This window comes from Brevibacillus laterosporus (genome assembly GCA_007833815.1).
Classification (GTDB): domain Bacteria; phylum Bacillota; class Bacilli; order Brevibacillales; family Brevibacillaceae; genus Brevibacillus_B; species Brevibacillus_B laterosporus_D.
In genome coordinates this window covers 3,179,043-3,640,415 of record CP033464.1, presented here as the reverse complement: position 1 = coordinate 3,640,415, position 461,373 = coordinate 3,179,043, and the positions used below count along the sequence as shown (strand labels likewise).

Sequence of the window (461,373 nt, the reverse complement as noted above, 5' to 3'; positions counted from 1 at the left end):
GCATAAGTCTCTTTCCAACGCCCTTATTTCTGTACGTTTCGGAAACACACAAACTATTTACAAATAATATCTTTCTCGCTTTCACAAATGAATTTTCAGTTATGTCTTCTTCCTTCGTCACAACTACTCCGATTATCTCTAAGCCTATGGTAGCCACAAAAATATGCTGTTTGACATCAATTAGCTGGCTTTCGAAGAATTCTTTCCCGACTGGAGTTGGGTTTTCTTTATACAAATCTGGTCTTTCAAAAACGTGTAGATCATGAACCTGCCTGAACAAAGGCAACAAAGACTCGTAGTCATCTTGATGAGCGTTTCGGATAGATATGTCCATATTTCTCCTTCCCCGATCAGTTAACGTATTTTACCACGCTTACTCTTAGTTTTATTGAGCATTTCTGCTCGTTAGCTGAACAAAATTCAATTATTATCCAGTTCGGATAAATCTCTTGTACTTCTGGTAATGCGAGTAAGGTCCGATACATAGATGATGTCATCTTCTCGTAACTCCTTTAACATCTTCTGCAATTCAGGTCTGTCCTGTGTTGCTCCAGATTCTTTTTCTTCAAAAATAACATCCATGCCAACTTCATTTAGCTGCTGAAGCTGTCTAGCTGGGTTTTGATCCAATGAACTGACCCGAATATAACCGATTTTCCGCATATTCTCACCTCTATTTTTGAAACAAGTCTTATGGGACACTCTTAAGTAGCATTCTACCTGTATTTAATAGTTATTCCAATAGAGTATACTCAACTTTTGGCGATGTTTCGGGTAATTCTCCAAATGTTGGTGTTATGACTGTTACGTAGAAAACAAATTAACATGTCTGTACGGGGTAATTCAATTATTTGACTAAGGTGAAGGGTGTAAAACGGTAATAGTCTGAATGATAGAACGTTTAGTAAAAAACCGGATTTCCTACAGTTTAGGAACCCGGTTTTTTTATATTTGGATGATTCGAGTGAATGAATTGGTTTGTTTACATCAAAGCTTGGAAGGCACTAACTATGATAATCGCACCACTTATCAAGGTCCCAAATTTTCCTAAATGAAAGGAGCAAATTTTAATCTTGGTCACTTTACTGCCCAAAGCTATACTCATCCAAAGAGTGAAAAAGCTTGAGAGTGAAGCAGTTAAGGAAATGGAAAGTGAGGGAAGATCACGAAAACCAGTACGTACTCCAATCATTAATGCATGAACAGTTAGGCCGATTAGCAGGATGATTACTTTCGCCACTCCCATCTGTCCAGATTGAATAAAATCGAAGCATTTCAGATTTTTTGTAATATTTGTAAGTTGTTTCAAAAAAATGTTTTCATGAACAGCCACATTTTTTCGATCAATAGCTAATAAAATAATTTGAATAACAATCACACTTAATAAAAAACCAGTAAAAACTAGTAAAACCAACTGACCAAAATAAATGCTCCCGAGACTCACGAGAAAACATACGAGCGTGATCCATATAGTGAATAAGACAGAAATATCAATTTGTCCTATGCCATATGATGAAGTAGCACCTAAATGCTCAAGACTAGAAGACAGGGCAAGACCTACAATAAACAACGATTTCAATGGAAGACACTCCTTTACTATTATGAACTTAGTTGAGTTTCATACTTCTACTTTCTTGAGAACCTATCTATATAAAGAAAAAGCTTTTTCTTTACTTTTATGTTACGAAAGTGTTTAGAAAATGTGCGTATTGCCAGTGCCCATTGTTTATGTAATCTAAACAACAATGTTTTCATAAACAAAATAAAGGAGGGTGAGCAATGGAAAACGAACCAAAAGAGACTGGATTAGGAATTTTAATTAAAAAGCTACTACAAGAGCAGTCAATGTCTATGCGTACGCTGAGCAAGCAGTCAAGGATAAACGTTGCAACAATCTCCCGAATTATAAATGGGAAACAAACAGCGCGCCCCAAGCATTTGGAGCAAATTGGTGAGTGTCTTGGTGTATCAATGGATCGCTTATTTTTGGCCGCCGGTTACCCCATTTCAACCACAAAGGAGTTCCTACCATCCGATATTCATACTTCAGTCGATAAAATTCAGAAAGTTCTAGAATCATCACAATTATTTGATTGGACATATACAACAGAGCAAGTACAGCTAGAATTAGAAAAATATGAAAGGCATGCACAGACTAGAGAGGGGAGTAGAATCATTAGAGAAGAATTTCAAGAAAAAGTGGAGACTGTGAATGGAGAAGGACCGTTCATTGATCAATTAAAAGAGATGTATGTGCAATTCTGTCATGATGAGACTCAACCACTAGAACGGGCTGTGATTGGTAGTGCACTTTTGTACTTTATCTTGTCGGTCGACATTATTCCTGATTATGTTTTTCCCATTGGATATCTGGATGACGCGATTGCGGTTCAATTGACCTTGCAGAAGTTAGGAAGGTTGCAGGAGAAAGAAGAAAAGGGGAATTAGAGACAAACCACCCGATAATGATCGGACAAAAAACGGAATGTGGAATATGTTAAGGAAGATGATCGGTTTTCTTGCGTGGGTACATACGTTTGGTTTATGATGAACAGACGAGAATTTGTTATACATAGAAATAGGCCATAAACTAGTCTTAAAAAACCTTGTGGAACATTCATACAAAATAATAAGAACTAATTGTACTATGTACTAATTGTACATTTAAAATTATAAAAATAACATGGTTTGTGCAATCTCATACTACCCCTTTTAGCTCAAAGCCTATCTAGTTTAAACATCAATATCTGTTAATTAAGCTAAAAGGGGAGATGAAAATAAATCCTTGTATAATATTTCCTTTCATGTACAATTAGTACATAGTACAAAAATAGAAAGCAAGGTGACCCCCATGTCAGAACGAGAAAGTACGGGGTTTTTAATTAAACAAAGGGCCTTTCTTAAGCTATATTTGATTACAATGGTAGAAAAGAAAAATGGTTATGCCCTACAGATGCTTGATTTTTTACAACATGATTTCAAAAATCTTGGATACAAACCTAATCATGCTGAAATTTATCGTTCTCTTGATGATCTTGTGGAAGATGGCATTTTGTACCGTATAAAAAGACCTCAACCAAATATGAATTCCAAGCATAAGGAGGTCGTTTATTATCATTTTGTTTCAAACGGCGGTTATGAAGCTGCAATGCGTTATAAGACAAATGTAAAAACGGACTTAGACAGATGCATTGGGATTTTACGAAAAGCTGTTGCAGATAATTATTAATACAGATAAATATCTTTTAGAACTAGCCCGATTTCTCATTTAGGATATTGGGCTAGTTGTATTTCCCTTTGCAAGTGCTAAGAAAGATTGTCACAAGCAAGGTAAGGTTTCTCTTGTCTTTACATTTGGAAGGGTATACAATAGCAACAAACTTTATATCGACATGCATGAAGGTCTAAAAAAGGAGTGATATGTTTCATGTCTCCAAGAACAAAGGAACAAAATGATGCGATCCGAAGACAACGTATATTTCAAATACGTCATACAGCAGCAGAAGTCTTTTTAGAAAAAGGTATGAACATGGAGATGGGTGACATTGCTAAGAGAGCGGGAATAGGCCGTGGAACGGTATACCACTACTATAATAATAAAATAAGTCTCCTTGAGGATGTATTGCTTGAAGCGTTAGAAGAAGCAAAAAAAAATACAGATCAGGCCTTACAAACCACTTACTCACCATTGACTCGCTTGGAACAATACACAAGACTTCAGCTTAGTAGTTGGGTACAGCAACCGTTTATCTTTGTTCTATTTAAAAATTTCCTTCAGTCTGAACCCATTCCTATTCAAAATTACAATGAGCTACTGCAAGATTTTCACTCTTCCTTGTACAATCCTGTGATCGAAACGATCGAAGAAGGAATTCAAACCGGTCAGATTATTTCTATAGAATCGGGAATCGCTGGCAAACTCTTCTTAGGAACTTTAGTGGGAACCGCAGTCTCTTATATCGGTAAAAATGATTATTCCGATCCAATAGCAAATACCAACTGGATGGATGATGTAATTACTGTCCTCTTTAGAGGATTAAAAGCTTGATAATAAAAAACTGAGACCAAAGCCAAAGGGGAATCCTAGATGATTACGATAAAAAGTCAAAGCGAAATCAATAAGATGCACGAAGCAGGAAAACTTGTGGCTGCTTGTCACAAAGAAGTTGCAAAGTTTATTAAACCAGGTATTACCTCTTTTGAAATTAATAATTTTGTTCATTCCTATTTAACTAAGTCAGAAGCAATTCCTGAACAAATCGGATTTAACGGTTATAAGTATGCTACCTGTGCTTCCGTAAACGATGAGATTTGTCATGGATTCCCCACTCATAAACCACTAAAAAATGGAGATATTGTAACCGTAGATTTTGTTGCTAATTTACATGGTGGTCTGGCTGACTCAGCTTGGACACATACAGTGGGCACCATTTCAGAAGAAGCAAAGCACTTATTACAAATTACCAAGGAATCTATGTATAAAGGTATCGAACAAGCACTGATTGGAAATCGACTAGGAGATATCGGTCATGCCATCCAAACATTCGTTGAAGCAGAAGGGTTATCCGTCGTTAGGGATTTTTGTGGACACGGCATAGGACCAACATTACATGAAGAACCGCAAGTTGCGCATTACGGTAAACCAGGTAAAGGGCTCAGATTAAAAGAGGGTATGGTAATCACCATCGAACCTATGGTTAATCTAGGCTCATGGCACTCAAAAATGGACGCAAACGGTTGGACAGCCCGCACCGTCGATGGGAAGCTATCCGCTCAATATGAGCACACTGTGGCGATTACAAAGAATGGACCACTTATTCTGACCGAACAAGACTGAGCCTTCTCCCTAACGGATTCATTACTTTATACCTGTTTATCTATAGCTGGTAGATCCTCTTTTAAAGGATTACTGGCTTTTAAACATTGTATGGAGTAAACAAAACTGACTCAGGAAGGTATTCCCATTGTTAAAAGAGAAGGAGAGAACATGATGTGAAGGGAAAATACTTCACGCTATACCAACCAAATGGAAAGGTACTCTTACAACATGAAAAAAATAAAAAAGAAAATATATGAAGTTGATTTATATAAACCGGTTCAACAATATTTTAGTCATCTTGGTTATGAGGTTCGTGGAGAAGTCAACCATTGTGATATGGTCGCGGTCAAAGATAAAGAACTAATTATCATCGAACTAAAACGAACACTTACTATTGAACTTCTCATACAAGCTACCAAAAGGCAGCGTTTAACTGATCAAGTCTATGTGGCCATTCCCAAACCCACATATAGCCTCTTTTCAAAGAAATGGAGAGATATTTGTCATTTGTTAAGAAGACTGGAGGTAGGACTCATCCTTGTTACATTTGATGAGGAGGGAGGCTCTGTAGATAGTAAGCTTTCACCCGCACCGTTTGATCGGATAAAAAGTATGCAGCGTGGCAAGAAAAAAAGGGAAAAACTCTTGACCGAAGTGAAGGAAAGACACGGTGATTATAATATTGGCGGAAGCACGAAAACCAAGTTAATCACAGCCTATAAACAAACCTGTATTCACATCGCCTGTTGCTTGAAGCGCTATGGACCGCTATCACCTAAAGCTCTGCGTGAAAAGGGGACGGGGGATAAAACCTTGTCCGTTCTTACAAAAAATTATTATGGTTGGTTTGAAAAGATTAGTAGAGGAACTTATACCATTAGTGCGTTAGGTAAAGAAGAGCTACATACCTATCCTGACCTTATTAGCTATTATGAGGAATTACTATAACCCCAGCTAAATACCTTAGAGTGGGAGCACATATTCATCCATAAAGAAAACAGAACTTTTTAAATTACCAAAAAAGAGATAAAGGGAGAAATAAATATGAACAAACCTAATCTCTTCATTTTTGTTACACACAGCTTCTTTTTGAGTCAAAGGTATAAGAACCCTTCGTTTTTGGAAACAACTGTATTCATCAAAAGTTAAAAAACGGAGGATAATTGATGACACACAATCACATCTCAGGCAAAGGATTGCCTCGCTTTCCCGAGCCTTTTTGGAGAGATTCTATTAATTTACCTACATTTCAACCAGTAAAGGAAGACTTAAAAGTAGATGTAGTTATTGTAGGTGGTGGGATTACTGGAATAACAGCTGCTTATCTCCTTGTCAAAGAGGGATTAAAAGTTGCCTTACTAGAAGCAAATAACCTATTAAATGGGACTACAGGGCATACCACAGCTAAAATTACTGCCCAACACGGTTTGATTTACGATGAACTAATTAATCATATGGGACGAACTAAGGCAAGACAGTACTATGAAGCTAATACGGAGGCACTACAATTTATTAAGCAGACTGTTAGTGAGCATCAAATCAAATGTGATTTCAGTCAACAGGATGCTTATATTTATGCTACGACTGAAGAGTGCGCCAATAAACTGGAAAAGGAATTTGAAGCGTATCAACAACTAAATATTCCTGGAGAACTGGTTCATCACATCCCCTTTGATATAAAGATCCATAATGCCTTATCTATGAAAAATCAAGCACAATTCCATCCGGTTTCCTATTTAGCTCATATAGTTCAACTGATTACTGCAAACGGGGGACTTATTTTTGAAAATACGATGGCTGTTGATCTCGAAGAAGGCGATCAGCCAACCGTGATTACACGCGAGGGGCAACGTGTCACTGCAGATTATGTTCTTTCTTGTTCGCATTTTCCTTTTTACGATGGGTTGGGTTTTTATTTTACTCGTCTGTATGCCCAAAGATCATATGTGATTGCTGTCAAAACTGAAAAAGAGTTTCCGGGCGGTATGTATATTAGTGCAGATCAGCCAACTCGATCAATACGTTCTGCAACCTTCAATGGTGAAAATATAGTGCTTATCGGAGGAGATGGCCATAAAACCGGACAAGGAAAAGATACTCTTGAACATTATAAAGCCTTAGAAACGTTTGGCCATGAAATATATGAATCGAATGAAATCCTATATCGCTGGTCTGCCCAAGATTTGGTGACTTTAGATAAGGTTCCATACATTGGAGAGATTACTGCAAATCATCGCAACATCTTGATCGCTACTGGTTATAGAAAATGGGGGATGACTAATGGAACTGCCGCTGGATTGTTACTTCGAGACATTGTGTTGAAGAGGGATAATCCTTATGTGGATTTATATAGACCATCACGATTCTACATAAATCCGAGTTTGAAAGAATTCTTCGCACAGAATTTTGATGTCGCTAAGCATCTGATTAGTGGGAAACTTGAGATCCCTAATCGAGAGGCGGAAGATTTAACTAATGGAGAAGGAAGCGTTGTTCTGTTTAATGGAGAACGTGCAGGCGCTTATAAGGATGACAACGGACAATTACACATTGTAGATACGACATGCACACACTTAGGATGTGAAACAGAGTGGAATCATGGTGATCGGACATGGGATTGTCCTTGTCACGGCTCAAGATTTTCATACACTGGTGAAATTATAGAAGGCCCTGCAGAATTACCTTTAAAAAGATTACGATAGCAAACCCGCAATACAGCCACAACACAATAGTTGCATTAATCAATTGTTTTTTGTAAGATAAATGCAGGTGATAAACTTATGAAGCAGGTACCACAATATCTAAATGTTAGAGAAGCATTTCAGTTGCTTGTAAGACGATTTGGCATCCTACAAAAAGATGGTGCCCAATGCTGTGGAGTCTCTGTTATCCAGAGTCATGTAATGTCTGAATTACAGAAGAGACCAAATCTAGCATTAAACGAGTTATCTGAAATACTATCCGTTGACACGAGCACACTAAGTCGTCAAGTGCACAATTTAGTAGAAATGGAATTAGTGAATCGTCTTCCAGATCCAAAAGACCGGCGTTATGTTGTTCTATCTTTAACCGATAAGGGGGAGGAGCAAAATAAAATTATCGCTGAATGTATGGAGGTTTATATTGTAGATCTGTTTAAACAAATTCCTAAAGAAAAACACGAGCAAGTTCTAGAAAGCCTCCATCTATTAAGTGAAGCAATGGGTAAAAGTAAAAATTGCTGTACACCTCCTCTATAACCAATAGGGGAGTTTTAAAAAACAAATAGTTGCAAATTACAACTATTTTCATCGCTCTACGAAAAACAAACATAAAGGAGGCGTCACAATGAGTACGAAGGGGAAAAAACGTCTGTCCTTTTTAAATCGATACTTAACGCTCTGGATTTTTCTAGCCATGGCGATTGGGATAGGTTTAGGCTCTATCTGTCCTCAATTTGTTACTGGCATAAATAATTTACAAGTCGACACTACATCTCTCCCACTTGCTATTGGCCTCATTTTAATGATGTATCCACCACTGGCGAAAGTTCGTTATGAGGAAATGGAGCGTGTCTTTACAAATACAAAAGTACTGCTTTTATCTCTAATACAAAACTGGATTATCGGACCAATTCTTATGTTTGGTTTGGCTATCATTTTTCTAGCTGATAAACCCGAGTATATGGTCGGATTAATCTTAATTGGCTTGGCACGTTGTATTGCCATGGTAATTGTCTGGAACGATCTTGCCAAAGGGGATTCTGAGTATGCGGCGGGACTAGTTGCTTTTAATTCCGTCTTTCAAATGCTTTTCTTTTCTGTATATGCATACGTTTTTGTCACCGTCATCCCAGAATGGTTCGGAATAAAAGGTTTCGTTGTGAGTATTACCATGAAGGAAGTAGCAAAGTCAGTCATGATTTACTTAGGAATTCCATTTCTCGCAGGAATACTAACACGTTTTGTATTGCTTAAAGCTAAAGGACGACACTGGTACGAAAAAGAGTTCATTCCAAAAATTAGTCCTATCACCTTAATTGCATTACTATTTACTATTATTGTGATGTTTTCTTTAAAAGGGGATGCCATTATCAGTTTACCGCTTGATGTGATTCGCATTGCTATACCACTATTGATTTATTTTGTAGTGATGTTCCTTATTTCATTTATGATGGGAAAGAAAATAGGAGCAAATTATCCAATTACAACCACGCTTGCTTTTACGGCAGGAAGCAATAATTTTGAACTTGCAATCGCTGTAACAGTTGGAGTTTTTGGCATTCATTCTGGAGCTGCTTTTGCAGCTGTTATTGGTCCGTTAGTAGAAGTCCCTGTCATGATTGCTCTGGTAAATGTCGCCTTATGGTTACAGAAAAAGTATTTTGCAACAAAAGCCATCTAAATAAAATACAAGCCGATTTCCTTAGCGAACAGGTAATCGGCTTGTATTTTATTTAGATTCTAAGTGTTTATTTTTTTGTAAATATTGAATATAATATTATTTGTAATTCATTCCTATTATTTACAGTGTTAGTTACTAATTTTTCCTTATTCAATGAAAAACTTTTGATCGGTATTGCCCACAAATTCAATTTGGAAGGTGATGTTATGACTGTTAAGAAACTTTTCTTTTTGCCTGCAGGTCGAATTTTAATTGATCAATCCTCTCTTAATACTAATCTGCTCCCCGGAAAACTGATCGACATACCTATTTGGTCATATCTGTTGGAAACATCAGACGGCCCAATTTTGATTGACACTGGAATGCCCGATGTTGCTGTGAATAGCCCTGACCTATTTAAGGGTACACCGTTTGAGGACAGTATTATTCCTAAGATGAAGGATAGCGATAGAATTGAAAGTGTCTTGGAACGAACGGGGTATCTACCTGAGGATCTCGTTTGCATAATCAGTTCTCACTTGCACTTTGATCACGCTGGTGGTAATGGTCACTTTCCAAAAACACCTATCATTGTTCAACGCACTGAATATGATGCCGCGGTGTATAGAGAAGAATATATGAAAGAGTGTGTATTACCAGATTTAAACTACCAGTTCATAGATGGGGACCATAAACTACTACCAGGTGTCCAGCTTTTGTATACGCCAGGACATTCACCTGGTCATCAGTCTGTACTCGTTGAAACTGAGGCATCAGGAATGATACTCCTAACTATCGATGCATCTTACACCCGAGAAAATTTCGAACAAGGCGTTCCATATGCAGGAGTTGATTCAAATTTAACTGAAAAGTCGATCCAACGTTTAAAGGAGATCGTGTCAACTGAGAAACCGCTCATTTTCTTTGGCCACGATACTGAACAAGAAAAAGGCCGTAAAACGTTCCCTGAATACCTATAACTTATAGCCAGAAGGGGAGAATGATAGATAGTTTAAAAGTCTATTGGTAAAGATAATGGAGTAAATGAAATGACCTCAAGAGATGTAAACACCTCGTGAGGTCATTTTTGTTATTTTTTATTTCCGATCTCGAATATCCTTTTGTATCTGTCTGTATGCTTTTTTGGAGCCTCTCTCTAAATCACGCTGTAACTTACGATCCTCACCCTCTGGATATAGTTCAGGTGCGGTCAGCTCTAAGCTTACTCTTTTACAATTAACTTCAATAAATTCCCTCTTATATAATACAGTGAGATTATTGTAGTTATCTTTTTTCTTATACACAATCCCAAAATCGTTGTGTTCCAATAATTTGACTTTGTCTCCAACCTCGTATTCATACGTATCTTCTTGTTCCTCAGAGATTATTTCTGCTTTTTTCTTTTTATTTTCACGTGAATCAATTTCATAAAGGCTTTTTCCAAAAATAATTAGACTATCCCTACGGGATTAATGCTGTTTTTTTGAAAAAATTAAGCTGCTACTTTCATCCTACTTGCCAGTTCCTACGAATTCGATCCACTGCTAACTTGGATGCATTATAAACAAGAGTAACCAAGTCAAAATGGACTTTTGCCCTCTTTCCTGTGCGATATCGGACATTGTTTAGCTGAAAGAACTCCTTCAAATAAGCATGTACTCGCTCTACGGCTGTTCTCTGGTCATATAGTTCTTCCCACGTTTTTGTTCCTCTGGCTGGCGCGGTGTACTTTCGAAGATCGGTTTCAGCCTTAATTTTATAGACTTTTTGACAGAGAGAATCCTGATTCAATGGACAGTCTTTACATTCTTTTGGCCGTACAAATTTCAACGTTTTGTACTTCTTATCATAACTGTCGTAACGATAAGAGCATTCTCGGACACAAGTTGGCGCAAAATGTGAATCGAATCCAACCATTTCTCCTTCATTCCGCTTGTTGTAAGCAATAATCGCTTGTGCGTTCATTCGTCCGATTTGTTGATAGATCGGGACATAGTCATATCCCGCATCCATGATTGCATATCGCATGTGATTGGGAAGGACAGTTTGAATTCCTTTCAACAAAGGAATCGCTGCTTTCCCATCGTTCATACTTCCAGAGGACATGAGGGAGCAAAGAATATATTGACTTTTCGTACTGACTGCAAGATGAGCTTTGTATCCAAACCAAAACATGTTCTTTCCATCACTATTTTTCTTTATTCCCCAAGCAGGTTTGATAGGAACTTGGTACCGTAGGTCCTCCAACGTCACATCCAGTTGAGCTGCAATGGTTTTTTCATATAAGGACTTCTGGGCTTCCTTTTCTTGCTTTTGCTTGTCGTAGATATCTTTTTCTGCTTTTGATTTACGTCCACGTTTTTTCAATTCTGGTTTCGTCTTTTTTTCTTTTGCCACACCTCGATCACGGGATTCAAAATGGGTTGCATCGATGGCAATTGCTTCATCGCCTATGAACCCTTCCTGTATCGCTTGCAACAGTAACTTGTCTTGGACTTTATTGAGGTGTGCTGTTTCAGAAAGCTTCTGAACGAGACGAGAGTACGATGCCTCGGAAGGAAGATTGTCAGAAAACAGAAAACCGCATTCCATTCGAAAGATAAAGTCATGTTTTAGTCGTTTTCGTAAATCTTTCACAGTGGGAATTCGTTCTACGATTCGAGCGACCAGAGAATATAGCATGGCAGCATAATTCAACTCGGTAGGAGCACCATAGATCGACTTTTTGGAAATAGAGAAAAGAAGCGGTTCAATGTCAAGAGTGGAGAAAATAGCCTCAAAACGTTTGGGAGGTTCTAAGTCGAATAATTCCTGTATATCAAATAGGCTTCCTTGTTTTATAATAGACATTGGGAGTCACCACCACCTCTTAAGTTTGGGTCGCACTTAACTTATTAGAGATTTGGGGAGGTACTCCTTTTTCTATGCTCAAAAACTCTTGGGCCCGTAGGGCTCTGATTTATGAAATTGATTCACGTATCAGGTTTAGATTATATTCTTTATTCTTCATATAATCTGCTGCTCTTTGAAGAACACTTTCACGCAGATTCATTTTCTTGGAAATCCATAACGCATTACTTTCTCCGGATTGTCCAATCAGCAATTTATACATAGGTATTAATGTTTCACTATTAAATTGCATAGCAGCATTCATGAAATCACGATGGTTCTCTGAATAACGTTTTATTTCACCATAATGCGTAGTCGCAACAGTGATGCATCCCATATGATAAAACTCTTCTAAAATCGCTATAGCAAGTGCCGTGCCTTCATTAGGCTCTGTACCACTACCGATTTCATCGAACAGTAATAGGGTATTATTGGTAGCGTCTCGCATGATTTCGGAGATGTTTTTGATATGGGAAGAAAAAGTACTCAAAGCATTCTCTAGACTTTGATTATCACCTATATCAGCAAAGATATTATCAAAAATTGCGACCTCTGTTGACGTATCAGCCTTACTATGGAATCCGGCCATCGTGGCTAATGCTACTAATCCAATCGTTTTTAGTACAATTGTTTTGCCACCAGCATTGGGACCTGTGATCACTAAGCTCCTATAATGATTACCAATCTCAAAATCTAAAGGAACAGCCTCACCTTGTAATAGAGGATGTGTACTTGCAACTAATTTCATATGGCCATGCTTATTAAGCGTAGGCTCAATACCATCAATACTTTTACTGTATTTTCCTTTTGCAAAGATCATGTCATATTGGCTAATTAGGTCAATATTAATCTTGATGTTATGCATTTCTTCGACAATCATTCCAGATAAAGTGGCAAGAATCTGGTATTCTTCCATCACTTCATCTGCTTTGAGTGTAGTCAATTCCACATTTAACTTAGCAATCGTAGCAGGTTCAATAAACACAGTTGAACCTTTGGAGGAGACTTCAACAATTGCTCCTGCAACATGGTTTTTATATGAAGCCTTAATAGGAACGGTATATCTGTCGTCTTTTTTACTAATGAAAAAATCTTGGATATACTCTTTATTTGCACTGCTTCTTAGGAATTTGTTTAGCCTATCTTCAATTTTTTCTTCTGATGCCATGATGTGACCCCTGATTCGCTTTAACTCTTTGCTTGCTTGGGAATCTACACGGGTACCCTTAATAGAAAAATGAATCGACTCTTCGATAGTAGTGAATTCTGACATGGAGTGGGCATACGAGCAAAGGACAGGAGCGAAGAATTCTTTGGCCCGCATAAATGTCTTTATTTTTCTACAACCTCGTAAAAAATCTGCAAAACCCACCAATTCTGATGGCTCTAGAATCATTCCCTTTTCCAGTTTATCCATCATGTTTGCAATGTTAGAAGTACCTAACAAAGGAACGTGACTTTCTGCATCCAAGATTCTTCTTGCTTCCGTAGTTTCATTAAGTCGTTGTCTGACCACATTAAGTTGAGAACTTGGTTGTTGCTTATCTAGGATTTTTTTACCTAAGTCACTGACACAATATGATTTCACGAGCTCTTTTAGCTCATTAAACTGTAATTTGTCAAAAGTATTTTTATTCATTTCTATTCTCCTCACAATGATAATGTAAATCATTATGAAGATACCCAGCTTTAGGTTTCAATGAGTTAAAAAGAAAATAAAAAAAGCTGCGGGGATACCACAGCTTTTCATACATTCATAAGGCAAATGTAAAACCAATAACTATTACATGTACTAGCATAAAAAACGCATAGATACGGAATAGAATGGGATTACATGCTTTCTAAAAGTATGGTAGGTATCTTCATAGGTAAACTAAATAAATCAATGAAAAAATAAGGGTATCCATTACAATCAAATATACCCATCACAATGATTTATTTCATTAAATTTTCCTATTTAGAAGATACGACCAGACTCAAAAAAAGCACCTCTCATTATTTATTTTTGTTCACTCATTGAAATCTATATAACATAACCATCATACTCTATTTTTATCAATCAGTAAAGGAACAGAAGACTAAAAAGTCCGAAAATAATGCAACTTTACTCTTATGCATGCAAATTGTTTTTTTGTATTCACATACAAATATCGACAATATAACCTAAAATAGGTTATATTATTAACAATATAATTTCAAGTGGTAAGACAATTCAAATTATAGCTGAAATTGTATTAGAAGCACGAATAGTATTCATAATTTCCATATAACTCTCGACATAGGAGGTGCAATCAATAACGCAAAATTACTTTATGCAAACCAATATAAAAAAAGATGTACGCTATTTCTTAGACGCAAATATGGAAGCAGAGTAGTAATAATGGAGGATCAGACATGATAAAAAAAACAATTGTAGAAAAAGAGTTTTTACATCCCCAAGAAGATAATTTAGAAACGTTATTAACCAAAACAGCCCTCCTTCAAAAACAGCTTAAAGCCAATAATCATCTTAACCCTAAATTCGCTTCAGAGACATTTCTTTATAAAGAAGAGTTAAAAAAGAGTTATATGCCTGAAACAGGAAAAAATACAGAGGAAGTCTTTACGAGCCTTTCTGAAATGTTCGAAGGAAGTATTCGACCACATTCCCCATATTCGCTCTTTAATATGGTCCCATCACCATTGTTAGATACAGTGGCTGCAACAACAATGACGCAATTATACAATTCAAATAGTCTAATGGATGCTTTTGGTGGAAAAACCATATTATTTGAACAACGCATAGCAAGGGCCATTGGTCGTTTAGTAGGCTGGGATCAATCGTATGGGATTTCTTGTAATGGCGGAAAATTAACACTTTTTTATGCCATAAAATCAGCAATTTCAAAAATCGCCCCCGAGTCAAGACGTGAAGGCATCCCAAATGATCTCGTCGTGTTAACAAATGAGGGAGCACACTATTGTGTTGAACATGTATGTTCAATACTTGGATTAGGAGCGAATCAATGTATTCGTATTGGAACAAAAGAAGATTGGCGTATGGATATAGATAAATTAAAACAGGTTATTCAAGAGCAATTAGCTAAAGGAAAGCGTATTGCAGCCATTGTATGCTGCGGTGGAACCACAATTAATTTTGCTTGTGATGATACAAATGAAGTTTATCAATGTGTAGAGCAGGTTTTTAAAGAAACGAACCAAACGTATTTCCCATATTTTCATCTAGATAGTGTTATCGGTTGGCTGTGGTTTCATTTTATGGGTTTAAGTGAAAAAGAATGGGAACAACGAGTTGAAAATCCTGAAATCCGTTTCAAAATTAAGCGAGCAGTACAAAAAATGGAAGGTGTTTCTCGTTTTGACTCATTCGGTGTAGATATGCATAAAAATGGTTTATGCCCATATTCAACAAGTTTATTTATTTCAAAAACAGATGAATGTTTTAATCGCTTGAATGAAGGTACATATTCATACGGAGAAAACGACTATGAATCTGGTAATTTTCGTGCCTATCGATACACCATTGAAAATTCTCGACCAGCTACCGGCATCGCTGCTGCTTGGGTAGCAATGAATCGTTTAGGGAAAACAGGTTTTCAAGAATATTTAGTCCGACTACATACATTAAGTTTATTGTTTAAAAAAGAAATAGAAAACGTAAGTGGTTTGTCTGTTATTAATACTGCTTCACTCGGCTGGGAAATTGTTTTTACGATTTCATTTAACCGAATTCGATTAAATTCTTCCGATTTTGATTCGAGTGAGATTGCCAAAACATTCATTCAATATTGTTGGAACGAAACTAATAAAGGACGAGAAATTCCATTAATTAGTATTGTACCAGAATTTAAAGTGAATCCAGAGGATAGAATGAAAATTGCTTTTTTACTATACCCAATGTCTTTATTTTCTGAGGATAAAACGGGAGAGATTATAAGCAAATTAGCATCATGTATTTACGAATTTGAAATGAAAGTAATATCAGGTGAAATTGTAATTGAGAATCGTCTCTTAGAAAAACCAATCCGCTGATAATCTCTTAATAACAGAGATAAATATGATTAAAAAGGAGCTTTTTAATGGCAAAAACCTACATCGAAACCCTTCCAGAAGATGCATTTAGCTTTATTGAGGCCAAGCTACAGAAGCAAAAGAGACCTGTAATTAATTTAGCAATCGGAAATCCAGATGGTTCACCAAATCCCGTATTAGTTGAAAAATTAAAAGAATACATTTCAAATCCAAGCTTTCATGGCTATGGCGATTTCACCCCCGAAATAGGGAAAAAATTAAAAAAGGCGATTACTTCTTATTATGAACGTCGTTTTGGAGTGAGCTTATGTCATGAAACTGAAGTTTTAGATGTATTAGGTACAAAAGAAGGGATTTACTATTTGCTATCTTCTCTGTTAGATGAAGGGGACAGTGTTCTTGTACCATCTCCTTCGTACAGCGTCTATATGAATTGTTTACATTTAGTAGGAGGGGTTCCTATTTATTTTCCTTGTGACAAAGAAACCTTCTTACCAGATTTAACTCAAATTTCAGAAGAAGATTTACAAAAAGCTAAAGTCATGGTTCTTTGTTCACCAGGAAATCCAACCGCAACCGTTTTATCCAAAGAGTATTTAGCAAAAGTCATTGCCCTTGCAAAAAAATATGATTTTGTTGTTATACATGATTTAGCTTATGCGGAAATCTCCTATAATGATGTAGAAGTACCTAGTATTCTATCATTATCCGGTGGGAAGGATGTTGCTGTTGAGCTGTATAGTTTGAGTAAATCTTGCAACGTAGCAGGGTGGCGTATTGGCTTTGCTTTAGGAAATAAAAAGGTATTACAAGGTTTAAGAACAATGAAGTTCAATATTGATTTTGGGATGTTTTTACCGTTCCAAAGTGTTGCAATAGATGCTTTAAATAATATGGAGTACTATGCTTCGGAGCAAACAAAACGATATCAAGAACGAATGGATTATTTTGTGCCAGAGCTTCAAAAATTAGGATGGGATGTTCAAAAATCAAAAGCATCTTTCTTTATTTGGACAAAAATCCCTGAACAGTATGAAAAAATGGGTGATCAAGATTTTGTAAGTTATCTCTTAGACAATGCGGGCATCTTACTTTCACCGGGGAGTGGATTTGGTGCGGGCGGAGCAGGTTACGTGCGTATAGCACTTGTCAAAGACATTGTAGTTTTAGAGGAAGTAATTTCACGCTTAAAAAATATAAAAGTAAGTATGGCAACGTAAAAAAAGGTTATTCAAATATTTTTGTATATTTCGTATATAAGGAGGCTTGAATTGTTTCGTTATTCCTTTCTTGTTTTATTAGGAGCGTGTAGCATTGGCGTTTTGGCTATATTTGTAAAACTTGCGTATCGTAATGGTTTCACACTTGGAGAAGTCATTGGGAGTCAATATTTAGTTGGATGGCTGTTATTACTTTTACTGACGTTATTATTTTTTAGACACCGAGTCCCATTAAAACAAGCTCTTGTGTTATTTTTTGCAGGTACATCGGCTAGTTTAACTGGTATCTGTTATTATGGTGCATTACAAACAAGTATTCCTGCTTCTATCTGTATCGTTCTATTATTTCAATTCGTTTGGATCGGTATAATTATTGAGATGATCTCAACAAAGACATTACCCTCAAAAGAAAAAGTCATTTCTGTTTTATTCTTATTAGTTGGGACAGCTCTTTCAAGTGGCTTACTGGAACAATCCTTTCATAATCTTGAAATAAAAGGGATAATCTTAGGGTTATTATCAGCAATTTCTTTTGCATGTTATATTTTTGTTAGTGGAAAAGTAGCAGTGGACATTCCAGCATTTCCACGTAGTGTATTGCTCATAACTGGTGCACTGGTGCTAATCCTCATCGTTTTCCCACCAACATTTATTTATGATGGCGCACTTGGTAAGGGTTTATGGAAATATGGAATAGCTTTAGGAACTTTTAGTATTGTAATTCCTTCTATTGCCTTCTCAATTGGAATTCCGAAAATCGGTTCTGGGCTTGCTACTATTCTTGCGACAGCTGAGTTGCCAGTTACAGTGATTTTATCTGTACTTATTTTAAAAGAAGCTGTCTTTTTCTCACAGTGGATAGGTGTTCTGTTAATTTTCATAGGCATTGCGATTCCACAATTATTTCATTTCACAGCTCGTGCATATAAAATTTGAAATTGCCCTCTAAAATGATTTGTTCATATCTTTAGTTAGATGTGATAGATCAACCACATTTCTGTCAGTTCTTGTGACACAAGTGTGGTTAAGGAAGGGAATTAAAGGGACGACAAGATTCATATTTACCGTTATATTAAAATGATGAATGACATAGGAACACCTCTTAAATTGGCAACACATCATACAGACAAGGCAAACAACCACTTTAAGAGGTGTTTTTCAAATTGTTTTAAAGTACCATTTAATTCCTAATTGGAGTACCGTCAGGAATAATATTTTGCATTGAGTCAGGAAGCGTAATTATTTTATTCCAATCAAAGCTGTATTTATTAAATACCTCCGCACTAACAAAGCCACGTTTAACAGTCCTTCCATTCTCGTGGTCTACTAAATATACAGTTGGATTGTTTTGATATTTTATCAATTGTGTGTTTTCGTTGATAACCTGTCCATCAGGGATGCCATCAAGTGACAAGAACGATTGAATGCCGTCCCATGAACGGAACAATCTAACATAAACTTCAGAGCTAACAATTCCTCTTTTCTTCCCATCCATAATCAAAAATACAGTGGCTTCATCGACAACCTTAACACGTAAACCATTGAATCGATTAGGATCGGAAACCTTCGCTTCAAGTGTTTTTACATTTCTTATCGTTTTTGAATCTATCCCTTTATGATCTGTTGAGGCATAAGCTGGAGCAAAATACATGCTGGCTAGAATTGTGCCAACCATCAGGGCTGCAAGACCTTTTTTCATTTCAAACACTCTCCTTGGCATAAATTTAGAAACACTTATTTATTTCTATATAATGGAAGCAAATCCTTTATTTGTTTTTGTTTAGTTTTAATAAAAAAACATTCAAATTATATTGACATTTCAAGGTTTAATTAGGATAATTTAGTTAAGTATTTGTTAAATAATAAAAATATACATAAAAATTTACTTTTTTATGTATAGAGGAGGAATGTCTATCAAAATTCATCTAGCCCGTTGTCGAGCGGATACAATGGGAGGTTTATCCATAATTTATTTGTCATAGATAAGAATTCGTAAAAATCTTGTCTCATACGTTCAGCTAAGGCTCTGCCAAAGGTTTGGTGGAGCCAAGTTTCTAAATAAGGGGGGTAGCTTTTATGCATGTAGAAGTAGTTCCGTCCTATTCATTGACCAATGCGCAAAAGCGAATTTGGTTTGTGGAAAACATTTATCCAGATCTGGGGGCAACGAATCTTGCTACCTCATTTACATTTTCTACGAGTCTTCATCATGATATTTTGATTAAAGCAATACATCAATTTATCAGTGAGAATGACTCGATTCGCCTCACAACTATCTTCAGCCAATCCTGCAATGATAATAAATTCCCAATGCAAATCATTGCCGAAGACATCCATCCATGTATACCCATATTTGATTTTCGTTTTCATCATCAGAGAGAACAAGTTATTCAAGAGTGGTTAAGCCAAACGACTAAAAAGCCCTTTTCGTTTTCAGAAGGCCCACTATATTATTTTGCCATACTGCAAAAAACTGACGCAGAGACGATGCTGTATATGAAGTTCAGTCATCTGATTGCTGATGGTGTGGCTATGTTGTATGCAATAAAAGAGATTGTTTCTTGTTATCAGCATTTAGCAAGGGGAGAAGAGCGGGAGAAGCAAGTAAAACCCTCCTATATTGAAATGCTTAATAGAGAAAGGGAATATCTTGAGTCCAAACGATTTTTGTTGGACGAAGCCTATTGGAGCAGTCAATTCGAAAACTTCCCAGAATTAGTTAGCCTTGCTGATCATGATGGGCTGTCTCGAAATATTGCTAGTGAACGCCATAAATTGTTCATACAAGATGATTTGCGTGATCGCATTGATTCATTTTGTGAAGAATTTGGGATAAGTCCTTATGTGTTTTTCCTTGCAACCTTCTATCTTTACCTCTATCGGATTACAGCCAAGAGGGACATTATCGTAGGACATATTATTAGCAATCGTTCAAATGTACGTGATAAACATGCGTTTGGCATGTTTGCAAGCACAATACCATTTCGTCATATGGTAAATCCTGATTTAGATTTCGTCAGCTATTGTCAAGAGATTGCCAAAGAGCAAAGGCAAATGCTTCGACATCAAAAATATCCCTATCAGAATTTATTATCTAAGGTGAGGGAGCAGCACCCAAATGTACAGCAGCTATTTACAATTGCAATGGAATTTCAGGTATTAGAATTCGATATGCATGATGATCTGCATTATACATCTGACATACAATTCAGTGGATACGAGCCACAGGAGATAGTCCTACATATCAAAGACAGGCGTGAGAACAAAATTTATCAACTAGATTTTGATCACCATCTTGAGATATTTACTGAAGAAGAGATCAAGATATGGAGCGAACGATACCAAAAACTCATCGAAAACGCTCTGATAAACCCGATGAAACATATTGGAGAGTTAGATTTGCTTACTCTCGAAGAAAAAACAAAGATTTTGGTGGATTGGAATCGAACAGAGAAAGAATATCCGCTAGAGAAAACCTTTGTAGATTTATTTAAAGAACAAGTGAGACAGATACCTGGGCATCATGCGGTAGAGTTTGGGGAGAAAACGGTAAGTTACCTAGAATTAGATGAACTATCTACTCGTATGGCACATTCTTTGCGAAGAGAAGCTGGGCCAGAAAGCATTATTGCTATCATGCTTCCACGTAGCATTGAGATGATTGTAAGCATGTTAGCTGTATGTAAAGCGGGAGGTGCCTATGTGCCTATCGACCCTGATTACCCATCAGAACGCATTGCGTACATGTTGGAGGATAGTGCTGCATCCGTCTTAATCACTTCTGGAGAGCTTGATCTATCAAACATCGACTTTTCTGGTGAAAGGATAGATGTGCTACAGTCTCTAGCGGAAATGAATAATGAAACAAGTGTAAATAGCCAGTCTTTGGAGACACTATGCTTCCCGCAACCTAACGACTTGGCTTACGTCATCTATACCTCTGGTTCGACTGGCAAACCCAAAGGTGTCATGATTGAACACAAAAGCCTTAGCAATTTGATTTTTGCTACACGTGACTTGTATGGGTTTTCGAAAGATACTAGGATCATTCAATTCTCTTCATTCAGCTTTGATGCGTCTGTGCGTGAAATCTTCCCTGCACTTGCTAGCGGCAGTACAATATGCATGGATACGAAAGAACGCTTGCTTCCAGGAAAACAATTGATTGAGTGGTTGCATGAGAAGAAAATTAATATGGCAATAATTCCGCCCTCCGTAATGGCTATACTCCCTGATGCCAAACTACCTTACCTTCGCACTCTGGAGGTAGCTGGAGAAGCTTGTCCTGCTACTATTGCAGTTCGCTGGGGGAAAGGTCGTCGTTTTATGAATTCATATGGACCAACCGAAGCAACCGTATGTTCATCTAGTGGTGAATATGTAGAGACAGATAAATCAGAAGCGATAGACAAACCAGTACCACCGGATATTGGGAGGCCCACTTCAAATTGTAAAATATTTATTTTAGATGAGAACCAACAGCCTGTTCCTGTTGGTGTTATAGGTGAGGTGTACATCGGTGGTGCAGGTATAGCACGCGGATATTTGAATCGGGAGGACTTGACTAGGGAAAAGTTTGTCTATATTGAGTTTGAAGAGCTTTGGCAAGGGGCTATTCGACTTTATCGCACTGGAGATTTAGCCCGATTTTTACCGAATGGACGAATTGCATACGTAGGTCGGATTGATGATCAAGTAAAAATCCGTGGACACAGAATTGAAATGGGAGAAATCGAACAGGTTCTAGGCAATCATCCAGCCGTTAAGCAGTGTGTGGCAGTAGTGGAAGAAAATAGGAAATACAGGAAGAAGCTGGTGGTTTACGCTGTGCCGTTTTCTCGATATTTTGATCATTCTATTTCTCTAACAGGTGAATTGCGAGTATTTCTACAGAGCCAGCTTCCATTTTTCATGATTCCTAATGTAATCAAGATCATAAAAGATATTCCGTTGACTCCAAATGGCAAAATCGATCGCACAAAATTAAATAGTGTTGAATTAAACAGCAAGGATGATCAAACAGCTTATGTAGCTCCTGTCACCGAGATAGAAAGAGTTTTGACAAAAATTTGGCAGGAAGCACTAGGAGTTGAACGAGTAGGCATCCATGATCACTTTTTTCATATTGGTGGAGATTCCTATCGGTTACTATTTGCTCACCAAGAAATTAATTCAATATTCAGACGAAACTTACCGGTTATTGAGATGTTTCGTTGTCCCACTATACATACATTGGCACATAGACTCAGTCAAGAGATGAGTATCGTGCCAACATTGGATTCGAATAGAGAAATAGCTCTCAAACGAAAAGAAGCGATGCAGAAACAAAAACAAGCAAGAAAACGTGGGAGGTAAGAAAATATGCATGAGATGAACAGCGAGGACGTGCAATCCTCAGTTGCCATTATCGGTATGTCAGGGAGATTTCCGGGTGCTAAAAATATAGTAGAATTTTGGCATAACCTTCAGAACGGGGAAGAATCTATTCATTTTTTTGAGCGAAAAAGGGAAAAAAGTATACCAGCGATGGGGATTTTGGAAAATATGGCCGAGTTCGATGTAGAGTTTTTTGAAATGACCCCACGGGAAGCAGAAGTGACAGACCCCCAGCAACGTTTGTTCCTCGAAATTTCCTATGAAGCTTTGGAACAGGCAGGATATGATCCAGCGAAATATTCTGGGAGAATTGGTGTTTACGCAGGAAGTGGACAATCCGGATATTTATCCCATGTACATAGTCATCCCGAAATCGTAGATGCCCTAGGAAGCTTTCAAGTCATGATTGGAACACAACCTGATTTTCTTTCGACACGTGTCTCTTACAAGCTAGACTTAAAAGGACCTAGTGTAGCGGTACAGTCAGCTTGCTCTAGTTCTTTGGTAAGCGTACATATGGCATGCCAAAGCCTGCTGACATACGAATGTGATATGGCTTTGGCAGGGGGGGTATCAGTTAAGGCAGATCAGAGCAATGATCACGAATTTCAAGAAGGCAGTATTTTGTCGCCAGATGGGCATTGTCGTGCCTTTGATTCTAATGCACAAGGAACGGTAATTGGCAATGGTGTTGGGGTCGTATTGCTCAAACGCTTAGAGGACGCTTTGGCTGACAATGATCAGATTCTAGCAGTCGTGAAAGGAACAGCCATTAATAATGACGGCATGCAAAAAGTGGGTTATACAGCTCCTAGCGTCACTCAGCAAGCAGAAGTAATCAAAGATGCTCTTACCATCGCTGATGTTGACCCAGAAACGATCAGCTACATAGAAGCACATGGAACAGGAACAATATTGGGAGATCCAATTGAAATAGCGGCACTGACGGAAGCATATCGTGAGCATACGACCAAAACAGGTTTTTGTGCGATAGGATCTGTAAAAACCAATGTTGGACATCTTGATAGTGCAGCTGGAGTGACGGGTTTGATAAAAACAGTGCTTGCACTTTCGAATAAACAAATTCCCCCAAGCCTCCATTTTGTTGAATCGAATCGGCAGATAAACTTTGATCAAAGTCCATTTTATGTAAACACGAAGCTTACAGAGTGGAAGACGGGTGAACATCCTCGCCGTGCGGGAGTTAGCTCGTTTGGTATAGGGGGTACAAATGTACATGTGATCCTAGAAGAGGCGCCTGTATATGCAAAGAGAGAAGAGCTAACACACTCCCAGTGGAAAGTACTAACTCTTTCTGCCAAGACACCAACTGCTCTCAATAAGGTAAAAGCAAATCTAACAGATTTTTTGGAAAAAAATTCAGAGGTGAATCTAGCAGATGTGGCATACACGCTACACGTAGGAAGAAAAGGGTTTCCGTATCGAAGTGCTCTGATCGTACGTGAAACTACAGATGCGAAAATGACTTTACGAGGCGATAACATGCCTTCTACCTACTATCAAGATAACCCTAAGGAAATCATGGTAGAAGGAAGAGCAGTCCACAATCCCTTTGTAGTATTCATGTTTTCGGGTCAAGGCTCACAGTATGTGAATATGGGACGAGACCTATATGAGACTGAGAGTATGTTTAGAGAACAGGTGAATTATTGTGCAGAACAAGTAAAGAACCACATCGGAATAGATATTCGTGAGTTGATGTATCCAACTGAGGAGTTGGAAGAACAAGCTAGAGAACAATTAAACCAAACCATCTATGCCCAACCAGCCATTTTCATCATCGAATATGCATTAGCCAAATTGTTGGAATCATGGGGAGTTCGTCCACAAGCTATGATTGGCCACAGCATAGGTGAGTACGTCGCAGCTTGCCTTGCCAGTGTAATGTCATTGGAAGAAGCTCTGCACATGATTTCAAAACGTGGAAGCTTAATGCAGGAGATGGATAAAGGAGCGATGCTAGCGGTTGCATTAGGAGAATTACAGGTGCGTGAATTGCTGCAAGAGCATGGCAAAGAGCTATCATTAGCGGCAGTGAATAGCCCGATGTCCACTGTCATAGCGGGTACATATGAAGATATTCTTAGCATAGAGCGGTTGATGCAATCAAAAGGTATTACTTATAAACGGTTGATCACCTCTCACGCCTATCATTCGACGATGATGGAGCCTATGCTAGAGCCGTTTTATGAATCGTTACACAATATGACTTTCCTTGAACCACGAATTCCATACATCTCTAACATTACAGGTTCGATGATTACCTCTGCGCAAGCAACAGACCCTCTTTATTGGCAAAGACACCTTCGGGAGACAGTCCAATTCTCTGAAGGGGTTCGCACGCTGATGGAGGAGCCCAATAGTATTTTTGTTGAAGTGGGACCGGGACAGTCACTTGCATCCCTTGTACGTCAACACAGAGAAACCCAAGAGGATCAACAAACAATCATAGTTACAACATTGCCATCTGCCAAAAAAGAACAATCTGATGTGGCTAGTACACGAATTGCGATGGGGTGGTTGTGGTGCTATGGAATAGAAATGAATCAGGGTGCTTTCGTGGATCAAGAAGAACATCGTCGTGTGCATCTTCCAACCTATCCATTTGAAAGAAAGACCTATTTCCTAGAGAAAGTCAAGCCAACAAGGGATCAATTTGATACATTCAATCGGGAGAGAAGGGATATGGCTGATTGGTTCTATATTCCTGTATGGAATCAATCGAGTAGAGCTTGGTCTATTGAAGATGAGTACGCTTCTGAGACAAAACAAAGGTGGCTTATTTTTCAAGACGAGCAAGGCCTAGGTAAACAGGTATGTAATCATGTAGAGAAGCTTGGATTTGAAGTAGTGACTGTGGTTCCTGGGCGGAAGTTTTCAAAAATAGACGAGCTTGCTTATACGATCGACATCATGAGCGGAGAATCTTATCACGAGTTGTTTAAAGCATTGGATATGCACAATCTCATGCCAGACAAAATCGTTCACATGTGGAGCATCCAATCTATAGACGAGCAAGAACTATGGCATGATGATGAACAGATTGAGCATTATGGTTTATATAGTATGATGTACATTGCTAAAGAGTTGGGAATGTACGCAATAAATCAAACGATGGAAATCATTACAGTGTCAAATAACTTGCAAGAAATATCCAATGAAGAGATTCATCTGCCAATGCGGTCGACCATACTCGGACCTCTGCGTGTCATATCACAGGAATATACTCAGATAAAAACACGTTGTATTGACGTTCAACTGACGGATGTGTTCTCCCAAAAATCAGATCGATTTCTAAAACAAGTTCTTGATGAGCTTATGAGCGATACCTCTGATTTTATAGTCGCTATTCGCGGTGTGCACCGTTTTGTTCAAAAATTTGAGCAAATAAGATTGCCAAAAGAGAATCCTCTTACATATCCACACTCTTTCCGTGACCAAGGGGTATACCTTATTACAGGTGCTACTGAGGAAATTGGATTGTCAGTAAGTGAAGAGATAGCCAAATCGGTACAAGCTTCACTCGTTTTAATAGGCGATCCTGATTTTCCATCAATAGAACAGTGGGATAGCTACCTGCAAGCTCATGATGAAGAAGATGAGATTGCTAGCAAAATCAGAAGAATCCTACTTCTTAACCAAAATGGTAAAGAAATACTTTATTATACTGCTGATGTGACAAATGAAGATGAAATGAGTCAAGTGATTCGTATAGCGGAAGACAAAGTGGGAAGGATTACAGGTATCGTTTTTGCTGCGGAGCGACTTAGCTCTGGATTCATCCCGTTGAAAAGTAAAGATTCTTGCTACCAAAACATAGCTCAGCAAGTGTATGGCACGCTCGTTCTTGAAAAGATCATAAGCCATATGAATATTGAATTTATGATCCTATTCTCTCGTACATTCTCACTAACAGGTGGTGTAGGTCAGATGGACAATTGTGTAGCAAATGTCTTTTTGGATACATTCGCTAGATATCATACTGCAAAAGGAATACCTACTGTTGCTATTAACTGGGGAATGTGGAAAAACGATAATTGGATTCATAGCCAGACGGGGATGCCGTCAGAAATCAAGATGCATATGGAGCAATTGCAAGAAAAGTACGGAATCACAGCAAGTGAAGGAGTGCAGGTCATGAACCGTATTCTTACAAGCGACTTCTCTCAAGTGATTGTTTCTACGCAAGACATTCATTCTGCGATTCATGAATTGATCCACTACGATTCCGAACAACCAAATGCTCATTCGCACCGTGCCGATGGATATCACAATCAAGTAAGTCAAGCTTATGTCGCACCACGCAATGAGACGGAAAAGAAAATAACTGACATTTGGCAAGAATTATTCGGTGTTTCTGCCATCAGTATAGAAGCTAACTTTTTTGAATTAGGCGGTAACTCTCTATTATCCATTCAGCTTGTGACGCGTTTGCGAAATACGTTCCATAACGATATTCCCATGGATATTCTTTTCCAATCACCAACCATTGTTGAGTTAGCTCAAGCGATAACTATCTCTCAGATCGGACAAGTGGAAATGGATGAAATCGAGCGTATGTTGAGTGAAATAGAGAAGATGTCACAAGAGGAACTATCACAGGAGCTTGCAAACGAAGTATAAAAAGGGGAGAACAATGATGAACCATTTAGACGATCGATTGGCAGCACTTTCTCCTGAACAACGAGTTCTACTTGAACAACGCCTCAAACAAAAAGGCATCCAACCCCCTCTTCCTACAGGAAAAACCAAGAAAGAAGCGCAAAATCGAAATACCGCTTCTAATAGCTTTGTTCCAAAGCGGAAAAGGAAAATGGACAAGATGGAATTTAGTCTCTTCTTTTTCTCAGGCGATGGTTCTACGCAGGATAAAAATAAATATTCCTTATTGATGGAGAGCACAGCATATGCAGATCAGCATGGCTTTGCAGCAGTTTGGACACCAGAGCGACATTTTGAGGATTTCGGAGGATTATATCCCAATCCTTCGGTGTTAAGTGCCGCATTAGCTACGATTACAGAACGAATTGAGCTTAGGGCAGGAAGCGTTGTCCTACCATTACATCATCCGATTCGCTTTGTGGAGGAATGGTCTGTGGTGGACAATCTTTCAAAGGGACGTGTTTCGGTTGCATTTGCTACAGGATGGCATCCTGCTGACTTTTTGATTGCCCCTGTACAGGCTACTGACTATTACGATTCCAGAAAAGATGAGATGTTTTCCTCTATTGAATTGGTAAAAAGGCTATGGGCTGGGGAGCAGGTTCCTTTTACAGATGTGAATGGAGTTGTCCACGAAATACGTACTTTGCCTAGGCCGTGGCAAAATGAACTAAATATTTGGATAGCGACGAACGGCAGTCCGGATACCTACCGACGTGCCGCACAAATCGGAGCCAACATTCTCACAGGAATTACGGGCGGAGATCTAGCAGATTTGGAAGAGAAAATCGACTTGTATCGTAAGACATTGTCTCAAAATGGTTTTTTACCCGAATCTCGCAAAGTTGCTGTGATGCTCCACACTTGCTTAGGATCAAGTGACGAAGAGGTCAAGGCGAAGGTGGAGAAACCAATGAAGGAATATTTAAAAACCTTTATGAAACAACAGAAGAACATTTTTACAGATTATGCGTCCATGTCTGCCTCTGATTTCGATGTAATCGTAAATCATGCTTTTGAGTCGTATTTTCAAGAGAGTGCATTGTTTGGAAGTTATGACAAATGCAAAAAGCTGATCGAGACTCTAATTGATATTGGCGTGGATGAGGTGGCCTGCTTAGTGGACTTCGGAGTAGATGACGAGACGATAATGAATAGCATTAGAATGTTGACCGATCTCAAAGAATCATTTAATCAAAAGGAGTTTTCTCTATGAAAAGCTTGATGGAGCGTATTAATTCACTTTCTGCAAAACAACGCGCTTTGCTTGAAAAGCAATTGAAGAAGCAAAATGTAGACATAAACAAAATCGGTATGAATAAAGAGGGGATTAAGCGTCGTGGGCACGCGAATCCAAGCCCGCTTTCATATGATCAAGAACGATTGTGGTTTTTCAATCGAATGCACCCAGAAAGCCACACCTATAACGTTTATGGTGCGGCTAGATTAACTGGCACCGTGCATCACTGGGCTTTGGAGAAGAGCATCAATGAGATCGTAAAACGTCATGAAGCATGGCGTACCGTGTTTGACAGTGTGGATGGACAAGCACGTCAAATTATCCTACCAGAACTTCAGGTCAACGTTCCAGAGGTTGATCTATGTCTTGTACCAGAAGAAATTCGCGATGAAGAAGCACAGAGACAGATGAAAGAAGAGGTACAACGACTTTTTGATTTAAAAAAAGGTCCGCTTATCCGCTTCAAACTGTTTTACCTAAGTGATTCAGAATCAATGTTGGTCATGACTGTTCATCATATTGTGATCGATCGTATTACTTTTTCTATCTTTTTTAAAGAACTATCTTTACATTATCAGGCTGTGCTTACAGGCATACCCATACAATTGCCAGAGCTTCCAATCCAATATGCAGATTATGCTGAATGGCAACGAGACTATTTAGAAGGTGAGACCAAAGAGAATTTACTTTCGTTTTGGAAAGGACAGCTGGCAGACTGCGATTATGTTTTGGATATCAGTACCGACTTTCCTCGTCCACCAGCCATTACCTACCGTGGTGCCAGATGTTTTATTCATACACCACTCGAAGTATTAAACGGATTAAAAACCATTGGACAAAAAGAGAACGCGTCTGCTTTCATGATTATACTAGCTGCTTTTAAGTTGCTTTTATACAGGTATACAGGTCAATCCGACATCTTGGTTGGTACACCACTCGCCAACCGTAGCCGAGCTGAGATGGAGACCGTAATGGGTTATTTCCTAACAATGGGTACACTCCGCACGCGAATCTCGGGAGATATGACTTTTATCCAATTATTACATAGTGTAAGGGAAACGGCTCTTGCGGTATACAAGCATCAGGATATGCCAATCGGTTTGTTAATAGACGAATTGAATGTACCCATGGATATCAGTCGAAACCCGTTAGTTCAAGCTATATTTGTATATGTTGATGTACCAGAAGAAAAATTACAGTTGCCAGATCTTACAGTCGAATTTGAAATGATTGATGGTGAGACGGCTAAGTATGATATCACCGTAGGGTTTTCTGAAACCGAAAAAGGATTGGAAGGTTTTTTTGAATATTCACCTGATTTATTTCGTCAGGATACGATCGAGCGGATGCGTGAACATTGGCAGCGTTTGCTTCGCGCCATTTTGGAAAACCCGCATTCTTCCATTAATGATTTGGCCATGTTAACCGAAGCAGAAAAACAACAGTTGCTGATCGACTGGAATCGCACCTGGCATCCATTCTCTGATGATGCTTGCATTCATCAATTGTATGAAGCCCAAGTAGAGAAGGCACCAGATCAAATTGCTCTCAGATATGGGGATCAAACCATTACCTATCAGGAATTAAACAAACGTGCTAATCAAGTGGCTCGTCTATTGAAAAAAAGAGGGGTAGAACGTGAATCGCTCGTCGGTTTATATATGGAACGCTCAATTGAGATGATTGTTGGTTTGCTTGGGATTTTAAAAGCAGGCGGGGCGTATATCCCTATTGATCCTATCTATCCAATAGAAAGGATTCGACACATCCTACAGGACTCGGGTCTTCAAATCGTCCTTACAAGCCAACATCTGAAAGAATTGATGAGCAATGAAGGAAGGGAGTGTATTTGTTTAGATAGCGAACAGGAGGCGATTTCGTGTGAAGATAATCGAAATCTGCCAATACAGGCGAGTGCCCACAATCTTGCTTACGTTATCTATACATCAGGCTCTACTGGAAATCCTAAAGGTGTCATGATAGAGCACCGAGGCTTATGCAACATAACGGAAGACACGATTAACACATTCCACATCACATCTGCTAGTAAGCTTATCCAATTTTTTTCAATCAGTTTTGATGCGTCGGCTCATGAGATTTTTTCCTCTCTATGTGCAGGAGCTTCACTATGCCTGACGAGCCCAGATGTAAGAGCTGGAGGGGCGAATCTTCTTGCGTTTTTACATGAAAATCAAATTACGACTATGTTTATTACCCCTTCCGTTTTAGCAACGCTTAGCCCGGATGATTTGCCAGATTCCTTGCAGACGGTACTAAGCGCAGGTGAGCTTTGCACAGTTGACATGGCCGAATGGAGTAATGGGTCACGCAATCTATACAATGGTTATGGACAAACAGAAACCTCTATTATCACTACAGCACATTTATGCACAAAAGCGAGTCTTCCAAGTCAGGTAGGGCGTCCGTTTGCAAATATGCAAGTCTATATACTTGACGATTCCCTAAATCCTGTTCCAATTGGAGTAAAAGGGGAGATCTATGTTGGTGGCATCGGAGTAGCCAGAGGATATATGAATCAGCCAGAATTAACTTCGACCAAATTTGTACCGCATCCATTTACGACGGATCAGTCAGCACGTTTATATCGAACAGGAGATCTTGGGCGCTTCTTAGTGGATGGTACGATTGAATATCTTGGGCGCTTAGACAACCAGATAAAAATCAGAGGATACCGTATTGAGCTGGATGAAATCGGGAATGTCTTGGTTCAACACCCTAGCGTCGATCAAGCTGTCGTGAGTGTCCATAACGATAAATCAAATAATGATCGACTTGTCTCTTATATAGTGTTAGAAGAAGGGCAAGATGTATCTTCGGCGGACCTGCGCACTTATTTGCAACAAAAACTGCCAGATTATATGGTGCCCCACTATTATATATTTGTGGATTCTCTCCCAAAAACCACGAATGGCAAAATCAATCGCGCTCTCTTACCGGCACTAGAGGAGAGCTTCTCGCAAAATACGATTGATTATGTACCTCCAAAGAATGAGTGGGAGGACAAGTTGGCAAGGATTTGGGGACAAGTGCTTAATCTTGAGCAAGTAAGCGTTGAGGGGAACTTTTTTGATCTGGGAGGCCATTCATTGAAAACGGCTGAAATGGTTGACAAAATCAAAGAAACGTTCCACGTTGAACTTTTACTTCTCAATGTTTTTGAATATCCAACTGTGCGACAAATGGCAGTATTACTCGAAAAAGGAATAGTGCATGCAAAACCATTTATTTCCTTCCTTGATTATTCAAATCCTACAAAGGAAGTCATTTGTTTTCCACCGATAGCAGGACAGGGTGTACTTTATAAGGCTTTACATCAAAAATTATCTGCTTGTACCATACACGCTTTTGATTTTATTGCAAGGGAAGATCGAATTGAGCAGTATTTGCATCATATAAAAGAAGCTCAATCCGAAGGGCCGTATGTGATCTTGGGATATTCAGCAGGAGGTAATCTGGCTTTTGAAGTAGCCAAAACAATGGAAGAAAGAGGACTAACTGTAAGCGATATGATCCTAATCGATGCTCCAAGAAGAGTGAAGGCTCTTCAATTAAATGTCGAAAAGGTGCAGACAGAAGCCGTTGAAATAGCCAATCTCATGGCACAGCATTTAGGTGAAAGTATTCGCTCCGTGACCCATCAAACCATCGATCTGATTAAGGATTATTACGACTATACCAATGAAGTGATAAATGATGGCATTCTTTCCGCTAACATTCATTTCATCACCTCAACTGAGACTACAAGCGAAAATATTCAGTCATGGGAAACGGCCACTATCAATCAGTTCTATGTGTATAAAGGAGCGGGTGAACATATAGAAATGCTTATTCACCCCGATCATTTGGCCGAAAATGCACGCATCATAGCTACAATATTGAGAGGTCAAAAATAAAAAAATGGTGGGAGATAAAATGAATTTGGTAACGGAGCAAGCAAAGATATCACATGATCCCCATACGCTATTTAACTATTATTTGGGGGCAAACGTGCTATATGCTTATCACCAAATAGGATTGTTCGACATAGTAAAACCTAACCAAACAGTCTCAGTAGCAGATATTGCTTTTCAAACGGGAAGTGAAATAATGCGGCTTAAAGCATTATTGCGGGTTGGGGAAGTTCTCGGTTACCTCAGCCACTATCAAGACGATTCCATTCAGCTAAGTTTACTTGGTGAGGAGATGCGTAAACATATTGGATATATCATTTGGAGCGTTGGTGCCTATGGCGATATGTTAAGTAGACTAGGGGATTTGCATACTGGGGTGCAAGGATGGTCTGGGCTCCGAGACGAAGGCAAGGTTGCGCTTGGTTCAGACTTAATGAATAGTAGCATACTTGAAAATCTATTATCTGAGGTATTAGATAGCTTTCCGTTCCAGTCTATCTGCGATTTTGGTTGCGGGAATGGGAGCAAATTAATCAACATGCTCAAACGCTATCCAGAAAGGAAAGGCGTTGGTATAGATATCAGCACTGCTGCCATTGGTTTGGCTCGACAAAATGTAAAACATCACGACTTGTCTGATCGTGTTACTCTTCTCCATGCAAACATTTTGGATATGAATGTGTCCCATAACGATATAGAAGTACTAGGGGAAGTAGAGGTTGTCACTAGTTTCATGATGATGCATGATCTTTTTAATATAACTGAGATTAGAGAGACTCTTTTTGATAGGCTGCGCAACGTTTTTCCAAAAGTTAAATACTTCCTGATTTCCGATACACTACAAACACCTATTCCTTATTTGAAAGAAAAACTACCAATTTTTAATGTGGGTTTTGAGTTAGTGCATGCATATATGGATGTATACATACCTACAAAAGAGGAATATGATCTCGCTTTCCAAAAAGCGGGGCTTACTATCGAAAGGTGTATTCCGTTTGGTCCAACAAGCACATACTTGTACGTACTAAAAGTATAGGTAAGAAAAATCTTTCCTTATAGCCCAAATAAGGCTAATCAGGAAAGATTTTTTTATTTACTGCCCAGTTCGGTTAACCACACTAACTTCAAGAATTTTGTATAATGAATAGAAATGTACAGGTTAATGTAAATGGGGATTGGAGGAAGGGTTGTCAATATGAGAAGACTATGGCAGTATATAAGCATATAAGGAACTCCCTATATTTTTTTATGAGTTTCAATTTCGTAATTGCTATTCTTACGAAATTGTAAACAGGAAATTGAAAATAATTCTTACATATGAGAATTAATAATAACGAATGGAGGAAATGAAATTATGCTTGATTTGCCAAATTGCCCAAAATGTAATTCAGAATACACTTACGAAGATGGAAGTCTTTTTGTTTGTCCAGAATGTGCTCATGAGTGGACTTTAGAATTAGAAACTGAAAATAGTGAAGAGAAAAAGGTTATCAAAGATGCAAATGGAAATGTCTTAAACGATGGTGATTCTGTAACAGTAATCAAAGACCTTAAAGTAACAGGAAGTTCATTAGTTGTAAAAATAGGTACAAAAGTAAAAAATATACGTTTGGTTGATGGAGATCATGATATTGATTGCAAAATTGATGGTTTTGGAGCTATGAAATTAAAATCTGAATTTGTAAAAAAGGTTTAAACGCGGTTTTAATGCAACAAAACCGAAATAGCTTCTATTATCAACAAAAGTAATAAAACAATTGTAGTAGTGAGATAGGTGTGTTATAGGTCACTTCCACTATGAAATCCTTGTCTATAAAATTAAATATGAAAGTGAATGATTGAAAAGAAAAGACGTTCATTAAGGTGGTTTTGTTACTTAATGAACGTCTATCTTTTTAAATGACTTTATTAGCTTTTTTCGTGACTATACACATTTAATTTAAATCTTCAATTATATTAATAATGAACTCGGAAATATTTTTTATAGTTTGTTCAGAGAAGTCAAAATTAACACCTGTATTTCGATAAATCTCCGCGATCGGTAAAGTCCAATCCATACTTGCTCCTTCTTTAAATAAAGTGATAGCTTTCTCTGGATTCTCGCGATAGATTTGAAACAGTTGTAACATAAAAATACCGGCATCCTGTACGCTAAGGCTTTACCAGTATTTTTATGTATAACAAGAAATTAGCAGATTCATTCTTGACGAACTTAGCAATTTATCCAATTAATATTTTTTCTTCTGCATAACGAATCTTACTTTTGTTGTTTAGATTAATCATAATAGCAAATGTCATTGTTAATGGACCTAGTCTCCCAATAAACATCATCACCGTTATAAGAATTCGTCCTATAGGGGTAAGATCACCAGTTAATCCTGCGCTCAACCCAACGGTACCAAATGCAGATACGGTTTCAAAAAGAATCTGGGTTATTTCAGCCCCTTTTTCAGTAATCGTTAAAATGAAAAAAATCGCAAAGATAAAAAGAATGCCCGAAATACCAATCGACAAAGCTTTATTAATCTGATTTTGAGGAATTCTTCTCTTAAATAGATTAACATCTTGCTTATTTGTAATGACTGCCCAAAGAGCAAGCAAAAGAAGTGCTGCGGTAGTAATCTTAATCCCTCCCCCAGTTGAACCTGAAGAAGCCCCTATAAACATTAAGCCCATTATATAAACGAGAGAGCTTGGTGTCATTTGAGTAATATCTATCGTATTAAATCCAGCCGTACGAGGTACAGTTCCTTGAAAGTATGCTGCCCATAGTTTGTCTCCAAAGTCTAATGAACCCAATGTTGCGGGGTTATTATATTCCAAGAATAGAATCATCAACAGACTAACTGTGTTAAGGAAAAGGGTGACGGTTAAAGCAAGTTTGGTATGTAAGGAGAGTTTCCTGAACGACTTTTTCTTAAATATATCTAGAATGACCGTAAATCCTATTCCCCCCACTATGAACAATATTGAAATCATGATGTTGACAACAGGATCTCCTACCCATTTACTCAGACTATCCGACTCTAAGGCAAATCCTGCATTATTGAATGCAGAAATTGAATGGAAAATGCCGTAATAAATTGCCTTCTGCCACGGCATTTCATATGACCAACGAAGAGCTAACACGATAGCACCAATTAATTCAACGGTTAATGTGATGACTATAATACGTTGAACTAATCGAATAACTCCCTGTAAAGAACCATAGTTAATGGATTCCTTCAAGATGAGCCTCTCTTTTAACCCGATTTTTTTCCCTAAAATAAGGAACATCAATATACTACTGGTCATAAAACCCCAGCCACCGAGTTGAATAAGAATAAGCAAAACAACTTGTCCAAATAAAGTGAACGTAGCTCCTGTGTCAACTACTGCAAGTCCTGTAACACAAACAGCAGATGTCGCCTCAAAAAGTGCATCGATAAATGATAAGTGATGCCGATCTTGCGTAGATATCGGTAACATAAATAAAAGTGTACCGATAAAAATTAAGCCCAAAAAACCAAAAACAAGGACATGTGCTGGGTGCAACTCAAAGAAACGTTTATTTCTATTCAAAAGTCTGTTGATCACAACCATGCTCCATTCGTATATATGTCCGCTAACGTTTAAGCTGAAATAAAATTATCATGTCCCCTAATGTAAGTCAAGGAGTTGGAGGTTTTCAAGATAACAGGAAATGGGATGTTAAAAGAAGGAGAGAAGTCTGTTCGAATTCAGATACAACTTATTCATCACTGCATAACATCGGATTCCGTTTGAATCTGCCGTTCTCTTTGCAAATTCGATTATATTTGAACCAGAACACACTTTTATAAAAAATTTATTTTTTCCGATTTTTATAAAAATTCCTGTATTTTATCGAATATCATGTTAAAATGAACACGTATCACAGAAAAATCGACATTTTTTGCAGAAGGAGGGCTCATATGAAAAAATCTTTACCATTATGTATAATCATTGATTCTAGACCATGTTGACAAAAATCTGAGATTTTTTCGAAAAATAAATAAATGCAAGATTAAAATCCAGAACATTCAGTTTTTTAGAGTGTGAAAAGGAGTAATATATATGGAAGCTTTCGTAATTTGGCTAAATAATCTTATTTGGAGTCCTGCACTCGTTTATTTATGTCTAGGAACTGGGTTATATTTTTCAATTCGTACGAGATTTATGCAGGTACGACATGTAGGTGGAATGGTAAAACTTACTTTTCAAGGAGAAAAATCCGAAGCGGGTGTTTCTTCTTTTCAAGCGTTAGCTCTTTCTTTGTCAGGACGGGTTGGTACAGGTAATATTGCTGGTGTCGCAACAGCTATTGCGTTTGGAGGACCAGGTGCAATCTTTTGGATGTGGCTTGTTGCATTTTTAGGCGCAGGATCTGCTTATGTGGAATCAACGCTTGCACAAATTTATAAAACGAAGCATAAAGGGCAATTCCGCGGTGGTCCAGCGTATTACATTGAAAAAGGACTAGGCATTAAATGGTATGCAATTCTCTTCGCTATAGCAACCATTATGGCAACAGGCATGCTGCTTCCAGGTGTACAAGCAAACAGTATTGTTTCTAGCTTAGGAACGGCGTTTGGTTTTAATACATCTATATCAGGAGCAGTATTAGTTACAGTGATAGCAATAATTATCTTTGGGGGTATAAAACGTATCGTTGGCGTAGCACAAGTTATAGTACCATTTATGGCACTTGGTTATATTCTCATAGCTTGTTTAATCATTTTTATGAATATTGAAAAATTACCGGATGCTTTTATGCTAATTTTTAAAAGTGCATTTGCATTAGAATCAGCGTTTGGGGGTATCATCGGTTTAGCAATTTCTTGGGGCGTAAAACGCGGTATTTATTCAAATGAGGCAGGTCAAGGAACCGGAGCACACGCTGCTGCTGCAGCAGAAGTATCTCATCCGGCAAAACAAGGACTTGTACAAGCATTTTCCGTTTACATTGATACATTATTAGTTTGTTCAGCGACCGCATTTATGATGATTATTACAGGCATGTATAACGTATTTGATGCAAGTGGAAAAGGATATATTGTAAATAAAATGAATGGTGTAGAACCAGGTCCAGGATATACACAAGCGGCTGTTGAATCAGTATTCCCTGGTTTCGGAAATGGTTTTATTGCAATTAGCTTACTATTCTTCGCCTTTACAACCATTATGGCATATTACTATATTGCCGAAACAAATATCGCATATTTAAACCGGTATAAAGATCGTCCGTGGATGTCGTTTGTATTAAAACTTATTTTTCTAAGTGCTGTGTTCTATAGTTGTGTGAAAAACGCGACGACTGCGTGGACACTTGGTGATATTGGTGTTGGAATTATGGCTTGGATAAACATTATCGCTATTTTATTGGTGCAAAAACCAGCGCTTCTTGCTTTAAAAGATTATGAAAAGCAGAAGAAAGAAGGTAAGGATCCTGTATTTAATCCGCAAGAGCTTGGCATAAAAAATGCTGATTTTTGGGAGAATGAATACAAAAAAGATAATCGAAAAGATGCTTCATAGGGATTCTTTTGTAAAGATATGATAAAAAGATAGAAAGCTCCCCGTAACTTTTTATCTGTTTCCGACAATAAACATAATTGTCTGGTGACACAAACATATATACTTTATAAATTTTTGGTATACATGTTTGTGTCATTCGACATTCGACAATTGTCCAGTGACACAAATCTAGTTACCTTTATTACACAATTAAATCCTATAATAACGGGTTTTTCTCTTTTGGGGGTAACCACATTTGTGTCACAATTAAATGACACAAATGTGGTTACCTTCTTGTAAAGTCCAACTTCAAAAATAGAAGGTAGTTTGATTTTCCTAAAGGTGAAAAATAATGTTTATAATGGTTTTAATATTCCATCTAATCGGACATAATGGTATTATCTTACAAAAGGAGGTTGAACATGTTTAACACTCCCTTCATGACAAAAAGAAGTAGTAAGTATGGAAGCAACTATTGGCATGTCTTTAGTCCAAAAATGAATAGAATGATCCATCTTTTTAGCGATCTTGAATATGATCATTGGCTTCTAGTTGAAGGTAATAACCAAATAAAAAGGTTTTGCGAACAACCGAAACGTATACAAGTTAGCTTTGAGGGTTCTTTAGTCACTTCAATTTTTGATATGTGGATTGAAAGTCAATGTTTTATTGAGATAAAATACCATAGCGAATTAGACCCTCAGAATCCTAAATCAGAGCGTTCGTTACGTCAGACAGCCATACAAAGAATATGGTGCAAAGAAAATGATTATGATTATATGATTCAAACCGAAAATGAGATTAGAAAGAACCCCGTTTTATTAGATAATTTAAAAGAAATTATTCCATATTTGCAATATGGCCGTATACCTAATGAAATAGATTATCACTTTATTATGCAAAAAATCAGTAAAAGACTCACAATTAAGCAACTCCGTGAAGAATGTAACCATCTCTCTGTTTCACGTTTAAATCAAACCTTATACACCCTGATCTACTCTGGGGAGTTGAGTTCCACCATTAACCAATCGCCATTAGGACTAACTACTGAGGTGTGGCAGAATGGCATATAGGAAACTATTAGAGGATATTTCAATTGACCCGTTGTTCAAAGATGTTGCCAAATGGCCGAAAGTATTAGTTGATTATCTTAGTGACCAAGATCGTCAGAAATTTTTAAAAAGGAAAATGGCTGTTGAAATGTATATGAATCCTATTTTTACAATCAACGAGATTATTCAAAAGACAGGTATTCCCAAACAACTATTATTAAAATATGTTAAAAAATGCTTAACCTTAGATAGTGAAGGAATGATTTGGGGATTTCGTGCTCTTATTCCTTATAAGACGATCAAAACCTACACACGTACAAAACCTCTCTATAATGACCATAAATTAACAGGTTCATTCCAACTATTATTATCTCGCCATCCCCATTTAAAAGAGCTTATCCATGAGAAAGTTTTAAAATCAAAAAACACCAATACAAGTAATTTCGTTATGAAACCTAAATATATTCACTTAAAGTTTCTTGATGCTTGCAGGGCGTCCGGTTTAACAATGTCTGATTATCCTTTTACGACAAAAGATCTTGCAAGGCGTTCTCTGTATCGTTATATCAAAACAATAGAAAATGAATTTCCTTCTAAAGCAGCTTCTCGTTATAGTGAAGAAGCCGCAAGGCATCTAAGAAATACAGGTATTGGAGATAAAAAACCTATTCCAGTACGACCATTTCAACGTGTAGAATTTGACGGACATTGCATTGATCTTATTCTTACTCTTACTTTTAAAAATCAAAATGGAGATGATTGTACAGATACAATAGAACGAATTTGGTTGTTAGTTATAATTGACGTGGCAACCAGAGTAGTTTTAGGATACCACCTTTCAATTGCTTCCCAATATTCATCCAGTGATGTTCTCTCCTGCATTCGAAATTCAATTGAACCAAATCATGTAAAAAGTCTTACAATACCAGGATTAAAGTACCCTATTACTGGGGGCTTTCACTGGCAAGTTATACCCCAAACCCAATGGGCTTTATGGAATGAATTTAGTTACGATAATGGAAAAGCGAATCTAGCGAAAATTGTTACAAACAGACTTTCAGAAATCGTGGGTTGTGCAATTAATCCTGGTCCTGTAAATATGCCCGAACGGAGACCTTTTATTGAACGTTTTTTTGGTCTCATAGAGGAGAATGGATATCATCGTTTTTCAAACACAACTGGGAGTTCTCCCTCAGATCCTAGAAGAAATCAATCAGAAAAAATGGCTCGCAAGTATGAAATGAATATTGAAGAATTGGAGCAAGTAACATCCGTATTGATTGCAAATTATAATCGAACACCACATAGTAGCTTAGGAAATTTAAGTCCATTAGAAGTGATGGAACAAAGGGTGATGAAAGGAATGGAGCCAAGGGTATTACCTGAAGAGAAACGAAATGAAGTGGGCTTTTTTGAGATCTCAATTACTCGCATTGTAAGAGGTAACCTTAAAACAGGGAAAAGACCCTATATTACTTATGAAGGGGTAGTGTATCGCAACGATTTAGTTTCTACAACATTTGATTTGATTGGAGCACAAATTTTTCTATTAGTAAATACTCAGGATTTACGATTTCTTCAAGCCTTTTTAAAAGATGGATCTGAATTAGGGTATTTCACGGCAACAGGGAAATGGGGAATAACTCCTCACACATTACAAATGCGAAAACAAGTGAATAGACTCTCACGCAAAAAATTACTTTTTTATTCTACTCTTGATGATCCTATAGAAGCTCTTCAGAAATATTTAGAAGATAAAGCAAGTCGTGATAAAAAATCACGGACAAAATTGGCTGCCACAAAGCGTTACCACGAGAATAAAAAAAGTACGCCAAGTATTGAAGGTACTATCAAAAAGGAACCCATCACAAATAATAGGTCTTCAAGTAAGAATAAAAGTAAAGCGATTGATTCGAATCCAATAAACAATGACGATTTAGCAGCCCTACGGAGGAAATTTAAAACCATTAATATCTAGAGGAGACAAGGTATGGGACAAGAAAATTCTCAACAAATTTCTTTTGATAACCTATTGAATCAACCAAGACCATTTGTTTCAAAAGGTACTCACCCAGTCGAACAAAGAGCCTATATTATACCAAGTAATGAAGTTCTAAAAATGTACCAATCCGTTTGTAAATGGATAAAATACCGAAGTCCCGGTGGCATTATATATGGTCGGCCACGTCTCGGAAAAACACGAGCTATAGAGTTTCTAATTCGTACACTCCCTGATGAATTTGGAGCAGATCTTCCGATTTTTCACATTCGTTCTTTACATGCAAAAATACCAAATGAAAACAACTTTTTTGAAACGGTATTAAATGATGTAGGACATAGTATACCTTTTACCGGCAAAACAACAATAAAAAGGAATCGTTTAAGTAAATTTTTAATTGAAAGGGGAGATTTATCAAAACATAAACGTGTGGTCATGTTTATTGACGAGGCTCAGTGCTTACATGAAATCCAGTACGGCTGGTTAATGGATATCTATAATGAATTAGATCAATATAGAATTGCATTGACCGCCGTATTAGTTGGACAACAAGAACTACTCCATAGGAGATCTCTTTTTATCGAAACAAGACGTCATCAAATCATTGGGAGATTTATGGTTCATGAACATCAATTTCGAGGAGTAAAAAGTAAAGAAGACTTGCGAATTTGTTTACAATGTTTTGATGAAATGACAGAATTCCCAAAGGAAAGTGGCTGGTCCTATACACGTTACTATTTTCCTGAAGCATACGCTTTGGGTCAAAGGTTAGAAGAATGCACGGATGACATATATGAAGTATTTAGCTCTCTTCGACAAGATGCTCGGATAAAAGGATCATTGGAAATCCCTATGCAATATTTGATAACCACGATTGAATACGTTCTTTTGGAATTCAGAGCAGACGGTCAAAATCTAAGATGGCTATCAAAATCTTTATGGGAAGAAGCTATTTATGCCTCAGGTTATTTATTGGCTGAGTTAAAAATACAGTCCAATGATGAAGAGTAAAAACAGTCAGGAGTGAAGTCTTTGTTTAACGAGTCCTCATATGCATGGAGAAAAGAGTGGATTAGATCATTAGAATCTCCTTGGTCCATCCTTGAAAAATTCAAATATGCTAATGAAACTTCGTCGTATGATGCATTGAAAATCTTTGGAATAACAACGGTAAAAAAAATAAGGTTGGTTGGAGAGCGTTATAGAAATCTTGTTACACTGACTGGGTTTGATTTAAAAACTACAAGGAAAATCCTATCTTTTGACCTCATTGCTACTAACCGTCAATATCTACATGAGTTGTTTGGTTATTTCTCTCATAGACACAATGAACACTTTTTCGTAAGGAACCAACTATGGTATTGCATAGAATGTATGCGAAATGGATTCCATAGCATTCTACATCAAGTAACATTTCTTCACTATTGTCCTTTTCACATGATACCTTTGCAAGATGCTTGTCCGAAATGTACGGCAACATTCCTTTATGAATGTAATGACGCTGGGTTTTCTTCTCCTTATCAGTGTAAATGTAACTTTTCCTTTTTAGAAATTGGGGAAAATGAGAAATTCTTCAAAAAATGGTCTAAGGAAGAAACACTCCGATGTGATTTTGTAAAAAAGTGGATAACTTTAAACGAAAAACAAAGGAAAACTTTTTCTAATATTTATATGTACCCCTCAGAGGAGCTTAAAAATTCTCCGTATACTCTCCAAGGACTCTTACATACACTATCTCCTTATGGTGAGAAAAACAAATTCTATATAAGCATAAATAGTACTCCTCAAATAAAAAAAATAAAAGGCTATCGTGAGATAATAGAAAATAGGACAGGGGAGGAGATTAATACAAAACAAATTCAAGCAACATTACGATATCAGAAACTACAAGAAGACTTGTATGAGTCATACGAAAAGGTTATTTCTTCAATCGCACGTCACTTGAGAAGAACCCTATTACTTAAGCATACAACTTGTATCAACCGTTACTATACAGATCCTCATTCCATCCCCAGATGCCCGTATGCATTTGCATACCTACACTGGAGATCTCAAGTTGAAAGATATCGTGATCCAGGTCACGTTATATCAATTTCCCGTCCTATGAACTTTCATCCAGAAGATGTTAGATTTCCATTTCATACGCATAATGAATTTTTCGAGAAACTCTTTACTCTATGGAGAGCCAAGGTTTCCGACATCACATTTGAATCTAGAGCAACTCTTAAGTGGGTTGTTGGAAGATCTATAGCAGAGGTAGCAAATTGTATTTTCAAACAATATTTACGTTATGCAGAAATAAATCCAGAATATTTTCATGGTCACTATATCATTCCTTTTCAGGTAAGCAATATCCGTCCCTTTTTTCTTCAAATAGACTTTGCAGATTTGAAACCACCAAAAATGTATCTTGAAGTTTCTTCAAATTATTCACATGATACTCCGCAACTATCTTGTCCATTTAAAACTGTAAAAAATAAAAGAGATCCACAAAGAATGAAAAAATGTAAGGATTACAAGTCGACATGAAATCTTTCTTTACCGTCCAAAATAGCTTACATAAATATTTTGATGGAGTAATCCCTATAGATGATACTGATACCATTCCAGAAGTCAGCAATGAATTCAACAGTCTAAAGACTTACTGGATCAAGAAGGACTCGCATATTTAGAAGAAGATCTTCGATCCCCCTGTACGGAAGAAATTGCGGTCTTTCGAGCCTTTGCAAAGATTGTAGAAAAGGTAAACGAAGAGATCGTTGTAATTGATACAGCACCCACTGGACATACGTTGCTATTATTAGATGCCACACAAGCTTATCATAAAGAGATTGAGCGTTCTTCTGGTGAGGTTCCACAGTCTGTACTAAAATTGCTACCACGTCTTCGTGATCAAAAAGAAACCAGTGTCGTTATTGTAACGTTGGCTGAAGCAACGCCTGTGCAGGAATCGCACCAACATGGTGGGTCATTAATCAAAGCTTCTATGTAACTCCAACGGCAGATCCCATTATACGTGGACGTGCTATTGCAGAGAAGGAATGGATCAGTGAAATAAAACAAAAATCAAACAATCAATTTATCGTAATTCCATGGTTGTCCAAAGTTGACAACCTCACATGAACGTGGGAGCTCTATATGAGTAAGGTTACGATCATAGGAACAGACTATATGGCAGCCTAAGACGATGAACGGTTTTTTGAGGGTACTGATACTCATACCTGGAGTAAAACATTGTAGAGGAGAGAAAGACATGATTATTACAGATAAAGCGAAAGAGTTCGTTCAAGAGTTAATGGAAGATAGTAGTGTTTTTACATTGCGATTTACTTTTGAAGGAGAGGATGCTGTGGACCAAATTACGGAATTACACTAGAGAAATCAAATGAAAATGATAAGGTGACAGAAATAAATGGAATTGAGGTAGCAATAGACCCTAATGTTTTAAGTTTGGTTTGATTCCATTACACTTGATTATCAACAAGACAAACAAGGGTCTGGTCTTGTCTAGTGACACAAACATATGAACCAAAGAGAAAATGAATATCCCATATCTATTAAGGTTTTATCCTAAAAAGGTATACATGTTTATGTCACACTTTTGGACACAAACATGTATACCAGATGATTGTTTCGAACCAATAAAATCGCGGTTATTATGACATTGGTTTGTCTACGTTTTTCTCCTAATATCTATGTGGTTAACATGATTTCAACACTCTTTCTACACATCTTTTATTTACTATACATGTATATGAAACTTAGGTAAGGAGGTTTTACTAATGGATTGGAGTTGGCTATTATTGTTGGCTTGCCCCTTGATGATGATCTTTATGATGTTTGGTATGCGTGGAGGGCATAATCACAATTCGAAAAGTAATGAGCAAGCAGCGCTAAGGCTTCAGACAGAGCTGGAACAATTAAAAGTTGAAAACGAGAAACTGAGAAGAGATAGTAAGGATTTGGCTAAATAAATTTCTCTAATAAGGAGGAATGCAAGTGAGTTGTTGTGGAAATCACAGTAAAGAAACTGTTGATCATAAGAAGCACTCAGAAAGCGCCAAACCGATCAAAAAACACAATTGGATGATGGGGTTATGTTGTATTCTTCCAGTCATTCTTTTTGTGGGTGTATTTTTAATCAATACAAAATTAGGTGTATCCACGAATTTCTCTTTATTAGGTTTGCTCTTGCTTTGTCCAATTTCCCATATGATTATCACGACTCTGATAAATGGAAGGAAAAGAGAGTGAAAACGTTACAAATATTTTTGAATGCCGTATGCTAATCATTCAAGCATACGGCATTCATTTTCATGTTTTCTATTGAAGTGTATTGTAGAATAACAAAAAGAGAAAAATAGATTGGGATAAAACAGAAGGGTAACGTTTATACCATAAAACGGATATAAAGCAAACATAAGTCAGTATTGCAATATGTAACGATGTAAAAGCTCTATAATATAAGTACTGGCTAGAAGAACATTTTATGGCTGTTAATTGTTATACATAACTGGATAATGGTATCCATAAATAGAAAATGAAGTAGGTGAGTAATTTGTCAAAAATTCAGGTGTTAGTTGTAGATGACGAATGGAATATGCGGAATTTGCTTCGTATTTATTTAACAAAGGAAGGTTTTGTTATACAGGAGGCTACGAATGGTTACGATGCTTTATCAATGATCAAGAAGCATTCCTTCGACATCATATTACTGGATGTGATGATGCCGGGGATGGATGGTTGGCAGGTCTGTAAAGCAATTAGGGAGGTTGAGAAAATACCTATTCTAATGCTTACCGCCAGATCTGAAACAAAGGATAAAGTACATGGACTGGGAATTGGAGCAGACGATTATGTAACGAAACCATTTGAACCTGAAGAGCTACTGGCACGTGTTTATTCATTATTACGGCGCTCCACAATTAACCAAGGTAATACGTCTCAAAGATCAGTTCTGGAATTTCCAAACTTGAGAATATTTCCAGATGCAAGGGAAGTACTCATCCATGATGTTTCCATAGATTTTACACAAAAGGAGTTCGATTTGTTACTCACATTAGCTGAAAGTGGTCAACGAGCTTTTACCCGAGAAGCGTTGATAGAACGATCATGGGGTTATGACTATACCGGTGACACCCGAGTCGTGGATACCCATGTGAAAAATATTCGTGAAAAATTATATCGTTATGGACTGGGTTATAACCCCATTCAAACGGTCTGGGGAATTGGTTATAAATTTCATGTAATAGGTGAAACAAAATGAGAAGAAATCGAATTGGGAAGAAATTAGGACTAATGATTATAACTGCTTTTCTAATTGTTTTGTTATTTCTTGGGTTTACTATTTACCAAATGTTTACTAATTTTTATTACACAGAAATGAAAATAGAAGTATCTGAAATGACAACACATTTTTCAAAAATGGCAGAAACTATAAATACTTCTTCAGAGCAGATGATGCTAACATTTGCCGACTTTTCTAAAGTTAGCATGTTTTATATAAATGCAAACGGTAGTATCATTCTTCATTCAGGTGAACATAATCCGTCCGATCGTAGCTTTATTCGATCAGAGGATATCAAGGCGATTCTTTCGGGGAAATCAGTCAGTTTAGAACATAAGGACCCATTGGGGAACCGATATGTAGTCATCGGGCAGCCAATTTTCAAAAACAATTCTGTTAGTTCTGCTATATATGTAATGGCTTCTACCAAACATATGGATGAATCTCTTGCGACTGTACGCAACCTCCTAATACTCTCCGGTATTGGTGCATTTTTACTAGCACTAGGTATTACATGGATTATGGCCCAAGTTTTATCCAGACCATTACTACAGATGCAAATCGCTACAAGAAAAATTGCAAAAGGTGAGTTGGAAACAAGGCTAGAGATCCAAAGCAAGGACGAAATTGGTTTTCTTGCTGAAGCAATTAATGATCTGGCGGTGGATCTTCAACGTTATCGTGATAACCGGCAAGAATTTTTTGCTAATATTTCTCATGAGCTACGAACACCAATTACCTATTTGGAAGGGTATGCGAAGGTAGTTAAAAATCGAATGTATGAAACGGAAGAAGAGAAGGATAGATATTTGGATATTATTTACCAGGAAGCATTACGAATCCAACACCTTGTTGATGATCTGTTTGAACTAGCTAAAATGGAAGAAGGAAAAATAACCTTTTGCATGGAGTGGATAGATCTTGTAGAAATTATTAATCTGGCTATTCGGAAAATAGAATTGAAAGCAAAAGAAAAAAAATTAGAACTGTATTTCTATCAATCTGGAACAATTCCGTTCATATGTGGGGATGCGATACGAATGGAGCAGATTGTACTTAATCTTTTAGAAAATGCGGTGCGTTATACAGAACAAGGGGAGATTACCATTTATTTGAATGGATCAATGGATTTTGTTTCATTCTCTGTGAAAGACACAGGAATAGGAATTCCTGAAAATGAAATTCCGTTTATTTTCGATAGATTCTATAGAGTTGAAAAATCACGATCCCGGGAATATGGGGGTACTGGTTTAGGGCTATCTATTGTTAAAAAACTGGTAGAAATACAGGGTGGTTCGATTCAGGTGAGTAGTAAGAATGGGGAGGGAACCCGTTTTGAAGTTCGATTTGCTCTTCAGGAATCTCAGGGGGAAATAACATGACAAAAATAGACTGGCTCATTGCTATTCTCATCATGGTAATGGGATTGATGTGCATGATCTTTTCTGCAATATACTTTCGAAACGGAACATTCATTGAAAATGTTAGTAACATAAAAACCTTTTGTTTCTGGATGACGATATCTGGTGCTATTATTTTGCTGATTTATTTTTGGTTACGACGAAAAATAGACAATCAAGATAAACAGTAAATCTATTGGGGAATACATCAATGATTCATATCAACATTTCTGCCCATTCATGCTAACTTAACCAAAAAGAAAAGTTCGTTGAAGTGAACGTGAACTAGGAGAATACACAACAATCACGATTAGTTACCAGCAAGCAAAGAGAATGGGGCAGGAACAATTGTTCCTGCCCTTTCTGGTGCTGCTTATTCCGGCATATTGTTTACCGTCGGATCAACTGTAAAGTTGGGTTTGAAGCCCTCGTATTTCACCTCGGACACCATACCTTGCGATGCGTGTCCTAGATCATGGCAATGGAACATCCAATTACCTGGGTTGTCAGCTTTGAAGGCAACCACATATTCTTCCCCTGGCAGAAGATTCAACGTATCCTTCACCAATGGGGAACCAGAAACGGACTTGCCGTTTTTACTCAATACTTGGAAGAAGTGACCATGCAGATGCATGGGGTGAAGGTCTTCTCGAGATTTGTTCACTAGTTTAACTTTCACGAGATCTCCTTTCTTCACATTGAGAGGAGGAGTATTAGGGAATGTCTTACCATTAATCGTAAAAGCCATTTCTCCGTTGCTCATCTCAGTATTCAGGTCCATCGTATACTCGACGTCATACTTGCTGTCCAACGAGAAATTGCTTTTTGCTGCATCACCATAAGTGGTGATGTCAACCAAAGGTAAGTCACCGGTTTCTGATTTTGGTGATACGCTTTCAGACCCTTCGTAAACGATAGGAACAGTCAGGGATTTTGCACCCGGATTGGAACTTCGTTCCTCCAGCAGCCAACTTCCTGGATTATTAGCAAAAAATTCAATATCGTATCGTTCTCCCGGGGCGATGTTTAACAATTGCCTGCTCACAAGAGGCGGGTTATTGATCGGTTGACCATCCGTTGAAACAATTTTGTATTCATGTCCCTGAAGGTTGAGTTTGTGGGAGAGAAAGCCAGCATTAACAAGGCGGATTCTCACTTTTTCTCCTTCCTTAACCTTCAGTGGTTGAATCGCTGCTCCGGTCTTTCCGTTGGCAGAAAAAATCGTGTACATAAGCGACATCATTTCGGCATCACTCATCGGCATTTCCGAGCTGCCCATGTTCATACCTGCATGGCCCCCTCCGTGGCTCATTCCAGACATGCTATCATCTTTCATCCATTCATCTAGTACAAGCGTATAATCTTTATCGACAGGTTGCTGGTCTTTGGGTTCCACTACAAGAGATCCGTACAGCCCTTTATCAACCTGTACCACGCCGTTTTGGTGCGAGTGGTACCAGTAAGTTCCAGGAACATCTACCGTAAACTGGTAGATAAAGGTTTCTCCAGGTTTTACAGCGTTTTGAGTAACTCCCGGGATTCCGTCCATGTTATGAGGTACCGGGAGGCCGTGCCAGTGGATGGTTACCGGTTCTGGCAACTCGTTGTTCAAGACAACCTTGATTTTTTCACCCTGTTTGACACGCAGTTGAGGGCCAGGGACTGTTCCGTTGTACGTCCACGCATTTTTCATCGTGTTGTCGTCGAGATGAAGCATGCTTTCCTTTGCAGTAAGCGTAAACGTATTTCCTGTGAGCACTTCTATTTTTGAATCACCAGAGGCGGACATAGGTTTCGTCTGGTCATTTTCAGGCTTCTTCGACGTCATATTCTCCATGTCGTTGTCCTGGTTTGTCTGTTGCGTGCTATTGGAGCAAGCAGAGAGCACCAATACACCTGCCAGAACGATTGGGAGTGCTATCCACTTGTTCAAGTGTTTCTTGTTACGCATATTTATACCTCCTTTTCGGCTTCTGTTGGAAAGAGTATCACACGATTATGTGGAAATGATGAAGATTTACATACTGTATAGGGGTATGTTTAAAATATAGGGAAAGGAGGAATGATACACATGTTTCAACAGCTTCCGATCACTTCAGTCGCAGTAATCACTCTGATAAAACCAAGCAAAGCATGATAAACTGGCTCAATCGAATAGAGGGTCAAGTTCGCGGTATAAAAGGGCTCATCGAAAAAGATACGTATTGTGACGACGTTTTAAATCAGATTGCAATGTAGGCAATCACAGCTTTCGGTACTCGTACTTGTGCGTTGGAAAACGCGCCTCATTTTGAAAAAACTTGAATAGTACGGCAAATCCATGGGCACTAGTTACAGTAACTATGGTAATGCTCCGCATATATTTGTTGGATCAAATTCTTCGTTTCAAGGGACTCAATTAGACATTTGCACATAAGATGGGGATGAGGTGATTCGATTGTTTAGCGCAAATACGGTAGACACTACACGAATTTGGGGAGATCACGATCTTGCTGTGATGATCAACTCACTGCAGATGGCATATCCCGGGTTTCCTCGAACGACGGTGTCCTGGAAACCAAATGCACTTGTCCTCACTCCGATTACTGCTTTTCCATTCGCCTTTACAGCGTCTTCATTGGTTCACCATCCGAATAACGCACCCATTATGCTGGTTCCGGAGAGGCTTACGGAAGAACTGACGAATGAAATTCTTCGTCTACATCCGGAGGGAAAAGATGTCCCTGCTCAAGTATTTTTGATTGGTCCCGTAAGTGAAACGATAGAACGACAGGTCAGAAACCTTGGACTGTCTACGGTTCGCATCGGCAGTCAAAACCCATACGAAACTTCTGTAGCCGTATCAAACTATCGGCTGACTTATCCTCCGATGTCAGAACAAGGGAAAAACAATCTGTTTCTATTGTCAGGTGAAACCTTTGCGGAAAGCATGTTTGCTCCGAACTATGCTATGCATGAAGGACTCCCCATTTTGTTGACAAAAAGAACGGAGCTGTCACCGATCGTCTTGCAGTTCCTGACGGAACACCAGAGAATGAACGCCTATCTTGTTGGTTCAGAATCTACGATTTCACTAGAGGTAGAGGCGCTAGTACGTCGAACCATAAGGGGAAATGTGGTGAGAATAACAGGGAACTCGCCTTATGAAAACTCGGTAAATTTTTCTCGTTTTTTTGATCCACAAACAGAAGTTGGATGGAATCGGAATCAGCCAGGCAGAGGAGATGCATTTTCGTTTGTAACAGCAAGTGACTGGAGGACTGCCATTTTTTCAGGGCTTTTCTCCCACTTGGGAAAGCATGCCCCTTTACTGCTAACCGAATATGACCAACTTCCCAGAGTCGTACTTTCGTACCTTCAGCATCTGAATCCACACAGGAGTGGCTCCACACAACCCCCGTATATGCATGGGTACGTGTTTGGCAACTTTGATGCACTGTCTTATCAGACCCAGGTTAATATAGAAGAGGCAATTATACTACGGGAGCATTAAATGTGGTTTTAAAATAAAGTTTGATAATTCAAAACTTAAATAGACTAAACTAATAATAGGATATTATGTTTAATATATGAGCATATATCCTCTTTTCTTTACATATTAAATTTTTTATTTAGATATTTAAAAAATCGTTCAATATGTATAAAATATAAAAAGATTATTTGGGGGTGAAGTGCTATTAGAGTTCAAGAGGTTATTTTGGAGAATAACAATAAGAGATACATATTACTAGATCAAGAGGGGTTGCCTGTAATGCCAGTCATGAGGTATATAAAGTATTTAGACAAGACAGGAAAAAGCCCTAATACTCAAAAAACATATTGTTATTCCTTAAAACATTTTTTTACCTACTTAGAAGAAACAAACAAAGATTATAAGTTTATTAGATTAGAGGATTTAATAGAGTTTGTGGGGTGGTTAAGAAGTCCTTATGAGAGTTCAAAGGTCACTCCCCTTCAACAAGAGAAATCAAAGCGAAGGGAAAAAACAATTAACCTTACAATTACAGTTGTAGCAAACTTCTATGACTACCTTTACCGAAATGAAGTGGTACAAAATGACATGATGGAAAAGTTAATGAAACAAGTATTTACAGGAGGAAACTCACGTTACAAAAGTTTCTTACATCATGTTAATAAGGACAAGCCATCAATTAGAAATATACTGAAATTAAAAGAACCACGCAAAAGAGTAGATACACTCAGAAAAGAACAAGTACAACAAGTATTACAAGCAACCACTAATATACGAGATAAGTTCTTAATTCAATTGTTATTTGAAACGGGATTACGTATTGGAGAAGCTCTCGCTCTCTTTATGGAGGATTTTGTTTTTGATCATCAAAAGGGGCATCGGATTCGTTTAGTAGATCGAGGGGAATTAGAAAACGGTGCAATGTTAAAAACAGGGGAACGAGAAATTTATGTGTCACAATCTTTAATGGATTTATATGATGATTATTTGTATGAAGTGATTGACGAATTAGATTTAGATTCAAACTTTACTTTTGTAAAACTAAGGGGAAAAGATATAGGAAAACCAATGGAATATTGGAACGTAGAATCTCTTTTTAAGCGTTTGAGGAAGAAAACAGGGCTAAACTTACACCCCCATCTATTTCGCCATACACACGCCACCATATTCTATCAGAAAACCAAAGATATTAAGCAGGTACAAGAACGATTAGGACACGCACAAATTCAAACAACAATGAACTTATACCTTCATCCTTCGGAAGAAGAAATCCGTGAGGATTGGGAAAAAGCACAGTCCGAATTTAATTTATCGAAACTGGAATGAAAAGGAGTTAATTGATGAAAGAAACGAAAAAAATTTATGTGATTGAACAGAGATTTCATGAAGCACAAAAAAATATACTATCCACCTTTCTCGTAAAAACAATAAATGAAGATGGTTCGGTTACAGTTGTACAAGTAAACAATCCCTATTTCTTAGTGAATGACAAGTGGAATATCCATTTTATTGGTGAAATAAAACAGTTTGAGGAATTAGTATCAAATTATAAGTATGCCAATAAAAATATATATTTCCGATTCACCAACCCTACAATCAACATAGAAGTGAAATATATTTATTATCAACAACTCTTTAACGATTTATGGACAATAAGTAGTGTTTTTAACGCTTATCAATTCCCATTAAAGAAAATGACCGAGTTCATAAACAAAAATTATCCTGAACTAACATCATTGTTGGATTTGGATATTGATAAAGTAGAACGAGAGTATTTGTTTTGGTTGAATGAAAATGGAGTCACTACTCATCGGTTTAAACAAATGATAATTCAAAACGATTTGGTTGAAAAAACACCAGTAGCAGGTTTTTTAAGAAAAACTTATAATATGTTATTTCAATTCACGGACAACCGAGAAGAGTTTGAAAAAGACAAATGGGATGTTCGTGTTTTACATGATAAGTACGGTATAGAATACAATAAAAGTAAAAGTCAATATTACCTTAATTTTTCAAAGTTTGATAAAGATATTCGTGAGCAAATAAAGAAATATATAAAACAACGATTGCTTAGTAAAAACAAATTTTCATGGTGTACAGCAAAAAACTATCTAGCTTTTCTCCCAGTGTTTTTCACATTTGTATTTTCTTTAGAGCCAACGTGGCAGGATTTAAAGGCTTTAAATCGTACACATATTGTAAAATATATTGAATATTTACATGAATACGCTAAAAACAATTTGAAGAAACGTAACTCTCAACCCGAACAGTATGTAAATCTCTCACTAACAAAACTACAAAAGTTCCTTGAAGATATTCAACGGTACGAATATGAAATGGCTCCTGAAACACCTGTACAACGATTGATTTTTCCCGATGATAAACCGAAAGTACGGAAAAAATCCATTGACCAAATTGACTATATTCCCGACTATGTATTAGAGCAATTATTCACTCATATCAATGACTTGCATAAAGATTTTCAACCTGTTGTTTGGATAACGTTTAAAACAGGACTAAGAATATCCGATGCACTTGGGTTAACTTCTGATTGCTTAGTCAAACTCAATGGTAAATATTACATAGAAACTGATGTTAAAAAAACATACTTAAAAGGACATAGGATTCCGATTGATGATGAGTTAGCAGGTATACTTGCCGTTCTGATTGATATATCCAAAGAATTGGGTAATCAAGACAACAACCCCAAAGGGTATATTTTCGTTCGCTATCGTGGTCAGCGCAAAGGAAAACCATTTAATCAAAGTTTTTTTCAAGATCAACTAAATATATTAGCAATGCAAAAGAACATCACCGATGAAAATGGGAACTTATTTCATTTTAAACCTCACCAATTCCGACACACCTACGGTGTAAAAATGTTAAACGGTGGTGCGGATATTCTAACCGTATAAGAATTGTTGGCTCACGCATCTCCAGAAATGACATTACGATACGCCAAGTTATTAGATGATACCAAAAGGAAAGTGTTTGAATTGGTAATAAAACAAGGGGTATTCAGTTTTGACTTAAACGGTGAAGTACAAGAAATTAAAGCAGGAGAAGATATTCCAACTGACATATTGGATGCCTTATGGCAGGATCATAAGCTAAATGCGATGGACAACCCTTATGGAACGTGTCACGCTCGGTTGAACGGAAACTGCCCTCATATGGAAGCACCTCCTTGCCTAACTTGTGGTGATAATCAAACACCATGTAAAGATTTAGCGGTAGGTTTTTCAGAGTTAGATAAGGAAAAGTATGAACTTCATATTAAAACAACCACAAAGGCAATTGAAATAGCAAAACAACGAGGTCGAGAAGATATTGCGGAGAAGAACCAAAAGAATCTACAACGTTACCAAAACATTTTAAATACTCTTCAAGAAGGAAATATTATTTTTGGTAGACAAGATCGAATGAAAAGAAAGTTGGGGGTTAAAAATGTCTGAATATGACCGTTCTGCTCATTTGAAAGCAATACATGCCAAACGAAAGGCGAATACCTACCTGAGAGTAGATGAAGCCATTAAAAGGCTCATAAAAGCCAATGAAAAAATAAATTTTAATAGTGTATCCAGTGAAGCTGATGTTTCTAAAGCAACGCTCTATAATAACAAAGAATTTCGTTCAAGGATTGAAACATTGCGAAGTCAACAGTCACAAGTGTCTACATCGAAACAACTAAAGCGAGAAATGAACGAAAGCAATAAAGATGCCCTTATCGCCTCTCTAAAAAGGAAGAACAAAAAATTGGAGGAAGAAAACAGGCAACTCAGAGAGCAATTGAAAGTAGCTTATGCGGATGTTTATAAAAGGTTATAGTCAGAGAAAAACTTCCTCCTTTTCAACAATCGGGCCAGATTATTGAAAAAAGAAAATGAATCACTTCAATGTTTTCTGAAAATTATGGGAGGATATAAATACTGTGAACACAGTTTTTTTAGAATTTAAGTGACCTTATAATAAAAAAGAGCGCGCTAAATTAAATTGAAAGGTGCAAAAACATGATTACAAATCAACAATTAGTAATAAACAATTTTGAAGAAAAATTAAAAGTATTTACTCATGCAGTTAGTGGAGAACTTACAAAGGAAGAAGATTTCGTCATAGCAAATACAGAAATTCCTACTGATACATTCAATGTATTATTGCCGAAATCTCCAAATATCAAAAATGCAGTTAAGATTAGACATGGAATCGATAATTTTTCTTATAAAGAATATCCCTTTAGTATTTGGATTGATGCTCAGTATTTAAACGATGATTGGAAAAAACTTATGCAAGAATATGACCTAAAAGAAACGGAACGTAATGTAATGATGAAACTTGAAAATACTCTTAATGTTGGTCAAAGAATTTCCCATCAGCTTATGATTACTAATGTGAAAAATAATGAAGAACTTTTAAAATATATAGAGGTATTTATGAGCTTATTTGAAGGCACACCAGAAAAAGATGCATTAGAAAGTTACTTTAATAAGTTTTCACAAATAAAATTAGGTTCAGAAGTTCAAATGTTTATTGGATGCATAGACGAAATGGCTGTAACTACTGGTTTATTAATAGAAAGCAAAGATAGTTATGGTATTTATGATGTGATGACAAAAGAAACATTTAGAGGTAAAGGAATTGGCAGTGAAATGTTTCAATTTCTTCTAAATCAAACAAAGGATAAACAAAAACCAGTTGTATTACAGGCTTCAGATGATGGGAAAAATATCTATAAGCGATTTGGATTTATAGATGTCGGAGAAATGGTTGTATTTGAATAAGGGGTTCTCTTATTAAGCTAAAGGGCGCGATTGTTTAACAAGAAGTAAAGGAGTGATAATTTGAAAAAGTCTGATCATTTATAAAAAAGTTTGATAAGAAATCCTGTGAGCTAGAATTTCTTATTTCACTAACGGGCAGGAGAGGTTAGCGTAAGAAGGATTTAGTGTAGATATTATAGAACATTTCAATTAATCTGTTAATAATTCAAATCTATCTTGTAAATTAAAAATAGAAGAATTAAACAAACATTTTTTAGGGGGATTTTTTTATGTTCCAAACCTTAGACCATTTTTTAAAATCTTGGGAGTTCGAAGCTGCTGCTACACAGAAACTACTGAGTAATCTAACTGATGAATCACTTAAACAGGAAATAACTTCACAAAATTGGACTTTAGGACGTATTGCTTGGCATACCGTTGCTGCTATTCGCATTATTACTTCAAATACAAACTTAACGTTTGATGCCCCAGCCGAAGATTATCCCGTTCCTACTACGGCTCAGTTTATAGCAGACAGTTATCATCAAGCTAGTAATGCATTTGTACAGGCATTAAAAAAAGAATGGACTGACCATACACTACAAGAACGTATCGAATTTATAGGTCAACAGATGCCAAATGGTTCACTATTAATGTTTTTGATTCAACATCAAAGCCACCATCGAGGACAAATGACAGTTCTTATGCGACAGGCAGGATTAACTGTCCCAGGAATTTATGGTCCTTCAAAAGAGGAATGGGCAAAGTTTGGTATGGAAGCCCCACAAATGTAGTTCAACAAAACCCATCCTAATGGTCAAACTTCTTGTATTACATTTCCATCCGGTATTGTATAATCAATTTTGTTCAATCTTTTTTCGAAATTGATTCTTTTTGTTGCTGTCTTTTATTAAACTAACGGGCTCTTTAGTGGAATAAGGAGCATTAAATTAATCAAACTTTTTTATAAAAAACAGTTCTGAAAAGTAAAAGAGAGCCATCGTTTTGATCAATCTTTGTTCAAAATAATGGCTTTTTATATGCAGTGAAATCAAGGATTTAGAGTAATTTTTAATCAAACTTTATTCTAAACCAACATTAAAAAAAGACTGGGGGATTAAATGAAGAGACAGAAGACACTAGATCGAGTGAACTGCACCCTGTCAAGTAGACAGTACAAAAAATAAAAAACAGTTAAGCAGCCTTAGTTCTGTATTCCATTGGACTAAGGCTGTTTAGTTTTACCTGTAATCGGTCGTTATTGTAAAAGTACATGTAGTCATCAATGTCTTTCTTAAGTTCCTCGAAGGTACTATATGAATGCAAATAATACTTCTCACATTTAAGGGTTCCCCAGAACGCTTCTATTGGACCGTTATCAATACACCTGCCAACTCGGGACATGCTGTGGGTTAGTTTGTCGGCAAATAACTTTTTGAACCTGAAAGAGGTATATTGAAAACCTCGATCACTATGAAGCATAGGCTTACTTCCTGGTACCGCTTGCAAGGCCAAATTCACTGTTTTAAACACAAGGCTATTGTTATTGGAATGGCCTAAAACATAGGAGACAATCGAGTTATCATGAAGGTCTAAGATAGCACTTAAATAGGCCTTCTGGCCACTTCCGTACTTGAATTCCGTTATATCGGTTACCCACTTCTCATTCGGTGTTTTCGCATAAAACTCACGATTTAACAGATTCTCAGCAACTTGCTGTGGAGTTGAACGCGCATATTTTTTTCTCTTTCTGCGGATCACCGATTGGATTCCTTTTTTCTTCATAAGGCGTTGTATTCGCTTATGATTGATCCGTCGCTGGGTCTGGCGGCGCAAATGGAGGGTTAACCGACGGTACCCGTAGATGCCATCAACCTTCTCGTATAACGAGAGCATGGCATCAGTGAGTTGTTGATTTTTCAGTTCACGAGAACTGGTTTTGCGATTGAGCCATTTGTAATAGCTTGACCGTGAAATCTTTGCGATTTCACACAATACCTGCACGCTACATTGTTCTTCTTGGCTTGAATGGCAAGGTAGACATTCTCCTGCCGATATTGGCTTAACGTCGCCACCTTTCGATTTCCTGTAACTTTTTTAAGAAAGCATTCTCTGCTCGAAGCCGCTCATTTTCATACTCCAGCTTTTTCATTGCGAACTTTTGGCGATCCGCTTCGGTTAACTCCTCAAGCGCTTTTTTTCTTCCCCGCCCATCCTGTAAAGCATCCTGACCGTCATTTTCATACTTCTTTACCCATTGGTACACTTGTTGGTAGGAGACCTGGTACTGCTCCGCTGTCTTTTGATAGTCATGATGATGGGTAAGACAATAAAGAACAATATCAATCCTCTCCTGCCAAGTTGTAGATCGACCTTTCGTCATAGCTTTCACTCCCCCTGTATAGGTTTTTAAGCTGCTATGACCATTATACTTCTTTACCCAGTTGGAGAGTTGTGTTCGGCTGGCTATCTTGTACTTATCGATGGTCTGATATTGTGACAATCCCCCATAGAGATAATCCCTCACCGCTTGAAGCTTTAGTTCCGCAGAATAACTTCTATTGTGGGTTCGAACCTCTAACCCTTCGTATCCATACACTTCATAACGACCTCGCCATTTCGCTAAGGTTGATTTGTTAATCCCGTATTTTTTAACTGTAGCCATAAGACCCCACTGGCCACTTTCAACTTCTTGTAGGATGGCGAATTTCTCTGGCGCACCATATTGTACTTTAGGCATGAAAAAGCTCCCCTCACAGTAGCAGGTTTTATTATTTCACCTGTCTACCTTTAGGGGAGCATATCAGAGTAGATCTGGTCTTTTGTTTTTTTATGTATAAATTTCTCTTTTGTAAGAGTAATTTATTGTTAAATATGGTATTTTTAATAAAAATATCCATTCAAAATTACTCGTTTTAGATACGCATCTAAAAATAATGGGGTGAAGGTACTTTGAGTAGGTTTACTTGGAGAAAAGAGTGGGTGAGATGGTTTGAATCACCTTGGTCTACGATAGAAAAATTTAAATATGCAAACGAACTAACATCGAAAGAGGTATTAAAATTATTAGGTTCAAACCATGTAAAATCTTTAAAAACTAATGCAGGAAGGTGTCACCGCACATATTTATCCTTACAAGGTTTTGATCTTGAACAAACGAATCATATCCTTCAATTTCATTTTTTAAAAGAATATCAAAATAATCTACAGCAATTAATTGGGCATTTTAATCAAAAATATGAGGATAAAGCTTTTATTCGAGATCATTTGTTTTTTTGTAAGAAATGTATACGGACAGGGTATCATAGTGTATTTCACCAGTTTACATTACTGTATCATTGTCCATTTCACATGATTCCTTTGGAAAATTATTGTCCCCATTGTAAACATCTAATTCCTTATGAGTGTAGCGACCAACTATTGACTTCTCCATTCCAATGTAAATGTGGATATATGTTTTTTAAAAAAAGGAGAAGAGAAAGGTTTTTTCAACACTGGGGAAAGGAAGAAGAGTTAGTTTGTAAAAATGTCTTAAAGTGGCTATCACTTAATGAAAACCAAAAGACGTATATAAGTAACCTTCATATATTCCCAACAAAATTCAGTGAAAAGACTAGTCTGTTAGATGGTATATTACAAAGTGTTTCTGTACAGAGTGAGGATCTACAACCTTATAAAAAAGTGCAGAGCACCCGAAATATCAGACTGATAAAAACAACGGAGAAAAAAATTAAAAATAACCAATGTAGAACACAAAAATCCCAAGAATATCTGAATGATAAATTAGAAATAGAATTTCAGGAAGATTTGTATAACTCATATTGTAAAACTATATCTTCTATATCAAGAAAGTTGAGAAACACGATCTTAAAAAAGCATAAAACTTGTATACATCGATTCTATGGGGGGAATGAGACGGAGCAACAGTGTCCTTATGCATTTGCTTATTTACATTGGAGTGCAATTGTTAGAAGGTATATGAGTCCTAGCTTTGTGGATTCAAAATTTGGTCGTATAGAACCAGCAAATCATAATTTTGTAGATTTTCCTTTTTACTATGATAATACTTTCTATGAAAGTCTTTTTTGGCAATGGGCATTCAAATCAAAAAATATTATTATCGACGAAAATATGGATGCTATTAAATGGGTTTTTGGAAGATGCTTAGCTCATGCTGCTATTGCCTTTTTTAACGAATGGATTCATCAAACAGAAATAAATCCAGAGTATCAAAAAAAGTTCAAGGGTATTTGGAGAGGAGTATTTAACTATGATTGTGTACCAGACTATTTTCTGCATATAGACTTCGAAGGAAACCATGCACCAGAATTTTATTTCCATGAAATCCCCAAAATCTACTTAGAAAATACCTCTTGTAAATGTCCTTTTACATCTGTAAAAAGCAGAAGAGAGCCGTATAGGAAAAAACGGTTTGAGGAATTACGTGGTATTTACCAAAGAAAATAATACGATCATTATTAATAGCATGTAGGTTGTTTACATACACTAAAAAAAACAGTGACACAAACATGGTTGCACTCTTGTTTTATGACACAAACATGGTTGCATCGTCGTAAAAACAGGTTTATAAAATCGTTAACTGAAAAATATCATAAAAGATAATTTTTAACAGTTATAATATTAGAAAAATAAGGAAATTATGATATTATCTTATTTAAAGGAGGGATTTTTGTGTTTAATACTCCTGTTCCAATGAAAAGAAGTAATAAATTTGGCAGCAATTACTGGTATGTTTATAGTCCGAAAATTAATAGGATGGTTCAACTCTTTAGCGATCTTGAATATGATCATTGGTTGTTGATAGAAGGGAATCCTATGATAAAAAAATTTTGTGAACAACCAAAAAAAATTCGAGTTCTTGTTAATGGACTCTATGTCACATCAATTTTTGATATGTGGATACAGCGCTTTGATGGAAGTCAAAGTTTTATTGAGATCAAATATCTTCAAGACTTAAATTCCACGAATCCAATGTCAACTAGATCAATACGTCAAACAACTGTTCAACAAAAATGGTGTGAAGAAAATGGTTATGAATATACATTATTAACAGAACAGGAAATTAGAAGTAATACCTTTCTTTTAGATAATCTTAAGACGATTATTCCTTTTTTACGTCCTAACCTCATAACGAATGAGGTTGATCATAGAACTATTAACCAGATTATAGGTAATCAACGTCTCACAATAAAACAGATACGTGAAAACTGTAAACATCTTTCAGCTTTAAGAATTAACCAAACCCTATACCGCATGATCTATTTAGGAGAAATAAATTCAGATATTAGTGAAAAGGCATTATCTTTAGCCACAGAGGTGTGGAAAGATGGTAAATAGAAAATTCTTTGAGGATATAGCACTAGATGCTGCTTATCTTGATACCGATAATTGGCCAACAGTTTTAATTGAAATCTTAGATGAAAGTGACAAAGAAAAGTTTCTTAATCGAAAACGTGCAGTAGATATGTATTTGAATTCAAATGTTACAGCAACTGAAATTGCATTAGAAACCGGAATTCACAGAAACCATATTACAAAATATGTTAAAAAATGCTTGTTGTTTGATGATGAAGGTAGAATTTGGGGATACCGAGCACTTATTCCACAAAAAAACACAGTAAAATATACACGAAAAAATATTAATACTAAAGGTCAGAAAATGACTGGCTCCTTCAATTTACTTCTAACCAAATACCCCAGAATAAAAGAATTAATCTTTGAAAAATTCTTTAATACAAACCGATCCTACTCTAATGAACCCAATATGAGAGTGAAATTCTTACATCGTCAGTTTCTCAATGCTTGTAGGGCATCTGGATTATCGATTACAGATTATCCATTCAATACAAAAGATCTCGGCCGTCGTTCTTTATATCGTTACATTAAAATGATATCAACTAACTTTCCTGAAAAAGCTGCACAAAGATTTGGAGATGATGCAGCCAGGCATTTAAAAAATACTGGTATAGGAACTAAAAAAGAAATCCCCGTAAGACCATTTCAACGTGTTGAATTTGATGGTCATTGCATAGATCTCATTTTAACTATTACCTTTCAAAATCAGTATGGAGATGAATGTACCGATACTATTGAAAGACTTTGGATACTAGTTATTATTGATGTAGCAACTAGAGTAATTCTTGGCTACCATATTTGCATCGCTTCCCAATATTCTTCAACTGATGTTCTTACTTGTATTCGTAATGCGATTGAACCAGGTCATCTAAAAGAATTGACGATCCCTGGACTGAAATACTCAGATAACGGAGGCTTTCATTGGCAAGCTATACCGGACACTCAATGGGCTTTATGGAATGAATTTAGTTACGACAATGGGAAGGCAAACCTAGCAAAGATAGTAACAAGTCGACTAACAAATATTGTTGGATGTGCAGTCAATCCAGGTCCAGTTAATATGCCAGAAAGAAGACCCTTTGTTGAAAGGTTTTTTGGAATATTAGAGGAGATGGGATTTCATCGTTTGCAAAATACTACTGGTAGCAGTCCATCAGATCCAAGAAGAGGAGATCCTGAAAAAATTGCATTGAAATATGAAATGTCTGTTGAAGATTTAGAGCAGGTAACTGCTGTTTTAATTGCCAATTATAATCGTACACCACACAGTGGAATTGGAAATCTAACTCCATTAGAAGTAATGGAACAAAGGGTGATGAAAGGAATGGAACCACGAGTACTAGCTGAAGAAGAAAGAACCAATGTAGGTTTCTTTGAAATGACAGTAAAAAGAACGATTAGGGGAAGTATTAAAATTGGAAGGCGGCCATATATCACTTTCCAAGGCGTGGATTATAGGAATGATTTAGTATCAAGTACATTTGATTTAATTGGCCAAGAGATAATTCTTTTAGTTAATACCAAAGATATCCGGTTTCTTAAAGCTTTTCTAAATGACGGTTCAGAATTAGGGTATTTTACTGCCACGGGAAGATGGGGAATAACTCCACATTCACTTCAAATGAGAAAACAAATTAATGCTTTATCACGAAAAAAATTACTCTCGTACACCCAATTAGATGATCCCATCGAGGCTCTTCAGAATTATTTAGTAAGTAAAGCAAGTAACAACAAAAAGTCTCGTACAAAATTAGCTGCAACTAAACATTATCGCGATCAAAATCCTATATCATCCGTTGATAAGTCTAAAGATAATCAAACTAATTCAGAAATTAATGAAAAAAGTAATTTTAAAAACAAACAACCTCTTTCTGCACAGAACACTGACCAAGAATTATCCGCATTAAGAAAAAAATTTAAAACAATAAATATTTAGAGGTGATCAAAATGGGGAAAGAAATAAGCAAACAAATTTCTTTTGATGACCTTCTAAATCAGCCTAGACCACCTGTTCCTAAAGGAACTCACCCGGAGGAATTATTTTTGGGCGTCCACGTTTAGGAAAGACAAGGGCTATAGAATTTCTCATGCATACACTTCCAGATGAATTTGGTTCAGATTTACCTATTTTTCATATTAGAACATTACATGTCAAGGTACCAAACGAGATGACTTTCTTCGAAACACTGCTGAACGATGTGGGTCACAGTGTACCTTTTACGGGAAAAACTTCATTGAAAAGAAGTAGACTATGTAAATTCCTCATAGAACGAGGTGACTTATCCAAGCATAAACGTGTTGTTATGTTTATCGACGAAGCCCAATGTTTACATGAATTACAATTTGGTTGGCTAATGGATATTTATAATGAACTAGATAAATATCGAATCGCAATGACAGTAATATTAGTAGGACAACCAGAATTGATTCATTTAAGATCGATATTTATAGAGACCAAAAGGCATCAATTTTTTGGTATTAAGAGCTTAGGAGACTTGCGTGTCTGCTTGCAATGTTTTGATCAAATGGCTGAGTTCCCAAAGGATAGTGGGTGGTCTTACACGCGGTATTACTTTCCTGAGGCTTATGCATTAGGCCATAGGTTAGAAGACTGTACTAAAGAGTTGTATGAAGTTTTTAGTTTACTCCGCCAAGAAGCTAGAATTAAAGGTCAATTAGAAATACCGATGCAGTACGTAATCACAACTATCGAATATGCTTTATTAGAATTTGGTGTTGAAGGTCAAAATGTGAGATGGCTAACAAAAGCATTATGGAAGGAAGCAATTACTGTATCAGGCTACCTTTTTGCTGAGTTAAAGATACAATCAGATCCTGAATAGGGGGAAAGAATATGAATGATCATACAACTTTTACTTGGCGATCTGAATGGATCAGATGGTTTGAGTCACCTTGGTCTACCATTGAAAAGTTTAAATATGCGAATGAGATAACATCACGGGATGTATTACGATTCCTCGGAACCCAAACTGTTCAAAAAATTAAAACAACGATCGGTGAAATTCATAGGAATTATGTTACTTTAAGTGGATTTGATACACAACTAACAAAGGAAAGATTACAATACGATCTTTACGTAATGAATCGAACGTACCTCGATAAATTATTCGTTCAATTTCCGCATAGGAGCAATGAATTTTTGTTTATTAACCCCATACTAATCTTCTGTATAGAATGTATCAAAAGAGGTTTTCATAGTCATCTTCACCAAATATCCTTTCTACGGTATTGCCCATTTCACATGATTCCCTTACAAAAGGAATGTCCAAATTGTAGGAATACTTTTCTTTACGAATGTTATGATAAAGGTTTTAGCTCTTCTTTTACATGCAAATGTGGACATTTGTTCTTGCAACAAGAAAAGAATAAACCGTTTTTCCATAATTGGACGATGGAAGAAGATCTTCAATGTGCACGTGTAAAAAAATGGACCACTTTAGAAAACAAAGAAAGAGAAATATTCAACACACTTCACATTTACCCTTCTAAAGAACTTCAGCAATCGCCACATACACTAAATGGTTTGCTTCAGGCTTCAAATCCACATTGCACAAGATCAGAGTCTTATATAACAATAAAAAGCACTCCTAACATTAGACGAATTAAAGGGCAAAGACAATTAGAAGAAAATAGGGAATTTGGGGATTTACAAGTAAACCGTATAAAATATAGGTTTAAATTGATTAAACTTCATGAAGACCTATACGAATCTTATTCCAAAGTTATTTCATCTCTTGCACGTCAATTAAGAAAGACAATTCTAAAACAGCATAAAACATGTATACATCGGTTTTACAACGAGTCTGTAACAATGCCAAAATGCCCATTTGCTTTTGCCTATCTTCATTGGAGGTCACAAATTGAAAGATATAGAGATTCTCACAATGTCATTTCAATATCTCGACCGATGATGGAGAATCCTGAAGAAGTGAAGTTTCCTTTGCATCCCTACCCACCGCAAACGGAATATTTCGAAAAACTGTATCATCTATGGAGTTCATCTGGATTGGATATAACAACAGAATCTAGATCTTCACTCAAATGGGTATTTGGCAGAGCATTAGCAGACTTTTCACTTTCGATTTTCAATCAGTATTTACGTTATACAAGAGACAATGTAAAAGACTACCAATCTGTAAGGCCTCCTTTTCAAACGAGTAATGTCAGACCCTTTTTCTTCACACTAAATTTTTTGAGTGAGGAATCTCCTCATATGCACCTTGAAATAGATCCACGTTATTTACCTCCAATCACCGGACTACTTTGTCCCTTTCAAACCGTGAAAAGTAGAAGAGAGCCACATAGAAAACAAAAAAAAGAAAACGACAACCAATAAAATCCGGGAAAATAACATATGGCATGGTCACAGTACATAAAGAAGTACAAATGCCCATTGAACGGATAGGATTTAAATGCTAATATAGCGATATGGCTATATGGTAATTATAAAGGAGGTATATTTATTTACATGGATCTAATCCAACTTTCTTCGGCCTTAAAAGCATTAGGTGATCCAACACGTCTTAAAATCATTGCCTTATTAAATCAAAGAGAATGTTGCGTATGTGAGTTGGTCCCGATTTTCGGTATTTCTCAACCGTCGATTTCTAGGCACATGAGTCGTCTAAAGAACGAAAATTTAGTAAATGAAACACGGAAAGGTCAATGGGTCTTTTACTCTTTGAATCGTTCAACCATGGAGGAAATTGGATTATCCCTAGCACAGTTACTGGATTGCACTTCAGATTTTGACAAATTGAAAGAGGCAAACCTACAGATTATTTGCGATTAAACCCTCTACTGAAAAGATGTAAAATGACAATAAAGCTATTTAATTTTAAAAGCTTAAATAAGCATAACCCCGTTCTAAATATAGGACGGGTTAAAAATATAGTTGTTTAATCTTGATGTAAGATACTTCAATACACTAAAAAAAATTAACAATAAAATCGTTTGAAAATCTAAGTTTTATTCAACAATTGCGCCCCTTAATTGAATAACTAAGAATATTACTTAATTCTTCTTCAACTAACGCCCCCTTTAGTGTAAGTACATCTTTTCACATTTAATCTAAATCAAACTCAAACTTAAAACCTGCAAGTTTAGCTTATCAAATACGTTTCATGTAGTCCTTTTTCGTTGGGCACATGAAACTGGACATATTTTAAAGAATCCAGTTGCAACAATATATTATGTCTTCTAGTTTGAATACCCTCTTTTTAACTTTAGTAATGAAAATAAGCCAAAACTATGCAACTCTGTATAAAAAGCTGCATAATATCGGCTCTAAGGATTTTATACGTTATAGAAGATTAACTTTTCGTTACATTAACAGAGCCTTTCTAATTAAAAATTATAGGAAAAGTAAATGTAACGAAAGCTGCCCAAAGTCCGTAGACCGGCAAATACTTAGTAACGGCATCTTGGATAGTTGAAGGTCCGGATTTGTTTTGTAGAAAACGCATATAGGAGAGCATAATCCAAATTAGATTTGCCCAGATAAGTATGTTTACTCCTAAAACAGCAAGTCTATTAGGCGTAATCCCATAAGAAGAAAGTCTGAACACGATGGCTGACAAAGCCACACTGTCAATGATAAGCGCAAGAACAATTAAGGCAAAATTTATATAATCTGAAATGTTCTTTTTCTCGTCTGAGTCGCTCTCGATAATGGAAAATATGGTAACGGCCAATACACCAAGGAGTATTCCGTTGAAGGCTATCAGGAAATTGCGGTCCAAGAATGGATTTTTTCCGACCCATATAACCGTTATAAGATAGATCAACAATGTGATCAGGACAAGAGGACTAAAAATTTTAGCTATATATGGTGTAATATTCTTAGCAAGTTTAAGATTCATTGATACCAGGTATGCAGCCACAATAGCGAGAGCGGCAGCACCAAATAAAACGACATTACTAAAATAGAAGTCTTCTATATCCAAGTCAACAAAGCTAAATAACTGCATGGTTAATGCTGCTAGTACCATTCCGCTAACTGCCATGCTGGCGTAGAGAATACAATATTCCAAATTAAATTTAATATAGGCTAATCTTGTACTGCCTTTTGAATATTCATTTCCTGTAAATGCAAGCCCTACCAATACCCATAAGAATATGGGAAGGTGTAAATAAGCAAGGATAATACTGTCTTTATAATTTATTGGCAGCATATTAAGATAAAACCCGGAAATTAGGAACAACGCTGCAAGGGAATAAATAACACTTTTTTTCGGAGTATTATTGTAAACAAAATAGGCAGCAATAAAGGGAATTATACCAAAAGCAAGGTTAATTGGAGCAATTGCTTCCTGTTCGACAAAATGGAAAATGACCCTGGTGCTTATCCCGGCCAGAATGGCTAAAATGCCCATGAATAAGAAACCTTTTTGAAGCAAGGAAGTTTTTTCTGTATTTGCCGTCTCCTTGAAATGCAATCTTTCATACCAAACACCAAGAACCTGAGAATCAGGATTTTGTTCCCATGCGTGTGAGAATGACTTTTTAAAAGCTTTCGGGTCTTTTCTATACATTCTCTCCAGCTCATGAGGGTTAACAATATTTTCAATAATCAAATTGTTAATATCCATAGTTATACCTCCCCTAATAATTGTTATATTAAGTTTCCTCCACAATGTTTAACTGTCTTCGTCACTTTTGTATTCTAAAATATCTCCTGGCTGACATTCTAAAGCCTTACAAATTGCCTCTAAAGTGGATAATCGAATCGCTTTTGCCTTTCCATTTTTCAATATAGAAAGGTTCGCCATTGTTATTCCAACCTTCTCCGAAAGTTCTGTTACGCTCATTTTCCTTTTTGCTAACATCACATCAATATTAATTATAATTGCCATTGTTATTCACCTCAGACCGTTAAATCATTTTCTGATTTGATATTAATTGCATCTTGTAAAAGTTTTTGGAGAACAGCCGCAAAGACTGCGATAACCATCGAAGCAAAAGGAACAACCAATCCGACAAAGATAACTCCTGGTGCGTCGTCTACTTCCGCAAAGATATAGAAGAGCGGCCAAACTAGCACATACAAAATACTGATTGTGATGGCACAGTATTTGATTTTCTTTAAAGCTTTTACAGATAAATCGGAGAAAGCTTTATTTTTGTCAATATAGCATAAGAGTTTGAAAGCCTGATACAAAGCAAAGTAAAAAGGTATAGCCGATGCATCAAAAGCGATGAAAACGAGATATTTTATAAAAGCAAACTGTGGAAGCAATTTTGCTGCAAGATTCGCCATCTCTGGCACCAAAAAGATGCACAGAGCAAGAACTGGGACTCCTAAAAGAATAACAGCTATTTTTAAAAACAACGTTGTTACTTTTTCCATAAAAAGCACCTCACTTATTTATTCTGATTTTGATTTTAATATAAATTTTATTGTTTTACAATAAATTTTTATTAATTTGAATAACATTTTTATTGTAGGTTTTTGTTTTAAGCAAAAATAAAAAGCATTCCTCATTCAAAGAAATGCTCTATAACTTTAAACCATTAAATTTATAACTTGTACATCTAACCTGCCCGTTAGTTTAAGTGCAAACCTTCACAATCTCTTCTGTATTTCAAACACAAATATCCAATTTTCAATACGAGTCATTCTATTCAACAATCTGGCCCGATTGTTGAATAGAATGACTCGTATTTTTTTAAAAAACTTTTATATTTTTTAAATGACTCTATTATTTTCTAAACAACTTTTTTATTCGTGAACAAAAGAAATGTAAGGGAGATGTAACAATGAGTAATGAGGGGAAAAAACGTCTTTCATTTTTAGATCGATACTTAACACTTTGGATTTTTCTAGCTATGGGAATTGGAATTGGGTTTATCTACCCACAGTTTGTTACTGGGTTAAATAGCTTACAAGTGGGAACCACATCCGTTCCACTTGCGATTGGTCTTATCTTAATGATGTACCCACCACTCGCTAAGGTGCGTTATGAAGAAATGGGAAGAGTGTTTAAAGATACCAAGGTTTTAGTCCTTTCTCTCGTTCAAAACTGGATTATCGGTCCCATTTTAATGTTTGGTCTAGCCGTCTTATTCCTATCGATAAGCCAGAGTACATGGTCGGTTTAATTATGATTGGTTTGGCACGTTGTATTGCTATGGTAATTGTTTGGAATGATCTTGCCAAAGGGGATACGGAATATGCTGCTGGATTAGTGGCTTTTAACTCCGTTTTCCAAATGCTCTTCTTTTCTGTGTATGCCTACCTATTTGTAACCGTAATTCCAGAATGGTTGGGGATGGAAGGTACAGTCGTTTCTATCACCATGATCGAAGTGGCGAAGTCCGTCATGATTTACTTAGGAATTCCATTTCTTGCAGGCATTCTCACACGTTTTGCTTTAGTTAAAACAAAAGGACGTCACTGGTATGAAAAAGAGTTCATTCCTAAAATCAGTCCCATTATCGTGATGTTCTCTTTAAAAGGGGATGCGATTATCAATTTACCTCTTGATGTGGTTCGTATTGCTATCCCATTATTAATTTATTTTGTACTGATGTTCTTTATTTCTTTCTTTATGGGAAAGAAAATTGGAGCAAGCTACCCAGTTACAACGACACTTGCTTTTACGGCGGGTAGCAATAACTTTGAACTTGCGATCGCTGTAGCAGTAGGAGTGTTTGGTATCCACTCCGGTGCTGCCTTTGCAGCAGTTATTGGTCCATTAGTTGAAGTCCCAGTCATGATTGCACTAGTCAATGTGGCCTTCTGGTTTAAACGAAAATATTATTCGGAACAGCAGGAAACGTAAAGGAAAGGTAAACTCGTGAACAAAAATGATAAAAAAATTATCTACTTCTTGTGTACAGGGAACTCATGCCGTAGCCAGATGGCAGAAGGATGGGCTAAAAAATATCTAGGGGAGCACTGGAAGGTTTATTCTGCTGGTATTGAAGCCCACGGCATAAATCCTCATGCAGTCAAAGCCATGAAAGAAGTGGACATTGACATTTCCAATCAAACTTCCGATGTTATTGATCCTTGGATTTTACAAAATGCAGACCTTGTTGTAACTCTCTGTGGACACGCGAATGATGTATGCCCAGTTACACCAAAGGAGAAGGAACGTGTACATTGGGGATTTGATGATCCAGCCAAAGCAAAAGGTACGAATGAAGAGAAATGGATTATATTTCAACGTGTCCGAGATGAGATAGGAGAACGTGTGAAACTCTTTGCTGAGACTGGTAAATAGTACTTTTCTTATACAAATTACGCTTATTAGGAGGGGTTCAGATGAATGAAGTAAACAAAGATCAAATTAGACAGTCAGTTCGTGAGAACTATAAGAAAGTGGTTCTAAGTGTAACAGACAACGCTCCTAGTTGTTGTGGTTCAACAACCTGTTGTGGATCAGATTCAGATGTGTCTCTTCAATTTGGTTATTCATTAGAAGAAATCAAATCTGTTCCAGATGGTTCAAATCTAGGATTAGGCTGCGGAAACCCACAAACCATTGCCGAATTAAAAGAAAATGAAGTTGTCGTTGATCTAGGCAGTGGAGGAGGATTTGATTGTTTTTTAGCCTCAAAGCAAGTTGGGAAAAACGGTAGAGTAATTGGTGTGGATATGACTCCTGAAATGATCTCAAAAGCACGCTCCAATGCACACAATCATCAGTATACCAATGTAGAATTTAGACTCGGCGAAATCGAAAATTTGCCAATAGCTGATAATACAGTAGACGTAATTATCTCAAATTGCGTGATCAACTTATCTCCTGATAAGGGAAGAGTGTTCCAAGAAGCCTATCGTGTATTGAAATCGGGAGGACGTTTGGCCATTTCAGATATTGTTATGACGAATGACTTACCTGAAGAAATCCGTAAAGATATTCAACTGTATTCCGGATGTATATCTGGCTCATCTCCGATAAATGAATTGGAACAATATTTAGTGGATGCTGGTTTTACAGAAATTCAAATCAATCCAAAAGATGAATCAAAAGAATTTATTAAAGATTGGGCACCAGGTAAAAATGTAGAGGACTATATAGTATCGGCGGTAATTAAGGCTATCAAACCATAAAAATAACTAGCAGTAAAGTGACAAAAATGTTGGTACCTATAAGTAATTTTGTATCAACATTTTTGTCATTTGACACTTAGAAATCCCTAACAGATCCGTGTTTACATAATTGATTCGAAAGATTCTTTTTATCATATTCTAAAAGGTTGGTAGGAGAAATGAGGATAAGAAGAACTAATGAAAATGAATTAATACATATTTTAACAATCTATAATGAAGGTATTGAAGATCGTATTGCAACATTAGAAACGAATCATAAAGAAATTTCCTACTTGAACAATGGTATGATAAAAGGACAAACAGACATCCAGTTTTGATAGCTGACAACGAATCGAAGATTCTCGGTCGGGCATCTATTAATGAGTATAATAGTAGGTGTTCATACAATGGAGTTGGGGAAATATCCATCTATGTTAGTAGAGTTGATAGGGGAAAAGGGATTGGCATAGCATTACTTAATAAATTGGAGGAGGAAGGTATAAAACTCCAATTTATTAAGTTTGTTTTGTTTACCTTACCTAATAATGCACTTGGACAATCACTCTATAAGAAAATGAAAGGCATGGTTCATTGGATGGTAAATATATAGATGTAATTGCAATGGAAAAGTTATTATTATAATAAAAGTGTGACACAAACATGGTTGCAGATTTATAAGTGCAACCATGTTTGTGTCACTCGACATTTGTGTCACTCGACAAATGTAGGAACTAACGTTCTTGTTCTATTTCAGTTCTTAAAACAGCCATTTCATGAACTGAAATTAACATAGAAAATAATATGGAGTGCCTATCTCTTTTTTTTATTGTTGTAAATAGTAAGTGGGTCTTTAGACATTAATCCTAAGACAAGTATTAATACACTGTTATGTTTGTGTCATTATTTTGCGACACAAACTTGATTCTTTATAACTTATCGCACAATGCTTGTGTCGTAAAATCAAAACGAATAATGTTTGTGTCGCATATCAGTATAATCTTTGTGTCGCCAGATGAAATTTCAATTTTTGTTTTATTAGTTTACATAATATATATTATCGGACTCAATATAATTATTGCTTGTCGTTTCGGACATATGACCTTGTAGCTTTCGGGTTTACCCCATGAGCTTCAATGCCATCTGAGTAGATATACCATAACATGAGATCGCCTAAGGTTTGCTTTACCCATCCTTCAGCTATCCGACAAGTGTTTTGTTTTCCACGTTTTATCTCCTTTGTTTAATAATAAGGGGTTCATACCTAGCAACGGTATGAACCCCTTATTAATTTTTCTAACCGAAAATACTAGATGTTTTTCAGTTAGGTAGTCTTTAAAATCTCCGAAATTTATTTTTGTGTCTTTAGAACACTCGACACCTTCTCTGCTTATATCAATCTTACTGCCATGTCGTGTTGGCAATCATAAGAATAAAAACTACCAATAAATAATTAATGGAAATAATAAAATTCGTTTTCGCCCAATTTTCATCATCTTTTACATACAGTCCCCACAGTGTATGGACCAACCAAATTACCCCACCAAAAACTGAGACTGCCAGAAAAATGCCACCGACATACCCATAATAAAACATGAGAATAACAGCCGGGATAAGCAACAGCACATAGGGGATCATCTGCAGTTTAGTCCGCTTGATGCCCTTAACGACCGGTAATAGCGGAAAACCCGCTGCTCGGTATTCCTCAACTCGGCGAATGCCAAGCGACCAGAAGTGGGCTGGCTGCCAGAGGAACAAAAGAGCAAACAATAACCAAGCTCCTATATCCACTTGATTTGTTACTGCGCAATAACCAATTACAGGTGGCATAGCGCCGGAGATACCACCAATCGAAGTACTCCAGGTCGAACTGCGCTTTAACCAAATCGTATAAATAACAATGTAAACAAACCATCCAAGAAGGGCAAGCCAGCCTGTAACAGCATTAACTAACGTGAATAATAAGCCGGTTCCAATAATACCGAGCATTATTCCATAGGCAAGTGCAAAGTTAGGCTTTAAACGTTCAGTAGGCATCACGCGGTTTTTCGTGCGTTTCATCTTCTGATCAAGCTCGCGATCCCAATAATTATTAATGACGCAAGCCGATGCGATCATAAACGTAGAGCCAATCAGCACCCAAACCATCGCTAACCAGTCAACGCTCCATTTGGAAGCTACCCAGAAACCAGCCACAACTGCAAACACATTAAGCCGAAGGAGCCCTGGTTTTGTTAATGCAATCATGTCCATAAACACGAAATAAACCTCCTGAAATAAGACAAGGTGTCAGAATCACACCTAAGAATATTTTTGAATAACAGAAAATTTCAATGAATTTATATCAATTACAATATCATACATAAAAGTATTTCCAATTACAACAAACTACCCTATTGTTCATGAATATAACGCTTGAAATGTGACAATATGTCAAAAATTGTAATAGAAAACGTTTCACATTTTTAGCGTGGTCAAAACGAATCACTTCATATAACATCAAGAATTGAAACTGCTGTGGTTAACTTTAATGTCTAGAACACTCGCATGAGCTGCGTTGAAAGGCAATGGGAAGCCTCTTTCCCTTGTTCGAGCGTAAACTGGCAGAATTGAATTGTTCCTATGAGGAGTTGAAGCCGCTTATCCCTACTCATCCTGGAACCGGATGCAAAACTATTTCTCTTATCAAACTATCCCTAATTAAGCAAACGAAGAAAACTTTGCTTGTGATAGAATGCTTTACTTCTTAAATAAAGGGGATATTTTATCAATGCGGATTTGTCCATTAAGAATAAGATTCGGCCAACCCCAAAGCCAAGGACTTTCTCAGGTATATGTAACTCTGCATGCTTAAGACTAGAAGGAACGAAGCCAGTCCATCCTATCGCGATATAAGTAAGAATATCCTTTTTCATAAAAGCTTTTGACATTGTTCGTAAACTAGGGATAGTTCAATAGGATAAGAAGTATCCAAGTAACTTTAACCATTGGCACGAATGAAATGCCCGTAGGTTCTACGTATATAAATTCGTTTGTTTACTGACACGTACTGAAAAGAGCTACCAATTCTACCGGTAGCTCTAATTCATCATGCATCTTATCAAAAGTTTAGAAGGAATGCTCAAAACTGCGTGTCAAGTTAGCCATTTCAATAGCGGAAGTGGCTGCTTCACACCCTTTGTTACCTGCCTTTGTACCAGCACGCTCAATAGCCTGTTCAATATTATCAGTTGTGAGGACACCAAAAATAACAGGTACTCCGCTAGTCATGGAAAGGGATGCTACCCCTTTTGCACATTCGTTGCAAACATAGTCAAAATGAGGAGTCGATCCGCGAATCACTGCTCCTAAGGTAATAATCGCATCAAAACGCGCTGTTTCTGCCATTTTCTTTGCCATAAGTGGAATCTCGAAGGCACCCGGAACCCAAGCCATTTCAATCTGGCTCTCTTCCACGCCATGACGTCTCAGTGTATCTACGGACCCACTTACTAATTTACTAACAATTAACTCGTTGAATCTACCCGCAACAATTCCTATACGTAATCCTGAACCTACGAGATTTCCTTCCCATACTTTCATAACCATCCTCATTTCTTTATTAGAATAGTGTTAATAAATGTCCCAGTTTCTGTTGCTTGGTATGAAGGTAATTTTGATTGTGTTTATGACCTGTTATTTGAATCGGCACACGTTCCACCACTTCCAGACCATAACCATTTAACGCAACGATTTTTCTAGGATTATTGGTTAAAAGACGAAGTTTCTTGGCACCCAGATCACGCAAAATTTGTGCACCAATTCCGTACTCACGTAAATCTGCTGGGAAGCCTAGCCGTTCATTAGCTTCGACGGTATCTAATCCTTCTTCTTGTAGTTGATAAGCTTTTAACTTGTTTATTAAACCGATCCCACGCCCCTCTTGCCTCATGTATAGGAGAATGCCAGTTCCTGCTTCCTTAATTTGGTGCAAGGCTTCATGTAATTGAGGACCGCAGTCGCAACGAAGGGAACCAAAAATATCACCTGTTAGACATTCTGAATGTACTCGGACTAAAACTGGATACTGAGAGCCAATTTTGCCCTTAACAAGAGCTACATGTTCTTTTCCATCCAAAATATTTGAGTAGGCAAATATGCGAAAATCTCCGTATTCTGTAGGCAGAATGGTTTCCGCTTCCTTTTGCACCAACGATTCGCTTTGCATGCGGTACTGAATCAATTGTTCGATCGAAATAATCTTCAGATCCAGTCGCTTCGCTATTTCCAATAAAGCAGGTAAGCGTGCCATGCTTCCGTCTTCTTGCATGATTTCGCAAATGACTCCAGCCGGATAACCTCCAGCAAGTTTTGCGAGATCGACAGCTGCTTCTGTATGTCCTGCTCTTTTTAATACTCCACCCTCCTTGGCAACCAGTGGAAAGATATGTCCAGGACGACGAAACTGATCGGCTACCGCTTGCGGATCGAGCATAGCCATGATGGTTTGCGAACGTTCTTGTGCTGAAATACCAGTATGCGTATTCCTCTCATCAATAGAGACTGTAAAAGCGGTCCCATGATGATCTGTATTATTTTCGACCATCTGTCTTAATTGTAGCTCGCGAGCTCTTTTGTCTTCTATAGAGACACAAACCAGTCCTCTTCCATGAGTGACCATGAAATTGATCATTTCTGGAGTTGCCTTCTCCGCCATACATAGAAAGTCGCCCTCATTTTCCCGATTCTCATCATCTACAACAATAATGGGTTTTCCTTGACGTAATGATCTCAAAGCTTCTTCTATCGTGTGGAGCATGTAGCTTCCTCCCTTAGCTTTTTTGTATTACACAAAACCGTTATCACGTAAAAAGCTATCTGTTACAGAGTGTTGCTTGGTTCTAGAGGAATGCAGAGAAAATGGCTGATTTCCTTGATTTCCTTGATCAGCTAAAAGCCTTTCCACGTACTTTCCAATCAGATCATTTTCAAGATTTACATGATCCCACACGTTTTTCTTACCGAGCGTAGTAACTGTTACTGTATGCGGAATGATAGAGAGGGAAAAGGAGTTGGCATGTACGTCAACCACTGTTAAACTGATTCCATCTACCGTAACAGAACCTCGGGGAATGATATAACGCAAAATATCCGTTGCCGCTTCAATTTCGTACAGAATGGCATTTTCACTTTGCTTTTTAGATAAAATTCTCCCTCTGCCATCCACATGCCCTGAGACAAGATGTCCACCTAATCTGTCTCCTAATGACATTGCCCGCTCCAAATTCACTGGATCCCCATAACGAAGTTCACCTAAATTGGTTTTGTTCAGCGTCTCCGGCATGACATCAACGACAAAACCACTTGCTGTAAATTGGGTAACCGTCAAACAAACACCATTCACTGCGATGGAGTCGCCCACTTTACTGCCTTCAATAACTAGACTAGCTTTTATATGAAGACTTCCGGCTTTTCTTCCGGTTAACACCCCATAAATCGTTCCTACTTCCTCAACAATGCCTGTGAACATGACCGTATTCACTCCTTATGAATTGATATGATCTGTCCAAAGTGGGTAGCCTGTTATCCTCAACTCTTGTTCACTCACCGTCTCCACCGCTACATCTCTGAGTTTTATCGCATCTTTCATAAAAGGGATGCCAATTCCTCCGTAAGCAACCGGGGCCTGCTCCCCGCCAACAAGCGTAAAAGCTACATAAGCAATGACCTTTTGAATCGCTTTCGCTTCTAAAAAAGCCCCACTGATTCTGCTACCACCTTCAACCAGTACCGAGACAATCTCAGCCTCACCCAATGTTTGTAGAACAAAAGGTATAGTCAATTGATCTTCCTGTTGCACCGTAATCCGTATTCCGTTTGCCCGCAGTACATCCGCTTTTTCTAGAGAAGCTCTTCTCGTAGTAAATATCCAGACTGGCGAAGTAGCATCATTCAGAATAGCAGCAGTCTCCGGGATGCGAAGTGTTTGATCCAGAACGACACGTATAGGTTGCTTCCCATTTTCATACATCCGAGCTGTTAAAGAAGGATCGTCTTTGATTACAGTATTTATTCCCACTAAAATAGCGTCAGATTTGGCCCTTTCTTCATGAACTTCCCTTCGAGCTATATCACTGGTTATCCACTTGCTGTTTCCTGTCGTTGTGGCTACTTTTCCATCTAATGTACTAGCAGTCTTCAACGTCACAAACGGCATACGTGTTTTGACATAATGAAAAAATGGCTCATTACATTGTCGGGCTTCACGCTCTAATACACCGACCACTACCTCTACACCCGCTTGTTTTAGTAATGTTAGACCTTTACCAGCGACCAGCGGATTGCAGTCCAAGGTAGCGATAACAACCCGAGTAACTTCCGCTTCAAGTAGCGCTTGTACGCAAGGTGGTGTTTTTCCATAATGACTGCATGGTTCCAAGGTTACATATACAGTCGCACCCTTTGCTTTTTCCCCAGCCATTTGCAAGGCATGAATTTCAGCATGTGACTCTCCTGCTCGCAGATGCGCTCCTAACCCGACGATAGTTCCATTTTTAACAACAACAGCTCCCACAGTAGGATTAGGAGATGTCTGTCCACGTGCTCCCTCTGCCAATTGAATAGCCATCTTCATAAAAGATTGATCCAAAAGTACTTGATTCTTTGATTCTCTCCTCTCCTGTTCTTGTTCCTTTCTCATAAAGCGTCCCTCCTCTCCTTATTTTTTTATCTTGCCTTGTTTACTACCTTTTTCCTTGCAAACGCACCTTGGTTACGTGAAATAACCGATTTTTTACAATAAAAAATGCCCTTTTCATGAAAAGGGCATAGAGAAATACAGCTTATCGATTGTTTTTTCAAAAAAGAGGAATCCATAGAAAGAGCACCCGCCGCTTATTCTTAACGCTATAAAAACGTTATTGAATACGTCTAAATAAACTGTTTTCTTATTTCTCAAAAAACAGTCTTACGGCGGCTTCACCATCTAACGTCTTGAACCCTCACTGAAAAATGTGATAAGCCTTGTACCTTCTCCCATCCGGACTATACCGTCGGCCTTGGATTTTCACCAAGTCAGTCGCAAAAACGGTTTGCGAGTCGCGGGCTCAGACATAAACGTCATTACCGCCGGTCGGGAATTTCACCCTGCCCTGAAGGTGGTTATGCAATTGCCAGTAGTATAACACAAGTATAAAAACATTGGAACGGATACTTTCCTGCCTTCCTACTAAAAACTTGTAAAACACATCGGCTTTTGATCAGTTCGGAAAATTCGTTGAATCATATTTTCGTAATGGCAATCCGATAGGGTAGCTAGGCCGTATCTGACTAAAGATTTGAAATCAATGGCACCCATTAACAAAGAGGAAAACTCGCCCACATTCATACCTATCTCTACCTCATAATCTTCATTTTCAACGATTTGAGCAAAACCGTTTGTAAAATGAATGATTACGCTGGCATTGTTAGACTCGATTAAATCATTCTGAACAGATAGTTTACATTTACACGTTTGATCCCCGAAATTGTGATCGCGTAAATCTTGAAAAATACCAGTAATATCTGTAACTCGATACATGATGCCTTCACCTGTCGTGGTCGTTTCTAAATAGAGAGAACCAAAAGCATCGCTCGTTCCTCGGGTCGGATTGCTCAGTAGATAGTGAAAATACTCATCTTGCGTATCAACCTTAATACTTTCGAACTGATCTGATTGTGAGTGCAAGTATGTACACAGCTCTAAAAGTACCTCAGCATTTTCATACACTATTTCTTGGATTACTAAATTGCATACGTAATCATATTTTCTTTCATAGGAAAATACGAGATAGCCTAGAACTTTCCCAGACTTTTTATATCCAATAATCCTTCGTTCATTTGCGTCAAACAAATCCTCTACATCGTGTCTCTCAATCATTCCATTGGTTCTTCCATAGAATTGAGTGTAACAGCGCAACACTTCATCATGATCTTTCTCACGTTGTAAAAAATGAATATGCTCCTTCGATGAACCCTTTGGAAAATGAGTTGGTTTTACTTGATATTGCTTCATTTGTCCACCGTATCCAAAACCTAGTTTACGATAAAAGCCAATGTCAAATGGATACAGGCTAATAAAATGGATCCCTTCTTCTAAAAATGATTTGAATGCATATCGAAAAAGGTCTAACGAAACTTTTTCCTTTTTATGAAGTAGATCAACAGCAACTGCGCCAATTCCACCCGTTTGGATGGAGTGAGAGATCAAATTCATTTTCATTGTATAAAGGATCATCCCCCCTACAAGCTGCCCATCACGATAAGCCCCAAATAACTGTTGTTCCGGTTCCTGATCAACGACATCAGAAAACCATTTTTTTGTCCCATTGATATGGTCTTCAGTATACCCACGTCCTGGATAGGCATTTACAAAAATTTGTGCAAACTCATGTAGTTCAGTTTGTTTCATTTTTTTAATAACGTTCATCGTAACTCCCCTCAGTATCCGCACCCTTTAAGCGTACTATTAGTTTGAAATTAGCTCGCGCCTATTTCTTGCATGCTTACACAATAAGTGATATTCAAAAGACAGGCAAGCCACTTAAATGTGATACGAAAATAAGGGATCTAATCAATTTTATAAGGTATGCGAATATAGCCATCATTCTCATTATTAAAATACCGAAAGAATATAAATAATTTAGTTAATCGATATAGATTCGGTTTCAGTACGTAACTGAACCATCCTCCGCACTCATGATCGCCTGATTGTATGCTGATCGGAGGGACCTGTAACCAAGAAGGCTCATATGCTTCAGAAATTGATGGATGACCGGATTATTGCAACGACAGACTGCAAAGAACGTCTTTCCATCCTTATCGCCACTGATTTTCCAAGCGATCTAATGCCGGTAATCCTTTTCGTAGAGGATACCGGCATTTTTGCGGTCAGAAAGGTTCACTACTCTATCTGTTAAAATTCCAAGCTTGGAATTGCTTAGCGTTAGTTATCATCCCTGAAAGAGTTGTATGAGGTTACCACACGTATCATTAAATACGGCAATGGCTGTCCCTCCCATGTCTATTGGTTTCGTCTTAAACACCACACCCCGTTTTTTCATTCTTTCGTACTCTTTGTGAATGTCCTCAACAGCAAATGCAGTTAAAGGTATGCCTGCCTCAAACATTTCTTTTTGGAATGTCTTGGCAGCAGGATGACCAAGTGGCTCGAGAAGTAACTCAATATCGTCCGGTCCTTCTGGCGAGACAACAGTTAACCATTTAAATTCTCCAGCTGGCAGTTCGTTTTTTTTAACAAAGCCCAAAATCTCCGTATAAAATGTAAGAGCCTTGTCTTGGTCGTCTACAAATATACTAGTTAGTTTAATCTTCATTGGGATCGTCCTTTCTTTTACATGATTCGGTTCGGGTCGAATACCTTTTATTATTATCGATCAAACTTTATTTTCCATTCACATTCCTTTAACCGACCTTGTTCTTTCTTAAAGGGTAACCGCCACATTATACGAATTTCGTATTTTATTGGTTCATTACCTTGTTATCTTTTTCAGACTTGGTTGGTGCAAATAAATAGGTTCGATTATCTACCTTTAAATGATGGTTGGGTCTTTTCTAAAAATGATTTGGTTCCTTCTCTGAAGTCTTCTGTAGAAGCAATCAAACCGAAATAATCTGCACCAAGAAGCGCTGACTCCTCTAACGTTAGATCCCCCCCACGATGAATTGCCTCCCAAGTCAGTTTTACTGCGAGAGGAGCTTGAGACAAAATTTCTAGGATAAGAGTTTCTACCTCTGATAGTAGCAAATCAGGTTCAACAATCCGATTAACTAATCCTAGTCTGTACGCTTCGTCTGCACTTATCGAGTTTCCAGTGAGTAACAGTTCTGCAGCCCGACCCTTTCCAATAAGTCTGGGAAGTCTTGTGGTTCCTCCAAAACCAGCAACAGCTCCAATACGGACTTCAGGATGTCCTAATCTAGCATGATTAGTAGAAACACGGAGCGTGCAGGATTCAGCTAACTCAAGCCCGCCTCCTAGTGCAAATCCATTAATAGCAGCAACAACTACTTTTCCCAATGATTCGATTTTATTCGTAACCGTAACAGCTAGCTGAGCTAAATCCCGCACTTCTAGAGGAGTCGCTTTATTGAGAAACTGAATGTCCGCTCCTGCGGAAAATGCCTTTTCCCCAGCACCGGTAATTATCACTGCCTTTACACTAGAAGCAGTTTTTACCCTGTCCAAGAAGAACGAAAGTTGTTCAAGTACATCTCGGTTTAATGCATTTAGTGCTTCCGGTCTGTTTAGTGTAATTCTTGCGATTCCATTTTCTTCAGTGCATAGGACGACATCTTTGTTTAACATCTTAAACCCTCCTATAGCTATTTGGTTTATCGACAAATACTCAGCGCAATTTATGACGGAAAGCACCTACGAAAGTCCTTAAGAAGATTTAAAGAGCCTTTTGTGCGAATTTTGCCGGACAAGACGGCTGACAATATCCCTGTTTCTTTGGCAAGAAGACGAATCCATGTTTGACTGTCTGCAATAAGTTGGAAGTTGGCATCTCCGATATGTCCCGCTTTTACAGAAAGGGTCCGGTTTTGAATGACAACAGTTGCTTGGGCCTCTTCTTCTCCTGTAAATGTAAAATGATAGGTAGCTGCTAAATCTTTCGCTTGATTTCTTTGGAACATATGAGGAAGAACCGCCAAAAATGACCGAATTGATTTCGAACGTAAGCCATTGCTCACAGGCCGTACTTGTTTATGCGGAAAACGTTTTTTCACATACTCCTCCGCGTCAGAACCTGGAACGACATAAACCATTTCTTTTTTATCCTGCAGTGGTTTGGCAATCTCTTGAAAAAAGTTCTTGCGATCGGCAAGAAATGGACCGATCACATCTTCTCCTGCTGGACAAACGGACAGACAGTAGGCGGCTTTATAGTTGGCCCCGAAAGAGAGGCTCTGCCACATCGATGCGGTTTCTGCGTCATTCACTTTGGCCCGGTATTCTTTCGAGGTCTTGCTATCAGCAATGCTTTCCACCCAATCCGTAAAACCACCGGAAAATTCCCTGTAGTTGTGCGTATAGCAGGCAGAAAAATTAAAATGCCCATCAGCACCGATCGCCCCAACCGGACAAGCTGCCACGCACAATTTGCATTCCAGACACGGATTGTAATCTATGGGGTGGCTTTCTGAAGTCATGATCGCATCCGTAATGATCGTACCCAGCAAGATAAAGTTGCCGAACTTCGGATGAATGACATTTCTGTGAATGCCAATTCGTCCAAGTCCCGCAGCCACGGCAATAGGTTTATGCGAAATGACCCATGCCTTTCCGGTCCGTGTCAGCTCCATCGGGAAGCCTGCCGGCGGGTTCAACGCTTTGATTCCGTGTTCTTCAAGCTCTTTCACGATTTGATGCCCAATATGCGTTACAGTATCGAGCACATGATGAAATTCCGAGTTAGCAATGGATCGGGCAGTCGAGCGTAAGGGTTCACGGTTCATTCTGCAGACGAAACTTATCAGCGTCCTCGCGCCAGGAAATAGGTTTAAAATCTCTTCTCTCTGGTCGGCTAGTTCAGGTCGGTCCACAGAGACAAATCCGACATCGTCAGCCCCTGCATGCAGGCATCGATCTCGTAGCAACTCTGTATCGAGGATGCTAACGTCGCTTCTCTGAACATTCTCCATCTTTCGGTAATGCTGTTTTACGGTAGGATGATCATTCATTGTCATGTTTTTCACGGTACCCAACTCCTTACTCACTGAAACTAACGTCCATTGGCCTTTTCTCCCTGGAGTGTCATACAAGTGCTGCTGGCTCGGGCACGTCTTTGTTCATCAGTCTCTGCAGTTGAGACAGCCAAGGTTTCATTTTCATTTCCTCCTCTCATTCTTCACACTCGATGATCGTAGCAACCGCCATCCCGTGCATGATGCAGACAGTGGCGAATCCGTAACGTGCTTTTCGTTTTTCCAGCTCGTGCAGCATCGTTGTGATCAGTCTGGCTCCACTTGCTCCCAGAGGATGACCTAGAGCAATGGCCCACCATTTACATTCACTTTGTCAGGATCAGGTTTTATCTCTCTTTCCCAAGCCAGAACTACTGAGGCGGGAATGATTCCTGTCAGCATAAAGATGCTCCGTATTTAATCGGACTTGAATTTCCAGCTGTTATGATACCATCAGGAATAAATGCCGGCTTCAAGGCAGCCATTTTCTCCAGAGTCGTAACGCGTGGTGTCTCATCGGCGTTAAAGTCTGCAAGGTTGCTGTCTGTAGAAATGACTCGAACAGGTACAATCTCAGGTAGCCTAATTAGATGTTTTTTAAAACCGATCGGTCTGTTTTTGTGCAATAAAGCCACCAACGGCTTTATTTTAGACAGCTTGGCATAGTTCTAAAGCAAGAAACGATCTTAGATGAAGCACTGCTCTATTCATGTACTTCGGGTTCCTGTATAGTTTGCTCAGCATTAGCGCCCCCTCCAGCGTGGAGATAAATACGATCGCCACAAATTCGGAGTCTACACCTTGGTTAACCTCCCCCTTCTCTATGCCTTTCTCAACAAGATTGCGAACCATTCCGAGCAAATCCTCCATTGCTACACAAGCTTTTTCTCGTAGCAAGAGGTCTGCGTCATCTGCCTCAATCGCTGCATTCATAATAGGACAGCCACCAGGCAAGAGTTCGTTTTCAGCAAGCTTTTCAAATACGGAAGCGATGGAAAGAAGACGTTCCATGCAGCCTTTTTTTCCTGCCAGCGCTTCAGAGTAGAATTGGCTCATCGTGTGAATGGAAAAGGAAAAAGCGCTCAGCATCAGTTCTTCTTTATTTTCGAAATGGTTATAAATCCCTCCTTTTTTAAGACCAGTCTCGTGCATTATGCCAGATATCGAAGAAGCCATATATCCTTGGCGGTTAAAAAGTTTCGACGCTTTTTGCACGATCAGTGCTTTGGTTTGTTCTCCCTTACGATTAGCCATGAATCCACTTGCCTCCATTTACCGAAGATATACGTCATTTTTTAAGACCGATCGGTTTTTTTATTATACAACTTGGTCGTATATTTGCAAAGCGCAAAAAATGATCAGCACACCTACTTCTTTTCTTTATCAGAATTACATTGTTAGAATGGGAACATATCAACTTCCTTGGTACGTATACGTTCGATCAAAAGTGGAGGGCTAGCCTTGATTCATTGTTACCACTTATATAAGGAAAAATCGATGCCGGTAGTCCTTAGCGTACAGGATATCGTTTTTTTCAGTCAATCAGAGCTTAGATTAGAGTACAAAATCCGCAAAAAAGTATATCGCTATATCCATGTTTGCTATAATTGTAAACAACCTAATGTATGCTTTATATAAAAAGGATGTACACCGCACACAAGTTGTATTTGATGATTTTTACCGCCTCATTGATATCGTAGAAAATCTCTACTTTAATGAGAGTGACATTGATTATCTGCGGTCCAAAAAAATGTATGAGGAAGATAGCATCTCGAATTGTGACAGCAGCTGATGGGCAAAGTGTTATTGAAATAGGAAATAATGCCATTACAGTAGCGAAACGGATGGAAGAACGTGGACAAAAGCTTACTGGTATTCGATTAGATAGTGGTGATTTAGCCTTCTTATCAAAGAGACCGCGAAAAATGCTTGACAATGCGGGCTTTCCAAATGTAAAAAAAAGGGGGAAACTTTAATGCGTTATGGCATTTATGGAAGTAGTTTTGATCCAATCACCTATTCTCATCTTTTTACAGCTGCTGCGGTGGCGAAACGCAAACGTCTCGATAAAGTATTCTTTGTTCCCTGCTCCTCTCTGCGTAGAGATAAAATTCTTCAAACAGAAGATCACCACCGGTTGAAAATGCTTGAACTCGCCTTAGAAACATGCAAAAACAAGAAGAACAGCTCTGGTGAAGCTCTTTTTGAAATCTCTACTGTTGAAATGAATGCCTTGCCTGGAGAAACATACACCTACGATACAATGAACTATTTTAAAAAGATATATCCGCAAGGTGAATTCTTTTTCATCATGGGAGCAGATTTATTAGAAGGAATATCAACTTGGGGTAACGCCGAAAAATTAGTAAAGAACAACAAGTTCATCGTCATGGCACGGGAAGGATATCACTCCGATGATTTAATCGCTAAGGACCCGTTATTACGTAATAACGACGATAATTTCCTTACGATGTCTAAAGGAATTAGTATGGGGATTAGCTCTAGCTATATTCGTGGTGAACTTCGCAATGACGGTGAGGCTAGTTTTCTCTTACCTGACGAAGTATTGAACTACATCAAGAAGCATCAATTATATGTGAAGGAGGTTCGTTGAGGATGAATAAACAAGTAGAGATTAATCAATCCTTAAATGTTCATATAAATACGCTACCAGAAACAGAATATCGTGACAGGGTACGTTGTTGGGATAAGCGGCGGTATTGATTCAACCTTGGTCGGTATAATGGCTCGTGTTGCTTGCGATGAGCTTACTCAAGAAACGAATGAAGGTTCTGTTTGATTTAGCTGCACACTTAGGATTATTAGTCCTTGGGACTGATCAAGCGGTCGAAGCAGCTACCGGATTCTTCACAAAATATGGTGATGGAGGAGCGGATATTGTTCCTCTTTCCGGTCTGACAAAAAGTCAAGTCAGACAAATCCTGCAATCCCTTGGAGCACCAAATTTTTTATGTTTGAAAATTCCTACAGCAGACCTTGAAGATAATCGTCCTCTGCTTCCTGATGGAAACCGCTCTTGGCTTTTCTTACGACGATCTAGATAACTATTTGACACTTCAGCCTGTAGCTGCTGAAATCGCGAAAATAATCTAACCCTCCGGAAGATTATATTTACCGGAGGGTTAGATTATTTTACGATATCAATTAATATACTTACTTTATATCTTTACTTCAAGCACTTGAAAGTTCATCTCTTCTTTTCCAAAAATAGAATGCTATTATCGTATAAACGGTCGCTAATCCTATGCCAAATTCCGTTGTAAATAATTTTGTGTGTTGTTTATCAATTGTAATAGGATCAAATAACCCCTGAATAAAGCAATTATGAGATGCATGAATGATAATACCAGTCCACATGCTTCCCGACTTCATTCTTAGCCATGTTGCTATAAAGGTTATTGAAAAAATACTTATTGTGAAAAAAATAAATGAAGATAATACTGAAATTCCGTTATTGTAATCACTGAAAAGCAAAGGAGGGTAATGATATATATTCCATATGACACCGGTTATGATAGCTGTTTTTGTATATGAAAATTTTTTAAACAACTCCAGTACAAGAAAACCTCTCCATCCTATTTCTTCACCTATAGCTGACACTCCACTGGCCACAACACCTATGGTAGCAATCGATAAAATGTTAACTATACTTATCTTACTAAAATCGATGCCTCCAATTCCTGTCTTCCATACTATTGAATAAACAAGTATAGCACTAACTAATGGAATACCATAAGATATCACTACATACTTTCCTTCACCTAATTTCCAACCTAAATTTTTTACATTTTTATCAAACAAAAGTTTAACAGTAATCGCTGAAATGGCAGGTACCCACATTAGTAAGAAAACATATAATCCATTCCCTTTTAAACCAGCACTAATGATTTTATAATATGGAAAAATTCCCAATAAAACAATCAGCGTTAAAAAAAGAAAAATTTTCTTCCTGCGTTTATCCATAACACATCTCTCCTTTACCATTAATAAACCTTTTTTGCAACAAAATAGGTTTGATATTCCAGCATTCTTCACCACAAACACGCTACTAATCGGAAGCAAGAAAGTTATCATAATAACTATTCTTTGTTCCTTCTACTCATGATTTTTTATTTTTAAGTACTCGACAACTTAGCTTGACTTGTAGCGGAAGAGTGTATGTCATTTCATTTACCAAGCGTTATGGACATTTCCAATCCCATTTAACGTTTGTTTCTAGCCAGTCTCCAATACGTGTACTAGGAATTAGTAATATCCCATAAAGATCGCAGTGCCGCATAGACGTTTGTTCGCGATACGATTACATGACACGATGCCACAAAATCCTTGGTATCACCCAGATTCTAAAGCTGCTTTCGTTTCAAAAGTTTTTTTCAAAATAAAAAGCTACCATCCTAAATTGGTAGCTTCCATAAATACGATTGCTCTATATGTTACTCACAATTAGAAAATAGTCATATGTTACTACTACATATGTTCCATACGTACCTTTACTGGATAAGTCGTTGCCACTTCTCCATCATAGTATAGCTCAGCTGTATACGTCCCTTCTAGACTAAGTACCATAGACATGTTTAAAGATGTTTCCATTGCTGAAGATTGGTCTTCTTTGCGCTCATGATACATCGTTACGGGACTCGAAATTCCAACATCTTTTCCATTACGATCTTTTATTTTTAGTTGAAGTTCAAAAGTTGCCTGATCAGGTAGCTCTTTCAAAGCAATGAACATATGAAATGTATGCACATAAGGTAGTGCTGGAACTGTAATTTCATTTATGATATGCCCTACTATATGTTTTTTATGTTCTTTTCTAAAAGTGGCTTTATCTACGACTAGTAATTGACTATTCATGTCCTGGTAACACCTCGCATTTTATCTTAATACATGTGAAAACGTACTATCCATATTTTTTTAAAAATCGCATGATAGGTAAGGTAAGCGGGAAAGGCAGAAATACCTAAATCATCAGATATTATCCCTTGTTCATCAACTCGTAGCTTCGTTTGTTCGTTTACTTGGCGTGAAAATACCCTTGCTTTCCATTCAGGTGCCTTATAGATGACGTAAACCTGATACTCGGGCAAGCGACGGTTCATTTCACTAAGATATTCAGCGTTACTAGGATCAGTATAAGACAAAAACAAAAAGACACTTTTATCATGTAATTCCGTTATCTCCTCACTATCAGACACATAGATTTGTAGATAATTTTTATAATAAAAAGATTTTATAATCCTCATTCCTATGATAAAAACAAGTATGATGCCCCAAAGACTGAGCATGAAATTTACCATGGTACAATCATCCTTATTTTCTTTTGTATGTTATGCAAAATATGTAATTCCTTATAGACATGTATGAGAAAAGCTACTGAGATAAGATAAAACATGATATGTTCTTGGGCATATGGTAACGTCTCTACATGATTGGCAATACATATTCCCCATATAGCTCCTACTAACAGGATACTATTACGAAAGATTGCCAGCTTCATGTTTGTCTTGTTCGTACTGACTCCAAAACAGCTACATGCAAAATTCTTTTTCTGCTTAATAGCTCTCACAAACAACGCAATAAAAAATATCATCACCAAGGAAGTCAGAATAAAAGCGGCATGTAAAAATACTAATTGAGAAAAACAAACCGCCAGAGCTAATTCCATGATAATAACCAGATAGGAAGTGATTGCTACATATTTTCTGGATATTACATCAAAGTGTACAATAGCCTGCTTAAAATCAAACAAAGAAAGGCACTTCGTAACAGCCGAAACAAAAAAGAGGAACGAAAAACCATACGGGAGCAAGAGAAGATACAACATCATGGTAATAAAGCACTTTCTACTATTTTACGAAAATCCTCCACATGATATATATCCCCTTTGCTAATAATCACACCCTGAGAATCGGTAACAAGAAGAAACGGGTGATAGGTAATCTCAAAGATTTCGCTCATTTCTTTATGTTTGAGTTGAATAACCGGGAATTCCCACTCAAAATAATCAGCCATTTCAGCATGATCCTCTATTTCTCCGTCTGAAAAAAGGTAGAGTTGCATATCCTCACACTGACTTATTGATCGAAGGTGAGGTAGCAAATCAATACAATAGGAACAAAAAACAGAGACAAAAACCAATGCTGCTCCCTTAGGTAAAAAATTCAACTCTACCTGTGACGAATCCCAATTTGTGAAATGAATCTGTGGAATCTTTGTGCCTATTTCTAAACCAGTATCACGAACTAGTTTTTTAGACATCGTATTATGACCCCCTACTTTCGTAAACTAATTCTGAATTATACCACTCGCTTTGGCGTTCCCATGTCTGAAAATATTCACCTTTTGCATCCATCAATTGCTGATGACTCCCTTGCTCGATAATACTTCCTTGCCGCATATAATAGATACGATCTACCTTTTTTCCGATTCCAATTCGATGGGAAATGACGATGAGTGTTTTATCTTTAGCTAAGTCTAGGATATCGTCAAATACTTTCACTTCACTGTTCGGATCTAGGGCGGAAGTCGGTTCATCTAAAACTATAAAATCCAGATTACGATATAATAGTCGAGCTAGTGCAATTCTTTGCCATTGGCCACCTGACAAATCCACCGAATCCTCATGGATATCACCAATCATGGTAGAAAGACCATTTTCTAACTGATAAAAATCTTGTATATTCAGATGTTCGAGAAGATGATATAACTCCTGATCATCTTTCTTTTCATTTTCCAAGCAGATATTTTCATGGATAGATATCTTGTACTTCATAAAATCCTGAAAGATAGCTCCGCACCTTTTCCATAAGCCAGCAACATCTATCTGTTTTTGTTCCACACCATCATAAAAAATCGTGTTATCTGGAGCATGATATAAGGCTAGCAATAGTTTGATCAGCGTTGATTTTCCAGCTGCGTTATCCCCGATAATAGCAATCTTCTCTCCTTTTTTTATAGAGAGATTGATGTTATGAAGAGCTGGTACTAGCCTATTTGGATAAGTGAAGGTTAAATCCACTACCTCTATACCTTGCTTTAGTTGAAAGTCTGTTGTTGCCACTTGTTTATCCTCTACGCTTTGAGTGGTAGAGTCCATCTTCTCATATTCCTCTACGTAGCGCAGGTTCTCTAGTAGATTTTTGCATTGTAAGAACAGAGACAGGATATTTCTTTCTGCCAAGGAGGCAGCCAAAGATACCGCAATGAAATCCCCAATGGTCATCTTCTTATCAATAACAAGAAAGACCATCATAATCATAATAATTAATCTGCTACACATCGATAACAGACTACTTATCAGTTCTGGTCTTACATTTAATTTCGTAATATCTATGTTCATGTTCATGATGTTTGTTTTCGATCGTAGCCATTTATCTTTAAAAAAGGAGAAAGCTTGCATGAGGAGAAATTCCTTTTGTGCCTCTTTTTTTACTAGTAGATCTCTAAAGTATGTAGTGAGGTTATGGGCGCGAGCCATCTGCATATTCATCGTTACAAGTGGATCGATAACCTTAAACACAAATACGCTTTTGGCAAGTGAAAACAAAATGATAATAACACCTATGAGCCAATAACCACTAACCAACACATAAATGGAAAGTACGCCTGTAAGTAACGCCTTTACACATTGTACCCCTGTTTGAAAAGTGGCTTGTATTTTCATCAATCCAAGTGACCATATCTGTAGCTTTCCTAAAAAGCTGGGATGCTCACGTTCTAATAAACCCATACTTGCCAGCTTGTTAAATAGTATTTGTTCCCTATAAATGGAAAATTGTTCATCACATTTTGTATTATAGAATCGCAGGAAAAGTTCAAAGCCCTCCTGAAGCAGTTCTAGGAAGAGCATCATTCCAATTCCAAGTAGTGCAAGGTATACTTGCGAACTTATAAGATTGTTAATTGTATATTTGTTCACGATAATGATTGCGTTTGATTGAAGAGCAAGAATTATACTTAAGGAAACGACCAAAAGCATATAGGTTTTATTAAAATTCCAAACGATTTTGCATGCATACAGCATCAGGCTTTTTCTATGTTGCATGCTCTGAAAAAATCCCAAGCTCTCTTTCTTGCTCGTTTTATTTACAGAGTCTCTGTCATTCACATTCATTTTTAACAACTCTCCAAGGAGTAATAAACTTGAAGAAACGGTTCCATTCTCATTTCAAGCGACTCTACTTCATTACGAAAACTACCGCAAGTGATAATTTGACCTACACGATTCATAGCAATCATAGTGGGAACCAACTCTATAAATAGTTTTTCTCCTATTTCTTTCAGATCCGTTAACTCGATCGGAAATGAAATCCCATACTCTTCTCTTATCTGTTCCTTATATTCCTCTGAACCATATAAGAAAATCATATAAGAAAATTTATTGTATTTGTCAGCGAACTCTTTTATGGCATCATATCTACAAAATTTGCATGATTCACTCATTATGTAGATAATTGTTCCACAAGCTTCCTTACGAACCCATGTAAAGTCTACGGATGATCCATCTTTCATTAGATTCATTTCTTCTGGAAAAGAACTACCGATCTTTTCAAAAAAACGATCTGGGTTTTTAAGAAACTTTTTATGATTGTCTGTCCCCATTATTAACCCTCCACTTCAGATAAAGGACTAGGAACACTCTATATTGGTATAGAGTGTTCCTTCCCTTTTTATCCTAATCTATGTGTTTATTCTAACACTTGGTGCTCCACTCTGTTTTGCAATACACATTAAGACCATTCATGCACACAGCATAAACATGTCTATAATATTTTTTCTCTACTGGGTGACACTGATAATCTTGATAAGCCCAATTTTTAACTGCATCTGGACATTCATATTGGCATCCCATACCTTTCATCCTCCATTCACATGTTTAAAATTTTTTAAGTTAACTTACATTTCAACTGTGGTGCTCGGGATTACACTCTATTCCATGGAAGAACGCGCTAGAGATATAAAAACCCTCGAACCACTTTGAAAAAATCACCATTTTAGATTACCATGATAAAAATATCATTTATTTTCAAATGGTAACTTTTACAATTTTTATTATATTCTATTCACAAATAATTAAAATCACCTTTACGGGGGATTTTTGTAAGTATCGTTATACAAACGTTCTAATTAAGTCTACTCTGTTGTTTACACCAACTTTGTTGTAGATATTTTTCACGTGTGTTCGAACTGTCTCTACCGAAATAAAATGATGTTTTGAAATATCTTTGATAGAGATATTTTCAAGAAGACAATAGGCAATCTCACACTCTTTCTTGGTTAGCTGTAAGTCTTTGAATTTCTTCTTCAATTCCTGCTCCTTGTGGGAAGGTCCGGCATTATTTAATCGCCTTTCCACTGTTTTTATGATGTAGCAAAAAATATTTACTATGTAGGAAATATGCTCTTCTGACTGATAGTTCAAGCTAACATACCCCTTTTTTTTATTATTTATATACACAGGACTTCCTAGACTGATCCATCCCTGCAGTGATTTTGGATACATTTCTTCTCCATAACGAATAGCAGGAGCTTTTGTAAAGGTTGCTTCTTGGATCGTCTTCATTGAGAGCGCTATCATTTTTTTCTCGAAAGAATCATCATTTCTCATCTCACCATGTGAGCACATGAAATCTACGCTTTGTGCATCCTTATTTGTTACAATGAAAAAATGAGGATTATGAAAAAAAGGCTGGACAAAATGAATTTCTTCTTTAACATAAACGAGCAAATGGTTTATTGTCACTACCGGCATCTTTGAATGTTGTTGCAACGATAACACCTCGCTATTTATATTTCCATAAAACTTAACATATATTGGAATTTATCACAAAATAAGTTATATGCTTTTTCGAAATAATAACATACAATTTCAAAAAATCGACACATTTTCACTAGTAACGGAAAAATGCACATATTCATATGTATGTGCAACTTTTTGGAATATCAAGCGCTGAAACGTGTAGTACTGTTGCTGGGATATAGGCTTTTGCCATCAAATTCCGTTACCAAAAAGGCCCATTTGCTATAGTTCTTTCCTAAAGGAAAAAATTTCAACAAATGGGCCTTTTACATTGGATGTTAGGTTAAGTTTTAATTATTTTAAAATAAATCAATTTTAACCATGATTCTCCCTTGGGATCATATTATTAACAATCTCTCTCAAATTAGCTTTATACAAGAAATTCCCTTCTCTAAGAATCAACACTTAATCCTGACGATCCTGAGATGTTAGGATTAAAAAAATCCATTTCATCGTTAGATATTTTCGCCAAGTGAAAGTCGGTATCGTATTTGTCATAGAACAATAAATGTTAGAAAATAAACTCAAAAAAGGAACCCTACAGGTTCCTCAGAATGCGGATAGAGCCATCAATGCAGACTGAACTATTTCTAAATGTTTCAGTTTCGATTTTTTCGTCATCTTATTTAAATAAATTTATCGTTGTAATAATGATCGGCATGCCGAACACATCAATGAGAAAGGCACCTACAACGGGAACGACTAGGTAAGCTTTTCGTGAGGGCCCAAAACGCCCAGTCACTGTAGCCATATTCGCCATTGCATTTGGTGTAGCGCCAAGGCCATGTCCTGTAAAACCTGCGACCATTACTGCGGCGTCATAGTCTTTGCCAAGCAACCGGAACAAAATGAAAATACCAAACAGGATGATAAATACAACTTGTACAAACACGATCAATAGCATTGGAAGCGCAAGATCAGCTACTTCCCATAATTTTATGCTCATAAGTGCCATGGACAGGAAGATTCCGAGTGTCACGTCACTAATCAGGTTGATGCTCTTCATGTCAATTGCATTCGGATTAAGTTTATCTACGATGTTACGGACGATGACCGCCACAAACATAGCTCCTACATAATTAGGTAGAACAAAGCCGGTTGCTGATGAGAACAGCTCTCCTAAATACGTTCCTAATGCCATACAGAATGTAATGAGCAGTACTTGGATGAAGAAGGTATTTGTCGTAATCGGTTGTACTTTTTCTTCAACATTCTCTACCTCATCTTCTGTTTCAGTCGGCTTTAGATCGTATTTTGAAATTAAATATTTTACAGTCGGTCCGCCAACTAAGCCCCCGGCTACGAGGCCAAAGGTAGCTGCCGAGATCCCAATAGCCAACGCTGATTGAATTCCCATATCTTCAAGGGTTTGTCCAAATGCGCCTGCCGCACCATGTCCACCTTCCATGGAAACTGACCCTACCATCATCCCAATTAGTGGATGAATGCCGAACAACGAAGCCAAGGAGATACCAATCACGTTTTGTGCTAAAGCCAAGAATCCGCAAGCAAGCCAGTAAATGACGAGCAGCTTACCACCTAATTTGATGAGTTTAAAGCTTGCTCCCAACCCTACAGTTGTGAAGAACGTGAGCATGAACAGGCTTTGAAGTGAAGTATCCAATGTAATTTCCAAAAGTCCCGTCGCTTTCAGGGTCGTCACAATGATTGCAAATAATAGCCCTCCAACAACTGGTGCCGGAATACAAAACTTTTGCAGAAATCCCGCTTTTTTTACTAGGAATGTTCCTAATACTAGTAGTGCTACCGCGAGAAATATCGTATTTACTTGATTAAGTGCTAAAGTCATAGTTGTTTCCCCCTAAAAATCTCATGATAGCTTCATTCGTCAAATAAGCACCTAATTTTACTGTTCTTCCGTTTTCATCTAAGACAGGATTCACTTCACAAATATCGAAAGAAAGCGTTTTCTTATGAGCTGCAACTCTGCGAATCAAGGTTCGGGCCACCATTGGTGTTAATCCAAAAGGAGATGGAGCACTAACTCCCGGGGCAAATGCTGCATTTAAAACATCTGTACAAAGTGTGAGCATGACATGATCTTGTTTTTCTATGAATTCGTTTAATGCAGAAATGATGTCATCCATCCGTTCTTCAGTTATATCTTCTTCATAAATATACTGGGTACCGAGTTCGTCCGCTTTATCAAATAATTCCTGTGTATTACCGAAACGCTGGATCCCAAGCACAAAATAACGGCTATTTTTGTCATTTTCTAATATTTGCCTAAACATCGTCCCAGATGAAGGCTGATTTTCATAGGAGCGTAAATCGAAATGAGCGTCTATATTGATGATTCCAAGCGTAGCATCTTTTCCTATATGTTTTCGAACACCTAAATAATGTCCATACAGCGTTTCATGTCCTCCGCCTAAAATAATGGGAGTCGCCGATTTTGAAAAGATTTCAGAAACTGCCAGACCCAATTCTTTCTGGGCATCTTCGAGTTTTTCGTTTTGACAAAGAATATTCCCTACGTCGATAATACGTTTACCTTCCTCCAGTTTCCAAGGAAGACTTGCAAGTGCTTGCCTAATAGCATTCGGAGCTTTGGCTGCACCTAATCGGCCTTGATTGCGCCTAACTCCTTCTTCACATTCAAACCCGATAATTGCACAGGTGTTATCCTTGGAAGTCTGCAATCTATCTAAGTCAATCAATTCCACAATTTGATGGTAGCGAAAACTGCTTCTTCTTTCCGTATGATCAGTCCTACCGGTCCATAAATCAGCTGAAACATTCGTTGGCACTTTGTTCATCCTTTCTGAAATTTCTGAAGTAGATTTGTTTTTGATTATATAATGACAAACTTATTATTTCAAATATATAATTCAAATAAATTAATAGTTTAAAGCTATAAATAAGGAGGAGATTTTTTGGACATAAAACAATTGCATTATTTTGTGACGATTTCCAATCAGTTGAGCTACTCCAAAGCCGCACAAAAACTGCATATATCACAGCCTTCTTTAAGCAACGCTATTAAAAATTTGGAGCAAGAGGTCGGATCACCACTGCTTGATAGAAATACGAGAAAAATGGAACTGACTGACGCTGGTAAAATTTTATATAAAAAATCGATTCTCCTCCTTTCCCAAATGAACATGTTGAAAAAAGAGATGGAAGAAGTAAAGCTGACCGGCAGTGGGGACCTCATTATTGGCATCATTGAGTCAGTGAAGCATTGGATTCCAAAAGTGATCCGTGAGTATCAAGATCGTTTTCCTTCCATTAACATCAAGCTAATTGAAGTGCTGAGTGGAAAAGCTGTGAAGGAATCATTGAGGAAGTATGATACACATTTACTCATTACAAATCAGTATATAGACGAAGCGGATATCGAATCATTCCCTTTATACGATGAAAGATTAGTACTTGTGCTGCACAGGGATCACCCTCTGGCCCAGAAGAAGGAATCCATTCTTTTAAAAGAGTTAGAAAGAGAACCTTTCATAATTAGTACGGAAGGATTTCAAACGAGAGAAGATATTTTAACAGCCTTTACACTTGAACAAATGACTCCGAAAATAAAATTTGAAATTGAACGTTTTGAAACAGCTTTGACATTAGTAAGAGAAAATCTAGGAATTACGATTATCCCCGAAAATTATTTATCTGTACCAATGGATGCATCCATTGTCCAGAAAACAATTGATTCATCAGCATTGGAAAGGACCGTTTATTTAACGTTTATGAAAAATCGTTATTTGGCTCCCGCGGTCCAAACCTTTTTGGAAGATATTCGACGGAACTTTGCTTGACAAGCGAACGACAACATAAAAAACCTCAATTTAAGTCTACTCACCAAGGAGCGACCGCGTTTAAGCGGAAAGTTCTTTTGAAGTTTGACGATCTAGCACAAGAACATAAGGTGTATTTTTCACACGTATTGCAAGACTCTTTGAAAAGCACTTGGGTATCTTTGATAAGAACGCTTAATGCATTAAAGTCCTCCCCCGTTAACTGGAAGGAGGGCAATCGCCATTTAGCCCTCTCTCGCAGGAATCGATACATCCAAGTTATCAACTAAGACCTCCTGCCTTCCCCTGCATAGACAAATACAACAAAAAAATCCTTGTTTGAACAAGGATACAGATTGACGAGAAAGTTCCCTTTTGAAAAAAAGAAGTCTTTTCTCTTAGAAGCGATTCTAGAAGGTTAAAAAAATGTTCAAATTACAAAAAATAAGTGGGGGTTTCTCCACAGCCTGAGGAACCCTACAGGTTCCTATACTATTATTTAATCTTCATCCTCATCCTCTTCAAGTAAATCTTCTTCTGTAATAAATGTTCCTAACTGTACGATCACCTTCTCATGTCCTCCTCAAATGTATAGATTCGTAAATAAGCGATGAAAATCTAAAAAAGATAGTAACAATCAACTCGAATTCTAGTATGTAATTTTCAATTTTAGCAAAATCATTACGTAGATACTGTGATAGTAATTATACCCTTTTATGTCCTTTTGAAGACACGAAAAATTCAATATTTTTCAACCCCTCTTAACATACTGATAAGATACTTTTAGCAATCTCCAACTAACAAAGGATATCAGTAACAATAACCCGCCAAACATTACTGAAATGAGGAAACTAGAAAGCTGTGGAACTTGCCCAAATCCCCAAATGCTCATCTTAATATCAATACCCAATATGTATAGCACCCCGCCTATCACGGAGATAAAGGAGCATATACACATCCCGATCGAGAATACACTAAGCACAGGCATCGCAAACAAACCGACAGCCCCTCTGCAAATAAACTGAATGTACTTATTTTGCATCATATATTTTCCCCTATCTTCTACATTGGGCATAATAAGTCTCGTCTTGACCATCTCTTAAATGAACTAGTTCTTACTATGCTCCGTATTTTTGATTAAGTTTATTACCCTTCATCCGATAAAAATTTTAGTTTATGTATATTTTAATAACTAAAATAATTCACGATTACAATTTAATATATTTATATTTTTTTGTCAACAAAATAAAAAAGATAATAAAAATGAGCTACTCCATCAAGAGGAATAGCTCATTTTACATGCATTCTAATTATCATTACATTTAGTCAATAATTGTTGACAATAATTCGCTCACTTGCTTAAATACATTTGCAATTTCACGTAATTTGTCCTTGGAAAAGCCTTTAAATATATGATTTATTTTCTCTTCACCTTTTTCTGTAAGAACAACCAAAACCACTCTACGATCCTCTTTCGTACGAATCCTACAAACTAATTCCTGTTCTTCTAATTTGTCACACATGGATGTAGCTGCACCTGCTGTAATGAGAAATCTTTCGGATATTTCGGTGATTCTCATACTATTGGATAGTTTCAAATCGATCAGCAACATGACATGATTTTGTGATAAAGTATCATCTTTTGTAATTGAATCAACAAAAGTTTTTGATTTTAGTTGCACGCGACTCATTTCTATCATGATGGAATGAATATCTTGATCAACGGAATGCTTATCTCCCAAAGTAACTTACCACCTTATTTTACTACATATAAATTTCACTGATTAAAATATATATAAGAGTAAGGGTATTGTCAAGAATCGAGCTTACTTATATACACGATCTATTACTATTTCATTCTAATAAACAAACCAGGCGACCTTCTATTCGTGGTTACGCCTGGTTGCAAGTTAATTCTATTCTTTTATTTGTTCCATACTTATAGATACTTTGTTACACGTACTACAAACTCTTCTAAATACTTCTCATCTACCTCGTCAAAACGATCGGTAATCGGGCTATCTATATCTAGTACACCATAAATTTCTTCCCCTTTGATGATCGGAATGACTACTTCAGAGCGAGATGCTGCATCGCAGGCGATATGTCCAGGGAATGCCTGTACATCTGCCACTCTCATCGTACGTCGCTCAGATACTGCTGTTCCACATACACCTTTACCTGTTGGAATACGTGTGCAAGCCGGCAGACCTTGGAATGGACCAAGGGTTAATACCGATTGTTCCTTGTCATATAGATAGAAGCCTACCCAATTTACCTCTGTAAGGAACTGATTTAATAGAGCAGCTGCATTACATAGATTAGCAAGCACATTAGGCTCTCCATCTAATAGCGCATCTAGTTGTTTTAACAGAAGCTCGTAATTTTCCTGTTTATTGCCTGTATATCCCTCTGCTTGAAACATGGATGTAGTCACCTCACGAATAATAGCTAAATGAGATAGTGGGTACATATCCGCTCTCTCTTTTCTTATTATAACGCTTTGTGTTCAAATAGAGGATTAATTTACATATTTGCTTACATTTTCATCTACTGATACACAATCTCCTTATCTGCATCTAAGATAATCAGAGAACTAGCTTTTACGAATTTTCCTTCATATGTGAAATCTTGCTTTGAGAAGTTAGCAATAACCTTCAGATCATCTCCATATGCTGTCATTTGTACTTGGCGATCTTGGGACAAAATCTTATAGTCCGTCATTTCGCGTGTGACCGCCTTTTCATGGAAAGGCGTCCATACAGCCAGATGCTTGGTGATAACTGCTTTGTCTTCTGCCCACTTGTTCTTATCTAGATGATACAGAGGCGGTACATTGTACAAGATTTCGTACATCATGCGATTATGTGCCTCGTCTTGTACCTTGAGGCTACCCCATTCCCAATGATGAGTGGTAATCACTGAATTATTGTACACTAGTTTATAGAAAGGCAACGTATAAGCTGGGTCGAGATAGATATGCTTATATAATTCCTTTATCGGAACAGCTTTTCCTTGTCGCGGTGCCACTCCACCATCAGGAGAATAATAAGCCCCAATGTAATACTTGCTCGTTTTGTCATTCATGTCCTTATCTCCCCATGCAATGACAGGAGTCTCAATTCCGTGAGCATAAGCAATTGTTTTACTTGCGAGGTCATTGCCTCCTTCTGAGCCAATAACCATCTTGTGCTGATCACGAATGTACGCCATACGATCCATTCTAGCCTTAACATCCTGCTCTTGAGTTGTTTCATGTCCAGGTGTATAATCATCAAAAATTTCACCCGTCGCATCACAATCGATAAACCAAGAATTAAACACAACCTCGTTACTCATAATCTCTTTTAAACGCTGCTCAACACTTGGTAGGGATAAAGTTGGATTCAGCTTACGACCACGTTGTAGAAATCCACCAATTTTCTTACCATTCTGATTGGTAATCGTAGCGTTGTTATATAGATTTTGATTATCCGCGAAATAAGCCGTGCGCCACTCTTTGTCTTCCTTCTCATGAATCGAGTGATAGGAATCATATGGACCAATCAAATAGCCCAACTCGTTTGCTTCTTTTACCATGTCAGGATTTATGTAGGCGCTTGACCAATCTGGTAAACCGATCCACGCTTTTTGTATGCCCGCTTTATGCATATCAGCGAGGAGATCACTATTCTTGTCAACTGCCCACTTGTTTACCTCATCTGCGGCTTGTCCTAATACACTTTTTAGTAATTGCTTGTTCAATTCATAAAGGTCCCGCTCTTTTAACTGATTTACTCCCTTTGCAACGAATGCTTTCGCTGGGTCATTCAGTGTTTTAAATACAGTCGGATTGTAAAACTCTCGTAGCTTCAATAGCTCATTAAACATCTGAGTAATGACACGTTTTTGATATTTATCTGCATAATCTTGATTACGTACTTTTTCCAGTTCTGCAACAGCTTCCTTACCCATTTCAAGCTTTGTTGATGCTAAATTTTTAATCCAAGCAAATGTATCAGCTTTCATTGTATTTTTCAGCTGTGGCCACTTAATATTACTATCGCTGATAAATGATTTGTCCCATAAATATATATGTGGTGCCCCGTATAATTTTTCGATGTTAGAATTACTTTTTGCTTTTTCAGCTAGAGTGACATTACCGCCCTCGTCGCTGATTTGCTTTTTGTAAATACTCGCTATACTAACCGGATCATTGTCCGTGACGAAAATTCGGAAGCCATATTCTTTCTTTGAATGAATGCGTGGGAATGAGTGTGTAAAGGAAAAACGAATCTGTGGCTCTACCATGAAGCTGATGTCGCTATTAAACATGTGATCTGCCACATACATAATCGTGTACTTTTGTTTATTTGATGCAAAGAATCTCATGGAGAAGTCCTGTGTAAAGCTCAATTCTTTTTCCTTTAGGAAGCTTTTCCAATTGTTGTCTTTACTAGGAATGTACTTCCCTTCTCCGATCGGTACCATGTAGCTATCAGCTTGAACGGTAGGCCATGTAAAGTGATTTGCATCCTGAGCTGTAGAAATGATTGTAACATGTAGATCGGTCTTTCCTTTTGTAAGCTCAACCTTTACATGCTGATCTGGATACGTCCATGAGACTGCATCTGCTGTTTTCGTAAGGTCAGTTACTTTCTGCTTAGCTATCGGCTCAGATACCCGTTCCTTCACTCCATCCTTGATTACCCATACTTCAAATGTTTCTGGATCAACATCAAATGAAAATGATTTGTAGGCTGCTATGGCCTGAATGCTTTGCGGGGTTGTTCCACTCACATTTCCACTTGCGACTGGTCCACAACCCGTTACTAGTAAGGATGCAAAGAGCGGGAACATGAGATAGGTTTGTTTTTTCATACCAATACACTCCGAATCTTTTCTATTGTTATTGATCATCAAACAATCTATTGCGATACCGATAAACCAAAAACAAGCTCAAGCGGTAACATCCAAATCCACATAAAGCACCGATGCTATTTAACAAGATATCATCCACGTCAAAACTGCCAAGCATAAATAAATATTGAAAGATTTCAACTAATAAGCTTGTCATAAAAGAAAATAGGAACACGCGGTTGACACTAGCAAAGCGAGTAAATAGGATTGGTAGTAAAAATCCCAATGGTATAAATACCAGGATATTTCCAAATAAGTTAAGAAAGATGGTCGTAGCAGAATAATTCTGGTAATGAACAATGTAGTCGCTAATGGTGCTAAATGGTTTTGTGTTCTGAAATACCTTCGTATACTGTGGTACCCCATATTCAATCATTCTCTTTTTCCAAGCAACAATGAATTCTTGTCTTCTCCAACGATCTGGACTTAGAAAAAATAGATAAATAAGGATAAAACCGTATCCACATAAGCCACCCATGAACCATCTACGCCAGTATTGATCCAGAACAGGCATTGCCTCACAGATATGCTTGGAAATCTGCTCTTCTTTACCAAAACGATCCATGGCCATCTGTTCCGCTTGTTTAGTATCGTGTCCTTCTTCTCGATACTCTTCTGCCAACATCCTGAGATGATCGAGTAATTCATCTCTCATATCCCGCTTTTCTTTTTTAGAACAAGGGAGCCTTTTGACGATTTGGTCTACATATTTCTCCAACGTCATCGGTTACTCTCCTCCTTCATAACAAAGCGTAACGAGGCGATGAATTTCGTTCCAGTCCTTCATCTTCTCCTCTAGTAGCTTCCGCCCCTCATTTGTAATCCGGTAATATTTGCGGCGAGCTCCTTCTTGAGATTCTCCCCAATAGGATTCAATCGCTTTATGAGCTTCCAGCCGTTTTAAAGCTGGGTATAGGGTACCTTCCCCAATTTCATATACTTCATCACTTTTCTCTCTGATCTTCTTTCCTAGTTCATAACCGTAATACTCTTTCTGTGAAATCAAGGAAAGTATGAGCAGATCAATGCTCCCTTTAAGAATCTCTTTATTCATAGGTTCAACCCCTTTCCTTTGCAAATACATAGTAATTCATATTACATCGCGTTGCAAGGTATTATATAATAAAAAATATTTTCTAAATTGACGTTTAATTTCTTATTAAGAAAATCAACACTTCTTTTGAATTCAAGGATTATGTCGCTTGAATATTTCCGATCCTTTCAACACAAACACCCCCTACAGCTCTCCATCGGATATCCCTAAGGGTTATACCAATGCTTACTGTAAGGGGTGCACGTTAAAAGGTATGATTGCTCCTGACTACTGTTACTTCTGTTACCGCTTTTACTGTCTTATTCGTTTACCTGTAACGTATACGGCATTACTTCCTCTTTATATTTATAGACGTACAGATAGTAGAGACCTGGATCAGCTGTATAAGTAGCACTCATCCGATCTTTATCGATAGATTCCGGATAGGAGACTGGATTCTTCAAATCATCCTCATGGTAGAGCATCCAGTTAATTCCTGCTCCTTTCGCATGTTTCAGAATAATTTCTAAATCACTCTCTTTTTTCAGTTCAAAACGGTACACATCTGCATTATCGTCCTCATCTAGTATTCCTTTAACAGGTTCACCTAGTGGAAACGGACCATTTGCATCCTCAAATCGATCGTTTGGTTCACTCTCTGTAAAATCCTTGCTGCCAGCCAGATCTACTTGATACTTGTAGGAAACAGACTCTTCCGTTGTTGGATACACATAAAGATAATATCGACCTGCTTTTGCCTCATGGGTCGCCATCAAACGATCGTCTTCGCCCTGATTTGGATAGGCAATGTAATTTTTCAGATCATCCTCGTGGAATAATAGCCATGCAACTCCTTTTCCATCCTTCACTTCTACTGATACATCTATTTTTCCTGGTTTTTTTACATCAAAATAGAATACATCAGCTTGATCTCCTTGACGTAACTCATCCTTTAATTGCTTACCAAATGCTTCTAGCTTGCTAGCATTTTTAAAGGAATCATTAGCGTTATCGGACGGCTTGCTATCCTTTTGGCTAATAGTTACTGTGGTCTTTTTCGTCACTTTTTGTCCTGAATCATCGGTTACCTGCAAGCTCACCTCGTAGGTTCCAGCTTCAGCATACACGTGAGTTGGATTCTCTTCTTGGCTTGTCTGTCCATCGCCAAAATCCCATTGGTAAGACATAATCTTCCCGTCTTTATCGTGAGTTCCTTTGCTACTAAACGGAACTGATTCACGCGCGATTCCCGTATACGGACCATTCATTTCTACGACAGGCGCTAGGTTCCCACTATGGCTACCTTCTGGTAATTTGCCGTGGAACACTACATCATAGGAGAATCTTCCATCCTTCGTTACCTTATAATTTACAAAATAAGCGGTTACAGTCCGATATCCATTCCAAGATTTTTTACCTAATTCCTTCAAGAAGTCATCTGTTACCTGATTCATTTTTTTCCAATCTTGCTCTTCCCCTGCTGACCTGTCACCGACATAGGTCCCGTGTAAGGTAAAGGTAGTAAAAAATTCAGATTCATGCTCTACAGTCTCTACGTCACGCAAACCTGTAGCTTCAGAAATTTCTGCATAAATATCTTCTTTCTGCTTCGGTTCCAATACCTTTAGGTAATCATCTGACACAAGTGGTACATCCCAATTTTCATAATTCTGTACCAGTTCATCAATGGTTTGTTGATAGTCGTCATTTACCACCTTGTCCTTACTCAGCTGCTCGATATATCGATCAAATTGAGCTACATCATTTTTCATAATAGCGTTATGAATATTATCCAACATTGGAAAATCGTTTTGGAATAGATGATACTGCATAGCGAATCCATAGTTGTAAAAATTCCACGAGCCATACTGAGCGTGTAAGGTATCGGACACAGACATACGACTAGATGGATCATCATATCTCATATTCCCAACGACAGATTTACGTGGATGAATGCCATCTGTTCTGGTAGCGCCGGCAAAAAACTCTGCCCCACCTTCTTCAAACCAAGGCAATCGTCCATTTTGATACATCTCTCCTCGACCGAACATACCTGGAACCACGTATCGAGCTTGTAGATAATGGGTGAACTCATGACGGAACAATTCTTCTAGTGAATAAATGCTTTGCTCAGGGGTTCTGTCATAGGTAAAGAACGTTCCATCTCCCTCAATGTAAATCCCACCATTTTCTGTTTCGTAACCGTATAAGGATTTATTCATTCGGTATTCGTCAGGATTATTGTAAATGACCACAGTTAACACATCATCAGGATTGCCTTTTTCCAGCTCTTGGTCATTACCTACGACACGATGGAACTGAGCTTTTACCTCTTTAGCTGCCCAATAGAGGCGTTGTAGTTGTTCCTCAGTCAGTTGATCCCCTGTACGGAAGACAAAGTTGCCTCCATCAAACTCATACCGATTAGGTAGGTATTGCTGTTTTCCCTCTTCTTTCAGTCGTTTCAAATCGATTTGCTCACCGTGGTAGTTTTTGCCGTCATATTGATAAGAAATTTGCTCTGCTGCCACAAAATACAGTTCACTCAGCTTCGGATGCAAATTCATTGCATCAGTGAGAATTTGATTGCCTTTCTCTGGGTTGCTGTGGTAATGCCCTAAAGAACCCGTATAATACAAACCATTGCTTACTAACCACGAAAGATCACTGGACGCTTTGTCTTCGTGCGCTATACGGAAAAGCTGTTCCAGGTATTCATCAATCGTACCCTTGAACTCTTTTTGCTCCTCTGGTTCGCGCACCTGCCACATGAGTACGTACCCGATCCCTTGGATTACAGAGTAGAACGAATTGCTCATGTCTCGATCTTTTCCATACTGGTCAAAATGGTCAACAAAATCTGAGACTACTCCAGTCATACGATCAATCGTTTCAACATCTACCGTTGTGTTTGAAATCAGTTTCCCCGTAGCACCGATTACTTCCTGTTGTGTCTTGCTTCCCCATGCAAAATACTTGTTTGCCATAATGGCTTTTACAGCTGGCAGTACCTTTTCTTTATACTCTGGCTGGTCGAGGTACTTTAATTCATCGTGGTAGTATCCAAGGTAATAACCAGAACGTAATACTTCGACAAATGTCGAAATTCCACGAGCATCATGATCTGTAAAGGAGCTACCGCTATCTTGGAGCGCATTTATAATGGCCTGTACCCGCTCACGGTCTGCGTAAAACTCAACCGTATCAGGGTTAAACTTGAATAATTCAGGAATTTCCTTCCACTCCACCCGACGCAGAACATCTACTAACTCTGCATTGCTAAGTCTATTCAAGTGAGACATGCTGTACGTCTGTTGTTCTGTACTATTTTGTTGTAGAGCTTGCCGTTTGACTCGTTTGCTCTTTTCCTCTAGTTGGGAAAAGGTTTCAGTACGGAGCTCCTCATCTCCTAGTGGAGTTACCTCGGCTCCAAGGACACCTGCACCTGTCTTGAACTGAGGCAAAGGCGGTTGTTTACTTAGCGAAAATACTGATTTGTTTACTGTGTTTGTTGCTGCATTGGCAGGTGTAGGTTGCCATACTGCCCCATTAGAGAGTAATACTGCACTTGCCGTCATCATACTTAGCCACTTATAATTCATAACTTCTGATCGACTCCTTATCTAGTTGGAATTGGAATAATATTTCCATTTAATAGTATCGTCAAAAAATCCAAAACTGGTAATATTACCTAATACCTATTTTTTGCTAAATTGTGTCGAAATATAGAATATTCATAACTAATTATATAATTTTCATAATTTTTACAACATTTGATTCGTTCGGAATTTATTGGACTTCAAATTCAAAAATGCCTTATGATGCTTGAGTTGGGGCTAGTCGCTTTAATTGGTTTATCAAAGTTACCATGTAACTTTAAGAAGTAAGATTGACAATAAAAATAGCCCCTACCAAAAAGGAGGGCACTGAAAATCTTACGATTTTCCGAAGGAATTATATAGCTTCATCAAAAAAAAGACGGCTCAAATTCATTTCTTGAATGCAAGAGTCGTCTTTTTACCATTTTCATCGGTTTATTATTTTGTTTTTAATCCATTAATTTCAATATTCTTTTTAAGTTTACAGTGAATATAGCCATTGCCCCTTGTAACTCCATGCCAATAAGACCCGAAGATGATGCCACATCATACCCGTGTCTGTGTTTTAGCTCACTGTTTTTCGCTTCAATTTTATATCTTTCCTTTGATTTTTCTTTAAAGTACTCACTCTCTTGGAATTTTGCCTGTTCAGTATGTTCACTGGATTTAATACTCACTGAGTAACTTTTGCTTTTTGCTCCGTCTTTATAACAATCCTCTTTCAATGGACATTGCTTGCATTTCTCAATATCAAAGTAATACGTATCCGTTTGATTTTTCCCTACACCTTTTTTCCCTTGTCGAGCTTTACGGACTGCCATATGTCCTGCTTTACACACATACATCCCGGCATCCTTATTAAATTCAAATTCATCTTCCTTTTTACGATTCCCTTGCGTAACGAGAGGGTTTAATTTAGAAACTAGTTTGATTTCATTCTTTTTACTGTAAATAATATTATCTTTTTCCGAATAAGCTGTATCACCGATAACTGTTTCAATCTCCATGCCAGCTTCTATACTTTTCTCAATCAACGTTTGTAATTGCTTTCCATCACTTTTTTCTCCAGAAGTAATTGTTGCGGCTGTGATTATCCTTTCTTCACTCATTGCCAAGTGTGTTTTGTAGCCAAAAAACGAGAAATCTGCACTTTTATGACCAAGTTTTGCATCAGGATCTTCTGAGATTTGCAACTGTTCGAGGTCATCAGTGACAGTTTCTTTCAGTAGATTTAACTGTTCTTTTACTTTTGGATACTCGGAGATATTGCCTTCTTTTTCGATTACGTCAATGAGCTTTTGACAGTAGTCTATTTCATCCTCTAATACATTGGATGTTGTTTTAGCAGGGAACTTCTGCTTCATATTTTCATCTATTGTGTAGACGGCTTTTCTTAATTTCTTTGATCGATCCGTGAGGATCTCCTTCGGAGATTTTTGATTATAGCGAGCTTTCGTATGAGTAGCATCAACAATAATAGCTTTACTTTTGATAATCCCCTTTTCAATAGCGATTTGAACTGTTTTATTAATAAGCATATCTAGAAGGTTAATGTCTTTTAAACGTAGCTTTCGAAATTTGGTTAAAGAACTCGCTTCTATCACTTTCTCCTCTGGTACCATATGGAGAAAATACTTAAATGACATGTCATATTTCGAACGTTCAACCAAATCTACATCAGACAAATCATAAATAGACTTCAACAATAAATATTTAAACATACGAATAGGATCAATAGCTTTACGACCATTATCTAGGCAGTATTTATCCTTAAGCTCGTCATACACAAAAGAGAAGTCCATAAGTTCGTTGATTTTTCGTAACAAATTATCCTTCGGAACGACTACATCATATATAGCTATAAATGGACTGAGGATCATTGATTGTTGTTTTTGAATCATCGTACCCACCCACATAAATTGATACTTTTATTATACAGAAAAAAGGTACAATCACCTCGAAAAATGAGGGATTATACCTTTTTTTTGTTAAGTGGACTTTTTCAGTGCCCTCACCAAAAAGTAGGGACTTTTCTTTACATTATATAGTAATATCCGTAGTCTGTTACTATGTCTATAGAACAAGGTACTTCATTTTTAACGTTTACTTCTATCTCACAAGGTATTTTACTGGAGTGCCATACTTCAACCTTCGCAGGTAAGTCACTACTGTCTGTACGTTTAACAGCAATAGTTGCCTCTATGTTACTTGCCTTACCGACTAGGATGGAGCCGCCAATTTCATCATTAGCTCTAATAACAACATTGAGTAGAGAGATTAGGTCTCTATTGCCTACCTGCTTAATGATAATCATTGCAGATAAGTTCTTAGTTGCTTTAGCCTTTATTAGAATAGAACAAGGTAAGCTAGTGTGCCTCTTCACATCAATTGAGGACAGTAGGTTGTTGTTTACTGTCTTCTTGACACTAATGCTGGAAGGAACTTCGCTTGCAGAAAATACACTAATGCTGGAAGGTAGGTCATGGTTTTTCTTTGAGCGAATAATAATCTTAGAAGCCTTATCCGAACTGCCATCTCTTCTCACTACTATATTACATGGAATGGTCGATGTCGGAGCTATATCTAAAGTAGAAAGTAGGTCACTTTCCCTCAAGAAACCAATAACTACGTTACCTTCCATGTGGTTTCTATTTCTTACACCTAGTGTAGAAGCGACTGTATTACAAATTGTAGGGTGCAAGGTGGACGGTAAGTCTCCTTTACCCATTCGTACAATGTTATCCACTCTGCCTAGCATCTCGTTCTGCTTGGCAACGGCTAGTTTGGATTTCAAGTAGCTCCTTACTGTGGCTACATCAATTACGGTCTCAATATCGTCCTTGAATCTTATACGTACTGTCAGATTACTTGGTATCTCGTGGTCACCGTATCCCATTACACCTATTTGGCCAGCCAAATTTCCAGACACTACTCTGAGAGAACTTTCTATTGTGTCCTTGTGCCAAACGTCAATCGTACTTTTAATGGAATTGCTTACTCGTGTACGTGGCTGAAACACATCAATTGTAGACGGCAGGTTACCTCTAGATACTCCCAAACTACTATCTAAAATGGAGTGGTGGTACGGTCTGACAATAAGGAAAGAGTTTACATCGTCGTGAGAAAGTACTTCCAAGCTGGACTTGACATTGTTCCTTGTTACGCTAAGTATTACAGGAAGATCTTCTTTTTGTATCGAAGACAGGATTGAAATACTACCCCTGCTATCATCATTACCGACAGCCCTGATTGTTACTCTTGAAGGCAACGACTTCCTGTTAACGAACAACTTAGCCGGAACATCTTTTTTGATGATTGGTCTTTGTGTACGAAGTGTCGAAGCCATGTCCGACTTACCTGCAATGGTTACGAAAATAGAGGATACAATTACTCCTTTTGAAACAAACAGACTAGAAGGTACCTCATAGGTTATTGGATACGTTACCTTAATACCCCCATCAATATCAGAACGGCCTTTTACTCTAATGGAGGAAGGTAGGTTAGGCTGACCTATAAGGATAGACCCGCCAAAGTCATCAAAATCTCTCTGTGAAGCCACCAATGATGAATGAAGGTCATTGTCTGTGCTTTGTCTTACATGGACATCACCTGCCAAATTTGGACGGCTTACAATGATTCTTGATTCTAAGAACTTTCTTCTCTCTACTAAAACACTACCGCCTATGTCTGATATCGGTCTTCTGATTACTCTCCAAGTGATAACTGGCTTAGGATCTATGTACTCCAGACCATCTAGAGCCTGAGCAGCACGTTTAATCGTTGCTTGAAACTCATTTGATTTGAGAGATTCCCACTTACCTTGCTTATTTATGGAAAGCATATTAGGGAAACTACCAGCTTTATCTCTGGTTCCGTATGTCAGTAGTTTTATGTTACTTGTCAAATCACCTGAAGTTCCTGGAGATACGCCCTCATAAATGATAACGTTTAGTCCCTCATCTAGCTCAATATCTAGGAAGTCAGAGTTAGTAGAATTTCCAGAAGATTTAAGGCTCCAGTTCTGTTTGATGAGTCTACCGTTACCGTTAGGCGTCTGCAAGTATACATTAACCTTGTCTCCATCTTCTGCATTCGTATCCCAAGCATGTAAGGATATTCCTGCTTCTTCTGTAGACAATGTATCCAGTGGAGGAAGTACTTTGATCGTAGAAGGTATATCCTTTGGTGTAAGAAGACTATTTACTTCAATGCTACCGTCAATGTTTGCTCTAGACGTGCTAGGTATTGTCAGAGAATGGTGCAGTATTTTTAATGCTGGTTTTTGATTTGATTCTCTGGAGAAGAACGAGTAATATATTTGCTCAGTCTCATTTTCTGCTACGACGTAAAAGCTATAATTTGTCTTACTTGACTTTCTCTGTTGCTTAAGCCATTCTGTTATATCAAAAGTAATACTACCTGCATGAATAGCGTGAACGTCCGTAATGAGCTCTCGTTTATCTGGTTGGTTAATCCACGTGACGCCGTACTCTGTCCAGTCATTGGATGTAGCATAGAGTCCAAGTTTTCTGTTCGGTTCTCTTCCCTCTGTGATGTACAATCTAAGGACTGCAGACTCAACCTCATGGTCTTCTGGTATAGCGGATGAATTAAAACCTAGAATTGTTCTGTATCTTGCGGTACCTAAACCTACAACTAGGGTTTGCTCCCCGCCATAGTTTAGTAAAGGAACCTTTTCGCTAAGGAAAGCATCACGTACTGGGGTTAATTCAGTGCTTTGGTTAGGTTGCTCAGTTATATCCATGATTCCGTACAGTTTGTTACTTCTTTTGATTAGAACGGTAGCAGGGATTTCTCGATTCAGAATTATCCCGATAGTGCCTTCTAAATCACTGTCGTCTGTCGGTATAACTTTTGAAGTACCGAACATTTTATTTCCACAACGAACTAGTATTGAGGACTCTATATTGTTGGTAGCAGGGATTGTCAGGCTACCTTGCAGGTTACTACGATATACCCCATTAATAGCTATTTCAGAGGTCATTTTATTCTTGTTGATTATGCCTATGCTGGAATAAATGTCACTAGGGACTGAAACGAAAATTCCACCATCTATTTCGGAATTTTTTGCTCCGACGATATCTATTTCTGATTGCATTTTATTCTTGTTTCTGATTGCTATCGCAGCATTAAGCGTGTCTCTAGGTGAACCTACATAAAGTGTTCCGTTTACATCGTAAATAAATACTCCAGCTACTTCTACCTTACCAAAAAGAAAATTCTCTTCTGATATACTGATTGCCGATAATAGTGTATTGGTTCCAGATGCAGTAACAAATATACTACTAACAATATAGCTAGATTTTTCACCTATTATGTCTACCTTGACACTCATTTTTAAAGCACTACTAATTTTGATTACCGACCCTAGATGACTTTGACTGTAGTCTGTGTCTTCTGTGCTATTTGGCAAAATTCCCACCCCCCATTCTTAGATTTCCAAAAAAATATCCCCTATATATTATAGGGGAGTTAGCTACTATTCGATCACTGGGTCGGCTTCAACTATAATGTCAAATACTCCGCTAGAGTTAGATTTTTTTGCCGTATCTACTCTTACATAGAAGTTAACTTTTTCGTCATGTTCCGTGAGTCCTGAAAATACTAAACTATTCTCACTAACAAAAGGTGAGTCAAATCTACTTATTTCTACTTTAGTAGTGACTCCATCTAAGTCTCCTTGATTTACGGTTATAGTTAAATCATTTACTGGAAATCCTAATGTATTCTTTACCCACACTCTTTCTGCTGGCGTTGTTTGTCCTGATATTACATCTCCAAAGTCAAGGAACTTCAGTAGTTCGCCTATCTCTGTTGTATACAATGTCTCTTCGGCATCACAGAATAGTAGACCAGAATGAATTCCTGTAAATCTGATGTCTTTTGAGAATGTTCCACCAACCTCGTCCATAGCCTCTATTTTTAGTACATTCTCATCTCCAACATTTATTAGAGTTCTGTGGAATGATTGATTTAGAACTACAGGTGTGTTCATTAGTTTTGTGTAGCCATTAACTGGAAGTACTTGCTTGTTGTTCAAAGTCATTTTATATCTTATTCGGTCTCCGTCTTCATCTGTTATCTTTGCAGATAGGCAGGAGCCTTTTATTGTACCTGTAATAACTGGATTATTGTTTAATTTAGTTACTTCTGTAGTATAAGTACCTATTCCTCCAACTTCATCCTCAACATCTACTCTAATCGTATTTTTTCCTATAACAAGAATGGAATTGTTAAATGTTACTGATAAATTGGTTGGTGATTTAATAAATTGACTAAACCCACTATATGGAGGAATTTGTTCACCATTCAAAGATACTTTATACCTAACCTTATCACCATCTGCATCTATTATTGTAGCGTTAAATGCAACCTCTTCAGCATGAATCTCTATAGCAGATAGTTGAGGATTAATTACTTCTGGATTCTCATTTACTAGAGTTACATTTTCTGGGTGCAATACAGCATAGCCTTCAGAGTCTCTAACGACTAGGGTAACCATATTCTCACCTTGATTAAAATAGGAAGCAGGCATAGTCTCCTTTATACTTAATGGGTTGTTTTCTAATGATGTCCACCCCGTCTCGGGATATTTCTGGACGCCATTGAGCAACACCTTATACTGCATTTTAAGACCTTCAAGATGGTCGACTTTAGCAGCTAATTTAAACGGTCCTTTTCTTAGCTGATTACTCATAGTTATTTCAGAAAAATCTATTAATTTCGAGACACAGTTTATTATCGTTTTGACTTTAGTGTCAACGTTTTTTGTTACATTAATGAAATTCGGATTGACTGAATTAATTGTAGTTAACGCCCCATATTTGCTATAACCTACCCCATACAATGAACCATCAGAATCAGATTTTATAAGTAAGTGACTCTCTCCCCCTCCTACTAATTTAGCTTCACCGACCTCAACTAATGAAGAGTATATGTCGTTGGTTCTGCCTCCACCTAATTGCCCAAAATAAGAGTCTCCGCATCCCAATAGTTTAAAGTCATTCTTGTGAAAATATCCAGTACTGCCAACTGTAAATACACTCATAACGTTGTCAGTAACATATACAAATCTTTCAAATTTTATATTGGTACTACCTACACCATCAGTGTTGCCCATTTGACCTTTGGTATTGAGTCCACAAGCATAAGCCTTACCGTTCTTTTTTACAATGTATGAATTGGAAACAGAGAGACTTGCTTGCTTGACTTCAGTAGTTATTAGAGTCCAAGTTAAAATCTCCTTTGAGTGACCTAATGCTAGGTTCCCATAAACATTGCTTCCGCAACCGTATAAATCTCCATTTCCCTTTATTAACATGGTATTGTTATTAGTTGCCGATACCGCTTTTACCCCTTCTGCCAACTTCTTAGGTGTATATGTATGTTCAGTCGCACCTATTCCAAGCAGACTGCCATACCCAAAACCATATAGATCTCCATTACTTTTGATTACAAATGAAGTAACAGACCCTGCTTCTATTTCTACCACATCGTCCATCACAAATTTAGGGTAGTAGTTATAGTTACTGGTCCCAAAGTTATCGGGGACACCTAATTGACCAACATAGTTAAGTCCTGCTGAATATAACTTACCATCCGCAGTCAGAAACAAAGAATGGCTCCCACCCGACACTACTTTTACTATGTTTAGCAAGGTATTATTGACTATACGGGTTGGAGATGTGTTAGAATTGTTGGTACCTGCATTGACTCCCATCGCTAGTTGTCCATAGCGATTATCCCCTAAGACAGTTACATTTGTATCGTTCTGAGCCACGTAAATTGTAAAATAACCGTTAGCCAAATTCTAAGCCTCCCTTATAGTGGATCTGCTGATACCCATATATCAAATTTCCCTCCACCAACCGCGTCCTCTGTAGTCTTCACTCTAACGTAGAAAGGCACTGACTGATTATGTGCCATCTCATAATCTTGCCCAAAGTTAATTTTTTCAGTAGGTTCAAATGGTTCTTTTGTTTTGCTCAACTCTATTTTTTCTGATACAGGGTTCAAGTCCTTTTGATCTACCCATAACTTAGGTTTCTTCATTGGTATTCCTGTTGTGTTCTTCAAAAACACCTCATAGATTACAGGTTCGCTTCCTGCCAGCACCCTCCCCATATCCAGATACTTCAGTACCTCACCTAAATCAGTGGAATAAAATTCTCCATCTCTTGTTGTAAACATCATTCCGGTATAGCCCATAGTGGCGGTAAATTCTTTCAAGCTTAAAGTACCAACTGAATCCAGTGCCTCTATCAATACTGTATTTGACTGATTTAGTTTTATAAGGTTTTTAGGAATTCCATATTCAATACTGACTGGTGTTTGGATTAGTTTGCTAAACCCTCTGTGCGGAAATAACTGTAGTTCATTAACTACTATTCTGTACCTGATCTTGTCGTTGTCCTCATCAGTTATCTTAGCCCTTAGATAGCTACCTTCAATAACTCCATCAGTAATTAATGGGCTGCTGTTCTGTTTAACTACTTCAAATTTCTTAGTAGTTTCTACTCCTTCCGTGTTACTTGCCACTACGGTAATGATGTTATTTCCTGTAATTAAATCTAAGTTACTGATAATAAAAGATACACGAAATGGAGGTCTTACTGGATCAGTAAACCCATTGGACGGTTCCTTCTGCATATCATTTATAAATATTTTATAATTCACTGACAAATCATTGGGATCATCTATAGTGAAATCTAATTTCACATTTTCTGCATGTACTGTTGTTGGTTCAATTACCGCTGTGATTATTAGAGGTGTTGGTTTGATAAATGTAATTTCTATCTTTCCGTGCCCGTTATTGACTCCTGATTGCCTTATCTGATTAAGACCTGTATTGTAAGATGATCCACCAAAACCACCCTTGACACCTTCTCCACCGTTACCTCCAGTGTAGCCTCCTCCTCCTCCTCCTGCATCGTAAGGTAGACCACCTCCACCAAAGCCTCCCCAATAGGTTCCTCGGTCCCCCCTGTTCCTCCATTAAGGAAGCTAATTGGGGGCTTTGCAGCAGATGGTTTGGCGTCACCAATAAATCCAGCACCACCACTATTACGATTACTCTGTAATCCTGTACCACCTTCTCCATTACCTGTGGTTTCCCCGTTACCTGCACCTCCACTAAAGTTACCTCCGTTGTCTCCAGCACCACCACCACCTCCAGCAATTACTAGCGGTGTTATGCCTACATTTAGCGGCTTAAAAATATAGCTAGAGTCATTGTCTTGCTTAACAGCGAATGAGCCACCTCCGCCTCCACCCCCGTAGTCGCTAAAGGGTTTATCTAGTCCCATATGACCTACTAATAGATGGATTGTGTCTCCTTCATCTAAATTAAATTCTCCAGATACGAATGCTCCCTTTCCTCCTAAGTTACCTCCTACATTACCGCCTCTAGCTCCGGACGCACTTATTTTATAGATTCCTCCCCTAGGTACAATAAACTTTTGCAGATTACCTGTTATACCAGTACCAGTATTTAAAAAATCCATTTTGAATCCTTCAGGTATATCTTCTTCATTTGCACTAAAAGAAATAATCACCACGCCATGACCTTCATTTATTCCTGTTGTTTCTTCTTGCTCTGTTCCGGCATTATAAGAACCACCGCCTCCACCATTACCTGTGGTGTAATAAGCGCCGCCTCCACCTGAATACCCACCACCTCCGCCTGCTCCGTAAGAGTAGTTATTACGTGTATCTCCTGTTCCTCCACCTCCACCAAAACCTCCTTCGGCAGATTGAAACTTACCACCGTCCCACCAATTTCCTCCATTAGTAGGGGAACTGCTTCCACTCTTTCCCATTCCCTTCCATCCAGCTCCTCCTCCACCTTGGTAGGGCATATTTTCTATTAATTCAACAGAGCTACCGCCCATGCCGTTGCTTCCGCCATTGCCTGAATATTGAGGGGCATCGTTAGTGCCATTCCCACCCATGTTACCATCTTTGTTGACCGTACCATGTACACGGGAACCGTTACCGTGGACGCCACCTCCACCTCCTCCACCTCCTCCTGCTGCAATTAGAAGTCCGTTCCCACCGATGTCACCGTGGTATACAAGGGTGCCACCCCCTCCTGCTCCAGCGCAACCAGAATTATAATCACCAAAACCTGTCTGCCCCATTTGGCCGACAACTACATATAGTACTGTACCTTTCTTTAATTTAAATTTGCCTTTCATTCTAGCGCCTTTCCCACCGATCCAGCCTGGTGGGTTGGCAGAAGGATTACCTTGCCCTCCTTGTGCCCCTAAGGCTTCGATTATGTATTCCCCATCCAGGGGGACTGTCCACCGCTGTACCCCATTTACTGATGTTACTGCCTTGTCTAAGGTAGTCCCGCTATATTTTTGATCAACTTGTGTTTGATTGGCTCCATTCCTGCCAGTTGCCCCACAATTGGTAAATTTAAATACTTTCGTTAGCTTTGCCACTTTGAACATTCCTTTCTAATAAGGATAATAAAACCTGAGACGTCAAGGCATGCTCAGGCTTGTTTATTACTAGGTAAGTGATGGCTTCCCGTATACTTTTAATTTAAATATTCCTCCACCAGCCGCATCCTCATTGCATACAATCCTAAAAAAGAATGACTGTGCTTCGTTTGGCTGTAGCGGCTCCGTAAAAGAAACATATTCTACTGAAGTAAAAGGACTAATCTCTTTACTCAGTTCGATCTTTTCTGTAATAGAGTCTAGGTCTCCTTGAATGGCTTTAACTACTACTCCGTGCATAACGTACCCTGTTGTATTTTCGATCCAAACCTGATAGGCCGGAGATGTTTCGCCTGATTTTAAGCTTCCAACATCTAGGTATTTTAATAACTCGCCAGTATCTGTTGTGTAATAGCTACCATTTTTATCCCTAAACATGAGTCCTGACATTTCGATTGATGATGATACTTCTTGCGTTACAATATCTCCCGCTATGTCCTGGACAGAGACTGATACTGTGTTTTCCTGACCATGTTTAATCATTTGTTTTGGAATATCTACAGAAGTCTCAAAAGGAACTTCGTAGTATGGGGACATACCACTAGAAGGTAAAAAGCTATTGCCATTAATTGATACGTTAAATCTCACCTTATCGTTATCGTTATCTGTCGCACTAACGAATACGGTTTGTCCTTTGACACTTACCTCGACGTTTGGTTTCGTATTTGTTTTCACAACAGTGAGTGTACTTTCCGATACGTTTGTGTTGTCTTTGAAATTGTCTTTTACTTCTATCTTGATACTATTGTTACCGATTTTAAGATCACTTGGTCTAAGCATAAATCTAATATGCAGCGGAGTTGTGTATATGGCATCTGACCAGTCAGCGTATACTTTTTCGTTTATAGTGAACCTATAGCTCATGTAGTCGCCTGCTTCAGTTTCTGCAGTGGCCTCCACCCACACTAAATCGGAGTGAGTAGTGCTTGGATTAGCTTCTGACTGAGTTATGACAGGGTCGGTGTTTACCACATTAACGTATACGTTCTTACTTACTGTTACACCTTGGTTGTTATCTGCTTCAATTATTACCTCATTTCTACCCACCTTATTGAAATACAAGTTAGATACCCCATTAACAGTTGCGGTATACGGTGTTGGCTGAATATCAGTAAAATCTGAGTCTGCTGGATACACTTTTACCCCATTAACCAAAATTCGAAATTTAGCTTGATCTCCGAGACCGTCAACGTCTTCTTGCTTTATAAATTTAATAGTAAGATTGACATTTTGGTTGTGAATATTATCGTTAATGTCTACGTCGCCTATCAATGTAAGAAATACAGTTTTATATTGAATTATCATTGAACTATTAGTAATCGTACTCATTAAAAAAGCAATGTCACTTCTAGGGTTTAATTGTAAACAACCATAATCTTGATCAAATACATTTAATCCATGCGATCTTAATTCAGAGGTAAGTAACGAACCTAGATATTTACCTGAATCGAAATCATATGCAAACAGTGCCTCATCAACCGGTTTAGTTGGAGATGCGCTCGAAGGCATGTATACGACACCATTTTTAATTAGCATGCCTGTACCTACATATGAGTCTTTAAGCTTGTTTCTTACATCTTCTGTGATGTCTAGTTTCACAATTTTTACCATAGATGTTGTAGGTGTTGTTACGTTCCACGAATAGATAAAATCATCGACACTGCTGTAGAAATATAAAGTTTCATCCCCATCCCAACATCCACGGTTATAATCACCGCCTTTAGTGGGTGCTACTTTAAATTCAACCTCTTTTGTTGCCATTGGAGGATACTCTCCTGTTATATCCCATCGATATAATACTTGTTTTGATCTACTCCACCCAACTAAATACTCTGTGTTCCTATCACTTGCTGTGTAAAACGCAAAACCTCCTGTGACTCTTGATGCTGTAGGGGAATCCTTTGGATTTGGTTGTACGTCTTTCACATTGCTGGTACCCTCAGCCCAAGCGTTACCAGATATGTATTCACCAATAGTCCCATCGTGGTTTCTATTAAACCTACTAACAAACCTACCGAAACCGTTCGCTCCCGCATAAATAAGTGGCTTAGTAGGGAACGGAGTAGTCGCAACTTTTGTTAGACTTTGTGCTATAAATGTATGATTTCTCTGGTCTCTTACCGAACCAGCGTTATCTAAAAATACCAGCCCATGAAAATTCAATGGAGTTACTGCCAACTTTACTCCCCCTCTTAATGGGTAATTAAATGATTAATTTCTCCCATAATCCCTTTCTTTAAAGGAGCATCTATCTCAAATTCTTTTCTATCATTCGCTCGCATAAGAACTAATTTTCCATGTAAGTTTTTATTAGCCATCATCGCAATGTTAAAGTACATCTGTCCGTTATTAGGTACCTTTACTAGCACTCTTAACGTAAACGTAACATCATCCACTGTCTTTACAACAGCATATCCTACGCTGAATTGTTCGATGCTTGTTGTGATCTTTCCGCCGCCAAGTAAGTTTCCTGTGGCTTCTGCATCTTTAAATGTGATGATGTCATTGATTTTCTCTAGGTCTCCTGTTAGTTGATACTCAACACCATCTACAACATAACTTAAAGAGTAGCCTTTACCTTTGACATTAAATAGTCCATTTGATTCAAAGAATATTTTTGATCCATTACCTACAATACCAAACCTATTCAACTGATCTACTTTAATATCATAAAAGCTATTCTCTTCCTTAGTCTCAAAATCAAACTCTGCTAGGTGAGTGCCGTCGTAGTACTCACTCACCCATACAAAGTCTTGACTAGTGGGAGACATTGCATTTGTTGTTCCGAAAAAACTTCTCACTGTTACTTCTCCCCTATCGTCTTCTTTAGATCGTATTATACGTACTGATAGGAAACACGAGTTAGAAAGTTGATCAATCCCGCCGTAGCTTCAGGAGGTACGTTTGCACGTAGCTTCAAGGCACAGTAGTTACCTTGTGATGCTGTTGTCTTGTGATTACCATCATTTGCAGAACCTTTGATTGTCTTAGCTGGAGTTCCAGCAGCATGTCCTCTAATTTCCTTTGTTGTAGTTCCACCGATAGCTGTCCACGTAGGTCCCGTTTCTCCTAGTGATGACACTTGTGTCTCAATCCACTTACCAAACACTAGCTCGTTTGTGATACTTTGGGCGTCACCACCGTTACCGCCACCACTATCCTTTGTAGTGATTGAGCAGTTTGTCATATCGGACAATGCTGTTTGACCTCCACGGTTATTCCAAATCAAAACGGAAAACTCCGCGGACAAGTCACCTGCATCGACTGTGCCAATATCCCATTTATTTACTTGTGTTGTATTGTCTTCTGAAAACCATGATACTTGCGGTGCTGGCATATTGAATTGCCTCCTTGTATGAAAAAGATATTAGCTAACTTACGTAATAGCTAGCTACATACAATATAAGAAAAGAAAGTAACTACATAACATTTAGGATGTAGTCATAAAAAAGCCGCCTGATTACCTATCTCTTAGGTAGCCAGACGGCTCTTAGTCTTTTTTTGCTGTACGTGCAAGAAAATGTGAGGTAATTGATTACTAGATAAGATTAATCACTACCTCTAGGACAACGCCTTCTATTCCTTTACCTAGTTCTACCACATTAACTCTAAAATGGTCGCCCTTCTCTACGTTAGGATCTTTTAGGGAGTATGGGCTTGAGGATGTTTTAGTCGAGCTACTATTTGCGTCAAATACCAAGTCGTTCTTGAATATGTTTGTCCACTCCTGCGCAGCATCGTAGGAGGCTTGGGAGCATTTAGCTACCTGCAATACTGTCCTTTCAGTACCCGCCTTGGCACATGATGCATAGACTTCCGAAATAATTCCATCATATGGGAATCTCATATCTAACTTAAACAGTCCAGTTGTTACTCGATTCATTACGATTATCATCGTCTTAGTCTCCATGCGCCGTTCTATATCGTCCAATCTATCATCCAAGGTTGGGTGAGGTGTGTCTGTGTCCTTATATTGCCTTGCCTTCCACACTTCCTTTTCCAGAAGCTCTAAGCGAAGACCTGCAACCTCTCCTCCACATCGTGAATATTCGGGTTTCCAGACACGAATGAATATTTCATCACCTATAGCCAACTGTATTGGCTGTCCTTCTGAAGGGTGACCTTCTTGATAATTTCCTAGCTTTAGCCTGATAGTGGAAGGATCTACTTCCTCATAGCCAATCCCTTCAGATAATCTATGTCCATTAAAGAAAACATCTAGCTGTTTAGTGTCACGTCTGTACTCATAATCAAGGTGGACATTCAATCCATGACCTCTGTCTAAGTAATCACTATCAACAATGATCTCTTGTTCATTCCAGTACATTACTTCGTTACCATAACGTTTGAGAATCATTTTTGTTCCCTGGGCCATCTGTAATCTCCCTCCTATTTGTGGTTCACATCTAGTAGAAAGTTCATTGGCTTTATATCAAAATGCTCTGATTTTCTTCCTACCTTCATCCAGAATTTCTTGCTTTTTAGAGGGTCAAGTCTGCCCATATTTAGCTTCACTTTAAAATCTAGAGTAGGGCTACCTTCATCTTCATAACATAAATCAGCCCATTGATATCCGAACTTATCCTTATATTGTAGAATACCTAAGGTACAGTCATCTGCTGGTACTTCTTCTGAGGGATTTAGCAGCTCCATTTGCACTAGTATCTGATCGTCGTACATTGTTCCTAGGCATGTCTCACCTTTGACGTTGAGTTCTGCCCCCTTCCACATTACCTTGAGGTCCGAACCATATAGGAATAAGTCTCCGCCGTATATATCAAAGTCTTCTAGACTAGATAGTAAATTTCCGTCCTGGTCGTACACCTTTACAGTTCCTCTGTACGGTATGGTTGGTAGTCCTATCTCTACCCCCGTCCAACCACTCTCTACTTTAGCAGAGGCTATAGAATTTCCGTCAGGGTCACATAGATACGCTGTGTGTCCTGTTGATAGATTACCTATAGTAATATTGCCGCTCCTGCACAACACCACCCTACCTAGGTCAATGGGTACATCGTTATCATTATCTGCGTTCTTTAAAACAATACCTAGCTTCTCAGCTACCATAACATCAGAATCAAATAACTCCCAACCACTTCCTTTGTCAGCATAGAACGTCCATCTGTTCCCTTTCTTATAAGCCCTCCATTTACTAAATTCTCTGGTTGTGGTATCTAGGCTTTCAAGGAACTCTAATCTGTGGCAGGCATCCTGCCAAACAAGAATACCCCCCTCATCACCAAACTCAGTAGGTATGTAGTCGGCAGTTACCTCCAACAATAGAGTGTTCTCCTCTTTAGGTATATCAAATAAAATAGATGTTTCTATCTCAGTATGTGGAATATTCAGTCGTCCATTGCCTTCATCCAGATGGCAGGAATTACTGGGAGATATTTCGTAACGAGGGTGTATACCCCCGCCACTAAAAGTATCATCAAAAATCAAGCCACTAGACTTTTTATAAATGCCCAAATGCCTCACCTACCTAGTCTTCTTCCAGTTCCATTTGCTCCATGTAGCAAGCTTACCTAAAATAATCCAAATCTTGCGCTTAGGTGCTACAGGGATTGTTTCATTTGTTGCAGTGGATCCTAGTTCTGTATCTACGTCTATCGTTCTACGTTTACGTTCACCGTCTGAGCTTTCTTCTAGCTCAATGTTGACTGTTCGAATTGTTCTAGTTGCCCCATCACCATCATTAGGAGTAACTTCTACTGTCTTTCTTAGTTGGGTAGCATCGTCTTGCCCACTGACACTAGTTTCTATTGTCTTCTTAACTCGAGTTCCGTCAGAGCCTTCTTTCATGTCTGTATAGATGACACGCTTTTTACGAATGCTTTCAGAAACTTCATCTACGGTTGTTGGTTCAGTCGTGTAGATAGGGTCAGCGCCAATAGTCGTTTCCATTACTGTTTCGTCCTCGATGTTTACAGAGTCAGCGTAATTGATTTCATAGATACTAGCATTCTCGTTGACTTCGCTTGAGGCTAACTCACGCTCGAATAAAGTAGCTAATCTGTCATTACCACTATAAGTAGTTTCACCAGTCATGATAACAGTCTCATGTGAACTGGTGTAGGTTGACTGATTGATTGTGTGTACTTCCAAACCACCAATATGCTCAATTGCCTTACTTTCACTGTAACCGTCAACAGTAATTGCTTCTGTTTTCTTACTTGTAGTACCGCCCTCAATGTGTTGAGTGGCTGCTTCTGCGTTACTGTCGTGTTTTCCGCCCTCAATCACTTGTAGTGTAGACTCGCCACTGCCGTGTCTTAATAAGCTTGTGTCCACAGTGCTACTATGCGTATCTACTGCGATGTTGTCTAGACGACCGCTTTCTGTCTTTAAAGTAACACCGTATTCTGTTAGATTCACGTCTGCAAACTCTATAGCCATTAGCTCGTTCGATTCTGCACTGTTCTCACGGGTTGCTGTGTTGATATCTGATACAATACTGAGTCTAGTGTTTGCTTCAATGATTGCTCTACTTAGTTCCTCTGCGCTCGTTACCTCTCCTAATCCATTGTGCTGTCCTGACTGTAGTTGGTCGCAGTCTGCCTCAATATAGCTCTGTGGTAACCTTGCCTCTGTGCCTCGTTCAACTTTTCCTGTAAAATCTTCTTGAAATACGGACTCAGCCCCAACAAACTTTACGTAATCAGAATTAGCAATTCTTTCACTTTTAGCGTGCTCGATGTAGTCTAATATTCCTTGAATATTACTCCCAGTTGTTCCTTCTTTTAGCTTATCTACTACAGCTTGTGTGATGCTTTCCAAAGAATCTGCTCTGACTGACTTGTCTACGACTCCATTGCTGATTACCTTGTCCATGCCAGCTTCTATAATCTCAGCTACTCTAGCCCCATACATGATCGTCATAATCCTAACTGTTTGTATAATGTCTGGATGTCTTATAATCTGCTCTCGTATTAATTCTACTGCTGTAAATTTAGCGTCATCTACTCCATCTGCAGTAATGGAAATAATCGCCTCAGATAGTCTATTGTTATTGTCACTGTATTCATTTAGATTAGTTGACATATTTGCTTCTTTTATGGCGTGTGTTTCCCCACTGCTAACATTGTCAATAAATCCTTCGCTCATCCCCACATTGACTGCAGCATCAGGCCCTACTCGATAAAACGCAAATTCATTTCTATCAGCTTGAGCTAGATTGTTATGTGTACCTAATACAGAAGATGTGCCTCGATCTTCTACTCCATCTATATATTTGAATTGCTTTCCTGACTTTAGTGTATTTATTTCAAAGTATTCGCTCTTGCTTGATTCAGCCACTGCCACATCACTAATGATAACTTCCCTAACTGTTGAGCGACTTGCCAGCTCTTTGACATCTACTTTCAGCTCGTAACTAGATTCACTCTCTGCTACCGAATGTCCTAGCATCGTTACGTCCTCTATTTTCTGTGATTCAGCTTGTTCGGCTTGGTGATTGATGGCGTCATGTGGGTGTTCCCTGAAGGCTTTATGGTGTTTGTCTACCACTCCATCAAGGATATAATCACTTACTTCGTTCGCATCTCCTAGCGCAATCGCATTATACATTTCGTTGTGACTAGAAAAGGTAACCTTATCTGCTACAGCTTGAAAGGTGCCCTTTGGATGGCTTGCTGCCTCTAGTATGTTTACGCCAACGCTATCTCGGTAATACTCTCCTTTCTCTTCTTGGTGTACGGTGGCTTCTACTGCTGTATATCCTTTCACAGCCTTAATACCGAATTTATCTACTTCGACATCTCTTTTGGACTCTATCTCAATTAGTCGCTCCACTAGTTCATGTTCATCCATAGCCTTGTATGCGTCCATAAAGGAACTAGTTGATCCAACGTAATCATTTCGTTGTGTATATCCACTCGTGCCATGGACTACGTCACCATCTATCTTTGAAAATGAGTTGGCAGTAAGGATATCATTTGTAATAGCATCTTTTAAAGCGTGTCTAGTAAAGTTATGTCCCTCATTGGTCAAAGATACTTCCCCATAATATTCAATATCTTTCCTTAGTGCGTCATATGTTTCTTGGACTTGAGTCGAGTAACATATATTATCTTCTGAGGTAGGTGTAATGACATCTGTAGCGGCTGTTTCCAAGTTAGAGAATAATGCCTTATTACGACCTAATCCGTCAACGCTTGCTTCTTTGTCGATGATATGCGTGTCAATAAAGCTATCAGTCAATCCATCACTTATCTCATCAGTTCTCGTAGACTTGGATAATACGCTTGTGCTGTGTCCTGACACTTGGCTCATTGGATCGGCTTGTATGCTGTCTATTACGTCAATTTCTAACACTTTTTTGTCACTACCGACCTCTAAGCTAATAGCATCTCCGTCTATCACATCGATTATGGGGTTACTAAATCTCTCGACTTCTGTTTCTAATCTACTCGTGTATGGTTCGGCAAATACGTTAACTGCATCATGTATTCTTGCGTTACAAATTGAATGGTCAGTTAAAGTAATTCGAAGTACTTCCAGTTTGGGAGTGGATGGGCTTGCTTCCTCCATGTCTTTAACTTCGCTTTCTGCTACATCATTTGCTGACTTAGAACTAATGTAGTTATCTATATCTACATCATAAACTGCTTTATTGATGCCGCTTAAATGCTTGTGTATGTCAGCTAAGTAAGTTACAACCTCTGCGGTAACAGTTTCCATTTCGGTTACTTCATATTCTGTAGCATTTTCGGCTAGGGTGAGCATTCTTTCAAATAGTCCGGTAGCTGAATATGGGACTTTGTCAGCAGACTTCATTGTATCTTCTTTGAGAGCACGATAAGTGCTATTGACAGGGGCAGTTAAGTGGTATTTGTTATTGTTATGAAAGATCTGGTTTATACCAAACGCCAGTTTATAGCCCTTTTTAGAAAAAAGGGCGGTGAAACTGAGCAGGTAAGATTTTTTACCGTTCAGCATTTCACCGCCAACCTCCCTTACTATTAACTATTTTTTACTAAGTTTTCTCTTAGGATACCTAGTCCGATTGGAGCGAATGGACTGATATTAGCTAGAGTGAATGGAGAGTTTGGAGTATCTGCCATCGTATATCTATATGATTGTTTATAATCATAAGTAGCAATTACTTCTGCATCTTTGGCAGGGACGCTGCCTTCTTTGAATGTAATGGCTTTTGTGTCCATTTCTAGTGTGTAGTCCACCCCGAACACCATTTCAGTGCAAGCTACTTTGACTTCTAACTTAAATGGGGTACCCTCGTCTTTCAGAGAAGGTTGTCGGGATAGGTGGAATACTTTATTAACTCCATCACCTTTTCCTAAGTCCTCATTTTCAGACGTCTCTGATACTTCTAAATTATCCATTTGAGCGATGTTCTTAGGGTGAATAGCATAACATTCATCTAGCTTACCTACATAACCATCGTTAGGATGGACAATATACATGGGGCTAATGTGGTAATTACCATCGTATACAGAAGGATTGAATCTAGACTCTCCAGCATCTACCATCTTGTCATGCGTAATGAATGCTAGATAGTGTTTTTGGTAGTAAGTCCCGCCAATAGATTGCTGTAGTTGTACACTGCTGTTTCCATTAGATGTACTACTGCCGTAGTCAACAAATACTGCACCTAATTTCATATCCTTCTTCCAAATAATCTCATCCTCTTTGCGGCAACCAGAGATGATTACGTTGTTCTTTCTTGGAGATTTACCTACAGTTGTTAGCTTGCCGATGTAAAGGGGGGCGTGGTAAGTATCTGTTGCATTAGCTGAAGGATCTGGTCTGAAGAACATTGCAATTCTGTCTTTAGTAATATTACCCCAATAATACATTGTTGAGTCACGTTGCCATCCTCTATCAAAGTTCTGCAATGGCGTAAAGGACATTGCAGTCGGTAAGGATGGATAAATGTAGTAGATGGCAGAATAAGCCGCATCAAGTAGTTCAGTAGCCTTATCTGGATCAAATTTCTTAACTTTGATATCTCCATAATTAAGGGTTCCTGTACCTGTGTGATTAAGGATTTTAATGTAGCTTGTGTGTAATTCAGCACCAGCATCAGGAGCCTTAGATGTTGGTTTAAAAGTAATTTTGTGTCCTCCGTAATCTACTGTATACAAGTCAGGATCTACTTCAATGCCGTTAACGTACAGCCTAACACTATCCACTTTGATATCAGAAGTAGTTGGGATAGGGAAATCCTTACGCGTACCGTCACCGTCCGATAGGATTGATTCAGGGTCTCCAACAACGACTGTTCCATTGACGCCCTGTACAATTTTCTCGCCCCGCACATCGTCGAAAGTAAAGAAATACAGTCGCTTAACTGGCAATGGTGCTGTTGGGTCTGGTGCATAGGAAATCGTAATTACATCTTTATCTTTTGGATTATCATGTAAAGTTAGTACTCCAGTGAATAGTTCGATAGAGAAGTCAGTATCATTTAGTGGTAGCCCGTTCTTGTACACAATAGATGTGTCCTTTGCTACTGGATATACTTTAATCTGATATGACTTTTCAGTACCTTCTTTTAAAGTTAGCTGGCCTAGTACAGAGTTCTGTGAGATGAAGTCCTGCTCACCTAGGGACACTTTCTTAGTCTCTCCATAACCATACACCATACCAAAGTTTCTAATTTGATTGTCGCTGCCTTTTGATTTAAACAAACGAACATCTGCAAACTGCCTAACAGTAGGGCTTACCGCTCTATACTTAGCGAACGTATTCCATCCATGTTCATTAAACATCTTTTCTAAGTCCTGCGGCAATAATTGAATTGTAGAATCTCCCTCAATCCATGACACATGAATCACCCCTTGATTGTAATTTTCCCCCCACTACAAGGTGGGGACTTATTTTTTACTACTTCTTACCTTTTTTAGCTGTACTACCTATGTTAATTTCAGTACCATCTTTATCAACTGAGCTGTGATACAACCCAATGCCTGCTGGTCTATATTGAGTTCCTGGCTTTTTAGTGAATGGTGAAACCCCTTCTACTAAGAAGTAACGGAAAACGTCAAATTCGTCAGGACAATTGGTCTTTTTAACCCGTAGCTTGTTTGCATGAAACGATAGTGCAGATAATGCGATTGTGTCTTTTAATGAACCTCTTACTCCCTCCTCTGGATGAATAACGTAAACCTTGGAGGTGTGCACCTTCTGACTGTAACGGGAAGGATTGAAAGAGTATTTATATAATGGATTCTCTGCATTGTTCCAAGCACGAGGGTAATCTCTTTTACCGTCTTCGGAAGTACGTGCAGGGGGAATCTCGTTAGCTGGAGCATTCCATGATAGATAGTGTGATTGATACCTAGCACCCAATTTAGAGCGACTAATCATAATATTATCTAACCCGTTAGCTGGAAACTTAGGATATGATTTCATTAGAGGCATGATGTTTGGCATTCTAGTAGTTGTGTCGTCGTAGTCGTATTCTGCAATTGATTTAAGTTGTGCTTCTAAATTACCGCTGTTTTTTGTAATAGGGACACTACCTGCAAACAATGCGTAAGGCTCATCCCCTTCTTCTAATGCGTCTAGCTTTCCGAAATGAAACGGAATAGACGGTACTAGGTTACCTTCTGGAGCAGGCACATTATCACATTGAATAATAAAGAAGAAAGAGTCCTCTGACAAATTACCTTTAATTGAAATCTCTGAATCGTGCCACCAGTTAGTGTACTGTACGGCTGCTCCGTAATCTACAGAGAAGTATTGCTCTAGTAGATTGGTACGTAACCCAGCTTGGATGATAGGTGATTGCATCCGCCCACCCTCTGCTCTTGTTACCTCGAATCTTGGGCTTTCCTTTCCACCTGCCCATCTTGATGATTCAACTTCAATATCCAGTGCTGCACGTAATTGATCCTCAGCCTTTCCTTGCCATCCAAGTACAATGTCATCACCATTTGGCTTTAGTTCCTTTAGCTGCTCCACCATATAGACATACATGGTGTGTGGTGCTCTATACTTACGGAACTCGTTGGTAGCCCAAACTCCAATCTCTTCTAAGTTGTCGGGTTTAGGAAGCTTATTGATTTCTATCAGGGAACCAATCGTCTGTTCCCAGGTTCCTACAATAGCTAAACCAAACATCTTCTTAGCTTTATTCGCATAGATAAAATGCTCCGCTACCGTAAATCGTGCCATAGTTGATGGTGTGAGAGGTGTGTTGGGTTTCGTTAGCCGTGCATCCCACACTACTTTCTTGAAATTAGCCGCAATCGTCCATCCTTGTGTAGCCAACAAATCAGCTAACCTTGGTTGCAAGTCAGCCTCTGTTACCTTTGGCGTGAATGTCGCCGGTGTAGTGTCGATAAAAGCCATTTATATACACTCCTTTTTATTTACTCCTTAACTACTATTGTTGCTGTTGAAGAGCCTTTTTGTCCTTGCACATTGACTACATTAAAAGTAACAGTAAATGTTCCTGCTTGATTAAAGATGATGTACGCCTCGTTTTCATTAAATCTGTCGATCCTCGCAGAGTCAGGCTTTGCCCACTTATAGTCTTTTATTGGTGGTTGAGTGCTGTAGTCAACACTAAATCTAAATTCCTCTCCTACAGTGGTCTCCGCTCGTATAGGAGATATTATTACCTCTAGTGGTTCTGGTTCTGGCTCTGCTGGCGGTAATGTATAACCTTCTTTTAGAATTCCTAGACCTGCTGGAGCATAAGCCGTACTTGCTCTTTTCGTTAGTGGCGATATGCCTTCGACCAAGTAGTAGGAATAAATCTTGTACGTGTTAACGCCATCCTCACATTTCTTATCTGCCTCTTTCAATTCGTCACCATTCATTATAGTTAGGGGAGACACCAAAATAACATTTCTCAACGTTCCATATTTTCCATCTTCAGGGTGTACTATCAATGCTCTAGATGTGTGGGCCTTGTCACTATACCTTGAAGGGCTAAACTGGTATTTGTAAGAAGGGTTCTCTGCGTCTCTCCATGCTCTTGGGTGCATCCCGCCATTATTTCCTATTCTAGCTGGAGGCATCGTGTTTGGCGGTATGTTCCACATAAGGTAGTGTGCTTGATATCTAGCTCCAAACTTAGTTCTCTTTACCATAATGGAATCAATCCCATTGCTTGGAAAGTGGGGATAATCCTTTAATATAGGAAGAATAATTTCTTGCTGATTACTGTCCTCGTAGTCGTTGTAGTCAAACGTAGCAGATGCATGTAAAGCAGATGTAAGATTCCCTTTAGAATAGTGTGCTGTACCTGCAAATAGAGCGGATGGACTTTTCTCTTCGTGGCTTGTTTGAATATCAAACTCTAACCAAACTCTGGCGGCTACAGGACTGTACCCTCCAATATTGGTAGACGGTGTTAGCTTTATATCTAATGCACTTCTACCTTGAATGTTATATAGACTAAACTCACCTACAAAGTAGGCCTTGTCTTTTGTTGTGGTTGTTGGGTCTTTTTTGGTAGGTGTTGTTATGGTAGTAATTGTGTGTCCACCTATTTCCAATCTGATATTCTCATTTTGATTGTGACGACCCAAGTCACCTACTGCCCATACTTTAACAGTCGACTCCCCACTGACCATCGGCTTGTTTGCTACGACAGTTCCGTTTTTTGCAGACTGCCCGTAGAAATCAAACATAAATGACCTGTTGACTGCCTCCTTATCCTTGCCTAGCTCATCGAAGTCTCCCATGTAAATTGGTATAGATGGTACTGCGTTTCTATCCCATATAGGAGCGGTGTCAGCTAATAGAATTAACATCGCTGATTTAGAGTCAACAAACCCTAGAACTCGTACTTTACTGTCTTCCCACCAGTTGGTCAGCTTTGTGCGCATTTCAGCAATGGTTACGGTTTCCTCTAGCTGGTGTATTCTTGTTCTGGCTACAGTAATGGGTGACTGGTAATTTAGTGGTTTCTCTTTACTTACGACGTGCTCAAGTACCTTCCCATCACCTTTTACGTCCCACATGCTTTGTTGTACCTCTACATCCAAAGCCATTCTCTTGAGTTCCTTGTTATTGTCCCACCCGACTAGAAAGTTACCAGTTGCTACATATCTCTCTAGTTGATAGAAGTATAGGGTGTGCTTCTCGTAGAAGTCTTCTGCTATCTTCTCTACCCACTCAAACATACCCTCATCCTGAGGCTCCAAGTTAGAGTCCCATGTAGTTCCGTTCTTAGAAGGGATAGCAAATGGAATCTTCTCTCTTGTTTTTTTAATAGATTCTTTGATTGGAGTATACAGCGCCATTCCGAACTCATTGCCTGATGCATTTCTAATGATGATGTGTTTCGCTACATGGAACTCTATCTCATCTGTGGGTTTTATTGTGCTGTAGTAAATCTCAACTTTACCTTCTACATCAGGGTTGAACGTGATACGTAATCCACCATTCTCTTTCTCTTCTGCTGCGTAGTCATCAGATGAAATACGGTTGTCGTCCAGATAAATATGTACATCTACGTTGTATGCCATCTCAGGCAAGTCTACATATTTCTGTGATTGCGGTAGGGTTAGCTTTTTTATTGCTGGTTTAGTTAAGGATGATGGATACACGATCTTAGTAAATTCATCTACCTTTGTCCAGCCATTTGCAGTCAATATCCCTGCCAAATCTGTTAATATGAATCTCTCATTTATTAACATCTCTATCCACGGCTGAGCATTAGATTCTTTTGTCATATTCCCACCCTCTTTACTTCAGCATTTGGTAATTCACCCAAACGTATTTGTTAGTGCCTCCCTCATTGAAATACTCAAATTGAATTATCGTATCCTTAGGTGTTGGGATAATGGCTGTAAAATACATGCCTTCGGGTAAATCCTTTGTAAAAATATTTTGACATACTGTATGATTACCTACATGTAGGTTCCAATGGTCTCTTGGTTCGTAGAATGAAGCGCCAACAGATACTGCCAGTAGTTCAGCATCGGCTACTACTGTGTATTGCTTTACTGTCTTACCTATGCCTTTAGACTCGATCATGATGCCTTCGATAAATGGGTTTGTCTTCGTTGGCATAAAAGGTGGGTCTAGTCTACCCCCTACAATGTAACTAGCGAAATTAGATGCTCCAGACAAGTTTATGCCCCCTCCAAATATGTTAATGTGAGATTCTATTACTTCTTGTTTTACATCGCGTAAAATAAGTGGTAGCCGTTTGCAGCAGAGTACATTCACGCCTTCTTCCTATCACGAGGTAACAGATATATTGCAAGAATTATTTAGTAGAAGTTAAACAAGTTATGTGGAATGTTACATCACGTGAACCACCTCACTTATACTCAATTATAAGAAAAAGCAAGGTACGATTATCCAATGGACGTAATCGTTCCTTGCTTTTTAATGATTATTCATTTTAACGTTTGCCAAGTAAGTCCAAGGAAATGAACAATTTAGATAGTATTAGCTATCATTGTGTATCGCATGGCTATGTGACTATATTAGTAGCATGAAACATACATTCATTTTCTCTCCTCCCTCCCAATGATGTATTCCTTTGGAGGCTCCATACCCATTAGATGCTTAACAAAATAGTTCCATTTTTTACGAATAAAATACGGGTGCAAGCTGAAGGAATGTTTTCGATTAGGCATAATCAACAAATCGAAATCCTTGTTCGCCTTGATTAGAGCATCTACCATCCTAAATGTATGGCCAGGATGGACATTATCGTCAACCTCTCCGTGTACCAACAGCAGATTGCCTTTGAGATTATCAACAAGGGTTGTATTATCTTGCTTTCTGTATAGCTCCAAATCATACTCTCCTTGGTATCGTTCCCCCCACAGAGACATGTATATCCGTTGATCGTGGTTACCGCTAACCGATACGGCCACCTTATAAAAATCTGGATAAAGGAGGATCGCACGGGTCGAAGCATATCCCCCTCCAGATAAACCCCAAACTCCAATCCGATCTAGGTCTATGAAAGGATACCTCTTAGCTAACTGCCTGATCCCTGTTACATGATCTGCCAGTCCAGCAGCTTCCTCGAGCTTTCCATACGTAACATCGTGAAAGGCCTTGTGACGGTAAGGCGTACCCAAGCCATCCAAAATGATTGTTACGAACCCAAGCTGAGCAAACTGTTGTGCCCCTCCGAGCAGGTCTAAACCTCCCATTAATGCCTCACCACAAAAAATCTTTGGAGTATTAATACGTTGAGGGCCACCATATACGTAGTCGATCACCGGGTATTTACGCGCAGAGTCAAACTTAGCTGGGCGAACCATAATTCCGTATAAATCGGTTATACCATCACGAGCCTTGACGGTAATACGCTCCGGCATCTGATATCCAAGTTCTAAAAGCATTTCAACATCAGCATGTTCTAACTCGCGAATCAGTCGTCCATCTGCTGCCCGCAGAACGGAAATGGGCGGCAGGTCAATCCGTGAATAGGTATCTACGAAATACTGCAGGTCAGGAGAAAAACTTATGATGTGCTCAGCATTTTCTGGTGTTAATAGGGTTAGTTCTGTACCATCCAATCGGACACGGTACAAGTGCTGATAATAAGGATCGCGCGCGATCTCTCTCCCTCCTGCCGTGAAGTATATGAATCCATTTTGTTCATCTAATTCAAGAAGACGACGTACCACCCACGGTCCACTGGTAATCCGGTTCTTGAGCTTGCCTGTATAACTGTCATAGAGGTAGAGATGAGACCAGCCATCTCGTTCCGAGTGCCAGATGAACGACTTAGCATCATCCAACAGGCGGATATTCGGGTTGCACATACCTTGCCCAGGAGCGATATCACCTATATGAAAAATGTCAAAGTCCAAGAAGGTGTCTGTTTTTTCTTCCAAAGGTGTTCTGGTTGAACCATTTTTCACATCTGCGACAACAAATTGAGCTGACTTATAATCTCGGGCGATACGCACAAAGTACACTTGGTCACTAGCCTTTGACCAGCCTGCCAATTGTAATCCTGGTGTAAGTGGTGAATCTGAGTGAACAGGCAGAGGTTCCGTGTTCAACGGAACGATTGTTCTTTTTTCAATATCACAAATTACTAATTCTGCCTGCGCAATGTGCTTGTCCCCAGGCATCGAGTAGCGATACGTATGTGGAGCTGGCCGTAATTCTTCAACATTGAGTACGGACTGTACTAGATACAACTCACGTACCAGTCGTTGATCCATTCGATGCGTCAACAATTTTTTCGAATCTGGTGACCATATGGCTGTAGGTGGAGGCTTTTGCCTATTCAATTGATTGGTTAATAGGGTGATTTCTGACTGTACGGGAGATCCGTAATCGTAATAGGGTTGACCATCTTCGGTAAGCTGAAGAATCTTCTCGGTTACAACAGAACGTACAAAAAGATTATAGTCCTTTGTGAATGCCGCCCAGCGCCCATCCGGGGACAAAAGTTCTCCCCTAGCATCTGGTGTCTCAACGATTTTGACTTTTTTACAGAGATATTCCTCAAGATCACAGGTCCATTGAGTCGTTTCGATTTGAAAGGTAATGGAATTTTCTTTATTCACGTATTCGAACTGATTGAAGGGCAAATTATCTGGATCGCACGTTTGACCTAAAACCTCTGAAAGAGCAAGGGATAATCGTTTATGATCAAAAGCCGGTTTGCAAGTCTTTAGCTCAGGATCAACTAGCATAAACTGTTTCCCTCGCTCGTCCCCTTTTCTCAAATCCCTAACATACCAGAACTTATTCGTCTGACCCAGCCAGTTAGGCTCTACACGACTGTTAAAAACATATTTGCTGGTGTTAGTTGAAAGAAGTTTTTCAGCACGCGTATAATGCTCATGAGTAACAATGCTTGACATATGCCTACACCCCTAACATTCGTGAGATCATAAGATTCTTGCATTCCCTGTCTGATTAAAAAAAGTTTCAACAGCTTCCTTCATTAATAGATATCACGTAAGGTAACGTAATATTCTTTAGCAAGTACATTCTCATCCGCAGAGATTTAGAGAATTTGCCAACCAAGGCATTTTTTATTTGTAGAAGCATTCCTTCAAAAAAAGTGGGAGTGTTTTTTTACTATTTTTCTCAATATAGGTTTTTTTGAAGAATGATATATAGTAATAGTTAGTAAAATAGGAATTAAAAGGATGTTATTTTTCATAATTATCACAAAATAATGTAAAGAAGGTGTATTCATGTCCGTGAAAAGGATTCTTAAATCAAGTGCGATAGCTGTTATTTTACTCAGCTCAATGGCTCCATCAGTACATGCGGAAGATTATGGTGAAACACAAGTACATGCAAGTGAAAATAAAGAACCAACGTTTAACTATGACGCGAAAGTTGAATTCGTAGATCTGCCATTAGTAGGTAGTTCCAGAACATCTCCAACACAATATGGAGTAGATACAAAAGGTGTTATACGTGAGGAATATAGCCATTCTTACTATGCATTTGATTCAGGTACAATAACAAAGTATAATTCGTTGTCACGTACAGCAGATAAGTTTTTAATTAGTGTTGCAAGAGGACAGACGGTACGTTTAGGTAAGACAGTAAGCGTAACTGGTTCTGTGCAGATTAACAGTTCGGTTAGTGGAGATTTATTCAAAGTAATAAGCCTAGGTTTGAATTGTACGGCTAGTGGATCTTACACAGGCACGTTTACATCTGATTTAACTTTTGGCGGTCCACCAGAGAACTCGAAATATCGTACGCGAGATTATTACGGGGCTATTGGCTATGATAGATATACTGTAAAGATAAAGAAGTATGATGTTTATAAGAAATTTAATGGGAATGCTTATATAGAAGATGAGCAATACTTTAACAGCACGCAAACAGTATCTAGTGTAGAGAAGCCAAAAGAAGAAACTTATCCAGTTGATCATAATTAAAAAGGATGGTAAAAAAATCATCAGTTATTTTGTTACTGTGTTTTTTCCTTTTAGTCTCCTGTGAAGAAGCAGGGAATAAGATACAAAGAGATCCACCAGTACCTGCGCCTTTAGAACTTTCCAAATCTCCTCAAAGTAAGCAATATCTTAAAGACCAAAAGATTATCGATGGCTTAAAAATCACAAAAATAAGCGCACAGCAAGCCGTATCTAAAGGCGAATCAGGAGAGTTTAAGGGAGTAGCTTTTTATATTGAGTTTACAGATGATGAAAAGCCATTACGTCCTGAATATTTAAAAAAGATTACGTTTGAAATTGTATTTAATGAAAGCCAATCTGAATTATTGCAATATTTTTCTGCTTCAATGAGTGTTCCTGCAACACTTGATACTAATAAGGGTCTATATCTAGCGAGTGCAGGTATATTTGGAATTGAAGAAGCAGAGATAAAGAAGTTTCTCTACTCTAAACAGAAGCTAAATGTCAAGGTGTATTACAACCAAGATTTAGTACACCAACAAGAGTTAGATTTTGAAAGCCAAAGCGGGAAATAGTCGCTTTGGCTTTTATTTCGATTGAGTCCTCAATGATTTGTGAAACAAGAATGCTCTACTTGGATGTGCATTTATATGTTATTACTCTTCAGATGCGGTTCCTCCCTTGGTGGCACAAAAAAATAGCCTCCATTAAGGACGCTACATGCTAAGAATTGTTTTCTTCATTCAAAAGGAGCGAAACCCTTCTGACTTAGAAAAATCTGATCATCGGGAAAAACACTTTTACATCTATCATAAATCATTTGATATGCGGAAGGATCATACCATTGTTCTAAGCCCAGCTTTTGGTACAACGAATCAATGCCCAAATTTCTGGTTCGTCTCCCTCCACTTCCGTCTCCCATGAAATAATCATCCACACAAATTCGATTAACCAACGACTTTAACTTATGCGGAAATTCTTCACTGCTCGGCAGTAATGGGGCAATGGTTGCTTGAGTTGGTATACCAGCATCTGCCAATAGCTGAAGTGTTTTTAACCGAGCGCTAATTGGTGGTGCATCAGGTGTAAAATGCTTGCGTATATCTTCTCGATCCGTCTCGACGGTCATACTTACCCGAACTTTATCCTTTAAGAGCAACAATAAATCAATGTCTCTACGAACAAGAGGACTCCGAGTTTGTATGAATAAAAAATCAGGTGGGGCTTGCACCATGACCTCCAAAAAGGATCTCGTCACCTTTTCTTTATGCTCGATTGGCTGATACGGGTCTGTACTCGATGACATGAAAATCGTTACCTTCCCTTTGGTTTTGGCTCTTCGAAGCTCTTTACGTAATATCTCTGCTGCTTCCCTCTTGATGTCAACCCAAGTTCCCCATTCCTCCTTACGGAACGTAGCTACCGGCATTTGGCGTACATAGCAATATGAACATCCAAATGAACAGCCGGTATAAGGATTCAGAGAATGACTGTACCCGGAAAGAAAGCCTGTTCCTTTATTAAGAAGTGTCTTGGGATACTTGTAAAAAAACTCACTTTTCATGCCTATCCTCCCTTCTGACTGTTTGTTTTTTATGTGCATGATCGCTTGCTTTTCTTGCTAGCATACAGTCACTTAGCGTCATGAAAAATAATACCAAGGGTGTATCTTGTTCCCGAAGTAATTGTGCTGACACCGTGCCGTAATGTGGTCTTATAATACCCTCGAGATCCTCGTACAGGGCGATGATTGGTTGGAAAGATAAGCCCTGCTCCTTGATCCAAGGTAATCACATGGCCTCTACTTTGCGCCCTTGGCCTTTGTTCCATTAGCAGAAACTCTCCGCCTGTATAATCCGTCTCTTTTTGGTTTAGGGCGAATACCACCTGAAACGGAAAGAACACATCTCCATACAAATCCTGATGCAGACAGTTGTATCCACCAACTTCATATTTAAGAATCAACGGTGTTGAGCGTAATTGCCCTTGCTGATGGCACTTATCAAGAAATGCTGGTAGCATAGGTGGATAATTCGCTTCACGCCCAAGCTGTTTGAACCATCGATTAGCAGTTTTAGCAAGTTCAGGATATAAACCTTCACGAAGCTGTTGCAACAAGTCCGGGAGGGGGGCTTGATAATATTTATACTCCCCAATACCAAACCGATATCTGGCCATATGAATCGTGTTTCGAAAATGGACTTTTTCCTCATACGTGTTGATAATTTGGTTGCATTCATCTCTGTCTAATACTGGTGGAATGGCAGCATATCCCTGCTCATCCAGCGTCTGTTGCAGTAAATTCCAATCTAACGCGGCAATGCGTTCTGTAAGGCGATTAGGCATATAGCGAACTCCCTTTCACCAAGACATTTTCATTTTCCAATTGCAGAAGCTTCGTTTTCATATCCAACCCACCTCGATAGCCAGTCAGTGAACCATTTTTACTGATTACCCGATGACATGGCACGGTGATTAAAACTGGATTAGCACCAATAGCAGCCCCAACCGCCCGTACCGAAGACGGTTTTTGTATGTGAGTAGCAATATCCGAATATGACTGAGTTTGCCCATATGGTATTCCACAGAGCGCGTTCCATACAGCAAGCTGAAATGGTGTACCGTAGAAATCAAATGGTATGGAAAAGCTTTTGCGTGCTCCTTGGAAATACTCAATTAATTCTGTTGCATACAACTGTAATTTCTCATCGTCATGCACCAATACACCATTAGAAAAACGCCTTTCTACCCAATGGGATAATTCTTCGAACGGCTTATTTTGCGAGCCTACGTAACAAAGTCCCTTACCCGTTGCGGCAATGTATAGGTTCCATTCCTCATGACCCAACATAGTCCAGTAAATCATCTGATTATTATTTTTTGTTTCCACTTTGCAACACCTCCACAGTTTGGTTATTCCTATTTAATTGACGAAACTTATTAGGCGTTTGCCCTGTTATTTTCTTGAACAAGGTGATGAAATACGGTGTATTAGGCATTCCAACAATCATTGCGATATCCGAAATCGCTTGATCAGAATGGATTAGATACGTCATGGCCTTATTTATTCTCGTGTGCTGAACATATTCGACCGGAGTCATTCCCTTAATTCGTTTGAATGTACGTTGCAAATGATAAGGACTGCCATGGCATATATCTGCCAAGGTTTCTAGCGTTAATGTTTCACTGTAATTCGTGTCGATGTATTCGGTAATCTGAGCCACCCACTCAACATCAGGCAAACGTTGTCCAGTCGGTTTGCATCGTTTACATGGACGGAAATTTTCTGACAATGCCTCTTCTGCGTTTTGAAAAATACGAACATTTTCCTTTTTTGGCTCTCTAGACTTACAGGACGGTCTGCAAAAAATACCCGTTGTTTTTACAGCATAGAAAAATGTAGCATTGTATGACGCATCATTGTGTATAATCGCTTGCCACTTTTCGTCAGTCAATTGTTTCTTGTCAGTATCTAATTTATTTTCATTGTGAATGGAATCGGAGTCATTCTCATGTATTTGCCCTTTTCTATTTTTCATTTGGTTCACCTCCCACTAAAGTATACCCCCCACAACGAACCTATGTACGACTTTGCGATTGTAATAGCAAGATACCGAAATTATACACGATCCTTATATGTTAAAACTAAGAGTGTAGTGGTATTGCAAGGAATGGAGGATTTTTATGCTAAAGAGTACGATTTACCCAGAGTGGGATGCCCCTTATTTCATCGGTAAAGAAATAAAGAAGATTTATTGTTTCCCTTGGTGTAAGGGACAACCCGAGTTGGAAAACACGGTCCGGTTTGAGTCGCGAGCAAAAGCGGAACAGGCAGGCTACCGACCATGTAAAAACTGCTGTTCTAGTCTTCCGCTAGGCTCTTGGGAAGATAATCTACACGAGCTAACATTGTTTGTGCCGAAAGAATTCAGCTTTGCCGAAAATATGAAATACTTGTCCAATGCAAAAAACGAATGCTTATTTTATAGTAAGAATCAACGGATTTACAGAGCTATATCCATTGAACACGAAACACCTGTTGTTGAAATTCGCGCAGATCATGATAACGTGATATACATTCGCTTTTTAGGAAATACAATGCCTTCTCGCAAATGGGTACGTGCTGCGGTAGCCCGCTATGTAAGAGACTGGTTTGATTTGGATACAGACTTACTTCCGTTTTACGATTTGGCTAAAACTGATGTGCTGTTACAAAGAGCAGTAAATGAGTTTAATGGCTTACGTAATATCGGAATTCCCGATTTATTCGAGGCGATCTGCTGGGGAATCATCGGTCAGCAAATTAACCTTACTTTTGCGTATACATTGAAAAGGCGCCTGGTGGAAGCCTTTGGTCGGAACGTGGAATGTGAGGGTGAAAAATATTGGATATTCCCCACCCCACATGAAATAGCAGCTTTGACAGTTGAGGACTTGAATGGATTGCGAATGACCGTGAAAAAATGTGAGTATCTAATTGGCGTAGCTCAGCTTATGGCCGAAGGAAAAATGACCAAAGAGCTATTATTGGACTGCGGAGATTATAAAAAGGCGGAGAAGATGCTTGTAAAAATCCGTGGCATTGGACCGTGGACAGCTAATTATGTTTTAATGCGATGCCTGAGAATTCCCTCGGCTTTTCCTATTGATGATGTCGGTCTGCACAATGCAATTAAGTATCTTCTGGGCACTGAACATAAACCTACGAAAGAAGAGATTTTACGATTGTCTACAGCATGGACAAATTGGGAATCCTATGCCACTTTTTATCTATGGAGATTTCTTTACTAAAAGATTACCTAGAAGACTGTTTTTATGATAATTTGTTTACCCATATTCGCCTTTTTAATAGCAAAAAAAGCCAGTATTCCATAGCGGGATACCGGTCTTTTTACGATCACTCAATGCTTAGCAACAAAATCAACGTTATACACGGAATTAATTTGTCTTTACCGTCTCTTTACTCCTACCAACTGATAGGATCGCAATTGTAGTGATAATACACAGCGTACCTAACCACTCTGTAAAACCAAAGGATACATGTAGCCATATGACAGATAAGACCGCTGCCGACACTGGCTCGATACAAGCTAATAAACTAGTTTCAGAGGCGCTCAGATATTTTAGACTTTCCAAGTAACAATAAAAAGCAATGAGTGTCCCAAATAACACGATAAAAACGACTGCAAAAAAAGAAGGAATGGACCAGTGACCCTCAATCCTCCAAGGGGGATGGATAAAACTAAAACCAATTCCTCCTATTAACATGGCCCAGCCTACAATTATAGCAGCCCCCCATTTAGCAAGAAGTTGATGGGGGTGTAATGTATAAAAAGCCAACGCTACAGCTGAGGCAATACCCCAAAATAATGCCCAGCCAGAAATAGATAGGCTATGGATGCTTCCATGTGTTACAAGAAAAAATGTACCTAAAAGTGCTAGGATTACCGCTAGCATTTCTTTTACAGTTGGAAACCTTTTCGAACGAAGCGCTACATAACATGTAATAAGCACAGGTCCCAAATATTGAAGTATAGTAGCTGTTGCAGCATTTCCATGTTTAATTGCCGCAAAATAGGTATATTGGACAGCTAGCATTCCTAGAATACTAAATAATACAAGATTAAATCGTTCCTGTTTATTTTTCCAGATTCCCCAAATATTTTGTTTTTCTTTTCTATAAGCAAGTCCTAACAGAAGCAAGCCTGATAGTAATAGTCGAATAACAACTAACCACTCCGGACTAAACCCTTGCCGCTGAAACAGGTACTGAGCAACAGTACCTGATATACCCCACAACACAGCTCCTGTAAGTACCAAAGCAACTCCAATTCTTCTTGACATGACTATCTTTTCAGTATTCATATTTTCTCCTCACTGATCCACTAATCTTGATGATTATTAGTCAAAACTACATTAGCTGATACACTTCTTTCATAGGCCTCAACCAATTTTGCTCCATAATCTCGGAAGCTCGTTTACTGTCTTTATTTTCAAAGGCTAGAATGATGCTTTCATGTTCAATAATTGATTCTTCTTTAGGAATGTGCTCTTGTTTAAAAAATACAAATTCTAATCGTTGGATATGTAGCTGCAGGACAGAAGTAAAATTTGTTATATAAGGGTTTTCGACAAGTTCTAGAATAAAAGTATGAAAGTTACCATCCATTTCTACCGTTTTAGTTACATCTTTATCGTAGATAGCTTGCTTATATCTTGCATTTATATCTTTTAAGATTGCTATTTGTTCCTCCGTAATAGTAGGTGCAGCTAATTTGGCTGCTAAGGCTTGCAAGGAAGCAAGAGGCAAATATATAGTCTGTACGTCTTCTTTCGAAACAGATGTGACTCTTGTATCTCGCCCTCGAAATGTTTCAATAAAGCCTTGGACTTCAAGTAACTGAAAGGCTTCTCTTACAGGAGTCCTACTAACTCCTATCGCTTCCGCTATTTCAGCATCATATAACTTTTCTCCAGGCTCTAATGTCCCATCAATAATCCAATTTTGTAATTGCCGAAACGCTTTTTCTTTTGCTGTTAAACGAATAGAAGAAGTGTAATTCTTTGGAATTGGCATTGTAATCCCTCTTTTTAAAGTGTTTTATATGTTTTTTGTAAATTATCAGAAATATATTTCATATATATATTATAATTTATTACATTTAATCCATTAGGTCAAACAATTTGAGTTATTTCTATCGGTACCCGACTATTGGAGGATCTAATCCGGTTAGCATCTTTAACAAAAAAAGCTAGAATCCTGTACGCTACAAGGATTACTAGCTTTTAATAGAAGCTTATTTGTTTTTCTAAAAGAATGAGACCGCACCCAGTAGTACCGTCTCATTCTTTATACAGTAAACCTACTATTGTTGCAGTAGCTTCCTGGTAGTAAGTCGTTTAGTCAATATGATAACTCTTACCATCCATATCGATACTGTTTAGGTCCTTCGATCTCCACTTGTAATTCATCAGCAGCACCTCTCGCCCAGTATGGATTTCGTAACAGCTCCCGACCCAAAATAATGACATCTGCGCGATTATTTTGCAAAATCTCTTCGGCTTGTATCGGGGAAGTAATCAGACCTACTGCACCAGTTGGAATGTTTGCCTCTTCCTTAATTTGTTCCGATAATTTCACTTGGTAGCCTGGATACACATTAATGGTAGCCTTCACGAGCGCACCAGAGCTGACGTCAACGAGATCTACACCTTGTTCTCTCATCCACGCTGCGAATGTCACGTGATCCGCGATGGTTAAGCCTCCTTCTGTATAATCCGTAGCAGAAACACGTACAAATAAGGGACCTTCCCAAACACTCTTCACTTCTGTAATCACTTCTGACAGCATACGGTACCTATTTTCTTGGGAGCCCCCGTATTCATCTGTTCGTTGATTAGAGAGCGGGGATAAAAATTCATGTAGTAAATACCCATGAGCAGCATGAATTTCAATGACATCAAAGCCCGCTTGTTTAGCTCGCATCGCACCTTGTTTAAATGCCTGCACAGTCTGTTTGATTTTCTCAATCGACATTTCTTCTGGTACACGGCTACCCTCATCAAATGCAACAGCGGATGGCCCATAAATGGTACCAGGAACTTCTGCTTTACGTCCAGCATGCGCTAATTGAATTCCCATTTTAGCACCGTATTGATGCGCTTGCTCCACGATTTTATGTAAACCAGTTACATGTTCGTCATCCCAAATCCCCAAATCAAATTCAGAAATACGCCCTTGAGATTCAACAGCCGTAGCTTCCACGATTAAAAGACCTACCTGCCCAACCGCGCGAGTCGTATAGTGCGTAACATGAAAATCAGTCACCTTTCCGTCTTTTTCCGTTGCAGAATACATACACATTGGAGCCATGACAATACGGTTTTTTAATGTAACCCCTTTTAGTTGATAGGGTTGAAATAATTTGACAGTCATCTTTATTCCTCCTCGATTTTGTTTACAGCTTTTTGGTTTGAACACTTTTTTATCTTTATGATTTGCCCGCACTTGCTTCATCTACCGCCTGTTTTAATAAGGCAAATGATCGTTTACGAGCAATTACATCATAAATAGGTGAAACAGCCATCAGTTCTTCAATTGGGTATTGCTCTTGCAGTGCTTTGATTTTTTGCGCAACAGTCTGCACAGAACCAATCAGGAAAGTACGTTTCATCGCTTCTACTTCAGCTCTCTCACTTGCCGTATATGGGTATTCATTCACCGTCTTCGGGCTAACAAGCGGTTGCAAACGTCCCCGATACAATAAATAAGTAAGATGTAGGGCACTTGCTGCAAGTTCATTTGCCTCCGCGTCCGTATCTGCCACAATAATTTTCATCGCAGCAAGCACTTTAGGTTCCGCGAGGCGTGACGAAGCTTGGAATGTGCGTAGATAATAACGAATAGCCTGATCCATCGCCCCCGGTTGTGAATTAATAAAGTGAGCAAATGCATATGGCAACCCTAGCTGACCAGCTACATATCCACTGCTGTCACTAGAACCAAGCATCCAAACTTCAGGCTTACAGGATGGGATTGGGGTAGCTTTCAATCCTGAAAAAGGCTGTTCACCACTCCATTTATCGTCAATGTAGCTGATCAGATGCTGGACTTGCTCTGGAAACGTATCAATGTCTCGCGCTTGCAAATCTTGCAGTGCTCTGGTTGAGAGTGGCATCCCCCCTGGTGCACGACCAATTCCTACATCAATGCGGCCTGGTGCCAGAGTACTTAATACGTTAAAATTTTCTGCCACTTTATAGGCGCTGTAATGAGGTAGCATCACACCACCCGATCCTACGCGAATTCGCTTCGTTTTTGCCGTCAAGTAAGCGATAAGAACTTCTGGAGACGAACCTGCTAACGCTTCGGAATGATGATGCTCAGACACCCAATACCGATGATATCCTAACTCATCCACATACTGTGCTAACTCAGTCGTTTGCTCCAAAGCTAGCTCTGGGGTTCCCCCATCTATTACATACGATTGATCCAGTACACTAATTTTCATGGGTCTCTCCTTCTGTAGGTCTATCATGTTTAATCATGCTACTAGTACTTCAAATCGATATATTGAAAAGTTTCGATATAAGTATAAAAAAGAAAAATGAAACGGTGTTCCACTCTTCTTTCACAACTCCTCTCGAAAATACGTAGCCAGTTTCTGCAACATTTCCTCATTTCTACGGTAATACGTCCATTGTCCAAAACGTCTGGCTTCCAATAACCCAGCCCGTTGCATAATTGATAGGTACTGTGACGTGGTTGATTGGGATAGCCCGGCTTTTTCCTGAATTTGTCCTACACAGATCCCTCCTGGAAAATGCTCATAGTTGCAAGAAGATGGCGGAAAGTGTTGGTCTGGCTCTTTTAACCAATGTAACATTTGTAATCTGGTCTCATTTGATAAGGCTTTAAAAATCATCATGTAATCCATAAGATTGATTATATCGATATTTCCCGATATGTCAATAGTTTAGTTGATGCTCTATTAACCTAATCGGAGTGAAGTCTCCATATACACATCTCCATTCAGTCTTTTAATAAAGAACTGATTCTCTTCAAGCACTCCATATGTATGCGGGTGATTCTCTTTTGGGATGGCAATGGAACCAGGGTTTAGAATAAACAGATCGTCTTTTTTCTTAGCCATTGGAATATGCGTATGACCATGAATTAGCACGTCTCCAGCCGTTAGTGCTGGATGGTGATCCTCATTATAAATATGTCCATGAGTAACAAAAATACGACGTTTTCCCGTAAGTATCGTACTAGAATCACTCATAATCGGGAAATCAAGTAGCATTTGATCAACTTCTGAATCACAATTTCCACGAACGGCTGTAATGTTGTTGGCGTACGTATTTAATAGATTGGCTACTTCAGAAGGGTTGTAACCATCTGGTAAAGCATTGCGCGGTCCATGATACATAACATCACCTAATAGGATTAAATGGGCTGCTTGTTCCCGTGCAAATGCTTCCAGCCCTGCTTGAGCATAGGTCAAAGAACCGTGGATGTCTGAGAGAAAAAATAACTTCATGCTGATTACCACCTTTTCATTTGGTTCGTTCCCTATTATACCAATCTTTATTTATAGTGTAAGGATGATACCCGTTTTGTCATCAGAAGTTTTAAATCGAGGGTACTTCAGACACTCTGGATCACTTTCCTCTACCATTGTTAGTGCTTGAACATAATGTTCTAAGCCCATATCAATCATTTTGTGCACCATCTGTGACCAATCCTGTTTTTCTTGATGACCCACTGGCCAAAATAATCCGTCCGTGACCAACACCAGGTGTTTAACTCCAACGCGACTAATTTTGCCATACTCCACGTATTCTATGGCTTGTTCTTCTCCATTTAATACGCCATAGCCAGTTGGTTCATTTTGTAGCTCACGATTTTGGATGATCGGACGAGTTAATATACGAACATTGCCATTTTCATATACAGCAAAGATCATACAATCTCCAGTTTGAGCGTATGAAATGCCGTGCTTCTCCATTGTAACGATTCCAATAGCCGCTCCCCAAAGATTTTGTTTGACAGTCAGATCAATTCCAGCCTCCTGCATATGCAGACGTACAAGTAAATTAGCCGTCGATACGTGTTCTTGTAGCGAAATAAGTTTATGTATATGTGTAAAATAACGAGCAATAGTTGTCGAAGCCAAGTATCCGCCCGTCTGTTCTTTATCAGTAACGAATCCATGTAGTGAGGTAACACCATCAATCACACCATATATGGGGAGGGTTGGATGGACAATCAGCGCATCTTCGTTTAAACTGCTCATACCATTGCCTGTAAATGTTTCTATTCTCATTACATTTCCCTCCTGCATTTTTCTATATGTCTGTCCATATATTAAATAATCATACATCTCTTTCCATTATAACTTTTTCCTACAAAAAAAGAACAACCGGCTTATCCGATTGTTCTTCCATATTTATAGCTGATTCCAACCTATTCCATATTCGCTCGTTTACGCAACACAATATTCGTACGCCGTTTGGCACGTAATAAACGAATAAAGAACAGTATAAAAAACAAGTTAAGGAGCGACCAGAATACGACAATGCCGTACAGTGCAATTGGATTATGAGTAACCTGAATGCCCTCCTCTGAAGACGGAGCAACCATAGGAAGTACTTCAGGTTGTAAATGTAGCTTCCGCTCTTCTCCATTGGATAAAGTCAACACGAGGTCTCCAGTGCTTAGTAGCCTTTGTTCGTATGTAGTCTTTTTGGGAACCGTGATGAACAAATCTTTATCCGCAAAAAAATTCGCTGCTTTCTCTGTATCAGTTTTGGGCTGGTACACCATATACTGTCCCGCATTTACAATCTTTTTCGTCTCATAATGAGCAAAACCAAAATCCAGCATTTTGTGTACATCCTGATAGCTAAAAACATTAGATGGTGCTTTCATCGTAACCGCAATCAGTTCTGTGTCTCCACGTTTGGCTGTGACCACCAAGGTATTTCGTGCTTGATCCGTAAAGCCATTTTTCAAACCTGTAGTTCCTTCATAAGTTGTTAACATTTTATTATGATTGACCAGCACGGTTTCCCATTCTTTTTGGTGCCAATTATAACGCTTGGTACCAGCAATTTCGCGTAAGAAGGGATTTTTCATGGCATACTGCGCAATTTTGGCCATATCGGCAGCAGTTGTGTAGTGATTCTCATCATGCAACCCATGTGGATTCGTAAAATGAGTATTTTTCACTCCGACTTTTTCTTTTAGATAAGCATTTACCTTATCCGCAAAAGCTTCTGTAGAACCAGCCATGTGTTCGGCAATCACAATGGCAGCATCATTCCCTGAATTTAAAATCAACCCATAGAGTAAGTTTCGCATGGAAACCTGTTCACCCTCAGCTAGATAGACGCGTGATCCTTCTACCGTTCTTGCCTTATTGGAAACGGTGGCCATATCGTTTACATTCCCGTTTTCAATAGCATAAATAGCAGTGGCGATTTTGGTAATACTAGCAGGAAATAAATACTGTTGGGGATTTTTCTCAAATAGAACAGTTCCTGATGAACCATCTATAAGAATCGCACCCTCCCCTTGTACTTCTTCCAGTGGCAAAACTGGTGGTTGCGCAGCGTAACTTGGCTGAACTCCAAACGTAATCAGAGAAAAACTGATTGCCAAGAACGTTTTCATCCATTTTTTCATGCTTGTTAAATCCTTTCTACGAACAAGTTACCTCACCACTCTATCAAATCGAAAAGGCATTGAACAAGTGCCTTTTCGTACATTCATCGATTTAAAGCTGGTTCAAATGGGTAAAAACATTGTATTAACGGCATTTCTAGCTTGTATTTTTTTATGCAATTTTTTTATGGAAAGGGTGTTACAGATGGATGATCGCATCAGCAAAGACACATTAGGCGAGGTACACATCCCTCGATCAGTATATTACGATGCACAAACCACACGGGCGATCCATAACTTCCCTATTAGCGGACTTCGTTTACCACGGGCATTTATTAAAGCACAAGGAATCATAAAAGCTTCCGCCGCTGTTGCGAATAGAGAAGTTGACAATCTACCTGAACATATCGGTAGAGCTATCGTAACGGCTGCCGAAGAAGTGATTAATGGCAAGTGGGACGATCAATTCGTTGTGGATGCCTATCAAGCTGGCGCGGGTACCTCTCAAAATATGAATGCAAATGAAGTCATCGCCAACCGCGCAATTGAACTATTAGGCGGTGTAAAAGGAGATTTCTCTCTTGTCCATCCCAACGATCATGTGAATATGGCCCAATCAACCAATGATACGATTCATGTGGCTATTAATATTAGTGCAGTAGAGATGATCAAAAAAGAATTGCTGCCGTCGCTTCAACGACTTCAGTACACCTTAAAACAAAAAGCCAAACAATTTCATCCTATCATCAAATCAGGACGTACCCATTTACAAGATGCGGTACCAATCCGGCTTGGTCAGGAATTCGGAGGGTATGCGGCGGCACTCGTCTCTGCTGAAAAAAGTATTCGCCATGCCTTGTTAGAGCTATACGTGATTGGTATTGGCGGTAATGCAGTAGGTACTGGAATTAACGCTCATCCTGAGTATACTGAGCGAACATTACGGGAGATTATACTTCGGACAGACCAACCGTTCAAGCAACCGCGTGATCGTTTTGCTTTTATGCAAAACACCATGGGAGCCATTCAAGCAAGCCATGCCGTAAAAGAGCTAGCTATCCACCTATTAAAAATATCAAGCGACCTACGCTTACTTGGTTCTGGTCCTCGCACTGGACTTGGTGAGCTTATTCTTCCAGCTGTTCAGCCAGGCTCCTCCATCATGCCAGGAAAGGTAAATCCTGTGATGGCTGAGATGATGTATATGGTTTGTGCGCAAGTAATCGGTAACGACGCCACAATCACCGCGGCCACGATGGGTGCCCAACTGGAGGTTAATGTCATGATGCCAGTTATTGCTTATAACTTGCTACACTCCATTCATATTTTGACAAATGCTATGGAAGTGTTCCGTGAAAAATGTATAGATGGACTCCAAGCTGATGCAGAGCGTTGTCAATACTATGTCGAGCAAAGTACAGCTCTTGCTACATCCCTTAATCCCGTCATTGGCTATGAAAAAGCAGCAAAAATTGCTAAGACCGCATATCAAGAGAAAAAAACAGTAAGAGAAATCGTTGCTCGCGACACTGATTTGACACAAGCAGAAATCAGCGTGTTATTAAATCCCGATCGGCTCGTCTAAACCAACAGAGAATTAATTACCAATGTAAGAAGAAACACTGTCCCCCAAAAATGGTACGAAAATAGCCTCGTCATGTAGACTGAGGCTATTTTTTGTTATACATGAATCAGTTATTTTCCAAAACGTTTACTTAACAGTTCGTTAATCATACGGAACTTTGGATTATCCAGAAAAGCTTCTTCATACCCAATAAAGTGTTCTTTATATAACGCTTCAGCGGATTCAAAATCTTGTTTGACATAGAGTGAGAAGATTTCTTCCAGCTTTTCTTCCATATCTGTGTCAAGCTCCGGTGGCGTCATGATTTCTTGACGTAAACTGTTCATTAGCTCATCTAATTGATTGGTGACAGTGGAGGCGATATGCAACTGCTCTAACACGTCTGATGGAATATTCCCATCATATTTATAGCGCAATTCATGCTCATTGGTTGCCCAAAAATTCATGCCTAACGTACGAATTTGTACCTCGCAAGGCAAGATTTTCTTATCACTTCCATGGTACACGGTATATTCTCCAATCATATGAATGCTACGGTAGCCGGATTCTTTTGGATTGGTAATATAGTCTTTAACGTCATGTACAACAAAGTCTTCCCGCTCCATCAATAGATTCTGTACTTCCCGCACATCATCTATATAGCGGCAAACAACACGAATACCTGCAATGTCGGTAATTTCTTCACACATTCTATTTTCCCAATCATCTTGGGCAAAATCAATGCCTCTCAGAAGAGATTTTCGTATTAGACTATCTGTTTTCTTAACTCGTCCGACCACAAATTCAATCGGAGAATAACGTCCGCCTTTTAGAAAACCGTATTTGATTCCTTTTACTTTTAACTTCAATTCGTCTACAACTTGCTCATAAGGATTCAAAATTGTTACGAGTCGGTTTAATACTTTTTTGGGTATGCGAGCTTTTATGTTTTTGGTTTCGCTCATAGGTTTAGAACCCCCATCAATCTCGGATGACACGATCGTCTAGCACTTCCTTTTTTGTATTTCGACAGTACAAGAAAAAATCCTGCCGTTTTCGAGTCGAAAAGATACAAAATCCGGCTGTATTCGAACCAATCCTTCTTTTAGTATAAAAGCAACCCTCTCAAAATGAAAGCGCATAAGGTATAGCAAAAAGTGGTTGCATATAAAAGCTGAATGGTTTGTTTAATGTGTATAGGATGAAGCTCTTCCTTAGGCATCCCCATGAGAGCACGGTGAGAAACGACCCCTTGATAGGTATTTGTTCCCCCTAGTTGAATGTGTAGGGCGCCAGCAACAGCAGCTTCACTCCAGCCACTGTTTGGACTAGGATGCTTACTTGCATCACGGATTCCTGCTTTCCAGGCATCACGCCAATCTTTTCCCAAAAACATGGCTGATAGAATAAGGAATAAAAAGGTAATACGTGCTGGAATATAGTTACAGAAATCGTCTAAACGTGCAGAAGCCCAGCCTAGGTGTATATATTTCTCATTCTTATAACCTACCATAGAATCCAGTGTATTGACCGCTCTGTATGCCATGGCGAGTGGGGCTCCACCCAGCATGGCAAAAAACAAAGGAGACGTAACTGCATCCACAATGTTTTCTGCTACCGTTTCCACAGTACCCCGTGAAATTTCCTTCTCGTCCAAACGATCTGTGTCACGCCCGACTACCATAGACAACTGAAAGCGAGCCTCTCCTAAATCACCCTTCTGTAGAGCTGCATATATCTTTCGTCCTGCTTGAGCAAGTCCTTTTGTAGCAATCGTGGTAGCAATCATTACAACCTCTGCTGTAAAAGCTAGCCAAGGGTGAACACTAGCTAAACCCTTCAACAAATAATACGGAACAAAAAAGGCTAAGCTGACTAATACCAGCGGAAACAAAAGTCCTAGTAAACGGCCTGAGATAGTAGCTGAACGGCCACGGCTGACAAGCGCCTCGTACATCATTCGAATGTGACGTTCCAGCCATGTAATAACTTTTCCCATGCCAATCACCGGGTGTGGAATCCAACGAGGATCACCAATGATAAGATCCAGTAGATAGGCACATAACAAGCTAGTTCCTAGCATTATCTCCATGATTATTCTGCACTCCTACGCTCTTTTCGATTTTGCTCATGGGTAAGCGCCATACGAGTAGCATCACGTACCGCACAAGCGATCGCATGGCCCAAATTCGTAGCAGTCCCAGCATAAGGATGGACGGACTGATAAGGTGATTGGTTACAGGTAGCCGCTACTACGATGGCATCAGTTGTAGTCCCTGTCGCACTTCTGCCTTCCTCATCGCTAATTCCCATCTCTGCTAGTGCGATCGTTTTGGCTTCTGTTGCCGTAATGACAGCATTTATGAGTGCTCCATCCGTTAGCTTCCCATCAATGAATACGATGGTATTAATCGTGCCAGCCGAATAGGCATTATATCGTTGTTCCACGGTACCTGCCCTAACTGCATTACCAATGCCAGTGGTCACAATCGCGCAAAGCTCAAACTCATCTCCCTTGAACGTGGAAACACCTAGGTCTTCCACACAGGCTGCTGTCAACAATCCGATTGTTTGTTCGGGTATTGCTTGATTTTGCATGACAAACGTTCTAATATCATCCTGAGGGTTATCTGACAAATAACTCTTCCCCACATACTGATTTAAAATCCACTTCGCCTCGCTGATCCCACCACCAAAAACGGCACTAGAGCATGCACGAAACCCTTTTGGATAGCTAACAAGTACATGATCTTTATGTACATCAAGATGCCAATCTTCTATAAATTGCATTGTTCCCACTCTCCGTCTTCCTTGCAACGCGTAATCAAAAATTGTCCGTGCCCAATGGACGAATCAAAATAACGGCCTGGATCATTTTCTAGCAAAAGAGATGAAACCAAGCGTAGCATACCGCCATGAGTAACTACTAGTACAATAGGCTCTTTTTGAAGGAGCATATCTTTTTCGCTATCTTGTGGGCTACTAGAGTTGATTTTTGTGGCCTTGCAATAAGGCCTGATTTCCTTATCTACAAATCGCTCTAATCGCTTCTGTAATTCCAGTAATTTCTCTCCCCCAGGAGGGGCGACGTTCCAAGGATTATCATAAAATTGATAAATTCGTTCCCGATCTATCCGTTCGATTTCTTGATACGTCAAGCCTTCCCACTCACCGAAAAACACCTCACGCAAATCAGCCTTGGTTTGCACAGGAAGACTCCGATGATACCTTCCCACAATATCTGCTGTTTCCTTGGCCCTCATTAAATCACTTGAAAATATTGCTGTAAGGGATTGATTAGCTAAGAATTTAGCCACTTGTTGGGCCTGAGCTACTCCTTTGTTAGATAAGGATACATCATAGTGTCCAATATATTGTTTAGCCTGATTCTCAGCTGTTATAGCATGTCGCAACCAGATTACTTTTACCATCCGACGAAACCTCCGTGGTGTAGGTAGCTGACCGCCCCAAGAAGCAATACCATCTCAATACATTCAATTTGTGCCCCATAGGTATCGCCCGTTAAGCCGCCCAGCTGTTTAACAATCATACGATTAAACAGATAGTGTGTGGCCATCGTCAGTACGAAAAAAATGATTGCTAATTGGTATCCAACTAATAATAAAGCCATGAGACAAGAGATAACTACTGAAATGATAATGTGACAAATTCGCAGATGCTCCCGTAAACCAGAAGCCATCCCTTTTCCTTTGTGTACATAAGGCCAAAAATAAATGCATCCAAGTAAAGAGACTCTTGCAACAAATGGAATGATAATCAATAAACAGCCTACCGCAATCCATGGTAAGCTTGAAATGATCCAATACAGAGACACCACTTTTACCGCTAATAAGAGAAAACAGGCGAGTACGCCCATTGCACCTACTCGACTATCTTTCATAATTTCTAACATTCGTTCACGGGAACGAGCTGAGCCGAGTCCATCTGCGGTATCCATCCAACCGTCCAAATGCAGGCCACCTGTTATAAAAACCCAGCATGCTACCACCACAAGTGAATATAAGACATCAGGGAATAGCCACTGGGTGATCCCTGCTACTCCCGCTAAGAAGATTCCGATAACCAAACCCACGTAGGGATAATGCTTTACGCTATGATACCAATCTTGCTCTGTTGCCTGAAAGCGTACCGGAATGCGCGTAAGAAAGGTTAGTGCGCTCCAAAACGCATTCATTTGTCATTCGCCTCGCTCCCCTTGATTTTCATCGGGATACCTGCCACTAATAAATATACTTCTTCAGCATATTGTGCTACTATCTGATTAGCAAAACCAGTAATATCCTGGAATGCTCTGCCCAATTTAGACATCGCTACTCCACCTAATCCAACTTCATCACTTACCACAATCCATGTCCGATCTAAAGAGCGCATAGCAGATACACAAGAGATAATCTGCTGTTGACAAGCTTGACGGATCGCTCGATTACTCAATTGATCTTCAGGCATTTGCATCAATAAGTTAGCAATCCAGCCTGAAAAAGTATCCAATAAAATAATAGGGGACTCAGATAATGCTTCTTGCTTGTCAGCTGGGACCATAGCTTGGATCGCTACCTGTAATTCATAGGGCTCTTCTACGGTTGTCCAATTACTCTCTCTTCGCTCTCTGTGCAAATGAATCCGGTTCTGCATTTCTTCATCCCAAGCTTGTCCTGTTGCGAGATAAACTAAGGTGCCACCTTGTTCCTGTTTTTTCTGTTCAGCCAGCTTTTCAGCAAATGCACTTTTCCCTGATCGAACGCCACCTGTAATGAGAATGATCTTCATGATACCTTTACTCCTTTTATCTCCCAGTTGATAGGATTTGTAGGGATTCACGCAACACGCTTACCATTCGCTCGTTCTCTTCTTTTGTTTTTATCGCAAGTCGTATATATCCTTCACCTAAACCTGGATACATACTGCAATTTCGAATTAAGATGCCCCGTTTAGCCATCTCTTCTTGAAGGATTTGAGATTGAATAGAATCTACATGAACTAATAAGTAATTGGTTTCGCTACTAAAACTTGTAACGCCTGGTAATGTTTCAAGATATGTAACCATCTTTGCTCTTTGTGTAGCAACATATTCCTGTGTTCGTAACACATACGCATGCTGTTCTAGTAAAAATTCGCCTGCCACTTGTGCTAAATGATTAACACTCCATGAAATTTGTTTAGATTTTAGAAGCCCGATCACTTGCTCATGGCCTATTACATAACCGAGCCGCAATCCAGCAATCGCATACATCTTGGTCATGGAGCGAAATAAGAGCACATGAGGAAGCGTATCTAAAACAGTTACTAAAGTATGCTTTTCAGCTTGATTCACAAAATCAAGAAATGCTTCATCGACACAGAGATAGGTATTGTGCTGTTCACAAGCATGAGCCACCTTTTGTAAATCACTGAGTGGTAGAAAATTGCCTGTCGGATTGTTAGGATGGCCAATAAACAGCATATCCACCTGCTTCACAAAGGAACATAACTCTTCTACATCAGGCAAAAACTGCTGTTCTTTTTCCGTAAAGAGCATGCGAATCTCACAACCAGCTTGTCTCGCAATCGCCTCATATTCCGAGAAGGAGGGACAAATAATCCCTACAATTCGTGGTGTGAGAGCAGAAACCGCCAAGTGCAAGCACTCAGCAGCTCCATTCCCTACCAAAATATTTTCCGGCTGAATATAAGATCCAAGCGAGCTTGCTAAAGCTTTGCGAAGATTACGGCATGTAGGATCGGGATACCTAAGGACCTGTGGTAAAGCTTGCTTCAATATAGAAAAAAGCTGTTCAGGCGGTCCAAATGGATTAATATTGGAACTATAGTCAAGAATACTATCCGCCTCTAGCCCAAAGGACTCTGCAGCGGTCCAGATATCCCCGCCATGTCCAAAACGCTCTATCATATGCATGCCCCTCTTCTTTGTTACCTCACCTTTTTTGTTACTCTGGATCAGGTAAGCCTAAATCAGAGTAGGTAGCCATTTCATGTAGCACACGACAAGCAGAATCCATCATTGGCATAAATAGAGTAGCGCCTGTTCCTTCTCCTAAGCGCATATTCAAATGAAGGCATGGTTGAATACCTAGGTCTTCTAAAATATATTGATGAGCAGGTTCCACTGACAAATGAGTAGCCATGAGATAAGGTACAATCGCTGGTTGAAGGCGTGCTGCCACCAACGCAGCAGCAGAAGCAATAACCCCGTCCAATAGTACAGGAATGCGAGATAGAGCAGCTCCAAGCGTCACTCCAGCCATTCCAGCAATCTCTAACCCACCTACCTTAGCAAGCACATCCAGCGCATCTTCTGCCTGAGGATTATTTAGATCAATACCACGTTGAATCACTTGACGTTTATTCACAAGAGATTTGTCATCAATACCGGTACCTCGTCCTACCAAGCCTTCTTCTAAAGGACGTCCTAACAAAACGCTGGTAATCGCAGCACTCGGCGTTGTATTTCCAATTCCCATTTCGCCAAGAGCAATGACATTACTACCTTTCTTCGCCAATTCTTGTGCTGTTTCAATCCCGACTAGGATTGCCTGCGCAGCTTCTTCCTTGCTCATAGCTGGACCCTTAGCAAAGTTGTCCGTTCCTGCTTTTACTTTTCGATCTAATACATTAGCAGGCACTTCCGTCGTTTTGGAACCAATATCGACAACTGTTACTTCTGCTCCAACCTGTCTAGCTAGCACATTGACCGCTGCTCCTGCATTAATAAAGTTAATCATCATGAGTTGAGTTACTTCCTGAGGGAAAGCACTTACTCCCTCATCCACAATGCCGTGATCGCCACACATAACCACAACATCTTTGCGCTCTATACGAGGCTTTACTTGTCCCGTAATTCCCGCCAACTGAATGACTATATCCTCTAAAACACCTAGACTGCCAACCGGTTTGGTCAGACGCTTTAATTCCTTTTTTGCCTGTTCGGCTGCTACCAGGTCGATGGCTGGTATTGTATGTATCATGCTAGATAATTTATCGCTAAAGCTCATGTGAAAATCCTCCTCAGATGCCTCAAGTAGTGGCCCGTTTAGTATAAATATCTTCTTTTCTAGTATAACAGAATAAAAGAAAAAAGGGTTGGCTTCATGATCACCATCCCCACAAAATACACAAATTATTCACTTATATTTTTTTGTTATCAGAAATAACATCCAATATACTTTGCAAGCTGGTTAACTTCTCATTTACTTTACGTGTCTTCTCTGTAATATTTTCTAAATTGACAAGGGAGGCAAAAGAGGTACGTTGTTTTTTCTTCTTTTCCTTTTCCCATTGCTCTAAATATTTGCCCATTTCGCCAGTATTGCTCAGCACTTTTGCCACACGTGTTGGCTTCTTCTTTAACCACGATTCGAATTCAGGGTATTCACGCAAAATACGTTTTGCGGTACTCTTTTTCAATGTCCATTTCCCCTTCCCTGTACGTTTTTGATAAGCACATGATTTCACTATTACCATATGACTAGTCCGCTCATGCCGTTTGTGTGTATAACCAGTGCAACAAGAAAAGGCTAGCAACTAGGGCATGCGTGGAATTATATAGAAAAGGGCTCTTGCTTACAGCAAAAATGTCAGGGGGTACATATACATGCATTGTAAATATCTTGATTGGTCAAATGAAAGGGGCTATGTATAACCATGTTCGATATAACCATTTTACAGTCTCTTGTTGGGAAGACTGTACGCCTTTATAGAGGTGAATCGGAATCACGACGGGGAATCCTACTGGCTGTCAAAACAGACTATCTGGAGCTTTTAACAGAAGATAGCCAGATTATCTATTGTTATTTGCCACCACTCACTAGCGTTGAAGAAGATTTTGGGTACCCGTCATTTAAAATAAAAAAAGGAATCCCACAAGAAGTCGTGGAAGCCAACATTTTTCAACAACTGTTAGGGCTTCTGGTCAATCAAAGAGTACGTATTGACCAAATTGGTGATGATTATCACACAGGCCTGATTCGTTTCGTCGGTACTGATTATGTTGTCTTGCAAACCAACAAAGAAACCTTTATTTATTATCAATCAAGCGAAATTAGAAGCATCAGTAAGCTAGAGAGATCGCTTGATCATTGTAAGGAAGATGGGGATGATCATAAGAAAATTGGAACTACCAGCCCTTTGGATCAATTTCTTGATGCTCCCAGCTTTGCCTCATCGTTAGCCGCTTTACGATATACCTTTGTACGCATCCATTTGGCACATCATGAAACCATTTCAGGTATTTTGACACAAGCAGATCAAAATCAGGTTGTATTGGTTCATAATAAGGAAGTAATCTGGATTTCTAGAGCGATGATTGTTAGCGTAACCACAACAACTGATGATGTATTTCCTGTAGCTAATGAGAAAGCCCTACAACAAGGTAATCGAGAAATAGTTCGCCTACGTCTGAAAAAACATGGTAAACATAAGCGGAAAACTATCACTCCTGCACCACCAATAGTAAGAGCAAATCCAAATGGAAGTACCAATCCAAAAAGAAATACAACAAAAAAAGTTACAATAAAAGTGAAAGGTACTTCCAACCGAAGAGGGAAATAAACGTTACTCTACCCGCTAGCTTTGGAAAGGAGGTAACACCTTGCAACCCATCTCTTCCTTTACAAATCAATTTGTTCAAGTAGAGCTATCAGGGAAAAATATACTCATCGGTAAGGTTATGGATCAGGGAATTGATATCCTTGTCTTATATGATGGCACACGTTACACCTATGTACCTTGGATACATGTACAATCCATTAAGCAAGTGCCTACGGATATGATCCCCCCTCTTTTTACGGTACAAGATAGCCCTATCTATTTAAATAAAGAAGCTCTTTCTTATCGAAATATCTTGAATAATGCAAAAGGTTTGTTCGTAGAAATCAATGTAACAGGTACACACTCTTTTCATGGATACGTGACGACAATTCTCAACAATTATCTGGTGTTCTATTCTCCGGTCTTTAAGACCATATTTATTTCCCTCCATCATTTGAAATGGTTGACCCCCTACAGCCGTAGCGTTACGCCTTTCTCACTTAGCAACCAGCATCTACCGGTTAAGCCATCCCAAATCCCACTATCTCGTTCTTTTGAAGAACAAATGAAGCGGCTGGAAGGACAACTCATTATACTTGATACGGGTGATGACCCACGCAAAATTGGAGTACTTAGTAATCTAGAGCACAATCTGCTAGAGCTAATCAATGCCACGGGAGATCGGACCAGTTGGAATATACAGCATATCAAAACGATTCATCTCCCTTCCTGAACAATACCTGCATAATTAAAAGGAGGATCGATACTTTCGTAAGCTACCGACCCTCCTTCCTTATGAGGTTTTTTTATCCCTCATTCATCCACGTATGCTGTTGTTTTACTTAGCGAGCTAATTGTTGCTCAGCGAAAGAAACAAGGCGTTTCGTGATTTCTCCACCAACAGATCCGTTTTGGCGAGAAGTAGTGTCTGGTCCCAATTGTACGCCGAATTCAGATGCGATTTCGTATTTCAATTGGTCAAGAGCTTGGTTAGCTTGAGGAACTAAAAGGTTGTTGCTAGAACCATTGTTGTTACCTGCCATAACCTTTCATCTCCATTCTGTTTGGATTTTTGCTGAGGCAGTTGTTGCCTTCAGCATTCAACCTACCCGTTTGAGTAAGCTCAATGCTAAGGGCTACGCCCGCGATGTTTGCGGTGTTTGCGGTGTATCTATATCATGTATCATTTAGCTCATTTCATTCCTGCTTTTTTTTGCTATTTTCTAGAAATCAGCGAATCCCATTCTTTCGTGCTATAATAAAGGAATAGAGAAAGTTCGTTTTATTATGGGAGGAGTTACTGGCTTTGAAGAATAAAATTTTACTATTGGATGGCATGAGCTTTTTATTTCGCGCATTCTATGCCTCCTCATGGACAGGCAGTATTCGTCAGACACAGAGCGGTTTGTATACCAATGCTGTTTATGGTTTTACCAAAATGATGCTTGATTATGCAGACCTAATTCAACCAACTCACTTGATTGTCGCTTGGGATGTCGCTTCCCGCGAGTCCTTATTGCGTAGCCAGTGGTATTCCGGATATAAATCCAATCGAGTGGAACCGCCTGCTGAGTTAATTCCTCAGTTCTCGCTGGTAAAGGAAGTTACTCAAGCATTCTCCATACCTAATATAGGCTTGTCTGGATATGAAGGAGACGATATTTTAGGTACGTTATCCAGACGATTTGCAGAAGAAGGACACGATGTGATTGTTTGTTCGGGTGACTATGACAGCTTGCAGCTTGTCTGTGATCAGGTACATGTTAAAATTCTAAAAAATGGTGGTAAGCATGAGCACTACTGCCCAGAGTCTTTACTTGAACAAAAAGGAATTACTCCTGCACAAGTCATTGATGTAAAAGCCCTTCAAGGAGATACATCGGATTGTATCCCTGGCTGTCCTGGCATTGGTGAAAAAACAGCAGTAAAGCTGATTAAAGAGCATGGTTCTTTGGACGATCTTTATGCCAATTTAGATTCGCTTACTCCTAAAATGCGGGCCAAATTAGTCGAGAATAAAGAACAGGTGTATATGAGTCAAAAATTAGCCACCATCCTCTCCGATGTACCTGTGGACTTGGTATTAGAAGAAGCTAGTTGGCAATACGATCCCCTGTTGGTTTTGGAAAAAATGAATGAGTTAGAATTTAGTAAAACGATGCTTGCGCGGATTGGATAAACAACAGATATATACAAAAAGAGCTGTGGGACCTGGTATGGTCTACAGCTCTTTTTTAGAAATTTGTATTTGCCCAGGTGAAATAGCATTGCATACTAGGAAGAGTTTCCACTTGGCAAGTAGTTACTCCACTTTTGCACTCCGCTCAGTAACAAATACATCGAGTAATAACCCGCTGTTCTCTGGCTCATTTGTTTCCCAAGAAGTGGCAAATCATACACGATGAGACACGCCTATCAGATCACATGTCTGCACGAGATGTTGCCTTGCTGTCCCCATAATCAACGAATGTAAGTGTACCCATTTTTATTTTGCGACCTGCCCCAGCAACGATAAAACCCAGCCCAGTCCGGTTTCTTGAATATAAAGGGGGTCCAGTAATTTCGCCCTTGGTCCCAAACAACATTAACTTGAACCTCTCATGGCTAAAGCCACGAGATTCCTGCGCTATCACATCCAACGAAGTGAGAATTAGCAGGCTATCCCCGTAATCCCTACGGTTATTGAAAAAAAGTGTACGTTGGACTCTTCTCTCTGACCTACTGCTTGGTTTTCGCTTTTCGGTCAGAGAGGACGAAGGTGCTTGAATGTTTTACGCCACAAAGCATTCCTTATGGCAACCCCATACATTCCGTTTTCAATGAGCAATCTATACAAGATTAGTATACCTGTTCTTGTTAGTTATTCAAAGAAGTAGTCGGACAATTAACGTGTCAGAAGACACGCTTTGTCCGAAGCCGTTTCATCTCATGATTAAAATGACGAGTGTTCTCGGCTAATTCATAAAATCACGTTTCTCCAATAATGAGATAGCTGCAAAGGTCATTACAAAAATTTGGGCTAACCGAAGCTTGGCACCTCGCATAGAATGAGAACAGTCTAACATGCAGATAACAGGTCAACTAGGTGGTTCATCGTGCCACCCGATTGTATCATAGGTAAGTAACTTTTATTCCAGCGCTTTGACCAAGTCAGGGTCAGCGAGTAAAACTGCTTCACTTCCCAATAAATGTGATACATCCCCCGAACCCTTAAATCATCATACTCCTCTGGAATCCGCCGCTCTCTTCGCTTTTTTTACGCATAAAAAATTCATTGACATTACGTCCCACCTTCTGCAAAAACTGCAACAGGTCTGGATGTTTTCTAAGCTGTTCCACCCATTGTAAATACTTTTCATAAGTTTCCCGACTCAATTTCCCCAAATCACTTCCCAAACGCTGATTAGAAAAACGTTGGCTCTCCTCCAATAAGGCACCCAATTCTTGTTCAAGTTGATTTATTGCGGATCTTTCTTGTTTATAAAGACGCTCTGCTTGTTTCTGTCTCTGTGCCAACTCTTCTTCCGTCAGCGGACGAACAGATTGAGATTCTTCCTTCTCTTCAACCACTCGGTTTGTTCAGATGGACTCGATTGCTCATCGCCTTTTTCTCCCTGTTGTGGTTGATCTCCAAGCCCATGTTCCCTTCTTGTGTGAGCCATTCCGTCAGCTTCTGTTTTAAATGGCGTGCCGTTTCTTCTAATCAGTGCGGCATTGCTCCAGCATTCCAAAAAACGACCTTCCATTTGCTTAATCGCGCTTTGTATACCACCTTGCATAGCTTTCGTATTAGGCTTCATACATCTGCTACTCCTCTCTGATACAAATCTGTTTTCATGCTGACATACGGGAGAAAAAAGAAAGTTGAGCACTGATTAAAACAGCTGGTAATAAGGGGACAATAAGTATAAAAACCATAATTTGGCAGGTGAATATTATATGCCTCACGTGCATCTAAGTGAAGAAGAATATCAAGTCATGATGGACCGAATTTACAAAATTATCTCCCGTACGGAAGAATTGGACCAAGTAACGCATCATCTCATTTTTGAAGTTTGGAGAATCCTACATTTTGGAAAAGTGGACAGCCCTTCTCCTATTCAAGCTCTATCAAGGGCTGAGTAGTCTGAAGTAAACGAATCCTAACACCCGATAGTATGGGAAAAGTAGCAAGAAATTCGTTCATGCTTGCTTATCAGTCTGGCATCTAGCACAAAAAAAGCTCGGTTTCCCTAAGGAAATCTAGAGCTTTTTTGTATTCTGATTTTATTCATTACCATTTCCTTGATTCGCTAGTTGTTTCTGCAGGGCTGAAGCGTCAGCAACTGGGGCTTGGCGAACAGCATCGGCCCTAATGTATCTGTTGCTGTTTTTTATAAGTGGCTAAACAATATTGTAGGCTAAACGATGATCAGGACCATTTCCTTTGTAGATTTCTAACAGTTTATTTAATGGTACTGTTTTAGGTGATAACTTCGGAAGAGGCGCATTTATATCCAGATTTTCAATAACTAAATAAATTATCAATATATAGAGTTAACATATACATTGGAAAATATGTATGGAGATAGTATAGTTTCATGGACACCTCTTAGTTAAGTCCTTACAATGAAATCTGCAAAATGAAGGTAGATATAACGTTGCATATTAATATTCTCCCCTTGAGCAAACAACAAAAACAGACAAAACCGTAATGGTAGTGTCCGTTTTCAATATAATTATACGAAACATTCTCATTTTTTTGTTTTAGGAAAAAATAAATTTCTTAATTAAAAGTTGATTGAATGTGGTGTGCTACTACTTAAACAAAAGTGTGATATAGAATTAGTCTAAATCTTCACCATTAGAGGCAATGACTTTTTTATACCAATCAAAGCTCTTCTTCTTATAACGTTTTAAGGTTCCGTTCCCATCGTTATGTTTATCTACATAGATGAAGCCATAACGCTTTTTCATTTCGGCTGTTGAGGCACTTACTAAATCAATTGGTCCCCATGTGGTATAGCCTATTAAATCAACTCCATCAGCAATCGCCTTTTTGATTTCAGCAATATGGTCTCTGAAATAATCAATTCGATAATCATCATATATGGTGCCATCTGCATTTAGCACATCTACTGCCCCAAAACCATTTTCAACAATGAATAGAGGTACTTGATAGCGATCATATAACAAGTTTAAGGTTATACGTAATCCTCTCGGGTCAATTTCCCATCCCCATTCGGATGCTTTTAAGTATGGATTTTGAACACCACCAAGCTGTAAATTACCAGCAGAAATTTCATGTTCATCAGGTGATGCAGATGCTGTGCCGCTATTATAATAGCTGAAACCTAAATAATCCACTTTATAAGAGCGAAGAATCTCTTCATCACCAGGTTCTATTGTGATTTGTATTTGATTTTCAGCAAAATATGCTTCCGTATACGACGGATAATATCCTCTCACTTGAACATCAGTAAAGAATACTGTTTCACGGTCTAGCATCATCGCTGTCCATACATCTTCAGGATTACAAGAATAAGGATAGGTGGGCGCATAGGCAAGCATGCAGCCAATTTTACTATTTGGTATAATTTCATGACCTGTTTTCACAGCTAAGGCACTAGCGATAAATTGGTGATGTGCTGCTTGATATTGAATATTTTTCTTATTATCCCCTTCTTTAAAATCAAGTCCACCACCAGTAAAAGGAGCATGAATCACAAAGTTAATTTCATTAAACGTTAACCAATATTTAACTTTTTTATATCGCTTGTATAATGTCGTTGCAAAATTTATATAAAAATCAATAAGTTTACGATTTCGCCACCCTCCATATTTTTTTACTAAATGAAGCGGCATTTCATAATGAGAAATGGTTACGATGGGCTCAATTTGATATTTTTCTAATTCAGCAAATACGTGATCATAGAAAGTTAATCCTTCTATATTTGGTTCAGACTCATCACCATTTGGAAAAATGCGAGTCCAAGCTATACTCATACGGAAGCATTTGAACCCTATTTCAGCAAAAAGAGCGATATCCTCTTTATATTTATGGTAATAGTCAATTGCAGTATGATAAGGATAATATCCATTTAATGAGAAATCTGGCGGACTGAAGACACCCTTTGGTAGTACATCCGCTGTAGAAAGTCCCTTGCCACCTTCTTGGTAAGCTCCTTCTATTTGGTTTGCTGCTGTTGCTCCTCCCCATAAAAAGTTTTTGGGAAATGGTTTAGAAAAAGTCTTCATGTTTTAATCCTCTCCTAATTCATTCTTTATTTAAGTACTGTTAATAAATCGTCATTAGTAGAGACAGTTTGAGTCGCCGTTTGAATAATATCTAAAAAATGACTTGTGTTTGTCACAATAATAGGTGTTATCGTTTGGTAACCTGCTTCTTTAATTTTGTCGATTTCAAATCGAATTAATGTTTGACCAATTGATACTGAATCACCTGTTTCTACGAGCTTAGTATAATACTTTCCTTCTAATTGAACGGTATCAATTCCTACATGAATCAGAATCTCTATTCCATCATCTGATGTAATTCCTACCGCGTGTCCAGTTGGGAAAATAGTAGTCACAGTTCCGTTGACTGGAGAGATCACTTCACCCTTCGTAGGTTCAATGGCTGCTCCTTTACCCATTGCCCCAGATGAAAATACTTGATCGTTCACTTCTGATAACGGAATTACTAGTCCAGATAATGGGCTGTTGATTACATGTTTGTTTAATACTTTATTAGCTTCAACATTATTACTTCTAGGTTCATCCTTCACCTTTTGTTTCGTAGTTGATAGTTTATCTTCATAGCCAAAGAAATAAGTAAGAAATGCTGCTCCACCAACCGTAAGTAAAATCATGAAGAAATAAGGTAACCATGGAGTTGTAGAGCCACCTAGTGTAAAGACACTATGCAGAACAAAGGCATTTGCTTCTGCTTTAAATGATCCAATAAATGCCCCCCCGACAGCACCGACAATAATGACATAAGCAATCGTACGTTTATGAGTTAAGATTAAACCATAGATAATTGGTTCTGTTACACCAGAAAGTAAACCAGTAAGTGTCGTTGATCCGGCTAGAGATTTTAATTTTTTGTCTTTAGATTTTAAGAAAATACCTAAAGCAATTCCCATTTGTGCAAATGTACTTGCTGCCCACATTGGATCTATTGGGTCTCCACCATTAATTAAGTTTTCAATACTCATTGGAATGAGTGCCCAATGAAGTCCGAAGATAACTAAAATAACCATTGTACCACCGACCACTGCACCGGTCAGTAACCCACTGTGTTCACTTAAGAAATTAATACTAGAGGTGATCATGTTTCCTACATAAATCCCGAAAGGTCCAAATGCAAGAACTGTTAACGGAACAATAATAATCAATGCAATCATTGGAACAAGAAATAACTGTAAATCTTTATGAATAATCTTTTTTAAGAACTTTTCTAATTTGGCATAAATAAGTACTGCAATGAAGGATGGGACGATACTTGAAGAATAATCCATCATTACGACAGGAATTCCTAAAAATGAAGTAGCGTCTCCATTGCTCATTAAATTTGTAAAATTAGGCTCTAACAATGCAGCACCAATAATTCCACCCATATAACCATTTGCACCGAGTTTGTTAGCAAGGGTAATACCAATCATAATGGGTAAAAAGTATAATATGGCATTCCCAGCTGCCGAGAGAATTCCATATGTACCGCTTTGTTCAGAAAGAACATCAAGCATAACTAATAACGCTAATACTGCTTTTAACATTCCAGCTCCAGCAAGTGGTGCTAACAATGGTGTAAATGTACCAGAGATTAATTCAAAAATTTTTGCTGTGAGCTTTACCTTTTCTTTAGGTTGGTCATATGAATCAGCGGATGTATTTTCAAATTTTCCTACTTGAACTAAGTCTTTGTACACATCTGCAACATGTGAACCAATTACAACTTGTATCTGTCCCGTACTCTCAACGACACTAAGAACATCGTCTAAATGTTCTAGTTTTTCTTTATTTAGAAGAGATTTGTTATTTAGTTGGAAACGAAGACGTGTAGCGCAATGGACGACGCTTTTGACATTTTTCTTTCCTCCAACCTCTTGTATGATTTCTTTTACTAATTGTTCGTACTTCATTCTGTACACTCCTTTATGAAAAAATCACATATATATAAAGAAAAACCTGAAATTGAAACTATGTATATATACATAAGCTTCAACTCAGGTTTTGCCTGCGAACAGTCACAATCCTGTAGATTGATTATCTAGTTCCCTTGTAGTAACACGATGGATATGAATAATAAAATAAATAATATCATCTTTCGTAAGTTGTTTATTATAGTTTGATTGTAAATACGTTATTACCTTCTCTGTACAGCGGAATGCTTCAGGATAATTTGCCTTAACTTGTTCAAATAACAAATGATCTTCGTCTACCAGTTGCTCATTACGAGAGAGACGATAGGCAAAATATCTTAAATGTGTAACAAATCGATTATAGTTTATCGAGTTTTCATTTAATGCTATCCCAAAATGATATTTGACAATGTTTAGAATATCACTTACTACTTTTGTAACCCTTATGGTTTCTTCCATTGCTTTATTATCTTGTTGTGCATTAATCAAATGTAAGGCAATAGAACCTGCTTCTTCTTCTGGTAGTTCAAATCCAGTATGATCTTTAACCATTGTAAGAGCTGTTAAGCCAAGCTCATACTCCATTTGATAAAACTTTTTGATTTCCCAAAATAAAGGGTTTTTAATAACCTGTCCCTTTTGAACCCGATTAATTGTGAAACTAATATGATCTGTTAAGGTAAGATAAATATTATCACTTATTGGGTTGGTAATTTGTGTTTTCACATATTGAACAATCTGAGCAGTAAGTTCGAAATGTTCAGTTGGGATTTCATTGATTAATTGTAATAATTTATTTGATGTTTGATTTTCATTTTCTAACACAAATATTTTATCTATTATAGCTTCATCGATATATTCACCAACTTTTTTTTGGAAAGCAATCCCTTTACCCATTACAATCATTTCTGTTACATCTCGGTGTACGAAAGCCACATTGTTGTTAAAAACTTTTTTTATGAGCATATATCATCACCTTATTGGGATTCTAAATATTGATTACTATGCAGTAGATTTTGGTTATAAAAAAACCTAAATTACATGGAATCAGCATTTTAAAAGCTGATTCCAGAATAATTTAGGTTTTGCCTGCCGAACAGTCACAATCCATTTGAATTTATGTACCATGATTATATCCGACTGTATTAGCAATTTCAATCCTTTTTTGTAATTACATAATATAACCATTTTATTAGTAGCGATTATATTTACTTGAATATGGGGACCCCTATAACCACTCTCACCCCCCTTACAGGTTGAGTTTGTTCAAACACAGTAGATACCAATAATAGGAGACATCGCCAAGCGATCTTGTCGTATAGGATATCTCTTTCTATTCGGAGACTTTCCTAACTATTTTTTTAATCATTCCCAACAAAAAAGAATTCCAATTGGTTTTGTTACCTGACTGCCTTACCTCCCATCGTTTTCATTGGACTAAAAGGTTTTGTCACGTAATCGTCTGCTCCCATTTTTAACCCGTTATCAGGCTAGTCCTAAACCAGATCCCTTCCTTAGCATAGCTTTTAAAAATTTCGTATTCTTCATCTACATTTTCATAATGTAGTCAGATTCAATGTGTTAATTATTTAAAATGATAGCTACCAAGGACAAAAATCTTGCCCACCCCTGTTATTCCATCAAGAAAGCTCCTCGCTAGTCCTATGTTTGTTCGACATGTTAGAGATTTCCCTTGTAGTATTCGAGTTAATTCAGGATTCTTAAATGCGGAAATTAAGGTAAGAGGATTCCGTGATACTACCCTTCCAGCTAATATTACAGTACGAGTAAGAAGAATTAGTGATTTACACGCTCGAATCACAGTGAGGAATCCACAATATGACCCTTGAATAACAGAAATAGAATCAGGGATGTCTTTCCCCTTATAAGTTTTATTTACTTTCACATCGGTAACAGTGTAATAAAATGAGTGAGCAGTGAGTAAACAGTGAGCAAAACAGGTAGAGCATTAGAGCAAAACGGCCATGTAGGATAGATTACGAGACAAAATAAACAAGTCAAAATCAAGTTTATCCGGAGTAGTAGAAAGGATTTTGTCCTTCTATCGCTCCTTTTTTCTTTCCATTGTCCCATATTTCAGTTCTTATTCATTAGCTATATGTGAAAATACCCAAGAAATTAGCTGAAGATGTATCTTACATAGTGTAATTTACCCACTAAAAATAGTATAATATAAAATTTTTGTAATATTATTGAAATTTTCAGAACTATCTATCATAATAACGATATTGATAGATTTTACTCCTATCATGTAAGTCTAGTTATGAGGAGGGTGAATGATGAAAAAAGTAGTAAAAATTACGGTCAACAATGAAAAAGTAGCTGAACTTAAAGTGATGCATCATCCAATTATTACCTCAGCTTGTAAAAAACTTTAATGTTTAAGGCAAGAGCACGTATTGTATGAAGCGTGCTCTTGTTTTCTTTTCGGAAGAAGGTATTTCTATTAATTGAAGAAGTGAGAGGATAAAATGAATTCCTTTCCTAAACGAACTGTATCCAGACGGGAAAAATCGTGTTGTGAACGCGTCACAATGCCCGTTATGGTGTGCGGCAGATATGCTCTGTATTTCCTGCTCGTCTAACACGATACGTGGTATACGTTGTGACTCTTTTTGGTAAGTGATGATCGCTTTCTTGCGCTGCGGCAACATTACGCTAGATTCACGCACAAACCAGAATTTGTCTAGTGAAGTTTCCCTTCTTGGCTACACAGCGATCTGTAATCGTCAGTCCAGCATCTGCGATCATCACGTCAATCGTTTCAATTGTGATAATGATCGCTTTGGTCGCAATGCGGCGTGTATGCTGAAGGATCGATAGCTGTTCCTCTGGCGTAGTAGTGGAGAATAGATTATAGGGCATATCGATAATAGCTACATCGTAGTGTGAAGAGATTTGTGATATGGCCCCTAAGGTGATTTCCCCTTCTAGTTCAAAATAAGCAAGGTTCTCTCGGGCCCCATGAACGACAAAGGGATTGATATCTCCACCAACAATATCGATTCCCATGGAGAGAGCCTCTACAAGTACGGTTCCAATTCCGCAGCAGGGATCTATGGCTGTAATGCCTAACGGATGGGGAACGGCAATATTAGCAACAGCTCTGGCTACACGTGTGCTCAAAGCAATGGAATAACTGCGTGGTTTCTTCATGTGGTGAAGCCAAACCGCTTTATTCTTTACATAGTGACCAAAGAACCACCGACCTCCGAGGGTAACGAGACCAAATTCATGATCAGGGTGATGGACGTCAGATTCTCCGGTAATATGCAGTCCCATTTCCCGCTCAATGGCGCGGCGTTCAGGAAACTCTATTTTTTCTGAGACTTCCAGATCATTTGTTTTAACAAAAATGACCTTGAATGTCGATTCAAGCATGTCGATCTGTTGTACTTGTTCTAATATATCGGCAATGCTGTCGCCCTCGTAGAGCAATTCAATGCGCTCTTTAATAAAGGGGCTGCGACTAGGATCTATGGAAATTGTACTTTTAAAAAGGTTAGCCGGGGGTTGCATTCCAAAAAGGGAGCGTAACTCTAATTGGCATAAGGATTGTTCATCCTCACGGCATGCATACGTGTATATATAGTTAGGGATCGAGCTAAGATTATTCAATTCAGGTTCATCCTTTTTTTATGTCATTTTTTATAGTAGCCTCAACCATATCATAAATTTCATCTATTGATGCAGATCAAGGTAACAAAATGTATTCAACTATAGACTAGAGATAGAAACAGAGCTGCTGTTAAATTCATTCGGAGGCGATTTATATGACGACCGTTAAATTTCAATTAGAAACTGTAGTTGCCAAAAACAACTAACATAAATTTACAATTGAACATAAAAAAAGACTGCTATCTTCTCTCTGTGTATAAAAATAGAAGTACCACCAACCACTTCTACGCAAAGGAGAATCCAGCATGTCTCATACGTTTAAGGTAGCACACCAAGAAAATTTGAGCAATATCCTACGAGATTGGAAATTACCTCCTTACTTCTCAAAACCAGTCATGAACCACATGCTTCACTATTTAGACGGTATACTCAGTAGAGATTTTACGGGTACACTTACTGATATGTATCGTGAAAGCCGACACAATCGGGATCGAGATCCTTAAGTTACTTCCTGACCCACAGTAACTGGGGTGAGCAAACGCTTCTCCGTATCTCTCAACAACGTGCTTGGCAGCAAATTCAACAAAAAGCGAATCGTTCACAGACGCCTATATTCGTTATCCTTGATCTTACTACCAAAGTAATTGAAATCTTCCATTCCAGTCGCCAGAATTATGGTACACGCAAAATCAAAGTAGAGTTGAAAAAACAGGGCTATGTTGTATCAAGACGCCGTATTGGAAGGATTATGAATGAGCAGGGTTTGGTATCATCCTATACGGTGGCTCAATTTAAGCACCATAAGACAACATGCAATGATCAACGATTCATAATGAGTTAAATCGAGAATTTGATCAAGATGAAGAAAAAGCCGTTATTGTTAGTGATTTAACATACGTAAGGGTCGATCAAAAGTGGAATTATGTATGTTTATTTGTCGATCTCTTCAATAGAGAAATCATTGGATATAGTGCTGGTCCTAACAAAGATGCACAATTAGTCTATCGAGCATTATCTTCTATCCCCGGCAATTTAGAACGTATTAACCTCTTCCACACAGATCGAGGAAACGAGTTCAAAAATAAATTGATTGATGTAGCATTAGATACATTTAAAATCAAACGATCACGAAGTGTAAAAGGATGTCCGTATGATAACGCGGTCGCAGAGGCAACCTTTAAAATTTTTAAGACCGAATTTGTCAAAGGGCGTCATTTTGATAGTTTAAATGAATTGGAACTAGAATTAATGGATTATATCCATTGGTACAATCTTATTAGAATACATGGGACCCTTGGCTACAAGAGCCCCATTCAATATAAACTTGAACACCTTAAAAAAGCTGTTTAGTTTAGTGTTGACAGTCCAGGTTATTGGTTTATCTTGTAAGGTAATTAAGAGGGTTGCGTTTCTTTGTATTATAAGGATTCAAGAAACGACTCAATAAAAATAGTACGGCCGCTATCGAGTCCTTAGAATCTTTAGCGGTCTTACTATCATAGACAAACATATGAGCCGCCCCATTGAGGGGACGGTCTATTGTAGCGAAAAGAAATTTCCAAGGAAAGGAATTATTACATTGCCCTCATTCCAGAAAAATTACTTTTGTTTAAGGAGTGTACTCGCCTTTTTTCTCTTTTAATACAAAGATGCCGTCTGCCTCACCATATCTAGTCTCTAGTGGAAAGTAGTAATCAATTTCATCAACAGTATCCAATGACTTATCTGGTGTGCCATTAGAAATGTCAGTTATTTTATATACCCAGTCATACATTGTACCCCATGTATTGTATTTTATAGGCACAAATTCTATCCACGAACTGACAAGAGAGTTTTTTTCATTAGTTGATCAATCCTTCCATGTAATTTTTTGCAAAAAATATATTGACTGCAAATTGTGTGTAAGTTAGGGTGTTAGTAAAAAGGAGGGCAGATATGAACAGAAGAGCCGCAGGTGTTTATTTTTGTGCCATCGGAGCATTTCTAATAGCGGTACAGTTCCTAACATCAGCTATATATAGCCTAAGTGATAAGTGGGGAGAATTTCCGTTTGAAAAAATAATGGTATTTGTAGGAAGTATCCCCCTCTACTTAGGCTACTTCTTTATAGCTTTTGGACTCCTTTATATTTTGTGGAACGAATTGAGCAATAGAGACTGATACACTAATTTTGCAATCAACTGTATTGTATTTTTTGAAATGTAACAATGTACTCATCTAGTTGCTGACTCATTTGTAATACTGCTTGACTTGAAAATGAGCCTTCTTTGTAATACAACATCTCTAATTTTTGACGGAGGACTTCGCTCTGATCAAAGGGAAGAGAAGGTGAGTAATTGAGTGCTAAATTCAGGAGAAATATATCTTGATGATTTTTCCCCACATATGTTTCATATGTCCCCTCATTTTTAACTAAATAGATTTCCTGATAGCTATCATCCCTAGAACATGCTGCCAATGTAGTACCGATTAAAAAAAGGAAGACTAACAGAATTTTTTTCATTTTTTCAACCTCCTACAGATTAATAAAGCTCTCTCCATTTAGGTGAGAGCCTTGTAGTCGCTACTTAGTTAACCACGTAATATAGGTCGGATAGGTAACAGTGACATCTTTATTGCCACCCCCACCACTTCCACACGCCCTCGATATAACGAGCAGAAACAGCTTGACTTAGTTCCACTGATGTTTTAGGTGGAACACAACGCTGAATCCTGAAGCCCTTTCGACTGCATTTTCAGAACTGTAACCCATAGAACCTTGAAAAGCTTGTAAAAATCCAGCGGAAACGTTTGTATTGTATGCTGTTTTCTTGCTTCCCTTTGCGGTGAATGTATAGGTCACGTTTAACTTAGTATTATTATGGTAATCTTCTACTACTTCTGGTTTTAGACAGACATTTGCTTCAGACTTTTTGTGCCAAGTATTAAACAAGTCTTGAGCATCTATAGAATCAACGTTATTTTCCTCTCCCTCGTTGTATTCAATTGAACCTGCATCATCAAAATATTCTATGGATGCACTATTAATTTCCATAGCAAGTATTCCAAAGTGAGTACATATTTTTACAGCAAAACGTCCGAATTTTGGGTATTCGGACGTTAAGGCTTATACATATGAAATAATTGGTACTCAGAAAAACGCTGGTACATTTATTCGTTACTATAATAATGACTCTCATCATTGGAAGATACATATACAGTGACTTGCTTTCCCGACTCATTCACCCCAGAAACTACATAGTAAATTGGCGTTTTATTTTTTGCGTCTTCAGGAACCAGCTTCATTTCCTGATCTGAGAGCTGTCTAAGTTCAACTTTATTCACTTTCGACATTTGATATTTTTCTAAAGAAACTTTTTCTGCTTGTTCTTGGCTGATTTTTGCTCCCGTAGGCTCTGGTTTTTGTTCTGTGGTTCCTGAACATCCAGTAAAAAGTAAAGTGGCGCAACATATACTGATGAGATGCTTATGGTGTAACAGTGATAACCCCTGTGAATGTGGATGAATCCCACTTGACCCAGCAATCTTTAGGTGTGTTGCTCCACGTATTGTGGATAATAACTGAGCGATAATATCTAAGATCATCGTCAGCATCTTGATATTCTTCATATCCCACTCCTGTCACTGCGTGATTTCCATATGTTGGGTGACCTCCCAACCAAATAATGTCTGGTCTTTCATCGTCCATAGCAGACTGATGTTTAGAAAATCTTGAACTGCTTGTATGCCCTTTTACCGAAACGTCTTTATAACCTTTGTCATTCCAGTATGCCTCTATTCCATCTAATGTGTCATCCCAACTTGTTGCGTCTTTAGAGCAACCTTTGCACAATAGCATTTTGGGAAAGCGGTCCCTCACTCTGTAAATCTTCTTCTTGTATCAGTTGTTTTGAATGTAAATCCTCAAATTCACCTGAATCAATTTTTTTATAGTGCATTAGGGAACCAACATAGATTCGTTCACTTTCATCGACTCCACTATATGGATGCTCCCCCTCTCTTGTAGACTCTAATATACCGTCATTTCCTTCATTTACTCCATAAATAACATAGCCACTCTCTTCACCGTTGGCTGTGACTGGAAATAAATACGTAGTAAGATTCCCATCAAAATCATATAAGTCTGATGTATCCTCAAGTTCTGCATCTTTCCAATTTTCATGAGAATTTTCAGCCACAGTTTCAAATTAGAACAGCTTTTTTTATTTTTCTCATAAAAACAACTCCATTCAATTTTTAGTTTGTTGGGAATTATGTAAATAATCACAAAAAGGAAATCTATCCGCCAACTCCAATTGACTCTGTTGTTTTGTTTTTGCGTCTTCCGAATTCCAATATAGGGGTCGCCATGTCTTTGTATCGTGCTTATTCATTATTCTCTCTAGCATCCTATTCCTTGAAGACTTCTAGGAAGGCTTCAAAACTTTGTTTATTATAGGTTTCTTTGCAATGATCGAATGACTATTACTCTGCTTAGAAAGACAAGAAGCGAAGAACATAAAATAAGCAAATACGATCCAAATGGTGTAACTAATAATCAACAACGTGAAGAAATCAGATAAGAACTTCCTTGGATGACCCTGCTGTTTCTTGATCGTATTTCAGATCACAAATAATAAAGTAAAAATTAAAAAAGGAGTATGATGAAATGAGTCTTTTATTAGGTAAAATTGTATTAGACGTAACTCATCTACTTTTTATTTTTCAATGTTGTTAAAACCCTGTTTCTTTATTCGCTTTATTATAGAATGTAATACTATTTTCAGTTTCAACTGTTTCATATTTTCCTGTCCAGCTATTAGGGAGTTCGATGTTGAAATTGTTATTAGTTTTTTCATAAATTATGTTTTGGGCTTCATTTTTACTATCCGTGCAAGCAGTAAGTAAAGACAACAGAACAAGCACCAAAATTAGTACATTTGCTATTTTTTCAAATCGAAATCCTCCACCGAGAAATTAAGCTATTAGTAAATCCAATAAAAGAGAGCATCGTAAAAAATCGTCATCTCCACATTTAAGCTTTTCGATGGTACATTCTTTATTGTCGTTAGTATATAGATTGCTTTCACCAGCCAGTTTAAACTGCATCGCCATTAAGTATGACTCAACCAGTGACGACTGTAAAAGATAACTTTTTTTGTTAGAAATATTCCTTAAAATGAAATTAACGGTAAATTATAAATAATATATTTTACCATATAAAAAAAGTTACATGTAACGATTAAGTGAAAAGTTCAAGGGAACGACAAGTTCTCTTGAACTTTTCTTAAAATGAATGTAATACGGTTGGCTCAGGTTGCTTACCTAATATTCAAATGATAAGACTTGTTTACGTTTGTCTACTTGACAGGGGTACGGCCAGAGTTGTTGTGCTTGTGTAATAACTCCTCAACTGTTGCATCTGGATGTTCGATGAAAAGCTCTATCATGCTTTGGTAATCGCGCATCATTTGAGTAATCGCTTCGTCTCGGAAAAACTGCTTAAAGTACGTAGCGTGGATAAAGAGGTGGTCCACTCCCACACCTGTATCAAGACGCAACGGTGTGCTTTCATCGTAAATGGCAAGGGCCTTTTCATACTGGTTTTCGAAATCAAAGTCTGGTCGGTTGAACAGTTCGGGAACATTTATACTGAAATAGGAGCCAAGGTTCTGGAAGATCATGTAGTTAGAGAACAATGGCTGATCTGCTGGGAAGTCAATTAGCTTGCGAATCGTTTCGAGCGAGATGTAATCAAACTGGGTTAGCTTCTCTTGCTTGTCACGGATGGTTCCTAACCACGGGATCAATCCCATATCTTTCTTGATCTCTATCCGCAAAGGCAAGGTGTTGATACAAGGACCTGCCACGGTTTCCGCGCCTTCAAAAGCGGATTGCCGGCCACTGGACATCATGCCGTAAACGATTGTGGTATAGCCTGTATAATAGCTTTGTAATAAAGCCCACGCCCCTTGCATCAAGATGTTGGTGGTAAGATGATGCTTGGCTGCTAGTGCTTGTAATTTTTGTTGACAAGACTTTTCAATAAATAAATCTTGTTTCCCGAAACCAACTCTTGTGTGGTCAACGGTATTATCCGGTACACTTTCAATGAGTGCGATTGGTGCCGTATAACCTTTCAACTCCTCCTGCCAGTAGTTCTCTGCTTCTATATGGTCTAGTCTTTGAAGCCAATCGATGTAATCATGATAAGAACGGCGTGACCCAGTCTCAAGCTGATTTCCCTGGCGTAACGCATAATAGCGTTGTAGGAGATCGATCAGGACAATGAAGTGAGTCCAGCCATCCATAAGCAAATACGAAGCAGACATGATAATTTGATATCTACGTTCGCTTATGCGGAAGAACAAAATCTTGTAGGTGGATGGACGACTAAGATAAGTGACGTCATTTGCCAGAATAATTTTCTGTTGTGTTTTTCGAAGGGCTTCTTCCTGCTGTTCTTTTGTCATATGCCGCCAATCGACAAACTCGACGGGAATTTGGGCACTCTTACGAACGGCTTGAACCGGATGCGGTAAGCCTTCGTAAAGAATGCAGGTTCGTGTCACCGGATAAAGCTTCCCTACTTCCTGCCATGCCTCCTTCATCTTGTTTTCATCCATATCATCATTCATAACAAAGACCATGTTGACAAAGAATTTTCCGGATTCGATTTTTTCCAGATGTCTTGCCAGCATAAATTTCTGAAGAGCGGTCAGTGGGTAGGCATCTACGATCTCTTCATCTGTTCCCACAAGATGATCAAAGTCACTTCTATTCAGTTTGACCAGCGGGTAATCATAGTCTTTTTCCGTGTCATCCTGTGCCGCTTCTTCATTTTGGACAACGAGCTGTACGCCTTCCGCAAGCTCTGCGATGGTTTGATTCTTAAAAAATTGGTCAGGGGTACAGAGGTAGCCTTGCCGTTTCATCTGGGAGATGATCATGATCGTTTTAATCGAGTCTCCACCGATTTCGAAGTAGTTCTGATTAACCCCAACACTCTCACACTGCAGGATATTTGACCAGATGGTGGAGAGAATCCTCTCAACCTCGTTTCGTGGCGGAATAATTTCGTCAAGCATTTCTACTACGGCAGGTACACTTGGTAACGCCTTTCGATCGAATTTTCCGTTAGCAGTGAGGGGAATATGCTCTATCTCCAGGAAATGCGCCGGCACCATGTAACGCGGAAGTTTTGCTTGCAGATAGCTGCGTAATTCAAGCATCATTGTTGCTTTTTCTTCTCTTTTGTCAAAAACGACGTAGGCAACCAAGCGCTTCTCCCCTGCCTCATCTTCATGAACAATCACCACCGCTTCGCGCACGGCAGTGTGTTCTGTTAATACGGCCTCGATCTCTCCTAGTTCGATCCGGTAACCACGAATCTTCATCTGCTGGTCCATCCGTTCCAGATACTCAATTCTTCCATCCGGGAGATAACGGGCCAAGTCTCCTGTTTTGTAAAGGTGTGAAGATGGAAAAGTAGCCGATGAAGGGAACGGATTTTCGATGAATTTTTCGTCTGCCAAATTTGGTTGTCCAACATATCCAGATGTAAGTCCGATCCCGCCAATATGGATTTCTCCTGCTACACCTACGGGAACGGGTTGCATGTGCCTGTCCAAAATATAAATCAAGGTATTTGGCACAGGACGTCCAATGTTTACTTTTTCGCTGACCACTTGTCTGGTGTTGGAAATGCTATAAGTGACAACGCAGGTCGACTCTGTTGGTCCATAGTTGTTACTGATCAGGAACGGCAGTGCTTTTTTGGGATAAGCTCGCAGTTTGTCCCCGCCCATACAGATCATGCGCAATACGATTTCTGCTGGCCAATCCAGGTCCATCAATAATTCAGCCATCGGTGTCGGTGCGCTAGCAAATGTAATCTTTTTCTCAATCAACCAGGTTTGCATCTTTTCAGGCGAAAGTCGCGTTTCTTCATCTGGTATGAACATGCATGCTCCTGCTATCAGAGATGGCCATACTTCCAGGGTAACTCCGTCAAAGCCGAGACCAAAGGTAAAGGTAGAACGATCCAAATTGGTAAGTTCGTGAGACTCGATAAACCAGTGGATGAGGTTTGCGACAGATTTATGTTGGATCCGCACACCTTTTGGTCGCCCGGTAGAGCCAGATGTATAGATGATATAGGCACTAACATGGTCATCCATCTTAACTTCTGGGTTCTCACCGCACAGTTGTTCGATTTGTTCCCACTCACGATCAAGAACGACCAGCCCGCCTTGTGGAATAGGCAAGTTGTTCATGAGTGATTCAGTCGTCAGCATAACCAAAACGCCAGAATCCTTTACTTGATAATGAATTCGTTCCGTCGGAATAGCAGGATCAATCGGCACATAGGTTCCGCCTGCCTTAAGAACGGCTAACATTCCGATGATATACCATGGTGAACGCTCAACGCAGATGCCGACCGGAACTTCCAAACCTACACCCAATGCAATTAAATGATGGGCCAGTTGATTTGCTTGACGATTCAATTCATCAAAGGTAATGGATGACGACATCTCCCCCCACATGATCGCGTTATGATCAGGGTATTGCGCCACTTTTTCTTCAAACAGATGATGGATACCCTTCCCAATCGGATAGATCCGGCTGGTTTGATTCCACGTCAGAAGCAACTGTTCTTTTTCTAACTCTGTTAACAACGGTAAGGTTTCAATCGACTCATCGGGGTTCGTGATGATTCCTTCTAACAGCATTTTGAAGTGACCCATCATGCGATAGATGGTTTCTTCTGTAAACAGCCCAGTATTGAACGCTACATTTCCCGTCAATCGGTCTTCCGTAAGCACCATTTCTAATGTCAAATCGGATTGAAGCGCATCCGTTTCAAAGAGAAGCGGAGAAAAGGTTAATCCGGGAAGCTCCAGGTCTGAAGCTGGGGTATTTTGCAAGACAAACATCACTTGGAACATCGGGTTGTGACTAAGCGACCGCTCTAGGTTCAACTCGCTAATCAGGTGGTTGAATGGCAGATCTTGATGCGCATATGCTTCCAGGCATGTGGTCCGGACTTCTTGGATCAGTTGGCGGAAAGACAGATTCTCCTCTATATGGTTACGGATGACGAGGTTGTTGACGAAAAAGCCGATCAACTCTTCAATCTCTCTGTTGTTGCGATTGGCCACCGTGGTACCTACACAACTGTCTCTGTCTCCGGAATAACGGTAGAGCAGGACTTTAAACGCCGCCATCAGCGTCATAAACAGAGTAGCCCCTTCTTTACGGGATAGCTCTTGCAATTGCTTTGTCACTTGATGTGAAAGAGAGAACGGAACTTGTTTCCCGTGTAATGTCGGCTCAGACGTACGTGGATAATCGGTCGGTAAAGCAAGCTGACCTGAAACCCCTTCCAGCTTTTGTTTCCAGTAGTCAACCTGTGCTTCCAGTGAGCCTTCCTGATGACGTTGGTGTTGCCACTTGGCAAAATCCCCGTACTGGATAGACAGCGGCGGGAGTTCAACTCTTTCTCTTGCTGCGAAGGCTTGATAGAAAGTCGTTAATTCTTGGTTGAAAATACTATGGGACCAGCCATCGGTGATAATGTGGTGATAATTGATCAGCAAAACGTGTTCGGTTTCGGTAAAACGTAAAAGCTGGCAACGGAACAACTGATCCGTTTGCAAATGGAACGGCTGGTTAAAGCCCTTCATCACTTCTTTCATGACTGTCTCCCGGTCCGTTTCCTCAGCCTTCTCTTCTAATGAAAGAACAGGTATGCTGTACAGTTGAGCAGGTGCAACCCGTTGTACAGGTTGGTCGTCCCGAAAAGCAAATGTGGTACGTAATATTTCATGTCGCTTCATGATTTCTTCGATGCTTCGCTCCAGTGCCCTGACGTCCAATCTACCTGTTATGGAAAAAGCATAGGGCAGATTGTATGCTGTATTTTCAGGATTCATCTGATGGAGGAACCATAGGCGTTGCTGGGAAAATGACAGGGGATACTCTCCTTGCGTGACAGCATCGCTGCGTTGAATCAATGGTGTATGAGCGTTCTCATCTGTTTCCAACTGTTTGATCAGATTCTTTTCAACCAAACCAACAAATTCAGAAAATAAATCAGCTTCGAAAAATACCTGCATATCCATCTTGATCGGAAGTACACGTTCCAAACGGGAAATCAGTTGGGTGATCAGCAGAGAATCCCCGCCCATCTCGTAAAAGCTATCCTCAGCCGAGACCTGTTGCACACCGAGGACTTCTTTCCAACATGATGCCACTTTTTGCTCAATCTGTTTGGACAGAACAGTCGGTGAATGAGCGGGGTCGATCTCTTCTGCCGTGACAGCTTGGCTGGTAATTGCCGTCTCCGCTTGTGCTTGTGCAAGTTCCGACAGCGCGCTTTGTGCATTCGTTTTCGGTCGGTCAATAAAGTAACGCTTCCTTTCAAATGGATAGGTGGGGAGCGGAATTCTGAATCTTTCTTCCCCTTCGTAAAGGGAACCCCAATTTACCTCAACCCCTTCCAGCCAGAGGCGACCAAGGGAGCTAAGAAGAGAGTGCATAGCGGAGAACGGACTCTTTTCTTTTTGCTCTGTGCCGATCACAACCAGAACGTACGTTTCCTTTTCTTCAAGAATCCGTACCTGGTCTTGAAAAAGGTTTGAACGAACACGTTCTCCTTCCTTCACGTATGCCAAGGCATGCGCAAGGAACTCATCAAGTGATAGTTCATTGGTGAAATAACGGGCCACATACTCACCAATCCCTTCACCAATTGCCATATCTGGTTGCACTCCCCATGACAGCCAGAGATGTGCCACAGCATAAGGAACGACTAATTTCGTCAACTCTGCCGCAAGAGTATCCTGCTCTGCTTCCCCTTCCGTTAACAGATATGAGTGCATATTGATCCCCGTTGTGGACTGTAATTTTTCTGCTACTAAATCAAGATGGCTTGAAAATATCGGCTCTATACTGTACATCTCTCTTGCCATTTGTCGTAATACCTCTGATTCACCCGTGAACAAGAAGGCGACCGGACGTTTCGCTACGGTTCCATCGTTCTTATAGACTCGTTCAGACGCTTGATCTGTCAGAGCAAGGATAGCGTCCTCCATACTACGGCACACAACGATACCTCTGTGGTCAAACTCTTTGCGTCCCACTTGTAAGGTATAAGCTACATCCGAGATGTTCACATCAGGATATTTTTCAAAATGGTGGACTGCTTGGATTGTGGCTGCTTCTAGTGCGGTGTCGGTCTGTGCTGACAGGACGAGCAGATGATATGGACGCTCAGAGGATTGCGCTGGTATGTATGGTGCTTCTTCCACGATGACATGTGCATTGGTCGCCCCGATTCCGAACGAACTTATTCCTGCACGGCGCGGCGTTCTTTTGCTCTCCCACTCAGTCAGTTCTGTATTTGGATAAAACGGACTGTTGGCAAAATCTATTTTCGGATTTGCTTCGGTAAAATGGAGCAAAGGAGGTAGCTTTTTATGCTTGAGAGCCAGAGTCGTTTTGATTAATCCTGTTACGCCCGCTGCTGTATCAAGGTGTCCAATGTTTGCTTTTACCGAACCGATGGCACAATATCCCATTTTCTCTGTACTTTGCCTGAATGCTTGGGTGAGCCCTTCGATTTCCACTGGATCGCCTATGGGCGTGCCTGTTCCGTGTGTTTCGACATAGGTAATCGTATCCGCCGTTATATTGGCCATGTTGATCGCCTCTGCAATTACATCTGCTTGTCCAAGAGCACTGGGCGCGGTAAAGCCAAGACGAAGACCTCCGTCATTATTCACCGCTGAACCACGAATGACCGCATGAATTGTATCTCGGTCTGCCAACGCATCCTCCAATCGTTTGAGTAGAACGGTTCCGACTCCGTTGCCACCCACCGTTCCTTTCGCTTGGCTGTCAAATGCGCGACAATGACCATCTGGCGAGAAAATCATGCCTTCTTGGTACAGATGCCCCTGCTTTTGCGGAAAAGAAACCGCACTACCGCCGGCAAGGGCCATGTCACATTCACCACTTAGCAAGGATTGGCATGCCAGATGGACGGCAACGAGCGAAGTGGAGCATGCTGTCTGCACACCCACACTTGGTCCCCGAAGACTAAGCTTGTAAGAAACACGGGGGGCGAGAAAATCCTTATCATTGCCAACGAATAAGGAATATTCATCAAGTGTCATCTGATGACCAGTAGATAAGAGATTCGATATGAGATACGTGCTTGCACCGGTTCCAGCATATACTCCGATTCTTCCTTCATATTTTTCTCCGACATAGCCCGCGTGTTCCATGGCTTCCCACGCACATTCCAAGAACAGTCGCTGCTGCGGATCAGTAATCTCTGCCTCTCGTTGACTGAATCCGAAAAAGGAGGCATCAAAATACTCCGAATTACTCAAATAGCCATTTGCCCTGACGTAGTTGGGATTTTTTTTAACAAGTTCCAGATCAATCCCGGACTCAAGCATTTCTTCCTCACTATAAAAAGTAATCGATTCCACACCTTCTGCCAGATTGGTCCAAAATTCTTCGATATTTTTTGCTCCTGGGAAACGACTGGACATGCCGATGATGGCTATCCCGGTTTCAAGCAAATCCTTATCAATCATTACCTCTACCTCTTTTCTATCTATGTTTTCTGGTTTGCCGCATACGACGCATCGACTCTTTACGTGTATCAGCCCGTACCTGCGAGTGCTCCAGAGATTGAACCGAATTGTTTCCTAGATGTTTAGATAGGGTGGAAATTGTTGGGAACTTGAAAATATCCATCAAAGCAACCTCTGTTTGCAGAACAATTTTTGCTCTCTCCACCATCTCGATACCCAGCAGAGAATGTCCCCCCAATTCAAAGAAGTTTTGATTTACGCCAACTTTTTCAATCCCGAGAAGTTCTTGCCAGATGACAACTAACTTTACTTCCATTTCGTTTGTAGGTATAGCGTAATCATAATGGAGCGGATCCTGTTTTGGTTTAGGGAGTGCATTGCGGTTTATCTTCCCATTCGGTGTCAAGGAAAAAAATTCCATATGAACAAAATAGGCTGGTATCATGTAAGACGGGAGGGTTTGCATCAGAAGGAGGCGAAGTTCAGCCGCCGAAATCACTTCCTGGCTGACATAGTAAGCAACAAGTGATTTTTCTTGACCGGTTTCTTCTTGAACCGTGATAGCTGCCATGTGAATCGCTTCGTGTCTAAGCAACATCACTTCAATCTCACTCAGTTCAACCCGATATCCACGTATTTTCACCTGATCGTCTGTCCGTCCAAGGTGCTTCACGTTGCCGTCAGCCAATCGCATAGCCCGATCACCTGTGCGGTAGAGTCTCTCCCCTTCTACAAACGGATTAAGAATAAATCTCTCCTCAGTCAAATCTGCACGATTCCAATATCCCCGTGCCACTCCATCTCCGCCGATGTAGAGTTCACCTGCTACTCCAATTGGCTGTATCTGTTGATTTTCATTCAAGATGTAAAATTTAGTGTTTCTGATCGGTCTGCCGATAGAAACGGCCGTTGCATGGGTCAACTCGTGGATTGAAGACCAGACTGTCGTCTCCGTTGGCCCATACATATTAAACAGCCGTGCACACGTGACCTGTTGCAATCTGGTCAGCAATTGCTTCGGAAACGCCTCGCCACCAATGAGAATGGCTTCCAGATCGCTCAGACCCATTGCTCCATCTGTCTGATTTATGACCATGTTCATCCGAGACGGTGTCATTTGTAGCAGATTGACCCGGTGTTTTCTAAGCAATTGAGTGATCTGGGACGGGGAGACTTGTTGTTCCTCCGTAGCGATGATTACTTCTGCACCTGTGGTGAGAGGCAGTAACGTTTCCAACACAAAAATATCAAAGGACATGGATGTAAGCGACAAAATCACGCTCTGATTTGAGAAAGGGATTAGGTCAAGCATTCCCAACATAAAGTTGTGAACAGCCTTATGCTCGATCAAAACCGCCTTCGGCTTACCGGTAGAGCCTGAAGTATAGATGAGATAAGCCAGACTGTCTGATGTTGTACACTCTACTAAATTGGAACTTTCTTGTTGGCAGATATCCTCACCATCTATGAGGATGATATCTCCCCTAAACAAGAGCGGGATTTCTTCCTGTAAAAAAGCTGTTTGCGTCAATAGGACCTTGCTTCCGCTGTCTTCGAGCATATACATGATGCGCTCTTGTGGATAATCCGGGTCAAGTGGAAGATACGCTCCACCTGCTTTTAACACCCCAAGAATCCCGATGATCATCTCTAGCGAACGCTTTACCATGATGCCGACGATGCTTTCCGTTGTTACACCATGGGTTTGGAGATGCCTGGCCAGTTGGTTGGCGCGTTCATTCAATTCCTGATACGTTAGTTGATGATTCTCGAAGCGGACGGCCACATGATCAGGAATAAGAGCGGCTTGCTCTTCAAAGAGTTGCTGAATGGTTTTGTCCGCTGGATAAGGCGTCGGTGTTGGGTTATAAGCGACAAGCAGTTTTTCTTTCTCTTCATCGGTCAGCATGTCGATATCTGCCAGGTGAATATGTGGATTCTTCACAATTGCTCGTATCAATTGTGTGAAGTGAGTGGACATGCGTTCAATCGTCTCACGTTTGAACAGTTTGGTGCAGTAGTTCAAAGCGAAGCTAAGGGATTCCCCACCTTCCGTCACTTGGAAAGTCAGGTCGAATTTGGCCGCATCAAAACCTGCTGGGTAAGAAGAGATAAGGGCCTCTCCCAAAATGAGGTCGGATCTTGTTTCTGCATTTTGCATAACAAACAGCACGTCAAAGAATGGGTTTCGGCTCAAATCACGCTGAACACCCAGCTTTTTCACCAATTCTTCAAACGGATAATCTTGATTTTCAAAGGCATGCAGGGACGTTTCCTTCACTTCCGCCAAGAAGGTAGCAAAGGTTTTCTCCCCCACCGGATAAGAACGTATGACCAAGGTGTTGAGGAACATACCGACCATAGACTGCAAGTCATTGTGTGAACGGCCTGCCGAAACGGTACCGACGAGGATATCATCTTGGTCGCTATACTTGGCCAGCAAGACCTGGAACGCAGCTAAGAGTATCATGTACATCGTTGTACCCGTGTGTGCCGTCAGTTCGTGCAGGTTTCGGCTCAATTCGGCATCGGTAACAAAAAAAACGGTGTCTCCTTGAAAGCTCTGTTCAGCTGGTCGTAGAAAGTCGGTAGACAGTTGGAGTACCGGTACCTCCCCTGAAAGATGTTGTAACCAGTACGATTCTTGCGCCTTCATCATCTCTGTCCGGTAGAACTCTTGTTGCCAAACCGCAAAATCTTTGTACTGGATACGCAGTTGTGGCAAATCTGCTCCTGCATACAGGTTGGACAGCTCGTCACATAAGGTAGCAATGGATACACCGTCTGAAATAATGTGATGCATATCGATCATGAACAGATGCTTATCTTTTGCATATGTCACAAGTTCAGCTCGGAACAATGGGCCCTGACCAAGATGAAACGGCTGGGTGAATAGATCGACGATGCTGTTCAGTTCTTCAGGAGATGCGTACCTATGAACCATGCAAAAGTCTACGGTTTCATGAATCTGTTGCACAGGGTCGCCGTCCATCCATACGAATCTGGTCCGTAAGCTCTCATGGCGGTTAATCAGGGCTAGGAGCGATGCTTCTAAACGTTCGTCGTTCAAGTGACCGTCAATCTTCCATACGTGAGGCATGTTATAGCTAATCGACACCTTTTCCAGTTGGCTCATAATTAGCACACGTCTTTGTGCGGCAGACAGGGGGTAGTAGTCACTTTTTTCAACCGGTTGGATTACTCCTAAGCCTGTCTCCTTCTCTATTAGAGTAACTGCCACTTCTTTTAATGAGAGTTCCAAAAAAGGAATCATTTCAGCAATAGTGGGATATTGGAAGACATAGCGGAGCGACAGCCTTACACCCAACAGCTTATGAATCTGAGAAACCAATACGTTCGCCTTGAGAGAGTGTCCGCCAATCTCAAAAAAATTGTCGTGAATACCGATACGCTCGATGTCCAACACATCTTGCCAGACCCTAGTAAGTTTAGCTTCTGCTTCGTTACGGGGTTTTACATATTTGTTACCTATGATCTGAGAGATGTCTGGTTTTGGCAGAGCACGTTTGTCTACTTTGCCGTTGGGAGTGAGCGGCATTTTCTCAAGTTGCACGAAATGGGATGGAATGAGATAACTTGGCAACTCGCTAGCTAGGAAATCGCGCAGCTCAGAGATCTTGACTTCCCGGGTAGCTACGAAGTAAGCGCAGAGATACTTTACTCCTTGGCTGTCTTCTTGAGCCAAAACGACTGCCTCTTGGATATCTGGTTGAACTAGGATTCCTGTTTCAACTTCGCCTGGCTCGATACGGAAACCTCGTACTTTTACCTGCTGGTCAGCGCGTCCGAGGAATTGGATGTTGCCATCTCCCATCCAGCACGCCTTATCGCCTGTGCGATAGATTTTTCCATCCGGAATGAATGGGTTATTGATGAACTTCTCAATTGTCAACTCCGGATTATTGAGGTATCCACGCGCCACTCCTGCTCCCCCTATGTAAAGTTCACCAGGTACACCGATGGGCTGCGGTTGAAGATGGTGGTCGAGAATATACATTGTCATGTTACAAAGGGGTTTGCCGACGGGGATACTGCCAATATATTCCAAATTATCTGCGGTTCCTTCAAAGAAGCTGGTGTCAATGGTCGCCTCGGTTACCCCGTAGCTATTGATGATGCGCATGGAATCTCCAAAATAGTCTACGAGTTTCCGAAAGTCCTCAACGACGCACGTGTCAGACCCGAGGATAAGCAGTTCCATTTGGGAAATGTCCAGACCATTCCTGTATATGTACTGGATCAACGGCAACACCAGCGCTGGTGTTGCCTCAAAGATATTGACTCTATGCTGCATGATTACTTCGTACAACGCTGGCGGGTCTAGTCTGACATCATCTGGACAAATGATAAGTTGTCCCCCGTTGAACAGCGCTCGGCTCAAGTCGCCTGCGAATACGTCGAAGGAGAAACTTGCCATTTGAAGCAGCTTTATCTCGAATGTGTCTAGCTTATACGCCTGTCTCCACGCATAAGAAACGTTTACGTAGTTGCGATGCTCAACCATCACCCCTTTTGGCTTTCCGGTGGTACCAGAGGTATAAATTAGATACGCCAGATCGTTTGGCTTTACAGACAAGTCAAGGTTGCTTGCATCGCCTTGGTAAAGATGCCCGTCCATGAGGTCAATGATCGAACCTGTCCATGCTAGGCCTTCATCCGACATAACTGTATCCATCAAATGCATTTGGGAAAGTAGCACTTGTACCTGACTGTCTTCAAGCATGTAACGGATACGTTCTACTGGATAGGTCGGATCGATCGGGATGTAAGCCCCGCCTGCTTTGAGGACAGCAAGAACGGCGATGACCATTTCTAAAGAGCGGTCAGCCATTATCGCGACGAGTTGTTCTGCACCGATCCCTTTTTTTAGAAGCACACGGGAAAGTTGGTTTGCTTTTTCATTGAGTTTACTGTAGGTAAGTTGTTCTTCATTGAACATAACAGCAGATCGTGCTGGGTGTTTTGCTGCTTGCTCTTCAAATAGTTGATGAACCGTTTGGCTTTCTGGATACGGTATCGGTGTTGGATTGAAGATCATAAGCAGTTTCTCTTTTTCCGTTTCCGTAATCATTTGCAAGTCGGCGACTCTTTTGTCTGGGTTTGTAATCGCATCTTTCATTAGATGCAAGAGATGATTAGTCATTACGCTAAGCTCTTCTTCAGTATATAGCTCGCATAAGTAGTCTATATCAATCGTCAGAATATCTTTATCAGGGTGTTCTTGAATGTACAGTGAAATTTCCTCAGTCAAATGACCGGTGAAAAGTTGCTCCATGATATACCGAACGCCTTCTCTCTGCTCGAATCCAAGTACCTGATACCCGGCATAAATGCTGAACAGCCCGTTGACATCTGAGTGATTTTCACGTATTTCCTGCACCAATTTGTTGTACGGATACTTTTGATGACGAAACAGTTTGGTTTGTTTCTTCGCAACACTGCGAATAAAAGAAAGAATATTCTGGTCGGCGTTCCCCTGCACACGAAATGGCATCGTACTTACCAACATTCCAATCATGTCTTTTTCTTTTCGTTGGGTACGGTTGTAACAATTAGTACCAATCGTGATGTCTGTTTGACCAGTCATACGGGAGAGATATGTATGAAACACGGATATGAACAAGGTGAAAAAACTAATGTTATGCTCCTTGCAAAATGTTTGGGCCTGTTTACGCAATTCTTGTGGCACAATAAAACGTTTTCGGTTCCCTCTGGTGCTGACTGAGGAGGTGTCCTGCATTTTGAGTCCCATAAATTCCGACCTTGTGGCAAATTCCTCGTGCCAAAATGCCCGATCTTTGGCAAATCGATCGGAACGTTCGTATTCGAGCTCTCCCTGGATATATTCTGTATAGGAAGCGGGGATGGACACCTTTGTTGCTTCTAATACATCAACGCCGCCAACCAGTTCAGTATAAAGGGTCATGATTTGGTTTACGCTCTGGATGTAAGCCGTACCGTCCGCGATGATATGATGGATTTTCAGGAAGATATAGCCCTGTTGTTCACTTACTTTTATCGTTGCGATTTCAAATAAATCCTGATCGATGAGTGGCAGTGGTGTCTCGATTTGATGTTGTGCCCAGGCGTACAAATTATTAGTATTGACCGCTCCACTAAAATCGTAGAATGGCAGTGAGGTTTTAACATACGGTGCAATATACTGCTGCGGTTCATTGTACTCTTCCTCCAATACAATTCGCAGACGGATGGATTCATTTAATTGGATAAATGCTTGAATCGCTTGCTCCAAAAGTTCGTAATCTAACTGGTTGGCCTGTACATTAATCAGACCGCCAATGTTAGAGATACTGGTATTCGGAAAAAATTCCTCAGTAAACCAGATACGCTTTTGGGGATGAGTCAATGGGTATGTTTCTCTTTCGTACACGCTCGCCATTTCCCCCTTTGTATAAGTAGCTCATTTTATAAATATTGAAAATTATTATTTTCCATCAAATTGATTATATTACAAAATAAGACAGAAACAAGCGATAAAACATTAATAAAATAATTGATTCAACTTTCTTAGCTTAATTAGCTAAACGACCCATTTGTATAAAACGCATTTCGTACACCTTTTAAGATTACACAAAGAAGACCAAACTCCATATAAACATAAGAAATAAACCTTAATGGAAGCATGATTCCAAAGCAATATATGGTCATTTACTATCATCGTATCCATACATCCCCCTCTGATTCAATTCTCGCTGCTTTAATAACTATTATATTTGATAATTATTCTCAATAACAACCAAAAGTGCGGGAACGACGAAAAACCCTTGCAGGGAAAGGGGAATGCTTGTTGGAAACCGCTCAATTAGCGAAAAACGTTTTTTGTCAATAATTCTATTGAAGTACAACCGCCGTCTCGCCGTCAGCTATTTTCCCGTTTGCACGAAAGTCCCTCCACATCACTTCAGCCTTGTGATTGTAGTCTTGGAGCAATGCTGGGCCTCATTACCCACACGGCTCCAGGAAGAGCACCTTCTCCATATTCGTCGGAAAGCCGATATCCTGTGCAGGCGTCTGCTCCTTATTCAGATAAACCGACGGCCGATGCCGATCGGTTGTATGCCCAATGCCAGCAGATCGCCAATTGGATTGCCTTGCAGAACGATGCACTGAGGTTTAGCCGGAATATCGACCTGATGACCCTGACTATCCTTGTATATTCTCGTTGCGGATAAGGCACTCGCTTGATTATCTGCTGTCATGGCATTGGCTTAATGAGAGTAGTCGTGATAATCTCCAGCTCTATAAAAATTTCCATATGAATCCCTATTGGGGAATCCATCTTTATGTGCTGCTTTAATTGGCATCATACTTCTACATGAATGACATTTGGCTTCCACTGAATTTTCGAATACATAATGGTTGCCTTTCCCGCTGCAAATTGGGCACTCATATCTTAATCGATATCTCTTTCGTCCGTCAGCATCAATTTTAATTCCAGTCTCATGAAAGTTAGAAGTAGCTATTGGCTCTTGATGGTTTGTGTTTACACCATTTATTTCTTGAAAACCCTTGATCATTTGTTCTCTAATTTCATCGTTCTTATGTACGCTCTTTTCTTTTATCTGCTTCTCTTCTGTCTGAGCTTCTTCTTGTTTCATATTGTCAAAAAAATGGCTATAAGCCTTGCCTATCTTTTCAAACTCATTTACCGTTTCAAGAATATCTTTATCAACACCAAATAAGTTAAATACATTTTGGACTATCACTAATTTAGCCAGATTATCAGTTTCTTGTAGCTCAATTTCAACTTCTTTGCCTTTATCGTTCTTAATGGTAATTTTAACCGCTAATGACATATAATAACCACCTCACGCAGATGATTATAAGCAATAAAAGAATGAAAGGCAATGTGGAATAGCAAATTATTAAACTAATCTTTTATTTGGAGATTTCTGAACTACCATTCCCTTATATAGAGATTATTTTTCCTTGCTAACTTCTCATATTCTTTTAAAGTACAAGCTTCTTTGCAGTATAGCGGAAAACTCAAATCAAAATTACCTATTATTACTGATTTAGTTTTTGTAAAATACATTTTTGAAAATAAATGTTCTCTTGTATTTAGTTTCATTAAAAATGAAAGTGTTTTAATATCGGTAACCTTTAATATACATTTATCGAATACTAGTAAATTCAAGAACATTGCTTTCTCAGGTTTTTCTAAATCATCTAAAACTCGATTTACTCCTAATGGGTTAAACCTATTCAGAAGAACATAAACGTGTTCTTCTAAATGATAGTGAAATACATCTTGAATAAAATTGATAAATCGATCCTCATATTTCAAATTATGCTGAGGGAAAGGAAGCATGAGCTTATTGGCTTCTCTACTGTTTAAACATCGATCGAATACATCTAAAATACCCAATCCCGTAAAGTGCTTCTGAGGTTCTTCTATTTCCATTACATTTACTTTTCCATATAACTTATACAGGTATCTAATTTCTTTGAGTGTAGAAGCTTGATACATTCATTCCACTACCTTCTATGATTATTCTCCAGCCTTGTTAGGGATGTCCTTTACATTACTAATTTTGATCACAAAATCATTGCAGATACTACTTTAATTGAGAATCTGACCATTCTCATGGGCTGTAAACAATATCGGAACAGTTCTCCAATAAATTCTTCATTTTATCTGGCCATTTATTGAAATGTACTTACTCTCAATCTTATCAGCTAACCAAACCATCTCATTACCATGATAAAATTTCATGCCATAGAGCCACGCTTTTTTAGCATCAATTTTTAAAATTATCGGACTAGCATCTCTTCTTTTACCTACTTGTTGGGCAGTTTCAATAACTTCTGAAAGATGAACAGATTAAGACGATGGCAGCCCCACCTTTCACCTATTCCCTGCCATTAATTGGTATCGTTAGGTTTCTAAGATGGTCACAATATCATGCTGTGGTATCACGAAGTAAAAAGTTGTTTGTTTATAATAAGGGTTCAGATATAATCAAAAACTTGATGAAGTGCCTATCATTATGAAACACAAGGCAATCTAAATGAGGTGCCTTATTTTAATAGAAGAATATTGATCTGAAATACGACTACTCCATATTAACAGGAGTAGTCGTAATAATCCCCAGCTCTATAAAAATTTCCATGCGAATCTCTATTGGGAAATCCCTCTTTGTGTGCTTCCTTAATTGGCATCTTACTCCCACAGGCATGGCACCACGTTTCGGTCGAATTCTTATAAATGTAATGAACTCCCTTATTCATGCAAATTGGACATTCGTATCTTAATTTATATCTTTTTTTACCATTTGAATCTTCCTTGATTCCTGTTGTTAAGTAATCCGATTCATTAACAGTTTTTAATTCAACTTCTTTAGACTTCTCGATCTCCTGAAACTCCTTGACTGTTTGCTCTCTCATTTCTTCACTATGATGGATATGTTTCTCTTCCGTCTGCTCTTCTTCTTGTTTCATGCTGTCAAAAAAATGGCTATAAGCCTTGCCTATTTTTTCAAACTCACTTACTGTTTCAAGAATATCTTTGTCTACACCAAATAAGTTGAATACATTTTGGACTATTACTAATTTAGCCAGATTATCAGTTTCTTGTAGCTCAATTTCAACTTCTTTGCCGTTATCGTCCTTAATGATAATTTTAACTGTTAATGACATTTTAACCACCTCATGCAAATGATTATAAGCAATAAAAGGACACAAGGCAATGTGGAATAGCATATTATAAAGCCAATCTTTTCTATGACTTTAAAAAGGTGTATCATTCTGATCCGTTTACCTTTCCACTTGGATGAGTAGCTGCTTTTTACAATTCCGAAAAATGTTAAATAAATTAATAATAGTCCCTTCAAAGTCTTACGGATCAACTTATTTCTGTTAGCAGAAAGCTAAAAAGAAACGAAAAAACACAGTGAAATTTAATACAGATTCAATGTTACTTGACTTTAAAAAAGGTATGCATTCTTTGCAGAAATGCTTTTGTAGCTTGACTTAAATATTTATCCTTACGATAAAACATTTCTAACTTCCTGATAGGTGAATCCTTGATTGAAATTGCACGGATACCGAGCGACTGGAAGCTTTCAATCAATTGACTAGGTTGAATAGTAGCTCCAATCCCTTCTTTTACGAGTTGAAACAAGGAAGTAGCTGATCCTGTTTCCATAAGGGTATCGATAGAAATGTCTCGATTTTTGCACCATGTATCAATCAAATCACGTCCATAGAATCCCTTCGGATACATAACTAAAGGTATATTTACCAAGTCTCCCGGTAAAATAATGGCTTTTTCTGCTAAATCATGTTCTTTTTTAACATAAAGACTATATGTTTCGGTATAAAAAGGTATACGAATTAAACGACTGTCTGGCTGAATCGCTAAACCAACACCAATATCAACTTCATTTTCCAGCACTTTATGTAAAATATCAATCGATGGAATCACTTGAACCTTAGTATTTGGGAATTCCTTGTGAAAATCTATTAGTAATGATGTTAATCGATAATCAAGATCGGATGGTAGTACCGCTACACGTATGTGACCGGTATTCATATTTGTAAGATCTTCTATGGAATTTTTTGCATTTTCTAGTTGTTGAACAATTTGTAAAGCGTAGTGCTCAAGGAGATTACCTGCTTCGGTCTTAACTGTTTTTTTACCAATACGATCGAACAGAGGCAACCCTAGCTCATCTTCCAATACCCGTATTTGCTGACTTAGTGTTGGTTGTGAAATACCCAGTTTGTATGCAGCTTCCGTAAAATGAAGTTCATTACATAACATAAGAAAATATTGTAATTGCCTGATTTCCATGTAACACTCTCTCTTTTCGATAGTTTTAAACTATGTTTTTAATAGAAAAAATAGCATTGAACTATTATAAATGTGAATATACAATGAATGCAATAATAAAGGAAGGAGCAATGTTGAAATGAGGATAATAGAAATTGTGCTACAGACGAATCGCTTAGATGAGATGAAATCATTTTATGGAAAGTTGTTGGAATTTCCTGTAGAGAAAGATTCAGCGGAGTCATTTACGGTTAAAGCTGGAGAATCCAAAATAATTTTTCAAAAACCTAGCTGTGACCTCAAGGCGTTTTATCATTTTGCTTTTATGATTCCTTCTAATAAATTGGAGGAATCAAAGCAGTGGCTTCAGAATAAAGGAATCGTTTTATATTCAATTGACAATCAGGATCAATTCTTTTTCTCCGACTGGAATGCAACCGCATCTTATTTTTACGATCCAGACGGTAATCTGGTCGAATTTATAGCTCATCACTCCTTGAACAATCCCTCGGATGCTCCTTTCAGACAAAACAGCATCCTTCAGATCAGCGAAATAGGACTACCCGTTCACGATTTTGCAGAAGATTCAAAACGTATTTGCGAAGCTTCTTCACAGGAAATATGGCAAGGAGACGGAAAACAATTTGCTGCAATTGGCAACGTCGAAGGATTGTTTATTGTCATTGATACTAAACGTCCGTGGTTTCCCGATGCAAGAATGCCTGGTGTGTTTCCCACGAAGGTAAAGATTCAAGACGAATTAGACAAAAGAGTAGAGATTAATGATCTACCGTACCAGCTTTATCACACTCCGAACGATCAGACTTAATATTTTCACCACTGAAAAGATATCGTCTTAAATGAGGGGAAGGTAAGAAACCATGCCTCCCTCTGATCAAATTTTAACATTCCAAACTTACGTTTCCTTGTTAAATAATCGAATTATGGTTAATAATGGGGGATATAAATGGTTTCATTGACAAGTGCCAAACGGAGAACTAGCCTAGATGATTTAGCAAAACTTCGAGCATAGTAGAAACGAATAAAAAATAATTAGAACTAAAGGAGCTGGTTATGAATGACATTGAGATTGACCCCTTATTTAGTGATGGACGGAAATGCAAAGGAAGCGATTCAATTTTACGAAAAAGCATTAGATGCCAAAGTACTCTTTAACCAAACTTTTGGAGAAATGCCTGAAAATCCCGATTTTCCTTTACCAGCAGATGCAAAGGAACGTGTGGCACATGCAATGTTAAAGGTAGGCGAAACGGACCTTATGTTTTCTGATACGTGTCCAGGTCAACCCCATCAAAAGGGAAATCAAGTTACCATCTGTCTTGCAACTAGTGACAAGGAAACATCTAAAAAAATATTTGAAGCCTTGCAGCAAGGCGGTCAAGTGAGCATGCCGCTACAAGAAACTCATTTTAGTCCGTTGTATGGTATTGTAACGGATAAGTTTGGTGTAACCTTCCAAATTTACACAGAGGGTCAACAATAAATTATTGTTACTACCTACCAATTCCACTTACTCTTATTTGACGTAATAACCATGTCTTAATCAGCACTTTCAACAAGAAAATCTCACAGCCATTCTTGATTATTCATGGAAAAAAAGATCAATCAGTTCCTGTTGAAAACAGCTATGATTTGGAACGCTCTCTTCTTTCTTGTACCAAGCGTTTGGATGTTTTTGAGAAAGAAGCGCATTTATTTTCTGAGGAGATCTCACCAACTGTAGTTGATTGTTTTAACAATACACTGTAAAAGTTAGAGCCAATATTGAGATTGTAAATAAGTAGCATCCGTTCATTAACAATGCCGGTAATCCTTATAGGATACCGGCATTGTTAATGAAATAATTTGTAAACATACTGGATCAGCAATAAGGGGAAAAGCAAGTATCACTGAAGATTGTTTAGCTTAGGAATTCAGCATGGAAAGGCACTAGGAAAATGGCTATAGATGGGTTTATTCATCCAATCCACTTTGTGATACTATTCCAATGGGAGATTCCAATCTAACTGATTCCACAGGCTGTTCGGATGTAAGATCAAATTCCGTGCAAAACGTGCCATTTTCTCGGCACTCTCACTAGTTGTCTGTGCCCACCAGAATTGTCTTCCTATCAGAAAGCTTGTTCCAAACCCTTGCCAGCTTGAGTATTGTTGTTGAGCAATGACGGCAACTTGTTTTGCTAGTTTTAGTGCCTCATCATCTGAAAGGTAGCCAACAAAAGCTCCTTTCCGACACAGGTTAGCATATCTACCCCAATCCCACGCAGCAATCCCTGCTAACGGAAGTCTGTCCATATATGCTTTCACAATGCGATAATCCCTATACTTCTCACTTGTCTTAGGAATAGACTCAATGTAATGTAATTGATCACGCTCGGATAACGTAGAGAGAAAAAACTTCATTTCATCAAATGAGTGTCGATGTCCTTCTTTTGATAACCATTGGAGTGATTGAAGTAAATCTTCCTTGTTCTCAATTCCCCAATTTTCCGTATTCAAATATATATGCTATTTTTTGTTTGTTTCTGATTAACTCTCATTTTATTTTACATAATATATATTCTGTAAACTTGATTTGCATGTTTGTCCCTACGAGCTTTGAAAAATCCCTACTGTGTTTGGTACACTTGTCATTGTAATTCTTATTACAGGTGCTTATCAATGTAATCTTGAAGTTCATCCAAGTATTTCTCAATTACAGATTTACTTAATGCACTTGTAAAGCGTCCTATTTCCGAGCCCTGATGCGATATTATTACAGTTGGCACATATATAATACCAAGTGTATGTTTGTCAGTGAGTATTGTCCGCATCGCAAGCTTTCTTTTTTCAATAATCTGATCCAAAGTAGCCGATAATTTCCTGCAAGAACCACAAGTAGAACGATAATAAAATGTCAATTCCATCGTCATATACTCCATTTTACGTGGCAGCTTGTTTTGCCTGAATTCGCTTTTTACTTCTAACTGAATCAAGCTTCTTGCTTGCTTTTCTAGCCTCATCCGTCTGATCTGGCCATGTCTTGCTTACCTTTTGTCGAATGTAATATAAAATTCGAGTAGAATATGCCTGTCTGTCAAAGCCGTATCCTTCAAGGAGTTCTGAAATTTCGTTGACGCACATAAGTTTGTTACGCAATCTACTCTCCTCTTCAATAATTTTGATTTCTCGATCATATTTGGAGGTTACATTGTTTTGCATGTTTTTATTATATGATTGAAAATTCAGAACTTTATTTCTGATACGCATTATTGCCCTATTAATGGTCATAGGATATACCTGTAAACGTTCAGCAATTTGAGTATTATTGATCCCTTCCATGATAAGCTTCATAACCGTTTTCTCAAAATCGTTACATATTGGACTTCCAAGTAAATGTTCTACATAAACTTTATCCACCACAAGTTCCTCAATATTATGGCAATTTTGATCTATAACATCGAAGTTCTCATAGGCATGATAATGCTCAATTTCATCACTGAATCGTGCGATCTCCTTATACCTTTCAACAGGGATATCCAGAAGTTTTGCCATTTCTTCTTCGCTGGGTCTATATCCTAGCTTTTCCTCAATTGCTATCATTCGTTTTATTTGCTCAACTGCTCCCCTGCTTAATCTAACAAATCGTGAATCATTGTAAAGTAATTGATTAATCTCCCAAATGATCGGTCTGACCACAAAAGTTGTAAACTTGATTCCTCTATGAAAATCAAACTCCTGTAGGGCATTTAAAACACCAATGTAAGCATGCTGAAGTAGCTCTTCTTCTGTTACTCTAAACTTAAAACACAATTCTTCAATGCTACCTTTATAATGTTTGATAATCGAGAAAAGAAACTCCTTATTTTCTTCCAAAAACTCTCCCAACAGATCATTATCTTCTTTACATTCCCTGATAAGATCTGTATTGTGCATATCTTTTATGTTTTCTTTCCGTAAACGGAGGTATCGTTGACTTAACAAGATTTCTTTCACACTCCTAGTCTTATGCTTTCGTTCCTGCTCCCTATAATAGTCGGGCTATCCTATCGAAAAGATGCAGATATACATATACATATACATATACATAGGAATGATCCTCATTATTTTCCTAATCCTAGTGGTCTATTTTTTAATGGTTAACCATATCTTTTTTACTTTTGTCAGATAGTTTGTTTTGTATGTGCCACGTACGATATTTCCCTCTCCCTGATTGTAGGCAACTATTCCTAAATCTGATCCAAATCTGTTTTGTGTATAAGCCAAGTACTTACATCCAACATGAATATTTACTTCTGGATTTGTAAGATCTCCTGTAATGCCCATATATCTTTGCGTGGCGGGTAAGATTTGCATAAGTCCGGTATCCCCATGTTTGCCAATCGCCTTTGGTTGATAATGACTTTCCAACTCGATCATGGCCAATATAATATAAGGATCTACGTTGTATTTTCCAGAAAAAGTAAGAATATGGTTGGATATATTGATCGCGTCTGTAGTTGCAATATTTCTAGAGAGCATATGCTGTATGATTATCTGTTCAACTTGCTTTTGCTGTGTAGAAGTTGACGTTGTTACAGCAATCGAAGGAGTATTTCCTTGTTTTACTGGGGTATTATCCCATTCAAAATTTGGGTAATAAGTAGTAAACTCGGCTATTATCAGAAAAGTAACCATCATGGATTTCATTACAATTATCATGCAACCATCCTTTACGTGCATTATCGTACTATAGTTGTCGGGTTACCCTTCGGAATAGTTGCGAATCCTACTATTAATTAAAAACTTTATTTGCGCATTTTGAAGATAATCCGATAAAAAAAAGACGGGAATACTCCCCGCCTTAAAAACGAACGCACTCTCGCATACAAGCCGCAATCTGTCTCTGAATTTCATCTATATCTACTGACTTCATAGACACATCTGCATTGTAGAGCTCCATATAACTCTCTTTTAACCGCATTTGTTCATAAGTAACCAAGCATTTGGCTGCACCACAACCAATATTTTCTATGTCTAAATCTATATCCATAACAGCTTTATTTGTCTCTTTTACAGCCTCATAAAGATCCTTAAACTTCATTCTCATGGCGTATAATCCCTGCTCCTTTCTGTAGAAGGCCTCTTGTTGCTATACGAGGATTCCATACATTCTCGCAAGCATTTTTTATGACTCATCAGTAGCCCTTCCAGATCGAGAGGGGATGAAATATCTTGTTCCATCACATATTCCACAATCTCTTCCAATTGTTCTTTATTCCGACGGAGCACTTCAACAGAAGCAGATGACGTATGTCTCATTGCTCTGTTTATTTGATTGATAACGCTACTAATTTCATCAACCTGCTCGATAAGTTTGCCTAATGTATACACTTCTTTCTTCTTCCCTCCAGTCATGGTGTTCCAGATTCTTTATTATTTATTCTCTTTTGTCAAAAAAGCCCCAGAAAAACTGATCATGTTTCATCCACAATTCATTATGATCTTTGCTTCGACTATCCTTGCCAGATTGATTTTTATGATAAGCAGCTATCTCAGCATGTTTTATCTGTTCGTATAGGTCTTGTAATTCATTACTAAGATGTTCATTGTTAACCGATAATGCTTTATTTTTTTTCATCAGTTTCTTGGTTTCTTCTTGCATGGTTGCATACCCACTTAAAATCTTAACTAACAACTGAAGGTCTATCGTTGCTTTTGTATCAAAAATTTGCTGGTCAGAAATAATGGTATGTAAATCAAGTTTTGTCATATTCTCACTCCATATCTAATAGATTAGCCTTACTACTTTCCTATCTATTATCCAAAATGAATTTTACTTCCTTTCACCGATCTGATCCCCATCATCGTTATATACGTAGTCAGTAAAGTCTTTCAAATGAATTTCTACTCTATTCAAATAACAAGACGGATCAAGCGCAATAGCTTCTTCTAACATTTTTAACTTTTCTAACATTTCTTTTCTGATAGGAGGCGCAATCTTCTCTTCTCCCATCTGGTACCTCTCCCACCACTTACGAAAAGTATCTAACGTAAAGGTCTGATTGACATAGTTACCGCACGAGCGGCACCAGGCCACCAAGGATTTATCACATTCCAATTCTTCCAGTACAAAGGATGCATCTTTCTTGCAGTGCGGACATTTGTTTAAATAACCAATCATTACAACACAACCTGCTTCCTTTTATTTCGCTTTTTTACAAGTGATGGCTTGCTCCATTTCTCAGCTTCCACTGCTGTAGCATAGAGCTTCCATACAATTGAATTTTTACAAGTATCGTAATCGGGTATTGAAAGGGGAATCGTTATTCGGAGGTAGTGAACCCAGATCATTTGAATTATCAGGCTCCGATCATAATTGGTTCAACTTCAGGATCACTTAGAAAATGAAACAATACCTCAACTTGCTTTCTGTCACCTACTTCCGTATAAAACTCTAATTTACATTGGGTCCCTGCTTTAATAGGATGAGCAACCTGAAAATAGAGCCCTTCTTCTAAACTTTTACAATATACATTTTTTGCAATCATTTGGTTATCAATGAGAAGATTCCAATAATCAGAAGGGGTGATAATATCAGATCTTATGGATATAGCATAAAACTCTACATCATGTGATAGATGAAAAGTATCAGTAATTACTCTCTTAGTACCTGAGCTTCTCATGCCCTTTACAAAGATTTCTCGCCCGATAAAATGAGCTCTGGTCTTTGTAGGATAATATGGGGGATCTAATCTTCCACCTACTACGTATCTAGCTAACATTCAGCTAACTCTCCTTCATGATTTATCTTTGTACGCATTGTTATCCGGTGATATTTCGACAAAAAAATCATATTTTCATCTCTCAAACTTATTACAACTCCACAGTAAAAGTAGTCGATCTATATGATCTAAAAGGTGCGTAAGCTAAAATATTTTAGACTTTATTCTTACTTCAAAAATGTATGCGTGAAGGAACTATGTAAGATATATACAGCTTCATCAGCTTTTTATTAATTTTTAATGTAGTTGAGAGCACTGAAGTTATTCATGAGACGAATCCGTTTTAGTGGAATGCTGGATTTCTTTTTCAAGTGTGTGAAAGTTCCTCATGTTTTTTTGCTTTTTTGCAAAATATTGTCGTTTTATGTCTTTAAAAAGTTGCGGAAATTCTTCAAGTATGATTGCAGATTTATGATCATGATGATATATTTATTATAAATAGATTTCGTATCCTTTTTATCATAATTATACCAAGCATACGTGCTTAAGTTTGTTCATAGCTCGTGAAGCGTGGGACTTATTTAAACCTAGTTGATTGGAAATTTGTGTCGGCTTCATATCTATTCCATCTTCCGTAAACAGCATATAGCTAATGATTTTCTGTTCCTGATTTGTAAATAGATCTTTATGAAACAAATAATCATTGCGCAAATCAGCCAATCCATAACCCACTTCATAATCTACGCCAACGAAATGATCAGTAGTAGATCCCTTTTCATCGTCGGCTCCATCGCAGAAATGAACCATCGTACTTTTTTGAATGATCATTCGTCTTTTTTTTCGATAATAGTCCATGACGGTTCTCCTAATTACCGTATGAGAAAAAGTAAAGATATCCTTTTTGATGGCCCCTTTGTTCATTGCAGTTAGTATCCGGACAATGGAATCATGCTTTACATCCTCTCTATCAGCTACGTGCACCCCGGACAGCACAAAATCAAATATTGGATTCAAAATTCTAATATCCAGAATTTCTGTAGTACCTTTTGCTTGTTTCATATAATAATTCCTCCTAACGACTGTAAATATTATGAGAGATAATCAAATTTGATAATTGCCTAGTTGAGAAATGTAAAAGCAAGTAACCCTATAAACTTTTTATTTACAATCATTTTTTCTATCACTCAGTTTTATCTCTCCTTTCAGTTATTATGTTTTACGCATATCCCCCCTACTGGCTTGTCAAATCAGGCAAAAACCCTAAAAAAGGACTTACTAACTATCTCATCTAGAGAGAAAACCCAGATAAAATACCTAAAAATACGGATATCAACTAAAGTTTTACACCTAAGGTAATAGTCTTTGAGTAGCAAATACTATAGTAGTCGATACAAGGTTTTGATAAGTTGCATGGTTTTTCCACTTATTTCCCTGCAAAAAACGAACATACGTTTCTTTTTCTAGCTATAAAAATACATATCAATGACATTGCTAAAGGAAAAGAGCCACTAACGAATAACTCGCTACTGGCTCTTTTTCTGTTTCTATCAAATTCTGGTTGAGTTTATTTACTACCTTTTTGTAAAATTCTTAAGCTCTTGATAAAGCTATTTACATAATTTGCTCCTCGGCTCACGATTAATCCAGCTGAAATGATAGAGACATGCTGCCAGATATGTTGCATGCCAAATAGATTCATTTCAAAAGCATAACATAGGATAATCCCCACGAAGATGGACAAAAAATAAGTCATTCGATCTCTGATCCACTGTGAAAATAATCCTTTTAGAATTTCTGTGAGTGATTCTGTTAAGAAGGCCAAAAGGATGAGCAGTTGAGCTTTTTCTAATATAATCTCTGTCATTTAGATTCACCTTTTAGATTGCGTTGTAACACGATAGTCATAATAAAACTAAGTTCACTCTGTGTTAACGTTTTGGTTTTAGCTTTTTCAACCCAAGCTTTATCAGTTAAATAACCTCTTTGTGTAAGGTCTTCCAACGCTTGGACCAGCATATCGAATTGCCACTCAGCTAGTTTCAATTCTTTTTCATCTCCCACTATTGATTCGTCATGTACAGGGACTGAAGAATTGGATTTTTCTGTACATGCTTGATATTCTTTATTCACATCCTGAATAAATTGTTTCCACGTGATGTTCATTCTCTTAAAGGCATTTTTGGTGGGATCTAATTTACGTTGTGGATCAAGATCACAATGACCAACAATATGCTTTTCCGGTAACAAATGATATAAATAGCAAAGGTATGCGATGTACCATACATAGCGTTTATATGCCTCAGAATCATTTACTTTTTGTCTAATGATCCCGTTTTTTCTATACTCTCCGTAACAAAGCTCTACCCCGATTGCAATATCATTGGCATCCCCACCAAACCATTGATTATCCAAAGGTATGTCGTACAGAACATGCCATGCTTTTTCAGGCTTGCCAGTAGTAGCTGGGATACATTCACAGACGCTTGTGTCATCGATAAATGTGTGGGCAGATACACTGCTGCTGTTGCAAGTATTTTGGTAATAACTAATATTGGCAAGCGCTGTTGATCCAGGGTTTCCCGTATCATGGGCCACGATAAAACCTACACGGTTCATAGGAATCCCCGAACGTCTTTTTGTTCTTGGAGTCAGGTATTTTGTTTGAATTGGATATTTCATGACAAACATAAATAATGCTCACCTTCTTCTATTTTCTATTGTTTTGATCTCCATTTAAGCGCAACATTAATGATTCTACTTTTGTATTTAGTGATCTGTTCTCTGTTAAAAGTTTGAAGTTTTCTTGCCGTAATACCTCAATCTCTTGTTTTAATGCCTTGATTTCTTCTTTGTAAATTCGCAGCTCCTCCCGCAATTCAGCTCGAAATGCCTGTTCAGCTTGAGACAGTAATTGACGATCTGAAATGCTAACATCCTTTTGATTATTATTTCGGCCTGATATATAACCGATAAAACCTGTACCAAGGGACACTGCCCCCCCAATGATTGCCATCATTACATTAGCATCCACAATTTTTTCACCTTCTTTTTTGTCTGTAAAATAACGGAATGTACAAGGCTGTGATCCACCCCTTTTCTTTATAGCAAAGATAGGATAGTCATATCGTCTTCAAACCTTTATAGGTGCTTAATGAAACGATTTTTAACTAAATGCACATTATGTTTTTTTGAATATTTTTTAATATAAGTAAAATAAGTAAAAAATTAACCCCTGCCGGTAAGGACAAGGGTTGCCACTCTTTCATAAAAAAGGCATATCAGTCGGGGGTAGAACGATCACCCAGCTTGCCTCGAATCAAGCTCGATAGCAGGGAATTTCGGATACGATTTTAACAACAGCATACTATTTAGTTGACTATTTGCTGTATTGTCTCCGTCGCATTCTGTCATTTTTTAGGGTTTGCTTGACAGGCATAACTTGCAAAATTAGCGCCACTCGACAACGTCTACACCGCCCTTACATAGTCAAGCTGAAGACTCTTAAACAGACCATTTTCTCGTATAATGCTGCCTTGTATCGCTTTGAACGAAAGAAGGTCTGTTTCTTCCTCCAGCTGTTCATTAACGATGGAGGACTGTTCTATCTCGATTAAGAAACCAGTGACCATTAAACCATCGTCTCGTTCAAGACTAAGCTTTTCGATCCCACCATTGTCATACGTATATATGACGGTAGTAACCAGAGACGGATGTGATGTCATTTCTCGTAAGACTTCCACACTCACAACCTCAGGCTCTTTCCGGTTCGGGACAATGGTAAGATCGTCTCCCCCTCCGTACAAACCGACCTTTTTCATCTCTCTTCTAATCAGGTCTATGATGGGGAAAACCTCATTAGCATTTGTAAAGTTACGATTGACCATAATAATAAACACCTCAGCTTCTATCTCAATATAAGAAAAAGCAAGGAACAGTTATCGTCTGATACGTAATGTTCCTTGCTTTTTTTATTGTAATTTATTGGGAAAATCAGTTTAGAAACTGTTTTAGTACTACGTAGGCTGTGGTAAAGAATGCCAGGTTAGTTCCAAAAAGTTAACCATCCCACTTTCATTGCCAACAAGTCTGTTTCCTTTGATCAGATAGTAACCAGCTGTGTACGTATTCTCATCATAGACGTAACAGCCATCCAGCAATTCAATAAGTGGATTTCCTTTGACTACTACATTCTTGGTCCGCGCTTGACGTTTCATATCGAAGAATACCTTTTTTGCAATCTCTTCCTTCAGTCCACGCATAGTAGCCCCATCCTTTTCCTCAATCCAAGGCATGTGCATACCCGCTGTTCGAATATTGCCTTTCGTGGCTACTAATAAACTCTTATCAAAAAAATGTTCCACTAAGTCTGCTGAACCCGAAATCATCAAGTGGTTCCGAATGCGAGAGTAATCTGTGGATGAGGTCATTTCTAGTAAGTTGGTACTGTCAGCAAACTCCCATTTTGTTGAATCAATCATTTGCCATTCAGGTACATCAAGAAAAGAAAGGCGTTTTGCATGAAAAGTTCCATATCGATCGCAATAGGCTCTGTATGGCATATCTTGCAGCAACGACTGAATGGCATCTGCCGCTCTGGTCCCTGCCTGAAAAGTTACAGACGCAACAAATGGATTTTGCCAGCCCCCCACCGTTTTCACACTTTCCTGAGTGACTGCCTCTAATTCAGTTGTCTGCCTGTTAAATTTCATGAAGGTGTTTTTTCCTTTGTTTACATCAATGTAGACCGTATCTTCAATCTCGTAGTCAGGATATTTCGTATCTTCATAATGAACGCGCCAATTACTTAATCCAGCCGTAACAGCAATATCTTCAACAATACTAGACTTTAGCCATGTAAATGCTCCTCCATCACCTGCATATGCTTCTTCTGGTGGGTAAGACATCGGTTTATAAAATACAAATTCTTCTAATGTATCGTATCTGTCAACACAATGAAAAGTGATGGTTTTAGCCTCAGCATCCTCTTCAATTTCTCCTTTAATCAACCCAGTAAATATGCGAACCACATCCTCACCATAACCAGCATAGATACGGATAGGTGTCCCTTCGCTAATTATATGGCGCATCTCTCCCTCTTCCCAATAGGAGTAGGGGGACGGAAGGTTTTTATAGGTATCAGGAAAAATGGTATTTCTCTCAAACGTAGGAGAATATTGCCCTGTTCCGTTGTTTAACGTGATCGCAGCCGTTGTTGAGGTGGTATCTAGGTGAGAGTTCACTTCCCAAGACATGATGTCACTCTCCAAGATAAACGTGTCCTCATATTGAAAGCTACCTACCTCATACCATTTTTCTTTGTACATATTCTCCATGTGGCTCGCAAACTGTTCAATTGCATAATTACTATATGCATACTTAACATCAGTGATGTGAAGTGCTCCTTTTGTAACAGCAAATAAAATACGGTTTGTCCCATAAGCAACGGATGTCCCACGTACACCAGTATTTTCCCATTTCTCTTTATCATCAGGGAGAAGCTTCTTTACATACACATCCATATCCGTTTCATTGTGACAAACCACAACATACTCAACAAAATCCTTTTTGTTATCTGTTTTGAACGTTCCACCATTGGTGCTGATTCCCTCGTCGGTAATCTCCAGCTGATATACCTTTTTTCCATCGGAGACATACACTTTTCCCTGGGAATTTGCATCAACCTTTACCTTGAATTGCATGGTAAATGGAAAGCTTTTCACTCGTCCTACTCGTTCTAGGCCTGCTTCTCCACCCTTGGTCGTGATGGTTTGATAGTCACCGTTATCTTTAATCTCTGCCTGTCGATAGGTAATCCAATTTTTCGCGGAGTTCATCGTATCTTCATAATCCCAAATCGTTTTGCTATTCATGGACTCCACATCGAATTCACGTGCTTTTAAAAACAGGATGCCAAAACGTCCTGTAGAAGCCTTAGAGGGATTAGATAAAGAAAACTCGATCTGGTGTTTTCCTTTCGGTACGGGAATAGAAGGTGGATAAGCTACCCCATACTTGGCATTGACGCCCTTAATGGTAGCTACTACGATTCCATCTACTTTGACTAGAACCACATCTTCTAATTCCAGATTAGTCATGTAGGCCCAGCCTAAACTACCAGCGTTAAACCAGTCATGCTCAAAGGTAAATTTTTTAACCTGTCCAGCTCCATCCGTGTTCTTAAATCCAAGTAGATGAACTGACTTATTTGGTGAATCGTAATCCATATACTGCTCAGCACCCACCATATTCGTAAACTTGATGGCGTCCAAAGCAGTCTTCTTCGCCGTAAAGTCCTTATGATAAGAGATCTTTTCTGTTGTCCTATTAAATTGATAGGTGGCAATGGTATGAGTAAGCTGGCCATCTGATTGGTGTACCTGACCATCTCCCCAGCTCTTTACCCGAACAAGAACCTGTTTTCTGCCAAATGCTCTACACTTTTGATCGTTCTCCATTAAAATATCTATTTTATTACCCTTGATGGCTCCACCTATATCATCTGCCAGATATTCTCCCCAGCTGACACCACCTACAATGACTTCTACCTTACTTTTAAGAGGTATGACAGAGGGATCAACAGCGATGATTTTATCATTTTTCCATACCTTAACATCCGTGCCCCCTTTTGTAATGCCTGTACACCCTGCACATCCTGCATGATAGGCAGTTGCTTCCATCGAAAACTCAACATAAGAGTCTGCTGACAAAGTATTTTTGGTAGGAATGGTACGAGCAGGTGCCTGAATTACCTGTTCTCTTCGTAGGAATGGCTCTGGATTTAGATCATTACCATTCTGCCGTACCTCAAAGTGGAGGTGTGAACCGTCTCCTCCGTTTCCTTTAATCACAAGTCCTGAATTCCAGCCAATGCCAATTTGTTGACCAGCATGAACCGTTTCTCCTTCATTAACCAACAGGTGATTCGGTTTCATGTGGGCGTAACGAGTAGACCAACCGTTTCCGTGATCAATGTACACAGCAGCACCATATCCATTTATCCATCCTGCTTTTACGACACGGCCACCCCATACTGCATGAATATAATCTCCTTTTTCACAGTCCAAATCGATCCCTTTGTGCCTTTTTCGGGAGCATCTTGGATCGGAATCATGCCAATCTGTGATAAGCATCCCGTTAATATGGGTATTGTCATTTTTCTTATCCTTCATCGTTCTACTCGACAAAATCGGCATTGACATACTAGCATTAATTAGTTCTGTCGGTCCATTAATAAATGTGCCATCTGCATCGTTGGTCAATTGGGTAATCCCGTCAATGGACAGCACATTACCTACTACTGAGTCATATACGTACTTGGCCGCATCATATTTTTGTCGAAATCCAGGTACGTATGACATTTTGTCTAGCTCAATAATTATGCGAGGTTGTGTGCCATATGCATTGACACGTCTCATAATAGATTCCAGTAATCTGGATGTTGGATAGTTTACATCACTTACGAAAGCCATCTATGTCACCTACCTAAACCTTTCTATTGCCCATTCAATGAAACGATTGAGAAAAACCATTGCTTCGGCACGAGTCATACATTCCTCGGGTTCAAAACGTTCATCCTCATATAGAGGAAAAGCATAGCATCCGTCCAAAAACCTTTCCTCCAAAATATCAATAACATCCTTCTCGTACCACTTACCAGAAAAGGTAGCCTGATCGGCAATGTACCTAGCTGGAGATGGATTGGACTTATATTCCTTATCTGTAAATCGATTGTAAAAACTTTTTCTCATACGTTGCAGGAAAACCATGAACTCAGATCGTCTTAATCGGACTTGAGGGAAAAACCTGTCGTTATAGCGAACACATCCCGACTCTACAAGCACTGTATCTGTAGTTGTCTTGAATTTCCCACCTATTTTGTAGTTATACGTCACTTTTGCTGGATAGCCATTATACATGTACGGTAGATATACCCGTCCTGCATGTATAACAAACACATCTCGCTTAAATCCAATGGTTTCTTTTATTTTCTGTTCTGGATTGTCACCTGGTTGAATATCCACTATCTTACGTTTCAGCTTCACTCCTAAAACCGTACAAGCTTCTGGCTTTAAACGTAAGCTAAACGTGTATTGGTTTTTGTTCATCAAATCGCCAGATGGCATGCGAACATTATTTTCCCCGCATGAGCTAAAAGGTGTATTAACACAGCCTACCTGTTGATACTTGGGCTTTCCAAAAGAAATGCACACGACCTCAATCCCACCTGACATCGGATTGGACATCGTAATTTTCCCGTTCTCTACCTTTTCAGGCTGAACCTCAACACCATGTACGATCACAAAAATAGGATTATCATCATGCACCTTATAATTAGGAACGTGAAATTCCTGTTGTCCATCCACGGTAACAAAACGCTTAATCACTCGCTCATAGCCTGATTCAAATGCATCATAATACATGCCATCTATGAAGCTTTGTTCTCCGTCTCCATCCAAATGAAGACGAGTAGCTTCCAATAAGTCTCGATAGAACCAGTCTAGTGGATCAATATCAATCCAACGTCGCACATTTAATACCCCCTTAGAATTCGGTCAATATGACGGTATGTCCGCATTAAAAAAGCGATCCCTTCTGCACGTGTACATACTTTGTCTGGTCTGAAATAGGAAACAGCCCCACCATCATCTTCATAGTTGGAAATTAGTCCCCTTTGTTGCATTTCGTCAACGTATGTTTTGGCCCAATGCTTTTCCATATCAATAAATTGGTTTTTATATCGGTACTCATGTTCTTGTTTTCGAATAAGAGATAGCCCAATCGTAACAATATACTTCGTTTCCATTTCAGCCGTATTAATATCTGGTTCTCCAGTAAGAATTCCGACATAAATCGTACCCTTCTCATCGTAATAACGATGCTTGGCCCCACTAAACTGTAGCCAGTCAGCAAACTCTTTTTTACTGTAAAATAATAGAGTGAGCGTCGTCGTAAAATGGGATGTTCCATGGCTGATCAGCCCAGCAGAAGACGAAAGCGTTTGATTTACATGTGTCTTAAGGCTAGGAGAAGGCGGCTTGTAATCATTAATAAGTTTTGCTTTTACCTCGGTAAAACGAATGCCATTATCATAAAAAAGACGCTTTTTATATATGTAATCTTCTGAATGAAAACTGTTTTGTTGGGTCACGCTTGTACCTCCTCGTTAGAAACTTTGGACTTGATTTTGTGCAGACTCAGGAAGGTCTGGAAGGTTATTTGCTAAAAGAAATACCCTACCTCAATATAAGGTAGGGCGTCATTTTCATAACAAAAATTACGGATAGTTTGAACGATAAGCAGCAGTCCCCATGAGCATCTGATCTCGCATGCCACCTACTCGACCCGTAAATAAACCACGGCCAATTCCATTGCCAATAGCAGACAATTGTGCATCGGTAGTACTACTGGTAACATTAGGCAATGCAATATTTACCGTTACATCACCTGAACCAACTGTGAAGGACTGGTGAGTATTTCCACGAGTCAAATATTCATAACGGCTCATCGCTGTTACGCCATCTGGCAAATTAAAGGTACCTACAGGGGATTTCACTTCCTCAAGAATGCCTAGCTGAGCCTGTAGAGATTGTTTCGTTAGGTCCCGAATTTCTTGCGTATACTTCTTCTGTTCTTCTGGACTCTTATCAACCATATCCTTCTTGTATTGCCCGATGAGCTTATTAATATCCTGGACCTCCTGCTTGGCAGAAGAAATGCGTAGCGCCCTCATTCCAGGGGAATCATCTGATGCGCCCCCTCGTCTTACCTTTTCAGCCAGATAATTGTTTTCACGGTCTGACGCCTTTTCTTCCAAGTCAATACGCTCAATCCCAATTTTGGATAATGATAGATCCTTATAACGAAGTTGCTCATTATAAATGCTATTTTCTACATCACGTATGGCAGACTCTATCTCTTTTCTTTGATCACCCTTTGCTTCAATCGCTTTCATGTCGGCAAGTCTCATTCGTAAGTCGCTAATTTTTGAATCTGTAATTTTTTGTAATGCGCCAATATAAGCTTTCGATTGCCTGTCCATGTTTATTCCAACCATCAATTCTTTTGCTTGTGCGACTTGCTCTGCCAGTTGTAACCCTTGTTGTACAGAGGAAAACTTGCTTTGGAATTGTCTTTGTTGCTCGGCATGTTTGTCTTTATTTATCTGCTGTTGTCCGTCTTCTTGTACACTTTTACGGGTATCAATTGATTCTTTGTATTGTTTTTCTTTGTCTTTGTATTGATCAGAATTTTTATCTTGTATGCTTTGCAACTGCTTCGCGTATTCCTCGATGTATTTATCTACAATCTCCAGTTCTCGATTTAAAACTTCTTCTAATCTCTTGATCTGTCCCTCTTTCATAGCAATGAAAGCTTGACTATCGGTAGCTAGACCGTCTAGCTCCGCTTGTAAGTTTTCTTTTTCGTTTTTTTTCTGAACCTCTGTGAAGCCTTCTTTTAGCCTAGCCTTTCCTTCATCTGCCGTAATGTTTGGTAAGAGACCATTTTTATACTTTTCATCGTAACTTTTCTTGGCTTCTTGTTCGAGCAAAGCTTTTTCTTTATTTTCAAGCTGAGTCCGTTGATATTGTTTCGAAAAGGATTGTTTTTTTAATTCTTGAATTTCCTTTTTTCTTCCACTCTCTTCAGCCCAGGCGTTAACAGCTTCCTCTTTAGATATATCATTATCTCTTAGATAGTTAGCGAGTTGTACTTTATTTTTGAGGTTCGCTCCCCGCTTATTGTACATTTCACGAACCCCATCCATCATTTCTTCTGCTTGCCCTGATCCCAGATGTGTATCCTTTCCTCCAGAATTGCGACTTACGAAGTTCATGAGGTCTCCATAACCCAGGTTTATTTTATTTAAATAGTCAGGAAAGCTCAAAAAACCGCTATCTCCTAGCACGCGCAAATGATTGGCCACCTCTACTATGTCTTTCTCTTGTTTTTCAGCACCCATCAGTTGACGCTGGTCTTCCGTGGTCGTCAAGTTGATGGCAACTGTCTTGGCAGCTTGTGCCAAAGCCAGTTGGGCTACTAACTGGACACCCATCTTGACAGTTTCTGCAATTAAACCAACAACGGCTCCTGCCAATCCCTTTACTAGTTTTGAGGCTAAACCACCGACGCCCCCTCCTGCTCCCTTAGCTAGACCAGATGCGTCCTGCAGAAAATTTTTAAACTTGTCACCCATTTTGTTACTACCAGCTTGCTCATTAATGCTACGCATCGCATGAGACAATTCCAGGTAGGTAGCAGAAGAGTTGCGTGTAACCGTTGCGCTTTGCCTTAACGTATTTTGATAACTGTCCAAAGCTTGATTCAGACGAGTAATGCTATTAATTGCTGGAGAACCATTTCTTCTCAATTCCTGAAGATGTTTTTCAAAACCATCGAATTCAGTTTGACTCATCGTTCCCAGACGTGTTGCGGCACTTTTATACCCTGAATTTGAACCCATTTTATGCACAAATGTAGATCGGTCCCTTGTATTTGTTAACAAGGTATTCAAAAGCGGAGTATGAATGAGCTTATTGGACTCAGGATTCGTTTTCAGGCGATTTGCATAGGTTTGGTTTCGATTAAATCTCTCCTGATAGGAAACCTTCCCTTTTTCTTTCCAGCTTTTTGATTCCTCCATCATAGTAAAGAAAGTAGGAAGATCATTTACCTTCTGTCCTGAGTGGCCTACATACTTTTTAAAATGCTCATGCTGAGCTTTACTCATAGAGTTAAATTCTTGCATTCGTTTTAAAAAGGTTTGATTTCCTTGTAAGTCGGTTGCTTGTTGATACAGTTTTCGATTATTTCCTTTGAGACCATTTCCAATAAGGCTGGTTAAGGCTGGGTCTGACTCCATTCCTTTAAAACGATTGACATAAGAAGAAAGCTCTTTTTGCTTTTCCCAGTTCTGAGGTATTCCTGATTTTTGCCAGCTCCACTTGATCCCCTTCATTAGCATGAGGCCCAGCAATGCGTTAGATAGTACATCTGCCAAACTTACAAAGAGATGAATATTTTTTGAAACCCCATCCGCCATATTCATGAGCATATAGGAAACTTTATTGATCGAAGGAGTCAGTTCCGTAACCAGCGCATCCAAAGCTACTTCCAGACTTGAATTAACTCGATTCATATTGACGGAAGGATTTTGCAAGGACTGTTGAAGCATTTCTTCATATCTGGACTGATCGAAGCCTTGCATTTCACCAATAAATTCCGCATGCTTCTGCGTTAGAAGGGCTTCTTGACTTGCGGCACCTTTTCCGCCTTCTTTTGTCCCAAAAAAAGAATCGATCAGCTTGTCTCGTTCAGTACGATTATGCAAGGAAGAGAGCATATTCGCAAAATCCTTATACATCGACTCTGCACTTCGCTCTTTGGTTCCACCCGTTGCTGGATCAATCTCTTCTGTTTTGATGCCTAATTCTTTCGCCTTGTCTCTTCCATTGTCACTTTCAAAACGTTTCAGAATTTTATCGTAGGTTCCTAGACTTGTATTTGTTTGAATCGATGCAGCAGAGAGTCCTACGAGCATGTCTGCATCTGTTTTAGACTTAAAAGTATTTCCTGATTTATTGATCATCTGAAGAATTTGTTCACTGTTTGCCGCACCTATTTGGGTTACGGCAGCAATGGACCGAACGATTTTTTCATCAATCTCTTGCATGGAAAGCCCAAGCTTGTCTTTGGTTTCAAGCAACCCGTTGGCAATCGTTTTCATATCAGAAGACGGGTCTATTGTCTTGATTTGCGCTACTTGTTGAACCAGCTTTTTGATTTCGGCAGGGTCATCAAGTGTTTTTCCGCCAATGGAAGCTACTTCAAAAAGCTGCTTGTAAGGAAGGCCGTAAAAAGAGGTTTGTTCCCGAACGAATCCTTTAATACCTTCAATAGCACTCGATAGCTTGCCCTGATCAACCTGACTCTGACTGTTATTGGGATCAACACGAAAGTCTTTCTTTAATGAAAGACTGCGATACAGCTTGATCTCTTCCTGCTGAATGTTGTTAAAAATATCAATCGCTTGATAAAGGAGCGAGGAAGGATCAGTTGCTCCACTTACTGCTAAGTTGTTACGAATAGAAGTAATAGCAGCGTTCTGAGCATTGATTGCCGTCACCACATTAGCAGCAAGAGCCGTCTCCTCTGGAGCTGTAGAACCAGTAGCTTTACCTGACGCTGTTGTACTTCCACCTGCTATACCATTGTCTGTACGTAAGGTGCCAGAAGAAGAGAGAAATGGTGGATAAGCGCGATTAAGATTTTGTAACCGCCCAGAACTTTGTCCAAATTCTTGCATTAACTGTTCCACCTGAAGATCGAATTGTTCCCGAATCTTTTGTATCAACTTTTTATTAATCAGGTTCATTTGACTAATCAGGTGTTTTTTTAGCTTAGGGCTCGATTTAATATCTAAAGCTTCAATGCTTTCTACTAACTCATGCAATTCAAGATGAATGCTTCGTTTTACCTTCCCTTGAACCTCATCAGAAACTCTTTGCATTTGAGATTGCAATTCTGGCATTCGCTGAGAAAGTGTTCCAGCCCTCTGGACAATCCCCTTGTTGGGCATAGAATTACGTTCTTCGCTCGTCTGTTGGTGTAACTTTGTCCCCTTGTCTCTGTTTACTTCTCTGTGAAAGGAACGTATGGAATTGTTTACAGTACCTATACGAGTAACCAATTTGCCAAATCGTGAGTCAAGTCGCTCGAGCTCCTTACCGTATTGAATGGAACTTTGGATAGAATTGCGTAACTCAGAAGCAAATGTCGCTCTCATCTCATTATTCATAGTCTCACCTGCCTTATAAAATAAAACTCCTGCCCCTCCATTCAGGAGCAGAGCAGGAGTATGTATTAACCCAAAACGTTGGCAAGCCATTCCATATCTGTTTCATCTGCTACTTTATAGCCATCCGTGTAAGTCCCATCTTGTCTAGCCTCGGTCAATCCTTGTGATTGATCCTTTGAAGATAAACCTCCTCCAAACAAGCTTCCAAAGGACATGGTTGAAACCTTCACAGTGAATTCGATATGTTCATTGCATTGCTCTAAATAAAAACCCAACTGAGGCAATGTCAGCTGCCAAACCTGAAATTTATCCAGATGACAATAATGGGCCAGCTTAAAGAAAATATCAGCCCAATTGATGGGAGCCCGTTTTTTGTACTCCTCATCTTCTTCCTCAGTGGTTACATTGACTTTTTTAACCCGTTTAATCCAATCATGGCATCAATGATCTTCTTGCCAGTCTCCAGATCCACATAGTCAGCCAAGTACTCCGTGTCTACATGCTTGTAGTAAGGCTTAAACGCCATCAAAAGCACCTTCAATAATTCCTCGTAACGATCATCATCTACTTCTGATTCTGGAATTAAATTGGCGATAATGATCCCTGAATCAATGGTATTTAACAATTTCATCAGCTTTCTGGCATCCTTGATACCCAAAGGAGGGATAGAATACGTCTTGCCATCACGCAATCGAACCTTCTCATCTTCTTCAAAAAACACCTTTTCGCGAATGGACGCCTCTTCTTCACTTAGTACCTTGGCTGTCGCTTCCTCGGTTGCTGGAATTGCTTGTTGCTCTTCAACTTGACTGGCGACCTCTTTCTGAATAGCTTGCTCAGAAGTCATTTCATTATTTTTTGGAATTACAAAATTTCGATCACTCAAAACAGTGACACCCCCACTTGTGATTTCCCCCATTTGATGTAAAGACATAGGTAAGCTAAATGGCGGGGGTAACCAGATAGCCACCTATGCTGTCATTCTAAGTACTTCCGAGAAAATCTGAACATCATTATGGAAAGAACCCCTCCTAGAGGGGTCCCTGTCTAGCAAAGATTCTTGGAATTAGCACCCTGCGCTTCATATCGTTTGATTGTTCCGATTTTTCCGTCTACACGGTCAGGATCAATAACAGTCAGCGTTACGCTATGAGTAGAAGCTTGTTGACGTTGTGCATCCAACGTAAAGTTTGATTTTACGCGACACAAGTACAATTCGGTTTGATAACCTTGGATAGAACCATCTTTTTGTTCAAATTGGCCATCATGAATGACATGAACAGTAAGAGGCATATCCTTCGTAGTAATATCCAATACGTCTACTACTTCGTTACGTTTGTAGTTTACGTAAATATCTACATCTTTTAGGGCTGAATGGAAGGATAATGTGCTACCATTCACAGCGTACTGTTCCTCTTTCGGGGTGGAACTTGTCGTTTTCTTTAAAAGCTTGTTACCTTTCAATGTACGAACAGAAATTTGTGCGTCCTTATGAAGAGCAGCTCCGAAAACAAGGTCTACTTCGAATTTACCTGCTTTCTCTTTTACAGTATGCTTCTCTTCTAGTACCCACACAAAGCCATCCTCATCGTACGTTACGCCACTCAAAGCAACTGGATACACAATAACAACAGTTTTACCAGCAAGAGAGTCATCAAAAGTGATTGCTTTCCCAGCAAGTGTCACGCTTGATGTTACATCAGCTCCATTAATGGTGCCTTCAAACGCTTTATGAGCTGGACTCGCTACAGACGCTTCAGAAAGTGTTGCTTGATAAGGTGAAGATGAAGGGACCTGCACGTTCTCCGTCTGCATTTTATATGTGGCACCACTTACACCTTCACGTAATTTGGAACCAAGGGCTAATCGGACAAGGTTTAAGTCAAATTTCGCATCCTCAGCAGTAATATCAATGGTTTTTTTCCGTAAAAGCGTATCTAAGGCAACGCTGGAATCTCCACCTTCAATATCTTGCATGTCAAGTTGAACATCTAAGCGCATGTTGTTCAAGGTACCAATCGTGATTAATTCATCACAATTAGGAATTTTTGCCATAAACTTCCCTGCACCCTTAATTAGCATTTTCTTGTTCTTTGTTGTACTCATGTATAAAACCCTCCTCTAATTTTCTCAATCAATGGTAAAAGTAGTTTGTGATAAATGCGTATAAATACTAGACACAATGAAACTACTTATTCCATCATCATGTTTCATGGTTCGTATCACAATATAAGTAAAAGTGATACAGCCTTTAACTAACCTCGCGTATTGGAGACATTACTTTTTGTATGTCACTTCTAACCTTCCTAAATATCCCTACTGTATAAGGAGCTTTTAGAGAAGCCCTCGTTTCTTCATGCAAGGTCGACAACCCTCAATCACTGTTTTAGGAATAAACTTCTGTTTATTAGAAGTCTCAACTTCATCTGGAAATACTAGATTACCGTGCACATTCATTACTTTTCCTGTTCTCACACTTAGGCAATGCAAACATATTTGTGGATTACCAGGCAAACCTTCAGCTATATAGTTTTGTCTTGCCTTTTCCGTTACATAGCGAAAGCCACATTGCACACATTTTTCGAATCTTTGCATTTGTTATCCCACCCGCTCCCACTTACACTCTTCACATTCATTTGTTCTCTTTATTCTGGATGTATTCTCAGCAATCAGCTAGACTCGTATCCTCCCCTTCTCAGATATCTTCTTGTATATAATTTTTCCTGACGAGAATGAAAAAGTTTCGCAACCTTCCATAATGGTAGAACCACTACTATAAAGAATAAAAGGAGAGGAACAAGATTTTCCGATACGAAATGTTACAGTGCAAATTCCTGTATAAGGGTATGGAGTTCTTCTTTGTTTTTTACAATTTTAAATACAGGAGGCTCATGTTCTACAAAGCTAACAAATTCAACGACATATCCATCTTCGTATTCACCATCAATATGTATATCCACGATTGCGATACCTTTTTTGAATCGGAAAGCCAATCCCATGAAATCGGTATCTCGTCCGTAGGTGCAATACATCTGTTTACACAGGTTGTCTAACATTATGCTCATCTCCCTACTCTCAAGGATGGTTTCTCACTCAATATAAGCGAGCTGCAATCCTTGTTAACCATCTGTGTTCAAATTAAGAGTTATAATATTCAGATTATTAATTTACAACAAGCTATACTCACCAAAAATCCCCCCTCTTCTTCAAAAAAGAAGAGGGATACTCATTAACCTATTATTTCTTTTCTTAGAGAGGATTCATTCCATGAAAAAAAAGAAACACCTAGATCTGAAACAAGTGACTTATTATCGAATTGAAAAGACAGGTATTAAAAAACCTGTGTCACGGATTAGAATTGTCAAAGGAAGACCTGTAGAGCAAACGTATGATCAAGAAGTTTTACAACGGATTTATTACACCTATCAAGATTTTCAAGCTCTTCGTCTAGAAAAACTCGGTGTAAATCTGCCCATCGATAACAAAGGCTTTACAACGATCAGCAATTACTTTTTGGATTTCTGGGGTGCAATTATGGGAGCAACAGCCACATCCCTCTATATTCATCTGACACGGTATTGTTACGGTGATAAGGATTACTGCTTTCCTGATCTACCTACCATTGCCTTAAAAATGCAGATTACAACCACGACATTAAATAAATATATGGACATCCTTGAACAAAACGGCTTTATTTTTCGATTTTGGCTACAAAATCCTGAAGAGAATAATAATGATTGTGGAATTATTTATAAGGTAAGACGCACGATTCCCATTCTGAGTAGAGAGTTAGTAGAGAACTTACCAAAGCCTTTTCAGTTGATGCACGATCACTATATTGAACAAGTAATGGAAGTTGCTCATATTGAACTAGCTACAAGCTATGATTATACCAATGATTTCGAGAAACTACGCGAAAAAGGCACGCTTGGAAAGCTTCCAATAGACCTCTCACCTGCCGAACGGACCTTGTATGCCAAAAAGAAGATTACAACCATTATGGATCAAAGAAGTATTGCAGATGAAAAGCTGTGGATGAATGTTCTTACTTATATTCAGCAACGACTCACTATCAATTCTTTTAAGACCTGGTATGCCGATACATTCTGTGTTGTAAGTGGACAGGAAATTATCATATACGCTAAAAATACGTTTCACCGTGATTGGTTATCCAGTCGTTATAGGGAGTTAATTATGGAAGCACTGCACAATGAGTCCAGTTCCTTTGAGAAAATAACATTTATGGCATGTATAGATGAGAACGAGTAATCATTTTCCTTGTGTTTTTGTGTCTTTGTCGAAACCCAGAAAGCATAAAATTTTATGGGTGACCCATAAAATTCCTATGGGCAACATTCAGGTCGTCGGAAATATGCAGATACATTTTTAATGGGTAGGTTATCCACAGAATTTTAGCCCATAAAAAAAGGAACGGGTATGGGCAGATAAAAAAGATATGGGCACCTGCCCATAAAAAAGGTATGGACATTAATAATACGAAATCTTTATCTTTTACTTAGTATTTAATATAAGGGGGAATTAGTAGCGTTTTATGCATGAAAAAGCAGCCGGGTTGTTTTTTACCACATGCACCCGGCTCCATCCCATATTTTTTACTTATCAAAATCAAGGGGGATTCTAACAGAAATAGTACTCACGCTTCTATCTGGAGAATTATCATCTATCTTTATGAAAATCTGATATTGTCCTACATTATAATACATATCATAGCCACCATAGCCTTCGTTAACATAAGCCTTAGTTGGTTTGCCCAATCCTTGTCTAATATCATTTTCTGTAAGTTTTACATTGTAATACGCTGGTTCGACGGTTATTCGGTTCAGTTGGGTAGTTGGCTTCACCTGATTTAATTCTTCTCCACAAGAATCATGATCATAAAAGAAATCGGCTGTGGTCTTAGGATGGTCATAGCTATAAGTCCAGCACTCAACATTTGAAATGCTTTTAGGCTTTCCATAGGTCTTTTCTATCTCTTTGTATGCGGTGCCTAATGAGGGAGTAATACCTTTCAGTTTGCCTTTTTCAGCTTGTTCTTTTATAGCTAGGAGTAACTTGTGTTTGTTCTCATCGATGGGTTCTGCAGGTTTATCTGAGGATTCGTCTGTGGTTGATTTACTTGTTGCCTCTGAATCAATTGTTGTCTCTTCTTCTGTTTTGTTGAGGCTTTCCTTTTCTGACTTCATCCCCTCCGCTGTGTCTGTTCCTTGTTCAGCTTCAGAAACTTGTGTGGTGACATCCTTGCCTGCTTGTTCAGAAGTGTTGCTACAGCCAATTAATAAAAGTGAGACGGTCATGAATGCTACAAATACATTTGTTATTTTCATGATATGCCCCTTTCTTACAAAGAACTTTTTTTATGTTTGGATCATGTAAAATAATTACACCACCTTCATCAATTGTAAGATACTGGTCATTATACATTCAATGATAGCTTCATGATAACTCAATGAAGAATTTTGGGTGTTATAGACAAAAGAAAAGACCCGGCACGAGGCCAGGTCTCTTTTGGTTCTGTAAAGACGATCAATTAACGAAGTAATTGAAGTACGCCTTGAGGTTGTTGGTTAGCTTGTGCAAGCATAGCTTGAGCAGCTTGAGTTAAGATGTTATTTTTAGTGAAATCCATCATTTCTTTCGCCATATCAACGTCGCGGATACGGGATTCAGCAGCTGTCAAGTTCTCAGCAGTTGCGCCCAAGTTGTTGATAGTGTGCTCTAGACGGTTTTGGTTTGCACCAAGTTTAGAGCGCTCTTCAGATACTTTGTTAAGAGCGTCGTTGATTGTTGTGATAGCTTTGTCAGCTGCTTTTTGAGTGGAGATGTCAACACCTTTTGTATCATCGATTTGAGTTTTATCAGTTGGATCAACTTGGGCTGCTGTATACTTTTTACCAGCAGTAGTAGTGGCAATTGTACCTGCAGCAGACTCATCACTCTTAACTTCTATGCCAAGTTTCTGTAATGCTTTTAATACATCATCTTTAGTAGCTGTAATAGCACCAGCATCATCTTGTGCTAGAGTTAGTGTGATTTTTCCATCTTTATCAATGGTAGCAGTGGTTTCGTCAATAGCAGTACCAGGACCAGCGGGTATTACAGCTTCGACATCAATTACAATGTCTTTTTCAGTGTCGCGATTCGTAATTGTAACACCAAGATCACCATGTGTTGTTTCATTCTTATATCCGCTTACACCAAGCTCTGTATTGCTCATGTCGTTAATACTCAATTTAATGTTTTGTCCTTGGTTAGCACCGATATGGAACGTTTTATCATCAAAAGATCCATCCAATACTTTTTGGTTGTTGAACTCTGTGTCTGTAGAAATACGTTTGATTTCTTTAGACAATTCGTCAACCTCTGCTTGAAGCTTTTGACGGTCAACACCTTCATTTGTATCAGAAGAAGCTTGAACAGCTAGTTCACGCATACGTTGAAGAATGCTGTGTGTTTCTGTCAATGCACCCTCAGCTGTTTGGATCAAAGAGATACCATCTTGTGCATTTTTAGTAGCCATTTCCAAACCGCGGATTTGTCCACGCATTTTTTCGGAGATTGCAAGACCAGCTGCATCATCGCCTGCACGGTTGATACGAAGACCTGAAGACAATTTCTCCAAGTTTTTACCAGCTGCACCATTGTTTGCACCTAGTTGACGGTGTGTGTTCAAAGCTGAAATGTTGTGATTGATTCTCATGATAAATTACCTCCGTGTTTTGTTTTGTAGTCCTGAGCCATCCTATGCTCAAGCCTTTATATAATAATCACTCTTCTCGAAGTAGTCTTTTTCCCAGAGAATTGTTACATCTTTCGGTGCCTCATTTCAAGGTACCATCTCTCCAGTTGTTACCACTTCAAGTCGAATGTCATTACCACTGAAAATGGTTTTGTCTTCTTTTGCTCCTAGTACTAAGCCAGCCATGTTTCTCCTACTCGGAAGTTATAAAAGGTTGACTATTATTACTATCGGAATTACGAGAGAAATCTTTAATAGTTTTTACAAAAATTTTTCCTACAAAATGTTTGCTTCAGAATGTCATTACCACTGAAAATGGTTTTGCCTTCTTTTGCTATCAGGATTAAACCAGCCAAGTCTACTCTCCCTCGGAAGTTAGAAATAGGTTGACTATTATTACTATCGGTATTACCAGTGAGATGTTTAATAGTAAATATAATTTTTTTCTTACAACATATTTGTTTCCATAAAAAAGCAACCATTTAACCGGAAATACCAGATTGTTGCTCACAAAAATAATAACTCTATTCGAACTTGCACATGATTCCTAATGTACATCCCCTTCTTATTTTTGTATATCTATCCACTCCCCATCCTCAGGAATCATGACCTGACCCAACAATTTCTCTTGTTCTAAATGACTTCGTAAATCTTCACGTGTCACCAGGCAGTGATTAATCGTGTCCATATGCACCGCAATAATAGTAGCTTTAGGTGCAAATCTACAACAGCTACTAACATCTTGCTCGTTCATCGTAATATGATCACCGACTACAAATTTGGCTCCTCCGGCATTTACGATGATAACGTCCGGCTTGTGTTCCTCGATCGCTTGTTGTACTTCTTCACACCATATTGTGTCACCAGCTACGTATAGCGTTGGTTCGTTTTCTGCCTTATACACAAAGCCAGAAACCTTCCCCATCTTCTGTCCAATCTCTCCTGTGCCATGCTGACCGCCTGTTCTCATGATCTGGATGTTTCCAATGGTTGTAGCCGGCTCTATCGGTGTCACCGTCTGAAATCCAGCAGAATAGATCGTTGTCTCATCTCCAGCTTGACATAAGACAGGTAGTGATGTAGGTAAAAACTCTTGAGCTGCCTGATCCCAATGATCTGGATGTAAATGAGTCACTACAACATAATCTGGAAGTCTCATGTCATCCAATGAAAATGGTAGCTCCACAAGTGGATTTCGTCGCGTATTCGGTGCCATTGGTATAGGTGGATTCGCTTCAGCTTCACTTAGCATTGGGTCAATTAAGAAATGGACTCCTGCATATTCGAGCAAAAGTGTTGCATGGCGGATTAGTTGAAGTTTCATCTGTACGCACCTCTTTCGTTCTTGATTGATTTCACTTACAATTATAAGAATTAAAGTTCATGTGGCACATAGCCTGCTGAAACAAATGACTAGCATTTATTTTCAATATGCGAACTATAAGGTGAGCCTTTCTATTGGGCAACATAAGTGAGGAAATTGTAGCGTATCCGTATCGCGATTGAAGCAATTTTAGGCGTCGGGGGAATTACACCATAAAAAAATCCCGTTGCACTGTTAAAAAGTGACACGGGATCGCATAATCAGCTATCAAAGTATTTGATTTCGGAAACCTGATCATTTTTCTTAATATAAACCTCTAAACCTCGAAAAATCAGCAATATCAACTCACACATCACTTTTTTACATTATCCCAGTTTAATGACACAACTTCCTAACACCTTATCTCCGAAAACAAGCTCCAAGTGATCGCCATCTGCAATCGCACCCACTCCTGCAGGCGTACCTGTGAACAAGACATCTCCTTTGCCTAGACCAAAACGATCTCCAGTAAAATCAACCAATGCCTGAATGTCAAAAATCATATCCGTGATATTACCACGTTGCACTTCCTGGCCATTTTTCAGCAAGCAGAAATCAACCTTCTCTAGTTCCGCAATACTACTAATTGGAGTGCTAGTAGTAAGAATAGCCGAGTTGCGGAAGCCTTTTGCCAACAGCCAAGGTAGTTTTTTCTCTTTCAATTGGTCCTGTAAATCTCGCATGGTGAAATCAATACCTAGTGAGACACGATCGATTAATTCGTCAGCCTTCATGCCTTTCTCATAAGCCTGATTTATGTGTACGACAAGCTCCACTTCATAGTGTATAGACCCCTGATCACTAGGTAACAGGATATCTTGCCCATCTGCAAGTACCTGAGCATGAGTTGGCTTCATAAAAAGAAAAGGAGATGTCGGCACTTGATTACCTAGCTCTGCTGCATGTAAACGATAGTTACGACCTACACAAAAGATGTTTTGTACTTGTTCCATGTTTTTCTACCTCTTTTCTGTTAATTGGGGCATGAGTCAGCTACATTCAACTCATTTCTTTACTTCTTGCTTCACATATCTTGTCATTCTCTCTTATTTTAACACTGATCCTGAACATTTTGCTCACACTTCTGAAAACTCCAGAAGCCACTACTGCCCATATACGTACATAGCTGAAACAACAACAGCCGTTACTAGAATTCCTGGCAACAAATTCGCCACCCTGATCTTGGTAATCCCTGTTAGATTTAACCCAATGGCAAAAATCATTACGCCACCTGTAGCCGTCATTTCATTGATAAATGTATTCATTAAGACCTCTGGCACAAACCGATCAATCTGTGTAGCAAATAAGGAGATTATTCCTTCATACAGAATGACGGGGATAGCCGAAAACAAAATTCCAATGCCAAGTGTGGTGGTTAAAAACAAAGAAATAATTCCATCAATAATACCTTTCGTATATAGAACTCCGTGATTACCGCGGATTCCACTATCAAGTGCGCCAATAATCCCCATCGCTCCTATGACAAAAATAAGCGTTCCGGTTACAAAACCTGCTGCTACACTGCTTTCGCCTTTTGAGCCAATTCTGCGCTCCAACCACTCTCCTAATTGATTTAAGCGGTCTTCCAACGCCCATAATTCCCCAAATACAGCTCCAACCACAAGGCTAATAATAACAACGAGAAAATTTTCACTTTTCAAACCCATTTGCAAGCCTAACACAATAACTGCTAAGCCAATCCCCTGCATAACGGTATCTTTCATTTTTTCAGGAATTTTGTTAAAAAGTTTACCAAGTAATGTTCCGAGGACAATGCATAATCCGTTTACAATCGCTCCTAATAAAATCATTCTGCGGCATCCTTTGCTTGTCTGATTGTGTTGTCTAGTCTATGGGATTATCCCTAATCCACTTTTGCCCCATATGAACGAGCCAACGCTACCGCCTGAGTAAAATCGAGTCGAACGCCTTGGACATTAAGCGATTTCCAATCGATGCCATCTAGCTTAGCCCCACGTAAATCGGCCCCTTTTAAAGTAGCATTACCAAAGCTTGCGTAAGATAAATCTGAGTTTGTCAGGTCTGCCTTTTCTAAACGGCTATACGCCAAGTCTGCTTCGACCAGCTTGATATCTTGCAATTTTTGTTTGGTCCAATTGGCATAACGCACATTTGTATAGGACCAGTCCCCACCTTGAATCGTAATACCATCCCATACAGCATTAGCAAAATCTGAACCGACCATTTTGCATTCTTCAAACCTACTTGAGAACAAATTAGCACCAAAGAAACGGCAATTTGTAAAAGCTGAACGTACATGAATAGAACCATTAAAGCTGGCACCAGAAAAATCGCAATCAATGAACTGGCAACCTGTAGTAGTAACCTCATGTAGCTGTGTGCCGGTAAATACACACTTGGTAAAAACAGCGTTGCGCATTTCTGTTTCACGTAAATCTCGATGAGCATAATTCATTTCTACACAATTTTCATTTTCATAAGATGGCATGGTAATCACTTCCTACTATTTTTGCTATTTCCCTAGTGTAACAAAAGGGGATGGTCTACTCAACGGAATACATACAAAAAAACAAAGAAGTCGGATTGCTACTAGTATTCTGGACTTACCCCTGTCAAGTAGACAGCATAAAAAAGAGCCAATAAATCCTCATTGAAGGATGTATTGGCTCTTCCTTTCCTTTATAGCTGATGCTCTGCAAGAATATACTGCACATACTCTTCTGCGCTTTTTTGAACAGCTTGTTCATCCGCTTCATACACGCCATGGAAAATATAGGCTAAAGAGAACGAGGAGCATCGTTAAAAATATGGATAGCATTGATACTTGTCTGGAATAAGTAAGCCGTCTCTCTCATCATCCCAAGCCAGTGAGCTTATTTTCCATCCATCCGTTGTTTTAATAAATTGTATGGTTTTCATTCCTTGTGCTTCAAATTCTCTACCTGATAGGATTCCCGACTTTTTATACAGGCTGAAACGATGTGCGATATTGCCGAAAATTTCTGTTTTATCAAATAACTCCTTTTCCTCAAAGTCCACTAGTAGACCTTCCTTTAGTAGCTTCTCACGAGGTTCGATAAATTGCTGAAGATTGTAAATTTCAGGAGCTGAATCGCAATTTTTAATGATTAACCCTTCTGGAATAAAGAGTTGATAAATTCCATTAACATTAGGTTTTATATTCCCTTTATTGGTAAATGAACGATAGAAAGCTACAGTTAATTCATTGATAATGGTTTTTATTTCCAACTCTTGTTGGTTATTCGACAGTATTTTTTTTGGGGCATCCATATGTCTTCCCCCTTTGATTAAATCGGGAGGTGGTACACTATTATCTATTCTAAAGAACCTGATAAACAAGCGTGCATACCCCCATAAAAGAGAGATTCTGCACGCTTTAATTTCTATCAGATATTCAACCTACTTTTTATTCAAGCCCTGCTTCTCTACAAATTCCTTCATATTCATACGGGTAGGTTTAGAAAGCATATTGGCCATCTGTCCTGTCCACGTATCTGTACGCTCACCTTGTGTACGTTCTTGATAGTAACTAGCGGTAATCTCGTTATACTCCTGCAATTGCTGTTGATAGCTCTTTGTATCCTGATTATATTTCTCCTGATGATATACGTGGTGAAGTGGCAAACGTGGTTTCTGAGTAGATTCATGCAACGGATAGCCTACTGTCATAGCAAAAAGTGGCATGACGTGAGTAGGAATGTGTAAAAGCTCTGTGACAGCCTGCAACTGATTACGCAACCCACCAATATAGCAAATGCCAAGTCCCATCGATTCTGCTGCCAGGGCCGCATTCTGCGCTGCAAGTGTCGCATCAATGACAGTTACCATGAATTTTTCCGTGCTTTCAATGGATGTAGACAGGTCTTTTCCTTCCATCTGACCAATCACGTGGTGACGGTGTAAATCAGCACAAAAAACAAACAGGTGCCCATTGGTTTCCACATACGGTTGATTACCGCACAGTTGGGCCAACTGACGTTTCGTTTCTTTATCCGTAATACCGATGATCGAATAAGCCTGTATGTAACTGGAAGTAGAGGCCGCTTGAGCGCATGTAACAATCGTATTAATTTGTTCTTCTGTTAGCGGACGGTCCTCGTACTGGCGAATGGAACGATGGTTCAAAATGGTTTCAATGATGTTATTCATAGGTATCTCCTCCCTTTTCCTGCTACTGTGTGGCAGGGAACCAAGCAATCCCTCCCTTCTCTATTAAATATCCAAATGAGACAAGAAGCAAACGCTAAAGGTGAAAAAAGTGCAACAAAAAAGTCAGCCTTCCCTTTCCTGTGTTAATCTTTATAAGGATCAAACTCATCTGCACCTGCCATACATACCCCCACGGGCTTTAACACATGTAGCACATCTAGCGTATCGGCATGAGCTTGTAAGACATCTTGTAATTTCTTATAAACAAAGGGGCTCTCATCTGCGCCTGCACCTCGAAGCTCTACGCCAAAGTCTCGCACAGCTTTTTGCATTTGTTCATTGGTAATCTTTCCGCCGCTACGCTTGCGAGTTTTCCAATTGAGACGCCCAGCCGCTTCCGTTCGGCTCATAATTCTACCTGCCCCATGCACTGTGCTGTAAAAAGCTTCTTTATTTTCTTGGGAGTCCTTTCCTTGAACAATCACAGAAATATCCCCCATACTCCCCCCGATAAACCCGAGTTGTCCAGGTGCAGATGGAGTTGCTCCTTTTCGCACGACAACATACTCTTTCTCATCATGTATTTCCTTCCACGCAAAATTATGATGATTGTGTACCTCAAAGGTGCTAGATGCTCCTAAAATTTTCAATACTTGATCAATAACATAATCACGACCTGCATAAGCATACTTACCTGCTAGGCTCATTGCTCGCATATACATGTCACCTATCTCTGTATGCAAATCTAGTAATGTAGGAGCTTGATCCATGCTTTCTCCTGGTGCTTTGTCGGAAAAACCACGTCCGTGAGCCAAATTGAGGAACCCACTCGCTGTCTTATGCCCAAAACCACGACTACCAAAGTGATTAGCTATCCAAACAGCGTCAGTAGCCTCTTCCACAAAAATGTCCACAAAATGGTTACCGCTCCCTACCGTCCCTAATTGATTATGGGCTAACGAATGTAGGGTTTGATATTCTTTTTTACCAATTTGTTTGTATACATGCCAATCCTCATCGTCAAACAGCTCGTGATCTACCCTTTCATTATTAATGCGTCCCATTCCAAAGGAAATTCGCTTGGCAATTTTATTCATAATGGCAGGTATTTTCTCTTTGATATCCTGATACTGCAAATTCGTGCGGACAGCCTTATTTCCACAAGCTATATCGTAACCTACACCAGATGGCGAGATTTGCCCCTCGTAGACAACAACTCCTCCAACCGGCTGTGAATAACCCTTGTGATGATCCGCCATCAGGAGCACCTGCACAACATTTCCGTGCTGGGCACAAGTAACGGCTTGCGTGACAGCATTGTCTAGTGGTGTTCCCCAGACACGCACGTTTTGAATGGTTTGGTACATGTTTCACTCTCCTACTTCATCTTTGTTCACGATTGCTTGATCTTACCTTATGCTGTAAATCCTTCTGTCATTTCAATAAAAAACAGAAGGGAATGTAAGAAATCAGCCCAAGTGTGAACCCTATTATAGTATTCCAGTCATTAATTAGAATGACTTACCATATTATTCTAACAAATCTGCTTCATTCTTTGTGCATATTTCAAAAAGATCATAAAAGTCTCGACAAGATGCCACTACTCCACTGTCTTCTTATTCACCACTGATTTTGATTGTATATTTTTCCTCTTATGTTAAAATAACGCTAACAGTTAGACAGTATAAACCAACTTAGATGAACTGGTTCGAATATTACTCTGATAAAAGATACCAAGAGAGGAACGAGCACAATGAATAATGACCGAACATTTCCCAAACTTGAAACAGAAAGACTTATTCTACGTCAGCTGCAACCCTCTGATGCACCTGCTATGTTTCACTATTTCTCAAAAGATGAAGTGATGAAATATTATGACTTAGAAACTTTTACAGAACTACAACAAGCAGAGAACATCATTTCTCAATTTGGCGAACGCTATCAGGCGAAGCAAGGGATTCGTTGGGGCATTACACGCAAAACAGATGATGTGGTGATTGGAACCTGTGGATACCATAATGTGAACAAGGAACATTCGAAGGCAGAGATTGGCTACGAACTGTCCCCTGAATTTTGGCAACAAGGTATCATGTCCGAAGCGATCCAGGCAATTGTTGCTTTTGGTTTTGCGAAATGGAATCTGAATCGTATTGAAGCTTTTATTGATCCAGAAAACGAGGGCTCTAGAAGACTCTTGACAAAAACGGGACTCCGAGAAGAAGGCTTACTGAAAGAATATTTTTTCGAAAAAGGAAATTTTGTTGATGCTGTTATTTTTGCTATATTACGAAAAGAGTTTATTACAGACAATTAAAAATGAGAGACCTTTATCCAAAGCGATAAAAGGTCTCTTATTTTGTTTACTATAACTCTAATTCTCTTTTACAATCTAGGGTCAAGCTCCTTTTCTTTCTTCTCCTCGAACAACAGATTGGCGATAGTTTGCTTATAGCTTTCATTCTCGCCGGAAATTTCCGCGTTGTTAACATGTAACATCTGTTGCCCCAACTCAAATTCTGCAATTGATGTTTGCAATTTTTTTCGTGTTTGCTTCTGATTGATCAGTTTTTGATAGCGATGCGGGAATTTGTAATCATAGCCATAAATCAGCGTCAGATAATCTGAATTACGTACCTTCATAAACGGTGCAATTCCTGCTTGTAATTGCTCTGGCTTGATAACAACGCCCTCCATCTTTTGATTGGTCGTAAGTTTGGTAAAATAGTCTGTTGCCCTCTCTAGATAATGATCCTCCGTCAAATCTAGTAATAGATATTCATCGGACGAAACGAATGCAAATAATTGTGAAGTAGGCCAATCCGGAATTTCTTCTGTACCATCTTGGTAGATTATTTTCAAAATCGTAAACGGCTTATAAGATAGTTCCCCTGATTCCCCATACAACTGCATTTGCTCATGATATGTCTGCCAAGCTTGCTTCTGTTCTTCCAATGATACCCGTGTAGCTTTTACGTGAGGAATCCATTTATATGACTGATATGTAGCATCTCCGTAAATTTTTGCCAGTTCCTTTTTGGACAAATGATGGCGCTCTGTTTCAAATGGAGTAGAATCATACTTACCTATCAAATCTTGCAGAGCTTCTGCAAAGCCATTCTCTTGTAAAAAATCTAATTCTACCCCTACTGCTGTATCAATTACCTTATATTCTTTTTCAATTAATCCTTCACCAAGAGCCTTCCATGGCAATAGTTCCCCATCTAGGATTACAGTAGAGATTTGTTTATCAAGCAGATAAGGATGAAATTTCTCCTGAAGTTGCTTATATACTTCCGTTAAATCGACTTGCTTCATTTTATAACCATTACGCGACACAGCAAAACATTGTTCCAAATCCTGATGCAAATACAGATTACAGCGTGATCCCATATATTTAGGCTGTAAAACGACCTGTTCCACACCATGCCTGCGAAAGTAAGATAGCCCCATCTGTAACGATTCCAATTCATTCTGTTGAATATCTTTATCCGCAGGTGCCATCGTACCTGAGATATAATTGATTTTATGCTCCAAAACATAATCGATTCTGCGTTTGTCCCAATCCTCCAGCGAATCAAGATGCACGTCCGAATGACTTGTTTGGAAAAGATACGGCAAAGCTTCTTTCGTACGCTTATCATCAATTTTATTTTGCTTAAATACCGGTCTATTTCGATCCAACCAAACAGAGCTTACCGCATGTCCATGCCCTGCGCCACTATCTAGGCCAATCTTATTTTTCAAACGGTAGTAGCTCTGAGCAGCCACATGCCCAAACACATGGTAAGGATGGTTACTCGCGCTCTCTGCTTGTAGGAAATCAAGTTGTTGTTCGATATCCTGTTCACGATCCAAATAAAAATTACGTTGCCGTTTTTTAGCATAAGCATCTAGTTTACCAATATATTTATTTTTGCAAGGCGCATGCGTCAAGAAAAAGGACGCACATTTGGACCCGATAAAGCGATAAAAATCCTTTGATTGCACAACTAGCTGAAAAAACATTGAACGTAATTGATCATCATCACGCAAATCAGCAAATGAAGTAAAGAACTTTTCCAGTAAAGCAGGGTCTATTTCTTTCTGTTTAATGTCCCCTCGCAATAGTTTATAGACAAAGTTCTCGTGATTTCCTTTGACCAAGTAGAACCAGTGTCGATTTTCCCAAATGAACTGGACGGTTTCACGAGTGTTCCCGCCCTTGTCAATCCAGTCCCCAAGCAAAACGATGCGCCATTGGCTGGTTTTTTCCGTTTCTAGAATTTTATTTTCATGTAGGGAAAAACCATTAGCCGCTACTAATTCTTTCAAAGAATGAACCTGCTCATGCACGTCACCAACAACTAGATACCGGTACTCCTGTGGTAAGAGATGGGTCAGATATTCTTCGTCATTTGCAATCTGGACCGAGTACTTTTTGTTTGCTTCTCCGGTCTGTGGATCAACAAAATCTTTCGTTCGGAAACGATGAATAGCATTGGCTTTCATTTTGGACAAAGATCCTAACACTTCTTGGCGTAAGCGTTTAACGTGATTAGCAATAACACTCTTCTTTAGATTAGTCGTATTGTAATAATCTTGCACATCTTTATAATCAAACAAGATAATCTCTAGATGATAGTGTTGTTGCTTAGCGATGTTGGCTACCTGTTCACGAAACTCTTCGGACAGGCCAAGCGTGTCCACAATAACGAATTCAGCTTGAATAGGAAAGCTTGTGACGGCTTCTAATTTGGCAAACAGCAGATCAAAAGCTTGTTTACTACTCTCTAGCATGATTTGATCGTACTTGTGGTAAGGAGCTCCGAGAATCTCTTGGCGGATTTCATCAGAGGAAAGGTACTGGACATTTGCTCGATAATTTTTTGATACATCTTCACGTTGAAGTTGTGGTAATAGAATTTGTTTTGCAAACGTCGTCTTTCCACATTCAGAAGGACCTACCAACAAAAAGATGGTGTGTAGCTTGGTTGCAATGCATATATCGGTATTGATGCTATTGTTCATGTCTGTACTTATGTTCATGCTTGTGTTCCTGTTCAAGCCCCTTCCCCTCCCTTTTGCGAAATATGAACGCCTTGCGTAATCGAGATACCATCCACCGAGTCGCCGATTTGGAAATACTCATATCTGTATTCATCCCCCAACAGAGACCCCATCCAGCTTTGAAACTCCTCTGTGCCCATTTCCCACTTATGATCTTCATGCCTGTAGTTGTCCAAGGCATAAAACTGGTTAAAATCAGCATTAGGTGTGGTAATGATGCAGGTTTCAAAGGCAAGCTGAGAAAGCATCTGCTGCAAGAAATCCTCTGCTTCCTCTTTCAACATATGTTCAATCACTTCGGTACAAATGATATCAACTGGCTCGTCTTCATATGTTGTTAAAAAAGTGTCTAGTGATGGATACGTCAAAATATTTTCTAGTTCTGCTTGTTCCGCCTTTTTATTCACAATCGACAACGCATGTTCAGAAATATCAATCGCATAGTAGAATTGTGGCTCCGTTTTTTTTAGCAAATGGAATGGCATAAAAGCCTTCACCTGAACCAACATCAACAATCGCTCTCGTAAATGACAGCTTGCCTTTGATAGCATCTCGCCGTTGAATCGCTGTTCCACCGTACTGCAATGTTACTTGATGTCGGTTGGTTTTTTCTAATTCTCCTTTGTATTTCTGAAACAATTTACGATCGCTTAATACGTTACGTGCAAATAAATACCGGATAAAATAAGGTGCATCAAGCTTATTCATATAATCGATATATTTAACGATGATACCATCTGTTACATCCATGTATTCTTCACTTAACATACTTAAAAATAAAAATAATAAACTAGTAAACATCATCAGCTCATGTAGACTGCTAGAGGTGCGAATCGTCAATTGATAGCTTTTGTGAACAAGTAGCTTTACCTCAATACTGAACCCTTCGAAATATTGGTCAAATAAAGAAACATAGTGCACAAAATCGATATGAACCAACTGAATATTACATTCGTGTTGATAGCCTTCCTTATCTTTTTCATGTTGATTTTTTACCACCGTACCAAAATATTCGCTGATCGCATTCAACGGAAACAAGGGGCTGTTGTACCGGGATACATTTACATAGCCATATGTATTTTCTTTTGCTTTTCGGTATGATACCTCATGATCTGCATCCTGAAAATAGATTGCATATGTACTGGGGGCCGCATACCAGCCGTAGCTTATGCCTTTTCGCATACTCCTGATCTGCATGCCAGATGCAGGGTTCTTTTTTAAAATGAAGGATAGGTCTGGGTTAGTTGAGGTAAGCTGCATGATTGCCATTTGTTATATCTCCTTCTATTCACTTTTATTAGAAAAAGCTTTTTGGAAAATGCTTTTCTCATAACCGAAGAACCTCTACAACCTCTCCTAACGCTTTACTAATCCGAGACTCTTCTACATAAGACACATTGATCCGCCATAATACCTCTTTTTCATAGGATTGCATGTAATAGCGATCAACTGTATCCATGATAATTCCTCGCTTGAGCAGGCTGTTTTTTACATTGGTTTCCGATATTCGTTCCTTTGTCTTGATATACGTGTGTACTCCACCATTTAATGGGGCTTCAACTACACTGGGGCTCTGTTGCCAATTGCGCAAAACCTTGTTCACCTGCTCCATTCTCGCAACATAAGATAGACGAATTTTTTCCCGATGCCGATCAAACATGCCACTTTTCACATAAATCTCCAGTGCTGCTTGAGACAACATAGAGCTATCAATGTCCATCATTTTTTTATAAGTATAAAAGGATGCTTGTAAAGGTGCTGGAATAACCGCTACTCCTATCCGTAAGCCTGGAAACAAGATTTTAGAGTAGCTTTTCAGATAAATAACATGAGAATGAGAGTAGGCATGAATTGGGTCTGCTTTAGCGTCATGTTCGAGATCTGCAAGGTAATCATCCTCAATGATATACACATCATATTTTTGAGCCAAATAAGCGATTTGCTTTTTTTCTTTCTGCGAATATGATGTACCTAATGGGTTATGGAAACGTGGCATAGTATAGAAAAACTTGATTGATTCCTGCTGAAAGAGCCGCTCTAATTCTTGAAAATCGATGCCTGACGCGGTTCTTTTAATTGTAAGCGTAGGAATCTTGTGCAATTCCAAAAATTGAATCATCAAATGATAAGTAGGCTGTTCTACCAAGATTTTTTCTTTGTGGTTTGGAAAGCTCATCAATCCCAAAATGGCAAGTGCTTGCTGGACTCCAGAGGTGATGCAGAGATCCTTAACGTCCGTAAAAACCTGGTAAAACTGGAGTTGCTTTTGCAATAATCGTAACAAGGTAGGCAATCCTTGTGGCGTTCCATACCTAAAAAGATCGTCTTGATACGTATCCACCGCCTTATTAATGCAATGCTGAAAATCAAGATAGGGAAACACGCTCGGATCAGGTGCAGCAGACGAAAAATCAACTAGTTGTTTCGTCTCTTCTAACAGAGTATGATCTTTACGTCCAACCACATAATAGCCACTCTGAGGAACAGAATAGATAAGATGCCTACTTTGCAAATCGGCAAAACCGCGAATAATCGTGCTCTTGCTACATTGATAAGATTCAGACAATTGTCGAATAGACGGTAATTTTTGACCAGGCTTTAGCACTCCTCCAAGGATACGTACTTCCAAATCAGCCACGATCTCTACGTATTTCCGCAAAAAGGACACCTCCCTTTGGTAACTGTACCGGTACAGTTACGGTTTCTTTACATTGTTACGACTTTTCTACTCCGATATAGTGTAGTTATCGGCCGATAACTTTTTTTCAGGAGATGATTTTTTTGCAAAATAAGTCCTTAGGTAACGCCTATATAGCTGCCATCCTATACAGCATCATTATCGGTTTTTCGTTTCTTTTTGTAAAATTGGCCTTACAGGTTTCCACCCCGTTGGATACAATTGCGCATCGATTTACCATCTCATTTATCATTATGTTAATCCCAGTGCTATGCGGTTGGATACCTGTTCGAATTAAATGGCATGGTCTGAAAAAAATCATACCGCTTGCCTTATTTTATCCAGCGATTTTCTTTGTACTTCAAGTATATGGATTGCAATACACTTCTTCTTCTGAAGCAGGCATTATTCAAGCAACTGTTCCTATCTTTACGTTAATCATAGCGTCTGTGTTTTTAAAGGAGCGATCTAGCGGTTTGCAAAAAGCTTCACTCTTTCTATCAGTTGCTGGTGTCATTTTTATCTTTGTCATGAAAGGAAATTCATCCATTCAGTTTTCCGGGACAGGAACATTGTTAATTGTACTGTCTTGCCTTGCGTTTGCAGCATACAGCGTACTAGCACGATCTTTAACAAAGAGATGGAAACCATTAGAGCTAACTTTTATTATGATGACATTAGGCTTTGTTTGCTTTAACGTACTCTCTATTTTACAACACTTGATTAACGGCACAACATCAGCTTTTTTTGCCCCTTGGGGTGATCAGCGCTTTTTATTGGCTACACTTTATCTCAGTATCCTGTCTTCTATTGGCACTGCCTTTTTATCCAATTACGTCTTATCTAAAATAGAAGCTACCAAAATGAGTGTATTTAACAATTTTTCAACGCTCATCTCCATGTTAGCTGGTGTCTTTTTTTTGCAAGAGAATCTGGAGTATTACCATTACGTAGGAGCAGCCATGATTGTAGCCGGAGTAATTGGCACTTCCTTTCTAGGACAAAGAAGGCTACAATCACAAATCATTCCGAAAACCAAACAAAAAAATACCAGTATGTGATAAAGGCAACTAGTACGTACAAAAAATTGTTGACTGCCTCTTTCTTTCAAGCTGATAAAAGTGTACGATTCAAATATTGTTTTTATTGTTAGAATTAGAGTCGCAACACAAATCATCCAAGGAGTGGCAAAATGGGAGCCTATCTAGTACCAATTCAAACCGCATTTTTCTTTTTTCTCCTCACAGCGTTCGTCTTAACTGTTCCTTATATGATCTTCAGCTATCGACGCTATGGCTACATCAATAAGTATCGTGTCTTTTTACTTACTTCTTTTCTATTTTACGCACTATGTGCCTATTTTCTGGTGATACTTCCTCTACCAAGCGTCATAGATACTTGTTCCATCCAATCACCAGGAACAGTCTATTACAATCTACAGCCGTTTTCCTTTGTACAAGATTTTGTGAAAGAAACCAGCCTCGTGTGGTCCAAGCCAGCTACATATTTATCTGCCCTACGAGAACGCGCCTTTTTGCAAGCAGCCTTTAACTTTCTTTTATTGTTGCCATTAGGTGTATTTGTACGTTATTTCTTTAAAAAAGGTTGGAGGTTTGCGCTAGGTGTAGGTTTTGCGGCATCGCTCTTTTTTGAATTAACCCAGCTTACAGCGCTCTATGGCATTTATACATGTCCATATCGCCTGTTTGATATTGACGACTTGATGCTCAATACATTGGGTGCCGTAACTGGATTTTTCCTAGCGCCATTCTTACTTATCATGTTCCCTCCTAAAGACCAATTAGACCAAGGTATTAATTTGGACGAGAAGCCTGTTGGGTACATGCATCGTTTGCTGGCCTTTTTGATTGATTCCGTGATCGTGGAGCAGCTTGCATCCCTATTTATCATAAAGGAGACATCTCCTATGAACTGGGGGAATTCTACGTTCAATTACCCGCTCATTACGATGATGTCCTTTATCCTTTACTTTATCGGAGCGACTTATCTATTCAAAGGACAAACTATTGGACTCTGGCTATTGCGTCTCCGCATTGTGTCTAGCGTGCATCCAATGTTGACTTTAAAAGATATTGCAAAACGAAACGGCGCCCTGTATATCGGAAATATCGGTATTTCTTCCATTGGATTCTTTATTCTCAACGACTTGCCAAGCAGTCTACCATATTACCCGATTCTCTATATCACAATTTTCGGAGCAGTCATCTTGTATCAATTGCTGTTTATGCTTCATTTCTTATTAATGATTCTACGAAAAAAACGGCAATTCTATTATGAAACGATTAGCCAGACAAGGGTTGTACGTAAAAGAAAAAAGAATGAAACAACAAGCTAAAAACTTATCTTATTCAGCGTGGCATTTTTGCAGAGTAAAGAGATCAATTTACTACTGGAGGAACCTCCAAAAGCATTTATAAACCATTTCACTTTGATGGAAAAATAATCGGAAAAGGACAAAGCAGACGGAACTATATTGCCGTCTGCTTTGTTATGCAGTATGGTAAAAGATGAGGTGATAGTATGTTTGAACAAACAAAGCTTGCCATCCTAGCAGATATACACGGAAATGCCTGGGCTTTGGACGCCGTATTGACTGATCTGGATCAGCGTCAAATAGATGCTATTGTTAATCTAGGTGACACGTTGCTAGGCCCATTAGATCCACAGCGTACCTACGATCTATTACAGCGGCGTGATATTATCCACATTTCCGGAAATCAGGATCGAATATTATGGGAATCTCTTGAAGACCATACCTTATCCACCCATGCACCCTCTATATTAAAAGAGACAACTCCCCAGCAAATTAGCTGGTTACAAAGTCTCCCTGCCACATATATTTGGCGCGATTCCATATTGTTGTGTCATGGTACTCCCTTTTCAGATGAGACCTATTTGTTAGAGGAAATAATAAACGATGGAAGTGTGCGCACTCGATCGTCTGAAGAATTAGAAAGTTCACTCGCCTCCATCCATTATCCTGTTCTGTTATGCGGTCATAGTCATATCCCACGCACCGTTATGTTACGAGATGGAAAACTTATCGTAAACCCAGGCAGTGTAGGTTTGCCTGCTTATACCGATGAATCCCCCGTCCCCCACGCGATGGAATCCTGCACTCCTCACGCCAAATATGCTATCTTGACCCATCAAGTGAAAGGATGGACGGTTGAACATATTGAGGTGCCTTACGATTGGGAACGAGCATCCAGAGCAGCTAGCCAGCATGGGCGAGATGATTGGGCCAACTGGCTTAAAACCGGAAGAGTTTAACATTCTAGAAATATTAACGCCCGCTATCCTTATTGACAGCGGGCGACCTATAGCCTTTGAAGTTAAAAGCTACATTACATTTGTGCGTCCATCATGTTACGAAGATGCAAGATCATGTTGTCTTCCATAAATTCCACATCGTCATACGTAATATATTCGCCTTGTTTTACTACTCGCTTTAGACGGATATGTGGTCCAATTAAGCCGATGGGTAATGCCCGCATATTCTTCTTATCCGAAGCTGTCACAATGCGACCAAATGCTGTAAATCCACCAATACTATCCAATGCGTCTCCCGGCTTCAAATCTTTTTTGGCTACTGCCACAGTTTCTGCTACAGAACCATAGTAAGGAATAATTGTTGGTTCTCCATCTAAATAAGCTTTTGCAACAGAAAGCGGTGTTTCTAGACTGCATAGATGATACGGGCGATATAATACATAATGGGGACCATTACCCATTTTCAGATATTGCATCTCGTGATGTACTTCTTCTTTATCGGAAGTAATGATGGCAAACACACCTGGAGCAATTCCATCTACATATTCAACGATTTTGTGGTGATGCAAAATACCTCCATGTTCTTGCAAGCGGAAAATGTCTGGTAGTTCTTTCACACCTGATTGTACTCCATGCATACCTGGTATATCTGGAATAAATCCAGTTGCGTTTGCTACGCATGTCATTTCTACCATCGTCTTGGTTCCGTCCTGAAAAGAAGCAATCATTTTCGGGCTGGAGCCTTTTTGTAAGGCTTCTTCACGTGCCGTGTCGGGATTGGCAAAGTAATTCACTTTGTTGTTTTTACCTTTTCCCAACGCAACGATCTCAAATCCCAACGCGTCCGCAAAATCATGCAATTCCATGATGCATCCAGGCTCGTCTCCTGCCGTACCTGTGTACACCAATCCTGCCGCGGTTGCCATTTTAGATAAAAGCGGTCCAACCGTCACGTCTGCCTCCGCATTTAGCATCACCACATGTTTACGGTTCATGATGCCATCCCATGCAATTTTGGCTCCGATATTAGGCACACCTGTCGCATCAACTATAACATCTACTTCATTCAAACTGGTAATGAGAGAGGCTTCTCTGGTTACCACTACATTCCCTTGACTGATCGCTTGATCTGCTTTGTCGTTATCTTGCGTTTCATAAATCTCAGCGCTCTCTACCCCGGCTTTTTTGTAGGCATTCACCGCGTTTTCTGGAGCAATATCCGCTGTAGCGACAACTCTCATGCCTTGCATAGACTCAATCTGCGAAATTAAACCACGCCCCATTTGCCCTGCTCCGACCAAACCTACCTTGATAGAGCCCCCGTCTTTTGCCAATTGTGCTAGTTTTCTATTGATGTTTAGCATGATATCTTCTCCTCCTTGGTTTTGTAAGAACGGATTTTTATACGAGTCGTACAAATGCGATCACCATATCAATGGTAGGAACCGGTAATTCATTTTCTTCGACATGAATGGTACCTGGTAACTCAGGGAGCGACTCTCCATCAAACTTGATCGTGCAATGGCCCATGCTTTGTAGCGTATCGTTTGCTGTCGCTCCTACTGCTGTAATACTGTACTTTCTATCTCCAACAACCAGCGAATCGCCTACCTGAACAGGTTCAAGCAATTCTGATTTGGTGTGTAAGACAGCAATATCATGTAATTCGTCTGGAACATTGTCATTAAAGATAATGAGCGTGCTTTCCGTTAAAAAGCTTTCAACCAAATCGCCAATTTTTGTTGCTTTTGCTTCTAGTAATGTTGTCATTGGTTTCTCTCCCCCACATCTGCTATCTTTATATTTTGCTACTTGCTCACATAGTTAACGATTTATTCTGAATAAAGTCCAAAGCTGAATAAATAAGCAATAATAACCGCAAGTGGACCTGTGAATAAACGTGAAATTAAGACAGCCGGTACCCCAACCTCGATCGTTTCTGGCTCTGCTTCACCCAAAGTAAGACCTACTGGCACGAAGTCACACCCTACTTGAGGATTAATAGCGAATAAAGCTGGCAAAGCGAGTTGCGGAGGGATATTCCCTCGCCCAATCTCTACCCCAATGAGAACCCCAACCACTTGGGCGATAACTGCACCCGGACCTAAGACTGGCGATAAAAATGGTAAGGCTGCAATGATCGACAATAGCAATAGTCCAACAAGATTACCAGCAAGTGGTGAAACAAATCTTGCAATCACATCTCCAATGCCGGAATACGTGATAATACCGATTAGTGTACTTACAAATGCCATAAACGGTAATATATTTTTGATAACCTGTTCAATAGTTTCGCGACCAGCCTGATAGAATACATTGACAATTCCACCCATTACACGGCCAATCTTTTCAATGAAATTTGGTTTTTTAGCCGCCTTCATTTGTGCTACTTTCGCTCTGGCTTCATCTTTTAATTCTTTAGCGCTTTTGCCTGTTTGAGACGAAGATACCTGTGTAATATCCGGTGCCAGATTTCCTACCGCTTCTGCTGAGGCTACTTCAGATTCTTGTGTAGATGTATCCGCTTCCAAAATATGTTGTTCGCGTACACCAGAAACGAAAATCTCTTCTTTAATGAATTGAATTAACGGGCCAGATGGTGAGGTAGCTGTGATGTCGACTGTCATGACATTCAAGCGAGGATATACACCACAACGAGCCGTTCCACCGCAGTCAATGACCACGCAAGCCATTTCATCTGGTTCCACCTTATTATTGAAAGCATCTACAGCGATACCACCTGTAAGCTGAGCAATCTTTTCAGCCACGGGATGTATCCCGCCCCCTGTTACACAAGCGATATATTTTTTTTCATTGGTTGGCAATATGGTGAGTGGACCACCCCATCCGCCAGAACCCTTTACAATACGCACTGCACGGTAGTTTTTCATTTTACCTTCCTCCTTTCGTCTTCTATACGCTTGCTTGTTGGGCTTTGCGTTTTAGCATCATCTTAGTGATATACTCTGTTAACATGCCTCGAATAAGGATGACGATTGCACCAACAATGAAAAAGCGAATAGCAATTGGTCCTAATGTATAGCCTAACTGCTGAATGCCTGTAGCAATTCCCATGTAAACAAATAGCTCAGCAGGGTTCGCATGTGGAAACATACCAGTGATAGGATGACACATGGAGACGGCGGAATCGTAAAATGCTGGTTTTTGCTCTTCTTTTAAGAAACGCCCAAAGGTGTAGGCCATTGGATTGGTCAAAAAGAACATAGCCATGATGGGAAATACTGTGTATCTTAGAACAATATTGCCTGTACACTTTTGAGCAAATCGTGTAATGCGTTCCTCACCGCAAAATTTGATTAATGCGTTTACAGCTGTAATCAGGCAGACTAGCGTAGGAATGATACCTGTTACTAATCCAATAAATGTTTTCCCTCCTTCATTAAACATTCCAATAAACCCTTCAGCCAGATGGATAAAGAAATCCATATCATGACCCCCCTAACAAGTTATATGTGTCACTCGGAATAACCGAGTTTCTACCACTGTAGGACTGACAAAGAAGAAGGCCGAGTCATGCATATTCTGCATGTACTCGGCCCACGACCCAAGTAATGATCTCTTGTTTATTTCATTGATGGTGATGTTGAGTAAAATCTAGCTATCTATCGGGAATAGGAGTCATCAAAGTAGGTTTTGTTTGAGCGTCGCCTTCCATATCTATAGTGGAAGGGAGTGGTGTCTGTGGTGTCTGTAGCTTTATTCGTTCTATTTCAATCTGTTGAATAGCCATTTGTAACGCTTTTTCTTCTGGTGACACAGGGGTAGTATGATAGCAATCTTCTAGCTGCTTCCCTACCAGGGAGGGTACTTCCTTAAAAGTAGCAAAAACAGTTACTCCTGTCATTATCTTGCATCTGGTAATAGAGCCATTCAGATCAGTAGTAAGTATCACGACAGAGCCAATCGAGAATCTGCTTTTCTGCACTCCAACTCCCAGAAAACCAGCGCTTTGTTGTCTCATCTCACTCATGTTCTGACGATAATGTTTCATTTGTCGGATTGTAAAGTAGATTTGACAGAGCCACATCCCAATAAAAAATAGTATGAGTGCTCCCCACAAACTCATTCTCGCTCACCTCATTACATTTGTTCTTGTTGCTTACAATTGTAAATTGAAAGCGTTTACTTGTCAAAGGATTTTTTAAAAAAGAAAAACGAACCCATCTATTATTGGTTCGTTTTATTGAGAATATAACTTATTTTGGCTGTTTTAGACCAAATTGGTTGCCATCTTCATCTCTGAAAAAACCAAAGATACCAAACGCCATCTCATTTGGCTTATCAACGTCTACTCCTTTTGCTTGCAAATCCTCACTAAGCTTATAAATATCGTCACATTCAAACACGATCGATGGTTTTAATTCCGCCCAGTTACTCATCATAGCTTTTGGATAAAGAACTAAACGTGTCTGGGCATTTTCTGGACCTACTTCCATCCATGTTGCTTTGGGGCCCATGGAGAAATTTGCATAAACGATAAATCCCATTTTCTCTGTCCAGAAAGGTAATGCTTTTTGTTGGTCTTCCACATATACACCTACTGTAGATATCTGCTTGATCATATGTACCACCTAATTTCCCTTTGTTAGAAGATATGTTGCCCTTGTATCATATGAGAAATTCTATTCTCCTCGCAAGTCCTACTAGAGAGAAAAAACTTCCCAATTATTCTGGGAAGTCTTTACTAGTTGATAGTGAATATTTGTTTTCCTCTTACATTCCTTTTTTTAATTCTCCAGAACGGATAAGCTGTACAACTATTTCAATATCCCCCTCCAATGCTCTGTCACGATCCACAAACGGCACATGCATGCGGATCATTTTATAAATCTTAGAAGTTTGTAGTGACATTTTTTCAATGTCACGTAAATCTAATGCTTGACAAAGTGCAATGAGGTGGATCGCCGCTACATGTTGGGTTAATTCTACAATTGTACGTGCATCACGTGATGCAATTGTACCCATACTCACTTTATCTTGATTATGAGCTTCTGTAGAACGTGAAAACACACTGACGGGATTGCTCATTTTCAAAGCTTCAGCGGTTAAAGCTGAGCTTGCAATTTGCATACCTTTAAATCCATGATGCAAACCTAGTTCATAATCATCACTGTTAAAACGTTGAATTAAATTAGGGGTCAAATTCTTATTGAATTTTTCGTCGACCACCAGTTGCAATTGACGATCCAACAAATCTGCAATATTGGCGACCGAAACTTTTAACGAATCCATTGCTTGTACGACATGACCGCCATAAAAATTACCGCCATTGTAAACTTCACGCGTATCAATATCAAAAATGGGATTATCGTTTGTTGAATTAATTTCGACTTCTAGCCATTTTTTCACCCAATCTAATGTGTCATACAGCACGCCGGTAACATGCGGTGCGCATCGGATCGAATATCGGTCCTGAATGCTCTGCGTTAATTCCACATAAGATTTTGAATTCATTTTTTCATTAATTCCAAGAATTTGCGAATATTCTTTGGATAACTGGGAGCCCTCTAATATGGTGTATATATTTTTCGCACTTACCATTTGACCAAGGTGTGGTTTTTGTTCATGAATGAACGAATAAAAATGTCCACGATTCCCTAGCAGCGCTTCTGAAGCCATAGCTGTACAAATATCAGCTACAAATGCGATTTCTTCAGCATCTGTATACGCTAAACAAGCAAATGCAGACATAAAAGAAGTTCCATTCACTAAGGCAAGCCCTTCCTTGGCTTCCAAAGTTAAAGGCATGAGAGCCTCAGCTTCAAGTGCTTCTTTTACCTCACACTGTTTCCCTTTATACAACACTTTTCCTTCTCCAACTAGGATTGAGGCAACATAACTTAACGGAACTAAATCGCCACTTGCTCCAACAGAACCACGCTCAGGAATAATCGGGGTAATTCCTTTTTCCAAATATGCTACCAGCTGATGAATCACATCCATACGTACAGCTGAATTCCCTTTCACCAAACAATTCGTACGTATTAACATGGTTGCCCGTGCCACGCTTTCATCTGCTACAGGACCAACCCCGCACGATAGAAATTTAATAAGATTTCGTTGCAAATCCCATGTTTTCTCAGCAGATATTTGTCTATTTACACTGTCCCCAAATCCAGTCGTAACTCCGTATATAGGATGCTGCTTGTTGATAATTTCATGTTTTAACTCATTGCACTTTACAATACGCTCTATTGCTTCATCCGAAATTAAAAATGAAAATGATTTAGAGTCACCTTTTGCTACATGGGCAACATCTGCAATTGTTAAATCATTCCCGTTTAATATCATTGTTTGTTGATTGTCTTGAATCTGGTCTTGCTGCTCTATTTCTGTAAATATTAATTCACTCATAGTCACTCTATCCTCTCTATCTGTAAATAGTTTCTAGCCTATTGCTCAATTTCTTGAAGAAATGAGCATAGAGTGGAAATTTTCACCTGATCATCATCCATGACAGAAGAAATAAATTTCTTGAAAATACTACTCAACTTCACAATCGTTTCTTTATCAAAAATATCACCATTAAATTCAAAGATAGGCAAAATACCATTCTTTCGATCTTCCTCAACATACAAAGCAAGATCGAACTTTGAGATTTTCTTTTCTGTATAGTAGTGACTCATTTGTAAACCATGTAAATTAATTTCATTTGTGGACTCACCAAAATGAATCGTAGTGCTCTGTCTAGGCCACTTCTGGATGGAGAAGCATGTTTGAAAAAGTGGCGTTAGTCCGACATGTAAATCTTGATCTTCCATCATAAGTGTCATCGGATAATCTTGATAAGCTAGATATTGATTAATTTGCTCATCAACAAAATGCACGAGCTCAGAGTACGTGACATCTTTTGGCATTTTCAATCGTAAGGGAAGTAAATTGATAAAAACGCCACACGTATTATAATAGCTTGTCGATGCTCGTCCATATCTAGGTGTTCCAATTACGATTTCTTCTTGTTTAGAAAAACCATGTAAAAAAGCAAAGTATAGGGATAGAAGAACTCGATCAAGTGTTGTATCTTTTTCCTGACAATAAGCAAATACCTGATTGCTCAATGGTTGCTCAAGGCGAAACGATACAGTACCTCCTTTATAAGAACGAACATCCGGAAACTCTCGATCTGCTGGGAGCTTAAGTACGGGTAGCTCTCCTGACAGCTTTTCTTTCCAAAATAAACGCTGTTTTTCCCCTTCTGAACTTTCTAGCATCTCGTTTTGTGCTGTAACAAAGTCTGAAAACTGTCGCCTAATTGGAGTAAGCTCAACCGCGTTTCCTTCTAATAAATGCTTGTATATCAATCCAAAATCATCGATTGTAAGAGAAGCAGACCATCCATCAACAGCAACATGATGCCATACTAAAAGTAAGATAAAATCATGATCTGAAAAACGTAGCAATCTAATTCTAAAGGGAGGGTTTTCTTCTAGTTTAAAAGGACGATATGTTTCTTCACGTAAAAACTGTGTTACTACTTCTTCCTCCCAATTACTAGCTTCAATTAATTCAAAATCCAAAATAGCCTCATCGTAAACTTTATGTACCGGTTCATCCTCCATAATAAAATTGGTGCGGTACATCTCATGTCGCTTGATAACTTGTAAAAAAGCTTCCTTCATTACATCTATGTTGACGGGTGAATGTATACGATAAAGCACTTTTTCATTGTTTCCATATGATTCTGGAAACAATGCAAAGTGTTCATAAAAAACACTTTGCATTTTTGATAAAGGATACGTTTTAATCACATTTTTTTTCATCATTGTATTCATCCCCTAATCTTGTTCGTTTACATATTGGGTAAAAATCCGATTAAACTCTTCATAATGTGTGATATTACATCCATGACCACCGTTCATCTCGACTAATGTCGCATGTGGTATTTTCGTTACTAATTGATTCGTTTGATAGTAAAAACCCATGATGTCTTTTTTAGCTGACACAATTAATGTTGGCACAGAAATATCTGCAAGTATGTTGTACGTATTCAAGTTACCTTCTCTTGCAATCTCGCTATATCGCAGTACAACAGGATTAACAAATTCGCTATGCTGAATCAATTCATACGCGCCTTTTCGATAATTAATATGAAAATCTAGTTTAAATGCATCTTTTAATGATTGTTCATCCCATAATTGATCCAATTCGCAAAAACTTGTTACCAATGTTAACGAAACAGCTTTTTGCGGAAAATTCGCCACAAAGGTCTGTGCTATCATTCCTCCCCAAGAAGTCCCTACCACATGGAGAGGTGTAGGTATACGTAATATGTCTAACACTTCAGATACCGTATTGGAAATACCATGAAAGGAAAGATCACCATTGTCTTCACTTAATCCTACTCCTGGCGGATGAATAATAATGAATTGATAATCCTCTCTCAATTCTTTGATTTGGTAGTACCATTGGGAAGCAGTTAAACCAAAACCGCAAAATAACAGAACATATTTCTTCCCTTTTCCGCAAACAACAACTTCAACCTGTCTAGATGTTTGAGTCTGAACGAGTACATGCTGTATGTCATTCTCTTTTTCCACGAATGACTGAAGCTCTGCCACACTCGTTTTATGCTTACTGAGTCGCTGTCCAGCCTTGATGTTATGCCAGTATGTTTTAAGATCATCAGGAAAAGTAAAATCATCTATGCAAATTCTCGTTATGATACTTTCTCCTTCTTGTTGCTCTTGTACTTGTTCTACAAATTCTGCGTTCAGCGTTTGGATTTGATTCCTGATTTTACTTTCCTCTCCATATAACACGATGGTTTGAGTGTTTTTTTGTGATAATATATGATCCAACGCCACTAATCCTTCTCTACTTGGTAATACGGACAGACCAGTTGAGGCAGTCATCATTTGTAACAAGTCGTCTTCGAGCTGCATTCCTCCATCTGCCCATAATGGCCAGTTGATCGTAAGGGTTTGACCACATCTCTTGCCGCTGTTTACATGCTCTTGTCGCTCTACAGCAAATAAATCCATAGATGCATTAGCGCAAGCATAATCAGCTTGGCCTACATTTCCCATAATGGCTGAAACAGATGAAAATAGTACGAAAAACTCCAGCTCATCATCCTGAGTGACCTGATCTAGATTCCATACCCCGCTCCATTTAGGTAAAAGTACATCTTGTAATTCATTCGTATTTTTTTGAATAAGCAATCGATCTTTTATGACACCAGCACAATGGAAAACACCTTTGATCGGACCTAAATCTTCTCTAATGGAATGAAAGGCTTGTACCGTTTCCGTTCTTTCACATAAATCTACTTCCAGATAGCGTACATCTACTCCCATTTCCATTAAGTGATAGATTTGTTGTTGTTTTGTTGCATCCAGTTTGGAACGCCCTAATAAGGCAAGTTTGACATTCCCTTGCTTTGCAATATGATTTGCAACCAAATAACCTAAGCCACCTAAACCGCCTGTAATGACATATACACCATTTTCCAGCCCATGCTGGGGGAGAAAGTTAGCTTTAGCATCCATTTCTCTTAGCTGATGAACATACCTTATCAAGTCCTTTCCTCGATAATGAATGCTTACCGTCCCTTTTTCATGATAACGTGCCTCTTTTTCAAGCAAGGCTGTGATTACTTGTGTAGAATGATCATTCAGCGTATCCATTTTAATCAATTGGCTGTGAATTTTTGGTTGTTCTAAGTAAGCTGTCCTGACCATTCCTTCTAATGCATCAGCATATTTGTCTTCCTCACTAGAATCCGTGACAATCTGTAGCAGAATTTCTGTTGTCATTTTGTTCTGTAATAGTGCTTGAATGTGTTGTAAACATTGCTTGCACTTGTCTTGAAATTGCTCTACAACATCCGCTTTATCTGATCTCAGCGCTATCACAGTCTCAAGATTCAATTGTTGCTTTATTTCAGATTGTAATTTTATAGAATCATGAAATAGAAGTACAACATGATTGCGTTTTATAGTGGCACGTTTATTTTTATTCAACTCCATCTTTTTCCAGTTTCGTTCAAAATAAAGTATGTTAGCTTGATGTTCTTGTAAACTGCTCGTCATAGGAGGCACAGCTATTTCATGTGTATTCGCATCCGTACCATGGAAAAAAGAGGACGCCCAGTTTTCTTGTAAATATTGAGATAAACTTTCCACAGTCGAATATTCAAATAAAAGCGTTGGATATAGGGTTGAATCTACTTTTTTCTCCAGTACTTTTACAAGGCTTAACAATTGTGTTGAATCTAATCCCAATTCATAAAAGCCTGTGTGTATCTGGATTTCCTTAGGATTCGTTTTTAATACTGAGGCAATTTCTTGTTGTAGGTAAGAATGTATGGAACTCACTTGTATTTCAGGAGGATTAAAAATACTATGTTCTTTTACAAAGGCATGCTTAAAGTTGTCTTGTAAATATTGAGATAAACTTTCCACAGTCGAATATTCGAATAAAAGCGTTGGATACAGAGCTACTTTTACTTTATTCTCCAATATTTTTACAAGACCTAATAATTGCGTTGAATCTAATCCCAACTCATAAAAGCCTGTGTTCGTGTGAATGCTGTTCACATTCATTTTCAAAACGTTTGCTATTTCTTGTTGCAGGTACATTTGAATAGATGATTTGCTAGAAGTATCTCTTTGTTGGTTTATTACATCCGCCTGTTGTATCATCTCTTCCGCTTGTTTATGCGAACGATCGATTGGGCGATCGCTCTTTGTCATATTCGTTTGAAAGGTTTGCGTTTCAATTAATTTTTTGATGAGTTGTGGCTCTCTAACTCGTTTTACAGTAAATTTATTATATTCAGCTAACACATCACCCCCTTCATTAAAAATCGTAATATCACGAGAAACAACATCTGGAGCTGACGATATATTTCCATGTATTTCGGTTTGTTCCGTATAGGTATAAACTGTTTTTGGAAGAGACTCATAGATACAAAACCGTTCAAGCATAAATGGTATATAAGGCGTATTCTCCTGAAAAATATTGTACTGCATGTCACTCACCATAAAAGATGCCCCAGACAAACATGATCCATCTAGAAAAGCGGCATGTGCATAAAATTTATCTAGGTAAGATTCTGCTAATTTACTAAGTTCAAGTTTCATTAATTCTTTATGACCCCATTGATACACCGTGCCTTCCGTTTTCATGAATGTGTCATGTTGAATTTTCGTTTTTCGCACTAAATCATACATTTGATCCATATCCCACTGCTTGGTTGAATGATTCATAAATGCTTGAATATCTAATTTTTCGTGTTTTTTCCCATTATCCATAACATACATGAAGCATTCCATATTGACTTCCATTTGCTGATCTATAACCAAATCATCTTTTACTTTTTGACTTGTAATCGTTACTTTCCAATAGGATTCCATAGGCGTAAAAGTGACGTATATATTTTTGTCGAAATGCTCTGATGTCACAATGGGTTGTTTGAACAAAACTTGTCTTAACTCAATTGGTTGTTTATCTAAATAAAGAGCAGCTACTCGATAAACCATATCCATCAGAGCTAGACCTGGAACAGCACAAATGCCATGAACGCGATGATCTTGTACTAAATAATGACTATGGTACAGTCGCTGTAAAAACGTCTCCTGTGTTTGTATTTGATTCATATCATTCATTCTCCCCTACGCTCAACTCGGATAGGCTCATAATAAGCAAGGTTTTGTTCCATTCTTCTGTTATCCTCTTCTAATTGCTGTAAATAACTTGCATCTTTCTTTCCTTCTGGCCAGTACCTTTTTCTTTGAAATAAAATGTTTGGATTTATACTTTCCAGAGGCACTCGATGTGTCAAAGGTATTCCTTCATTACTCACAATAATGTGAGCATTGTTTCCGCCCAATCCAAATGCACTAAGCCCTGCCCGTAAAACGTCATACGTACTCGTCCATTTCATTGACTCTTGTACGATAAAAAATGGTGATTCTTCAAAATGAAAACGTGGATTCGGGTGTTCACAATGTAGTGTTGCGGGAAGCTCTTCATGGACAAGTGATAACAGTACCTTAATAAAACTGGCTATTCCTGCTGCACTCATCAGGTGTCCGATGTTACTTTTCACACTACCTACACCACAATATTGTCTTTGCAAGGTGTGTTTCTTAAATACCTGGGTCAATGCTTTTAATTCGATAGGATCACCGATCAAAGTACCCGTGCCATGTGTCTCCACATAACTTATGGTTTCTGGGTTTATCTTTGCGTCAACAATGGCTTTTTCGATTAATTCCCGCTGTGCCTCTGGATTTGGTGTGGTTATTCCCATTGTGTTGCCATCATTATTAATGGATGACCCATCAATAACGCCATATATTTTGTTTTGATCCCGGATTGCTTGTTGTAGCGGCTTTAGAATAAGTACCCCGCATCCTTCTCCTAGACCTATTCCATTTGCTTTTGCACTAAACGTTTTGCAACGCCCATCTCGTGATAATACATTAGCTGCACTCAAAGCAACGTAAGGGGTTTCATCTAATAGGATGTCCACTCCTCCTGCTAAAGCAAGCTCACTCTCCCCATTTTGAATGCTTCTTACAGCGAGATGTATAGCTGTTAACGAGCTTGAGCAAGCCGTGTCTATCACCATGTTAGGTCCTTTAAAGTTATATACATGAGATAAATGCGCCGCAATGAAATTTTGCCCGGTCCCAACAATGGTATCTTTATTGCTTTGATCCAATTTTTGCGTAAAATTACTAGCTCGAGCTCCTACGAAGACCCCGACCTGTTTATTCCATAAGTCTTTTTCTTTATAGCCTGCATCAAGGATCGCCTCTGCGCTCACTTCTAATAATTGCCGTTGAAGCGGATCAATTTGGGAAGCTAATGATTCTGATACGTGGAAATAATCAGGATCGAACTCTTCTATTGAATGTAAGAAGGCCCCCCATTTACTTATGCTTTTTCCTTTTGTGTAATCGTTTGAAGTATAAAGCTTCTCAATATCCCAACGTGATTTTGGTATTTCACGGATACTGTCTTTTCCCATTTTTAGATTTTCCCAATATTCTCTTGCATTCCTTGCATCAGGAAAATGACAAGCTATACCGACTACCGCAATTTTTTCTTTATCATTACTCGTATTTGCATGACCTTTCATTTTCTCTTGTGGTTTAGGCACAACAATATGTTCAGATTCAATAAGCATTGATTTTAATTCAGGATTTTTGCTTTTGATCGAGAATATTGTTTCCAGAACTTCTGAGTAGGTCTCAATCAAATAAGCAGCTAAACTCCCTATGGTCGGATATTCCAACAAAACAGACGGATCTAGAGCTACAATTTTTAATTCACGATCCATTCTTGTGATGATTTGTGCCAATAATATGGAATCCATGCCGTATTCTTGAAACAAGATGTCAGCTTCAAACAACGAGGGATCTAGCATTAATTCTTTGGAAAATAAAGTAACTAACCATAATGTAGTTTTTTGCATAAGCTCATCTTGATCCAGTTCCACATAATGGAGGATTTCTGGTCTCATTTGAACATGATTTTCACCAATATCTTTACTCTTGGTCTGCATTAGCTGTTTTGGATTCCATATCTGTGATTGAATAACTGCGGGAAGAACAACGGGCCCCATCTTCTTCGCTATTATACGATCCAAAAGAGATAGTCCCTCTTCATTTGTCATACTGAGCATCCCTGTTTGCTCATAGGAACTACTTTTCACTTCTCCCATACCGGTCTCTTTCCAGCTCGGCCATTGTATGCTCACAATTGGGCAGGAATAGGCTACAGATTCACTAAAATAGTCCATGTAAGCATTTGCCATCGCATAGTCACTTTGACCTGTTCCTAAGCTTGGAACAATGGCAGAAACAGATGAGAACAATACAAAGAACTGTAGTGGTTCATCCTTTACGCTTTGATATATTACGTTTAGACCTTGAATCTTAGGTTCCATCACTTTTTTGATCGTTTCAGATGACTTCCGTATAAATGCAGGATTTTCCATATCTACAGAACCTGCACAATGAATGACTCCACCAATCGGACCCATGGAAAGCTTAATATGTTCCATGCTTTTTCGCACTTCATCCTCATCCGATAAGGAAACAGACAATACTTGAATGTGAGCTCCTAGACGTTCCAATTGTTCAATAGATCTGATTTTTTGAGCTGTAGATGAATGATGTTCCTTGTATAACTCCCATTCTTCACGTGGCGGCAGTACCTCTCGCCCCGTTAAAACAATACGAGTAACACCATAATTTTCGACAAAATGTTTGGCACATAATAATCCGAGCCCTCTAGTTCCTCCTGTAATCCATAGCACATGTGAATGAGGGAACACCTGTTTTTGACCCTTTATGTCTATTTCATCTTCTATTACATCAAGATAAGCTCGGTAACGTTGCCCATCACGGTAACAAACCTCTACATCCTGACTTTGTGCAAAAAATTCCGAAACAATTTGTTCTGCAAGTATAGAATCTTCAAGATGCCTCTCTATATCCATATGTCTGGAACGAACCTGGCTGTATTCACTTTGCAATGTACGGTACAATCCAACACGTGAAGCTCCAGCCAAATTTACGGAATCATTTTTAAGGGATTCTAGCCCTTTTGTGACACATAAAAGCATCATGTCATCTCTTTTCCCTACTCCAATTAGGTTTTGGAGAGTGGATATCCAATGCTGATCCGCCGAATCTTCAGAGCCACATCCAGTTACATCAATAATACCTGCATACTTTTTCCATTCCTCTTCTGAATGACTTGAGTGTGGTTTCAGCGTATGCACATTCATCATCCGAGTATTAGCAATACGTTCAGAAACATACTTTGCTAACTGCTCCGTTGCACTCGTTGTCAAAATACCAATCGTTCCCTTTAATTCTTTGGTTCCATCCGTTGAAAAGGATTGCCACTGTTTTTTAACAAAGCAATTTTTACGTGATTGTATTTTATTATCATGATTAGACTCTCTGGGAGCTATTACAGCTTCAGGTGTTATACCATCTCCAGATTGAGGAATCCAATATCGTTCTTTCGCAAAGGGATACGTGGGTAAACTCATCCGACGTGGCTTGTTCTTCCCATATAATTTGTTCCAGTCGAAACTCAATCCCTTGACCCATAAGTGAAGCAATTTGGAATATTTTTTACGCTCGATCCACTTTTGAATAGCCTCTTGCAATTCTTCATCTGCAAGGAAGATTGATACAGTCTCTTTATTTCTTTTCACTTGCCCCTGATACACATCTTCCAAATTTACTTGATCATTAATATATCCTCGTATCTTCTCTTCTAAGTCCTTCATAGAACTTACAATCATTCCTACCCGTTCTTCCATGGCTTCTCTTCCTACTTGAAATGTATACGCCATACTTTCTAAATCACGATCAGAATAGTTTTGCTCCTGAATTGTAACTAACAATTGTTTCGCTTGGTCCTTAAGACGATCTTCATTTTTGGCAGAGAGAACAATAATTACCGGGCTCTTTTGATGAGAAATAGTAGATTGTACTTCATCACTTGAAATAAATTCTTCCACGATTACGTGAGCATTCGCTCCTCCAGCACCAAAGGATGATATGCCTGCAATTCTTGGACACTCTCTTATTATTCCATTTATTTCCACTACAGGTCTTTTCCATTCCGTAAGCTCTTGTTGAACAGCAAAAGGAGTTTTAGCAAAATTGATATTCGGATTTAATTCCTTAGCATGTAAACTTGGCGCAAGCTTCTGGTGCTTCATCTGGAGAACAATTTTAGTTAATCCTGCAATACCTGCAGCAGCTTCCAAATGACCAATATTACTCTTAACAGAACCAATTGCACAAAAATTCGTATCTTGTGTATCTTTTCCAAAGGCCTGATTGAGCCCTGTTATTTCAATAGGATCGCCTAATTCCGTTCCTGTTCCATGCGCTTCTATATAACTAATGGTGCGAGCATTTATCCCTGCTCTCTCTATTGCTTCTCGAACGAGTTCACCTTGTGCTACTGGATTTGGCACTGTATACCCATTTGTTTTCCCTCCATGATTAATACTCGTTGCACGAATTAAAGCATGAATATGATCTCCATCTTCCATCGCCTTTGAGAGAGGTTTTAATAGGAATGACCCTACACCTTCACCAGGAACAAAACCATCAGCAGCTTGTCCGAAGCTTTTGCATTTGCCCTCAGCTGAAAGCATTTGTTGCCCGCATAATTGAACATAATTAGATGGATGTAAATATAAATTGACTCCACCAACTATAGCCATTTCACATTCCCCATGACGGATATGTTCGCAAGCTTCATGTATGGCTGTAAGAGAGGAAGAACACATCGTATCAATTGGCATACTTGGGCCCCTCAGGTTAAGCAAATAAGAAACTCGATTCGCAATCGAACTAAACGAGGTATAAGGGAACAACTCCTCTCCCTCTTTCCATAACTGCGGACCGTATAACTGAAAACCTGTTTTCGTGATGCCAGCAAAAACACCCACTCGTCCCTTATGTTGCACAGTTAGTTGTTCCTTCGTGTACCCCGCATCCTCTAAGGCTTCCCAACAAGACTGAATGAATAAACGTTCCTGCGGATCCATATTCATCGCTTCACGAGGTGAAATAGAAAAAAATAAGGGATCAAAGCTTGCAAAATCTTGTATAAAACCGCCCCACTTGCTATAGCTTTTCCCTTTCGCAAAAGCTTCTTTTCGATCAGCATCATAGAAATTTTCTGTCGACCAGCGTTCTTCCGGAATTTCTACAATACAATCCTTCCCTTGTGCAAGATTGTTCCAATATTGTTGAAGGTTGCTTGCCTGTGGATAGTGTCCACTCATTCCAATGATCGCAATCGGTTCACGTTGATTTTGTTGTATCTGATTCACTGGTACGTGACGAGAAAATTGTTTTTTTCTTATACTAGAAACCGGAGTGGGTAATTCTTTTTTCACCCCATGATTTACTTCAGGTACCTGAGCACCTACTTTCATTTCCTGTGTTAGCCCTGTCCATTCCATACACTGTTCTCGGAAATGGAGTGTAAAATATTTAGTTAATTCCTCTATTGTTTGATACTCGTAGAAAATTGTTTTGGAGCATTCTCCAAAAATACGTTCAAGCTTTTGATTCAATTCAATGATGACAAGTGAATCAATTCCATATCGATCTAAAGACTCCGAAGCATCAATTTGATCAATGCTCAGCTTTAATTGTTCACCCAGCATTCTTCTAAATTTGGTCATCGTTTTTTCTTCTAATGTATCCAGATCGACTTGGATAACAGTTTGTTCTAAGGAAGGTTTCTCTTTTTTCATTTCCTTCGTTACGAAATAAGATCGTAGCTTTGGCAAATTCCCCTCCATGAGCACCAATCTATTCTTCTTAGATGTAAACATTTGGTATATATTCTCAATGCCTGTTTTGGTTTCAATTCCAATCATACCAGTACTTTGCAGTAGCATCTTTTCCGTTTCTAGGTGAACATGCATGCCGCCTTCTTTCCAAAGCGGCCAGTTAATGGAGAATGTTTGGCCTTTGCGTTCATTTACATTGACCAAATGATTTCGATACTCAGCATAGCAATCCATAAATGCATTACCCATAGCATAATCTGCTTGCCCTGGATTACCTATTGCTCCCGACATTGATGAGAAGAAAAGGAAAAAATCCAAATGTAGGTCTTTGGTAGCTTCATCCAAGTAAATGGAACCAGCTACTTTAGGAGCCAAGACATTTTTTACTTCTTCAACGCTTTTCTTTAAAATAAAATTATCCTGAATGATTCCAGCACTATGAATAATCCCATTCAAGCTTCCAAATTCTTGTATCAATCGTTTAACTAAATGATCCACTGCATCTTTTCTCGTTATGTCAACTTGCTTATAGATGATTCTAGCATCCAATGTTTGCAGTTCCTTCAGCTTTGCTAGCTTCTCCCCACTCAATTCAGATCGACCCGTAAGAAGCAAGGTTCCATTTCTTATCTTACGCGCAATTTCTTCTGCAAAAATAAGTCCTAGCCCACCAGCTCCACCTGTAATAAGGTAGACTCCCCCATCTTTCCAAGGAATCGTAACATTTTGCTTTAAAATTTCCATTTCATTCCAACTTGCTACCTGTCGTTTTCCTTTGACATATCGAATATGAATATCCTCTGGACTTTGTTTGTTGTTCATTATTTTTTCGATCAGTTCTGTTTGTTCATCTTCCTGATCTACTTCAATCATTTGTCCAATGAGTTTTGGATTTTCCAGTCTTGCTGTTTTTAATAGTCCTACCAGTCCTGAAAAAACCTGCTGTTCTCCTTGATGTGAACCTACAATTTGAAGCAATACATGGGTATTTGGTTTAGATCGGATGATCTGTTGCACTGTTTCAAAAGCTTGAACTGCATAAGCTTCGAATCGTTGCTCTATCCTACTAGCTTCCGAACGCAGACAAATAAAAGTGACTTCATTTGTTTGTGCTGCCATATGCCCCTGTAGCGCTTCAAAAGGTTCGCAGAGCATGACGATATGCTTGTGGTAACTCGGTATGATCTCCTTTTGAATAATCGCTTGTTCCCTCCAAACTGGTTCAAGCGATATCCTACCTATTTGTTCCTGTCCTTGTACGGAATGGCCTTCTGTTTCCAACGCTGTTAACATAAGTCCAATCATACGTATGCAAACCAAGCCGTTATCATCAATCAGATCAATATCAACTTTTAGCGTTTCATTATCAACCATGCAAGCTTCACTGGATCGCACACGAGACCACATTCTTGTTGAACACGATCGTAGAACTTCTATTTTTTCTAGGGTAACTGGTATAGCTTCCTTGAGGAAAACGTTTGTTACTACCTGTGCAACCGTAGGAAACATAAGAGATATCTGTAATGCAGCATCCATTACACTTGGATGTAATACATATTGGCCCTCGAAACCCATTCCATCAGATGGGAATGATAATCGTGCCAATACCTGACCTTTGCCTACATACATTTGTTCGATTCCTTGAAGGCTTTTTCCGTAAATTTCTCCCTTCTCTTCCCAAGATGTATAAAAATCGTTAGTCGTCAAGATTCTTTGATTGCATTCTGCTAACAGAGTAGGCAAATCTATGAGAGACTCCTGTGTCTTATCGTTGTATACAGCCCTGCCCTGACTATGTACAACAATTTCGTCTCTACCTTCATCAAGATCACTATAAATCTCAAAGCTTACCTCACCATCATCTTCTAGGAATAATCCAATATGCACCTGTTTTGGTTGTTCCTCTATGCAAATCGGGTTCGTCCAAACAATATTTTGGAGTTGGACAGTTGCTTGATCGTACCCCTTGCTACCTATTGCTTTTTCAACTGCAATACGTGCCATTTCCAATTGCGCTACACCAGGTAGTACTTTGCAACCGTTGTTAATTTGGTCCTCTAGAAAAAACTCCTTACCGGTAAGCGTAGTACTGAACCTGATTTCGAATAAATCAGATGTATTCTGATGTAACATAGGATGAATCTCGTTAATCGATGCTGAAAATTCCTCCTGATGCTTGTTGCTGAAAGGATGATACTCTGCCTCGGGTATCCAATAGCGTTCTTTTGCGAATGGATAGGTTGGAAGAGGTATTCTCGAATAATGGTGCTGTGAGAACATTTTCTCAAATTCCAGTTCATACCCTTGTGTATACAGAGATGCAAGTGTAGACAAGCGTTCTACATAAACATTTGCATCTGTTTCATCATTTACATTTCGAATACACTCGTTTCCATATTGTTTCATTGCAATTTGTTCTTGTTGCCCCTTTTTACTTAAAGCAGAAGCATATACATCTGGCGCTTCCCCTTTTTCTAGCCATGTTTTCAAGACATTCACGAGTTCATTTCGCTCATGAACGACACACGCGAAGCGGTGATTAAAGTGTTTTCTTCCCATGATTAATGTGTAACTCATATTGCCATAATCGATCTGACGCTCTGTTTCACAATACTGTATCAACCGTTCCACTTGCTGGTGTAATTGATCCAGTGTACGAGCAGATAAGGTGATTAAATAACCTGGTTTTGGTGTAGTAGGTTTGCTAAGTAATGGTGCTTCTTCAATAACCATGTGTGCATTTGTCCCACTAAATCCAAAGGAGCTGATTGCCGCGCAGCGCTTCATGTTCGGTTCTACAGACCATTCAGTAAGTTCAGTATTTACATAAAAGGGGCTATCTTCAAATTCAATATTCGAATTACCTTTTTCATAATGCAGGGTTGGTGGAATTTGTTTATGTTGTAAAGACAACAAAATTTTAATAAGTCCTGCGACCCCTGCGGCAAAAGTTAAATGTCCAATATTGCTTTTTATCGATCCGATTGCACAATAATTTTTCTCATTCGAATATTTGTTGAATGCACGGGTCAAAGCCTTATATTCAATTGGGTCACCAAGTTTTGTCCCTGTACCATGAGCTTCGACCATTTGAATGTGCTGTGGGTCAATCTGAAAAGTATCATACACCTCTTGCTCTAATCGTTCTTGCGACTTAGCGCTCGGTGCTGTAATACCATTGGTAGTCCCATCTTGATTAATAGCTGAGCCGCGAATTACACCATAAATATGATCCCCGTCAGCTATCGCATCTGAAAGACGTTTAAGCACAACCACCCCAGCTCCCTCTCCCAGTACGAAACCATCCGCACGTTCATCAAACGTATGACAGCGACCAGTAGGAGATAGCATTCCCGCACGATTTGTAAATCTATAGATTTCAGGGGTCGATTGTATAAATACACCACCCGCTAAGGCCATCTCTGTTTCTTTGGCCCATAGGCTTTGACAAGCTAGATGAATAGCTACGAGTGAACTAGAGCATGCCGTATCTACAGCAATTGCCGGACCTTGTAAATCCAAGTAGTATGCAATACGCGCAGGAATGATTGAGTTAGCAGTACCCCAGAAAGCCTGTGGTGGTGGATTTTCTCCAAGTATATTTTGGTAATTAATTCCACCGCATCCTACGTATATACCGCATTTTTTTCCTTGAACACCTGCCCCAGCATAACCCGCATCCTCTAAGGCTTTCCACGATTCTTCTAAAAAGATTCGTTGCTGTGGGTCCATATATTCAGCCTCAGTACCCGAAATATTGAAAAAGAGGGGATCAAACTGCTCGATATCATCTACAAAGCTACCCTGATTACAATAGCTTGCACCCTGCTTGTAATACGTAGATAGATCCCAGCGAGACACTTCTTCAATTAAATCGTTTCCACGAGATAGATGCTCCCACAAATCATGGACTGTTTCTGATTTTGCAAACCGTCCGCTCATTCCAATAATGGCTATATTGATTTCGGATTCGATCCTCGTTTTTGAAACAGACGTAGAAGAAATAGGCTCTGAATTTTTCTGTTCTTTTGCCAGAGTCTTATTTTGCGACACACTCTTTTGTTCCACATTCTGAAATAACTGTTGCATGATGATACTTTTATACTCAGAAATAATATGCGATGCCAATTGAGTGACGGAACTGTAGTCAAATAAAGTAGTCGTATCTAGCTTAATATTCAACGCTTCATTAATAACTTGTACGAGCTTTACTCCTGTAATTGAATCTACACCGTAATCAGAAAATGATTCATTTTGACTGATCATTTGAATATCCACAAGTAACGATTCTGATATCTTTTGAATAATAATGTTCGTAATATGATCAAGAATTTTTTGTTCTATCATTTGATTATCTATGGATTCAATACTCTTTGGACTTGATATTGTCTTCTTTATCTCACTTCTTTTATTATCTTTGATGCTATTTTTTTGAATGTCTTGTTTTTGACGTATGAGCCCATCACTTTTGGCAATGATAATTTGTTGGCCTAGCTCCTCGGCATCTACGGCTGGAAATGAGACAGATGTAAAGCCTTCTACTGTTAATGCTTTTTCCCATCCTTTTGCACATAACCCAGGGCAGCCCGGGATGCGAAGTGCAGGATCTTCATACAACCACCAGCCCTCTAAAAGCCCAAATGTGAGATGATTAAACAACGTCTTCTCTGTTATTTCATTTACGACAATGATTCCGTTTCTCTTCAACAGCGTTTTGGCATGTCTTATGGTCTGATGGATGTTTGGCGTTGCATGCAGTACATTTGCCGCGATGACCACATCATACCCACCTACATCCATATTTTGCTTTGTAATCGTTTCGTTTATATTTAACATGTTATAGGTTAAAAAAGGATTACTAGTACCATATTCTTTGGCTCCATGCATAAGAAATGCTTTAGAAATATCCGTATAGCAGTATTCTTGAATATGGTCGTGATAGGGTGTCAATTTCTGCAAAACCGTTGCGCTTGTACCTCCCGTGCCTGCCCCAATCTCTACTATGCGAAGCTTACTGTTTGCATTACTATCTAACCGATTCTGTACATAGGAAATTACTGTATCAGCTAGCACATTATTGAAGTAATCTGCAAGCTTATTATATTTATAGATTCCCTCAACTAATTGCATAGAGGAATCAGGAAACATAATCTCTGTAGCTTTTCTTTTTCCAGTAAGAATATCTGGTAAAGCACGTAGCATGGTTTCAGCTAAAACTACTTTGGCCCTCGTATTACTATCCTCAAGCCATTCGATCTTCTTGATTTCCCACTCTTTCCATATCATATCCTGGTCTATTAAGGCTTGATTACATATGTGGTATGTTTCTCCATCTTGTTTGATATAGTGTTCCTGTATCAAAAAATCGAAGCTTACTTCTAACCATTTGTTATAAAAATCCGGCAATTCCATTTTTGCTTGAAAACTAGAGGGGGACGAATTCTTACTTGTAAACGATCCGATCGATGACAATTGAACCAATAGTACCTTCATGAATAGTTCATTCATTGCTTCCATTCGTTGCTTTTCTTCCGATATATCTTTATGTTTGTACTTTTGCATGTTCATCTCTCCACACATCTAGATTCAATAAACTAGACAAATCAGTATTTTTTAGCAATATAACTATTTTTTTACATCATAACAAAAGAATGTTCCCAATTTACATCTATCCAAGTAGAAGATGTTGTCATTTTAGCGAACGCCAATTGGTTCATCGGGCCTGTCAAAAGGGCTTCTACTGCTTCCATCGCCTCTGGAGGCTCAATGGAACCAATTCCTCTTCTGTGCATCCGTTTCTGGTATTCTTCCGACGCCACTGTTCCTACCGTTCCCCAATACCCCCAGTTCATGACTTTCACGGCACATGGCCATTCTATGCCCAACTGGCTTGCAAAGGCATCTTTAAACGTACATCCCGCTACATAGTTGCTCTGTCCCGCAGCTTTTACAAACGAATTCATCGAGGAGAAAAATAAAACAAAATCAAGAGGCTCATGCTGGAATACTTCCGCTATATTCACACTCACCTCTACTTTGACACCGAGTCCTACCCGAAATCTTTCCTCATCCATATTGGCTAGACTCTTGTCCAGCAGAACGATAGCAGAATGTACAACCCCATGAAGCTCACCGTATTGCTGTTTGATTTCTTCATAAGCGCGATACAACTCTTCTTGGTCGGTTGCATCCGCCATGATGTAACGAGGGGCGGGTCCTATCGATGCTAGTCGATCTATCTTCGCTTGGATATCAGCATCCATTTCCCTTCTTCCTATCCATATCACCTTGGCCTCGTACCTGCGAATGACGTATTCACTCCATACTTCCCCAATCCCCCCAGCTCCGCCAATAACGACATATACGCCTCCGTTCTTATACATCGTTTCTTCCTGCTGGTTATACGTCACAGGCATAAGCTCCAGACGATGCCATTGCTGCTCTCGGTAGACGTATGGGTTTCCTTCCGCATGAATCGGTAAGGTAAACCAATCCATCCTTGGCCATGAAGCAGTTGACTCTAGATCGATGACTCTGATGCTCCAATTCGTATATTCCTTTGCCAACGTCCCCATAAGTCCATGAACACTTGCATGGGTAGGATTTACTTCATCGTATTTATGAATGGGTTGTGCTTGTGTTGTTATCACAGTCCAGCCTAGTTGTCTGCTATCGTATCCAAGAGCTAGCAGATTTTTAATAAGTTTAAATAGGTAGATCACACCTGCTTCTTGCCCTTCTATGACGGCATTATCTGTTACTGATGATAGTCCCTCTACTGGTGCAATCCACAAAATATGATCGATCGGACCTTGTTGTGTCATTTCCTGAATGATTTCATCTACCGTACGTGAGCTTTGAATGGCGAGCACACGTGCTTCAGGGTACTGATTTCTGATTTCACTCCAAGTTGTTTGGTTGCCTCCAATAATTACGAGCCTTTCATCTAATGAAGGAATCATTTGTTTTTTCTCATATCGTACAGGTTCCCAAACAGGTGCTAGCATCATGGGCTTTTCAGAAGTTGCAGCTAACATATCACTAATGATCGTTTCTTCTAGTATGTCGGATGTATTTTGCTGTAAAAATGGTTGAATTTCATCAGCTTCTCCTGGCGTTTCATTTATAACACTTTTGATAGAATCCACTGCTCTTTCTGGCACCCAGTAACGCTCCTTTGCAAATGGGTAAGTAGGAAGGGAGATTCTAGCATAATTTTGATATAAAAATAGCTGTTCAAAATCTAATTCATACCCTTGTGTATATAAAGATGCCAGTATAGACAACTGTTCGATATAATCATTTGCAGCCATATTTGCATTCAAATTTCGTATACATTCGTTTCCATAGCGCTTCAATGCCATTTGTTCTCGTTGCTCATTTTTATTTAGAATGGAAGTGTATACCTCCGGCGCTTTTCCTTTTTCTAGCCACCTTTTCAAGACATGTACGAGTTCATTCCGTTCGTGTACAACAAATGCTAAACGGTGACTAAAATGTTTTCTTCCCATCAGCAATGTATAACTCATGTTACCGTAGTCAACCTGCTTCTCTTTTTCACAATAATGTATCAATTGTTCTACTTGCTGCTGTAATTGTTCTTTTGTACGAGCAGATAGTGTGAGTAAATAGCCTGGTTTCGGTGCATATGTTATCTCTCTTATCGGCGCTTCTTCAATAACCATATGTGCATTTGTCCCACTAAATCCAAACGAGCTAATTGCCGCGCAACGCTTTTGTTTTGGTTCCACAGACCATTCTGTAAGCGCGGTATTCACATAAAAAGGACTATCTTCAAATTCGATATTCGAATTGCCATTCTGAAAATGAAGGGTTGATGGAATTTGCTTATGCTGTAGAGACAACAAAATTTTAATCATCCCTGCAACACCTGCTGCAAATGCTAAATGTCCCATATTGCTTTTTATCGATCCTATCGCACAATAATTTTTCTCATCCGTATATTTCGTAAATGCCCGCGTCAATGCCTGAAATTCGATTGGATCACCCAATTTCGTCCCCGTTCCATGGGCTTCTATCATTTGAATGTGTTGAGGGTGAATGTGAAAAGTATCATACACCTCTTGTTCCAATCGTTCTTGCGATTTGGCGCTCGGTGCTGTAATACCATTTGTACTGCCATCTTGATTGATTCCAGATCCACGAATCACACCATATATATGATCTCCGTCAGCTATCGCATCAGTAAGACGTTTAAGCACGATCACCCCAGCCCCTTCTCCAGGAACAAAACCATCTGCACGTTCGTCAAATGTGTGGCAACGGCCTGTAGGAGATAACATTCCCGCTCGATTCGATTCCAAGTAAAAAGTAGGGGTAGATTGCAGGAATACACCGCCTGCTAGTGCCATTTCTGTTTCTTTCGTCCAGAGACTTTGACAAGCAAGATGGATGGCAACCAATGAACTAGAACACGCAGTATCTACAGCTATCGCTGGTCCCTGTAAATCCAAATAGTAAGCGATACGTGCTGGGATGATGGAAGCAGCATTTCCCCAAAAAGAAGTGGCGGGGGGCTGATCCTCGAATAAATTTTGATAGTCTTTACCACTACATCCTACATAAACTCCACACTTCTTCCCTTGAACTCCCGTGCCCGCGTACCCAGCGTCTTCTAATGCTTTCCAAGATTCCTCTAAAAAGATTCGCTGCTGGGGATCCATATATATAGCCTCAGCACCTGAGATATTAAAAAAGAGCGGATCAAATTGATCAATATTATCGACAAAGCTGCCCTGATTACAATAAGACACTCCATCCTCGTAATACTTCGAAAGATCCCAACGCGATACTTCTTCCATCAAATCGTTGCCCTTGGATAGATGCTCCCATAACTCATGGACTGTTCTAGACTTTGCAAATCTTCCGCTCATTCCAATGATTGCAATCGGTTCTCTTTCAACGGTTGGAGCTATTTTATATTGATATCGTTTTGGAATCTGTACGACTATTTTTCCGATATTTTCGCGATTTTCCATACATTGATAAGCTTGTTTTATGTCATCAAATGAAAATACTTTATAGATAGTAGGCTGAATAATATTGTTTTTGATTAATCGAAGCATTTCGTTCCAATAATCCCGAAGAACATCAGGCTGTTCTATTCCCAATTTTCTAAGATCAATGCTATAAAAAGCTTGGTTATTGTTTAAGATAGATAAATCAATCGTTCTAGCACTTTTCAGTGCTGTCATCGCAATTTCAATATATCTACCACCTCTAGCTAAACACCCTAAACCTTTTTGAATCGCATCTCCTGCTAACGTATTGATGACAACATCAACACCTTTTCCATTCGTCAGTCGATGAATTTCTTGTTCAAAATCTGATTCTACATAATTGATGACATGTGGCACATCTACTTGTCTTAAATACTCTAATTTGTGCTCCGAGCTTGCAGTAGCATATATTTCAGCTCCATAATGTTTGGCTAACGAAACAGCAATGAGTCCAACTCCGCCAGTTGCTGTTTGGATGAGAATTTTTTCGCCTTTTTTCAATTGTGCTTTGCGAAAGGCAGCTATCATCGTCATCGATACAACAGGCAATGAACAAGCTTCCTCAAAAGATAACGAAGAAGGCTTAGGAAAGACATTTGCTGCCTTACATGTAAGTAAGCTAGCCTGTCCAGCCAAATGTTCCCCGCCGCTATAAATAACCTCATCTCCCAAACGGAGCGAGCTTACCGCACTCCCTACTTCCACTACAACCCCGCTGGACTCAAATCCAGGTGTAAATGGATATGGAGGCATAGTTGGATATAGACCTTGTAAACATAGCAAATCCCCAAAATTTAAAGAAAATGCCCGAACAGCAATTCTTACTTCATCTACTTTCAGTTCAGGAATGTCCGACTCTACAATCTGAATATCCTCTGTGCTACCAGGTGTTTCAATGAGTACTTTATGAAACGTAGCTCGATTCTTTACTAGGGACGAATGTAGTGACGATTGATCAATTGCTGCTTTCAATGAATCTCTGTCTTTGAGACCTTTTTCGTTAGCAGATTTATTTTTTTGTGGGCCGGTTTGAGTTGCTTCTGTTTTTTTCAACATGGATGAGCTCGAGACATCTACTGGCGTTTTTTCTTCCAAGAGAGCTACTAACGTTGGTCTATATTCTTTTATCATGTAATGAACCAATTGATTTACGTTATTGTAATCAAACACTACAGTGGTTTGTAGCCTTGTATGACATCTTTTATTAATGAGTTGAATGAGTTGAATAGCGATAATTGAATCTACACCATACTCTGAAAAACTCCGATCATTTTGAATCATTGCCTCATTCATCTTCAATTCTTCACAAATGCTTTCCCTGATTATATGTGTAAGATGGTCCTCGACCATTTGATCTGTTACATCGATGTGATTAATCATGGCTCCCTTACTTTTCATTGCAGGCCCATTTTGATGATGTTCACTAGGAGCAAATTGCGTTTTCCCCACATCTTGACTGTTATCTACTGCAGCTACACAAGGATTAGTTTCTTGTGTTTGCAGTGTAATTCCATCACTCTTCGCACAGATAATTTGTTGTTTAAAGTCGTTTTCTACATCTACTGGGAAGGTAATGGAATGGAATCCTTCAGATTTTAATACCTTTGTCCACTTATCCGGATATAATCCTGGACAACCTTGAATACGCAGTGCTGTATCTTCATACATCCACCAGCCTTGTAAAAAACCAAAGGTGAGATGTGTGAAAACCGAGCTATCTGCTAACTCATTTAATAGCAATAAACCATTGTTCTTCATCGCTGCTTTTACATTACGTAGAGCATGTCGTATATTTTTCGTAGCATGCACTACGTTTGTTGCAATGACTAGATCATAGCCATTAGGATCAATAGATTGATTGGCAACGGGTTGTTCAATATTAAAAATTTTGTATGTTAAAAAGGGATAGTCGGAACCATATTCATTCTCTCCATGCCTTAGAAAAGCTAAAGAAAGGTCCGTATAACAATATTCTTTTATATTCGATTGATAAGGTTTCAGTTTAGGAAGGACTTTAGAACTAGTCCCCCCCGTTCCGGCTCCAATTTCCAAAATTCGAATTTGTTTATTGGTACTGGCCGATTGACTACTTCGCTCCTGAACAAAAGCAACCACCTTTTCGGCAAGTACTTCATTAAAATAGTCTGCAAGAAGATTATTTTTATATACCCCTTCTACCAAAGTCATAGAAGAATGAGGGAACATAGCATCCGTGGCGAGTCGTTTTCCTGTAAGTATCTCAGGTAGCTCACCTAGCATCGTCTCTACTAATACAACTTGAGATTTTAAATTACCATCTTCTAACCATTCCTTTTTTCGTTGTTCCCACTCCTTCCATGAGTCGGTCATTTCTATAGGAATATTTTTCATGACCGTATACTTTTCTCCGTCAAATGACAAATACCCATTCTTGGTGAATATAGTTATCGTCTCATCTAACCATTTTTTATATAAATCAATGATTCCCATTGTTGTTATGATGTTTGTTGAATCGAAGGAATGAGGTACAAACATCCCCATCCTTCTACATTGTTCCCACAACAATTTGGTAAGAAGCTCATCCATATCTTTTAATTGTTTGGTCACATAATCGAATTGGTCATCATTTTTCATTTTTATCTCTCCAATGATTTATTTCTGACAAATACGAATTATTTCATTGATAAATGGTAATCATTTTTCTTCTATTTACATCTATCCAAGTAGAAGATGTTGTCATTTTAGCGAACGCCAATTGGTTCATCGGGCCTGTCAAAAGGGCTTCTACTGCTTCCATCGCTTCTGGAGGCTCAATGGAACCAATTCCTCTTTTGTGCATCCGTTTCTGGTATTCTTCCGACGCCACTGTTCCTACCGTTCCCCAATACCCCCAGTTCATGACTTTCACGGCACATGGCCATTCTATGGCTAACTGGCTTGCAAAGGCATCTTTAAACGTACATCCCGCTACATAGTTGCTCTGTCCCGCAGCTTTTACAAACGAATTCATCGAGGAGAAAAATAAAACAAAATCAAGAGGCTCATGCTGGAATACTTCCGCTATATTCACACTCACCTCTACTTTGACACCGAGTCCTGCCCGAAATCTTTCCTCATCCATATTGGCTAGACTCTTGTCCAGCAGAACGATAGCAGAATGTACAACTCCATGAAGCTCACCATATTGCTGTTTGATTTCTTCATAAGCTCGATACAACTCTTCTTGGTCGGTTGCATCCGCCATGATGTAACGAGGGGCGGGTCCTATCGATGCTAGTCGATCTATCTTCGCTTGGATATCAGCATCCATTTCCCTTCTTCCTATCCAAATCACCTTGGCCTCGTACCTGCGAATGACGTATTCACTCCATACTTCCCCAAGCCCTCCAGCTCCGCCAATAACGACATATACGCCTCCGTTCTTATACATCGTTTCGTCCTGCTGGCTATACGTCACAGGCACAAGCTCCAGACGATGCCATTGCTGCTCTCGGTAGACGTATGGGTTTCCTTCCGCATGAATCGGTAAGGTAAACCAATCCATCCTTGGCCATGAAGCAGTTGACTCTAGATCGATGACTCTGATGTTCCAATTCGTATATTCCTTTGCCAACGTCCCCATAAGTCCATGAACACTTGCATGGGTAGGATTTACTTCATCGTATTTATGAATGGGTTGTGCTTGTGTTGTTATCACAGTCCAGCCTAGTTGTCTGCTATCGTATCCAAGAGCTAGCAGACTTTTAATAAGTTTAAATAGGTAGATCACACCTGCTTCTTGCCCTTCTATGACAGCATTATCTGTTACTGATGATAGTCCCTCTACTGGTGCAATCCACAAAATATGATCGATCGGACCTTGTTGTGTCATTTCCTGAATGATCTCATCTACCGTATTACCACTTTGAATCGCTAGTACACGAGCTTCTGGATATTGTTTTCTTACCTCAGTCCAGCTTGTTTCATTGCCCCCAACAATGACCAGGTTCTCATCTATGGAAGGAACTCTTTGTCCTTTTTCAGAACTGATTGGTTCCCAAATGGGGGCTACCATCATGGTTTCAAATGGTGGTGTAATCATGGCTTCTTTCGATAGAGAATGAGTAGAGCAATCGGATGGAACAGTTCCTTCTAGTACCCTAGCCGAAAATCCAAACATCCGTACACAAACTGCGCCACTGTCGTCACATAGATCAATATCATACTTATGAGTCTCATTTCCGACGATATAATCTTCACTATATCGGACGTGCGCCCACATTTTGGATGTATGCGGTCGAATCATTTCTATCGATTCCAAAGCGAACGGTAACGATGGTTTTATTGACGTGTTGTAGGATATAAGTGATTGCATCTGGAATATAAGAGCTGCCTGTAACGCAGCGTCCATTACACTCGGGTGTAGAACATATTGTTCTTGCGTATCGACTAAGCAAGATGGCAAGACCAGCTCTGCCAATACTTGATCTTTGCCCACATACACGTGTTGTATTCCCTGATGACTTTCTCCATAAGTAAGCCCGATTTTGTTGAATGCTTGATAACACTCTCTAGCTGTCAACACGCCTTGCTTACATATAGATTGTAGAGTGGGTACATCCAGGGCTATCGCTTGCCTTGCTTCCCTACGTACTGCAAATCCCTGACTATACACGACAGTATGACCACTACCTGGTATCTCTTCACTATAAATCTCATAGTTTATCTCACCATGATTTGCTGAAAACACTCGAATATGCACTTGTATTGGTTGCTCTTCTAAGAGGATAGGCTTTTTCCAAACAACGTTGTGAAGTTGAAAGCCGCCCAGATTATGTTCCATATTTCCCAGTGCTTGCTCCACTGCAATGCGTGCCATCTCCAAATGGGCTACACCCGGTAGAACTTTACAACCTTGGACAACATGATCTTCTAAAAAAAACTCCTTGCCAGTAAAAATAGAACGAAAGCGTACGGTAGATAAATACGACGTATTTTGTTGCAACAACGGATGAATCGCATGTATTGATCCTACAGTTGTTTTCTTTGCCTTGTTGATGAAAGAACTGGTTTCTACCTCTGATATCCAATAACGCTCTCTAGCAAACGGGTAGGTTGGAAGTGAAATTTGATTCGCCGTTCCTGATTTATACAATATCTTCCAATCTATATCTAGCCCCGAAACCCATAAATAAGCTAGTTGGTGTAAATCATTCTTTTTAATGAAGTGATTAATCATTTCATTCTCTTCTTCATGCTCAATTGGCAAACTAGTAATAGAATTACTCTTATTCACATTTCCTCGACAATAGTTTTTCATCATACCGTTATTTTCAAGGTAATCGGTCAAGGATTTTTTTAATTCATTAATATGACATATTACCGTAGCATATCTTTCTTCCATTGCCTCTCTACCAACATGAAGCGTATAGGCCATATCTGCGAGATTACAATCTGTAAGGTTTTGCTTTTCGATTGCTGTTATTAATTGCTTTGCATATTCTTGTAAACGCTCTTCGTTTTTAGCCGATAACACGATCATTACTGGGTTGTTACTCTTGGTTCTATTATGTAGAGCTACCTTATCAGTAGAAGGATGCTCTTCAATGACAATATGAGCATTTGAACCCCCAGAGCCAAAACTGCTAATTCCAGCGCGACGTAATCCTCCTTTATACGGTGGAATCCAGTCTCGATTCCTGTTAACAATATAAAATGGAGAATTATCAATAGACATATGAGGGTTTAATTCATGAAAATGTAAGGAAGCAGGTATCATTCGATGGCGCAAACTTACTAAGACTTTTACCAACCCTGCCAATCCTGCAGCAGCTTCCAAGTGTCCAATATTTGTTTTAATAGAACCTAATCCACAATAAGGTTCCCCTCTGTTGTCATTTTGTTTCGAAAGCTCTAAAAACGCTTCTTTCAACGCTGCGATTTCAATAGGATCACCTAAGGGAGTACCTGTACCATGAGCTTCAATATAACCTACTGATTCGGGTTCAATATTAGCTGAGAGGAAAGCCTCCTTGATTAAGGTAGCTTGCTTTTCTGGATTGGGTACAGTTAATCCATTTGCTTGACCACCATGATTAATAGCGGTTCCTTTGATGACAGCTAAGATTGAATCACCATCGCGTTCTGCCTGTTTTACAGGTTTTAACAGTAAAACTACTCCACCTTCTCCACGGACATACCCACCGGCATCTTTATCAAAGGTTTTGCATTTTCCATCCTTGGAAAGCATCCCAGCTTTATAGTAGGCAATACTGTTAGCAGGGTGACACATAAGGTGAACCCCGCCTACTAAAGCTTGCACACATTCTCCTGATTGCAAAGATCTCACAGCTTGATGAACGGCAACCAAAGAACTTGAACAAGCCGTATCTATTTGAAGACTAGGACCATGAAAATTATAAAAATAAGAGATTCGATTAGGTAGAATCGCCATTGATGTACCTATTCCATATTTAGCTTGAACATCATCGCTATGACGATCCAAAAGTTTGCTATAATCTGAGCCACTTGCTCCAATAAATACACCTGTATTACTTCCTGAAATTGCTGTAGCAGAATAATTAGCTCCCTCAATACACTCCCAGCTCAATTCCATTAGTAATCGTTGTTGAGGGTCCAAGAGCTCTGCTTCTGTGGGAGAGATTCTAAAAAATAGAGGATCAAATTCAGCAATTTGATCTAAGAAACCTCCTTGATTTATTCCTTTATGCTCCGAATCAGGATAAATAGTATCCGGCCAATTCCATCTTTGGTTAGGCATTGGACCAGTAGCATCTCGGTTGTGAATTAGTAATTCCCACAATTGCTCTAGATTGCTTACCCCACCAGGTAGACGGCAGGACGCACCTATGATTGCAATATCATCCTTTTGTAAATAAGAATTGCTCTTCGAACCTGCCTCTTTTTCTAAAACAGATTTTTCTGCTACATATACCTCATCTGATACATCCGTATTCTCGATAAGATATGAGATAATTTTTCTAGCGGTATTGTATGTAAAAAAGAACGTCGCTTCGAGTTCTATTTGAAATTTTGAGCTTACTAGGTCATTTAATTCCAATAAATCTCCTGAGTCTAATCCAAGTTCCATTAACGGACGATTGATATATAATTCACCATCTTGTTCTGGTTCATTTAATAGAACAAGGATCGCTTGCATGACAAATTCTTTGATTAGCTTACTAGAATTTGTCTTACTATTACCGTCGTCTATCTTTTGTACTTCATTTGAAACAACAGCCACTTCTTCTTCATGATGTATATGCACATCATGGCTTTTTTCTATGAAATACGAAATGATTTTTCTAGCGGTATTGTACGTAAAAAAGAATGTCGCTTCGAGTTCTATTTGAAATTTTGTACCTAACTGATCATTTAATTCCAACAAATCTCCCGAATCCAATCCAAGCTCCATTAGCGGACGATCTACATACGATAGAACATCCTCCTTATTTCCCCCTAAAAGAGAACGTATACGATCTAACACAAAATCTGTAATGGACCTAGTCAGGTCAGTATTCCCATTTTTAATAGGATTGAAATTCTTCTCAAGATTAACTTGTTTACGTGCTTTATCATGAGTCTCAGAATATCCTCGATTCAAATTATCATATTCAATGAGTACTCCATAGCCAAGATTCGCATGATCTAATGGACGATAATTCGGAACTAATTCTCTGATCTTAGCTCCATGCATTTCATGAAATCGCAACGTTTTGTCTATCAATTTATTATTCTGATTACGAAAATTGATATATTTATCCATACTTACTGTTCTATGCCGGTGATAATCCTTACATCTAGTAATACCTATGACAGACCGGACCCCGCTAATCAAACTGCAACGTTGTAGCATAAATTCCAAAAGCTGATCTCCCAGATTACGATCTTGCATTTCTGGTAAGACATTAATTGCTAACAATTGAATAATAGTACCCTCATTATGATGGAGCTGTTCAACAGTATTGGTTTGAGCTAACTTTATATCCTGTAGACCCCTGATCTTTTGAGAATACATAACGCCAACTACCCTATTGTCTATTTCTAAGACAAGTTGCCCTTCTGGATAATTCCTTATTCTATGTAAAATACTTCCAGAAGAAGCACCTAAAGCCTCACCCCAGCATTGCAACTCAAGCTGCCTTAATACAGGTATATCTTTTTCATGTGCCATTCTAATCCTGTATTCTCTGGGTTCAAAGTAATTTAAAGTGATACGCGCAAAAGACATGGATTTTGGGTATTTACGAAAATATTGTTTATGAGGAAACAATCCTGCCTCTGCGGCTGCTAACATAAAAGTATCTGCTTCTACTAACAATTGTTGAGAGAATCTATGAACAGCATCAAAATGTAAGCCTTCACATTTATCAATATACTGATTAATTGTTTTCGGCTCCAAACAATGCACTTCTAAAAGGATTAAACCATGCTTATTTACTACGTTTGACCAAAGCTGTAAGTGTTCCACCAGATTTTTCATAACTAGTTTGGAAGAACGTTCATGTCCATTTTCATCTACAAACACCGTTTCTGTTGGAATGGAATGAAAGGAATTTACTTCATCCGCTTCTTTTGGTGCAATGAAAGGTCGATCATGATCAAGGAACGACCGCACATGTAAAATATTTTCTGTATCAGTAATTCCTATTTTTTCTAAGCTTGTAATAAGCTCGTCAGGATTTCCGATATCCCCTTTTAGCAATACATGATCGATGTCACACAGTGTTACAGCCGTTTCTATTAGAGATTTTTCATTGTAATCAATCCCAATTAACGTAAGGGGGTATTGATCTAATAGTTGACCTCTCAATGACTTCATTTTAATAATCTCGTATATTTTTTTTAGTAGCGATCCATCCCCACAGCCCATATCTGCTATATATTTCGGTTGCTCCTCCAGCGAATCTCTATTAAAAATGGATACGATCATTTGCTCCATATCTTTAAAGTATTTTTCATGCTGAAATCCGCAGCCAATCACATTTAGTGTGCGATCAATATGTGATTCATGCTCTTGAACATCCCTATCAAAAACAGCTTGGCAATCTCCAAATAGTAGTTGATCTATGTTTTTTATCATAGGACGGTAAGAATAAATAATGGCAGTATTGAAAATTCTGTCCATCATATACATTCCTGCTTCTGTCAAACTTCCTTGATCCAACCAATTTTTTTGCAGGAAGAGCTGAGTAACTTCTTGCTTAGCTATACCAGAAAGATTAGAAAACATGAATTCTTTTTGCTGAGAAGAAGACTGCATAACTAATTCGTGTTCCTTCAACGAAAAAAGCAAAGGAATCATCAACATCCCGTCTAGAAAGTGTGAATACATCACATTGTCTATATTCCATTGTTTAGCAGAAAGCTCAATCCATTTTTGAAGACGATGTTTTCTCTGGGATTTTTTTACGTATGCCTTCATCGGGAAATCGAATAGCTCCACGATTTCTTCCGGAATTTTTTCTACCACATTCCATCCTGTCAGTAAAGCATAAGCATCTTCGCTGTTTCGACTCACTATTTGTAGAGACTCTAACATGTGGAGAGCACTGCGTAAGTGACCACTATTAGCATCCAGCTCACGAACAATTTGCTTAAACGGAGTACATTGACTTTGTTGTAAAAGATGAAATAACCCACGTTTTTTACAAGATAAAAGTACTGGAATTGCCAAATAACCATGAGAATAAAGATGTAAGATGGATAACATGAAATATACCTCGTTTCAATAGCGAATTTTACTAATGGATTATTTACTTTGAAAATTTCGGAACTGATTATTTAATATTTTCACAGTTTCTTCCATTAATTTTACGCCGATCTCATCTACATGACGGTTTTTCCAACTTTCCAAATTTGTTCCCTTTACCCAACGATTGAATGCACCTAGCGCAGGACCACAATGAATTTGATAATCTACTTGTTGTCCCGGAACACCATCTAATGCTACATTTGTTGAATGAGCAAGGTACCATTTAAAAATCAAGGCCATTTTATGCTTCGGATTTTTTTCAGCCTTATCTATTTCTTCTTGTGAATAATTCGGTTTCAATTCATCATATATTTCTTTAAAACTGCGTTTAAAGTATTTTGCCTGTATAAGTTTTTTATCTTTTTCATTTATCTCTTCAAGTGAATTGTATTGACAATACAATTCAAAAAGCTTGTTCGCCCTAGCAGGGAAAAACACACCTCTTTTTAACACTTGAACTTTGGCTCCTATTTCAAACCGATCTCCTGCTGGCGCATATGTGGTATCTTGAATCTGTACCTGTTGTAGCAAGTCTTTAACGGCATCACTAGTGCCCGCCTGTACGGTACATTGATTAATAGAGCCTGTCAGTATAAAATCAGCTCCTAATATGAAGGCTGCGGCTGCTGCCTCAGGAGTACCAATTCCGCCTGCTGCTCCAATTCTAACCTTCTTACGGTATTTATATTTTTCCATCATCTCATCCCGTAGCTGTATCATGGCTGGCATGAGAACATAAGATACTCCCCCATCTGTATGCCCACCTGAATCTGCCTCTATACACAAATCATCTACCATCGGGATTTTACTGAGCATATGAGCTTGTTCTCTCGTAATTTTATTTTCCCTGACCATTTTTTCTACTAGGTACTCTGGTGCTGGACTTAAAAAATGTTCCGCTATTTCAGGTCTCGATACCTTACCAATAATTCGATTAACGCTTGAAACGGTACCGTCTGGTAGCTTGTTTAATCCATGCGCACGGTATTTTATTAATGCAGGAGTTATGCTCATGTAGGCAGATGCTTCTACTGTTTTGATACCGTAGTGCATATATAGATCTACCAATTGCTCTTCTCTTTCAAGCTTTCCTGGAGTATGTAATAGGTTCATTCCGTACGCTTGACCACTTTTTAGTTCTTTTTGAATGTATTGAATAGATTGCTCGATTTGTTGTACGTGTAATCCCCCTGTACCTAGAAAACCCATCATGCCAGCTTTGCCCAGCTTGACTACCATTTCTTTGGAGGCGATGCCTTTATACATGCCACCAGCCAAATAAGCATATTGTAATTGATAATCTCGCATAAACTGTTTGCAGCCAACAGTTGTTATAGCACTGGTTTTGGCATGTTTACCAGAAAGAGCTTCGACTTGATAACTAGCTTCACTAGGGATGAAGATTGGCTCTGCTTCTGCTGTTATTTTCTTCATCAATCCAGTCAATACTTTACCCGGACCTATCTCTTTCATTTCAATGCCTTCAAATCCCATCAAAACTTGCACCGTCTCACACCATCGAACGGACTCCGTAATCTGTCTAACCAAATTCATTTTGATATCGTTTTTTTGATATAATCTGGCATGGACATTTGACAATACAGGTATGTTACATTCTGCAAACACAAAGGAATCCATATAGGACTCAAATTGCCCTCTTGCCTCCATCAAGTATCTGGAATGAAAGGCCCCACTTACTCTTAACGGAATGTAAGTAATACCTTCAATTGCCTCAAATATCAGCTTTGCTTGATTGATATCTGTTTGTAACCCCGAGATGACTAACTGATGAGGGGAATTCAAATTAGCAAGATCAATACTGTCTAATTCATTTTGTAGCAATGTATGCTTCATTCTTTTCTCATCCATCCCTATAACTGCTGCCATCCCCCCGCCAACAGCCCGGCTCATTAATTCCCCCCTTTTTTTCACTAGTCTTAATCCAGTTACAAAATCAAAAGCCCCTGCAGCAAATAAAGCATTATATTCACCCAAACTGTGCCCTGCAACGATATCTGGTTTTCTTCCCGTTTCGTTAATGGTATTCAAATACATCAGCGCATTTACGGTAAACAAGGCAGGCTGTGTGTATTCGGTCTGATGTAATCTTCCTAATGGATCATCTAAACACAATTCTTTAATGGAGTATCCTAAAACCAAATCGGCTTGGCTGGTGATTTGAGGATACTGATCAAATAATTCTCCTCCCATTCCCTTTTTTTGCGATCCTTGTCCAGGAAATACAAAAGCAAGCATACTTTTTTTCCCCTTTTTTTCCCTAGTTGTATATTTATGAGCATAGTGAGATAGGATATAATCCAAATTTTGTCGATCTTGTTTATACGGTGTTATAATGGGCAAGATGATAGGATTCTTTCGTTTATTCGACATTGATTTACTCACATTGACAAGCGTTCCTGAAGGACCTAGATCCAAAAATATCCGATCTTGATCTTCTTCTTGTAAATAGGTGAAGCCCTTGGTAAATTGAATAGGTTTTCGAATGACTTGCCAAAAATAATCCGAATTACATTTTTCAATCGGTTCACCATACACACTTGAAATAAACGAGATTTTAGGATCAAGAAAAAGTTGCTTTTTTAAAAAAGCAACATATTCATCTGATGCAGGATCTATGCTAGAAGAATGGAACCCTTGTGTAACCGGTAATATACTACAAATGATTCCATTGTTCTTAGCATGCTGTTCAGCCTTAGTTATATGCTCTTTTCTACCTGAAATAATAAAATGATTCTCGTTATGAATAGAAACCAAATCGCAATTTTTATATAGAAGAGGATCGGACGAGAACATAGACGGATGATGTAAAATAGCCAGCATACCGCCTTCTTCACAACCGTTTTCTAATAATTGGGCTTGTTTAACAACAGCTTTCAGCGCAGTATCAACGCAACATACACCTGCTGTCACCGCAGCTGCAAATTCTCCCATACTTACGCCAATAACAGCGTCTGGGACGACTCCATTTTCTAATAAAACCATCGTAATGGCGTATTCCAACATAAAAATACAAACATGAGTATAAAGCGTACGAGTAAACGGCTCTGTCATTTTTTTATGGTCATCATACAATTCATCTAGTACAGATATACCTATTAAATCGTGTACGTTCGAATCTAATTGGAGCATGCATGATCTAAAAATTTCATTCTGTTCAAATAATGTCTTACCCATCTGATAAAACTGTGATCCTTGACCCGAATACATAAAAACAACTGATGGATGCACCTTAAAACACCTCTGGCCAAGATTTATTAATCGACTACATCTTCAATGCGCCATGCTGATGGCATATCCCTACACTTACATTGTGATGTTCCGGATACTGTTGGTGGATGTAATCGTAATGTTATATTCGATTAACCACATATTTACTTGTATAAAATATTCCATTAACTTGAGTAACAATCCTTGACTAGAGTGCATTTTACCTTGAAGCAGAGCAGATTTTCCGTCTAATAAATTCAATATTTTCTTTTTGTCCAATAAATCATGAATAGGTGCATTCGAATTAGACATCATCTCATGAAAGGCTGAATGAACTCCTGCAAAATAGATAGGATCTTGTGTCGATGGATAAGCACTTTTTCTACGAAGTCGTACTTCTTCAGGCATGTAGCCCTTGAAGGCTTGACGCAATATCCCTTTCTCGATATTTCCAATGGTCTTCATATCGAACGGAATATTAAAGGCATACTCCACTAATCGGTAATCACAAAATGGAACGCGTACTTCAAAACCTGCATACATACTCGCGCGGTCTTTACGCTCCAATAACCCGATCAAAAAGCGAGTGATGAATACATAGGACATTTTACGTTGGCGCATTTGTGTTGTTGTTTCATTTTCAAGCAGAGGCACTTCCTTAATCGCTTCAGCATATCTCATTGCCGCATATTTGCTTGGTTGAATATTCTCGATTACATCTTGATGTAATAAAGAGGCAAATTTATCCCATGTGTTTATCAACCAAGGATAAGTAGGAGAATCTAGGTACTCTTCTTGATGAAACCACGGGTATCCACTAAATATTTCATCTGCCGATTCACCTGAAATAGCTACCGTAGCGTCCTTCTTCATCTCCCGAAATAATAAATGTAAGGATGTCTCCATATCGCCATAACCAGGTAAATCACGCATACGCATAGGAATAAGCATATTTTCAAGCAACTGTTCAGAGGTAAGTGTTATCGAATGGTGCTTCGTTCCGACATGCTCGGACAGCATTTTTGCGTACGGTGCATCTAAACTAGGACGAGCTACATCCGCTACAAAATCTTGGGCACTTCCTACAAAGTCAACGGAGTATGTAGACAACTGCTCTCCTTTATCAAAAAACTGACGTCCCGCAATCGAAACTAAACCACTTGAATCCAAACCTCCTGAAAGCATGGATACAACGGGAACATCAGCAATTAATTGGCGCTTCACTGTATCTTCTAATAAATACTTAATATGTTCTGCTGTTTCTTCGACAGAATCAGTATGTAACTTACTTTGGAGTTGCCAATAACGCGACTCTCTTGTTCTTTCTTTCGTAAACACCATCGTATGAGCAGGCTTTACTTCAAAAATATTTGTAAAAACACCGTTACCAGGCGTACGTATTCCCCCAAGAACGATAAGCTCGGATAATCCTTGAAAATCAACTTCTCGTTTCACACTCGGATGAGCAAGAATCGCCTTTATTTCCGAACCAAACAAAATAGAACTTCCTTGTTGGAAATAAAATAAAGGTTTAACTCCTAAATGATCTCGTGCTAAAAACAAACTTTGTTTCTTCTGGTCCCAAATCGCAAAAGCAAAAATACCATTGAGATGCTTAACACAATCTTCTGCCCATTCCATATAGGCGTGTAGCAATACTTCCGTGTCAGAATTTGTTTTAAATTGATGTCCGCGTTCTATTAATTCACGACGTAGTTCAAGGTAATTATAAATTTCTCCATTATAAGTCATGGCATATAATGGGTCAGAGTCTTGATAGACAAAAGGTTGTACTCCACCTTCAGGATCAATAACAATTAGACGTCGATGTGCCAACGCTGCGTGTTCCGTAATCCAAAAGCCTTCAGCATCTGGTCCTCGATGACGAATAGAATCAGACATCTGTTGTAAAGTATGTTTTTGATTCAACAAGTTATGTTCCCAATCGATCCACCCTGTTATCCCACACATTTTTTCAAGGACTCCTCTTTACATTTTTTTGGACTGAATATAAAGCATCAATTTATCAATTGTACGTACTAATTCCGTATTAAGCTCTTCATCTGCTATCTGAATATCAAATCGCTTTTCGATATTCACCAACAACTCCATAATAACGATAGAATCCAAATTATATTGTTTGATAATATCCAAATCGTCTGGAATACTAGCTGGATCAATCTCAAGACCATAATGTGTTTTTATAATTTCTACTAAATCATTTTTAATGATAAGACTATAGTCTGTTGAATTTTTGATTTCCATATATTACCTCTCGTTCTGTTTTTATTCTACAACTATTTCACTTCTTTTCGACGAACCTTCCCGGCTGCCGTTTTGGGTAGATCGTCCCTAAATTCTATTCTTCTTGGCACTTTGAAATCAGATAATCTTTCACGACAATGCTCAAGTATCTCTATTTCAGTAACTTGCTTATTAGCTACGACATAAGCTACAGGTATTTCTCCTCGGGTAAAATCGTGTTGACCCACAACTACCGCATCTACTATAGCTGGATGTTTACTTAGTACTTCCTCAATTTCATACGGATTAACCTTTTTACCATTCACATTTATTGTAATATTTAAGCGACCAACGATATGTAGCTCGAATTCTCCACTTAGATAGGACAGATCGCCGGTTCGCCACCATCCATCCTGCAATACATATTCACAATCATCCGAATCTTCCTTACGCAGGTACCCCTTAGCAAGAGACTCACTTTTTATAAGTAATTCATAGACCGTTTTCCCATCAAACTCAAACGGGTTTGTTTCATCTAGCTTTACAAGTACACCATCAAGAGGCTGCCCCACGTTTGTAGATTCACTAATAGATAAGTGATTTCGTTGAATAGAAATGGCTCCTGTTTCTGATGAGCCGTAGATGTTTTGAATAAATACGTTCAATTTTTCCTTACAGGATAATAACAGCTCATCTGACAATGGTGAAGTTGATGATAAAGCAATCCTAATTTTATCTAGCGGCTTATTAATGTGTTGAACCAACATTTTGTAGTGAACTGGTAGACCCATTAGTATGTTGCAAGATTGTTTGTGAATTTTCTTTTCCAAACTAGATGGAAGAACGTATGCCCCAGTAAAAGATACTGCTGCTCCACTTAAGAAAGGAGCAAAACACCCGCAAATAGAGCCAAATACATGATAAATGGGGGCTACACATAAGACACGATCTTCTGGGGTAATACCAAGAGATTGACCTACACGTTTTCCATCAAACATAACACTTTCAATTGTTTTGACTACGGCAGATGGTATCTTGGTTGATCCCGACGTTAGAAACACGAGATAGCTTTGATTTATTGATGGTTGAATATATTCATTCCAACAAGTTGCCTGTACTCCTATATTTCCAATAGAAAAGGCATGGCTAAAACACGAAAGATCGTACCATTCATCGTATCCCAGTGAATCTATTGCTGTACTATTTATTTCACGCAAAACATAGTGAGTTTTATACATCGTCATAATTTGTTGCATTTCTTCTTCTTTTAAATGAGGATCAACTAACATGACAGAAATATTAAGCTGGCTAGCTGCCACTATTGCTGCCCAAATGACTTCGCTTTTTTGAAGAACAATAGCTAATGGCGTCTCTGCATTCAAGCCAAACTTCTTAAAAGCTTGTACCAGATTATCTGCTTCATGTAGTACCGCTTGATAAGGAATTTCTTCCGTTTCTCTGATAATGGCTGTTGCATGGGGATTGTGTTCGATTAGTTGTTTCAATCGTGTGTAGATTATAGGAATCACCTGCTTTCAAATCTAAAATGCCTTTCATGAAAAGCAACTGAATGTAACAATCTCAAACTCAGATTCTATTAAACCCTTATTCCATCGCATTTCCATCCAATTGAATAACTGTTTTTTTTCTTTTTCTTTTTCTTTCTATTCGCAAAATAACGTTACCACAAAATTACATGTTAGTAAATATAAATAAATCCATATAATGGAATGTTAATATTTCCACTATAAGACAAAGTAACATAACAATACATAACATGTATATCTTTGTTATACTTCACATTCATATCATGAATAACATTAAATGGATCAGTACCGACTACATAAAGGTACCGACTGCTACAACACTCCTCGCCATACATGTATGCTTACTCTCAAAACTTTGATACGATAACAGATTACTATTCCGACAATCTTATTTTGCATAGTGAAAACCAAGTAGAAAAAAGCAGAATCGACTATACTCTCGACATTTTTTCGTTTTTGACTCCCTCTCTTCTCATCACATTGTAAAAAGAAAGGCCTGTTTTCTCATTAACTTTTTTATCATTAGAATACCGGTTAACTGCAGGCTTCATTAGAGAGTAAGCTTAAAAATTAGCATTGCCCTGTATTAATGGCGTAAAATCAATACAGTATGAGTAGTTTCTGGTTTGCAAGCCAGATCGTTTCACGCTTCTGTTTTTTAACTTTTTTATCTTAAATAATTGTTATATACATTTATAATTTTAATATTATACATCTGTAGAATTATGTCTGAAAGAAACAGGACGATGGCTGTCGAAGGCTGTAAAACGTTTCTAACTACCGGTTAAGCCATTTTCCTTTGATACGCTAGATATAGTAAGGATAAGAAAAAGATGAGAGGAGAAAAATTCGATGGAACCAAAACAGCTAAAAAATCTCGCAGATACCCTTGAACCAGTGGAGGACGAAATTGAGCTACAAAAAGTAATTAATCAATTAAAAAGTGAGTTGGTTCAACTAGTATCAGAAAAGGGTAGCTTTTTGGATCACTCGGTTATTCACTTGAGTCAAACTTTAGATACTTACATCTTGCAGATGCAAAAACGAAAAATTCACTCCAGCTCTTTTTTCTCGCCCAGCCTCCTTTGGCAATATGCCTAAAAAACGAAACATAATTCGTTAAAAAATGAACCCAGATACTCACTGATATATGGAGGAAAAAATGAACAAACAGACGAAACTCTGACGAAGTGCTCCTCATTTGGTAACCATCTCCAAATAGGCATTTCGTCTTTTATTTGTTACACGAGAAAATGGACAAAAAAAAGCAAGAGCCATTGCCCTTGCTTAGAGTACTATTTTTCAGTTATCGTTCACCTTGACTATTAGGTTATTCTTAATTCCTAGGTTAATTGCCCATACATCCTATTTTCTATAGCCTTTTACCTTATTTGCATCCATCCACTGCTTTTTCATTTGCATCAAATAAGATAAATCAGGATCTTCCCAGCCTTGCAAATTTAAGAGAACTCTTTGAATGACATAAAGATCATTATATGTTAGGAATGGGTAGTCTTTCAGTCCCATCGTACCATCTGGCATATACGCATAGTGCAAGTTAGAATCTGGCATGACCCATGCATCCCTCGTTAATTTGACCCCCCATAACATTTTATCTGCGAGCTCTTTGAATCGATCATCTTTTGTCTCCATATATACTTCATACAGAAAAATCATCTCTTGTAGTTGGTGGTTCAAGGAGGTATGGGTTACCTTATGTGGCTTTTCATGAGAATAATCACTTACCAATATGCCCACTTGACCATCTCGTTCGATTTGGAAATGATTTTGCTGGCTATGCTGTAAGAAAAACTCCGCATATCGCTTACTTGCTTGTAAGAGGCGTTCATCATGATGAGACTGGTACGCTTTTAGTAACAATAATGCAATATCGGTATTAAAACGTGTATCATAAAACCCAGCATCGATCTGGTAATCATCCCATAACCATGTTGATTTAGGAGCAGTAGGCCAATATCCTCTTGCATTTTGATTTGGCAAAATAGTATGGAGCATCATCCAGCCAAGATTCTCTGCTGCCCTACTACCTTCCGTAATCACAAAAGAGGCTGCAAAATAGTTATCTGGATTCCTCCAGAAATAATTAGGTCCAGTTGGCACATATGTAGTTGGGGTCCGGTCGTAAAAACCATCCCAGCTCCAGCGTAAGCGGTCTTCAAAATCAATGCTTCTCCAGATTACCTCCATATTTGGTGCATTCCAGTCAATTAAGGGTTGAAAGGATTCTAATGCCCAAACTTCTCCAAACATATGAGATTCAACAGGCATTTCAATGTTTACGTTGTAGCCACCATACGTTTTTTTTGCCATTATTTTGATTTGATTCATATTTTCAGGTACCATCTCGATGGAATTATGTGTTCGTGGTATATAAATATGAGGCTTACTTAAAATGATTGAATGCTGATCTGTCATAATATATCCGGTATGTACAGGCAAATTTCCTTTCTGTAAGGATGCTTTCGTCCAAGTTAGTTTGGCCCCATTGCTTGCTAGATAGCGGAATTCGCCTGTCGTTCCAGGGATAAACAGGGAAATTTTTTGCTTGGTTTGCTTTACTCCTGGTCTAGATTGTACTCGTTTGATCCAATAACGATCTTGGTTGGGGAACATTATTTGTTTTTTCTGCAAATTATACTGATTAGTATGCTGTTCCGAGTAGGTTTCTTGTAGTCCTTGCTGTTGATCTGCCCCTTGAACATAATGAGCTGGCGTAAGAAAAGCAAGTAACATCATACCAGAAAGCGCCTGCATCCATTTTCTCTTTGTCAACGAATGTCACCTCAATCTCCTCTTCATCTTAAACAATGTGTCTTTTCTCTATAGAAATAAACATTTTTCATTCCACTCGAATCCAATTTATTCATCCTTTATTACTACACACCAAGCGATTGACAGTTCCCCTAATTACTAGACGTTACAAACCATACTTTGTTATCCAATTTTGAAAAAATAAAACTTTTGGCTTACATCTATCACACACTATATTATTGTTAGTAACCTTCGATCTATGTTACAGTTATCCTACATCTTTAATGATTGGAGAGATTTTCCTAATGAATACTGCTACATTCGAAACACTCGCTGAGGTAATGAAAGCTCGTCATAGCGTTCGTAAATATGAAGCAGGCGTGGAAATCCCGCGTTCTGAGCTTAATGAAATCTTGGAACTAGCTGCATCCGCTCCTTCCTCTTGGAACTTGCAACATTGGCGTTTCCTAGTGGTTACTACTCGGGAGAAAAAAGAGAGATTGTTACCACTCGCTTACAATCAACAACAAGTCGTAGATGCTTCTGCGGTTATTATCGTACTAGGTGATGTTAGAGCTGATCTAGCCGTTCGCGATATTTACGGAAAAGCTATGCAAGACGGCGTAATTAACCAACAAGTTCACGATATCATGGTCAGCCAAGTTGAAGGCGCTTATGCAGGCAACTCTGAGATTGGTATGAAAGAAGCTATTTTAAATGCCTCTCTTGCTTCCATGCAACTGATGCTTGCAGCAAAAGCAAAAGGCTATGATACATGCCCAATGGGTGGAATTGATCGTGATGGTATTATGAAAGAATGCAACATTCCGGAGCGTTTTTACCCGGTCATGATGCTGACACTTGGAAAAGCAAGCACCCCTGCACATCCTACTGCTCGTTTGCCTCTTAGTGAAGTAGTAATTAATGAGAGCTTTTAAGTTGTAAGAACAAAAGAAAGGCTTGGAAAGGGATACTTCTCTGACCAAGCCTCTCTTTTGTGTAAAAACTAGCGCGACATTTAGCTGAATTTCGATAGTAAGCGCTAAATTACATCGCATACTGATCATAAACCCCATGAAAGAGGTCTGACCATCATTTTCTACCCTTTGTATTCAACGAGATAGTAGTTTTTCTTCCCTCGGCGAATTACCAAGTATTGACCACCCAGACGCTCAATATCAACCAGTTTCGTTTCTAGATCAGTGAAACGAACATCATTGACCGTAATTGCATTGTTGTTTAGGTATTCGCGGGATTCACGTTTTGATTTGGCTGCACCTACTTGCACAAGTACATCCACCATTGTAAGCTCTCCATCTTCTAAGGTAGCAGATGGCACATCGCTAAAGCTATCAGCAATTTCCGCTGGAGTCAGTTCTTTTAGACCACCATTAAACAAAGAAACAGAGATTTCTTCCGCACGTTTCATTGCCGCTTCCCCATGAACCAAGTTGGTTACTTCACGAGCCAAGGTACGTTGTGCTTCACGTTTTTCCGGTTCAGTAGCAACTGCATTTTCTAACGTGTTCAACTCTTCAGTGCTTAGGAACGTAAAGTATTTCAAGAACTTCATAACATCACGGTCGTCTGTGTTCAACCAAAACTGGTAGAATTTATATGGAGAGGTTTTGTTAGCATCTAACCATATTGCTCCACCTGCTGTTTTACCAAATTTTGTACCATCGCTTTTAAGAACCAATGGTAACGTCAAACCAAATACTTTTTTAGCTTCCGTCTGATTCTCGTCATCCTGATTCGCACGTCGTATGAATTCTGTACCAGCCGTAATATTTCCCCACTGATCGCTACCACCCATTTGCAATTCACAATTGAGCGTTTGGTTTAACTTCCAGAAATCGTACGCTTGCATGATCATATAGCTAAACTCAGTGAAAGAGATTCCGTTTTCCAAACGAGCACTTACAGAATCCTTTGCGAGCATATAGTTAATAGAGAAATGTTTACCGATATCACGTAGGAATTCAATTAGAGTCAGCTGACCTAACCACTCATAGTTGTTAGCCATGATCGCTGGATTACCCTCGCGATCAAAGTCGAGAAAACGCTCTAATTGACTTTTTAGCTTGTTGGAATAACCTTTTACAACCTCTTCTGTGTTTAACGAACGCTCTGTAGAACGACCGCTTGGATCGCCAATCATACCTGTACCCCCACCTACTAGGGCAATCGGTTGATGACCTGCCTGTTGAAAACGGCGCAAGGTTAGAATGGGAAGAAGGTGCCCAATATGTAAGCTATCAGCAGTTGGGTCGAAGCCCGTATACAGCGTGAGCATACCTTGTTGAAGACGCTTTGTTAGCTCTTCTTTATCTGTTGTTTGGTAGATCAGCCCTCTGCTTTCCAGCTCTTGTATAATTTCCATTGCTACCTAATTCTCCTTTGCAATCAATTTGTGTAATCTGTATATCATAGCATAATTTCGCACATTTTTTTATATTGTACCAAAAAAAACATTCCCTAGCGATATTGCTTGGACATGATGAGTTTCACTACGGGTAATACAATATCCTAGCTTTTTTCCCCTATTGTTTTTTATCTCTTATTAAATAGCGATTCACAGGCCTACCAACACCACCATACTGTACATCACGTTCCACCATCTGTATACGCTCCAGATGTTCGAGGTAACGTCTTGCTGTGACACGCGCAAGACCCACTTGTTCGGCTACCTCCTCAGCGGACATGGACTGTTTTTGCTCCAGCATGAATTGTTTAATTTGTTGCATCGTGAGAGTATTTAAGCCTTTTGGCAATTCCCCCAGCTGACATTCTTGTTTTAGGGTTTGTCCAAATAAGAGAGAATCTAGTTCCGATTGCGACATCGTGGACTGTTCGCCAGTCTGTCTCGCATATTTACTGTAATTCTCCAGCGCTTGCTTTATTCGCTCGAATTTAAATGGTTTCATAATATAGTCAAATGCACCGTGTCGAATCATGATCTGGATGGTTTCCATATCTTTAGCAGCAGTAATTACTATGATTTCCACTGGATTATCGCCACTCCGCAGTTGTTTTATCGTCTCTATTCCATTTTGAGAGGGCATGAAAATATCCATGATCGCCAAATCTGGCTGTAGCTCTTTGATCATCGAAAGCCCTTCCGATCCATTAGAAGATATTCCAATAACCGTAAATCCCTCTACTTGCTGGATAAACTGTCGATGTAACTCCTGCACCATTGGATCATCCTCAATAATAATAACCCGAAACATACTTACTTCTCTCCTTTCATAGGAAACTGTATCACAAAGGTGGTTCCGTAACCCGTTGTAGAATCAACCATAATTTCGCCACTCCCTTTAGTGACTAGCGTTTTTACTAGATATAGGCCTAGCCCTTGATTATTCTGGTATTTGGTCGTAAATCCTCGTTCAAACACACGAGCTTTGGTCCCTGCATCCATTCCTAATCCATTGTCTTCTACCATTAAAGATAGGCTCTCCTCATCTTGGTGCAAGCTGATAAACAAACTCTTGTCTGGCCGCTCTGACATGACTAAAGCATCAAAAGCATTTTCAACCAGATTGCCGATGATGAGCACAAAATCATGATGATCCATCCGGTTAGGTAAAGCGTAGAGTCTACTTTTACGATCTATTTCCACATGTATCCCCAACTCTTTGCCACGACCTACTTTGCTTAGTAACAATCCTGATAAATTATCATCGTAGATATTTTCAGTTAGAAAGCTACTTAGCTCCTCATGCTTTTCTGAAACATCAAAAACATATTGCAAGGCTTTATCCGCTTGGTTTAATTGAAGCAATCCCGCGATGGTATGCATTTTGTTTCGATGTTCATGATTTTGTACTCGCAAAGCCTCTACAAACGCTTTGACCCCGGTTAATTCTTCAGCAATTTTGGCAAACTCTGTCCGATCCTGAAAGATGGCAAGTGCACCTACCGTTTTGTTATTCACTTTAATCGGAACACGGTTGGACCAAATGACGGCATGCTGCATTTGCAATTCCTGATTATATATGGGTTGATCTAACCGCAAAATTTCCGGTAATCTGGAATCAGGAATCACCTCGTTAATTTTTTTGCCAATGACATCACCTGTAACCTGGAAGATTCGCTTGGCATGTTCGTTAAAAATAGTAATGGTTAAAGCGTTATCTATTGCAATGACACCTTCGTGCATTGCTTGAAATGTTGCGGTGCGCTCAATTAATAGCCGGGCAATCTCCTGCGGTTCCAGATTTAACAACTGCTTTTTCATATGACGGGCCAACTGCCATGAACCCATCATACCGAACAAGAGGGATAGAAATAATGTAATCGTGATACTCTCTTTTTGGTTCGCAATCATTTCATATAAGGTGGGTAACAAATGCCCAGTCATAACTACGCCAATCTGACGGTGATCCGTATTCATAATAGGTACGTATGCACGTAACGCTATCCCTTGTTCCCCTTTTACTTTCTGGACAAAGGTGTGTTCAGCAAAAGCTGCCTCCACCTCTTTCCCGGTAAACACTGTGCCAATTCTCTCTTCCATCACATCCGACAGACGTATTCGATTCATCGAAAGAACAACGATATAGCTGACATCGTTCACGATCTGGATACGTTTAGTCGTTGATTGAATTGGTTTCCAACCGTCGGGTTTTACCATATTTTCTCCGATTGCGGGTATTTCAGCAACGGTTCGTGCAGTGACTAACAAGCGTTGTCCCAGTTCTGTTTCAATCTCCATTGACATTTTTCCAATAATAATAATTCCCCCAATTAAGAGAGAAAATAGTACAATACCAAAGGAGAGAATCGTTATTTTCCAATGAAGTCGTAAGTTTTTGAGCAGAATCTTCACAGTCCTTCCGCTATTATCTTATTTTTTCTATTGTGAAATAGATTGATTGATTAATTCAACTAGGAAAGCAGGTAAATTTCTTGAAATCTTTTCTTGGCATTTTTTCATTTGTAATAATCGGACTTCTAACAGCCTGGTTTATTGGATTTAGTACGGAATTAACTGCCGGGTCAAAGCCTGTCGATGAGGAACAAAACGGATTTAAACAGCGAGTTATCATAAAATTTAGTCATGTTGTAGCGGAAAATACCCCAAAAGGCTTGGCTGCTGAAAAATTTGCCCAGTTAGTCAAAGAGAAAACGAACGATCAAGTGGAAGTACAAGTTTTTCCAAATGGCATTCTTTACTCAGACAAAGAGGAGTTCAAGGCTTTAGCTCGTGGGGATATTCAGATGATTGCCCCCGCTTTCTCCAATCTCTCCAACGTTATACCAGAATGGCTTGCCTTTGATTTACCATTTGCTTACCCAGATCAGAATACCATACATCGGGTCTTTGACGGAGAAATTGGCAAAGTCCTATTTCAAACGCTGGAGCAAAAAAACATGCAAGGACTTGCCTTCTGGAGCAATGGCTTTAAACAAATGAGTAGCAATCAGCACCCCTTGCTTCGTCCTGCTGATTTTACTGGACATACCTTTCGCATTTTGCCCAGTAAAGCCCTAGAGAGTCAATTTAAACTATTAGGGGCGAAAACCGTAGCGATGCCCTTCACCGAGGTGTATCATAATATTGAATCTGGCTACGTCAACGGACAAGAAAATACGATTTCTAACATTTTTACCAAGCATCTATATCAAGTTCAGCCTTATATAACAATCAGTAACCACGGTTATTTGGGTTATGCAGTCATTGTGAATAAAGATTTTTGGGAAAAGCTTGAACCACATACCCGTGACCTTTTAACAGAAGCTTTATTAGAAACAACTGCGTGGAATCGGCAGCAAGCCATCGAGATGGACAAACAGCAATTAGCTTTATTACGCCGGAAAAAGTCTGTTTTTATTCAAACGCTGACTCCCGCACAAAAAGAGACCTGGATTAGAGTGCTACAGCCGATTTACAAACAGTTTGAAGCACCTATTGGGAAGGAACTTATGCAAAAAATAGCGGATTTGCAGGTACAGAAGTAAGTGCTTATAGCTTATATCCACAAGGTAGAAAATACGCCATGTTGTCTGTAATGGGTCCACCTATTCGAAATCCAAAAGCAGATGCTTGTCCACTGATAAGAAAGCTTCCTATCATGAGATGCCCCTTCACCTTTTTTTCAGCAGTCTGAACATAAGTAGTGGGAAGTGGTACATATTTCTGATAGACAGATACGTAATCGGTGTATGACTTGTTGCTATCTTCATAGAGAATCGCATCATCCTTAATAATCTGAACTGTATCACCCTCTCTTCCAAAGGCAGGTTTCCGTACATAAGCAGTTCCCTGTTCCCGGAAAAGATCAGGTTCTAGATAAGTGGGCAAAAAGTGCTCGGCAATCCAAGTATGTTCTTCGCTTGTATAAAAAGGGTGAAGCTCCTCATGCAGACCCCAGATTACTGCCTGAACCGCCTTACTTTGCAACAAAAAGGCGGAGATTGGATTAAGCATGGCCAACTTACGATGAGCTACTAATTCTAGCAACATCTCTCCTACGGGTTCTTTGGTATTCGGATCATAATCCACTAACATCTGCTCAATGGGGTATGTTTGACGATATAAAAGATCAATGCGTTTTCCGGCTGCATCATATAACCCCTCATCCTCGACTATTTGTAGCTCATGGAGTGGTACATAGCAACTAGGCAATTGTGCCAGATCACGTAAATATTCTGCTGTGTAACGATCTTCTTTATTATCTGCATGCGAGGTAAAGACAATATGAGGGGGTTCTACATCGTTTGGCACAACGTCCTGTAAGCTTGCAAGAATAGCACCTTGAACAGCCTTTTGAAGCCTTTTTTCCTCCCCCTCGTTGGGATTATTATAACCAAATTCCTTACATATCCTATCGTTGACGAAGAATAATTCCTTCAAAAAAGTAGGTGTATCACTATTGATTTCTAGCACAACATACCGATCATCCAGCTCTACGAGGTCTAATCTGGCAATAACACTCTCCATATTCAATTGACGTATGCGCAAAAATCGTAATGAGCTAGCGGGAAAGCCTAGAGAAAGTAGCAATTCATCATCGATTTGACGTAAAAGCTTTATTGTTTTGAAGAATATATATCCCACTCGATTGGTAGCTTTACGGATCGCGGACGCTTCTCGTTCTGTCACAGGATACACGTCGTATAAACTATACTCTTGTCCATATAAATCTGCCCAATAATGTGGGATCTGCTGATAAAATTGTTTTCTTTTCTCTTTATGGTTCATGAAGGAAAGTCGCATCCTTTTCTATCGTAAGAGCGTATGTCATAATCAATCTATCAGATGAAAGGGTGATTCATATCCATACGTGTACGTGTTATATCAAACAAGAGGAAGATCAATTTACGGCTTTTGCAGAATACCACTCTACAGAAGTTGGAGAGGACGGTATTTTAGCTCGTCACTTATGCCACTTTCTCATTAAAGATGGGAAACAATATCAGCTACTTTCCAACGAAATGGAGGGAAACAGAGAAATTCTCATATATGAATACCAAGGAAGTGCAGTATGTTATCATGACGAGATGTTTAATAGTAGTAAGGGAGTTCTCATTGAGTTTCGGAGACTGCTAGCCGCTGGCGATACAGAGCTTCTAAGCCACTTGACAGTCCCCCATCATACGGACGTGGTCCGTTATTTGTTGAAGGATTATATCCATGTATCCGAGCTGGGACATTTCGAGGTAGATTCCACGGAAATTGATGAAGATCGCGGTGTCTACGTCATTTATGTAGTGTAAAATGTAAACAGTGTACGCTTTCCCGACATGGACTTTATTCTGGGAAATCATCACCCGGGAAAGCGCAAAAGCTGATTTGCTTCGACATCATTTTTAGTAGCGACTTAATAGGTTAGACATTGCCCTACTATCCAGCCAATAGATAACGAGAACATCATTAAGAGGATACCAACAGCAGTATTATTCTTTTCAATCGCTTCTCGAATGCTAAAACGAATGGTTATGATTTCAGCTAAAAAGAAGAAGATAATTTGAGCTACAATACCAACACCGCTCCAAATGACCATATCAACTAGAGACACAGAGTTGGCCACAGCAGAACCAAGCACAAAAGCGAGACCAAGCATTTTTCCACCGAGTGTCAGTGCTGCTGCCTGATTATTAGTAGCAATCAATTGGAATTCTTTTACTTTTGTTGTACTAACAATAAACAGGACCAACCCAACCAACATCATGGCAAAGGCAGTCCCCGCATAAATCAAAAAGTTTATCATTAAAGGCATGTTACATCACTCCTGTATGTTATTTCTTTATAAATGATTCTAAACGTTCCGTCTCTTCCACTAGCTTCAGCCACCCGAAGAATGAGAACTACTGCTTTTATATGATTTACTATCGTTTTTATTGGGCTGTCCACCTTGCTTATCGGGTGTGAATACATTACCCTCCTGAATGGGAACTGCTACCAAAACCACTTTTCATGCTACTGCCTGAACTTTTATTTCCAAAACCATTACTTCCTGAGAAAGAGGAAGAATTACTCCGAAATCGCGAACTATTTTTGTAGCTGTGGTAATTTGATTGTTGCAACAAAGCTGCCGTCGATGCATAAAAAATGCCTCCGTACATCAGTTGATTATAATGGGAGGAGTTGCTGTCTGTACAGCCATAAACCCCTTCATTATCCATAAATTCCCACGATTCACAATCTGTATCTTCTGGAATATTTAAATCTTCATTATTATCCTCAATAGTGTCTCCTTGAACAGTATGAGCATCTGCTGGAACCGTATGTTCATCTGATGAAGACTGCACCGTGTAAGAAGGATCATAGTCTGCTGCTGTTAATTTATCTCGTTGAATAGTCAAGGGTATATCTTGCTCTTCTTTAGCCTTATGTAAGTCATACGTTTCAACCTCTTGTTTTTCTCCATCGGAATTCATACAACTACTCACTCCAGCACCCACTAGGAAAACACTAGCTATGCCTGCTATCAGTTTTTGCGTTTGATTCATATGCTTTACCTCCTTCATATTTATTCCAAAAACTCCCTTCAAATCATAGCAAAAAACACCCCCCAGAATCAATGAATATGACTCCAAGAGGTGTAGGCTATTTCACTAGGAACATACTTACTTTTCCATCACAGGGGGTGACTCATTGACACTGTTCTCCTGAGTCACTTTTCTAGCGCTACCCAGTGGTATATGTGGCAACCACAAGGTTAAAATCGCCCCAACCAACACGATACCAAAGCTGACCATAAAAACGACATGTAAAGATTCTACCATTGAATGTTTCAGGACAGGAATCAGCTGATCTCGAACGGATTCAGGAACTTTTTGCATTGCTTCTGGGCTAAACAGCATGGAGTACAAGCCTTGTGGGTTCGTATGAATCTCCATTGCAATTTGATCAACCATTCCTTTTGCTTGGGATGGAAGCTTGTGCAAGAGAGGCAATAGGTAATCCGTTAAAAGGGATGCAGATTTTGCATTCATGACACTACCTAAGATGGTTACCCCGAAAGTCCCCCCAATAGAACGGAAGAACTGACTAGAAGAGGTAACAACACCAAGCTGGGATTTAGGGAAAGATTCTTGCAGGGCCAACGTGATAATTGGCATAACCAGACCCATCCCAAGACCAATCACCATCATAAAGGAAGTAGCGGTCAATTTAGTTGTGTCAATTCCCATGCTAGTCAAAAACCCAAAGCCAGTTGCCATGATAATCATACCCACTAAAATCTGTTTTTTCACACCCCAACGATACACCATTCGGGAGCCTACTACGCTCGTCAAAATCATAGTAAGCATCATCGGTGTCATGATTGCACCTGATTCGGAGGGACTAATCCCCACTACGCCTTGCATAAATAATGGCACAAACATGATCGCTCCAAACATGCCGACGCTCATCAAGAAACCCACACCATTTAACGAAGAAAAGATTTTGTTAGCAAACAGATTCACTGGTAAGATGGGTTCTTCTGTTTTCTTTTCAATCCTAATAAACGAAGCGATGGCAACAATAGACACAGTCATAAGACCAATCACTTGCCAAGAAAACCACGCATATTCCTTACCACCAAACGTCAAAGCCAGCAACATGCTGACCACACCGATGATCATCGTAGTAATGCCGGCAAAGTCAATTTTGATTGGGCCCGTTACCTTGTGTTTTTTTAATCCCATGGCAATAAAAATGGTTGCGATAATCCCGATAGGCAAGTTAATGTAAAACACCCAACGCCAATTCAAGGCATCTACGATATAGCCACCCACAGGAGGCCCAATGACGGAAGATAGCCCATAGAGAGCGCCGAACACCCCTTGCCATTTCGCCCGTTCTTTCCCAGTAAATAAATCACCGATGATGATTAACGCCATAGGCATCATAATTCCGCCACCAATACCTTGCAAACCACGATACACGATTAATTGGGTCATACTGTCTGTGAAACCACACAGCACAGAACCGACCATAAAGATGATTAAACCAGTTATATAGACAACTTTTCGACCAAGTAGGTCTGCCAGTTTACCTGCAATAGGCACCATGGTTGTCGAGGTTAACATATAGGCAGTAGTAAGCCAAGTCATGACTCCCAAACCGCCCAATTCCCCAACAATGCGCGGCATCGCCGTTCCTACAATAGTTCCGTCTAACGCCGCAAACAGCATGGCAATAATGAGTCCCGTAATCAACAAGCCTCGGCTTTGGGAGCTAGGTTGTTGTTTTGTTGCAATCGTCATTTGTTCTCCCATATCCGATTCTCCTATTCGTTCGTTATTTTTATGTTTATTTGCTTTTTTGTTCATTTGCTTTGTTAGCGATTTGAACGCTGTTTAGCTTTTCGTAAATATCTACCAGGAATGTGATCTCCTCTTGATTTAAATGCGAGAAATAACGATGTAGCACTTCTTTCGCTTTTGCTTTCCCCTTATCAAGCGCCTGCTTCCCTACTTCCGTTACAGACACTAATACAGCCCTGCGATCCTTCTCGTCATTACAACGAGCTACGAAACCGTTATGAACCAATCGATCAATCATTACTGTCATAGCACTTGGTTTTACTTCCAGTAGCTCGGCTAGCCTCGTAGTTTTACAGGTACCTTCTTTTGAAATCAAGTACAACGTATGAAATTGCGGACCCGTTAAACCTAAATCCTTGTGTACCATAATCTCCATTCGAATTTTCTTAGTTGTACTACTTACCAATTCAAGTAAACGATCAATTTTTTGATCAAGCATATCCGTGTTGGGCATATTCTTATCCCCTTTCTATCTGCTGGTGCATGAACCTAGTTACAAATGATGTAAATAGTTCTTTCATGCACTTTTTATTTATTTGATTGTTTATTTATTAGATAACTTATTATTTAACGTGTTTAAATATAAAATGATATAACAAAAATGTCAAGGCTGTTTTTATGACCAAAAAAACCAAAAAGAACAATAAGACCATATTATTTTCTAATTTTCTAAAAAGTTTTACAATAACCACAGATAAGTAAAGCGCTTACACGAAAGGGAGTGAACTACCCATGAAAATATTGAAAAATTTGACGGTACAAGTAATCACAGGTGTTATTTTAGGTATTATAGTTGGGTTTATCTTCCCTGAATTCGGAGCTAAACTAAAAGTGTTAGCTGACGTCTTTATCAAAATGATTAAAATGGTTATTCCACCAATTGTTTTCTTCACAATTGTTCACGGTATCGCTAGTATGGGAGACATGAAAAAGGTTGGTAGAATAGGCGGAAAAGCCTTGCTCTACTTTGAAATTGTAACTACATTAGCATTAACAATCGGAATTATTGTTGTTAATTTTGTAAAGCCAGGTGTAGGAATTGATACATCGAATGCTGCTGGTGCAGATATTTCTAAATACACCTCATCTGCATCGGAAAGTAGCAGCTTCCTGGACTTTATCATCAATATCGTTCCTGACAACGTGGTAGGTGCGATGGCAAAAGGCGAATTACTCCCGATCCTGTTCTTCGCTGTCCTATTCGGTATTTCACTCACCGCAATGGGGTCACAAGCGAAACCCGTTCTCCAATTATTTGAAAAGCTAACCCAGGGATTCTTCGGTGTTGTTAACATGATCATGCGTCTATCTCCAATTGCAGCTTTTGGGGCCATGGCCTACACGATCGGTCAGTTTGGAATTAAATCATTGATTAACCTGGGTCTTCTGATGGGTTCCGTTTACCTGACCATGTTCTGCTTCATCATTGTAGTGTTAGGTCTTATCGCAAGAGCTTACAAATTTAACATCTTCTCCTTTATCCGCTACATTAAAGAAGAAATTTTATTGGTTGTAGGTACCTCGTCCTCTGAATCCGCTCTGCCTGGCATGATGCGCAAACTAGAAGCTTATGGTTGCTCCAAGTCAGTAGTAGGTCTGGTTATCCCAACCGGTTACTCCTTTAACTTAGATGGTACCTCCATCTACTTGTCCATGGGCGCCATCTTTATCGCTCAAGCGTATGGTATTGATTTAACGATCTGGCAAGAAATTACCTTATTAGCCGTCCTTATGCTTACTTCTAAAGGCGCTGCAGGTGTAACCGGTTCTGGTTTGATTACGCTAGCTGCCACATTAGCTGCTTTCCCCATGATTCCAGTTGAAGGAATCGCGCTATTAATCGGGGTAGACCGCTTCATGTCTGAAGCTCGTGCTGTGACTAATCTAATTGGTAACGGTGTTGCTACTATAGTGGTTTCCAAATCGGAAAAAGAGTTTCATCCAAACATCTCAAAAAATTCTGAAGCTACTATTGCTTCGTAATACAATCCATTCAGCATCAAGAACATAATCCTAACAAAACAATAGCAAAATCAAAAAGCGCTCTCTCCTCTTGAGGATAAAGAAGCGCTTTTTGTTATGAATAGGAAAGAAATTCAATTCTCTATTATTGCTGACTACTGTACTCCAAATAATCGGGACAAGTATGGGTTAAGAAATAATCCAGTGGGGTCCATCTGTTCACGAATAGCTAGAAATTGAGTCCACATCGGAAATCGATCTTGTAAATCCGCTGCCGTTAATTCATGTAATTTGCCCCAATGTGGTCTCCCATCATATTTTAGAAAAATGCGTTCCATTGCTTGAAAATAAGACTTATAGGGCATACCTTTGTACATATGCACGGCAATAAACGCGGAATCTCGCTTGTAAGCAGGGCTGAGCCAGATATCATCCCCTTTTACATAACGGCATTCAATAGGAAAATGGACAGCAAATCGATGTTCTTTTATACATGCCTCGATCTCTTTGATTACCTCGTTCATCTTATCAGCAGGCACACTGTACTCCATCTCACTAAATCGAACCCAGCGCGGTGTAGCAAACAACTCGTGACTTGCTCCCACCTCCTCTATAATAGGAACTGCTTTTGCAGAAAGTTTACTTACCGGGGCACACAATTGAGGAAATAGTCGACACACCTCGGATAGAATCCAGAACAAACCATTTTCAATAACTACTTTATTAAAATGATTCCATGCGCTATTTTTGGAAGCTGGCTTTTGAGTAGTTTGCATAAATTTCACTTGCACCGTATCAGTGTGGACAAACCAGTAAAACTCAAAATGACGATGGCTCTCATTAAACTCTGTCAATCGGTTTAAACAATCGTTTAAATTCATACGCTTGCTCTTATAATGAATATTGTAAGCTGGCAGTACACGTAGCTTCACTTTGACAATGATCCCAAGTGATCCAAGAGAGACTTGCAACGCGCGGAAGAGTTCAGGACGATGTGTTTCCGAGCATTCCAGTACATCGCCTCGGGCAGTTACTACAGTCAACCCTATTACTTGCGTAGAGATACTCCCAAATCGAATACCAGTACCATGCGTTCCTGTCCCAATAGCTCCTCCAATGGATTGGACATTAACATCCCCCAAATTCTCCTGAGAATAGCCTCGTTTGTGTAAAGATTCTCCCAAAAGCTTCAGCTTTGTTCCGGCCCAAACAGTGGCTGTCTGCTCATTATCATTGGTTTCTATAACCCCCTGTAAATCATCTAGTGACAAGAGAATTTGATCTGTTTCTACGAGCGCAGTAAAAGAATGTCCAGAACCAACTACACGAATGGTTTTCCTCTGTTGACTGGCTTCTTTTACAACTTGCACTACTTCCTCCATACTGGATGGATAGACCACTTGTTGTGGCGTGCTAGCAGAAAGCCCCGCCCAATTCTTCCATGGTTGCATTGCCACTGCTCTCATAGAAAACACCTGCCCTCTCCCCGATACGTCATCGCTTCCCCCACTATTTTTCCCTCACGAAGCAAGTGAAGTGCTGGAAAGCGCTCACATAATTCTCCTGCCTTACTGTGTCGAAAAAAGATAGGATCTCCGATTGAAAGTTCCTGCTCTCCTGTATAACGAACAGGCGTTTGCACCTCTCCCGCCCCTTCTAGGGATAATAATTTAGCTTTTGGTGGTAGATAGGGAGCTGGGAGTTTTTCTTTTCCTATTGATCCAGATGCCACATACCCTCCTCCCGAACAAGTATAGATATTGGGTTTTGGCTTTCGCACAATCTCAATAGCAAATCCGGCTGCTGGCTGTAAGCGAAACTCTCGGTAATAATCAAATAGAGCAGGAGCATAAAAACCAGAGCCTACCGTTACCTCTGTCACTGCGTCTTCTTGGCATGTGGATGTCATACTACCGGTACCCCCTCCATTACAAAAGCGAATGGAAATATTGTGTCGTTGCAACTCGTTATAAACACGGGCCCGCTTTTCTCTTATGGAACGAATGGAACGTTTTTTTAGATAAGATATAAAGCCATTTTTGATACTTTGCCCAGGCATGTTATCACCGACTCCAGCAATTTGGGCTTCATAGCTCATGATTCCATCCAAAACAAGCCAAGAAGAGGTTGCAATCCTCTCTACCACCTGCATCACTTCCTCTACCATGTGCAAAGGAGAACGATATACACCAAAGTGCAGACTAAAAAAAGGGACGGATGCATCCATGTCCACACAGAGCAACAGGGGTGTATCCATTTCTCTTGCCACTTCTTCTATCAAGCAAACATGCTCCAAGGAGTCGACCATCAAGGTGATTTGTGCGCCTTGTTGTACAGCTTGCGTGATCGAAAGTAACAATGATTTGTCCACTACGGGGTAGCCAAGTAACAAATCATCAAAACCGTTCTCCCATAAAAACAACGCTTCTGATGCCGTAAAACACATGATTCCTTGTAACATAGGGTGATAATTCAGTATACGGCGCAGCATGGGAACTGAACGAATCGACTTACTGGCAATTCGAATACGTTTCCCATTGCTCCTAGCCACAATCTCTGCCATATTTTGATCCAATAAATCTAAATCAATATAGGCAAACGGCTTTGGTATGTCAGCGAAAGCTTTTTGATACTGGTGATACCTGCTCATCGTCGCGTTCAAGAAGCCCACCTTCTTTAGCATCATTATATTAAAATATCTTTCTATTCAGTATATTTAACCAACTCCTTGGCACCTATAAATCCGCCATTCCACTTATACGTTTCTCCATACAATTTTATACGCCATACATACAAAAAGCAGCCATCCCCCCCAAAGAGAAAATGACTGCCTTTTGCTTAATGAAGCTGTAATGCTAGCAAGACAAAGTATAAGAAAAACATGAACGAGATGATCAAAAGAGGAAGAGGAATTTCTTTTCTTTTGCCCATCGCCAGTTTAACAATTGGATACGCCATAAATCCAAAAGCAATTCCATCCGCAATACTAGCTGTAAATGGAATCAGCACAATAATCAGGAACGCAGGCAAGCCTTCCGACATGTCACTGAACTTGATCTGACTGACACTTTGCATCATCAGACTACCAACTAAAATTAAGATGGGAGCAATCGCCGTATCTGGCACGTAACGAATGACAGGTATGCAAAAGATAGATATCAAGAATAGTACCCCTACCGTAATTGCTGTAATCCCTGTTTTCCCACCCGCAGCAATTCCCGCAGAGCTTTCCGCTGAGGACACGGTTGGACTCGTACCAAATAATCCAGATAGCATAGCTGAAATTCCGTTTGCTTGGAAAGTACGAGCAAATTTGCTTTCTGGAACCATGCTGTGCAAAAGACCCATGTTTTCAAAAACGATGACCATAGTCAAAGGAAACACAGCCAACCAAAATGCAGTTGTAGCTATGCCATCAAATGAAAGAGCACCAAAGACAGTTAGGTAAGTTGAAAAGGAGAAATCGCTCCCCTGATCAGCGCCACCTACCGTGCCAAGTGCAAGGGCAATTAGCGTGTTAATAATGATACTGATCAAAAAGCTCCCTTTTACATTGCGTACAAATAGCACTATGGCGATTACCAGACTGACTAATCCCAGCACCACCTTGATATCCCCTAGATCGCCTAGAGCTATAAACGTAGATGGATTAGGTACGATTAGACCGCCTTTTTGCAAACCAATAAAGGTAAGAAACAACCCGATTCCGACCGTCATTCCTTCTTTTAATGACAGCGGGATGCTTTTCGCTAAGAGTTTGGCAACTGGAGTAAAAGCAATCACGATAAACAAGACACCTGACATGAATACAACTGCCAAAGCGCTTTCCCATGACAATCCCATCGATTTGACGATGGTGTAGGAGAAAAACGCATTAATGCCCATACCTGGAACAAGCGCCACAGGAGCATTGGCCCAAAAGCCCATGATCAAACATCCGATGAAGGAAATAATAATCGTGGCTACAATACCTGCTTCCAGTGGTATCCCGGCATCTGACAAGATCAATGAATTAACAGCAATGATGTAGACAGCGGTGAAAAACGTGGTTAAACCAGCCAAAATTTCGTTACGAACAGTTGTTTGATGCCCTTTTACATCAAATCTTTTACGAAAAAATGAGTACAAAATAGGTTCCCTTCTTTAAGCAAAACAACCCCTCGGCCCACCCGTGCCAATTCACCCTAAAAAATGAGGGCAAGACACCTTTCCTTATAGTAGCAAAAAGAGAGAAAAAGAGTAAATAGGAAAATGTAAAAATGTACACGAAGGTGGAGTAATTTATGCTTAATTTATATGTAATCGTACTTCTCGCCTACTCATGTTATATAACTTTCCATTTTCGCTGTTTGTAATACCGCTTCAGCTTTTGTTCCTATCACAGAAGATAGATACCCTACTCTTCATTACCATTTGTTGTTCACTTTTATAAAACTCATATATCTGTTCCGCCTATTTTTCGTTCTTCATTTTCTGTCATCTTCTCTTTTCCGGCATCCACCTGACACGGACAAGTTTAACTAGCGACTATCTTCTTAGAAAAAGAGAGTCACATGTGTATGTATATTTTCACTCTTTTACAGCTACATATTCATGTCTCAGATGCAGAAAAACCAGTTATAACGCATTTTATGCATTACATTCTGTATACTTATTTTTGTATGTATTTTTATGCATGTGTATTCATATCTTGTATACTCAGGGTAAACCCTTCTTTTTCACTGTCCATTCTCAATTTATAGCGCAATTACATGTTTAATCATAATAAAATCATCACCTCCATACTGTTTACTAATAATAAAAATATCATCCCACTTTATATTTTATTTTTTCAGAATGTACAAAATTTAAATTGACTTCTCATTTCGAACTTCTTACAATAGAACAAACTTTAATTTTTCATCAAGAGTGGTGGAGGGACTGGCCCGACGAAACCCGGCAACCGGAACATAACGTTCAAGGTGCTAAATCCTGCAGAATCCAAAAGATTCTGAGAGATGAATGCTTGCGAATTACTTAACGCGACCTTCCTCTACTCAGAGGAAGGTTTTTTGCTGTTAAAAGCCTCCCATTAACGTTTTTATGCTATTACCTTTTACTAGAAAAAAGCTGAACTTCACTTAAAAAAGGAGTGGTTTTTTATGACAAAACCAGATTGGAAAAGAGAAACACTAGCCCTACATGGTGGCCAAGAGGCAGACCCGACTACTGGTGCTCGCGCAGTCCCCATCTACCAAACATCATCCTATGAATTCCGGGATACCAACCATGCCGCCAATCTGTTCTCGTTACAAGAACCTGGGAACATTTACACCCGCATCATGAATCCCACACAAGATGTTTTTGAGAAGCGGGTTGCCCTATTAGAAGGTGGTATCGGTGCGCTAGCTACTGCATCTGGTCAATCAGCCATTACATTTGCCTTGTTAAATATTGTTCAAGCTGGTGATGAAATCATTTCTTCCAGCAGTTTATATGGAGGAACATACAATCTATTTGCCCACACATTTGCGAAGCTCGGAATTACGGTGCATTTTGTTGATCAATCTAATCCAGACAACTTCCGAACAAAGATTACTGACAATACAAAAGCCTTCTTCTGCGAAACGATCGGTAATCCCCAAATGCATGTCGCCGATCTAACAGCTATTGCTACCATTGCTCATGAACATGACTTGCCTTTACTTGTTGACAATACTTTCGCCTCCCCTATTTTGTGCCGCCCAATTGAACACGGAGCAGATATCGTTATCCATTCTGCCACTAAATTTATAGGCGGGCACGGCACGTCTATCGGAGGCATTATTGTAGACTCTGGTAATTTTGATTGGAGTAAAGGTAAATTCCCTGGGCTTTCCACGCCAGATCCTACCTATAACGGGATTGTGTATACAGAAGCTGTAGGAAATGCTGCTTACATTATAAAAGCTCGTGTGCAACTACAACGAGATGTGGGTGCTACCTTATCTCCTTTTAACTCCTTTTTATTCTTACAAGGCTTAGAAACGCTCCATTTACGTATGGAACGCCATAGTCAGAATGCACTTGCTGTAGCCCAGTATCTAGAGCAACACCCCGATATCGAGTGGGTGAGCTATCCTGGACTTGCTAGCTCACCCACCTACGAACTGAGCCAGCACTACTTACCAGATGGCCATGGAGCCTTGTTAACTTTTGGCATCAAAGGAGGAGTAGAAGCTGGCAAAAAAGTGATTGAGTCTGTTCATTTGTTCTCTCATCTAGCTAATGTGGGAGACTCCAAATCACTGATCATTCATCCGGCTAGTACCACGCATCTCCAGCTCACTCCGGAAGAACAGACTAAGGCAGGTGTGACTCCCGGTATGATTCGTCTTTCTATCGGGACGGAAGCGATCAGTGATATTTTGCAAGATTTACAGCATGCAATACAAGCGGCTGTAGAAACGATACAAGTGTAGGAATGCTTTAAACGTTTTCTTTCAAGCACAAACACATAGAGACTCTTACTACAATATCCTAGATATCTTAGCCTCCTTTATCCCTTCTAGCCATCTTTTACATTTTCCCCATGTAATAAAAAAGGCGTGCTATACTGTTGCCAGTTGCGCGCCTTTCTCCTATTTTCTTATCTGGAACCATAAACATGGATCATCTCTTTATTTTTTTGAAATTTGAACATAAGAAATCTGTTTCACTGTGTATGTATCTTGTAGAGTTTTTTCCTTAATTACGCCTAGCTTAATCAGACTGTTTACTTTAGCCACATCCACTTTGGAGATAAGACGCCATACTTGTGGGTCTTCCACTGCTTTTAATAGGCTCTCCTCATCAAATTCTTTTTTCTCTTGTCGACTAATCTTCAGCCGATACTCCCCTACCTCAATCACACACGGCTCAGGATAGACAGCCAACAGAATTCGTCTCAACTCTTCTACTTCCTCTTCCAGCTCTTTTTGCTGTTGTTTAATCGCAAAATATCGAGCAATTGTAGATTCCATGTGCCCCTCCCCTTTCATCCTGACAACAATGTATGCAGAAAGGTCGCACGTAAGAACTGAAGGAAGAGAGTGAACATTCTTTTTTTCTTTTAGTTTGAAAGTTTCTGTTTATAGTATTTTCGCCCACAAAGGACAACAATCAAAACCAATAAAAAACTGATACCTCCAATGATACCCTTTGCAAGACCTTCTTTAATAAATAGATTCAGGAAGAATGTAGCCCCAACAATGAGTAGCAACAGATTTTGCGAGTGTTTACCAATGTAGTTCACTCTCTCTCTCCTCCTCCATATTAGTAAATAATGTTACGCTTACACACTCTATCTCCTCATTGTATCATAGTTATCTTGTTACTTCCCGACCAATACAAACACATTTCCATCTGGCGCTTCCATAACAGCTACATGACCACCTAATGAATTGGCAAACGGTGTGCGAATCCAATGGATAGCAGGATCGTCTTTCCATTGTTCATAGAAAGCAGGAACATCCTCCACAATAATTTCTGGCTCTATGAAATCTAGCTCTGGGTTGTCTTTCAACACAAGTTCTACCTGGCCTTCCACAAATCCCATACCAACTAGCTTCCATGGTTTTCCTGGGATTTGTTCAACCTCCCACTTTTTTACTACCCCCATTTTTTCATAGAAAACAACAGATGCTTCCAAATCTTTTGTATAGATAGCAAGACATTGTATTTGCTTAAACATCATTTATCTCCCCTTTCTGATTCCATTCTAGCTTCTAATAGTGACAACTTCTGACATAGTTCATGAAGTAGTAGGGAGATTTTTTAACAGATACACTACTAAAATCAATACTAAAAATTTTTAGGTCAATAGACGCAAAAAAACCAACTTATAAAAAAGTTGGCTTTTTTGGAAAAACTGTTACGAATAAGGACATTTAAAAAATTTGAAAATGAAAAGTACTAAGCAAATGCTTTTAGGAGATCAAGTACTAAAGGAATTACTGCTCCGATGAAACTGAGAACTGCTATTGCGATACTCATAATATCTCCCCCTTGAATACAAAGTAGAAAAATTCATTTTCTACTTTGATAATAACCCATTTCTGGAAATAAATCTAGAAAAATTTGTCTTACTAGATAAAAATGTGTGCACAAATTGAACAGTTCGATCAAAAATATGTAAATTATTCATTATTTAGGATCACAATACCATTATCGGAGCTACATGCCTATCCTTTCTAGTTAAACAAGCTGTTCCTTCGCAAGATGAAAATGTTTGAAATCTTTAATAAAATATCTGATTTTTTTCTCCATATTTTTTGTTACGTCCGGATCATCACTACTTAAAATCTTATTTACATACCGCTCTAACGTATCCTTTATTTCAAGTAACCAGTATGAATGTTTATTTTTCTTCAGCTCCTTTAAATCCTCTGCAAATGCTTCAGACAATAAACGAACGTTGGGTACATCTAGCCATTTGTAGACTAGAAAATGATCAGGTGTAAAATCCTTCCGGAAGTAAAGTCCTGGAACTTGATCCCAAAATGTTTCCCATTCTTTTATCAAACCTGCCTCATATAAAATAAACTTTAGAAATCCGCATAGCCAAGCCGTACAGCTCGTATTACGTTGTTGACAACCGACACCATGTTCTAAAAAACGACATCCCAAGCAGCAAGAGCCTCCATTTGGAATACAGACGGTACACAGGATATTAGCTCCTGCCCCATCCAGATATTCAAGACCCATTTCAATTACTTTTTGCTTTGTCGAACGGTTATCTAGGCTATTTGAAGGATCTGATGGATCTAATCCTTTATTCCTCGTAAGGGGGTCATGTAACGATATTTTAAGAGAGTCTAGCATTTGCCCCACCTTTCTTCTTTTTCATTTGTATAAAATAATATTTGATTATTTGAATCTATAAATATTACACTAGAAATGTACTCTTTTACAACTTGCTTATTATCTGTGTTATCTTATTCATATATTCTTATCTTTAAAACTTTTTAAGGAGTTTAGATAAATGAACCGTGAAATTCAACAATTTAAAGCAGAATTTTTTAAAGCGTTGGCTCATCCATTACGTATTCGAATCCTAGAAGTACTGTGTGAAGGTGATAAGAACGTTAATGAACTTCAGGCTATTTTAGGAACTGAAGGTTCTGCTGTGTCGCAGCAGTTAGCTGTCCTTAGAAATAAGAATGTAGTTAGTGGCACAAAAGAAGGGACTTCTGTGATCTATTCACTTAGAGACCCCCTTATTAAAGACCTTCTTAAGGTTTCCAAACAGATTTTTGACAATCATCTAGTAGACGCAATTTCTCTATTGAAAAACATACGAAATGAATAGGAATCCCCAAAAACAAGAGAATCTTTTAAGAAAAGATTTTCTTGTTTTTCGTTAGTAGACAGATTTTACGGAATCAATGAGCCCTTTTTCTACATTGACAAGAAACGATGAGCAGGTGTATATTCCCCTTATATTCAAATAATCAAATATATGAAAAAAGAAGGGTTCGAAATGAAGCTGTCGGGAAGATATGAACATTACAACGGTACTTATTTTCGACAAGATCTCATATCGGGATTAATTGTAGGTGTCATTGCCATTCCTTTAGGAATGGCTTTTGCTATTGCTGCTGGCGTTAACCCTCAATATGGGATTTACACAACAATCATTGCAGGTTTTTTTATTTCATTGTTTGGTGGATCTAGGTTTCAGATTGGCGGTCCTACAGGGGCTTTTATTCCGATTTTATTTGCGATTGTCATGCAATATGGATATGAGAACCTACTGATTGCAGGATTGTTAGCTGGAGTGATGCTGGTCCTGATGGGTATTTTCAAGCTTGGGGCACTTATCACCTTTATTCCGCGTCCTGTTACCATTGGTTTTACTGCTGGAATTGCTGTCATTATTTTTACTGGACAAATCTCAAACTTTTTAGGATTAACAGGTATTCAAAGGCATGAAGATTTTCTTTCCAATATGAAAGAAATTGGGATTCATCTCTCCACCATAAATCCATATAGTGTTATGACTGCAGTCATTTGTTTTGCTATTCTTTTTATCACACCAAAGCTTTTTCCAAAGGTACCTGGGTCACTCATTGGTCTTATCGTGTCTAGCTTATTTGCTGCGTGTTTTTTTGAAGGGAAAGTGGCCACAATTGGTTCTGCCTATGGTGCGATTCCAAGTACACTTCCAAGTTTTCATTTACCGGATATCACTTTGGATAAAATCGGGCAACTTCTTCAACCTGCCTTTGTGATCGCTTTACTCGGCGGGATTGAATCCCTCTTGTCCGCCGTAGTCGCAGATGGCATGACAGGTAATCGTCATAAAAGTAATCGTGAGCTAATTGGGCAAGGAATTGCGAATATTATTACCCCATTGTTTGGTGGTATTCCCGCAACGGGAGCCATTGCACGGACGGCTACTAATATTAAAAGTGGTGCTAAGAGTCCTGTCTCGGGAATGGTTCATAGTTTAGTCGTGTTGATCGTGTTAATGCTGTTTGCTCCGTGGGCTTCTACAATTCCTTTAGCAAGTATGGCACCCATCTTAATGGTTGTTGCTTGGAATATGAGTGAACGTAAAACATTTGCCCATGTAGTAAAAACAAAAACAAGTGATTCCTTTGTCTTAGTGATTACTTTTTTGCTTACCGTGCTAACCGATTTAGTAACTGCGGTTGAAGTAGGATTAATCTTGGCAGTTATTCTGTTTGTGAAACGAATGCGAGACATATTAACCGTCGCTAAGGTTTTGCCTGATCCTACCGTGAAGCATGAAAAAATGTCTCCTCATATGGTAAAAGAAGGACATGATTGTCCTCAAATAGCTGTGTTTACTGTGGAGGGAGCGCTATTCTTTGGTGCAGCCGCTATGTTTGAAACATCGATTATGGGCACCATTCATTACCGCCCTAAGATTTTACTACTTAAAATGGGAAAGGTCCCTTTTATGGATACCACTGGTGAATCCAATCTAGCAAATGTAGTCAACGATTTTAAAAACAATGGCGGAAAAGTTCTGATATCTGGGATTCAAACTCAACCAAAAGAAGTTCTGATAAAAACAGGTTTGGCAAATGTGATTGGTAATGAACACTTTTTTGAACATACAGGTGAGGCTATTGACTACGCGTTAACACAGTTAGATAAGCAAAAATGCTTAGGCTGTAAGCATTTTGCCTTTCGTGAATGTACTGTATTATCTGATCCCAATGTATCCACAGGTAACTCGGTTACAACAATCAATAGTTTTTCGGAATAGTACTAGAAATCAAGAACAATACCTCAGCTAAAGGACGGTTTTTTCTATGAAAAGAGAAAACTGTCCTTTGTATTTACAAATTCGTGCTCGCTTAGGCTGTGTTGATGTTCACTCACAAAAATTGACTGACTCTAGAATGATAGCTCGAAAAAAAGCGAAATTACACGGATATGGTAGATAATTGTGGAAAATGACATCATTTCTTTGTTCTTCCATTTGATTGGTAAAATACACGCAATACATTCCGTGTTATAATAGATCGTCGTGAAGGAAATGTCGTTCTAACGCCGATTTACACGAATGATGTCTTTTTTACTTTACAATTTGTTTGGACAAGCTTTTACGAAAGAGATAACAAGTAAAAAGCCCCCTAACTACAAGGGACTGTCCTGATTTCTTGAATGGGAGGGAATGGAATGAATCAAAGCTATATGGAACAAACAAAATCAGCCTCGGCGGCAGTAAGACCGTCAAAACAAAAACGATTAAGCATAACCAAACGTAAAGGAATTTTAGTTGCAGGCACTGTGTTACTCTGGGGAGGATTATGCTTCGGCGGCTTTCAGCTAGCACATAGTTATATCACTACTTCACAGGGTTATTTGGATCAACGAATTAGCATGGTGGAAGCTAAAAATGATGAGTTAATTAAGATGATTGAGACACAAATGGGAAATGTACAAACAGAGATGAATGGAATTAAAGAAGAATTAGCACTAACTGGTGAGACCATCTCTGGTACAGACAAAACAAAGCAAGCCCTGTCGGAACGGATCACCACCTTAGACAAACAATTGGCAGAACTGAAGGGCTCTCTGAAAAAACTGGAGGACGCTGCTCGTGCTTTCTAAGCTGAATCTGTTTTTTGCCTTATTGCTCGCTCCCCTTTGTGGGATTCTGCTTGCTTTTGCCGAGCCCTCACCCTTGGAAGCCAAAATGGACAAGCTATCGTTAAAAAGTGCTCAACTCGCTGTGCAAATATCGGAGTTGGAAACAGCATCTAACGAAACCAAAGACCTCTTGGCAAGTCTACGTAAAACGGCTGATCAAGATAAAAAAGAAGCAGAACAGCATCAGAAGCAACTTGATAATCTGGTAGCAGCTAGCAAAAACCAGACGAAACAATCTACTGGATTACTAGATGAAATCCTAGCTAACCTCTTAGGAGATCCGATCGGACAAAACTTCGGTAAGAATTCTCGGATCAAAGTTTACTCGCTAAAAGAAGCTGGGTATAGCGGCTATATGGCAAAGGTTCATCTGTTTAACCCCAATGCGCTGAAAATGGTATTGGCCAATGATAGCATCTACAGCAAAGGGGAAACGACTAGTCATGCGGCGAAACGAAAAGGTGCCGTTTTAGCAGTTAATGCGGGCGGTTTTGATAAACGAGATGGCAAGCTTGCCCCACTCGGTATTACAGTGGTAGATGGTCAGGTCAAAACATTTTCCAACAACGCGAATTTGAGTTTTGTCGGCTTTAACAAAAATGGTCAGTTGCATAGTGGTCGCCTTACGTCACAGGAGGAAGTGAAAAAGAACGGCATCATGCAGGGTGCAAGCTTCTTGCCAATCCTTTTAGAAAACGGTCAGAAAAAACCAATTCCAAAAGCATGGGCAAATCGTCGAGAGCCACGTACGCTGATCGGAAACTTTGAAAATGGGGATCTGCTATTTATCGTGATTGACGGGCGTAATAAAGGTGGTAGCAAAGGAGTTACCCTAGAAGAAGCACAACGTAAATTACTTGAGTTCAAGGTACGTGATGCATACAATCTGGATGGCGGAAGCTCTAGTGTCTTTTACTATAATGGTAAAGTGTTAAATCACCCTTCCAGTGGGCGTGAATTACCTTTGACCACCCATTTTGTGGTTCTTCCTTAGCTATCTTCATCTGTGTAACAACCCTATTTCTTAGAAAAACGCGTTCCTAGGCCGATGCCAAGCAGGAACGCGTTTTGTTTTGCGGTTTTTAGTTTCCTTGTAAGCTAATCCCTATCCCCTACAATTTTTTCTTGAAGTTGATTTGTGATTTGCTCTAGCATTTCAAAGTTTACCGTTTGCTTATTCTCATGAACGATTTGATCTCGTAACGATTTAGCTTGAACAAGATGCTCTTTTGCCTGTTTGACTGTATTATTATATTTCTCAACTATTGAATGTAATTGCAGAACGTATCTTTCGTCCGTAAATGGGGTAATAGCTCGCTCATACATATCAATGACCCGATCAGAGTCTCGCTCTAAATAATACTCATGAGGAGCTGTACTATCAAAAATCGCTACACGAGCTTCCGGTATAATGACCATGTCTAGACTATTTGGGTCAAGAGCACAATGATAAATCTCCATGTCAAACCCACGCTGTTTCGCTTCCTGAACCACTCTTTTTAACATCGTAGACTTCCCCGAACCTGGACGTCCTTTAATAAAAAATCGCACTACATCTTCAGTTAAGCTCATGATATGATCAACATTTCCACTAGGCGTAGCTGCACCAAAATAACATTCTTGCACATGCGATTTCTTCTCTAAAAAAATGTCTCCAAAGATCGTATTGCAGACTTCTTCTGCTGCAGCATTCGCTTTTTCAAAATCCAGATTGCTAATATAGATTCTTTCCCAATCATCATGAACAAACAAAGCTTCACGGTAGGCAGCATACGCTTGTTCTAACTCAGCGTCCATCTGCTGTTCGAGTTCTAGGTTTCTACTTTTTGATTGGGAAAGCCGTGATGAATCACAAGCTTGTTTTATATCAATAACAGTTAGTTTACATGAGGTTTTGTTGGTAACGGCCTTCTCATAAATGTTTCCATCCATAATGGCGATTTGTTGGGTAGGTAAAAGTAAAGCATCTATATCTTTCTGATCCCACGGAGAATGAACGACTTGCATCAAAATCCCCTGATCAGCCAACCTCTGTTGGAGTGTAGCAAGCACAGCTGACTTCCCCGTACCGATTGGACCGTCTATCACGTATAGATTTTTCATATCTTGCAAGATGGAATCGTAAAAACTGTAATAACCTCTAGAGGTATAGACAGCTGCGAAAATATGGCGTACATGGTTTGGCATATCAACAATCCCCCTCGTGTATTGTCATAGACGAACGACATCCATACTTGACACACGATTCTTGCCATATGGAGCCATTAAATTAACCCCCGAACACCTACAGGATGGTATCCGGTTGCTTTACTATATGCAGGCTCATGCCTATGTGTGTTGAAAATGTCCTTTACAATTTATCAAGGATCGGCTAAAATGTGCATGCATTTTGTACACAATTGAACAATTCAACTATGAATCATTTGGTAGACATGATACTAAGGCCAGTTGTGCTGATAGTCATGGAAAATGCAATACAATAACAAGGAGAATTTAGCTAGTAAGTAGGAGGAAAAATGAAACAATCTGTGGAGTTTTTACAATCTTTTTGGGCCATCAATCGCATCACGTCCCAATTGACCCAACAAGATGCTGCTCATGCTGGTCTTACCTTGCAACAGTTAGCCATTTTAAATGTCATTTGCTTTCATCCAGAGTTAAAAACATTAAAACAACTAACAGAGCGTTTGTTAACTGCCAAAAGCACCTTGAGTATCTCTATTGATGGACTGGTAACGCTTGGATATCTTACCCATGAACCTGCTACGGAAGACAGACGGGAAATCCTTTTATCCTTGACACCTGAAGGACAAAAGCTATCTCAAACTATAAACAGACACTCTTCTGCCCACCATGTTATGGAAACAGCCCTAGAAAACATGGACCCTGCAGATGTAGAGACCTTGCTCAGATTGCATAAAACCTTACTCACCAAGTTGCATAGTGTGAAAAAAGAAGTGCATTAATTGGGGCAGTACCAGCGCAGTGTAGCACGTTGGTACTGCCCCAACTTGTATTGGACGTATCAACTCTCCTAAAAATTCCTCTTTATTGTTGTTAGATCCACATCATTATGTATTGTATTCCTTCTTTGGGGCAAGCAAAAATTCATTTTAGAGAGCTTCCTCCTGTGTTCTCCCTACAGCCTGACTCATTATTCCTCAGCAAAAGAGATACTTTTGCATAATTCTCACCTATAAAATCAAATTTCTTCCTAATTTATAAAATTTTTTTAATTAATTTGCGTGTTTGTACATTCTTACAATCTTTTATTTGATTGAGCTTTGTCTTTCATGATTCATTTCTGATTTAAGTCTTTTCTATTGCTCCGCGATATGCTTTTTTTTAAAAAAATTAGGGGTTCTATCTAATGATACATACCGTTCCCTTAATAGTAGGAACAACATAAGATGTACTAGCACCAAAACCTTGTTCCATGAAAGTGGTGATTTGTTTGTCCTTTATTAACAAAATAGTAAACGGTGATTTTGAAACGGGAACCCTCATACCGTGGAGTTTTGAAAATGTAGCCATTAATTCGCTACAGAGTCATACCGGTTTTTTTAGTGCACGATTATTTGGAAATACAGCTAGTAGTTTATTGTTTCAAGCAGTACCCGTAACACCTGGAGATAGTTTTGAATTTTTTCTATCTATCGCAAAACTTGGGAACTTGGCTAGCCCACAAGTAAATATTGTCCTTTTCTATTTAGATGCATTAAATAACCCTATTAGTCTCGGACTGAACTTTACAATTCCGAGTGGTCATCTTCCCAATAACGCAAATAATAACTGGGCTACGATCTATGAAACAACTTCTGCAGTGCCGGCAACAGCGACTCAAGCTTTGCTTATTATCGAAAAGATTCCTACTCTATCAACAGCAGATATAGTTGTTGATGACATAGTATTATTGCAAACTAGTGCAGGAGTAGGCCCTACCGGCGCTACTGGTGCTACTGGTGCTACCGGTGATGTTGGTCCGACCGGGGCTACTGGCGACACTGGCCCTACTGGCGCTACAGGAGACGTTGGTCCGACCGGGGCTACTGGCGACACTGGCCCTACTGGCGCTACAGGAGACGTTGGTCCGACCGGGGCTACTGGTGACACTGGCCCTACTGGCGCTACAGGAGACGTTGGTCCGACTGGGGCTACTGGAGACACTGGTGCTACTGGGGCTACAGGAGACGTTGGTCCGACTGGGGCTACAGGAGACACTGGTGCTACTGGTGCTACAGGAGACGTTGGTCCGACTGGGGCTACTGGAGACACTGGTGCTACTGGGGCTACTGGAGACGTTGGTCCGACTGGCGCTACTGGAGACACTGGCCCTACTGGGGCTACTGGCGACACTGGTGCTACTGGAGCTACTGGAGACGTTGGTCCGACCGGGGCTACTGGTGACACTGGCCCTACTGGGGCTACAGGTGATGTTGGTCCGACCGGGGCTACTGGCGACACTGGCCCTACTGGCGCTACAGGTGATGTTGGTCCGACCGGGGCTACTGGTGACACTGGCCCTACTGGGGCTACAGGAGATACTGGCCCGACCGGGGCTACTGGCGACACTGGTGCTACTGGAGCTACTGGAGACGTTGGTCCGACCGGTGCTACTGGCGACACTGGTGCTACAGGAGCTACTGGAGACGTTGGTCCGACCGGGGCTACTGGCGACACTGGTGCTACTGGAGCTACTGGTGATGTTGGTCCGACCGGTGCTACTGGCGACACTGGTGCTACAGGAGCTACTGGAGACGTTGGTCCGACCGGTGCTACTGGCGACACTGGTGCTACTGGCGCTACTGGAGACGTTGGTCCGACCGGGGCTACTGGAGACGTTGGTCCGACCGGGGCTACTGGCGACACTGGTGCTACAGGAGCTACTGGAGACGTTGGTCCGACCGGCGCTACTGGAGCCACTGGAGACGTTGGTCCGACCGGCGCTACTGGAGCCACTGGCGATGTAGGTCCGACTGGAGCCACTGGTGATGTTGGTCCGACCGGGGCTACTGGCGACACTGGTGCTACTGGCGCTACTGGAGACGTTGGTCCGACCGGGGCTACTGGCGACACTGGTGCTACAGGAGCTACTGGTGATGTTGGTCCGACCGGGGCTACTGGCGACACTGGTGCTACTGGAGCTACTGGAGACGTTGGTCCGACCGGGGCTACTGGCGACACTGGTGCTACAGGAGCTACTGGAGACGTTGGTCCGACCGGGGCTACTGGAGACACTGGTGCTACAGGAGCTACTGGAGACGTTGGTCCGACCGGCGCTACTGGAGCCACTGGCGATGTAGGTCCGACTGGCGCTACTGGAGCCACTGGCGATGTAGGTCCGACTGGAGCCACTGGAGACGTTGGTCCGACCGGTGCTACTGGCGACACTGGTGCTACTGGCGCTACTGGAGACGTTGGTCCGACCGGCGCTACTGGCGACACTGGTGCTACAGGAGCTACTGGAGACGTTGGTCCGACCGGCGCTACTGGAGCCACTGGAGACGTTGGTCCGACCGGCGCTACTGGAGCCACTGGCGATGTAGGTCCGACTGGCGCTACTGGAGCCACTGGCGATGTTGGTCCGACTGGAGCCACTGGTGATGTTGGTCCGACCGGGGCTACTGGCGCTACTGGAGACGTTGGTCCGACCGGGGCTACTGGCGACACTGGTGCTACAGGAGCTACTGGAGACGTTGGTCCGACCGGCGCTACTGGAGCCACTGGCGATGTAGGTCCGACTGGAGCCACTGGTGATGTTGGTCCGACCGGGGCTACTGGCGACACTGGTGCTACAGGAGCTACTGGAGACGTTGGTCCGACCGGTGCTACTGGAGCCACTGGAGACGTTGGTCCGACCGGCGCTACTGGCGACACTGGTGCTACAGGAGCTACTGGAGACGTTGGTCCGACCGGCGCTACTGGAGCCACTGGAGACGTTGGTCCGACCGGCGCTACTGGAGCCACTGGAGACGTTGGTCCGACCGGCGCTACTGGAGCCACTGGCGATGTAGGTCCGACTGGCGCTACTGGAGCCACTGGCGATGTTGGTCCGACTGGAGCCACTGGTGATGTTGGTCCGACCGGTGCTACTGGCGACACTGGCCCTACTGGTCCAACTGGCGCTACTGGAGTAGCTGGAGTATTCTCTCCTGCCTATGGTCATTTCCAGCTAAGCAAAACTATGTTAATAAATCCAAATGGAGCTATTGCTTTTGACATTACTGGTCCAACTACAGGTGGAGTTGCACTAGCTAATTCAAGTACTATCAACATTACTCAGGGTGGAGATTATTCCATTTTTGTCCTTATGACAGTGAGTCCACTAAGCACATCGGAGCCAGAAAATATAGAAGTTGGTTTATTAATTAACAACATCGAAATTCCCGATTTTAAAACGAATACTACAATTTCAAATAGTGATTCTAATGGCCTTCCTATACAATTTTCAATAGATGCTATTGTGTCAATACCAGATAACTCTACACTTCAACTCAGAAATTTACTAAATAATTCTTTCACAATTAATAGTAACAGCGTGAATAGCGGTACAATTAAAATCATTAAATTAAACTAAACATTTTTGACTGGAAAGGCGATTATCTATATGTCGCCTTTCTTTTTTCTATCTAACATTACTTGACAGTTTCACATCTTCACATCTATATTGAAGTAAGCAAAATCGAAAGGGTGAACAAAAAGCCAATGATCTACTAATTCTATTTCAATGAAAATTTCGTACGATACGAAACACTTTCTGAATAGGATTAGTTCGGGCTTTTTTACATATGAGTAATGGAGTAATTACTGCCTTTATGAGGGATGTTATTTCCGTTCTTTATTAGTCTGCCTCCTCCTATCCTGAAAGTGGATAAGGAGGTTTTTTGTTGCTTAAAATAGACAATCTCTTCTCGTCCTCTATAACATTTTTAGTCTATTAACCATGAGTCATAAAGGAGTGGATAACATTGACAGGACCGAATCCGAATGTAAGATATCCGATGGAGGGATACCAAGGCTTACAGTTTATTAAGAATACCATCACCAAACCGAATATTATCGTTGGGGACTATTCGTACTACGACTGCCGAAACGGAGAGTTTGAAGATCAAGTATTACACCATTATGAAATGCATGGCGACCAACTGATCGTAGGAAAATTTTGTTCGATCGCTTCTGGAGTAACGTTTATCATGAATGGAGCCAATCATAAGATGGACGGCTTCTCCACCTATCCCTTCAACATTTTTGGCCAAGGATGGGAAAGGTTTACACCATCTTTGGAAGAACTACCATTTAAAGGAAATACCGTGATTGGAAATGATGTTTGGATAGGTATGGATGCTTGCATCATGCCAGGGGTGAAGATTGGAGATGGCGCGATCATTGCGGCCAAATCAGTTGTAACAAAAGACGTCCAACCTTACACTATTACAGGAGGTAATCCCTCCAGAGAGTTGAAAAAGCGATTTTCGGACGAAATCATTGCAGTCTTGTTGAATGTGGCGTGGTGGGAATGGGACATTGAAAAGATTTCATCTCACATTAATATCATTGTAAATGGAGATATTGAGGCATTACTACACGTAAAATAAGCTCTTTTTACAATAAACATATATGAAACGTAAAAACGCTAATCTCTCTCCATTCATTGGTAAGATTAGCGTTTTTGTCATTTCCATTTTTTAATATAGTAAATCATAGCTCCAAAGAGAACCAGAGCAACAATTCCAAAAAGTATTGCGTCTATGACAGCCTGAGACATTAAAAACTCTCCTTTTATATGAACACTCCCCTATTATAGTACAAAACAAATAGCGTGAACATTGCTAAACTTTTTAGAATACCTGTGTTCAAAAAAAACATCCCGAGCAAAAGCCTCTGTTTAATAAGAAAGTAGTGGCTTAAGTCGGGATGTGTCCTATCCGCTTATTCAGCTGGATGAATATTGTGTGGAGCATGATGACCCACATGATTACTAAACATACTGGCAGCAGATTGTTGATGCTCCCCATGAGAACTGTTATGATCCTGCGTTAGAGTTTGAAAAGGTTGAACCCCTACTCCCGTTGCCATATTTTGATTGCCAGCGTGCAAATCAATACCGGCTGTTGTTCCAGAGTAGTTTGCATACGTGTTTTGGGGTAACATCGATGAACTCGTTTGATCCGTGTGTTGAATTTGTGAAACCAGTTGTGGAGCTGATCTCATAGCTGATTGATTAACAAAGGGAGCAACCTGACCAAGTGATTGGTTCATGGTCGGCTGATATGTATTGATCATGGTCTGAGTGGTCATTTCCTTTAACGTAGCCACTTGATAATATCCTCGCTGGTTCATGTACTGCCACACTTCATATGCCATATCTGCACAATTCACGGCAGCTTGTGATAGAGCACGACGCAAGGTCGGATCTGCACATTCCAATGTCGCCATCATCTTATGAGTAGCTGCAGATTTATGTAAACCAAGCATACAACTAGCAATGTCCCGATCATCTATTTCCTGAGTAGAACTAGAAGGTGACACTGGAGCAGGTTGATGCAAACCATACGTAGGTTGTGCATATCCTATTCTTTTTATATGACGTTGTGGAATCGATTGCTGATAATTAGTCTTTTGCAAAATAGAGATGAGCACGTTATAGGATTGCAAATGAAATTGCAGTTGATTTTCAAGTATACTCATCAATTGTGGATCTCTAACATAAGAACGATACATATGCATATGATTACTAGTGTTAATCATGCCATCTAAGACTTCATGTAAATCTAGTACCTCATGTGCACCTAATCCTGCAGCCATACATTAAAACCCCCTTGGTTAAAAGTAGAAAATCAGAGTCATACCCATACTAGGCTTTCCTGATTCTCCTGTTTTTATGACCAGAGAGGGCTTTCTTTTATGAAAAATATTCGCTATGCAGTTGAGTCAATTGTTGTAAGGCTCGATTAGCATACTCATCGCCGCGCTCTCGTAATTGTTTTTCTTGTTCTTGCAACGCTTGGCGTAAAGAATCAAGATAGGTTGGCACATTGCCTTCAAGAAAAGGACGTAACACGACTGTTGGCACATATACTTTCTCAAGATAAGCCATAGCTTTTCGCTGATGAAACAACGGTACATTCGTTTGATACAAATTATGTAAGTCACCTTGTGTAGGATGAGTAACTACTGCTAACGTTTTAACCAACGCTTTACTCGGCGTTAATTCCATAATCTCGCTGATATACTCACCCGTTCGATGCTTCACTATAACGATATCACCTAGTTGTAAAGATTGCTCTGTCATAATGCTACACCTGCTTTCTTCGTTTGTTCCCTAGCGGAGAAACATAAACCAGCCAATAATGAACACACAAAGGACCATCAAACCAATAAAGGTAAAAATAACCAGTTTGGCTTCTTTATTTACTTTAGGCTCTGTAGGCTGGTTTTGTGGTTGTTGATCCTGGTTTTGTGACATGTGAATCTCCCTCCGTCATCTTTTAATAGCTGATTCTCCTATTGTAGCAGATGTGGGTAGGATACGAACAGGTAGCAACTTTTTATGTAAAAAAGCATTACTACTAGTTAAGTGAAAGCGAAAAAGGAACCCCATCAGGGGTGATGAGGTTCCTAGGAAGCGTATTCTTTTACTCGTAAAAGCTTTATTTTAAAGTCAATATAGGAAATTAATTTTTGTAAGGTCTCTACTTCGGATTGTGTGGCTTGCAAAAGCGTAAGCGTTTCCACGCAATGAGTGTCTCCCTCTGTCATAGCAAGTTGCGAAAGAGATTTTTTACTTTGTTCTAAGTAGTGGACATAGCGTTGCTTGTCTTCATGTAGTTCCTCTAGCATTACAAGTAAATCTTTTGACATATAGGTTACCTCCTCTTGCTTCCAGTTCCGAATTTGATTTCCTATCTCTAAGGATAGAGCTAAACAGTGGCTTGTACAAGTTAATTTATTTGCACATTTTCTACAAGATCAGACAAGTGTTTATTTTTATGTATAAAGAAGGAGTAGCTATTGTTTACTCTCACAAAACGTGATGATGTAAAAATAGCTACTCCTCTTAATGTCCAGTTTCCCAATGTACCAGGAGCCTTGTCTTTCTTTTTGTATCCACTATGTGTTTAATCATCCTTCAATTACTAAAAACAGCTTAAGATAGAAAGGATGTATTTTTTGTGGGCTTTTGTCGACTTTTTTTTGCTCTTTTTTAACTGGAAGCAAGAAAACCTACCTACTATTTTATTTAACTATGAACGAGAACTCGTTGCTCATCTGGTTCCATCATCCCAGTGCGTGGAACCCCAAGCTGTGTTCTACGTTGTATTTGCATGCGCTCCATACTACGTCGCTTCATCTGAATTTCCCTGTAAAAACTACAATGGGTAGCACAGAACTGATTGTTCCGTTTTTTTTGACCAGGACGGCGATGAAGCAGAGGCAAATTGCAAGACTGACACTGATTTAACATGGCACATATCTCTAAGCGTGCTGCTTTTAATTCTTGCATACTCTTCCCGCCTTTCTATGCTTATCTTAGCGAGCAGATAAAGCAGGAGTATGGAGGAAATGTGGAAATGATGTAGGAAAAAGTTGTCTATAATTTTATTATGTAAACTAAATATAAAAATAAACACGATAGTACGACACATGAAATGACTCTAAAAAAGTTTTAGAAGTGCTAAATGTTAAGATGGTTGTTATACTTAAAGAAGAAAATGTTTATTTCTGAAAATTCAGTTGTTTTTTTGCTTTCAACACAATAAAAGGAGGTAAGATACAAATGGGACATAATGATAAATCTACATGGGGACAATCTCATCGAGAAAGTACTCATGCTATTGATCCTATTTACTTAAATCGCTGGTCTCCCCGTTCATTTTCAGAAAAACCGGTAGAAGCTGAAGTATTGCACCGCATATTTGAAGCAGCTCGCTGGGCTCCTTCTGGTAGCAATGAACAACCGTGGCGTTATATTGTCGCACGTACACCAGAGGATCGGGCCACCTTCTTAAAATTCATCATGCCTGGTAATACAGCTTGGTGCGACAAAGCTCCCGTTCTTGCCCTTCTCTTATCTACCAAGCTTTCTTCACGTGATGAGCCACTCCGTTCCCATTCCTTTGATGCTGGCACCTCCTGGGGTTATTTAGCATTAGAGAGTGTTCGACAAGGGCTTGTTACGCACGCCATGGGTGGCTTCTACCCTGACAAAGCCCGTGAGCTATTGCATATTCCAAATGAATATGAGGTCGAAATCGTTATTGCCATAGGCTATCAAGGGGAAAAAGAGGCTCTATCAGAAGCCTATCAAGAACGTGAAATTCCTAATTCTAGACGAGGTTTAGAAGAAGTCGTCTTTGAAGGGAGCTTTGGAGATTCTCTTTCCACATGATTCCAGTAAAGCATTACTTGCAAACAAAAAGACCAGAGAGTGTTTCTACATTCCTCTGGTCTTGCCTTTTATATTAGAAAAACGGCAACTATCGTCGTCACAACTAGTCCAATTAAAACCGGAACCAAGTTGCGTCTTGCCAATTCAAACGGACTAACACCACATATCGCTGCCGCTGGGATTAAAGCCCAAGGAACTAGCGTACCACCACCAACCCAGATTGCTGCCACTTGACCTAATGCAGTAAGAGTGTCAATGCCATCATAAAAAGAAGACGAAAAAAGTTGGGCCACGGATCCAGCCAACGTAATACCTGAGAACCCAGATCCGTCCAAACCAGTAATGATTCCTACTCCCATCACGGTCGCCGCTGCTACTTCTTTGGTTAACGGAATAGCGTGGGCCAAAGCAATCCCAAGGTCATTAACAATTCCTTGAGAACCAGCAGGTAACAACTGGCCAAATACCTTGGTAAAACCACTATCCCCCATGTAAAAGAAGGCTGCAATCGGAATAACAGGTCCGAAAACCTTAAACCCAAATTGGAAGCCTTGAATGAGATACTCCGTAGTCTTCTCCAGTCCCCTTTTTTTATGGGTGAACATGGTAACCATTAGCATGATTGACATCGCCGTACCGCCAATTAAAGCGGTCGCATCCCCTCCCCTTAGATCAAAAAACCACATGGCTAGAACATCTAAAGCAAACAACAAAGGAACAAGATTTGCAAAGAGCATACGAAATGGCTTTGAAAGTGAAGGAGTATCTGCTACACCATTCACAGACATACCTCCCTCTTTTGGTACCACTCCTACTTCTTCTTGCTCTACAAACGTTTTGGTAGTGAACAAACTTGAATCGGCTTGCAGCTTGCCATTTTTCATATCTCGACGTAACAAATAAAATGCAACACTCGTTGAAACAATGCCCATTACCATGATCAAAGGAACACTGGCACGTATGACATCCTCCACTGCTATCCCTGCCGCCCCCGCTGTAAGAGCTGGGGCACCCTGAATAATAAAATCGCTAGATAATGCAATCCCATGCCCAAATAAATTCATTGCTATGGCAACTCCCATGGCAGGCAAGCCAATTCGAACAGCAACTGGGAGCACAACTGCTCCAATTAAAGCAACTGCCGGTGAGGGCCAGAAGAACCATGAGATAACCATCATTGAAATCCCAATAATCCAGTAGGCTGGACCAGGAGCCTTGATCAAAAATGTCATAGGTGTAATCATTGTTTCATTTACTCCAGAAACTGATAATACCAGGCTCATGGCGACAATAACGCAAATAATCAAGATGGTAGGTAACAGCTCATTGATTGCATAAATAAAGCTACCAAATATTCCTTCTACTGCTGTAGGCACAGAGCCACTTGCCACAAAGCCCAACACAGCAATTCCAACGATACTGACAAGACTCGTGTCTCTCCTTAACACCATAAGCAAAATAATGGCAAGGATAAAAAATACGTACATTCCATGAAGCCATCCAAACTCAACCTGCACTGTTACACCACCTCTCCTCTTTTGTACCATATGCCCAAAAGAGGGGGTGGGTGAATTCACCTAGTTAGTTTATTTGATGGTTTTCGCTTTTTGTATAGCATTTTTAGTGGACGTCGAAGATTTTTCTCTATTAACAATAATAATGCCTCCTGCTACGCAAACCAAGGCAATCAATACCACGAGATGAATCGCTTCTTGTAGCATAACCGAAGAAAGCAACACTCCAAACACGGGAATCAAAAATAAATACATCGAGACATTTCCAACTTTATTGTACTTCATGATATTGTTCCATAACACAAAGCCAGCTCCCGAAATAAACGCCAAGTATAACAGCATCAAGGAGGTGTTCCAATCAAAATGGAAAGGCATCATTCCGACCTGGCTTGCACCAATTGCAAGTAAGCCCAATCCTCCAAGTAGCATTTGATAAGAGGTCAGATATAGAATATCGAGATGTGCTGCTTCCTGTTTGGATAATATATTTCCTAATCCACCACAAAACATAGCGACCAATAAACAAATCTCTCCTATTCCAAAAGCGATCGCCATCGAGCCTCCACTTGGCAGATTAACAATGATAACACCTAAAAATCCAATCGCTAGTCCCACACCTTTTCGTATACTTAGCGAATCGTTTTTGTACATAAAATGGGCTAGCATAATTTGAAAGAAGGAGGTAGTTCCAGCAATAATGGAGCCTTGGATTCCTGAACTATAGCTAAGTCCAATATAAAAGAAAATATATTGCAAAAACGTTTGAAAGGCTCCCACTTTTGCTAATCGCTTTAAAGAACCTGTTTGGTACCCTATCTGTTTACGTAACAATAGCATCACCAATAAAATACCAAGAGCAGCTAACACAAAACGATATCCAGCAAATAGCATTTGTTCAAAGATGTCCGACTTGCCGATCTGGAGATGTTCGTAGCTTTTTTTAATAAAGGGAAAGGAACTCCCCCATAAAAACGTGGTAACTGTGGCTGCAACCGCAATACCCACGGGATGTGTAAAGAATTTCTCTGCTTTCATATTTGCTCGTTTCTCCTTCTACTCCTAGCGGCTTTTACATGTATGGTTAATGCTTGTCCATTCCTGAAAATGAAAAAGCAGGCGGTTGCCTGGTCATTTACTAAGGACTCGGGACGCCTGAACTTTTCTCTTATTATCTGGATTTGTTTCATCGATTGTCATTTAAACCACGATTTCTTTGTTTTATCCATGTGAAGCCAGATACCTTGCATATTGAATTGGTCGTTCAATGGATTGTTGATATGTTTGTAGTTGCCCTAATTCCCGGAATATTTCCCGGCCTGGCTTGGGATTTACCTCAATAAGCCAAACATTTCCTTGTACATCAATGCCAATATCAAGTGCAAGCTCCAGCATCCGACCAAAATGTCGCTCGACAGTGAGAGCAGTCTGTCTAGCCAATCGATGACACTCTTGTTGGATTATTTGTGTTCTTGCTACTCCAAACAACGATTCTAAAAACGTAGCCAGTTCTTTTGCCTGACCCCCGCCATGTAGGTTAGAGGTAGCTGAGTGGGCCGGACCAATTCGAACACCCATACCTGTCACGTCCCAGTTTCCTGTTTGCTCCTTCTGAATGAGCAAACGTACATCTACTGATCTTTCAGGTAACAAATTGATATGCAAACCTTGTTGTACAATTTGTTTATCCTTATTTTTCCAAACATTAAGCCATTTGTTTATTTCAATAAGTGATTTACACGTAGAGCTTATTTTCTTACGCTGATAATCTCTTCCTAATAAGTGATACTTCCCAGATGTACGTTCTATCTTTACAATGCCCCTACCACCTGTACCGTTGCTTGGCTTTATATACACATGAGAGTGTCTGTCTAGCAGTTGCTTAAGTTTATCTTGTGAATATAAATATGTTTCTGGTAGCCAACGCTCCATAGCAGGTTCTGCAGACAATATTTGGTGCACCTTCCATTTGTTGGCGAGACGGTGGTTTGCATAGTACATATGATTTCGTTTACGAAAAGCTATATACTCCTTAAAAGCTTGATCCGGTCGATAGCGATAGCGATCAATAACTACATCCGGCCAAGGAAAGCGCTTGGAGAGCCAGCCTTTTTCGCGAGACCAAAAAAATCCTTGTATCTGTTTCGTTTTATCATCTACATCTCGTGGACAAAACAGATAAAGAACCACTCCCAATCGCTTTGATGCACGAAGTAGCTTCTTAAAATAGCTAGGTTCTGCAAACGTCCGTCCAGATCGCCAAGTTAACACACCGATGATGGGCGTTTTTTTCATACCATCACCCTTTCCATGTGATTTCCTAGGCATTCTATTCACCAGACGGACATTCGTTTACTCGCTTAGGTATTTTTCCTAAACGTTGTTGTACAAATGGACTCCCTTATTTGAGTAACAATCGTTCCTTTAGTTCTTGCAAATCTTGTGGTAGCTTTGCTGAGACCTCCACACGTTGCTCCCCGAATGGGTGAATAAATTGAAGGCTAGCTGCATGCAACGCTTGTCTATTTCTAAGAACTTGATTTTTTCTCGCACCATACAAAACATCTCCGAGCAATGGATGGCCCATGTAAGATAAGTGAACACGAATCTGATGCGTCCGACCTGTTTCAAGACGACAAGACACTTGAGTCGCGTCGTGATAGCGTTCAATCACGTTAAAATGAGTTACAGCCCGGTCACCTTGTGGAGAAACGCGGCGTCTCGTCGCGTGATGACGATCTTTTCCGATAGACGCATCTACTTTTCCTTGCTCATCTTGCATAATTCCTTCTACAAAAGCTATATACTGCCGGGAAATGTCCCGTCTTTCCAATCTCTCGGTAAGCATAGCACCAGCGAGTGGATGCTTAGCATACATCACGAGTCCAGAGGTATCTTGATCCAAACGATGGATATGACGCACCTTATTCTTGATATTCTTCTCTTTAAAATAACCAGCTACCCAATGATCCAACGTCTCTTGGTGAATAGGTTCCGTCGGATGTAAAAGCAAACCAGCTGGTTTATTTACGATTAGTACGTGATCGTCTTCATACGCAATAACTAACGGACCTTTGACTGGCTCTAAACCCCACTCTTCTTCCATACAAACTCGCAGGGCGATAAGCTGCCCACTTACTGTCTTTTGAACTTGAGTTGCTGGCTGGTCATCAACCAAAATCTCTTTGTTTTGAAATAAAAGATGTGCCGTTTTTTTGGGAAACCCCCATTTTTTTCGAAGTAAGTCTCCAAAAGAAAGAGCAGCCTCTTGTTCACCTAACGTGCCAAGAAGCCACTCTCCCTTTCTATTCATTGAAATCATGCTGTACTTCCTTTCCATGACAACCATCTATCTGGATGATTGGTGCAAATATGCACATGCGAGCCTAATTGCGCTAAAACTCGCATATGTTCTGGTTCATCTACCGTCCACGCTATGATGGAATAGCCCCATTCCTGAGCGTGCTGCGCAACCTCATGAGTCAGATAAGGGTACGCGAGTGATAATACATCTGCTCCGATATGTTGGGCCTGTTCCTGTAGTAAGAGCGGCATACCATAAATTAACGGTCCCACCTGCAAACGTGGAGCCAATCTTTTTACATTATAGACACTCTGATGTTGAAATGAAGTAATGACCACATGTTCTTCCATATCATACTGTTCGATCAAGCGGATTACTTTTTCTTCCAGCACCTGTTCCTTACTTGCCACCATCTGCTTTAGCTCAATATTAAGCCACTTTTTCTGGCGATTGGCAATGAGCACTTCTTCCAAGGAAGGGATGGTCTCGCCGACAAATTGACTGTCGAACCAACTCCCTGCATCCAGAGAACGCAGTTCGGCAAACGTATGATCTTTAACCCATCCAGTTCCATTCGTGGTACGTTCCAACGAATAGTCGTGGATAACTACGGGAATTTGGTCCTTCGTTAACTGGACGTCAAATTCAACCCCATCTATCTCAGGGTGTTCTATTGCTAGTCGAATAGCCGCCAATGTATTTTCTGGGGCGACTCCCGACCAACCTCGATGCGCGATACATACATTGCTCTGCAAGCTGAACCCTCCTTGAAAGAACTGCCTGTTTTTACCCATTCGTTTATAGATATGAACGTTTCCACCAATTTCTGCTAAGAAAGTTTGTGAAAATGTTTTACCTGTATGTGTCCGTCCATTTTAAGGATCAATCCAATTTTTTAAAGCTCTGCGCTAATTTGCACAGCACGATCTAAAAATTGCTCGATCTCTTCGCGACTCTTCGCCAATTTACTGACAAAACGTACCACTTCCTTGCCGTTCTTAAACGCAACAAAACTAGGGATACCCATGATCTCCAGCTGTTGAGACAACTCAGGAAGGTCATCACGGTTAACTGCTACCATATCCAATTGATCTTTATAGGCTTCTTCTAACTCCGGCATAAATGGATCAATACGGAAACAGTCTGGACACCAAGTCGTATAAAATTTGACGATCACCGGTTTGGAAGAACGAATGGTTTCTTGGAATGCTTCTTCTGTTTTAATCTCTTTCATGTGTGTATCCTCCCTTTCGATGCATGTTTGAAGTTAGTGTAACACACCTGCCACTTTTTTGTCTCTACGCCGGGTTTATTGAGTACTGCTTGCCGGCTTTAGAAATCTCTTCACGTAATGCTAGCATTGGCGTAGACAAATGCTTGTCTTTATGCGACGCAACTACTAACGTTCGACTAGGGTGTGTAGATAGATGCACATAGGCTGGCGAGACATTACCGTTCACCATGCCTGTAATCATATGAGGTGCGAAAGAGACACCCATGCCCGACGCTACCAAGGCTTGCACCGTTTGGATATTTGAACTTTCAAACACTACCTTTGGTGTAAATCCAGCTTGTTCGCACAATAGCAACGAGATCGTGCGGAAACCCTGTCCTTCTTTTAACAAAATAAATGGTTCCTCTTCCAAAGCTTTTAAGTCAACAACCTGCTCTTTTGCAAGTGGATGCTGGGGTGGTAACGATAGATAGATTTCCTCCTGTAATACCGGAGTCGTTACTAACGCTGGATGCTGTATCGGCATCGTTAATAGGCTCATATCCAACTTGCCATGAACCAGCATCTGCTCCAGATTACTAGATGTTTCTTCTATTAAAGTAACCTCGATACGAGGATAACATTTGGTAAAGGCTGAAAAAGCTTCGGGTAGCACAAAGGCTCCTGTTATTGGTAGACTGCCGACGACGATCCTGCCAGCATTCCCCTCTGCAAATTGGTGCATTTCACGTTCTAATTCGTCTTCTTTGACAATTAGTTCATTGGCTAATTGTATAAATCGATTCCCTGCATCTGTTAACTCGACTCGTTGTGGCAGTCGGTGAAACAACATGACCCCATACTCACGCTCCAGTTTGGCAATCTGTTGACTAAGCGATGGTTGTGCTAAGTGGAGCTTCTCAGCTGCGCGGGAAAAACTTTTTTCTTGAGCTACCATCATAACATAACGTATTTGACGCAATTCCATTTGTATCTCCGCCTGTTCTTTGTTTCCTTTTATCCTTATAGGTATTTCCTATCCATTCTATAATCATTATATCTTTGTACTATTTCTTTATCCATGGTACAACTAGAAAAAAGCATGAGCGCGACAAAATAAAGGAGGAAATACGATGAAAGCACGGACGCTATTTGAAAAAATTTGGGATCAACACGTTATTTACGAAGAATCAGGAAAACCTAGCTTATTATATATCGATCTACACCTTGTTCATGAAGTAACATCCCCACAAGCCTTTGAAGGTCTGCGTCTTGCTAATCGGCAGGTCCGTCGTCCAGATCTTACGTTTGCAACCATGGATCACAACGTGCCAACGAAAAATCGCTATCTTGTAGAAGATCCAATCTCGCTTACTCAAATGGAAACACTAACGAATAACTGCCGGGATTTTGGCGTACCACTTGCAGATTTAGACAGCCCCGATCAAGGAATCGTGCACGTTATTGGACCAGAACTTGGCTTAACACATCCCGGTAAAACGATCGTTTGTGGAGACAGTCATACCTCTACACACGGAGCTTTCGGTGCTCTTGCTTTCGGAATTGGAACAAGCGAAGTAGAACATGTGTTGGCAACACAATGCTTACAACAAGCAAAGCCAAAAACGATGGAAGTACATGTGAATGGCCCATTGCCACTAGGTATATCCGCAAAAGATTTAATTTTAGCTATTATCGCAAAATTCGGGACTGACTTTGCTACGGGTTACGTTGTTGAATATACGGGGGAAGCTATCCGTCAATTGACCATGGAAGAACGTATGACAGTTTGCAACATGTCCATTGAAGCAGGAGCCCGTGCCGGCTTAATCGCTCCAGATGATACTACATTTGCCTACTTGAAAGGTCGTCGTCATGTCCCCCAAGGAGAAGCTTTCGAACAAGCTGTAGTTGCATGGAGAGAGCTAGTATCAGATGAAGGTGCCATATATGATGCCCACGTGGAGCTACAAGCAAGCGAAATGGAACCACAAGTAACCTGGGGAACAAGTCCAGGTATGGGTACCGGAATTACTAGCAACGTGCCTCACCCAGAAGAATTTGTTAGCCAAACCGATCAAAAAGCAGCACGAGATGCCCTTACTTATATGGGGTTAACCGCTGGGACTCCCATGACAGATATCTCTATCGATCGTGTGTTTATTGGTTCCTGTACGAACGGACGCATCGAAGATTTACGCCGTGCCGCCGCTGCCGCCAAAGGTCGCAAGGTATCTTCTCAAGTCAATGCCATGGTCGTGCCAGGTTCACAAGCTGTTAAAGAGCGTGCCGAACAGGAAGGGTTACATCATATCTTCATAGAGGCTGGCTTTGAGTGGCGCGAATCAGGTTGCTCCATGTGTCTTGCGATGAACCCGGATATTTTATCACCTGGTGAGCGTTGTGCTTCTACCTCTAACCGTAACTTTGAAGGACGTCAAGGTCGTGATGGACGCACTCATCTAGTTAGTCCTGAAATGGCTGTTGCCGCTGCAGTCGCAGGTAAATTTGTTGATGTCCGTGAGTGGCTGAATGCCCCTGCGGTGGTGTAAGTATACGTGAGAAGACTTCAGCGTTTCAACGTTTAAGATAGCCTTTTGCTGAGTATGCATGTAATTCGAAGCATGTAATCAATGAAAAAATGGCATGTGCCCTACCCCTACATTTAAAGGAGGCAATCTCTATGGAACCGTTTGTAAAAGTAACTGGCTTGGCCGCCCCCGTCGATCGCGCCAATATCGATACGGATGCTATTATCCCGAAACAATTTTTGAAACGAATTGAACGCACAGGCTTTGGACAATTCTTGTTCTATGAATGGCGCTATACCATCGAAGGAAAGCGGATCGATTCATTCGTCCTTCATCAGCCACGCTATGAGGGAGCTACTATTTTGCTTGCACGTAATAACTTTGGCTGTGGTTCCTCACGTGAACATGCGCCTTGGGCTTTATTAGATTTTGGATTCCGAGTAGTAATTGCTCCATCCTTTGCCGATATCTTCTATAACAACTGTTTTAAGAATGGAATTTTGCCAATCAAACTCACTGAAGAACAAGTAGATGAATTGTTTACACGCACCGAAGCTACTGAGGGGTATACATTGACAATTGATCTGGAACGTCAGGTTATAGAAGATGGCAATGGCCTCTCCTATCCATTTGAAGTGGATAGTTATCGCAGGTACTGTTTGTTAAATGGGTTGGATGACATTGGGATTACTCTACAGCAGGAAGACAAGATCATGGCTTATGAAAAAAAGATGGTAGTGCGGTAACGAGTTGTAACTCGGGTTATTAGAAAAATGAAAAAAGGCGAAAAGGCCATCTCTTCTCAACCGAAGCAATGGTCTTTTCAATCTCAATAACTGTCGCAAACGGTTTTCTTATCTAACTAGTCCTTGCTATTAAAAGGGATACCGGAAAAATGGAGCCACCGCACAGATAATAAAGCGGTGTGATTTTACCTCTACATAACCTTTTTCCTGAATTTTTAAATGAAGGCGATACAATTCATCTCGGTATGCATCAACCGAAAAGTCTTGGAACTGCCATGGAATTGCTTTTACATAATAAATGAGAGCACCAATATCATGAAAGCGTTGGAATGGAAAATACTCTTTTTGATCCAAAATCGAAAATCCTGACTCTTCTAATTCTAGCACCGCTTTTCTCAGATTCCAGTCGTGGTATTCCCCTTTTGGCATCCCCAGTAACTGGTTCAATTCTTGACAATCTTCCCCTCCCACCTGTTGAGTGATAAACTGACCTCCATCGCGTAAGATGCGTCGCACCTCGCTAGGCTGAAACGCTTCATGCTTGTTAATGATCAACGAAAATCGTTTGTCTTCAAACGGCAAAACGGCATCATCTACAAGGGGACATACCTTTACCCCAATCGGTTCTAATCGTGTCTGAGCTATGGTTACGTTTGGCCCATATGCTTCTGTCGCACAAGTAAACGGAGGTAAAGGTACCAACTGAGATAACAATTCCCCTCCTCCTGTACCCATATCTAGCATACTATCTGCCTGAGCCATCAATGGAATAATTTTGCTCGCATAAGACCAAGGGACAGGTTCTGTCGTGATCCGTCCTGTACCGTGTACAAATGAAAAATCCCATCCGCTAAACTTTGTTTGTGATTGGACAATGAAATGTTCAAACAAACTGTCATAATTCATAAGGTATACTCCTTTTCTGTGCACGCACAGCTGTTTGTTCCGTCAAGTTACTCACTAGATGCTGCTGACTGATCCAATCCGTAGAGTTCAATGGCTTGCTCGCGGAGTTTATATTTTTGAATTTTACCAGAGGCTGTCATCGGGTATTCATGAACGATTTGTAGATAGTACGGAATCTTATAGCGAGCAATTTTTCCCTGACAAAAGTCTTTTAACTCATCAGATGACAAACTCTCTCCCTCGCGTGCTTTAACGCATGCCAATACTTGCTCGCCATAGAGTGGGTCGGGAACTCCGATAACTTGTACATCCAGAACTTTGGGATGAGTATACAAAAACTCTTCAATCTCACGCGGATAAATATTCTCTCCCCCGCGAATGATCATATCTTTCAGGCGTCCAGTGATCCGATAATATCCATCTTCGTCAACAGTAGCCAAGTCTCCTGTATGGAGCCAGCCCTCTGAGTCTATCGCCTTTGCTGTCTGTTCTGGCATATTATAGTACCCTTTCATAACCTGGTAGCCTCGCGTACAAAGTTCACCCTGTTCACCGATAGCCACTTCTTCCCCTGTGCTAGGATTCATTAGCATCATTTCCACTAGATCATGCTTACGACCGACTGTTGATACGCGACGCTCGATGCTATCATCTACTCTAGTCTGAGTCACAACCGGAGAAGATTCCGTCTGTCCATATGCGATGGTAATGTCACGCATACCCATTTTATCTACTACATTCTTCATCACTTCTTCTGGACAAGGCGAACCAGCCATGATTCCAGTTCGTAGTGAGCTCAGGTCATACTGTGTAAAAGCTGGTTCATTCAGCTCAGCAATAAACATGGTTGGCACCCCATAAAGAGCTGTACACCTCTCCTTAGAAACAACCTCCAAGACTACTTTTGACTGAAACGTAATAACTGGAACCATCGCAGCTCCCGTTGCCACACAAGCTAATGTCCCCATTACACATCCAAAGCAATGAAAAAATGGAACAGGAATGCATACCCGATCTTGTTGACTCAAATTTTGACAACTAGCCACTTGAATAGCATTGTTGATGATATTGTAATGGCTAAGCATGACACCTTTAGGAAAGCCGGTTGTACCAGATGTATACTGCATATTGACCACCTGATCGGGCTGAAGAGTTTTCTGTCGATCTATCTGTTCTGCTTCAGTCACCTGTTCAGCCAATTGATATAGGTCTGTAAATAAATACATGCCTGGCTGACGTTTTTCTCCTATATAGATTACCCGACGTAAATGAGGAAGACGCTCAGCTTGCAGTTCACCTGGTAGGGCTTGTTGTAATTCCGGGCAAATTTCATGCAACATGTCTACATAGGAAACTTCCTTAAGCTGATCAATTACTAGTAAGGTAGTAGCATCTGATTGCCGTAATAAATATTCCAGCTCATGTGTTCGGTAGCTTGTATTAACTGTCACAAGCACACCTCCCATTTTAGCTGTGGCAAATTGAGTTAGTACCCACTCAGGAACATTGTTAGCCCATATTGCTATATGCTCGCCGGGCTGTATCCCCAAGGCCATGAATCCTCTGGCCAGTTGATTACATACATGCTGAAACTCCCGATATGTATAGGTAAGACCTATCTCTTGATAAATAATGGCTTGCTTGTCAGGAAACTTGCCTACTGTTTCATCTAATAAATCCCCCATTGTAATGGAACGTAGATCAGCCATTTTATCAAACCTCCCTGTTGTATTAATCAGAATATTCCATTTAAATATAGATTTTCCTGCTACATATTCATACAGAAAGATGTTTTTATATAGGAAAAAGCCCCCGATTAGGTAAAAATGATCGAGGTGCTTCTTTTCTCAATCTATTTAATTTGTAAAATTTTAACTGTTTCTACCTTGTAAGGTAAATGATTCGGATAAGCTAACTCTATCTTTAGCTCATGCTCCCCTTTTGGTAAGTTCTTAATAGTGAATTGGGGATCATAAATCTTCTGAATCATTTTTCCATCCACATACAGATGGGCATGTCCCTTCCCATGCATGATCTCCAGCTTCTGTTCTGCATTAGACTGTTCTTCTGTAAAAATAAAGCCGGTAGTGATGAGATTGACAGCTACCTGATTATCCTCTACCTGTACATCCATAGTCACCTGAGGTTTTTCGGAGGCAAACGGGTTGTCTGCTACTTTTGCTGTTGTCTCCATGCTTTCCCGATCAAATTGGAACAGGGTTGCAACATGTAATGGATCTTTCCATATCACCAGTACTACGGCAAGTACCAAGCCAACCCCTACAGCAGAGCCATATAGCAGCTTGCGCAAACTAATTACAAATACTCTCATTCGTAACTCTCCCTTTCCGCCCTATTTGTACATGCATACGCGAGAGCGAAGAGAGTTAGAAGTAATTCTTGTAGAAAACTGTAACGGTCAAAAGATTCCAACCATTTTATTAAATTCTAGGTTACTTACTCGTACCGCTAAAATCAGCCTGTCCCATCTGCCGCAGCATCACTTCGACGTAATACGATTTTGCCAAATTGTTCAGAATCCTGTAGTCGTTCAAGGGCTACTCTACCTTGTTCTAAATCATACACGTGATCTATGACCGGGTGAATTTGATGTTGTTGCATAAAAACGAGCATTTCCATAAATTCTTCTTTACTGCCTAGAGTAGTTCCTAGAATGTTACACTGGCTGTAGAAAAAGCTTCTCAGATTAAATTCTACGTTATCCCCTGTAGTGGCGCCAAATGTAACGCACGTGCCTCCTGGGCGTAGCTGGCTTAATGATTGTTGGAACGTGGCAGGACCCACACTATCAATCACGATATCAACCTTCTCACCCTGTAATGCTTCGTTCCAATCCACTGCGGTATCAATCGCTACATCAGCTCCTAGTTCCATAGCCCGTTTTTGTTTAGCTTTGCACCGTGAAGTAACAATGACACGACATCCTAGCGCCTTGCTCATCTGAAGTAGAAAGGTAGCTACTCCACTACCAATGCCAGGAATCAACACCGTATCGCCTTTTTTTGCCCGTCCTTTTGTACGCAATGCGCGATAGGCTGTCAGTGCAGCAACAGATAGAACCCCAGCTTCTTCCCACGTTAAATAAGCAGGTTTTTTTACAAGTAGGGAAGCAGGAATGACGATATACTGAGCATGTGTTCCATCAAAGGAAGAACCTAAGATTTCGAAGGTAGCAGGAGGTGCGTCACTTTTTGTTATCCAGTTCACTCCTGCATGTAAGATCACTTCATCACCTACATGCCATTCCTTCACACCACTGCCAACTTCCTCAATTATCCCAGCACCATCAGAACCAAGAACGAGTGGGGCATCTTGTTCACTTCGCCACATGATATTGAGCAAATCCCGTCGATTTAAACCAGATGCTTTTAACCGAACGAGCACTTCATCAGTTGCCAATGTTCGTTTCACTCGTTCTGCTATTTTTACCCCTTTTATACCAGATGGACCCTCATGCAACAAGGCTAGGTACATATCAATTCCTCCTATTCGTTACTGATTATATTCTATCTTATATTCTGAATTAAAAATATTGAATCAACTCGTCCATTCGAATCATAACAATCTCTTCTGCAAACAGATTACTTGCACTACACACAGACAACGGATAGTGGGATGCTAGTTGATACTGTTTAAAAAACCAATTGGTCCTAGACGGTGTCTCTTCACTAAAATCTATAGTATTATTCTCATTCTTTCTAACAGAAAAAGAAGAAAGTGGAATGGACAGCCCTTTCCCGACAGCTTTTATGTAGCTCTCTTTCAATGTCCAGAGGTCATAAAAATACGACAGTTGTTCTTCTCCTTCTGATTTCGCCAGTAAATCCATATATTCTTGCTTGGAAAAGTAATTCTTCGCAATCTCAAGATCAATAGGCTTTTGCTGTTCAACATCAATTCCCACAAGCATACTACCTGTTCCACACACCACCCATTCACCAGAATGAGACAAGTTAACATAACAGGTGGTATGATTAGGTAAGTAGGGTTTACCGTACTCATTGTGTTTGAATAGAATCTCTTCTTTAGGAATATGGTGATATTTACTTAAAATATAACGTACTAGCAAATCAGCAAGGAGCCCTCTGTAAGCATCTTCTCGTCTTCGGAATCGAATGATTTTTTCACGTTTCTCTGGGGAAACATGGTGTAGTAGATGATTAAATGTATCCTCCGCTAGTTCTGTAGATATATGTAAAGCAAATACGTTTGTCATGTAATTCCCCTCTCTCTTTTCCATATTTTAGAGGATATTAGTAAACAAATCTACTATGTGATTTCAATCGTCAATCTTTGGAATGACTTTTACAGATAAGAAGGGCTACCCATCGCCATTAATGACGTTGAAACAGCCCTTCTTTCTGTTAAATTCCACGTTTATCTCAAATACCTATTTTTCTTCTACTGCTGTCCTTCCGTAGTTTCCAGTATTGATCTTTTCAATCGCTTTTGCATACGTTTCTCACTTTTTTTGTCCCACCAATCACGCATTCCTTCGAACACGGAATACAGCACTGGTACTAGAACCAGTGTGACCAGCGTGTGGAAGACGAGTCCAGCAATAACTACGGTTGCTAGAGGCGCTTCTAAACTAGCCCCGTCTCCAAATGCCAGAGCCATTGGTACCATACCGAGGATTGCTGTAATTTTCGTCATAAGTACGGGGCGTACACGGTCATGAGTTCCTTGGATAATGGCTTCTTTCAACGGCATTCCACGTTTTCTAAGCAAGTTAATCCGGTCAATTAAGAGGATCGCATTGGAGACGACAATTCCAATTAGCATAATTACGCCAATGATGGACATCGCTGTCATCATGCGTTGTGTCAAAACTAGACCAGCAACAACACCTACACCTGCCATTGGAAGTGTAAGCATAATGATAAAGGGATGCGACAAACGACCAAATTGGGCAACCATAATCAGATAGATGCATGCAATGGCACCTAGAAAAACAAACAAGGCACTAGACATATTGTTTTCCTGATTTTTAAGGCTACCAGCTAACTCCGCTTGCAAGCCTGCTGGTACCACCAGTTGGTCTAGCTTCGTTTGCAGCATACGTGTGGCATTTCCCGGATCAACCCCAACGAGGTCAGCAGACACTTTGATTACTCGCTCGCCATTGCGGTGATTGATTTGCTGAGGAGTCTTTCCATATTTCCATTCAACGACATCTAAAAGCGGGATCATCGTTTGATTTTGCGTAGGAATCAGCATTTTCTTTAGTTGCTCGGGATGCTTCATATCTTGTTCTGGGAATCGAGCTACCACATCTACGTCTGTTCCGTCCGTCGTAATTTCAACCACCTTTTGCTCGCCCATCATACTAGATAAATGCTGGGCTAGCACCTGTTCGTCAACGTTTAAGCGATTCATTGCTTCCTTTTTAGGTAACAGTGTAATCTTTTCTTTTCCTTCACTAAAATCATTTCGAACACTCGAGATACCCTCGATGCCAACTAGCATTGTGGATACTTGCTCGCTTAGTTCTTTGGCTTTTTCTAAATCCTTTCCTGTAATCTCTACCTCGACGGTAACTGCCCCACCATCTGGACTATCTGTGCTGAAGGAAAAGCGTTCTACACCGGTTACTTCCTTAGCTTTTTCCATTACTTGTTGACTAATTTCTTCTTTACCCAAGGAACGCTCAGCTCTTGGCAATAAAGCAATTTGTAACTGTAAGCGTCTCAGGTCACCACCGATATAAGCATCCTTTACTTCTTTTATCGTAGCTAATTTTTCTTCGGTTTGGGTAATAACCTGTTTGGCACCTTCTAAAGAGGTTCCATGCGGCAACGTAATATCCGCAAAGATGAAGTTCTCATTCACATCAATACCCAAGTTGGTCTTAACCTGCGGAGCCAGCACAAAGATACTGCAAAACATGAGAAAAGCGAGACCAAGCGTAACAAAACGCCGACGTAAACAAAGGTGCAGGACACGGTCGAACCATCGTACCATTACATTACCTTTGTGATCTTCTCCACTCACTTTTGGCTTATCTTTTTTTAAGAAGCTATCTGAGAAAATCGGGACAAAGAAAAGTGAGACAATCGTAGCTGATACAATAGCTGCTGTCACAGTAAAAGCAATAGTAGTGAAAATTGGTGTCAGCGATTCATCAAAACCCGCCAGCACCAAAGGTAAGAATACAACTACCATGGTGATCTGCGATGACAATACAGGTGTAAGTACCTCCTTAGTACCTAGCATAATCGACTCTCGCAATGCTTTCCCTTGCTCGCGGTAATGATAAATACTCTCCAAAACCACGATTGCTGCATCAACAATTAAACCAACCGATAAACTAAGAGATATGAGGGTTACCATATCGAAATTATAACCAAACACTTTCAAAGCAATAAATGTCATTAAAATAGAGAGTGGTAACATTGTAGCAATTACCATAGTCACCCGCCAGTTACGTAAAAAGACGAATAATACCAAAATAGCCAGTGCTCCGCCGATCATGACATCCCTACTCAAATTATTGATAGAATGATCAATAAAAGAGGCTGCCTCAAATATAGGTGTTAGTTGATAATTTCCGTTTGCTTCCTGATTAATTTGTGTGATAACTTGTTCTACCTTTGTTTGAGTTGGTATGATTTCGCTACCTTCTGTACGTTTTATTGATAAACCAATATAAGGTTTTCCTTTATAGATAGCAAGCGATTGATCACTTTCGCTACCACGTAAATCTTTAACGGTTGCCAATTGACTGAGAGGTGTCATCCCTCTTGGTGTTGGGATTATTACAGATTTTAATTCCTCTACATGATGTAGGGTCTTATCCAATTCGATTACCGTCTGATAGCCTGCATTATCAAGTGTCCCTAGTGCTTGTTTCCAATTTTGTTTTTGTAGTTCCTGATAAATCTGTATTGGTGTCACCTGATAAGCAGAGAGACGCTCTGGTAATAAGGTAATTGCTATTTTATTTTCAAAGCTTCCTTTGCTAATCTCTACTTCTTTTACACCAGATACCGCCTCTATTCGCTCCTTTAGCGTATCTTGAGCATAAGTGTATAGCGATTGAGGATCATTTCCTGTTAGAGCCAACATCATGAGGGTTTCATCACCATAATTGGCTTGGTAGATGTTACTATGTTCTACTTCTTTAGGAAAACTAGTCCGCTCTCGGTTGATAATGCTCTCCAGCTTCTGTTTAGCAACTTCTCCTTTACCTTCCTTAGCTACCAAAGTAATTTGAACGTTTCCACTAGAAGAGGATGAATAATAATCTTTTACTTCCTCCATGCCCTTTACTTCTTTTTCTACTCGCTCTGCTACTTTTTTTTCCATCTCTTCGGGGGAAGGGAACCGCCAGAAATATTGGCAATAATCCAAGGTAGGTTCGTTTTTGGAACGAGAAACACTTTAAAGGAAGAAAGGGAAGCAAAACCTGCGAATAAAATCATCATGGTCAAGAGATATACAATAAGCTTTCGTTGTAGGAAGAACGATAAGAGTTTACTCATGGTTTTACTCCCTTCACCGCTACTTTTTCACCGTCAACGATATAGGTAATACCACTTTTCACCACTTGTTCCCCTACAGAGACACCTTCTAGAATTTCAATTTTTTCATTAATGATCTGACCAACTTGGACGGGATGTTTTTTCACTATGCCATCTTCTACTTTCATAACAAAATGGGTTTCATTCGTAAGTCCCACACATTCCAAAGGCAATAAAATTCCTTGCAACGGACGTGGTACTAGTACGTTTGCCACCATGCCGCCTCGCCATTTTTGCTCCGGATTAGCCATGCTAATTTCAACGCGATATTTACCGTTTGCAGGCTCGATCACGGGTGAAACAAACTGGATGGTACCTTTGTTCACTACACCAGTAGCACCCTGTACTTCTACCTGCTTACCCTCTGTAAAAAATCCAACTTCATCACTTGCAACGGACAAGGCTACCTTAACCGCTTTCAAATCAACTAACTCAATCACGCTCTGTCCGCCGGCTACAACCTTACCTACCTGTTCATTCACTGCTACTATCGTTCCAGAAAACGGGGCAATGATTTTCGTTTGTTGCAAACTCTCCTGCGCTCGTACAGCCTCACTGTTTGCTAGTGTTATTGCAGCACTTGCCCGAGCTAATTGATCTGGATTTGCTCCTCTTTGTAGCTCCTGTAGTGCAATCTGTTCATTTTTCACGCTCATCTCTGCTTGCTTTACTTGGAGAAGAAGAGCTTCATAATCATTTTTTGAAAGCGCACCACCTTGAAACAAAGCCTCCCCTTGCTTGGCAGCCTTTTTTGCCTCCGTAGCATTTTGTTGTTCTCGATCCAATTTTATTTTTTGCTGGGCTAGTGCTTCTTGAGAGGCTCCTTTCCGTGTTTCTTGAGCGGCTACTGCTGCTGATTGTACTTGCCCCGCGGCAGCCTGTGCAGCTACCTGATATACTTTCGCATCCAAAGAGGCCAATACCTGACCCTGTTGTACATTAGTCCCTTTCTCTGAAATAAGTTGTGCAATTTTACCTGAACTGCCAAAGCCAAGCGTTACCTGTTTATTTGCTTCAACTACTCCTGAATAGCCTAACAAAGTTGACTTTGGTGACTGTTCAATCTTATAGGTTTCTACCCATTTATTACTTTTTGCCTCTTGTACACTCGCTACTGGCTCCACATTCCCCGTGCAACCACTAACTATCAACATTGAGGCGCCCAAAACCAATACGACAACACGTCTCACCACTGTTCCTCCCAGCTCTTTCCTTTTTATTTTATTGTCTCTAATTTTCAGAAATAGCAGAACGGCCAGCAGGTGGAACTTGTATCCAACTTAAGGCGGAGATTGCAATCATAAGGAAAATATAGTAAAATATAAATTTATACAAAAAAAACCTTTGTAACCTTATATGGTAAAAAAAGCAAAATGAACTAACTATATTTATAAAAAACACAAATCCCCTTCGCTCTTTGAGCATAAACACGTCTATAACTCACCTATTTATACATAGAAAAAGACTGTCTACTCGATATAGACAGTCTTTTCTGAGTTACTTATTATTTATGATTGCAACAAGGATGCCGCTTCCTTATCCAATAGGAGGATTACATCAGGATGCTTTTGTAAAATAGAAGCAGGTAGCTCTTCTGTTACTTCACCTTGGATCGCTTTCGCCACTGCTTCTGCCTTTTTCACGCCAGCTGCTATAATTACGATCTTTTTACTTTGCATAATGCTAGCAATCCCCATCGTAATAGCATGGCGTGGCACATCCTCCTCACTATCGAAATAGCGAGAGTTAGCTTGAATGGTGTTCTTTGCCAGCTCTACCATACGAGTACGTGAATCAAAGGAAGCTCCTGGTTCATTAAATCCGATATGACCATTTTCCCCAATTCCTAAAATCTGAATGTCTACTCCCCCAATAGATCCAATTTCTTCTTCGTATCGGTTGCATTCAGCATCCACATTGGTGGTTTCGCCATTAGGAAGGTGAATATTTTTATTTGGTATATTTACATAGGCAAATAGACGATCGTTCATGAATGTCCAATAACTTTGTGGATGCTCACGCTTGATCGGATAATATTCGTCTAGATTAAACGTACGTAAGGTAGAGAAATCCAACTTCTCGTTTTGGTAACTGGTAATCAGGTGTTTATAAAATCCTTCAGGTGTTCCCCCCGTAGCCAAACCAAGAACGGCATCCGATTTTTTCTCAATCTGCTCTAAAAAAATATCCGCTGCATAACGGCTTAGTTTGTCATAATCCTCGAATATTTTTACCTGCATCATCTAGTTCGCCGCCTTTTCAAATACAATTTTACCTTCTACCCACGTTGCCAAAACCTGGTACTCACTGGATAATAGTACAAGGTCAGCATCTTTGTTTACTTTGATGCTACCTTTCGTATCACTGATTCCCAATTTTTTTGCTTGGTTCATCGTTAGCAAGTAAATCGCTTTTTCCAAAGGAATCTTTGTAAACTGCATAAAGTTAGACAGTGCTTTATCCAATGTAAGAACACTACCCGCTAATGTCCCATCGGCAAGACGCGCTTCATTACCGTGTACGGTCACGGCCTGTCCACCCAGATCATATTCGCCATCCTCTAGGCCTGCCGCGCGCATCGCATCAGTAATTAACATCATCTGATGTAATTCGCAAGCTTTTGCCAAAATACGGATGAAATTCGAGGATAAGTGAATACCATCACAGATAAAGTCAAACGTCATTTCAGGATTTTGCATGGCTAACCCGATAATACCTACATCACGATGATGCAAGCCTTTCATTGCATTCCCCAGATGGGTTGCATGATTTACTCCTTTACGTAAGCATTGGCATGCTCCATCATAATTTTGTTCGGAATGACCAACAGAGGCCACAACCTTCTGTTCGCGTAATAGCTCAAAAACCTCATCTTCCGTGACTAGTTCAGGCGCTAGAGTCATGAGCTTCACTAGTCCAGGACGGGCAACAGCGAAGACTCGTTGCATATTAGCAAGAGTTGGGGGCTCAATCCAATCTCCATTTTGCGCACCTTTTAAGACTGGATTTATAAAAGGTCCTTCCATATGAACGCCAACTACTTTAGCACCTTTGTTCTCCATTAGATTGGAGTAAAATTCCAGTATCTCAAGATTACGTTCGATGGGTGCTGTCATCGTAGTGGCTAATAAGCCAGTGGTACCGTGTTTAGCATGGAAGCTACAAATACCGTCAACAGCTTCCTGTGTGCCATCCATAAAGTCAAAACCCGCACCACCGTGTACGTGTAAATCAATAAACCCTGGCGCTAATGTGGCACCTTTTCCATCATATACATGCTCTGCTTCTTGTCCATTTTCAGGTCCTACATAAATAATTTTTCCATTTTTCATAAGGAGAATGGCCTGTTCCAGAATGCCTTGTTCTGTGACAATATTCACATTCATGATTTTTTGTGTTTGACCAACAGTCATGGTTTACTCCTCCTATTATTCGTACTAAAGGAAGCCTCTCTCTATCTTTTGTTAGGCATCCCAATTATACGCATCTCCCACATTACAGTTTTAAGAAAGCGTTTGTAAGGGGTGTCTACGTAAGCGATTTCTTACTTATTATTGTAACAGAAAACATTGCTGTTACCCAAGAGTCTTCTTACTCTTCAAGAAACGGACACACAACCTAAGTGTTGACACACAGGCATTCTTACTTGATTAGAGCTCTTTTTTCTGTATGCGAGCTGTAATAGTTTCCAAACAAAAAAGAGGGTTACACACCCTCATTTTTGTGAGTTTTATTTGTACCTTCTATTTAGATAAAACCAATTGCTCCAATTCATCTAGCAAGCCTTTAAAGACAGCCATTGCTTCTTCAATCGGCTCCGGTTTTGCCATATCCACTCCCGCTTTTTTCAACAATTCAATAGGGTAATCGGAACCGCCACTCGCTAGGAAGTTCAAATAGCGCTCGACAGCTGGCTCACCTTCCTCCAAGATTTGTTTGGAAAGCGAGGTTGCAGCCGAAAATCCGGTTGCATATTTGTACACGTAGAAATTGTTATAGAAATGGGGAATTCGAGCCCATTCCAGATCAATATCTTCGTCGATCACGACAGAGTCTCCGAAGTATTTCACATTCAACTCACGATACATGCTGGAGAGAGAGTCTACCGTCAACGCTTGCCCTTCTTCAATGGTGGCATGAATCATTTTTTCGAACTCGGCAAACATGGTCTGACGGAAAACAGTCGCTCTAAACTGCTCCAAGTAGTAGTTAAGCAGATACATGCGTTTTTCTTTTTCCGTTGTTTGCGCAAGCATATGTTGCATTAATAGTGCTTCATTTAATGTAGAAGCTACTTCTGCTACAAAGATTTGATATTGCGAATACGTGTATGGCTGTTTTTCATGTGAATAATAGCTGTGTAACGCATGACCCATTTCATGAGCTAACGTAAACATGTTATTTAAGTTATCTTGGTAATTCATCAATACATATGGATGAACGGAATATGTTCCCCACGAATATGCCCCACTCGTTTTTCCTTGGTTTTCATATACGTCTACCCAACCGGAAGTGAAGCCTTCATGCAATACTTTTCCATACGCCTCACCAAGCGGGGCTAGTGAGTCTTCCACCGTTTTTACTGCCTCTTCATACGGAATTTTCATATTGGCTTCCGCTACAATCGGAACATATAAGTCATACATGTGCAGCTCATCTACATCCAACATTTTTTTGCGTAGATCCAGATAACGTTGCAGTTCAGGCAAATTTGTATGAATCGTAGCAATTAGGTTATCGTAGACAGATTGGTCTACATTATCATTAAATAGAGAGGCTTGTAGCGCAGATGAATGCTTGCGGGTACGCGCATAAAACACATCGCGTTTCACGCTTGCAATTAGCGTTGCTGCAATTGTATTTTTATGATTTCGGTATGTTTCATACATAGCTTTAAACGCATCGTGGCGTAAACGTCGGTCTTTACTCTCCATATACTGCGAGTAACGACCCTTTGTCAGCTCAACCTCTTCTCCATTTTCATCAGTAACCATAGGGAATTTAATATCCGCATTGTTTAACATGGTGAAAATGTTTGCTGGAGCACCGGAAATCTCACGCATCTCAGCTAGCAAGACTTCTTCCTCAGCTGACAACGTATGTGGTTTATAACGAATGATCTCATCTTCTAAAAACCTTCTGTACTGATCCAAACCACTCTCTTCATTAAGCAAGGCCTCAAGACGATCATCTTCAATTGCTAAAATTTCTGGTTGAATATACGCAAGCGCACTGGAGACTTGTGTAGATAGTGAAGTAGCACGATCAGTTAAAGCCTGGTATGTAGAATTTCCGTTATCTTCATCTCTTCTCATACGAGCGTACACGTAAATTTTTTCTATCACTTGGGACAGCTCATCCATTAACGTCAACGCTTCCAACAATTGTTTCCCAGAATCAGCCAATTTCCCCTTGAAGCTTTGTGCTTTTTGGATCAAGGTTTTTGCTAGCTCTGCATCTTTTTCCCAATCACTGTTGGTAGCATATATATCTTCCAACTTCCATTTGAATTGATCCGGTACTTCGTTTCGTTTGGGTAATGTTTTGGTCTTGTTCACATTGATACACTCCTTTTTATGGAAAATAGACAGAGCCATCAGAAAAACTGGTACTATTCCCCATCGTACACCAAGCGGGGATTCGATTCAATTGTTTGAGAACTTCTACACCCGCTTGTTGGCAAAAGGGGATTCGCGAAAAAAATTTGCTTACGTATAGAAAAAACCTGGCTTCTACGCCAGGCTTTCCATTCCATTTCCAATTCCAACATACTCAAACCCAATCTGTCTCAAATCATGATGTGGTAATGCATTACGACCATCAAAGATCAATGGTTGATTCATAATTCGGTGCACACGTTCAAAATCTAATTGGAGAAACTCCTTCCATTCTGTGCAAAGGATGACCGCATCCGCTCCGCTCACTGCCTCATAAGCAGATCTGGTATACGTTACCCGTTCGGGAGAGAACACTCGTTGCATGTGCGGCATAGCAACTGGATCATAAGCGGTGATAATCGCTTCTTTATTTTGTAAGATAGTCAGCAGTTTTTGGGCAGGAGCTTCCCGGATATCATCCGTATCTGGTTTAAAGGATAAACCTAATAAAGCAATTCGCTTTTGCGCAAGTCCTCCCAAACGCTGTTCTACTTTATGCAAAAACCAAGCAGGCTGTCGCTCGTTCACTTTGGTAACTTGGTACAAGATAGTTAGCGGCTCATTCCATTCTTTAGCCATTGATAGCAAGGCGGATGTATCTTTTGGGAAACAAGACCCCCCATATCCCAAACCTGCCCGTAAAAATTCAGGACCAATCCTCGAATCAAGACCCATACCATTAGCGATGATCGAAATATCCGTTCCAAGTTTATCACTAAGCCGTGCTAGTTCGTTCATAAAAGAAATTCGCACAGATAAAAATGCATTTGAAGCATATTTTATCATTTCTGCATTTAAGCGACTCGTTTTAATCCGTGGTGCATGAATATTAACGTATAGTTCTTCTAGTATCTCGAACGCTTTTGCAGAAGAGGCCCCCATTACGATGCGGGATGGCTCTAACGAATCTTGCAAAGCACTGCCTTCCCGCAGAAATTCTGGGTTGGATACGATGTGTATCTGTGGGCAATCTGTAAAAAGCTGGGCCACTTGATCATTACTTCCTACAGGTACCGTACTCTTAATGACCAATACACGCTCTGTCTCATCGCACGTAAGCATGAGGTGCACTTGATCTATTACCTCTTTAAAAACGCGTAAATCAGCCCTTCCCTCCTGATCGGAAGGGGTGCCTACACATATAAAAATAACCTGTGCTTGGAGGAGTGCCTCTGTTAGATCAGTGGTAAAGCCTAACGTTCCTCTAGTTATCACATTTATCAGCGCTTCATCTAAACCCGGTTCATAAATGGGTGACCTGCCAGTTTGCAACAGACGTATCTTTTCTTCGTCTATATCCACCCCCAACACTTTATGTCCCGCCATCGCTAATGCAACCCCTGTTGTAACTCCTACATATCCAGTTCCAATGACGGCTACTTTCATGCTGACACCTCCGCCATGATTTGGTGATATTCATGTTTCTTGGTTGTTTACCGTCTTTTGTTCTTCTTAATAAGTCGTACATATAAATTTTCCAAAATTTTGCGTTGTTTGTTAATATCATGTTGTTTTTCAACTTTCACTCGTGCATTCAAGGTATATTCTGTCCATCGCTGCTCTTCCTTGATCATGCGAATCATCATGGCTGCGAGTTTATAAGGTGATTTCTCGGGCGCCAGTAATCCGCTTACTCCATGCTTCACCAGCTCTGGAATACCAGCGTGATATGTGGAGATAACTGGTCTTCCTGTTGCCATGGCTTCCATCAACACATTAGGAATCCCTTCTTGATTGCCATCCTTCGCCGTTTTGCAAGCGAGCACAAACATATGACAACGAGCCAATTCCTCAGCCACTTCTAGATGGCTGACACCACCTTTTAATTTCACACATTCAAGCAACTTGTAGCGTCTGATTAGTTTTTTCAGTTTCTTTTGTTGGTCCCCTTCTCCAACAATTGTCAAAGTGGCTTTTGGGTAAGCTTTGTGAACATATCGAAAAGCGCGAATGAGAGTATCCATACCCTTTTTCTCCACCAGTCGACCAACACTTAAAAATCCATAGGCATCATTCCAAACTGGTTGCGTAGCTTGATAGGTAAACTTTTTGAGGTCGATACCTGAACGCAACAACGTTATTTTGTGTTTCGGACAACCCAATCTGATTAATTTTTTTTTCATGTGCTTACTTACTACTGTAAACGCTTTTCCTTTTTGAAACAGCTTTTTTAATCGGCGGCAATATGCAGGATCAACGTTGGGACGACGTGATACGTCCGTTCCATGAAAGGAGACAAGCAAAGGTAATTTGGAGCGTTTGGCAACAGGTACTAATTCTAATCCACCTGTTCCAAATCTAGCATGCAATACCTTGATCTGTTTTTTCTTCACCCAATGATGGAGAGTAGTAAGCTTCTTTTTCACATAGATTGACTGATAAGGAAATTGATCCACATTAATAGGGTTACGCCGGGTAACCACCAATGGTTCTATATGTGTGTGTCCAATCAGTTGTTCATAGATGAAGGTTTCACTTCTTGGGAGATACATTCGCCGATACAAAAGGACGCGATGCATACTTTCATCCTCCTTGATACAGCTTCTTTATATCCTGAAATTGCTGGTATAGCCCCTGTTCCAGTGAGGTATGCGGACGATAGCCAATCTGTTGAGCTGCTAGGGAAATATCGGCACAGGTACGCCTCGAATCACCTTTTTCCGCCATTGTGAAGGTAATATCTGGCTTCACTCGCAAGATTTTTGCCATTAGCGACACGGCCTCCAACAAGCTAATTTCTCGTTCTCCACCGATGTTATAAATCTCGCCCGCTTGCCCGTACTCACTCGCCAACAGATTGGCTTCCACCACATCATGTACGTAGCTAAAGTTACGGCTTTGACTACCATCCCCGTAAATTTGTATGGGATCCTTCTGTATCATAGCCCGAAAGAAACGATGAAAGGCCATGTCAGGACGCTGTCTTGGTCCATAAACGGTAAAATAACGAAGGGCAACCACTGGTAGCTGATATGCTTTAACGTAAGCTTGCATGAGGTATTCCATAGAGACTTTGGTTACACCATACGGAGAAAGTGGTACAAGCGGAGCCGTTTCTTGTGATAATCCTTCTTGCATTGTTCCGTAAACAGAGGAGGAGGAGGCAAGCACAATTTTTTGCAGCGTATCATGAGTTAGGCTAGCTTCTAATAAGATTTGAGTAGCGGTCACGTTGTGGTTCACATACTCCTGAAATGCATCCCCCCAACTCGCTCTCACTCCAGGCAAGGCTGCCAGGTGGAAAATAGAATGAACACCCTTTAACACATAAGACCAGTCAACATCCTGTACGGGTTGTGTGATGTAATGAAAACGCGAATCTTGAAGACTATGCGCGATGTTGCGCTCTTTATAAGACAATGGGTAGTTAGAAAGCAGGCTATCTACGCCAATCACCTCATAATCCTCTGCCAGCAATCGCTCAGTCAAATGGGAGCCGATAAATCCTGCACATCCAGTCACCACAGCTTTTTTCCTCATTTGCGATGACCTCTTTTCCTTTTCCGTCTCACTAACTGCTTAATGACCAGAAAGCACCCTCTCTTGCCAAAGATTGCGCGATATTCATTTCCCCATTTCTTTAAATACCTTTCATACGTCTGTTTGCGTAAATAATTACGTTTTTGAACCGATCTAGGCTCTGTTAATTGATTTTGATGCTTAGTTCTGTTGTATAACGTTTTATTTATATGTTGAACGGGAAACTTTTCAATTAAGCGTAAAATCATCCGGCGATCCTCCATAATTCTGCCACCGTATTTGTCAGAGATATCCCAGCCGCCTACTTCTTGTAAGGCATTGACACGATAACAACGTGGAGCGACCATCCAACCATCATATCTTAGGAAGTCATATTTCCCTTTAATTTGACGGTGTTTAATGGCCTTCCGCTTATGATATTTACCTTGATAAACACGCCAAACATTCATATTTCCGTAGTAAAGAGCACAACTTTCCTTTTCCTTGCTCTCTTGATTCTTATTAATCGCATGTTTAAATCGTTCCAATGTTCGTTTTGTAAACCAATCATCGGAATCTAATTGAATGAGATAAGGTGTGCGGATGAGCGACAATGCCATATTCATAACCTTAGAGATTCCTGAGTTTTTATTCATACGATAATATCTAATATTGGAATGGGTGAAAAAGGAAGAGACAACCTCCTCCGTATCATCCGTAGATGCATCATCCATGATCAGTACTTCCCAATCATCGCTGGTCTGCTTCAAAACACTTCTAATCGCTTTTTGTAACATATCAGATCTGTTAAAGGTAGGGATCACGACAGTAAACATGGGGGTAAACAAAATCTCTTGTGTATCAGTCATGAAGGCTCTATTCTCCTTGTTGCTGGTAATGTTATGGTAGAATGATCACTCATAATAAAGATCCCCGTGTCCTGTTGTAAAACGTCTGGTACTCCCCCAACTAGATAAGACGAGCGTCCAAAGATACTATCATGAATATAACAATCGAGATTGACTAACTTCGTTTCCTCCAACAAAATACTGTTTTCAATCCTCTGGCAATTCCTTACCTCTGCTCCATTCTGAATACAGACATAGGGTCCAATTGTGCAGTTAGACAACACACAGTTTTCGCCTATCATAACTGGCCCAATCATCTTACAATTTCCGATCAGACTCCCCTCTCCTACTTGCACCTCATTCCCTACAGATTTGTCTAGCATCCAGCGATTTGCCGATAACCAGCGCTCCATCGTTCCTACATCGGAATAAGGTAGCTTCGTGGTAGAATGTACCACCTTTTTTCCTTGTTGCAAAAGAACTGCAATAGCATCAGTAATCTCATACTCGCCTCGCTTGGATGGTTGCAATCCAGCAATTACATTAAAGATAGCAGGAGTAAAAAAGTACGCTCCGATTACAGCTAAATTGCTTTTGGGATCCTGTGGCTTTTCTACAATCGACAGAATTTGCTCTCCCTGTACTTCAGCTATGCCAAAATCCTGTGGTTTCTCTACCTCACTTAATAAGACGGCAGCCGAAGCCTTCGTCGTAACGAAGCTGTCATGTAAACTGTGCAAGGATTCCATCATTAAGTTATCCCCTAAAAACAAAGCAAACGTATCTTCATCGATAAAGGATTTAGCTAGTGAAACAGCATGGGCAATACCTAGTGGCTCAGGCTGTTCAATATACCTAATCACCGCGCCACAGTTTCCACCGTCCCCGACATAGTTAGGAATTTGCAACTGATTTGGACTGATCACGATGCCAATTTCCCGAATACCTATATCAAGTAACTTTTGCAAACAATGCTGGATCACCGGTAGATTAGCTACAGGTAGGAGTGTCTTGGGCTGTGAATAGGAAAGTGGATATAATCGTGTGCCACGGCCAGCGCATAAAATTAACCCTTTCAAATGACGTTCACCCCTGTTCCATAGAGATTTCTATACTGTATGCACAGGGATAGTAACGGTTTGGGTGATTGGCCCTAAACACTGTAAATAGCGGCGAATGCCTATGTAAAAAGCGCCTACGTTTTTTTTCGTGGGCGCTTTCTTTTTTGTTTACGTAGTTGACAAGCTTTAGAAAAAATATCCATATATTCGTTAGCTGTTTTCTCCCATGTAAAGTCACCTGCTCGTAAAATGGCACGATAGGAAAAGGGTGTAAAAAACGAGGAGGTGTCCCACATTTTTTCCCAAATATCGGGTATTTTTTTCACCCACTCGTTAGGCGGCACTAGATAACCCGTCTTGTTTTGTTCTACTACTTCCCCAATTCCTCCCCGTGTTGAAGTTAAGATAGGCTTTCCTGCAGCCATGCCCTCTACATTAACCCGACAAAACGGTTCGTTCCACACGGAAGGAGTGGCTACAATATCACAGATATGATACCACTCTGGCATCTGTTTTGCAGGAATAAAATTGACAAAACGAACCTTATCTTTGATTGGTTTAGCTAATTTTTTTAAATGGCGCACATAATTATTTTCCTTATTGTTACCATAACCTTTTCCACCCACAATCAGAAGTCGTGCTTGCGGATCACGCTTGGCGATTTGTTTAAAAGTGCGAATTAACAGATGTACCCCTTTTTCGCGCATTAAACGCCCCGCATACATCAGCACACGATGATGCTGATTAAAACCCAATGATTCCCTTTTTTCAGAAATAATCTGTTGCCCTTCCTTTGACAGTGAATAGGTAGCCACATCTATCCCAAGGTGAACTGGGTATATCTTACGTCCTGATATGCCATGTTTCCTAATAAAATATCGTCTCAAATATTTGCTGTTGGTAATTAGTCCATCGATCTGCTTATTCACTTTTTTCATACGGACAGGCGAAATAACACCTCGTGAGGCAAATACATGGGAATGCATATTAAGAACGATAGGTATATCTTTACAAGCTTTGCGTAATATTGGGACAAAACTTGGACGATTCTCGATCAAAATTAGGTCTGGCCTGTTTTTTTTTATCCGATTCGTCACTTGTTTAATATATGACTTCTGTCCATGATAAGGCACCCGAATGTACTGAATTCTGCCTACTTGTTCTGAGCCTGGATACTCTTTACAGGTCCTTGTGTAGATTTCGATTTCATGGGACTTTGCCAGACGCTTACTCACCTCATCAATATCCACCTCAACTGAACTACCTCGAATAGGCGGAACAGTAAAAGGTCCTGGGCTTACTATTGCAATCCTCATCCCCTGCTTGCTTCCCATTCCTTTTTAATAGCAAGCACGATCTGATAAATTTGTTCTCGTTCCTTGTTCCATTGAAGAACCACTTCCTCCACCTTTTGTCTCCATTTTTCACTATGGAGTTGCACCATCTCCCATTGTTTTTTTATTTCTCCTATTTGCGATTCCGTCATAGCCACCATGTGCTGACACTCTTTGATCTGTTCTTGCCACATAGTACGCTCCATTTCCCATCGTTTCAGGCGATTCTGCATCTCTGTCCATTGTTTGAGTAATTCTTCTTTTTCTTTCGACAATTCTGGTTGATACAGTCCCTCCAGTAACACAGTATCAGGGATCACACGATAGTCGCTTTGGCCCCCCGAGGTTTGCAAGTCAAACATGGCCGAAAAGACAACCGGCACCTCCTCAGTAATCAACTCAACCTGCTTTCCATTTTCCATTTGCTCTCCCTCCTTTACTTCTATATCCTATGAACAGAACAGGCTGATGGGTGCATACCCACTGGGTTATTCCCATTCAATACACGTATCACTATCTCATCAACCCTTACCTTCGTTGTTACATATAAACAAGGAATACAAAAACCCCTTTGCGCATCGATAAAAGGCAAACTACTTGTATGCCTTTTATCGATGCGCAAAGGGGCTTTCTTATTAAATCTTTTTCTCCACAAAAAATGAATATCTTCTATTGTTTACTACCGTCCCTCTTTTACGGCCACTTGGCGACGGAAGCGCTGACTATATTCTCTTGCCTCTTCAACAGAGTTGACTTGGTTGCGTTGCCACTCCAACAAAATACGGTCAATATAACGGATAAATAGTTTGCCAACAGAATGTGCCTCTCGTAAGGCAGCTATAATAAGCTCTTCCGCATACCCATCCTCTTGCACCCAAATTTGTAAGGTTTCTACTTCAATAGGGGACAGCGGTCGGCCAAATATTTGTTCGAATTGAGAGTACAAGCTATCTGGTTGCTGCTCCTCATCTAATGAAAATAGCATCGTATCAGCCGGTCCGCCTGGTATATCCATATGAGAGGAAGCTGCTACTTCCCGTCTGGAATCCCCAAATGCTTCACGTTGTACTTGATAGGTTTGTTTCAAGCAGTCAAACAAACGATCGTAGACAACGGAAAGATTATAGCTTTCCGAACGGAACCCTGTTTGCTGATCAACATTCTCATCAATGCCAATCCATTGATCCTTCATCATTTTCTGTAACAATTGTATTAAACGCAATCCAGACATGGAAAGCCGATCCTCAAGCTGCGATAACGTGGGAAATTGATTCCCTTCTTGCTGAAATGACAAGAGGTGGATAATTAACATCATCTCTTCGTCCGCCAATGACATCCTTTTATAATTCTTTAATAATAAATTAGAGACAGACGTAGAGCCCTCTTGTAACAGTTGTCTTATTTGTCGATCCATGTCGTGCTTTCACCTCTCCCCTATTATAACAAGGACAGCCAGATTCACCTAGCAAAAAAAAACACACAAACGATTGGAGGTTCTCTACCTATTCCATACAAATCGCAGAAATAAAGAAAACAGCTAGTAGAAAGGGGGATCTCTACTAGCTGCTATTGTAAGCCTGTATTATTTCTTAGTTCTTATTTATAAACAGAAGCTGTTTCTTTTAGCATTTCAGATACAGACTCTAATCCGCCACCAGATAGGTACCAGTAGCCTGGGTCAAGGTAAATGATCTTATTATTTTTAAACGCATTGGTTTTCTTAACGATATCGTTTTCTACTACTTGTTTCGCAGCAGATTTACCCTCTACAGCCGCAGTACGGTCAACTACGAAAATATAATCTGGGTTTTTCTCCAAGATATACTCGAAAGAAACACTTTGTCCGTGTGTAGAAGTTTCGATTTTATCATCTGCTTGTTTGAAACCAAACACGTCATGAATGATACCAAAACGGGAAGTAGAACCATAAGCACTTACTTTGCCATCGTTAGCAAGAATTACTAACGCTTTTTTGTCGTCAGCTTTTACTTTTTCATGTAGATCTTTAATTTCTTTTTCAATTTTAGCTAATTCTTCGTCAGCTTTTGCTTCTTTTTCAAAGATTTGACCTAATGTTTTTACATTTGTAGTGAAAGATTCCATGTACTTCTTGTCATCTATACCCATGTAGATCGTTGGAGCAATCTTTTTAAACTCATCGTATTGATCGGATTGACGACCAGAAATGATGATTAGATCAGGTTTTACTTCGTGAATTTTTTCAAAGTCAGGTTCTTTCAAACCACCAACGTTGATATATTTTGCATCTTTGTATTTATCTAGATAGCTAGGTAGGCTTTTTTGTGGAATACCAGCTACTTCTACACCCAATGCATCCATAGTGTCAAGTGCACCAAAGTCAAAAACAACTACTTTTTGTGGGTTTTTCTTTACTACTGTTTCACCCAATTCGTGTTTTACAGTAATTTCTGCTGGAGCAGCCGCTTCTTTTGTTGCATCTGCTTGAGCACCAGATGTTTTATCCGTAGCATTATTAGTACCGCAAGCTGCAGTAACCAACGCTAACATAAATGTAGCAAATACCATTGCTAATTTCTTCAAGATTCTCACCTCTATAAGTTTTTTAAAACAAGATGTAGAACAGATGGTACAACATACTAAGAAGTATCTGCTCTTCCATCAACTAGTGAAACAAAGTGTAAAACTTTTCTGCGCCTGCTTTGTACCTTCTTTTTCTTCCTCCAAGCGTCCTGTGTCAATTTACGAAGCTACATTGATATGTAAGCCCGTAATCCCCCTTGCTTGAGTGACAACAGGAATGCCTGTTTTTGGGAAATACCCCATCATGGAATCAACCCGTAAGCCTCATCCATACGTTTAGGAAAGGAATGGAAGAAGGTTTCCTACATCGGCAGGCCAGCCCTATCATTTCTGTTTGAATTCCCACCTGCTACTTATCTTGTTAACACAATCCGTATTTATTAAGCGAAATAGACACAGATGTCGTTGCCTTCGATGTTTTGGATATTGAAATCCATTTCATACAAGTCCTGCAAGACTTTTGGGTTAATGATTTCTTGGGTAGAACCCTCTTTGATTACTTTGCCATCTTTTAATGCCACAATATAATCCGAATAACAAGAAGCAAAGTTAATATCATGAATTACAATGATGATCGTCTTGCCTAATTCGGCTACCAAACGTCTCAATGTTTTCATGATTTGCACCGAATGCTTCATATCTAAATTATTTAATGGCTCATCCAGCAAAATATAGTCTGTGTTCTGTGCAATAACCATGGCAATGTAAGCTCGTTGTCTTTGTCCACCACTTAGTTGATCCAAAAATTTGTCCTGCATCCCTTCCAGTTCCATATACGAAATCGCTTCTTCAACATATTTCCAATCCTCTGGTGATAAATTGCCTTGCGAATAAGGAAAGCGACCAAAGCTAACCAATTCTTTTACGGTTAGACGAATATTAATATGGTTGGATTGCTTTAAGATCGAGATTTTTTTTGCCAAATCCTTGCTGTTCCATTTGCTTATCTCTTGCCCTTCAATGTAAACTTCGCCTTCATCCTTCTTGAGTAAGCGACTTATCATGGACAGCAATGTACTTTTTCCAGCACCATTTGGACCGATAAAGGAAGTGATACTTCCCTTTTCAATCGTCACCGATATATTTTCAACAACGGGCTTATTGCCATAGAATTTTGTTACGTTTTTTACTTCTACCATGCTTTATTCTCCTTTAACAGCAGATATAAGAAGTACATGCCACCGATGAAATTGATGATGACACTGAGCGGTGTCGAGAATTGAAAGGCTCGCTCCACGATGAACTGTCCTCCAACTAAAGCAATGGTACTAATGAGCATAGAGCCGATCAGCAAATACTTGTGCTGAAACACCTTTAAATATTCACGTGCCAAATTTGCTACCAATAAGCCCAGAAAAGTAATCGGGCCAACCAATGCGGTTGAAATGGAAACAAGCACCGCAATCACGATAAGCAATCTTTTAACGACTCGGTCGTAATCAATTCCTAAATTAATCGCTTGATCTCTCCCCAAGGAAATGACATCAAGGAATTTTATCTGTGTAAAGACATACCCACCAGCTATCGCAATTCCGATCACAGATAGAATCAAGATATCGGTGTTGACGTTGTTAAAACTAGCAAACATTTTGTCCTGAACGATCTGAAACTCATTTGGATCAATCAGCATTTGCATAAAGGAAGATAAACTAGAGAAGAACGTTCCAAAAATAATCCCCACTAGAAGCAAGAAAAAGATATTCCTTCCCTCGCCTTTAAACAACGCTTTAAATAGAATGCTTGAAAATATAATCATGAGACCTACCGATAGGATAAAATTAACGTTTTTATTCATAATTGTAATATGCATGGAACCAAATACGAAGACAACAACTGTCTGAATAAACATATAGAGCGAATCTAATCCGATAACGCTAGGAGTTAAGATTCGGTTATTAGTTATAGTTTGGAACACAACGGATGAGAAAGCGATCGCTCCCCCGGTCAAAATGATGGCAAGCACATTCTTACTTCGTTTGGGAAGTACATAATCCCAGTTATTCGCATTCATCTTGTAGAAGATAAACAGCCCGATCAAGACGAGTGCTATCATTGCAAGGATGCTTAACATTCTTCTACATTGCTGCATATGCATTTCTCCTCATGAGTAAGTACAGGAATATTCCACTGCCGATAACCCCGACCATAAGCCCAATAGATAACTCATAAGGATAAATAACAAGACGTCCTAATATATCACAAGCTAGGACAAATACGGCTCCGAGTAAGGCTGTATGCGGTAGACTGTTCCGTAGATTGTCCCCACGATAGATGGAAACGATGTTAGGAATAATCAAGCCGAGGAATGGAATCATTCCAACCGTGAGCAACACCAAGGAAGAAATCATAGCAATGATGATTAATCCGACATTGACCACACGCTGATAGTTAAGTCCTAGATTGACTGCGAACTCTTCCCCCATCCCTGCGACCGTGAACTTATTCGCATAAATAAAGGCGATAATTACAAGAGGAATACTGAAGTACAAAAGTTCATATCTTCCCCTCATTACCATGGAGAAGTCTCCTTGCAACCAAGAAGATATATTTTGTATTAGGTCATACTTATAAGCAAAGAAGGTGCTAATTGAACTCACGATGTTACCAAACATGATACCTACCAAGGGAATAAAGATAGTATCTTTGAATTTGATTCTTTTAAGGATATTCATAAAGATAAAGGTACCAGCCAGAGCGAAAACGAATGCGACGATCATTTTAACAATCGGACTCTCCGTAGTAAACAACATGAGCGATACTAATACACCTAATCTGGCGCAATCCATAGTTCCAGCAGTCGTAGGCGACACGAATTTGTTGCGTGTGATCTGCTGCATGATTAAACCGCAGATACTCAAGCTAATCCCAGCCACAATAATACTAATCAAACGTGGAACGCGACTGATTAAAAAAATTTCAACCTGCTCATTTTCAAAATTTAGAATGTCAAGCGGAGTAATGTTTTTGACCCCGATAAACAAGGAACACATGGATAGAATGATTAATGCTAAAAATAAGTATCTCTTTTTCATAGTTCCCCCCGTATGACATTAGCAACTGATGTGATTTCTAGTATTTCTTTATTCTATTTTCATGTTATGTATCGGTTTATATTACAAAATATTACAAATGAGATTGATTTTCATTAATCATCATCCAAGGATTATTATAAATGATTTTCATTCTCATATTCAACTATTTTTTCGTAATTTCTACATTTATAGCGTCTTTTCGTTTGAATAAAGTAGTTTATATGCATAGAAAACAGCGAAAACCCCTTGTTTATACACTCAACAAGAGGTTTTCATCCCAATATATAGTTAAAGGTATTTACTATTATTTATTTATAGATAATCTATTATGGATACAATCTGTACAATAAACGTGGGAATGGTATTGTTTCACGAACGTGATCCAATCCACAAACCCATGCCACTGTTCTCTCTAAACCTAAACCGAATCCAGAATGAGGCACCGTTCCATATTTACGTAAGTCCATATACCACTTGTAGGTTTCCTCAGAGAGACTATGCTCTTGGAAACGAGCTTCAAGTAGTTCTGGATCGTCAATACGTTGGCTACCACCAATAATTTCTCCATAGCCCTCTGGTGCAATCAGGTCTGCACACAGAACCACATCTGAACGATCTGGATGTGGCTTCATGTAAAATGCCTTGATTTCAGTCGGATAGTGAGTAATGAAGACAGGCATATCATAATGCTCAGCAATCATAGTCTCATCTGGCGCACCGAAATCATCTCCCCATTTAATCTCGCTACCTTTTTCTTGTAGGAGCTTAATCGCATCATCATATGTAATACGTGGGAATGGAGCTTTTACTTTTTCTAGTTTCGTAGTGTCGCGATCTAGAGCTTTCAATTCGCGTTGGCAATTTTTTAAAACGGACTGCACAATATGCGATACAAAATTCTCTTGAATGCGTAAGCTTTCTTCATGATCGACGAATGCCATTTCTGGCTCAATCATCCAGAACTCAATCAAGTGGCGACGTGTTTTGGATTTCTCTGCACGGAATGTAGGACCAAAGGAAAACACGCGTCCTAATGCCATTGCTGCTGCTTCCATGTACAGTTGCCCACTTTGAGAGAGATAAGCATCTTCTTCAAAGTATTTCGTATGGAACAGATTAGTGGTTCCTTCGGCAGATGTAGGAGTCAAAATCGGTGGATCAACTTTATAGAATCCATTGATTTGGAAGAACTCGTATACGGCGCGAATAATTTCCGAACGCACAGCCATTGCTGCACGTTGGCGAGGAGCACGTAACCATAGATGGCGGTTATCCATCAAGAAATCTACACCGTGTTCCTTAAGTGAAATCGGGTAGTCTTGTGTAACCTGGATGATTTCTACTCCTGTTACAGTTAGTTCATAGCCGCTTGGAGCACGATCATCTGCGCGTACCATCCCTGTTATGTACAAAGAACTTTCTTGCGTTAGTTCCTTCGCATTGTTCCACGCCTCTTCGCTTACCTCTGCTTTTACCACAACCCCTTGGATAAATCCGGAGCCGTCACGCAGTTGGAGAAATTGGATTTTTCCACTGCTCCGCTTGTTGTATAGCCAGCATCCTATCTTGACTTCTTGTCCGACATGTTGCCCGACCTGACCAATTGTAATTAATGACATAATACGACCTCCATTTATCTGTACCAGATAACCCTTACAATTATACTATCCTCTCTCTACTAATTTCAACGATTGTTATTGTATCTTTTCAATCATGTAAAAAAGCCCCTCCTTAGAGGGACTTTCCTTCCACAAAATGCTTGATACGACTAATTCCCTTTTCCAATTGTTCCATGGATGTTGCATATGAAATACGAATATTTTCAGGGGAACCAAAGCCACTACCTGGGATTAAAGCTACCTTTTCTTGCTCCAACAATGCTTTACTCCAGTCATCCACATTAGCAAACCCTTGTTTTTCCATTGCTTTGGCTACATTAGGGAACACATAGAAAGCTCCCTCTGGCTTTAAGCATGTCACGCCTTCGATTTCATTTAACAAATCAACTACACGATCACGGCGTTTGACAAATTCGCCTCGCATCATTTCCAAGGAGGCTTGCGAACCTGTCAATGCCGCTAGCGCACCATATTGAGCAAATGACGTAGGGTTAGAAGTGCTATGGCTGGATAAATCTACCATAGCCCGGATTAATTCCTCATTGCCTAACGCATAACCCATGCGCCATCCTGTCATGGAATATGGTTTGGACATCCCATTAATAATCACAGTGTTTTCGTAGGCTTCCTTGCCAAAAGAAGCTACAGTAACCGCTTCATGTCCATCATAGATCAACTTTTCATAAATTTCATCTGAAACCATTAACACATTATGTGACAAGCAAACATCCACAATTTCTTCCAATTCCTTACGTGTATAAATGCTACCAGTAGGATTGCTTGGAGAATTGATGATGAGTGCACGTGTGCGAGGGGTAATGGCTTGTTTTACTTGCTCCGCGGTCACCTTAAAATTGTTAGATTCCTTACCTTCAACAAAAACAGGAACCCCCTCTGCTACCTTCACCATCTCTGGATAGCTCACCCAATAAGGGATTGGCACAATCACTTCATCACCAGGGTTTAACAACGCCATAAACAGATTAAACAAGGCGTGTTTTCCCCCATTGGTCACAATGACTTGCTTAGTGCTGTAAGTCAAATTATACTCTTGTTGGTACTTGTTGCTGATAGCTTGTAGCAATTCAGGAATACCAGCTGTTGCGGTATACTTGGTTTTCCCTTCACGCATCGCCCTTTCAGCTGCTTCAATGATATGTTCCGGGGTATTAAAGTCAGGCTCCCCCGCTCCGAAGCTAACAACGTCAATTCCTTGTCGCTTCATTTCGTTTGCTTTCGCCGTAATGGCCAAAGTGGAAGATGGAGAAAGAACTGTGACTCGATTTGCAAGTTTCATGGAAAACCTGGACCTCCTGGTAACGTCATAATTAATGTATGAAAAACTACCAAATACTTATTGATAGCCTATCACACATAGATTTGGATGTATAGTTCTTCGTAGGGAACCTACAGGGCCTTTTACCAAACGTACAACCGACTATTTTATGAACGACTAAAGAAGTTGGTGCATCTAATAAAGAAATCAAATATCCCACATTGTGTCGTGAAGGAGGGAACATTTTGGAGTATACCAATCTTCTTTGGTATCTTGGTCACATTCGGGTGATACCAAAAGAAAATCAAGATGTGGAAGTAATCAACCCTACACCTCTAAAATTGATGGGCCAGGGTAGGCAAGGAGCTGTCTTCGAACTAACTGATACGGTTTGTGTCAAGATTTATGGAGAGGTAAAAGATTGTGAACGTGAATATTACGCCCTACAACTTGGTCAACAAACAACCCTACTACCGACCATTTACGACCGTGGAATCAATTATATTGTGATGGAAAAAATTAAAGGGATTGATTTGCGTGAGTATCTACAAGTAGAGACGCTGACCAAAGAGCTTTCGCTAAAGCTGATACACATGCTCGTTACCTTTAAAAAAATTGGTTATGAAAGGATTGACCATCACAAGCGACAGATCTACTTACTTCCATCTGGTCAGCTTAAAGTGATCGACGTAGGCAGGACAGTTTGGCGGGATCGAACCTATCCTTATCCACGTAAATTAATCACCAGTCTTGGTGCACAACAAGGTGCAATCTTTCTTGCCCACGTAGAAGAGATGGCACCTGAACTGTATAGAGAGTGGGAACATTATCGTGAAATGGATCGATTGGCTCGTAATATTCATCGAGTAATCTCAAGCGAGCAATTAATGAATTCTAAACATATTGCTAGTAAAGCAACCTATCCTCTACTCTCTACTCATGAACAAGCTCTTTATGGAGTGAAATTAGACAGTATGATCCGTAAGATTCACAAGGAAGAAACAGAAAAAGCGTTGTTGGAAGAACAATTGCAATCGAAACAAGAAAATGCTTACTTACTTGAACGATCTGCCTTACTTCAAAGAGAAGACACAAAAGAAGAAACAAAAAGAGAACGACACTAATTCATTCATAAAAGGAGACATAAAACACAACCATAAGTCCCATTGCTCACCTAAACAACTTACGACATCCCATCAAAACCGGAATACTACTTCAAAACAAAAGCAAATGTAACAAACCCCATATATTCCAGCTAGCAAAAATCTTACATCAATGCTCCTTTCTAAACCATTCATTAAAAATCCCCAAAATGCTGTTGTCTTTTTTGTATAACTCTTTCCCTGACGGAATACTTGCACACCAAGGTGGGTCAGATTATGAAAATACTAGTCATTTGGCGCCTTCTAACCGTTGGTGGAGTAAATGCTGGTTGGCGCAACCGAGCCATTTTTTTCAAAAAGCATGGAATAGAAACCGATTTTTTATACACAACTGATCTAGGTGGCATACACATGATGCAGGATGTTGCTAAGGTTTTCCTCACTACTGACAGTAAAGAAATCATACCAATTATCCGAGATAGCCATTATGATGCCATTATTGTTGTTGATACAAAGGAAGCTTATGGCTGGCTAAGGGGAGCACAGTATGCCGGACCAGTTATTATAGAAGCTCGCACTCCCGAGATTATTAAGCTAGCTCCTCATCTGTCTGATTTCTATGGCATTCAGCCTGTTCAAATTATCGTGCCCTCCTCTTATCAAAAAAGAGTGGTTTCCATGCTATGTGACCCAGTTCCTATAACAGTTATCCATAATGGCGTCGATACGGACTTGTTTCAACCAATTTCTTCTCAAGATAGCACGAAGCCCCTCTTTTGTTCTCGACCTAAATCCAAAAAAATCATTGGTTGGATCGGACGGTTAGACAAACGAAAAAATTGGAAAATGCTACTTAAAATCGCCAAATTGGTGAAAGCAGAACGAGACGATATCGAATTTTGGATTATCGGTGGTAATAAAAGTGTTCAGAAACAAAATTTTTCGACTAAATGGCACGAAAAGGGACTAACTGACATCGTTAGCTGGTTTCCCATTGTCCCTTATCAACAAATGCCCCATGTGTATTCACAAATTCGAGAATCTGGGGGGTGTACACTAGCTACAACACGGGCAGAATCCTTTGGCAATACCTTCATTGAATCCATGGCCTGCGGTGTACCCGTCGTAGCCGCTAGCGTTTCTTCCATACCCGAAATTATCAAACATGGAGAGACTGGACGGCTCTATCAAGAGAATCATGTTCGTGGAGCAGTCAATCAACTGTATCGCTTGCTTGATTCACAGGAAATGCACCAAGCCATGTCTCAAGCATGTACAGAACATGTGGCCGCACATTTTGACATCTCTATCTGTGCAAAACAATATGTTGATTTCTTACATCAAGTGGTAAAGAAAGGGGGTAGCGATTCATGAGCCAATTGCGTTTCCATCGACAATTGGAAGGAAAATCGCTTGCCCATCTTATCACGGGCGAAGATGGGCAACGCTATGTTGTCAAAGCAGTCACACCCGGCTTTGAAAAAACATTACTTAATGAATGGATCGGTTATTGTTTTGCACGTTTTTTACATCTCCCTGTTCCTCAATCCTCAATTATTCATCTTCCCCAAGCTTTTTATGAACAACAAGCTCTACTAGAACCACTGCTCTACACTCCTGAACAATTTGCCTCTCGCTACATTCCTAACACCGATAATGTAATGAATCAACCTTTGCCCGAGCATCTAAATAATCCAGAAGTCATCGCTCCTCTCATTGTATTTGATTACTGGTTATGTAATGTTGATAGGACAAAAAAAAACGTGCTTCTTACAAAAGAAGCAGATGGTTCTGCTACACTGTGGTTTATCGACCAAGCAGAAATCTTAGGGTCTCCTAACTGGAATACAAATACCTTACAACAACTGCCTATCCGATTATTAAAAAGTTCAACCCATATGATGCTAGCAAAACATGTCAGTAGAGAACAAGCATTTTGGGATGCTTTGGAAGTGGTTTATTCCATTCCATCTTTGCTAATAGAAGAAGTGGTTCACATGATTCCAGCCTCATGGCCTGTAACAGAAGCAGAAAAAAAAGAAATTGTAACCACTTTGATCAAAAGAAAGCAACAACACCTTCAAACATTAATGCGTTTGTTTTACCATGAGATTTATCTTCCTAATAGAGATCAATTGTGAAAAAGAGGAGAGAAATACCATGGGTCATGGTGTTTCTCTCTGTTATTATATTTATGTTGGTTTATCATGCTCTATCAAATCTCTAGAACTCCCTGATTTTGCACCTTTTCACCCACCGCAATCCAGTCCACCTGTCCAGAGACGTCCTGATTAGCAATTTGGCGTGCAATTTCAACAGTTATTCTATTTGTCTCTTTATTCTGTACAACGGCAAAACAAAATGGCACGCTCGTGGTTGCTACAAATACGTAATCCGCCTGCAGAAATGGTTCTGACAGCTCGATCGTCATGGTTGTTCTCACACGACCTTGTTGTAATGTAAAATTTTCTTTACCAGATTGTTGCAGCTTAATTCGTTCCAACTGATGAGGAGCATGAACCAATGACACCTGAAAGTGATTACTCTGTACACTACGAGTTGCCAGTTTGTCTTCCGTGACCGAGCCATCTGCTAATTTATTTGAAGTAATTTGCTTATCACCGATTTTTTTTTGGGTAATCAAATAATCTTGCAAATGTCTCGTGTGTACGGAGAATGGCTGCAAATCATGATCAGACCAGACCAGAGTTTCTGGCATTGCACATACATACTGCGTCCCTTGATCATGATGAGAAAAAAACTGATTATTTTCTTTTAATAAAGCCAGCTTGCTAGTGCTCTCTTCATAGAAGGATGGCACTCTATAATATATCGAGCCATCACTTTCGTTTTTTTTCTCCTCGGTATATTTTTTTATAAATTGGTACTGATTTTGTGAGGTATTTGTCGATGTTACCAATCTAAGTGGCGAGTAAGACGAATTATGCTTAGAAAAGGGAGAGGCTTTTCTCTCTTCTTTTTTCTTTTCTTTTTTCTTTCTCTTTTCTTTCCGCCCCCTACGTTGCTTTCTTTTGGGACGGGAGCTTGCACTGGATGACATTTGCAAAGACTCCTGTAGCATCGTTTCCATTTCATCTTCCGACAGTGCTGTGGAGGTTTCCTCTTGGTAGTAGATATCTGAACTGTCATCAATCCATTTTTTGCGCAATGCTGTATCCAGAGCATCTAGCTCTAGAAGAGCTCTGTTTTTTCTCTTTAGATTCTTTACATTCTTTAGATTCTTTAGCTTTTTTGGGGTTTGTTTAGTCATGCTCGTTTCCTTTCTTTATGTCTTTGATACAATATTCTATGTAGGAAAGAGAAACATGGGCATTCTTTTTTTGTTCGACAAAAAGGAAAAAACCGATGGAAAAAATCCATCGGTGATCAGGCAACAACTGTATCTAATTCTGCCAGCTTCTCACGAAATTGATCACCGCTTAATACTTCAGCCTCCAACAACACCTGTAGGCTATAGCGATAAACTGTATCGTGTTCACTCAACAAAGAACTTGTTTTTTCAAGTAATCCTTCAATAATGGAATGCACTTCTTGATGAACTGCGTTTTTATCCACATATTGCATATTAATAATCCCTAATTTGGACATTCCGCTTTGGACAATCTCTTGCGCCATTTGTAGTGCTTGTTCAAAATCATTCTTAGATCCTGTACTGCGTCCACCATAATAAATTTCTTCGGAGATTGCGCCCGCCAGACAGACCATAATCTGCCCTTCCATATAATCACGGGTATATAGGTAGTGATCATCCATCGGGTTTTGACGAACATAACCTAATGCTTGTCCCCGAGGGGTTAATGTTACCTGGGACACAGAGCCTGGACGTACTCGCTCACTTACAATAGCATGTCCCAATTCATGAATCGCTACCCGTTCTTTTTCTTCCTGTGGTGCCTCGCGATCCGTCATTTCCCCCATCATAACCTTATCTATGGCAAGCGAGAAATGACTTTGCATTACTTTATCTGTTTTGTCACGCATCGCGTAAATGGCAGCTTCATTGCAAACACTTTCTAGTTGGGCACCAGAAAAACCGAATGTCTCTTGCGCCACTTTCTCTAATTTTACATCAAGTGCGAGTGGTTTATTTTCCGTGTGAATGGTTAAAATTTGTTCACGGGCTGGCTTATCTGGCAAATCAACCTGAATGTGTCGATCAAAACGACCAGGACGCAATAATGCAGCATCCAGCATGTCTTTACGGTTCGTTGCCGCCATGATGAGTATGCGCGGTTTTTCACTTGTTGCCATACCGTCCATTTCAGTCAACAGTTGGTTTAAGGTTTGATCATATTCTCGTTGTTGCTGACCATCCCGCTTTCCACCGATAACATCAATTTCGTCAATAAAAATAATCCCGCTATCTTGATTGTTTTTCTCAGCTAACGCACGCACTTCTTTAAATAAATCGCGTACACGCTGCGCCCCAACCCCTACATACATCTCTACAAATTGTGAGCCTGAAGCGGCAACAAACGCAGAGTTTGTGTAATTGGCTGCAGCTTTTGCCATTAACGTTTTACCTGTTCCAGGAGGTCCTGTCAACAGAACACCTTTTAATGGACGAATCCCGTATTGAGCAATCGCATCCTTATGCAATAAAAAATCTAGGGCTTCTTTTATTTCTTTTTTTGCCCGTTGCTGTCCTCCGATATCGGCAAAGGTAATATTGGATTTTTTCACAACTTGACTGCCACTTTTACTTTTTCCTGAACCAAACTGCATGCCACCTTGTTTGGAAAACAAGAAGTACGTACCTACTAAAATGGCCCCAAATAGCAAAAATGGTCCAATATTAATGCCCAGAAACAGCAAGAAAACGATAACCGCTGGCACTACACCATACAATATCTCTCTACTCACGGTTTACCACCTCGCTTGTTGACTGTTTACGAGGAATTACTTGGTAATACTCATCAGTTCCTCGCTTCAAAAAAATATACACATTTGTTTCATCAATGCGACCATATGCCTCGTCAAGCTTGTAAAGATTTTTCATTTGGGTAAGTATGGTGGGAATTTTGCTGTACTCTTTACCTTCAATTGCTTCGGTTAATCCAAACAAGCCCTCTTTCCAAACCAGCTTGAGTGAATCAGCCTGATTGGTAAGCATTATATCAAAAGCCTTTCCCCGTGCATAGGTTTGGAGTGTTTTTAAAAGCTCGGGATACTCTTCCACAAACGTTTCTGGTTTTGTCACTTGTAGCTTTATGTCAATGCGATCTTTTTTCATCTGGAAATCAACCAATGTAGCTGATGTTAGTTTTTCTGCCTGCTCACGCAATGGACTTTCTATCTGCATCTTTTGGTATAAAAACCAACCGCCAAAGAGGAGTGACAGTGCAGCAACCAATGAGAGTAACATAGGTACTTTACGTAATTTCAACAATATCTCCCCTTCCTAGTTCATGTAGCACTTTTATGCTATCTGTTCTCACGTTGTCTGCTTGGTAGCGTCTTCTAATCCGAGCGACGCTCCTTTTACGAAACCAAGTATAGCATTTTTATGGTATCTTTTTGCTATGTATTTGCTGGAACTACAACCAATTTCAATTCCAGAATAAAGACCATCGTAAGATAGAAAGAAAACCCTTTCCAAAGGAACGGGTCGTCTTATGATTTCGGAATATTTAACGTATACGCTCTAATTTTTTGACCAGTCACAAAATCATAATACACGTAGTTGTAACGATTTTGCTTGTCCACTAAGGTAACTTCCCAGAGTCTTTGCTCCCCCTCTAAACCAGGTACGATGCGTTCAATCTTCGCTCCAGGATAGGCCGTTTCAGCTAATTGTTTTACTTTAGTACGCGGTAGGGCTTTTTCCAGTAAATCAAACGTAACGTGATCTTTGCTAAACCAAGCCACTACAGGGGTTCCTACCTTATTTTTTCCAGTAACGACGGTATATGCTTCCCGTCCTCGATATTCTTCAATCGTATCAATCTCAGCAATGTTTGTTTTTTCTGCTACTAATGCTCTTGCCTCTGCTTCTAACGTGTGACGCTCGGACAATAAGCTGGAAAGTAGCTGGTACAGAGATGCGCCTAACACAACAAGCACGCATGCTGAAATGATCAAGATGCGTTTCCACACAATGATTCTCCTACTTCCCTAAAAATTAAAAACCAGTTGATCTGATTTATCGCCCTTCTGGTTTTTCACCTGAAGCAAGACGACCATACGCTTCAACTGTTTTCTAGCATCATCATACCACAATTGATACTTGATGGTTGTTGATTGTTGCAATTGAATGAGCTCTTTTTCAGCAGGGAAACTAGGTCCCAACCATACTTTCAGAAGCTCTTTCACCTTTTCAGGCTGAAGCATAACGCTATAACCTTGCAAACCTGCTTCATCCCTTGAAATGAGGGGGACAGGCTGTAGCTGTTGAAGTTGACCTTTTAATAGCGAAGCATGCTCAGATGGTGTATACAATGCATAGGGTAATACATATAGCTCTTGCTGGTCATTATCTATGACGAGCGAAGTACCTCGATTGTTACGTTCAATCTTTACTTTTTTCCCATGCAATGCTCCTGACAATTCAAAATGATTTCCTCGATAGCTTCCTGAAAAAGTTTGGTTCTGTATTTTTACTCCAAATGGAGTTGTTTTCTCTACAAATAATTGATCAATCAGTTGTTTCAGATTGGTGTTATTTTGATCAGTATTCCAGCTACTCCTAGCAAAAGACTCCGTACTGTTTTCTTCCGCCAAGGATTGCTTATCTGTTACTTGTCCCAGTAAAGCTCCCACGCCAAATAGGCATACTAATACTGGAAACAGCAACCAAAGATACCGTTGCTTTATGTACATGGGTATCCCTCCCTTTTGTATCTCCTAACATATGAAGTACAAGAAGGATTTAGAACCATGTGGAAAACTTACTAATTATAGAGTCTTGATAAGGAGCCATACTATCAGTACACCACAAGGAGGTGAGCGTGTGAAACAAACCGACAGGAGCCCTTCTCTTCCTGAACAGGACGGGGCACAGCACGATTTATATGCATCCTGGGTAGGTCTGGCCTCACCGCTGCGTACCTTGCCACCTACCGCTTCTCTCTCTGTTCGCCACACATCACTTACGGATCTTTGGCAAACAGAGATACAACGGACGGACTAAATTTTTTCTCTACCTACACACCTACACTACTTCCTCCTGCCGTATGAACATTCTGGCAGGAGTCCTTTTCATATTAATGGGGATCTTTTATATTTATTGATTTAATGATGCAAACACACGGTTCACTTCATCAATTGCTTTTTGTTCATCCATTGTAATCAGCTCTTTATCTTTCATTAAGAATTGACCATCAACAATTGTATCTGTTACATCATAGCCATTCGCTGCATATACAACATGAGAAATAGGGTCATTTGCAGGATGGTAGTGAGCTTGTGCAGCATTCAACATGATCATATCTGCTTTTTTACCTTCTTCTAGAGACCCTAAGCTATCTTTTTGGAACACAGCATCTGCCGCATAGCGAGTTGCCATACGAAGTGCCTCTTCTGCTGGGACTACTTCTGGATCGAAGGAAACACCTTTATGAAGGATAGCTGCTAATTTTAACTCTTCGAATAGGTTCAGGTTATTGTTACTAGCAGAACTATCGGTTGCTAAACTTACACAAACACCTTTCGCAAGCATCTCAGGCACCCGTGCTACACCACTAGCCAGTTTTAAATTACTAATTGGGTTATGTGCCACTTTTACGTCATATTTTGCCAACGTATCAATCTCTTCATCTGTTAAATGTACAGCATGTGCAACTAATGTAGGGTGATTAAACACACCTAGATTTTCTAAGTGAGCAACTGGACGTACACCGTAATCCTGCTCATTCTGTGCTACTTCTGCTTTAGATTCAGACATGTGAATATGTAAGGGAACATTTAGTTCAATAGCTTTTTCTAAGATTTGTTGGATGTACTCAGGAGAGCACGTATATGGAGCATGCGGTGACATCATCGTGTGGATACGACCGTTAGCTGCACCGTTCCAACGCACTGCGAATGATGCCGCTTCTTGTAATTTTTGCTGACGCTCTTCTTCCGAGCAAAAACCAATCACTCCTCGGCATAATACACCACGCATACCAGATGCTTCTACTTCTTGGGCTACTGTATCCATGTGATCGTACATATCTACAAAGGTAGTTGTACCTGTACGGATCATCTCGATAATAGAAATAGCTGTACCCCATTTCACATGCTCTGCCGTGAATTGACCTTCCATCGGCCACATTTTTTCTTCAAGCCATTGCTTCAAAGGTAGATCATCTGCAAATCCACGTAGTAAGGACATGCCCACATGACCATGTGTATTAATTAATCCAGGCATTAGATATTTGTTCGTTCCGTCAATGACTTCGCTGTACGCTGATAAATCATCTGGTGTCTTACCTACATATGTAATTTTTCCCCCGTCAAAGCCAACCGCTCCATTATAAATAACCTCGTTTTGTTCATTTACAGTAATTACGGTTGCATTGGTAATGATTTTCATCAACGTCGACACTCCTCTTTTTCTGTTTATTATTGATTAATTTAAATAGTAAGCTAAACTTTGCAAACTGGATGTCAAATCATTATGATCAATTTTCACTTCTTTTTCCGTTCGAATAGTTGTTGGAGCAAAATTCAGGATCGCTTCTATTCCTGCTTCAATCAGCTTATTTGCAACCTCTTGTGCGGCGGAAGCAGGAGTCGTAATGATCGCCATTCGAATTTGTTTTTCCTGAATAATAGCCTCCATCTGTTCAATCGGTTCTATGACCAATCCGCCTAAATCTTTGCCTATTTTATGCGGGTCTGCATCAAAAATGGAAACAATTTTCATATTATCTTTTAAATACACATTGTAATTAGAAATGGCTTGTCCCAAGTTACCGGCTCCCACCAACGCTACATGAATGACTTGATCCAATTTTAATATATGACGAATCTTTTCAATCAAATAATCTACGTCATACCCAATTCCTTTTTTCCCAAAATCACCGAATGCAGATAAATCTTTTCGAATCTGGGCCGGGTTAATGTCCATTGTTTTGCCCATTTGTTGGGAGGACACGGTTTTAACTTGTAATTCCTGTAAGTTTGTTAAATATCGCAAATAGATCGGCAGACGGCGAACGACCGCTTCAGAAATTTTTGGTACTTTCCCCATAAATTGCACTCCTAACTTCGTTATCTATCACGTGTAGAGGTCTTGACTGCCTTTAGAACCTTATAATCTTGTCCGTTAGAGAGAATGGTGATCGAGCCATCCCGACTGGTCACATAGGTATCCGCCCATGATTCTTCCAAGCGCTCTAATACTTCGCGCATGGAGTCTTTCCATTGCCCTCTGGAGATGCCTGTTTGCACCACGGCAACCTGTGGATCTACCCTTGTCAAGAAAGGTTGTGTAGTGGCTTGATTGCTCCCTTGTGCTGCCACTTTTACAATCTCTGCGGGTAATAGAGAGGGATACTTTGATAATAAACGCTCTTCTGCTTTTTCATTGATGGCACTGGTAAATAAAAATTGAAGCTCTCCCTGTGTCAGACAAAAAACGAGCGAGTTATCCTGTGGTGACAAAAACAGATTTTCGCTGGGATGTAAAAACGTGATCACCACATCTTTCCCCTCTAATAACTGATCTTTTTCGTTTACATACACAACTTGCTTTTCCCTAGATATATGGATATTACTGTGAATTGCCAACGCTGTCAATTTTGACATGTAAATCTTATCAAATTGAATCTTCTCTGCTAACTTCTCATAGCCACCAATATGGGTTGGTAAATCGTTTGTCAATAATAGGTAATCTACTTTTGTAATATGTCGTTCAAGTAGCAAGGAAACCAATTTTTCTGTATCTCGCTCGCTCCCGGTGTCAACCAACATTGTTTTACCGGTAGGAAATCGAATAAGAGTACTCTCGCCTTCTGGTAAGGAGAAAAAAGTCGTGGTCAATCCAACGAAATCTTCCTCCTGTTCTACAGCATCAGGATCTTCGATATTCTGTAGTGTGTGCAAAATCGCAATAGGTCGACTTGCTTCTACTGTTTGGGAAAATGCAAGAATCATCATGCCTATACAAATAGCTATCCATAGGTTGAATCGCTTTGCGGTCATGGATTTGCCTTCCTCCTAATAATCGGCTTGGGTCAAATCATTACGATACAGAGTCCTTATCTACTGTTTCCTTGCAAAAATGGAGCAATACTCTCACGCAACGTAGTCCATGGACCGGTTTCTACCTGATAAGGTGGCAAGGATTGCAAGAACATCCGGCCATATCTGGCTTCTATAATACGTGTATCAAACACAATTACGACACCACGATCTGTTTGTTGACGTATTAATCGACCTACTCCCTGCTTAAAACGAATAACAGCATGCGGCAAGGAAAGCGTCATGAAAGGATTCTTTTTCTCTGCCTTTAGTCTCTCCGAACGTCCTTCCAAAAGCGGATGATTGGGAGGCTGAAAGGGTAAACGTACAATAATCAGGCAGCTCAACACATCTCCTGGTATATCTACACCTTCCCAGAAGCTATTCGTTCCTAAAAGCACCGTTTTTGACCCTGTCTGAAAGCGACGTACCAGCTTACTTCTGTTACTTGAATCAATGCCATGACCAAGTAATTCGAACTCTTCACCTTCCAATAAGCTTTTCATTCCTTCATAGACACTTTTCAACATACTGTATGAGGTAAAGAGAATCATGGTCCGACCCTCACTTGCTCGAACAGCATCAACACAGCCAGCAATAACAGCTTCCACGAATAGTTGTTCTCCCTCTTTTTTTACAGAGGGAAAATCGGAAGGAATCACAATGAGTCCTTGTTGTCCATAGTCAAAGGGGGATGGAAGAGAGAGCGTTTCTACTCGTTCTTCTGGAAGATCAGCAAATCCCATGCGCTCCATAAAGTAGGTAAACTTGTTCTTCACGGTTAATGTAGCAGATGTCATAATAACACTTCGTTTTGGCTCTAATAATGTCGTACGCAAGGTATCTGCTATATCAAGTGGTGTTTTAAAGAAAAAGAGCTGTTTACGAGACGTTCTTGTCTCTGTTTCCATCCAGCTTACATGCCCATCCTGCTCTTCTATTAACAAAAAGTGAAGTTTTATAGCCACATGATTGATCTCTTCTACTAAACCAGTAACATCAGTTTGCAATCGTTGTAATGAATACGGAACTTCTGCTTGTTGTTGTAACAAAATGGCCAGTAACTGTTCAACTTCCTTGGCTACATCGCCTAATTTTTGTAAAACTAGATTGGTTGATTTCCCAAGTTTTTTATATTTTTCCTCAAAGTCTTCTTTTTTATATCGCAGTGTGGCTCTCTGAGATTCTCCTGTTTCCACACTTCGTTCGGTACCCCAGTGATAAAATAGCTGTAGCCAGTTTGTGACAGCCTCTTTTAATATCTGTTGCTCTACCTTAACTTGTTGCAGATGCTGTTCTATCCTCGGTTTCTCAGCTGATTGCCACACCTTCAATTCATTGGCAAACATGAGGAGCATCTGCTTGTCACCCTCAACCCCTAGTTGCTCTATTAATTGAAACATTTCTATACTAGACAACTGGGTACCAAAGTGTTGGCTTGCTACTTCATCAAGTTGGTGAGCCTCATCAATAATTGCAATCTCAAATGAAGGCAAGACGCCATTCTCTTTTTCAATATCACTAATTAATAAAGCATGATTAACAATAATCACATCAGCTTCTTTTGCTTGTTGTTTCGCTTGAAAGTAAAAACAACGGCTAAACCATGGACACTCACGATTCAGACAGGAAGCTGTATCGCTCTTGACTGATTGCCAGAACGATTGCCCACTCGGACTTAGACTAAGCTCTTCCACATCACCCGTAGTTGTTTCTGTGAGCCATGTTAATATTTGTGCTTTAGCTAACTGTATGTCTTGTGTTGACCCTTCTTGTGTCTCTATGCTTTGTTCAAATTTTCGCAAGCACAGATAATTTCCTCTTCCCTTTAATTGGGCAACTCGAAAGGTAAACGGCAATGCTTTCTGCAACAGAGGAATATCTTTTTGAAAAAGTTGGTCCTGCAAATGAATCGTGTGCGTACTCACAATTACTTGCTGTTTATGCGTACGTGCCCATAAAATACTTGGCAACAAATAGCCCAACGATTTACCCGTCCCTGTTCCCGCTTCCACCAATAAATGCTTCTGATCAGTAAAAGCTTGGTTCACAGCATGCATCATCGCTTCCTGTGGCTCACGTCTTTCATAATTTTCATGATGAAGCGCAAATCCGTCCCCATCTACTGCAACCATCCGCTCCAAAAATGGTTCAAAATGAAAATGAATCGGTACTTGTTCCGATTTTTTTTCTGTCCATTTCTTGCGTTGTTTTAGACCAAGATTTCGAAACAGATCATACTTCCCTGCTTCCTCTGGTGTAGGAGGTGCACTTGCAAAGGAACCTGCCTCTTCTACAGGAAAACTATGTATTAACTTCTCCATCTCAATCTCTCTTAACAAAGTACCTACATCAAAACGGAAAGAAGAAATCATCATCTGCAACCCTTGAATGGTGATAAGAGGAAGCTTATTTATAGTATCTAACAATCGTAACAATAAATGCGCAGTAGCAATAGCGTCACTGTCTGCTTGATGTGGATTTTCATGCTTAATTTCAAAATCAGATGTTAGCTCCACTAGCCGGTAGCCACTTTGCGTAGGCAACAATACACGTGCTAATTCCACTGTATCCAAAATAGGCCCATCAAATGGGTAATAGCCCTGGCTCAGCAGGGCTTCTTGCAAAAAGTTCAAGTCGAACGCTGCGTTATGCGCTACAAAAACACGCCCAGCTAATAGGCGTAACAAATCAGGTAGCACATCTTCCATAGAAGGAGCATTGCTGACCATCTTATTAGTTATTCCCGTTAATTGCGTGATGAATGGCGGGATTTTTTTCTTTGGTTTTACAAATGTGGAGTAACTTTCTATTATTTGTCCATTCTCTACCACGACAGCACCGATCTGAATGATCGAGTCTCCCTGCCGTGGCTGATTACCCGTAGTTTCAAAATCTACGACGATGAACTGCTTCACTATCGTCACCTCTATTGACACTCACAACTCATGCTGCTACTGTTTTTCTTTTACCATTCGGCAGTTGATGTTGAAATTCCTGCCGTTTTCTTATTTCCTTGCACTTGGTCCTCAGCGTTCTTACATCGCTCCCACCATTGATTTACCTCTGGAATAACATCGCTATACGCGCGCGCTTTCTCTAAATATTGGCTTGCTTCCCTTTGATTTCCTTGTTGAAGAGAAAGCTTCCCCAGTTGATAATGTCCTAACATCTGTGAGTACTGATCCTGCTTTTCAATCAGAGTAGTAGCTAGATCTTTCGCTTGATCAAACGCCCCTTCTCCTTCATGTGCGTAAATTAACCCAAGCAAGCCAAGATGATGATTCTCAGTTGCGTTCAAGATTTTTGAAAAGGCTATCCGTGCCGAGGTTATTTCACCTGTTGCGAGTTGCATCCAGCCATACGAGAATAAGTAGTCAGGATGCTCAGGCGCTAGTGTAAGTGCCTTCTTTAAAGCAGGCATCGCTTGGGTTGGACCATCTAAAAGCCACTTGTTCCAAGCAACCGCATGCCAAATGCCTGCATCTAAGGGTTGCCGTTCCAATAGAAATTGATAGCAACTGAGAGCATGCTGATAAAATCCTGCCTGTTCCGCTAGCATAGCCAATTCCCATAAAGTAGGCGTATCCAGATTTCGATTCGGTTCATACATTTTTAGCATTAGCTCTATATCTTTTTGTGGATATTGAGCAAATAATTGGCGAACAGCACGTAGATAAAGAACCTGTAGTTCCCAATCCTGATCTTGTTCTTCTAGTAACTGTTCACATATTTTCATTGTTTCTTCTGTTTCTCCCTGCTCCAAAAAACAGATCGCTAAATTATACATACTCTCTGCATACTGAGGGCGGACGGATAAAGCCATTTCAAACGCTTGCATGGCTTCCAACCAATTTTGTTCCTGAACATACATACACCCTAATGCATTATAACTAATAGAAACCACTTTAGGCGAAACAGCAGTTCGCGTTAACACCCGAAACTCTTTTAAAGCAAGTTCATGGTCCAGGCAGTAATAAAGACTGTATGCATAATACAGACGCCCACTTTCCCAATCAGGTGCCTGTTCAAGAAAAGAGGCGAAGTGCTGTTTGGCCTGTTCATATAAACGTAGGTGATAAAATCCCTCTGCCCTTTCATATAACTCCCGCTGTTTCTCTTTTTGCGGTTGATCTCCTTCAAGCAAAGTAGACAATAAGAGTGGTTGCTGTAATTCCTTTTCAATTCCTTCTGGTCCCTCTCCTACATCAAAATACTCTGACTGCTTTTGATGCTCCTCATACAAGTTTACTTTTGGAGAAACGGATATATCACTCGTTTGCTTAATCATACGAATTACTTCATTTAGCTTCTCTTCATATTTTAGCCAAAGATCAATAACCTGATCACTACATGTTCGGAGTTGCTTTAACTGTCGAATCAGGTGTTCTTGCTTTTCTGTTGAAGAAGTGGCCCAATCTTCCTCAATGCGCGCCACTTTTTGATATAATTCCTCAAACCAATCCTCTATAAAAATAAGAGCCACCCCCTTGTCAGAGTGAGTAGTCTCATTGTCTCACAAGTGGGATGGCTCTATGCAAAAATAGCATTGGTAGTAATTCCAGCTCTTATCTATAAAATGGTAGCATGTACCTCTTCTGCAAGTAATTGAGCGATTTTATTATGCTCGTCCATAATGGCTACCTTAGGCTTATGATTGCGAGCCTGCTCATCTTTCATCATCGCATAAGCAATGATGATAACCACATCCCCTGGCTGAACGAGCCTTGCAGCAGCTCCATTTAAACAAATAACACCACTGCCCGGTTCACCTTCAATAATGTATGTTTCAAGACGCGCTCCGTTATTATTATTTACAATCTGAACTTTCTCATTTGGTAACAAATCAAGTGCGTCCAGGATATCTTTATCTATCGTTATGCTACCTACATAATTTAAATTCGCTTCCGTTACGGTAGCACGGTGAATTTTGGCGGTCATCATTGTACGAAACATTTCAATTCGCTCCCTTGATTGTATATGAATCTTATCTATATCTAACAGCTTTCGTTCACAGTTTTTAATCGACAACAGTAAGTATTACGTTATCAATTAAACGCGTACGACCAAATTTTACTGCGAGAGCAAATAAAATTCTATCCCCAGTTTTTAGAAGTTCTATATCGCTCATGTCAGGATAACGTTTCACTTCTACATATTCTATATCTGCCAAAGGTTGACTTTGGATGAGATAGCGCACTTCGTTAATAAGCACTGCTACGTCTCTTTGCTGATTAGCAATCACCTCTTCTGCATGACGCAAACTTTTGGAGAGGATTAATGCTTGTGATCGTTCCTCTTCCGACATAAATACATTGCGAGAGCTCATTGCCAATCCATCCACTTCTCGATAAATAGGGCATGGAACGATCTGTACAGGCATTTGTAAATCATACACCATTTGTTCAATGACGGCTACCTGTTGAGCGTCTTTTTGACCAAAGAAAGCTTTATCAGCACCCACAATGTTAAATAGCTTGGTGACCACTGTTGCTACTCCATCAAAATGACCCGGTCGCGATAACCCACACAAGGCTTCCGTAACGTTTTGCACAGAAACATTCGTCAGCATGGGGCGTGGATACATTTCCTCTACAGACGGAGCAAATAGGTAGTCTACTCCTTCATTCTGCGCTAATTCCTGATCACGAGCTAGATCACGCGGATAGACGGAAAAATCCTCGTTTGGACCAAATTGGAGTGGGTTAACAAAAATGCTCATGACCACCACATCTGTTTCGCCTTTTGCTCGCTGTACAAGACTGAGATGTCCCTCATGTAAATACCCCATTGTTGGCACAAATCCGATCGTTTTCCCTTCCCGTTTGTATACGGAAAGCGCTTCACGCAATTCTCTAATGGTGCTAATCGTAATCATCGTCGTACCTCTTCTCCATATAATTGCTGAATGGTCTCCTCCGAGGCTGCAAAAGCGTGTCGTTGTTCGGGAAATTGTTTGTTTCTTACTTCTAATACATATTGAGAAATCGCTGACTGAATCATGTCACCGATCTGGGCGTATGATTTTACAAATTTAGGTGTAATACTGGAGGCATAGGATAGCACATCGTGGAACACGAGAACCTGCCCATCGCACACTGCTCCTGCCCCAATGCCAATCACGGGAATTTCTACAGCTTCAGTTACCTTCGCTGTTACCTCTGCTGGTACGCATTCCAAAACAATACCAAAGGCTCCGGCTTCTTCTAAAGCTTTTGCATCAGTTATTAATTGCTTTGCGGATTCTAGATCTTTTCCTTGTACCTTATAACCGCCTAATTGATGGACGGATTGCGGTGTTAACCCCAAATGACCCATTACAGGAATTCCAGCTTTTGTACACCTTTTGACAATAGGAAGAATCTCTTCTCCCCCTTCAATCTTCACAGCCTTTGCGTTGCCTTCTTGAATTAATCGGCCAGCATGGTGAATTGCTTCCTCTACGGTACCGTGGCACGTCAGAAATGGCATGTCCGCTACAACAAATGCTGTTTTTGCCGCACGTGTAACGGCTTTTGTGTGATGAACCATGTCATCCATGGTGACTGACACCGTAGACTCATAGCCTAGCACAACCATGCCAAGGGAATCTCCCACTAACAGGATGTCTATTCCAGCTTCATCTGCCAATTTCGCAGAGGGATAATCATAGGCGGTAAGCATGGTAATTGGCTCATTTTTTTGTTTCATCTGACGTAATTTGGACGTCGTTACAGGTTTCTTTTCTTGCACATTAGACACTCCCGTTGTCTCCTACACCCAATACCGTTTTTGAAATCATTCCAATGGCATCCCTTAGCGCACTTTGTACATACCAAAAAACCTCCGCACCGCAGGCGAAGGTCGTGTATACGCAATAAAGCACGTAGTCCATTCGAATCTCTTCCTTCTGTCTCGGTCCTTTTAGGCTTAGAGCAGATTTTTTTGTAAACATGTTTTCCTAGCATACTTCGTAAAAGGAAGTGCTATTCCCATGGGATATAGCCTTCAGAAGCAGTATAACAAAATTTTCTAGGTCTCGCTATACTCAATATCAGCGGAATACACCTTGTGCATGACTCCCTGATCATCACGTAGCAAAAGTACTCCCTCATCATTTAAACCTGTTGCCTCACCTTCCAGTACTGTTTGTAGAGTACGGACTGTGACACGACGATGCAAGGACATCGAAAGAGCTTCCCATTCAATCTTGATTTGACTGAATCCGTCGCTCAAATACGACAGATATAATTGTTCAAATTGACGACAAAATGCTTGAATAAATTGGGATCTCTTCAATGGCTCACCTAACGCTAGACGTAACGAGGTTGCAATTTCTTGGAGTGCTGGATCAAAATCTGATTGTTGATTATTTACATTGATGCCGATCCCAATAATTAAATAATTTACACGGTCGGCCTCCGCATGTAGCTCTGTCAAAATCCCGCATACTTTTTTGCCCTGTACAAAGATATCATTAGGCCATTTAATTTTAACAGAGATCTGAAACTCTTGAATTGTTTTAGCCATAGCAACCGCTGTTAACAACGTCATTTGGGGAGCACGTCCGATTGGTATGACCGGACGCAACACCAAACTCATCCAAATGCCTGTCCCTTTTGGTGAGTGCCAGACCCGACCTAAACGACCTTTACCACCTATTTGTTGATCAGCTACTACTAAAGTTCCCTCAGGCGCACCCTTGGAAGCCAGTTCATGTGCCAATACCTGTGTTGTTGGAACCGTTTCATAGGCTACTATATTTTTTCCAATACGCTCTGTTTGCATTGCAGATAAAATCTCTTCAGCAGATAACGAATCTGGGGAGGAAACGAGTCGATACCCCGATTTGCGCACCGCTTCAAACTCATATCCCTCTTGACGTAGCTCTTCTATGTGTTTCCATACAGCTGCTCGTGTGCAGTTACAATTTTGACTTAAATATTCACCCGAAATAAATTCATGTGGATGATTACGAAACGCACGCAATATTTCTTGCTTAATATTCATAGGTCTCCTCCATCATAGCCGCAAAAAATAACGATCCATTCCTATTTTCGTACACCCACCAGTGATCTATTTACAAAATTTTTATTTTCTACCATTCAAAACTATCTTTTATGTCTATTTCATACCCATGATCTAGGCGCACAATTCATTATTTATTATCGTCCACGTATAGTGCCTTCTCATTCTGTATAAAATCTTTTGCTGCCATCAGCAATACTTCTGGTTCGTTAGTAAGTTCACCAGCTACAGTACACTCCCACAGATACTCCAAGGTTTGTTGAATCCAAACACCTTGTTTTTGATCACTTATCTTTCTTATATCGGACCCGTCCACAGCCAACTCTTTCAATGTTTTCACTGTCATATTATCAAAGGCAGTTTGAAGTGTGACCTTCTTTCGTGAAAGATCATTCCACCACAAGGCATCCAGCACTTTTTCCAAATCATAACAACGTTCCCAGCCAGACTTCATAATTAATCTGGTCCAGTCTATAAATTGGCATTGATCCCATGTTGGCTGAAGAAGCGTAATTTGTTGCATGAGATACATGATTGTTTCTTCTTCTTTTCGTGACATCTTGAGGTATCGGCATAACTCGCGGGACTGCTCCCAAGTGAAATCAGCAGCAAAGAATAATAACACCCACTTATGGATTATGCTCTCTACAGTATGTAATCTCCACAACTGAAGCGTTGACTGGTCAAATAATTGTTGCAGAGCCGGGATAGCTTGAAATAGCTTAGTTTGTTGAGCGTATTGAAATCCTTTATCTGGATGCTTGCTATCAATGGCCTTATTACACTCTTCACGAACCCTCTCTACGGCAATATGGATCAGCAACGGTGCCTTTTCCCTCATAGCCTTTCTTGTATCATCTTCAATCTGAAAACCTAGCTGAGAAGCAAAACGAACAGCCCGAACGAGGCGTAATGCATCTTCCTGAAATCTACGATTAGCATCACCCACAGCACGAATTACATGATCGTTTACATCCTCCAAACCAAAAAAAGGATCAATTAATTCTTTGTTGTGTTTCATCGCCATCGCATTAATCGTAAAATCCCGGCGCGCTAAGTCCTCTACCACTTCATTTACATACTTAACTTCGCTTGGTCGACGAAAATCTTCATATATTCCCTCCGTCCGAAATGTCGTCACTTCAAACAGATAGCCATCCTGCTTAACTGTTATGGTTCCATGCTGTAATCCCGTGGGAATATGATCGGGGAACAAATTCATAATGTCGCACGGATGGGCATTTGTACATATATCTATATCATGAACAGGACGGTGAAGAAGCCAATCCCTGACGCAACCGCCGACAAAATAAGCTTCGTAGCCGTGCGCTTCCAATTTTTTTAGTACCTTTTTTGCTTCTTCTTTCATCTACTCGCCTCCTGTCCTTCCTTACTGAAAAATAGTTTTTGATTACCCTACCTTAAGGGGGTGCTAAGATATGCGTCTTTTAATAGGAGTTGCTGTGCTTATATCCCGTCTTTTCACTTCATTCCGTAGCAAAGCCTAACCATACGTTAGGCTTTGCGTACATGCGTGGATTTTTTAGCTATCTACAGAGAAGTAGCTTCATTATGTAGAGAGTAGTTGCTGATATAACGATTCATATTGAGAAGTAATATTGTCATAGCTAAATTTTTCGTGAGAACGACGTAATCCTTCCACACGAAAACGTTCGTATAACATATCGTCTTGTAACAATTTGCAAGCATAAATAGCCATCTGCTTGGTGTCGCCAATCTCGCATAAATATCCCGATTCACCATGTATAACCACTTCTGGTAAGCCACCAGCGCAAGAAGCAACAACGGGTACACCGCATGCCATAGCTTCCAAGGCCACCAATCCAAAGCTCTCCTTTTCGGAAGGGAGTAGCATCAAGTCAGCTAATGAAATGACTTCAGCTACATCATCCTGTTTACCTAAAAAGAAAACATCTTCACATAACTCTTCATCCTGGATTTGTTTGCGTATATTACATTGCTCGGGACCTTCACCAATTAAAATTAATTTAGCTGGCATTTCATTGCGCACATAGCGGAAAGCTGTTACTACATCTTGCACACGTTTGACCGGACGGAAATTGGAAATGTGCATAATGATTTTTTCTCCGTTAGGTGCAAATTTAGCCCGCCATTCTGTTACATCTTTACGTGAATATCTACGTTTATCTACAAAATTATAAACAAGCTCTATCTTCTTATCCACTTGAAGTGAATCATGCGTTTCGCGGATTAGATCAGCAGAAACAGCAGTTACCATGTCGCTTTTTTCAATTCCAAAGCGAATCATATCTCGTAAGCTAGGATCATAACCAAGAACTGTAATATCTGTTCCATGCAAAGTGGTGATGATTTTCAAATGATCACCTACCATTTGTTTGGCTAGATACGCGCACAGTGCATGTGGAACCGCATAATGAACATGTAAAATATCTAGATTCTCATTCTGAGCAACCTGCGCCATACGATTCGCTAATGTTAAGTCATACGGCGGATACTTAAATACATCGTACTGATTCACTTCTACTTCATGGAAAAATATATTGGGGTTAAACTTCCCTAAACGAAACGGCATGCCAGCTGTAATAAAATGCACGTTATGTCCACGCTCAGCCAACAATTTTCCTAACTCTGTGGCCACCACACCGGAACCGCCCAAGGAAGGATAACACGTAATACCTATATTCATTTTTATTCCTCCCCTTTTTTTACACAGGAAATGGCCTGTCATCGGCTGACAGGCACTCGGGCGCTCCCTATGTTACAAGGATGTAAGTACCAACGGTGTGGCACTAACAAACCCTTCTGCATATTTCACTCCTGCTTGCTGCCCAAATAAACGCTCCCGATACGCTACCAATTCGATGTATCCATTATTTAAAGGAGTGCTAACACTCCCTTCTTCTTGTTCAAACTGACTACGATATGCCTCCAACACCTGCACCTTTTGCGGGTACAAATCTGTGATATCTACAAAAAAACTAGGGGAAGCAGTACTATTAATGAAGTAATAAAAAAATTGCTCAGGGCGATACGCAGGAAATTCGCGTTCACCTTCAAACTTCTTTATCCCTGCTGAAAAAATTGCTTCTTTTACAATCCGACTCACACTCTCATGATCAGGATGGCGATCCTGAAAATAGGGGGCCAAGACTACTTTCGGACGAGTCTTGCGAATAAGATCGACAACTTTCTTAATAGCCAGTTCGCGATTGGCTTCCAAGCCACGATCAGGTAAGCCAAAATTGTAACGAGCAGTCAAATTCATGCGCTCAGAAGCAACTGCTGCTTCCTCTTGGCGGCGTACTACCGTACCATTAGACGAAAGTTCTGCATAAGTCAAATCAAGAATTCCAGTTCGTTTTCCTTGCTGGTTTGCTCGTATCAAGACCCCTGCTGCACCAATTTCCACATCGTCAGGATGAGCGCCAATGGCTAATATGTCTAAGTGTTTCTCTTCCATTATAATTCCTCCCGTTAGACTTCCCGCCAAGCCATGTTACCTTGCTCCACAGCTTTTAGCAAGATTTCCGCTGTAGCTAGATTAGTCGCAACTGGTATACGGTGAACATCGCACAATCGTAATAAAGCCAGAATATCAGGTTCATGAGGTTGTGAAGTGAGTGGGTCGCGTAGGAACACGATAGCATCCATTTCGTTCTGCGCAATCATGGCACCTATTTGCTGATCGCCACCTAATGGTCCCGATAAGAACCGCGTCACCTGTAACCTCGTATTTTCCATGATGCGTAATCCTGTGGTCCCTGTAGTAAACAATTGATGTTTTTCTAAAATCCCCTCATAGGCCACAGCCAGTTGAACCATCTCTTCTTTTTTCTGATCATGTGCAATCAATGCGATGTTCATGTAAAATCCCCTCTCAGTCAATCATTCTATCCTTGATTACCATTACTCTCTTTTGTGTATTAATCTATGAGATGCTCTAATCCATATACTAAATGCTGTAAAGAGACAACTGCCTTAATTGCCATTTGAACACCTGGCATAAACGATTCACGATTTATGGAGTCATGGCGGATAGACAAGGTTTGTCCAATTGCTCCAAATAGCACTTCCTGATGCGCCACCATACCTGGCAGACGCACACTATGGATACGGAAGCCCACATAATCAGCTCCACGTGCTCCTGGAAGGATTTCCTGCTCATCTGGATGACCTTGTCGTATGTTGCCACGAGCTGCTTCAATCATCTCTGCTGTTTTGATCGCTGTCCCACTTGGTGCATCGAGCTTTTGATCATGATGTAGCTCGATAATCTCTACATGTGGCATATATTTAGCCGCCATGCTAGAGAATTTCATTAATAGGATAGCTCCGATAGCAAAGTTAGGCGCTACTATGGCCCCGAGTTCATGGTCCACGCATATTTGATTTATTTCCGCAATTTCTTCAGAAGTAAGACCAGTCGTACCTACAACTGGTCGCACACCATGTTGCAAACACAAACGCATGTTTTGATAAACTTGTGAAGGCGTGGTGAAATCAACCACAACATCTGGTTTAAAGGCTATCAGGGCTTCCTCCAACGAATTGACCATTGGCACGCCTATTGGCTTACCTCCCAGTACTTCACCCACATCTATACCTGTCAGATGTGAATCGATCCCTACGACAAACTCAAGAGAGGGATCTTGCTGAAGCATCTTAACAACCTCACTCCCCATTCTTCCTTTAGCACCGGCTACGGCAACGCGAATGTTTGCTTCCATCCTACCCTCTCCTACTCCTCTATTCTGGTCCATCTATCCTTATCACGGGTATTAAATTTGTACATAATACGATCAAACGCTTCCTGCAAATCAATGCCGAGAGAATTAGCAAAGCATAGGACAATAAAGAAAACATCTCCAAGCTCATCTTCTACTGTTTTTTCCGCTTCATCTGATTTCTTAGGCTTCTCTCCATGATAATGATTGATTTCACGAGCGAGTTCTCCCACTTCCTCAGTCATACGAGCCAACATGGCTAATGGGGAAAAATATCCTTCTTTAAACTGGGAGATATACTGATCCACTTCTTCTTGAATTTCCTGTAATGTTTTTTTATTATCCATTTTTTCCTCCCTCATACTAGAACAAAAACCGAGCAAACTATGTAAGTAAGCAAATTTCCAAAAAACCTATTGGGTAAAGTGTATCATAAATAGACAAGGCAAAAAACCTCCTTTATAATGACTCTGATTAGGGTTACAAGCAAGTTTTACCAACCTGTGCACAGTCAGCATGTTTGCTACCTTTTGATCTACCGGAAAAGGAGAGAATTCCCTTCATGAAATTGCATATGAAAAACATCCTAGCAATTATCATCGGTTCTATCATTATGGGCTTTGGCATCAACGCATTTAACATTCCAAACGGACTGGCAGAAGGTGGTATCACAGGGATCAGCATCCTGATTAAATTAGCCTTCCCTACTATTGATCAGGGGATTGTTTATCTGTTACTCAATCTTCCTCTGTTCTTTATCGGGTATCGTTTGCTAGGGAGAACTAGTTTTTTTTACACCGTTGTTGGAACGGTTTCTTTATCAGTTTCTCTTTCTGTGTTTGGCATGATTTTAGATTATGATAAATTGGGCGACACTTTACTTGCCACTTTGTTTGCCGGGGTAGCAATAGGTAGCGGTCTTGGTATCATTTTCCGTTATGGTGGCACAACTGGTGGCGTCGATATTATCGCCCGTTTGTTAAACAAGATGTTTGGTATCAGCATGGGCCGTACACTACTCATGGGTGACATTGTAGTAATAGGTGCGTCTCTGATCTACTTATCTATCCAAAACGCAATGTATACGCTGGTCTGTGTTTATATTGCTGCACGGGTAATAGACTTTTTCCAAGACGGTGCATATGCTGGCAAGGCTCTGATGATCGTGTCTGAGTACCCACAAAAAATAGCCCAGGAGATTATGACCACAGGGCGAGGTGTTACCATTCTAAATGGGAAAGGTGCCTTCTCTGGTATGGAAAAGGAAATTGTCTACTGTGTCGTCAGCCGGAATGAGGTGCCTCGTCTTAAAAATCTTATGAATGAGATTGACCCTCATGCTTTTGTCATTGTTAGTGAGGTTCATGAAGTTTTAGGTGAAGGTTTTACGTTTGATGAAAATAAGAAACCACTGCGCGAAACATAAAAACGTTATTGATCGATCGGTAATTTATTCATGCTAGATAGCTACGTTTCATTTTCTGTGTTACTTATGCTTCTCCATGCAACCTAGTGGCCGGCCTATCTTGCCTACCTATTACGTACAAATACATAAGATAAGTACTTCAAAAAACCTACTCCTAATCGGGTAGGTTTTTTGACTTCTTCTATAAGTAATGCTTCCATTCCTCATTCCCCACTCAAGTTCTACGTTGCTGCATTGCCGAGTATTTAATCCAAGCTACATACGCTAGTGAAACAGTCACCAATGTAGATATCCAAACGATCAACCGATACGTGGATTCTGGATTGTCCATGAATGAACCCACTGCCGTCTGATCTTCCCCCACAAACGCTTCTTGCATGGTGCTACTCAGTTCCCTGATAGAAGAACGCAGCATTTGCCAATCCAGTTTTTGAGTAAGCAACTGTTTTGCTATTTCTTCATATTTTCGTGTAATCTTATCCATAGCCTGTTCTTTCAACTGGATCGTCATTGCAGGTCGAAGAGCCAAATACAATTGATAATTTTCTTCATATTGCGCTCGTAGCGTTGCGGTATCTCGCTCGACAGCTGCTTGCAACAAGTTCTGCATCTGCTTTGAATACGAATCATAATAGGTACGCCACATCGGGCTCCTTTGATGGCTTAGTGCGTCAACAGCTACTCTCACCTGCGTCGCATGCCACAACAATCGATCTTCTGTCGTTTTCGGACTTGTATACGCTTTTTTTGCCGATAAAATGGACTGTGTTACAGCATTGAGACTCTCAATTCGCAAAGATATTGGAAGGGTTTCGTTGGGGAATTGGGAAGCTAACCTCTCTATTTTCAGTTTGGCCGTGTCGTAATCTCCTTTTTCAGTTGCCCGTAGCACTTCACCTGCCACCTTATCTAGTTCGGCCAAATGTTTTTCTTCTGGCGGTTGGTTCATTTTTGTCACAAAGTAACTAATCGGCATGGCTAATAGGAATCCCGTTACCAATAAGAGTAGCAACATTTTGATGTTTTTTGGCACAAAAAAACCTCCTTTCCCATAGTAAAGACTATGGAACGGAGGACAAGATTAGACCTGATTTTTATTAGCACGTGCATGTAAATAATAAATAATAGCAATGGAGAGCAAACTTAACACAACCGTACACAATCCCACAATTCCTGTGTATGGAACCAATGGTGTTGGTAAATACGGATGAATTTCCATCACATAGTCGAGAAAATCGTTATTTAACACCCAAAGTGCCGCTATTCCAAGCCCCAACCATGTTATTTGATAGTAGCGAGCATACAGCATAGACTCCACTGCCATCCCCAAATGGGACGCTATAAGCATCATATCTTGCCAATGAACTTCACTACCAAGAGACCAGCCTGCAATAATAACTCCAACTGCCCACATTCCGTATTTAAAGTTCGTGACTGATGCGACCGCTTCCAAAATAGGAACGTTCCGACCCAAAATGTACATAAGGATAACTAGAGTAAATAGTCCGCTCCCAGTAGGGCTATCTGGCACAAAAAACAGCAAATAGGGCGATTTATAGGCAGCTACATCTGCAAGTTGGTCCTTATACCAGTAAAAACCGTAGATTGTCCCCAAAAGGTTAATGAAGAACAACATCCAGAGAAACCACGATTTTTTCAATGTTCCCAGAAACCAGAGCCACATCCATTTCATTTCCTTACGTCACCCCTATTAGCTGTAAAAAGATACCTCTCTAGTTTACATGTAGCTACATGCATCTGCAACCAATGTCCACATGATTGTAAGAATTGTGTTACAGTTGAGTGTCGAACTGTTTAGCACGTATAACTCTTGAAAAAAGGAAAAGCTGACCGAGGTCATCAGCCAGCTTTGTTCCTTCTATTATTTCAAGCTTGCCAGATAATCTACCAGCTTTTTCAGATCTTCATCTGATCCTTTAAACATACCAGCTGGCATGCTACCTTTACCTTCTACAATCGTCTTGTGGATATCTTCCGTGCTTAGGGTAGAGCCTATCTTTTGTAGGTTAGGCCCCATTCCGCCTTCCAGATTTCCACCATGACATCCTATACAAGACTGATTAGCTGCCCACAGCGCGTCTGCTTTAAAGTCTGGATCAGCCTTTGCTGCTGCTACAGGTGATCCTCCTCCACCGCCGCCTAGTTTAGCCATCTGCTTTTCATGTTCGTCATGAGCTGCCCAAGTTAAGAAAAAGATGGAGAACAAGGACAGAAGCATAAGTCCAGTTGCAATAGGACGACGGAGTGGACGGCGCTCTTTTCCCGTATCTAAGAATGGCGCTAGAATCATGGCACCAAAAGCGACACCAGGGATACCGATTACACCAAGCAATACGTGATCACCTGCTGCCCATGGATACTTCAGTAATTGGTATAGGAACAAGAAATACCAGTCCGGCACCGGAATAAAAGAAGTATCATTTGGATCAGCTTTTGCTGTCAGTGGCGATTCATGTGAAACCGTTAACACCAAGAAACCAATCAAACAAACCGCAGCAACCATCCACTCTTTTAACAGAAAGTTTGGCCAAAACGGTTCTGTGGTTCCTGGATAGTCAGAATACGAAGGTGAAACATTTGGCATGCGCTTCGCTGAGATTCGAGAGTCTCCAACGAAGGTAGCATTTTTATCCTGTTTTGCCATGCTAATTCCTCCTATATGTTGAAGACTAGTTTTATAGAGGTCCAGAGATACCTTGTACACGAATCATAACGAAGTGAGCACCCAATAATCCCAACAAGCCAGCAGGCAAGAAGAATACATGGATAGCAAAGAAACGAGTAAGCGTTTGCGCTCCTACAATTTCCCCACCTGTTAACAAACTTTTTGCATAAGGTCCAATTATCGGAATAGAGTCAGCGATTTGAAGCCCTACTTTTGTAGCAAAGTACGCTGTGTTATCCCAAGGTAACAGATAACCAGTGAAGCCAAGACCAAGCATGACGAAGAAGATTAACATACCTACAACCCAGTTTAATTCGCGGGGTTTTTTATAAGATCCTGTGAAAAAGACACGTAAGGTATGTAGGAACATCATGACAATTACCAAGCTTGCCCCCCAATGGTGCATACCACGAACGATTACACCAAAAGCAACCTCAGTTTGTAAGTATTTAACGGACTCGTAAGCATTGATGATGTCTGGAACATAGTACATAGTCAAGAACATTCCAGATAGAATCTGAATTACAGTAATAAAAAAAGTAAGGCCCCCAAAACAGTAAACGAACGCTGAAAAGTGATGCGCGGGATTTACGTGTTCAGGTACTTCATGGTCAGCAAGATCACGCCACATGGGAGTGATATTTAGGCGTTCATCCACCCAATCATACATTTTTTGTATCATTTTATCCGCTCACCCCCGGGCGTGGATTTGGTACAATTTTACCTAAGTAAACTTTACCATCTTTGATTTCTACTTCGTACTCATCAAGTGATTTAGTTGGCGGAGTATTCAGAATGTGCTCTCCATTAATTGCATACCTACCAAAGTGACATGGGCAAAAGTACTCATTCTTAAAATCTTCGCTAGAATTCCAGCTCACGGTACAGCCCAAGTGCTTACAGATAGGAGACAATGCCAATAGCTTCCCATCATCCAGCTTACGAATCCAAGCAGACATTGGCGCTTCAGACTCATACCAACCGTCTTTGGTATGAAGCTTAAAGTCTACTTTCTTTGGTTCCGGCCCAAAATCGCTTTCATTTCCAACCGCAACTTTATCTCCAGCAGCCGAAGTTTTCAGCACAGGATCAATGGCAAAGCGGATCATCGGTGTGATCATACCTGCAGCCAAGAAACCACCAGTTCCCATGAGTGCATAGTTTAGAAACGTACGTCTGGAAATTTCTTTTTTGCTCATCTATTTCCCTCCTTATCCTGTTAGATTTCTTTCAGATTTCGACTACATGCATATAGGAAACACTAGGTCAAGACCAATAATAGCTAACCCCTCAAGTAATGTCAATAATATGACTCTTTGGAGTAAGGATTGCTTTGCGAAAATAATGATAATGTTAAGATTTTGTCAAAAATTCAACACAATTCACACAAATCAGGGGTAAAAAGGGAACCTAAACCAAAAATGGTTGACATTTCAGTTCCTTTTACACCCTGTTCTTGGAAAGAAAGGGATTACTCATCCAAAATTTGTCTTGTATGAATAATAGTGCTTTTTCTTTCTAACATTCTTAGAAACTAATCTATTTTTTATATGTTTGCCAAATTTGCAAAATCTCTTGATATAAAACATTACTTGTAATTTCAAAACGAATCTCGGACTCCAAATCTTCATCGCTAATCGTTAATAACTCTACATGTGTGTTTTTCTCTGGATATGCTGGTATATGTACATCAACTCCAGAAAAACGTAAAATAAAAGTGTAGCCGAATTCATTTGGCAATTGAATCTCATTTTGTCCTGTTGCGTCCTCTTTAATCTGATACATCAGGGGAAACAACAATATTCTTCCCTTTAGGCGTTGTTCCACAGCCATAGCTAAGCTAGAGAGGTATCCCATACGTGTAGCATTTGTAGCGATTGATAACTTTTTATCAAATATATAATGCGGCAAAATTGCTGAATCATAATAAGGTCTAACTGCTTCAAATCCTTGCAGTTCTTCTACATTCCATTGCATAGTGCGTATCGCCTCTCCCCGTCATAATAGGCAAAAACGAGGAAAAGCGCCCGCTAATAAGCGAGCTCCTCACTTTTCAACCTGTTTCAGTTATCTCATATGTTAGTAATTCTTTCAATTCATTTGTCAGAGCCAAAAACTTTTCCTTATTTTTTACAGCCAACGCTTCATCAATCTCTTTATATAGTGTGCGCTTGCGAAATTGTCGCACCTGCTGATCAATCATGATCTCCGATAACAATCCCGACATAAAACCATTGCCCAAGTACTTGGACTGTTCCATGATTAGTCCCTCATTTCATTAATATGGTGGTATCGACAAAACCGTTATAATCTCGCAGCCAAACCTCGCAAACGTCCGTTCTTTCATATACCCACTCGCCTGCCTTCGATTGCCCAACCTTAAGTAACCCGACATGAACCATCATTTTGAGAATACGATTGGATAAGATCCCCTCTTGTTTGTCATAATAGAAAGGCTTCATCCAGGGAAGTACCAATTCGGATAGTTGTTGCTGAGAGTACCATTGATTAGAAGTCAGCATTGCTATCAACTGGACCAACAAGGGTAGGTTAGGAATCGCTCGTTTATATAAACGAAACCAAAAACGAATGCACTCATTGTGAATGCACGGACTATGTCCTTGTTGGAGAATTTCCAACCCAGTTTGTGTAAGATAAACTTGCTTGCCATCTTCAGCAATCCACCTTTTGTGGTAACAAAAATCGTAAAGAAGCGAGAATCGATCTGGATACAGGTCAAAATGCAAACCATATCCAAAACGCCATTTCTGTGGGGCAAGTGGTTCCTCTTTTACGCTTAAAAAATCGAAAAGCTGCACTTGATAGCGTCGATACATACCTCCATCCTGAGTAAGAGGGATAGGCTCATTTTGTAAGAAACGAAGCAGAATTAGCATATCATCTAATAAAGCTGTTCCTTCGTCACGATAAGCACTAGGCACCTCTCTCTGGACTTGTATACCAGGTACTTGTTGTATCCATGTTTGTACATACAACTCTCGAATATCAACAGGGATTTCGAACTGTCCTTGCAGCCTGCCTTTTGCCGGGAAAATCCACCCGCGTTTTAAGGCAAGAGCTACTTTTTTACGCGCCTCTTCCTTCTTTTCCTCACACTCCTCCACTTGTGCAATTGCTGCTTTTGCCAGTAAATCTTCAAGCGTCAAACGCTCGCGTTTATCCAGAAATAACAGCAACAGGAAGTGCAGATCAGCCGAAGAAAGCTGCTCTAGTTCCGTTCGTATCGTCTTTTGATGTCGCAGCCCGGTCATCAAGGTAGTGACCAACTCGTTTTTCGAATGCGGATCGCACTGATAACCATAATGTCTCGCAATCTGATGTAATTGGTTAATATCAGCGTAAACGAGTACTTCAGCTAATTTCATTGCGCATCCCTTCTTACTCTGCAGATTTATTTCCATTGTTGCCCAGTTCATTCTAGGCTTAAACCTGCTGAAACAATTTTGGGTGAGAAAAATTGGCTTTGCAAAAGATAGTAGTATAAGAGGAACATGCATTTGGGGGTTTGTTATACAAACAAAAAAAGCACAGGCTTTTCCTGTGCTTTAAGGTTTAAACTGTGTTATATATGAAGTACCACTTGTGTTATCAAACACGGCACTTCACTAGTCTCTACTATAAAAAACACTTTTACTCTTCGCTTGTCTCTTCTTGTAAATCCCATTGCTCCAACAATTTTTGATATTCTTTCGATTCCTCATAGCGACCAGCCTGCATTAAAAGAGCAGTCAATCGGCGGATGTGTTCAACGTCAAATCCAGATAGGTCTACATACTTTTTCAATGCATCAATGGCTGCTTCTGTCTTTCCTTGAGACAGTAAAATATCACTATGTAATGGATAAGCAATGACATATTCTTCGTCAATTGCAATCAACAACTGAATATAATGCTCCGCTTCTTCCCATTTGTCCGTATAGAAAGACATCAATGCACAGCCATATACTACTTCTGGCAATTGCTCGTACTGCACAGCCTTTATATATAGCTGATAAGCTTCTTCAAATTGACCCTGCTGTGCAAACGTGCGCGCTTTTAATATAAGCGCATGGAACGTGGTTTCAGAAATGTCATCTAATAGGTTAATTGCTTCCTGCACTTCACCCGTTTTCATGTGCATTTCGCTTAACGCAGCTCGTAACTCTTCATTATTTGGATCACGGTCATAAGCAATCTTCAAGTATTTGATAGCTACTTCTTCTAAATCTTGCATAGCATACAAGTCAGCTAGCAGTAGATACAGTTGAATCTCATCGTAGCCATCCTCTTTAAGACCATACAAGTATTCGTGGGCAGCATCGTAATCCGCTTCATCCAAAGCAATTTCTGCCGCCATAATCTTTACTTCCTGACTCATTTCTTTTTGTGTAGTGGGGTTCGCTAACAAATCTTGAATGATCTTGAATGCTTCCTCATTGTGTCCAAGTCCATACCACACATCGGCCAAACAGAACATTACTTCAGGGATTTCTTTACCGTGTTCGCCCACTTTATGTAAAACTTGCAGTCCAAGTTCCATTTCATCATTTTCAATTTTGTTAACAGCTTCCTCAATGATACGCAGCCATTTTTTTGGCATGCGAAACACCCCATTTCTATACTAAGCGATAAAAGACCGTCAAATTGACGGTCCTCATCTTATATTTTATATAATTTTAGGCTCTTGTAAACCAGCTCATAGTCAAAACCGTAATTAAAATACCAAAAAAGCTTAAAATGACACTATAATTCGGCTTGTTTGACGAGGGCTCCATATCTGAGGTGATCACATTAACACGCATCTCTTTTTGGTGTTTTAATAAAGGAGCTGCTGTTTCACCACCAGAATCAATCGTTTGAACGGCCACATCTTGGTCTGTTTCAGACGCTGTACTTACTTCGGGTTTAACATTGTCAGAGGAAAGTGCTTCCGCTTTTGCAGTATAAGGCATAAATGAGTTCAGGTTATCGTCCGAATTATGATAAAGCGTGAAAGAACAGATCATCAAAAGTACCATTGCCACACTAAGCCCAATGCGGCGCATACGAACGGTTAAAGTAAATACCTTTTTCCCGATAGGAATGGCCCACTTCTCTTCCGACAGAATGCGTGCCATGACGGCATCCACAATCGAAGTGGCAGGAGGATTAGCTATGTAGTCTTCTTTATGCATTTGTATGAACTTGTCACTATCCAGTAATACATCATATTGTGAATGACAGGAATCACAACAGGCCAGGTGATTCTGAAGCCTACGCTCCGATAACTCCGGCAAATTGCCCTGTGCATAGTCATGTAACATTTCTTGTGCCTCGTCGCACCTCATCGCTTACTCATCCCTTCGGCTTCTTCCAGTTGAGAATCTATAAAATAAGATTCCAATTGTAATTTAATGCTTTGTCTCGCCCGAAATAAAAGAGATTTAACCGAACTCACCGTGAGATCGAGGATTTTGGCAATTTCATTGTAATCCAGTTGCTCATACTCTCGTAAGATAAGCGCAGATCGTTGTTTTTCGGGAAGGTTATTAATCGCTTGTCTCACCAAATCCTCACGCTCTGTTTGCAACAATTGCTGTTCAGGGAGGCGTTCAAAGGAAATGCTAGGAACTTGGACACTATCTTCCAGATAAACGTCAGCGTTACGACTTTTACGAAGTTCACTCAATACTGTGTTGCGAGCAATGGTATACAACCATGTTGAAAATGTAGCTTCCACATCTCGAAAAGAATGAAGGCTCTTATACGCTTTATAAAAGGTTTCCTGACAAATGTCTTCTGCTATATGTTCCAAATGCGCCTGACGTAACATATGAGCAACAAAGGTCAAAATCTTCCTTTCATACCGGCGTATCAGTTCGGCATAACTTTCAATATTGCCCTCTTTTATTTCGCGAATTAACTGGGAATCGGTCATTGACTAGGTTTACCTCCTAAGCGATTCCAAACTCCCCAGTGACCCATGCACTAAATTAGACCACGCAGATCACCAAAAGTTGCGGAAAAGGCATAAACTTTTTCAGCGATGAAGAACCCACCTTCAGACCAATGAATAGCTCTTGAAGGAGTAGGTTCTACAACTCAACATTTCATATGCTAAAGTAGCCTACGTAGAGTAACTAAGAAGAAAAACAGGGGACTACGCTTTTCTGTTGTACCGTCGTTCGGAACAGTATGAAAAAACCCCATGACGGGGTTACATCGCGTAGTTATAAGGCCGTAACGACCGCAGATGTTTTCCTGCGCCAATTGTCGAATGATGGGTACCATTCTGATAAATAAAGGTCCCTTTCGACATAACACTCACAGGATTACATATTTCGCTAAGAATGAGCATAGTGGAAATAGGATGATTTGTCAACCATTTGTCTTTTTTTAGGAACAATAAATCAGCATCTGCACCTGGTAATAAACTACCTTTAACAGGATAGCAACCTGCCAGCTTTGCAACGTTTGTGGAAGCTAGTCGTACCATTAAGGATAGGATACGCTCTGCTTCTCCACGGACCCATAATTGTGACGGTATCGTTAACTCCTGTATGGAAGCAAACAGCGAATGATGCAAATACCAATTTTTCAGCTGACTCACTAGCCATCCTTGCTCTTTCTGTTTCTCTTCAAGTTTCCCAACCGGCTGGAGATGATAAAAAGAAATCGCTTCTTTTATTACTTCTTTTGTTTGGTTTTCATTTACACAGGTGCGAATTTTTCCATAATGGCAATATTGCAACCATGCTTCTATGATATTCTGACGATCTTCTCGGGAAATGGTTTCACCTAAAATGTGCAAATGTAGGGACACACGCTCCTGTAAAAGAAGCGGATATAGTCTATTCCAATTGATTCGGTGCACTTCTTCCGGTGTATATACCATAATTTGAATGAGTCGAAACCCTTGTTTAATTAATTGGCGAAGCCTATCTTGATGACATTCTCCTGCTGTTATTTCAATTCTGACAGCATAATCAATAGGACTATTGTAATGGGGAGATAGCTGGTACATACATTGTGACTCATCCATCCAGTTTCCTATCTGAATGGTATCAATAAATGTTGTGATTCCTTGTTCAATTAATAAGCGGATTTGTTGAACATACGATTGAGTAGGGCGATAACACAATGAATTAGCTTTCAATACCTGTAGAAAGCCAGGCAAAATATAAAAATTAGAAGCATCAATTTCCAATAAAGCTTGTCCACCACTCCACTTTTTAAGTAATGTATCTGGATGAGTACGTACAATTTTACCTTGTTGGATCCAAATATCTGCTTGTTTAACAGCATGCTGTGTGACAACCGTCCCATTACGAATTATAGTAAGTGGCTCACCCATGCTCGTCCCCCTCTTGATCTTTTCGTCATCAAGATTTCCTTTACTACGAGCATATGAGAAAAATGTGTATTTATTCCTCAGATTTGTGAATTCAAACTATCAGCTTCCAGAAAATAAAAAAAACCGCTGATTGAATGAAAGCGCATTCAATCAGCGGTAGCACACATGTGCTTCATATTTGGATAGGAGTGGAGAGAAACCATACTGTACTTCTAATTATACCCATTTATAGTAACTTGTCAAACTATTTTTATCGTAAGTATAATTTTGAAAAGTCTTATTCCCTCCGAATCAAAAAATCTCCCAGTAAAAAATCTTCATTTACTGGGAGATTTTTATTATTGAGTAACACCAAAAGTGATACTTCCTAGATCAGTTGCCATATGAATAGGAAATGTGCCATCTCCCAAGGTTTTAACCGTTTTGACGCTTACTCCGCTACGTTCAACTTGTAACTCATGCCCAGAGATACTTCCTAGTTGAGTACTCGCTGTTAACGTCACTTGGCTCTTTTCAGGAATATTTACGCTAACAGCCCCTAGTTCAGATCGAAGTTGCCAAGGCCCACTTGGAACTACTTCGCTTGAAACACTAATCATTCCTGCATCATTTCCTATATCCAGCGTTCCTCGCACTGAACCCTTTACCGTAATCTTTCCTACATCTGAGCAAAGAGTTGCGTTCGCAATGTTGGTCGCGTCAATAGCACCGGCATTAGAGATAACCTGTAACTGTTCTGCAACATCAGAAACCGTAACCTTGCCTGCATCTGACTTCACATCCGCTTTTCTTACCTTCTTAATGTCTGTTAAACCAGCTTTTACTTCAGACATAATCTCCACATTCTCTGGCACCATCACATGCAACGTGATATCTCGAGCCATATTGCTGTTATCCCTGACCTCTATACTGGTTTCTTGTCCTTGTTCTACATTTACTTCGACATCTTTTGCTCTATGTTCTGCCTCTTCCTTGAAATCGGCTTTCACATTTCCATCAACACGAATATGAAAACGACCATCCACAGAACCTTCTACCATAACCTTGCCATAATCATTTGTGATACGAAGCTTTTGCATACCCGCTACTTCCAAATCTTTTTCCATCACGGTAACAAATTGCACAGGCCCCTTATAAAAACGATTGGTTACTATATCCATAATGTTTCCATTCGAAAAAACTTGATAGACATTGGCTCCTATAAGTATCACGACCATAAAAATCAAGCTACCAACATCTAATTTCCAGTCTGGGCTGTTTTCATCTGTCTGAAACAATTGACGTAGAATCAATTCAACTCCAATGATAATAAGTAACAGCGGCCAAAATTTTAAGACCGTTGCTAGATAATTGGTAAAATAAAGTTGATCTACTAATATACCGCTCCCAACCGCTAAGACAGTTATGGCTAATTGCCAAGGACCTATCCGCTTATAACGCGGGCGTACGGGAATCAATGATGGTTGTTTTTCTTCCGGCTGACGCATGAACTTCCCCTCTCGATCTACATCCGTTTGTACGTTGAGTTTATTGTAGCACATAACATTTGATGCTGGCTCAGACCTCGGACGTATCTTTGTCTAAGACCCTTGTTTGTTTCTTATAATTTTATTATGTAAACAAAAAAGTAGCTTCTATCTATTACGATAGAAGCTACTCCTTATATATGTTTGAGCAGAAAGAGCCTAGTTTTGTCTCATCCCTTCTCGGCTTATCGCTGACAAATGGATGCTAGTAATTTAGCAAAACCAGGAAACGATACGTCGATTGCCTCTGCTTGACGAACAACTGTCTCACCTTGTGATGCCAATCCCGCAATAGCCATGGCCATGCCTATGCGATGGTCCCCCATGCTATTGATATCGGTACCATGTAAGATGCATTCTCCTGTAATGATCATGCCATCGTCAGTTGGTTGAACCTTCGCACCAAACTTACCGAGCTGGCTTACCACAGTTGCAATCCGATCTGTTTCTTTAACCTTTAATTCTGCGGCATCGCGAATGATGGTGTCTCCCACTGCCTGTGTAGCCATAACAGCAATGACAGGAATCTCGTCAATTAAACGCGGAATAAGATCACCTTCGATGACGATGCCATGTAATTTTGCATAGGCTACGTAGATGTCTGCTACTGGTTCCTCATTCACTACTCGTTCATTTCGTAATTCAATAGTCCCCCCCATAGCACGAACTACATCAATGATTCCTGTACGTGTCGGGTTAATTCCAACATTTTTAATCAAAAGCTCGCTTTCAGGTAACATCATGACAGCCGCAATTAAGAATGCTGCGGATGAAATGTCGCCTGGTACGCTAATCTCTCTACCAATCAGCTTTTGGCCACCTTGCACGCTCACTAGATTACCAGATTGCTCTACTTCTACACCAAAAGCACGCAACATACGTTCGGTATGATCGCGAGACACGCTTGGTTCTTCTACACTTGTCGTTCCTTCCGCCTGCAAACCAGCGAGTAGAATAGCTGACTTTATTTGTGCGCTAGCCACAGGAGAAACATATTGAATCCCTTTTAAATCTCCCCCACGAATGGACAGTGGAGTAAACTCACCATTTTTTCGGCCATCTATCTTAGCACCCATCTCACGTAAAGGTCCAATCACACGTCGCATTGGACGTTTAGCAATGGATTCATCCCCTTCCACCACACAATAAAACGGTTGCGTAGCTAGAATGCCACTCATCAATCGAATGGTGGTACCAGAGTTACCTACATCAAGCTTTTGATTCGGTTCTTGTAATCCAAACCAACCTTTCCCTTGTACGGTTACCTGATCACCTTCTCGTTCTATCGAAACACCCATTCTCGAAAAGCAATCAATCGTACTCAGGCAATCGGCTCCTTGTAAAAAACCACTTATTCGTGTGGTACCCTCTGCCAATGCTCCAAACATGACAGCCCGATGCGAAATAGACTTATCTCCGGGTACTTGTGTTTCCCCTTGTATTCTACTAGCTGGTTGAATGGTTAACATGCCTACACTCCTATCTCAATCTATCTGTATTAATCTCTACGATACACATTGTAATTAAAATAACGCAGGAGTTCTATACCTTTTGCCAGCTCTGTTTCATTGCGGAAGCTGATCCGCAACGCGCCATATTCATCCTCACGTGTTTCCCTAATCTGTAGGTTAGTAATACTAATCTCTTTACTTCCTAGCAAAGTAGTAATCCTACCAATCTCACCTGGATGGTCAGGAATGTCGATGTAGAGATCATGTAGTGCTGGAATGGCACCTGGTCGTCGTTCGGGAATAGAGTCCCTGAAATCACGTGCTCCTTGGAAGAATGATTCAATCTCGTTCGCATCTTCCTGTTCCAAAGCATGGATAATTTCTGTAAAATCCTCTTGCCAATCACGAGCGATCTGTAACAAATATGTTTTATTGCTTATTAAAACATCTCTCCACAACTTGGGATTGCTAGAGGCAATACGAGTAATATCACGAAAGCCACCTGCTGCTAGTCGATGATACCAAGGTTTTTGATCGTTATATTTAGATACCTGATTCACTAACAGAGCAGCGATTAAATGAGGAAAGTGACTGATCGCACCAACGATTTCGTCATGCTCGTCGGGTTTTAACACGATGACTTTAGCACGAAGCGGCTTCAACACATCCTGTAAAAACTCTACTTGATCAGAGGGTGTCGCTTCATCTGGTGTAAGCACGTAAAAAGCATTTTCAAATAATCGTTCATTTCCGGCTTCTACCCCTGATTTATGTGACCCTGCCATGGGATGACCCCCGATAAAAGTAACGCCTTTCTCACGTAATATGCGGGCACTTTGTACCACTTGATATTTTGTGCTACCTACATCTGTGATAATTGTTCCTTCTTTCAAACGTAAATGAGCCAGCGATCGCATAAGAAGATGAATTTGTTCCACAGGAGCTGCAATAAAAATAATATCCGCCTCTTTCACAGCAAGCTGCAAATCGGTGCTACCTGTGTGAATAACTCCTCTTTCCACCGCCTTGTCAAGTTGATCCTGATGTAAATCAAAACCGACAATCCTGTTGGCAGGATCATGGCGCAACGCAAGTCCAATGGAAGCACCAATTAATCCTACTCCCAGAATGGCAATCGTTCTATTCATATTCTCCGCTCCACTCCACAGAATCTCTCTATTATTTTCTCCTTTTACCTGTATCGTTCTCTTGCAAAAGAACGAAATAGAACAGCTAGATAGTAGAAAAAGCCGGTGTTGACCGGCCTGCTCCACTACTTTTACTTCTATTTTACCTTACTATTTTTCAACTTGTTACTTTTGAACAGCTTCAGTCACTAGACTTTCCAAGGCCACTAACAGCTTGTCGTTCTGTTCACTGTTTCCAATAGTGATACGCAGATAACCAGGATGGCCGAGCGCATTACCTGAGCGAGTGATAATTCCTTTTTGCAACAAGTATTGGAACGCCTCGTCTGAATCCCTCTTTACTTCTAGTAGAACAAAGTTTGTTTGAGATGGGAAATAGTGCAGACCCAATTCTTCGCACTTGTCAGTGATACGCTTCATCTGTTGACGATTTTTTTGACTACATTCCTTGGCAAATTCCTGATCAGAAATCGCTGCACGCGCTGCTATTTGTGAGAGAGAACCTGTGTTAAATGGCTCACGCACATGATTGAGATGCTGCACGATTTCTGGAATAGCTACACCGTAACCGATCCGGAGGGCTGCTAATCCATAGATTTTAGAGAATGTACGCAAAATAATGATATTTTTATATTTATTAAGGAGCGGTATGGTTTGCGGATAATTTTCGTCCACCACATATTCATAGTAAGCCTCATCCAGTACAACTAATACGTTTGCTGGCACTTTTTCTAAAAAGGCAAGCAGCTCATCTGATGTATTCATTGTTCCAGATGGATTGTTAGGATTGCATATCCAGACCACACGAGTCTGTTCATTGATGGCAGCTAACATCGCTTCTAGATCATGTACTCCATCTTTTAACGGTATTTCAAGTAAGTCCGCACCCTCTACTATTACATTTGATCTGTATTGAGAAAATGTTGGGTACGCCATAACGCTATTGGTACCCTTCTCCAGATAAGCACGGGCGATCATTAGTACAATCTCGTCAGAACCGTTACCGAAGACCAATTGCTCAGGTTGTACGTTTAAAAATTCTGCCAGTTCCCATCGCAGTCGCATACTAGCACCATCTGGATAGATAGCCAAGTCATTCATAGCAGCTAACATTGCTTCTTTTACTACGGGAGAATAACCGTATGGATTTTCGTTGGAAGCTAATTTAATTACTTCCGTAAGTCCCAATTCACGCTTTACATCTTCGATAGGTTTTCCAGGTTTGTACACCGGAACACTTAAAATTCGCTCTTTAGGTAGCACTTTTCCTCACCCCATGCTCTTTGTTTCTGTTATTTTAACTCATGAGTTAAGGAATTTACAAACTTTTTCACTCGCTCTAATCCACTGTTCCGCGTTTCTTTACTAGAGAGGGCTTCTAGATTCTTCTCTACTTCTCTTACAATAGCGCTTCCCACAATCACAGCATCAGCATAGCTTGCGACTGCCCGCACTTGCTCAGGGGAAGAAATTCCAAAGCCTACCGCAAGAGGTATGCTGCTATTTTCACGAGCATTTTTTAATAAATCATCCAGTTCGGGCGGTAGGTTGTCTCGAACCCCTGTAACCCCCAATGAGGATACACAATATAAAAATCCATCCGCTTCTTTGCCAATCATGGTAATTCGTTCTTTTGATGTAGGCGCAATCAATTGGATCAAATGTATACCATGTTGCTTGGCGGATGCACGAGCCGCTACACTCTCTTCAAACGGTAAATCTGGGATAATGGCTCCATCCAGTCCATATGCCTGTAGATCAGCAAAGAAACGTTCCACACCATATTGCATGACCGGATTACAATATGTAAAGATCACCAGTGGGATATCTACACCAGATGCACGTAATCTTTCTCCAAGTACAATGGCGTCTTTAAGCTTCACACCCTGAGCCAAGGCACGCTGAGATGCCCGTTGAATAATCGGTCCATCGGCCAAAGGATCAGAGTATGGCACACCAAGCTCAATGATGTCAGCTCCTGCTTCAATTAGCTTGTGTACCAAATTAAAAGTTACATCCAAAGAAGGATCTCCTACAGTAATGAAGGGAATGAATCGTTTGATGGATCGGTCAGCAAACATCTCTTCCATTCTTGTCATTGTACGTGGCATCTTAGTTCCCCTCCTTGCTCAGATGGCTTTGTAATGTATGAACGTCTTTATCTCCTCGTCCGGAAAGACACACAGCAATAATTTGATCAGACGTCATGTGTGGAGCGCGCTTCACGACCTCCGCTATGGCATGTGAGCTTTCCAAAGCAGGCAATATCCCTTCTAATCTAGTAAGTAGTTGGCAAGCTTCCAAAGCTTCCTGATCAGTAATTGCCACATATTCCACTCTGCCGCAATCTTTTAAATAGGAGTGCTCTGGACCCACACCAGGGTAATCAAGACCGGCTGAAATCGAGTGAGCCTCCTGCACCTGTCCATCGTCATCTTGCAAAAGGTACGTAAGAGAGCCGTGAATGACACCAGGACGCCCTTTTGTTAATGTTGCTGCATGCTTATCAGTATCCACACCTTCTCCTGCTGCTTCCACCGCTGTCAGGCTCACTTGATCCTTCACAAAGGGATAGAAGAAGCCAATGGCATTGCTGCCTCCTCCGATGCATGCGATAAGTTCATCAGGCAAGCGCCCAAGTTGTTCCAAGGACTGTGCACGTGTCTCCGTTCCAATAATTTTTTGGAATTCACGCACCATATACGGATACGGATGTGGTCCCATTGCGGAGCCAATTACATAATAGGTTTCCTCCACATTACTCACCCAATAGCGAATCGCTTCGTTAGTAGCATCCTTTAAGGTAGCGGTACCTGATGATACAGGAATTACTTCAGCTCCCAGTAGCTTCATACGAAACACATTTAACTCCTGGCGTCTAATATCTTCTTCGCCCATAAAAACTTTGCAGGAGAGTCCAAGACGCGCCGCCACTGTCGCACTCGCTACTCCATGCTGACCAGCTCCTGTTTCCGCGATAATGGCCTGTTTACCCATACGTTTAGCCAGTAACGCTTGTGCCAAAGCATTATTTAATTTATGAGCGCCGGTGTGATTTAAATCTTCTCGTTTTAAATAGATCTGAGCCCCTCCCAGATGCGCACTCAGCCGTTCGGCATGATAAAATGGGGTCGGTCTTCCTGCATAGTAGCGAAGAAACTGGTTTAATTCTGCATGGAAGGACTCATCCTCCAAAGCTTCCAGCAAGTTTTTTTCCAATTCAATTAAGGCTTTCATTAAAGTCTCTGGAACAAATCTGCCCCCATATTCTCCAAACCTGCCTGATTGTAAGACAGACTCATTTCGTACGTTTGTAGCTTGCGACATGCTGCTTCACCCTTTCTACCAACTCTATTATTTTGCTAGCATCCTTCACGCCATCTGTCTCCACGCCACTTGAGAGGTCAATCAGATTAGGAGCGTATTCGCGAAGTAATGTTTCTACATTCTCTATTGAGATACCACCAGCGATAATAGCAGGCAGTGGAGCTGTCATTCGTTGCAAATCGGGTATGTGCGTCCAAATAAATTTTTTACCCGTACCTCCTGCTTGATTTTGATCATGCGTGTCAAACAAATAAGCTTGCACGCTATTTTTATAGGAGGTAAGTCTTTCTGATATAGAGTCACTCCCTGCTCCTATCCCAATCGCTTTCCATACTGGCTTACCGTAACGTGTTTGTACCATTTGGCAAAATTCTGGCGTTTCTTGACCATGCAATTGAAACACATCCAAAGGTACTTGGTTAAAGACGTCGTCCAGATCAGGTAAATCTGGATTGACGAAGACCCCTACCAGGCGCGGAAAAGTTTCCAATTTACTTTCCAGTTGATTTAATTTCACTATACCCCTAGCTTCTTCAATCAAAGTTCTTGCCTGCTCTGCTGTCACCTGACGCTTACTTTCGGTAAAAACAAAGCCTACATATTCCACGCTTAGCTGTTGAAGTAAGACCAACGTATCTGAGTCCTTAATCCCACAGATTTTTAAGGAGGTCATGTCGTTTCACCTTCTGAGATCATCTTTACTTTCACCTGTTTCTCTTGCATGAGATCACGCACGGCACTGACCACGTCCTGCTGGCGCATAAATTGCTCACCAACCAAAATGGAGCGTGCTCCTGCCATACCCACCATGTTCACTTCAGCAGCTGTTGCTAAACCACTCTCACTCACTACAGGTATTTCTGTAGGAATCAGTTTTAGGAGCTCCGCAGATGTATTTAGATCAGTGGTAAATGTGCGCAAATCCCGATTGTTAATACCAAGCAACATTGGCTCTACTGCGGACATAACCTGCTCTAATTCTGTTTGATTATGAACTTCTATCAAGACATCTAACCCTATATCCACTGCCATTTGATAAAAGTGCTTGATCTGTTCACGATTCAGAATAGCTGCGATCAATAGAATAGCATCCGCACCGTTCCCTCTCGCTTCAACAATCTGATATTCATCAACGATAAAATCTTTTCGTAACAGCGGCTGTGAGACTTGTTCTCTTATTATGTTTAGATATGTTAGATCACCTTGAAAGAACGTTTCGTCCGTTAACACAGAGATCGCATCTACACCAGCTTCCTGATAAGACTTAGCAATGGCTACCGGATCAAAATCAGCACGAATGATACCTTTAGATGGGGAAGCCTTTTTTACTTCAGCAATTAGGCTCACCTGCCGAACACTATTAGTAAGGGCTTTGACAAAACCACGAGTAACAGGCAGTGCCTGAATGTTCATTAGCATCTGTTGAAGAGTTGTACATTGACGTAATGCTGCCACTTCCACTTTCTTTTGCTCAACAATCTTACGAAGCATGATGAACCCTCCCCATCACCTGACGTAGTTGCTCCAGCTTTCGCATTGCGTTGCCATTGTCAATCAATTCTGCAGCACGGATGACACCCTTTTGCAAGCTACTCACTTTATCTGTTAGATACAAAATAGCACCTGCATTTAGTAGCACAATATCTCGTTTTGCACCCCGTGTTCCTTGAAAGATCTGCTCTAGAATCTGTGCGTTCTCTGTAGCGTCACCCCCTATAAGTTCTGCGGCCGTTCCCAGCTTTAAACCTAAGCGTTCCGGGTCAATGCGATACGCTGTTACCTCACCATCTCGCAATTCAGCTACTTCACTTTCCCCAGTAATGGTCAGTTCATCTAAACCATCCAGTCCAGCTACCACCATAGCTTTTGAAACGCCTAATTGCCCTAGTGTCTGTGCGATCGGTACCAACAACTGACGATCGTACAAGCCTAGTAACTGACGATCAGCCCTAGCTGGATTCGTTAAAGGTCCTAACAAGTTGAAAACCGTTCGAATCGCCAGCTCTCTTCTAGGTACAGCGGCATGACGCATCGCTTCATGATAAAGTGGTGCGAACAAAAAGCAGAGATTGGTTTCTTCCAGACATTCCGCTGCTTGTTCAGGCGTCAGTTGGATAGGTATACCTAGTGCTTCTAACACGTCAGCGCTCCCACACTTACTAGAAACAGCCCGATTTCCGTGTTTGGCGACGATCACACCACCACTAGCTGCCACAATGGCTGAGGCTGTAGAAATGTTAAAAGTGGAAGCACCATCTCCTCCTGTTCCACACGTATCAATTACATTTTGTTTAGCTAAAGGAAACATTTTGACCCGCTCACGCATCGCTTCTGCGAAGCCGATCAATTCCTCAACCTGTTCACCTTTTACACGCAGTGCTGCCAGAAAAGCACCTATCTGTGCATGAGTCGCTTTGCCATCCATGATTTCACCCATCGCTAGTCGAGCTGTCGTACGATCTAGATGCTGCTTGCGACTAATCATATCCAAGGAGGTCGTTAGCATAACGCTACCCCCTTTGGCTGAAAGAGTTTCTCTGCTTTTTCCAATGCTTTGACCATCGCTGCTGCCTTGTTCATTGCCTCTTGATACTCAAGCTCTGCCACCGAATCAGCTACGATACCGCCCCCGGCTTGTATGTGCACATGATTCTCTGTAAACAACAGGGTACGAATTGTGATGCAACTGTCGAGATTGCCCGTGAAACTGAAGTAGCAAATAGATCCTGCATAGGTATGACGAGCATCTTGCTCCAATTCTGCAATGATTTCCATCGCTCGCAATTTGGGAGCCCCAGACACCGTACCAGCGGGAAAAGCAGCAAGGAGAGCATCGAAACAATCCAAATCTTCACGCATCTCCCCTGACACATCAGAGACAATATGCATCACATGAGAGTAACGGTCTACATGTAAAGCGTTATCCACCTTGACCGTACCGTATTTGGAGACTCGTCCTGCATCATTACGGGCTAAATCAACCAACATATGATGCTCAGCTAATTCTTTAGGATCGGCCAACAATTCTTGCTCCAAAGCCACATCTTCTTCAAGTGTTGCTCCTCGCTTGCGTGTACCAGCTATAGGGCGAACCTCAATCTTGTTGTTCTGCACTTTTACCAGTACTTCCGGTGATGCCCCAACCAGCGTTGCTGATTCAAATGGTAAGTAATACAAATAAGGAGACGGATTGGTCGTTCTCAACATGCGATAAACATCAAATGGGTCCACGTCCGTCTTCATCGTCATACGCTGAGAAAGGACAACCTGAAAGATATCTCCACTCGCAATATACTCTTTTGCTTTAGCGATCATCGTCTCATACTCTGAGAGAGTCATGTTGCTTTGCAAGCTGTTTGTGGCTAAATTCTTAGCTTCTTCTCCTAGCTGATCAGGTTGGCAGTATGAGTCGAGTTTACCTGTCTGATTTATTTCGTTTCCTTGTTGCCGTAGTCTTGTATCTTTTGAGACAGCAGTATGCAAGATATGATCACGTAAAGCAACCAAACGTGACCTTGCCTTTGCATACTTAATCTGTAGCGATTCTTCTGTGTCTTCCTCGGAAACCCTGATGTGAACCATGCATTGAATTTCTTGTTTCACATGATCATAAACAAGCATTTCATCAACAAAGACGACATGTAGATCAGGGATATCTAGAGGTTGATTTCTATGCTTTGGCAATTGTGTCTCTACATAGCGTAGCGTATTGTATCCTAGATATCCGATTGCTCCTCCTGTCAACGGCGGGAATTCACCAATGGAAGGCGCTTTATACTGCTGACACAATTCTCGTAATACTTCCATCGGATTTCGGTTAAACTGTTCTCGCTCCCCGGACTCTTTGTGGAGCGTCACCTGCTGATCGCTAGCTTCTACCCGTAAAAAGGGACGTAGACCAATAAAGGAGTACCTAGACCAATGCCCTCCTCCCTCAACGCTTTCTAGCAAAAAAGAAGCTTCTTTCATACATTTTTGATACAGACTGATCGGTGTTTCCTGATCAGCTAAAAGGGTAAGTCGAATCGGAATAAAATTGTGTGTAGATGCATAATGCTGCACCTCTTGAAATGTGGGTTCTAACATGGACAACGCACCTCTCTTCTTAGATAGAAAGAGGATGGTCGTATAGGAGATGGAATGATGTGTAAGACAAAAAACACCCAGGAAAGAGTCCTGGGTGTTGGTTTTTAGTATCGCTAAACCAGTCTCAGCTCTCCTCGTCTCATACAACCTATCTCTTCTCAACTCTACTCAGCTCTGATCTTGCCTATTATCTTGCTCTTGCTACTAATCTTGCTCTTATCTACTTGCCTGTTCTTAACTAGTAAAACTTTCTCTTACTTTACAAAACCTTCTCCCCTGCTGTCAACTATTCTTTTACTAAATCTGGACGCAAGCGAACTGCCTCCCGTTGAAAAATATGTTGAATTTCATGTGGAGACTTATCAGTATTGATGTGTAGCATGACACGAATACAGCACTTTAGACTACCTTCCACCGAAATTTCTTTTGCACACATAAGTGGAACATGCTCCCATTTCAAAAACTCTCTTGCAGCCTGAGCTGGAAATACAGCATCCAAATCCTCTGTCATCGTGATGATGGCGCTCGCTATATCGTCTGTCTCAATTCCATTTTTACGTACCATTTCACGCAAAAGCTCTGCGGTTGCCGTTAAAATTTCGCTCTTCTCATTCAGGGTGACCGTTGTCGCACCACGGACCCCTCTTAGCTTACTCATTGTTGTGACTCCTCCCACTCTACTCTCATAAACCGTAGTACATTTTCTTCTTCTACCCAAGGCACGATCTCTACATGCTCCATAGAAGTTGGCAAAACAAGTGTAAGTTTTCCTGCAACGCCTTTTTTATCCAGATGCATTGCCCTCAGTACATCTTCTGGATGCAATCCTTTTGGCCATTGGGTTGGCAATCCAAAGGCTGAGAGCACTCTTTTTGTACGCTCCGCTACACCTTGTGGCGCCATTTTTATAGACTCTGCATAACGCGCAGCTACTATCATACCGATCGAGATCGCTTCCCCATGATTTAGCTGATTATAACCAGTCAATGCTTCAAAAGCATGACCAAAGGTATGACCCAGATTTAAGGTCATTCGAATATCTTGCTCTGTCTCATCTTTGGCTACAACCGCCGCTTTTACGGCACAACCACGATAGATCGCTTCTCCAACTAGTTCAGCGTCCAGCTCCATTAGACTTTTCGCATGCTCCTCCAACCATCGCACAAATCCTTCATCTGAAATAAGACCGTGCTTAACCACTTCCGCAAAACCAGCTGAGATTTCTCTAGGGGGCAATGTTTGTAGCGTAGCCACATCGTAAATAACCATCAAAGGCTGGTGAAAAGCTCCAATCAAATTCTTACCCAATCGATGATTGATAGCCACCTTACCACCTACCGAGCTATCATGAGCCAGCAGGCTTGTGGGAATTTGCACAAAATCAATTCCACGCATATACGTGGCTGCTACAAATCCAGCCAAATCACCTACAACTCCACCGCCTAATGCAAGCACGACAGATTTACGATCAAGCCCTGCCTCAATAGCAGCAGTCATCACCTCTTCGTAGACAGCGAACTGTTTCGCTTTTTCGCCAGCAGGAACAATATGGAATGCAACTTGATAACCTGCCTCTGCTAAGTGATGCTGTAATGGCTTCAAATAGTGTTGCGCTACATGGGCATCCGTTATAAGAAATAGCTTTTGAGAAGCCTTGATGTTTACCTCCTGTAGCAGGGCAGGTGTCTGGCTCAACAGCCCTGCCCCAATATGAATCGGATAAGCTCTCTCATTCAAATCAACAAATAACGTTCGTTTTTCCATTAGAATTTCTCCGTGTAAGTGCGGTATTCTTCTACATTAGCCAACATGTCATCTAATGCATCTGATGGAAATTTCTCACACATTGCACGAGCAATTTCCCAAGCGACGACCGCTTCAGCCACTACACTAGCAGCTGGTACAGCACAGCTATCAGAACGTTCAATCGTTGCTGCAAATGGCTCTTTGGTATCAATATCTACACTCATTAACGGTTTATATAAAGTAGGGATTGGCTTCATTACACCACGCACCACAATTGGCATACCAGTGGTCATGCTACCCTCCAGACCACCTGCCCGATTTGTTGTGCGGCTGTAGCCTTTTCCTTCCGTCCATTCAATTTCATCGTGTACCTGCGAACCCGGCAACCCTGCCGCTTCAAAGCCAATTCCAATCTCTACTCCTTTAAACGCTTGAATACTCATAATAGCTTGAGCTAATCTAGCATCCAGCTTGCGATCCCACTGCACATAGCTACCTAAACCAATAGGTACGCCTTCCACGATTACTTCTACGATTCCACCTAGAGAATCGCCTTCTTCTTTAGCGCGATCTATAAGCTCCATCATTTTTTTCTCCGCAACCGGGTCAATGCAACGCACAGGTGAGTCCTCTGTAATTTGCATTAAATCGTCAAAAGATAATTCGCGTTCTTCTGCTACGACATGCCCGATCTGCTTAACACGACCAGCTACACGAATACCAAATTGGGCTAATAATTGGCGTGCCACAGCACCTACCGCTACCCGCATTGTCGTTTCCCGCGCACTAGAGCGTTCTAGAATATTTCGCATATCCCTTTGGTGATATTTAATAGCCCCATTCAAGTCAGCATGACCAGGACGTGGACGCGACACACGACGGCGTGCTTCATCCTCTTCTGGTACAGGTTCAGCGCTCATAATTTTTTGCCAGTGGGTCCAGTCATTATTCTCAACAATCAACGTAACAGGAGCACCCGTTGTATACCCGTGACGTACACCCGACACGACCTGCACAGTATCTTTCTCAATCTGCATCCGACGTCCTCGACCATGCCCCTTTTGGCGACGGTGTAATTGTTTGTTTATTTCGTCAAATGAAAAGGGAAGATTGCTAGGAATTCCTTCAATAATAGCTGTTAATTGTGGTCCATGTGACTCTCCTGCGGTTATATATCTCACTCTTCTCTCCTCCAGTCCAATCCTTTAACACTTTTAAGCGATATAATATCATACATAGCCTAAGATGGAAACAAAAATAAGACAAAATGCTTCTCACGATAGGGAGAAGCATTCTGCCATGTCTATAGATGATCGATGGTCATAAGTCGATCAGCCTGCTCACGATAGTAGAGTCGCTTCTGCATCACTAGGTTTTCCAGTTGGCGAGTTTCTGTGCCTAGAATCTGTCCACACTCTTGCAAATTGATGAGCCCAAGTCGATACGCTTCAATCACCTTTGATTTATCCATTGACTCGTTGCCTCCGTCTGGAAAAGTTTGTCTTCCTAGTAGCTATTGTTCAATAAATAAATCATTGGTATACATGAATCGTTATGATTTTATTACCTTTTTATAAAAAAACGTATCTTCTGCCTCAAATTGATATTGCTGTGGCTGGAAAATTTGCTCTGTACTCCCTACGAATAATACGCCACCAGGGCGAAGAGCACGACTAAACTTTTGATATAATTCATGTTTCGCTTCTTCTGTAAAATAAATCATGACATTGCGGCAGATAATTAGATCATAGCCTGTATCAAATGACTCAGCTAGCAGATTATGTTTTTTAAAGTGCACGGCATTCTTTATTTCTTGATCCAGACGATATGTAAGCTGGTCTTTATGAAAATATTTTTGTAATAAATCTTTGGGGCAATCTTGTAAAGAACGCTCCAAATATACACCCTGCTTCGCTTTCGCAATCGCTCCTTCATCAATATCACTAGCTAAAATATTAGAGGACGCGAGTAATTGCTTTCTTTTTAACACAAGTGACAGTGTATAGGGTTCTTCCCCTGTAGAACACGCTGCACTCCACAGCTTCAGACGGCGAGACTCTGCATATAATCTGGGCAGAATTTTGTTTTCGAGCGTCTCCCATCTACCTGGATTTCGGAAAAACTCTGAAACATTTATGGTCATCCGATCCAAAAACTCATAGAATAAATCCTGATCTTTGTTTAAGCCTTCAAAATACGCAACAAAGCTGTTAAACCCCCGCTTTATTCGTAAAGAAGTTAGTCTGCGCTTCATTTGTGCCTCTTTATATAGCGCTAGATCAATGCCCGTTTTCTTTTTGATCAGGTCAATAAATTGCAAGAAATCTTTGTCCTCCACTATGTATAATCCCCCTTTTGCCTTACTTCAAGCCATTCGTTACACAATTCGCTAAATCCTGCTACGAAACGAAAAAAAGACCTTCCAAAGAAGGCCCTTTTACCAAAGTTGTCAAATTAGATCCAACGAGCAATCGTTTTTTCTACGGAAACGATTTCATCCTTAGAGAACCAAAGACCGATTTCACGCTCTGCGCTTTCAGCAGAATCAGAACCATGAATGATATTCATACCTACAGATACTGCATAATCACCACGAATTGTTCCAGGTGCTGCATCAGCTGGGTTCGTTTTTCCCATCATGTTGCGTGCTGTGCTAATAACCTTGTCACCTTCCCATACCATTGCAAATACAGGACCAGATGTGATGAAGTCTACCAATTCACCAAAGAAAGGACGCTCTTTATGTTCAGCGTAATGTTCTTCCGCTTTTTCACGGCTTACATTCATTAGTTTAGCGCCAACCAAAGCAAAGCCCTTTTTCTCAAAACGAGCAACGATCTCTCCTACAAGATTACGTTGTACGCCGTCTGGCTTTACCATGATAAAAGTTTTTTCCATGTCGAATGCCCTCCATACCTATATGTAGAGAATATTTGTACCATCGAGAATTTTATCAGAAGAAAGCCGTACAAGCAACCGCTCAGTTGCAGAAACTTCATTAAATTTGATTGATATTGAAGAGTTATTATTTTCACATAGTTTTGCGTATACATTTCCTCTCCCATTGTATACCTTACATAGTACAAAAAGCCCCTTTCCGACAAGGAGGGCACTGAAAAAGTCCACTTAACAAAAAAAGGTATAATCCCTCATTTTTCGAGGTGATTGTACCTTTTTTCTGTATAATAAAAGTATCAATTTATGTGGGTGGGTACGATGATTCAAAAACAACAATCAATGATCTTCAGTCCATTTATAGCTATATATGATGTAGTCGTTCCGAAGGATAATTTGTTACGAAAAATCAACGAACTTATGGACTTCTCTTTTGTGTATGACGAGCTTAAGGATAAATACTGCCTAGATAATGGTCGTAAAGCTATTGATCCTATTCGTATGTTTAAATATTTATTGTTGAAGTCTATTTATGATTTGTCTGATGTAGATTTGGTTGAACGTTCGAAATATGACATGTCATTTAAGTATTTTCTCCATATGGTACCAGAGGAGAAAGTGATAGAAGCGAGTTCTTTAACCAAATTTCGAAAGCTACGTTTAAAAGACATTAACCTTCTAGATATGCTTATTAATAAAACAGTTCAAATCGCTATTGAAAAGGGGATTATCAAAAGTAAAGCTATTATTGTTGATGCTACTCATACGAAAGCTCGCTATAATCAAAAATCTCCGAAGGAGATCCTCACGGATCGATCAAAGAAATTAAGAAAAGCCGTCTACACAATAGATGAAAATATGAAGCAGAAGTTCCCTGCTAAAACAACATCCAATGTATTAGAGGATGAAATAGACTACTGTCAAAAGCTCATTGACGTAATCGAAAAAGAAGGCAATATCTCCGAGTATCCAAAAGTAAAAGAACAGTTAAATCTACTGAAAGAAACTGTCACTGATGACCTCGAACAGTTGCAAATCTCAGAAGATCCTGATGCAAAACTTGGTCATAAAAGTGCAGATTCCTCGTTTTTTGGCTACAAAACACACTTGGCAATGAGTGAAGAAAGGATAATCACAGCCGCAACAATTACTTCTGGAGAAAAAAGTGATGGAAAGCAATTACAAACGTTGATTGAGAAAAGTATAGAAGCTGGCATGGAGATTGAAACAGTTATCGGTGATACAGCTTATTCGGAAAAAGATAATATTATTTACAGTAAAAAGAATGAAATCAAACTAGTTTCTAAATTAAACCCTCTCGTTACGCAAGGGAATCGTAAAAAGGAAGATGAATTTGAATTTAATAAGGATGCCGGGATGTATGTGTGTAAAGCAGGACATATGGCAGTCCGTAAAGCTCGACAAGGGAAAAAAGGTGTAGGGAAAAATCAAACGGATACGTATTACTTTGATATTGAGAAATGCAAGCAATGTCCATTGAAAGAGGATTGTTATAAAGACGGAGCAAAAAGCAAAAGTTACTCAGTGAGTATTAAATCCAGTGAACATACTGAACAGGCAAAATTCCAAGAGAGTGAGTACTTTAAAGAAAAATCAAAGGAAAGATATAAAATTGAAGCGAAAAACAGTGAGCTAAAACACAGACACGGGTATGATGTGGCATCATCTTCGGGTCTTATTGGCATGGAGTTACAAGGGGCAATGGCTATATTCACTGTAAACTTAAAAAGAATATTGAAATTAATGGATTAAAAACAAAATAATAAACCGATGAAAATGGTAAAAAGACGACTCTTGCATTCAAGAAATGAATTTGAGCCGTCTTTTTTTGATGAAGCTATATAATTCCTTCGGAAAATCGTAAGATTTTCAGTGCCCTCTCCGACAAGAAAGGAGCTTTTTTCATATTTCCACAATTAAAATTTACGCCCGCCAATGTAATCAGCAATTTGCATCAGTGATTTTTTTGTTGGTGATGCAGGCAAATCTGCTAACGCTTGCTTGGCTCGATTTATGTAGCGTTCAGCCAATGCTTGTGAGTAAGCAATGCCTTCCCCTTGATGAATAAGGGGTATTGCTTGTTCAATGCGAGAGTTGATTTCATCCGTACGAATCCACTCTTGAAAGACGTCCTTTGTACTACCCTGATACGCGCTAAAAAGAGCAGGCAGAGTAACATTTCCTTGACGTAAGTCACTTCCTGCAGGCTTGCCTAGCTGTTTTTCTGTGCCTGTAAAATCTAAGATATCATCTGTAATTTGAAAAGCCATTCCCACATTGTAGCCAAAGTGATACATGCGGCGCACGACATCTGCAGAAGCATTGGTTGCAAGTGCGCCCAATTGACAGCTAATTGCAATCAGGAGAGCTGTTTTTCGTTTAATCCGACGTAGATAGTTGCGCAACCCCTGATCCCAATTTCCTAGATCACGGACTTGCTCAATCTCTCCTTTACACATCTCCACAATCGCTTTAGAGAAAATACGGTGAATCTCTGGGTTAGGTAATTTCGTCACGATACCTAATGCTGTTGCTAGTATGTAGTTACCGGAATACATCGCCACACGGTTGTCCCATTTGGTACGTACGGTGTCTCTGCCTCGGCGTTTGTTTGCATCATCCACCACATCATCGTGGACAAGCGTTGCCATATGGATAAGCTCAAGAGGTACGGCTACATGAGCCAAATTTTGTACATTATAATCCCCAAATTTACCCGCTAACAGCACAAAGACAGGGCGGATTCGCTTACCGCCTGCCTTTAAAAGATGGGTAGAAGATTGGTAGAGTTCACGAGACTCTGGATTAATGGACCGTTCCAGTTCTCGCTCGATATACGTAACATCACTTTTTACTTGCATATAGATATCGACCAGATTCATTTCATCCACCTAACTCGTTGACATAGTAGTAATGTTGTCTGTCGCCCAAAATGTGACCTTAACCGGCTTGGACAATAGACCAAGATCAGCCGTGCAAGCATAGTAATGTTCCAATCCTGTAATTTGTTCCTGCGTAAAATCATGAATTAAGCCAGTAAAATATCCTTCCCAGAATGAAACATCCCCACCAAAATGCTGATGAGCGTACTGAACTATCTCACTACAATCGGCATGACTCTTGTTCTTACTGTATACAAATTCTTCATGAAGCTGATGCAACAATTTACCATGTGTTTCAACTGCTTCCTTACGAATAGCCCATACGGCAAACGTCATTGGGAAACCTGTATGCTCATACCAAAGTTGGCCTAAATCGTACACATAGTAACCCAGATCCTGCTGACGGGCTAGAATTGCTTCATCTCCAATTAACATGGAAGCATCATGTTCTTGCATCATCGCCGTAATATCGGGGCGCATCGTGGTATATTCAATACTCATTCCCTTGAATTTCTCCAAAATAACCCGCAACAAATTGACAGATGTAGCTGAAGTGTTGGTTAACGCAATATGAGCTTTATCAAGTTGATCAATCGGGCGTTTGCTGAATAAGAAGATGGAACCTACAGGACCTTTTGCCCCAACGCATACATCTGGCATCAACACATATTGATCCTCATGTTCTGCATAACTGAAGGAAGATATAGGACCTACGTCAATGGTTCCCTCTGCCATAGCAATATTTAATTGTGCAGGATATTGCTGGATAAAATCAGCTTTTCCTAAAAAATGGTTTGCATTCACATAAAAATAGACAGGAAGCGTATTTGTATATAAGATTTGTCCAACCTGCAGTCGTCTTTTACTCATGGCTCTCTCCCCATCTCGTAAACAAATGATTCTCTACATCAAGTTGGTCAAGCGCTTTGCCAACCACGAAATTTACTAGATCATCAAGTGTTTGCGGGCGTTGATAGAAACCAGGCATCGCAGGGAGAATCTTTACTCCGATACGGCTTAGTTTCAACATATTTTCTAAATGTAGCGCGTTAAATGGCGTTTCTCGTGGAACGAGCACCAGCTTACGTCCCTCTTTAATCATTACATCGGCACAGCGTTCCAATAAATTGCCAGAAGCCCCGTGGGCAATACCAGAGAGTGTACCCATCGAGCATGGGACAATGATCATCCCATCGCTCTTGTAAGAACCACTAGCCATTGGGCAATTAAAATCTCTCAACGTCCAATAATGAAGCTCACCCTCGGAACATTTCTCAAAATAACCGTGTAAAAATGCTTCACGATCCTCTATAGCTGGCGAAAAATCTAATTCATCGTGAAAGACCTGCCAACCGGCTTCTGTTATCATCAGATGAACCGTATGTCCTGCTCTCAGTAATTCTTCCACTAGTCGAACCCCATACATGGCACCACTTGCTCCTGTTATTCCTACACCTAGTTTCCTCTTGTTCATAGAATCACCAAGTCCAGAACAGTGAAGCAACAAATGACTACACTAAAAATCCCATTCATAGCAAAGAAAGCAATTTCGATTTTGGACAGGTCGTTATGTTTAACCTGACTGTGTTCATAGAATAAAATTACTGCCCCAACAATGATCCCGATGAGAAACCATACGGACAGGTTAGTCGTCATATACATCATTAACAGACCAATAATGGTCAGCAAATGGCAAAAGCGTGCAATTATCAGTGCATTCTTGATTCCAAACCGACTAGGGATGGAATGCAAACCTTCCTTAACATCAAACTCTGTATCTTGACAAGCATAAATGATATCAAAACCAGCTGTCCAGATCATTACTGTAAAGAAGAGCAACATGGCCGTCCCATTTACTTGCCCTGTAGTAGCAATCCAGCCACCCAATGGTCCAAAACCAAGCGCTACACCTAAGATAAAATGGCACAGCCATGTAAATCGCTTGCAATATGAATACAAAACTAAAACAAAGACAGCAAGTGGTAATAATTTAACCGCTAATGGATTTAGTTGTGCGGCAGCAACAAATAAGACCAAGAAAGAAACAATGATAAAAAAAAGAACTTCCATAACGGACAAAAGACCCGCCGGAATGGCACGCTTCGCTGTACGTGGATTTTTTGCATCAATGACACGGTCAATTAAACGATTTAGCGACATGGCTGCACTTCTTGCCGCTACCATCGCTACCGTAACCCAGAAGATTTCCCCCCAGGTAGGCCATGTGCCTTCTATGATGATATTTCCTAGTACTGCCCCAATAAAGGCAAACGGCAGAGCAAAAATACTATGTTCGAATTTAATCATTTCGAGAATGATTTTCACTTTACTAAAGATCATCTGACTTGCACTTCCATTCTATTATGCGAATACGCTATGCTTTTTTCGTACCGATATGCAGAGCCGATACTCCACCCATAAACAATTTTACCTGCACAGGATCAAGCCCCGCCAGCTTAAACATGTCCGCCAGTTCTTTACTGTCAGGAAAATTCGTAAGGGACTGCGGTAACCAAGCGTACTCTTCATACTTATTAACTACCAATTTCGCAACAATTGGAAGCATTTTATAGAAATAAAGATAAAATAACTTACGATAAGGCATAAACGGTGGTTTCGATACTTCTAGAGAAACAACCTTGCCTCCTGGTTTTACCACGCGCGTCATCTCGTTAAGAACCGTCTGCACATCAGGAACATTACGTAAAGCAAACCCAATAGTAACAAAATCAAATGTATTATCTTCAAAGGGCATTTTCATCGCATCGGCATTGACCAATTGCACTTGATTTAACCCTTCCTTTTCGACTTTGTACGCCCCTACATTCAGCATATTTTGGCTAAAATCAAGCCCAACCACTTTCCCGTTAGGCCCCACTGTTTTTGCCAAGCTAATTGTCCAATCGCAGGTCCCGCAAGCAACATCGAGACAAGCATCCCCTGACTTCACCTGCATTTGGTCCATTGTATATTTGCGCCAAGATGCATGGCTACCAAAACTGATGACATTATTCATGCGGTCGTATTCATCCGCGATGCTTTCAAAAACGGAATGTACATATTCTGCTTTCGAGGGTTGTCCATGTGTATTCAAAGCCTACATCTCCTCTGCCCGCTTTAATCGTTGTACGCGATTCGTATAGCGGGAAGTCACCCACGCTAACTCGCTTTGTGTTTCGCCCGATTTTAACGTAACGATCAATTGCTCACAGATATGCAATAACTCCATTACTTTTCCTTCAATCATATCCACCACATTTGTGACAGTAGAACCCGGTTTCTGTAGCAAAAATTGTGTCAGACCGCTAGGAGCCTGCTCTTGCCAATGCAAGTGTTCCCATTCCCCTACTAGCTGTTCAAACGCTGACGTCTGTTCAAACAAGCTCGTCCAGAATTCACGTACAGAATCACTTGTTGCATATTTGTCAACAAAAGCTACATAAAGAGCCGTATCAATCTTTTTGCGTAAACCAAGATACGTCTCTTGCGTCAATTTATTTTCTTTTTGTGCAATATAAAGCTTCATCTTCATTTCGTGAGCATGTTGGTTGCCGACTGACAAAATACGGATTGCTTCAATCTCATTAGCGTCTGAAAGCATATTATAGTAAAGACTACTGTAGTAATCCCCCGCTAGAACAGTCAACTGTCTATTACGTTCGGAAACCAGCGTTTTTTCATAGTGATTCCGCACTGTTTCATGTGTATCAATGCCCAATTGTACTAACCCAGTTGCTACCGAGAGCAGATGAGCTCGTTCCTTGGTGAAGCCGTTCTCATGTAAAAAGAAAAATAAGAGAGCGAGACGATTTTCAGCCATGGCTGGGACATCGACATATTGTTGAACATAAGTTTGTTGTATTCGGTCTTGAATATCTTCGATGATAGCTTTTATTTCCTGTGAATATGCATTACGATCTGTGCCCATTATGCCTCCTCCATCTAAAGCGTTGAAGCTCCGTCACTGTTCCCATTCTTTTCACAAAACCTATAACATTTTTGACCACGCAAAAAATGGTACGCAGTAATCTATCGCCATCCAGTATATCACACTTTTAAAAGAAGGAATAATTTTCTGCTGTAATCAGGTTGCTTCTTTTACAAAAAAATGCTGTTTCACATACTGCTTGACATCGCCCAATTCAGCAGGTGTTTTCCATTTATCTTCTTGTCCTATTTGCGTTCGATCTGCTTCGATATGAAGCATGGGGGAGCTTTGTTCGTTCTGTTCATTTGATCTAGCGAATTGCAGGGTGACATGCTTAACATTCGTAGTTTTGTTCATTAACACATACACAATGGAATAGGCATCTTGAAACATCCGGTCATTTACATTCTTGTGTCCCTCGGGTAAGGTCAACGTCAGCGTGATAGTAGGTTGGGTCCACTCTACATGACTTATCTTATAATGAGTTTCCAGTAAAGTAAATAAATCCACAAGATTGTGTGAACTTACAGTAAGTCTAGGTATTTCTTGAAAAGTAGGTACATCAGCTATGGGTTCCTTCCTCATGAGAACTGGCAAAACTGACAGCATCAGAGATAATCCCACCGAAATCATCATGGCATATAAAAAACGTCGTGGCATATCTGCATTCCCCCTTCTTCTCCATTCTACATAAGAAAAAAGCAGGCTATGCCTGCCAAGGAGAAAAATGCTGGTAATACCCTTCTAGCTAGTAGAGAAAAACACTCTTCTACTTATCTTATTTCGTCGAATCGTTATGCTCCTTTTTTCTATAGCGAAAAATTCCCTTTAGCTCCTGATAAGTTCGATAGGGCTTGCTGATGACACGGTAAGGCATGGTAGAGATAAAATGACTTAAATCTTCCCTGAATTCCTGAGTAATCCGCTGTGGCTTCGAAATAATCCGATCAACATACTGCGTATAAATCTCTTTTAACAAATCTGGTTCCATGACGCTCTCTTTTCCGCATTGCTCACATTTGACCATGTACAAAATGTCATGTACATATGTAACAGTGTGAGGTGCTTGACCAAGACAAGTTATACAGTAAAGTTCCGTTTCAATCACTGTCTCTTCCAAATCCTTTCCCTCCCTACTCCTCACTGTCACCTTTTTTATTCATTCGTAGCAAGTAATTCTCTTGCTGTGCGCTCGTCTATAAACAATTTATGGAAATAACCACCACGTAAAGCAGCCGTAATAGCTGTTACTTTCGCTAATCCTGTCGCTACCGCAATCACTGTTGGGATATGAAACAAATCGGGCAAATCGATACCGATAACGCGATTGTTCAATGGTATATTAATCTGCTTGCCCTCTTTGTCAATAAATCGGGAACCTATATCTCCCACGGCCTGATTTTGTTTTAACTCTTCCATTTCTTCTTTCTTTAAATATCCCATGTTAAACAATGTTGATTCCTCGAGAAAACCGATTCCTAACAAAGCAATCTCTACCTTGCGAATCTGATCTAACAAAACTCGAATAGATTCCGATTGTAGCATCTGCTCCTTTAAATCAACTGTTTCCACCAAAGCTGGTGCATACAAAAATTCACAGTCCGCTCCCATTCGTTTTGAAAGTTCATAGGCCAACTGATTAGAATGGATTTCCACGTGTTTGCGCCCCGTTCCACCCACAAGCGGATATACCATCATTTCCGGATTTCGTTCGTACGGGTATTCATTTACCATATGATAAAGGGTTGTGCCCCATGATAATCCGATACTCTTGACGTTTTTAGCCAATTTAGATAAGTGCATAGCTGCTTCCTTAGCTACTAGTTGCTTAATCAATTCCTGATTCTCAATCCCATTCACGGGAACGACGATTGCCTCATCTAAAGAGAACATTTTCTCTAGCTTTTGTTCAATTTCCACTACGTTTACAGTTTCGTCTTTAATGATGATCTCCACAATGCCAGCATCTTTTGCTTTTTGTAGGAGTTTCGAAATAACAGGGCGGGAAACCCCGATCTTTTTAGAGATTTCTGCTTGTGTTAGTCCTTGAAAATAATATAGTTTAGCGACACGTACGAGTTCCCTTTTTTCTGCCCAATCCATTGACTCACCTCTCTTACTTCTATCTTCCTTCATCTATTATAAACATAAACTTACATTATCGCTAAATAGAAAACAAATTCCTGTACTATGAACGATCCATCAAAAGATAAACGCCGAACAGAGAGGGTGCAAAAAAGAACTGAGGAAGGGCGTCCCCAGTTCTTTCTTTATATTTGAGTTCCATTCAAGAAGACACAACAGATTGTCTTTCAGATGTCATTCTCTTAGGAGTGTATACCTTTACCTAGCCAGTCTCTTGCAGCCTCTAGTAATGTTTCAGAGACAGTTGGGTGTGGAAAAATTAAATTTGCCATTTCTTCTATGGTGCCTTCCAATTGCATATAGGCAGAGATTTGAGAGATCATCTCGGTAACATGTGGGCCAACCAAAACAGCACCCAAGATTTCTCCATAAGTCTCATCTGCAATTAGCTTTACAAAGCCCTCTGTATGGTCACTTGCTAGAGCCTTTCCGTTTACCGTCAATTGATAAACAGAAGTTTTTACTTGGTATCCTTTTTCTTTTGCTTCTTGTTCCGTTACCCCTACACTCGCTATCTCAGGATAGGTGTACATGCATCTCGGTACGATTCGGTAATCCATCTCTTTAGCTTGTCCCGTTGCATTCATGGCTGCTACAATACCTTCTGCACTTGCTACATGGGCCAACTGCCAATTTCCAATAACGTCTCCTACAGCATACATATCAGGAATACTCGTTTCCATGCGAGCGTTTACTTTAATAAAAGGACCTTCTTTATCAAGAGGCAAGTTAGCGGAGGCAGACAGATTCGGGCGACGTCCAATAGCTACTAAAATCTCATCTGCTACTACATCCTGCTTTGCTCCTGCTTCATTATAGAGAATAAGCTGTTTTTGCAAATCCTGTTCTTTGACCGCTGTTACTTTTGCTTTAGTAATAATCGTAACACCTATTTTACGCAAATGCTTTGTTAGTAGCTGAGAAGCCATTTCGTCTTCAGTAGCCAGAATGCGATCCGCCATCTCGATAATAGTTACCTTTGTTCCCAAGCTTTCAAAAATGCAGGCAAACTCTACACCAATGACACCTCCGCCAACAATTGCAATTGACGTAGGGATTTCCTCTATATCAAAAATGGTATCGCTCGTGTGAAATTGTACCTGATCTAGTCCTTCAATTGGAGGAACAGACGGAGACGATCCCGTCGCAATAATGATTGATTTCGCCTTGATACTTTCAGGTTTATCTCCTGTAATTACTACTGTTTTATCTGATTGAATCTCACCTTTACCTTGATACAAATCAATTTTTCCGGTACGTAAAAGATGAGCGATTCCCCCGCGTAGTTGATTGATAACCTGATTTTTTCTCTGCATCATTTTTGGCAAGGAGAGCGTCATCTCCCCTACTTCGACCCCGTATTTGGAAGCTTCTTTAATTGCATGAATAACTTCTGCATGCTTAAGTAATGTTTTAGATGGGATGCATCCACGATTCAAGCAGGTTCCCCCTAGATGCCCCTGCTCTACGAGTGCCACCTTCTTGCCTTCTTTTGACGCGCGAATCGCTGCTACGTATCCGCCCGGTCCTCCTCCGATGACAATACTATCGTAGGTTTTCATGGTTGTTCCTCCTAGACTAGTAGCTGATATGGTTCTTCCAGAGAACGCTTTATGGTTTGCAGGAATTCCGCTGATGGTGCTCCATCTACGATCCGATGGTCAAAAGAGAGGCTCAAAGTCATCATCGGACGAAGTTTCAACTCTCCATTTACTCCGACAGCTTTCTCAGCAATACGTCCAACCCCCAAAATGGCAATCTCTGGCTGATTAATGATTGGTGTAAAGGCATCAATGTCGTACATCCCAAGGTTACTAATCGTAAACGATCCACCCTGCATCTGATCAGGCATCAGCTTGCTTTCTCTAGCTAATCGCCCCAACACTTTACATTCTGCTGTCAATTCAGCCAAGCCTTTCTGATCAGCATGTTTGACGATTGGCACCATCAGCCCGTTTGGTACTGAGACAGCAAGACCAGTGTTCACTTCCTGTTTATAAACAATGTAGTCACCTTCCAGTGACGCATTCATATGTGGATGTTTACGCAATGCCATCGCAACTGCTTTCATGATGATTTCTGTGTAAGATAACCGGTAGCCCGTCTGACTCTCAATAATTGGGAGCAAGCTTTTACGTAGTTGGATTGCATTGCTCATATCTACTTCTGTTACCAACGTGACATGTGGCGCTGTGGTAACACTTTTCACCATACGATCGGAGATGACTTTACGCATACCCTCCAATTTAACACGTGTTGTTTCGACTGATGGGGTGACTTGGGATGCTTGTGCACCGTTTGCTACACCACTATTTGTAACTGATTGCAAGTCGTTAGGAGTGGCTCCGAGCACATCCTCTTTTGTAATTTTCCCATTTGCTCCCGAACCCTGAATCGTGTTTAACTGAACACCAGTGCCTGCCGCTATTTTTTTCGCAAGAGGAGTTGCTTTTGGTCCTTGCTCGCCTTTAGCATATGCTTCCACATCTGCGGCATGAATACGGCCATTTGCTCCACGACCTTCTACATCATGTAATACGACCTGGTTTTCTCTGGAAAGACGTCGAGCAGCTGGTGTGGCACGCACTTTACCTGAATCTACTCCGGAATGAGAAGCTCCTGACTCGACTTGGATTTCCTCATCAGCTTCACTTACGTCCGCAGAAGCCTCTTCCGCATCTACAACTGGCGGAGTATTTGGCACCTTTTCATCTGGGTCTCCGATATAGCCGATGATTTGTTGCACAGGTACAACTGCATTCACATCATCATAAATTTTTAACAACGTACCAGATGCATAAGCCTCTACTTCGATGTTAATTTTGTCTGTCATTACCTCTAGTAGTAGATCACCCTCTTCTACCAGTTCTCCTTCCTTTTTAAACCATTGCAAGATGGTGCCCGTCTCCATTGTCATGCTGAGTTTAGGCATGAAGATTCCCGTTGCCATGTTTCTCTCCTCCTAACGATGCGCCACTGTATCTTTGACTGCTTGTATGATGTCAGGCACTTGCGGGATCGCTGCCTTTTCTAGGACGGGATTATAAGGCATAGGAATCCATTTACCGCCTAAACGTCTGATAGGAGCATCTAAGTAGTCAAAGGCTTCACTCTCTGCGATTAAACTCGCAATCTCTCCACCGAATCCGCCGAATTTAACTGCTTCATGAACCACGATCAGTTTCCCAGTTTTCTTCACTGATTGAATAATAGTATCAGTATCCAGTGGTACCAACGTGCGTGGGTCGATGACTTCAACAGAGATGCCTTCCTTCTCTAATTCTGCCGCCGCTTCCAACGCTTTGTGTACCATAATTGCAGTCGCAACAATCGTTACGTCCGTCCCCTCGCGTTTCACATCAGCCACGCCAAGCGGGATAGTGTACGATTCTTCAGGCACATTCCCCGATGATTTATACAGAAGCTTATGCTCGTAAAAAATAACCGGATTATCATCATCCATCGCTGCTTTCAATAGGCCCTTTACATCATAAGCGGTTGAGGGTTGCACCACTTTCAGTCCCGGAATGTGAGCCATCCAAGCTTCCAGACTTTGCGTATGCTGTGCCGCTGCACCCGTTCCAGAACCAGATGGTGTACGTACGACCATTGGAACCTTACCTTTACCGCCAAACATATAGCGGTTTTTAGCAGCCTGATTCACCAACTGATCCATTGCAATTGTTACAAAATCGGAGAATTGCAATTCCATGATTGGGCGCATACCCGTCATTGCCGCCCCAACCGCAGCTCCTGCAATAGCCGCTTCGGAAATCGGGGTATTGCGAATTCGCTCTGGACCAAATTCTTCAATCATGCCGCGCGAAACACCAAATGCTCCACCATATACCCCAATGTCTTCTCCCATTAAAAATACATCTGGATTGACGCGCATCTCCTGACTCATCGCTTCTCGGACTGCTTCCAAATACGTAATCTCTCTCATGAGGTTCCTTCCTTTCTGGTTATCCGTTATGCGTAGACGTCTTCTTCCAACGTATCTAGAGAAGGCATCGGGCTTTTTTCAGCGAACACCACTGCCTTTTCTATTTCTTTCTTGGCCTGCTGTTCGATTTCTTTTGCTTGTTCTTGTGTAAGTAAACCTTTTTCCATCAATACTTCTTGCAAATTCTTTATACAATCCCGATTTTTTCTCCAATCCATCTCTTCTTCACGCGTCCGATATTTTTTCGCATCGCTCTTAGAATGGCCTTTGTATCGATACGTTTTGGCTTCAATTAAAGTAGGCCCTTCTCCACACCGAGCACGTTCTGCCGCTTCAGCCACAGCATTCATGACCGCGAAGAGATCATTTCCATCAACTACTACACCAGGGATGCCATATGCTTTTGACCGATCTGCAATATTTTCAATGTTCACCATTTCTGTTACAGGACCAGACATACCGTATTGATTATTTTCACAGAAGAAAATGACTGGCAATTTCCAGATGGAAGCCATATTGACCGATTCGTGGAAGCTACCTTCATTGCTTGCCCCATCTCCAAAGAAGCTGATTGCTACATATCCCAGCTTCTTCATTTGTGAGGTAAGCGCAGCTCCGACCGCAATAGGAATACCGCCACCGACAATACCGTTTGCTCCCAAATTCCCCTTATCTACATCCGCGATATGCATCGATCCACCTTTTCCTTTGCAATATCCCGTTTCACGACCAAATAATTCAGCCATCATTTTGTTAACATCAGCACCTTTTGCGATGCAGTGACCATGCCCGCGGTGCGTACTAGTGATTTTATCTTCCGGTTTAAGCACGGCGATTGCGCCTACAGCCGTTGCCTCTTGTCCAACACATAGATGGGTGGTTCCGTGAATTAATCCTTTTGCAAAAAATTCATCCACCTTTTCATCAAAAAAGCGTATCACCCACATTTGATGTAGTAATTCAACCAACTTTTGCTCCGTAACCATTTCAGGTAATTTCCAAGCAGTAGTCATGTTGTACCCTCCTTTGCTCATTAGAAAAAGACAAAAGGCCGAATACCTCCACGCTGGGAAGCATTCGGCCCGAGGCCCTTTTACATTTGTTCTGTATATTTACATTTGTTCTACACCTTTATTTTACCTCTTTTTTTGTATCCGTCAACCTTAACTTCTATGCTTTCCTATCTTTTTTATCCTTCTAACAAATGTGGGTTTTCTTCCAGCCGTTTTTTGAATTCCTCTTTGGTTAGTTTTTCAATGGAAATGAGGAAAACTTCTTCCGTGCCCTCACATACAAATTTATTGTGTTCAAACAATTTATATATTTTTGTGCCAGGAGTTACTTTTTTCATTGATTCCATTTCTCTTCCTCCCCACCTCTGGCTGTAATCTGCTGGATATTCGCTGGTTCTTCCAATGCTTCCATTAATTCTTCCACAGCATATTGACATGTATCATTAACTGCTAACATGATCACCCAGTCTACCTGAATACCCGGTCCCCACTCCAGAGGATGCACCAATTGCAAGATAGCAACGGCAGGCTTAATAGTCTGAGCAGGCTCTGCATGTGGGATAGCGATACCACCTGCTAGAGACGTTGACCCCAGCTTTTCTCGTTCCCACACCTTTTGTACAAACTCAGGTTTTACATAACCTTGTTCTACTAGCTTGTGAGCAAGAAACTGAATGGCTTCCGTTTTACTGGTAATGTTGCAATCAGGGAAGATAAGGTCTGTCACAAATAGATCCTGCATGTGTAACGGCGGGCGCTGTTCAATATCTGGTTGTCCTCCTGTCAAATCGCCCACCATCAATAAGCGATCTAAAAACGAAAATCCACTTCCTTCAATCAAATGTTGCAAGGAGATAAATGGTAGCCCCTCTACCAACGGATCAATCGTGCCTACTACGGCTAAGATGTGATACTCCTCTTTCCACTTGGTATAGGAGGAGCGTACTGTATGAGTATTTGAAAACAAATAATGTAAATCTCCACCGCGATCTCCCACATGCTCGCTCACAATTTGCCCTAGTTGCCGGGCAGCCCCTTCTCCCGTTAAACAGACCAGCATAAGCGCTTTTGGCTTAGCTATTTTCCACTCATCTAAAAAAGGGGAAACAGGCATACGCCATTGTACAATCTCATGTGCTACATGGGACAAAGACTTTGGTGCATATAAGCATCGCCGCATAACTTCCATGGCAAATGGCAAGCTAAGCGGTGCAAAAATCAACGTTTCCACCTCAACATGTTCACGCCAAATCTCTTCACTACCTACCATCCGACCAGCATCTGCCAAAACGACAACCCCCATGCCATGATCTGCTCGTTTAATAGCAGTGCTTACTTTGGACAAAAAACGTTCCTCCGAATCATCAACAGAGAGGTTTACCGATTGAATATGATGTTGCCCAAATAATGAGTGCAACTGTTCAGTCATACTCTCAGCAATGCTACCGTATGAAACCAAAACCATACCTACTGTCGGCGTTGTTTGTTGGACGAGGGTGCAATGCTTCACATATCGGGCCAGCATCTCCGTTTCCGCCTTAGTGATACTAATTCCCCATGTGCGGTTTATTACTTCAACCATCTCTTGAGCAACAATCCACTCCATCGACATGAAGGCAGAAGTTATCTCACCTTTTCGATCCTCATGATAAATCTGGTTTGGTTCTGTCACCTGATAGCGTTCTAACATGCCTTTAACATGTAAAGCCAAGGCCATTAACAGTTTTTCATGATCGAGCACGATATGCTTTTCCGCAATCCATAGCATTTGCTCTACCATTTGCATGACCTTTTCCCCGACAAAAATACTTAGGCTACGGGCACGTTCTACATCTGATTTTCGCTTGCTGCTATCATCTCGCAATCGTTCTCGACATTCCTGTTGCAATCGAAGCCTAATTAATTCTGGTTGCACCCCTTGCCGATTCATTTGTTCAAAGCGAACATACACCCAATGATAGATTGATTCAGGCGCTACAGATGCCGGAGGACTGTGTTCGGTTTTTTCACCGGTCTGAACAGTAGATATGTTTTCGACTAACCAATTTACTAATTCATTACAAACGAAAGCTCGGATCTCATCTTGTAATTGCGTTATGTTGGTCGTAAACTCACTCATGGATTTTTTGCTTTCCATACATTCATCCACACGAATCGAACAGCCTGCTTGTTTCGCTTGCTGTTGAATCATGTCTTCAAGCAAACGTAACTGCGACTGTCTCGGCCATGAGGCTAAAGATGGTAAGTGGACCTGAATTGGGAACAAGCGGTGCATTAGTTCAGGGGTATCCCAGCCTGCGGTATTCGTGCTTGAAGCAAAAACAAATACAGGTGAGTCTAATTCTTTTATTCGCTGGAGCATATCTTCGATAGATCTCAGAGATAAGAGATGGATTTCTCTTATATATAGAGCCCCGCCTACTCCTTTATAGCTACAGAGTGTATCGTGAATTCGTTGCTCGAATAGCGATCCTTCTGTTATTTCTCGTATATCTATTTCTGTAAAAATAGCATCTTGTTCAAGTTGCTTCTCTTGTTTAGCAAAGGAAAAGGCTGCTTCAGCTACGGTCCGCTTTCCCGTTCCCTTTTCTCCTTGTAATAATATTGGTAGTTTTTGATACGGATATAAAATAACTGCTTTCACCTGTTGAACAAATGGTTGTAAAAAACCATCGCTTTCCACCAAATCAACGAACTGTCGTAGTCTTCGTGGGGCAGGTCGTGCTTTATTTTCAGAAATAATTACTTCTGAGGGTAAGGACAACTCTTGCCAATTTTCTTGCTGTTCTTTCCGTAAGTTCATCACGGTAAACTTTGATATCTCAAATCCTATTTTGCGTAATTCTCCTGTTAATTTGCGATCCGATAACTGCGAATGAACCTTTAGTATTCGAGTCATTTCTGCTGTCAGTAATGGTAACCTTCGTTTGCGGGAATCAGGGATATGAAGCTGTTGTCGCAATAACGTACATTTATCTCTCCTAATTTCTAGCTTTGCGGCAATCTCTTCGTCGGTCAGCGGATTTTTGGGATCTTCATCCTTCACAATCCGCATTAGCTGTGTCTTCATCTCGCCACCATTCCTTCCCCTTTTCGCAGAATCCCTGACAACTCACTCACAATTTCTTTCACTTTCTCAAGATGCTTTACATGTTTCCTCATTATATACCAGTGGTAGAAAATGTTCTTTATAAGCACAAAAGTGCGATACAAACGTAGGCGAACCAGGAGATACATACTCTCCTGGCTATGCCTACTTGTAATCGTTAAAGGAACAATTGATCTTTATCTATGTTTTTTCTATCACATCTGACGTTGCTTTACCATCTCTTTTTTATCCCGTCGTCTCATGTAAATCGCTGTACCTAAGGCAACTAGACCAATGGTTATGATACCGACGTAACCCAATTTAGCACCAAAAACGAATAGCGCTGTTGTAGGAACCGCACCATCTACCAAAGAGGAAATTGCCGCCGCACCCTCAGGGAATTTGAAACCTGCCATATTTGCCGCAGTCGTAATGAGTGGGGATACATAGGTAGCAAGCAACAAACCTAGTCCAAGAGCAATCGTAGAACCTAGCACAGTCCGTACCACGTTTCCTTTAAAGACTGGAACCATCAAGCAGACGATAAACGGGATGGTTGCCAAATCTCCGAAAGGTAGAACTTTATTACCAGGCAACAGTACCGCCAATGCTAGTACAATAGGGATCATAATCAAAGATGACGCGATGGCAGCCGGATGTCCTACAGCAAGCGCAGCGTCCATCCCGATGTTTACTTCTCGATCAGGGAATTTGCTACGTACGAATTCGGAAGCCGCTTCTGATACAGGTAATAACCCCTCCATAAGAACCGCTACCATGCGCGGCAACAGTAACATAACAGCAGCTGTGTTTACCCCTAAGGTTAAGACATCTTTTACATCCCATCCTGCCAATAGACCGATAATAATACCAAGAATAAGACCTAATACCGTAGATTCACCCAGCACGCCCAACCGTTTTTGAATCGTGTCAGGATCGGCTTTCAGGCTGCGTAAGCCAGGAATCATGTTAAATAATTTTTCAAGCGGCATGGCAATGACATAAAAGGCTGTAGAAGTACCATGGGTGAATGTAATCCCTTGATAACCATAAAATTCAGAGACATGTTTCGACGACATGTCAGCTAGTACCAATAACACTATCGCATGAACAATCGCTGTTAATAGACCCATAGCTACACTGTTGGTCATGACCATAACCAATGATCCAGTAAAGGCAATATGCCACAGGTTCCACACGTCTACGTTCAATGTTTTGGTGAGTCCGAACACCAGCATTGCCAAGTTAACCCCAAGTCCAATCGGGATAGCAAGTGCTCCTATCGTCGTCCCAAAAGCGATGGCAGAACTAGCTGGCCATCCTACATCGATGATGGTTAACTCCACACCCAAGTTTTTGACCATATCTTGAGCTGCAGGACCGAGTGAACTGCTAAGCAATCCAATAATCAGATTCACCCCGACAAATCCAATCCCGATGGTTAAACCAGCCCGAAATGCCTGTCCGGGCTTGGTTTTTAAGAGAATCGCAAAAATGAAGATGATTATGGGCAATACGACAGTTGGTCCTAAGTTAACAATCTTTTGTAAGTACTCCATTCTCTCATCCTCCTACCTCAGTAAAATAGCTATTCGTTCATCCGTTTCTCAATTTCGGCAAACACTTTTTCTTTACCGATCCCTGTTAACAGTGGAACAGCATTAATTACTTTTTCTTGCAAATTAGCTGGCACCGTCGTTGTAGAGATAATGATGTCGTATTGATCACCTTTATTTAAAATATCGCTTACTTTAGATTGCTCCAAATTAGCTTCTAATCCTTTTTCTTGGAAAAACGTTTTTAATTTTTGCATGACCACCGTAGAAGTTGCTACCCCTGTACCACAAATCACCATAACTTTTTTCTTTGCCATCATGAAGACCTCCTTTAATTAGTGGTTGTGACTATTAACTGGCTGAATAACTGAGAAAAACTCTGCTGAAGTACTAGCCTGACTAAGCGCCTCTAAACGTGAAGCATCCTGGATGAACGTCATAATCTCTTCAAGCATTTCCAAATGAGCCTCACTTTTTTCAATCGCTAACATGAGAATAAGCTTGACCGAAATGGTTTTGTTTGCATCTGCCATACAATGAAATTCTGTGCCTTGCTTCACTACTCCCAATGCGATTGTTTGTTGTTTAACGTGACACGCATCCGTATGCGGAATAGCCACATGCACATCAGCCAACTCCAAACCTGTGGGATAATGTTTTTCACGGTCCTTGACAGCGTTTACATAACTTTCATGTACAAAGCCGTTACTCCATAACGATTTCGCCATAGTTTCCAGAATTGCGTCTTGTCGAGTTTCATCCGTAAATATAAACAGATGATCCGTTTGCAACATCTCCAAAAATGACATGTGGATTCTCCCTCCTATCCAAACTCTTTCTCTTTTTTGTGTAAAAAGCCAACATACCTAAACAAAAAGGGCCAGATCGTATGCTTTCCATACAAATCTAGCCCGCGGCTCTTTTCGCAAATTATTCCATTGTTCACCGTTACATTTGTTCTTGCTTTTATCATTTGTTCCTTACAGCATAATCATACTATCCTTGCAGACAAACGTCAACAACATTTTCTTCACTTTTTATACCGAAAAGAAAAAAAAGCGACACGTGGCCGCTTTTCACTCTACATTTTCTACCATTATTCCTCTGTATCTATAACTCCATGTCTGGTTTGGATAACCGCCTTGCCACGTACCTTAATAGCTGATGTATGCTCCGTAAATTGGGCTAGCAATACTTCGCCCTTATCTAGTTTTTCTGTATGGTGGAAACGTGTATCTGTACCACGAGTTAATCCAATAACATGTACCCCGTTTTCTTTTGCTTTAATGACAAAAAAGTCTTGGTTGCTACTGCTACGTTGTTGTTCCATCTATTTGTCCCCCCATGAGAAATTCTCTCTTTACTATACCCTACCTATTCTTCCGCTTGCAATTTTGTCGTAATTTTGGCGACATAGCGCTGTGTCTCTTGTGGAAGCTTAGCTGCTAGACGATCAAAATCTTCATCTGTTTCAATTCCAGCCCTTCTGACTCGACCAGATCCAGCATTATAAGCCGCTAATGCAACCTTTACATTACCATCATATCGATCCAGTAATTTACCCAGATATTGAGTACCACCCGTCAAATTTTGATCAGGATCATAAGAATTGCGTACCCCTACACTTCGAGCAGTGTCATCCATTAATTGCATGAGTCCTTTTGCTCCAGCATGGGAAGTAGCATCTGGATTAAAATTAGACTCGGCACGTACCACTTCTCTAACCAAGTCAGAGTTCACTCCAAAACGTCTGCTCACTTGCTCGATTTTATCCACGATCTGCTGACGGTTCCACGACATAGATTCGCTCCTACTAGAGGACGGGTCTCCTTGCATATCGCTATATGAGGAGGAAGAATAGACCATGGAAGAATTCCAGTTATTCATCCCGTTTTGCTGCTTCGTACCATCTAGCTCAGCCAGTACTTGCTCTCTAGAGATAACTTTTTGATATTTTTGTAGCTCATTGTCGAATACATCAGAAAATAAGGCCTCTTGTTCATCAGCGTTCGTTTGATTTTGCAAAAAGTCTTGCAATTGTTCTACATTAGTAACGTCCCCTGATGACCATTGTCCATTAGATGCTAAGGTTCTGGCAAACTGATTACTATCTATTTTCACGATTAGATCATCCATTCTCCTCTGTCTTTTATGTTCTATTATAAGGGAAAGCTTTCCATACAGCCAAGGGGAAAAAGGACTGTATTGAAGAAAAATATCTTTACTAGAATTCATTTTAAAAAATTGAAAATAGTGAAACATATTGGATATGCATACCGTATGATTAAGTAGCGAATTCTTTTCAAAAAGATTTAGGAGGAAGTGGTGGGAAGCGTGAATGAGTTTTTACTAGTCCTTATTTATTTTCCAGTGGCAGTTGGAATTTTATCAATTATTGGTACGTTAGTTTGGAAACGGTTTTATCTAATGCCAGCAGGGACTTTTGTATTATTTACGATCTTAACCTACACCTGTTTTAATGATTCGTTTTTTATTTGGGTTGTCGTGTACACTGGTCTATCCTTAGTTGCTTCGCTTGTGACGTATGGGGTTTATCAGATGTTTCTACGAGGCAAATAAACCGTCATTGTAGCAAGTAAAATCAGTCGTCGTACGTGGTACTCTACCAAAAAACATCATGGATATGACGTAGTCAGATATTCCTTATCCTTGTTGGAATGTAATGATTTTTCTATGTTAAAAGATCACAGTTAAATTTCTAAAGCACTACACTATATTGTTTAATTTCTTTTGTTTAACTAACGGACAGGCTAATGATTATTAAAGGAAACGGATTGATTGCTATTTTATTCTAGAGACTATAAAATTAACTAGGAAAAATATAACTCAATGAAGGAGTCCTATTATGAATTACAAGTCTCTCGTGGAGAATCTCGTACTACAATATTCCAAAGTTATTAAAGAGTTTTCTCAATCAGAAGATAATAAGAACGTTTATGCATTGTTATTTCATGTAGACCCATATCATGGAGCTATAACACTTTATTTGAATAATGAATCGAAACTAAAAGAAACTGTTTTAAGATATCAAAATATGTATCCAAATGACAGCTATACAGAAGAAAGTTTACGTCACAGCTCAGGGGATTTTTCATTTGTATACCATGCTGATGAGCTATCTTCAAACATCAAGGATTTATTGAAAACCTATTATAATCTGGTTGTAGAAGAAATTGATTATGAAGATACAGAGAGATATTGGATTGAGTTGTTTACATTTACAAAAGCAATCAAAAGAACTCTCCAAAAGCTAGAACAATACATACTGTTACTTGATAAAACAGATAACTTCGATTCATATATTGAATTCCATGATACAGATGAAGAGGATACTAATTTTCTTCTAGAAGAGTCTGAATTAGTTGGGATGATATAAAAAACACCTCCTAGCGTACGTCTGCTAAGAAGTGTTACTTTTCAAAATGGTCGGAATGCAGGGATTCGAACCCTGGACCTCACCCACCCCAAGGGTGCGCGCTACCTGGCTGCGCCACATCCCGATTCTTTTAACGGGTCATACATCGTAAAACGTTGATTTGACGGGGTTTTTCTGTTGCTAATAGTCGCGTCTAATTGTTCGATTAATCGAAGTATATCATACAGCCCCGCACCCCGCAATACCTGATAGCGCACCCATCGCTAATGTTTTTATTACTCTCAAACGAACAATAATTTCTATTTCGCGATAAATTATTCGGCATCTTAACGAGGTCAGATCGTACACATCATCGATTTGAAATACGTTTTTTAGCACGACTACGACTGACGTAAGCATAATTCCGATAGAAATTCGGTTCAAAAACTATATATTAATGAAGAAAAAGACCCGGGAAACCTCGGGTCTCTTCTATTCTAATCGGTAACGTGATAATTCTCCAAATTAAAACCGCCCGACACGAGAGAGTAACTCGATGTGAGGCGGTGTATCAATCTCTTATTAAAGATCGTCTAAACTATCGATATATTCCATAAACTTAGTTTGTATGTCAGTTAAGTCGTCGGGGTGTAAAGTCCCAATCCGATTAATAAACGCGGATTTAGGAAGCGTTATTGTTTTTGCTACACGTGCGGTCGACTTAAATCGTAGGTTTGCTTCTTCCCAGTAAACGATCGGAAGGTCAAATTCATCAGTATTTCTTGGTGCGGTTTTTGTCACTTTGACAGATAATACCTCCACGGTATCAATGTCAAGTACAACTACAGGACGGTTAATTGATTCAGAAGGATTTTCCTCAAGTGGAAACTTAGCAAACCATACATCACCTACTACTAAATCCATTATTTCTTGGTAATCTCCCTATATAAATCGTCCCATTCGGTTTCTTTTCTCCATGTATCGTTCTTAGAAATTAGTACAAGTCCGTCTTTACTTCTTGTTGCATTCGACTCTGTTGCTCTTCGGATTTTATCCTTATTCTTTTGAACGTACGCAGCGAATCCGGCCATACGATCACGCTCCTCAACGTTTTCCTTCTCGTCCTTATCCATATTATAACACCTCTGTAAAGGTTTTTTAAGTATTTTTTATAAGTGTGTACGAATTACCTTATCCATATACAGTACATTATATGAATAATCTTCATTTCTGAACTCAACTTCTTATGAAACCGCCGTAATATTCCCGAAATCCAACCACGTCCATTCACCGTTTTCCTCCTCGATTCTAACCTGTTTCATAACGGTAGCGAACGCCTTAGCAACGCCCTTCACCGTTTGAAACTCGCCCCCATTTTCGGACACTCTACGCCAGTATGTAACGGTTAACTCGAATGAATAACGTTTACTATCCGTCAATTTATAATTGATCGCCATGATCTCGTCGTGATCGAGGTCTGGCTTCGGCAACAACGATAATTCCCTTCGGTGTTTAAGGTACCATTCGCGATGCTCCGGCAGTACCAGACGCATGGAGCCGAATAGGTCGTTAAGCTTTGTTCGTTTTTCCATAGTAGAACTCGTCCTCCGTCCATAGCCAATCTATCAAGTCTAGGTTAGGTGATACAACGATGTCAACGATTTGATCGACGCGGATTATGATCGAGTTCCAGTCCGTCAATAGCTTGATTTGTTCGTAATCCTTAGTCGCGATCCAACCCCATGCGGTATGAGTTCCTGTTTGATCGGACCATATAACCAGTAATGGTCTTGTTGTTGAGTATTGATTCTTGTATGATATACTGCGCATCATCTGGTTGAATACGCGAGATAGGGGTTACCTTCTCGACAAACAAGTCTAGCATAGAGACCGCCGCCTTTTGTTTTATATAGAACGTTTGTTCTTATTATACGCGAACGGTATGAGAACATGCAATCAAGAAATTAATGGGCAGTTATTCTTTCTATTGTATTAGTGAGAGCTATACGTGGTCTCACCTTGAAGGTCTGGTGCAACGTGAACTAGAGTCTATTTCGATTTTCCTTCATTACTATCCGGCTTGACGTACGAATATGCACCCGCCGCCGTCAACCCGACCACGACCGTAGTCAATAGATTCTCCTTCAACGCGCCATCCGGTAGAAACACGAATAGGCCCGAAATCGCCATCGCAGCCAACGGAGCATACTTCGTCGGTATTCCGAATCCCTTCGCTATTCCCGTCAATGCCGCCACGATTGCGGCCAATGTCGCGATATCGTACGTAAATTCCATGTTACGCCCCCTCCTTACCCGATACTCGATCCGCCAGTACGAAGACGAGCCACGGCATATCCTCGATTACTTTCTGCGGTTCTTTCCGTAAACGTTCCTTCCACTCGGCCGCATCCGATAACATCGACTTTGCCGCGAAGACTATCGATCGACTTATCCGCTAGTTGTAATTGCCATTCTTTCAACGCCAATTCTACCGCCTCCTCTATTTTCTTTACGGGTACAGCCGGAGCGACCGGCTTATCAAAACGGGTTAACTTACTTCCGTTTACAATCGACATAATCAACGAAACGTAATTCGGATCGGTCGCGTAGCCGCCCCGTTTGACTGCTTCCGCAAACTCTTGGGGCGTCTCCGCTTTCCATACGCCCGCATTAACGTAGCGCGGCTTCTTTAGTAAAGCGAAATGGTCGTCGATGGCCTCGCCGTAATTGTTGTACGCACGGAATCGCACCTTGACCTGTACCTTCGTCTTAGCACCGGACGCGTCGAGTACCTTTACGAGATCACCGCTGGCCCTCGCCTTTGCTACGTCTGCCGCGGAATAATACTCCGTGGTCAGAATCGTAACGCTACCGGCTGGCCCCGTTCCTTTGATGTTGCCGAGATTATACGACTCGCGTCCCGTTACCAAATCGCGGGGCGTACGTAGGTCCCATCCGACCTCTAGGATGAGTTGCGCAATGACACCGGACGCGCACGGATAGCGCCCGACTACATGCGGTGAAATCAACGAGATAAGTCGTTCCTGTTTCGTCATGTTACCGACCTCATTTCGTAAGAAAATAAAAAAGGATGGAACCGATAAAACTCGTTCCCATCCCGATAATTACGCCCCAACTTCGGCGCGAGTCCGCTTTGATTTCCGCAATGTCACGGGCATTCTCCTGTGATAGCGCAAATGCATCGCGTGCTTTATCGTTCACTTGATCGAGCTTTTCACGGTCCCGCGATAAGTGGTCGACTTTCTCTTCCACGCGAACCATGCGCTCGCGGACGTCTTGTAAAATGGATACGGTATCGTGTTCTCCCATACGTGTCCTCCTAGAATTTGATTCCCGTGATTTCTTCGTATTCTTCGGGCGTAATCTCGCCGAACGGGTTGGTCTCCGTCTTTACCGCGAGACGTAAATTTTCCGCCGTGATCCAATTGTATTTAAACGCGAGTGACCAGAAACGCACTATTGTCCGCCCCCTTTCAATTGGATGATGTCGAGTCTTAAAATGGCTAACTCCTCGCCTAATGACTGGAATAACGCGTCCTTCTGCGATAGCTCGATCTTAGTTTTCGCGATCTCCTGCCCGAGTGTAACGATAGGCATGTCGGCATCTATACGCTCCTGCTCGATCATGGACAACGATTTAGGTTTTGTGAGAATCAATCGAATGCACCTCCAAATCCTCTTACGATAACAGGCTCAGTTGCCGAACCTTTGACAAAAGTAAACTGTAAGCTAACGCCCCATTTTTCCGCTGTTTTTTCCTTATTGGTGAAGATAAAGCCTCGGTTGAACTTAACAAAATTCGTTGCGTCTTCCCATGTTGGTGACTCATCGTGCCCGTTGTTACATACTTCCACCTTGTAATCCGCTCCTGGTGGTACGGTTGCATCGATGGTTACCAAAATGCGTTTAGCAGCGATGTCTGTATCAAATGATTTCTTCAGAGCGAACGCTATCTTGTCGGCTGTTCTGCGGAATGTATACGACCGCACCGATGTCATGCCTTTGCTGTCAGTCGCTTCGATCGTTAGCGTGTGTACCGCTGTTAAAGAGAGCCGTAACCACATGTCTTGTGGAATGGTCACGGTATTTTCCTTGCTGTCAGTCCCAGTGAATGTGCGGATAGCATTGCCGTTGATTTTCTCCGTAATGGTAAACGCGTCACCCTCTGGCTCTGTGACTGTGTAGTTCTTGGAAGGAATGGCACTTAACACACCGAGGTCCTCATTTTGTCCGCTGATAACAGGCGGTCGGTTGTGGACGGCTCGGAATTTACGTGTGACCTCTGCTGATTTGCCGCCTTGGTCGTCTTCTGCCCAAATGGTAAGGGTATGATCGGTGTTTTCTGCTAGGTCAGAACCTGTGATATCGGTAGTCCCGTCATAGAGACGCTTACTCCGGAATGTTAGCGTTTTGGCAAAAGAAATAGGCGTGCTGCCGTTAGAAACTCCGGATTGCAACGCCCTTGTGGTGCCGTTGTTGATGCGGTACTTAATTGTGACTACGTTGTCCTTATCGACGTCAGACGCGCTTCCCTCGATTTTAAACGTAGCGTTTTCGGTTAGGGTTTGGTTGTCGGTTGGAGACGTGAGTGCTAGAGTAGGCGCTTGATTTAAAACTTCGAGTACAGGCCGCCAACCTATCCAGTTGCCTCGAGCCCCAGAATACTCAGGTGTCCAGCGACGAGGCGTGGAGTAGCCTCTTTTAGCTCGATTGTCGAGGTTTTGACTAGTTGTTTCTCTTACCCATGAATTCACTCCTATCCAGTTCCACAAATAATTATGATTGCCATTTCTTTTTGTATCATTCATTCCTTCTTTGAGATCAGAAGGTACTGGGGATGGGAGATTGCTTACTTTATCCTCATTTACGATAAAACGATCCAATTCGTTATCCTCCGGGAATCCGCCAAGCCACTCACCTCCCATAGGGCGCTGGTCGGCCCCACCTGATAGCAGCCTTAATTTATACCTATTGCCATCAATAGTTATCGTCTTGCCATATGCGCGTTTGTCACTACTAAGATCACCCCAGCTTATGAAAGTAAGAATAACCCTGTCACAAATAAGTAGTGTACTACTTCCGTCTCTGATCTTGTGCCAATGTAGTTGGTTATCCGGGTTAGAATCCGTGTCGCCGATATTCCAATTGGTAATAACCGGGTCTCTTCTAAAGTCAGCTATATTCCCTCTACCAGGTCCCAAAGACACGTCACTAGCCCAAGGATTTGTCGGTCTGGGGATTACCGTTGTTTTATTGCGCAGTGTCCCCAGTTTCACTAAACCTCCATACGTTGCCATCTACAAAACCACCAGCCTTTTATTAGCCTCGTCATACCAGCCTTCTGTTAACGTGATGTCATTAAGCGTTGCAAAATTCTCGAAGAACACGTTGTCGGTGAAGTTGTTAAACACCGCATCTTTTATCGTCTTCACGTCAATCTACAAGGCCGAAATAGCCACGGTGTGCTGTTCCAGTAGCTTGTGTGCATCGTCTATTCCTTTTTCCCATCGGTTGACGTCGCCCTCCGTGATATCATCCTCGAACTCCCAGTCTAACCGTGCGTTATACGACATCAACGCGCCCCCTCTCGTATAGCAAAATCGAACCGAAACTCCAAACGTTGCCCTTCGCTTACTGGCACGTCCGTTTTCCGCTCCGCAATCAATCCGCCGGCTTCGTCATACAATTTTAATGAAGAAACATGCGCGATCCTTTCGAGGTATTTCCCGTCCCTCATGATAACGGCACGCATCAGATGCGCCATGTGACGATACAACTGCGTATAATACTTCGCGAGATAATGCCTCATTTATCGTAGCTTCGTTGTGTACGTCCATGAGCTTTGTTTGTGCAACCACATCGACGTAGTGTTCGATTTTCCACTTACGCCCGGCCGCGTCTATAATGGCGTTATCTGCTGAGTCACCGAGTGTCTTACGTATGCGCTTAAGCACGTCAGCCGTTATCGTTCTGCGTCCGTTGACACCGGTAGCCATCTGCGACCGCATAGTTTCGGCAACAGCCTTACGAACAGCCGCGCGGACTCTCTTCGTTACGTTGTCCGTCACCGCGAGTAAATCAGTCTGCGTATCGGCAATTGCGGCGGCGACGGCGTGCTGATTAATCGGATTTAGCTTCGCTTTCTTGAGCGCCTGTTTACGGTCGGTAGCGAGTCCTAACGCAAGTAGAGTTCGAGCAACGCCGTCGTAAGCCGCTTTCGGAATGACACGCGCTACCCATTCCTTTGTCTTTTTCGCTAGATTCGTAAGTATCACGGTAATTTGTGCATATACAGCCTGTGCGTTGGATCGGGAGAAATCAGGAAGATCAACGCGTTGTAATTCAGATTGCACGTCGTCTAGCGCTTTTTTGTACGCCTCGGTGATCTCATTAACGTCGTAGTCATACGATGGCTTCGGTGGCTCGCGAAAATCACGCATCTACTCCACCGACGCTCCCATTAAAAATAGACGCGTCCACCGTCCCGTTCGAGGCTTCTTCGTCCTTTTTGATACGTTCGATGGTTTCACTAGCCTTCTCATCGTCTACCTCAGATAGCACTTTGATTGCGGTACGAACATCTATCGTCGGCTTACCGCCCGTCCTAATGTCCATGATCTCCGCAAGTTCTTTTTCGTCGCGAGGAATCCCGTCTTTCCAGCTAATTGTTGGATAAACTGCCTCGTAACTTTCAAACCCGTCAACTCTGGCATTAGCGTAGTTCTCTAGCAATTGGGCGGAGTATAGTGCGTCCCTAAATGCTCTATCAATGTGGGCTCTTATCCGCTTAACTTTCGATAGTATCGGCATAAAACGAGCCTGAATCGCTGAACCGTCGGTATGTGACGTACCCGTTCCGCCTTTGTCTTCTGCAAGTGTCGTACCGAATAACCATTGCGGTGTCTCGCTCATCTGGAATACGATACCCAGCAGAACGTCTAGTTCCTTAAAGGCACCATCTAACTGCGCGTCCCACGTCATGTATCCGGGAGTAACATCCGACTTATCTACGGGGAGATAACGTCCGCTGAACCGTACGTCTGACTCCCCTAAGTCGGGGCCATACGCCGTCGGATCGCTGTGTTTCCATAGGATGTAATCGATCTGTACGAGGCGGTCGTTAATCGCGGCCAGTACCGATTCTATTTTTTCGATACCGCTGCTTCCGCGCCAATCGGTATCCGTAGACTTATACGGGATATGGTGAATTGCCATATGGGACAGGCCGGTTGCAACAACGTCTTTCTCGTGGCCCGTGCTGACCGACTCGCCTATAGTGAACGTTTGGATAGGTGCGTCATATCGAGTATCTACGGATTTGGGATGCAATCGGAACCGCTCGTATATTATCGCCCCCGGAACGTGGCGTTCGACGTTAAGATAAGGAGTCTGCGTTGTCTTCGAGCCCTCGACGATTGACTCGAACAATCCGCTCGCCTCCGTCACCCACTCGACCCACGCAATATTAATCGCCTTGAATCGTTTACGCGAACCTTTCGATAACTCAGGGAATACATTCGATGGGTCAACCGCTTCAATAATCGGCTCGGGTTTAACGTTGATTTCGATGCCTTCAGGTACCTCCGATAGGTCCTGACATTTAGCGTAGTACGTTTTAATGAACGCGTCTCCTCGTATGCCCGCACCGGTGACTAGCTCATGGCCTAACACGTTCAAATCGTTCTCTTCAACGATAGAGGTCAGTCGTTGTTGCTCGACGGAGGCGTCTGGCTTACCGGATTCATACGAAGGAGGCTCACCGAACATCAAGTCGGCCGGCTTCGTCAATAGTACGTCCATTAAATTGACCGCGATATAAAGCTTCGACAGTTGGGTGGCGTGCGGCGTATCCTTTAGGATTTCGGTTGCACGTTCGAGTACTTCCGCCTGCTTACCGTCAAATATCTTGCGACCACGATAGTATTTGGACAGACGTTCGATATCGCGAGCCGGTGGGAATTGTGCGCCTGTGACGAATAGTTTGTTAATTTGTAGCACCCCCTAACTAATCATGATATATTCAAAGGTATAATACAAAATATTACAAAAAGGAGTTATTATGAAATTATCTAAAAGTTATCTAGGACCCGCCATTGCTATTCTGGTTATTGTAGCTCTCTACATCATGGTTAGTTTCAAAAATGAACCAGCCTCGGATAATAACTTAATGCAAACAGAGAGTAAGGAAAGTACTCAGGATAGGGATATACCTTCAACTAACACTTCACCTTCAACCTCCTATCCCAGCCCTTACACAAGGGATGATCTATTGAAAGACCCCACTGCTCCCAGTAAAGACCCTCGTGACTATGATTCAAATGGTCAGTTTGTACCACACAATGGGCCATCTAAAGACGCTGCTGATTACAACTCCTTCGGTGAATATAAACCGATTGAAAAAATGTCTCAAAAAGAACTGGAAGAAGAGTTCTCAAAAATGCTTGAAAGCAACGGCCTATTAAACAACTAACGTATTTCAAATATATAAGCCATTATTATAAAAGCTTCACTTTTAAAGTCGTTAGAGACAGCCATTAGAATGTAACTAACGACTTTTCCACATCGGAGAATGTTCGACTACCAATTGCTACAATCCTGCGGGCTTGTCGATTACTCGTTTTCTACGTAATTTTGCCGCGTCACAGGCCATGTGTAAAGCGTCCGGACCATCGTCATGATTATGATTCGGGTACATCTCGAACATTTCGATAAGCAAACGTTGGTCCCGCTTAAACCGAATCTTCCCACTCTGAATATCCGGTAATAACGATTCAATGCGGAGTGCTTTACGCATACGTTGCTTGATCTCCTTCAAACGCCGATGCGTAGGGTATCCTTTTCTCCGTAATTCTTCCGCCAGTTTATGCGCGAACCATTCTTGCGCCTGTTGCGCCTCGACCGCAATACCTTCGTATTGGGACCGTAATGCCCTGTCCACCGTTTCGTTTAGCAGTACGTCGGGATGGACGCGTTTAAGAAAGACGTCGGTGACGTAGCAAACACCAGTGTCGCGGTTTCGGGCGAGTGTGATAATAGCCGAGTAGTCGCCTTTCTCTTTTCCCATGGCAAAGTCAATCCCTGCGTAATAGTCGAGGGTCAGTTCCTCAAGTTCAGAATCGATATAATAGGTAAACTGCTCTGGATCGAATATCTGCGACTCTTCATCGACGGGGTTGCCGAGATACTCTTGATTGAAGGCGCGGGCTCCCATCGACTCTCGCTTCTCCATGAAGTAGAGATACGTATACATCTGCGGCCAAAGGACTTCAGTGCCCTTGGTCATTTCCTCCTCATTGCTCCTATAGAAACTCCGTGCGAGTTCTTTTGCGTCGGGACGATCTTCGACGTAGATTCTTCTCCATTCGTCCCATAAGTCCTCACGCTCTGACCAGCTTAAAATAGCAGGGAATTTCCTAGAAACGAAGTCCTTACCTTTGGTCAGTACGTGATTAAGCAACGAATCGTAGTGCACGATTGTTCCCATGTATACGCAAATACCACCAGACCCCAATGCCTCCAACATCTCAGACCTAAACCAATGTAGGTTTTTGGCGCGAGTCTCTGGTGTATTGGTATTTTCGGCGGATTCCAAGTCATCGAGAATAAACAAACCGGGCCGCTCACTCAAATGACGCAGACCACGCATCTGAGTCCCGATCCCTTTCGCCTCTACCTTCGTGCCTGTTGACGTAATAAACTCGTATTTGTTGTCGACTTCATTCATCGAGGGCTTCGGGTGAAGTAAGGGCCCGAAATCTTCCCGTAACTTCTCGTTGAACTTGAGCTGGTTAACCGTCCATTTGATAAAGTCACCGGCTACGTCGGTAGTTTCGGAGACCTCCACGATGTACTTCTGCATGCGGAACGTGATTTGGTGGCATAGGTACGAGTTCGATAGGTACGCTGTTTTCGCGTGACGCCGCCCTACTGACCACGCCACATTCTCGCTAATGTCTCCCTTTACGGATCTGATCTAGAAGACCACACAGCGTAATATGAAAAGAGGCAGCGCCCTCTAGCGTCTGCCCCTTCGGAATTAAATTCGAATTGTTATCGGGATTCCTGTCCTCTGAAAAATATTCGTACGTGAAAAAGAGAACGTCATGTTCGGCGCGATGAACTCGTTCTAGTTTTTCGAGTTCCGCCACGACGTTTTCCCACTGGTCTAGATCGTATTCGGTAAGGCTACCGCTTTTCGCTAGTTTCTTATACGCGTCGACAAGACGGTATCGTTGCGTGATTTCCTCTTCCCGAGCTTCCCGATCTAACCACTCCCCGTTAAGATATGCCATCGGTATCAGGCTCCTTGGATCGTTCCAGCAACGCCGCTAATCGTTCGTCGATAGACTGTAGCGAACGCCCATCATCGTTTGTAACCTCCGACTTATCGATCAACAGACCGCCGAATTTATAAAACAGCTCAATCCCCTTCATCGATCCTTGACCCTTTAACGTCATATCCAAGTGCTTCTCCATAATCTGCGGAAGATGCGACATAAATGCGTTTGCGGACAGGCCGTTCACGTAATCGATAAAGGTCTCGTTATAGTTGCGCCATTTGTAGAGTGAGCTAACGGAGCAACCCGCTTCCTTCGCAATTTCATCGAGCTTCATTCGCCCTTTTTCCGCGCCGACGGGGTTTTTGGCTAGAAAGTTATTAACCGCGAGTAACTGCGCCGCCTTAATCTGTTCTTGGGTAAGCCGCGCCTCTAACTTGCGTAAATCCTTCGCCATGTTATCGTCTCCTTTCGTAAATTGAGTACAAAAAGAAGCCACCGATAGGCATTCGGTAGCTTTCGTTTAAATTAGACCCGGTGATTTAAAACCTGCAAGAAATAGTCCGGCACCAGACCGCGGGGATACCGACGGCCGCCTTGGGGGATTCGTAAGTCGCTTATTTTTCGATAGTTACATACGTTACGTCACCGTAATTACTTACTTTAACGTAGTATCTTCCGTTTACTCCATGCAACCGTTATGCAAGCGTACAGCCCCGTCATTCTCCCGTATAACGCCGTGTTCGCACTATATATCGATATGCATCCGATTATGTTAACTGTATAACGAAACGTAACCATACGAATGCTGTAACGGCGCGGACTACGTATGCGAACAGCCGTTGACATACTGTAGATTATCGGACTCAAACGTATGTTCTAATACAACCGTATACATAATATGTGCATAAATGGGGAACGGGTGCAGATCGCGCATATAACCGTTGGTTAATACGTATAATTGACGCAACTCAACGGTGACCCGATGTTTTCGGAGGGCACGCGTCTGGAACGTCCGTGCGGATGTATTCGGCTAGATAGTCCTTTTGATTCGGTATGTATCGGTAACAATACGTAGCTTAATCCGTCCTGACGCTTCATTATATACGCGAAGAAAACGTGATCTTGACGTAGCGTAACGATTGTGCTTCCGTAGACATAGAAAAACGCGGAACCAACGAGTGGCGCCGCGTGCTTACTTCCGATTAATCTCTACGTCTCCAGTCACGGTATCTATCCGCGATAAATTCCAACGAAGCCCCAATGAGTAGTAATGGTACGTGGTACCAACGTAGTTCACTAAACGGATTGAAAGCGATCATCCCCCTCTTACTCTTTACGTAACACAGGTAGTAAGCTACGGCTCAATCGAGCCTTCGCCCTCAGCGGACAAGCCACCTTGTACTGTTCGGTTGTTTATCGTTTAGCCATCGGTGTTTATTCGTCTCCTTTCCGTAACCATAAAGCTACTGCTATAAGTAGGATAAGTCCGCCCAAACACGTCCAATAAGGTAACGCGAATAACACACTGATCCCCCACGCTATAAGTACGATTCCTACGAGTATTGCCGTAAGAACTCCGAGTAACATTAACGCGATCTTAGCGTAGAAATTAGGTCCGAAGAGCATCGTGTACTACCGCCTCCTTTCCGTCTCTATGAAGTTATTGTTAAACGTTCACTTTGCTAAGTAAAGACGACCGCAATCGTTATAAAGCTTATTTTCATAGTAAGGGAATAACGCAAAAAACCCCGGAAGAAATCGAGGGCACTGAAAAAGTCCACTTAACAAAAAAAAGGTATAATCCCTCATTTTTCGAGGTGATTGTACCTTTTTTCTGTATAATAAAAGTATCAATTTATGTGGGTGGGTACGATGATTCAAAAACAACAATCAATGATCTTCAGTCCATTTATAGCTATATATGATGTAGTCGTTCCGAAGGATAATTTGTTACGAAAAATCAACGAACTTATGGACTTCTCTTTTGTGTATGACGAGCTTAAGGATAAATACTGCCTAGATAATGGTCGTAAAGCTATTGATCCTATTCGTATGTTTAAATATTTATTGTTGAAGTCTATTTATGATTTGTCTGATGTAGATTTGGTTGAACGTTCGAAATATGACATGTCATTTAAGTATTTTCTCCATATGGTACCAGAGGAGAAAGTGATAGAAGCGAGTTCTTTAACCAAATTTCGAAAGCTACGTTTAAAAGACATTAACCTTCTAGATATGCTTATTAATAAAACAGTTCAAATCGCTATTGAAAAGGGGATTATCAAAAGTAAAGCTATTATTGTTGATGCTACTCATACGAAAGCTCGCTATAATCAAAAATCTCCGAAGGAGATCCTCACGGATCGATCAAAGAAATTAAGAAAAGCCGTCTACACAATAGATGAAAATATGAAGCAGAAGTTCCCTGCTAAAACAACATCCAATGTATTAGAGGATGAAATAGACTACTGTCAAAAGCTCATTGACGTAATCGAAAAAGAAGGCAATATCTCCGAGTATCCAAAAGTAAAAGAACAGTTAAATCTACTGAAAGAAACTGTCACTGATGACCTCGAACAGTTGCAAATCTCAGAAGATCCTGATGCAAAACTTGGTCATAAAAGTGCAGATTCCTCGTTTTTTGGCTACAAAACACACTTGGCAATGAGTGAAGAAAGGATAATCACAGCCGCAACAATTACTTCTGGAGAAAAAAGTGATGGAAAGCAATTACAAACGTTGATTGAGAAAAGTATAGAAGCTGGCATGGAGATTGAAACAGTTATCGGTGATACAGCTTATTCGGAAAAAGATAATATTATTTACAGTAAAAAGAATGAAATCAAACTAGTTTCTAAATTAAACCCTCTCGTTACGCAAGGGAATCGTAAAAAGGAAGATGAATTTGAATTTAATAAGGATGCCGGGATGTATGTGTGTAAAGCAGGACATATGGCAGTCCGTAAAGCTCGACAAGGGAAAAAAGGTGTAGGGAAAAATCAAACGGATACGTATTACTTTGATATTGAGAAATGCAAGCAATGTCCATTGAAAGAGGATTGTTATAAAGACGGAGCAAAAAGCAAAAGTTACTCAGTGAGTATTAAATCCAGTGAACATACTGAACAGGCAAAATTCCAAGAGAGTGAGTACTTTAAAGAAAAATCAAAGGAAAGATATAAAATTGAAGCGAAAAACAGTGAGCTAAAACACAGACACGGGTATGATGTGGCATCATCTTCGGGTCTTATTGGCATGGAGTTACAAGGGGCAATGGCTATATTCACTGTAAACTTAAAAAGAATATTGAAATTAATGGATTAAAAACAAAATAATAAACCGATGAAAATGGTAAAAAGACGACTCTTGCATTCAAGAAATGAATTTGAGCCGTCTTTTTTTTGATAAAGCTATATAATTCCTTCGGAAAATCGTAAGATTTTCAGTGCCCTCAAGAAATCCGAGGTTCCTTTTTATTTCACTATATCATTAAAACAATGTTATAAATGAAAATAATAATACCAATAGAAAGATAAATGAGAAGAAAAGAACTAATATAATTGAATATTTTTCTTATTCTTGGTAATTTTTTATTGTTTAAAAAAAACAGTAAAATAAGTGTAAGTACAAGAAAAGTTATATAAAAAAGAATAACCCATTTATTAAACATGATATTTAATAGTATCATTCCGAATCATGCGCGTCTCTGAATGCGCGTTTAACCTTTCTTTCCTGTAGGAAAATATCAAGCAAATTTGAACCAGCCCACCCAGCAAAACCTAGTGCGGCAAAAGAGGCTAATATCTTCTCGTCTGGCCAACTAGTTCTGGCATTCGATATCGCCTGTTTTGCAGCAGCTACAGCCCCAGCCGAACTAAGAGCAAGTGCAGCCTCGCGTCTTAATAACTCGTCTAATTGATCTTGATAATTGTACAAATCATTTTTATTCTTTTTAGTTTGTTTAATATACTTTCCCCTCTTTCCATCCCCGATATCCCAGTACAGTGAGCCATCATCATACTCATAAATCTTGTAATAATAATCATAATACGCAACGCTTGTACTCTCTATACGCTTCCTATCAGAGGTAGCTCTTTTGGCTCTTATTTTTTCAGATGAAACTTCCTCTTCGAATACCTCCTCTTGCTCAAGATTTATTTCAGTTATAACCCCGTCTTCATCAAATTTTAAAATATTTTCCATTTTATCATAAGTTGCTTCAATTGTACTATTTTCAGTTGTTATACGAACTGTTCTTTCGAGTTTATCATCTTTTATTATTTCAACTTTGTATTCATTTCCCTCACTATCCTTTAAAACTTCCACTTGACTACTATTATTGTAGTCTTGACTGTAATCTCGACCTACCGCAAAAGCCGAAACGCTAGACGTGGTAACTAATGATAATACTAGAGCACTCGATATGACAATTTTCTTCAAAAGTAATCATCTCCATTTAGGTATTTTTTGTAAAACGAGCTTTAATTATACTAAACTTTTTAAAAAATTACAAATCATACCATAAATAGATTTTTGCTCATTTTCTTTCATATAAAAACAAAAATTCATTTATTTTAAAACTTGGAGGAATGATATACAAAAAACAGGTTAAGAGTGACCTTCCTCAGCGGACAAGCCGCCTCGGTATCAATATCTTCTATCGCGTCATAATTACTTCTATACTTTGTTCGCGATGAAAGATGATAGCGAGGCAACTTGTTTGCCGAAGCTCGGCGTTAGCCGATGTTACACGTCTCTAAAGATAAAGAGAAGAAAATCTGCAAAAACCGCCTTCCGCCCCGCCAGTACAACGCTATCCCCACTTTCAATAGGTTCGGTTTTGACCTCACTGAACGGGGTAAAAGGTTCGGTTTTGACCTTACTGAAACGACTTCCTCCGGTGCTCCTCGAACATTCTCCGTACGACCCTCGTATATTCATCCTCGTATTCCTTCCGAAACATCACGTCTGGGTGTACGAGATAGTGCGTTGTGTTCCGGCTTCCCGTCGTCATGAGTACGCCCTTACTCCGTAGTTTCCCGACCAATTCCGAAACCGTCTGCGGATCGTGTCCGATCTTTTCTGCGAGTTGCTCACGGTTCAAGTGCCGAATAACCTCCGGATTCACCTCGTCTGGATTGTCGCAGAGATAGTACGTCTGGTAGTGGAAGAACGGAAGTATCTTGTATAGCAATCCGATCTCACTAAGCGTCAGCTCCTCCGCAATCTCACGCGCCTTCACTTGGTATATTTTCGTAAAGGATGCGCCAGTCAGAACGCCGCCCATCGAATGGAAATCGACGCTAATGTAATACACGTTACTGCGCCCTTCCTTCTCGCACGAAATAACGCCAAGCGCCTCTAGACGCCTAAGTATGTCGGTCGTCTGCGTTTTTCCCCGTCCGAGCCACGCGCAATATCCGTCTGCTTTAAAGGCCTGCCGTCTTGTACGAGCTTTCCCTCGCTCTTAAAACGCAAAAACGGAAGCAACTTGATAAGCGCTCCCGCCTCTATTAACGTTAAATCTCGTATGATTCCGAGTATGGCTTCGTGATAACACGCGACCCAATTTAAGCCGCGATAAACCAACCTCATTCGTTCGCGTTCGAAATGCTGACGGGTTGCTTCCCGTTGGGCATCCGTTTGTATAGTTACGCGAGACCCGTCCGGTATAAACGTACCGATTTCACCCGTCTCGGGATGGTATGTACGTTCTAGTACGTTGCTCATGCGCGATCACCTCGAAATATTGTAAACGGTCCGCAACAGATCATCGTCGTCGAACCGAAGCTAATTCCCCATAATAGAAGATTACGCCAGTCAAAAACTACCCTCATCCTATCGCTTCCCAATCCGTTATATTTACGCTCCCATAAGGTAAATCTGCGGCCGAATGCGTGGAGCGATACGCAGTAAGAACGGCTCATGACGCCGTCCCTCGACCGCATTTAGTGTACGTAAACTATAATAAAGCTCCCGACGGAAGGCACTCGTCAGAAGCTCTCGTTTAATCTACGTTTAAAACCGTCGTGTACCTTTCGCACTTCTTCCCGTTCCTCGATCGCGAATGCCTTAACCTCATCGTCTAGCCCCCGCCACTGTGACTCGCGTACTCCTCCAATAATGTCCGCGGAAAGACGAACCCGAATACATGGCAGCCTAGGCTACAAAACACCTCAAGAAGTGGAAGATTTGCGGAGGAAAGCATCCTAGTACTTATCTTTTTTGTTTCCAATAATTGACTCAAATCCAATTAGCTGTTTAAATAAAGTTACTACCTAATTGAACTCTTGGTGGGTAGACATAGATTAAATCTTTGATAAATAATTGAAAGAAAGGGTGTTTTTTTTTTGAAAAAGTGTTTTTTGATTACTTTAGGTTTGTCAAGTGTTATTTTTAGTTCTGTCTTTTCTCCTAACGTGGTTGTCCATGCAGAGAATAGTGAATATGAGTTACATACTACAAAAAAAGATTTTGAAAGAGCTTTAAAAAAGAATGGTGTTGCGTTCGTGGATACTGAACTAGTTCCATTGGAAACTATAGACAGTTATTATAGTAATGAAGATGAGGAAATGGAGAAGTTTCAATCTTTTAAATCAGATGAAAAGTCTTCTTCTTTAAACGACGATGGAAAACCTACTTCTAAGATTGATGCGTACGGATTAATTCAAGATGGAGATAAAGAAATACCCGTTTATATCATAAGTTCAATTGATACGATAATGCCGAAAAATATGAATAAACAAGATAGTATTGAAAAAGTAATTGAAGCTACTTTAGATAGTTATTATGCTAAAGAGAAGACGAAGAAGAAGACGAATAATTCCCCTAATAGTCTAGTCCCGTTTGCTATGGGAACCTATGAACCAAAAGCTTCAGCACTTAAAGTGAATCATGCGTGGTCTACTAATGATTCTTATTGGTTGACTATATTTAGAGTATATGAAGCCCCGCGTTCAGGTTCAAATGTCTATACTTACATGCAAGCTGATCATGAGTATTTGGGCCCTACTAGTGGGAATAACAGAATTAAACCATGGACATTCAAAACTCAATGGATAGCTAGATATGATGGACTGATGCATAAACCACAGCCTCAGAATTTGAAAGGAGAAAGTGGTATGTCTATTGCTATTAATAAATATATAACTTTGTCAGCCGATTTCATTACACCTTTGACTCTAAAACATGAATTCTCCATGTCAAATAATCACGCTGTATGGACAATGTATCCCTATGACTATGTTACCTTCCAGAAAGGGTTTCAATTCTCACAAGGAGCATACATTGATAAAGGTACTGATTGGAATTCCGTTAACCTCCAGGTATGGGATGAATTTTGGCTGAGTTTTAGTACTGGTTCAAACGAGGCTGACTTGAAACATAAATATAATGTGAAATATTTCTATAAAGACGACAGATTAAGACTTACTACTAATTAATAAACTCTTTAAATTTTTTCTGGGGGTAAGTTTTTGAAGATACTTATATTCGTGCTATGTTTGATGATCTTTACTATTAATTCTTATCTGTATATTTTTTTGAGTAGTTTAGAAGGAAATCATTATCTAATAGAAACCGAAAGCATATTTTATTTAATTAATATCGGGCTTCTTTTCTTGGGTGTTCAGGCACATAAAAAATATAAGTAATAGTAAAGTTATCTTTTGAGTTCGTAATTGCTAGAATACAGTTAACTCCCCGGCCGATAGGCCCATAGCTGACGCCTAAATTCATTAGTCGTCAGTTTTTTTAATTCATTTGAAGACATTCTTGATTGTAAAAATGAATGTAATCCTCAATTCTTCTTTTAGCATCTTGTATATCTCGTATCTCATAGGGCTATAGAGCTTTTGTTTTTAAATGAAAATAGAAGCTTTCAATCGAGGTATTATGTCTGGAGGTACTTCCGCCATATCACGTCGCCTCCCTTAAAATAGAAAAAGCAGCCATAAATGGCGACTCGTAATTAAAATATCCCTTCGAACTACTCACTTACCCAGTCTAAAGCAACTTTAAACGCAAATAACGCAACTGGGATCATTGTTAATACAAGTACTATGTTGTTAATTGACGGACGCAGTAGATCGAACATATAAACACCTCCTCTTGTCCTATTACTTTCGACATAAAGGCGGTGCATTCCTCGTCAAATCCGAATATTCTAGCGCTCGTAGCCCGAAAGGTCGGAGTACCAGCGCCAGCCAAGTCCGCAGACTCGGTTGGTCTTTGATACGATTAATATCCGGGGTCATAGTCCCAATCTGATTCTGCCATGCCGTTTACACTCCTTGTATTAATGTCCGGGATTGTCCGTCCAATTTGGTTCTGCCATAACGCACACTCCTTCACTTAGTGACCGGGATCGTCGACATAGCCCGGATCGCCCGTATTGCAATTACGTTGTACTGCCCATTCTGGTTCGGTCATACTCCGTAGCCTCCTTTAATTAGTATCCGGGGTCAATAAAACCTCTAGGATCGTCGCACCAATTTGTATCGTAGATCAATCGCGGTTCCCCCTTCGTTTTAGTATCCGGGATCATCACGCCATTCTGGTTCAATCATGCCGTGTACACTCCTTTTATCAGTGTCCGGGATCAAGTACCCAATCAATTATACCGTTAGGATCATCGTGCCAACTCTTATCGTAAATCATATCGGTTCCTCCCTTGTTTAATACCCGGGGTCTGCGTACCAACCGGGGTCTAAAATCCAATCTGGTTCCGTCATAGGATAACCTCCTTTGATTAGTGGCCGGGATCGTCATGCCATTCTGGATTAGTCATGTCGCGTAACCTCCTTATACTAATGGCCGGAGTCGCCGGTCCATTCAGGAGCCGTTTTCCAACGAGGGCCTGCGTCCCAATCCGGATCTACACTGTGTTTATATGTTTTCACCTTATCCACCTCCTTGCCTACACCTTTCGACAAGAAGATTTCAAAATCCTTCCAGATACAAAAAGCCGCCGGTTATCCGACGACTACTTGCGTTTTTTCACGGCTTGTACCAACGCGGCGATCGAGATAACCAGCGCTACCACCGCGATTACCAATGTAATAGTTTCCACGGTTCCTCCACCCTTCTTTACTCTCGATGAACCAAGACGATGGATATTAACTGGCCTTCCGTAACGCATCCGCTCAGTACCTTTAAGGCATTGTCGTGTGCTGCGCTCTCATTCTCAGCGCGTACGTGTACTTTGCTGTCATATCGGGCAACTCCAAAAACTGAGTAGTTAACCTCAAAGCTACTCATTGGCTACCTCCTTCCGTGAGTCGAAAGAGGACGCCTGTCCTCCTTTGACTATCGAGTATATCGAGGGTATGATTGGAATAAGATAATGGTGAGGGCAGGGAACCGTAAGGCTCCCAAACCCGTTTGTTGACCGACCTCTTACGCCACGAACGTAAGGGGTCTTTACTTTAGGCTCCAACCGTCGCCGTTTCGCCTGCCATTGCGATAGTTGACTACCGCAGTTGCCAAGTTTTATCAGCGCGGTCACCAGTAGCACGACCTCCACCATTACCCGTCCTCCGGAGGTGTTCGCGTTGCAAATCCGACTAAAACTCGACGCTATCTTAAAAGAACGTAGGATCACTCAACGGGAGTTCTCCCGCATGACTAACATCCGATTCGCGACCATAAACGGCATGTGCAAGAATGAAACGCAACGCCTACAGCTCGATAACCTTGCGAAAATATGCGAAGTGCTAGGCGTTGGGATTACAGATGTACTCGAACTTCACTGACTTTTCAACTCTATAGCCGTCTAGTTGCTCAGAAGGCGCTAGATTGCCGCATTTTTGTACGTTTTCCCTCCGTAATCTAAGTAACGTAAATCTCCGCCATCATAACGGTATGTCCCTCGTTTAAATGCGTTATATTGTCGTTGTTTATCCAGGTTCCGTAACTTAGCGTTTATATCCACGAATCCTAGCTCATAGCCAGTACGATTCCTTCTTGTTGGCTTCCGATGGTTCCTACGATCCGTTCCGCATATATCTGAAAATCCTACAAGCCCCGCCTCTTTCGAGTGCCTTCGTTGAAATTGGCGCTCACTCATAAACGGGTACTCCGTATTTGTCATCTTATCCGGGTTCATATCCGTTAATTCCTCTCGCAATATGACGTCCGCCCAAACAGCTAAGCAATCCGCCGATGGTCGGTCTCCGTGATCCGCGATATGATTGTCGATCCGTGTGCGGATATCAAGTATGCGTTCTGCGCGAGTTAGTCCGATCATCAAGCCGCCTCCTCAATTGTTATTTCACCGTAGTTCCATCCATCAAATACGCATGCTATATCAATAGCGTGAGGCCATCCGTCACGAGCTTCGGCAATGAAATGAGCGTCCGCCCTCTCACCACAACTAGCAACAATCACACCGCCTCCCCATGACGGGATAGATGTTGCCTTTGTGCCGATTCCAACGCCTCATCCCGCTGACGCTCCGCTAGTTCGCGCGATTCCTTTTCCGCCCTGAGTGCCCGTTTGACTTCGCGGAGTTCACGGACGGTCATTTCATCTACGGACTTGGTCTCGCCTGTGGACGGAATTGTGTGCGGGCGCTCACGTTCTTCTGGTGATAGCGTTGCGAGCTGGTAAAGAACTTCGAATCCGATTGTGGTCGACGTCGACCATTTTTCTCCCAACCTTTCCTCAATCAAGATAAATTTATTTGCATGGCGGACAGGAACCTTAATGATATCGTCACAGTATTTTGTCCAACCACCCCATATCTCAGAAAGTTTCTCTTCTTTTACTTTCTTTAATCTCAGTCCAATTTCAAAGATTGCCTGTCCAGCTATTTGTTTATAGGAATTGATTTCCGCGGTGAGAATGGTGATGTCGTTTGAGAGAGTTGACGCGGACTCTTTACTTTGAATCTCCACATTAATTCTCCTTTCTTCTTCGAATAATCTTCAACGGTCCTCATGTATGTATATATCTAGGTCGCGTTGCAAGTCTTCTACATTGTTATCTCTTATCTAATAATGACCGCGCGGTAGAGGATCCTTGTATCCGAATGAGCGCTATCTTTTTCTTGTTAAAGATTAGTTCTTGTTAGTGTGACGTTCGTGCCATGTGATGCTTAACCATGTTACATGCGCATCACGTAGCCCCGTTGAATATCGCTAAATGGCTTATCGGAAGCACCGTATAACGCGTATTCTGCCACTTCCCATCGCGCCGCCCCTAACTTTTGACGCGCGTACCACCTCCCGCCCATCCCATCGATATTTCAGCAGGCGGTTGATTCGCCTATTCGCCGTTTCCCGTTTGACACCGAGTCTATGCGCGATCATCTCTTGCGTCGGGTAGCACTCGCCTCGTTCGTTCATGAAGGCGGCTATTACGCAGAGTGTGCGCCAGTTCTCGTCGCCAATGTCTGCGAGCAAACCAGAGTGGACGGCGTCGACGTACATTTTAAGGAAGATGCGCGTTTCTCGGCGGCCGTTGGTTACGGAGTATTCGGATTGCGTTTCGACTGATACGAGATTTTGTTCGGCTGATACGGACATTTACGGGATCACCTCCGATTTAGGTAATTACTTATTTAATCGTACGCGACAACAAGTTCGCACACTTTCGGGAGAAATAATTTTGCCTTTACTATTAATAGGGCAATGGGATCGTTGAAATTGGGACATTTCACGATAAATTTTCTCCTTCATGCAATACTCCGACGCCCGAAGTATCCGTGGCACACTTTTTCAAAAAAAAAAATAGCTAGGGAGTCAGAAACCTTCCCCTAGCTATTCCATCTGATGTTCGAAGCAGAAGTAACCTTTGCGCCTAGTAATACTTCTTTTCCATCAGGCGTTATGACTGTAACTAAAATATCATAATAATCGTAAACTTCTCCGTAGTAATCCCTGGTTGGCGATTTACCACCTGCCTCTGATCCGAGGGTACGCACGAAATTATCTGCAATGTTTTTAGCAGTCTCTTTATTAACTGCGTAATCAACTGTCACTACTAGGCTAGCTCTGGGCCCCTCAACTGCAATCGCGGCATCTTTTACATAATCTCCGCTTTTTACATATTCAGTCGCCCTCTGTATCAGCTTATCATCAATTTGTATTTTCGGTTGCTCCTCGTTCTGTACACTACTTGTTGTCGAGATAGTATCCGTTGGTTTGTCTGAGGCAACCGCGCACACGAAGCTCGTGAATGATAACAATAAAACCAGTAGACCGTGCTTTCTAGTGAGATTAAATTTTCCCCTTGATAACCACTTTGGATTTATAACGACGACTATAGCAATAAAAAATATAATTATAGAAGTTGCTCCTAGTACGGCCAACTATGTTCCTCCTATGTAAATCTTTTATATTTAAATGTGATAAAATCCAATCTTCAAATGCTAATTACCTTCGACAGGCCCAAACGCTGGTTTTCCGTGCTCTCCTACGTTCATAAGATCACCCCCTCTCAGTATGTGTTCGATATAGATAAAAGGAAACCCTTTCCAAGAAATTGCGAACTTATGAAAAAAAACGCCAGCCCCGAAGGACTAGCGTAGAATTCTTCTATCTTTATTTAATGGGTCTATTACTTGTTTTAATGGGGAGTACTGCTCATGTTGATTTATTATCGATCGTTGGGAGAGGTGGGTATATTTAATGATGGTACGCATGTCCGCATGCCCTAGAATTTTTTGAAGGTGTCTCATGTCACCTCCATTTTCTAGAAATAGTGTCGCTGCTGTATGCCGGAAGAGATGGGGATATATTCTTATCTCAAGACCCGCTGATCTCGCGTGTTTCTTTAATTGTTGCCTAATGTGATTAGTAGTTACAGGCTCTCCATAATTTGTTAAGAATACATAATCTGACCCAAAATCGGCACATTCCTGATTTAACTCTCTTAATAGTTTTAACGTACTTTTTTGTAAAGGAACTATTCTGCTCCTTCTAGATTTGGTTAGCTTTGCACTAAGAGTAAGAATACCAGCCTCAAGTCTATATCTGATTTTTTTATAGATACAATTTCTCCGATTCTCATAAAAGAATCAATTAAAAGATTCATTATGACAAAATCTCTAAATCCTGCATAACTACGCTTATCTGGGGTATTGAGTAATTTTTTCAACTGTTCTACACTGAATATCTTTATGTCTGTTTCTGGTTCTTTGACCTTTGGAATCTTTTCAAACACATTTGTCTCAATTAAGTCATTCTCTTTGAGATAGTTAAACAGTGTTCTAAGAGGTTTCAATCGCGTATTAACTGTAACGGGCGATAGACCTATAGTCTTGTCCTTCTCATTTTTGTGCGCATGCCCCTCCCATTTTCTCTTGGTGCCCAGCATCCACATGATATAGTTCCTTATCACATCCGAAGTAATCTTCCCGATATCGAGTTCGATGTCATTCTCCGTTAAAAAATCACAGAAAAAACGAAAGTTCTCTCGGTAAATTTCTAATGTGCGCTCTGATCGCCCTTCCGCCATCTTCGCCCCATAAAAGGTATCAAAGAGACTACGCAGTGAACTCTCATAGCACTGCTTAATAGCTTCGCGCCTAAATCTCGGACGTTTACCCGTCCGTCTATCGGACATAACAAAAACGCCTCCTTTCGGTAAATACCGAACAAAGAGACGCTGGTATTATAGCAAGCCGATGCGGAAAAATACCGCACGTTTTTTTAAACAGGTGGACAACCCTACACCATCTTTACGGAGTCAGCCCGACCACAAAACGTTGATTTGACGGGGTTTTTCTGGAGATTTCTGTTGCTCTCAAAGTCAATTTTTCTCCTAAACAAATCCATTTTACCATATAGGCGCGCACCCCTGCAACATGAGGAAGCGAACCACTGCGTTATTTTTTCTTCAATTTGCACCTCTCATGGCTAAAGGCACGAGAGGTTTTTTGTTACATTTTTTCACATAAACGGAGCCGTGGTTTGCATATTATATCGTATGTGTTTTAAAAAATGAGAGTAGGTGAGAGTTTGTGATTGATAATCAAGAGAGCCATACCGCTAAGTTTGTGACTTATTTAAGAGCTTACTATTCACAAAACATTAAAGAACCCATTTTTAATGATCATTTAGCTTATGAATTTTTAACACCAAAAGAATATGAAATGTTTAGTCACGAAGCAGAAAAAATGAATGTAGATCATGACTTTAACCGTTTATTAAACATGACGATGACAAGATACAGGTATACAGAAGATGAGCTTCACAAAGCTATTCATCAAGGATTACAACAATATGTTATTTTGGGTGCAGGCATGGATTCTTTTGGTTTTAGGAACAAAGAGGTATTAAACGAACTCAAAGTTTTTGAAGTGGATCATCCTGCTACTCAATCGTTTAAATTGAATCGAGTAAAAGAGTTGAAATGGCACATACCAGAGAATCTAATCCATATTCCAATCGATTTTATGAAAACAAATGTAAAAGATGGAATGAAACAATCATTTGATTCAAATGCCTTTAGTTTTTTTAGTTGGTTAGGGGTAACGATGTATCTAACCAAGGAAGCAGTATTTGAAACATTACAATCTATTTCCAATCTCGCACCTTCAGGAAGTATCGTTATATTTGATTATTTTGATTATAATGACGAGAAGTATGTAAGTAAACATGGCCCTACTGAAAATACTAAAAATATGCTAGAGTATTTAGAAAAAATAGGAGAACCTGTTAAAATGGGTTTTAATTTATCTACAATAACAGAAGACCTAGCAAATGTGGGTTTTATTTTAAAAGAAAATCAAAATTTTTATGATTTGCATGTAAAATATATAAAAAACGAACTAATTGATAAACAAACATTACAAAATTATTACATTGCATTAGCAGTCGTAAAATGAATCTCTCATGCCCATGCCTAAAGCCACGAGATTCCTGCGCTGAACGCTCCAATGAGCGAAATTAAGCAGGCTACCCCGCAGTTCGGTTATTGCAACACCTTGTACGTTGGACTCTGCTCTCTAGCCTACCGCTTCTTGATTTTCACTTTTCAGCTAGAGAGGGCGAATGTGCTTGAACATTTTACACAAGAGGGCCTTTCCTCCTGCAATTCCATATGTTCAGTTGTCAAAAGACATGCCTTATCCGAAGCCTGGAACACTCATGATGAAAATCACGAGTGTTCCAGGCTAGTTAATAAAACAAAAAAGCGCCCTCCAACGACAGGCACGTAGCCGAAGCTTTCGAAAGCTATTTTCATCCTATCCATCTCCTTGCCTACACTATTCGACACGGATTTTTCAAAATCCTTCCAAATACAAAAAGCCGCCGGTTATCCGACGACTACCTGCGATTTTTTACGGCTTGTACCAACGCAGCGATCGAGATAACCAGCGCTACCACCGCGATTAACCAATGTAATAGTTTCCAAGGCTCTGTCGCCTCCGTTGACTATCGTGAATGAACGAGGGTGTGAGAGGACTTTTAATTAAATAGAAATTAAATTATATATAAACATGATAAACAAGTACGCCGTTACTACAATGCTTACAATATAGAACGCTTTTCGTAACCTTATAGAGTCGCGCGTCTCTCGCAATGTAGCGCTGCATGGTGGCGGTTGATCCACATACCGAGTATCTATAAATTGTCCATGCCTTGCCTTATCTTTCTTTTTTAATAGAATACAAAAAACACGGAAAAAGTTACTCAGCAAAATGAATACTTAATAAATAATTTATTCATAAAAATTATATTGGTAATTTTTAGAAATATATGATATTATTCCCATGTAACAATATTTCATATGGAAGGAAGTGTTTCATGTGTTAAGAAAGGTTACTGCTTCATTTTTTCTCCTTGCCATGATGTTGCTGTTCAGCATCCCGGCCTTCGCGGCTTCAGGAGAAGACCATCTATATCCGGGTGAAAAGCTTGTCAAAGGACAGTATCTAAAGTCTTCAAATGGCGAGTATCAATTCGTCTTGCAAGATGACGGGAATCTCGTACTTTACGGAAGGGGTAGAGCTTTGTGGGCTTCTAACACAAACGGTTCCGCTACTAGTAACGTAATTATGCAGGGAGACGGCAACCTAGTGATATACGGATACCCTAATGCAATTTGGCATTCCGGAACCTACAATAATCCTGGCGCAAGATTGATTGTTCAAAACGATGGCAACGTGGTTATATACTTAGGTCAAAAGGCTATCTGGGCCACAGGTACAAACTAATTTCTATAAAAGCGCACTGCCGTTAAAGGTGGTGCGCTTTTACATGATCAATCAAAAGTTGGTTCGTGATAACACATTAAAACCCGCCTTTCCAAGGAAAGAGCGGGTTTTCATTTTCTTATCATAGGAAGTAAAATCGGCTCGCTCTTCGCGACAGGACACTAAGCTTTGATGTATTGTAAAACCTCTGCACGTGCATTAGCATCTTTTTCGAACACTCCACGAACAGCTGTAGTTACAGTAGAAGAACCCGGTTTTTTCACACCGCGCATAGTCATGCACATATGTTCTGCTTCTACCATCACCATAACACCGTGTGGATCTAGCTTCTTCATAATCGCGTTAGCTACTGTGGAAGTAATGCGTTCTTGCAATTGTGGGCGACGCGCTACGGTTTCTACAGCTCGTGCTAACTTACTCAATCCTACAACTCGTCCACCTTTTGGTATGTAAGCTACATGCGCTTTTCCGAAAAACGGTACCAAATGGTGTTCACACATAGAATAAAAAGGAATATCTTTAACAAGTACAATTTCTTCATGATCTTCGCTGAATATGGTTTCGAAGTAAATTTCTTCGTTAACACTCATGCCTTCAAAAGCTTCTGCGTACATTTTTGCTACGCGTTTTGGTGTATCCAATAAGCCTTCGCGGTCTGGGTTTTCACCAACAGCTTCTAGGATCATTCGAACAGCTTGTTTGATTTTTTCGTGATCTACATTCATAATGACAGCCTCCTCAAACCCTTCGCAACAAGAACAAGCCAATTTTATCATACCCTATATAAAAATACAAAACACTAATGTGTAGAAACTCACTTTTTAATATATCGTAATTGGATCTCTTTTTCATCCTTTATCATAAGAAATTTTAAATTAAGATAAAGAAAGCGCAACGATACCAGGCTTCCAACGCTCTAAAAACTTGAGTTACATTTCATTACGATCAGATGACTCATAAATTTGTGACCGCCAAAAAAGGTCCCTAAAAGAAGTCAGCTAATAACGCGCTACTTCTCTTGGGGACCTTTTATATGTAAGATCTTGGAGCTTCAATCTATTTGATTGAATCCTTCAGCTGTTTACCAGGTTTGAAGGCAGGAATCTTACTGGAAGCGATCTCGATCTCTTCCCCTGTTTGTGGGTTGCGGCCTTTACGAGCAGCACGCTCGCGCACTTCGAAGTTTCCAAAACCAATCAATTGGACTTTGTCACCATCTTTTAGCGCATCAGAAATCGCATCAAGAACAGCGTCAACTGCTTTTGTAGCGTCTTTCTTAGTTAGTTCAGACGTTTCAGCTACTTTTGCAATGAGTTCTGTTTTATTCATTACGTTCACCTCCCCTCAAAACTTGGAGTTGCATGTATGGTATTACATGTCTTAACAGATTCAGCTGATTTTATACGCAGAATGGCGTAATTATGCCTTCTGACAAGCTTATAGTAATACAGAGATTTTATTTTTACAAGACTTTTCCACTTGAAATGCGAAAAACAGTTCTCTAGCAGGATAAAGCTCGTAAAAAAGCCACTCAAACACATTCAAAAACATTCATCACTCTGGGCTTGTACAACGAAAAAACTTTGTTTCATTATTTTCTCCGATAGCAAAAAACCCTGTTCTCTCCTCCTACTACATAAAGAGAGAACAGGGTTTCGTATATAATGAATTCACCTTTTTACAAGATGATGGCAATGAGTCCTCCTGAACCTTCGTTAATAATGCGTCCAAGGGTCTCTTGTAGCTTATAGCGAGCATTATCAGGCATCATTAAAATCTTAGCTTGTATACCTTCGCGCACAATGGAATGCAGGGAGCGACCAAAGATGTCGGAGTTCCAGATAGCCAGCGGATCTTTGTCAAAGTCTTGCATCAAATATCGCACGAGCTCTTCGCTCTGTTTCTCCGTACCAATAATCGGAGCAAACTCAGATTCCACATCAACGCGGATCATGTGAATAGACGGCGCTGTAGCTTTTAGACGCACGCCAAAACGTGGTCCTTGGCGAATCATTTCCGGCTCATCTAGAGTCATTTCATGTAGGGATGGAGCTGCAATGCCATAGCCTGTGGAACGTACCATATGCAGAGCCTCTGCCACCTGATCATATTCGCGTTTGGCATGGGCAAATTCTTGCATAATTCGGAGCAAATGATCCTTGCCACTGATTTCCTCTCCAACAATCTCCATAAGAATTTGATCGTACAGATAATCCGGTGCCACCAAATCAATCTCTGCTACACCGTGTCCCATATCCATACCGGCTAATGCGGCTTTTTCAATAAATTCATACTCATTAAATTGCCCTACCACGCGGTCCACATCGCGTAGACGACGAATATCTTTTACGGTCTCTCCTACTGCTTCTTCATAGTTCTGACGCAGCCAGTGGCCACCTTCCAGCACCATGACCCAGCTTGGCAGATTCACGTTTACCTCATGTACAGGGAATTCAAATAATACTTCTTTTAAAATCAAGAGAATTTCCGACTCCGTCATGGAATCAACGGAGAGAGCCACAGCCGGGACATCATATTTCTCTTGCAGTTCGAGACGTAGTGCTTGTGTTTCTTCTGAGCGTGGGCGCGTCGAATTAATTAAGATCACAAAAGGCTTGCCTACTTCCTTCAATTCGGCTACTACACGTTCCTCTGCGTCCACATAGCCTTCACGAGGAATTTCAGCAATGCTGCCGTCTGTGGTCACGACAATTCCGATGGTGGAATGCTCTTGGATGACTTTCCGCGTTCCTACTTCCGCAGCCTCTTCAAACGGAACCGGTTCCTCATACCAAGGTGTATTTACCATGCGAGGACCATTTTCATCCTCAAACCCTTTTGCTCCAGCTACCGTATATCCTACGCAATCCACAAGGCGCACATTTATATTTAGGCCTTCTGTTACGTTGATTTGTACTGCTTGGTTGGGTACAAATTTGGGCTCGGTCGTCATGATGGTTTTGCCAGAAGCACTCTGCGGTAGTTCATCCGTGGCACGAATACGATCCGCCTCGGATGGAATGTTAGGAATGACCGCTTGCTCCATAAACCGTTTAATGAAGGTTGACTTACCAGTACGGACGGGACCCACAATCCCAAGATAAATATCACCGCCCGTACGTTCTGCTATGTCTTTAAAGATATCGATTCGTTCCACCATCGAAAACCTCCTTGTGATTGTCTATTTAAATCTATGGCTCTTTTTTTCATTTATCCCTGATTTCGAAGATTTTACATTATCTTTTTTGTACAAGTGTTGTGGACAGTATCAATATATGAGTAAATGTTATTTTTAGAACTAAAAAAGACGCCTGCTATATGCAGACGCCACAATTATAACTTCAATAATTCAGGTTCATTATTAACCAGCTTGTAAGGAAAGGATTTCACAGGCACAAAAAATGTTTCCCGAGCTAGCACATAACGCGGATCAGTTCCCTTTGGTACATTCCATTTCTTTTCACGTAACAGCGTAGCGATATCAATCGTGTAATCAATCCCCACTTCACCTTTCGCATTCATGATTAATGAGAGAGTATTTTGTGTGTACGGGCTAGCAATGACCGGCTCCTTCATCCCAATAAGATCATAGCGAATAGAGAAATACCCATTGCCAATGTGATCCTTGACAGGTAGCTTATCTTTAGAAATCTGATAGCGAATGACAGCTTGTTGCACATCTGCTACCGTACTGACTGTAGGTAGATTTATGAGCTTGACCTGTGGCTTCTCTTCCACATCCACCAAAACGTACTTAAAGCTTCCCCC

General features: G+C 40.1%; 373 protein-coding genes, 1 tRNA gene, 29 pseudogenes and 2 riboswitches (2 of these 405 running past the window's edge). Of the genes and pseudogenes, 101 read left to right on the top strand and 302 right to left on the bottom strand.

Translation table 11 applies throughout. From position 1 onward, the window contains the following. The 3 genes from EEL30_18595 to EEL30_18585 form a co-directional block, all read right to left on the bottom strand. Positions 1-334 carry the 5' portion of a GNAT family N-acetyltransferase gene (locus EEL30_18595; GenBank protein QDX94119.1) on the bottom strand. Its footprint begins 143 nt before the window's first position, so only the first 334 of its 477 coding nucleotides appear in the window; the start codon lies at positions 332-334; the stop codon falls past the left edge of the window. An 86-nt stretch (positions 335-420) separates the two neighbouring features. Further along, positions 421-663, bottom strand: a complete 243-nt coding sequence (locus EEL30_18590; GenBank protein ID QDX94118.1) for a recombinase family protein — start codon at positions 661-663, stop codon at positions 421-423. Positions 664-982: 319 nt separating this feature from the next. Then, the gene (locus EEL30_18585; GenBank protein ID QDX94117.1) at positions 983-1,579 is read right to left on the bottom strand and encodes a hypothetical protein; all 597 of its coding nucleotides are present in this window, start codon (positions 1,577-1,579) and stop codon (positions 983-985) included. Between the two features lie 200 nt (positions 1,580-1,779). On the opposite strand from EEL30_18585, the gene EEL30_18580 reads away from it, so the two are divergent. The 9 genes from EEL30_18580 to EEL30_18540 all read left to right on the top strand — a co-directional run bounded on the left by EEL30_18580 (position 1,780) and on the right by EEL30_18540 (position 10,161). Further along, positions 1,780-2,448, top strand: a complete 669-nt coding sequence (locus EEL30_18580; GenBank protein QDX94116.1) for a DUF1232 domain-containing protein — start codon at positions 1,780-1,782, stop codon at positions 2,446-2,448. 403 nt (positions 2,449-2,851) lie between these two features. Beyond that, positions 2,852-3,229, top strand: a complete 378-nt coding sequence (locus EEL30_18575; GenBank protein QDX94115.1) for a Replication termination protein — start codon at positions 2,852-2,854, stop codon at positions 3,227-3,229. A 198-nt stretch (positions 3,230-3,427) separates the two neighbouring features. Next, a complete protein-coding gene (locus EEL30_18570) occupies positions 3,428-4,048 on the top strand; it encodes a TetR/AcrR family transcriptional regulator (protein QDX94114.1) in 621 nt (206 codons plus the stop codon). Positions 4,049-4,087: 39 nt separating this feature from the next. Beyond that, positions 4,088-4,837: a type I methionyl aminopeptidase gene (gene map / locus EEL30_18565; protein ID QDX94113.1), complete on the top strand. Its 750-nt coding sequence runs from the start codon at positions 4,088-4,090 to the stop codon at positions 4,835-4,837. A 210-nt stretch (positions 4,838-5,047) separates the two neighbouring features. Next, positions 5,048-5,767: a hypothetical protein gene (locus tag EEL30_18560; protein ID QDX94112.1), complete on the top strand. Its 720-nt coding sequence runs from the start codon at positions 5,048-5,050 to the stop codon at positions 5,765-5,767. 218 nt (positions 5,768-5,985) lie between these two features. Further along, entirely contained in the window at positions 5,986-7,521 is a 1,536-nt protein-coding gene (locus EEL30_18555) for an FAD-dependent oxidoreductase (GenBank protein QDX94111.1), read from the top strand. 78 nt (positions 7,522-7,599) lie between these two features. After that, positions 7,600-8,058: a MarR family transcriptional regulator gene (locus tag EEL30_18550; GenBank protein ID QDX94110.1), complete on the top strand. Its 459-nt coding sequence runs from the start codon at positions 7,600-7,602 to the stop codon at positions 8,056-8,058. Positions 8,059-8,146: 88 nt separating this feature from the next. Next, the gene (gene arsB, locus EEL30_18545) at positions 8,147-9,202 is read left to right on the top strand and encodes an arsenical-resistance protein (protein QDX94109.1); all 1,056 of its coding nucleotides are present in this window, start codon (positions 8,147-8,149) and stop codon (positions 9,200-9,202) included. 206 nt (positions 9,203-9,408) lie between these two features. Beyond that, entirely contained in the window at positions 9,409-10,161 is a 753-nt protein-coding gene (locus EEL30_18540) for an N-acyl homoserine lactonase family protein (protein ID QDX94108.1), read from the top strand. 117 nt (positions 10,162-10,278) lie between these two features. Here the strand turns inward: EEL30_18540 and EEL30_18535 are convergent, their stop codons facing one another. The 3 genes and pseudogenes from EEL30_18535 to EEL30_18525 all read right to left on the bottom strand — a co-directional run bounded on the left by EEL30_18535 (position 10,279) and on the right by EEL30_18525 (position 13,709). Continuing rightward, positions 10,279-10,509 (bottom strand): hypothetical protein, encoded by a 231-nt coding sequence (locus EEL30_18535; protein ID QDX94107.1) that lies wholly within the window; start codon positions 10,507-10,509, stop codon positions 10,279-10,281. Between the two features lie 178 nt (positions 10,510-10,687). After that, entirely contained in the window at positions 10,688-12,031 is a 1,344-nt protein-coding gene (locus EEL30_18530; GenBank protein ID QDX94106.1) for a transposase, read from the bottom strand. Positions 12,032-12,149: 118 nt separating this feature from the next. Further along, positions 12,150-13,709: pseudogene (locus tag EEL30_18525) on the bottom strand (endonuclease MutS2). A 755-nt stretch (positions 13,710-14,464) separates the two neighbouring features. On the opposite strand from EEL30_18525, the gene EEL30_18520 reads away from it, so the two are divergent. The 3 genes from EEL30_18520 to EEL30_18510 are packed head-to-tail and all read left to right on the top strand — an operon-like array spanning position 14,465 to position 18,258. Continuing rightward, positions 14,465-16,102, top strand: a complete 1,638-nt coding sequence (locus EEL30_18520; GenBank protein ID QDX94105.1) for a glutamate decarboxylase — start codon at positions 14,465-14,467, stop codon at positions 16,100-16,102. Positions 16,103-16,149: 47 nt separating this feature from the next. Further along, positions 16,150-17,322, top strand: a complete 1,173-nt coding sequence (locus EEL30_18515) for an aminotransferase class I/II-fold pyridoxal phosphate-dependent enzyme (protein QDX94104.1) — start codon at positions 16,150-16,152, stop codon at positions 17,320-17,322. A gap of 51 nt (positions 17,323-17,373) precedes the next feature. Next, a complete protein-coding gene (locus tag EEL30_18510) occupies positions 17,374-18,258 on the top strand; it encodes a DMT family transporter (GenBank protein ID QDX94103.1) in 885 nt (294 codons plus the stop codon). 244 nt (positions 18,259-18,502) lie between these two features. Here EEL30_18510 and EEL30_18505 read toward each other — a convergent pair whose 3' ends face one another. Next, positions 18,503-19,021, bottom strand: coding sequence for a hypothetical protein (locus EEL30_18505; protein ID QDX94102.1), 519 nt, complete (start codon positions 19,019-19,021; stop codon positions 18,503-18,505). A gap of 377 nt (positions 19,022-19,398) precedes the next feature. Between EEL30_18505 and EEL30_18500 the strand changes: the two genes are divergently transcribed. From EEL30_18500 to EEL30_18475, 6 genes are all read left to right on the top strand, one after another. Further along, positions 19,399-22,677 (top strand): amino acid adenylation domain-containing protein, encoded by a 3,279-nt coding sequence (locus EEL30_18500; GenBank protein ID QDX94101.1) that lies wholly within the window; start codon positions 19,399-19,401, stop codon positions 22,675-22,677. A gap of 6 nt (positions 22,678-22,683) precedes the next feature. Beyond that, on the top strand, positions 22,684-27,342 hold the full coding sequence (locus tag EEL30_18495; protein ID QDX94100.1) for an acyltransferase domain-containing protein: 4,659 nt from the start codon (positions 22,684-22,686) through the stop codon (positions 27,340-27,342). Positions 27,343-27,358: 16 nt separating this feature from the next. Then, on the top strand, positions 27,359-28,597 hold the full coding sequence (locus tag EEL30_18490; protein QDX94099.1) for an LLM class flavin-dependent oxidoreductase: 1,239 nt from the start codon (positions 27,359-27,361) through the stop codon (positions 28,595-28,597). Beyond that, complete coding sequence (locus EEL30_18485) at positions 28,594-32,535, top strand: amino acid adenylation domain-containing protein (protein ID QDX94098.1); 3,942 nt, start codon at positions 28,594-28,596, stop codon at positions 32,533-32,535. Before EEL30_18490 ends, EEL30_18485 begins: the two co-directional genes overlap by 4 nt. Positions 32,536-32,539: 4 nt before the next feature. Further along, positions 32,540-33,568: a methyltransferase domain-containing protein gene (locus EEL30_18480; GenBank protein QDX94097.1), complete on the top strand. Its 1,029-nt coding sequence runs from the start codon at positions 32,540-32,542 to the stop codon at positions 33,566-33,568. 318 nt (positions 33,569-33,886) lie between these two features. After that, positions 33,887-34,228 carry an alkylphosphonate utilization protein gene (locus tag EEL30_18475; GenBank protein ID QDX94096.1) on the top strand — a complete coding sequence of 114 codons (342 nt, stop codon included), beginning with the start codon at positions 33,887-33,889 and terminating at the stop codon, positions 34,226-34,228. Between the two features lie 238 nt (positions 34,229-34,466). Here EEL30_18475 and EEL30_18470 read toward each other — a convergent pair whose 3' ends face one another. Together EEL30_18470 and EEL30_18465 are read right to left on the bottom strand one after the other, a co-directional pair. After that, on the bottom strand, positions 34,467-34,661 hold the full coding sequence (locus EEL30_18470) for an oligoendopeptidase F (GenBank protein QDX94095.1): 195 nt from the start codon (positions 34,659-34,661) through the stop codon (positions 34,467-34,469). Positions 34,662-34,752: 91 nt separating this feature from the next. Continuing rightward, positions 34,753-36,114 carry a Ktr system potassium transporter B gene (locus tag EEL30_18465; GenBank protein QDX94094.1) on the bottom strand — a complete coding sequence of 454 codons (1,362 nt, stop codon included), beginning with the start codon at positions 36,112-36,114 and terminating at the stop codon, positions 34,753-34,755. Positions 36,115-36,606: 492 nt separating this feature from the next. Here EEL30_18465 and EEL30_18460 point away from each other — a divergent pair, with 492 nt between their 5' ends. From EEL30_18460 to EEL30_18405, 12 genes and pseudogenes are all read left to right on the top strand, one after another. Beyond that, positions 36,607-38,067 carry an alanine:cation symporter family protein gene (locus EEL30_18460; GenBank protein QDX94093.1) on the top strand — a complete coding sequence of 487 codons (1,461 nt, stop codon included), beginning with the start codon at positions 36,607-36,609 and terminating at the stop codon, positions 38,065-38,067. 371 nt (positions 38,068-38,438) lie between these two features. Then, positions 38,439-39,119, top strand: coding sequence for a hypothetical protein (locus tag EEL30_18455; protein QDX94092.1), 681 nt, complete (start codon positions 38,439-38,441; stop codon positions 39,117-39,119). Beyond that, the gene (locus EEL30_18450; GenBank protein QDX94091.1) at positions 39,109-41,076 is read left to right on the top strand and encodes a hypothetical protein; all 1,968 of its coding nucleotides are present in this window, start codon (positions 39,109-39,111) and stop codon (positions 41,074-41,076) included. The genes EEL30_18455 and EEL30_18450 overlap by 11 nt, the downstream gene beginning before the upstream one ends. A gap of 12 nt (positions 41,077-41,088) precedes the next feature. Further along, positions 41,089-42,108 carry an ATP-binding protein gene (locus EEL30_18445; GenBank protein ID QDX94090.1) on the top strand — a complete coding sequence of 340 codons (1,020 nt, stop codon included), beginning with the start codon at positions 41,089-41,091 and terminating at the stop codon, positions 42,106-42,108. A gap of 21 nt (positions 42,109-42,129) precedes the next feature. Further along, a complete protein-coding gene (locus EEL30_18440) occupies positions 42,130-43,626 on the top strand; it encodes a hypothetical protein (protein ID QDX94089.1) in 1,497 nt (498 codons plus the stop codon). A 94-nt stretch (positions 43,627-43,720) separates the two neighbouring features. Next, positions 43,721-44,220 (top strand): annotated as a pseudogene (locus EEL30_18435) (hypothetical protein). A gap of 130 nt (positions 44,221-44,350) precedes the next feature. Then, positions 44,351-44,608: pseudogene (locus EEL30_18430) on the top strand (adhesin). Between the two features lie 271 nt (positions 44,609-44,879). Beyond that, the gene (locus EEL30_18425) at positions 44,880-45,071 is read left to right on the top strand and encodes a DUF2933 domain-containing protein (protein ID QDX94088.1); all 192 of its coding nucleotides are present in this window, start codon (positions 44,880-44,882) and stop codon (positions 45,069-45,071) included. 25 nt (positions 45,072-45,096) lie between these two features. Further along, positions 45,097-45,351, top strand: coding sequence for a hypothetical protein (locus EEL30_18420; protein QDX94087.1), 255 nt, complete (start codon positions 45,097-45,099; stop codon positions 45,349-45,351). Between the two features lie 295 nt (positions 45,352-45,646). Then, on the top strand, positions 45,647-46,363 hold the full coding sequence (locus EEL30_18415; GenBank protein ID QDX94086.1) for a DNA-binding response regulator: 717 nt from the start codon (positions 45,647-45,649) through the stop codon (positions 46,361-46,363). Then, positions 46,360-47,766, top strand: a complete 1,407-nt coding sequence (locus EEL30_18410) for a sensor histidine kinase (protein QDX94085.1) — start codon at positions 46,360-46,362, stop codon at positions 47,764-47,766. The genes EEL30_18415 and EEL30_18410 overlap by 4 nt, the downstream gene beginning before the upstream one ends. Further along, the gene (locus EEL30_18405) at positions 47,763-47,975 is read left to right on the top strand and encodes a hypothetical protein (protein ID QDX94084.1); all 213 of its coding nucleotides are present in this window, start codon (positions 47,763-47,765) and stop codon (positions 47,973-47,975) included. Before EEL30_18410 ends, EEL30_18405 begins: the two co-directional genes overlap by 4 nt. A 182-nt stretch (positions 47,976-48,157) precedes the next feature. Here EEL30_18405 and EEL30_18400 read toward each other — a convergent pair whose 3' ends face one another. Further along, a complete protein-coding gene (locus tag EEL30_18400; protein ID QDX94083.1) occupies positions 48,158-49,735 on the bottom strand; it encodes a multicopper oxidase family protein in 1,578 nt (525 codons plus the stop codon). A 182-nt stretch (positions 49,736-49,917) separates the two neighbouring features. Here EEL30_18400 and EEL30_18395 point away from each other — a divergent pair, with 182 nt between their 5' ends. The 7 genes and pseudogenes from EEL30_18395 (at position 49,918) to EEL30_18365 (ending at position 56,807) form a co-directional block, all read left to right on the top strand. Beyond that, positions 49,918-50,022: a hypothetical protein gene (locus EEL30_18395; GenBank protein ID QDX94082.1), complete on the top strand. Its 105-nt coding sequence runs from the start codon at positions 49,918-49,920 to the stop codon at positions 50,020-50,022. Positions 50,023-50,221: 199 nt separating this feature from the next. Next, positions 50,222-51,277 carry a cell wall-binding repeat-containing protein gene (locus EEL30_18390; protein ID QDX94081.1) on the top strand — a complete coding sequence of 352 codons (1,056 nt, stop codon included), beginning with the start codon at positions 50,222-50,224 and terminating at the stop codon, positions 51,275-51,277. 183 nt (positions 51,278-51,460) lie between these two features. Continuing rightward, the gene (locus EEL30_18385) at positions 51,461-52,582 is read left to right on the top strand and encodes a transposase (protein ID QDX94080.1); all 1,122 of its coding nucleotides are present in this window, start codon (positions 51,461-51,463) and stop codon (positions 52,580-52,582) included. A 14-nt stretch (positions 52,583-52,596) separates the two neighbouring features. After that, a pseudogene (locus EEL30_18380) lies at positions 52,597-54,711 on the top strand (transposase). Next, positions 54,704-55,084: a transposase gene (locus tag EEL30_18375; protein ID QDX94079.1), complete on the top strand. Its 381-nt coding sequence runs from the start codon at positions 54,704-54,706 to the stop codon at positions 55,082-55,084. The pseudogene EEL30_18380 and the gene EEL30_18375 overlap by 8 nt, the downstream one beginning before the upstream one ends. A gap of 182 nt (positions 55,085-55,266) precedes the next feature. Beyond that, positions 55,267-56,034, top strand: a complete 768-nt coding sequence (locus tag EEL30_18370; protein ID QDX94078.1) for an N-acetyltransferase — start codon at positions 55,267-55,269, stop codon at positions 56,032-56,034. Positions 56,035-56,303: 269 nt separating this feature from the next. Beyond that, the gene (locus EEL30_18365; protein ID QDX94077.1) at positions 56,304-56,807 is read left to right on the top strand and encodes a hypothetical protein; all 504 of its coding nucleotides are present in this window, start codon (positions 56,304-56,306) and stop codon (positions 56,805-56,807) included. A gap of 400 nt (positions 56,808-57,207) precedes the next feature. Here EEL30_18365 and EEL30_18360 read toward each other — a convergent pair whose 3' ends face one another. Further along, positions 57,208-58,071: an IS3 family transposase gene (locus tag EEL30_18360; GenBank protein ID QDX94076.1), complete on the bottom strand. Its 864-nt coding sequence runs from the start codon at positions 58,069-58,071 to the stop codon at positions 57,208-57,210. A gap of 4 nt (positions 58,072-58,075) precedes the next feature. After that, positions 58,076-58,753: a transposase gene (locus tag EEL30_18355; GenBank protein QDX94075.1), complete on the bottom strand. Its 678-nt coding sequence runs from the start codon at positions 58,751-58,753 to the stop codon at positions 58,076-58,078. Between the two features lie 242 nt (positions 58,754-58,995). Here EEL30_18355 and EEL30_18350 point away from each other — a divergent pair, with 242 nt between their 5' ends. From EEL30_18350 to EEL30_18325, 6 genes and pseudogenes are all read left to right on the top strand, one after another. Continuing rightward, positions 58,996-60,480: a hypothetical protein gene (locus tag EEL30_18350; GenBank protein QDX94074.1), complete on the top strand. Its 1,485-nt coding sequence runs from the start codon at positions 58,996-58,998 to the stop codon at positions 60,478-60,480. A 225-nt stretch (positions 60,481-60,705) separates the two neighbouring features. Beyond that, positions 60,706-61,371 carry a hypothetical protein gene (locus tag EEL30_18345; GenBank protein ID QDX94073.1) on the top strand — a complete coding sequence of 222 codons (666 nt, stop codon included), beginning with the start codon at positions 60,706-60,708 and terminating at the stop codon, positions 61,369-61,371. Further along, the gene (locus EEL30_18340) at positions 61,361-63,325 is read left to right on the top strand and encodes a hypothetical protein (GenBank protein ID QDX94072.1); all 1,965 of its coding nucleotides are present in this window, start codon (positions 61,361-61,363) and stop codon (positions 63,323-63,325) included. The genes EEL30_18345 and EEL30_18340 overlap by 11 nt, the downstream gene beginning before the upstream one ends. A gap of 11 nt (positions 63,326-63,336) precedes the next feature. Then, positions 63,337-64,232: pseudogene (locus EEL30_18335) on the top strand (ATP-binding protein). Between the two features lie 11 nt (positions 64,233-64,243). Continuing rightward, positions 64,244-65,746: a hypothetical protein gene (locus EEL30_18330; protein QDX94071.1), complete on the top strand. Its 1,503-nt coding sequence runs from the start codon at positions 64,244-64,246 to the stop codon at positions 65,744-65,746. A gap of 132 nt (positions 65,747-65,878) precedes the next feature. After that, entirely contained in the window at positions 65,879-66,202 is a 324-nt protein-coding gene (locus tag EEL30_18325; protein QDX94070.1) for an ArsR family transcriptional regulator, read from the top strand. Between the two features lie 550 nt (positions 66,203-66,752). Here the strand turns inward: EEL30_18325 and EEL30_18320 are convergent. From EEL30_18320 to EEL30_18310, 3 genes are read right to left on the bottom strand one after another with little or no spacing between them, the layout of a single operon-like run. Further along, positions 66,753-68,000, bottom strand: coding sequence for a DUF4153 domain-containing protein (locus EEL30_18320; GenBank protein QDX94069.1), 1,248 nt, complete (start codon positions 67,998-68,000; stop codon positions 66,753-66,755). 48 nt (positions 68,001-68,048) lie between these two features. Then, positions 68,049-68,264, bottom strand: coding sequence for a transcriptional regulator (locus tag EEL30_18315; GenBank protein QDX94068.1), 216 nt, complete (start codon positions 68,262-68,264; stop codon positions 68,049-68,051). 11 nt (positions 68,265-68,275) lie between these two features. Beyond that, a complete protein-coding gene (locus EEL30_18310; GenBank protein ID QDX94067.1) occupies positions 68,276-68,758 on the bottom strand; it encodes a DUF2975 domain-containing protein in 483 nt (160 codons plus the stop codon). 410 nt (positions 68,759-69,168) lie between these two features. Between EEL30_18310 and arsB (EEL30_18305) the strand changes: the two are divergent. The 4 genes and pseudogenes from arsB (EEL30_18305) to EEL30_18290 all read left to right on the top strand — a co-directional run bounded on the left by arsB (EEL30_18305) (position 69,169) and on the right by EEL30_18290 (position 72,091). Next, positions 69,169-70,193: pseudogene (gene arsB, locus EEL30_18305) on the top strand (arsenical-resistance protein). A gap of 15 nt (positions 70,194-70,208) precedes the next feature. Then, positions 70,209-70,637 (top strand): arsenate reductase (thioredoxin), encoded by a 429-nt coding sequence (arsC, locus tag EEL30_18300; protein ID QDX94066.1) that lies wholly within the window; start codon positions 70,209-70,211, stop codon positions 70,635-70,637. 41 nt (positions 70,638-70,678) lie between these two features. Then, positions 70,679-71,470: a methyltransferase domain-containing protein gene (locus EEL30_18295; GenBank protein ID QDX94065.1), complete on the top strand. Its 792-nt coding sequence runs from the start codon at positions 70,679-70,681 to the stop codon at positions 71,468-71,470. Positions 71,471-71,628: 158 nt separating this feature from the next. Next, positions 71,629-72,091 (top strand): annotated as a pseudogene (locus EEL30_18290) (GNAT family N-acetyltransferase). A 756-nt stretch (positions 72,092-72,847) separates the two neighbouring features. On the opposite strand, the gene EEL30_18285 reads toward EEL30_18290, so the two are convergent. The 12 genes and pseudogenes from EEL30_18285 to EEL30_18230 form a co-directional block, all read right to left on the bottom strand. After that, positions 72,848-73,705, bottom strand: coding sequence for a protoheme IX farnesyltransferase (locus tag EEL30_18285; protein QDX94064.1), 858 nt, complete (start codon positions 73,703-73,705; stop codon positions 72,848-72,850). Positions 73,706-74,242: 537 nt separating this feature from the next. Further along, a pseudogene (locus tag EEL30_18280) lies at positions 74,243-74,394 on the bottom strand (glycerophosphodiester phosphodiesterase). 160 nt (positions 74,395-74,554) lie between these two features. Continuing rightward, on the bottom strand, positions 74,555-75,028 hold the full coding sequence (locus tag EEL30_18275; GenBank protein ID QDX94063.1) for a 6,7-dimethyl-8-ribityllumazine synthase: 474 nt from the start codon (positions 75,026-75,028) through the stop codon (positions 74,555-74,557). 19 nt (positions 75,029-75,047) lie between these two features. Beyond that, entirely contained in the window at positions 75,048-76,244 is a 1,197-nt protein-coding gene (locus tag EEL30_18270) for a bifunctional 3,4-dihydroxy-2-butanone-4-phosphate synthase/GTP cyclohydrolase II (GenBank protein QDX94062.1), read from the bottom strand. A gap of 27 nt (positions 76,245-76,271) precedes the next feature. Continuing rightward, entirely contained in the window at positions 76,272-76,955 is a 684-nt protein-coding gene (locus EEL30_18265; GenBank protein ID QDX94061.1) for a riboflavin synthase, read from the bottom strand. Positions 76,956-76,970: 15 nt separating this feature from the next. Next, on the bottom strand, positions 76,971-78,125 hold the full coding sequence (gene ribD, locus EEL30_18260; protein ID QDX94060.1) for a bifunctional diaminohydroxyphosphoribosylaminopyrimidine deaminase/5-amino-6-(5-phosphoribosylamino)uracil reductase RibD: 1,155 nt from the start codon (positions 78,123-78,125) through the stop codon (positions 76,971-76,973). 323 nt (positions 78,126-78,448) lie between these two features. After that, positions 78,449-78,588: riboswitch (FMN riboswitch) on the bottom strand. Between the two features lie 65 nt (positions 78,589-78,653). After that, positions 78,654-79,892: a GNAT family N-acetyltransferase gene (locus EEL30_18255; GenBank protein QDX94059.1), complete on the bottom strand. Its 1,239-nt coding sequence runs from the start codon at positions 79,890-79,892 to the stop codon at positions 78,654-78,656. 523 nt (positions 79,893-80,415) lie between these two features. Then, positions 80,416-80,799: a VOC family protein gene (locus tag EEL30_18250; GenBank protein QDX94058.1), complete on the bottom strand. Its 384-nt coding sequence runs from the start codon at positions 80,797-80,799 to the stop codon at positions 80,416-80,418. 206 nt (positions 80,800-81,005) lie between these two features. Then, complete coding sequence (locus tag EEL30_18245) at positions 81,006-81,791, bottom strand: enoyl-CoA hydratase (protein QDX94057.1); 786 nt, start codon at positions 81,789-81,791, stop codon at positions 81,006-81,008. 50 nt (positions 81,792-81,841) lie between these two features. Next, complete coding sequence (locus tag EEL30_18240) at positions 81,842-83,176, bottom strand: 4Fe-4S ferredoxin (GenBank protein ID QDX95819.1); 1,335 nt, start codon at positions 83,174-83,176, stop codon at positions 81,842-81,844. 154 nt (positions 83,177-83,330) lie between these two features. Continuing rightward, a pseudogene (locus tag EEL30_18235) lies at positions 83,331-83,658 on the bottom strand (hypothetical protein). A 163-nt stretch (positions 83,659-83,821) separates the two neighbouring features. After that, positions 83,822-84,427: a TetR/AcrR family transcriptional regulator gene (locus EEL30_18230; GenBank protein ID QDX94056.1), complete on the bottom strand. Its 606-nt coding sequence runs from the start codon at positions 84,425-84,427 to the stop codon at positions 83,822-83,824. A gap of 312 nt (positions 84,428-84,739) precedes the next feature. On the opposite strand from EEL30_18230, the pseudogene EEL30_18225 reads away from it, so the two are divergent. The 3 genes and pseudogenes from EEL30_18225 (at position 84,740) to nadE (ending at position 86,287) form a co-directional block, all read left to right on the top strand. Continuing rightward, positions 84,740-85,131: pseudogene (locus EEL30_18225) on the top strand (hypothetical protein). 17 nt (positions 85,132-85,148) lie between these two features. Next, entirely contained in the window at positions 85,149-85,787 is a 639-nt protein-coding gene (gene nadD, locus EEL30_18220) for a nicotinate (nicotinamide) nucleotide adenylyltransferase (protein ID QDX94055.1), read from the top strand. A gap of 2 nt (positions 85,788-85,789) precedes the next feature. Continuing rightward, positions 85,790-86,287, top strand: a pseudogene (gene nadE, locus EEL30_18215) (NAD(+) synthase). Positions 86,288-86,365: 78 nt separating this feature from the next. Here nadE and EEL30_18210 read toward each other — a convergent pair. From EEL30_18210 to hutG, 10 genes are all read right to left on the bottom strand, one after another. Beyond that, entirely contained in the window at positions 86,366-87,268 is a 903-nt protein-coding gene (locus EEL30_18210) for a CPBP family intramembrane metalloprotease (GenBank protein QDX94054.1), read from the bottom strand. A gap of 393 nt (positions 87,269-87,661) precedes the next feature. Beyond that, positions 87,662-88,048: a hypothetical protein gene (locus tag EEL30_18205; GenBank protein QDX94053.1), complete on the bottom strand. Its 387-nt coding sequence runs from the start codon at positions 88,046-88,048 to the stop codon at positions 87,662-87,664. A gap of 26 nt (positions 88,049-88,074) precedes the next feature. After that, a complete protein-coding gene (locus EEL30_18200) occupies positions 88,075-88,491 on the bottom strand; it encodes a hypothetical protein (protein ID QDX94052.1) in 417 nt (138 codons plus the stop codon). Then, positions 88,485-88,943: a hypothetical protein gene (locus tag EEL30_18195; GenBank protein QDX95818.1), complete on the bottom strand. Its 459-nt coding sequence runs from the start codon at positions 88,941-88,943 to the stop codon at positions 88,485-88,487. The genes EEL30_18200 and EEL30_18195 overlap by 7 nt, the downstream gene beginning before the upstream one ends. Before the next feature lie 74 nt (positions 88,944-89,017). Next, positions 89,018-89,452, bottom strand: coding sequence for an alkyl hydroperoxide reductase (locus tag EEL30_18190; protein ID QDX94051.1), 435 nt, complete (start codon positions 89,450-89,452; stop codon positions 89,018-89,020). A gap of 4 nt (positions 89,453-89,456) precedes the next feature. Further along, entirely contained in the window at positions 89,457-91,307 is a 1,851-nt protein-coding gene (locus EEL30_18185) for an ABC transporter ATP-binding protein (protein QDX94050.1), read from the bottom strand. A gap of 2 nt (positions 91,308-91,309) precedes the next feature. Further along, positions 91,310-91,795, bottom strand: a complete 486-nt coding sequence (locus EEL30_18180; GenBank protein QDX94049.1) for a hypothetical protein — start codon at positions 91,793-91,795, stop codon at positions 91,310-91,312. Positions 91,796-92,303: 508 nt separating this feature from the next. After that, positions 92,304-92,963: a helix-turn-helix transcriptional regulator gene (locus EEL30_18175; protein ID QDX94048.1), complete on the bottom strand. Its 660-nt coding sequence runs from the start codon at positions 92,961-92,963 to the stop codon at positions 92,304-92,306. 652 nt (positions 92,964-93,615) lie between these two features. Next, on the bottom strand, positions 93,616-94,803 hold the full coding sequence (gltS, locus tag EEL30_18170) for a sodium/glutamate symporter (protein ID QDX94047.1): 1,188 nt from the start codon (positions 94,801-94,803) through the stop codon (positions 93,616-93,618). Next, positions 94,787-95,773: a formimidoylglutamase gene (gene hutG / locus EEL30_18165; GenBank protein ID QDX94046.1), complete on the bottom strand. Its 987-nt coding sequence runs from the start codon at positions 95,771-95,773 to the stop codon at positions 94,787-94,789. The genes gltS and hutG overlap by 17 nt, the downstream gene beginning before the upstream one ends. A gap of 117 nt (positions 95,774-95,890) precedes the next feature. Here hutG and EEL30_18160 point away from each other — a divergent pair, with 117 nt between their 5' ends. Next, complete coding sequence (locus EEL30_18160; protein ID QDX94045.1) at positions 95,891-96,775, top strand: LysR family transcriptional regulator; 885 nt, start codon at positions 95,891-95,893, stop codon at positions 96,773-96,775. A 730-nt stretch (positions 96,776-97,505) separates the two neighbouring features. On the opposite strand, the gene EEL30_18155 is transcribed toward EEL30_18160, so the two are convergent. The 23 genes from EEL30_18155 to EEL30_18045 all read right to left on the bottom strand — a co-directional run bounded on the left by EEL30_18155 (position 97,506) and on the right by EEL30_18045 (position 134,585). After that, positions 97,506-97,796, bottom strand: coding sequence for a hypothetical protein (locus tag EEL30_18155; protein QDX95817.1), 291 nt, complete (start codon positions 97,794-97,796; stop codon positions 97,506-97,508). 280 nt (positions 97,797-98,076) lie between these two features. Beyond that, on the bottom strand, positions 98,077-98,496 hold the full coding sequence (locus EEL30_18150; GenBank protein QDX94044.1) for a MarR family transcriptional regulator: 420 nt from the start codon (positions 98,494-98,496) through the stop codon (positions 98,077-98,079). 197 nt (positions 98,497-98,693) lie between these two features. Then, positions 98,694-99,179 carry a GAF domain-containing protein gene (locus tag EEL30_18145; protein QDX95816.1) on the bottom strand — a complete coding sequence of 162 codons (486 nt, stop codon included), beginning with the start codon at positions 99,177-99,179 and terminating at the stop codon, positions 98,694-98,696. 125 nt (positions 99,180-99,304) lie between these two features. Continuing rightward, positions 99,305-101,614: a hypothetical protein gene (locus tag EEL30_18140; GenBank protein ID QDX94043.1), complete on the bottom strand. Its 2,310-nt coding sequence runs from the start codon at positions 101,612-101,614 to the stop codon at positions 99,305-99,307. Between the two features lie 28 nt (positions 101,615-101,642). Next, positions 101,643-102,377 carry a VanZ family protein gene (locus tag EEL30_18135; GenBank protein QDX94042.1) on the bottom strand — a complete coding sequence of 245 codons (735 nt, stop codon included), beginning with the start codon at positions 102,375-102,377 and terminating at the stop codon, positions 101,643-101,645. Between the two features lie 3 nt (positions 102,378-102,380). Continuing rightward, positions 102,381-102,707, bottom strand: coding sequence for a PadR family transcriptional regulator (locus tag EEL30_18130; GenBank protein QDX94041.1), 327 nt, complete (start codon positions 102,705-102,707; stop codon positions 102,381-102,383). Between the two features lie 299 nt (positions 102,708-103,006). Beyond that, positions 103,007-106,288: a PKD domain-containing protein gene (locus tag EEL30_18125; GenBank protein ID QDX94040.1), complete on the bottom strand. Its 3,282-nt coding sequence runs from the start codon at positions 106,286-106,288 to the stop codon at positions 103,007-103,009. Between the two features lie 446 nt (positions 106,289-106,734). After that, positions 106,735-108,186 (bottom strand): IS1182 family transposase, encoded by a 1,452-nt coding sequence (locus tag EEL30_18120; GenBank protein ID QDX94039.1) that lies wholly within the window; start codon positions 108,184-108,186, stop codon positions 106,735-106,737. A gap of 134 nt (positions 108,187-108,320) precedes the next feature. Then, positions 108,321-111,719 carry a DNRLRE domain-containing protein gene (locus EEL30_18115; GenBank protein QDX94038.1) on the bottom strand — a complete coding sequence of 1,133 codons (3,399 nt, stop codon included), beginning with the start codon at positions 111,717-111,719 and terminating at the stop codon, positions 108,321-108,323. A gap of 66 nt (positions 111,720-111,785) precedes the next feature. Next, positions 111,786-114,113, bottom strand: a complete 2,328-nt coding sequence (locus EEL30_18110) for a hypothetical protein (protein ID QDX94037.1) — start codon at positions 114,111-114,113, stop codon at positions 111,786-111,788. A gap of 14 nt (positions 114,114-114,127) precedes the next feature. Next, entirely contained in the window at positions 114,128-115,024 is an 897-nt protein-coding gene (locus EEL30_18105) for a hypothetical protein (protein ID QDX94036.1), read from the bottom strand. 110 nt (positions 115,025-115,134) lie between these two features. Further along, positions 115,135-116,763, bottom strand: a complete 1,629-nt coding sequence (locus tag EEL30_18100; protein QDX94035.1) for a hypothetical protein — start codon at positions 116,761-116,763, stop codon at positions 115,135-115,137. 60 nt (positions 116,764-116,823) lie between these two features. Next, a complete protein-coding gene (locus tag EEL30_18095; GenBank protein QDX94034.1) occupies positions 116,824-118,992 on the bottom strand; it encodes a hypothetical protein in 2,169 nt (722 codons plus the stop codon). Positions 118,993-119,006: 14 nt separating this feature from the next. After that, a complete protein-coding gene (locus tag EEL30_18090) occupies positions 119,007-119,615 on the bottom strand; it encodes a hypothetical protein (GenBank protein QDX94033.1) in 609 nt (202 codons plus the stop codon). A gap of 35 nt (positions 119,616-119,650) precedes the next feature. Continuing rightward, entirely contained in the window at positions 119,651-120,151 is a 501-nt protein-coding gene (locus EEL30_18085) for a hypothetical protein (protein ID QDX94032.1), read from the bottom strand. A gap of 201 nt (positions 120,152-120,352) precedes the next feature. Continuing rightward, positions 120,353-121,189, bottom strand: coding sequence for a hypothetical protein (locus EEL30_18080; GenBank protein QDX94031.1), 837 nt, complete (start codon positions 121,187-121,189; stop codon positions 120,353-120,355). 14 nt (positions 121,190-121,203) lie between these two features. Continuing rightward, positions 121,204-122,295, bottom strand: coding sequence for a cell adhesion protein (locus tag EEL30_18075; protein QDX94030.1), 1,092 nt, complete (start codon positions 122,293-122,295; stop codon positions 121,204-121,206). Then, complete coding sequence (locus tag EEL30_18070; protein ID QDX94029.1) at positions 122,296-125,754, bottom strand: hypothetical protein; 3,459 nt, start codon at positions 125,752-125,754, stop codon at positions 122,296-122,298. Between the two features lie 23 nt (positions 125,755-125,777). Then, positions 125,778-127,604 (bottom strand): hypothetical protein, encoded by a 1,827-nt coding sequence (locus EEL30_18065; GenBank protein QDX94028.1) that lies wholly within the window; start codon positions 127,602-127,604, stop codon positions 125,778-125,780. 58 nt (positions 127,605-127,662) lie between these two features. Next, positions 127,663-129,132 (bottom strand): hypothetical protein, encoded by a 1,470-nt coding sequence (locus EEL30_18060; protein ID QDX94027.1) that lies wholly within the window; start codon positions 129,130-129,132, stop codon positions 127,663-127,665. 20 nt (positions 129,133-129,152) lie between these two features. Then, on the bottom strand, positions 129,153-131,468 hold the full coding sequence (locus EEL30_18055; GenBank protein ID QDX94026.1) for a hypothetical protein: 2,316 nt from the start codon (positions 131,466-131,468) through the stop codon (positions 129,153-129,155). Between the two features lie 13 nt (positions 131,469-131,481). After that, positions 131,482-131,868, bottom strand: a complete 387-nt coding sequence (locus tag EEL30_18050) for a Low copy number virion structural protein (protein ID QDX94025.1) — start codon at positions 131,866-131,868, stop codon at positions 131,482-131,484. Between the two features lie 383 nt (positions 131,869-132,251). After that, a complete protein-coding gene (locus tag EEL30_18045) occupies positions 132,252-134,585 on the bottom strand; it encodes a S9 family peptidase (protein ID QDX94024.1) in 2,334 nt (777 codons plus the stop codon). Between the two features lie 339 nt (positions 134,586-134,924). Between EEL30_18045 and EEL30_18040 the strand changes: the two genes are divergently transcribed. Together EEL30_18040 and EEL30_18035 are read left to right on the top strand one after the other, a co-directional pair. After that, a complete protein-coding gene (locus tag EEL30_18040) occupies positions 134,925-135,626 on the top strand; it encodes a hypothetical protein (GenBank protein QDX94023.1) in 702 nt (233 codons plus the stop codon). A 5-nt stretch (positions 135,627-135,631) separates the two neighbouring features. After that, positions 135,632-136,180, top strand: a complete 549-nt coding sequence (locus EEL30_18035) for a hypothetical protein (GenBank protein QDX94022.1) — start codon at positions 135,632-135,634, stop codon at positions 136,178-136,180. 164 nt (positions 136,181-136,344) lie between these two features. On the opposite strand, the gene EEL30_18030 is transcribed toward EEL30_18035, so the two are convergent. The 4 genes from EEL30_18030 to EEL30_18015 form a co-directional block, all read right to left on the bottom strand. Continuing rightward, the gene (locus tag EEL30_18030; GenBank protein ID QDX94021.1) at positions 136,345-137,169 is read right to left on the bottom strand and encodes a radical SAM protein; all 825 of its coding nucleotides are present in this window, start codon (positions 137,167-137,169) and stop codon (positions 136,345-136,347) included. A gap of 68 nt (positions 137,170-137,237) precedes the next feature. Further along, on the bottom strand, positions 137,238-137,951 hold the full coding sequence (locus tag EEL30_18025) for a prolyl 4-hydroxylase subunit alpha (protein ID QDX94020.1): 714 nt from the start codon (positions 137,949-137,951) through the stop codon (positions 137,238-137,240). Beyond that, complete coding sequence (locus tag EEL30_18020) at positions 137,944-138,471, bottom strand: methylated-DNA--[protein]-cysteine S-methyltransferase (GenBank protein QDX95815.1); 528 nt, start codon at positions 138,469-138,471, stop codon at positions 137,944-137,946. The genes EEL30_18025 and EEL30_18020 overlap by 8 nt, the downstream gene beginning before the upstream one ends. Before the next feature lie 7 nt (positions 138,472-138,478). Continuing rightward, positions 138,479-139,144 carry an AraC family transcriptional regulator gene (locus EEL30_18015; protein ID QDX94019.1) on the bottom strand — a complete coding sequence of 222 codons (666 nt, stop codon included), beginning with the start codon at positions 139,142-139,144 and terminating at the stop codon, positions 138,479-138,481. A 145-nt stretch (positions 139,145-139,289) separates the two neighbouring features. Here EEL30_18015 and EEL30_18010 point away from each other — a divergent pair, with 145 nt between their 5' ends. Then, the gene (locus EEL30_18010; GenBank protein QDX94018.1) at positions 139,290-140,396 is read left to right on the top strand and encodes a DNA-3-methyladenine glycosylase; all 1,107 of its coding nucleotides are present in this window, start codon (positions 139,290-139,292) and stop codon (positions 140,394-140,396) included. 147 nt (positions 140,397-140,543) lie between these two features. Here EEL30_18010 and EEL30_18005 read toward each other — a convergent pair whose 3' ends face one another. The 8 genes from EEL30_18005 to EEL30_17970 form a co-directional block, all read right to left on the bottom strand. Further along, entirely contained in the window at positions 140,544-141,470 is a 927-nt protein-coding gene (locus EEL30_18005; protein QDX94017.1) for an EamA family transporter, read from the bottom strand. Between the two features lie 46 nt (positions 141,471-141,516). Next, a complete protein-coding gene (locus EEL30_18000; GenBank protein QDX94016.1) occupies positions 141,517-142,182 on the bottom strand; it encodes a GntR family transcriptional regulator in 666 nt (221 codons plus the stop codon). Between the two features lie 342 nt (positions 142,183-142,524). Continuing rightward, positions 142,525-143,541 (bottom strand): NADPH dehydrogenase NamA, encoded by a 1,017-nt coding sequence (namA, locus tag EEL30_17995; GenBank protein QDX94015.1) that lies wholly within the window; start codon positions 143,539-143,541, stop codon positions 142,525-142,527. Between the two features lie 55 nt (positions 143,542-143,596). Continuing rightward, the gene (locus tag EEL30_17990; protein QDX94014.1) at positions 143,597-144,616 is read right to left on the bottom strand and encodes an LLM class flavin-dependent oxidoreductase; all 1,020 of its coding nucleotides are present in this window, start codon (positions 144,614-144,616) and stop codon (positions 143,597-143,599) included. A 120-nt stretch (positions 144,617-144,736) separates the two neighbouring features. Beyond that, the gene (locus EEL30_17985; protein ID QDX94013.1) at positions 144,737-145,042 is read right to left on the bottom strand and encodes an ArsR family transcriptional regulator; all 306 of its coding nucleotides are present in this window, start codon (positions 145,040-145,042) and stop codon (positions 144,737-144,739) included. Between the two features lie 54 nt (positions 145,043-145,096). Then, positions 145,097-145,648, bottom strand: coding sequence for a phosphodiesterase (locus tag EEL30_17980; GenBank protein QDX94012.1), 552 nt, complete (start codon positions 145,646-145,648; stop codon positions 145,097-145,099). A 51-nt stretch (positions 145,649-145,699) separates the two neighbouring features. Next, a complete protein-coding gene (locus EEL30_17975; protein QDX94011.1) occupies positions 145,700-146,434 on the bottom strand; it encodes a hypothetical protein in 735 nt (244 codons plus the stop codon). 140 nt (positions 146,435-146,574) lie between these two features. Then, the gene (locus EEL30_17970) at positions 146,575-147,795 is read right to left on the bottom strand and encodes a D-alanyl-D-alanine carboxypeptidase (protein QDX94010.1); all 1,221 of its coding nucleotides are present in this window, start codon (positions 147,793-147,795) and stop codon (positions 146,575-146,577) included. 184 nt (positions 147,796-147,979) lie between these two features. Here EEL30_17970 and EEL30_17965 point away from each other — a divergent pair, with 184 nt between their 5' ends. Then, complete coding sequence (locus tag EEL30_17965) at positions 147,980-149,359, top strand: aspartate ammonia-lyase (GenBank protein QDX95814.1); 1,380 nt, start codon at positions 147,980-147,982, stop codon at positions 149,357-149,359. Between the two features lie 110 nt (positions 149,360-149,469). Here EEL30_17965 and EEL30_17960 read toward each other — a convergent pair whose 3' ends face one another. From EEL30_17960 to EEL30_17920, 9 genes are all read right to left on the bottom strand, one after another. Beyond that, a complete protein-coding gene (locus tag EEL30_17960) occupies positions 149,470-150,303 on the bottom strand; it encodes a GTP pyrophosphokinase family protein (protein ID QDX95813.1) in 834 nt (277 codons plus the stop codon). A gap of 140 nt (positions 150,304-150,443) precedes the next feature. Beyond that, positions 150,444-151,430: a cobalamin biosynthesis protein CobD gene (cobD, locus tag EEL30_17955; GenBank protein ID QDX94009.1), complete on the bottom strand. Its 987-nt coding sequence runs from the start codon at positions 151,428-151,430 to the stop codon at positions 150,444-150,446. A gap of 2 nt (positions 151,431-151,432) precedes the next feature. After that, entirely contained in the window at positions 151,433-152,128 is a 696-nt protein-coding gene (locus tag EEL30_17950; protein QDX94008.1) for an adenosylcobinamide amidohydrolase, read from the bottom strand. Beyond that, positions 152,116-152,769, bottom strand: a complete 654-nt coding sequence (locus EEL30_17945; GenBank protein ID QDX94007.1) for a histidine phosphatase family protein — start codon at positions 152,767-152,769, stop codon at positions 152,116-152,118. The genes EEL30_17950 and EEL30_17945 overlap by 13 nt, the downstream gene beginning before the upstream one ends. Beyond that, a complete protein-coding gene (cobS, locus tag EEL30_17940) occupies positions 152,763-153,533 on the bottom strand; it encodes an adenosylcobinamide-GDP ribazoletransferase (GenBank protein ID QDX94006.1) in 771 nt (256 codons plus the stop codon). The genes EEL30_17945 and cobS overlap by 7 nt, the downstream gene beginning before the upstream one ends. After that, positions 153,530-154,126: a bifunctional adenosylcobinamide kinase/adenosylcobinamide-phosphate guanylyltransferase gene (locus tag EEL30_17935; GenBank protein QDX94005.1), complete on the bottom strand. Its 597-nt coding sequence runs from the start codon at positions 154,124-154,126 to the stop codon at positions 153,530-153,532. The genes cobS and EEL30_17935 overlap by 4 nt, the downstream gene beginning before the upstream one ends. Before the next feature lie 16 nt (positions 154,127-154,142). Next, positions 154,143-155,246: a threonine-phosphate decarboxylase gene (locus EEL30_17930; protein ID QDX94004.1), complete on the bottom strand. Its 1,104-nt coding sequence runs from the start codon at positions 155,244-155,246 to the stop codon at positions 154,143-154,145. Positions 155,247-155,283: 37 nt separating this feature from the next. Then, positions 155,284-156,348 (bottom strand): nicotinate-nucleotide--dimethylbenzimidazole phosphoribosyltransferase, encoded by a 1,065-nt coding sequence (cobT, locus tag EEL30_17925; GenBank protein ID QDX94003.1) that lies wholly within the window; start codon positions 156,346-156,348, stop codon positions 155,284-155,286. A 133-nt stretch (positions 156,349-156,481) separates the two neighbouring features. Further along, complete coding sequence (locus EEL30_17920) at positions 156,482-156,760, bottom strand: hypothetical protein (protein QDX94002.1); 279 nt, start codon at positions 156,758-156,760, stop codon at positions 156,482-156,484. Between the two features lie 237 nt (positions 156,761-156,997). Between EEL30_17920 and EEL30_17915 the strand changes: the two genes are divergently transcribed. After that, on the top strand, positions 156,998-157,903 hold the full coding sequence (locus tag EEL30_17915; GenBank protein ID QDX94001.1) for a hypothetical protein: 906 nt from the start codon (positions 156,998-157,000) through the stop codon (positions 157,901-157,903). Between the two features lie 40 nt (positions 157,904-157,943). Then, entirely contained in the window at positions 157,944-158,615 is a 672-nt protein-coding gene (locus tag EEL30_17910; protein QDX94000.1) for a DUF2642 domain-containing protein, read from the top strand. 109 nt (positions 158,616-158,724) lie between these two features. Here EEL30_17910 and EEL30_17905 read toward each other — a convergent pair whose 3' ends face one another. Continuing rightward, the gene (locus EEL30_17905) at positions 158,725-158,925 is read right to left on the bottom strand and encodes an alpha/beta-type small acid-soluble spore protein (protein QDX93999.1); all 201 of its coding nucleotides are present in this window, start codon (positions 158,923-158,925) and stop codon (positions 158,725-158,727) included. 263 nt (positions 158,926-159,188) lie between these two features. Between EEL30_17905 and EEL30_17900 the strand changes: the two genes are divergently transcribed. Further along, entirely contained in the window at positions 159,189-160,061 is an 873-nt protein-coding gene (locus EEL30_17900; GenBank protein ID QDX93998.1) for a 5'-3' exonuclease, read from the top strand. A gap of 123 nt (positions 160,062-160,184) precedes the next feature. Here the strand turns inward: EEL30_17900 and EEL30_17895 are convergent. After that, a pseudogene (locus EEL30_17895) lies at positions 160,185-160,367 on the bottom strand (hypothetical protein). Positions 160,368-160,842: 475 nt separating this feature from the next. Next, positions 160,843-161,520, bottom strand: a pseudogene (locus EEL30_17890) (hypothetical protein). A 301-nt stretch (positions 161,521-161,821) separates the two neighbouring features. Here EEL30_17890 and EEL30_17885 point away from each other — a divergent pair. Beyond that, on the top strand, positions 161,822-162,007 hold the full coding sequence (locus tag EEL30_17885) for a hypothetical protein (GenBank protein ID QDX93997.1): 186 nt from the start codon (positions 161,822-161,824) through the stop codon (positions 162,005-162,007). Between the two features lie 699 nt (positions 162,008-162,706). Here the strand turns inward: EEL30_17885 and EEL30_17880 are convergent. The 3 genes from EEL30_17880 to EEL30_17870 form a co-directional block, all read right to left on the bottom strand. Then, the gene (locus EEL30_17880) at positions 162,707-164,119 is read right to left on the bottom strand and encodes a 6-phospho-beta-glucosidase (GenBank protein QDX93996.1); all 1,413 of its coding nucleotides are present in this window, start codon (positions 164,117-164,119) and stop codon (positions 162,707-162,709) included. Between the two features lie 26 nt (positions 164,120-164,145). After that, positions 164,146-166,008, bottom strand: coding sequence for a PTS beta-glucoside transporter subunit EIIBCA (locus tag EEL30_17875; GenBank protein ID QDX93995.1), 1,863 nt, complete (start codon positions 166,006-166,008; stop codon positions 164,146-164,148). 105 nt (positions 166,009-166,113) lie between these two features. Next, positions 166,114-166,974: a PRD domain-containing protein gene (locus EEL30_17870; GenBank protein QDX93994.1), complete on the bottom strand. Its 861-nt coding sequence runs from the start codon at positions 166,972-166,974 to the stop codon at positions 166,114-166,116. Positions 166,975-167,672: 698 nt separating this feature from the next. Between EEL30_17870 and EEL30_17865 the strand changes: the two genes are divergently transcribed. After that, positions 167,673-167,858 carry a hypothetical protein gene (locus EEL30_17865; protein ID QDX95812.1) on the top strand — a complete coding sequence of 62 codons (186 nt, stop codon included), beginning with the start codon at positions 167,673-167,675 and terminating at the stop codon, positions 167,856-167,858. Positions 167,859-168,693: 835 nt separating this feature from the next. On the opposite strand, the gene EEL30_17860 is transcribed toward EEL30_17865, so the two are convergent. Then, complete coding sequence (locus tag EEL30_17860) at positions 168,694-169,647, bottom strand: RNA methyltransferase (protein ID QDX93993.1); 954 nt, start codon at positions 169,645-169,647, stop codon at positions 168,694-168,696. Positions 169,648-169,952: 305 nt separating this feature from the next. On the opposite strand from EEL30_17860, the gene EEL30_17855 reads away from it, so the two are divergent. From EEL30_17855 to EEL30_17840, 4 genes are all read left to right on the top strand, one after another. Continuing rightward, positions 169,953-170,150: a hypothetical protein gene (locus EEL30_17855; GenBank protein QDX93992.1), complete on the top strand. Its 198-nt coding sequence runs from the start codon at positions 169,953-169,955 to the stop codon at positions 170,148-170,150. A gap of 8 nt (positions 170,151-170,158) precedes the next feature. Further along, positions 170,159-170,488, top strand: a complete 330-nt coding sequence (locus EEL30_17850) for a transposase (protein QDX93991.1) — start codon at positions 170,159-170,161, stop codon at positions 170,486-170,488. After that, positions 170,473-170,997 carry an IS3 family transposase gene (locus EEL30_17845; protein QDX93990.1) on the top strand — a complete coding sequence of 175 codons (525 nt, stop codon included), beginning with the start codon at positions 170,473-170,475 and terminating at the stop codon, positions 170,995-170,997. The genes EEL30_17850 and EEL30_17845 overlap by 16 nt, the downstream gene beginning before the upstream one ends. Positions 170,998-171,582: 585 nt before the next feature. Next, positions 171,583-171,807 (top strand): hypothetical protein, encoded by a 225-nt coding sequence (locus EEL30_17840; protein QDX93989.1) that lies wholly within the window; start codon positions 171,583-171,585, stop codon positions 171,805-171,807. A gap of 16 nt (positions 171,808-171,823) precedes the next feature. Here the strand turns inward: EEL30_17840 and EEL30_17835 are convergent, their stop codons facing one another. The 13 genes and pseudogenes from EEL30_17835 to EEL30_17775 form a co-directional block, all read right to left on the bottom strand. Further along, positions 171,824-172,150 carry an aspartyl-phosphate phosphatase Spo0E family protein gene (locus tag EEL30_17835; GenBank protein ID QDX93988.1) on the bottom strand — a complete coding sequence of 109 codons (327 nt, stop codon included), beginning with the start codon at positions 172,148-172,150 and terminating at the stop codon, positions 171,824-171,826. A gap of 168 nt (positions 172,151-172,318) precedes the next feature. Next, entirely contained in the window at positions 172,319-172,681 is a 363-nt protein-coding gene (locus tag EEL30_17830; GenBank protein ID QDX93987.1) for a hypothetical protein, read from the bottom strand. A gap of 116 nt (positions 172,682-172,797) precedes the next feature. Further along, complete coding sequence (locus tag EEL30_17825; protein ID QDX93986.1) at positions 172,798-173,256, bottom strand: hypothetical protein; 459 nt, start codon at positions 173,254-173,256, stop codon at positions 172,798-172,800. A gap of 203 nt (positions 173,257-173,459) precedes the next feature. After that, complete coding sequence (locus EEL30_17820) at positions 173,460-173,825, bottom strand: hypothetical protein (GenBank protein QDX93985.1); 366 nt, start codon at positions 173,823-173,825, stop codon at positions 173,460-173,462. A 686-nt stretch (positions 173,826-174,511) separates the two neighbouring features. Further along, positions 174,512-174,568: pseudogene (locus EEL30_17815) on the bottom strand (hypothetical protein). A gap of 418 nt (positions 174,569-174,986) precedes the next feature. Then, positions 174,987-182,234 carry an amino acid adenylation domain-containing protein gene (locus EEL30_17810; protein QDX93984.1) on the bottom strand — a complete coding sequence of 2,416 codons (7,248 nt, stop codon included), beginning with the start codon at positions 182,232-182,234 and terminating at the stop codon, positions 174,987-174,989. Positions 182,235-182,250: 16 nt separating this feature from the next. Then, positions 182,251-188,655 carry an amino acid adenylation domain-containing protein gene (locus EEL30_17805; GenBank protein ID QDX93983.1) on the bottom strand — a complete coding sequence of 2,135 codons (6,405 nt, stop codon included), beginning with the start codon at positions 188,653-188,655 and terminating at the stop codon, positions 182,251-182,253. Between the two features lie 643 nt (positions 188,656-189,298). Beyond that, complete coding sequence (locus EEL30_17800) at positions 189,299-189,475, bottom strand: ABC transporter substrate-binding protein (GenBank protein QDX93982.1); 177 nt, start codon at positions 189,473-189,475, stop codon at positions 189,299-189,301. A 9-nt stretch (positions 189,476-189,484) separates the two neighbouring features. Then, a complete protein-coding gene (locus tag EEL30_17795; GenBank protein QDX93981.1) occupies positions 189,485-190,072 on the bottom strand; it encodes a hypothetical protein in 588 nt (195 codons plus the stop codon). 101 nt (positions 190,073-190,173) lie between these two features. Beyond that, entirely contained in the window at positions 190,174-190,746 is a 573-nt protein-coding gene (locus EEL30_17790) for a hypothetical protein (protein QDX93980.1), read from the bottom strand. Positions 190,747-190,905: 159 nt separating this feature from the next. Then, positions 190,906-191,097: pseudogene (locus EEL30_17785) on the bottom strand (RNA 2'-phosphotransferase). Between the two features lie 245 nt (positions 191,098-191,342). Further along, complete coding sequence (locus tag EEL30_17780; protein QDX93979.1) at positions 191,343-191,915, bottom strand: hypothetical protein; 573 nt, start codon at positions 191,913-191,915, stop codon at positions 191,343-191,345. A gap of 277 nt (positions 191,916-192,192) precedes the next feature. Further along, positions 192,193-193,071 carry a LysR family transcriptional regulator gene (locus tag EEL30_17775; protein QDX93978.1) on the bottom strand — a complete coding sequence of 293 codons (879 nt, stop codon included), beginning with the start codon at positions 193,069-193,071 and terminating at the stop codon, positions 192,193-192,195. A gap of 118 nt (positions 193,072-193,189) precedes the next feature. Here EEL30_17775 and EEL30_17770 point away from each other — a divergent pair, with 118 nt between their 5' ends. Beyond that, positions 193,190-193,879 (top strand): glyoxalase, encoded by a 690-nt coding sequence (locus EEL30_17770; protein ID QDX93977.1) that lies wholly within the window; start codon positions 193,190-193,192, stop codon positions 193,877-193,879. Between the two features lie 249 nt (positions 193,880-194,128). After that, complete coding sequence (locus EEL30_17765; GenBank protein QDX93976.1) at positions 194,129-194,554, top strand: VOC family protein; 426 nt, start codon at positions 194,129-194,131, stop codon at positions 194,552-194,554. Positions 194,555-195,050: 496 nt separating this feature from the next. Here the strand turns inward: EEL30_17765 and EEL30_17760 are convergent, their stop codons facing one another. The 22 genes from EEL30_17760 to EEL30_17655 form a co-directional block, all read right to left on the bottom strand. Beyond that, positions 195,051-195,575, bottom strand: a complete 525-nt coding sequence (locus EEL30_17760) for a DUF1266 domain-containing protein (GenBank protein QDX93975.1) — start codon at positions 195,573-195,575, stop codon at positions 195,051-195,053. Between the two features lie 140 nt (positions 195,576-195,715). Next, positions 195,716-195,976 (bottom strand): thioredoxin, encoded by a 261-nt coding sequence (locus tag EEL30_17755; protein QDX93974.1) that lies wholly within the window; start codon positions 195,974-195,976, stop codon positions 195,716-195,718. A 16-nt stretch (positions 195,977-195,992) separates the two neighbouring features. Continuing rightward, positions 195,993-197,045, bottom strand: coding sequence for an RNA polymerase subunit sigma (locus EEL30_17750; protein QDX93973.1), 1,053 nt, complete (start codon positions 197,043-197,045; stop codon positions 195,993-195,995). Positions 197,046-197,174: 129 nt separating this feature from the next. Continuing rightward, positions 197,175-197,750, bottom strand: a complete 576-nt coding sequence (locus EEL30_17745; protein QDX93972.1) for a lytic transglycosylase domain-containing protein — start codon at positions 197,748-197,750, stop codon at positions 197,175-197,177. 142 nt (positions 197,751-197,892) lie between these two features. Beyond that, complete coding sequence (locus tag EEL30_17740; GenBank protein ID QDX93971.1) at positions 197,893-198,138, bottom strand: hypothetical protein; 246 nt, start codon at positions 198,136-198,138, stop codon at positions 197,893-197,895. Next, the gene (locus EEL30_17735) at positions 198,135-198,422 is read right to left on the bottom strand and encodes a hypothetical protein (GenBank protein QDX95811.1); all 288 of its coding nucleotides are present in this window, start codon (positions 198,420-198,422) and stop codon (positions 198,135-198,137) included. Before EEL30_17735 ends, EEL30_17740 begins: the two co-directional genes overlap by 4 nt. 46 nt (positions 198,423-198,468) lie before the next feature. Continuing rightward, positions 198,469-198,801, bottom strand: coding sequence for a hypothetical protein (locus EEL30_17730; GenBank protein ID QDX93970.1), 333 nt, complete (start codon positions 198,799-198,801; stop codon positions 198,469-198,471). 63 nt (positions 198,802-198,864) lie between these two features. Continuing rightward, positions 198,865-199,212: a hypothetical protein gene (locus EEL30_17725; GenBank protein ID QDX93969.1), complete on the bottom strand. Its 348-nt coding sequence runs from the start codon at positions 199,210-199,212 to the stop codon at positions 198,865-198,867. Between the two features lie 178 nt (positions 199,213-199,390). Then, the gene (locus tag EEL30_17720) at positions 199,391-199,813 is read right to left on the bottom strand and encodes a hypothetical protein (protein QDX93968.1); all 423 of its coding nucleotides are present in this window, start codon (positions 199,811-199,813) and stop codon (positions 199,391-199,393) included. Between the two features lie 465 nt (positions 199,814-200,278). Further along, positions 200,279-200,812: a sigma-70 family RNA polymerase sigma factor gene (locus tag EEL30_17715; protein QDX93967.1), complete on the bottom strand. Its 534-nt coding sequence runs from the start codon at positions 200,810-200,812 to the stop codon at positions 200,279-200,281. A 505-nt stretch (positions 200,813-201,317) separates the two neighbouring features. Further along, on the bottom strand, positions 201,318-201,617 hold the full coding sequence (locus EEL30_17710; protein QDX93966.1) for a hypothetical protein: 300 nt from the start codon (positions 201,615-201,617) through the stop codon (positions 201,318-201,320). Further along, positions 201,614-202,441 carry an N-acetylmuramoyl-L-alanine amidase gene (locus EEL30_17705; protein QDX93965.1) on the bottom strand — a complete coding sequence of 276 codons (828 nt, stop codon included), beginning with the start codon at positions 202,439-202,441 and terminating at the stop codon, positions 201,614-201,616. The genes EEL30_17710 and EEL30_17705 overlap by 4 nt, the downstream gene beginning before the upstream one ends. 19 nt (positions 202,442-202,460) lie before the next feature. Further along, on the bottom strand, positions 202,461-202,784 hold the full coding sequence (locus EEL30_17700) for a hypothetical protein (protein QDX93964.1): 324 nt from the start codon (positions 202,782-202,784) through the stop codon (positions 202,461-202,463). A gap of 436 nt (positions 202,785-203,220) precedes the next feature. Then, on the bottom strand, positions 203,221-203,637 hold the full coding sequence (locus EEL30_17695; GenBank protein QDX93963.1) for a hypothetical protein: 417 nt from the start codon (positions 203,635-203,637) through the stop codon (positions 203,221-203,223). 129 nt (positions 203,638-203,766) lie between these two features. After that, a complete protein-coding gene (locus tag EEL30_17690) occupies positions 203,767-207,222 on the bottom strand; it encodes a peptidase M23 (GenBank protein ID QDX93962.1) in 3,456 nt (1,151 codons plus the stop codon). 9 nt (positions 207,223-207,231) lie between these two features. Next, a complete protein-coding gene (locus tag EEL30_17685) occupies positions 207,232-208,281 on the bottom strand; it encodes a hypothetical protein (GenBank protein ID QDX93961.1) in 1,050 nt (349 codons plus the stop codon). Positions 208,282-208,283: 2 nt separating this feature from the next. Further along, on the bottom strand, positions 208,284-208,901 hold the full coding sequence (locus EEL30_17680) for an S-layer homology domain-containing protein (protein QDX93960.1): 618 nt from the start codon (positions 208,899-208,901) through the stop codon (positions 208,284-208,286). A 126-nt stretch (positions 208,902-209,027) separates the two neighbouring features. Next, positions 209,028-213,638, bottom strand: coding sequence for a hypothetical protein (locus EEL30_17675; protein ID QDX93959.1), 4,611 nt, complete (start codon positions 213,636-213,638; stop codon positions 209,028-209,030). Between the two features lie 310 nt (positions 213,639-213,948). Beyond that, the gene (locus EEL30_17670; protein QDX95810.1) at positions 213,949-214,434 is read right to left on the bottom strand and encodes a DNA polymerase III subunit gamma/tau; all 486 of its coding nucleotides are present in this window, start codon (positions 214,432-214,434) and stop codon (positions 213,949-213,951) included. Between the two features lie 161 nt (positions 214,435-214,595). Then, entirely contained in the window at positions 214,596-215,654 is a 1,059-nt protein-coding gene (locus EEL30_17665; protein QDX93958.1) for a hypothetical protein, read from the bottom strand. 228 nt (positions 215,655-215,882) lie between these two features. Then, a complete protein-coding gene (locus tag EEL30_17660) occupies positions 215,883-216,143 on the bottom strand; it encodes a hypothetical protein (protein QDX93957.1) in 261 nt (86 codons plus the stop codon). 224 nt (positions 216,144-216,367) lie between these two features. After that, entirely contained in the window at positions 216,368-216,604 is a 237-nt protein-coding gene (locus tag EEL30_17655; GenBank protein ID QDX93956.1) for a hypothetical protein, read from the bottom strand. Between the two features lie 211 nt (positions 216,605-216,815). On the opposite strand from EEL30_17655, the gene EEL30_17650 reads away from it, so the two are divergent. After that, positions 216,816-217,817 (top strand): replication initiation protein, encoded by a 1,002-nt coding sequence (locus EEL30_17650; protein QDX93955.1) that lies wholly within the window; start codon positions 216,816-216,818, stop codon positions 217,815-217,817. 344 nt (positions 217,818-218,161) lie between these two features. On the opposite strand, the gene EEL30_17645 is transcribed toward EEL30_17650, so the two are convergent. The 10 genes and pseudogenes from EEL30_17645 to EEL30_17600 form a co-directional block, all read right to left on the bottom strand. Then, positions 218,162-218,704, bottom strand: coding sequence for a DUF4309 domain-containing protein (locus EEL30_17645; protein QDX95809.1), 543 nt, complete (start codon positions 218,702-218,704; stop codon positions 218,162-218,164). Between the two features lie 392 nt (positions 218,705-219,096). Beyond that, positions 219,097-220,266 carry a flagellin gene (locus tag EEL30_17640; protein QDX93954.1) on the bottom strand — a complete coding sequence of 390 codons (1,170 nt, stop codon included), beginning with the start codon at positions 220,264-220,266 and terminating at the stop codon, positions 219,097-219,099. Positions 220,267-220,870: 604 nt separating this feature from the next. Then, positions 220,871-221,629: an MBL fold metallo-hydrolase gene (locus tag EEL30_17635; GenBank protein QDX93953.1), complete on the bottom strand. Its 759-nt coding sequence runs from the start codon at positions 221,627-221,629 to the stop codon at positions 220,871-220,873. A gap of 365 nt (positions 221,630-221,994) precedes the next feature. Next, complete coding sequence (locus EEL30_17630; GenBank protein QDX93952.1) at positions 221,995-222,621, bottom strand: FAA hydrolase family protein; 627 nt, start codon at positions 222,619-222,621, stop codon at positions 221,995-221,997. Between the two features lie 150 nt (positions 222,622-222,771). Continuing rightward, complete coding sequence (locus EEL30_17625; protein QDX93951.1) at positions 222,772-223,479, bottom strand: DUF554 domain-containing protein; 708 nt, start codon at positions 223,477-223,479, stop codon at positions 222,772-222,774. A 53-nt stretch (positions 223,480-223,532) separates the two neighbouring features. Next, a complete protein-coding gene (locus EEL30_17620) occupies positions 223,533-224,138 on the bottom strand; it encodes a pentapeptide repeat-containing protein (GenBank protein QDX93950.1) in 606 nt (201 codons plus the stop codon). Positions 224,139-224,329: 191 nt separating this feature from the next. Then, positions 224,330-224,443: pseudogene (locus EEL30_17615) on the bottom strand (general stress protein). Positions 224,444-224,449: 6 nt separating this feature from the next. Continuing rightward, positions 224,450-224,899 (bottom strand): DUF4440 domain-containing protein, encoded by a 450-nt coding sequence (locus tag EEL30_17610; GenBank protein QDX95808.1) that lies wholly within the window; start codon positions 224,897-224,899, stop codon positions 224,450-224,452. A gap of 171 nt (positions 224,900-225,070) precedes the next feature. Next, entirely contained in the window at positions 225,071-225,820 is a 750-nt protein-coding gene (locus EEL30_17605) for an oxygen-insensitive NADPH nitroreductase (protein ID QDX93949.1), read from the bottom strand. 143 nt (positions 225,821-225,963) lie between these two features. Continuing rightward, positions 225,964-227,187, bottom strand: a complete 1,224-nt coding sequence (locus EEL30_17600; GenBank protein QDX93948.1) for an RtcB family protein — start codon at positions 227,185-227,187, stop codon at positions 225,964-225,966. 386 nt (positions 227,188-227,573) lie between these two features. Here EEL30_17600 and EEL30_17595 point away from each other — a divergent pair, with 386 nt between their 5' ends. Continuing rightward, positions 227,574-228,134: an N-acetyltransferase gene (locus tag EEL30_17595; GenBank protein QDX93947.1), complete on the top strand. Its 561-nt coding sequence runs from the start codon at positions 227,574-227,576 to the stop codon at positions 228,132-228,134. A 68-nt stretch (positions 228,135-228,202) separates the two neighbouring features. Here the strand turns inward: EEL30_17595 and EEL30_17590 are convergent, their stop codons facing one another. From EEL30_17590 to EEL30_17580, 3 genes and pseudogenes are all read right to left on the bottom strand, one after another. Further along, on the bottom strand, positions 228,203-230,803 hold the full coding sequence (locus EEL30_17590) for a metallophosphoesterase (protein QDX95807.1): 2,601 nt from the start codon (positions 230,801-230,803) through the stop codon (positions 228,203-228,205). 56 nt (positions 230,804-230,859) lie between these two features. Then, a pseudogene (locus EEL30_17585) lies at positions 230,860-232,135 on the bottom strand (methyltransferase domain-containing protein). A gap of 58 nt (positions 232,136-232,193) precedes the next feature. Next, positions 232,194-233,525 carry a PLP-dependent aminotransferase family protein gene (locus EEL30_17580; GenBank protein QDX93946.1) on the bottom strand — a complete coding sequence of 444 codons (1,332 nt, stop codon included), beginning with the start codon at positions 233,523-233,525 and terminating at the stop codon, positions 232,194-232,196. A gap of 113 nt (positions 233,526-233,638) precedes the next feature. On the opposite strand from EEL30_17580, the gene EEL30_17575 reads away from it, so the two are divergent. The 3 genes from EEL30_17575 to EEL30_17565 all read left to right on the top strand — a co-directional run bounded on the left by EEL30_17575 (position 233,639) and on the right by EEL30_17565 (position 236,837). Further along, positions 233,639-234,604: an EamA family transporter gene (locus EEL30_17575; GenBank protein ID QDX93945.1), complete on the top strand. Its 966-nt coding sequence runs from the start codon at positions 233,639-233,641 to the stop codon at positions 234,602-234,604. Positions 234,605-234,735: 131 nt separating this feature from the next. Further along, on the top strand, positions 234,736-235,899 hold the full coding sequence (locus EEL30_17570) for a VanZ family protein (GenBank protein QDX93944.1): 1,164 nt from the start codon (positions 234,736-234,738) through the stop codon (positions 235,897-235,899). Positions 235,900-236,084: 185 nt separating this feature from the next. Continuing rightward, the gene (locus EEL30_17565; protein ID QDX93943.1) at positions 236,085-236,837 is read left to right on the top strand and encodes a metallophosphoesterase; all 753 of its coding nucleotides are present in this window, start codon (positions 236,085-236,087) and stop codon (positions 236,835-236,837) included. A 74-nt stretch (positions 236,838-236,911) separates the two neighbouring features. On the opposite strand, the gene EEL30_17560 is transcribed toward EEL30_17565, so the two are convergent. The 18 genes and pseudogenes from EEL30_17560 to EEL30_17475 form a co-directional block, all read right to left on the bottom strand. Then, a complete protein-coding gene (locus EEL30_17560) occupies positions 236,912-238,201 on the bottom strand; it encodes an NAD(P)-dependent oxidoreductase (protein QDX93942.1) in 1,290 nt (429 codons plus the stop codon). Positions 238,202-238,238: 37 nt separating this feature from the next. Beyond that, entirely contained in the window at positions 238,239-238,607 is a 369-nt protein-coding gene (locus EEL30_17555; GenBank protein ID QDX93941.1) for a PTS sorbitol transporter subunit IIA, read from the bottom strand. Between the two features lie 62 nt (positions 238,608-238,669). Then, complete coding sequence (locus tag EEL30_17550) at positions 238,670-239,728, bottom strand: PTS sorbitol transporter subunit IIB (GenBank protein ID QDX93940.1); 1,059 nt, start codon at positions 239,726-239,728, stop codon at positions 238,670-238,672. Positions 239,729-239,750: 22 nt separating this feature from the next. Beyond that, on the bottom strand, positions 239,751-240,284 hold the full coding sequence (locus EEL30_17545; protein QDX93939.1) for a PTS sorbitol transporter subunit IIC: 534 nt from the start codon (positions 240,282-240,284) through the stop codon (positions 239,751-239,753). 172 nt (positions 240,285-240,456) lie between these two features. Beyond that, positions 240,457-240,924 (bottom strand): transcriptional regulator, encoded by a 468-nt coding sequence (locus EEL30_17540; GenBank protein QDX93938.1) that lies wholly within the window; start codon positions 240,922-240,924, stop codon positions 240,457-240,459. A gap of 130 nt (positions 240,925-241,054) precedes the next feature. Then, positions 241,055-241,420: a VOC family protein gene (locus tag EEL30_17535; GenBank protein ID QDX93937.1), complete on the bottom strand. Its 366-nt coding sequence runs from the start codon at positions 241,418-241,420 to the stop codon at positions 241,055-241,057. Positions 241,421-241,571: 151 nt separating this feature from the next. Then, complete coding sequence (locus tag EEL30_17530; GenBank protein ID QDX93936.1) at positions 241,572-243,212, bottom strand: aromatic amino acid lyase; 1,641 nt, start codon at positions 243,210-243,212, stop codon at positions 241,572-241,574. A 38-nt stretch (positions 243,213-243,250) separates the two neighbouring features. Further along, positions 243,251-244,621, bottom strand: coding sequence for a surfactin synthase subunit 1 (locus EEL30_17525; protein ID QDX93935.1), 1,371 nt, complete (start codon positions 244,619-244,621; stop codon positions 243,251-243,253). Positions 244,622-244,633: 12 nt separating this feature from the next. Beyond that, positions 244,634-248,458: an alpha/beta fold hydrolase gene (locus EEL30_17520; protein QDX93934.1), complete on the bottom strand. Its 3,825-nt coding sequence runs from the start codon at positions 248,456-248,458 to the stop codon at positions 244,634-244,636. Positions 248,459-248,463: 5 nt separating this feature from the next. Beyond that, positions 248,464-255,525, bottom strand: coding sequence for an SDR family NAD(P)-dependent oxidoreductase (locus tag EEL30_17515; protein ID QDX95806.1), 7,062 nt, complete (start codon positions 255,523-255,525; stop codon positions 248,464-248,466). Positions 255,526-256,353: 828 nt separating this feature from the next. After that, positions 256,354-259,713, bottom strand: a pseudogene (locus EEL30_17510) (methyltransferase). A 71-nt stretch (positions 259,714-259,784) separates the two neighbouring features. Beyond that, entirely contained in the window at positions 259,785-265,784 is a 6,000-nt protein-coding gene (locus tag EEL30_17505) for an SDR family NAD(P)-dependent oxidoreductase (protein QDX93933.1), read from the bottom strand. Between the two features lie 43 nt (positions 265,785-265,827). Next, complete coding sequence (locus EEL30_17500) at positions 265,828-270,309, bottom strand: SDR family NAD(P)-dependent oxidoreductase (protein QDX95805.1); 4,482 nt, start codon at positions 270,307-270,309, stop codon at positions 265,828-265,830. A gap of 120 nt (positions 270,310-270,429) precedes the next feature. After that, positions 270,430-272,862: pseudogene (locus EEL30_17495) on the bottom strand (polyketide synthase). Positions 272,863-272,901: 39 nt separating this feature from the next. Next, entirely contained in the window at positions 272,902-276,153 is a 3,252-nt protein-coding gene (gene fabD, locus EEL30_17490) for a [acyl-carrier-protein] S-malonyltransferase (protein ID QDX93932.1), read from the bottom strand. A gap of 75 nt (positions 276,154-276,228) precedes the next feature. Continuing rightward, positions 276,229-278,103 (bottom strand): asparagine synthase (glutamine-hydrolyzing), encoded by a 1,875-nt coding sequence (gene asnB / locus EEL30_17485; GenBank protein QDX93931.1) that lies wholly within the window; start codon positions 278,101-278,103, stop codon positions 276,229-276,231. A gap of 18 nt (positions 278,104-278,121) precedes the next feature. Then, positions 278,122-278,397, bottom strand: coding sequence for an acyl carrier protein (locus tag EEL30_17480; protein QDX93930.1), 276 nt, complete (start codon positions 278,395-278,397; stop codon positions 278,122-278,124). Positions 278,398-278,429: 32 nt separating this feature from the next. After that, on the bottom strand, positions 278,430-279,896 hold the full coding sequence (locus EEL30_17475; protein QDX95804.1) for a long-chain fatty acid--CoA ligase: 1,467 nt from the start codon (positions 279,894-279,896) through the stop codon (positions 278,430-278,432). A gap of 879 nt (positions 279,897-280,775) precedes the next feature. On the opposite strand from EEL30_17475, the gene EEL30_17470 reads away from it, so the two are divergent. Next, positions 280,776-281,024, top strand: coding sequence for an aspartyl-phosphate phosphatase Spo0E family protein (locus EEL30_17470; GenBank protein QDX93929.1), 249 nt, complete (start codon positions 280,776-280,778; stop codon positions 281,022-281,024). 264 nt (positions 281,025-281,288) lie between these two features. On the opposite strand, the gene EEL30_17465 is transcribed toward EEL30_17470, so the two are convergent. Continuing rightward, a complete protein-coding gene (locus EEL30_17465) occupies positions 281,289-282,698 on the bottom strand; it encodes a hypothetical protein (protein QDX93928.1) in 1,410 nt (469 codons plus the stop codon). A gap of 302 nt (positions 282,699-283,000) precedes the next feature. Here EEL30_17465 and EEL30_17460 point away from each other — a divergent pair, with 302 nt between their 5' ends. Then, on the top strand, positions 283,001-283,633 hold the full coding sequence (locus EEL30_17460) for a nitroreductase family protein (GenBank protein ID QDX93927.1): 633 nt from the start codon (positions 283,001-283,003) through the stop codon (positions 283,631-283,633). 161 nt (positions 283,634-283,794) lie between these two features. Here EEL30_17460 and EEL30_17455 read toward each other — a convergent pair whose 3' ends face one another. The 3 genes from EEL30_17455 to EEL30_17445 all read right to left on the bottom strand — a co-directional run bounded on the left by EEL30_17455 (position 283,795) and on the right by EEL30_17445 (position 287,529). After that, on the bottom strand, positions 283,795-285,078 hold the full coding sequence (locus EEL30_17455; GenBank protein ID QDX93926.1) for a tyrosine--tRNA ligase: 1,284 nt from the start codon (positions 285,076-285,078) through the stop codon (positions 283,795-283,797). A 160-nt stretch (positions 285,079-285,238) separates the two neighbouring features. Beyond that, on the bottom strand, positions 285,239-285,928 hold the full coding sequence (locus tag EEL30_17450; protein QDX93925.1) for a response regulator: 690 nt from the start codon (positions 285,926-285,928) through the stop codon (positions 285,239-285,241). Between the two features lie 2 nt (positions 285,929-285,930). Further along, positions 285,931-287,529 (bottom strand): sensor histidine kinase, encoded by a 1,599-nt coding sequence (locus EEL30_17445; protein ID QDX93924.1) that lies wholly within the window; start codon positions 287,527-287,529, stop codon positions 285,931-285,933. An 80-nt stretch (positions 287,530-287,609) separates the two neighbouring features. Between EEL30_17445 and EEL30_17440 the strand changes: the two genes are divergently transcribed. Beyond that, a complete protein-coding gene (locus EEL30_17440) occupies positions 287,610-288,662 on the top strand; it encodes a DctP family TRAP transporter solute-binding subunit (protein ID QDX93923.1) in 1,053 nt (350 codons plus the stop codon). Between the two features lie 4 nt (positions 288,663-288,666). On the opposite strand, the gene EEL30_17435 is transcribed toward EEL30_17440, so the two are convergent. Next, a complete protein-coding gene (locus tag EEL30_17435; GenBank protein ID QDX93922.1) occupies positions 288,667-289,905 on the bottom strand; it encodes a glutathionylspermidine synthase family protein in 1,239 nt (412 codons plus the stop codon). 65 nt (positions 289,906-289,970) lie between these two features. Here EEL30_17435 and EEL30_17430 point away from each other — a divergent pair, with 65 nt between their 5' ends. Beyond that, positions 289,971-290,420, top strand: coding sequence for a hypothetical protein (locus tag EEL30_17430; protein QDX93921.1), 450 nt, complete (start codon positions 289,971-289,973; stop codon positions 290,418-290,420). A 104-nt stretch (positions 290,421-290,524) separates the two neighbouring features. Here the strand turns inward: EEL30_17430 and EEL30_17425 are convergent, their stop codons facing one another. From EEL30_17425 to EEL30_17410, 4 genes are all read right to left on the bottom strand, one after another. Further along, the gene (locus EEL30_17425) at positions 290,525-290,923 is read right to left on the bottom strand and encodes a DUF350 domain-containing protein (GenBank protein QDX93920.1); all 399 of its coding nucleotides are present in this window, start codon (positions 290,921-290,923) and stop codon (positions 290,525-290,527) included. Positions 290,924-291,080: 157 nt separating this feature from the next. Next, complete coding sequence (locus EEL30_17420; GenBank protein ID QDX93919.1) at positions 291,081-291,656, bottom strand: hypothetical protein; 576 nt, start codon at positions 291,654-291,656, stop codon at positions 291,081-291,083. Between the two features lie 117 nt (positions 291,657-291,773). Continuing rightward, on the bottom strand, positions 291,774-293,411 hold the full coding sequence (locus tag EEL30_17415; protein QDX93918.1) for a DHA2 family efflux MFS transporter permease subunit: 1,638 nt from the start codon (positions 293,409-293,411) through the stop codon (positions 291,774-291,776). Positions 293,412-293,445: 34 nt separating this feature from the next. Beyond that, positions 293,446-293,913, bottom strand: a complete 468-nt coding sequence (locus tag EEL30_17410; GenBank protein ID QDX93917.1) for a MarR family transcriptional regulator — start codon at positions 293,911-293,913, stop codon at positions 293,446-293,448. 278 nt (positions 293,914-294,191) lie between these two features. Between EEL30_17410 and EEL30_17405 the strand changes: the two genes are divergently transcribed. After that, positions 294,192-295,442 (top strand): dicarboxylate/amino acid:cation symporter, encoded by a 1,251-nt coding sequence (locus EEL30_17405; protein QDX93916.1) that lies wholly within the window; start codon positions 294,192-294,194, stop codon positions 295,440-295,442. A gap of 134 nt (positions 295,443-295,576) precedes the next feature. Here EEL30_17405 and EEL30_17400 read toward each other — a convergent pair whose 3' ends face one another. The 3 genes from EEL30_17400 to EEL30_17390 all read right to left on the bottom strand — a co-directional run bounded on the left by EEL30_17400 (position 295,577) and on the right by EEL30_17390 (position 299,549). Then, a complete protein-coding gene (locus tag EEL30_17400) occupies positions 295,577-296,887 on the bottom strand; it encodes an FAD-binding protein (protein ID QDX95802.1) in 1,311 nt (436 codons plus the stop codon). Next, positions 296,884-298,071 carry an amino acid deaminase/aldolase gene (locus EEL30_17395; GenBank protein ID QDX95803.1) on the bottom strand — a complete coding sequence of 396 codons (1,188 nt, stop codon included), beginning with the start codon at positions 298,069-298,071 and terminating at the stop codon, positions 296,884-296,886. The genes EEL30_17400 and EEL30_17395 overlap by 4 nt, the downstream gene beginning before the upstream one ends. 188 nt (positions 298,072-298,259) lie before the next feature. Next, positions 298,260-299,549 carry an NCS2 family permease gene (locus tag EEL30_17390; GenBank protein QDX93915.1) on the bottom strand — a complete coding sequence of 430 codons (1,290 nt, stop codon included), beginning with the start codon at positions 299,547-299,549 and terminating at the stop codon, positions 298,260-298,262. A 768-nt stretch (positions 299,550-300,317) separates the two neighbouring features. Continuing rightward, a riboswitch (SAM riboswitch) is annotated at positions 300,318-300,425 on the top strand. 137 nt (positions 300,426-300,562) lie between these two features. Between EEL30_17390 and EEL30_17385 the strand changes: the two genes are divergently transcribed. Next, positions 300,563-301,861, top strand: coding sequence for a homocysteine synthase (locus EEL30_17385; protein QDX93914.1), 1,299 nt, complete (start codon positions 300,563-300,565; stop codon positions 301,859-301,861). A gap of 198 nt (positions 301,862-302,059) precedes the next feature. On the opposite strand, the gene EEL30_17380 is transcribed toward EEL30_17385, so the two are convergent. From EEL30_17380 to EEL30_17365, 4 genes are all read right to left on the bottom strand, one after another. Further along, entirely contained in the window at positions 302,060-302,401 is a 342-nt protein-coding gene (locus EEL30_17380) for a hypothetical protein (protein ID QDX93913.1), read from the bottom strand. Between the two features lie 89 nt (positions 302,402-302,490). Further along, on the bottom strand, positions 302,491-302,673 hold the full coding sequence (locus tag EEL30_17375) for a hypothetical protein (protein QDX93912.1): 183 nt from the start codon (positions 302,671-302,673) through the stop codon (positions 302,491-302,493). A gap of 78 nt (positions 302,674-302,751) precedes the next feature. Beyond that, positions 302,752-303,111, bottom strand: a complete 360-nt coding sequence (locus tag EEL30_17370; GenBank protein ID QDX93911.1) for a VOC family protein — start codon at positions 303,109-303,111, stop codon at positions 302,752-302,754. A 503-nt stretch (positions 303,112-303,614) separates the two neighbouring features. After that, positions 303,615-304,241, bottom strand: a complete 627-nt coding sequence (locus EEL30_17365; protein QDX93910.1) for a hypothetical protein — start codon at positions 304,239-304,241, stop codon at positions 303,615-303,617. Positions 304,242-304,401: 160 nt separating this feature from the next. Between EEL30_17365 and EEL30_17360 the strand changes: the two genes are divergently transcribed. The 4 genes from EEL30_17360 to EEL30_17345 all read left to right on the top strand — a co-directional run bounded on the left by EEL30_17360 (position 304,402) and on the right by EEL30_17345 (position 308,541). Beyond that, positions 304,402-304,728 carry an ArsR family transcriptional regulator gene (locus tag EEL30_17360; GenBank protein ID QDX93909.1) on the top strand — a complete coding sequence of 109 codons (327 nt, stop codon included), beginning with the start codon at positions 304,402-304,404 and terminating at the stop codon, positions 304,726-304,728. A gap of 171 nt (positions 304,729-304,899) precedes the next feature. Further along, positions 304,900-306,657, top strand: coding sequence for a sulfate permease (gene sulP, locus EEL30_17355; protein QDX93908.1), 1,758 nt, complete (start codon positions 304,900-304,902; stop codon positions 306,655-306,657). Positions 306,658-307,073: 416 nt separating this feature from the next. Then, positions 307,074-307,508 carry a hypothetical protein gene (locus EEL30_17350; GenBank protein QDX93907.1) on the top strand — a complete coding sequence of 145 codons (435 nt, stop codon included), beginning with the start codon at positions 307,074-307,076 and terminating at the stop codon, positions 307,506-307,508. Beyond that, positions 307,498-308,541: a phosphodiester glycosidase family protein gene (locus tag EEL30_17345; protein QDX93906.1), complete on the top strand. Its 1,044-nt coding sequence runs from the start codon at positions 307,498-307,500 to the stop codon at positions 308,539-308,541. Before EEL30_17350 ends, EEL30_17345 begins: the two co-directional genes overlap by 11 nt. Before the next feature lie 104 nt (positions 308,542-308,645). On the opposite strand, the gene EEL30_17340 is transcribed toward EEL30_17345, so the two are convergent. Further along, the gene (locus EEL30_17340) at positions 308,646-309,734 is read right to left on the bottom strand and encodes a hypothetical protein (protein QDX93905.1); all 1,089 of its coding nucleotides are present in this window, start codon (positions 309,732-309,734) and stop codon (positions 308,646-308,648) included. Positions 309,735-310,063: 329 nt separating this feature from the next. Here EEL30_17340 and EEL30_17335 point away from each other — a divergent pair, with 329 nt between their 5' ends. From EEL30_17335 to vat, 3 genes are all read left to right on the top strand, one after another. Next, the gene (locus tag EEL30_17335) at positions 310,064-310,513 is read left to right on the top strand and encodes a MarR family transcriptional regulator (GenBank protein ID QDX93904.1); all 450 of its coding nucleotides are present in this window, start codon (positions 310,064-310,066) and stop codon (positions 310,511-310,513) included. A 470-nt stretch (positions 310,514-310,983) separates the two neighbouring features. Beyond that, positions 310,984-314,124 (top strand): NTTRR-F1 domain, encoded by a 3,141-nt coding sequence (locus EEL30_17330; protein QDX93903.1) that lies wholly within the window; start codon positions 310,984-310,986, stop codon positions 314,122-314,124. Between the two features lie 391 nt (positions 314,125-314,515). Beyond that, positions 314,516-315,142, top strand: a complete 627-nt coding sequence (gene vat / locus EEL30_17325; protein QDX93902.1) for a Vat family streptogramin A O-acetyltransferase — start codon at positions 314,516-314,518, stop codon at positions 315,140-315,142. Positions 315,143-315,476: 334 nt separating this feature from the next. On the opposite strand, the gene EEL30_17320 is transcribed toward vat, so the two are convergent. From EEL30_17320 to EEL30_17305, 4 genes are all read right to left on the bottom strand, one after another. Next, positions 315,477-316,352, bottom strand: a complete 876-nt coding sequence (locus EEL30_17320; protein QDX93901.1) for a spore coat protein — start codon at positions 316,350-316,352, stop codon at positions 315,477-315,479. A gap of 97 nt (positions 316,353-316,449) precedes the next feature. Continuing rightward, the gene (locus EEL30_17315; protein QDX93900.1) at positions 316,450-316,839 is read right to left on the bottom strand and encodes a kinase; all 390 of its coding nucleotides are present in this window, start codon (positions 316,837-316,839) and stop codon (positions 316,450-316,452) included. A gap of 326 nt (positions 316,840-317,165) precedes the next feature. Further along, positions 317,166-317,408: a hypothetical protein gene (locus tag EEL30_17310; protein QDX93899.1), complete on the bottom strand. Its 243-nt coding sequence runs from the start codon at positions 317,406-317,408 to the stop codon at positions 317,166-317,168. Positions 317,409-317,787: 379 nt separating this feature from the next. Further along, a complete protein-coding gene (locus EEL30_17305) occupies positions 317,788-318,051 on the bottom strand; it encodes a hypothetical protein (GenBank protein QDX93898.1) in 264 nt (87 codons plus the stop codon). Positions 318,052-318,324: 273 nt separating this feature from the next. Here EEL30_17305 and EEL30_17300 point away from each other — a divergent pair, with 273 nt between their 5' ends. Continuing rightward, entirely contained in the window at positions 318,325-318,936 is a 612-nt protein-coding gene (locus tag EEL30_17300) for a nitroreductase family protein (protein QDX93897.1), read from the top strand. A 68-nt stretch (positions 318,937-319,004) separates the two neighbouring features. Here the strand turns inward: EEL30_17300 and EEL30_17295 are convergent, their stop codons facing one another. From EEL30_17295 to EEL30_17265, 7 genes are all read right to left on the bottom strand, one after another. Continuing rightward, positions 319,005-320,453 (bottom strand): hypothetical protein, encoded by a 1,449-nt coding sequence (locus tag EEL30_17295; GenBank protein ID QDX93896.1) that lies wholly within the window; start codon positions 320,451-320,453, stop codon positions 319,005-319,007. Between the two features lie 69 nt (positions 320,454-320,522). Further along, positions 320,523-321,485, bottom strand: a complete 963-nt coding sequence (locus EEL30_17290; protein ID QDX93895.1) for a DMT family transporter — start codon at positions 321,483-321,485, stop codon at positions 320,523-320,525. 183 nt (positions 321,486-321,668) lie between these two features. Further along, positions 321,669-322,742: a YheC/YheD family protein gene (locus EEL30_17285; protein QDX95801.1), complete on the bottom strand. Its 1,074-nt coding sequence runs from the start codon at positions 322,740-322,742 to the stop codon at positions 321,669-321,671. A 106-nt stretch (positions 322,743-322,848) separates the two neighbouring features. Continuing rightward, a complete protein-coding gene (locus EEL30_17280) occupies positions 322,849-323,769 on the bottom strand; it encodes an RluA family pseudouridine synthase (protein QDX93894.1) in 921 nt (306 codons plus the stop codon). Beyond that, complete coding sequence (locus EEL30_17275) at positions 323,766-324,506, bottom strand: glycerophosphodiester phosphodiesterase (GenBank protein ID QDX93893.1); 741 nt, start codon at positions 324,504-324,506, stop codon at positions 323,766-323,768. The genes EEL30_17280 and EEL30_17275 overlap by 4 nt, the downstream gene beginning before the upstream one ends. Positions 324,507-324,646: 140 nt before the next feature. Continuing rightward, positions 324,647-324,985 (bottom strand): thioredoxin, encoded by a 339-nt coding sequence (locus EEL30_17270; protein QDX93892.1) that lies wholly within the window; start codon positions 324,983-324,985, stop codon positions 324,647-324,649. A 64-nt stretch (positions 324,986-325,049) separates the two neighbouring features. Beyond that, positions 325,050-325,952, bottom strand: coding sequence for a LysR family transcriptional regulator (locus EEL30_17265; protein QDX93891.1), 903 nt, complete (start codon positions 325,950-325,952; stop codon positions 325,050-325,052). Between the two features lie 145 nt (positions 325,953-326,097). Between EEL30_17265 and leuC the strand changes: the two genes are divergently transcribed. Both leuC and leuD read left to right on the top strand, forming a co-directional pair. Continuing rightward, positions 326,098-327,516, top strand: coding sequence for a 3-isopropylmalate dehydratase large subunit (gene leuC, locus EEL30_17260; protein ID QDX93890.1), 1,419 nt, complete (start codon positions 326,098-326,100; stop codon positions 327,514-327,516). A 131-nt stretch (positions 327,517-327,647) separates the two neighbouring features. Beyond that, entirely contained in the window at positions 327,648-328,241 is a 594-nt protein-coding gene (leuD, locus tag EEL30_17255) for a 3-isopropylmalate dehydratase small subunit (GenBank protein ID QDX93889.1), read from the top strand. 129 nt (positions 328,242-328,370) lie between these two features. Here the strand turns inward: leuD and EEL30_17250 are convergent, their stop codons facing one another. From EEL30_17250 to EEL30_17135, 24 genes and pseudogenes are all read right to left on the bottom strand, one after another. After that, positions 328,371-329,147 carry an SAM-dependent methyltransferase gene (locus EEL30_17250; protein ID QDX93888.1) on the bottom strand — a complete coding sequence of 259 codons (777 nt, stop codon included), beginning with the start codon at positions 329,145-329,147 and terminating at the stop codon, positions 328,371-328,373. A gap of 47 nt (positions 329,148-329,194) precedes the next feature. Then, positions 329,195-330,856, bottom strand: coding sequence for an AMP-binding protein (locus EEL30_17245; GenBank protein QDX93887.1), 1,662 nt, complete (start codon positions 330,854-330,856; stop codon positions 329,195-329,197). Positions 330,857-330,999: 143 nt separating this feature from the next. Next, positions 331,000-331,479 (bottom strand): hypothetical protein, encoded by a 480-nt coding sequence (locus EEL30_17240; GenBank protein QDX93886.1) that lies wholly within the window; start codon positions 331,477-331,479, stop codon positions 331,000-331,002. A 143-nt stretch (positions 331,480-331,622) separates the two neighbouring features. Continuing rightward, positions 331,623-332,642 carry an NAD(P)-dependent alcohol dehydrogenase gene (locus tag EEL30_17235; GenBank protein ID QDX93885.1) on the bottom strand — a complete coding sequence of 340 codons (1,020 nt, stop codon included), beginning with the start codon at positions 332,640-332,642 and terminating at the stop codon, positions 331,623-331,625. Between the two features lie 49 nt (positions 332,643-332,691). Continuing rightward, on the bottom strand, positions 332,692-333,384 hold the full coding sequence (locus EEL30_17230; GenBank protein ID QDX93884.1) for a 4'-phosphopantetheinyl transferase superfamily protein: 693 nt from the start codon (positions 333,382-333,384) through the stop codon (positions 332,692-332,694). A 185-nt stretch (positions 333,385-333,569) separates the two neighbouring features. After that, positions 333,570-336,652 (bottom strand): annotated as a pseudogene (locus EEL30_17225) (efflux RND transporter permease subunit). Next, positions 336,649-337,881 carry an efflux RND transporter periplasmic adaptor subunit gene (locus EEL30_17220; protein QDX93883.1) on the bottom strand — a complete coding sequence of 411 codons (1,233 nt, stop codon included), beginning with the start codon at positions 337,879-337,881 and terminating at the stop codon, positions 336,649-336,651. The pseudogene EEL30_17225 and the gene EEL30_17220 overlap by 4 nt, the downstream one beginning before the upstream one ends. Before the next feature lie 318 nt (positions 337,882-338,199). Beyond that, positions 338,200-338,934, bottom strand: a complete 735-nt coding sequence (gene nagB / locus EEL30_17215) for a glucosamine-6-phosphate deaminase (protein ID QDX93882.1) — start codon at positions 338,932-338,934, stop codon at positions 338,200-338,202. Next, complete coding sequence (gene nagA, locus EEL30_17210; protein QDX93881.1) at positions 338,935-340,104, bottom strand: N-acetylglucosamine-6-phosphate deacetylase; 1,170 nt, start codon at positions 340,102-340,104, stop codon at positions 338,935-338,937. Between the two features lie 330 nt (positions 340,105-340,434). Next, positions 340,435-342,249, bottom strand: coding sequence for an oligoendopeptidase F (gene pepF, locus EEL30_17205; GenBank protein QDX93880.1), 1,815 nt, complete (start codon positions 342,247-342,249; stop codon positions 340,435-340,437). A gap of 174 nt (positions 342,250-342,423) precedes the next feature. After that, positions 342,424-343,734, bottom strand: coding sequence for a UDP-glucose/GDP-mannose dehydrogenase family protein (locus EEL30_17200; protein ID QDX93879.1), 1,311 nt, complete (start codon positions 343,732-343,734; stop codon positions 342,424-342,426). Between the two features lie 47 nt (positions 343,735-343,781). Further along, positions 343,782-344,867, bottom strand: a complete 1,086-nt coding sequence (locus EEL30_17195) for a colanic acid biosynthesis glycosyltransferase WcaL (GenBank protein ID QDX93878.1) — start codon at positions 344,865-344,867, stop codon at positions 343,782-343,784. A 4-nt stretch (positions 344,868-344,871) separates the two neighbouring features. Next, complete coding sequence (locus tag EEL30_17190) at positions 344,872-345,828, bottom strand: NAD-dependent epimerase/dehydratase family protein (GenBank protein ID QDX93877.1); 957 nt, start codon at positions 345,826-345,828, stop codon at positions 344,872-344,874. Continuing rightward, positions 345,825-346,676 (bottom strand): glycosyltransferase family 2 protein, encoded by an 852-nt coding sequence (locus EEL30_17185; GenBank protein ID QDX93876.1) that lies wholly within the window; start codon positions 346,674-346,676, stop codon positions 345,825-345,827. Before EEL30_17185 ends, EEL30_17190 begins: the two co-directional genes overlap by 4 nt. Next, the gene (locus EEL30_17180) at positions 346,673-347,734 is read right to left on the bottom strand and encodes a glucose-1-phosphate thymidylyltransferase (protein QDX93875.1); all 1,062 of its coding nucleotides are present in this window, start codon (positions 347,732-347,734) and stop codon (positions 346,673-346,675) included. The genes EEL30_17185 and EEL30_17180 overlap by 4 nt, the downstream gene beginning before the upstream one ends. A gap of 116 nt (positions 347,735-347,850) precedes the next feature. Further along, the gene (locus EEL30_17175; GenBank protein QDX93874.1) at positions 347,851-349,032 is read right to left on the bottom strand and encodes a glycosyltransferase family 1 protein; all 1,182 of its coding nucleotides are present in this window, start codon (positions 349,030-349,032) and stop codon (positions 347,851-347,853) included. Beyond that, positions 349,029-349,472 (bottom strand): hypothetical protein, encoded by a 444-nt coding sequence (locus EEL30_17170; protein QDX93873.1) that lies wholly within the window; start codon positions 349,470-349,472, stop codon positions 349,029-349,031. Before EEL30_17170 ends, EEL30_17175 begins: the two co-directional genes overlap by 4 nt. A gap of 257 nt (positions 349,473-349,729) precedes the next feature. Then, entirely contained in the window at positions 349,730-350,464 is a 735-nt protein-coding gene (locus tag EEL30_17165) for a DnaD domain protein (protein ID QDX93872.1), read from the bottom strand. A 182-nt stretch (positions 350,465-350,646) separates the two neighbouring features. Further along, positions 350,647-351,612, bottom strand: coding sequence for a siderophore ABC transporter substrate-binding protein (locus EEL30_17160; protein ID QDX93871.1), 966 nt, complete (start codon positions 351,610-351,612; stop codon positions 350,647-350,649). A 380-nt stretch (positions 351,613-351,992) separates the two neighbouring features. Continuing rightward, entirely contained in the window at positions 351,993-352,751 is a 759-nt protein-coding gene (locus EEL30_17155) for an ATP-binding cassette domain-containing protein (GenBank protein QDX93870.1), read from the bottom strand. Then, positions 352,745-353,701 carry an iron ABC transporter permease gene (locus EEL30_17150; protein ID QDX93869.1) on the bottom strand — a complete coding sequence of 319 codons (957 nt, stop codon included), beginning with the start codon at positions 353,699-353,701 and terminating at the stop codon, positions 352,745-352,747. Before EEL30_17150 ends, EEL30_17155 begins: the two co-directional genes overlap by 7 nt. Beyond that, entirely contained in the window at positions 353,688-354,644 is a 957-nt protein-coding gene (locus EEL30_17145; protein ID QDX93868.1) for an ABC transporter permease, read from the bottom strand. The genes EEL30_17150 and EEL30_17145 overlap by 14 nt, the downstream gene beginning before the upstream one ends. Positions 354,645-354,970: 326 nt before the next feature. Next, on the bottom strand, positions 354,971-356,263 hold the full coding sequence (locus tag EEL30_17140) for an asparagine--tRNA ligase (GenBank protein QDX93867.1): 1,293 nt from the start codon (positions 356,261-356,263) through the stop codon (positions 354,971-354,973). A gap of 112 nt (positions 356,264-356,375) precedes the next feature. Continuing rightward, a complete protein-coding gene (locus EEL30_17135) occupies positions 356,376-357,560 on the bottom strand; it encodes a pyridoxal phosphate-dependent aminotransferase (GenBank protein ID QDX93866.1) in 1,185 nt (394 codons plus the stop codon). Positions 357,561-357,784: 224 nt separating this feature from the next. Here EEL30_17135 and EEL30_17130 point away from each other — a divergent pair. The 3 genes and pseudogenes from EEL30_17130 to EEL30_17120 all read left to right on the top strand — a co-directional run bounded on the left by EEL30_17130 (position 357,785) and on the right by EEL30_17120 (position 360,783). Further along, a pseudogene (locus tag EEL30_17130) lies at positions 357,785-358,627 on the top strand (hypothetical protein). Between the two features lie 291 nt (positions 358,628-358,918). Continuing rightward, complete coding sequence (locus tag EEL30_17125) at positions 358,919-360,016, top strand: glycosyltransferase family 1 protein (protein ID QDX93865.1); 1,098 nt, start codon at positions 358,919-358,921, stop codon at positions 360,014-360,016. After that, complete coding sequence (locus EEL30_17120) at positions 360,013-360,783, top strand: hypothetical protein (GenBank protein ID QDX93864.1); 771 nt, start codon at positions 360,013-360,015, stop codon at positions 360,781-360,783. The genes EEL30_17125 and EEL30_17120 overlap by 4 nt, the downstream gene beginning before the upstream one ends. 74 nt (positions 360,784-360,857) lie before the next feature. On the opposite strand, the gene EEL30_17115 is transcribed toward EEL30_17120, so the two are convergent. From EEL30_17115 to EEL30_17095, 5 genes are all read right to left on the bottom strand, one after another. After that, positions 360,858-361,913 (bottom strand): WIAG-tail domain, encoded by a 1,056-nt coding sequence (locus EEL30_17115; protein QDX93863.1) that lies wholly within the window; start codon positions 361,911-361,913, stop codon positions 360,858-360,860. Positions 361,914-362,029: 116 nt separating this feature from the next. Further along, the gene (locus tag EEL30_17110; GenBank protein ID QDX93862.1) at positions 362,030-363,526 is read right to left on the bottom strand and encodes an AAA family ATPase; all 1,497 of its coding nucleotides are present in this window, start codon (positions 363,524-363,526) and stop codon (positions 362,030-362,032) included. Next, positions 363,519-364,049: a hypothetical protein gene (locus EEL30_17105; protein QDX93861.1), complete on the bottom strand. Its 531-nt coding sequence runs from the start codon at positions 364,047-364,049 to the stop codon at positions 363,519-363,521. Before EEL30_17105 ends, EEL30_17110 begins: the two co-directional genes overlap by 8 nt. Before the next feature lie 227 nt (positions 364,050-364,276). Next, a complete protein-coding gene (locus tag EEL30_17100; protein ID QDX93860.1) occupies positions 364,277-364,759 on the bottom strand; it encodes a hypothetical protein in 483 nt (160 codons plus the stop codon). 18 nt (positions 364,760-364,777) lie between these two features. Then, positions 364,778-365,482, bottom strand: coding sequence for a hypothetical protein (locus EEL30_17095; protein QDX93859.1), 705 nt, complete (start codon positions 365,480-365,482; stop codon positions 364,778-364,780). A gap of 130 nt (positions 365,483-365,612) precedes the next feature. Here EEL30_17095 and EEL30_17090 point away from each other — a divergent pair, with 130 nt between their 5' ends. Further along, the gene (locus EEL30_17090; GenBank protein ID QDX93858.1) at positions 365,613-365,792 is read left to right on the top strand and encodes a hypothetical protein; all 180 of its coding nucleotides are present in this window, start codon (positions 365,613-365,615) and stop codon (positions 365,790-365,792) included. 93 nt (positions 365,793-365,885) lie between these two features. Here the strand turns inward: EEL30_17090 and EEL30_17085 are convergent, their stop codons facing one another. The 15 genes from EEL30_17085 to EEL30_17015 all read right to left on the bottom strand — a co-directional run bounded on the left by EEL30_17085 (position 365,886) and on the right by EEL30_17015 (position 381,911). Further along, positions 365,886-367,178 carry an amidohydrolase gene (locus EEL30_17085; protein QDX93857.1) on the bottom strand — a complete coding sequence of 431 codons (1,293 nt, stop codon included), beginning with the start codon at positions 367,176-367,178 and terminating at the stop codon, positions 365,886-365,888. A 36-nt stretch (positions 367,179-367,214) separates the two neighbouring features. Then, positions 367,215-367,838 carry a redox-sensing transcriptional repressor Rex gene (locus EEL30_17080; GenBank protein QDX93856.1) on the bottom strand — a complete coding sequence of 208 codons (624 nt, stop codon included), beginning with the start codon at positions 367,836-367,838 and terminating at the stop codon, positions 367,215-367,217. 20 nt (positions 367,839-367,858) lie between these two features. Continuing rightward, positions 367,859-368,791 (bottom strand): MBL fold metallo-hydrolase, encoded by a 933-nt coding sequence (locus EEL30_17075; protein QDX93855.1) that lies wholly within the window; start codon positions 368,789-368,791, stop codon positions 367,859-367,861. A gap of 56 nt (positions 368,792-368,847) precedes the next feature. After that, entirely contained in the window at positions 368,848-371,748 is a 2,901-nt protein-coding gene (gene dinG / locus EEL30_17070) for an ATP-dependent helicase DinG (protein QDX93854.1), read from the bottom strand. Between the two features lie 50 nt (positions 371,749-371,798). Continuing rightward, the gene (locus EEL30_17065; protein ID QDX95800.1) at positions 371,799-373,307 is read right to left on the bottom strand and encodes a hypothetical protein; all 1,509 of its coding nucleotides are present in this window, start codon (positions 373,305-373,307) and stop codon (positions 371,799-371,801) included. Between the two features lie 95 nt (positions 373,308-373,402). Next, entirely contained in the window at positions 373,403-373,786 is a 384-nt protein-coding gene (locus EEL30_17060; GenBank protein ID QDX93853.1) for an aspartate 1-decarboxylase, read from the bottom strand. Positions 373,787-373,850: 64 nt separating this feature from the next. After that, positions 373,851-374,708 carry a pantoate--beta-alanine ligase gene (locus tag EEL30_17055; GenBank protein QDX93852.1) on the bottom strand — a complete coding sequence of 286 codons (858 nt, stop codon included), beginning with the start codon at positions 374,706-374,708 and terminating at the stop codon, positions 373,851-373,853. Next, positions 374,705-375,571 carry a 3-methyl-2-oxobutanoate hydroxymethyltransferase gene (gene panB, locus EEL30_17050; GenBank protein QDX93851.1) on the bottom strand — a complete coding sequence of 289 codons (867 nt, stop codon included), beginning with the start codon at positions 375,569-375,571 and terminating at the stop codon, positions 374,705-374,707. Before panB ends, EEL30_17055 begins: the two co-directional genes overlap by 4 nt. 270 nt (positions 375,572-375,841) lie before the next feature. Further along, positions 375,842-376,819 carry a biotin--[acetyl-CoA-carboxylase] ligase gene (locus EEL30_17045; GenBank protein ID QDX93850.1) on the bottom strand — a complete coding sequence of 326 codons (978 nt, stop codon included), beginning with the start codon at positions 376,817-376,819 and terminating at the stop codon, positions 375,842-375,844. A gap of 148 nt (positions 376,820-376,967) precedes the next feature. Further along, entirely contained in the window at positions 376,968-378,206 is a 1,239-nt protein-coding gene (locus tag EEL30_17040; protein ID QDX93849.1) for a CCA tRNA nucleotidyltransferase, read from the bottom strand. Positions 378,207-378,407: 201 nt separating this feature from the next. Then, positions 378,408-379,526: an N-acetyl-alpha-D-glucosaminyl L-malate synthase BshA gene (gene bshA / locus EEL30_17035; GenBank protein ID QDX93848.1), complete on the bottom strand. Its 1,119-nt coding sequence runs from the start codon at positions 379,524-379,526 to the stop codon at positions 378,408-378,410. Between the two features lie 72 nt (positions 379,527-379,598). Beyond that, positions 379,599-380,300, bottom strand: a complete 702-nt coding sequence (bshB1, locus tag EEL30_17030) for a bacillithiol biosynthesis deacetylase BshB1 (GenBank protein QDX93847.1) — start codon at positions 380,298-380,300, stop codon at positions 379,599-379,601. Between the two features lie 14 nt (positions 380,301-380,314). Next, positions 380,315-380,704 carry a methylglyoxal synthase gene (locus tag EEL30_17025; protein QDX93846.1) on the bottom strand — a complete coding sequence of 130 codons (390 nt, stop codon included), beginning with the start codon at positions 380,702-380,704 and terminating at the stop codon, positions 380,315-380,317. A 59-nt stretch (positions 380,705-380,763) separates the two neighbouring features. Then, complete coding sequence (locus tag EEL30_17020; protein QDX93845.1) at positions 380,764-381,567, bottom strand: 4-hydroxy-tetrahydrodipicolinate reductase; 804 nt, start codon at positions 381,565-381,567, stop codon at positions 380,764-380,766. Positions 381,568-381,578: 11 nt separating this feature from the next. Next, a complete protein-coding gene (locus EEL30_17015) occupies positions 381,579-381,911 on the bottom strand; it encodes a nucleotide pyrophosphohydrolase (protein ID QDX93844.1) in 333 nt (110 codons plus the stop codon). 215 nt (positions 381,912-382,126) lie between these two features. On the opposite strand from EEL30_17015, the gene EEL30_17010 reads away from it, so the two are divergent. Beyond that, entirely contained in the window at positions 382,127-382,990 is an 864-nt protein-coding gene (locus EEL30_17010) for a YitT family protein (GenBank protein QDX93843.1), read from the top strand. 214 nt (positions 382,991-383,204) lie between these two features. Here the strand turns inward: EEL30_17010 and EEL30_17005 are convergent, their stop codons facing one another. The 27 genes from EEL30_17005 to EEL30_16875 all read right to left on the bottom strand — a co-directional run bounded on the left by EEL30_17005 (position 383,205) and on the right by EEL30_16875 (position 409,190). Further along, the gene (locus tag EEL30_17005) at positions 383,205-384,023 is read right to left on the bottom strand and encodes a sporulation protein (protein QDX93842.1); all 819 of its coding nucleotides are present in this window, start codon (positions 384,021-384,023) and stop codon (positions 383,205-383,207) included. A 48-nt stretch (positions 384,024-384,071) separates the two neighbouring features. Next, the gene (locus EEL30_17000; GenBank protein QDX93841.1) at positions 384,072-384,683 is read right to left on the bottom strand and encodes a DUF1405 domain-containing protein; all 612 of its coding nucleotides are present in this window, start codon (positions 384,681-384,683) and stop codon (positions 384,072-384,074) included. Positions 384,684-384,872: 189 nt separating this feature from the next. Continuing rightward, positions 384,873-385,655, bottom strand: a complete 783-nt coding sequence (locus EEL30_16995) for a cytochrome C oxidase Cbb3 (GenBank protein ID QDX93840.1) — start codon at positions 385,653-385,655, stop codon at positions 384,873-384,875. Between the two features lie 31 nt (positions 385,656-385,686). After that, positions 385,687-386,358, bottom strand: a complete 672-nt coding sequence (locus EEL30_16990) for a cytochrome b6 (GenBank protein ID QDX93839.1) — start codon at positions 386,356-386,358, stop codon at positions 385,687-385,689. 1 nt (position 386,359) lies between these two features. Further along, on the bottom strand, positions 386,360-386,875 hold the full coding sequence (locus EEL30_16985; GenBank protein ID QDX93838.1) for a ubiquinol-cytochrome c reductase iron-sulfur subunit: 516 nt from the start codon (positions 386,873-386,875) through the stop codon (positions 386,360-386,362). A 340-nt stretch (positions 386,876-387,215) separates the two neighbouring features. Further along, positions 387,216-387,653, bottom strand: coding sequence for a DUF2487 family protein (locus EEL30_16980; GenBank protein ID QDX93837.1), 438 nt, complete (start codon positions 387,651-387,653; stop codon positions 387,216-387,218). Between the two features lie 76 nt (positions 387,654-387,729). Further along, positions 387,730-387,936: an IDEAL domain-containing protein gene (locus EEL30_16975; GenBank protein ID QDX93836.1), complete on the bottom strand. Its 207-nt coding sequence runs from the start codon at positions 387,934-387,936 to the stop codon at positions 387,730-387,732. A gap of 10 nt (positions 387,937-387,946) precedes the next feature. Continuing rightward, positions 387,947-389,062, bottom strand: a complete 1,116-nt coding sequence (locus EEL30_16970; protein QDX93835.1) for a hypothetical protein — start codon at positions 389,060-389,062, stop codon at positions 387,947-387,949. A 265-nt stretch (positions 389,063-389,327) separates the two neighbouring features. Beyond that, complete coding sequence (locus EEL30_16965) at positions 389,328-390,275, bottom strand: pilus assembly protein PilF (GenBank protein ID QDX93834.1); 948 nt, start codon at positions 390,273-390,275, stop codon at positions 389,328-389,330. 76 nt (positions 390,276-390,351) lie between these two features. Then, on the bottom strand, positions 390,352-391,002 hold the full coding sequence (locus EEL30_16960) for a zf-HC2 domain-containing protein (protein ID QDX93833.1): 651 nt from the start codon (positions 391,000-391,002) through the stop codon (positions 390,352-390,354). Continuing rightward, positions 390,999-391,592, bottom strand: coding sequence for a sigma-70 family RNA polymerase sigma factor (locus EEL30_16955; protein QDX93832.1), 594 nt, complete (start codon positions 391,590-391,592; stop codon positions 390,999-391,001). Before EEL30_16955 ends, EEL30_16960 begins: the two co-directional genes overlap by 4 nt. A 279-nt stretch (positions 391,593-391,871) precedes the next feature. Then, a complete protein-coding gene (locus tag EEL30_16950; GenBank protein ID QDX93831.1) occupies positions 391,872-393,008 on the bottom strand; it encodes a hypothetical protein in 1,137 nt (378 codons plus the stop codon). A 338-nt stretch (positions 393,009-393,346) separates the two neighbouring features. Further along, on the bottom strand, positions 393,347-394,495 hold the full coding sequence (locus tag EEL30_16945; GenBank protein QDX93830.1) for a hypothetical protein: 1,149 nt from the start codon (positions 394,493-394,495) through the stop codon (positions 393,347-393,349). Positions 394,496-394,719: 224 nt separating this feature from the next. After that, positions 394,720-396,003 carry a 3-phosphoshikimate 1-carboxyvinyltransferase gene (gene aroA / locus EEL30_16940; GenBank protein ID QDX93829.1) on the bottom strand — a complete coding sequence of 428 codons (1,284 nt, stop codon included), beginning with the start codon at positions 396,001-396,003 and terminating at the stop codon, positions 394,720-394,722. Between the two features lie 29 nt (positions 396,004-396,032). Continuing rightward, on the bottom strand, positions 396,033-397,133 hold the full coding sequence (locus EEL30_16935; protein QDX93828.1) for a prephenate dehydrogenase: 1,101 nt from the start codon (positions 397,131-397,133) through the stop codon (positions 396,033-396,035). A gap of 165 nt (positions 397,134-397,298) precedes the next feature. Beyond that, positions 397,299-398,396: a histidinol-phosphate transaminase gene (locus EEL30_16930; GenBank protein QDX93827.1), complete on the bottom strand. Its 1,098-nt coding sequence runs from the start codon at positions 398,394-398,396 to the stop codon at positions 397,299-397,301. A gap of 29 nt (positions 398,397-398,425) precedes the next feature. Continuing rightward, positions 398,426-399,244, bottom strand: a complete 819-nt coding sequence (locus EEL30_16925; protein ID QDX93826.1) for a tryptophan synthase subunit alpha — start codon at positions 399,242-399,244, stop codon at positions 398,426-398,428. Position 399,245: 1 nt separating this feature from the next. Then, the gene (gene trpB / locus EEL30_16920) at positions 399,246-400,460 is read right to left on the bottom strand and encodes a tryptophan synthase subunit beta (protein ID QDX93825.1); all 1,215 of its coding nucleotides are present in this window, start codon (positions 400,458-400,460) and stop codon (positions 399,246-399,248) included. Continuing rightward, positions 400,432-401,133 (bottom strand): phosphoribosylanthranilate isomerase, encoded by a 702-nt coding sequence (locus EEL30_16915; GenBank protein QDX93824.1) that lies wholly within the window; start codon positions 401,131-401,133, stop codon positions 400,432-400,434. Before EEL30_16915 ends, trpB begins: the two co-directional genes overlap by 29 nt. Beyond that, a complete protein-coding gene (gene trpC, locus EEL30_16910) occupies positions 401,130-401,951 on the bottom strand; it encodes an indole-3-glycerol phosphate synthase TrpC (GenBank protein QDX93823.1) in 822 nt (273 codons plus the stop codon). Before trpC ends, EEL30_16915 begins: the two co-directional genes overlap by 4 nt. After that, positions 401,941-402,966 (bottom strand): anthranilate phosphoribosyltransferase, encoded by a 1,026-nt coding sequence (gene trpD / locus EEL30_16905; GenBank protein ID QDX93822.1) that lies wholly within the window; start codon positions 402,964-402,966, stop codon positions 401,941-401,943. The genes trpC and trpD overlap by 11 nt, the downstream gene beginning before the upstream one ends. Further along, complete coding sequence (trpE, locus tag EEL30_16900; protein ID QDX93821.1) at positions 402,960-404,546, bottom strand: anthranilate synthase component I; 1,587 nt, start codon at positions 404,544-404,546, stop codon at positions 402,960-402,962. The genes trpD and trpE overlap by 7 nt, the downstream gene beginning before the upstream one ends. A 286-nt stretch (positions 404,547-404,832) precedes the next feature. Next, a complete protein-coding gene (gene aroH / locus EEL30_16895; GenBank protein QDX93820.1) occupies positions 404,833-405,204 on the bottom strand; it encodes a chorismate mutase in 372 nt (123 codons plus the stop codon). Then, positions 405,201-406,310 (bottom strand): 3-dehydroquinate synthase, encoded by a 1,110-nt coding sequence (locus tag EEL30_16890; GenBank protein QDX93819.1) that lies wholly within the window; start codon positions 406,308-406,310, stop codon positions 405,201-405,203. The genes aroH and EEL30_16890 overlap by 4 nt, the downstream gene beginning before the upstream one ends. Continuing rightward, positions 406,310-407,473 carry a chorismate synthase gene (locus EEL30_16885; protein ID QDX93818.1) on the bottom strand — a complete coding sequence of 388 codons (1,164 nt, stop codon included), beginning with the start codon at positions 407,471-407,473 and terminating at the stop codon, positions 406,310-406,312. Before EEL30_16885 ends, EEL30_16890 begins: the two co-directional genes overlap by 1 nt. A 371-nt stretch (positions 407,474-407,844) precedes the next feature. Continuing rightward, entirely contained in the window at positions 407,845-408,630 is a 786-nt protein-coding gene (locus EEL30_16880; GenBank protein ID QDX93817.1) for a protein-glutamate O-methyltransferase CheR, read from the bottom strand. A gap of 116 nt (positions 408,631-408,746) precedes the next feature. Then, positions 408,747-409,190, bottom strand: a complete 444-nt coding sequence (locus EEL30_16875) for a nucleoside-diphosphate kinase (protein ID QDX93816.1) — start codon at positions 409,188-409,190, stop codon at positions 408,747-408,749. Between the two features lie 318 nt (positions 409,191-409,508). Between EEL30_16875 and EEL30_16870 the strand changes: the two genes are divergently transcribed. Beyond that, positions 409,509-410,960: an IS1182 family transposase gene (locus EEL30_16870; protein ID QDX93815.1), complete on the top strand. Its 1,452-nt coding sequence runs from the start codon at positions 409,509-409,511 to the stop codon at positions 410,958-410,960. 164 nt (positions 410,961-411,124) lie between these two features. Here the strand turns inward: EEL30_16870 and EEL30_16865 are convergent, their stop codons facing one another. The 19 genes from EEL30_16865 to EEL30_16775 all read right to left on the bottom strand — a co-directional run bounded on the left by EEL30_16865 (position 411,125) and on the right by EEL30_16775 (position 429,902). Next, complete coding sequence (locus EEL30_16865) at positions 411,125-412,090, bottom strand: heptaprenyl diphosphate synthase (protein ID QDX93814.1); 966 nt, start codon at positions 412,088-412,090, stop codon at positions 411,125-411,127. Positions 412,091-412,099: 9 nt separating this feature from the next. After that, positions 412,100-412,960, bottom strand: a complete 861-nt coding sequence (locus tag EEL30_16860) for an ABC transporter substrate-binding protein (GenBank protein QDX93813.1) — start codon at positions 412,958-412,960, stop codon at positions 412,100-412,102. Next, a complete protein-coding gene (locus EEL30_16855; protein QDX93812.1) occupies positions 412,953-413,564 on the bottom strand; it encodes a UbiX family flavin prenyltransferase in 612 nt (203 codons plus the stop codon). Before EEL30_16855 ends, EEL30_16860 begins: the two co-directional genes overlap by 8 nt. Next, positions 413,561-414,430, bottom strand: a complete 870-nt coding sequence (locus tag EEL30_16850) for a 4-hydroxybenzoate octaprenyltransferase (protein ID QDX93811.1) — start codon at positions 414,428-414,430, stop codon at positions 413,561-413,563. The genes EEL30_16855 and EEL30_16850 overlap by 4 nt, the downstream gene beginning before the upstream one ends. A 34-nt stretch (positions 414,431-414,464) precedes the next feature. Beyond that, positions 414,465-415,184: a demethylmenaquinone methyltransferase gene (locus tag EEL30_16845; protein ID QDX93810.1), complete on the bottom strand. Its 720-nt coding sequence runs from the start codon at positions 415,182-415,184 to the stop codon at positions 414,465-414,467. A gap of 3 nt (positions 415,185-415,187) precedes the next feature. Further along, positions 415,188-416,018 carry a heptaprenyl diphosphate synthase gene (locus EEL30_16840; protein QDX93809.1) on the bottom strand — a complete coding sequence of 277 codons (831 nt, stop codon included), beginning with the start codon at positions 416,016-416,018 and terminating at the stop codon, positions 415,188-415,190. A gap of 156 nt (positions 416,019-416,174) precedes the next feature. Beyond that, positions 416,175-416,678 (bottom strand): hypothetical protein, encoded by a 504-nt coding sequence (locus EEL30_16835; protein ID QDX93808.1) that lies wholly within the window; start codon positions 416,676-416,678, stop codon positions 416,175-416,177. A gap of 118 nt (positions 416,679-416,796) precedes the next feature. Further along, positions 416,797-417,009: a hypothetical protein gene (locus EEL30_16830; protein ID QDX95799.1), complete on the bottom strand. Its 213-nt coding sequence runs from the start codon at positions 417,007-417,009 to the stop codon at positions 416,797-416,799. A 164-nt stretch (positions 417,010-417,173) separates the two neighbouring features. Next, the gene (locus tag EEL30_16825) at positions 417,174-418,121 is read right to left on the bottom strand and encodes a sugar-binding transcriptional regulator (protein ID QDX93807.1); all 948 of its coding nucleotides are present in this window, start codon (positions 418,119-418,121) and stop codon (positions 417,174-417,176) included. Positions 418,122-418,345: 224 nt separating this feature from the next. Further along, the gene (gene lpdA, locus EEL30_16820) at positions 418,346-419,725 is read right to left on the bottom strand and encodes a dihydrolipoyl dehydrogenase (protein QDX93806.1); all 1,380 of its coding nucleotides are present in this window, start codon (positions 419,723-419,725) and stop codon (positions 418,346-418,348) included. Between the two features lie 11 nt (positions 419,726-419,736). Next, positions 419,737-421,113 (bottom strand): 2-oxo acid dehydrogenase subunit E2, encoded by a 1,377-nt coding sequence (locus EEL30_16815; GenBank protein QDX93805.1) that lies wholly within the window; start codon positions 421,111-421,113, stop codon positions 419,737-419,739. 12 nt (positions 421,114-421,125) lie between these two features. Continuing rightward, positions 421,126-422,109: an alpha-ketoacid dehydrogenase subunit beta gene (locus EEL30_16810; protein ID QDX93804.1), complete on the bottom strand. Its 984-nt coding sequence runs from the start codon at positions 422,107-422,109 to the stop codon at positions 421,126-421,128. Between the two features lie 26 nt (positions 422,110-422,135). Then, a complete protein-coding gene (locus EEL30_16805) occupies positions 422,136-423,122 on the bottom strand; it encodes a thiamine pyrophosphate-dependent dehydrogenase E1 component subunit alpha (GenBank protein ID QDX93803.1) in 987 nt (328 codons plus the stop codon). 334 nt (positions 423,123-423,456) lie between these two features. After that, complete coding sequence (locus tag EEL30_16800; protein QDX93802.1) at positions 423,457-426,192, bottom strand: transcriptional regulator; 2,736 nt, start codon at positions 426,190-426,192, stop codon at positions 423,457-423,459. Positions 426,193-426,425: 233 nt separating this feature from the next. Next, positions 426,426-427,769, bottom strand: coding sequence for a PTS galactitol transporter subunit IIC (locus EEL30_16795; protein ID QDX93801.1), 1,344 nt, complete (start codon positions 427,767-427,769; stop codon positions 426,426-426,428). Positions 427,770-427,798: 29 nt separating this feature from the next. Further along, positions 427,799-428,083 carry a PTS galactitol transporter subunit IIB gene (locus EEL30_16790; GenBank protein QDX93800.1) on the bottom strand — a complete coding sequence of 95 codons (285 nt, stop codon included), beginning with the start codon at positions 428,081-428,083 and terminating at the stop codon, positions 427,799-427,801. A gap of 18 nt (positions 428,084-428,101) precedes the next feature. Further along, entirely contained in the window at positions 428,102-428,575 is a 474-nt protein-coding gene (locus tag EEL30_16785) for a PTS sugar transporter subunit IIA (protein ID QDX93799.1), read from the bottom strand. 287 nt (positions 428,576-428,862) lie between these two features. Continuing rightward, complete coding sequence (gene mtrB, locus EEL30_16780; GenBank protein QDX93798.1) at positions 428,863-429,096, bottom strand: trp RNA-binding attenuation protein MtrB; 234 nt, start codon at positions 429,094-429,096, stop codon at positions 428,863-428,865. Positions 429,097-429,140: 44 nt separating this feature from the next. Continuing rightward, complete coding sequence (locus EEL30_16775) at positions 429,141-429,902, bottom strand: lytic transglycosylase domain-containing protein (protein ID QDX93797.1); 762 nt, start codon at positions 429,900-429,902, stop codon at positions 429,141-429,143. A gap of 198 nt (positions 429,903-430,100) precedes the next feature. Here EEL30_16775 and EEL30_16770 point away from each other — a divergent pair, with 198 nt between their 5' ends. Together EEL30_16770 and EEL30_16765 are read left to right on the top strand one after the other, a co-directional pair. Next, complete coding sequence (locus EEL30_16770) at positions 430,101-430,346, top strand: DUF2651 domain-containing protein (protein QDX95798.1); 246 nt, start codon at positions 430,101-430,103, stop codon at positions 430,344-430,346. A gap of 286 nt (positions 430,347-430,632) precedes the next feature. Then, positions 430,633-431,163, top strand: coding sequence for a hypothetical protein (locus EEL30_16765; GenBank protein ID QDX93796.1), 531 nt, complete (start codon positions 430,633-430,635; stop codon positions 431,161-431,163). A 47-nt stretch (positions 431,164-431,210) separates the two neighbouring features. On the opposite strand, the gene EEL30_16760 is transcribed toward EEL30_16765, so the two are convergent. The 14 genes and pseudogenes from EEL30_16760 to EEL30_16695 form a co-directional block, all read right to left on the bottom strand. Continuing rightward, positions 431,211-431,287: transfer RNA gene (locus EEL30_16760), tRNA-Pro, on the bottom strand. Between the two features lie 437 nt (positions 431,288-431,724). Beyond that, positions 431,725-432,066 (bottom strand): PemK family transcriptional regulator, encoded by a 342-nt coding sequence (locus EEL30_16755; protein QDX93795.1) that lies wholly within the window; start codon positions 432,064-432,066, stop codon positions 431,725-431,727. After that, on the bottom strand, positions 432,066-432,275 hold the full coding sequence (locus tag EEL30_16750) for a hypothetical protein (protein ID QDX93794.1): 210 nt from the start codon (positions 432,273-432,275) through the stop codon (positions 432,066-432,068). The genes EEL30_16755 and EEL30_16750 overlap by 1 nt, the downstream gene beginning before the upstream one ends. A 111-nt stretch (positions 432,276-432,386) precedes the next feature. Then, positions 432,387-432,734 carry a YolD-like family protein gene (locus tag EEL30_16745; GenBank protein QDX93793.1) on the bottom strand — a complete coding sequence of 116 codons (348 nt, stop codon included), beginning with the start codon at positions 432,732-432,734 and terminating at the stop codon, positions 432,387-432,389. Further along, positions 432,712-433,018 (bottom strand): annotated as a pseudogene (locus EEL30_16740) (hypothetical protein). The gene EEL30_16745 and the pseudogene EEL30_16740 overlap by 23 nt, the downstream one beginning before the upstream one ends. A gap of 173 nt (positions 433,019-433,191) precedes the next feature. Further along, complete coding sequence (locus EEL30_16735) at positions 433,192-433,437, bottom strand: hypothetical protein (protein QDX93792.1); 246 nt, start codon at positions 433,435-433,437, stop codon at positions 433,192-433,194. A gap of 1 nt (position 433,438) precedes the next feature. After that, positions 433,439-434,198: pseudogene (locus EEL30_16730) on the bottom strand (mannosyl-glycoendo-beta-N-acetylglucosaminidase). Between the two features lie 10 nt (positions 434,199-434,208). Further along, positions 434,209-434,472, bottom strand: a complete 264-nt coding sequence (locus EEL30_16725) for a holin (protein QDX93791.1) — start codon at positions 434,470-434,472, stop codon at positions 434,209-434,211. Positions 434,473-434,482: 10 nt separating this feature from the next. After that, entirely contained in the window at positions 434,483-434,620 is a 138-nt protein-coding gene (locus tag EEL30_16720; GenBank protein QDX93790.1) for an XkdX family protein, read from the bottom strand. After that, complete coding sequence (locus tag EEL30_16715) at positions 434,620-434,820, bottom strand: hypothetical protein (protein ID QDX93789.1); 201 nt, start codon at positions 434,818-434,820, stop codon at positions 434,620-434,622. The genes EEL30_16720 and EEL30_16715 overlap by 1 nt, the downstream gene beginning before the upstream one ends. After that, the gene (locus EEL30_16710) at positions 434,817-435,362 is read right to left on the bottom strand and encodes a hypothetical protein (protein ID QDX95797.1); all 546 of its coding nucleotides are present in this window, start codon (positions 435,360-435,362) and stop codon (positions 434,817-434,819) included. Before EEL30_16710 ends, EEL30_16715 begins: the two co-directional genes overlap by 4 nt. A 1,098-nt stretch (positions 435,363-436,460) precedes the next feature. Next, positions 436,461-436,736, bottom strand: a pseudogene (locus EEL30_16705) (hypothetical protein). Positions 436,737-436,841: 105 nt separating this feature from the next. Next, a complete protein-coding gene (locus EEL30_16700; protein ID QDX93788.1) occupies positions 436,842-437,603 on the bottom strand; it encodes a minor capsid protein in 762 nt (253 codons plus the stop codon). Then, positions 437,596-439,095: a phage portal protein gene (locus EEL30_16695; GenBank protein QDX95796.1), complete on the bottom strand. Its 1,500-nt coding sequence runs from the start codon at positions 439,093-439,095 to the stop codon at positions 437,596-437,598. The genes EEL30_16700 and EEL30_16695 overlap by 8 nt, the downstream gene beginning before the upstream one ends. A 127-nt stretch (positions 439,096-439,222) precedes the next feature. On the opposite strand from EEL30_16695, the gene EEL30_16690 reads away from it, so the two are divergent. Then, positions 439,223-439,633 carry a hypothetical protein gene (locus tag EEL30_16690; GenBank protein QDX93787.1) on the top strand — a complete coding sequence of 137 codons (411 nt, stop codon included), beginning with the start codon at positions 439,223-439,225 and terminating at the stop codon, positions 439,631-439,633. Between the two features lie 117 nt (positions 439,634-439,750). Here the strand turns inward: EEL30_16690 and EEL30_16685 are convergent. The 3 genes and pseudogenes from EEL30_16685 to EEL30_16675 all read right to left on the bottom strand — a co-directional run bounded on the left by EEL30_16685 (position 439,751) and on the right by EEL30_16675 (position 443,069). Next, positions 439,751-441,455, bottom strand: a pseudogene (locus tag EEL30_16685) (hypothetical protein). After that, the gene (locus EEL30_16680; GenBank protein QDX93786.1) at positions 441,442-441,897 is read right to left on the bottom strand and encodes a hypothetical protein; all 456 of its coding nucleotides are present in this window, start codon (positions 441,895-441,897) and stop codon (positions 441,442-441,444) included. Before EEL30_16680 ends, EEL30_16685 begins: the two are co-directional and overlap by 14 nt. 980 nt (positions 441,898-442,877) lie before the next feature. Next, positions 442,878-443,069 (bottom strand): hypothetical protein, encoded by a 192-nt coding sequence (locus EEL30_16675; protein ID QDX93785.1) that lies wholly within the window; start codon positions 443,067-443,069, stop codon positions 442,878-442,880. A 246-nt stretch (positions 443,070-443,315) separates the two neighbouring features. On the opposite strand from EEL30_16675, the gene EEL30_16670 reads away from it, so the two are divergent. Then, positions 443,316-444,767: an IS1182 family transposase gene (locus EEL30_16670; GenBank protein QDX93784.1), complete on the top strand. Its 1,452-nt coding sequence runs from the start codon at positions 443,316-443,318 to the stop codon at positions 444,765-444,767. 360 nt (positions 444,768-445,127) lie between these two features. Here the strand turns inward: EEL30_16670 and EEL30_16665 are convergent, their stop codons facing one another. Next, positions 445,128-445,883 (bottom strand): hypothetical protein, encoded by a 756-nt coding sequence (locus EEL30_16665; protein ID QDX93783.1) that lies wholly within the window; start codon positions 445,881-445,883, stop codon positions 445,128-445,130. Positions 445,884-446,322: 439 nt separating this feature from the next. Continuing rightward, a pseudogene (locus EEL30_16660) lies at positions 446,323-447,173 on the bottom strand (hypothetical protein). Between the two features lie 620 nt (positions 447,174-447,793). On the opposite strand from EEL30_16660, the gene EEL30_16655 reads away from it, so the two are divergent. After that, entirely contained in the window at positions 447,794-448,885 is a 1,092-nt protein-coding gene (locus EEL30_16655; protein ID QDX93782.1) for a hypothetical protein, read from the top strand. 1,144 nt (positions 448,886-450,029) lie between these two features. Here the strand turns inward: EEL30_16655 and EEL30_16650 are convergent. Together EEL30_16650 and EEL30_16645 are read right to left on the bottom strand one after the other, a co-directional pair. Beyond that, the gene (locus EEL30_16650) at positions 450,030-450,212 is read right to left on the bottom strand and encodes a hypothetical protein (GenBank protein ID QDX93781.1); all 183 of its coding nucleotides are present in this window, start codon (positions 450,210-450,212) and stop codon (positions 450,030-450,032) included. Positions 450,213-450,693: 481 nt separating this feature from the next. After that, the gene (locus EEL30_16645) at positions 450,694-450,969 is read right to left on the bottom strand and encodes a hypothetical protein (protein ID QDX93780.1); all 276 of its coding nucleotides are present in this window, start codon (positions 450,967-450,969) and stop codon (positions 450,694-450,696) included. A gap of 25 nt (positions 450,970-450,994) precedes the next feature. Between EEL30_16645 and EEL30_16640 the strand changes: the two genes are divergently transcribed. Then, positions 450,995-451,195 (top strand): XRE family transcriptional regulator, encoded by a 201-nt coding sequence (locus tag EEL30_16640; GenBank protein QDX93779.1) that lies wholly within the window; start codon positions 450,995-450,997, stop codon positions 451,193-451,195. Positions 451,196-451,233: 38 nt separating this feature from the next. Here the strand turns inward: EEL30_16640 and EEL30_16635 are convergent, their stop codons facing one another. The 5 genes and pseudogenes from EEL30_16635 to EEL30_16615 form a co-directional block, all read right to left on the bottom strand. Beyond that, positions 451,234-451,689 carry a hypothetical protein gene (locus EEL30_16635; GenBank protein ID QDX93778.1) on the bottom strand — a complete coding sequence of 152 codons (456 nt, stop codon included), beginning with the start codon at positions 451,687-451,689 and terminating at the stop codon, positions 451,234-451,236. Positions 451,690-451,894: 205 nt separating this feature from the next. Then, a pseudogene (locus tag EEL30_16630) lies at positions 451,895-452,332 on the bottom strand (hypothetical protein). A 226-nt stretch (positions 452,333-452,558) separates the two neighbouring features. After that, positions 452,559-452,968: pseudogene (locus EEL30_16625) on the bottom strand (helix-turn-helix domain-containing protein). Between the two features lie 230 nt (positions 452,969-453,198). Then, on the bottom strand, positions 453,199-453,753 hold the full coding sequence (locus EEL30_16620) for a hypothetical protein (protein QDX93777.1): 555 nt from the start codon (positions 453,751-453,753) through the stop codon (positions 453,199-453,201). Between the two features lie 210 nt (positions 453,754-453,963). Then, positions 453,964-454,937: pseudogene (locus tag EEL30_16615) on the bottom strand (integrase). A gap of 469 nt (positions 454,938-455,406) precedes the next feature. Here EEL30_16615 and EEL30_16610 point away from each other — a divergent pair. Next, positions 455,407-456,273, top strand: a complete 867-nt coding sequence (locus EEL30_16610) for a class I SAM-dependent methyltransferase (GenBank protein QDX93776.1) — start codon at positions 455,407-455,409, stop codon at positions 456,271-456,273. 924 nt (positions 456,274-457,197) lie between these two features. After that, entirely contained in the window at positions 457,198-457,605 is a 408-nt protein-coding gene (locus EEL30_16605; protein ID QDX93775.1) for a lectin, read from the top strand. Between the two features lie 161 nt (positions 457,606-457,766). Here EEL30_16605 and folE read toward each other — a convergent pair whose 3' ends face one another. The 4 genes from folE to EEL30_16585 all read right to left on the bottom strand — a co-directional run. Continuing rightward, entirely contained in the window at positions 457,767-458,330 is a 564-nt protein-coding gene (folE, locus tag EEL30_16600) for a GTP cyclohydrolase I FolE (protein QDX93774.1), read from the bottom strand. A gap of 331 nt (positions 458,331-458,661) precedes the next feature. Further along, a complete protein-coding gene (locus EEL30_16595; GenBank protein QDX93773.1) occupies positions 458,662-458,934 on the bottom strand; it encodes an HU family DNA-binding protein in 273 nt (90 codons plus the stop codon). Positions 458,935-459,283: 349 nt separating this feature from the next. After that, positions 459,284-460,762 (bottom strand): stage IV sporulation protein A, encoded by a 1,479-nt coding sequence (gene spoIVA / locus EEL30_16590; protein QDX95795.1) that lies wholly within the window; start codon positions 460,760-460,762, stop codon positions 459,284-459,286. 176 nt (positions 460,763-460,938) lie between these two features. After that, positions 460,939-461,373, bottom strand: partial view of a hypothetical protein gene (locus EEL30_16585; GenBank protein QDX93772.1) — the 3' portion only. Its footprint extends 282 nt past the window's final position; 435 of the gene's 717 nt are visible here — the last part of the coding sequence; the start codon falls outside the window, past its right edge; it ends in the stop codon at positions 460,939-460,941.

What these genes read in the sequence shown, in the direction of transcription:
- EEL30_18480 (QDX94097.1), top strand. Translation starts at nt 32,540, where the DNA reads ATGGTGGGAGATAAAATGAATTTGGTAACGGAGCAAGCAAAGATATCA.
- EEL30_16805 (QDX93803.1), bottom strand. Translation starts at nt 423,122, where the DNA reads ATGACTACTGCTTGGAAATTACCTGAAATGGTTACGGAGCAAAAGTTG.
- cobS (QDX94006.1), bottom strand. Translation starts at nt 153,533, where the DNA reads ATGAATGCGTTTTGGAGCGCACTAACCTTTCTTACGCGCATTCCGGTA.
- EEL30_17530 (QDX93936.1), bottom strand. Translation starts at nt 243,212, where the DNA reads ATGAGTGAATTAATATTTACAGAAATAGAGCAGCAAGACCAGATTCAA.
- EEL30_17010 (QDX93843.1), top strand. Translation starts at nt 382,127, where the DNA reads ATGAAATTGCATATGAAAAACATCCTAGCAATTATCATCGGTTCTATC.
- EEL30_17930 (QDX94004.1), bottom strand. Translation starts at nt 155,246, where the DNA reads ATGATAGAGCGTTTTGGACATGGCGGGGATATCTGGACCGCTGCAGAG.
- EEL30_17945 (QDX94007.1), bottom strand. Translation starts at nt 152,769, where the DNA reads ATGGTAAAAGTAATCTGGTTGCGACATGCTATAACAGCTGAGAATCAG.
- EEL30_17360 (QDX93909.1), top strand. Translation starts at nt 304,402, where the DNA reads ATGAACCGTGAAATTCAACAATTTAAAGCAGAATTTTTTAAAGCGTTG.
- EEL30_18085 (QDX94032.1), bottom strand. Translation starts at nt 120,151, where the DNA reads ATGCCAGCACCGCAAGTATCATGGTTTTCAGAAGACAATACAACACAA.
- EEL30_17305 (QDX93898.1), bottom strand. Translation starts at nt 318,051, where the DNA reads ATGCAAGAATTAAAAGCAGCACGCTTAGAGATATGTGCCATGTTAAAT.
- EEL30_16645 (QDX93780.1), bottom strand. Translation starts at nt 450,969, where the DNA reads ATGGTGGAGGTCGTGCTACTGGTGACCGCGCTGATAAAACTTGGCAAC.
- EEL30_17960 (QDX95813.1), bottom strand. Translation starts at nt 150,303, where the DNA reads ATGAGCGAAACCAAAAACATAAAAGCTCGCATACCCAAAAAAGTATTA.
- EEL30_17745 (QDX93972.1), bottom strand. Translation starts at nt 197,750, where the DNA reads ATGATAATTGTAATGAAATCCATGATGGTTACTTTTCTGATAATAGCC.
- asnB (QDX93931.1), bottom strand. Translation starts at nt 278,103, where the DNA reads ATGTGTGGGATAACAGGGTGGATCGATTGGGAACATAACTTGTTGAAT.
- EEL30_18245 (QDX94057.1), bottom strand. Translation starts at nt 81,791, where the DNA reads ATGTTAAACAAAGATGTCGTCCTATGCACTGAAGAAAATGGAATCGCA.
- EEL30_17120 (QDX93864.1), top strand. Translation starts at nt 360,013, where the DNA reads ATGAGCCAATTGCGTTTCCATCGACAATTGGAAGGAAAATCGCTTGCC.
- EEL30_17240 (QDX93886.1), bottom strand. Translation starts at nt 331,479, where the DNA reads ATGAGAGTATTTGTAATTAGTTTGCGCAAGCTGCTATATGGCTCTGCT.
- EEL30_18025 (QDX94020.1), bottom strand. Translation starts at nt 137,951, where the DNA reads ATGCCTAATCGCCTTACAGAACGCATTGCCGCGTTAGATTGGAATTTA.
- lpdA (QDX93806.1), bottom strand. Translation starts at nt 419,725, where the DNA reads ATGAAAACCTACGATAGTATTGTCATCGGAGGAGGACCGGGCGGATAC.
- EEL30_18100 (QDX94035.1), bottom strand. Translation starts at nt 116,763, where the DNA reads ATGTTCAAAGTGGCAAAGCTAACGAAAGTATTTAAATTTACCAATTGT.
- EEL30_17315 (QDX93900.1), bottom strand. Translation starts at nt 316,839, where the DNA reads ATGACAGAGCAATCTTTACAACTAGGTGATATCGTTATAGTGAAGCAT.
- EEL30_17640 (QDX93954.1), bottom strand. Translation starts at nt 220,266, where the DNA reads ATGAGAATCAATCACAACATTTCAGCTTTGAACACACACCGTCAACTA.
- EEL30_18455 (QDX94092.1), top strand. Translation starts at nt 38,439, where the DNA reads ATGGTATTATCTTACAAAAGGAGGTTGAACATGTTTAACACTCCCTTC.
- EEL30_18325 (QDX94070.1), top strand. Translation starts at nt 65,879, where the DNA reads ATGGATCTAATCCAACTTTCTTCGGCCTTAAAAGCATTAGGTGATCCA.
- sulP (QDX93908.1), top strand. Translation starts at nt 304,900, where the DNA reads ATGAAGCTGTCGGGAAGATATGAACATTACAACGGTACTTATTTTCGA.
- EEL30_18475 (QDX94096.1), top strand. Translation starts at nt 33,887, where the DNA reads ATGCTTGATTTGCCAAATTGCCCAAAATGTAATTCAGAATACACTTAC.
- EEL30_17330 (QDX93903.1), top strand. Translation starts at nt 310,984, where the DNA reads ATGAAAGTGGTGATTTGTTTGTCCTTTATTAACAAAATAGTAAACGGT.
- EEL30_17395 (QDX95803.1), bottom strand. Translation starts at nt 298,071, where the DNA reads ATGAGCAGGTATCACCAGTATCAAAAAGCTTTCGCTGACATACCAAAG.
- EEL30_18210 (QDX94054.1), bottom strand. Translation starts at nt 87,268, where the DNA reads ATGATAACTTTCTTGCTTCCGATTAGTAGCGTGTTTGTGGTGAAGAAT.
- EEL30_18580 (QDX94116.1), top strand. Translation starts at nt 1,780, where the DNA reads ATGGAAAACGAACCAAAAGAGACTGGATTAGGAATTTTAATTAAAAAG.
- EEL30_18505 (QDX94102.1), bottom strand. Translation starts at nt 19,021, where the DNA reads ATGAAAAAAGGTCTTGCAGCCCTGATGGTTGGCACAATTCTAGCCAGC.
- EEL30_17455 (QDX93926.1), bottom strand. Translation starts at nt 285,078, where the DNA reads ATGGAAATTATACAAGAGCTGGAAAGCAGAGGGCTGATCTACCAAACA.
- EEL30_18200 (QDX94052.1), bottom strand. Translation starts at nt 88,491, where the DNA reads ATGGTAAATTTCATGCTCAGTCTTTGGGGCATCATACTTGTTTTTATC.
- EEL30_17795 (QDX93981.1), bottom strand. Translation starts at nt 190,072, where the DNA reads ATGTCATTAGCGGTTAAAATTACCATTAAGAACGATAAAGGCAAAGAA.
- EEL30_17310 (QDX93899.1), bottom strand. Translation starts at nt 317,408, where the DNA reads ATGTCAAAAGATTTACTTGTAATGCTAGAGGAACTACATGAAGACAAG.
- EEL30_16995 (QDX93840.1), bottom strand. Translation starts at nt 385,655, where the DNA reads ATGGCAAAACAGGATAAAAATGCTACCTTCGTTGGAGACTCTCGAATC.
- EEL30_17560 (QDX93942.1), bottom strand. Translation starts at nt 238,201, where the DNA reads ATGCTAAACATCAATAGAAAACTAGCACAATTGGCAAAAGACGGGGGC.
- EEL30_17450 (QDX93925.1), bottom strand. Translation starts at nt 285,928, where the DNA reads ATGTTTCGGGTTATTATTATTGAGGATGATCCAATGGTGCAGGAGTTA.
- EEL30_17285 (QDX95801.1), bottom strand. Translation starts at nt 322,742, where the DNA reads ATGAAAAAAACGCCCATCATCGGTGTGTTAACTTGGCGATCTGGACGG.
- EEL30_18030 (QDX94021.1), bottom strand. Translation starts at nt 137,169, where the DNA reads ATGAAAAGTGAGTTTTTTTACAAGTATCCCAAGACACTTCTTAATAAA.
- EEL30_17380 (QDX93913.1), bottom strand. Translation starts at nt 302,401, where the DNA reads ATGGAATCTACAATTGCTCGATATTTTGCGATTAAACAACAGCAAAAA.
- EEL30_17370 (QDX93911.1), bottom strand. Translation starts at nt 303,111, where the DNA reads ATGTTTAAGCAAATACAATGTCTTGCTATCTATACAAAAGATTTGGAA.
- EEL30_18250 (QDX94058.1), bottom strand. Translation starts at nt 80,799, where the DNA reads ATGAAGATTAAACTAACTAGTATATTTGTAGACGACCAAGACAAGGCT.
- cobT (QDX94003.1), bottom strand. Translation starts at nt 156,348, where the DNA reads ATGAGCTTTAGCGATAAATTATCTAGCATGATACATACAATACCAGCC.
- EEL30_18120 (QDX94039.1), bottom strand. Translation starts at nt 108,186, where the DNA reads ATGATTCAAAAACAACAATCAATGATCCTCAGTCCATTTATAGCTATA.
- EEL30_18035 (QDX94022.1), top strand. Translation starts at nt 135,632, where the DNA reads ATGGTAAAAAAATCATCAGTTATTTTGTTACTGTGTTTTTTCCTTTTA.
- cobD (QDX94009.1), bottom strand. Translation starts at nt 151,430, where the DNA reads ATGGAGATAATGCTAGGAACTAGCTTGTTATGTGCCTATCTACTGGAT.
- EEL30_17800 (QDX93982.1), bottom strand. Translation starts at nt 189,475, where the DNA reads ATGACAGCAGATAATCAAGCGAGTGCCTTATCCGCAACGAGAATATAC.
- EEL30_16985 (QDX93838.1), bottom strand. Translation starts at nt 386,875, where the DNA reads ATGAGCAAAAAAGAAATTTCCAGACGTACGTTTCTAAACTATGCACTC.
- EEL30_18575 (QDX94115.1), top strand. Translation starts at nt 2,852, where the DNA reads ATGTCAGAACGAGAAAGTACGGGGTTTTTAATTAAACAAAGGGCCTTT.
- leuC (QDX93890.1), top strand. Translation starts at nt 326,098, where the DNA reads ATGAAAGCACGGACGCTATTTGAAAAAATTTGGGATCAACACGTTATT.
- folE (QDX93774.1), bottom strand. Translation starts at nt 458,330, where the DNA reads ATGAATGTAGATCACGAAAAAATCAAACAAGCTGTTCGAATGATCCTA.
- EEL30_18520 (QDX94105.1), top strand. Translation starts at nt 14,465, where the DNA reads ATGATAAAAAAAACAATTGTAGAAAAAGAGTTTTTACATCCCCAAGAA.
- EEL30_17620 (QDX93950.1), bottom strand. Translation starts at nt 224,138, where the DNA reads ATGCCATCTTATGAAAATGAAAATTGTGTAGAAATGAATTATGCTCAT.
- EEL30_17730 (QDX93970.1), bottom strand. Translation starts at nt 198,801, where the DNA reads ATGACAAAACTTGATTTACATACCATTATTTCTGACCAGCAAATTTTT.
- EEL30_17190 (QDX93877.1), bottom strand. Translation starts at nt 345,828, where the DNA reads ATGAGGAAAAAAGCTGTGGTGACTGGATGTGCAGGATTTATCGGCTCC.
- EEL30_18530 (QDX94106.1), bottom strand. Translation starts at nt 12,031, where the DNA reads ATGTCTATTATAAAACAAGGAAGCCTATTTGATATACAGGAATTATTC.
- EEL30_16955 (QDX93832.1), bottom strand. Translation starts at nt 391,592, where the DNA reads ATGACCGATTCCCAGTTAATTCGCGAAATAAAAGAGGGCAATATTGAA.
- bshA (QDX93848.1), bottom strand. Translation starts at nt 379,526, where the DNA reads ATGAATATAGGTATTACGTGTTATCCTTCCTTGGGCGGTTCCGGTGTG.
- EEL30_17595 (QDX93947.1), top strand. Translation starts at nt 227,574, where the DNA reads ATGAATAATGACCGAACATTTCCCAAACTTGAAACAGAAAGACTTATT.
- EEL30_17165 (QDX93872.1), bottom strand. Translation starts at nt 350,464, where the DNA reads ATGGATCGACAAATAAGACAACTGTTACAAGAGGGCTCTACGTCTGTC.
- EEL30_18560 (QDX94112.1), top strand. Translation starts at nt 5,048, where the DNA reads ATGAAAAAAATAAAAAAGAAAATATATGAAGTTGATTTATATAAACCG.
- EEL30_17185 (QDX93876.1), bottom strand. Translation starts at nt 346,676, where the DNA reads ATGACTGATACACAAGAGATTTTGTTTACCCCCATGTTTACTGTCGTG.
- EEL30_16725 (QDX93791.1), bottom strand. Translation starts at nt 434,472, where the DNA reads ATGGGAGAACACGATACCGTATCCATTTTACAAGACGTCCGCGAGCGC.
- EEL30_17875 (QDX93995.1), bottom strand. Translation starts at nt 166,008, where the DNA reads ATGAAGTACGAACAATTAGTAAAAGAAATCATACAAGAGGTTGGAGGA.
- EEL30_18540 (QDX94108.1), top strand. Translation starts at nt 9,409, where the DNA reads ATGACTGTTAAGAAACTTTTCTTTTTGCCTGCAGGTCGAATTTTAATT.
- EEL30_17635 (QDX93953.1), bottom strand. Translation starts at nt 221,629, where the DNA reads ATGAAACTTCAACTAATCCGCCATGCAACACTTTTGCTCGAATATGCA.
- EEL30_17520 (QDX93934.1), bottom strand. Translation starts at nt 248,458, where the DNA reads ATGAATCAAATACAAACACAGGAGACGTTTTTACAGCGACTGTACCAT.
- EEL30_17350 (QDX93907.1), top strand. Translation starts at nt 307,074, where the DNA reads ATGAATCAAAGCTATATGGAACAAACAAAATCAGCCTCGGCGGCAGTA.
- EEL30_17865 (QDX95812.1), top strand. Translation starts at nt 167,673, where the DNA reads ATGTTTGTTCGACATGTTAGAGATTTCCCTTGTAGTATTCGAGTTAAT.
- EEL30_17870 (QDX93994.1), bottom strand. Translation starts at nt 166,974, where the DNA reads ATGCTCATAAAAAAAGTTTTTAACAACAATGTGGCTTTCGTACACCGA.
- trpB (QDX93825.1), bottom strand. Translation starts at nt 400,460, where the DNA reads ATGTCGCAAGCTACAAACGTACGAAATGAGTCTGTCTTACAATCAGGC.
- EEL30_17805 (QDX93983.1), bottom strand. Translation starts at nt 188,655, where the DNA reads ATGGCGAGCGTGTACGAAAGAGAAACATACCCATTGACTCATCCCCAA.
- EEL30_17140 (QDX93867.1), bottom strand. Translation starts at nt 356,263, where the DNA reads ATGTCATTAATTACAATTGGTCAGGTCGGGCAACATGTCGGACAAGAA.
- EEL30_18040 (QDX94023.1), top strand. Translation starts at nt 134,925, where the DNA reads ATGTCCGTGAAAAGGATTCTTAAATCAAGTGCGATAGCTGTTATTTTA.
- EEL30_17830 (QDX93987.1), bottom strand. Translation starts at nt 172,681, where the DNA reads ATGGAAATTAATAGTGCATCCATAGAATATTTTGATGATGCAGGTTCA.
- EEL30_17435 (QDX93922.1), bottom strand. Translation starts at nt 289,905, where the DNA reads ATGAACCATAAAGAGAAAAGAAAACAATTTTATCAGCAGATCCCACAT.
- EEL30_18425 (QDX94088.1), top strand. Translation starts at nt 44,880, where the DNA reads ATGGATTGGAGTTGGCTATTATTGTTGGCTTGCCCCTTGATGATGATC.
- EEL30_18310 (QDX94067.1), bottom strand. Translation starts at nt 68,758, where the DNA reads ATGGAAAAAGTAACAACGTTGTTTTTAAAAATAGCTGTTATTCTTTTA.
- EEL30_17080 (QDX93856.1), bottom strand. Translation starts at nt 367,838, where the DNA reads ATGGGGAAAGTACCAAAAATTTCTGAAGCGGTCGTTCGCCGTCTGCCG.
- EEL30_17125 (QDX93865.1), top strand. Translation starts at nt 358,919, where the DNA reads ATGAAAATACTAGTCATTTGGCGCCTTCTAACCGTTGGTGGAGTAAAT.
- EEL30_17075 (QDX93855.1), bottom strand. Translation starts at nt 368,791, where the DNA reads ATGACCGCAAAGCGATTCAACCTATGGATAGCTATTTGTATAGGCATG.
- EEL30_17175 (QDX93874.1), bottom strand. Translation starts at nt 349,032, where the DNA reads ATGAGGATTGCAATAGTAAGCCCAGGACCTTTTACTGTTCCGCCTATT.
- EEL30_16775 (QDX93797.1), bottom strand. Translation starts at nt 429,902, where the DNA reads ATGGATGATCTAATCGTGAAAATAGATAGTAATCAGTTTGCCAGAACC.
- EEL30_18010 (QDX94018.1), top strand. Translation starts at nt 139,290, where the DNA reads ATGCTAAAGAGTACGATTTACCCAGAGTGGGATGCCCCTTATTTCATC.
- EEL30_18230 (QDX94056.1), bottom strand. Translation starts at nt 84,427, where the DNA reads ATGGCTAATCGTAAGGGAGAACAAACCAAAGCACTGATCGTGCAAAAA.
- EEL30_17480 (QDX93930.1), bottom strand. Translation starts at nt 278,397, where the DNA reads ATGGAAATCAAAAATTCAACAGACTATAGTCTTATCATTAAAAATGAT.
- EEL30_17135 (QDX93866.1), bottom strand. Translation starts at nt 357,560, where the DNA reads ATGAAACTTGCAAATCGAGTCACAGTTCTTTCTCCATCTTCCACTTTG.
- EEL30_16650 (QDX93781.1), bottom strand. Translation starts at nt 450,212, where the DNA reads ATGACGATCCCGGCCACTAATCAAAGGAGGTTATCCTATGACGGAACC.
- EEL30_17145 (QDX93868.1), bottom strand. Translation starts at nt 354,644, where the DNA reads ATGAAAAAGAGATACTTATTTTTAGCATTAATCATTCTATCCATGTGT.
- EEL30_17710 (QDX93966.1), bottom strand. Translation starts at nt 201,617, where the DNA reads ATGACAGAGATTATATTAGAAAAAGCTCAACTGCTCATCCTTTTGGCC.
- EEL30_17840 (QDX93989.1), top strand. Translation starts at nt 171,583, where the DNA reads ATGAACAGAAGAGCCGCAGGTGTTTATTTTTGTGCCATCGGAGCATTT.
- EEL30_18400 (QDX94083.1), bottom strand. Translation starts at nt 49,735, where the DNA reads ATGCGTAACAAGAAACACTTGAACAAGTGGATAGCACTCCCAATCGTT.
- EEL30_17720 (QDX93968.1), bottom strand. Translation starts at nt 199,813, where the DNA reads ATGTTAGCTAGATACGTAGTAGGTGGAAGATTAGATCCCCCATATTAT.
- EEL30_18015 (QDX94019.1), bottom strand. Translation starts at nt 139,144, where the DNA reads ATGAAAAATAGAAAAGGGCAAATACATGAGAATGACTCCGATTCCATT.
- EEL30_16965 (QDX93834.1), bottom strand. Translation starts at nt 390,275, where the DNA reads ATGCCAAAAAAATGGCTGCGTATCATTGAGGAAGCTGTTAACAAAATT.
- EEL30_17320 (QDX93901.1), bottom strand. Translation starts at nt 316,352, where the DNA reads ATGGCTGCAGGATTAGGTGCACATGAGGTACTAGATTTACATGAAGTC.
- EEL30_17385 (QDX93914.1), top strand. Translation starts at nt 300,563, where the DNA reads ATGACAAAACCAGATTGGAAAAGAGAAACACTAGCCCTACATGGTGGC.
- EEL30_17540 (QDX93938.1), bottom strand. Translation starts at nt 240,924, where the DNA reads ATGAGTTTGTGGGGAGCACTCATACTATTTTTTATTGGGATGTGGCTC.
- EEL30_18055 (QDX94026.1), bottom strand. Translation starts at nt 131,468, where the DNA reads ATGACAAAAGAATCTAATGCTCAGCCGTGGATAGAGATGTTAATAAAT.
- EEL30_17420 (QDX93919.1), bottom strand. Translation starts at nt 291,656, where the DNA reads ATGAATCAAACGCAAAAACTGATAGCAGGCATAGCTAGTGTTTTCCTA.
- EEL30_18485 (QDX94098.1), top strand. Translation starts at nt 28,594, where the DNA reads ATGAAAAGCTTGATGGAGCGTATTAATTCACTTTCTGCAAAACAACGC.
- EEL30_16700 (QDX93788.1), bottom strand. Translation starts at nt 437,603, where the DNA reads ATGCGTGATTTTCGCGAGCCACCGAAGCCATCGTATGACTACGACGTT.
- EEL30_18470 (QDX94095.1), bottom strand. Translation starts at nt 34,661, where the DNA reads ATGTTACAACTGTTTCAAATCTATCGCGAGAATCCAGAGAAAGCTATC.
- EEL30_18355 (QDX94075.1), bottom strand. Translation starts at nt 58,753, where the DNA reads ATGCCTAAAGTACAATATGGTGCGCCAGAGAAATTCGCCATCCTACAA.
- EEL30_18410 (QDX94085.1), top strand. Translation starts at nt 46,360, where the DNA reads ATGAGAAGAAATCGAATTGGGAAGAAATTAGGACTAATGATTATAACT.
- EEL30_17200 (QDX93879.1), bottom strand. Translation starts at nt 343,734, where the DNA reads ATGAAAGTAGCCGTCATTGGAACTGGATATGTAGGAGTTACAACAGGG.
- EEL30_17790 (QDX93980.1), bottom strand. Translation starts at nt 190,746, where the DNA reads ATGTATCAAGCTTCTACACTCAAAGAAATTAGATACCTGTATAAGTTA.
- EEL30_18130 (QDX94041.1), bottom strand. Translation starts at nt 102,707, where the DNA reads ATGAATAAAGAGATTCTTAAAGGGAGCATTGATCTGCTCATACTTTCC.
- EEL30_17695 (QDX93963.1), bottom strand. Translation starts at nt 203,637, where the DNA reads ATGGTCAATCGTAACTTTACAAATGCTAATGAGGTTTTCCCCATCATA.
- EEL30_18555 (QDX94111.1), top strand. Translation starts at nt 5,986, where the DNA reads ATGACACACAATCACATCTCAGGCAAAGGATTGCCTCGCTTTCCCGAG.
- EEL30_17415 (QDX93918.1), bottom strand. Translation starts at nt 293,411, where the DNA reads ATGGGAGAACAAATGACGATTGCAACAAAACAACAACCTAGCTCCCAA.
- trpE (QDX93821.1), bottom strand. Translation starts at nt 404,546, where the DNA reads ATGTTAGAACCCACATTTCAAGAGGTGCAGCATTATGCATCTACACAC.
- EEL30_18240 (QDX95819.1), bottom strand. Translation starts at nt 83,176, where the DNA reads ATGACAATGAATGATCATCCTACCGTAAAACAGCATTACCGAAAGATG.
- EEL30_16890 (QDX93819.1), bottom strand. Translation starts at nt 406,310, where the DNA reads ATGGAAAAACGAACGTTATTTGTTGATTTGAATGAGAGAGCTTATCCG.
- EEL30_18275 (QDX94063.1), bottom strand. Translation starts at nt 75,028, where the DNA reads ATGAAAGTATGGGAAGGAAATCTCGTAGGTTCAGGATTACGTATAGGA.
- arsB (QDX94109.1), top strand. Translation starts at nt 8,147, where the DNA reads ATGAGTACGAAGGGGAAAAAACGTCTGTCCTTTTTAAATCGATACTTA.
- nagB (QDX93882.1), bottom strand. Translation starts at nt 338,934, where the DNA reads ATGATGCAGGTAAAAATATTCGAGGATTATGACAAACTAAGCCGTTAT.
- EEL30_17335 (QDX93904.1), top strand. Translation starts at nt 310,064, where the DNA reads ATGAAACAATCTGTGGAGTTTTTACAATCTTTTTGGGCCATCAATCGC.
- EEL30_17195 (QDX93878.1), bottom strand. Translation starts at nt 344,867, where the DNA reads ATGCATCGCGTCCTTTTGTATCGGCGAATGTATCTCCCAAGAAGTGAA.
- EEL30_17280 (QDX93894.1), bottom strand. Translation starts at nt 323,769, where the DNA reads ATGATTTCAATGAATAGAAAGGGAGAGTGGCTTCTTGGCACGTTAGGT.
- EEL30_16785 (QDX93799.1), bottom strand. Translation starts at nt 428,575, where the DNA reads ATGTCATTTTTGGAGATGTTGCAAACGGATCATCTGTTTATATTTACG.
- EEL30_17755 (QDX93974.1), bottom strand. Translation starts at nt 195,976, where the DNA reads ATGGAATTGACATTTTATTATCGTTCTACTTGTGGTTCTTGCAGGAAA.
- EEL30_18570 (QDX94114.1), top strand. Translation starts at nt 3,428, where the DNA reads ATGTCTCCAAGAACAAAGGAACAAAATGATGCGATCCGAAGACAACGT.
- EEL30_17535 (QDX93937.1), bottom strand. Translation starts at nt 241,420, where the DNA reads ATGATCAAGCAGATATCTACAGTAGGTGTATATGTGGAAGACCAACAA.
- EEL30_16680 (QDX93786.1), bottom strand. Translation starts at nt 441,897, where the DNA reads ATGGCGAAGGATTTACGCAAGTTAGAGGCGCGGCTTACCCAAGAACAG.
- EEL30_17555 (QDX93941.1), bottom strand. Translation starts at nt 238,607, where the DNA reads ATGACAACATTACTAGAAGCAAAAGCAACAAAAATTGGCGATTTGGTT.
- EEL30_18460 (QDX94093.1), top strand. Translation starts at nt 36,607, where the DNA reads ATGGAAGCTTTCGTAATTTGGCTAAATAATCTTATTTGGAGTCCTGCA.
- EEL30_17055 (QDX93852.1), bottom strand. Translation starts at nt 374,708, where the DNA reads ATGATTACGATTAGCACCATTAGAGAATTGCGTGAAGCGCTTTCCGTA.
- EEL30_16975 (QDX93836.1), bottom strand. Translation starts at nt 387,936, where the DNA reads ATGGAACAGTCCAAGTACTTGGGCAATGGTTTTATGTCGGGATTGTTA.
- EEL30_17600 (QDX93948.1), bottom strand. Translation starts at nt 227,187, where the DNA reads ATGTACCAAACCATTCAAAACGTGCGTGTCTGGGGAACACCACTAGAC.
- EEL30_17740 (QDX93971.1), bottom strand. Translation starts at nt 198,138, where the DNA reads ATGAGAATGAAGTTTAAGGATCTTTATGAGGCTGTAAAAGAGACAAAT.
- EEL30_17045 (QDX93850.1), bottom strand. Translation starts at nt 376,819, where the DNA reads ATGAATATTAAGCAAGAAATATTGCGTGCGTTTCGTAATCATCCACAT.
- EEL30_17690 (QDX93962.1), bottom strand. Translation starts at nt 207,222, where the DNA reads ATGGCTTTCGTAAGTGATGTAAACTATCCAACATCCAGATTACTGGAA.
- EEL30_17655 (QDX93956.1), bottom strand. Translation starts at nt 216,604, where the DNA reads ATGTTAGACAACCTGTGTAAACAGATGTATTGCACCTACGGACGAGAT.
- EEL30_17020 (QDX93845.1), bottom strand. Translation starts at nt 381,567, where the DNA reads ATGGAAGCAAACATTCGCGTTGCCGTAGCCGGTGCTAAAGGAAGAATG.
- EEL30_18590 (QDX94118.1), bottom strand. Translation starts at nt 663, where the DNA reads ATGCGGAAAATCGGTTATATTCGGGTCAGTTCATTGGATCAAAACCCA.
- EEL30_18045 (QDX94024.1), bottom strand. Translation starts at nt 134,585, where the DNA reads ATGTCAAGCATTGTTACTCATGAGCATTATACGCGTGCTGAAAAACTT.
- EEL30_17060 (QDX93853.1), bottom strand. Translation starts at nt 373,786, where the DNA reads ATGTTTCGTACAATGATGACCGCCAAAATTCACCGTGCTACCGTAACG.
- EEL30_16870 (QDX93815.1), top strand. Translation starts at nt 409,509, where the DNA reads ATGATTCAAAAACAACAATCAATGATCTTCAGTCCATTTATAGCTATA.
- EEL30_17835 (QDX93988.1), bottom strand. Translation starts at nt 172,150, where the DNA reads ATGAAAAAAATTCTGTTAGTCTTCCTTTTTTTAATCGGTACTACATTG.
- EEL30_17300 (QDX93897.1), top strand. Translation starts at nt 318,325, where the DNA reads ATGGGACATAATGATAAATCTACATGGGGACAATCTCATCGAGAAAGT.
- EEL30_18365 (QDX94077.1), top strand. Translation starts at nt 56,304, where the DNA reads ATGTTCCAAACCTTAGACCATTTTTTAAAATCTTGGGAGTTCGAAGCT.
- EEL30_16980 (QDX93837.1), bottom strand. Translation starts at nt 387,653, where the DNA reads ATGCAATGGAATGTAGAAGAACTGCAAGGATTTGAAGCAGTTAGACCT.
- EEL30_16835 (QDX93808.1), bottom strand. Translation starts at nt 416,678, where the DNA reads ATGCCACGACGTTTTTTATATGCCATGATGATTTCGGTGGGATTATCT.
- EEL30_18500 (QDX94101.1), top strand. Translation starts at nt 19,399, where the DNA reads ATGCATGTAGAAGTAGTTCCGTCCTATTCATTGACCAATGCGCAAAAG.
- EEL30_16595 (QDX93773.1), bottom strand. Translation starts at nt 458,934, where the DNA reads ATGAATAAAACAGAACTCATTGCAAAAGTAGCTGAAACGTCTGAACTA.
- EEL30_18295 (QDX94065.1), top strand. Translation starts at nt 70,679, where the DNA reads ATGAATGAAGTAAACAAAGATCAAATTAGACAGTCAGTTCGTGAGAAC.
- EEL30_18265 (QDX94061.1), bottom strand. Translation starts at nt 76,955, where the DNA reads ATGTTCACAGGCATTGTTGAGGAAGTAGGAACGATTTATGGGGTGTTA.
- EEL30_16795 (QDX93801.1), bottom strand. Translation starts at nt 427,769, where the DNA reads ATGGAGTACTTACAAAAGATTGTTAACTTAGGACCAACTGTCGTATTG.
- EEL30_16690 (QDX93787.1), top strand. Translation starts at nt 439,223, where the DNA reads ATGAAATTATCTAAAAGTTATCTAGGACCCGCCATTGCTATTCTGGTT.
- aroH (QDX93820.1), bottom strand. Translation starts at nt 405,204, where the DNA reads ATGAGTAAGCTAAGAGGGGTCCGTGGTGCGACAACGGTCACCCTGAAT.
- EEL30_17515 (QDX95806.1), bottom strand. Translation starts at nt 255,525, where the DNA reads ATGGTTGATAATGAAACGCTAAAAGTTGATATTGATCTGATTGATGAT.
- EEL30_17340 (QDX93905.1), bottom strand. Translation starts at nt 309,734, where the DNA reads ATGCCAAACCATGTACGCCATATTTTCGCAGCTGTCTATACCTCTAGA.
- EEL30_17990 (QDX94014.1), bottom strand. Translation starts at nt 144,616, where the DNA reads ATGAAAATTAGTGTACTGGATCAATCGTATGTAATAGATGGGGGAACC.
- EEL30_16765 (QDX93796.1), top strand. Translation starts at nt 430,633, where the DNA reads ATGAATTACAAGTCTCTCGTGGAGAATCTCGTACTACAATATTCCAAA.
- EEL30_18340 (QDX94072.1), top strand. Translation starts at nt 61,361, where the DNA reads ATGGTAAATAGAAAATTCTTTGAGGATATAGCACTAGATGCTGCTTAT.
- nadD (QDX94055.1), top strand. Translation starts at nt 85,149, where the DNA reads ATGCGTTATGGCATTTATGGAAGTAGTTTTGATCCAATCACCTATTCT.
- EEL30_17725 (QDX93969.1), bottom strand. Translation starts at nt 199,212, where the DNA reads ATGATTGGTTATTTAAACAAATGTCCGCACTGCAAGAAAGATGCATCC.
- EEL30_16755 (QDX93795.1), bottom strand. Translation starts at nt 432,066, where the DNA reads ATGGATTTAGTAGTAGGTGATGTATGGTTTGCTAAGTTTCCACTTGAG.
- EEL30_17855 (QDX93992.1), top strand. Translation starts at nt 169,953, where the DNA reads ATGTCTCATACGTTTAAGGTAGCACACCAAGAAAATTTGAGCAATATC.
- EEL30_16635 (QDX93778.1), bottom strand. Translation starts at nt 451,689, where the DNA reads ATGATCGGACTAACTCGCGCAGAACGCATACTTGATATCCGCACACGG.
- EEL30_18070 (QDX94029.1), bottom strand. Translation starts at nt 125,754, where the DNA reads ATGCTGAACGGTAAAAAATCTTACCTGCTCAGTTTCACCGCCCTTTTT.
- EEL30_17550 (QDX93940.1), bottom strand. Translation starts at nt 239,728, where the DNA reads ATGAAAAACTACCGTGCAGTGCGTATTGTAAAGGGTTCTGGCGGATGG.
- mtrB (QDX93798.1), bottom strand. Translation starts at nt 429,096, where the DNA reads ATGGAACAACAACGTAGCAGTAGCAACCAAGACTTTTTTGTCATTAAA.
- EEL30_18330 (QDX94071.1), top strand. Translation starts at nt 64,244, where the DNA reads ATGAATGATCATACAACTTTTACTTGGCGATCTGAATGGATCAGATGG.
- EEL30_17765 (QDX93976.1), top strand. Translation starts at nt 194,129, where the DNA reads ATGACATTGAGATTGACCCCTTATTTAGTGATGGACGGAAATGCAAAG.
- EEL30_18405 (QDX94084.1), top strand. Translation starts at nt 47,763, where the DNA reads ATGACAAAAATAGACTGGCTCATTGCTATTCTCATCATGGTAATGGGA.
- trpD (QDX93822.1), bottom strand. Translation starts at nt 402,966, where the DNA reads ATGCTAACGACCTCCTTGGATATGATTAGTCGCAAGCAGCATCTAGAT.
- EEL30_18135 (QDX94042.1), bottom strand. Translation starts at nt 102,377, where the DNA reads ATGACGTTGGAGAAATATGTAGACCAAATCGTCAAAAGGCTCCCTTGT.
- EEL30_17985 (QDX94013.1), bottom strand. Translation starts at nt 145,042, where the DNA reads ATGGATTACATGATGATTTTTAAAGCCTTATCAAATGAGACCAGATTA.
- EEL30_18315 (QDX94068.1), bottom strand. Translation starts at nt 68,264, where the DNA reads ATGGCAATTATAATTAATATTGATGTGATGTTAGCAAAAAGGAAAATG.
- EEL30_17115 (QDX93863.1), bottom strand. Translation starts at nt 361,913, where the DNA reads ATGACTAAACAAACCCCAAAAAAGCTAAAGAATCTAAAGAATGTAAAG.
- EEL30_18140 (QDX94043.1), bottom strand. Translation starts at nt 101,614, where the DNA reads ATGAAAAAACAAACCTATCTCATGTTCCCGCTCTTTGCATCCTTACTA.
- EEL30_17470 (QDX93929.1), top strand. Translation starts at nt 280,776, where the DNA reads ATGGAACCAAAACAGCTAAAAAATCTCGCAGATACCCTTGAACCAGTG.
- EEL30_16865 (QDX93814.1), bottom strand. Translation starts at nt 412,090, where the DNA reads ATGAATCTGGTCGATATCTATATGCAAGTAAAAAGTGATGTTACGTAT.
- EEL30_17170 (QDX93873.1), bottom strand. Translation starts at nt 349,472, where the DNA reads ATGGAAAATGGAAAGCAGGTTGAGTTGATTACTGAGGAGGTGCCGGTT.
- EEL30_17825 (QDX93986.1), bottom strand. Translation starts at nt 173,256, where the DNA reads ATGAAGAATATCAAGATGCTGACGATGATCTTAGATATTATCGCTCAG.
- EEL30_16830 (QDX95799.1), bottom strand. Translation starts at nt 417,009, where the DNA reads ATGGAACCAGATTTGTTAAAAGAGATTTATACGCAGTATGTTGATCGG.
- gltS (QDX94047.1), bottom strand. Translation starts at nt 94,803, where the DNA reads ATGACTTTAGCACTTAATCAAGTAAATACGATATTTCTCGCGGTAGCA.
- EEL30_18180 (QDX94049.1), bottom strand. Translation starts at nt 91,795, where the DNA reads ATGGGGACAGACAATCATAAAAAGTTTCTTAAAAACCCAGATCGTTTT.
- EEL30_16670 (QDX93784.1), top strand. Translation starts at nt 443,316, where the DNA reads ATGATTCAAAAACAACAATCAATGATCTTCAGTCCATTTATAGCTATA.
- EEL30_17675 (QDX93959.1), bottom strand. Translation starts at nt 213,638, where the DNA reads ATGGCTTGCCAACGTTTTGGGTTAATACATACTCCTGCTCTGCTCCTG.
- EEL30_17770 (QDX93977.1), top strand. Translation starts at nt 193,190, where the DNA reads ATGAGGATAATAGAAATTGTGCTACAGACGAATCGCTTAGATGAGATG.
- EEL30_16840 (QDX93809.1), bottom strand. Translation starts at nt 416,018, where the DNA reads ATGGGCACAGATCGTAATGCATATTCACAGGAAATAAAAGCTATCATC.
- EEL30_18495 (QDX94100.1), top strand. Translation starts at nt 22,684, where the DNA reads ATGCATGAGATGAACAGCGAGGACGTGCAATCCTCAGTTGCCATTATC.
- EEL30_17605 (QDX93949.1), bottom strand. Translation starts at nt 225,820, where the DNA reads ATGAATAACATCATTGAAACCATTTTGAACCATCGTTCCATTCGCCAG.
- EEL30_17015 (QDX93844.1), bottom strand. Translation starts at nt 381,911, where the DNA reads ATGGATAATAAAAAAACATTACAGGAAATTCAAGAAGAAGTGGATCAG.
- EEL30_17405 (QDX93916.1), top strand. Translation starts at nt 294,192, where the DNA reads ATGAAAATATTGAAAAATTTGACGGTACAAGTAATCACAGGTGTTATT.
- EEL30_18125 (QDX94040.1), bottom strand. Translation starts at nt 106,288, where the DNA reads ATGAATTATAAGTGGCTAAGTATGATGACGGCAAGTGCAGTATTACTC.
- hutG (QDX94046.1), bottom strand. Translation starts at nt 95,773, where the DNA reads ATGAACAAAGTGCCAACGAATGTTTCAGCTGATTTATGGACCGGTAGG.
- EEL30_18445 (QDX94090.1), top strand. Translation starts at nt 41,089, where the DNA reads ATGGGACAAGAAAATTCTCAACAAATTTCTTTTGATAACCTATTGAAT.
- EEL30_18370 (QDX94078.1), top strand. Translation starts at nt 55,267, where the DNA reads ATGATTACAAATCAACAATTAGTAATAAACAATTTTGAAGAAAAATTA.
- EEL30_17935 (QDX94005.1), bottom strand. Translation starts at nt 154,126, where the DNA reads ATGAAGATCATTCTCATTACAGGTGGCGTTCGATCAGGGAAAAGTGCA.
- EEL30_17250 (QDX93888.1), bottom strand. Translation starts at nt 329,147, where the DNA reads ATGAATTATGACAGTTTGTTTGAACATTTCATTGTCCAATCACAAACA.
- EEL30_17970 (QDX94010.1), bottom strand. Translation starts at nt 147,795, where the DNA reads ATGAAAAAATGGATGAAAACGTTCTTGGCAATCAGTTTTTCTCTGATT.
- EEL30_17230 (QDX93884.1), bottom strand. Translation starts at nt 333,384, where the DNA reads ATGACAAACGTATTTGCTTTACATATATCTACAGAACTAGCGGAGGAT.
- EEL30_18145 (QDX95816.1), bottom strand. Translation starts at nt 99,179, where the DNA reads ATGTTTCAAGCAGAGGGATATACAGGCAATAAACAGGAAAATTACGAG.
- EEL30_16735 (QDX93792.1), bottom strand. Translation starts at nt 433,437, where the DNA reads ATGGAATTTACGTACGATATCGCGACATTGGCCGCAATCGTGGCGGCA.
- EEL30_17810 (QDX93984.1), bottom strand. Translation starts at nt 182,234, where the DNA reads ATGATTGATAAGGATTTGCTTGAAACCGGGATAGCCATCATCGGCATG.
- EEL30_17150 (QDX93869.1), bottom strand. Translation starts at nt 353,701, where the DNA reads ATGCAGCAATGTAGAAGAATGTTAAGCATCCTTGCAATGATAGCACTC.
- namA (QDX94015.1), bottom strand. Translation starts at nt 143,541, where the DNA reads ATGACTGTCAAATTATTTCAACCCTATCAACTAAAAGGGGTTACATTA.
- EEL30_18550 (QDX94110.1), top strand. Translation starts at nt 7,600, where the DNA reads ATGAAGCAGGTACCACAATATCTAAATGTTAGAGAAGCATTTCAGTTG.
- EEL30_18060 (QDX94027.1), bottom strand. Translation starts at nt 129,132, where the DNA reads ATGGCTTTTATCGACACTACACCGGCGACATTCACGCCAAAGGTAACA.
- EEL30_17965 (QDX95814.1), top strand. Translation starts at nt 147,980, where the DNA reads ATGGATGATCGCATCAGCAAAGACACATTAGGCGAGGTACACATCCCT.
- EEL30_16790 (QDX93800.1), bottom strand. Translation starts at nt 428,083, where the DNA reads ATGGCAAAGAAAAAAGTTATGGTGATTTGTGGTACAGGGGTAGCAACT.
- EEL30_16675 (QDX93785.1), bottom strand. Translation starts at nt 443,069, where the DNA reads ATGCTCTTCGGACCTAATTTCTACGCTAAGATCGCGTTAATGTTACTC.
- EEL30_16810 (QDX93804.1), bottom strand. Translation starts at nt 422,109, where the DNA reads ATGAGAGAGATTACGTATTTGGAAGCAGTCCGAGAAGCGATGAGTCAG.
- EEL30_17650 (QDX93955.1), top strand. Translation starts at nt 216,816, where the DNA reads ATGAAAAAAAAGAAACACCTAGATCTGAAACAAGTGACTTATTATCGA.
- EEL30_18155 (QDX95817.1), bottom strand. Translation starts at nt 97,796, where the DNA reads ATGCAAAATAAGTACATTCAGTTTATTTGCAGAGGGGCTGTCGGTTTG.
- leuD (QDX93889.1), top strand. Translation starts at nt 327,648, where the DNA reads ATGGAACCGTTTGTAAAAGTAACTGGCTTGGCCGCCCCCGTCGATCGC.
- EEL30_17025 (QDX93846.1), bottom strand. Translation starts at nt 380,704, where the DNA reads ATGAACATCGCATTGATTGCACATGATCAGAAAAAAGAAGAGATGGTT.
- EEL30_16950 (QDX93831.1), bottom strand. Translation starts at nt 393,008, where the DNA reads ATGGGTGAGCCACTTACTATAATTCGTAATGGGACGGTTGTCACACAG.
- EEL30_17465 (QDX93928.1), bottom strand. Translation starts at nt 282,698, where the DNA reads ATGCAGGCGCTTTCTGGTATGATGTTACTTGCTTTTCTTACGCCAGCT.
- EEL30_16855 (QDX93812.1), bottom strand. Translation starts at nt 413,564, where the DNA reads ATGAACAAGAGGAAACTAGGTGTAGGAATAACAGGAGCAAGTGGTGCC.
- EEL30_18450 (QDX94091.1), top strand. Translation starts at nt 39,109, where the DNA reads ATGGCATATAGGAAACTATTAGAGGATATTTCAATTGACCCGTTGTTC.
- EEL30_18080 (QDX94031.1), bottom strand. Translation starts at nt 121,189, where the DNA reads ATGGCCCAGGGAACAAAAATGATTCTCAAACGTTATGGTAACGAAGTA.
- EEL30_17245 (QDX93887.1), bottom strand. Translation starts at nt 330,856, where the DNA reads ATGGCTGATCTACGTTCCATTACAATGGGGGATTTATTAGATGAAACA.
- EEL30_16815 (QDX93805.1), bottom strand. Translation starts at nt 421,113, where the DNA reads ATGGCAACGGGAATCTTCATGCCTAAACTCAGCATGACAATGGAGACG.
- EEL30_17665 (QDX93958.1), bottom strand. Translation starts at nt 215,654, where the DNA reads ATGAGTACAACAAAGAACAAGAAAATGCTAATTAAGGGTGCAGGGAAG.
- EEL30_17630 (QDX93952.1), bottom strand. Translation starts at nt 222,621, where the DNA reads ATGGAACAAGTACAAAACATCTTTTGTGTAGGTCGTAACTATCGTTTA.
- EEL30_17155 (QDX93870.1), bottom strand. Translation starts at nt 352,751, where the DNA reads ATGGTAGAAGTAAAAAACGTAACAAAATTCTATGGCAATAAGCCCGTT.
- EEL30_17775 (QDX93978.1), bottom strand. Translation starts at nt 193,071, where the DNA reads ATGGAAATCAGGCAATTACAATATTTTCTTATGTTATGTAATGAACTT.
- EEL30_16925 (QDX93826.1), bottom strand. Translation starts at nt 399,244, where the DNA reads ATGCCACGTACAATGACAAGAATGGAAGAGATGTTTGCTGACCGATCC.
- EEL30_17085 (QDX93857.1), bottom strand. Translation starts at nt 367,178, where the DNA reads ATGAAAATCATTACCAATGCAACCGTAATTACTGTAAATGAACAAAAC.
- EEL30_18185 (QDX94050.1), bottom strand. Translation starts at nt 91,307, where the DNA reads ATGAATGTGAATGACAGAGACTCTGTAAATAAAACGAGCAAGAAAGAG.
- ribD (QDX94060.1), bottom strand. Translation starts at nt 78,125, where the DNA reads ATGAGAAAGGAACAAGAACAGGAGAGGAGAGAATCAAAGAATCAAGTA.
- EEL30_17265 (QDX93891.1), bottom strand. Translation starts at nt 325,952, where the DNA reads ATGGAATTGCGTCAAATACGTTATGTTATGATGGTAGCTCAAGAAAAA.
- EEL30_17570 (QDX93944.1), top strand. Translation starts at nt 234,736, where the DNA reads ATGGGAGCCTATCTAGTACCAATTCAAACCGCATTTTTCTTTTTTCTC.
- EEL30_16850 (QDX93811.1), bottom strand. Translation starts at nt 414,430, where the DNA reads ATGATCTTTAGTAAAGTGAAAATCATTCTCGAAATGATTAAATTCGAA.
- EEL30_16875 (QDX93816.1), bottom strand. Translation starts at nt 409,190, where the DNA reads ATGGAAAAAACTTTTATCATGGTAAAGCCAGACGGCGTACAACGTAAT.
- EEL30_18005 (QDX94017.1), bottom strand. Translation starts at nt 141,470, where the DNA reads ATGAATACTGAAAAGATAGTCATGTCAAGAAGAATTGGAGTTGCTTTG.
- EEL30_17575 (QDX93945.1), top strand. Translation starts at nt 233,639, where the DNA reads ATGATTTTTTTGCAAAATAAGTCCTTAGGTAACGCCTATATAGCTGCC.
- EEL30_17505 (QDX93933.1), bottom strand. Translation starts at nt 265,784, where the DNA reads ATGAAAAATGATGACCAATTCGATTATGTGACCAAACAATTAAAAGAT.
- EEL30_17545 (QDX93939.1), bottom strand. Translation starts at nt 240,284, where the DNA reads ATGGATTTCTTTATCCATCTGGCTGAAGGGTTTATTGGAATGTTTAAT.
- EEL30_17780 (QDX93979.1), bottom strand. Translation starts at nt 191,915, where the DNA reads ATGTCATTAACAGTTAAAATTATCATTAAGGACGATAACGGCAAAGAA.
- EEL30_17950 (QDX94008.1), bottom strand. Translation starts at nt 152,128, where the DNA reads ATGCAATTTATAGAAGATTGGCATCTTGATGTACATAAAGATCATGTA.
- EEL30_18465 (QDX94094.1), bottom strand. Translation starts at nt 36,114, where the DNA reads ATGGTTGTGATCAACAGACTTTTGAATAGAAATAAACGTTTCTTTGAG.
- EEL30_17000 (QDX93841.1), bottom strand. Translation starts at nt 384,683, where the DNA reads ATGAAATGGATGTGGCTCTGGTTTCTGGGAACATTGAAAAAATCGTGG.
- EEL30_16750 (QDX93794.1), bottom strand. Translation starts at nt 432,275, where the DNA reads ATGGATAAGGACGAGAAGGAAAACGTTGAGGAGCGTGATCGTATGGCC.
- EEL30_17715 (QDX93967.1), bottom strand. Translation starts at nt 200,812, where the DNA reads ATGAAACAAGCAAAAGGTACTACAGAAATTCTGGATATTAGAATTTTG.
- aroA (QDX93829.1), bottom strand. Translation starts at nt 396,003, where the DNA reads ATGTTAACCATTCAACCAGCTAGTAGAATACAAGGGGAAACACAAGTA.
- EEL30_18255 (QDX94059.1), bottom strand. Translation starts at nt 79,892, where the DNA reads ATGAACGTTATTAAAAAAATGAAACAAACTGAACTACATGAGTTTGCA.
- EEL30_17565 (QDX93943.1), top strand. Translation starts at nt 236,085, where the DNA reads ATGTTTGAACAAACAAAGCTTGCCATCCTAGCAGATATACACGGAAAT.
- EEL30_18270 (QDX94062.1), bottom strand. Translation starts at nt 76,244, where the DNA reads ATGCTCCACACGATAGAAGAAGCTTTGAGATCATTACGTCAAGGAAAA.
- EEL30_17460 (QDX93927.1), top strand. Translation starts at nt 283,001, where the DNA reads ATGAATACTGCTACATTCGAAACACTCGCTGAGGTAATGAAAGCTCGT.
- bshB1 (QDX93847.1), bottom strand. Translation starts at nt 380,300, where the DNA reads ATGGAAGAGAAACACTTAGACATATTAGCCATTGGCGCTCATCCTGAC.
- trpC (QDX93823.1), bottom strand. Translation starts at nt 401,951, where the DNA reads ATGCTTCGTAAGATTGTTGAGCAAAAGAAAGTGGAAGTGGCAGCATTA.
- EEL30_16990 (QDX93839.1), bottom strand. Translation starts at nt 386,358, where the DNA reads ATGATACAAAAAATGTATGATTGGGTGGATGAACGCCTAAATATCACT.
- EEL30_17525 (QDX93935.1), bottom strand. Translation starts at nt 244,621, where the DNA reads ATGATGAAAAAAAATGTGATTAAAACGTATCCTTTATCAAAAATGCAA.
- EEL30_16745 (QDX93793.1), bottom strand. Translation starts at nt 432,734, where the DNA reads ATGGAAAAACGAACAAAGCTTAACGACCTATTCGGCTCCATGCGTCTG.
- EEL30_18205 (QDX94053.1), bottom strand. Translation starts at nt 88,048, where the DNA reads ATGAATAGTCAATTACTAGTCGTAGATAAAGCCACTTTTAGAAAAGAA.
- nagA (QDX93881.1), bottom strand. Translation starts at nt 340,104, where the DNA reads ATGACTGTTGGTCAAACACAAAAAATCATGAATGTGAATATTGTCACA.
- map (QDX94113.1), top strand. Translation starts at nt 4,088, where the DNA reads ATGATTACGATAAAAAGTCAAAGCGAAATCAATAAGATGCACGAAGCA.
- EEL30_18515 (QDX94104.1), top strand. Translation starts at nt 16,150, where the DNA reads ATGGCAAAAACCTACATCGAAACCCTTCCAGAAGATGCATTTAGCTTT.
- EEL30_17500 (QDX95805.1), bottom strand. Translation starts at nt 270,309, where the DNA reads ATGCAAGCGATCCTTGTTCTATTAAATGAACCAGAACAAGATGGTGAA.
- EEL30_18320 (QDX94069.1), bottom strand. Translation starts at nt 68,000, where the DNA reads ATGGATATTAACAATTTGATTATTGAAAATATTGTTAACCCTCATGAG.
- EEL30_17885 (QDX93997.1), top strand. Translation starts at nt 161,822, where the DNA reads ATGCCTCACGTGCATCTAAGTGAAGAAGAATATCAAGTCATGATGGAC.
- EEL30_16945 (QDX93830.1), bottom strand. Translation starts at nt 394,495, where the DNA reads ATGCGTCAGCCGGAAGAAAAACAACCATCATTGATTCCCGTACGCCCG.
- EEL30_16970 (QDX93835.1), bottom strand. Translation starts at nt 389,062, where the DNA reads ATGAAATTAGCTGAAGTACTCGTTTACGCTGATATTAACCAATTACAT.
- EEL30_17040 (QDX93849.1), bottom strand. Translation starts at nt 378,206, where the DNA reads ATGAAAGAAGAAGCAAAAAAGGTACTAAAAAAATTGGAAGCGCACGGC.
- EEL30_16800 (QDX93802.1), bottom strand. Translation starts at nt 426,192, where the DNA reads ATGAAGACACAGCTAATGCGGATTGTGAAGGATGAAGATCCCAAAAAT.
- EEL30_16825 (QDX93807.1), bottom strand. Translation starts at nt 418,121, where the DNA reads ATGGATTGGGCAGAAAAAAGGGAACTCGTACGTGTCGCTAAACTATAT.
- EEL30_18020 (QDX95815.1), bottom strand. Translation starts at nt 138,471, where the DNA reads ATGATTTACTGGACTATGTTGGGTCATGAGGAATGGAACCTATACATT.
- EEL30_18490 (QDX94099.1), top strand. Translation starts at nt 27,359, where the DNA reads ATGAACCATTTAGACGATCGATTGGCAGCACTTTCTCCTGAACAACGA.
- EEL30_17365 (QDX93910.1), bottom strand. Translation starts at nt 304,241, where the DNA reads ATGCTAGACTCTCTTAAAATATCGTTACATGACCCCCTTACGAGGAAT.
- EEL30_17915 (QDX94001.1), top strand. Translation starts at nt 156,998, where the DNA reads ATGTTCGATATAACCATTTTACAGTCTCTTGTTGGGAAGACTGTACGC.
- EEL30_16915 (QDX93824.1), bottom strand. Translation starts at nt 401,133, where the DNA reads ATGACCTCCTTAAAAATCTGTGGGATTAAGGACTCAGATACGTTGGTC.
- EEL30_17425 (QDX93920.1), bottom strand. Translation starts at nt 290,923, where the DNA reads ATGCCTTTAATGATAAACTTTTTGATTTATGCGGGGACTGCCTTTGCC.
- EEL30_17975 (QDX94011.1), bottom strand. Translation starts at nt 146,434, where the DNA reads ATGAGAATAGAAACATTTACAGGCAATGGTATGAGCAGTTTAAACGAA.
- EEL30_18395 (QDX94082.1), top strand. Translation starts at nt 49,918, where the DNA reads ATGATAAACTGGCTCAATCGAATAGAGGGTCAAGTTCGCGGTATAAAA.
- EEL30_17235 (QDX93885.1), bottom strand. Translation starts at nt 332,642, where the DNA reads ATGTACCTAGCCTTGTTGCATGAGGGTCCATCTGGTATAAAAGGGGTA.
- EEL30_18375 (QDX94079.1), top strand. Translation starts at nt 54,704, where the DNA reads ATGTCTGAATATGACCGTTCTGCTCATTTGAAAGCAATACATGCCAAA.
- EEL30_17980 (QDX94012.1), bottom strand. Translation starts at nt 145,648, where the DNA reads ATGAAGTTATTTTTTCTCTCAGACATCCACGGTTCTTTGACCTATGCT.
- EEL30_17705 (QDX93965.1), bottom strand. Translation starts at nt 202,441, where the DNA reads ATGTTTGTCATGAAATATCCAATTCAAACAAAATACCTGACTCCAAGA.
- EEL30_18000 (QDX94016.1), bottom strand. Translation starts at nt 142,182, where the DNA reads ATGCCAATTCCAAAGAATTACACTTCTTCTATTCGTTTAACAGCAAAA.
- EEL30_17880 (QDX93996.1), bottom strand. Translation starts at nt 164,119, where the DNA reads ATGAAGACTTTTTCTAAACCATTTCCCAAAAACTTTTTATGGGGAGGA.
- EEL30_16960 (QDX93833.1), bottom strand. Translation starts at nt 391,002, where the DNA reads ATGAGGTGCGACGAGGCACAAGAAATGTTACATGACTATGCACAGGGC.
- EEL30_17095 (QDX93859.1), bottom strand. Translation starts at nt 365,482, where the DNA reads ATGTACATAAAGCAACGGTATCTTTGGTTGCTGTTTCCAGTATTAGTA.
- EEL30_17905 (QDX93999.1), bottom strand. Translation starts at nt 158,925, where the DNA reads ATGGCAGGTAACAACAATGGTTCTAGCAACAACCTTTTAGTTCCTCAA.
- EEL30_17660 (QDX93957.1), bottom strand. Translation starts at nt 216,143, where the DNA reads ATGCAAAGATTCGAAAAATGTGTGCAATGTGGCTTTCGCTATGTAACG.
- EEL30_17400 (QDX95802.1), bottom strand. Translation starts at nt 296,887, where the DNA reads ATGAGAGCAGTGGCAATGCAACCATGGAAGAATTGGGCGGGGCTTTCT.
- EEL30_18190 (QDX94051.1), bottom strand. Translation starts at nt 89,452, where the DNA reads ATGTCTAAAAAACTAGTTCGTGATACTGGTTTAGAAATAGGCACAAAG.
- EEL30_17270 (QDX93892.1), bottom strand. Translation starts at nt 324,985, where the DNA reads ATGAAAGAGATTAAAACAGAAGAAGCATTCCAAGAAACCATTCGTTCT.
- EEL30_16860 (QDX93813.1), bottom strand. Translation starts at nt 412,960, where the DNA reads ATGAGTAAAAGACGACTGCAGGTTGGACAAATCTTATATACAAATACG.
- EEL30_17410 (QDX93917.1), bottom strand. Translation starts at nt 293,913, where the DNA reads ATGCCCAACACGGATATGCTTGATCAAAAAATTGATCGTTTACTTGAA.
- EEL30_17290 (QDX93895.1), bottom strand. Translation starts at nt 321,485, where the DNA reads ATGAAAGCAGAGAAATTCTTTACACATCCCGTGGGTATTGCGGTTGCA.
- EEL30_16935 (QDX93828.1), bottom strand. Translation starts at nt 397,133, where the DNA reads ATGAATAGAACGATTGCCATTCTGGGAGTAGGATTAATTGGTGCTTCC.
- EEL30_17625 (QDX93951.1), bottom strand. Translation starts at nt 223,479, where the DNA reads ATGATTTTATTAGGAGCGATTGTAAACGGATTATGCATTGTCCTCGGA.